A 461373-nucleotide genomic window follows, 5' to 3' on the forward strand; every position below is an offset into this window, starting at 1 on the left:
GTGGTCGATGAGGCGGCGCATCCCGTGGTGGTGGTGGGGTATGGCCCTGTGGGACGAACCGTTTCGCGTATCTTGGAGGACAACGGGATCCAGGTGATCATCATCGAAATGAACATCGACACCGTGCAGCATCTGCGAGCTCAGGGACGCGCTGCCGTGTACGGCGATGCCACCCAGAGGGAGATTCTCCATCATGCCGGTATTGAGAAGGCGGAGGGCCTCATCATCGCCGCCTCTGGCGTGCCGGCGAGCGAGATTGTCGAGGCGGCCCGTGACCTGAATCCCAAGGTCCGGGTGCTGGCGCGCACCTCCTACCTGAAGCAGGCGGAGAGCCTCCGGGCCTGTGGCGCCACGGAGGTCTTCGCCAGTGAAGGAGAGGTGGCCCTGGCCATGACGGACTACCTCATGCGGTACATGGGGGCCACGGATGAACTGATTGGCCGCGAACGTGATCGCGTGCGCAAGGAGCTCTTCCTCCTGCCGCAGAACGGAAATGGCCATGGGTCCGAGGCAAAGAGTGCCGGCTAGGCTGCGTAGATCCCGCCGCCATGCCCACCGTCACCTGTCCTACCTGCTTCGAGGAGTTTGAGGTCCCGGCACCGTACATCACGGAAGTGCCGTGTACGGTGGATTACGACTGTGAAGTGTGCTGCCGACCCATGAGTATTGACTTCTGGGAGGAGGACGGCGAGGTCGTGGCGCAGGCCAGCGGACTGGCGGAGTAATCCAAAACCGGCTGTAAGGCTCAGATATTCCATCTCGTAGGAGCCATCCATACGGGTAGGCGTGCTTGCCACGCCTTGCCCTCCTCTACTAGCATGCGCCCGCGTCATGACCCGGTTTCTTCGCAGCTATTTCCACACCGAGAGGGATGCCCTTCGCGGGGCTCTGTACCACACGGTGCGTGCGGGGCATTTGGTGGCAGACAAGGCCCACCACGTCGATCGCGAAACTCTCGCCGGGCACGAACTGGTCTACTGCCTCCGGGGGGGCGGCTCTGTGCGGGTGGGGGGCAGGACCCACCGGGTGAAGAGCCGGGGGCTGTACTGGATTTCCTGCTGGCACCCGCATTCCTACCGCTCGGACGCGGCTGACCCCTGGGAGCTCTACTGGGTGCGCATCGACGGACCCGGGCTCGATGCCCTGGCGAAAATCCTTCGCATCACGGATCTGCCAGTGTTTCCCACACTGGATGACGCCTCGGTGAAGTCCTGCTTCAACGAGATCTTCGACATCTTCGATGCTCCGTCTCCGGCCAGCCCCGCGCGCATGCATGCGAGCCTCGCCCGCCTCCTCGCGATGCTCTACGAGAGCCGCTTCCGCGATGTGGCGGACATGGATACCCTGACCTCCGTGCCCAGTGCATTGGAGCGTCCTCTGGTGCGCATGCGCCAGCACTACGCGGATCCCCTGCGTCTGGCGGATCTCTCTGCTCTCGCGGGCATGAGCGTGAGCCACTTCATCCGTACCTTCAAGCGGAGCATGGGCACCAGTCCCATCGACTGGCTGCGCCGCGAACGCATCAGCCAGGCGAAGCGCCGCCTGATCGATACGGACGAGCCCGTGAAGGAAATCGCCCGCCAGTGCGGCTACCGTGACCCGTACTTTTTCAGCAAGGATTTCAAGAAACTCACCGGCTTGCCACCCTCGAGCTACCGCGAGCGTGAGCGTGGTGCGCGACCCATCTGAGGTGTGTGGAAAAATGAGGTGACGTTTTGCCTCCAAAACGTCACGCATCTGTGGCACGCTGCTGTTGCCCTGCTCATACCATGACCACTGACTCCCCAGGCATCCAGTCGGGCGCTGTCTTCCACACCACGCGCTGGACGCGGGTCTGCCTGGCCAAGGTGGACTCGGAAGATGGGCGGCGGGCGCTTGCGGAACTATGCGACGCGTACTATGAGCCCGTGGTGGCTTTCTTCCGCTGCGAGTTGCGCAATGCAGATGCTGCGCGCGAGATGAGCCACGCTTTTTTTGCCCAGATGCTGGGCGGCGGCGCCATCAGGACGGCAGAACGGGAGCGCGGCCGCTTCCGCTCCTACCTTCTGGGTGCGGCCCGGCATTTCCTCTTCAATCAGCATGCGGCTGGCTCCCGGCAAAAGCGAGGGGGAGGGGCGGCGATTCTTGCCATTGATGATGAAGAAGCCCGTGAGGTGGCGGATGCACGGCAGGTGTCCCCCGATGCGGAGTTTGATCGCCAGTGGGCGCTCACGGTCCTGGCTCGCGCCCTGGATGCACTCAAGGCGGAGTGTACCTCAGAGGGGCGAACGATGGTCTTTGAACGGGTCAAGCCGTGGCTCATGGGGGATGCCGACCATGGGGATCAAGCAGGGCTCGCCGCAGAACTCGGACTGAGCCCGAGTGCCTTGAGGATGTCCGTGCATCGCCTGAAGCAACGGTTCCGCCACCTCGTGAAGGGGGAGATAGCGGGCACGCTCGATGACCCGGCCATGGTGGATGAGGAAATGCGCAGTCTCTTTGCCGCACTCGGAGGGTGAGAAAAAACGGTGTTACACTTGGTTGGCCACACGTCAGGACACAGGCATGAGCGCATCTTCTTCTTCCCGCCAGTGCGTCCGTTGTGGAGCCGAGCTTCAGGAGGCGACAGAGGGGCTGTGCCCGCGCTGTCTCATGTCTGAGGCCATGAAGCCGACACAGGCGGGGGGCGTGACCATCCCCATGCCTGCGCTGTCGCCTGCGGACCTCGCGCCTCATTTTCCCCAGTTGGACATTCTGGAGTGTCTTGGCCGCGGCGGCATGGGAGTGGTGTACAAGGCGCGCCAGAAAACTCTCAATCGCCTCGTCGCTCTGAAGTTGCTTGCTCCCGAGAGGGCGGATGATCCGAGCTTTGCCAGCAGGTTCACCCGCGAGGCCCAGGCGCTGGCCGCGCTGAATCACCCGCACATTGTAAGTGTGCATGACTTCGGGCAGGCCGGTGGATTCTACTACCTGATGATGGAGTACGTGGATGGCGTGAATCTCCGCCAGCTCCTCCGCTCGCGGAAACTCACTCCGGAAGAGGCCCTGCGCATTGTGCCTCCCATCTGTGATGCCCTGCAGTGCGCACACAATCGCGGGATTGTGCACCGTGATATCAAGCCGGAGAACCTGCTCATCGACAAAAGTGGGAATGTGAAGATCGCGGACTTCGGAATCGCGAAGATGGTTGGTACACCGCTTTCCCCTTCTGAAAGTGAGCCTCATGCTACGAGTGAGGCCACATCGGAAGCCACCATGGCCGTGGGCACCCCGGACTACGCCGCGCCTGAGCAGCACGAAGGCTCCGCTACCACGGATCACCGGGCGGACATCTACAGCCTCGGTGTCGTGTTTTACGAAATGCTCACGGGCGAGCGTCCGGGGAAAGAACTCATTCCACCCTCCAAACGTGTGCTCGTGGACGTGCGCGTCGATGAGATCGTGCTGCGTGCTCTGGAGAAGACACCTGAGCTGCGCTTCCAGACGGCGGACGAGTTTCGCACCCGGGTGCAGACCGTCGCACAGGGCACCGCATCTGGAGTCACGGCGCATTCACCATCGCCCCGAGTGCTGAGAGTGTCCTCAGGCACCTTCGCCACGCCCGATCGCATGGTCAGCGCCTCCGATCAGTTCTGGCACTTCAGCCGTTGCCGTGGGCATTTGGTGCTGGACGACCGCCAGATCACCTTCACCAGGCATGGCCACTCCACGGTCATTCCGCTCGCATCGATTCAGGATCTCAGCCTCGGCCAGTATCCCCGCGTGATGAATCCCGCTGGTATCAAACTCATCAGTGTCTCGTATGGGGACGGCGGAAGTGTGAAGCAGGTGTTTCTCATGCCGCAGGAGGGCTTCTTTGGCTTACCATCCCAGTTCAATCACGCCACGGAGGACTGGTGGGCTGAGGCGCGGCGGGCAGTGGAGCGCATCACGGGCAGGCCACCGCAGCAGACTCCAGCGGAGAATCTGGGCGTGCCTCCCAGCTCCCCTTGGGTCTTGATCGCGATTTTGAGTCCAGTGCTGCTGTCGTTTCTACTAGCTGCTTGGTTTGTGCGTCGCGTCGATGGGCTCGAAACGTTCGTGGATTCGCTTCTGCGCTCATCCACGTTGTTGCCGCCGATAGTGGCCGCAGGCTTTCTGTTCGTGCTGATGCTGGGCCGCATCCGTGGGAAACGCGGAAGGCCACTTTCCACGGATGGCCCCGCCTCGGCCCACTCCAGCGCCACTACGATCGTCACGCCTCGCACCGGCACGGCAACTACAGGTGAAACTTCGCGCGAATCTACAGCATCGCCACTGGCGGGAGCGGCAGCGTTCTTCGCGGCCTTCAGCGGCATCTTGGGCGCCTGGGCCTGGCTGAGTGACGGAGAATCGGCGGTCTTGTTCAACTCCATCCTCGCTACCGCCCTGCTGGGTATCTTCCTCGCCATACCCGTCGCGCGGCAACCCTTCGGCAAGGCCGCCTTGATCGTGGGCAGCATCAACACCGCTCTCTGGATATTCTTCTCCGTCGTCCGGGTGCCCGTGCCCGCAGCGACAGTGACTCTCGCCCCGCCCCAATCCGTTTCCACCGCATCGCATCAATACAACCTGGTAAAGCAAGCCGAACTCACCCAAGCCCAGTCTGAACTCCTGCAGAAGGACGCCGCCTACAAAGCTGGCATCCTCAGTGCCACCGAGTACGACGCAACCAAAGACAAGGTGGACCTCCTCGCTGCGGAACTGACAGGTGACCCCGTGCAGGTGGCCGAGGTCACGCTCGCCGCCGCACAGCGACGGCTGGAGCGCCTGAAAACTCTCTACGAGAGTAAAAGTGTCTCTGCACAGGAGAAAATAAAGGTCGAAGGCGAGGTGGCCATTGCGATGGCCAGGCTGATGGAAGCGAAGGCCAGTGCCGCGGGAGTGAAAGAGAATCCCACACCTCAGCGACAACCCTCCAGGCAAGTCCGGGAAGCACAACTGCAGGCCGCACAGGCCGAAGCAGCACTGCTGAAAGCCATGTTCGAAGCAGGGCGCGTTGACGCCTTGGAGAATCAAGCAGCTCAACTCAAGGTCGAGGTGCTCCAAGCAGAACTCACCGGCGACCCCGTAAAGGTGGCCGAAATCCACCTGCGCGCCGCACGAGAACATCTGCAGATGATCTCCCAACTCGTAGCCCAAGGGCAGCGGGACACCCTGGAACAAACCCGCGCCGAAGGCGAAGTCGCCATTGCGGAAGCCCGATTGAAAGAAGCGATCGCCAGACTGAAGGAAGCAACACCCAAAGCTGGCGACTCGCGCTAGCGACCCGTTGCATCGTAGTAGACTGACAGATGCTCGATGGGCAGTGATGGATGAAAAACATTCGAAGCCGCAGCCTGAAGGGCTGCAGGAGCACAGCCCAGGGTTAGGGAGCCTCAGCGACCGACACCCTGGGTGTGATACAAAATATCATTCGACCCTGAAGGGGTCGCGGAGAGGGTGCCATGGTCTGTAATATCGAATTACATCCCCAACCCCAACTTCCACACCAGCCCCAGCACCGCACACACACCAATCACCTGCATCACCCCCGCCTTGAATCTTGTCAGCGCCACGAATGCTGCTGTCGACACCACCAGCACATACCAATCGAATCCGCCCTCTGGCGGGCGCAGCGCGTGCCAGGCGAACCACACCGCGAGATTGACGATCACCCCCACCACCGCTGCGGTGATGGATGTTAACATGACCGCGAGTGTGGGGCGCGAGCGCAGGTGTTCCACATGAGGACCACCGAGAAACACAAACAGAAAACAGGGGAGGAAGGTGGCCCAGGTGGTGATGAGCGCTCCCAAAGTGCCGGCGGCGAGAGGGCTCAAGCCTCCGGGATGCTGCCATGCACCGACGAACCCCACAAACTGCAGCACCATAATCAGTGGACCCGGTGTGGTCTCCGCGAGCGCGAGACCACTCATCATCTGCGGCTGGGAGAGCCAGTCATGATGCTCCACCGCCTGCTGCGCCACATACGGCAGCACCGCATACGCGCCGCCGAAGGTCATGAGCGCTGCTTTGCTGAAGAAGACACCCTCTTGAAAGATCGCACTCGCCAGGCCCTGCCATGCGCCAACCAGCGCGATGGGAATCCACCAGAGCGCACAGCAGACCAGGGTGATTTTCACGGTGCGGGTCCAGGTGGCGGACTGGCACGGAGGCAGCTTGAGAAAGCCATCCTCACCATCGTCGTCCTCACCCCCATGCGATGCTCCTGCGGGAAATTGCCCCGGCAGCACCCGTGAGCCAACCCAGCCAATCAGTGCTGCTGCAAGGATGATGATCACAAAGGACACCTTGAAGTAGAAGATGGCCACCAAGGAAGCCGCGGCCAGCAGCCACAGAGCGGGAGTCTTGAGTGCCTTCTTCCCGATGCGTAATCCTGCGCTGGTGATGATGGCAATCACGGCGGGCACCAGCCCATAGAAGATGGACTTCACCCAGCCCACATCCCCGTGCGTCATGTAGAGCCAGCTCAGCGCCCAAAGAATGAGCACTGAGGGCAGCACAAATAATCCCCCGGCTGCGATGCCTCCGCGCGCGCCATGCAACCGCCAGCCGAGGTAGGTGGCGAGTTGCTGTGCCTCGGGGCCAGGGAGCAGCATGCAGAAATTCAACGCATGCAGGAAGTGTGGCTCGCTGATCCATCGCCGTTTTTCCACCAGCTCCTTGTGCATGATGGCGATCTGCCCCGCAGGCCCACCAAAGCTGATGAAGCCCAGTTTGATCCAGAATTGCAGTGCCTCCCGGAAGGATGGAAAGGTGGGTCCGGGGGCAATTTCAGGCATGACTCATGCTGAAGAGTCGATTTAATCTGCCAAGTGACTTTTTTGGGGACGAACGTCGTCTGTAGAAACGTTGTCATACCTAACACCTCAAATTCTGCCGCCATGAAGACTCTCGCAATGCTTCCTCTGGCATGCGCGCTCTTTGCAGTCACCGCGCACGCCGCACCGCCCAAGCAGGCCGCCATCGTCACCAAGGGCAAGGACATGTCCGCAGGCAACCTCAGCCTGAACATCGCCACCATTCCTACACCACCCACCGGCACGACACAGACCGACCGAGGCAGCAGTGGCAGCATTGATCGACAGTCGTACACCACGCCCACGGGTACCGTCATCACGCGTGATGGTCGCGGACGCATCATCGCCAGTTCCACCACGACGACAGCAGGCGAGACTTCCACCACCACGCATCGCGATGGCGATGGTCGTATCATCGGCAACACCTACAAGTCTCCCACGGGTACGGAGACCACGCGGAACGCGCGTGGCGTGATCACCACCACTGCCACCACGACCACCGCAGGGGATACTTCCACCACAACCTATCGTGATGGAAGCGGCCGCATCATCGGCACCAAGTACGTGAGCCCCGTGGGCAACGTGACCTATCGCGATGGCGATGGCCGCATCACGGGGCCGGATTTCAAATGAGAAAGGACGGACTCACAGATGCGAGGGCCATTCTCACTTATATCGGATGGCCACTCCGCTGGCGAAGCGTGTAATCGCCCAGCCATCGTTGATCAGGCCTTCGTCCGTGATGATCACGGCGTTCGCACCCAGGGTGGAAGCTTTTGCCCGGAGACCATTGTGCATCTTGGCGATTTCAGACGGGCCAAAACCCATGGCATCAACGGCACCCAGCTCTTCATAGCTGCGCTCAGGGCGGGTCTTGAGGACCTCCACGAAGTTCGGATTCGTGGAAGCGTAAGTTCCCTTGGACGTCTTGGTCACTTGAACGTTGGCGCAAGAGGCCAGTGTCAGGGCAATCAGGCTGCAAAGAAGGATTCTCATGTTATTTGAATTTGATGACTGAAGCAGTGGCGCGTGTGTAAATCCCATTGATGGGAGCTTCGGATGGGCTGATGGCGCCCAGGTAGACGGGGCCGCCCACGCGCTTGAAGATGATGGCGTCGCCTCCGAGGCTGGCAGCCCGCTTCTTATAGAAGGATTCCGGAGCGCCATTGGCCTGAATATCCGCCACCAGATCGTATTTGCGGTTGGGAGGCTCGCTGTAGACCTCGATTTGTGCACCAGGCTTCGCGGCAAGCGTCATGTAGACCTGCTCTGCGTGATCCTGGTAGACGCACGCATTCAAAGTGAGGCACAGCGTGGCCAGCGCAGACCACATCCCGATTTTTCTGGTCATAGAAAGGACGTGATGAAAGAAAGGCGGTTGCTGCGACATGATTTTCTCAATCTCCCCATGAAGATTTTTTGCATTGAGTCAAGGGGTTTGGTGATGGTGTATCCAACTCTGAGATGATCATCCGTGACTTTCACACGCCGCTTGTCTCCGACGTGAGACCCCTGGGCAATAGCAACAGGCATGCCTAGCTCATCTCCCAATCATCATGCGGCAGGTAGGGTTGGATGCTGCCAGCAGCCGCCATCTCCTTTGCGAAGGCCGTGCTCATGAACTCTGCAGAGGGGATGATGCTCACTCGCCCCAGATCCAGCCGGTCCGCATCCCAACACGTGCCGATGGTCGGGTCATGGTGATGGTGGCCGTCCGTATGCCACGTGCACGCATAGTGAAGCAGCTCGAATTGATCGTCTGAGATATTCCCCAGCCACTCCTTGCGCAGCTGCGTGGCAAACTCCGCTCCGCGTCCTCCATGCCCATGGTCCCAGCCATCATTCGTGCGGCGACTGTCATGAAACACCGAGAAAAGCCGCACCACCACGGGATCCGCCCCCGTCTTCGTAGCCAGCAGCAAACCATTTCGCCTCACCCGCTTCCAATGCGCAGGTCCGTGGATGGATTCCAGCCGCCCCTGATATTGGGACGCAATGTGCTGCCAGAGCAGGGTTTCTTCGAAGGGCAGAGCAGGGGAGGGCATGCCGCAGCCTATCATACTGTCGTGCCAAGATCGATGAAGCCTGAAACCGGCACCCGATTTCAGGCTATCAACCATCGACCAAAAACTATCAACCCTCCCTAGTGCATCTCCACCGCCACCGAGCCGATGCCGCCGCGGTAGTAGTTGAACTGCACATTCGGATGGTCCGCCAGGAGTGACATCGGCACGGCGGAGTCGGCGATGCCCTTGGAAATCATGAACGCGGTCAGGCGCTGGCCCAGCGGATTGTCATGTGCGCCGGCGTGCCAGATGCTGACCTTGTCGGCCATCCAGGTTTCCTTCGGCCCCACGGTGATGGCCATCTTCGGCACCATGGTCACATTGCCGCCGCCGCTGGTGCGCGCGTTCTGGGCAAGTGTCACGGGGTGCAGCTCCACCACGCGGGTGCCGAGCTTGCGGTATTCCTCAGGCGAGGGCGGCGCGCTCTTGTACTTACCGGTACGCTTCACGGGATCGTTGAAGGCCCAGTGCTTGATGTCGCCCTGTCCACCCTGCATCACCGCGCAGCGCACGCCGGCTTTCCAGCTCTTCACGTACTCCCTCACATCGCCCAGGGGGAAATGCAGATTTGAATCCGGCATCACCAGCTTGCGGTCGATGCGCTTGAAGCACAGCTCACGATCGGCCTTTTCAAATGAGAGAGGATGGGTGATGGGCACCTCCTTCTTGGTGGTCACGTCATACCACTCGTCCATACCCCAGAAGTGGGCTGTCTTCAGCGAGATGCCCAGCTCATTCACGAGACGGGCTACGAGAGGCAGCTGCTCCGTGGGTCCAATCGGCCCGCAGATACCCACCGGATTGTCTGCCGTGGATTGGCGCCAGGCATGGATATACTCCAGGGCCTCCGCGAGGTAAAAGTCCTCCAGCGTGTCATACATCACGACCTTGAACCCAGGGCGCGAAAGCTGCTGCAGGTCGCGTGCCGAGAGACGCGCGGCGTCGTTGATCAGGGAGTCATCAAGGGTGGTGTAGTCCCACCAGTCGGGGGCGATGTGGCTTTGTTTGCGGGGCATGAGAGGAAAGTCGAAAGTTGGTTTGTCGAACTGCGGATGATGGCTGACTGCAGAGTGGCCAACCTTAACGCAGCATTCGCCTATTCCTGAGCGCAGAATGCACAGAGGTCATCCGGCATTCTGATTTCGTCATTTTTTGAGGAGGGGCGCGGGAAACGAGGCCGGCAGGCCCTACTCCTCCAGCCACTTCTCATAGTCCACGCTGATGAGGCAATCCGAGCCCAGCGCTTCCTTGAGGGGATCCGTCTCCGCGCTGCTGAAGCCGAGGTGCAGGTGGCGGCGCCAGCCTTCCGCATGGGTGAAGTGCTCCGAGAGCATGCCTACGGCGAGGGACATTTCATCCATGGTGATGAGGTAGGAGTCCATGCCCTGGCTCACGTCCAGCCAGTGTTTCTGGCTTTCGTGCGCGGCCAGCGCCTTGCGCTTCTGTGCGTGCACCTTGGTGGTGTTCACATACTGCCCGGCGCGGATGCGCTTGCGCAGCGGATCGCGCAGGCCATGAGGCATGGCGTGATACACCGCCACATCATGGAAATAGGCGTCACGCGGCGGGTCGCTCGCAAGGTTGGGGATGCCATGCATGAAGGCCGCACTCACCGCAAGGCGGGAGGCGAACATGTGGTCCTCCATGTAGTCCTGCGGCGAATGCGTCAGCACAATGCTGGCCTGCGACTCCCGCACCACGGCAGCCACCTTGCGCAACAGTTCGGGGGTGTAGTTCAGTTCCAGATCGTGGCAGATGGGCGGGTAGAACGTGGCTCCGAGGATCTTCGCGGCCTCCTTACCCTCCTCCAACCGCTTGGCTGCTGTGTCCTCCGCATTCATCTGCACCGAGCCTCCGTTGCCAGAGCACAGGTTCATGTAGTGAATGTCCCAGCCCTCCTTCTTCAGCAGCAGCAGCGTGCCGGCGGCGACGAATTCAATGTCATCAGGGTGGGCAAAGATGGCGAGAGCGGAGGGCATGGGTGTTGGGCTGGATGGAAAATGTGTCGAAAGGAGGAGATGGGCGGTTTGGAATCTTCAAGGGAGGGGAGGCCTGTCTGAAACTGCTTTTGGTTTCCCCGATGCAAATGGAGAAGGCGGTCCAGCACGGAAGGGGAAGTCGTTTCTGGATTCCCTCTCGCGGCCGAATTTCACACCATGCTCCTGGGTGGGGTGAATGGTGTATGCGGGGATGCCGAACTCCGCTGGGTGCTCATCCTTGAGATGCACCTTGGATACTGACAGAATGATGTCGTCTGGATTTTCTTTTGAGTTCGTCTCACCATCCGCGAATTGGGTTTGGGCAGACGCTTCCATCAACAATTTGCCAATCGTATCCAGTGTGATTGGATGCATGGAAGAGAGATTGACCGGTGTGCCGTGCATGGACCGTTTGCGTCTCTTGTACTCATTGCCATTCTTCAATTGGTAGGAGACTTCCAGATGGCATTCCGGATCCAGTTCGTGTCTTTCGTGGTGTGCCCAGTACATCAAGACACCTGCGAAGGCGCAAACGCTGGGCGGCTGGGCCGTGGGCTTCTTGTGCGGCGGAAGTACTGCATAAAGCTGCCGCCGGTACATTCCCGGCTTCACCGTCTTCAGCAGCGCATCGTATCCTTCCTTTCGAAGTTCGGCACCGGACTTTTCCTTCTTGAAGCTGGCGCAGGAGGTTAATCCTGCGCCAAGCAGCAAGGCAACAACGGCTGTTCGCATCATGGAAACCATCAGCGTTCTATCAGCGCCCATGAGCGGTCCGACAAGTCGATTACTACAGCTCACTGAGTTTCACCGGGCGACCGCCTTCCTCAGCGCTCTTGTCCGCGGCGAAGAGGACTTCGAAGCTGCGAAGAGATTCGCGGAAGCTGGTGAGCGGCATGTCCTCGCCCTTCTCCAGCGCGTCGAAGAACGCCTGGAACTGGGTCTGGTAGGGGTGGTCGCTCACATCACCGCTGTCGAGCATCTTCAGGTTCAGCTTGCTCCAGCCGCTCTTGTCCGCACCCAGCTTCATGGAGTGGAACTTGTCATCCAGCAGGCTGCCTTCGCTGCCGCAGAGGTGCGTGTGGAAGTAGTAGGGCTGCAGGCAGTCCACCACGGCGGCGCACTTGCCCACGCGGCCACCCTTGAAGTTCACAATCGTGACGCTGGTGGTGTCGTACTGATAAGGCTCAAAAATCGAGCTCTTCGACTTCGTGGACAGGCTGGAGACGCTTTCGACATCATTGCCCATGCAGAGGAGCAGGGCATCGAGCGCATGGCAGCCGGCGGTGAGCAGGGCGCTGCCGCCGTTTTCCTTGCCGGTGTTCCAACGGAATTGGCCGTACCAGGGTCCGATGCCGTGGTAGTAGTCCACTTCCGCGTAGTGCAGTTCGCCCAGCAGGCCCTGATCCAGCACCGACTTGGTGGCGAGGAACTGGCCGGAGTACCGGCACTCGAAGCACACACAGCCCTTCACGCCATTCTTCTCCGCTGCCGCCACGATGGCGCGGCAGTCGGCGATGTTCATGGCCATGGGCTTTTCCAGGATGATGTGCTTCTTCGCATTCGCCGCTGCGATGGCCTGTTCGGCGTGCAGTGCTGGCATGGAGCAGATGTCCACCACGTCGATGCCGGAGTTCAGGAACTCATCGAAATCCGTGTAGGTCTTGATGGTGCCACCGTGGCGTGCGCTCACCTCGGCGTCGTCGAGTTTGCGGGCGGAGTAGACTGCCGTGACCTGTGCGTGGGTGGTGGCGTTGATGGCTGCGATGTGCGCGCCCGCCGCCCAGCCGTAACCGATGATGCCGACTTTGTATTTCTTCATGGAGTTCCTGGCGTTGAGTAGAAAGAGTGAGTCTGAAGTGGGGACAGAAAAGGTCGTACGCTCTCCTGTGTCAATCCTTGCGTCTCGCCCGTGAACAGCTGCACAGGCGTTCACCAGAGCCTAATTCGCAAAAGTACCGAAACACGGCAGAAAAGCGGAGGGGGCCGGTGCGACGTTGAGCGGTGGACGGTGCGACAGCAGCGGCCAGAATTTTGGCGTGAGGTTATGCACTGAGTTTTGACACAGAGACAGACACTTTGTATTTTTTAGACCGATGTGCAGACCTACTAGCTTTTGGTGGTTGAAGACCTGGCTTTGGTCCTTGCTCGCAGTGCTGCCCTTGCTGTGCTCAAGAGGTGAGGAGCTCCAGGTGCGATATGCGGACCTCGCCGTCCTGCTTCGTGGCAAGCAGCCGGCCGTGGGGCTGATTTATCCCCAAGATGGAACGCTTTCAGCAAAGGCGAATTTTCCTGGGGTCAGCAAGTTGGAAGACGTGCCCGGAATGCCACGCGATGTTCTCGATATCAAGTTGCTGGCGCCTGTAAACGCGAAGCTTGTTCAGGTGCGCGCGAGCGGGGTTCTGACCATCGGGGACGAGGCGGCAGAACTGGCCAAATTGAGCACAGCTCCCGTGAAGGCTGGCAAGTACAGTGGATTTGACTTGCTGGAAAAAGCGCTGGCAGGTCATCCTCACATCAGTCTCGCAAAGATTGGCATGGGAGGGCAACGGATGGGTGGTGTGATTGAGCTGAAAACAGATCTTTCCAGCATTTCGTTGCTTGATCTGATGTTCTTAATCACAAAGGAACAAGGTGGAAACTTCTGGTCCATTGGTCCTTCGGAGATGAAGCTGCCCACTCCAGAAGGAGCTAAGAAGCCTGTTCTCTTGCTGCCTTTCGTTCTGCTGGCTACGCCACCGAACTGAACGAGGACTTGGGGGACTCCCCCTTTCGGAGTATCGCACGGCCAGGTTGAGTGGTGACAGATTTCTTGCCAGACGGGATGAGTAAAAAGATTTCGTGCTCGTCTCCGTATCGACCTGTGCATGAAATCCATCGCGCGCGTCCTCTCCGAGTTGCCTTCGCTCAAGTCCATCGGGGCTACAGTGGTACTCCTTTCGTCCCTCACGACGTTTGCCCATGCTGCGGATCCTCCCGCGACCGTGCCCGTGCGTGAGCTGCGCGATCTGAACAAGAGCTACTTCCCCTTCACCCCGGTGAAGTCCAAGGAGGAATGGGCGGTGCGCCGCGCGGAAATTCTACGGCGTACGCAGGTGGCCTGCGGACTCGTGCCCATGCCCACCAAGACACCACTCAACGCGGTGATTCACGGTCGTGTGGAGAGGGACGACTTCACGGTGGACAAGGTGTATTTCGAATCGGTGCCCGGTCACTACGTCACCGGCAATCTCTACCTGCCGAAGAAGCCCGGGGAAAAGATGCCTGTGGTACTCTGCCCGCATGGTCACTGGCCGAATGGTCGCTTCATGAACTTGAACGATGCCGGTGTGAAGAAGGAAATCGCCACCGGTGCCGAGCGCTTTGAGAACGCCGCCCGCTCACCATTGCAGGCCCGCTGCGCGCAGCTCGCGCGCATGGGCTGTGCAGTCTTCCACTATGACATGCTGGGCTATGCCGACAGCCTGCAGTTCGCCGACGCCAGTGGAAATATCGAGCATCGTCATGGACCCAAGGCGCATGGATTCATCAGCGCGGATGCCGAATCGCAACTGGTCGGCTACTTCAATCTCCAGACGTGGAACAGCATTCGCGCGTTGGATTTTGTGCTCTCTCTGCCCGGCGTGGATTCCGCACGTGTTGGTTGCACCGGAGCGAGTGGTGGGGGCACACAGACGATGATCCTCAGCGGATTGGATGAGAGGGTCACGGCTGCCTTTCCCTGTGTCATGGTCAGCACGGCCATGCAGGGCGGATGCACCTGTGAGAACACCAACCACTTGCGCATCGACCAGGGGAACATCGATTTCGCCGCGCTCACCGCGCCGCGCCCGATTGGCATGACCACGGCGAATGACTGGACCAAGGAGCTGGATACCAAAGGTTTCCCCGACCTGAAGAACCTTTACACGATGCTGGGCGTGCCGAACAACGTGACAGCCCTCTTCGCCGCGCACTTCCCGCACAACTACAATCACGTGTCGCGGACAGCGATGTACAACTTCTACAACAAGCACTTCAAGCTTGGTCTTGAGGAGCCGGTGCTGGAGCGCGACTTCCAGCTTCTCTCGGAGGAAGAGATGAGCGTCTGGAATGCGAAACATCCGAAACCCGCCGGGGACAAGATCGGCGAGTCGCATGAGAAGGCACTGGTGAAGTGGTTCACGGAGGACACCGCGAAGCAGGCTGCCCCACTGCTGGCACCCAGGACAGAGGCGGATGTGGCAAAGCAACGGGAAGTGCTCGGTGCTGGCTGGCAGGTGCTGATTGGCGGCAAGATGCCCGCGAAGGGAGAATCCGTGCACGGCCTCGGCGCGAAGGAGGATAAGGGTGGCTACCTGCTCATGCGCGGCATCACCACCAGCAAACTGGGTGGCGTGGACACCACCTTCATCTATCCAAAGCAGTGGAACAACAGTGTGGTGCTCTGGGTGTCGCTGAAGGGCGAGGCTTCCATTTTGGATGGCAATGGCGATCTGACTCCGGCGGCCACCAAGCTCCTTGCGGAAGGCTTCTCCATTGCCTGCCCGAACCTCTACATGAAGGACGCCAAGAAGAATCCGAATGTGTATGACGATGGCAAGAAGAAGCTCGATTCGTTCTACGGCTACGCGGGCTACCAGTATGGCTACAATCCCTCACTCTTCGCCGAGCGTGTACGCGACGTGATGGCCAGCATCGCCATGATTCGAGACAACGACAAGTATCGCACTGAAACGCTCTACGTTGCTGGCGTGGAAGGCGCGGGACCGATTGCCGCCGCCGCTGTGGGCATCGCGCAGTCGAAGGTGAACCAGCTCTTCGTGGATACCGAAGGCTTCCGATTCGCGAAACTTGATGACGTGTGGGACATGAACTTCGTCCCCGGTGCCGTGAAGTACGGCGACGTGCCTGCCCTGCTCAGCCTCTGCGCTCCCGTGAAGACCACCGTGGTGAATGAGACGAAGGAAAGCATCGCTCCAGCCGTGGCGACCTTCGGCGCAGGGAAGGCTTCGCTGGAGTTGGTTGGCAAAGCTGAAGGAAAGGGAACAGAGGCAGTGGTGAAGGCGTTGGTGGAGCGGAGATGAGCGTGATAGCCGGCGTGCGAAGCACCTTGGACTGCGGCAGCCTGCTGCCGCTTTCCAGAGTCCACAGCCTGCTGTGGCGATGGGGGCACTCCCTCGTAGTGTGATGTGTCCTGAAAACTTGGCGACTTCGTCGCGGTGAAGCGTGCAGCAGGCTGCACTTTGGGAAAGCGGCTGCAGGCATCCGCAGTCCAAGGACGCTGCGCGTCGGAGTTTCATTCGAGCGCTTGCGCGCTTGGGAAGTCAGGAGTTGGTTGTCTGCATGAAGTATGGGAGATTTCAGCGGGTCGTCGCTTGGGCAATCGGCGTGTTGCTTTCAACCTCGGTGCCTTCGTTGCCCGCCGAAACTCCACCCGCACTCCTTCCCGCGCTCGACCCTCTCATCCAGCACGTTGCCTCCCACCCAGACGGCACCGCAGCGAACAGCATCGACTTCGCTGCGCTGAAAGGGGACCGCTCAGAGCTTCCCATCGGCGTCTTCGATTCCGGCATTGGCGGACTCACGGTGCTGGAGGCCATCCTCAAGCTCGACAGCTTCAACAACAAGACTCTCCAACCCGGTGCCGACGGCGTGCCCGACTTCGCGGGCGAGAGGTTCATCTACCTCGGCGACCAGGCGAACATGCCGTATGGCAACTACCCCTCCCAGGGACGGGAGGATTACCTGCGCGAACTCATTGTGAAGGACATGGTGTTCCTGCTCGGGAAGCGTTACCACGGCGCCGAGGGACCACGTTTCGACAAGCCGGCGGTGAAGGCGGTCGTCATCGCGTGCAACACGGCCACGGCGTATGGCCTCGATGACATGCGCGCCGCGCTCAAGACGTGGCAGCTAGACGTGCCAGTCATTGGCGTGGTGGAAGCAGGAGCTCGTGCGGTGGTGGAGCAGTTGCCCGCCGATGGCCCGCCGCCCACCGTGGGTATCTTGGCTACAGTCGGCACCTGCGCCAGCAATGCGTATCCCAAAGCCATCGCCCGCGCTGCGGGTCTCGTGGGTAAACCGGTGCCTCGTGTCATCCAGCAGGGCAGCATTGGGTTGGCGGGTGCGATTGAGGGGAATCCTGCCTACGTCTGGAATGGGGTGGGGGAACGGCCGGTGGCGTATGCAGGTCCGGACTCGACGGTGTTGAACTCTGTCGTTGAGTACGCCAGATACGATATCAACAAAATGGTGCAGGAGCCGAGGGTGGCGGAAACGGTGACTGGCAAAAAGTTCGATCACAAAACTCCCGGCCTGGGCATGCTTGTTCTGGGATGCACCCACTTCCCTCTGATTGAAAACGAGTTGAATGCTGCGTTGAAGCTACGGAGCGAGGCTCAACTTGTTGATGACATTCCTCCCTCTGAGATCCTTGTGGCTGAACGCGTCGCTTTCATCAATCCCGCCGAGCTGACCGCCAAGGAGCTCTTCCGCGAACTCACCAAGGCCAAGCTGCGCACCAAGGCTGCTGCGGCGCATGAGTCTTCTGCACCATTGAGCAGCTTCTATCTTAGTGTGCCCAATTCCGCCGCTGCCGGGGTCAAATTAGCTGCGGACGGCTCGCTGGATACCGTCTACAAGATTGGTAGGAAAACAGGCGAGCCCGAGAAGGAGGACACCAAGGTTATCCCGATGACCATGAAGACACTGCCGGAGTCGTCGCGCCTGCTCCTGGAAAAGCTGCCCGCGGTGTCTGCTCAGATCAAAGAAGCGCGTCAGGAATGATGGCCCAGGCAGGAGGCTGCCGGGGTTTCCCCATGGAATGTCACAGGGCGCCCTGATGTTCACATGCATTGAGGACAGCCTGTTGTTTCAGGCGCCCCTCCATGAAAAGCCTCCCTGCCAGTATTCTGAGAAACATCATCCACCCCGCCCTTGCCCTTGGTCTGACCTTGACTGCCTTCGCTGGCGGCAATGGGCCCGTCATCACGACCGGACCGGTTGAACGTCATCCAGATATCAAGATTCCCAGGCCGGACCTTGTGCCGCTGGGATTCACTGCCACCCGCAAGCAGGAGTATGACAATCAGTGGCATCGCGCCTACTCCGCGAAGGTGACTGTGGCGAACTGGGGCACGGCCAAGTCGGATCACTTTGCCTGCATCTTTGGCTTCAAGGTGCTCGCGACTGAAGATCCTGTTAAATACCCGGTCGGTTCCAAGGGATTATGTGGATTTGTCTCCTTCACTGAAGGACTCGAGGTCACGGAAATTGCCGATGAAAGCTCCACCGTTTCCTTCAGCATTCCCAAGGGCGTCACCAAGATCGAGATTTACCTCTTGGTGGACCGCTACCTGTGGGGTACCGACGACGACTGGGAAAATGACACGGGAGCGGAACTGACGGGCAATATCGTCGAGTCCAACGAACTGAACAACGTCTGGGGACCCAAGGTATATAGCTTCATCCCTGTGCCGAACACGCCTCCCGTCGTTTCCTGGTAGTCGAACGGGATCATTCTGAAACCCTCCGCGTGCACGGGATGCTGAAATGCATCCCGTGTTTGCTTTGGCGTCCAGGGGGCCAAGCCAATCCGACTTTCGTCCCATCTGTTTACTCTAGACATTTAGAGAGGAGGGCGGGCATACTCGGGGCGCAACACCTTCACCGTTATGCACTCATCCCTCTCTCGCGCGAGCGCAGTGCTGGCAGTCCTGCTGGCTGGTATGACGACAGACCTCGATGCGCAGTCGCCGCCGGCTCCGCTCGACAAGGCCCAGCTCAAAGCGCAGGTGGATGCGAGACAAAAACGATCGGACCTGATGCTGGATGAACTGAAGGCGTCTGATGCCCGAATCGAAGCAACGGTCGATCGAATCATCGAGACCTTGAAGATGGTGGGGGACTCGAAAGACTCCCGCACCAAGGTGGCGAGGCTGAAAGAGGACACGGTGAAACGCCTGGCGAAGAACATCGAATTCTACCAGCGGAAGCGGGCTGACCTGATGGAGCAGATGCGGCGGCCCACCTTGAATCTCACGATGGAACAGAAGCAGCGCGCCATTGCGAAAGTGGATTCCCGCATGGAGAAGCGCGTGCAGCAAATCCTCGCCCTGAACCAGTCGATGCCCCAGCACCAGGACTACGACAAGTACAAGGAGATCGACAATGGGTGGTACGGCACCACATTCGCGGTGAACGAGGACTACAAGCAAAACCAGCGCCTGATGACGCATACCAATGCCCAGAGGGGAAAAATCCTTGAAGGCTTGCAGAAGAGTGTGGATCGACTGGAGCAGTACAACAGGACCCTCAATGGATGGCTAGCCAAGGCTACGGGTGACGAGCATCGCAAAACTCTCCAGGGGGAAATCGCCAGGAATGAGGAGCTCTTGAAGGAGCGCCGCACGCAGATAGTCGACCTGGCCAAACCGGCCCTCGACACCTCACGCCCCATCAGCGGCAAGGAAGCGCAGGACATGGATATGGCCCTACGTAAGACGGTGGACTCCCTGCAACGTGAATTCACGACCTTGTTCCAACGGTACTCGACGTACCTCCAGGAGCTCTCGAGCGTGAATACGGCGAAGGCCGCATTGGCTGCTGCGAAATAGGAAGCAGCTCGCGGAAAACACCTGCTATAGGCATCCGCATCTGGGAGATGGGGCCAGGAAGTGATCCCCTGTGCCGTGATCTATCAAAAATTATTTCGGATATCTGAAATAGACATCGCTCACAAGGGCATTTAGAAGCTTTTGAGGGTGGAAAATTGCCCCTTCCGGGCCTTTGAGCCCGGATGGAGGGTGAAAAATGTCGTTTTCGGTTCAAAAAATCCGGGGAGAAGCGCAAAAAGGAGTTGCACGGTTTGGACAACTCCGTAGTATCTGCGCTCCCACAGCCTCGGCCCCGGTAACACGGGGTGGTTTTTAAGGCCCGCTTCGGCGGGTCTTCCTATCGGAAGCAGCCCCGGACAAGAAGCGCAACCCACAAGGGTGACGTGTCTTTCCGTTTCGTGACCGAACGAGCGAGAATCTTTGACACCGTCGATATGCCCACCATCAATCAACTCGTGCGACATGGCCGCCAGGATAAAGCGGCCAAATCCAAGTCCCCTGCACTGGCGAATTGCCCTCAGCGTCGTGGTGTATGTCTTCAGGTGATGACCAGAACGCCCAAGAAGCCGAACTCGGCTCTTCGTAAGGTTGCCAAGGTTCGTCTCACGAATGGTTTCGAGGTGATTGCGTACATCGGCGGTGAAGGCCACAATCTTCAGGAGCACTCCATCGTGCTGGTGCGCGGTGGACGTGTGAAGGACCTTCCGGGTGTGCGTTACCACATTGTCCGTGGCACGCTGGACTGCCTTGGCGTGGACAAGCGCCGTCGTGGCCGTTCGAAGTACGGTGCGAAGCGTCCGAAGCCCGGTGCTGCTGCTGCTCCTGCCAAAGGCAAGAAGTAAGCCCTGAAGTCCTGATAGCGAAACTTTTAACTGCCTCACCACATGTCCCGCAGGAAGCGCACTTACACCAAGCATACCTACAAAGACGCCCGCTATGACAGCGAGCTCGTCGCCGGCCTCATCAGCAAGCTGATGGTCAGTGGGAAGAAGTCCCTCGCCGAGCGTCTGGTCTATGCTGCCATCGATCGCCTCAACGAAAACAGCGAAGCCGTTGATCCGCTTGAGCTGGTGACTCGCGCGATTGAAAATGTGAAGCCTCGCGTGGAAGTGAAGCCTCGCCGTGTGGGTGGTGCTACCTATCAGGTGCCCCTTGAAGTTGCCCCCAATCGCTCGCTGGGCATGGCCCTTCGCTGGATTGTTGGTTTCGCCCGTGCCCGCAAGGGTGTGCCGATGCATGTCGCCCTCGCCAATGAGTTGAAGGACGCCTCGGTCAACCAGGGCAGCGCCATCCGCAAGCGTGACGACGTGCACAAGGCTGCCCAGGCCAACCGCGCGTTCGCCCACTTCCGCTGGTAGTCGGTTTTCCTCTGAGCTGTACGTCGCAAGTCCACATTACCTGATCTTCTTCCCCCATGTCCGCCAATCTCAATTCCCCCAACCGCAGTTTCCCGCTGGAGCGCACGCGCAACATCGGCATCTGTGCGCACATTGATGCGGGAAAGACCACGCTGACCGAGCGTATTCTTTTCTACACGGGCATGATTCACAAGATCGGTGAAGTGCACGACGGCGCTGCTACCACAGACTGGATGGAGCAGGAGCGTGAGCGTGGCATCACCATTACCTCGGCCGCTGTTACCACAAACTGGAAGCAGCTTCCCGAAGCGGACATCTTCAAGCTCTACACGGGCCAGGATATTCGGGTGAACATCATTGACACCCCTGGTCACGTGGACTTCACGGCTGAGGTGGAGCGCTCCCTGCGCGTGCTCGACGGTGCGATTTTCGTCCTTTGCGGTGTGGCTGGTGTGCAGCCCCAGTCTGAGACGGTGTATCGCCAGGCTGAGAAGTACGGTGTGCCTCGCATTGCTTTCGTGAACAAGATGGACCGCACCGGCGCGAACTTCGCCCGTGTTGTGGAAGACGTCCGCACGAAGCTGGGTGCGAATGCCTGGCCGATTCTCATCCCGATTGGCGCCGAAGATCAGCTCAAGGGCCAGATCGACGTGGTGAACCAGAAGGCTGTCATCTATTCGGACGACGACAAGTGGGGTTCCACTTACCACACCCGCGAACTCGAGGGTGATGAAGTTGCCACTGCCAAGAAGGCCTACGACGAACTCGTCGAAGAGCTCTGCAACGTGGACGACGAGATGGGCATGATGTTCCTCGAGGAAAAGCCCATCACGAAAGAAGATGTCAAGGCAGCCCTGCGCCGTGCCGTGATCAGCCTGAAGATCATTCCGATGGCTGGCGGTTCCGCCTTCAAGAACAAGGGTGTTCAGTATCTCGTGGACGCTGTGGTGGACTACCTCCCTGGCCCGCTCGACATTCCTGCCGCCAAGGGTCAGAGCCCTGATGATGCTTCGATCGTCATCGAAGCCCGTCCGGACGACAATGCAAAGTTCGTCTCCCTCGCGTTCAAGCTCTGGAGCGACAAGTTCGTCGGCAAGCTGGTGTTCTTCCGTGTGTACTCCGGCTGCGTCCGCAAGGGCGATGTGGTTTACAACCCCCGCACCCGCAAGACGGAACGCGTGGGCCGCTTGATTCAGATTCAGGCCAACCAGCACAAGGACATTGATTGCTGTTACTCCGGCGACATCGCCGCCATGGTTGGCATCAAGAACGTCACGACGGGTGACACGCTCGCAGAAGATGACTATGACATCCTGCTTGAGCCCCCGTCCTTCCCCGAGCCTGTTATCTCCATGGCCGTGGAACCCAAGGCCAAGGGCGACCAGGAGAAGATGGCTCTCGCGCTTCAGCGCCTTTCCGACGAAGATCCAACTTTCGTGGTCCGCACGGACGAAGAGACCGGCCAGACGATCATCGCGGGCATGGGCGAACTTCACCTCGAAATTCTGCGCGACCGCATGCTGCGCGAGTTCAAGGTGGACACCAACGCTGGCAAGCCCCAGATCGCCTATCGCGAAACGCTTACCCTGGCAGCCGACGGCGAAGGAAAGCTCGTCAAGCAGTCCGGTGGTCGCGGTCAATACGGCCACGTGATTCTCAAGGTCTATCCGAGCGAGCGCGGCAAGGGTGTGACGGTGGACAACAAGGTTGTCGGCGGCACGATTCCGAAGGAATACATCAACGCTTGTAAATCTGGTGTGCTCGAAGCGGTGACGAACGGCATCATTGCCGGCTACGAAGTCATCGACATTCACATCGACCTCCTTGACGGTTCGAGCCACGATGTGGACTCCAACGAAAACGCGTTCAAGATGGCGGCCATCTTCGCCGTGAAGGATGCGCTCAAGAAAGCCAAGTGCATCATGCTTGAGCCCATCATGGCGGTGGAAGCCACCACCCCTGAGGAGTACCAGGGTGATATCATGGGTGACCTCAACCGTCGCCGTGGCAAGATCACCTCGATCGACAGCCGCAACAACATGAGCATCGTGAAGGCCGAGGTGCCGCTCTCCGAAATGTTCGGATACAGCACCACCATCCGCACCCTGTCCAGCGGACGCGCCTCCTACTCCATGCAGCCCTCGCATTTCGAACAGGTGCCCCAGCAGATCGTGGATCAGATCGTGGAGCAGCGCGGCGGCAAGAAGTCCTAACCTGAGAATATTTTCACCCGAGCGGGATACACACCATGCAAAGTCAACGCATCAGAATTCGCCTGCGGGCTTACGATTACCGTGTGCTGGACAAGTCCACTGCGGAAATCGTGGAGACGGCCAAGCGCACCGGCGCCAAAGTGGCGGGCCCCATTCCTCTGCCCACCCGCATTGAGAAATTCAATGTGAACCGCTCACCGCACGTGGACAAGAAGTCCTCCGAGCATTTCGAAATCCGCACGCACAAGCGCCTGCTGGACATCGTGGACCCCACGGCCCGCACCGTGGACGAGCTGAAGAAACTGAACCTGCCGTCCGGCGTGGACATCACCATCCGCATCTAAGCGGGCACCTAGGAAGACGACTCCCATGAAAATTGGTTTGATTGGCAAAAAGCTGGGTATGACCCAGGTGTACACGGACAAGGGCGAAGCGCTTCCGGTAACCGTCATTCAGGTGGCGGGAAACCAGGTGGTGCAGGTCAAGACCGTGGAGAAGGATGGCTACAGCGCTGTTCAGCTTGGATTCGGTGACAAGAAGGAAAAGAGCGTGAACAAGCCTGAAGGCGGTCACTTCAAGAAGGCCGGTGCCTCTCCGAAGTACGTGTTGAAGGAATACCGCGTGGATGGCGAGGCTCCTGCCGCCGGCACCGTGTTCGGTCCTGAGGTGTTCGAAGTTGGCGACGTCGTGGACGTCATCGGCACCACCAAGGGCAAGGGCTTCCAGGGTGTTGTGAAGCGCTATGGCTTCGCCGGCCAGCCCATGTCCCATGGTTCCATGATGCACCGTCGTACTGGTTCCATCGGTTGCCGTCTTACCCCCGGTCGCGTTTGGAAGAACCAGAAGATGCCCGGACACACCGGCACCACCAATCGCACCACGCAGAATCTGCAGATCGTGCAGAGCCGCACTGAAGAGGGCGTCATCCTTGTGAGAGGTTGCGTTCCTGGCCACAACAACTCCTACGTCTTCGTGCGTCCTGCCATCAAGAAGGCCGCCGCCAAGAACTAACTTCTGAGTCGAGCCCATCGTCATGTCCGCAACTACTCTTACACTCGACGCCGCAAAGCAGGCCAGCATCAATCTGGTCGAGGATCCTGCCAAGGGTCTCCAGGCTCTGCATGAAACCGTCGTGGCCTATCGCGCCAACCGCCGCCAGGGCACTGCCTGCACGAAGACCCGCAATGAAGTTGCGGGCTCCGGCAAGAAGCTCTGGAATCAGAAGGGCACCGGCCGTGCTCGTATGGGCAGCGTCCGCTCTCCCATCTGGCGTGGGGGTGGTATCGTCTGGGGCCCCCGCCCTCGCGATTACTCCAAGAAGATCCCGCAGAAGATCAAGTCGCTGGCCCTCCGCCGCGCCCTGACCTCCCGCATTGAAGACGGCGCTGTTCTCACCACCGCGAACTTCTCCATCCAGGACGGCAAGACCAAGAGCTTCATCAAGACGCTCAGCGGTCTCACCGACGCGAAGAAGGTACTCGTGCTTGCCAGCGCCTTCGATGAAAACACCTTCCTCAGCGGTCGCAATGTTGCCAGCGTGCAGCTTCTGAATGCCGCCGACGTGAACGCTGAACACCTCCTCAACTTCGAGAAGATCGTCGTAGTGGGAGACGCCCTTGAAATCCTTGCCAAGAGGACTGCCTAAATGAAAGACCTTTCCTACGCCATCAAAACGATCCGCCTCAGTGAGAAGGCCACCCTTCTCGGTGAGAAGCTGAACGAATACGTCTTCAAGGTCGATCCACGCGCCAACAAGATCGAGATCAAGCAGGCCGTGGAGAAGCTCTTTGGCAAGAAGGTCGTCGACGTTCGCACCATGAACTACTCCGGCAAGGAGCGCCGCCGTGGCGCCCGCGCTGGCCAGACTTCCGACTGGAAGAAGGCCGTTGTCCGCCTCAAGGAAGGCGAAACCATCGAGCTCGCCTAGTCGATATCCGCCTCGTTCGTCCCTGTAGAAATTTTCCCCTTATCGCGTCATGGCTCTTAAGACATTCAAGCCCAACACGCCCTCAAACCGGTTCAAGCAGCTCCCTGCCTTCGAGGAAATCACGAAGCACACCCCGGAGCGCAGCCTGACCGAGGCCCTGCGCAAATCGGGTGGCCGCAACAACACGGGTCGCATCACCTGCCGTCACATCGGCGGTGGTCACAAGCGCCGCTACCGTCTCATCGACTTCAAGCGCTCCCGCCGTGATGAAGCTGCCAATGTAGTTGGCATCGAGTACGATCCAAACCGCTCCGCTCGTATTGCGCTCATCCAGTTCCCGGATGGCCAGAAGAGCTACATCCTTGCTCCCGCCAACCTCGAAGTGGGCGCCAAGGTGACCGCCGGTGAGAAGGCCCAGCCCGAACTTGGCAATGCCCTTCCGCTGCGCAACATCCCGCTCGGCACGCAGATTCACAACATCGAGATCAACCCTGCCCAGGGTGGCAAACTCGTTCGTGCTGCCGGCCAGGCCGCGGTGCTTTCCAACCGTGAAGGCCGCTACGCGCTCATCCGCCTGCCCTCCGGTGAAATCCGCAAGATCCTTGCTGACTGCTACGCCACCATTGGTCAGGTCGGCAACACCGACCACATGAACGTCATCAGTGGCAAGGCTGGCCGTACCCGCTGGCTGGGCGTCCGCCCCACTGTTCGCGGTATGTGCATGAACCCCATCGACCACCCGAACGGTGGTGGTGAAGGCCGCTCCAAGTCCGGTGGTGGTCGCCAGCACCTCCTCAGCCCCTGGGGCCATGCCAAGGGCCAGAAGACCCGCAGCAAGAAGAAGCATTCGAACCGCCTCATCGTGCAGCGTCGCAACGCCAAGTAATCTTTTCCGAACCTCTGACTTAGCTCGTTACCTGCCATGGGACGCTCACTTAAAAAAGGACCTTTCATCAACCAGAAGCTGCTCTGGAAGATTGACACCCAGAATGAAGCCGGGACCAAGCGCCCCATCAAAACTTGGGCTCGCGCTTCGATCATCCCTCCGGATTTCGTTGGCCACACCTTCCTGGTGCACAATGGCAAGGACTTCATCAGCGTGTATGTGACCGAAAACATGGTCGGACATCGCCTCGGTGAATTCTCGCCGACCCGCGTATTCAAGGGCCACGGCGCGCACACCGCCAAGGTCACCAAGTAAAGATACCTGTCACCGAGTTTCCCATCTCTTTCTCCACCGTCATGTCACTTCTCCGCAACATCGCCCGCAAAGGCACTGCCGCGCTTCTCGCGCTGGTGGCGCTTGGCGCTGGCCATGTGCAGGGACAGCAGAACCTGGCGGTGGAATTGAAGGAAGCTCAGATGACCCTCACGGCGGCGCTTACCCGCGTCTCCGACGTCGAAGCGCGTCTAACCAAGGCGCGCGAACAGGTGAACGCCCTGGCGGAAGCCCTCGCTGCCGCCAACGGTGAGTCCCAGCAGACCCGCGAGGCCTATGAACGCATCCGCGTGCAGATGGAAGGTCTCGGTATGGCTGCGCTGGACGCCAGCAACAACGAGACGAATCAGCGTCTGCTCGCCGCTCTGAGCGACATCCGCATCTTGGAGACCCAGAATCGCTCCCTCACGGACGCGCTCTATCAGCTCTCGGTAGCCAGTCTCGAATATGCCAAGGCTGCCGGTCCTGTGCAGGGCCAGCCCAAGATCAAGTTTGATGAAGGCCTCGCCTCTGCGGAGAAGGCCCTCGCAAAAGTGCAGTCCGCGAAGCAGCCAGTCGGCGACTTCGACCTTCAGAATGCCCGTGTCGTGAGCCTGAAGGACGACGCTGGTATCCTCATTCTCAATGTCGGATCGCGCCACGGGGTGCATCCCGGCATGCCCTTTTCCATCTACCGTCAGGACAAGCCTGTCGCCCGTGCTCTCGTTGTCGATGTCCGCAATGGCATCTGCGGGGCCGTGTTGCAGGAGCTCGTCAGCAAGGATGAACCCGTCAAAGTAGGGGACACCGGCCGCGTCGAGCCCGTGAAGAGTTAACTGGAAGCAAGCCAAGCCATGGAAGTCAAATCCGTCACGAAATTCGCAAGAATCTCCGATCTCAAGGCCCGGGAAGTTGCCCGCGCCGTGCAGGGGATGCCCGTCTCGCAGGCCCTCAGCGTGCTCAACTTCACTCCGAAGAAGGCCGCCCTCTTGATCGGCAAGACCCTCCGTTCCGCCATCGCCAATGCGGAGAACAATCATGAGCTTGATGCGGATGACCTTTACATCAAGAGCGCCACGGCCACGAAGGGCCCGGTCCTCAAGCGCATCATGCCCCGCGCCCGTGGATCCGCAGCCGGCATCAAGAAGCGCATGAGCCATCTCACGATTGTCCTGGCCCAGAAGCCGGAAGAAAAAGAAGAAGCGAAACCCAAGCGCGCCGCCAAGTCGAAGAAGGCCGCTGAGAAAGCCTAGTCAGCAGCCAGATTCCCAACCCTTTCAAATACTATGGGCCAAAAAGTCAATCCAATCGGATTCCGTCTCGCCGTCAACAAGGACTGGCGCTCGAAGTGGTACGCCCCGGAGAAGGACTATGCGGAGTTCCTGCATGCTGACCTTGCCATTCGCGACTACCTCAAGAAGAAGCTTTCCTCAGCGGCGCTCGCCAAGATCGTCATCGAGCGCGCCTGGAATCTGGTTCGCGTCACCCTGCACACCGCGCGTCCCGGTCTCGTGATCGGTCGCAAGGGCCAGGAAATCGAAGTGATGAGCAACGAAATCTCCAAGATGTGCGGCGGCAAGTCCGTGAAGATCGACATCCTTGAGATCAAGCAGCCCGAGATCGACGCCCAGCTCGTTGCTGAGAGCGTGGCGACCCAGCTTGAGCGCCGTATCTCTTTCCGCCGTGCGATGAAGCGCGCCGTGCAGACCGCGATGGACATGGGTGCTGATGGCATTCGTATTCGCTGCGCCGGCCGTCTCGGTGGTGCGGACATCGCCCGCGCTGAGCAGTATCGCCAGGGCAAGGTGCCGCTTCAGACTCTTCGTATCAACATCGACTACGGCTTCACCGAAGCCCGCACCGTGTACGGCATCATTGGCGTCAAGTGCTGGCTCAACCGCAAGCCTGAAGTGGAAGGAGCTCCCGCTCCTGAGCGCCGCCAGGAACGCCGCCCCCGCCGTGAAGGTGATCGTGGCGACCGTGGTCCGCGTGGTGGTGGTGGCGGCGGATATCGCGGTGGTGACCGCGGTGATCGTGGTGGTGACCGTCAGGCCTCCGCGCCTGCCCCGGCTCCCGCCGAAGCGCCCGCTGCGCAGTAAGTTTTTTGAATCGCTTTTAACACTGGAAACAAAGGAAGGATCTGAGTCATGGCAATGCTGCCCAGCAGAGTTAAGTATCGCAAAACCCAGCGCGGAAGCCGCGCGGGCAATGCCACCACGTGCAACAAGATCAGCTTCGGCGAGTATGGCCTGCAGGCTCTGGACCGTCACTGGCTCAAGAGCAATCAGATCGAGGCCTGCCGTGTGGCGATTACCCGCCACCTCAAGCGTAAGGGCAGCGTGTTCATCCGCATCTTCCCACACAAGCCTGTCACGGCCCGTCCCCCGGAAACCCGAATGGGTAAAGGTAAGGGCGCTCCCGAATTCTGGGTGGCAGTGGTGTACCCCGGCACGATGCTTTTCGAAATCTCCGGTGTGAGTGAAAACCTTGCGCGTGACGCCTGCCGTCTGGCCGCCAACAAGCTGGGTATCCGTACCCGCTTCGTGACCCGCCAGTCCATGATGCACTAGTCATCCCCGAGCAACCAAGCTGCAGAACAGAACGCGCCAAACCAGCGATATGAAAGTCCAGGAACTCAGGGAACTGACCAACGAAGAAATCGCCGTCCGTCGCCGCGAGGCGAGGCAGGAACTGCTGCACCTCAGCGTGCAACAGGCCAGCGGACAGGTGGAAAACACCGGACGGTTCCGTCAGATCAAGCGCGGTATTGCGCAGATGGAAACCATCCTTTCCGAGCGTCGCCTCAACATTGTGGTGACCAGCGGACCGAAGAAGGAGAAGAAGGCCAAGGCCGAAGCTCCCGCGGCTGACAAGCCCGCCGCAAAGAAGGCAGCCAAGAAGGCCGTGAAGAAAGCCGCCAAGAAGGCTGAATAAGCAATTCAACAGAGACACCAACGATGAGCGAAACGCAAACCAGTGCAGCCACCACCGAACCGCGCCAGGCGGTGAAGAAGACCCGTGTGGGTGTGGTCGTGTCCGACAAGATGTCCAAGACCATCGTGGTCGAAGTGGAGCGTCGGGTGCCGCATGCCCTCTTCAAGAAGATCGTCCGCAAGACCTCCAAGTTCTATGCGCACGATGAAGAGGCGAAGGCCAAAATCGGCGACAAGGTGCGCATCGAGGAGACCCGTCCGATGAGCAAGCTGAAGCGCTGGAAGCTCGTCGAAGTGCTCGCGCACTAAATTATTTTACGAAACCCCAACTGAACCACTCGAGGGAGGATCTGGCTTATGCTGCAAATGGAGTCCGAAATCGCGATTGCCGACAACACCGGCGCTCGCATGGCTGAGATGATTGGTGTCATCGGCCGCAAGAACAAGCGCACCGCGGACATCGGTGACATCATCACCGCGCACGTGCGTGTTTCCACCCCCACCGCCCAGGTGAAGAAGGGTGAAGTGGTCCGCGCCGTGGTGGTGCGCACCGCCGCCCCCATCCGCCGTGCGGACGGTTCCGTCCTGCGGTTCGACAAGAACGCGATTGTCATCATCGACAAGGACAACAATCCCCGCGGCAGCCGCATCTTTGGCCCAGTGGCCCGTGAGCTGCGTGACCGCAACTTCATGAAGATCGTTTCTCTTGCCCCAGAAGTGCTATGAGCCGTATCAAGACCCACGTTAAGAAGGGTGACCTCGTCGAGGTGACCTCCGGAGTAGAACAGGGCAAGCAGGGCCACGTCCTGCAGGTCCTTCCCCAGAAGGGCTACGTGCTCGTGGAAGGCGTGCGCATGATCAAGAAGTCAGTGCGCCCCTCCCAGGACAAGCCCCAGGGCGGATTCGCCGAGCGCGAAGGCACCATTCACATTTCGAATGTGAAAGTTGTTGAATCCAAGAAATAACAAGCCATCTTGACAGCCCGTTTTTCGCGGCCCCCCGATGGGGCTGCGGGGTTAGAAACCAAGGGAATCTGCTAATGCAACCGGAACTGCTTACTCATTACAAAGAAAAGGTCGTCGACCAACTTCGCAAATCACTGGAGCTTGAAAACGTTCACCAGGTGCCTCGCCTGGAAAAGATTGTGCTGAACTGCTCCGTGGGCAAGGAACCCGACCGTAAGCAGGCTATCGAAGATGCGGTGAAGGAAATCAGCCTCATCACCGGTCAGAAGCCCGTCATCACCCTCAGCAAGAAGGCCATCGCCAACTTCAAGCTTCGTGAAGGTGAAGCCATCGGCGTGAAGGTCACCCTGCGTGGCCGCCGCATGTATGACTTCATGATGCGTCTGGTGAAGACCGCCATCCCGCGTATCCGCGACTTCCGTGGCGTCACCCCCCGTGCCTTTGACGGCCGTGGCAACTACACGCTCGGTGTTGCTGAGCAGAGCATCTTCCCCGAAATCGAGCTGGACAAGATCAAGCGCTCCCTCGGCTTCGACGTGACCTTTGTCACTTCCACGAACAACGATGACCATGCACGCGAGATGCTGCGCGCACTGGGCATGCCGTTCCGCACCCGCACGCAGCAGCCCAAGAAGGAAGAAGCTGCCTCCGCCTAAGCCGCCAAAAGTATAGACTGAGGATTATCCATGAGTGTTGTCACCGACCCAATCGCCGACTTCCTGTCGCGAATCAAGAACGCCAGCCGCGCGGCCAAGACTGAGGCACTTGTGCCCTTCTCCCGCATGAAGGCTGAGATCGCCCGTATTCTGCAGGAAGAAGGCTATGTCTGGTCTTACGAAGTTGTCACCCCGGAAGGTGGCAAGCCCACCATCAAGGTGAAGCTCAAGTATCAGGGCCGTACTCCCGCCATCACGGATGTGAAGCGCGTGAGCAAGCCTGGTCTGCGTCAGTATGTGGGCTCCGATGAAGTGCCCAAGGTGCTTGGTGGACTCGGAATTTCCATTCTCTCCACGCCGAAGGGCGTGATGACCGGCGCCAAGGCGCGTCGTGCGAAAGTCGGCGGCGAACTGCTCGCTCAAATTTGGTAAGGAGGACCTGAATCATGTCACGCGTAGGTAAACAACCCATCCAGCTCCCGGACAAGGTCACCGTGAAGGTGACGGACTCCAACGTCCATGTGGAAGGTCCCAAGGGCAAACTCGACTACACCCTTCCCGAAGGTGTGAACGTCTCCCAGGAAGGCCAGAACATCGTGGTGAAGCGTGAGAGCGAAGACCGCAAGGTCCGCGCCATGCACGGCACGGTGCAGCGCCTCATCAGCAACATGGTCCAGGGCGTGAGCGCAGGCTTCCGCAAGGATCTTGAAATCCACGGCGTGGGTTTCCGTGCTGCGGTGAAGGGCACCAATCTGGACCTCAGCCTTGGCTACTCCCATCCGCTGCTTCATCCCATCCCGAAGACCCTCAAGGTCGCCGTTGCTGAAAACACCAAGATCAGCATCGAAGGCATCGACAAGCAGCTCGTCGGTCAGTTCGCGGCAGATGTCCGCAACTACTACCCGCCGGAACCCTATAAGGGCAAGGGCGTGCGCTACGTCGGCGAATACGTCCGTCGTAAGGAAGGCAAGAGCGTGAAGTAACGAATCTTTTCAGGCAATCATCATGGCTACGATCAATCGCAAAGCTAACCGGCGCCGCATTCATGCGCGTATCCGGAAGAACCTCACCGGCACGGCGGAACGTCCGCGTCTGGCGGTTCATTTCTCCAACAAGCGCGTGTACGCCCAAATCATCAATGATGAAGAAGGCAAGACGCTTGTGTCTGCCTGCACGACCGAGAAGGCCCTCGCCGCGACCCTCGCGAACATAGCCAATGCCACCAAGGTGGGTGAGGCAATCGCCGAGCGCGCCCTCCAGGCCAACATCAGCCAGGTCGTCTTCGACCGTGGTGGTCACGTCTTCCATGGCAAGGTGAAAGCCCTCGCCGATGCCGCCCGCGCCAAGGGTCTCCAGTTCTAATATCCGACACCGAATTTCATTATGGCCGCTACCAATAGCAGAAGAGACAACCGCGGAGCCGACGATGGCGAAAAGAGCGACATGCTCGAGAAGGTTGTGTTCATCAACCGATGCGCCAAAGTCGTGAAGGGCGGTCGCCGCTTCAGCTTCAGCGCCCTCGTCGTCGCCGGTGACCAGAAAGGTCGCGTCGGCTTCGGCTTCGGCAAAGCGAACGAAGTTTCGGACGCCATCAAGAAGGCCAGCGAATCTTCCCGCAAGGACCTCCAGACCGTGAATCTCCTCAATGCCACCATCCCCCACGAGGTGACCGGTGAGCACGGTGGTGGCCGCGTGCTGCTCAAGCCCGCATCCCCTGGTACCGGCATCATCGCTGGTGGTGGGGTGCGCGCCGTGTGCGAAGCCGCTGGTGTGAAGGACGTGCTGGCCAAGTCCCTTGGCTCCAGCAACCACGCCAACGTGGTGAAGGCCACGCTGGCCGCTCTCTCCGCCCTGCGCATGCCGGACGAAATCCTCAAGATGCGCGGCAAGAAGATCGCCTCCAAGCAGGCCATCTAAGCCCCGCAACCCAACTCTTTTCCAGTAGACTATCATGAGACTTCACGACCTCAAACCCACCAAGGGCGCCCGCCATCGTCGCAAGCGCGTTGGCTGCGGTGAAAGCTCCGGCCACGGCAAGACCTCCGGCCGCGGCAACAAGGGCCAGAAGGCACGCTCCGGCGGCGCCATCCGCCCCGGCTTCGAAGGTGGCCAGATGCCCCTTTACCGCCGTCTTCCCAAGAAGGGCTTCAGCAACGCCATGTTCAAGAACGTGACTGCCGTGGTGAATCTCAGCGACCTCAACGAGCGCTTCGAAGATGGCGCGGTGGTCAACGAGGAGAGCCTGCGTCAGGCTGGCCTGGTCAAGGGCACGTACGACGTGGTCAAGGTGCTCGGTGCCGGCGAGGTGACGCGTAAGCTCACCGTGGAGGTGTCCAGCATCAGCGCCTCCGCCAAGGAAAAAATCGAAAAGGCAGGCGGTACAGTCACGCTGAAAGCATGACAGGCCGGCGTTTCCGCCACACTTTTTCCATTTTGATGTTTGCGGGCGGCTCAGTTTGGTACTGAGTCGCTTGCCATTTCAAGACACGACTCCCCTCCATGATCTCCGCCTTTGTAAACATCTTCAAAATTCCGGATCTGCGGCAGCGGATTCTGTTCACCCTGGCCATGATTGTCATCGTGCGCATCGGGTACGCGATCACGCTTCCCGGCGTGAATCCGCATGTGCTCCAGGCGTGGATTGACCTCAAGCAGGCCGACTCGGGCAACAATCCCTTCGCTGCGGCAGCGGCGTTGGTGAACGTGTTCAGCGGTGGTGGTCTGCAGCGGTGCGCGATTTTCGCCCTCGGGATCATGCCCTACATCAGTGCGAGCATCATGATGCAGCTCCTCACTGCGGTGGTGCCCAGCATGAGCAAGCTTTCCCGTGAAGACGGCGGCAGGCAAAAGATCAACCAGTGGACCCGGTATGCCACCGTGGCGCTTTGTCTTTTCCAAGGCTACCTCCTCGCTGCTTCACTCAAGAATCCGGGACAAAACATCTTCCTCGATGGCCTGGATAAGGCCATGACGGCCGTCGGCAGTCCGCTGGTGCCGGATCACAATCTGGGCTTCATCATCACTGCCGTGCTTACCATGACGGCGGGCAGCATGTTCATCATGTGGATGGGTGAGCAAATCACTGAGCGCGGCATTGGCAACGGTGTGTCGCTTCTGATCTGCATCAACATCGTGGCAGATCTCCCCGGCGCTCTCGTGCGGGTCTGGAAGACTTTCATTGCCAATGAGCAGGCGAGCACCATGGATGCCATGAAGCTTCTGGCCATGCTTGTGCTGCTGGTGGCGGTCATCGCGGGCATCATTGCGCTGACCCAGGCGCAGCGCCGCATTGCCATCCAGTACGCGAAGCGCGTGGTGGGCCGCAAGGTCTACGGCGGGCAGACGCAGTACATGCCTCTGAAGGTGAACTATGCGGGGGTGATGCCCATCATCTTCGCCCAGGCCATCCTGCTCTTCCCTGCGCAGATCATCGGCTTCATGTTCCCCCACCAGGCTGCGGTGCAGGAGTGGGCGAACTGGCTCGCCAACGGCTGGCCGAATATCATCATCTCCACCACGCTGATCTTCTTCTTCAGCTATTTCTGGGTGGCGACGATGTTCCAGCCCAACCAGATTGCGGAAGACCTCAAGAAGAGCGGTGGTTACATCCCCGGTCAGCGCCCCGGCAAGCCCACGGCGGACTTCCTTGATTACACCATGAGCCGCCTCACTTTCGCGGGCGCACTCTTCCTGACCCTCATCTATCTGCTTCCACTTCTGGTGCAGCGCAGCATGAAGATCGACCCCACGGTGGCCCAGTTCTTCGGCGGTACCAGCATCCTGATTCTCGTGGGTGTGGTGCTCGATGTGATGCGCCAGGTGGAAACCCATCTTCTGCAGCGCCACTACGACGGCTTCCTGCGCAAGGGCAAGATTCGCGGACGCTTCGAGCGCCAGAGCGGTGGTGGCCTTGCCGCCGACCCCAAGATGGTGGTGATGCTCTGGACGGCGATCGCGATTATCGCCATCGTGGGAGTGGCCTTTGCGGCACTCCACGGCAAATAAGATGGATTCATGATTTGAGTGCCTGCGCGTCATTGAGTTGATGCGCAGGCACGTTTGTTTGACCTTTGAGCGATTTAGGCTGAGTTAAGACATGGCATTTGGCTTCGACAGGATACCCACCCGGAGTGGCAAGGCGCTCGACGGGATGCGACGGGCATGTGGACTCGCACGCGACGTCCTGCTCAAGGCCGCGTCCATCGTTCAGCCAGGAGTAACCACGGCGGAAATTGATCGTCTCGTGGCCTCTGAGATCAAAGCAGCCGGTGCCGTAAGCGCATTCCTGAACTACCAGGTCGGTAAGAAGCGCTTCCCTGGCTACGCGTGCATTGGCGTGAACGAAGTGGTGGTGCATGGCATCGGCAATGACCGCCCGATTCAGCCTGGCGATATTGTGAAGATTGATGTTGGCCTGCACAAAGACGGCTGGGTGGGGGACAATGCTTTGACCGTGCCCGTGCACCCGATTGCACCAGATGTGCAGAAGCTGCTCTCCGCCACGGAAGATGCACTGCAGGTGGCCCTTGACTGGGCGCGTGATGGCATGATGCTGGGAGATCTCTGCCACTCGGTGGAAGCCTATGTGCGTCGTTTTGGCTTCACCGTGGTGCGCGATTACGTGGGCCATGGCGTGGGTCGCAAGCTCCACGAAGAGCCTCAGGTGCCCAACTACGGCGTGAAGGGTGCCAAGCCCCGCCTGCGCGCCGGGATGACGCTGGCGGTGGAGCCGATGATCAATCTTGGCACGGAAGAGACGGTGACGCTCGATGACGAGTGGACGGTGGTCACTGCTGACCGCAAGGCCAGCGCGCATTATGAGCACGTGGTCCTCGTAACCACCGGTGAGCCTGAGGTGCTGACCTGGCGTGAGCGCATCAATCCACCACTCACACAGCCGCTGAATTATACGGTGGCCTGATGAGGGCTGCCGGCGCATGGCCATGACGCGTTTCCGTCCCTGCATCGACCTTCACGACGGCAAGGTGAAGCAGATCGTCGGCTCGACCCTGCGGGATGCTGGGGAAGGCCCACGTGAAAACTTTGTGAGCGAGAAGCCCGCGTCCTGGTATGCGGAACTTTACAAGAAGGACGGGCTTACCGGCGGACATGTGATCATGCTGGGGAAGGGAAATGAAGAAGCGGCGCTCAGTGCGCTGGAGGTCTTCCCTGGCGGCATGCACATCGGAGGGGGCATTCGTCCGGATAATGCGCGGAAGTTCCTCGACGCTGGTGCCAGTCACGTGATCATCACGAGCTATGCCTTCGATGAGCAGGCGCGTTTCCGCGAAGACCGCGTGCGAGAGATGGTGGACACGGTGGGACGTGAGCGTCTCGTTCTCGATCTGAGTTGCCGTGCCACGACGGATGGCTGGGTGGTGGCGATGAACCGCTGGCAGACCATGACGGACCTCATCGTCGACGCGGATGCCTTCAAGCGCCTGTCACCGTATTGCGATGAGTTCCTCATCCATGCCGTGGATGTGGAGGGCAAGTGCGAGGGCATTGATGAAGCGCTGGTGAAGTGCCTCGGTGTCTGGTGCGACAACTCGGTGACGTATGCTGGTGGTGCGCGGAGCGTGAAGGACCTGGAGCGTACTCAGGAGCTGAGTGGCGGGAAGGTGGATGTGACGATTGGGAGTGCGCTGGATATCTTCGGTGGGAAGGGCGCGAGATATGAGGAGTGTGCGGGATTTAATCGCCGGTAGTGGATTAAGGTCGGTAGTACACGACCGTCGCATCCGTTACTCCAAGCTCCTCGAGGATGATTTGCAGGATGGTCTCCCAATCACCACCGGCGAGGCCTGCACTGATCTGTGGTAGTCCGATTTTTGCATTGGGGAAGTCCGCGGCGACTTTTGCCAGGCATGACCGAATGGCGTCGTAGTCGGCTTTCTGACCAGAACCTTGCCAGTGGTGTTGTGTGTAGGCGTTTATGATCGTGAGGTCATTCACCTTCGCGGATGAATAGGTGCCCAGCTTGTTGCGGTCGCCTTTCGGAGTCCGGCAGTCGGCTTCATAGGCTGCGGGAAAGGTGGCTTTGATCTGCTTCGCGATGCCGGCACCCATGGTGCAGAAGCAATTGCAGCCGTGTACGATCATATCAAAGTCCCCAGCGAGGGCCATTTGAATCAAGTCACCGTGAGTGTCTCGAATCATGCAGTGATTCAGGGGTCCCTGGGGGCTTCGCCGTTGGGAGCATTCACCGCATGGATGCAGAATTTCACCATGACGATGGCCAGCAGGATGCCGGCGACGATGCAGGCTGGAGTCGAAGACGGGCGCAGCGAGGGCCACGTCTCAAAGATGGGGATGGGTTCTGACGACGCCAAATAGAAGACTTCGAATAACACAATTGAGAGAACGATGCTGCCAAGAATGCCTGGGCGCAGGACAAACAAGGCGAGAATGGTCCAGAGGATGGCAGCGCCTGCGTGGTGCATCTGAGTTGTCCGATGAAATCAGATGTACGGTGCGAAGCAAAGATCTTTTGAAGGCACGAGGTGGTCCCTTGGAAGTTCAGCCACGCAGTTCAAGCGGTGGAATCTTGTTGTTGAGTGGCTGGGGTAGGGGTGCCAAGTCCGGAGGAACGAAGGAGGCTTTCGCCTCAGGAGACATGATGCGGTCACGAGAGTAGAACAGCAGCAGGGTCCGCTTTCCGTTCAGTTGGGATTGGGCGTCGAAGAACGCATCAGCATTCTCCGCCGGGCCGAACTGGCAGAGCGTGGTGTGCACCAGGTGCAGCCATGCCTGGGTCATGGTCTCGTGATAGCCACCAGTGGGGGTGTCCTTGATTCCCTTTGCAGCATTATAGGCACGGATGCCGGTTTGAAGGCGGCTTAGCGTTTCTTCAAAGGAGAATCGCAGGAGGTAGAGGTAGGCCACCTTCAGGTGAGCGCGATGATTCCAGAGTTCGATGGGCAGGGTGTGATCCTCGAAGCGTTGAAGATGTTCGTCGTCGTTCACGCGGATGCCTTTGGTGGTGACATTCCGATGAAACTCCAAAGCCTTGCTCTCAGGCAAGCGTCAATTCTCAAGCCCCTCGGCCCTCACCCACAATCACGTCGCGTAGAATCTCTGCGGCCTTCGTGTTGTCGGAGGCCACGAGGCTGGCGTAGGTCTGGCCGCCATCGCGGCGGAGGATATGCATGGAGCGGAGGTCGAGTCCGGCGTCGCGCAGGCGGATGGCGACGGCGGCGAGGGCACCGGGTTTGTCGTCCAGGCGCACGAGGAGGGTGTCTTGGGTGATGGCACGGAAGCCTTCGTCCACCAGAGCGCGGAGGGCTTCGTCGTAGCGGTCCACGGAGAGGGTGACGATGCCCTGGCTTTCGGCGCCTTCGATGTCGATCTCCTCGATGTTCACCCCACGCTCTGCCAGGCACGTGGTGAGGCGTGCGGCGATGCCAATCTCATTGGGGACGATAACCGTGAGCTGTTTCATGATACAACGGCGGTGGGAGAATCAGGTGAGGGGCTTCCCTGCGAGGGCGGCGGTGAAGTCGGAAACGAAGGCATCGATGCATTCCTTCGTGACGTGCGGCATGGTGATGAGGTGACCGATGTCCTTCTTCGGAGCGATGATCCACTTCTGCATGATCGCGGTTGGAGGACGGGGGAAGACGACGGTGACGGAGTTGGCGTTGCGCCAGGAGGCGATACCGGCGGCATTGAGTTTTTGCACGGCGTATTCCGCAGTGTCCAGGCAGTCCTGCACCAGTTTTCTGAGGCCGGCATCGCCCAGGACACGGAGTCGGTACCAGAGCATGAGTGGAGTGAAGGCATTGCGTGAACCGGCGATGGTAGTATCTAGAGCACCCACGTACTCGATGGAGCGGGCAATGCGGTCCACGTTCTTCTTCCGTGCCAGGGCAACTCCGCAGGGAAGGGGCGAGCCGAGGAACTTGTGGCCGCTGATGGCGATGCTGTCTGCACCATCAGCAAAGTCCCATGCCTGTGGTGCGTCTACGAAGGGCAGGATCATGCCACTGAGTGCGGCGTCGGCGTGGATGTAGTAGTTCGGTATCGCCAGGTCATCGAGCACGGCACGGATCTTCGCGAGGTCGTCCACGGCACCTTTCATCGTGGTGCCGATGTTGGCGAAGATGATGGGCGGTACGTCGCGGTGGATGCGCAGGGTTTCATGCAGGTCATCGTAGTCCAGCTCGCCGTTGGGCTGGCTTTTTAACATGATGTTGCGCGTGTGCTGGAGGCGTAGAATCTTCGCGACGCTGTAGTGGGTATCTTCGCTGAAGTAGCAGATGCCATCCGGGTACAGCTCGCGGGCGACGTAGAGACCATACATGTTCCCCTCGGTGCCGCCGTTGTTCACGTAGCCCCACCATTCATTTTCTGGGGCTCGGGTGTAGCGGGCAAAGTCGGCGAGGACTTCGCGTTCGAAGTCCTGGGTATTCAGCCGGTAGTTGGTGGCATTGAAGGGGTCACCAACGTTGTTCGCGCTGAACTCTAGGAAGCGGAAGAGTTCCGAGTAGTCGAAGTTCTGGTTGCAGGGGTAGCCGATGTTACCGGGTTTCAGGGAGGAGAGGCGGGTGTACAATTCATCCAGTCGCTCCCGCTCTGCGGGTGGCAGGACTGGAGGACCCAGTGCGGAGGTGCCCGATTTCATGGCGTGCATGTCATTACAGACAATGCGCGCTGAAAATTGCTGACTGCGAGTTGTTTAGATTGGGGCAAGAAGAGTACGCTCGGCTTTGCGAGCGACTCCGCGACTCCTTCAGAGTCGAGCATCTTTTGTCGCCAACCTAGGGTGGCTGTCGGCTTAGACTCCCTAACCCTAGGCTGGGCTCCTGTGCCCCTTCAGGGCACGGCTGCGAACTTACTTCCTGACTGGATACGGCCAGTTCTGGTGAAAGCTTTTCCTCCAACAGCCCTTTTGTTGAACGCTTTCAGCGTTCAGCATCTCGATATCGCAACCCAAGGTGGCGCTTGCCGCTTCGCGGCGAAGCTTACCTTGGGCTGGACAATGTAAAACGCCTTCGGCGTATTCCTGAAATCGGCGGTAGTGTCAGCGGATGATTCAAGCAGAGAATACTGATTACTTCTGCGTCACCGTTCCTTGAATCTCGGGCAGGTCTTGAGAGGCAGAAAGGACGGCGATGTCCTGCAGCAGCTTTTGCACGCTGAACTGGTTTTTCTCAAAGGACTGGCGGAGGCCTTCGAGAGTCTCGGGGCCGTAGGCGAGGTGGGGTTGCTTGACGGTGTGATTGAAGAGGTGACGGATGAAGGCGAGGTGGCCGGCGGGATTCGCCACGGCGTACTGCGCGATGTCGCGAGGTCCGGTGAGCTTCAGTGTTTTGCCGTCGTGTGTTTCCAGTTCGCTGGTGGCGTCCACGGGCTTGTTGTTGTCCTGCAGGCGGAAGCGGCCGATGGCGTCGTAGTTCTCAAGGCTGAAGCCGAGAGGATTGATGGTGCCGTGGCAGCCCATGCAGGCGCCGGACTTGGTGAGCTCCGTCACCTTTTCACGCATGGTCAGCTTTGGATTGAAGTGCGCGTCGTCGAACTTCACATCATCCGGCGGTGGCTTGATGTCCATACCCACGATGTTCCGTGTGATGAAGACGCCGCGGTGAATGGGGGAGGATTGATTGGTGTAGGCGAAAGACGAAAGCAGGTAGGGATGCGTGAGCACGCCGGTGCGCTGCTTGTTTTCAAAGGAGACGCGCTGAAACTCGGAGCCAGCGGGCTTTTCCTTGCCGCCACTGTAGAACTTGGCGAGACGCTCATTGAGCATGAGGTAGTCGGCTTGCAGCAGTTCGCGATAGTCGGAGCGCTCGCTCCAGATCACCTGATCGATGAACATCCACAGAGATGAGCGGAGGTCAGCCACCACGGCGGCGCTGAAGTCGGGGAAGGTCTTGGAGTCCTTCGCAATCATCTCGGCGCGCTCGAGCTCCAGCCAGTGATGGAAGAAGCCATGCAGCTTCGCTTTGGTGCGTGGGTCGGTGACCATGCGCACGGCTTGGGAGCGAATCTCCTCTTTCTTGCGCAGCTTGCCCTGAGCGGCGGCTTCGAGCAGGCGCTTGTCGGGAATGGAATCCCACAGGTCGAGCGCGAGACGCGTGGCGATCTTGTAGTCCGGCTTATCCTGTTGATCTGCCAGTCCGGGATAGAGGAACACGGGGGACTTCAATGCGAGCAGCACCACACGCTTCACGCCCATCTCGGGTGTCGGCGCCTTGGTGAATTGTCCATCAATGAACACCTGTTGTTCCTCCGGCGTGAGGGGACGTCGATAGGTGGCCTCGGCGAAGCGCTTGGCGAAGTCCTTGAGTTTATCGGCGCGATCAGGAGCGCCAGCTTTGGTACCAGCGAGACGGTCGAGACGCTTCTCCACGTACTCTGCCAACTCAATGGCCGCGTCAGTGGTGGCTTGTTCCCAGTCTTTCGACATGCCGGTGCCGCGCTCGTAGCCATCGCTGCGGTCATCGGCGGGGAAGTTGGTGGAGGACACAAACACTTCACTACCACGCTGGGGAATCAGGAAGCGGCTGGGGATGTTCTCCTGCACGCCGTGCGGTGGTTTCCACTGCAGAGCGACGGAAGCGGTTTTGTCCTTGAACTTGAAAAACTCGACGCTGATCGGATAAACGCGGCCTCCGATGAGGTGGATGGATTTCTTCTCCTCGCGCACGTCAGGTCCGGGGGTGACCCAGGCATCGATCAGGCTTTTCTCGAAATCGTTGATGGTCAGGCGGACGCCGTTCTCCGTTTTCAGGATGAACTCGTAGCTACCTGTCTCTTCCACAATCAGCGAGCCTTCCCAGCGGATGGAGAACTCGTCCGAGACGGCTTTGCCAGGTGCGGGACTGTCTGCGCCAAAGCTGAATGCCACCTGCGGGTCGAGCCGCTCCATGCGGAACTTGGGCCGTTCGCGATCTTCGTCGACGACGGGTTCGAGCTTCTTCTTCCCGGGGCGAGGTGGGCCGTGCAGCGGCGGCGGGGGAGGCTCGATTTCAAAGCCGTTGTATCGTCCCTTCAATCCGCGCTCGTTCGGCAGGCGCTCCAGAGGCTGGCGGAAGCGCGCCATGATGTCTGCCACGGAGGTACGGTACTGGGAATTCGTCAGGTGGGTGAGATCACGCAGAGGGGCGGGAGCGTTGCGGGCCTGCGCTTCCGCTGAATAGAAGGCGTGGTAGATGTACTCCGCCACGTTCTTGGCGTCATCGCCCACGCAGGTGCCTTCCTTGCCCTCGGGCATGGTGCGCTCGATGCGCTTCGTGAGGGACTCCAGCGAACGTTCGCCGTGCAAAGGATCGTCATACTTGCCGGCCACGCCTTCGCCCTTCGCCCCATGGCATTCCAAGCAGGTGTTCCGGTAGATGACCGCGCCGGGGTGATTCTGGTCCGGGGCTACGGAGGCTCCATGGAGCGCCGCAGTCGTGGGGAACAGGCCCATCAGCAGGAGTGAGGGGAGGATGGGGGCGCGACGGAGGGTGGGAACAGGCATCTTCAGGGGACAAAGGAGTACGCCTTTCCCAGCAGGACTCTTGCCGCTGGGCAGGACGCTGGAGTAATTCGCTTTTCGCAATAACCGTGAGGGGACTGCGACCTGATTCAATGGCCGCAAAAGAACGTAAAAGACGCAAAGGATGAGGGCTTTGGGAGGGGGGCCACTTTCTCAAGTGGTCGGAGGTTCGTCCTTGATGTAGCCGAGCCAGCGCAGGAGCACTTCACCCAGAGCGCAGAGGGAGATGAGTGAGACCAGGATGAAGGGGAGAGAGGCGAGGTTCACAAGCCATGGCATCCACCACGTGGTGAAGGTGGAAGGAGAGGAGGCAGTGGTGTTTTGAATGAAGGCATTGATCTCAGCCGCCATGGTCTTGGGACGTGTGCCGAGCGAGGGTGTGTACAGTGGAGACTGCCACTCGGAGCCGTTTTTTGAGATGAGCACGAGTCGCTCGGAGGTATTGGAACGACGGGTGACACCCGATTGAGTGGTGCTCTTCACGAACTCGCCCTTGGCGGTGATGACATCCGGGAGCGACTCGGAGGTGATGGGAATCCAACGAAGCAGTTTGCGCTGCACGGTGACATAGACGGTTCCATCTGCTGCGCGATCACATTGCACCACGATGGCGAGGCCAAACCAGAGGAGTACGCCGGTGAGGAAGACAAAGAGCGCCATGATGAGCCAGGCGAGCCACTTGGGCATCTTCTTCTGCCTGGCTTCCTTGCGAAGCTGACTCTTGGTTCGGCGTATGGGTTCCGCCTCGCTCATGGTGGGAGCATGCCATTTAACCAACCAGAATGCAACGCTCCCACTATTTGAGCAGGAGGCATCTCTTGAGAGCTATACGAAGAGGTTATTCAGCATTGCCCTCCGGCTTCTCTTTGCGCATGCGCAGCAGTTGAATGGTGTCGAAGGGAAGAAGCACCGTGTCCAGGGCCACAGAGACAGGCAAGTCGACAATGGAACCTGCGCCATACATGAGTCGTTCACCGGTACTATTGCGCGCATTGGGGTCGGCCATGGCCATGAGTGGCTCTCCTTGTATGCCAGCAGCCCAGAAGAACCCGATGTCGAAGGCAGTCGCCGGATAGGGGTGCTCGACTTTGGTGGGATTGTCCTGACGAACGAGGGCGGTTGCGCAAGAACTGAGGCTTGCGACCAGGCACGCCGAGGTGACAACATGCAAAGCGAAACACTTCAGTGTCGGTGAAGGAAGGAACGCTTCGATAGACATGCACGCATGTGTCGACTCACACCTTGTTCAGCGCAAGGATACAATGAACGAAGAATAGAAGCCTGGTGCGCTCGCTACTGCTTGGCTTCTTTCTTATCGCCAGCGTCCGCCTTCCACGCAATCACCTGCCCACGCTCCAGCAGGCGCGCTTGCAGCTTCGGAACATCGATGGACTGCACATCGGCATTCGCTCGGATGGCGTGAGCGGCGGCGACGCCGGAGGATTCACCGAGGACGCAGAAGACGGGCTCCATGCGGGCGGAGGCGTAGGCGATGAAGCTGGCGGAGAAGCAGGTGGGCACGATGAGATTGGTGCATTCCGATGTCTTTGGCACAATGCTGCGGTAGGGGACGGGGTAGGGATGGCCGGTGCCTTTGGCGCCGCCGATGAACATGTTGCCTTCGGTGGCCACGCCGAGTTCCTCGGTCTCTGGATGGAGCGCCACGTAGCGGCGCACGGGATAGATATCCACACCGTAGAGGGCGAGGCCCACGCCGTCTTTTTCGTCCGTCTTGTTCAGCACATCGGCATGAGTGAGGATGTAGTCGCTCTGCATGCGGCGAGAGATGCGCACGTAGAGCTGGTGAGGCCAGCCTTCGGTGTCCGGGTGCATGGTTTTGTTCAGGCCGAGGGCGGCGGTCTCTTTGCGGAAGTCCTCCGGCACACGTGCATCGGTGCTCAGGAAATGATGCAGCCCGCGCAGGTAGTCCACGTGCTGGCGCCAGACTTTTGATTTGGTGATCCAGTCGCCGTCTTGATAGAAGCGACTGATGCCCAGAGGCGACATGGTCACGAGTGACTTGCGCTGGTAGTTGTATTCGCCTTCGTTTCTCCAACCGGGGAAGATGCCTGCGAGGCTCTCCTTGAGTTTCTTCGCATCGGAGCCTTGGGTCTTCACGAGATGCTCTACATAGCGGCCCACGAGTTCGTATTGGGCGGGGTTGTAGTCATCGGGTGGAGTGAGGGCGGCACGCTTTTCGGGATCGGAAGTGACGTAGAAGCGGAAGTTGTAGGCCTGCGTGTAATCGTCACCCGCGTGGCGTGGCTTGCCGTGATCCTTGTCCACCCACGGCAGCATACCACTCGCGGGATCTCCTGGTGTGATGAAAGGTGATATAGGGGTCCAATTCGTGGGAGGGCCTACGCCGGCCACGGATTCGTTGAACTTGTCCTTTGGCTCACGGCCGGAGGTGTAGCTCACTTTGGCGGCGGGGAGGAAGTCGCCTTCGTAGCTGGCATCGATGAAGACCTTGGCGGTGACGATGGTGTTGGAATCATCGACAGCGCTGGGGACGGGGATGCCCCACTTGTCCGGCGGTGCGTGGTCGAGATGAATCTTGGTGATGCGGGCGCCTTCCTTGTCGGCGCTGCGGAGGCGATGCTCGAAGATGATGGGGATGCCTTCGTCCTTGAGCCATTGGGAGAAGGACTCGCGGATCTGGGGTGGGCTGTTTCCGGCTTTGAAGATCTTGGTGGTGGTGAGTCCACCCACGGCACGTGGCTCCGGGCAATCCTGCATGGGCTTGATGCCGGCGCCGAGGATGCCACCGACCCAACGGCTCGGCTCGATGAGCACCACGGAGAGGCCTTCCTGTTTTGCGGCGACGGCGGCCGTGATACCTGCAGGCGTGGCGCCGTAGACGCAGACGTCGGCCTCACGGAAGGTGGGTTTGGCGTGGAGGGGTGACCACGTCAACGGGAGGATGGCAGCGAGGAGGAGGCGTTTCATGCGGGAAGAAGATTGAGGCGGCTTCGCCGCGGTGATACGCCCAGCAGGCTGGGGCTCAGGAAAGCGGCAGCAGGCTGCCGCAGTCCAAGGCCGCTGCGCGTCGAGAGCTACGGAAGGTCCAAGGCTTGTTTTTGGGCGAGGAGGCGTTGACGGAGTTTGGAGTATTCCAATTTTTGCACAGGCTCGCCACTCTTTCCGGCTATGGCGGCGGCGATGCCGGCGCTTTGGCCGATGGTCATCCAGCAGGGTTCGACGCGTACGGAGCTGTAGGCCACATGCGTGGAGGAGAGGGCGACGGGCACGAGGAGGTTGGAGCATTCCTCCGCCTTGGGAGTGATGGAGCGGTAGGGGATTTGGTAGGCGTAGCCGCGCTTGGTGTTCGGCACGCGCACGGGGAAGATGGTGCCTTCATTGACCACTTCGCCATCGCCGCGGGCGACGCGCTGACAGTCGTGGGAGTCGATGGGGAAGGACGCGAGCGCGATGGAGTCTTCTTTCGCGGGACTCTTCAGGATGTCGCCTTCGGTGATGACATGCGCGCCACGCATACGCCGGCCTTCGCGAACATAGAGCTGCGGCGACCAATGGCCGTACTCGGCGAACTCATCCTTGCAGAGGCCGTAGGCGGCGAGCTGGTCGCGGAGGTTCTGCGGCACGGCGGGGTCGGTGGTGAGGAATTGGTAGAGCTCCAAGATGTACTGCTTGTGCTCCTCCCAGATGCGGGCGCGCCCGGCTTCATCCGCCTCAGACCAGCCATTGCAGCCCCCGACAAGGCCCATGGAGAATTGTTTTCCGATGCCGTTGTTGGCATCCACCTTGTTGCCGGGGAGGGGATAGAGATCCCAGAGGAGGATGGGCTTCTTCTCCTGGGCGAAATAACGCCGCACGACTTCGAAGCGGGCTGGGTCATACTTCGCTGGCGCGGGGAAGGGCACGCGATTTGCGGCGTCGGTGGTGAGGCACAGGCGGAAGCTGTAGACCATCACGTTCTTGTCGCCTTCTTCTTCGGGGCCGGCGTCTTTGGTGGTGAGAAGGGGGAGGAGATTGCCTTTGTCATCGAGGCCGGAGATAGGCATGGGCTTCTTCGGATACTGTTTGCCCGCGTAGGTTTCATTGAACTCCTTGCGACCTTCACGACCGATGACCCAAGTCACGCCTGCGGCAGCCATGAGATCGCCTTCATAGGTGGCGTCGATGAAGGCCTTGGCGGAAAAGGTATCGCCGTCCTTGGTGGTGAAGCTGGAGATCTTGCTGCCGTCCTTCTTCACGGTAGTGAGCACCTTCTTGCCCAGCACGGTGACCTTGGCTTCGTCCAGCATGGCCTTTTGCACACGTGCGGCGACGTGGGGCTCATAGGTCCAGGGTTTGTGATCATCTTTTACAGAGACGTCGTAGGGCAGCTTCACGCCGCGACTCTTGTAGTCGGCTTCCATGCGAAGGTGGAACTCTTCAAACACGCCCTTGAGATGCGTGCGGAACATCTGGTTGGAATCGCTGAAGCACAGGCCGCCGGTATTCACTCCACCGATGTGAGCCGTGGGTTCCGCCAGAATCACCGTGGCGCCTTCACGGGCGGCACCGATGGCCGCACAGAATCCCGCAGGCGTGGCGCCGTAGATGACGACATCGGCTGAGTGAGTCTCTGCCTGGAGAGCAGGGCTGAGGAGGATGCCTGCGAATGCACAGGTGATGGAACGGAAAAACCGATGGCGGGTCAAGGAGAGCATGGTGGGGATGTGCGGGGGCACTGGATGATTGGGCTGCTGAAGAGCCAGCGGAGACATGAGTGCCGATGTGCACGATTTTGGACAATGCGGAGGGGTGCGATGGTTGTCGGGATGCGGCTGGGTGTGGCAGGCTGCATTGGATTCAACACAGAGACACAGAGACGCAGAGGAACTTCGGAGACTGAAACTGAGAGCGCGGGAGGCGAGGGGACTTCGTGGTCTCCAGGGACCCATGCGGCCGCAATGGCCGAGGTACTTTTGCCGCATCTACCGTTTCCCGCCCCAATTCGTCACTGCGCCGATCAAGGCCCCGGCGACCACACCTGCGGCTGTCACCGCGACCACGGTCTTCATGCTGGTGGGAGTGTTTCCGTTGTAGTGCTGGGTGGTGTGCTCCAGCACGGCTTCTTCTCGTGGAGAGAGGGAATGCCCGGGTCGCCAGACGACGGAGTCTGGGTTGGGTTCGGTTCCTTTTGTACTTGGAGAAGGCAGGCCGCTTTGCGCGCGTGCTTCCTCGGTCACCGGTTTTGCATCGGGCTCGGGAGCAATCTTCTCCGCCATCACTTGGGTGTAGGCACGGGTGAACTCCGCGCCGAAGAGCAGGATGCAGGAGGAGTAGTACACCCAGAGCAGCAGCAGGACCACGGACCCCGCCGCGCCAAAGCTGGAGAGCGTGCTCTCGCGACCGAGGTAGTAGGCGAGGCCGAGCTTCCCTGTTTCAAAGAGCACCGCCGTCACTGCTGCGCCGAGCCACACGTGACGCCAGGCGATCTGCACATCCGGCAGCACTTTGAGGATCATCGCGAAGAGGGTGGTGACGATGGCGAATGAGAGGACAAAGTTTGCCGTGGTCCACACAAAGGCCGGCACGCCAAAGCGGCCCTGCAGGTAGGTATTCAAGCTGGCCACCGCAGCACTTAGCAGCAGCGAGGTGAGGAGGAGGAAACCTATCACCAGGACCATGGCAAAGCTCAGCAGGCGATTGTGGATGAAATCGCGCACCACGCTCGTGGTCTTGAGCTGGACTTCCCAGATGGTGTTCAGCGAGTCCTTGAGCTGACCGAAGACACCCGAGGCGCCAATCATCAATGCGGCAAGACCCAGGGCCAGCGCGAATCCTCCACGCAAGGGCTGGTGGGCGCTCTTCACCAGGGCCTGCACCGCGGTGGCGGCTGGAGTGCCAATGTAGTTTTCAAGCTGCGACTCGAGCTGGCCCTTGGCCGCGTCTGGACCGTAGAACACGCCGACGATATACACCGCCACAATCAGCAGCGGGGCGATGGAGAAGATGGAATAGTAGGAGAGCGCGGCGCTCAGTCGCAGCACGCCGTCCTCCGCAAAGCCCTCCACACTGCGGCGCAGGATGACGAAAAAGCGGCTGGCAGTCAGGGCCTTCAATCGTAGAGCCGCTCGCATATCCCATCCCCATCGTGCGAGGTTCGGGTCAGTTCAAGGGGCGCTGGAAGAGCTTGGTCAGACTACCCGGTGCCTCCCGATGGAGGTCGCGGGGGAGATTGTCCTGGAGTGTGGTCAGCCACTTTGGAGAGAGCCCATCGAGGATGGCTCCATTCACCTCCGGAGGAGCGGCAAAGGCCCAGCGCTCGGGCTGGTGGGCTTGGAGGAGGCGCGCGACATGTCCGGCAGCCTGCCGGGCAAAACTATCGCGGGAAAGGCGAGTGTCCTGGTCGCCAGGCGTATCCGTGATGGCGATGGCATTGATGAGTCGGAGGCGCTGGCCACCTTCCGAGGAAAAGGCCTTCAGCGTCCGGCGGTCAGCCACCAGGATGAATGGGGGGGGATTCATGCACCCATGCATCGCAACAAATCGGGGCGACGGATGGGTATGGCATGCACTTTGCCGCACTCAGGATGATGGCTGACCGCGTTGGCTATGAAGCTAGCGGCGCAGAATGATGGTGTCGCTGGTGTTGGCCACGACCGTCCAGCCTTCCCTGGCCTGTTGATCCAGCACAGTCTGGAGCACTTCAGGCGCGGTTTTGTGGGGTGGCCCGGACAGGTGGTCAAGATCGATGGCGCGGTATTCGCCCGCAGGATCAGAAGTAGCGAACTGGGTGAGCACTCTGGAGGGCTCACCTTGCGCCTCCTGCTGGACAAGGGCCACCAAAGTCATGAACGCCAGCGCAGCGCACACAGCAATGGTTGAGGGGTTTGCTTTCATGGAGGGTTTTTAGTTACAGGAAGGAATCGTTGTCCGGCGTTGCCATGGATCTGTATGGAGGATTTTTGCTGGCATGAGCAGTGTGGATTTTTGCCATGATGTCGGGCATTGTGCCGCAACTCCGGTCCCCAATTTCAATGAGCTACATCATGGTCGACGTAGAATCCGATGGTCCCATTCCCGGGGACTTTTCGATGGTCTGTTTCGGCGCTGTGGTGGTGGAGCCGGAACTCGGGCAGACGTTTTACGGACGGCTGAGGCCGATCTCAGAAAAGTGGATCCCAGAAGCGCTGGCGGTAAGTGGATTCACTCGTGAGGAGGTACAGGCATTTGCGGAGCCCGTTGAAGTCATGAGCGACTTTGCGACATGGCTGAAGGAGCACTCGCAGGGCCAGCCCATGTTCATCTCGGACAACAACGGGTTCGACTGGCAGTTCATCAATTGGTACTTCCATCACTTCACCGGAGCCAATCCCTTCGGCTTCTCCTCCACAAATCTCGGGTCTCTGTACAAAGGGCTGGTGAAGGATACCTTTCAGAACTTCAAGCACTTGAGGCGTACGAAGCACACCCACGATCCGGTGGATGATGCCCGGGGAAATGCAGAGGCGCTGCTCACCATGAAGGCTGAGATGGGCCTGAAAGTGCGCTTGTAGGCAGTGCCACCTCCGATGGTTTGGCCGGATTCCAGGGAGAGTGAGAATACCTGCATTTTTCTTGAGTCTTTGGCGCAGTTGTCGCGTTACACTTCATGCATGGCGGGTGCATTCTGGTCGACTCAGGCACACCTGGCGGGGCTCAGCCTCGCGGCCTGCGCATCTCTGGTGCTCATCCGTCCCGTTTCTGCACAGGAATTGGATGTTGCCCGGGTGTTCGACGAACGGAACATCGAGCCCATGCGGGAGCTCTACCAGCAGGGGGAGTATGAGCGGGTGGCGGAGATTGCGAAGGTCTTCATTGAGCGTGGCCAGCCTTCGCCGGAGTGGTGGATTTTCCGCCTGAAGGCCTGCCACGATCTGGGTCGGGTGGATGAACTGGTGCAGGCCGCGAATGAAGCGGCGCAGAGGCATGCCAAGGAACTGCCGGTGCTCATCACCTGCCATGAGGTCCTGACCGCGTGGGGCAAGAAGGAGGAGGCGGCGAAGATTCTCCAGCAGATCAACACCGTGGCCAAGGGGAAGCCGACCAGCCAACGGACAGCGCGGGACATGGTGGCGCTGGGCCGGGCTGCTTTGGCGGCGGGCGCGGATCCACAAAAGGTGATCCAGCAATTCCTGGACCCCGCGAAGAAGAAGGAGGCGAAGCTGAAGGACACCTACCTGGCTCTGGGGGAGCTGGCCCTGGCAAAGTCTGACTATGCTCGCGCGGCCAATGAATTCCGCGATGGGCTAAAGCACCACGATGCCGACCCGGACCTGCGCTATGGGCTGGCCCGAGCCTTCCAATCCAGCGACCGGAAGAAGAGCATGGAACTTGTGGAGCAGATCCTGCAGGGCAATGCTTTGCACCCCGGTGCGCACCTGCTGAAGGCGGAGCATCACATCAATGCGGAAGAGTACGACGAGGCACGGCTCGCACTGGAGCCTGCGATTGAGGTAAATTCCAATCATCCCGAGGGTTGGGGCCTGCGCGCCGTGCTCTCGATTTTGCAAGACAACAAGCCCAAGGACGCGGAGGAGGCCCGGAAGCAGGGATTGAAGCTCTGGGCGCAGAATCCAGCGGTGGATATCATCATCGGGCGCTCCCTGTCGCGCGGGTATCGGTTCAAGGAAGCGGAGGAGCACTTGCGCGAGGCGCTCAAGCTCGACCCGCAGTCTCTCTCCGCCAAGGTGCATCTCTGCCAGGCGCTTTTCCGTTTGGGGAAGGAGGACGAAGCATGGAAGGTGGCGAAGGAGGTGCGTGATGCCGACGGCTACAATGTCCAGGCTTACAATATTGGGCTGCTGGAGGCGGAGATGAAGGGATTCAAGGTGCGGGAGACGCCCGATTTCGTTCTGAAGCTACCGGCGAAAGATGACGCGGTGTATGGTGACCGGGCGCTGGAACTTCTTACGGAAGCGAAGCAGGTGCTGTGCGCGAAGTATGGCCTCACGTTGGACCATCCAGTGCTGGTGGAGTTTTTTCCCTCACAGCAGGACTTTGCGATTCGCACCTTCGGCAATCTCGGTGGGCAGGGGATTCTTGGCGCTTGCTTCGGCTCGGTGGTGACGATGAACAGCCCCCAGGGAGTTGCCTCGAACCGCAGCAATTGGGAGGGTACTTTGTGGCATGAGTTCTGCCACGTGGTGACGCTTACCGTCACGCACAATCGCATGCCTCGCTGGCTGAGTGAGGGCATCTCCGTATATGAGGAATCGAAGCGCGATCCTTCCTGGGGCATGCGGATGAATGCAAGCTATCGCCGCATGACGCTGGATGAGGAGACGCTCACGCCCATGAGCAAGATGAGCCGCGCCTTCCTGAGTCCGAAAAGCAGCGAGCATGTGATGTTCGCCTACTATGAGTCCTCCCAGGCGGTGGACTGGTTGCTGAAGACGTATGGCGAGAAAAAATTCCAGGCTGTGCTGAAGGACCTCGCGGACGGTCGTCGCATCAATGAGGCGCTGGCGCGCCATTGTGGCAAGGTGGAGAAGCTGGATGAGGACTTCGCGAAGCACATGCGGAAACTGGCGGAAGCGTTTGCGCCCAAGGGGGACTGGGAGAAGCCGGAGCGTGAGGAAGTGGATCCGCGCAATGAGGCCGCAATCGCGGAATATCTGCGAGAGCATCCCAACAACCTCTGGGCGCTCGAATTGAGAACGCGTCGTCTGGTGGCTGGAGAGCAATGGACTGAGGGGCTGGAGCTCGCCAAACGACTCATCGAACTGGCGCCGGACAACGCAGGCGAAAACAGTGGCTATCACTTCGCGGCGCAATGTTTCCGTGGCATGAAGCAGACCGAGGGTGAGGCGGCGATGCTGCGCGAGTGGGCGAAGCGCGATGGCGGTGCGCATGAGGCCTTCCTCCGGTTGGTGGAGCTCGATGCGGCGGCGAAGAACTGGAAGGGTGTGAGTGAGAACGTGCCCAAGCTGCTGAGCATCCAACCCTTCCTGAAGCAACCGTATGAGTTGATGGCGCAGGCGTCGGAAACACTGGGTAACAAGGATGCCGCAGTGTGGGCGCTGCAGAAGTTGATATTCCTCGGCCCGGACCATCCCGTGGAGGTGAATTTCAGTCTGGCCCGCCTGCTCCGCGAAAAAGATGATGCGGCGGCAAAGCGTCACCTGCTGGACGCCCTCGCGGAGGCTCCGCGTTTCCGTGATGGACACAAGCTGCTGCTTGAGTTGCAATCAGCGAAGCCCGCGGGGAAACCACCGGCGGTCACACCTTCCGTTCCATGAAACGCACCCGCCTTGCTCTGCTCTGCGCCTCTGTGATGGCCGCCTTCACGGCCATCCTGTACGCGCAGTCGCCGACTGCTGCAGGAGGAGGGCCACAACCGAAAAACTTTGGATCGAAGGACACGGAAACGCCGGAGGATCCCCGCGAGTGGGGGCGCGATGGTCAGTTTCTCGATTTCCCCACGTGGAAAGTCAATGGGGAGCTGCCCAACGATGTCTTCACCTTTGCGCGTGTGCGGTACAATTCGTATGGCGGGCGTGGCTATGGACGCCGACGTGGAGGCAACTGGATGACGGACTATCCCGATGCCGATCTCAATTTCTCCTATCGGATGCAGCAGCTCACAGCGATGCAGGTGAATCCGAAGGGCGCGGTGGTGGACATTGATCCAGAGCAGCTCAAGCACTACCCCTTCCTCTATCTGATCGAGCCTGGGGACATCACCATCAGTGACCAGGAGGCCAAGGTCTTGCGGGACTATCTCCTGAATGGCGGGTTTCTCATGGTGGATGATTTCTGGGGGTACCATGAGTGGGACACATTTTACACCGCCCTCAAACAGATCTTTCCTGATCGTGAACCGAAGGAACTGCCGATCGAGCACGAGATCTTCCACATCGTTTTTGATCTCAAGGTGAAGCCGCAGATACCCAGCGTGGGTGCCGCCATGGCAGGACGCAATCGCGGCATCACCTATGAATGGGGCAAGCCTGGGTCAGAGGAAGTGCACTACAAGGGAGTCTTTGATGACAAGGGCAGAATGATGATGATCATCTGCCACAACACGGATTTGGGAGATGGCTGGGAAGAGGAGGGCACGGACCCGTGGTACTTCCGGGAGTTCTCGGAGAAGTATGCCTATCCGCTGGGCATCAACATCATTTTTTACGCGATGACGCATTGAACCTACACCCACAATGAGAGCGCAACAAAGGAGAGGAATCATTGCTGGCATCGTTCTGGGTGTGCTGGTGGTTTCGCTTCTCCTTTTCAAGCATCTGGAGTTGTGGGTGCTCGAACCCGAGGGGAGGCCCGTGGGTAAAATTGAAGCTTTTGTTGCCGCGGAACTCTCCAAGGCCAAGCAGGTGGTCATCTATTCCTTGGATCCGGTGAAACTCAATCATCGCAGGGAAATTGCGGGCTCTCCCTCGAATCGTCCCTTGTTTCACGAGTGGGAGATTCTTGGGCAGGTGGATCTGACTTTCTCCAAGGAGAGAGAAACTGTCAGGGCAGCCTTTCTCGACAGCCTTCGGTTGGCGCGAGACGAGACTTACATGTGCTTTTCTCCCCGGCACGGACTCAAGATTTTGACTGTGGATGGGCGCGAAGCTTCGTTTGTGCTGTGTTTTGAGTGCAATGCAGTCCTGGCCTATGGGCTTCCTGCGGGCAAGGTCGGCGCCCACCTCGCTGATCTTGGAGAGAGTCGCCTGAATCGTTTGCTCGATAAGTACGGCCTCAAACGAGATGCACCCGCTGGTTCATAAGTTCAGAACACTCTTGCTACAGTTTCTTTACGTCCGTTCACCATGTCCTCCATGCCACCCCCCATGCCCATCGCCGTGCCTGACACGGAAAGTGAAGCTGACGCTTATGTGCTCGAGCGCGACACCGTGGAACTGCTGCACACGGCGCATGAGCGGATCCTGAAGGAAGTGTCCAAGGTGATCGTCGGCCAGAAGGAGGTGGTGGAGCAGATGCTCATCGCGCTGCTGGCAGGGGGGCATGGACTCATCACGGGAGCGCCAGGGTTGGCGAAGACGCTGCTCATCAAGTCACTTGCCCAAGTGTTCAGCCTGAGTTTCCAACGCATCCAGTTCACCCCAGACCTCATGCCTTCAGACATCACGGGCACGGAAATTCTCGAAGACACCGGTGAGGGCGGACGCGATCTGGTGTTTCACAAGGGGCCCATCTTCGCGAACATGATCCTCGCGGATGAAATCAACCGTACACCGCCCAAGACGCAGGCAGCGCTGCTGGAGGCAATGCAGGAACATCAGGTCACGGTGGCGGGTCAGACCTTCACGCTGGAAGAACCGTTTTTCGTGCTGGCCACACAGAACCCGATTGAAATGGAGGGCACCTATCCGTTGCCCGAGGCACAGCTCGATCGCTTCATGCTCAATGTGGTGATCGACTATCTGGCCGAGGATGAAGAAGTGGCGGTGGTGATGCAGACCACTTCCAAGAAGTCCGATCCCATTCAGCCGCTCTTCTCAGGCGAGGATCTCATGCGTTGCCATGACGTCGTGCGGCGTGTGCCGGTGGCCGATGAGGTGGCACGCTATGCCGTGCGCCTGGCTTCCGCCACACGTCCTCATCGTGCGGGTGCGCCGGACTTTGTGAACGTGTGGGTGAACTGGGGAGCGGGCACACGCGCGAGCCAGTATCTAGTCTTGGGGGGGAAGACGCGTGCGCTCCTGCAAGGGCGTGCCCATGTGACCTTTGATGATATCCGAGCCATGGCGCGACCGGTGATGCGCCATCGCATCCAGCTCAACTATCGCGCGGAAGCCGAGGGGATGACGGTGGACAAGTTGATCGCGAAGGTGGTGGAGACGGTGAAGCAGTAGTCAGTAGTCAGTAGTCAGTAGGTGGTTTTGCTATCGATTGAAATTTGTCATCACTTGATTCGCGACATTCATCTGAGGCCGTTCTCATTTCTACTTACTCCTAACTACTTACTTGCCCTGCCCTTCCTTTCCCATGTCCACATCATCCACCGCTCCCTCTCCCGATCTCGCGACGCTGATGCGCATCCGGTCGCTGGAACTGCGGGCCAGGCTGGTGATGGAGGGGTTTTCCAAAGGATTGCACCGCAGTTTGCAGCACGGCTTTTCTGCGGAGTTCAGTGAGTACCGGCAGTATGTGACGGGAGACGATCCGCGTTTCATTGACTGGAAGGTGATGGCGCGGAGTGACCGGTGTTATGTGAAGAAGTTCGAGGAGGAGACGAACTTGCGCTGCCAGCTCCTGCTGGATGTGAGTGCCTCGATGGCTTATGGCTCCAGGGGCTATACCAAGCTCGACTACACCGCGACCCTGGCGGCGACGCTGGCGCTCTTCTTGAGAGAGCAGGGGGATGCGGCGGGTGTCACGCTCTTCGATGAGAAGGTGCAGGAGCATCTGCCGGCCCAGGGACGTGCGGGCCAGTGGCATGCGCTGTTGCTCCATCTGCAGAAGGCGCATACGTCAGCTCGCGGTACGGGTACACGTTTTCCACTGCGCGCCTTGGGGGAGATGATCCGCCGGCGCGCTTTGCTGGTGATGCTGTCTGATTTCCTCACGCCGCTGGACGATCTGGAGCGTGAGCTCGGTCTGCTCACCGCGATGCAGCATGATGTGGTCATCTTTCAGGTGATGGACCCGGCGGAGCTGGAGTTTCCCTTCGACGAGTCCGCGGCATTTGCAGACAGTGAGTCCGGCAGGAAGGTGCTGCTGGAGCCGGCGATGGTGCGGAAGAATTACCTCGCCCGGTTGCAGGCTCACCTGGATCGGCTGCGCAAACTCTGTGAACGCCACGGCGTGGAGTATCGCCTGATCCGCACGGACCGTCCGTTGGAGGAGGATCTCTTCGATTTCCTCAGCGCCCGTCGCAATCTCACCGCGCGGCATCGCGCCAGCCCGAGGCACGCCGCATGAACTTCCTCTTTCCACTCTTTGCGCTGGCGGCGGCCGCGGTGGCCATACCCATCCTGCTGCATTTCCGCAGGCAGCCTCCGCAGAAGGTGGTGCCCTTCAGCTCCCTGATGTTTCTGGAGCAGACGCCGGTGCCGCCCAAGACACGGAGGAAGCTGGAGGACTGGCTGTTGCTCGCGCTCCGTTGTCTTGCACTGATCCTGCTGGCACTCATGTTCAGCCGGCCCTTTGTGCGCTCGCAAAAGACGGCGTTCGCCGAGGGCGGCGTGAGCTGGTGCATCCTGGTGGACACCAGTGCCTCCATGCATCGCGAAGAAGTCTGGGAGCAGGTGGAGGAGAAATATGGCGTGGCCCTGGAACAGGTGGGTGAAGCTGACGCGCTGCTCGTGGCAACATTCGATGATCACCCGCGGTTGCTGCTGGATCATGAGGCGTGGGAGAAGGTGCCGGTGGGGACACGACGCGTGGCTGCCGCTTCGTTGCTGCAGGATGTGGAGCCCACGTGGGCGGGTACCAATTTGGGTGAGGCCCTGGTCTTTGCAGCTCAGCAGCTCTCCTCGGAAGGCACTGGCAAGCATGGAGAGCGGCGCATTGTGTTGATCTCGGATGTGCAGGAGGGAGCTGCGCTGGAAGCCCTGCAATCCACCTCGTGGCCTGAGCACGTGATAGTGGATGTGGATCCAGTCGAGGCACCGTGGAAAAACAACTTCACTCTGACTGCGGCTCCACCCGTGACTGAAGAGGCTGCTGCATCACTCGATGCCGTGCCGTCTTCGATGAATCGTGAAGGACAGGGACAGGTGCGCGTGCGGGTGACGAACAGCCGGGATAGCGAAGTGGAGAAGTTTTCCCTGCAATGGTCCACGAGTGGCGATGTGGTCGAGGCCACGGTGCCTTCTGGGGGCAGCCGCATTTTGAATGCGCCTGCGCGCTCGGAGCTGGCCACGGATGGGCAACTCAATCTGCGTGGAGACGGTGAGTCGCTCGACAATCACCTGTTCGTGGCAAAGCCCATTGCGCGTCCTGCACGCGTGGTGTGCGTAGGACAGGGATTGTCCAGGAATGAAACGGTCTCACCGCTCTTCTACCTGGAACGCGCGCTGAAGCCCACGGCTGCCTTCCTGCCTGAATTGGTCGTCACCAATTCTTCCGAACTGAGGGGCGTGGATCTGCAGGATGCTGATGTGGTGATGCTCTTCGGGGAAGCGCCCGAGGCTGCACGTGAAATTCTGCAGAACTGGGTGAAGGCCGGCGGTGCGCTTTTGGCGGTGGCCGCTTCTGGGGATCGCGGGGATACGCTCCGTGCGCTGGGCGCAGCACCTGAGGTGAAGCTCAAGGACGTGGAGGAGGATGCGCTTCTGCAGGATCTTGATTTTTCGCACCCTCTGTTGCGTACGTTCGCGGAGTCAGGTGTGCGGGATTTCACGCGCATCCGTTTCTGGAAGCACCGGACGATCGAAGGAGTCGAGGGGATGAAGAATGCTGCGGTGATCGCGAGGTTTGAGGGTGGTTCTCCGGCTTGGGTGGAGTGGCCTTTGGAGAAGGGACGGGTGCTGGCGATGATGGCAGGATGGCAGCCTTCAGACAGCCAGCTCGCGGTCGCCTCGAAGTTTGTGCCGCTGCTGTACTCGCTGCTCGACTGGGCACAGGGCAGTGAATTATCCGCACAATCGCTGGTGGTGGGCGATGCCATCGCGGCGCAGCCGTCGTGGAAGGGAGTGCTCCCTGTGAAGCGCCCTGACGGCAGGACAGAGAACTGGAATGTTGACGCCGAGAAGATGTGGCACGGAACGGACATGCCCGGAATTTATGTGGTGGGCACAGGGGATGCGGCCCGTTCCGTGGCGGTCAATCTCGCACCTAATGAAGGGCGTCTTGCCCCCATGGATATGCAGAGGCTCGCAGATGCCGGGGTGAAGCTCAAGAGCACCGGCGCATCGGCCATGGGCACAAAGACGGAGGCCGAAGAGGCGGCCGCCGAAAGGCGTGTGGAAGATTCCGAGCATGAGCAGCGTCAAAAGGGATGGAAGGTCCTTCTGCTGGCGGCGCTGCTCGTGCTCTTCCTTGAAACGTGGCTCGCAGGCAGACGGAGCCGTGGAGTGCAGATGCGGAGCCAACCAACCACCCAGGCAGCATGAGCCGAACCCACCTTGCCAGAGCAGTAAAGAAGCGTCCGAATGGCCGTGAACACCCGGCTGTGGAAGCGTATTCTTTCCTGAGCCGCTGCCGCCACGAACAACCGTCAGCCACCCGCATGCCATGAAGCCGCCTACGCCTTCTGTCTTGGTAGCGCTGGAGCGTCGCCTGGAGCCGCTCATCGAAATGGAGCGCCTGATTCTCCGCCGCAAGCTGCTGGCTGCGGGGTTCGGCGTGGCAGCACTCGCTGCGTTTCTGGTGTGGTGGCAGAGTGGCGCTTTCGGCCTGAACCGATGGGAGCTGCTGCTTTGTGCGCTGGTGGGCTATGCCATCATCTGGTTTGGTTCCGACTGGTGGGCTGGCGCCCGAAAGGTGGAGCCACGCGAGATGGCACATCGCTTGGAGGCGGCACATCCGGACATGCAGGCGGTGCTGCTCACTGCCATGGATCAGCACAGCGATGGTGGCCGGCTGACGTATCTGCAGCAGCGCGTGGTCTCTGATGCCGTGCGCCACTCCATGTCGCATGACTGGCAGGAGCGGCTCTTTGGGAACAAGGCGAAGAATTGGGACTATGTGTCCAGCGGAGCGCTGGCGGTCTTCGCCCTGCTGGTGGCGCTGACTTTCCCCAAGCTTACGGGCATCGACATCATGCAACACCAGGATCAGGTGGTGGTGAAGCAGGAAGAGGAGAAGAAAACAGATGCACCTGTCATCACCGTTGAAGTGCGTCCGGGTGACACGGAGGTGGAGCACAACACGCGCCTGGTGGTGGATGTGAAATTCACCGGCGGCACGCCTGCGCATGCGGTCATCGTGGTGAGCGAGGATGAGGAGGGAAAGCAGGAACGCGTCCGCGTGAACATGAATGCCACCGTGGAGAACAACGCCTTCGGTGGTGTGGTGAAGAGCGTGGAGCGCGATGGTTTCTACCGCGTGGAATATGAGGGAGGTGTCTCACCCACGTATCGAGTGACCACTTATGTGCATCCGGAATTGGTGCGCTCGGATGCGACCATCACTCCGCCTGCGTATTCCGGACAGCCGGCGAAGGAGATCAAGAATACGCTGAACGTCACTGCGCTGGAGGGCTCTGACATCCGCTTCCGCATGACGGTGAACAAGCCGGTCTCGGTGGCGGAACTCTATGGGGAGGACAAGAGCAGCATTCCGTTGACGCCGACGAAGGAGGATCCGCTGGTGCTGGAGGGCTCAATGAAACCGGAGGATTCGCAGAAGTATCGCCTGCATCTGGTGGATGCGCAGGAACGAAGCAACAAGCAACCGCCTTGGATCAAGGTGAGTGTGCTGAAGGACAACCCTCCCAAGGTGGACATGGTGTTCCCAAAGCGTGACCTTGCTGTGTCACCACTGCAGGAGTTGCCGCTGGAGGCGAAGGTGTGGGACGATATTGGTGTGGAGAAAGCCGGAGCGGTGTTCATGCTGGGAGAGGCGACGACGGAAGTGCCGCTCAGTGATGGCAAGCTCGCGGGCAAGAAGTCCCATGATCTGAAGACGATGTTGGCGCTGGAGAAGCTCAAGGCGGAACCGCGTCAGCTCGTGAGCTACTATGTGTGGGCGGAGGACAATCATCCGCAGGGCGGCGTGCGTCGCACCATGAGCGACATGTTCTTTGCCGAGGTTCGCCACTTCGAAGACATTTTCCGGGAAGCTGAAGGTGGTCAGGGGCAAGGACAAGGTCAGGGACAGGGAGGGGTGGCAGACAAGCTGGCCCAACTGCAGAAGCAGGTGGTGAATGCCACGTGGCGTCTGGTACGTGAGGCAGGCGCGGGGAGGAAGTTTGAAAAGATGGAGAGCGATGTGGGCACCGTGAAGGAAGGGCAGGACACTGCTTTGAAACAGACCGAGGAGGCGCTGGAAGAAGTGGAGGATGCGGAGATTCGTCAGGCTCTGGAAGACGCAGCAAAGGCGATGAGGCGTGCCTCGGAAACCCTGGATGGTGGCATCAAGAAGAAAGAGACGAATCCCTTGAAGGTCGCGCTGGCACCCGAGCGTGAAGCTCTGGAGCATCTCGGTCGCGCGCAGAGCCGGGAACATCGAGTGATGCGCGCCCAGAATCAGCAGCAAGGTGGCGGACAGAGCCAGCAGAACCAGCGCCAGATCATGCAGCTCGAGCTGGCGCAGAAGGAGAAGATGTATGAGGAGGAGAGTGAGGCGCAGGAAGAGCAGACCATGGAGCAGCAGGAGAACCTACAGGTGCTCAATCGTCTGAAGGAACTCGCGCGCCGCCAGGAGGCGCTTGCGGAGAAGATCAAGGATCTTGAGGAGCAGATGGCCAAGGCGAAGACGGAGGAGGAGAAGGCCGAGATCCAGCAGCAGCTCAAGCGCCTGCAAGAGGAGCAGGAGCAACTCCTTCGTGATCTCGATGAGCTCCAGGAGCGCATGGAGAAGCCGGAAAACCAGCAGAACATGGCGCAGGAGCGTGAGAAGCTGGACGAGGCTCGTGAGCAGGCGCGACAGGCGGCGGAGCAGCTTGCCCAGCAGCAGGCAAGCGCCGCTGCAAACTCCGCGACACGCGCCCAGGAGAACCTTGAAGAAGTGCGCGATGAATTCCGCCAACGCACGGCGAAGCGTTTCTCGGATGAAATGCGGCAACTCAAGCAACAGGCGTCGGAGCTGGAGGAGTCGCAGAAGCAACTTGCCGAAGCGATGAATCCCGAAGGCAAAAGCGCTGCCGAATCCAAGCCCGGTGAAAAAGGTGATACCACGGCAGAGCTGAAGAAAAACCTGGAAACGAATCAACTGCGCAGGCAGGCGGAGGCTCAAGGGGAAGCTCTGGATAAGCTTCTGGAAAACATGCAGCAACTCAGCCAGCAGGCGGAAGCGTCAGAGCCGCTCCTGGCCAATTCCCTGCACGATGCCGTGCGCAAGGCACACTCGGATGGCATCAAAGACGCGCTCGACGAAACGAAGATCAATCTGCAGTACTCTCCGGAGGACGCGCAGAGCAGTGAGCGCAAGGCCGCACAGGGAATTGAGGAATTGAAGAAGGGGGTGGACCGTGCCGCAGAGAGCGTGTTGGGCAGCGAGACGGAAGCGCTGCGCATGGCTCGCAATGAATTGGACCGTCTCCTCAATGACGTGGAGAAGGACGAAGCGAAGCGTCAGCAGAATGCTGGTGGGGAACCTGGTAGTCCGCAACAGCAAACGGCACAGGGACAGCAGGGTAACGGCGAGCAAGGTCAACCCGGCAAGGGAAGCGAGAGTGCCGAGCGGCGCATGGCCGCGGCGGGTGATGCGGACAAGGAACGGGAAGGCCGGCAGGCTTCGCAAGCTGGACAGCAACAAGGTCAGCAGCCGCAGCAGGGGAGCCGGCCAGGACAAGGCGCTGAGCCGGGCAAGGAAGGGATGCGTGGAGGGCTCGCGGGCAATACGCCCGGCCAGGAACAACAACAACGCCAGCCTGGGCAAGGACAGCAGCCCGGGGAAGGGCAACAACCCGGCCAGGGGCAGGGAGAGCAGCAATCTCAGCAGCAGGCGCAGGCTGGTATGCAGCCGGGGCAAGGCCGAGGACAGGGCCAGCAGCCTGGTGAAGGTCAGTCACAGCAAGAGCAACAGCAGCAGGCCGCCAACGGCCGGCAACCTGGGCAAGGCCAAGGACAACAGCCGGGTCAAGGTCAGGGGCAAGACGGCCAGCAACCGGGCCAGGGACAAGGCGAGGGAATGACTGCGGATAATACACCAGGCCAGGGGCAGCAGCCCTCTGGAAGTCAAGGGGGGCAACCATCCGGGCAACAGCAAGGCCAGGGACAGGGCCAAGGTCAAAGTCCCGGTGGCCAGCAGGGCATGGCTCAGGGTGGGCAGGGGCAGGGGCAGGGCCAAGGACAGGGAACTCAGGGGCAGCAACCTGGGGACGGACAGCGAGGTGAGGGCGGTCAGCTTGCGCAAGGCGGGAATCGTGCCGGTGGTGCGCGTCGCGGAAACACGGAAGGCAGTACCTCCGGTGGAGGAGGGGAAGGCGGACCGGGAGGAGATGGTGGCTGGTTCTTCGATGGTGCTGCTGAAACCGACAATGACAGCACGTTGACGGGTTCCAACTTCGGCGACTGGACAGATCGCCTTCGCAAGGTGGAGGAGGCGTTGGAGGACCAGGAACTCAGAAACCAAGCTGCCGGGGTCCTTGAAAACGCCCGGCAGATCCGCATGGATAATCGTCGCAATGATATGCCGCCTCAGAGTGATCTGGTGCAGATGAAGGTGCTGCAACCACTGGCGGAGTTGCGCGATCGTGTGTCGGAGGAGCTTGCGAAGCGCGAGTCCGCCAACCCCTTGGCGCCGCTGGATCGGGATCCTGTGCCACATCGCTACCGCGAGCTGGTACGTCGTTATTATCGGGAACTGGGAGGGGGCCAGTGAGGAGAGCAATGCAGATGAGCAAGAGCAAGTCAATGAACCGGGGAGGCTGTGGGAACCATGGTTGAGGAGTGGTTCTGGCAGAGCGCCACGGGTTCATGGCCGAAGATCGCGATCGCTCTCAGCGTGGCGGCTCTAGGGGTGTTGTGGATTGCTTATCGCGGCGTGACGGGGCGTGCCTGGCGCAGGGAGGCGGCCATCCTTTGCAAGGTGCTGGTGTTTGCCCTGCTGTTGCTCATGCTCATGGAGCCGATGGCCATGACCCGGGTGCCGAAGCCGGGGCAGAATGATGTGCTCATCCTCGCAGACGACTCTGCCAGCCTTGCTCTTCTCGACAGCACCACCGGAAAACCGGCAGGTGAACCGGTAAAGAAGGCTCTGCATCGAGATGCGTCGTGGATAAGAGAGGTGGAGAAGACTTTCCGGACGCATGCCTATTCATTTGATGATCGGCTGCACGAGCGCACTCAGCTGGATGCCTTGAAGTTTGCGAGCATGCGTTCCGCGCTGGCTGGCAGTCTGGAGAGCCTACAGCAGCGATATCTGAGACAGCCGGTTGCCGCCGTGCTGCTCTTCACGGATGGCAATGCCACTGATGCGGCGAAGCTGGAGGAGATGATGGCGAATTCCAAGGCGTCCGCTCCCATCTTTCCTGTTGTGACGGGCGTGCGTGAGGTATCGAGTGATCTGGCCTTGAAGAGCGTGGACGTCACGCAGACCCCCTTCGAAGATTCACCCGTAGCCGTCACTGCGAAGATTGCCGCCGCCGGCCTTGGTGATACCGGTGTCTCCCTCGTGATTCAGGATGAGGCCGGCAAGGTGGTGAAGACGGAGAATCACAAGCTGGCCAAGGCCCAGACGGAGCACACGTTCCAGACCCGCTTCCGACCGGAGAAGATGGGTATCTCCTTCTTCAAGGTGTCCGTGGTGAAGGATCAGGCGGTGTCGCATCTGACGGATCCCGCGAAACTGAAGGAAGTGTCCGCCGAGGCCACGATGGAAAACAACCAGCGCTTCCTCGCGATTGACCGGCGTAGCGGGCCCTATCGTGTGTTGTATGTGAGTGGCCGGCCGAATTGGGAGTACAAGTTTCTACGCCGCTCGCTGGAACCGGATGATGAAGTGAAGCTCGCGGCGCTCATTCGCATGGCCAAGCGCGAGCCGAAATTCCAATGGCGGGGCAGGGAAGGGGAGACGAGCAATCCGCTTTTCCGTGGATTCAAATCGAACGAGCCTGAGGAGGCGCAACGCTATGACCAGCCGGTGCTGAAGCGGCTGAATGTGATGGATGCGTCTGAGCTCGCGGACGGCTTTCCCAAGACGCCCGAAGAACTTTTTGGAAAATTCCGTGCGGTGGTCCTGGATGATGTGGAGGCGGAGTTCTTCACGCGCGAGCAGCTTGATCTGCTGGAGCGTTTTGTGAGTGTGCGCGGTGGGTCGCTGGTGATGCTCGGTGGGCAGGAGTCCTTCCGGTTGGGCGGCTATGAGCACACGCCTGTGGGACGCATGCTCCCGGTGTATCTGGATCGGACTGGTGATGTGAGTCCTGCTGAGGAGGCGAAATTCAATCTTACGCGTGAGGGCTGGCTGGAGCCATGGATGCGCCTGCGCAACACGGAGCCGGAGGAGGAGTCGCGGATGGCATCCATGCCTGCCTTCTATTCTGTGAATCAGAGTACGGCCATCAAACCTGGTGCCTCCATCCTCGCCACGGTTACGGATGCGCGAAGGAAGTCTCATCCTGCGATGGTTGTGCAACGGTATGGCAATGGTCGTGTGGCTGCGGTGACGGTAGGCGACATGTGGCGCTGGGGTTTGAATGACCCGGCATCGCAAGCGGACATGGCGAAATCATGGAGGCAACTCTTCCGCTGGCTCGTGGTGGATGTTCCAGATCGCGTGGATATGCAGCTCAGCATCACACCTTCTGGTTCGCATGAGCTGGTGAAGCCGCAGGTGCGTGTGCGTGATCTCGCGTTCCGCCCGCAGGATGATGCCACGGTGAGCATCGAGATTCAGGAGCCGGATGGCGGGCGCATCTCTCAAGGGGCAGAGCCCGCGATGACAGAAGCGGGACTCTTTGAGATGTCTGCACATGCAGGTGCCCAAGGTGCCTACCGCGTGAAAGCCACGGTGAAGGACAGTGCCGGCGCGGTAGTCGGCGAAAGCAATTCGGGATGGGCGCTCAATCCAGCTGCGGAGGAGTTTGCGTCTCTGTTGCCGAATCGCCCGCTGCTGGAACGTCTCGCGGCCTGGAGCGGCGGGCGTGTGCTGACGGTGGATGAACTGGGCTCGTGGGCCTCGGAGCTTTCAGAGATCAAGATGCCCGTCATGGAAACGCGCACGGAACCTCTGTGGCATCGCTGGTGGGTGCTGGTGCTGCTGGTTGGGCTGTTGGGTACGGAGTGGTGGCTGAGAAGGAGGCAGGGATGGAGATGAGAAAGAACAGGGACAAGGGAAAAGGGACAAGGGATAGGATGGGTACCATTGGTGCCTGCCTTGTAACGGTGTGCGCCCTGTTGGGAGTGGTATCGCCCTTGATTGCGCAGACGAAGCAGGAACCTGAAGCACGGGAATTGCGGGTGCTGATCGTGATGGGCGCGCAGGGAACAGAGGAGTACGGGAAACGCTACCGCGAAGAAGTGCAGCTTTGGGAAGATGCGTGCAAAAAGGCGGGGGTGGAGGCGCAGACGATTGGTGTGGCTGCTGAGCAGAAGGAGAAGCCGGATGCCATGCTGCTGCAGGAAACGCTGAAGGCGCTTTCTGCAAAGCCCACGCAGCCGCTGTGGCTGGTGCTGATCGGGCATGGGACGTTTGATGGTCGCGATGCCCGCTTCAATCTGCGAGGGCCGGACATCATGGCGCCTGAACTGGCGGGTTGGTTGAAGCCCTTCAGCGGGCAGGTGGCCTGCATCCAGACGGCGTCGGCGAGTGCGCCGTTTCTGAAGGCGCTTGCGGGGCCGAATCGAGTGCTCATCAGCGCGACCAAAAGTGCGGATGAGGTCTTCTACACACGATTCGGGCAGTTCTTTGTGAAAGCTATCGGCGGTTCAGAGGAGGCGGATTTGGATCGCGATCATCAAGTGTCCCTGCTGGAAGCATTCCTGTGGTCGTCAAAGCAGGTGGATCGATTTTTTGAGACAGAGCAGCGCCTCGCCACAGAGCATGCGTTGATTGAAGACAATGGCGACGGGATCGGTACGCGTGCGCAAGCGTTTCTAGGCGTGCGTCTCGCGGAAGCACCTCCCGAGGGCAAAACGGCAGAAGGGTTGGTTGCGCGTCAATGGGCGCTGCTGCTGAGTGATGCTGATGCACAGCTGACCGATACGCAGCGGACGAAACGTGATGCGCTGGAACGTGAAGTGGAAGCGCTGAAAGGGAAGCGCAAGGAACTGGGAGACGAGGCCTACTACACCAAACTCGAAGCACTGATGCTGGAGATATCACGCATCTACGAGTCGCCGGACAAGGACACGTAGATCGCCGCTCTTTGCTTCCTGCAGGAGCGGCGCAGTGAAAATCCTCACTGTATCACCTGGGCCGTTTCCCCTTTGGCTGGCATTGGCGTATGCTCCAGCTTGGCGAGGGCTTCCTTTACCAGCGATGCAGTGAGGGGCATGTCTGGATTGAGCTTGATAGGCTTATTTTGACCAGGAACATACAAGAGCCTTAGAGGAACGTAAGTGACCTTCAGCTTGGCCAGAGCCTGTTCGATCCTCGGATCAGGTTGCGTCCAGTCTGCGCGAAGCACTTCCACCTCGTGTTTGCGGAACTCATGTTGAAGAGAGCGGTCCTTGTATACATGCTGTTCCTGTTGAGCGGCCGCAGCCCACTGCGCGGTGAATTCTACGAAGACAGGCACCTTTTTGGAGCGCAATTCATCGACTGCCTCTGGAGCCCATGTCTTCCAGTCGAGCGAGGCTTGCGCTTTATCGCCTTTGATTGGCTTCGGCGCATGCTCCAGTTTGGCAAGTGCTTCCCTCACCAGTGAAGGAGTGTACGGGACGTCTGGATCAATGATCACCGGATCTTTTTGGCCAGGTATGTACAGGACGTTGACCGGGATGGCGGACTTTTTGAGAAGAGCGAGTGCGTCCTCAATGCGGACATCTGGAGTGGTCCAGTCGGCACGGAGCAGTTCCACACCATACTTGCGGAAGTCTGCTTGCAAGGCCTGGTTCTTGTACACCCACTTGTTGGCCTGGCAGGTGGCGCACCAGCGGGCGGTGAAGTCCACGAAGACGGGGACGTTCTTTGCGCGCAGATCATCCACGAGCTCAGGTGACCACTCCTTCCACATGCCGTCCTTGGGACGTGGATAGGCCATCCAGAAACCAAAGACAAAGACGAGCACGGTGAAGATGATGGCTTTCACCCTCGTTTTGGCGGGTTTGTCCGGCGTGAACCACCGGCCATAGATCCAGCAGGCGGCAGCAATGAAGACGAGCCCGATGAGGAGATCGCGCTGGCTGTATTCACCAATCAGGCCCATGAGCGACCAGGTGAAGTAGGCGGCGGCGGCAAGCATGAGGAAGGCCATGGCCTGCTTGAAGCTCTCCATCCAGGCGCCGGGGCGTGGCAATACGCGCAAGAGCCTGGGGAAGAAAGCCAGCACCAAAAATGGAAAGGCCAATCCCAAGGCGATGACCGTGAAGAACACGAGCGAGGGCCATAAACTCAGACCAAGCGCGAACGTCAAGGCTCCCGCAAGGAAGGGCGCGGCACAAGGAGTGGCCACCAATGTCGCGAGGAGGCCCGTGAAGAACGAGCCCTTCAATCCCGACTTGCCGGTGAGTTCCATGCCCACGCCGGTGGTGGAGGTGCCCACCTCAAACACACCGGCCATGTTCAGACCGAAGATGAAGATGATGAGTACTACGATGAAGGAGAACCAGGGTGATTGAAGCTGGAATCCCCACGCAAGCTGCTCGCCGGCAGCACGCAGTCCCTGAAGCACGGCCACCAGCACCCAGAAGGAAATCAGGATGCCGAAAGTATAGGCAAGGCCATGGGCCAGCACACGTCTTGGATCTTCACCGCTTTGATGGACGATGCTGGTGACCTTGATGCCCAGTACCGGGAAGACGCATGGCATGATGTTCAGGATCAAACCACCCAAAAAGGCGAACAACAGCTGCTTGAAGATGTCGCCCACGGACATGTCGGAAAAGGACGTCCCGTCGCTGGCCTTGCTCTCCGTGGGTGTCGTGCCGTTGGTGGCATTGCTTTTCTCAGGCGTGGTCGATGTGGAGTCTCCCGCAGAAGCCGCCGCAGCAAACACGGAAGCTTGCGCAGCATCTGTCACTGCGGCATCCGCCACCGGCAGGGTGAGGGAGATTTGAAGCGTCGTGGGCTGGCAGGTTTGTGGATCACATACCAGAGCTTTCACTTCGCCTTCGAGCTTCACCTGCTCACCTGGCTTGATACCCGCAGGAGCGGTCAACCTGGCCGGAAGGTAGACAGTGTCTGAATAGCCTTGAGTCTTGGTGCCTCCAGTGGACTCGGTTTCATGGGTAGGAGGCCAGGGGAGGTCCTCGGCTTTCCAGCCTTCCGGAAGTTTCCAGTCGATTGTAGTGGGCAGGCCCGTGGCATCCGGTGGCAGGGTCTTGCCATAGGTGTGGTAGGTCGGCGCGTGCTGCAGCTTTACTGCAACCCGGAAAGTGCCGCCGGGAGCGATGCTACTATGCTCAGATACCAATGAGGCGGTGACCGGCTCTTTCTTGCCTGCGGTGCCGGGCTTGAGCCCGGGGAGGTCGATGCCCTGGGCCATGATGGCGGCGGGCAGGAGCATGAGAAGTGCGAGAGAACGTAGCAGCGGACGAATCATGGCAGAGGGAGCAGCAGTGGTGACGTGACGATGCGAAGAACAAGAGAAAGCATGACCGGAACTCACGCACCTCAGGAATCCTGAGGCGGCAGGTCGTTGTGGGACCCATCGCAATACGGTGGATTCTTTGTGTGCTTGCAGTTGCAGAGCCACACGCGGCGCTTTTCCGTGAGGGTGAATTTCAAAGGGGCGATGCCGGTCCCCTTGTGCGAGCCATCGCACAGGGGTTGATGCCCTGAGCGACCACAACGACACCACCAGTGCACTCCGGCTTCGAGTTCCAGAGTCACGGGCATGGGTGAGGATGTTTGCGGTGTTGGCACGGGATTCATCTCCATCACTCCCAAAGGGTTCGATTGATGCGCGCCCGTGGATGTTTTGGATTCACCTCACACGGTATTTGGGATGCCTGCCACCTCGGCAATCAGCTTGGGACCGCGGTAGACGAGGCCACTGTAGACCTGCACGAGGGAAGCGCCCGCTTGCAGCTTCGCCTCGGCATCCATCTCGCCCATAATGCCGCCAACGCCGATGATGGGTGGTGGCGCTCCTTTGGCCTCACTCTTCAGGGCAAGAGCGAGGGTGGCAATCACGGCAGTGGACTGCCGCATGAGCGGCTTCCCGCTCAGGCCGCCAGCTTCTTTCCAAAGCTTGTTCTTTTTCACCCCTTCGCGGTCGATGGTGGTGTTTGTTGCGATGACACCTTCCATGCCCAGCTCTGCGAAGACCCTGGCGAGGACCTCGATTTGTTCTTCACCGAGGTCAGGGGCGATCTTCACCAGCAGGGGGCGATGCACGCCATGTGTCGTGGCCAGGCGCGCCTGCTCTTCTTTGAGTGTGCCGAGGAGACGGCGGATGGGCTCCTCCGCTTGCAGGTCGCGGAGACCCTTGGTGTTGGGAGACGAGATGTTCACCGCAATGTAGTCCGCCACCTGGTAGGCCTTGCGCAGGCAGGTGAGGTAGTCATCCGCTGCGTTCTCCAGTGGTGTGTCGAAGTTCTTGCCGATGTTCACTCCGATGATGCCGGTGCTCGTGCGCCGCTCCAGGCGATGCACAGCTTCATCGATGCCTGGGTTGTTGAAACCCATGCGGTTGATGATGCCCTCCTGTTCCACCAGGCGGAAGAGGCGGGGAGTGGGATTGCCGGGTTGCGGGCGAGGAGTGAGGGTGCCTACCTCCACATGGCCGAATCCCAAGGCGCTCCAGGCATCCACGGCAGAGGCAGACTTGTCCATCCCGGCGGCGAGGCCCACGCAGTTGGGAAATTTGAGGCCCATCACCGTGCGGGCTTTGGAGGGAGCAGGTTCCGGATCGGGCAACATGCCCAGCAGATGGCTGGCGCGCAGCAGCTTCACAGTCCATTCATGAGCCGTCTCTGCATCCAGTTGAAACAGGAGAGGACGGAGAATGGGGTAGAGGCGGTGAATGAGGGGCATGTGCCCCTTGAATTAGCGCTTGCGCAACCACCGGGCAAGACCGGGTTTCTGCGGGTTTACATCGTAGAGTCCGCCCATTTCACTTAAGAAGGCAGTTCCGGGACATTTTGATTGCGAATGGCCCCAGCATTGAGCATCCCTTCTTTTCAGGAATCACGATGTCATGTGACTCCTGTGCGGGCCAGTAGAGGCGTGGCCGATTTCCCAAGGAGCCGTGGACCATTTTGGATTTTCTGTGCGTACTTTTCTCATGACATTTCAGGCATTTCTTCGGCGGATCCGTCAACCCCTCGCCATCGGCGCATTTTGCATGGCGCCGGTGTTTCTGGGAGCGGCCACGATGAAGGAATTCAAACCACTGCACATCAATTGTGGTGGAGGCAACATCACCGACAAGAAGAACGGCATCGTCTGGATCTCGGACAAGGGCTACATCGTCAAAGGAAAGAAGTACCGCTTCAACACCGAGCCGGAGACAAAGAACGTCCCAGGAGCGCCGCCGGCGGATGTGTATGAGTCCGTGCGCCGCGCGAATGTGACCTACCGCTTCCGCAAGCTGGATGATGGCATGTACAAGCTGCGCATGCACTTCATGGACGGCAAGAAGGTCGCGAAGCGCAGCATGGACTTCTATGTGGATGGCGCGCACCTGGTACAGAATCTCAGTGTGCGTGAAGCAGCAGGCGGCGTGAATCGTGCCTATGTCTTCGAGGCGATCGTGGAGGTGAAGGGCGGCAAGGGAATGGAGATTCGCGGCACCCGAGGCCATGGTGATGATGTCTTCATCAGTGCGCTGGAGATCCTGCCTGCGCCTGTGGGCAGTGTGGCGACGCGACCTGCGGACACCTCGCCTCACTCGCCTGCAGACATGGCACAGCAGCTCCGTGAGTTTGCCGGTGGACACGTGCGTCTCGTATGGTCGCGTACTGAGGTGGAAGAGGACTTCTACGTCGCGCTGAATGACAGCCAGCTCATGGGCTATGACACTGAGGATGGCAAGGGTGAGCGGATCATCCTTCAGGGCTCCGGCAGCTACGCGATGCCCACACTGACTCCGGACGGGAAGGGTGTGGTCTTCACGGATCAGCGGCAGCACAAGTGCTTCGTGATCGGCTTTGATGGGACAGGCCTGCGTGAAATCGCGCCGGGCTATGCCTCCGATGTGTGGCAGGACCCTGCTACGGGACGCACCTGGGTGTACGTGCGCACGGGCTGGCGCGATCCGAAGTCTCCCATGGTGCGCTATGACTTGAAGGACCCCAGCCAGCATGAGGAAGTGTGGTCGAAGTCCGCCACAGGACAGCCGCAGATCTCGTACTTCCAGCTCTCTGGCGATGGCCGCCTGGCGGCGGATGGCTTCCCCTGGCCGCAGTGCGGTGTGGCGGATTTGAAGAGCGGTGACTTCAACATCACTGCGAAGGGCTGCTGGCCGGGCGTGGCACCGGATGACAGTCACCGCTCGTTTGTCTTCACGGGACAGCACACCTCGATTCAGTTTTTTGATGAACCGGGTTCCAATGCCCGCCTGGTGAATCTCGCCACGGTGCCGGGCTGGATTGGCCGCAAGCTCTATCATCCACGCTGGACCAATGATGTGCACTACATCACGGCGACTGCACCGCAGTGGATGCCGGAGACGGAACTGTATCTTGGGAGGTTCGACTCGAATTTTACGCGGATCGACAACTGGTTCCGAATCACTTACAACAACACGTCGGACTTCTTTGGAGATGCCTGGTTTGAAAATGCCAGCATGCACAAGCCGCAGCCGGGCATACCACAGGTGACGCCTCCTCCTGCGCCGGTGGTGACAGTCGCGGCACCCGCACAGGCACAGGTGCCCGGCCTCGTCTTCCTGTGGGAGAACGAGCGTGCGAAGAATGCCATCCTTGATGACCAGGGAAACATCATCCGGCGCTGGACCGCGAAGTATGAAGGCGGGACGCGGCCCAATCGTTGGTTCGGCGCGGATCTGCGCAACGGGTCGCTGGTGCCGGATGAGGATGCCGCAAGTGTGATCGCGCAGGGGATCCAGAAGAGCGGGCAGTTCACCCTGAGTGTGGATGTCTCGCACTTCCTCAGCGCACCGAAAGAGCACTCCATCATCGCGTTCCTTGGATCTGCGGATGGGAAGTCCGGTCTGATGCTTGAGCATGATGAACAGGGCTTTGGCGTCCGCATGAGCATCGACTCCAGCGCGCCGACACGCTTGTCGCTGGGCCAGGGTCGGGAAGGGGAGCATCACCAGTTGGTGGTCGCGTACTCGGATGGGAAGCTCGTTGGTTACGACAATGGTGTGGAGAAGGCTTCCACGAAGGTTGCTGCAAATGTGAGCCGGTGGAATCCGGGCGTGCTGCTCTTCGGCCGCGCGCCTGGAGGCGCATCCCCATGGACGGGCTCACTGGAGAATGCCCGCGTATACGATCGGGGGCTCACGTTGGCGGAGGTGCAAACGAAGTATGGCCAGGCCGCCAACCTCTGGAAGTCGCGCCAGCAGGCGCAACGTGTGGTCGTGGAGGCGGAACTGCTGCAGGCATCTGAACCAGATGATCCGGTGACCATTGCGCCGTACATGCGCAGCCTTGGAGAGAATGTGTATCGTGTGACGAAGGTGGTCTCCGGTGAACTGGAGGCAAAAGAGATCGTGGCCCTGCAGTGGGTCATCCTTGGTGGGAAAGTTCTTCCATCGGCAGAGCGTGAGGAAGGCAAGACCTACACGCTCGTATTAGAACCGGCGGACGTGCATCCACAGCTTGCGGGTGAGCATCGCTCCTCGGACATCTTTGAGCCGGAGATGCCGGTGTTTTATGATGTAGGTAGCTGACGTGCAAGAGCCTTCACCCTGTGAAGGCCTCGCGCGTGGGGAGAAAAGCTATTGGTCCTCGAACCTCAGGATTAACTGTATCCGGCCATACTCCCACGACTTTCTACCGGGTAGTTCGATCAAGGGGTGAAGGGCCACGCGGGAGCTGTAGACCAGCCGGGGAGAGCCATGCAGGACCAATCTGTCCTGGTGAACTTCATCAATGCCCCAGCCCCCGACAATCACTTCGGTGACCTTTGGTCCCTCCGGCACGAGCGCGTAGTGACGAATGATGGCGGCCTCTACCGCGGCCTCGACTTGGGGCTCCATCGGTTCGCCCAGTTTGATCTTGTACAGGCCACGCCAGTCCTTGGGAACGGAGATGACAAGCGGGTTGGTCTTTTGAGGCGAGGGGACAATGCTGACACAGGCCGCCAGGTTGAGGACGGAGACAATCACCGCGAAGGTCAGGGCGATGCGTTGTACTGGACGGGCAAGCGTTGGAAATGATGCCACATTCATGATGCGTGGAACTGAAGGTAGGAGAAGGTCAGGCTAGTCCTTGAATCTCAAGGTCAGGACCAACTCGCCGAACTTGGTGACCCGATTGCCAGGAATCCTGATGTTCAGTGGGTCCACTGCCACACGAGGGCTTGAGACGAGGTTGGGATATCCCTCCAACACGATCTTTTCAGCGCTCTCTTCCGTCACAGCCCAGTCGGGAATGATGACTTGGGTCACCCGCGGACCATAGGGCATTTGCGCATAGTACCGGATGATGGCGGCCTCCACCGCGGCGTTCGCTTCTGTGCTCGTGTTTTCATCAGCCTCCACCTTGTACATGCCACGCCAGTCCTTTGGGAGAGTGATGTCCATCTGGGAGACTATTTGAGGTGGTGCCACCACGCTCACGCAACTTGGCATCACCATGGCAAGGATGGCCGGCAGAAGCAGCCGCAGGGTTCTGGAGAGTGGCGTTGTCATGAGTACAGTTTTGGAGAAACGCACGCTGGCCCCGGGCTATTGCGGCGAGTGCTGTGCCCCTTCGACTCGGGGATTCTCGGCTTTATTCGAAGCGGATGTGGAAGCACATCACTTTTCGAAATCAGAGGGGGTGAATGAAAACATCACTGCGTCGTGTGGTGTGTCCTGGATGACGAGGCGATTTCGAAGAATGCCCTCCCAAGCAGCCCCGGCCTTCTCCGCGACCCGCTGGCTGGGAAGATTTCCGGTAGCAGCGACGATCTCCACCCGCTGGAGCCTGAGATCACGAAAGGCGAACTCGGCAAGCAGGCGTGTCGCGCGGGTGGCATAGCCCTTGTTCGTCTGGCTGGTGCGGATCCAGTATCCCAAGTTTGCGAAAGGATGGGCATCATGCAGGCTGTTAATCCCGCCACTGCCCAGTTGCTGGCCGGCGACTGTTCTGATGACGAACTCAAATTGCCTGCCTGCATCCCATTGGGAGACAGCGAAGGACACCCAGCCTTGGGTTTCATGAATCCCATATCCCGGGTGACACCACGGCATCCACGGATGGATCTCGGCAATCGACTCCGAGGCTCCAGCAAAGACATCCTCCACGTCCTCGTGGCGATAGCGGTGGAGGGTGATGACTCCGTCGGTGAGGGTGTCGCGCGGGGAGGTGTTCATGACATGGGATTGATGGAGAAAAGATCGTCGGCGACCCCGTGTCAATCCTGGTTGACGTTCGTGTGGGTTCTTTGACAATGGTGGCTGCGCGCCACGTTTGGAACTCCAGACTTTACCTACTCCTATGCGTTGTCTGTCCTTGTCGTTTGTTTCCTCCTCTTGTGTTGCTGCTCTGCTGGCAGTGGCGATTGAGTCCAATGCCTCCGCCCAATTGCCGGTGCCCATTCCCGGAAAGGCTCTTAAGGAGGTGGTGAAAATCGTGCCGCTTGGGCTGCTGCCGGCTTCGACCTCCACGACACCTGGCGAGCCGGCGCCTATTGAGGGAGGATTCACCATCATGGTGATGCCGGACACGCAATACTACTCGCAGCAGTATCCGGACACCTTCCACAAGCAGACACAGTGGATCGCGGACACGGCAGCGAAGTACAATACGGTTTTCGTCGCGCACTTGGGGGACATCACCGAGACCGCTGCCGATGCGGAGTGGAAAGTGGCGCAGGCGGCCTTTGCCCGGCTGGATGGGAAGCTGCCGTACCTGCCCACTCCGGGGAATCACGACTACGGCGGTCGTCTCCAGGTGCAGACGCATCGCTCTCCCTATACGAACTTCTTCCCCGTAGCCGGCTTCCAGAAGATGGCGACCTTCGGTGGTACGTATGACAAGGAACCGGAGAAGAGCGACAACCAATACCACCGCGTCACTGTGGGTGGCCGGAAGTGGATGGTGATCGCGCTGGAGTATGCGCCACGCACGGATGTGCTGCGCTGGGCTGGCGACGTGTGCCGGGCGAATCCAGAGCACTCGGTGATCATCACCACGCATGCCTACCTGGATCCCCGCACGAACCGTCGTTTTCCGGGAGCCCTTGCCGAAGCGAAAAAAGAGAAGAAGCCGGATGAGGGGGTGAAGCCGGCCAAAGAACGTCCCGATCTCAATCAAGGCGAGGACATGTGGCAGAAGCTGGTGTCCAAGCATGGCAACATCGCGCTGGTGCTATGTGGTCACGCGTCCTACACGGCACATGTCACCAGCACAGGAGAGGCTGGCAATACGGTTCACGAAGTGGTGGTGGACTACCAGCGGGATGTGAATGGCGGCGACGGCTGGATGCGCTTGCTGCAGTTCCTGCCGGACGGCAAGACGGTTCGTACACGCGACTATTCCCCAACGCTGAACCTCACCTGCACCATGTCGGACCGTTGCTATGACATGGTGTTCGAGTTGCCGAAGGCGCCGACTGGCTCTGCGGTTTCGGTATTGGCGGCAGCAGCCCTCCAGGTCACGGCAGCAGCCCCGGCGGCACCTGCATCGACCAAGGAAAAGCCCAAGGCCAGTGCCAATCCAGTGATGGATCCCATCAAGGATGTGCCAGGGCTGCCTCGAGTGCTGCTCATCGGGGATTCCATCTCCATTGGTTACACCATGCCCGTGAGGAAGTTGCTGGAGGGCAAGGCGAACGTGCATCGCATTCCGACGAATGGCGGTCCGACAAAGAACGGCATTGCCAACATCGACAAGTGGCTGGGCAACGGGAAGTGGGACGTGATCCACTTTAACTGGGGCATTCATGACCTGAAGTACATGCCGGACGGCAAGCGTCAGGTGGAGCCCGAGGACTATGAGAAGAATCTGCGCGCTTTGGTGAAGAAGATGAAGTCCAAAGGCACGAAACTCATCTGGGCCACCACCACGCCGATTCCGGATGGGGAATTGAATCCACCACGCCGCTTTGGCCAGGTGAAGGAGTACAATGAAATCGCTGCGCGTGTGATGCAGGATGAAGGCGTGGTGGTGGATGATCTCAACGCCTGGATCACGCCCGACCTGGCCAAGCTGCAGAATCCGAAGGACGTGCACTACAATGCCGCGGGCTCTGACAGGCTCGGCGAGAAGGTGGCCGAGGAAATCACCAAGGCGCTGCCAGCTTCCAACAGGAGGTAGGCGGGCGGATTGACTTCTGCGGCAGGATGCGCTCGCTCCTCACACTTCTTTGTTCGCTGATGGCTTCAAGCTGGGTCTTTTCGGCCCAGCCCCCCAACATCGTCTTCATCATGGCGGACGACCTCGGGTGGCGGGATGTGGGGTGCTATGGGAACACCTTCGTCGAGACGCCGCATCTGGATCGGCTTGCGAAGGATGGCATGCGATTCACCAAGGCGCTGCAGCAGACGGTCTGCTCGCCCACGCGGGTGGCGGTGCTCACGGGGATGCACCCGGTGCGCACGGGCATCACGGACTATCTTGGGCCGGAAGCGGGTGCGCTGTTTTTGGATCCCAAGGTGGATACCATCAATGAGCGGCTGAAGGCAGTGGGATACCGTAGCGGGCTCGTGGGGAAGTGGCACCTCACCGGCAATTACGAAGCGGCGAAGGGTTCGCCGGACAAGCATGGGTGGGACGAAGTCATCGCCTCGGAGAACAACTACATCGGGGGTGGAAGCTACTTCCACCCGTACAAACATATTGCTGGATTGCCAGCGAAGCTCGGAGAAGGGGAGTATCTCACGGATCGACTGAACGCGGAGGCGTGTGACTTCATCGCAAGGAACAAGGAGAAGCCCTTCTTCCTGTACCTTTCGCACTACGCGGTGCACACGCGGCTCGCGGCGAAGCCTGACCGGCTGGCGAAATATCAGGAGAAACTTGCGGCGTTGTCACCGGATGAGGCTGCGAAGGTTGTCACGAAGCCCGCGCTGGCTGCCATGATGGATAGCGTGGATGAAGGCGTGGGGATGATTCGGGCGACATTGACGAAGCTGGGCCTGGACAAGAACACGCTCGTCATTTTCACCAGCGACAACGGAGGGGAATCCGTGCGCGGAACCAAGGACGGCAAGCTTGTGCCCGGGGTCACCAGCGTGGCGCCGCTGCGAGCCGGAAAGTCCCATCTGTATGAGGGAGGCCTGCGTGTGCCGCTCATCGTTTCATGGCCCGGAGTGACGCCACCTGGCTCGGTGTGTGACGAGCCGGTGAATGGATTGGATTGGTATCCTACGCTGCTGGACGTGGCGGGAGTGAAGTCTAAAAGTTCCCAGCCCATGGATGGCGTGGATATTGTGGCTCTTCTCCGGAATACCCAGGAGAAGCGCGAGGGCGCCATGTATTGGCACTACCCGCTTGCGAAGCCACACTTCCTTGGTGGACGCAGCGCCGGAGCGATGCGGGATGGGGATTGGAAGCTGATTGAGTTCTTCGACACCGGTGATCTGGAACTCTACAACCTCGCGACGGATGAAGGGGAACAGAAGAACCTCGCGAAGGTGATGCCAGAGAAGGTCGCGGCCATGCATCAGCAGATGATGGCATGGCGCGGGAGCACGGGGGCGAAGGTGCCCCCGCGCTGAGTCGCTCCGTAGTTACGGGATGCTTGGCGCATGCCGCCAGGCTCGCGTGAGTTCAGCGAAGAATGGCTTCCGCGGGTGCGATGGTGTTTGCCTCGATTTGGCTTCGGGATGGTGGGGTGGGTTCTTGGTCGTTTTCATAAGGGGGATTGAAATGGCATCAGCCAGCGAGGGCTGCCTGTTGCATGGCCGCGAGGGGCATTTCCCGAAGGGTGAGCCAGTCTGTGCGAATCTTGTCCCAGTCCTGTAGGGCCAGGCCGTGGGCGGTGAAGAGGTCGCGGATCTGTGCTGAGTTCCAGCCCAGCAGGTCTTCCAGGATGGGCACGAGCACGCTGAAGGCGCTGTCGCTTAGAATGGTGCGCTTCGCGATGCGACCGATGCTGATGGATTCTGATACCGCAATGGTGTGGCCGTCACGGCTGTTCACATGTTGCATCACGTACAGGTCAGAGCTGCCGTCGCCCATGTAGATGGTGCGGTCCGAGGGCGTCTGCATCTGGCGCTCGAGTTCCTGAAGCACGGCGACCTTGCCGTATCCGGCAGGCACGCGGGTCACAGCGGAGATTTCGCCGGTCTTCTCGTCGTATTCGAGCTCGGTGCCGTGGATGCGGTCCGGGGGGACCAGCCCTTCCAACGCGGAGCGGACCACATCGGCAGGTGCGGCAGAGATGACGAAGAACTCGAACTGCGCTCCGGGTAGTCCGGCTGCGAGAGTTTGCGTGAAGAGATCCACGTTCTGCTTCAGGCGTACGCGCTTGCCGGCCTCGATGAGGTGTTCGCGTCGCACCTCACGGAATTGGGGATCATGGCGGAGCAGGTAGGTCAGCTCGGCACCCTGCTGTACGAGATGGGAGCGGGACAGTCCGGCCACCTTTTGCGCGAAATCCTTCATGCCCAGCAGTTCACTGAGCACCAGGCCGGAGTCATTGAAACTCAGGGTCTGGTCAAAGTCGCTCGCCACGAGATACGTGGGGTTGAGGTCTGAGGTTTTCATGAGACAAGGATCGCACAGTTGATATAGCAGGCAATCCGCTTGGGTAAGGGCGCCTGGTGTAAGAGTGGTCTATGTAGCTGGTACTCAGTAAAAAGTGCACATGCTACTCCGGGTGAAAATGACCTTGCCGGTAGTGGCAATCTGATATATCAATTTGGCTGTGCCAGCTGTGCTTCCGCTCTCAACTCCGGCCAAATACCGGCAAGTTTTTGATACTCTTCGCCAGGAGATTCTGACTGGGAAATACCAGCCGGGTCAGCGTCTACCCAGCGAGGCGGAGCTTGTGAAGCGGTTTGGGGCTTCTCGGATTACGGTTGGACGCGCGGTGCGTGAGCTACAGCAGCGGCGGCTGGTAGATCGCAAGGCGGGCTCGGGTACGTATGTGCGCGGTGAGAGCGGGCAGGGGATGTCGTTTGGGCTGCTGATCCCCGACTTTGGCCGCACAGAAATCTTTGAGCCGATTTGCCATGGGATGGCGGATGCGCCCCAAGCCTCCAATCACGTGCTCATCTGGGGGCAGGGGACAGGTATGGCTGTGGCGGGGGACATGAGCAGGCAGGGCCGCGCTTTGCAGCTCTGTCAGCAGTATGTCTCGCGACGTGTGGCTGGCGTGTTCTTTGCGCCATTGGAGCGCCTGTCGCCCGATGATGACACCAATGTGCGCATCATGGCTGCGTTCGATCAGGCCGGCATTCCGGTCGTGTTGATTGACCGCGATCACCTGCCGTACCCCCAGCGCAGCCGCCATGATCTGGTGGGCATCGACAACCGCCGTGCGGGATTCCGCATCACTGCGCACCTGCTTGGGCTGGGAGCGCGGCGCATTGCGTTCGTGAGCTATCCTCATTCACCCTCCACCATTGGCGAGAGGCTGGCGGGGTATCGGGAGGCATTGCTCATGCGCGGTGTGCTGCCGGAGCCTGAACTGGTGCGTGAGCTGGAGGGTGACTCCGTCGAAGCCGCCACGGAAGTTGCGAAGTCGCTGGAGGTGGACGCGATCGTTTGTGGGAATGACCGCACGGCGGGTCGCTTGATGCAGGGGCTGGCGGCATGTGGACGGGGTGTTCCCACGGATGTGCGGCTCGCGGGGATCGATGACGTGGGCTACGCCACCTTGTTGCCCGTGCCGCTCACCACGATGCACCAGCCTTGTCGTGAGATTGGCATGGCGGCGATGACGGCCATGCTGGAGCGAACAGCCCGGCCGGACATGCCCGTGCGTGACATCCTGCTGGAGTGTCCGCTGGTGGTGCGTGAATCGTGTGGGGCGAAGTTGTGAAGTCAGCCTCCGCCCACACGCTGCCTATACAAAGCGGCTGCGCTGGCTAGGGTCGCGCGCATGACGGAATCCTCTCTCTCCTCTTCATCAACAATCCCGGCAGACATCAAGCGCATTGGCATCCTGGGCGCAGGTCAGATGGGCGCCGCAGCAGCGGTGATGTTTCGCAGGGCTGGATTCGAAGTGAGGCTGTGGGCTCGGCGCGAGGAGAAGCTTCGTGAATCCAAGGTCGCATTGGACGCCGTGGAGTCTTTCCTGGATGAGCATTTCGGAACCGTAGATGGCAGTGGTGGCGAGTTGCATCTGGAGCCTTCTCTCGTGGAAGTGGATGCCACGTCGGATGCGGTGTTGGAATGTGTGGTGGAGGACATGGGGGAGAAGATGGATCTCCTGAAACAACTGAAGAGCTGCCGCCAGCGTGATGCTCTGGTGATGACGTGCACGAGCGCTCTTTGCATCTCGGACATGGCTGCCGGCAGCGGCATGGAACCGGTGCTCGTGGGAGCACATTTCTGGAATCCACCTCATCTGATTCCGGTGGTGGAGATCATTGGAGGAAAGGACACTCCAGGCATGCAGGTGGAGCGCGCCATGGCTCTGATGAAGAGTGTGGGCAAGATTCCCGTGAAGTGTGCGGATGTACCTGGCTTCGTGGGGAATCGTCTCATGCATGCCATGTGGCGTGAGGCCCTGGCCATGGTGGATGCCGGGGTGTGCTCCGCGGAGGACATCGACCGCGTGGTGAAGTGGACCTTTGCCCTGCGCCTGCCTGCGCTGGGGCCGATGGAAAATATCGATCTGGTGGGAGTCGGTCTCGTGCACCGGGTCGAGTCGTATCTCTTCCCACATCTTGCCACGAATGCCGTGCCCTCGGATGCCCTGAGCTCACGATTGAAAGGCGGTGAGACCGGAATGGATGCGGGCCGGGGGTTCTACGATTGGAAGGAGCGCGATGCGAAGGCCACGGTGGTGCTCAGAGATCGTCAAATCGTGAGACAGTTGCAATTCCTCCGGGAACAGGGCGTTTTTGACAATCCTCAATAGTTTCACTCCTCCATGCTGAGTTTCTCAAGTTTCATGAACATCATTCCCCGGTTCTTCCTTTCCCTTTCCATCATCACGCTGGGCCTGGCCCAGATCAGCGCGCAGGAAGTCGAGCGCATTCGTGATGTCATCTACACAAAGCACGATGGTGTGGCGCTGACCATGGATGTCTTCAAACCGGAGAAACCGAATGGTGCGGGCATCATCAAGATCATCAGTGGCGGATGGAAGTCGAACCACAAGGGCATCAGCGATGGTGGTTGGCCCCAGGCGGGATACACGACCTTCGTGGTGGTGCATGGCACGCAGCCGCGTTTCCAGGTGGAGGAAATCGTGGCGGACCTGAATCGCGCGGTGAGATTCATCCGCGCCAATGCCGCGCAGTACGGTGTGGACCCCAACAAACTTGGCGTCACTGGCAGCAGCGCAGGTGGGCATCTCAGCCTCATGCTGGCGACGCGCGGTGGTGCTGGCAACCTGAAGGCAGAAGACCCAGTTGACCGTGAAAGCAGCTCGGTGAATGCCGTGGCTTGTTTCTACCCTCCCACGGATTATCTGAACTGGTTCGAGGATGGCGACAATGCGGTGGGCATTGGCAAACTCGCCGACTATGCGGGTGCCTTCGGTCCGAAATGCTCGACACCTGAAGGCAGGGAGGCCTTGGGGAAGGATCTCTCACCCATCTACTGGGTGCACAAGGGACAGCCACCCATCTTCATCGTGCATGGTGATGCGGATCCGCAGGTGTCGATCACGCAGGCGCATCGCTTCTTCAAGAAGTGCGGTGAGGTGGGGACGCCGTGTGAGATCTTCATCCGCGAAGGCGCCGGTCACGGTGGCTGGCAGGAGATGACGGGGGACACCGCACGCATGACGGAGTGGTTTGATCTCCAGCTTCTGGGCAAGCAGCCGGCCAAGCCTTTCAAGCTGGGTATTTCCTCCGGGCCGAGTACGCCGGTGAAGAAGCCTGCGGCGACGCGCTGAGTCGATTCGTCCGGGGGCAGCGGCCGTGCTCAGCCCACGGCCGTCTTACGGTACTTCATGCCCCAGCCAATACCGATCACCGCGATGATGAACAGCAGCGCGATGGTGAGCAGCGGACGGTAGGCGAACCATGCAGTGCCGATGACCAGCAAAGAAAGCATCACGGCGAGCACGGCGCTGAAGAGTGTCACGCCCGTAGACAGCAGCCGGCTGATGAAGGGAACAGCGCGGCCCAAAGAGGCAAGCGGATTGAAGAGGAGTCGGATGCCTACGAAGACAAAAATGGTTCCCACGAGGCGGATGGCCCAGGTGAAGGCGATGTTCTCTTTCACCGCGCGGTCGAACATGGCATGCGCAGCCACATGTCCGGAGGCTACCAGCTCGATGAAGGTGCCTGCTTTGGTGGGATAAGGTGTGATGGAAGTGCCGGACTGGCGTCCGACGATGCTATAGGGACCGGGCTTGAGGATCTGCCACGTCACCTTGAGGTCACCGATCTGGGGCATCTGCGGATTGGCACCGAAGTATAGGCCTCCATCTTGCAACTGCGGAGGATTGGGTTCCGTGAAGGTGTAGGAGTTTTCGCCCACTGGCAGCGCAAGGCCCTCGCCGAGCTTCACCACCAGGCCTTCGGGAAGATGAAAGGCGCCGATGGCGGCATCTTTTGCCGTCCAGCTCTCGCCAGAGAATCGCCAGGTGGTCGGATTCGTGTGATTGAGGGGCTGGTTGAAGGAGGTTGAGTTGATGGGGGTCTCGTCCCAGACTTTGTCGTACGTGTATACCGTGGTGCCGTTGCGACCGCTTTCATTGCTTTGGTAGGAGGTCTCGGACTTCTCTTTCCACTGGTACATCTGCACCTTGCGCATAAGGCGCAGCGCAGGCTGCTTGATGCCAAAGGCGAGGTCTTCGAGAGGCGCTTTCGTGACCGCATTGCCGGAGAGATGCACCAGCTTGGAGTCGTTCTGAGCGTCGACCTTCGCAGCGTCGACAGGGACGACGATGGACACTCCCTCAGCGAGCCCTCGAGCCGTCCGGATGGCCCGGCCTTCGTTCTTCCAGAGCACCACGATGAAAATCAGGAGGAGCAGCAGACCGATGCCGGAACTGATGAGCGTGGCCTTCACTCCCTGCATCAAGGAGTTGGAGGCGTTGCCGGGAAGAGGTGGTCGCATGGAAAAGGGGGCACTGGTAGGTGCGGCCAATCTCTAGCGCTGAATTTTCTCCTCGCAATGTTCTCACGCAGGCGAGGTCGTGCCATCCAGCTTTACCGGGAAAAATTCGTGCCGCTTGAGGAGCGCGACCGCGAGGAGGAACAGGCCAATCGGAAACAACGGCGCACCCCAAATCACACCCTCGACAATGAGAAACCAGAAGAGCCACTTTTCGCGATAGGAGGTGGCGAGGACAGCAACGCCCATCAGGATGGCTCCGATGGCAGCGATTCCAAGGCCCGCAGCGGTGCTCCACAGCACATGCCCGATGGCTGCACTCAGTCCGCTGGGGTCCGCCACACCTGCGGTTCCCAGAGTCTCAAAGGCCCTGGTCATCCCGATGACCGTGCTAGCCAGGCCAATCAGTGTGGCCAGCTGCATCCATGCGCCAGTCTTGGCGAGTCTTCTGCCGGTGACATGGGAACTCGATGTATTCATGGCTTCGCCGAATGATACGATCTTGTGGGCTTGTAGCGCACGTTTTTTTCCACGATGGGCTGCGTGAGCTTGGTTTCCTGAACCCTCCCTCGCTTGCAATTGGAACCCTTTCCGGCGATGGAGGGCGATGAACCTCCGAACCCTCATCCTCGGCGTGGCTGCCACGCTGATGCTGGCCAGTTGTACCACGCCCAAGCCGCAGGTGCATGGACCCGTGAATGGCGGTCCCTTCCGCTTGGGTGTCGACGTGCTCGCGGGAAACAACTGGGATCTGCTGCGTGGCAAGAGAGTCGGCCTGATCTGCAATCAGACGAGCATGACGGCCGGTGGTCTCACCACGCGCGCGGCGATGAAACGCGGTGGCGTGAATCTGGTGGCGCTGTATGCGCCGGAGCATGGCATCGATGGCACCATCAAGGCCGGGGTGCATGTGCGGAATGTGCGTGATCGGCAGACGGGACTGCCGGTGTACTCGCTCTATGGTGACACACGCAAGCCCACGCCTTCCATGCTGGCACCGATCGATGTGCTGGTGTTTGACCTGCAGGACATCGGCTCGCGCAGCTACACCTACATCTCCACCATGGTGCTGGCGATGGAGGCATGCGGCGAGAACGGGAAGGAATTTGTGGTGCTGGATCGTCCCAATCCCCTCGGAGGCATCCGTGTTGAGGGACCTCCAGTGGAGTCGCGGTGGAAGTCCTTCGTGAGCCAGGTGAATGTGCCCTACGTCCACGGCATGACAGCGGGCGAACTCGCGATGATGACGCTGGGCCAGGGATGGGTGAACCGCCGTCCCGCGCTGCGGGTGGTGAAAATGACAGGCTGGAACCGCGGCATGCTGTGGGACAACACCGGTCTGCGCTGGCACCGCACCTCGCCGAACATCCCGCACTCCACCTCGCCGGTGTATTACGTGACCACGGGCATCCTCGGTGGTGCAGCGGCGGTGGACGTGGGCATCGGTACGGAGAATCCCTTCGGCTACGCAGGGGGCAGTGGCGTGAATGGGGCCTCCTTCTGCGGCTACTGCCAGCGGCTGGGCTTCCCTGGGGTGCGCTTCACCCCGTACAGCAAGAATGGCTTCGGCGGCGCGAGACTGGCCATCGATCCGCGCACCCCGGCAAATCTCACCGCCCTGGATGTGTACATGCTCGCCGAGCTGAACCGCCAGACGCGGGGTCGCGTGCTGGGCAGGATGTCCGCCTCCCAGATCAACCTTTTCAACAAGGTGTACGGCAGCGATTCCCTCCGCCGCGACCTCATGCGCGGGGTGCCACCGCAGCGCATCGTTTCCTCCTGGAAGGGGTTTGAGCAGGGATTCCGCTCCAAACGGCAGGCGTACCTGATGTATCCCTGACGCAATCTCACCAGAGAAACCACTGGACGCCCGGTGGGTTTCTCTGCGACAAATAGGCCAGCAAGGGCCCGGCCCATTCATTTTTTCTCAAACTCACTGATGGCAAAGAAAGCAGCAAGCAAGAAGGCCGCCAAGCCGGTGGCGGCGGCTCCCTCCAAATTCGAAGGCGAAGCGATGGCAAAGGCCGCCGCGAACTACGCGGATGACAAGAAGGCGGAGGACATCGTGATCATGGACGTGCGCGGCATCTCGCCTGTGACGGACTACTTCGTGATTTGCAGCGTGACCTCCATGCCGCAATTGCGCGCCGTGCGTGACGAGATCGAGTACCAGTTCAAGACGGAGCACCATGCGCGTCCTCTCGCCGGGGATCGCAATCTGGAAAGCCTGTGGCTCATCCTGCACTACGGGGACGTGATGATTCACGTCTTCCACAAGGACAAGCGCGACTTTTACGCGCTCGAGGATCTGTGGAGCGATGCCCCCGTGGTGTCGTGGAGTCCCACACTTCCTGCTGCCGCGGCGAAGAAGACCACTGCCAAGAAGGCAACAACCAAGAAAGCTGCGAGCAAGAAGGCGACGAAGGCCAAATGAAGATTGAGCTCATCAACACCGGCACGGAGCTGCTGATTGGTGACGTGATCAATACCAACGCGGCCTGGCTGGGGCAGAAGCTCGCCGAGCTGGGCCTCTCCGTGGAGCGTGCTACGGTGGTGCCGGATGGCATGGCCATTCAGGATGCCCTCGGCGAAGCCTGCCGCCGCTCGGATGTGGTGATTGTCACGGGTGGGTTGGGACCAACCTCCGATGATGTTTCGAGAGAAGCGGCGTCCGCAGTGCTCGGGCTGGCCATTGATGTCAGTGATGCCGTTCTGAAGGAGCTGACGGAATTCTTCGCCCAGCGAGGCAAGCCCGTGAATGAACACAACAAGCGGCAGGCCATGGTCCCGCATGGCGGCATCACGCTGCCCAACAAGCACGGCACGGCGCCGGGTGTGTTTCTTCCCGCGGCGTTGGGGGAAAGCCGGGGGCTCAGCTGCGCCGTGTTTCTCCTTCCAGGGCCTCCTCGCGAGCTCAAGCCGATGATGGAGCATGAGGTCATTCCCCGGCTGCGCGAGATGCTGCCGGGTGGTGAGGACCGGGTGTGCCGGTATTTCAAGTTCACTGGCCTTGGTGAGTCAGACATTTCCATGGCGCTTCAGAATGGCCTGGAAGCCATCGGAGGCCTGGAGATTGGCTACTGTCTCGGAAAAGGAGACGTGGACGTACGTCTCAGCGGACCTGCCGGGGCGATTGAGCGGGCCGGGGTGTTTTGCCGGGAGGCGCTGGGAGAGTATCTCATCTCCGATGATCGCCGCCTGGTCGAGGAGGTGTGTGTCGCAATGCTCTCGGAACGAGGGCAATGGGTGGCCACGGCTGAGAGCTGTACCGGCGGACGGATCGCTGACCGGCTGACGAATGTGAGCGGTGCCTCGAGGGTGCTTGGTCACGGCTTTGTAACCTATGCCAACGAGGCAAAAACCCTTCATCTGGGCGTTCCCCCAGAGCTGATCGCGGCTCACGGAGCGGTGAGTGAGCCAGTGGCGGCCGCGATGGCTGAAGGCTGCCTGCGCGTGAGCGGGGCGGACCATGCCGTGGCGGTGACGGGGATTGCCGGGCCCACAGGCGGTACCCCGGAGAAGCCCACGGGCACCGTTTTCATCGCACTCGCGTCCAAGGGGCAGCCCGTGGAGGTGCGGAAGCGGTGGTTCAGTGGTGAGCGGGAGCGGTTCAAAATCCTCACCAGCCAGACGGCTCTTGACTTTCTGAGGCGCCGCCTCAGCGGGTATGGCTTGCCGATCTCCTGAAGATCTGTCACAGTGTTTTCCCGTATTCTTGGGAGGATACCCCCGATCCGCATGTCATTCTCCGTGCCCAGCATGAACTTCTGGCGTCCCGTCACACGTGTGGCGGGCTTGAGCCTCGTCCTCATCCTCTCGTGCGGGTCCCTGACGGCTGACCTGGCCACGGGTGTCTCGAAGAAGGAAAAAGAGAAGGAGCGTCGGGACAAGGACGACAAGAAGCGTCCCGAGCCTGCCTACCTTCCAGAGGCGCGTCCAGTGGCCATGCGGTTTGTGGCAGGCCAGTCTGTCGACATTGAGTTGAGCGCTGCCTCGGGAACGGTCCGGCAGGTGGAGTTCCTCATTCGCCAGACGCCCCAGTATGGGACGCTTTCGGCCATCCGGCCCCATGTGTCAGATTCCAGCAAGGCGGTGGTGACCTATACTCACAGCTCGCCGCAAGCTTCCCTGGCGGATAATTTCACCTTTGCCTGCCGTGTAGCGGACAGTAGCTGGTCAGCTCCTGCCACAGTGACCTTGGTAGGTCAGAGGATGGAACCTAAAATCGAAGTCATCGAGAACCCCTCCTTCGGAAGAATCTTCGCGGGTGAGGAGAAGCTGTCGAGAGTGACCGTGCGGAACGTGGGCAGTTCGCCTCTCGAGAAGACGCTGGACTGGCAGGAGCCCTGGTCCGGTCCGGCAACCTTGAGTGTGCCAGTGGGCGCCACTCAGGAGTTCCTGGTAACCTTCCGACCCACCAAGGCGGGCGAGTACCGGCAGGACATGGTGATTCAGCCGGGGATCACTTCCAGCCGTGTGATTTTGTATGGGGACAGTGCATTGCCCTTTTCCGTGAGCCCGAGCCGGCTTCATCTGGACTTCAAGGAAACCACCGGGGAGAGGGCGGCCATGATCTCGCTCGTGAATGCACGGGATGTGGCGGTGAAAGCCGAGGTGGCACTCCCTCCGGGCCTTCAGGGACCTTCGGTGGTGGAACTGGCGCCTTCTTCCAGAGTCGATGTGCGCCTGTACCTGCCCGAGAATCATGTGGAGAAGTTCTCCGGTAAGGTGGCCATCAAATCGGGGGATTCATCCACGACGGTGGATATCGATGCCAAGCCCACTCCTGCGACGATGAGAGTTGTCTCTCCCACGGAGAGCGAGATCGACTTCGGCAGGGTCACTGGCAGGTACAAGCCTACCCGCGAGGTGGTGGTGGAGAATCGTGGTGGTGAATCACTCGTGGTGGAGGCGAAGGCAATCACCCCCTTCGCATTGGAGGGAGCGGGTGGTGCAGTGACCATCGAGCCCCGCCAGCGCCGTGTCTTCAAGGTATCCTTCCAGACCGACCGTCTCGGTCCGCAAACCGGGCACGTGGAACTCTTGAGCGGGACTGGCCGCATCCTGGTGCCTCTGAAAGTGGAAGTGGAGGAGGCCAAGGCCTCGGAGACCGTGGCCTCGGCACAGTCCGGCTCGATGCAGACGCCGGCTACAACGCCGAAGGTGCAGCCTGCCGTATCCGAAGTGCAACCGGCGCGCGTTTCTGCATTTCCGTCGGCCCCGGTGGCTTCTTCGACCCCTGATACAGAGACGCCCGCCGAAGAGGATGAAGTGGTGCTGCCCAAAAGGACCCGTATGCAATCGGCCATGCTTGCGCTTCTTGCCACCAGCGGCATGCCATTGCCCAAGGGGTCAATCAATCCTTACCTCGACAAGGTGCGTGGTCTTGGTGTGAATGAGCGTGATTCATCGTCCATAACGGTTTCGTGGGAGAAGCCCTCCGTGATGCCTTCCGGCTGGACCGTGGAACTGGCGAGCATGGCCTACAATCAGGAATACAACTCCTTCGTCAAAATCTGGACGCGATATCAAAACTGGAAGCCTGCTGAAGTGGGAGATGAAAGGATTGGCATTCGCCTGTTCGCACTGCGACCTGGGGAGCAGTATGAAATGCGCGTGATGGGCGTGGACCGTGAGGGAAAATTCTCGAAGCCGTCGGATCCCATTCTCACCAGCACGCCGGATTCCTGGCGCGTGCCTGCCTGGGCCTGGCGATTGATGATCGTAGGGGCTTTGAGCCTGGTGGGATATGTCTTGTTCCGGATGCGCCGGGGTGACTTCCTCGTCGAGGCCTGACAATCGTGAGCCTCCGATTGTCATCGGATTGCTGAAATTCGTGCGTGACCGGTTGCGCGCAGAGCGCCCATCTCCATGGTGTGCCGCATTGTCTGCCAATGACGCCTCCGCTTCGTTTCCAGCCCCTGTACCAGACGCGCGTCTGGGGGGGGCGACGGCTGGAGAGTGTGCTGGGACGCGAGCTGCCGGATGCCCAGCCCTACGGGGAAAGCTGGGAGCTCTGCGATCGCGTGGAGCACCAGAGCCGTGTGATGGGCGGGGTGTACGAGGGGCTGAGTCTGCATGACCTCTGGACGCAGCATCGCGAGAGGGTGTTTGGCAGACGTTACGTGAATCATCCGGCAGAGCGTTTTCCCATGCTGCTGAAGGTGCTGGATTGTGAGGACGTGCTTTCCCTTCAGGTGCACCCTCCGGCTTCCATTGCCGCCAGACTCGGCGGGGAGCCAAAGACGGAGATGTGGTACGTCATGGATGCGAGTCCCCGGGCGACCATCTATGCAGGCCTGCGCGCGGGCGTCACTCGCGATGACTTTGTGCGCGCGCTGGACGTAGGACAGGTCGCAGAATTGGTGCACCGGGTCCGTCCACGGAAGGATCAGTTCATGTTCGTGGAGAGCGGTCGTCTTCACGCACTTGGCGCCGGGCTGATGGTGTATGAAATCCAGCAGAACAGTGACACCACCTACCGCGTCTTTGATTGGAACCGCGTCGGCCTCGATGGGAAACCGAGGGAACTGCATGTGCCGGCGTCCCTGGCCAGCATCGACTTCGCGGATGTCGAGCCTGCGCTTCAGGAGTCGGGGCCGGAAGGCACTCTTGCCTCATGTCCCTGGTTCGATGTTTGCACTGCTGACGCCCTCGCGGGCGAAAGTGTGCCCTTGAAAACTCCTGAGGACTTTGTCTGCATTGCGGTGATGGAGGGCAGTGTCGATCTCGAGGGCGTGGTCGCTGGAAAAGGCTCATTGTTGCTCGTGCCGCCTGTCGATTCTAAAGACCCGCTTCGCGCCGTGACGGCGGTCTCAGATTCACGTTGGCTGGAGATTCGCCTTCCGTAAGGTCACTTCTATCCATATATTTTTTTCCATGCTTCAGAAGACTGTCGTACGCCTGATGCTGATGCTGACCATCGTGTGGTCTGCTGCATGCACTGGCTCAACGACGACCCGGCCTGAAAGGGCGTCACCCGGAGGGGCGGAGGCAGCGGACCTGGGTTTCGAATCCATCACGCGGCCTGCAGCACAGCATCGGGTAGTGAGAGTGAGCGATGGGGACACTGTCACCCTCGTCTCAGATGGAGTGACCCACAAAGCAAGACTGTCGGGTATCGACGCGCCTGAAATGAGCCAGGACTATGGAAATGCCGCAAGAGATGCCCTTGCTGCCATGGTGCGGGGTAAGGCGGTTACCTTCACGGACTCAGGACAGGATCGCTATCAGCGGACCCTTGTGCATCTCTACGTCGATGGAATCGACGTGAACTTGCAGCTGGTCAGGCAGGGCATGGCCTGGCAGTATCGCGCGTACTCCAATGATCCCGGCCTCGCTGCTGCCGAACAGGAAGCACGCGCAAATCGCCGTGGTCTCTGGGCAAAGCCCAATCCTGTGCCTCCTTGGGATTGGAGACGCCTGCGTTGAGTAGCGGCTGGTCCGGAAAGCGAACAGGTGCTAGTGATGAACCTCTCCATCGACAGACTGATCGCGCGACATGCGGCGCAACTCATCGTAGGCCAGTTTGCGATCTTCGTCGGTGACGCGTGAGTGGCCGTGACGTTTGGCTACCTCCGCTGCCCTCACTTCGATGGGATCAGGGCTGCCGGGTTTGGGCACAGTATCACGGACAATGGGTTCTGCTTCAGTGCGCATGACAAGAATGGGATCAGAGTGGTAAACTTTCTGCCCGGGGCAACTGACGAGCCATGCGGCTCTCCAATTGCACACCGGGCAGGGTTGGGAATCAGGGTCGGTTACTTCTGAAGACGTTTGATGTGCTCCAGGTGTCCTTCAATCGTGGGAAGGTTCTTGGAGGCGAATGCCTTTACATCACCGTCTTTCGCGTTTTCGGCGGCATCTTTGAAGTTCTTCACAGACTTCTCATGTCCATCCTTCAGAGCTTCGAGGAATTGCTTGTCGAACTCTTCACCGCTGTACTTTTCCAGGTCCTTTACCATGTCAGCACCTTTCGGAGCGATGACGGCAGAGAGCTGGGCTCCCTTGTTGCCGGCAAGCGTTTGCAGTTCGGTGTTGAGCGCGGTGTGGTCCTTGATCATGGTTTCTGCCAGCGCCTTCACTTCAGCACGCGTGGCCTTCTGGGCGCCAAGTTCCGCGACTTTGACTTCTGTCATTCCGCTCTCGGCAGACATCTTGACGAATTTCTCATCAGATGCATTGAGCGAGCTTGGGTCCTTTGCACTCACGAAGAAAGCTGCAGCAAGCGATAGGCAGGCGATGGAGATGGCTTTAAGTTTCATGGGATCGTTTTGGTTTGGGTTACCTAGGCGTATCGCGACCTTGCCATGGGGTGGATGCGTCGCGATGGTAACACTCGTGATTCCGTGAAAGGCATTGTGCACGAGCCTTTAAAATGTGGCAGCAGTGAGACCCACGCGGCCACGCTGCAGCATGACATCACTCAAGGGGGAGGAGGGATCATCTGATGCACGTGAAGGCTCATCAAAGATGCGCTTCTCATCGCGCTCCATGGCGACGGAACTGGGATATCCGGTGTCCATGCTGGCACAGCTCACGGCGAGAAATGGAATGGCAAGGAGTAACAGTTTCATAAGGTTGTTGGTTTTCTCCGAATCGGGCAGGATTCCGAAATTGGCCGGGAAAAGAATTTTCAACGTGAAGCCAGCCGCAGATGTCGTTGCCGGGTAGTGTCCCAATGGAAAAATGGTGGGGTGAAGGCCGATTGCACGACTGGCTGCGAGATCAGGGAAGCGCGGATGACTTTGTATGAGATCAGCCTCCCGACACACCAAAGGTAAAGAACGCTCCTCAAGTGGATCCCACCTCACCACGGCACTCGTCAGCGGTCTTGCTGCCACGGTGCTGGCGCGAAACTTCTTTGAGAGTGAAAAGAAGGTCACCCACGCCATCGTCACGGACTATGGGGTGGAGAGTCCGGTTTTTCGACGTACAATCAGCCACATGCTGGGGCCGCCCTTCGTGGATGGGAATGATGTGCGGATTCTGAATGACGGGGCAGAGATTTTTCCGGCGATGCTTCATGCCATCAGCCAGGCGAAGCACTCCGTGACGTTTGAAAACTTCGTCTTCACCAGCGGCCGGGTGACACGGCAGTTTGCCGGCGCCTTTGCGGAGCGCTCGCTTGCCGGGGTGAAGGTGCACGTGCTTCAGGATGCGATGGGCTGCAACTGCATCCACGGAGAAGAGTTTCGCGTGATGAAAAAGGCGGGGGTTGAGGTGGAGGTCTTTCGCTATTTCAACCTCCGTTTCAACGAGCGCACCCACCGCAAGCTGCTCATCATTGACGGAAAGTCCGGCTTCATTGGCGGAGTTGGCATTTCTGACGATTGGGATGGCCATGGTGACCGGCCCAACATCTGGAGGGACACCCAATACCATGTGGAAGGTCCCGTGGTGGCGCAGATGCAGCAGGCTTTCATGGACAACTGGATTCAGACGCGTGCCTGCGTGCTGCATGGAGATCACTACTTCCCACACATTGAGAAGAAGAACGGGATGAACTGTCAGGTGTTCAAGAGTTCATCCTCGGAAGGGGCGGACAGTGCGCGCCTGCTGTTCCTCTTCGCGATCGCAGCGGCGCGGCGAACGATCCGCATCGCGAATGCATACTTCATTCCAGATGACCTCACTGTGCAGACGCTGGTGGAGGCGCGGGCTCGCAACGTGGACGTTGAGATCATTGTGCCTGGGGAACACACGGATCGGCAGCTGGTGCGCAAAGTGGGACGGGCGCGATGGAAGAGAATGATCGAGGCGGGCATCAAGTTTTATGAATTCCAGCCCGCGCGATTCCACCCCAAGTACATGATTGTGGACGAGTACTTGTCGTGTGTGGGCTCATGCAATCTCGACAACCGGTCCCTGCGCCTGAATGAAGAGGCGAATCTCAACATTCTCGATCGCGATTTTGCAGCGGAGCACGTGGATATCTTCGAGAGAGACAAGGCCAGGTCACGAAGAGTCGCCCTCCAGGAGTGGCGCTCCCGTCCCCTTGGGGAAAAGGTCGTGGGACTGCTGGGATGCGTCTTGCGCTCCCAATTGTAACACGGGAACCTGCAGGTCAGCGATCAGTGGAAGATGATCCGAAGCCACGCGTGCAGGAGGCACACGGCCAATCTCCACGGACTCCACGGATACGTCCGGGGACACGAAGATGTAGTCCAGTCTCAGCAGCGGTAGCCGGGAAGGGAAGGTGGGACGGGCCCGGAAGAAACTGCCCACGCGCTGTACATCCGTGAGCCTCGCCGAGAGCCTGCGATAGATGCGTGAGACCGGGATGTCATTGAGGTCCCCGCAAAAGATCGCAGGTTTTCTGCAGTCAGGATGTGACAGCCACTCCTCGCTGAGAAGCGCATCCACCTGATTGCGCCGCTCCCTATTACTCAGTCCGAGATGCGTGTTCATCACCTGGACCACGGCGTTTCCCTTCTTCACGGTGATCCACAAGGCGCCACGAGGCTCGAAGGCAAGGGGGGAGGCGGCGGTGGGAAGCTTGCCACCTTTGATTAATTGGAATGGCCACGGGGTAAGAATGGCGTCCCCGTATTGCTCCTCAGGCAGGGGATGCCACGCGGGGTGAAAATGACCCTGCATGCCGAGATGCTCAGCGATGAGGTTCGCCTGATGGCTGCCGCCACTGCGACGTCGTGCAACATCCAGCTCCTGGAGTGCCACAATGTCCGGGCTGTACATGCGGATGACGGTGGCGATGCGCTCCACGTCGAGCCGGCCATCCGTGCCCACGCAAGCGTGGACATTGTAGGTCATCACGCGAATCGGGACCGTGCTGGGTGGGTGATGTTTGACGTCACTCATGCTTGCAACCATGCAACCGGACGAGGCTGGCGATCCATGCACGCGGTGCCGTGGCACGACGCGAATAGGATTTGCTGAACCTGACTTTTTTCCATGAATACTCCACCTTCCCGCGCCCCGCTCGTGACCACCAGTGCTGAAGAAGCAGCCAACATGATGATGAGTGAAGGCGGACCCGTGAGGTCTGCCGTGCCTGAGTCACCCAAGGTGAGCACGCACTCTTCATGGTCTGAGATTCAAGTGACGGTTGAACGGCATCCTTTGACGACGCTGGCCGTGGCATTCTCGGTGGGTTTCCTGGCGGGCATCTGCACCAAGTTCGACTAGACTAGACGGCGACCACCGCCGCGACGGACTCCGCCGGGACATTGGTGCTCGCGGGTGCTTCTGCCGGCGCTGGCGCAGATGCGGGAGTATTCTTCTCCACCGGCTTCGGCTTTGCTACGAAGATGGCGAGTGAGCGCGCCTGAACCTTGAACTTATGAGACTCGCTCACGCGGGTCTTTCCGGAGATGTCAGAGGTAGTGGCGCGGGGAGTCCAGAACCGTGCCCCAAAGGTGGGAGGCATCACGCAATTGAGGTCTTCGTGGTGGGCGTTCATGAGGACAAAGACTGAATCACTGACCCGTGGCTGGCCTTCTTCGTTGAGCTCGTTGAGGCTGTTCCCCGGCAGCAGCATGCCGAAGCACCGCACAAAGCCTGCGCTCCAGTCCTGGTCGGTCATCTCGCGCCCTTCCACGTTCCACCAGATCACATCCTTGGGCAGTCCTTCAGAGGGTGGCTGGCCGGTGAGGAAGTTCTTCCTGCGGAGGACGGGTTGCTCGTTGCGGAGGGCAATGAGCGTGGTGACGAACTTTTGGAGCTCCGCTGCATCCTTGTCTTCGTGCCAGGGCAGCCAGGAAATCTCATTGTCCTGGCAGTAGGCGTTGTTGTTTCCCTTTTGAGTACGCCAGCGTTCGTCGCCAGCAGTGAGCATGGGTGCGCCCTGTGAGAGCAGTAGAGTGGCCAGGAAGTTGCGAACCTGGCGGCGGCGGAGACGATTGATTTCGGGATCGTCAGTTTCTCCTTCGATACCGCAGTTCCAGCTCGCGTTGTTGTTGTCACCATCGCGGTTGTCCTCGCCGTTGGCCTCGTTGTGTTTGTTGTCGTAGCTCACGAGATCCCGCACGCAGAATCCATCGTGTGAGGTGATGAAATTGACGCTGGCATGCGGATTGCGTCCGCTGTGGTTATACAGGTCTGCGCTGCCAGACAGGCGCGCCGCCAGCTCTCCTGCGTGGCCCATGCCCTTCCAGAATTGACGCACTTCGTCGCGATAGCGCCCATTCCACTCAGCCCAGCCGGTGGGGAAGTTGCCCACTTGATAACCCCCCATGCTCACGTCCCACGGTTCGGCAATCAGCTTCACCGTGGAGAGCACGGGATCCTGGCCGATGGCATCGAAGAAGGAGCTGAGCTTGTTCCACCCGTGAAGTTCCCTCGCGAGGGCACTGGCGAGGTCGAAGCGAAAGCCATCGACATGCATCTCGGTGACCCAATAGCGCAGGCTGTCCATGAGCAGCCGGAGTCCTGCCTGGTGCTGCATGCTCAGCGTGTTGCCACATCCAGTGAAATCCTCGTAGTAGCGTGGATGCTCCTGTGAGAGGCGGTAGTACGATGCGTTATCGATGCCCCGGTAACACAGCGTGGGTCCGCATTGGTTTCCCTCAGCGGTGTGGTTGTAGACCACATCCAGGATCACTTCGATGCCCTCTGCATGGAGCCGCTTCACCATGCCTTTGAATTCATGCATCGCTTGGTGAGGATCCTTGACCGAAGCGTAGGCGGGCTCAAAGGCAAAGTAGGAGAGGGTGTTGTATCCCCAGTAGTTGGTAAGCCCCTTGTCGATGAGATAGGAGTCATCCAGGTGATGGTGGACGGGAAGAAGCTCAATGGCAGTGACGCCCAGCGATTTGATGTAGTTCATCGCTTCGTCTGAGGCGAGGCCGGCATAGGTGCCGCGCAGGTGCTCCGGGATGGTGGGAAACTGCTGGGTGAAGCCCTTCACGTGGAGCTCATAGATGGTCGTGCGGTGCCATGGCGTTTGCGGCGGGCGATCGTTGCCCCAGTCGAATCCTGTATCAATCACGGCGCTCAACGGGGCGTACGGTGCGGAGTCGCGCTCGTCAAAGCTGAGGTCCATCGCTTCATGACCGGTGGTGTAACCAAACAGTTCCGGGCTCCATTTCATGAGCGTCCTGCCCATGGCGCGACCGTAGGGATCCATCAGCACCTTGTTTGAGTTGAAGCGCTGGCCGTGTTCCGGGGAATACGGGCCATGCACACGGTAGCCATACTTCTGTCCGGGTCTGATTCCGGGCACGAATCCGTGCCACACTTGATTGGTGCACTCTGGCAGCGTCAGCCGCGTTTCTGTGTCGTCGTCAGCGAAGAGACAAAGTTCGACCTTTGTCGCATTGGCGGAGAAGAGCGCGAAATTCACGCCGTCTGGTTCAAGAGTGGGACCGAGGGGGACTGGTTTTCCGGGACGGACGATGATAGGGTCGCTCATGGCGGGGTGCTTTTTTGGCGGTAGTTGCATCGCAATCAGCCGTGCGACCGGTTGTGAAAATCCCGCAACCTGCATGGAGAAATCCGAAGGTGTGCAGTGATGCCAGGGGAACCGGAAAGAATGCTTCGGGCGATTCTTCCCAGAAGGCACGTGGGAACTCCCGTGTGCCATCCCCCACATCCCCCGAACATTTCATGAAACTCTCTGAATTCCTGAGCCGAAATCTCAAACTGCTGAGTCCAGAAGACTCAGTGCAGACCGCGGGCAGCCAGATGCGCAAGCACGGTGCGTCCAATATGCCGGTGGCGTCCGAGCGTAAGCTGGTGGGCATGCTGGATCAGCCCAACCCCGATCTACAGGCCACCCGGTATGGACATGACCCGAAGAAGGTCACCGTCGGAGAAACCATGAGTGAGAACGCGGTATGCTGCCTCGAGGATCAGGATCTTGCCTCCGCCCTCCGGGTAATGAATGACCACCACCTCGACTTTCTCCCAATCGTGGACAAGCAGCATTGTGTCTTGGGTGTGGTACACCGTGATGAATTGGTGGAGCTGGCGGCCACGCAGGGTGACAGCGGCTTTTAGCCTCCGCCCCGCTGAACGGGAGCGAGATGCCACAGGCGGAAGCGTGCTCGGAAGGCCGCCAGTTTTGCCCAGACACGCGCAAACTATTCATGGCAAACGATCCACAAGGGAAGAAAATGTCCTTGATGCCTGCCACCACACTCTCTCTGCGGCCGTCCCACCTGAAGAGATACCATACGCTGGTCCGGTTGCTGGCCAAGTATGGCCTGAGCGATCTGGTAAAGAATGCGCCGCTGATTGACGATCCGCTGCCCCAGCACACGACTCCACTGGTACCTGCGAAGGCTACTGAGCTGGCCCGCGACCTGGAGACCATGGGGCCTGCATTCATCAAATTGGGCCAGCTCCTTTCCACGCGCGCGGACTTCATTGCCCCGGTCTATGCCGACGCACTCAGCCGCCTGCAGAATCAGGTGGAGCCATTTCCCTATGAGCAGGTCGAGGCCATTGTCAGCGTGGAGCTGGGAGTGCGTTTGTCGAAGGCGTTTGCGGATTTCGACCCGACGCCCATTGCTGCCGCATCTCTGGGGCAGGTGCATCGTGCTACTCTGAGAAGCGGGCAGTTGGTGGCCGTGAAGGTCCAGCGTCCCGGGGTGAGGGAGTCTATTGCCGAGGACCTTGAGGTCTTTGCTGAAGTGGCAGGTTTCCTGGATGCACACACAGAACTTGGACGTCGTTATGAGTTCAGCAAGATCATTGAGCAACTCCGCATCTCCTTGATTCATGAGCTCGACTACCGCCAGGAAGCGGAGAACTTGAAGCTGATGCGCAAGCAGCTTGAGGAATTTTCGATGATCGTGATCCCGGCACCGATTGAGCACTATACGTCCGGTCGGGTGCTCACCATGGAACACATCAGCGGGCAGAAGGTGACTTCACTGAGTGGACTGGCGCAGATGGAACTGGATGGCCCTGCCCTGGCCGAGGAAGTCTTCCGTGCGTATTTGCACCAGATTCTGAATGTGGGCCTGTTCCATGCCGATCCCCATCCCGGAAATGTGTTTGTCACCACGGATCACAAGATTGCTCTGTTGGATCTTGGGATGGTGGCGCGCATTGGCCCGCAGATGCAGGATCATTTGATCAAGCTCCTGCTGGCCATCAGCGAGGGGCAGTCAGAACGCGCGGCGGAGGTTGCTGAGCGCATGGGAACTCCAAAGGATTCATTCAAGCCATCCGCGTTTCGTGAGCGGATCGGTGCCCTGGTGAGTGAGCAATACAGCTCAAACCTCAACCGTATCCTCGTGGGAAGAGTGGTGGTGCAGGTGGCTCAAATCTCTGCGGAGACGGGATTGAGCGTGCCCGGTGAGCTGACCATGCTGGGCAAGACACTGCTGAACCTCGACCGCGTGGGCTTGGCGCTGTGGCCGGAGTTCAGTCCCAATGAATCCATCCGTCGTAACGTAGCGGACATCATGCACCGCAAAACATTGCAGAGTCTCTCGCCCGCGAATCTCCTCGGCACCGCGATGGAAGCGAAAGAACTGCTGGAACGGCTGCCCGCGCGGATAAATGCAATTCTTACGCATCTTGCTGAGAACCGTCTACGAGTGGATCTGAGAGCGGTGGACGAGGGGGAGTTTATTTCCGGTCTCCAAAAAATCGCCAACCGTATCACCCAGGGACTTATCTTCGCTGGCCTGACCGTGAGTGCAGCGTTGATGATGAGAGTGGATACCGGCTTCAAGATCTTTGGCTACTCTGGTCTGGCATTCTTGTTCTTCATCATCGCGGCCATTGGCGCCATGTGGGTAGCCATCGAGATTATGCTGCACGATCGAAGACCCAAGAAGTAGCTGGCTGCGGTGGGTGGCTGGTTCAATCCTGACTCGAAATTGCAGGCCTGGATTCCCCGCGTTGAGCATTGGAAATGCTCTTACAACCACGGCCTCCAGCAACTGCGTATCGATATCATGCTCCCGCCTGGTATGACTGCTTCTTCGCCATCGACTGCCGCTGCGCCGACACCTTCCCGCCCGCCTGTAACCGGCCGTGCGTGCCGCATTGGCGTGGCGGATGACCACTCCATCATGCGCGCAGTCTATCGCACCTTGCTGGAGGATGAACCGAAATTCGAACTCGCCTGGAGTGCTGCCACTCTGGATGAAGCGCGCAAACAGATGGAGAAAGACAGGCCGGATCTGCTGATTGTGGATATCAACATGCCGGATGGCGACGGCCTCGACTTCGTCCGTGAAACGTTGCCCAAAGCGCCATCCCTGCGTGTGCTGGTGATATCCGCACATGAAGAGCGCGAGTACCCTGAAATGGCGCGGGACTGCGGCGCACATGGATTCCTGTGCAAGAACAGCACCCCCACCGATGTGCTGGCAGCGCTGGATTTGCTGCGAAGAGGTGAGTATTCATTTGGGAACTCCTGCTCCTAGAGGGAGAACTGGTGAACCCGCTGGCACGGACTCGGCGGGAAGGGGTGATGTATTTTTTTACGCGGCGTGGATGAACGTCCCATCCGCCGCATGTTGATGCTGCGATAGTTGCATCACCGGGATGCAGATTCCGCCGGTCCACCTTCAGGTGCCCGCGTGCCGTCGTGTCTGCTTTCTAAATCCATCGTCGCTTGTCCCATGAGGGGCGGGCACGTACACTGGCACTCCCATTCTCAGAAATGTCCCACTCCATCATTCCTCCCACACCGGCGCTTGTGCTGGTGGTGGATGACCAGCCAAGGAATCTGCAGATGCTGAAGGCCTCCTTGATGAGGGAGGGGTTCCGGGTGGTCGTGGCGGGATCGGGGGAGGAGGCGCTCGAGATGCTGGAGCGTCAACAGCCGGATCTGATGCTGCTGGATGTGATGATGCCGGGCATGGATGGCTTCGACGTGTGTGCGAAGGTGAAGTCCAATCCTGCGACACGGGATATCCCCGTCATTTTCCTCACGGGTGAGACCCAGCTCCAGTCGATAAAAAAAGGTTTCGAGGTCGGAGGTGTGGACTATGTGACCAAGCCCTTCAACCGACAGGAGATGGTGGCCCGTGTGAACACCCACGTAGAGCTTCGCAGGGCGCAGATACGCCACACGGCCACGCTGATGGAGCAGACGCGGCTCATCAACATCATCGCCCAGCACTGGCTCAAGCCCCTGCAGCGCCTCGTATTCCTCACGTCCCAGACGCGAAACATCTGCCGCTCCGGCACGAATGGAGGTGAGGCCAATGCAGGCGCTTTTGCCATGGAGGCGGAAGCCACAGCGGTGCAGATGCTCTCTTCGCTGGAGGACTTCCTTCACGAATCTCCCGGCATGATGACGAATGGCCGGAGCCAACCGGGCAGTATCACCACAGATGATCTCAAGGCCATCATTGAGAACTGGTATGTCACTGCCATCCGCCGGCAGCTCGACTTCCAGGTGATGACACCTCCCATACCTGTATCCATCGCTGCCAGCGCATTCACGGCCACGCAGATTCTCGATCCCATTCTCGCCAATGCCGTGAAGGCGGCGAGGGAGCAGGGACGGATCTCCGCACGCGTGCGCCACGTGGGTGGAGAGGTCGTGGTGGAGGTGGAGGATGACGGCCCCGGCTTCTCACGGGAGTACCTCAAGCGTCCATTTCAGGCGAATGTGCGAGCCACCGGAGGTTCGCGGGAGCGGCAGCATCTGGGCATCGGTTTGGCGCTTGCCAAGCGGGCTGCGGATCGCATTTCCGCCCAGCTTGAACTGGACAACCTCGGCACAGGCGGGGCATTGGTCCGGGTGACTTTCTCCACCGCAAGCCCGCGTTCCAAACAAAATGACTGACGCTCCCTCCACCACGGACCAAGGCGAGGCTGTGCCGCTGGCCGCCGTCATGGCCTTCCTGAAGCATCACCTGCACGATGTGCGGAACGATCTCAATGCACTGAATCTGGAGGCCATGCTGCTGGATGTGTATGTGCCCGGTGGCGAAGGTGCCGAGTCTGTGCAGCGCATTCAGGAGATGCTCCACCATAGCGCTGCGCGACTGAGCTCGCTTTCCCGGAAGATCTCGGAGATTTCCCCGGGCCAGGAAACACTCGCTGCGCAATTCATCCTCACGAGCTGGCGCGATGAGTGGAACTCCTCGGGCGCCTCGCCGGCGATCCTGTGGGAGGCCTCGCAGGTGCAGGCGAATGTGAAGGCGGACCCGGTGCATCTCGCGGAAGTTTTTCGCGAATGGCTTTCCAATGCGAAGCAATACGCCAGCACCAGTGCCTCGATATCGCTTGCCGAGAATGGCGAAGGTGAGGTCATCTTCCGTCTTAGCGAACCGAAGAGCGAGCCGGTGGATACGTCAGGATGGGGAGAGCGTCCCTTTGCCAAGCCAAGGCGTGGTTGCTACGGGCTTGGCCTCTGGCGCGTGCACAACCTCGTCCGCGCGAATCAAGGGTCGTGGAGCCAGCGCTACTCACCGGAAGAAAAAACTCTCGTCAGCGAGCTGCGCATGCCCGTGGCAAAGGTCTGAGTGGCGCGTGTGCATGAGGTGAAGATGCCTCATGAGTCCCGACGATGTATCACTGTAAAAGAGAACGGGAGCCACGATGGCTCCCGTCCTTCTTCAAGCAACTGTGATGGGGGGATCGATCAGGCGGCTTCAGCCAGTTCCATCATGCGGCTCAGCTTCTTCACGCCAAGCTCGATGCGCGTCTTGATGGTACCAAGCGGCACCGAGAGGTGGGAGGCGATTTCACGCTGGCTGAGTCCGTCCACGAAGGTCAGCTTTACAGCAATGCCTTGGTTGGGTGGCAGCTCTTCAATCAGTTCGTTCAGTTCGTGCTGGCGGATCTCGCGATCCACCACATTCGGGCGATGCTCGGGAAGGTCGGCGGGGGCAGCCTTCTCGAAGCGGGTGGTGGCGGCCTGGTAGGCGAGCTTGCGACGCACACGGTCAAGCGCGCGGCGGCGAGCCACGATGATGAGCCAGCCAAGGAGCTGCCCCTTCTCGGAGGAGAAGGAGGAGGCCTGCTGCCACAGTTGCACGAAGACATCCTGGAGAACTTCTTCACCATCGGCTTCGTTGTCGAGCACGCGCATAATCACGCTGCGCAGCACCTGGCGGTGGCGGCGGTAGAGGATTTCAAGCGCTCTGGCGGACCGGTTCTGCGCGACTTCAACCATGAGGTCGGCATCGGAAGGTCCTTCGACAGGGGCGGGAATGGGGTTCTTTTTCATGAAGGTGATGGTGCGTTGTTCAGAAATCCGGGACGTTTTGCTTGGCATCTCTAGTGCAGGGTTTGTGCCTTCGTGCCTGGCATAGTCTCAAGTCATTGGACAAGAGTGGATTATGAAAAGCGACCATTTGCCCGATGGCGTGCGATTCTGTGCAAAAAGTCTGACTTCCGAGAGGGTTCATGTGCAAAATGCACACTCCGGCACTGCTTGGCACACCCCACAAAAGAGCGCCGTGGGAGAGGCTCCTCACGGCGCTGTAAATGGTGGAAGACGAATGGTTTCTGGAATTAACGCACGGCGCCGCCTCCGCCTGAGCTGGCCCCGCCACTGCTGCCAGAGGTGCCAGATCCACCGGAACTTCCACTGGTACTGCCGCCGGATGAAGAGGAGCCGCCACTTGTGGTGCTACGCGCTCCCGTCGAGGAGGTACCCGTGGAACTGGTGCCACTGGTGGAAGTACCCGTGCCCGTGGTGGCGCGTGCGCCTGTAGCGCCCGAGCCGGTTCTCACAGCATTGGGATTCGTTGTATTGCCTGAGGTCGAGGTAGAGGAGGCACTGGTGCCCGTGCCGGTAGTGCTTTGATTCGGCGTGGCTGTGGTGCCGCTGCTATTCTGTTGATTTGGCGTCACGGGACGCGGGGTGGTGGTTCGTGCATTGGGGCCTGTGTTCGTGCCAGCACTGTTGAGCTGATTGGGCGTGGCGGTGCTGGATGCTCCGGTCGCATTGGGGTCAATGTTGGTACCACTCGCGGCACGCTGATTGGGTGTGGCCGTGTTCGTGGTTCCCGTCGTTGTAGTGCCAGTCGTGGACTGCTGATTGGTGGCATTCTGCTGTTGGGTGGCCGTGGTCTGATTGTTTTGGGCAGGGGTGGTGGTCTGAGTCTGGCCATCAATAATCACCGTCGAGCCCAGGGGATCTACGAAGCCACTGTTGGTACCGCTTCCCCTCATGGAGGGAGTGGACCTTTTACCTCGCGTATCCGGAACTTGGGTAAAGGCATCGCTTCCGCTGGATTGTGTAGCGCTACTGCTGCCACTGGTCTGCGAGGATGAGCCGCTCGGAGCGAGACCCGAGCGGTTTTCGCCGGAGATGTTCGCTGCGGCGCGGGCGCGATCTGTGGTACTGAACAACGATGGATCGACGGGGACCATGCGTCCATCTGCGGTCATCATCTGGCCTGCGGGTATCAACCACGTCTGGCCATCGAAGCCAGTGACCATCCCGTTGGGTGCGATGCGAAGGACCTGCTCCTGTGTCACGCGCGTGAGTTCGCCATTCTTGACGACATACACATTGCCATCTCTCATGACAAAACCGTTGGGGACAGGAGTGGCCACGGTTGCGGTGGCGGTCGTGGTGGCAGTTGCATCGACCGGAGGTGGTGGTGTTGCCGGCATCGGGGTACCGGGTGGGGGACTTTGCTGGAAGGGAAGAGCCTGGCCTTGGCTGAGCTGTGGCAGACCCAGGCAGGTGATTGCTGAAAGGACGAGCACTGGAATCGTTTTCATGGGGGCAGGGATGAAGGCGGCAAGGCGCAATCACCTTGCGCCGTGCGGGGGTTGTGATTTCCTACCGGACGGGCACAATGCTCATCCCGGTGGCACGAAGGGAAATGTCCTTCGCACAGGGATCAATTCGCCCCACTACCGGTGAACGCGTTGGTTTTGCTCAAAAGCAACTTCCGCGAAGTCCTGCTCATGAATAATGCAATGCCGAGATGCAATTGCGGACTACAGCTGGTTCGCAGAGCGTCCCTCCGACTCCAGATCACTGAGATTCTGCAATGTCACCGTCGCGATCTGTTCCAATGCTTCCTTGGTGAAAAACGCCTGGTGACCGGTGAGAAGCACGTTGGGGAACGTGGTGAGTCGCATGAAGACATCATCCGGGATGATCTCGTGTGAATGATCGCTGAAGAAGAGCTTGTCCTCCTCCTCGTAGACGTCCAGTGCAAGGCCGCCTAGAATGCCACTCTTCAGTGCTGCGATCACGGCAGCGGTATCGATAAGCGCACCTCGTCCCGTATTGATCAGCAGGAGTCCATGCTTCATGAGCGAGAGGCTTTCTGCGTTGACTAGGTGGCGCGTCTCAGCTGTGAGCGGGCAGTGAAGGCTGATCACATCACTCTGCGGCAACGCCTCATGAAAGGTCACGTAGGTGACGCCGAGCGCCTCCAGCTCTGGATTGCGATAGGCATCCACCGCGAGAATCCGGCAGCCGATGCAGTGCATGATGCGGGCAAAGATGCTGCCAATCTTTCCTGTGCCGACCACGGTTACCGTTTTACCCACCAGGTCGAAGCCCATCAATCCAGCGAGTTCAAAGTTACCCTCGCGTACGCGGTTGTACGCTTTGTGAATGCGGCGGTTCAGTGAGAAGAGCAGCGTTGCGGCGAACTCTGCCACGGCGTGAGGTGAGTAGGCCGGCACACGAACGACGGCGATGCCGCGCTCGCGCGCCCGTGCGATATCCACGTTGTTGTAACCGGCACAGCGCAGTGCAATTGCCTTCACTCCCAGGTCCGCAAGCGTGTCCACGACCGTGCCGTTCACGAGGTCATTGACAAAAACGCAGACCGCATCGTAGCCCTTCGCCAGGCTGGCGGTGGTTTCATCGAGCCGCGCCGGGAGGAATCGCAACTTGTGTGCTGCCCCGCCGTTGGCGGCATTCAGGAATTCCTCATCATAGCTTTTGCTGCTGAACACGACCGTCTTCATGGCGGCATGATAGAGGCTGGTGCGCCGCAGGCGAGGAACATTTGGGCCAGACGAATGGGACCTTTGGGCAATCGCGAACCCATGAATCCCGGTTCACGCAGGTCCTGAAAATGTCACGGGTTGGTTTCGTTGTGAATTTACATCGAATAACTGCGGGGCGTTTCGTGTTTTTGTGGAGAAAAATATAAAGATACATTTTGGGTGCATGCATTGTTGCGACTGCGTGAGTCATACTGGCGCTTCGTGCCGGTAATACCGGCCTTAAAATATTTCCTCAGCGGGCAACATCAGTTGGCACCGCTCATGCTTATCACCCGCTCCAAGCGGCTGGCACAGTCGTCACACGTGAACAACAACCAGAAAGGACTCAACGAATGAAATTCATCTCCCGAATGAACCCAGGCAAACTTGCAGCAGCAGGGCTGGCGCTCGCCATTGCGGCGCTCATGACTCCTGCGACGGCGACCGCCGGAACGGTCAGTGGTAAAGGCGTCGCACCGGTCACTCCCCCGGTCGAAGAAAAGCCCTTCATTACCGGTAACCTGTCACTCTTCTATGACACCCATTTCATCTCCTACGGCCAGGACGTCTGGGGCGTGGGCAACGACTGGGGTGAGTGGTTCTTCCACCCCTCCATGGAACTCGATTTCCAGATCACCGACTCCCTCCAGTTCTATGTGAACGTGTGGGCTGACGTGAACGACCAGATCGAAGGTGACATCGGCGACTACGTGCAGGAAATCGACGTGAACGTGGGCTTCTACTACACGCTCGACAAGTTCAAGTTCCAGCTCGGCTACGGCTCCTGGAACTATGCCTCCCAGACTGAGCACATCATTGACGGTAAGGTCACCTACATGGATGGCTTGATCAATCCGTTCGTCGCTGTGCACGGCCGCGTGGGCATCGACATCCCCGGATATGACGAAGGCGTGGTGGCCCAGGTCGGTGTGGCTCCCTCCACGGCGCTTGGCCCTGTGACCCTGTCCTTCCCGATCACCGTGTCCTTTGACACGGACGGCTTCCACGCTGGTGACGGTGGCTTTGCCTACGTCTCCGCTGGTGTGGGCGCTTCCATCCCGATCCACAAGCAGATCTCGCTGAGCGTCGGCGCGACCTACTACCACACGCAGGACGACGTCATCCCGAACGCGGATGAAGACTTCGTGGTGGGCTCGGCTGGTATCGTCTTCACGTTCTAATTCGTGCCTGGTTAGCCATTCAAGTGGGCGCGCGCCGACGCCACAAACGCGGCGCGCGCTTTTTTAGTGCCATCGAAAAATCAGTCATTCACTCATTCATCACATTCAACCATTCATCATGAAACGCCGGTTCTTTAATTCGATGATGGCCGCAGCCCTTGTGGGCTCTGTGGCGCTCCCTGCGCAAGCCGCCGACACCGTGAAGGTGGGCGTGCTGCACTCCCTGAGTGGCACCATGGCCATCAGTGAGACGTCCCTCCGTGATGTGCTCCTGTTCACGTTCGATGAAATCAACGCCGCTGGCGGCGTGATGGGCAAGAAGATTGAGCCCGTGGTGGTGGATGGCGCCTCCAACTGGCCGCTCTTTGCTGAGAAGGCCAAGCAACTCCTCGAGCAGGACAAGTGTGCGGTCGTTTTCGGCTGCTGGACTTCCGTGAGCCGCAAGTCGGTGCTGCCGGTCTTTGAAAAGAACAACGGTCTCCTCTTCTACCCCGTGCAGTACGAAGGTGAGGAAGAATCGCAGAACGTCTGCTACACCGCTGAAGCAGTGAACCAGCAGGCCACTCCCGCCGTGGATTATCTCCTCGATCAGGGCATCAAGAAGTTCTACCTCCTGGGCTCCGACTATGTCTATCCCCAGACCACGAACCTCGTGCTTCTGGAGTATCTCCTGAGCAAGGGCGTGCCGCTCGAAAACATCGGTGGCGGCTATCGCAAGGATGACTCCGGCAAGATCATCTCCGCCGGTAAGTACACCCCCTTCGGTCACACCGACTACCAGCAGATCGTTGCTGAAATCAAGCAGTTCTCCGCCGGTGGAAACGCCGCGGTAGTGAGCACGCTGAACGGCGACACCAACGTGCCCTTCTTCAAGGAATACGCCGCCGCCGGCCTCACCGCTGAGGCCTGCCCGGTCGTGTCCTTCTCCATCTCGGAAGATGAGTTCCGTGGTCTCCCCGCTGACAAGCTCGTAGGCCAGCTCGGCTGCTGGAGCTACTTCCAGTCCATCGACAGCCCTGCGAACAAGAAGTTTGTGGATGGTTTCCAATCCTGGCTGAAGAAGTCCAGCATCACTGGCATCGTGAAGGAAGGTCGCGTGACCTGCTCCCCGATGGTGCTCTCCTATGACGGCGTGTACCTCTGGAAAGCCTGCGTGGAAAAGGCCGGCAGCTTCGATGTGGACAAGGTGCGCGAAGCCTGGAAGAGCGGTCTCAGCTTCGAAGGCCCGAATGGCAAGGTCACTTCCCAGAAGAACATGCACATGACCAAGAACGTGTACATCGGCGAAACCAAGGCTGATGGCCAGTTCAAGATCCTCAAGGAATTCAAAGAGGTCTACGGCGAGCCCTGGCTGAAGGGCAAGTTCAAATGATTTGAGGCTGCTTCGCCCCGCGAAGTGTGAGCTGGCCGGCGTGCCAGTTCCAAGTGGGGGCGGGTTCAGGAATGAGCCCGCCCCTTCAATCCCTTCAGACGTTATCGCTGCCAGTCACATCCATCTTTTCTCTGCACGTGAAAGCTCTCTCCCGCCTGCTCTCACTCACACTTATCTCGGGCCTGTTGTGCTCTGTCTCCCTCCTTGCGGAGACACCCCGGGAAACCATTGCCAAAGCGGCACTCAACGAAGATTCTGCCAAGAAGCGGGAGATCATCACCACCTTGGTGGGACAGGGGGATGAAGTGATCAAGACCCTCATGGACGACTGGAAGGCGGACAAACTTTTCATTCATACGACAGCTGCTGGAGAGAAGGTCGTGGTGCGTCTCCAGGATGACAAAGACGACGCGGGCACCCAGAGCGCGGTGCGCGTGGATGACGGCGCGACTCTCAAGGATGCCTCCGGAAGTCCGCTTCGCCTTGTGGCAAAAGAACAGAAGGCCGTGGAGCACGATCGTGGTCTGCGCAACGCCATGAAGGCCGTACTCGATTTGCTGGATCTCTCGTCACCAGATGCAAAGAAGCGTATCCAGGCAGTGGAGACTCTCGGTGCCGCGCAGAACGCGGAGAAACTACCCGCGCTCGAGGCCCGTGCGAAGGTGGAACAGGACCCTGAGGTGCTGCGAGAGCTGAAGGAGGCTGCGGCACTCATCAACCTCAAGAATTCCTCGGACGATGTGAAGGTGGCCGCACTCAAGGACCTGAAGGAACTGCATGCCTTCTCCAGCTACGACCTCATCAAAGCAACGCTGAAGGAAGCTGAGACAGCTTCCAAGGCCCCTGTGGTGAGCGCGGCGAAGGATGCGCTAGCCGCCATTGATTCCCATCGGACCTTCGTGGATTTTTTTGGCACGATCTTCCGTGGCATCAGCACGGGCAGTATTCTGCTCATCGCTGCGCTTGGGCTCGCCATCACCTTCGGTCTTATGGGCGTGATCAATATGGCACACGGCGAGATGATTGCCGTGGGCGCCTACACGACCTACATCGTTCAGAATATCTTCGGCGCGGGCGTGACCATTCCACTCTTCGGCCTGTCGCTCGCCATTCCCGGCATGCATGCCACTGGCGCCTGGTACAACAGCTACTTCCTCTTCGCGATTCCTGCCAGCTTCTTCACCGCAGCCCTGGTGGGCATTGCGCTGGAGCGCGGTATCATCCAGTTCCTCTACCGACGTCCGCTGGAGAGCCTGCTGGCCACCTGGGGGGTGTCCCTGCTGTTGCAGCAAGTCTTCCGCCTGACCTTTGGTGCGAACAACGTGCAGGTGGGCAGCCCGAGCTGGCTGAGTGGGAACTGGACGATCAGTGACATCATTTTCAACTGGAACCGTGTCTTCGTCATCGGCTTCGCGATCTTCATCGTGTTTGGCACCTATCTGGTGCTCACCAAGACTTCGCTGGGTCTCCTGATGCGAGCGGTCATGCAGAACCGCAATATGGCCGCGTGCATGGGCATCCGCACCAGCCGGGTGAACATGCTGACCTTTGGCTTCGGGAGCGGTCTGGCTGGACTGGCAGGTGCCTTCCTCAGCCAGATCACCAACACGGGTCCCTCGCTGGGACAGAGCTACATCGTGGAGTGTTTCATGACGGTGGTCGTCGGCGGAGTGGGGAATATCGCTGGCACGGTCACGAGTGCGGTGGGCATCGGCATGGCGGACCAGTCCATCCAGCAGATTTTGCTGAATCCGGTGATGGGCAAGATTCTCGTGCTCGTGGGCATCATCCTCTTCCTGCAGTGGAGACCGGCCGGCATCTTCGTCACCCGCAGCCGCTCACTCGACTAGTCCTCATTTGCGAGTTGCTGGCACCCTTTTTGCAGACATTCGCTGAATCGCAACGCACTCCACCTGACTCCGCCGCATGAGCATGTCTCTCGTAGGTAATAATTTTTTCAACAAACGTCGCACCATTGAGTTTGCCGCTGTGGGCATCATCGGGGTGTTGATGGTTGTCGTCCTGCCATTGCTGAATTCTCTGAACCTGATGTCCAACTTCTGGCTGGGCGTCATTGGCAAGTACCTTTGCTATGCCATTCTTGCCATCTCCGTGGATATGCTGTGGGGCTACATGGGACTGCTGAGCCTGGGGCAGGCGCTCTTTTTTAGCCTCGGAGGGTACATGCTGGGCATGTATCTGATGCGAATGATCGGCGGTGAGACGATGCCCACCTTCCTGAACATGCAGGGCTACACGGATTGGCCGTGGTTCTTCGGCCCGTTTACAAGCTTTCCATTCGCAATGCTGATGGTGCTCATCGTTCCCGGAATCGTGGCGCTGGTGTTTGGCTTCCTTGCTTTCCGTTCCCGCATCAAAGGGGTGTACTTCTCCATTCTCACCCAGGCACTCACCTATGCCGCGGCGCTGCAGTTCTTCCGCAATGACATGCTCATGGGTGGAAACAATGGCTTCACGGACTTCAAGTTCATCCTGGGACATGACATCCGCAGTGCGGACACGCAGCGCATTCTCTACATCATCACCGGAGTGGTGCTAATTGGCATCTATGGCATGTGCCGCTGGTTGAATGGCACGAAATTCGGTCTCGTGCAGCGTGCCATTCGTGACAGTGAAAATCGTGTCCTCTTCTCCGGCTACGCTGCGGCTCACTACAAGCTTTTCATCTTTGTGCTAAGCGCGGTTGTCGCCGCCATCGGTGGTGCGCTCTATGTCGCACAGGTGCAGATCATCAATCCCGCGGAGATGCAGGTGGACAAGTCGCTCGATGCCGTGGTCTGGGTGGCGGTCGGTGGACGCGGGACGTTGCTCGGGCCCATCATCGGTGCGATCAGTGTGAACGCACTCAAGAGCTGGGCCACGAATGTATTCCCAGATGCGTGGTTGATCATCCTGGGTGGCCTGTTTGTCCTGGTGGTGTTGTTCATGCCGAAGGGCATTGTGGGCTTGCCGGCCCAGTTGATGGGAGTCTGGAAAAGGTATCAGGCAAAGCGGCCTGCGGCGGATGAGACGCCCGTGTCCCTCCCTGAAACTTCTACCACCGAATCTTCCGCTTCCTCTCCCGCCAAATGAGCGCCACGCTGCAACTTGCTGAACCGAAACCGTTCCTCCTCGCTGCTGAAGGACTGAACAAGTCCTTCCAGGGATTCCGGGCGATCAAGGATTTATCGTTCTACCTCGACAAGGGTGAGCTTCGTACGGTCATTGGCCCGAATGGCGCCGGAAAGACCACATTCCTGGACCTCATCACCGGCCGCACCAAGCCAGACACGGGTACGATGCAGTTCGAGAATCGGGACATTCTCCCGATGAACGAGTATGAGATCTACCGTCTCGGCATTGGTCGCAAGTTTCAGACGCCCACGGTGTACACGGACCATACGGTCTATGAGAATCTCGTGCTGAGTCTCGAAGGTTCCAGGGGCGTGTGGCGCAGCCTCTTCAGCAAGGTAAAGCCCTCTGAGAAGGACCGCATCTTTGAGATTCTGAACATCATCAAGCTCAAGGACAGCGCACAACGTAAAGCGGGTGAGCTGGCCCACGGGCAGAAGCAGTGGTTGGAGATTGGCATGCTGCTGGCCCAGAACGCAAAGCTGCTTCTCGTGGATGAACCTGCCGCGGGTATGACGGATGAGGAAACGCACCGCACTGGTGAGCTGCTGCTGTCACTGGCGGGTGAGCACACCATTGTGGTCATTGAGCATGATATGACCTTTGTGCGCCAGATTGCCAAGGATCGCCGCGTGACGGTGCTGCATCAAGGCACAGTGCTCTGCGAGGGCGCCGTCGACTTTGTGCAGAACGACGAGCGCGTCATCGAAGTTTATCTCGGCCGCAAATCAAAACAATAGTCCTTCATGAACGTACTGGAAGTCAAAGGCCTTGAGGCATCGATTGGCGGAAGCCGTATCTTGCGCGGGGTGGAGTTTGTGGTGCCGCCGAAGTCCGTCTTCTGCTTGATGGGACGCAACGGGGTAGGGAAGACATCCACGTTGAAGTCGCTGGTGGGTCTGCTGGGAACCAACGGAGGCAGCATGGTGCTCGATGGAAAGCCGCTCAACGGGTTGTCACCCGAGGATCGTGCACGCATGGGCATCGGCTATGTGCCGCAGGGACGTGAAATCTTCCCGCACCTCACCGTGCAGGAGAATCTGGTCATCGGCACCGTGGCGCGTGGCATGAAGCTGAATGGCCAGCTCGACCGCATCTACACGCTCTTTCCCATCATCAAGGAGTTCCTGCCGCGCAAAGGCGGGATGCTGAGCGGTGGCCAGCAACAGCAGCTCGCGATTGCGCGCGCCCTGCTCACCAAGCCCAAGCTGCTCATCCTTGATGAACCGACCGAGGGCATCCAACCGAACATCATCGACCAGATCGGTGATGCCATCAAGATGCTGCGTGAAGAGGGCGAGATGAGCATCCTGCTGGTGGAGCAGTACCTCGACTTCTGCAAAGAACTTGGGGATAACTTTGCCATCCTGGAACGTGGCTCCGTGGCCGCCGCTGGAGCGATGAAGGAGCTATCCGACCAGATGATTAAAGAATTCCTCACCGTGTGAGCGAAGCGCAGTTGCGCGGCTGCTCATGCCATCCCAATTTGGCCAACTCTCTCTCATCCTCTTCCCAAACTCCCATGACCCTGAGAAGACTGTTCCCGAAAACACTGCCCCTGGCCCCACTCCTCCTGGCCACGAGTGCCTACGCGCATCCCGGCCATCCGCATCCCTTTGAAGAGGTGGATGAGTTCGAGTCACCTGCCGCAGACTTTGCGCAGGCGGTCCTGCATCCCTTCTCTGGTCTGGACCACCTCCTCGCGGCGGTGATGGTGGGTTGCCTGGCGTACATGATGGGCCGCAAGCTGGGTGCTGTGGCAGCCGCGATGTTCATGGGCAGCCTCGCCTTGGGCTGGGGGATTGCAAAACTCGGTATGGCTCTCCCGATGATGGAACAGGGACTGGCGCTTTCGGTCGTGGCTGCCGGCTTGATGCTGGTGATGTATGTGAAGGCTTCGAATACGGTCGGCTTTGGAGTGATTGCCGCACTTGGATTCTGGCATGGCAGTGCGCATGGTGTGGAAATGGCTTCAGTCGCTCCCGCGGCGGGGCTTGTTGCTGGTACGGGTCTGGCTGTGATGCTTGGCTCGATGGCGGCGATGCTGGCCACGAAGCTGAGTCCTTCCGCCATCAAGTATGCAGGTGCTGCGGCTGCGGTCGCTGGCGTGGTGATGGTGGTCCAGCGTGTGGCCTGACCTGAGGTAGAGCTGAGGCTTCGAATATCCCACCATGCATCTTTCACCTCGCGAACAGGAAAAGCTTCTTGTGGTTGTAGCGGCGGACCTCGCGCGCAAGCGTCGCGATCGAGGGCTGAAGCTGAACTATCCTGAAACGGTTGCTCTGATCACCGCCGAGATCTTCGAAGGCGCGCGTGATGGCAAGAGCGTCTCCGAGCTCATGAGCTACGGCACCACGCTGGTAAAGCGCAGTGAGGTCATGGAAGGCGTGGCCGAAATGATTCACGACATCCAGGTGGAAGCGACCTTCCCCGATGGCACCAAGCTCGTCACGGTGCACAACCCTGTACGCTAACCAAGCACCATCCATGATCCCGGGCGAAATCATCCATCCTCCAGGAAGCGGGGAGCTGTCGGCGAATGTCGGCCTGGCCACGACGACGGTGCTTGTCTCCAACACTGGCGACCGACCCATCCAGGTGGGCAGCCACTTCCACTTCTATGAAGTGAATACATCCCTGGAGTTTGACCGCGCCGCGGCCCTTGGCTTTCGCTTGAACATTCCCGCGGGAACTGCCGTGCGCTTTGAGCCCGGAGATACCCGCGAAGTGGTGCTCGTGGCCTTCGCCGGGAAGCGCGAGATGTACGGACTCAACAACCTTGTGAACGGACCACTGCCATCATGAAGATGACCCGCAAACAACACGCCCGCATGTTTGGGGCGACCGTAGGGGACCAGGTGCGTCTCGCAGATACGGAACTCTTCGTGGAGGTCGAGCGTGACCTCATCGCGGAGAAGGGCGGCTATGGCAACGAAGTGAAGTTCGGCGGTGGCAAGGTGATTCGCGATGGCATGGCCCAGTCGCCTCTGGCTCTGGATGCCGACTCGCTGGACCTCGTCATCACCAATGCGCTCATCATTGATGCGGTGCAGGGCATCATCAAAGCGGACATCGGCATCAAGTACGGCCGCATCGTCGGCATCGGCCATGCGGGCAATCCGCTGCTGCAGGACGGCATCGACATGATCATTGGCGCGGGCACGGAAGTGATCGCGGGTGAAGGATGCATCATCACTGCGGGTGGCATCGATACGCACATCCACTTTATCTGCCCCCAGCAGATCGATCACGCACTGGCGAGTGGGATTACCACGATGATTGGCGGTGGTACCGGCCCGGCGCATGGCACGTATGCCACGACATGTACACCGGGCATCTGGAACATCCACCGCATGCTGGAAGCGGCGGAGGAGTACCCGATGAACCTCGGTTTCCTTGGAAAGGGAAACTGCTCCACGCTGCCACCGCTTCGTGAGCAGGTGGTGGCCGGTGCCATCGGCCTGAAGCTGCATGAAGACTGGGGCACGACACCGGCGGCGATTGATACCTGCCTGAGCGCGGCGGATGAACTGGACGTGCAAGTGGCGATTCACACGGATACGCTGAATGAAGCGGGCTTCGTGGAGAGCACGCTGGCGGCCTTCAAGGGACGCACGATTCATACCTATCACTCCGAAGGAGCTGGCGGGGGGCACGCTCCGGACATCATTCGTGTGTGCGGCGAGGCGAATGTATTGCCTTCCTCCACGAATCCCACGCGTCCCTTCACGGTGAACACCATTGATGAGCATCTGGATATGCTCATGGTGTGCCATCACCTGGACTCCCGTATTCCCGAGGACGTGGCCTTTGCCGAGTCGCGTATCCGTCCTGAGACGATTGCGGCGGAAGACCTGCTGCATGACCTTGGCGCCATCTCCATGATGTCGAGCGACAGCCAGGCCATGGGGCGCATCGGTGAGGTAATCACGCGCACCTGGCAGACCGCGCACAAGATGAAGGTGCAGTTTGGCAAGCTGGAAGATGCCAGCCATCCCAAGGCGGACAACTTCCGCGCCCTGCGCTATGTCGCGAAGTACACCATCAATCCCGCCCTCACGCACGGCATCGCCCATGAGGTGGGCTCCATCGAAGTGGGCAAGCTGGCTGACCTCGTCGTGTGGAAGCCGGCATTCTTCGGCGTGAAGCCGGAAACTGTGCTCAAGGGTGGCATGATTGCCATGGCCAACATGGGCGACCCGAATGCGAGCATTCCCACGCCGCAGCCCACGTACTACCGTCCGCAGTTTGCCGCGCATGGACGTGCCAAGCTCAAGACCTCGCTCACCTTTGTGAGCGCCATCTCGCTGGAACAGGGCGTGGTGAAGAACCTCGGCCTCGGCAAGACGCTCAGCGCGGTGAAGAACTGCCGCAAGGTCAGTAAGAAGGACCTGCTGTGGAACAATGCCCTGCCGAAGATCGAGGTCGATCCCGAAACGTATACCGTGAAAGCGGATGGCCGCGAGCTGCGTTGTGAGCCTGCTGAAGTGCTGCCCATGGCCCAGCGATACTTCCTCTTCTAGCAATGCATCTCATTCACCGCATGGCCGCTCCCACCTCCGCGCGGCCAGAGGCTTCTCAGATCGTCTTGAATGCGGAGAGGTCGATGTTCCTGAAGCGCCGCTGGCGCGGCGTGGCGGATGATGGCCAGGAGTTTGGCTTCGACCTGCAAGAGCGGCTGAAGGATGGCTGTGTCATCTTCCAGACGGAGACGGTGGATTACATCATCCGGCAGATTCCGGAACTGGTGTATCAGGTTAAGATGACATCGCCCGAGTTTGCCGCGCTGGTGGGGTGGAAGGTGGGGAACCTGCACTTCCCAGTGCAGATCACTGCGGAGTGGGTGCGCATCACTCATGACCTGGCCATCAAGCAGCTTTTGGAGAGGGAAGGCTGGCCATTCGAAGAAGCGACTGTTGTGTTCAACCCCTTGCGCGTGATGCCCCATGCTTCCTGAGTGGCTCCCCTGGCTGTTGCAGGTCAATGATTCCCAGTTTCCCTCCGGGTCCTATGCGCACTCGATGGGCCTTGAGGAACTGGTCCAGCGCGGCCTGGTGCCCAAGCCGGACCACGTGGAGAAGTTTCTGCACGAACAGGTGATTCCCAGTCTGTGTGCGTTTGAGCTGCCCTTCCTCGCACAGGCACATGCCGCAGCCGTGGCGCATGACATTGCCGAGTTGCGCCGCCTCGATGATGAACTTGATGCGTGGAAGCTGGCGGCGGAACTGCGCCAGGCAAGCCGGCAGATTGGCTCTCGCCGACTCACGCTCACGCGCAAGCTGGAGGACTCGACCCTCGCTGCGGATTATGCGGCGACGGATGCGCCCTGCCATCATCTCATCGTGTGCGCCATTGAGCTGAAATCCCTTCCCGTGGCGGCGGCGGCCTGTGCGTATGCGCAGCAGACCGTCAGTGGATATGCCACTTCGGCGATGAAGCTGGTGCGCATGGGGCAGGAGCGCTGCCAGCTGATGGTGCGAGGCGCGATCGCGGCCCTGGCCCCGAAGCTGGAGACTGCCGTCGAGCTGGTTCCAGAGCGCCGCATCGGCTGGTTTAATCCGCTTCTCGAAATCGCCTCCATGCGTCATGCTCGGGCGCACGAGCGGCTTTTCATTTCCTAGTTTCTGTTTCTGCATCGTATGACCACGAACGCTTCCATCGACAGTGCCCGCCCCATCCGCATCGGAGTCGGAGGTCCGGTGGGCTCCGGCAAGACCATGTGCGTGCTCCGCCTCTCCCAGTGGCTGAAGGAGGAGTACTCCATGGCGGTGATCACCAATGATATCTACACACGGGAGGATGCGGAGTTCCTGCTGCGGCAGAATGTGCTGCCTGCAGACCGCGTCATGGGCGTGGAGACGGGTGGGTGCCCGCACACGGCGATTCGTGATGACACCAGCATGAACATGGCTGCCGTGGTGGAGCTGGAGAAGCGCCATGCGGACCTGAAGCTCATCCTGATTGAGAGCGGTGGGGACAATCTCTCTGCCACCTTCTCCCCGGAACTCGTGGACGCGTACATCTATGTGATTGACGTGGCGGAAGGGGACAAGATTCCGCGCAAGGGTGGCCCGGCGATTCGAACCAGTGACCTTCTACTGATCAACAAGACTGAGCTGGCTCCCTATGTGGGTGCCGATCTGGATGTGATGGCGCGTGATGCCAAGATCATGCGCGGCGAGCGTCCCTTCATCTTTGCCGACCTGAAATCAGAGAAGGGCAAGGATGACCTGATTGGTTGGCTGAAGCGGGAGTACCTCTTCGTGTGACGCGTCGCGAATCATGATTGGCCACCTCAAGCTCGTCTGTTCTCGCCGTGAGGACGGTGTCAGCTATCTGCGGGAGCAGTCGTTCCGCGCGCCTATGCACCTGAGCAAGCCTCACTTCGATGAAGGCGCGCTGGTGGTGAACCTGGTGAATCCGACAGCGGGCATCTTCGATGATGATGACATCGCGCTGGAGGCGACGGTGGAGGAGGATGCGAGACTCGTGCTCACCACACCGGCATCGAGCCGGGTGTTTCGCTCCCGCAAAGGCGATGTGGCGCATGTGACGCAGACGCTGCGCGTGGCAGCGGGCGGTATGCTGGAGTATTTCCCGGAGCCCTTCATCCCGCATGCGGGAGCACGGTATCACCAGAAGAATGATATCCATTTGGCCGCAGGTGCGTCGTTGTTGTTCTTCGAGTGGCTCGCGCCGGGACGGGTGACCAGTGGTGAGGTCTTTGAGTTTGATGAACTGCAGTGGGATACGGATGTTTGGTCCGGCGGCGTGCTGGCAGCGCGTGAGCGGTATACCTTGAGCAGGGTGGGGGATTCGCTGAATTCGTTGCGAATCGTGTCCGAGACGGCGCACTATCTCGGGTGCTTCGTGTTTGGATTGGCGACGTTTCCTCAGGCCGAAGTGGAGGCGCTTACGAGTGAGGATGTGTACATCGGTTGTGGACCGCTCGCCGTGGGAGGTGGGTGGACCATCAAGGCTGTGTGCCGTGATGCCGTGGCAGCGCGAAGGACGATGAAGAGTCTGCGCGAGATGCTGTATGCCGCGATGGAAAAGCCGGCTCCGACGTTGGGGAGGTATTGAGGAAGGCAACCAAGCAGGTGAGGGAAGGCAGGCGTGTGCCTCTGGTCCATGACGGGGCTCACCTATTGACTGGTAGGGGGCTGCTGCGTCGGCCTCCTAATTTTGTGGGCGGAGCCGTGCGGAGCTACAGGGCGAAACAATCTGTAGTGTGGGGAGTCTCCCGACGACACTTTCCAGAGCTATCGCATGCCGAGGGGACGGCTCCTGTCCACAAAGCAGAAGCAACTGGCGGTAGATGGCATTGCTGCGGGGTGAAAGAAAATGGCGTGTCAGGGGTTGGGGAACGAGGCGTTCCCCTTCCTTGGGCATGGTGCGAAGCCATGGGGGCAGAGTTATCGCGTGGACGGAGGTTGCGGCACGCTAGTTCCACACCGCCTCCGCCCGCCTAGTTAGGAAGCCGACGCAGCAGTTCCCTACCGGTGTATCGGCACGCGAAGCCATAGACTAGAGGAATGCTGAAAGGGTGGTTTGCGGACACCGCTAGAAAATCATGTGTTCTCACTAACTGCTCCGACCCTTCATCCAGTCCCGCCAGCCACCGAACGAAGTGATTTCTTCTTCGGGGTGCAACGCGATGGACTCGCAGAGGAAGCCGAAAACTTTGGTGCCGTCTTCGAGCTGTACTTTGCCGAAGCCCAATGGCGGTGGCACTGCGTTCACAAACGAGCCGACGGTGTCCTCGGGCAATTCCCAAACTTCGAGAGCGATGGCGGTGCCGCCTTCCGTCACCCGGACGAGGCCGGGGCGGTCGGGGATGCTGCCCGCGCCGGGTACGCGATAGAGACGATAGTCCGGGGTAGTGCTGCCGGTGCGCACCAGGCGCCCACCGCGTGAGGTGAGCTGGTGATTGAGCGGCAGGCCTTCCATGTGCGCGCCGCATACCGCAATCTTCATCCAAGGCTTTGCGGCCGGCTCCGTGGGTGAAGGGGCTGGGGGAAGAGTGCTGCTGCTCACGGCAAGCTTGCCCACGGGAAGGTCGCTCTTCGCATGCATCGCGGCTGCGAGCACGGCCAGTCGCTTGTCTTCAAAAGCTGGCGAGAAAAGCGTGATGCCCCACGGCAGTCCATTGCCCAGGAACCCCGCGGGCACTGCCCAAGCGCAGAGGTCCAGCAGGTTCATGTAGTTCGTGTACTTGCCGAGGTTGGAGTTGAGCTTGATGGGCTCGGCCAGCACTTCGGAGACCTTGTAGATGGTGCCAGCCGTCGGCGTGATAATCGCGTCCACTTCGGACCACACAGCTTCTGAGGCGCGCTTGAGTTCCGCGAGATGGTACTGTGAGGTGAACGCCGCCACGGCATTCGGTTTGGCACCACCTTCGATGATTTGCAGCGTGGTGGGATAAAGCGCTTCCGGCGTCTTCTCGATCAAGTCGGGAATCACCGAGTAGCGTTCCGCAACCCAAGGGCCTTCATAGAGCAGGCGCGCGGCATCGAGGAAGGGTTGCAAGTCGATTTCGCGAATGCGCCAGCCCAAAGACTCTGCGCGGGCGATGGAGGCCTCATACAGTTTCTGCGCATCGGCATCACCAAAGAAGTCACGCTGCTCGGGCTTCGGCACACCGATGACAATGGATGCCGGATCCCATGGCCTTTGCGAGGCCACATAGGGACGCGCATAAGCATCAGCACGATCAAACTCGGAAACCACATCGGCGACTGTCGAAGCATCCGCCACGGAGAGTGCGAAGACAGAGATGCAATCCAGCGTTCGGCATGCAGGCACGAGACCCGAGGAACTCAGCAGGCCACGGGTGGGTTTCCATCCCACAAGGTTGTTAAACGAAGCTGGCACGCGCCCCGAACCTGCCGTGTCCGTGCCGAGGCTGAAGCTCGCCATGCCCAGCGCCACAGCTACCGCAGAGCCGGAGCTGGAGCCACCAGGGATATATTCCGCATTGAATGCATTCTGAGGCACGCCATACGGCGAGCGCACGCCGACGAGGCCCGTGGCAAACTGGTCGAGGTTTGTCTTGCCCAGAGGGATGGCTCCCGCAGCAATCAGCTTCTCCACCACGAAGGCAGATTTCTTCGGCTGGTAGCTATACGTAGGACAAGCGGAAGTGGTGGGCAGGGCATCCCAGTCGATGTTGTCCTTGATGGCAAAGGGAATGCCATAGAGAGGCAGCGACGCAGGGTCTTGCTTCTCCAGCGCAGTGAGGAGTTCATCCACCACGCTCCAGTCTGGACGGGAGATCCAGATGGCGGGGTCCGCCTTCTGCGCGAGGTCAAACGCAGCGCGTACGACCTCGCGAGGCGTGGTCTTTCCTGAGCGGTAGTCGGCGAGGAGGGTGGTGAGGGAAAGGTCCGGAATCGGGGAGGAAGTCATGGAGCAATGGCGAGAAGAGTTTGGCCAGGGGAGACCGACTGGCTCTCTCGTACCAGCACGGAGGATACCAATCCCGCCACCGGTGTGTGGACGTGGATCTCCATTTTCATCGCTTCCACCAGGGCCACGGTCTGGCCGCTCTCCACGCGGTCGCCCTCGGCCACGAGGAGCTTCCACAGGCTGCCATTTACCGGGCTCTGGATGGCCTCATGACCATCTTCGAGCACGAAGTCTGCCGTTTCTTCTATCGGTCCTGTCTCGGAAGCGCTGGCGACATTCAAGCCGGCCGCAGCCCAGCGTTGGCGCTCTTCATCGAAGGCCCGTTGCTGCTTCTCCTTGAATTCACGAATGCTGACATCTTCACGGCGCAGGAACTCATGATAGTCCGAGAGCTTGAAGGTGGTCTCCTCAATGCGTGGCGTGTAGCGCCCTTGCGGGAAATCCCGGCGAAGCTGCTGCAACTCGTCCGCGCTCACGAGATAGAAACGCACCTGGTCAAAGAAGCGAAGCAACCATGGCTTGCCTTTCTCAAAGGACTGGGTGACGCGGAAGCGATTCCACATCTGGATGGTGCGCCCAACGAACTGATAGCCACCGGGACCTTCCATGCCATAGATGCATAGATAAGCGCCGCCGATACCCACGGCATTCTCCGGGGTCCAGGTGCGGGCGGGATTGTACTTCGTGGTCACCAGACGATGGCGTGGATCCAACGGCGTTGCTACGGGCGCACCCAGGTACACATCACCCAGGCCCATCACGAGGTAGCTGGCACCGAGCACGATGCGCTGCACTTCATCGAGGGACTCCAGACCATTGATGCGGCGGATGAATTCGATGTTGCTCGGGCACCACGGAGCATCTGGCCGTACGGACTGCGTGTACTTCTGAATAGCCTCGCGCGTGGCAGGGTCGTCCCATGAGAGGGGCAGGTGGACGATGCGTGAGGGCACCTCCATCTGGTCCATGCTGGGAAGATTTTGCCGCACTTCTTCCACAAGATCGATCACGGCGTTGAGCGTGAGATCCTGGTTGTCGAAATGGATCTGCAGCGAGCGAATGCCCGGCGTGAGATCGAGAATGTCTGGATGGTCCCTGCGCACGAGCGCCAGATAGATGGCGTGCGCCCAGAAGCGAAGCTGGATGTCGAGCACCAGAGGACCAAACTCCACCAGCAGGTAGCAGTCACCCGAAGGGCGATACACAATCTCCGGCCGATCGCCTTCCGCAGTTATTGTGCGCAGCACAGCGGTGGTGTGGGGGATTTCCTCAGGCTCCGTGCGACCGGGCTCCACGGGGGATTCCAGCTTCAACGTCGCGATGAGGGTCTCCTGCTGCTCCTGAAGCAAGCGGGCCTCCTCTTCGGCCAGCTTGCAGAAGCAGACCTTGTCACCGGGTTTCAACTGACCCAGTTTCCAGAGCTCCGCCTGCACAATCACTGCAGGGCAGACGAAGCCGCCAAGACTGGGACCATCGGGACCAAGAAGAATCGGCATGTCTCCCGTGAAGTCGACCGAGCCCACTCCATACGCATTGTCGTGGATGTTCGAGGGATGCAGGCCCGCTTCGCCACCATCGGGACGTGCCCACTTGGGTTTCGGGCCAATGAGACGCACACCGGTACGGGCGGAGTTGTAGTGCACTTCCCACTCCGTCGTGAAGAACACTTCCATGTCCTCCGGCACGAAAAACTCCGGCGCACCATGGGGACCGTAGAGAACCCCGAGATGCCAGAGACGTTCACCTCCGCTGGTGGGGGTATGACGTGAGGCAAGTGAGAAGAGGTTCGCCAGTGCCTTTGCACGGTTGGAAAGTGCCTCTTCATCCGCGAGAGCTTCTGTCGCCTGGTTGATGCTGCCGAGGGCGAGCACATCGCCCAGACGCAAAGCACGACCAGCATGCCCGCCGACATTCCCAAGGGTAAAGGTGGATCTGCTGCCGAGATAGAGAGGCACATCAAAACCACCCTGCACGGCGAGATAAGCACGGCATCCCGCGCCCTTGGCAGCGCCAATCTTGAGCGTCTGACCGGCCTTGATGTCGATGGGCCTCCATGACTCCACCGCAACGCCATCCACTTCCACGGGCATGGCAGCCCCGGTAAGGGCGACGCGGGAGTCCGTGTTGAACTTCAGGGTGGGACCGCTCACGGTGATTTCCAGCCCGGCCTTCTCTTCGTTGTTGCCGACAAGGCGGTTGGCCATGCGAAGCGACAACGGGTCCATGGCTCCTGATGGAGGCACACCGACTTCCCAGTAGCCGAGACGTCCGGGATAGTCCTGCACCGTCGTCATGGTGCCAGCAGCAAGGACATCCACCGTGCGTGGGCGATAGTCAAAGCCGCCCAAGGCACGCGTGGTCATGCGACCCTCCTTGAAGAGTTCGCTTTCCGCAATCTGCTTCAGGTAAGCGAGGTTCGTTTCAATGCCTGCGAGACGTGAAGCCTCCAGCGCGGCGATGAGACGGGCGCGAGCGTCCTCGCGATTCTCCCCGTGAACGATGATTTTCACGAGCAGTGGGTCGTAGAAAGGCGTCACCTCAGTTCCGGCGCTCACCCATCCATCGCAACGCACGTATTCCTCCGGCAGGCTCACGTGCGTGAGCACGCCGCAGGAGGGTTGGAAGTCCTTGTTGGGATCCTCCGCATACACGCGGGCCTGCATCGCACAGCCGTAGCGTGCGATGTAGATGTCCTCGATCTTCATGTCATCACCGGCAGCGATGCGGATCATCCACTCCACGAGGTCGAAACCGGTGACTTCCTCCGTGACGGTGTGCTCCACCTGCAGACGCGTGTTCACCTCCAGGAAAAAGAACTTCCCGGTATCCGCATCGTACACAAATTCCACGGTGCCGGCGGAGCGGTAGTTCACGGACTTCGCGAGGCGTACGGCGGCATCCCAGAGATTGCGGCGTTTCTCGTCGTCGAGTCCTGGTGCGGGCGTTTCCTCGATGACCTTCTGATTGCGGCGTTGCGTGGAGCAGTCGCGCTCACCGAGGGCGATGACGCCGCCGAAGCCGTCGCCAAAGATTTGCACCTCGATGTGGCGCGCATTGACCACGAACTTCTCGATGAACACGCCACCATCACCGAAGCTCGCGGTGCCCTGGCGTACCACGGATTCGAAGGCGTTCCGCAGAGACTCAGCATCATCGCAACGACGCATGCCGATGCCGCCGCCGCCAGCGGTGCTCTTGAGCATGACTGGGTAGCCGATGAGTTCCGCCTCATCGATGGCTTCTGCGGCATTGCTCAGCAGCCCTGTGCCGGGTACCAGAGGTACCTTGCACGCGATGGCATGCTCACGCGCCGTATGTTTCAGGCCAAAGGCACGCATCTGTGCAGGCGTGGGGCCGATGAAGGCCACACCCGACTTTTCGCAAGCCTCAGCGAAGCCCGCGTTCTCACTGAGCAGACCATAGCCGGGGTGCACGGCCTGCGCACCGCTCTCGGCGATGACCTCCAGCAGTCTTTCTTGATTGAGGTAACTCGCGGCCACCTGAGCCGGGCCCAGAAGGTAGGCTTCATCCGCCATGGCCACATGCGGAGCATCGCGGTCCGCTTCGGAATACACAGCGACCGACTTCACGCCCAGCTTCTTGAGCGTGCGAATCACACGGCAGGCGATTTCGCCACGATTGGCGATCAAAACCTTGCTAAACATAACTCAGTCCCAGATGAGAACCCTCACCGGCGTCGGGTTGTACGCGTTGCAGGGATTGTTGAGCTGCGGGCAGTTTGAGATGAGACACATCACGTCCATCTCGGCACGCAGTTCCACGTAGCGATTCGGTCCTGAAATACCGTCGGCAAAGGAAAGTCCGCCGTCGGGGGTCACGGGTACATTCATGAAGAAGTTGATGTTGCAGGTGATGTCGCGCTTGTTCATGCCGTGGCCCCACTGCTGCACGCCACAGATGAAGCTGTCGCGGCAGGCGTGCATGGGTTCGACATCGAAGGAGTAGCGCATGGTGTTGCTTTCCCTGGAGCAGGCGCCACCGAGGGTGTCATGCCTCCCGCAGGTATCGGCGACGATGGTCAGCAGGGCATGGCTGCGTGTCGAGTACAGAGTCGTGCCGGTGGATAAATAAAGATTGTGCCCGCGGCGGATGGTATCGCTGGCGCTGTAGCGATCCAGCGGCTCGTGAAGGTTGTAGAAGAGCGTGTCCGCCGCCTGATTTCCTTCCACATCAACGATGCGCAGGACCTGGCCTTTCTTCACGGGATGCAGCCAGTGGTCGCCAGCCAGCACGGTATGGTCGTAGGCCGCGCAGGAAGGGTCGAGAGGGGACTCTTTGAGCAATGAAGTGGAGGCTGCCATGGTGCTTAGCGGGAGAGCAGGTAGTAGTCGAGGGTGTTGCGGTAGGCGCGCGCATTCTCCGGGCGTACCGTCATGGTGGCGTCTTCCATCGTGGGAGTCGCATTGGGGAAGACGCTGAGTTTCACCGGGCGTGGGTCATAGGGCGTGGAGGGGTGCAGCGGATGCTGGCACGTATTCAGCACCACGAGTGTGTCCATTTCGAAACGCAGATCCACGTGGTCGCCCGCCTTCGAGTGGCCTTCCATGTAGGAGAGATTGCCATCCACATCCGCCACCACCTTGCTGAAGAAGTTGATGTTCGGCACGAGGTCACGCTCACCGAGCCCCCACTTGGCGAGCTCAATCAAAAAGCACTCGCGTCCGTTCCGGTAGAATTCGTTCCGCGCTTCCTGGAAGTTGTGCACGCCGTAGCGTTCCTCCACGAGTTCCGCATCGCTGGTGCCACACACGGTATCATGCCAGCCACACGTGTCTCCCGTGATGGAGGCAAAGAGGCGACCCATGTCCGAGTGTATGCCATAAGGCGCGCGAAGGTAGAAGATGTGCTGGCCCTTCAGCGTGTCCGGCATGTTGTAGCGCTCGTGGCGCTCGGGCGCGTGGTAGAGCAGCATGCCCACATTGGCGCCACCGGTGAGGTCGGTGAGGCGCAGCGTCTTGCCACGGGAGATGACCCGGGACCACATGCCCGCGCCGGTGAGTTCGATTTCGTAGATGGGTTCCATTGAGCGATTGATGATGTCCGGGCTCAGGCAGCTTCGGATTCCACTTCGGGAGATTGAATGGGCGGGAGGATGGTGCGCGAGAGATTGAAGCGACCGCTAAGCACGCCCTTGCAAGCCAGCAGCTCGCTGGCAATACGGCGCAAGGTCTTTGCCCTTCCTTGCACCAGGAGCACCTCCATGGTGTGACTGTTCTCCAGCAGCACCTGCAGTGAGCTGATGACCTCTGTGATGTGCGTGTACTGGATTTCGGAGAGCTGCTGCTTCAGCCCGGGCTTCTTGTGGTCGTAGAGCAGCGTGATGGTGCCGGCCATGAGATGGTCTCCCTTCAGGCTGTAGTAGTCTGAGATCTGCTGTTGCATCATCTCCGAGATGGCCTGGGAACGGTTCGTGAAGCCACGCTCGTCCATCATCTCCTCGAACTGCTTGTACAGAGGGACAGGCAGGGAAATGGAGATGCGCTGTACAGGCTCGGGACGAGAGGGGGAGGTTTCCGGCATGCATGCCGCAGCAAGCAGCGGGAATGCCACCGCGTCATACGAAATTCGCCGCGAGTAATATTCATATGTGGACCGGGTGGGATGAATGTCTCCGTGCCGGCGCGTCATACGAAGTGCCTCAAGAAATATTACGATCTTTGGGCCGAAGCTGGATTTTGGCATGCCCGGTGCTGACTTGGAGGGCCTTCACCACCGACCCAAGGAGGATACACATGCTGAAATTCATCTTGTCCAAGACCAAGACCCTTGCCGTGGCCGCGCTTGCAGGCGTTGCCTTCTTTGCCCCCGCGTCGCAGCTCGCTGCCGCTCCATTGAAGATTGGCTACAGTGACTGGCCCGGCTGGGTTGCCTGGGAGATTGGTGTGAAGAAGGGCTGGTTCAAGGAGGCCGGTGTGGACGTGGAATTCGTGTGGATGGACTACGTGAAGTCCATGGAAGCCTATGCCGCTGGCCAGCTTGATGCCGTGTGCATGACGAATGGCGACGCCCTCGTGACAGGCGCCACCGGCAAGCCCTCCGTGGGCATCGTGGTCAATGACTTCTCCAACGGGAATGACATGGTCATCGCCAAGAAGGGCATCGACTCTGTAAAGGCGCTCAAGGGCCAGACCATCGGCGTGGAAGTGGGCTTTGTGGACCACCTGCTGCTGCTCAAGGGACTTGAGCTGAATGGCATGACCGAGAAGGACGTGACGCTGAAGAACACTCCGACCAACAACACGCCACAGGTCCTTGCCTCCGGTGAAGTCGCCGCCATCTGCGCCTGGCAGCCGAACTCGGGGCAGGCTTTGAAGGTCGCCCCGGGATCGAAGGCCATCTTCACCTCCAAGGATGCTCCTGGTCTCATCTATGACCTGCTCTATGTCGATGCCGCCAGCCTCAAGGACAAGCGTGCCGAGTGGAAGAAGGTGGTGGAGGTCTGGTACAAGATCGTGGCGTACATGTCCGAGGAGAAGAACCTCGACGAGGCTCTCGTCATTCTCGCCGGTCGCGTGGGCGTGACCCCCGCAGAGTACGAGCCACTGCTCGGAGGCACCATGATCCTCAAGCCGGATGCTGTGCTCAAGGCGTGGACGAAGGGCGAAGGTCTCGATTCCGTCTATGGCTCCACCAAGGTGGTGGATGCCTTCAATGTGAAGTACGAGGTCTACAAGGAGCCTGCCAAGACGGAGAGCTATCTCGACCCCTCCCTCACCTTGGAAGTGCTCGGCAAGAAGTAGTCCTCACCTGCTTCCAGTCGCACCGCACCTTCCTCAACGCTGAACATTTGCATGGGTTCTGACCATCTTCCTCCAGAACCTCAGAAGCATCGAGAGCCGTGGTTTGCCGTCCGGAAAGATCTGGACGGCACGCGGAGCTCGGCGCTGATGACGTTGTCATTTGTCCTGCCGTTGCTGGTATGGATTGTTGCCTCGTACGGTCCCTTCTGGAAGGCCCTGCATGAGGTGCAGATCTCCGCGGAGAGCCCCTCCGTGGCAAGTGTGTATGTGCCGGGCGACCGGCTCGCGCCGGAATACTTCACGCCATTTCAGGAGGCCATTCGCAAGGACAATGCCGCCGTGCAAACCGCGCGGGACTCGGGTGCCCCGCTGGAAGCCACCGCGCGACAGAACAAGAAAGTCGTGCGCCAGATCTTCCCGCTCGCCCTGGCGGAAGGCTGGGTCGGCAAGGAAGATGAGGCCAACGACGACAAGCTGCGCACCGTGTGGCTGAAGATTGCCAGCGGCGAGTCCGTGCCGCAGAAGGTGGTCCCCAGTGCGGAGAATGAAAAGATCATCAAGGCCAATGCCACGCTGCTCGCCGGCGCCGAGTGGCCCACGCAGGCGCTGCTGAAGCTGGTGCCGCAGTCGCGTGTCTCGTATGACTATCCGGTGTATCTCGTGCCTCCGCACAAGGTCTTCGCCACCGCATGGGCGGACATCAAAGGGAAACCGGAGGACGCTGGCGCGGAGGAGGGCACGGAGAACAAGTCCGACGCAAAGCCTCTGCTCGTGCGCTATCAGGAGTCGCTGCGCACCATCAGCCTTGGTTTCCTGCTCGCGGCGGTGCTGGCCATCCCGCTGGGCATTCTTGCGGGCACATACTCGGTCTTCTCAAGGCTGCTGGAGCCTTTCACAGACTTCTTCCGCTACATGCCGGCACCCACGTTCGGCGTGGTGTTGATGGCAATCTTCGGACTCGAAGCCGCGCCGAAGATCATGCTGGTCTTCATTGGTACGTTCCCGACGGCATTGCTGGTGATTGCGAATACTACGCGGCAGCTCGATGTCTCACTGCTGGAGGCGGCGCAGACGCTGGGTGCGAATCAGAAGCAGCTCGTCACGCGGGTGATCATCCCGGGCATCATGCCCACTCTGTACAATGACCTGCGCATCCTCATCGGCTGCGCGTGGACGTGGTTGGTGATTGCAGAGCTGCTCGGATTCAAGAGTGGCCTCACGGAGATCATCGATACCCGCGGCCGCCGCTTCCAGTTTGAGCATGTGTACCCAGCCATCTTGATGATTGGTCTCACAGGTTTCTTCACAGACCAGTTCCTTGGCTGGTTGGGACGAGGGCTGTTTCCATGGGCAGTGCGCGGTCATACACCCTCCGCGCGCTGGTTTATCCGTGCGCTTACGTTCTTGCCTGGCCTTGCCGTGGCCGGTATTCGCAAGGCCTCGGCTTATGCGGAGAAGCCCACTTTCCCGGCAGTTGTACCTGCGGAGCCGGCGTCAGCGGCACCCGAGCCATCACCTCTTCCCGCAGTCACGCCCACGCCTCGCACCACGCTATGATTGCCACTCTGGACCTTCCGGACTACCGCACGCAGACGCCCGCGGTCGCGGAACGCTTTGCGAAGCTGAAGCAGCGCCCGCCGGTCCTCTCCGTGCGGGGGCTGGAGAAGCGTTTTCCTTCGCCGCAGGGTGAGGTCACCGCACTCAAGAACATCAACTTTGATGTGCATCGTCGCGAGTTCATGTGTGTGGTGGGTCAGTCCGGCTGTGGAAAGTCCACGCTCATCCGCATGCTCGCGGGATTGGAGACACCCAGTGGTGGCGAACTGCTCGTGGATGGCAAGCCTGTGCGTGGACCAGGACGCGATCGAGGTATGGTGTTCCAGGGGTACACGCTTTTTCCGTGGCTTACAGTGAAGGCGAATGTGATGTTCGGCCCGCTGATGGCGGGCAAGGCGAAGTACACTGCCGAGTCCGAAGCTCGCCAGTGGATCGAATTGGTGGGGCTCAGCAAGTTTGAGGATGCCTATCCGCACCAGCTTAGCGGCGGCATGAAGCAGCGCGTGGCCATTGCACGTGCCCTGGCGAACGAGCCGCGCATTCTTTTGATGGACGAACCCTTCGGCGCACTGGATGCACAGACACGTGCGCAGATGCAGAGCTATCTGCTGCAGATTTGGAAGAACATCGACATCACCATCCTCTTCATCACGCATGATCTGGATGAAGCCGTGTACCTCTCGGATCGCGTGCTCGTGCTGGAAGCTCGCCCGGGACGCGTGAAGGAAATCATCGAGGTGCCTGTGCCGCGCCCGCGTGACTTCTCGCAGATTGCGCTGCCCGAGTTCATGGCGACGAAGAATCGTCTGCAGGAGCTCATCCATCCCGAGTCTGAAAGGAAAGAAGACAAGCTGCCCATGCTGCGTCTCACCACGGTGGGTGATGATGTGGAATAGGGCGAAGAGGAACGGAGGTCGAGCGTCGGCGCTATCGATTTTGAGGTCGCCTCTGGCCGTGGGGGTTCACAGAATATATTTGCAGAGACGGAACACCGCCGGCGCGATTCCGCATCATGGAGCAGGGCGCACTTCACGGGGCTGCGACATTGAACGTCGGCGCAGCCCACACAATCCCGGAATTCTCACCGCGAATGCTCGCTGCAGAGGTTCGTCAGTTGTCCCAAGTGAGCTACGGGCGCGCCGCGTGGGCCATCGCCCTCCAATGGATCGTCATCGCTGGCTCGCTTGCCCTCGCGCTGCACTTCCGTCATTGGGCGGTGTGGCTGGTGGCCGGAGCGGTCATCGCCACGCGTCAGACCGCCCTCGGGGTATTGATGCACGAAGCTGCGCACTACCATTTGTCGTCCCGCAAATGGCTCAATGACTGGATGGGAGATCTCCTGTGCGCATTGCCGATCTACATGACGACCGTTGGCTATCGGTACGAACACATGCGGCACCATCTGCACACAAACACTCCTGAGGATCCCACTTGGGAAAAAACGCAGCTGGATAGGGATCTCCTGGTGTTCCCCCAAGGGGCGCTCAAAACATTTCGAGTCTTTCTCTTCGACCTGTTGGGCCTGCACATCCCGCGTATGATGCGCTACCTCCGCTCGCGAACATATCTCCACAGGCTGGTGACGGGCGACCCGCCGCGGCTCAGCGCAGCCGAGCATGTACGGTGGTTTCTTTTTCACGCCGCGCTGATCACTCTTCTTGCCGTGACCGGCGGCTGGATTCCCTACCTGCTGCTCTGGCTGGTACCCAGCATGACCTTGGGGACGGTGCTTTTCCGCATCCGCATCCTTGCCGAACATCCCGCCACCAAGGCGGTCGATGAAATTCAAGATACTCGATTTGTCGAAGGGACCGTGTTGGAGCGCCTCAGCATCGCCCCGCTGAACATCAACTATCACCTGGAGCATCATCTCTTCCCCTCCGTGCCGTGCCATCACCTGCCGGCACTTCACAAGCTGCTGGTTGCTCATGGCATTTACAGACCGGGGCAGAATCACTTCCGCTCGTACCTCGGTCTGCGTGAAGGCATCCTGGGATGGCTCATCGGACGGGGGCGCGTTCTTCCGGCAACACCCGGGCCCCATGACAAAGACGCGTGATCAACCGAACAGCCTGGATGACGCTACTTGATGGGCGATGTTTTCACCCAGGCATTCACGAACGTATCACTTCGGTGCCTGAATCTTCAGATGCCGCGCCCGCGGAAAGTTCCAGCCCTTGGGCACATCATGATAACCAATCCACAACTCACCGGGGCTGCCCTCAATGATGAAAGGATAGGTCGTACTTTTTCCGCGCGCGACAGCCACGGGCGGTGACCACGTGCTGCCTTCATCTGCAGACACGGCAACATACAGCTCGCGGCGATTCTTCGCCTTCTTGTTCCACACAAGTGCGATGCGGTCATCGCTCAGGCGTGTCATATGACCTGGAGCAGAAGGTGCCTCGATGCCGCCTGCCTTCGCGGGCGTCCACGTCGCGCCACCATCAGCAGAATAGGAATCCCAGAACTGACCTCGCGTGGTGCGGATGAGCATCCACACGCGACCGTCCTTGAGTTCGAGCAGGCCGGGCTCAAGCGCCCCCTCATGATCACCAGCGCCGCCGATATCAATGGGCGCGCCGAGGGTCCAAGTCTTGCCGCCATCTGCCGAGATGGACACGCGACTTACCAGCCTGCCAGGGTCATTCACATAGTGGGAGTAGGGGACCATGATTTTTCCATCCTTGGTTTCAATCGCTCCATTCGTCGCGCCGCTGTAGCCATCGAAGATAGGTTGGGGAGTGGTCCAGGTCTTGCCGTCATCGGTACTGCGGGCGGTGTACACATCGCTCTGTGCTTCCGGTGTGGGATTGAGGTCCTTCCACTTCCACGTTTTGAAGGCGAGGTAGAAGATGTGGAGGGTGCCATCCTTGGTCCGCAATACAGAGGGATGCGAGGCCTGGCAGTCCGCATTCCGTGCGATCTCCTGCTCAGTGGACCAGGTCTTGCCCCCGTCTTTCGTCACGCGTGCCGCGATCCACGTCTGGCCTGCCTTCGCGTAGTAGCTGGAGGGCGTGGAGTACACCGCCATCATGGAGCCATCGCTGAGCTTGGTGAGGCCGCAACCCAGTAGCACCTTGTCGCCAGCGGCATCGAGTGAAATATCCGTGCACTCCGGGCCAATCTCCACGGTCTCTCCGCTGGACTTCCATACGGGGCCTGGCTGGATGCCAAGAGGCGCTGCCTTCTCCGTGGCGAGGATGCGCTCGCGCAGTAAGCGAGCCACCAGGCGATGGCCCTCATCATTGGGGTGCATGCCATCCAGCAGGAGCTTGTCGATTTCAAGTTTCTCCTCTTGCGCCTTGTCACGATACGCGAGTTGCGTGTCGATGAAGCGTATTTCATGCGCCTGGGCCACCTTGGCCGCAGCCTCGTTGTATTTCACCAGCGGCCCATTGAAGCCGTCTGCATTGCCCGGGTCATAGGGCGGCTTGCCGTACATCTTCTTGAGCTGATCCGTCCAGCGTAGGGGATTGGGACCCATGACGATGACCTGGGCACCGCTGTCCTTCAGTGTCTTCACGAAGTGGTTCAGATTCTCCGTGTAACGTTCCAGCTTCACACGTGGCTCCGTCGCCGGCGGTGTCTTCCACACATCCACCGCGGCGTCGTTGATGCCGAACTGGAGAACCACCAGCTTCGGCTTGTAAGCGAGCACGTCCTTCTCAAACCGCTTCCGCGCCATCTCGGTGGTATTCCCCCCGATGCCGGCATTGATGACGTTCACATTCCGCAGCTCCTCCTGTAGAATCGCGGAGTAAACGGTCAGGTTGCCGCGCGGAGCGGTGGTGGAATCGCCAAAGGCCACGACCGTGACCGGTTCCGCCGCAGGACTGGCGCTTGAGAAAAGTGCGCTGGTGAGGACGGCCGCGGCGAAAGCCGTCAGGTGGCGGGTAGGCGAAAGGAGGGGACGTTTGCTCATGGTCGGTGCAAAAATGAGGTGAACTGGCTCACGGCGATGCCTGTGTACGTCCCGATGAGGGGTTCACTTTCGTTCTGGAAAAACGGCAAACCTGCGTTTCCCCGTTGCATTATGGCCACATTGAGGCGACCGCTACCTTCCCCCTCGCCCACAGCGGGGCGAGAGGCAGAAAAAAGAGCAGTCATGGTTAAGCTCGAGAGCATCATTTCCGGTGGCCAAACAGCCGCCGATCGCGCCGCATTGGATTGGGCGATTAAAAACAGCATTCCTCACGGCGGCTGGTGCCCCAAAGGCCGCCCAGCCATTGATGGCAGCCTGGACGACAAGTATCAGCTCAAGGAGACTCCTTCAGAGGAGGGAATGGAGCGCATCGAGTGGAATGTGCGTGACGCTGACGCCACCGTCGTCTTCACCATGGCTGAGAAGGCTACTGGTGGTTCGCAGAAAACCCTCTCCATCGCCCGCAAGCTGAAGAAGCCTTGCCTGCATCTTCACCGAGGTATGCTCGCCGCTTCGGAGAAGCTCGTGACCTTCCTGGAAAAGCACTACGTGCGACGCCTCCACATCGCCGCTGCCCGTGAGTCCAAGGAGCCCGGGCTGGAAGGCTGGGTGGCCATGACCTTGGACAAGGCCAAGCGCCTCATTGACGAGCGTTCTGCCGGACTTTGACCTCACATGTGCGCCACTTGTTGGCGAAGCTGTCTGGTAAATACGGACTCAAGGTGGGGCAAGAGGGCTTGAGCTACCTCACATTCACTTGAGAATCTCACCATTTGCTTCCTAGACTGGGCACTGCTTTCTGAGCTCGCGTCCCCGCTCCGCTTCTTTTTCCCATGCTACTCATGTCCGACTCCCTTCCTCCGCTCCGCAGCCCGCTCGACCTTGAGCGTGTGCTGGAGTTTGAATTTGTGCGCGCCACTGAGAACGCCGCGCTCCAGGCCATCCACTACCTCGGACGTGGTGAGAAGGAGAAAGCAGATGCCGCAGCCTGCGCTGCCATCGCAGGTGTCTTCGACATTCTCGACATCAAGGGCGAGGTCGTCATCGGTGAAGGCATCAAGGATGAGGCGCCCGGCATCTTCATCGGTGAGCAGCTTGGCACCTGGCGCGATGGAGCACCGCGGTTTGATATTGCATTGGATCCCATCGACGGCACTTCGAATATCGCAAAGGGCATGCCGAATAGCATCTCGGTGATCGCAGCCGCACAGATTCCCGTGGGTGCACCGCATGCCATGCGGGATCTGCCCAGCTTCTACAGCCACAAGATTGCCTTCGGTCCCGCCGTGAAGCAGTTGCTCAATGGCAGCGGCCGCAATCTGCTGGACATGCCCATGAAAGACACGCTGCAGTTCATTGCCGATGCCCTGGGCAAGAGGGTGGGGGAGTTGGTGGTCTGCACCATGGATCGTCCGCGTCACGACACCATCATCAAGCAAGTCCGTGAAGCCGGCGCCGCGCTGCGCATGATTTCGGACGGCGACATCACCGCTGCGGTTGCTCCTTCCATGCCCGGCTCCGGTGTGGACGTGTACATTGGCATGGGCGGCTCACCTGAAGGTGTGCTGGCCGCCGCCGCGCTGAAGTGCCTGGGTGGTGACATGCAGCTTCGCATGTGGTTCGACAAGACCCGCCACGAGGCCCACTTCAACGAAGTTTCCGGCAGTCTCTCCAAGGAGGAACTCGAGCGTGTGTACCAGGTGGATGATCTGGTGATTGGCGAGAGTGCGCTCTTCTGCGCCACCGGCATCAGCGACAGCCCGCTGCTGCCCGGCGTGAAGATCACCGGTCATCGCGCCGAGACGCACTCCGTTCTCATGCGTGCCCGCAGCGGCACGGTGCGTCACATCACAGCGACACACAACCTGGATCGGAAGCTCATCCCGATGCGCCCGAGCTTTGCGAAGCTGATGTAGAGCGCTGTGTCCTTCCTCTCGCTTAGCGCGAGGGGAAGATGCTCCCCGGATTGTTCGTGAGTGGCGCCATGCGGGGCGTCAGCGGCCCCATGGCAGGCACTCCAAAGGGTACTGGTGGTCTGTAGATGTGAGGATATCTCACACCATGATAGTGAATGGTGTCCGTGGCCGGTGCAATGACCGTGCCGTCGTGGTGATGGCGGCGATGGTGCCAGTCGCGGTCGAACCACCTCCCTCCGAAGAATCCGTCCCGGCGGCCCCATTCATTGAAGTAGGGATAGTAGCTGGAGGAGAGCAAGCCGGGGAACACTCCATAGCCATATCCGTAGCCACCCATCAGCGTCGCTTCTTGCTGCATGGCTTGAAGATTGAGTCTCGCCGTCTCCGCTGCGTGAGACTGGGCTTCGGCACGGGCCACCTCCTTGCGGTATTCCCACATCATCTGGCGCTTCACCTTCAGGTTCTCCGCGCGCTCCTTCTCGTAGGCTTGCGCCTTCTCCGGATTGTAACCCAGGCGCACGGCGGTCTCCTCGGGCAGTTCGGCATACAGCAGTTTGGCACCACCATGCTTGTGGGAGATCATCACACCATCAGGATCCACTTGGAAGATGCGGCATTCCTCATAGACCTTGCCCCGATTGGTTACAATCAACTGGGTGGGCCTGTCATCCTTCGCCACCACGAGTCCGTGTGGCAGTACCAGAAACAGGAGTGCCGTGAGCAGAAACCGGGCTTTCATAGAACGGAATGGGTTGCTCCTCCAGAGTCTATGGGCAGGCTCGTTAAGTCTAGATTGCTATTTCCAGCAGCAAGGGTGGGTGTGGTAAATTTGGAAAAACCCGGATTCTGGGATCTTTTTTTGCGATTGCTTGAAGGTGACCAAGAGAGGGCCAAGCGGCCCCCGATTCTCGAATTCATGGAAAAGCCCCATTTCCCATGAACACGCCCCTTGAACCCTCGCCAGTTCCCGCACCGCCGCCGGGCCCGAACCCCAGCGATCCGAAGCCGATTCAGCCGACGGAACCCACACCCCAGCCTCCGATGCCAGAGCCCACGGATCCCACGCCTGCTCCGCCCCCACCGGTGGTGGTACCGGTGGCGTAGCCAGTGCGGCTCAAGTCACAAGCCCTTCATCGGGTCAGGAGCGAAGGGACGAAGCTGCAGGAGAGGTACGGCTTTTTCCTCTTGGGCGCCACTCTTGAACTTCAGCCACTCGTTGATCTGTCCTTCCCATCGGCGCATGGCGTCGTAGTGCGGACCATAGACGGAGAAAGGATATCCGTCGGGGTCTGTGTAGGCAGCGTACCAGGCTTCGAAGTCGTCGGCGTGACGCATCCTCCACACCTTTGGGTCATGAGGGAATTCATGGCTTTTGCACCAGGGAATCCATACCTCCTTGCGAACCTTCTCCAGCTTTTGAAAGACGGACCATTCCAGCCTGGCGCATTCCTTGATGTAGTCCTCCCGGGCGATGGATGACCTTGAGAAGATCTGCATCTGGAGGTCGTTTACGTTGGGCAAATTCTCGGCGTTCAAAAGCTCGAAGAAGAGGCAGCTCCAAGCATGTTCAAAGTGAGTGGCTGTCGGAAGATTGGGGTCACTCACATCTCTGATGGTGATGGACAGGGGCTCGCCGTTGCATCCACCATCCCAGTAGGAGGGGTAGCGTTGCGCGGCATCGAGATTGTCCGCGGCATGCGAGGTGGGCTTCCAGAAAATGGGCTGCCCGGCATGTTTTCCTTCGAAACGCTCAATGACCCACGACGCAATGGAGTCATCCACGGTGACGATATCAAGGCGACGCGAGGGGTAGGTGAGGAATTGCCCCATATGGGGACGGTCCTCGATCATCTTGTGGAGTTGATGGATGCCGTGATCCTTCCTCACCGCAAAGGACGCCGGAAGAGTCATCGTCCTCAGCGTGAGCCGGAGCGCTTCTGAGCGGGAGGCCGCAGTCGAGTTTTCAGAGGTCGTCGTCGCAGTCGTGGGAAACGCGCGCTTCATGACCGCGCTTGGGAGCAGTGGAAAAAGCGGATCGATGGCCGGCTGTTCTCCCCTGACGTTGAGTGCTGGGAGGACAATGGTCGCGCTCACGACCACATGCAGAAGCGGCAGAACCACCCATGGCTGGGACATCGAAGGCTTCATGGCCGGATTATCCCGACGGAAGTCCAAGGCGTCACGGTATTTTTGGGCGGACAGATGGGTCCGTGAGAAGCTGGGTCGACTTTCAGGGCCCGTCAGCTCTTCTGCCCCATCCGCTCGAAGAAATACGGCACGGAGATCTTCAGGCACTGCACACCATACTTGAGGGCTTTCTTGAAGGGGATGGAGCTGGCATCCTCCTCATAAGAAGTGGGGCAGGTGACTTCGCAGGTGAGGAACCCGGCGCGCAGTGCGCCGATGAACATCTGGTTGTCGAAGATGAAGTCGTTGCGGAAAGTGTGGAAGGGCACCGTCTCCAGCAGCTTGCGGGTGTAGGCGCGGTAGCCGGTGTGGAATTCGCTGTGGCTCACACCCAGGCACACATCCATGGCGGCGGTGATGGCGCGGTTCGGCAGGTAGCGCCAGAAGGGCATGGTTCCCTTGGCTCCCTTGCCACTGGTGCGTACGCCAAGGCAGAGATCCCAGTGCTCTGTGGCCAGCATGGAGGCCATCGCCAGCGTGAGCTTGGGCGTGTACTGGTAGTCCGGGTGGAGCTGGATCACGATGTCCGCCCCAGCGTCCAGCGCATACTGCAGGCAGCGCTTCACGTTGCCACCATAGTTCTGGTTCGTCTCGTTGCGATGCACCTCAATGCCCAGCGCTTGAGCAGCGGCCACGGTGTTGTCCTTGGAGCAGTCGTCCACGAGGATGATGGTATCCACAAACTCACGCGGGATGTCTCCCACGGTTTTGGCGACGGTCTTCTCCGCGAAATACGCGGGCATCGTGACGGCGATCTTCTTTCCTTGCAGCATGGTTCCGGTTCTGGCGAGCTCTACTCAGGCGACAGCGAGCTCCCGCGATCCAATGCGGGGCAGCAAGCTTTGCCAGGCGTGTTTAGCCAGAGAATCGGGAATGTCCACGTCAGAAGCGGAAAGGATTTGTCCGGCGGAGACGGAATGCCTCAGGCGGGCGCCGCTCAGCAGTCCGATGGGGGGCGCGGAGCCGCATTCAGAGAAGCGCATGGCTTCACCACGGAAGTCCATGCCGCCGATGGCCTGCTCGATGAGGTGACCGGCTCGCAGGTCACGCTTGGCAATAGCCACTACATTCACCCGCGGAGTGGGCGAGTTGTTCAACAAGGCGCCACGGCCTTCCAGCACGCGGCGGATGGTGCGGGGCATCTCCAGGTGGCAGAGGTGGTAGGGACGGAGCAGGGTGTAGTAGGGACCCTCGCCGAGCTTCAGGTAGCGAAGTACTTCAGGGCGCTCTGTGGCATGGCTGCCCACGAGGAAGACACCGGCCGGCAGCTTCGAGTTGAGCACGTAGTCACTGATGGGCCCACCAAGAGTGGTCGCCTCATGCCCCAGCATCAGAGCGGCATCTTCCAGTGGGATGTCGCGCAGGCCGAGCATGCCTCGTTGCACGATGTCCGCATTCATGCCGTTGGCCACCAGCGCCTGCTCAATCTGGAGCTTGGTGCCATCGGTGAAGCTCGTCACCTGGGGCACGCTGATGCCGTTGCGCTCGGCCCAGTAGGCCATCTCTGTCGCCGAGGGATTCTCGTTGAGGAAGCCCTTGATGTTTCCGTACACCAGCGGCTGGAAGCCCATGCCCACCGCCTCTTCATGAAGCGCCGCGAGGGATCCGGGTTGGTCGCCCTCGGCCTCAGTCAGGAGACCGCGATTGCAGAAGTACGAGCCCACGGTGACGTGAAACTCTGCGCCCATGGTCACCACGGGCAGTCCAGCCTTGAAAGCCGTATCCACCACCATGGAGGCATGCTGGATGTCCCCACTGCACTCCACGATAAGGTCGGAGTTCGCCACCACTTCATCCAACGAGCGTGTCAGCAGCTTCGGTTCGAAGTGCTGCACCGAATCAAGGGTGCGCCGCGTGAGCACCCGGCTGACCCCAAGGTCCGCGGTGGTGCGCATCAGCATGCACAATCCCATCGCGATGAATCCCGTACCCACAATGCCAATCCGTGCGGGAACAGATCGAGGAGAGCGGGATTTGACCAGGGGCTGCATGATTGGGGGCGAGTCGATTCTGACGTTAAAAGAAGGGAACGCAACCAATTACCGAATAAGATCTCTCCTTGACGTTCAGGGCGCTTTCCCCTTGTAGCGGAACACGTGCCGGGTCGTCGGATGAAGCAGACCATAGTGCACGGAGTGCAATTCGAACAGGGTGGGATCCTTCAGAATGTCGCAGATCGGCTTGGTGGAAGGCTGGCTTTCCAGGAATCGCAGAAACCCCACATTGATGTAGAAGCGCCGCGCGGACCGCTCCGATTCTGCCATCAGCTTGCGAAGCTCGTCCACCGTGTCGAAGCGGCGCTCCGCCGGGTCATACCCCTCCGTGTACATGCGGAAGGCGCCGCTCATGACATCCTTGTCGATGTCGGGGTTCCTTGGGTTGATCACCGTGCGGTAACTCGCCACCGCGTCGCGTCCGGGTTCTATGGGATGGTTTCTCAGGAGCGAACGAGGCTGACGGGTGATGAAGGCGAAGAGCAATACAGTCATCACGAGTCCCGCTTGCACCATGGCCTTGGCCGGACCTTCGCGTGCTGCTGCCGCCTTGGTCAGCAATTCCGCCCCTGCCGCCGCCATGAGGAAGAGACCGGGAAGGAAGGGACAGAAATACCAGTCGTAGGGCCTGTTCTTGCCCAGATACATGTGCAGCAGCATCACCGCAGGCGCGCCGAGGCTGAAAAGCAGGAGCGCGCGATGGGCTGGCTTCTGCAGCAGGGCCACGATGCCGGCGAGTGTCAGCACGAAAAAGAGCCCGATACCGGCGAGGTGCAGCACCGGTAGCGTCTGCATGGAGATCTGCAGGGCGTAGCGGTAGGGATTCTCCGGCTCATCCCAAGGCTGGTAGGGCTGGCCAAAGAACCAGGCCGTCAGGCCATCCTGCCAGAAGCGTCCGTCCAGCGTGCCGCGGATTTCCCCCTTGGCCATGAACTCCTGAAGCTGCGGCCAGCAAGGCGCCAGCCAGCCCACCACGATCACAAGCGTGAGCATGTTTGCCACGAACCAGCGGCGCGCGAGGAGCCACGTGGATGTGTTCTTCAGGCCAAGCTGGAAGAGGCACGCCGCAGCCGTGAGATTCAGCGCCATGGCAGGGTACACGCCCTGGAGATTGCTCCAGATCATGAAGAAATTCCCCAGGCCAAACAGCACCCACCAGATCCAGCGACCTGTCTGCAGTGCGCGCCCCAGCACTCCGAGCATGAGCGTGGCGCCCAGCATGATGAAGCCATACCCGCGGCCATCCACGCCGAAGCGCGTGAACCAGGGATGCAGCAGCAGGAGAAGCAACCCCCACCACGCGCTCAGCCCCCACACACGGAGCGCCCAGAAGAATGCGGGAATCAGCAGCAGCCCAGCGATGAAGACCGGTGCCCTCAGCAGCGCTTCACTGAACCAGGGAGCGGTGGGCTCGGTGCTCTTGTGAAAAAAAGCATCGTGTGAGAGCCTCGCAAACACACTGTACCCGAGATGGTTCGTGGGCTTGCGCATGTTCCACAAGGTGGTGGTCCATTCACGGGGAGTCAGTTTGAGAGTGCCATCCGGCTGGCGCTCCACGCGGTCGAGGATGAACCGGCTTGCATTGAATTCCTCGTCCCCCCACATGGATTGGAAGAGGCGCGGTTGATTGTGCCAGGCAGCCAGGCCCATGAGCGTGACGAGGGCGAGGATCTCCCACTTTCCCACCGGTCTCGTTTCCGGCTTGGACATGAACTTCATCTCCGCCGAGCGCCGTATGCCCAACCACGGAGATGCGAGGAGAAGGGCTCCCACGAGCATGAGATTTGTCTTCACCCCCTTCGGGAGCCACACGGATACGTAGGCCTCAGGAGCGGCGTTGCCGCCTTCAGAGCGCGCTTTTTCCTGCAGCTTCTGCAGCCGCTTCTCCGCCTTCTCAGGATTGCCCAACTGCTTCTTCAGCACAAACAATCCCAGCAGCACCACCGCGCAGGTGATGATGAAGGGCAGGGAGCCACGCCAGGGAAGGCGTGCAAGAAGGGATCGCATGCCGCGATGATGGAGAGGAGGACGCGCTGCTCAAGGGCGGCTTTCTACATCGCTGCGTCGCGGCGGACGGTTCCTTTCGTGCGGGATGCTTGCACCAAAAGAAATTGCCACGTAGGAGAGTGGATGCGTTCCCCCCGCGGTGTGTTGAGAGTTGTCCTTGTAGTCCCCCTTCTTGTGCTGTGCCTGGCTTCCTGCCGTTCCACCAATCAGCTTCTGAAGGCCAGGCCAGTAGCCCTGAGTCCTTTTGTCGAGCATCCACAGCTTCTACAGGACCATCGTGAGCACGTGCCGTTTCATCGCTTGTGGGTCACGGCGGACTCCGGCGCACGCGCCAGGGCCGCGCAAAAGACGGAGATCTACATCGCCCCGGTCACGCTGCGTTACTTGCGCCCCCTGAAGAAGCCCCTCGTACGCAAGGAGGTGGCGGCTGGCAGCATTGATCGTCGTGAAGCGGAAATGGCCCGTCAGCTCAGGAGCACCTTTGCCCAGGCCTTCGGCGAAGTGCCACCGTCCCGGTACTACGTATCTCCTGAGCCCAATGCCAGATCTGTCACGCTCGAGCTGGCGCTGGTGGAATTGAATCCCACCAGTCCCAAGGGAAATGCCGTGAAGACGGCTGCGAAATTCGTGGTGGGTCCGCTGGCCAGTCTGGGTGGCATGTTCACCAAGGGCAATGTCGCCATCGAGGGCAAGATTCGGAACTCCAGCACCCGCGAGTTGATTGCGGAATTCGCCGACAATGAGGCGGATCGCATGACGCTCTATACGCTGCGCGACTTCCGCCCGTATGGTCACGCCGAGTACGCCATGCGTTCGTGGGCGGAGCAGTTTGAGCGATTCACCCGTGCCTCCTACGGAGACAACATCGGTGACACCGCATTCTTCACATTGGATCCGCGGTGATGGTCGCTAGTTGGTTTTGACCTCCTCCGCCGGCGTCTGGGTGGAGGCTTCGGCCGCTTTTTCCTGCGGGGGCGGGGTACTGGAGCCGCCCTGATCGGCGGGTGGCGTCTCCTTCTCTTTCTGGAGCGCAATCAAGCGCTGTGACTCAAGCAGCAGATACTCCGGCTGGATGCAGGACTGGTGGGAGACATTGCTCCAAAGGATGCTGCTCTGTCGATCCACGAGGAAGGCGCCGTGAAGCGGCTTTTCCAGATACTGGTCATAGCAACCCCAGGACTTGAAGGCGAACTGCTGCCGATCCGAGAGCATGTTGAACGGCAGCTTCGGCGAGGGCGTGCCGGTGAGACCAAGCGCCTCCAGCAACATGGTGGCTTCCTCCGTGCTCACGACCACGATGGGAATGCCGAAGTGCGCAAACGAGGGCGCGTGGGTTCGCAACTCCTTGAGCGGTGCGGCATCCTCCGGGCGGGAGCCCCCTGCCTGAAAAATGACCAGCGTGTATTGTCCCTGCCACTTCTCCATGCCCACGGTGCTTCCCGTTTCATCCGGCAGGGTGAATCCAGGCGCCGGCAGCGGACTGGCGACAACCAGGGTCTGACTCATGGTGCTGGGGGCCGGCTTCGGGAGGGTGAGTGGTTGCCCTTCTTTGGCTGCCCTCAGCATGGCCGCCACGGGGATGGACGCGGGATGGTTTCGCAATTCCTTCTCGAGAAGTTGCTGTGCCTGCCCGGGATCGCCAGCCTTGGCAAAGAAGGGAGCCAGGGCGACCGCGGGCACATCCAGAATGTCCCCCACGTAGGCGGAGATGTGTCCTCCCGCGAGTTCGATGAAGGCCTCCGCACCGCGAGCCATGCTCTCCGCCAGTTCACGATGGCGGTCCATGGAACTGTTTGCCGTGATTTTTTCTGTGATCTGGCGCAGCTCATCGAGCTGGTTGTTGGCGTTCTGCGCGAATCCCTGGGCCGCAAAAGCGATGGCTCTCCAGTAGTGGGTCTGGGCCATCGCGAGCTGGCAACCTGCCTCATCCAGATCGGTGAGCGCATCCGTGCGTCCCAGTTCCTCCCACCGGCCTGCTGCCATGAGAAGCTGGGCGCGTAGACGACGTGCTTCTACAAAGGCATCACCCGGATCCACGTCCGGTTGCCGGTCAGGATTGAAATGAGGCCGGCGGGGAAGCTGCCGCAGATCGTTGGCGAGCTTCAGCGCGGCATCTGCATCGCCCTGATGGTAGAGTGCCCAGGATAGAAGCCGTGCATTCTCAAAGTCCTCCGGAGAATTCCCCAACTTGGAGAGAGAGACTGAGAGCAACTGGTTGGCCATGCGCCAGTCCCCGACCGCTTCCAGCGGCGCGGCGGCGAGCCTGAAGCCGACTGCCCCGGCTCTCTCCAGATCAATGCTCCTGGCGTAAGGCACAGCGCGGCGCGCATCTCTCTTCAGCCACAGCAGCACCCCGTACGGTGCCACCTGTCCCACGCCGATGGCATTCCCGATGGTATCAAGCTGTCCATCCATGGCCAAGGACTGCGGCAGGGGGGCGTCCACCAGATGATGCGCCAGAATTCGGTAGCGAACGGCGAACAGTTGCGTGGCGGCGTCCTGATTCTGCGCCGAGGCAATGGAGTCAAAAGCAGCGGCCAGTGCCTCCAGACGCCCGCCAAGGTCACCCGACTCTGCTGAGGCGAAGAAGGAACGGTAAGCGGTGGTCCAGGAGACCTCCACGGCGCCTTTCCCTGATGCAGCCTCGGCCTTGTCCAGAAAGTAGGTCGCCCTGCCAGGCTGGGTTTCATTGGCGATGGCCAGGCCAATCCAGGCTCCAGCACACTGCGGATCCTCCGTGGCAGCGGTACGAAAGCAGCGCTCGGCACGGCTCGAATCCAATGTGTGCAGTGCCAGGGTTCCCATCTGCATCAGGCTGGACACGGTTGGGTTTGAGGAGGTGAAGGGGACGGTGTTACCGGGTGCGCCTGTGCCAAGAACATCTTCCTTCATGAAGGGGCCTTGGGAAAAGGCCTCCTCGTCCGTGGATGGCTTCAGGAATCTCCGCCCAGTTTCCCAGTCCGCCTTGTAGAGGCGATCCATGGACGTGGGAATGGGGGCCTCCGCCTTGGCCGTGACAGCTTCCTTCTTCTCGACGATGGCCACCTGGATACGATCCAGTGCCCAGGAGATCCAATAGACCACGGCTGCCAGAGCCATGGCCATGATGATCATGATCCATCGTGCGGGGTTCTCAATGAAGGACATGGCGGGTCGGGGGACAGTCGGCGTTGCTGTTCTGCGTGGATCTTAACTAATTACGCTTGGGAGAACAAGCAGGCTGGTGGGATGTCACTGCGGAAGAAGGTTCTGACAAACGAGAGATAGGTGCCAATCAACATTTTTTGGCGGAAACACCCGCCGTATTGTCCAACCGAGAACGATCTGTTAAAAAGACGGTAACCCGATTCCTGCCATGAAATCTACTTGGTCCAAAATTGCAGGGCTTTCCGCGGTGCGAGCCTCTCTCCTGAGCGCAACTCCATGGCGGATGCTGTTGATGCTCCTGACATTGACGCTCTGGACCGCCAGCGTGGTGGCTGACCCGCCCATCGTCAACAAGCCGAGCGGCGCCAAGGTGAAGACCTATGGGAAGCCGAATTCCAACCTGAACACGAACTCCAAGCCAGGTTTCCAGACCGGCGGCAAGGGACATAGACCTCCACACGTGGTGGTCGTTCCGAAGCCCCCTGTCATCCCGATCCGGCCAAACAAGACGCCGCAGATTTCGGGCATTGCGACTCCCTTCCCAGACTCGTCCGTGAAGTCGTATCCCACCAAGGTGGAGGTGCGTCCTGCCCAGCCTCCGTTCGGTCCAGCGTATCCTCTGACAAAGTTTTCGCAATTCGGCCGCCCCGTCTCTCCTTTCGCGGCCAAGCCCACGGTGCAGCAGTTTTTGGGGCCGAAGCCGAATGCCTCCGGCATTACAGCTACCAGCACGCCTGTGCCCTCGGCCATTTCCACCACGAAGACGGTCTCCAGTTTTACGCCAGCGCCGAGAACGGTGGTGCCCACACACCCCTCCGGCTTCGTGGTTCGCTCAGGACATCCCCATCGTCCGGAGAAATGGCAGAAGGTGCAGGACAACTGCAACACGGAGTGGGACTCCTGGCACAGGAAGCACGGCTCACACGTGAAGACCATCCAGGGAGAGCGGCTGAAGAACTGGGGTGAAGTGTGCGGTCGCTATCGCGAACCGGGATGGGCCAAACACTTCCACGGCAAGGAGTACAAGAAGTGGTGTGGTGACGTGTGGAAATACCGGCAGGACCGCTGCGTGGAGGTGTGGTGCGACCGGAAGCCTTTCTGGAATCACGTTTTTGACAATAACTGGTGGAGCTCCTGCTGGTGGAGGAAGAGTCCTCCGAAGCATGTGATCGGCGCTCACGAGTCACCCTGGTGGTGGTGGCATGGCTGTGAGCCGGAGAAGCGGCGCACGTTCTTTGGCGTGGCGCTCGCCGTGCCGGCGGTCATTTATGACCCGGGCACCACAGTTCTATATGATGGCTCCAATTACTACGTGGATGGCGACTTTGTCTCCACCGCCGTGGCTGCTCGCGAGGAGGTCATCGACCTCGCGAATCCCGATGTGAGCGGTATTCTCCTTCCGGAGCCTGCGCCAGAGGGGGAGGCCGAAACCTGGCTGCCACTCGGTGTGTGGGCACTGGCCCAGCAACAGCAGGGTGACCCGACGATGTTCGTGCAACTGAGTGTGAACAAGGACGGCATCATCGCCGGTGCCTACAAGAACATCCTCACGGGTGACGAACAGCCCATCGTGGGCCGGGTGGATCTGAAGACCCAGCGTATCGCCTGGCATGTGGGTGATGCCTCGCAAACCGTGTATGAAACCGGGCTCAACAGTCTGGATAACGATGTGGCGAGTGTGTTCATCCACTTCGGCACCGAGGCTACACAGACCTGGCTGCTGGTGAAGTTGCCATCCCCAGAAATGCCGCCGGGACCGGTGAAGACGCCGCGGATCGACTGAGGGATCAGCGAAGTCTAGCTCTGGGAGCGAGCAGGCGTCTTCGCGCGGTGCTCGCTGGGTCGCCAGCCAATCCACTTCTTGAACGTGGTGGAGAACACAAAGGGATTCTGATGCCCCACCGCGCGGGCGATGGACTCGATCTTCTCATCCGTCGTGGCCAGCAGCTCCGCGGCACGACGCATGCGCAGCCATGTGACGTGGCGCATGGGTGAGCGACCGAGTTGCGTGGTGGTCAGTCGGCGCAGATGTTCCTCGCTCATGTTGGCATCACGTGCGAGGCGGGTGGCGGTCCATGGAGCGCCGGGATTCTCTGCGACTTTTTCCCACAACCGGGAAAGCCGCTCATCCATCTGCCACGGTTGGGCGAACTGAAGCACGTATCCCTGGATGAGTTCCACCCAGTGGTGGATGGCTGCAGGAGTGCTGTGGGCTGACTCGCACTCCGCCGCGAGCCCCAGCGCCGCCAGCCTCAAGCCAGTGCCATCGAATTTCGCCAGCACCGGCGAGCCTGCCATGACGATGGGCCGCTTCTCGGGCACGGATTGATAGCGCACCCAGGCGAACTCCCACTTCTTTCCAGGGACGGCGTGGAAGGCATTCAACAGGTGCGGTGGCAGTAGGCACGCCATCCCAGCGCGACAGATTTGCCAGCGTCCATCCACCAAAATACGACCCTCTCCACCGATGCAGGCCATGAAGTAGGTGCCGCTCTGTCTCATGCGCACGATGCAGTAGGGCGCATGCGCCTCACACACACCGAGGTGGGCAATGCGGTGCTGGGCCAGCGCCGGGCATGCAGGTGTGTTTTTTAACCATGATCGCTCATCCTGCTCGTCCACACGCACGACCACCTGCCGGGTGCGCCTCCCGAGGATGTGGGTTTCAGATAGGTGGTCGTGGGAGCCTGGCATGCGAGAATGTGGAGAATGGAAAACGAACCAGCGTTTCTATTTTCGCTTTGCGATTCACGTCAGGCAACGGTGCGTTCATCGCTTTTCGAACTTTCTACAGAACACCAAACCGCTAACTCCTCACTCATCCCATGCCCAACCCTTGGACCGGAATCGGAAATCCCTACACCCGACAGGAAGTTGTTGATCGCCTCAACGCCTCCCTGAAGAAGGGCGAGCCCATCATCGCCGCCGGTGCCGGTACGGGCATCAGTGCCAAGTTCATTGAGAAAGGTGGCGCGGACCTCATCATCATCTACAACAGCGGACGCTTCCGGATGAGCGGCCATGGATCCACCTGCGGTCTCATGGCATATGGCGATGCCAATGCCGTGGCCATGGAGATTGGTGAGTACGAAGTGCTGCCCACGGTGAAGGAGATTCCTGTCATCTGCGGTGTGCACGCCACCGACCCGCGCCGTCGCATGTGGCACTGGCTGGGCAAGGTGAAGGACATGGGCTTCTCCGGCGTGAACAACTTCCCCACGCACACGATTGTGGATGGTCACTTCCGTCAGGTGCTGGAAGAGACTGGCATGAGCGTGCAGAAGGAGTTCGAGATGGTGGGTCTCGCGCACCGCATGGACTTTTTCACCATCGTGTATGTCGCCACTCCGGAAGAAGCGGTCGAGATGACGAAGCAGGGCGCAGATGCCGTGATCGCCCACGTGGGTACCACCGTGGGTGGCAGCATCGGCGTGGTGAATGCGGTGGTCGATTGGGATTTCACGGTGAAGCGTACGCAGGAGATCATCGATGCCGCCCGGTCCGTGCGGAAGGATGTCTTCACCCTCACCCATGGCGGTCCCATCAACACCCCGAAGGATGTGGAGTACATCCTCAGCAAGACCACGGCAGATGGCTTCGTAGGCGCCAGCAGCCTCGAACGCATGGGCGTTGAGGAGAGCCTCACGAATCTCACCCGCGAGTTCAAGAGTGTGGGAGGGAAGTAGAGCTTCCTTTCCGCGACTCATGCCATTCACCTTTCACGTTCATTCGCCATGCTCCGCATTCTCCTCACCCTTGCGATTCTCTGTAGCGTAGCTCACGCTGCCGATCCCATCCGCGTCTTCATCCGCAGCGGTCCGAAGTCCCACGGACCGGGGGCGCACGACTATCCCCGCTTCCTCAAGGAATGGGTGCCGCTCTTGAATGAGCGCGGTGCCAGGGCGGACGGTGGCGACTCTTTCCCCACAAAGGAACAACTCGACAAGACCGACGTGCTCATCCTGCACGCGCAGGAGGCGGGGAACATCGCCCTGGGTGAGGAGCGCAAGAACCTGATGGAATTCCTCAAGCGCGGTGGCGGACTCGTCGTCATCCACGCGGGTATCGTGTCGCGCGATCCGGATTGGTTCAAGACCATCGCGGGTGGCTCGTGGAATCACAAGACACCGACGAAGTGGCTGGAGGCTCCCATGGCGCTCTACTTCACGGACCGCGACAATCCCATCACGAAGGACATCTCGAACTTCGACATTGATGACGAGATTTATTACGACATGGACATCCTTCCCGAGGTGAAGGTGCTCGCGGCTGCCTACACACCAAAGGCAGCGGACACTCGTGGAAAGGGAAACAAAGAAGCGCAGCAGCGTGCTGCGGAAGCCGTGGCCAAGAGGAAAGCGGTAAACATCTACGACATCCAGCCGCAGATGTGGACCTATGAGCGCACGGTGGATGGTGGCAGCACGCCTTATCGTTCCTTCGTGTGCATTCCCGGTCACCTCTACGCCAACTTCTCTAACAACGGACTCCGCACCGCCATCCTGCGCGGCATCGCCTGGGCTGGAAAGCGCGACAACGCTGATGTGCTCTGCAAGCCGACGGAACTTGGCAGCGCTCTGCGCTACCTGCCCGGTGGTTGCCCGCCTCCGCAGGACATTCCCAAGGACCTGGAAGTGCATCCCGAGTTCAATCTCTCGCTGGTTGCCTCTGAGCCGCTCATCAACAAGCCGATGAACATCGACTGGGATGAGAAGGGCCGTCTGTGGGTCGTCGAGACTCCTGAGTATCCCAACGGTCTTCGCCAGGCGAATGTCGAAGCGTGGAAAGACTCCGGCGCAGTCAAGCCGGGGCAGCACGAGCGTGAGCCACTCGACCGCGTCTCCATTCTCAGCGATACGGATGGTGACGGCATCATGGACAAGAAGCAGGTCTTTGCCGACAAGATCGAACTCGCAACCTCCAGCGTCTTCTACAAGAACGGCGTCATCGTCTGCGCCGCGCCGGACATCCTGTTCTTCGAAGACACGGACGGAGATGACAAGGCGGACAAGCGCACCAAGCTCTACACCAATCTTGGTAACAAGGACACCCATGCGGTGATCAACAACATGCGTTGGGGTCAGGACGGCTGGGTGTACGCCACGCACGGCTACTCCAGCACCGAGGACGCGAAGTCCGGTGATGGTTCGAGGGGCTTCGGAGCCATCGGCGCCGGTGTGGTACGCTTCAAACCGGACGGCAGCGCGATTGAGCAGTACGCTTCCCGTGGCGGCAATACCTGGGGCCTGGACATCACGTGGAGTGGCGAGGTCTTCTACACGCAGCCGACGAGCGGCAATCACTTCATTCATGTGGTGCTGCCTGAGTATGTGCTGGCAAAGGGCAAGCTCCCCGGCGTCTCTGGGACGAATGGACTCCTGCCTCGCGAGCCCACCTTCCCCGCCATGCACTGGGAGCAGCAGGCGTATGTGCAGATTGATCAGGTGGGCAGCTACACGGCGGCCGCTGGTTGCGCCATCTACGAAGGTGGAGCCTGGCCTGAGAAGTGGAACTACGGCTACTTCACCACGGAGCCTACGCTGAACATCGTCAGCCACTTCATGGTGGAGCCTGATGGCGTCACCTACAAGGCGAAGCGTGAAGCGGGTCGTGAGCACACCGAATTCATCCGCAGCAAGAATCTCTGGTTCCGTCCCATTGATGTCCGCATCGGGCCGGATGGTGCGCTCTACGTGGTGGACTTCTGCAACCAGGCCGTGATTCACAACGACACGCGTGGCCCGGTGCATGGTCCTGCCAATGCTGCCGTACGTCCTGACCGCGACCACTACTATGGCCGCATCTGGAAGGTGCAGCACAAGGATGCGAAGAAGGTGGAAGTGGCGAAGCTGAAGAAGGACGACTTCCAGCAGCTCGCGGGTGTGGTGAAGAACAGTGAGAATGTTCCGCAGAAGCAGGTGGCCTGGCGCTTGATTGCCGAGCAGCAGGGACCGCAGGGCAAGGGAGTCGTGGGCCTCGCCGAGAGCGGCATCACTCCCCGCATGGGAAGCAAGGCATTGCGCGTCTACGAGAGCATTGAAAAAGGTGTGCTCACTGCGCCGGAGTCGCTGAATGCATTCCTTGATGCCAAGGACGATTGGACTCGCTCGGCAGTCATTGCTGCGGCGAAGGACAATGCTGCGAATGAGATTGCTGCGGCCTTCGCGTCGAAGCGTGCCAGTGAACTGGGCTCCTTTGTGGAGAACCTCATTCCGGCCGCCCTTGCTGGTGATGCGGTCAAGAACACGACGAATCTGCTCAATTCCTGCGCCTCCGCAGGCCCCGGCACCGAGGCGCTTCAGTCTTCGGTACTTCGAGTGCTGGCTCAGCAGGCAGACTTGAGTCTGACCGCGCATCCCGCATTGAAGGAACCTCTGCAGAAGCTTCTGGCCAATCCTTCCACGGCAGCGGCCGCCTTGCCGCTTGCGGCCAAGTGGGACAAGGAACGCGCTTTGGCAAAGGAGCGCAAAGACGTGGTGCAGGCGCTGATGTCCAAGATGAAGGACGCGAAGGCACCGACTCAGGAGCGCCTTGCCGCGGCAAGGGGCTTCCTCGGTGCGGATGGAGATGGCGAGGCAAAGGACCTCATTGCCGAAGCTGCCATGGAAATCGATCGCAAGGACGGTGGCTCGAAAGGGCCCTTCGTGAATCCGATGGATCTCCGCCTGGGCATCATCAAGCTCATCACCGAGCGCACCGGTCCTTATGTTGCGAGTCGCTTGATGGATGCCTATGTGGATGTCGAGCCCGGAGTGCAGTTGGCAATTTTTGACGAGCTGCTCAAGCGCCCCGAGTGGGTGAATGTGATCCTGGATGAAGTGGAAAGAGGCGTTGTGAAGCCTGCTGACATCGGCCCTTCGAATGTCGCCCGCCTGCGCACGCACCCAAACAAGCAGGTCGCCAGCCGCGCGAACAAGATGCTGGAGAAGCTGAGCCCCGCGACCGTGGAGAAGAACAAGGTCATCGCCCAGCTCACGCCGGAGGTGGAGAAGACCGGTGATGTTGCCAAGGGCAAGATCGCCTACGCGTTGTGCGCCACCTGCCACAAGCTCGGTGACACCGGTCTGGCTGTTGGCCCGCCGCTCGATGGCATGGGGGCGCACGGGCCTGCGGAACTGCTCGTGCACATCGTCGATCCCAATCGCGAAGTGGACCCGAGCTTCTGGGCGCACAACATCACGACGAAGAAGGGCGAGGCCATCGTGGGTGTCATCACTTCAGAGAATCCATCCACGCTCACGCTCGCCACACAGGTGGGTGTGAAGGAAATTCCGAAGAGCGAAATAGCCACGCGTGAAAACACGCGCCGCAGTCTCATGCCGGAAGGACTCGAAGCCATGGGTGCAGAGACCATGCGTGATCTCCTGGCCTACATCTGCGGTGATGCCCAGAAGCATTTCCGCATCGTGGACCTTCGTCCCGCTTACACCGCGGACAGTCGTGAAGGCGTCTTCGCAGGGCCAAGTCCCAACCAGGGCCAGGTGCGCCTGGCAAAGTACGGCAATGTGAAGGTGGAAGGCATTCCCTTCTTCGTGCAGGACGCAGCGAAGAGCGAAAGTGGGTCGAACATCATCGTGCTCAAAGGTGGTCCGCAGAAGAGCCAGAGCTGGACTTACCCGCAACGCGTGGAAGTCGCGGTGAACGCGCAGGCGAAGAAGCTGCACCTGCTCAGTGGCATCGCTGGCTGGGGCTTCCCTGCGGTGAGAGATCACATCCCTGCGCTCAAGGCCACGGTCACCTATGAAGGTGGCGAGACGGAGGAGTTCACACTGAACAATGGGGAGGCGTTTGCCGACTACATCCGCGAGGTTGAAGTGCCGGGCAGTCAGTTGGTGAAGGAACCGATCAGCGATGATCAGCAGATCCGTCTGCTCAGCCTCACTCTGACCAAGAAGGGCGTGATCAAGAAGCTGGCGCTGGAGAGCTTCGCCAATGGTGTCGCACCGGTGGTGATTGCCGTCACTGCGGATGTGGAGGGGCGCATGGGAGCGAAGCCAGGTGCAGCAACGGCTGCGGCTCCTGCTTCTGGCGACTCCAGTGCTCCAGGACCCAAGGAAGGTGGCAAGGGTGACAACAAGCTGCCTGCAGTGACGCCTGTTTCCTGGGAAGCTGGCAAGACCAAAGTGCTGCTCATCGGCGGTGGCAGCTCGCACAACTTCGCCAGGTTTTTTGGTGAAGTGGATGGCGCTACGCTGAAGGCTGCGGGCTTCACGGTGCACTACACCGAAGATCGCGATCAGGCGGTCGCGGAGCTGCCGAATGCGGACGTTGCCGTCATCAGTGTGAACCGCCAGTTCTTTGACAGCCCGGCGTATCGCAAGGCGCTCTTCGACCGTGTGGCGGCTGGCAAGGGTGTCATCATGATGCACCCCGGTACCTGGTACGCGTATCCCCGTTGGCCTGAGCTGAATGCCCAAGTCGTGGGCGGCGGATCCAAGGGACACGACAAGCTGGGACCCTACTCCGTGAATGTGACCAAGGCGGACCATCCCATCATGAAGGGGGTGCCGGCGAAGTTCGACGTGACGGACGAGCTCTACTATGTGAATGCCAAGCCCGAAGAGATCCCCGCTGGTACGGCTGGCATCGAAGTGCTCGCTGAGACGTCTCCCAGCCAGAAGTTCGGCAAGCCGCATCCCAGCGTGTGGGTCACCAAGAACGACAAGACGCGCATCGCCTGCATCGCACTTGGTCACGATGAGCGCACGCACGAAGACGCCGCCTTCAAGAGCATCCTGGTGAATGCCGTGCAGTGGTGCTCGGGGAAGTAGTCGCCCCGAGTCATAACGGTTCCTTCTCCCACAGAAACCTAAGTCGTGTGCGAGAGGCTTGATGCGCGCCTGATGGCTTTCTGGCAGATGGTGGCCCTGGGAGCGCTGGCCTCTGGCCGGCGTGGTGTGTTGCAGGAGGCTCTCACAATAATATCGCGAGACGGCAGCGTTCCCAGGGCCGCGTCCCGTAGCTCTCGGGTGGAGCTTTTCCACTCGACCATCAACCATAGCGATCTGGAGAGAGCAGCGTGAGGTCAAACTCAGGCTGCTCTTTCTCTATCAGCTGGGCCACGATGTGTCCTGTGACAGGACCAAGACTCAGCCCCATCATCGCGTGTCCCGTGGCGATGCAGAGGTTGGAGAAGTATCGCGTGCGACCGAGGTACGGCAGCCCGTCTGGCGAACAGGGACGCAGTCCGCTCCAGGGTTCCACGTCTGCGAGGTCTTCGGGGCTGAACTCGGGAAAGTATCGGGACGCCGCATTGATGATGCCCTGCACCCGTCGTGGATTGATGGCTTCACTCATGCCGGAGATTTCCATCGTACCGCCAAAGCGCAGCGAACCTCCTGTCATGGGAGTTACGGCAACACGTGCCTCGGTGAGGATGCTGCAGAGATGCGGAAGCTGCCGTGGGTTTGACAGGGTGAGGCTGTAGCCTTTGCCTGCCTGCATGGGTAGCCGCAAGCCCACGGACTTCGAGAATGCGGAACTCCATGAGCCGAGACAAAGAACAAACTCGTCTCCCTCCGTTTCCCCTTGAGAGGTCTTCACGGCAAGGACTCGTCCGCTTTCTGCGCAGAGAGCCTCAGCATCCGCTCCCCACAGGAAGGCAACGCCCGCCTCCTTGCAAAGACGCTGGAGCGTGCGCATGAAGAGCTGCGGTGTGAGATGACAATCCTTGGGATAGTAGACGGCGCCTGCCACATCCATGGTGATGCCCGGGTCCATCTCGTTGGTGTGCCGGGCATCCAGCACTTCCGCGGGCACGCCCATCTCACGCGCTACCTGCGCGCTGTCCGCCTCTTCATCGAGCGTGCGCTGCGTCTTGCAAAGCATCAATAGTCCCCGTTGATTCAGGCCAAAATCATTCTCGCATGCAGCGGCCAGTTCTTCGAAAAGCAACCGGCTGCGCAAATGCAGGTCCCGGAGCAGCGGGGAAGCCCGCTTTACATGTTCACGTGTGGCCGCCTTCCAGAAGTTCCATCCCCAACGCAGTAGCTCAGGATCCAGTGAAGGCTTGATGTAAAAGGGAGACTCAGGATTCCACATCCACTTCAGTCCCAGTGCGACCATGCCGGGTGCGGCAAGCGGCACAAAATGACTTGGAACAATCATCCCCGCGTTCCCATACGAGCAGCCGCTTCGCTCCTCGCTGCCCCTGTCGATCACCGTGACGCGATGCCCGCGCTTCGCGACCTCCAAGGCCGTGCAAAGACCGATGACTCCTGCGCCGAGAACGATGACGTGCGACATGGTGTTGGAGGTTTCAGTCGCGTGATAACACTATGAAATGCCCCAGCAGAATGGATCGTGCGGATTCAGCAGGATTTCCCCCTCTGTCGTGACATGGGCCTCGCCCACAATGATCGGGATGATGGCTCCTGCGTCTCGGTCATGCCATCGATAGCTGCCCTTGAAAGTGCTGCCGATGATGCTCTCCTGCACCCACTCCTCGCCCTCGGCCAGCTTTCCGTCCGCGGCGAGGCATGCGAGCTTGGCACTGGTGCCGGTGCCACACGCAGAGCGGTCATATACGCCTCCAGGGCACAGCACGAAGCCCCGTGCGCTGGCATTGGGAGAGGATGGCGGTCCCACAAGTTCAATGTGGTCCACATCAGGAAAATGCTGGGGTTCGTTCACCGCTCGCCGCAGGGCGCTTGCAAATGCCGAGAGTTCACCCACGTGTTCCAGTTCGAGTTGCTGGCCGTGATTCTCCGTGATGAAAAACCAGTTGCCACCCCAGGCCACATCTCCAGTAACGGTGCCATGCCCGGGCACGTCCACGGAGATCCCAGAGGCCTTGCGAAACGATGGGACATTTTCGAGGGATACACTTCCATCCTCGCCCAGCGTGAAGCTCACAACTCCGACGCGCGTCTCCAGACGGTGCGTACCCGGCGAAATGCGACCCAGATGCGCCAAGGTGATCGCCACACCGATCGTGGCATGACCACACATGTTCAGGAATCCGACATTGTTGAAAAAGATCACGCCCGCGATGCAGGAGGCGTCCATGGCCGGACAGAGCACGGCGCCCACGAGAACATCGGAGCCTCGGGGTTCACAGGCCACGGCCCGTCGCAGGGCATCGTACTGAGGATGGAACAAGCGCAGCCGCTTTTCGATCGCCGGAGCGTCGGCAGCAGGCACGTCTCCTTGGCGGGGGAAATGACGCAGCAAAAGAGGCAACGGATCATCAAACACCACGCGCGTGGGCTCGCCGCCGGTGTGGGAATCGATGATCCGGATCTTCTCCATCATTCTGATCGAGATTTGGTCTTGATGAGTTTCAGCACGTTGCTGGCGGCGATGGCATCATGCAGCACCATGAGGGTGCCGGGGGCGCTGGCGGTGGTTTTGGATGGATCCTGATACACCGTCTGGATCTGGGAGACGTGACCGATGGCGTTGCCGTGAGCGTCCAGCACGGCGGACCCGCTCGAGCCCGGAGCCCATGAGGTGCTCACCTGAATCCATACCGGTTCGTCTTCACCCTTGGTGCTGGGCGCGGGAGGTGCAGGCTTGGAGGCTGGCTTGCCGGCCTCGGGCTTGGCCGTGCCGGTGCCTGGCGCTGCCTCACGCATGTTGCTGCGGAAGGGATGCTTTGTGAAGCGATTCACGATTCCCTCACTGAAGTAGCCGCGCCTTCCTTTGGGCTCGCTGAAGCAGTACACTTTGTCACCCGGCATCACGTCTGAGGTGAAGGGGAGGGGATTCAGCGTGGCGCCTTTCACGCGAATGATGGCGGTATCCGTGGCCCGGTTGGCTGCCAGTACTTCCACCACGGGAATCACCTTGTCGTCTTCGTCAGCGACGATGAGGTAGCCTTCGCGGATATCTTCATTCTCCAATACATGGCCACACGTGACCACGGCATCGTTGGTGATGGCATAGCCGCCCGCGAGGTTGAGGTGCCATTTGCTGCATTTCTTGCAGAGGTAGTGCCAGCCTACGCGGAGATGAGCGCGCCTTGCGGTATTCCACAACTCCCGGCCCTCTAGTTTTCCGGTGCGTGGCTTGGGCAGCTCCAGCTCGCAAGTGGTGCGGCTCATCTGCTCCACTACTTTTTCCATGGGGACGAGCTCGCCTTTTTCCTTCAGCCGGTTTGCTTCATCGGTGATGACGGCTTGGGACTTGGGATTGCGTCCCTCCGGGTAGATCGGCACATCAGGAGCCTGGCTGTAGAGGGTGCCGCACCCGATCAAGGTGCCAAAGATGAGGCGGGGAAGCGCGTTCATGGTAGTGCGGCTCTGTACGGTGACCGTGAGTGCATATTACGAGCGTCTTCAGTTCCGCGGCCTGGAGCCGATGCCTTCACGGATGATGGCCAACACCCTTTCACGTTCGGAGCCTTCCAGGGTGAGGTGGGGTTCCCGCACCCATTCGCTGCCCAACCCGCATTCCTGGACCATCAGCTTGATGTATTGCACGAACTTGATGTGGGTATCGAGTTTCAGCAGCGGGTGAAACCAACGCAGCAGGGCGCGTGCTTCATCCCAGCGACCTGCCCGCGTATGCTCCCAGAGCCGCTGGTTTTCCTGCGGGAATGCGATGCCGCTTCCCGCCACCCAGCCATCAATGCCCAGGATGGAGCTTTCGAGAATGAGATCGTCCACTCCGGTGAAAAGTGCAAAGCGGTCTCCGTTCACGATGCGCATCTCGGTGATGCGCCGGGTGTTGCCGGAACTCTCCTTCATCGCGATGAGGTTTGGCACATCAGACAGCTCGCGCATCATCTCCGGCGTCACGTCCACCGTGTAGCCGATGGGATTGTTGTACAGCATCCATGGCAGGCTGGTTGCTGCCGCCACGGCACGGTAATAGGCCAGCGTCTCACGCGGATCTGCCTTGTACACCATGGCTGGCATCACCATGAATCCCGCCGCACCCAGCCTTTCACAGTCCTGCACATATTTGCGCGCCGTTTCGGTGCTGCACTCCGCGACGCCACTCAGCACTGGAACACGCCCCGCGCTCTGCTGCACGATGGCACCCACCACGCTCCGCTTCTCCTCAGGCGCGAGGCTCTGATTCTCTCCCAGCGAGCCACAAACAATCATGCCGCTCACACCCGAGCGAATCAGCACCTCGGCATGACGCTGCGTTGCCTCGAGGTCCAGACTCTGATCCTTGCGAAGCTGGGTCGTGATGGCTGGAAAAACGCCGGTCCAGAGGTGGTTCATGGGAGTATCAGATGGGGCTCTCCGCCGTCACTCAATCACCACCTTGCCGCTCTTCGGGAGTGCGACGCAGTGACCAAGGGGGTTGCCGATTTCATCCGTCACCAACCACGCGTGACCGGCATAGGTTTGTTGCATGGAGTCCCCACTCGGCGCGACTCCTCCATAGGGTTTGCGCTCACCCTTGGTATCCACCCACCAGAGTTTCACTGCGGAGCGGCGCGTGTTGAAGAAGTGGAGCATCGTCTTCTCCTTGCCATCCAGGGAGGCGGGTGCCTGGGCTGCGTTCACGGTCACCAGCGGCACTGCGGTGTATTCTCGCGAGCTCATCAGCGGTTTCCGATTTTTCTCCTGCCATTCCACCAGGGCTCTGGGCCATTCAAACTTCGGCGCTGCTGCCACGTCCCAGCCGCGCAGGTGGACACGCTCCTCGGGCAGGCGGTCGGCGATCCGTTGGTAGCGCCAGGGTTTGTCCCCGAAGATTTCTATCAGCAGGGCTGCGAGGCCCGTGTCGTATTTCTTCAGCTCCTCGCGGGTGTTGATGTGATTGTGCTGGTTGTCGTTCTCACGATTGGTGTCGAACCAGCTCTGCACTCCCTCGGCCCAGTATTCACTTTTGTTGCTGGCGGCGTAGGTGTCTTTCCACAGGCCCGCGCTCAGGGCAGTCTCGTAAGCTGTTTCCAACCTCTTATCAAAGGTGGGATCGATGCTGTTCACTCCCATCTGATGCAGGGCATGGCCAAACTCGTGCACGCAGATGTTCTCTCGATCGTAGGGGTCGCCGGGATAGGCCAGCAAGTTCTCCGTGCCGCAGCTCACTGCGGGTCGCAGCGGAGTGGCGCCCAGGCCGCGTGCCCGCTTGTCCCAGTAGGGAGCAGGCTTCATGTCGCTGTGCTCCGGAATGGCGGTGGTGAATTCATCGTGTGCCATGATGGCGAAGCGCGTCTTGTTCGCATCGAGGGCGCGCAGGATGTCAGGGCGATGACCCAGCATGTGATTGATGATCCACGCGGTCTCATAGAGTGCGGCATCCGGGACTTTCTCCGAGGAGACAATGGAGAAGCCACTTACATCCAGATGCTTCTTGTAGAAGGGAGAGAGCCTCAGCTTCTCCACCACTTCGGCGGAGGGTGCTGATACAGTGGCGTCCTGCTTTGTTCCGGTGGTGCCATAGAGCACACTGGCGGCAAGGGCCAGGCACAGGGATGGAATCCAGAAGTGCTTCATTCTTGCAAGAATAGCGGAACCGGGGCCGGATGTCTTGGATGCAAACAGCGCGATCCCTGTCAATTTACGCACAATGAAGCTGCCGACTGCTGGTCTCACTGGAGACTCCTGGGCCACACTGCCCATGGGTCCGATGGTGGCGTTGTTCGATGGAATGATGGATACGGTCTTCTTTGTGAAGGATGCGGGAGGGCGGTATCTGGAGGTGAATCAGACGCTGGTGGAGCGCTGTGGACTGCGCTCGAAGTCGGAGCTTCTGGGCCGCACGGTGAGTGAAGTGTTTCCCGGAGAGTTGGCGAGGAGCTATGCGCGGCAAGATTTGGAAGTGCTGCGGCAAGGAAGAAAAATTCGCAACCGTCTGGAACTGCACTGGCAGAAGAATCGCCGTGCCGGGTGGTGCCTGACAGCGAAGGTGCCGATAAGAAGGGTGGAGGGTGAGATCATCGGCCTCGTTGGCATCTCAAGGGACTTGCAGACGCCGGGCGGTAGCGAGGGGATTCCTCCCACCCTGTCGAAGGCCATGGCCTACCTGGAAAAGCACTGCGATGACAGCGCGCTTTCTCCTGCACTGCTGGCGAGGAAGGCGGAGATGTCTCCCACACGGTTTGCGCGGCTGGTGAAGCGTGTGTTTCATCTCACGCCGGGGCAGATCATCACGCAGGCGCGCATTCAGATGGCATCACGGTTGCTACAGGAAACGGAGGGCTCAGTCGCGGAGATTGCGTTGGCGTGTGGGTATTGCGATCACAGCGCGTTCACACGGGCGTTTCGCGAGGCTACGGGAGTGACGCCGTCGCAGTTTCGTGTGGCGGTGCGGTAGGGTTGGTTCCGGAGTTGGTGGGTGTGGTGGGCTGCATTGAATTCAACACAGAGCCACAGAGACGCAGAGGAACTTCGGAGACTGACGGTGGAGGCTGGGCGGTGGCGTTCTTGCAGGGAGCGGGACTCGCCGAAGTCCCTCGTCTGTAGCGATACTTACCGACGGAATCTCAAAAGGAAATGCGACGTGACGCGCATCAGCTCTGTGAAGTCACGCGCGGCTCCGCACCCACAGGCTCCCAACCGCCGGGAATTCGGCGAATCCCGCTCCTTGATCGTGGGGCTTGGGCATCAGGGGCTCTGGCGCACATGCTCCCATGCATTGTCTGCGCGGCGGTAAAGCATGCGGTCGTGCAAGCGGCTCGGGCGTCCCTGCCAGAACTCGACCTCCTGGGGAGCCAGCACAAAGCCGCCCCAATGAGGCGGAATGGGCACCCTGCCCTCGGGATACTGGGCTTTCAGTTCCCGGTCGCGGGATTCCAGCCATCCGCGACTGGGAATGACTTCACTCTGCTCGCTGACCCACGCGCCAATCTGGCTGCCATAGGGCCGGCTTTGGAAGTAGGCATCGCTTTCTTCACGGCTCAACTTTGTGACGGCGCCGCGAATGCACACCTGCCGCTCACGCTCCTTCCAGAAGAGGGTGAGGGCGGCCTTGGGATTGCCCTCCAGTTCGCGGCCTTTCCGGCTGTGGTAGTTCGTGAAGAAGGAGAAGCCTCGTTCGTCATAGCCTTTGAGAAGGACGGTCCGTGAGGAGGGCTGGCCATCGGCGGAGACGGTGGCGAGGGTCATGGCATTGGCTTCCAGCACGCCAGCGGCCAGCGCGTCATCCATCCAAAGGCGGAAGAGTTCCATGGGGTCTACTGGCAAGGTGGCCTCTTCCAGCGCGCCTTTCTCATAGCTCAGGCGCAGGTCGGCGAGATTCGGTTTGCCAGCGGGCGAGGACGAGGGATAGAGAACAGACATGGCGTATGCCAATAGTTACGCATGAGTGCAAGTGTTGCAGGTGTTCTTTCCAGTGTGGAGCGCATTCTCCTGGATGAGGTGGCCATCCGGCAGCGGGTGGTGGAGATGGCCGGGCGCATCCGGAATGACTTCGCCGGCCGTGAGTTGACCGTGGTGGCGCTCATGGATGGCGCGCTCTTCTTTGTGGCAGACCTGTTGCGGGATGTCACCCTGCCCGTGAAGCTGCACACGCTCTCGGTGAGCAGCTATCACGGGGGCACCAGTTCCACCGGTCGTGTGGAGATGGCACGGACGCTTCCCTTCGACCTGCGTGGTCGCGATGTCCTGCTCATCGACGATATCCTGGATACCGGTCTCACCTTGGGCACCATGCAGGAGCGCATCCTCGCCGAGTGCCAGCCCGTGAGCCTCCGCACGGCCGTGCTGCTGAGCAAGCAGCGTCCGCGTGAGCGTGAGGTCGCAGTGGACTACATTGGGTTTGAGATCGCGGATGAGTTTGTGGTCGGCTACGGCATGGACTACCAGGGTCACTACCGGAACCTCCCCTGCATCGGCATCCTGAATCCTGCCAATCTTCCTGTATCATGACGGTGCGAGTACTTTTCTTTTCTGTGCTGAGGGATGTTGCGGGTGCTGAAGAAGTGCCCGTGAAACTCGTCCCCGGAGCGACCGTGGCGGATCTGCTCGGGGAGCTCTTCACCCGCTGGCCAAAGCTTCAGGAGTGGGACAGGAGCCTGCTCATCGCCGTGGACCAGTACTATGCGAAGCGCGACGGAGCCCTGCACGAGAATGCCGAGGTGGCCATCATGCCACCAGTGCAGGGGGGCTAGCCGAAGATATCTTTCCTTGTACCATGAGCGCTCCGGAGCCCTGCCCCTACCTGCCCATGACCGGCCGAATGCTGACCTCAGATCACATCCACTCCCTTGGCACGGATCGCAGTGAGAAATTTTACTACACCGCCATGGAGTACGCCCAGGTGCTGTGGCTGGCTGGCTTTCCGGCGAAGGCGCTGCTGCTGGTGAATCGCGCACTGTCCTGCTGGCTGCCGCAGGTCTCGTATCAGGCCTCCGTGGCCCATCAGTCCCCTTTCGACGGGGTGGGCCCGTGTCCCGCAGCGCCGTACCATGCCAAAGCATGGATCCTGCACCATCGTCCTCAGGACGTGTTCATCGGAAATCCCCGGCGCCACTACCAGCACCTCGCCACCCGCATGGTGGAGCCGCACAAGGAACTGCGGAGCTGGCGCGCGTGGGCCTGCTGGTACCTCGCGAAGGAGTCACTGCCTGAGCTGGAGTATCCGGACGATGCGAAGCAGGTGCGCGAGGAGGGCGTCATCAAGCCCACCCGCAGCCAGATTGTGGATCATCTCTCACGACTCAGCCCCACGGATGATCTCGATTCATGGCGCGATGCGCTGACGCTGGTGCATCGCTGGGCGGGGAAGTCGGAGACCGCGCCTTCCGAGGTGCGCTTCGAGTTGGTAGGGGAGGATGCACTGCCGACCATCCAGCGGCTTGCGCATGAGATCTGGCGCCAAGTCTATCCCACCATCATCAGCAGCGGGCAGATCGAGTACATGCTGGAGCTCATGTACAACGTGGAAACCATGAAGCGCGAAGTGCGTGAGCATCAGGTGCAATACGCCATGATGATTCATGATGGCGAGGCCGCCGGATACCTTGGCTGGGAGAACAAGCCCGGTGGTGACACCACCTATCTCCACAAGGTCTACCTGAAGCCTGCCTGGCACGGCCACGGCATCGGCGCGAAAGCTCTCACATGGGTCTCAGACCGCGCGCGTGAGGCCGGCATGCGGCGCCTGCGACTCACCGTGAATCGGAACAACAGCGCTGCCATACGAGCCTATCGCCGCGCGGGTTTTGAGTTCGACAGTGAAGTGTGCACGGACATCGGCGGCGGCTTTGTGATGGATGACCATGTGATGGTGAAGGTCCTGTAGAGAGGGCGTTCTCCCTTCGATTGGTCAAACCGTCAGTTTCCTCCTCCTCCTCACGCCCAGCACCATCATGCCGCCCAGCAACAACAGGGCACGCGACGGCTCGGGGACGACGTACACGATGCCATGGGAGAGAAAGAGATCCGTCTTCCATTCACTACCCGCGTCAAGGGTGGGGAGTTCCAGAATGGCGTCCACTTCCGCCTGCGTGGTGATGCCAGCCAGAGCCGTGGTCCAGTCGAAGAGGTCAAAGTATTGCCCGAAGGTGAACGAGGTGCCATTCGAGACCACCGAGATGGTCATGTCTGGATTGAGTGTCAGCGTGCCGTTCGCATCAATGGCATCGTGCTCGGTGGTGGGATCCAGATCTGCCAGCCCAGCGATATAGCTGCTGATGCTGGTTGTCGTGACGCTGCCGTCGAGTGGTACCGTGCCCGTCGGCAGGGTCAGTTGCAGGGTGATGGACGAGCCGGCATTGAAGGTCACGCCGGAGGCGAAGGTGAGCTTGCCATTTTGTGTGCCGCGCCCCGATCCAGGGGTGACAGCGCCATCCACAGTGATGGCATCGCTGAAGGTGCCGTCGCCGCCCACGGTCCCCGTGGAGGTGACGTTAAGGGCGTTGCTGGGATGAGTGGCGTTGAAATTCTTCCCGTTGCTCACATAGAACTCTCCGGCCACAGAAGTCAGGGAGCTGAGCTGCGTGAGCTCCGCACCGGAACCAATGAGATCCACCACGGCATTTTCGCCAATCGTATTGATGCCACTGCTGGCGCCAAAGGGGGCGAGATCGATCCTGGCGAAGGACACCAGTGTCGTTGCGGTGCTGTCCGCCACCCAGGTGCCACCGGTGAGCGTGCCATTGGCGCCTTTCTGGACCAGGTTCACATCAATGAACTGGGTGGATCCGCTCACCGCAGCGGTGATGCGGAAGTGGCCGCCCTCCACGCGCACTGTCCCCTGGTTGTCAAAAGTCCCGCCAGTGCCATCCGCGAGGAAAGCGAAGAATTGGGCCTGATCGGTGCTGTTGCTGGTGGTCGTCTTGGTAAGGGTGCCGGTGTTGGTGAAGGTGTAGCCGTTGCCCAGTCGGAAGTCCTGCACGCCCACGAAATTGAAGTCGCCGTTGTTTACGAAACTACCGCCTGCCGTTAGCCCCACAAGGTTGTCCGCAGTGACGGTGACCAGGTGATTGAACGTGCCGTTGTTGATGAAGGTGCCCGCGCCACTGAGATTCCGGTCACCACTGCCCGTCACATTGAAATTGCCATCATTGGTGAGCGTCACGCCAGTTCCCAAGTTGAAGGCACTGTTGCCCGTCCAGTCCATGACGCCGGTCGTGCCATTGGTGAAGGTGCCGGTACCATCCGTGAGAAAGGTGTGCGTGATGGTGCTGCCACCGTTGATGTTGAAAAGACCATTGTTCTCCCACTCTGCACCGGTGTTGAGATTGATGGTTCCCGCAGTCCACTGATACGTGCCATCGTTCTGCAGTTTTGTGTTTCCAGAGAGGCCAAGAGATCCGCTGGTATGGGTGATGGTGCCGCCTGCATCATTCACGATGGCGCCCTCGCCGCCGTATCCAGCAGTCCCGGTGCCCGCCGTGATGTTCATGGCGCCTTGGTTGCGAATGATCGTGTCATTCACGAGCGTGACGGTCCCGCTGAGATGGTGGAGGATGCCTCCAGTGCCATTCAGGAGCTGTCCACCTCCAGTGAGGTTCTTGATGCCTCCGTCCGTGATGGTGAAGATGCCCACATTCGTCAGCGTGTTCCCGGCAGTGAGGATGTCCTTCTGATTCCAGAAGAGACCATCTCCCTTGATGTCCAGGGTGAGGCCACCGGTTCCGACCGTGAGCTCGCTGAGCACGGTGGTATTCATACTGTCGGTGATGCGCACACGACCGCCGTTGCCCGAGCTGCCGGCAATCGTTCCGGTCCATGTGCCAGCGAGGTCCAGGTTTCCGCCATCCGCAGTCCAAAGGGCGGCGGCATCGCTGGTGCCTCCCGAGGCCATCCGCAGGATTCCTGCCTTGGCAAGAATCTGGCTGCCCGCTCCCGCGGTGAATCCCGCAGTGCCGTAAAAGAAGCTCGTGTCGGTACCGGCCACGGTTTTTTGAATAAGGCCGTTGTTCACGAACTTCCCACTGCTCGTGATTTGGAGGTCGCCGCGCTCTTGAAAGTCAAAGGTGCCCTCATTCTGAAAGGTCATGGTCCCACCCAGCACGAGGTTGTCATTGCTGCCGCCATAGGTGTGATTGAAGGTGCCCTTGTTGAGGAAGGTGCCTGTGCCCTGCAGCGTCACGTTTCCATCCTGCGCGATGAAGGTTGCTGTACCATCGTTGGTCAGGGTTGTGCCGGTGATTGTGATGGTGGTGCCCTTGAGGTTCAGCACGCCGGTGCTGGTGCTGGTGGCCGCGGCGGTCAGGTTCCACACGCCTCCGGTCTGGTTGAAGGTACCGGAGTTCGTAAAGGTGCCATTGGTATTCAGCGTGGCGGCGACATTGGTCATGGAGCCTGCGTTGCTAATGGCCAGACTGCTCGTGAGGGTGCCGCTGGTGAGGTCAAAGGTACCGCCTGCGGCATTTTCCAAAAGTCCGGTGCCACTCAGGGTGATGGTGGTGGTGGGCGAGGCACCATTAAGACTCATGGCTCCCTCATTGCGGAGCGTGACGGTGGTGACGGCGAGATCGCCTGACTCCATGCGGAAGGTCGCGCCCGCCGCGTTGAGAAAGGAGCCCGAGGTGCCGAAGAGAGTCGCGCCGACGCCTTGCAGCCGGAGTAGTCCCTGATTCTCAATGATGTTTCCGTTGGTGTTCAGCTTGCCCGTCTTCCAGATGAGACCGTCACCGTCCACGTCGAGGATGGTGGTGGGCGCCATGGCCACGAAGAACGTGCCGGTGCTGGAGGCTGGGTTTTCATTGCTGAGTTCCACGGAGCTTCCGGTAGCCATGCTGGACGTGCCACGCAGCAGGGTCCATCCACCGGAGAAGGAAAGGACGCCAGTGCCTGTGGTCGTGAAGATGCCTCCCGTGGAGCTGGCAGCATTCCCAGCGGACTGGGAGCCGGAGATGTTCAGGTGGCCGGCCTGTACGGTGATGTTCCCATTGTTGGTGAACTTGCCTCCGACCGTCTGGCTCGATGGGTAGATGTAAGCCGGGTCGTTGGACGGACCATCCGAGCCGGAGGTCTTCAGCAGGAGGCCGTTGTTTGTGAATGAGGAGCCATTGGTGTTGAGTTGGATATCGGTGCCTGCATCGAACCGCACGGTGCCATCGTTCACCACAGATACCGTGCCGACGACGACGATATTGTCATTGCCGGTTTTCGTGTCGAGGAAGAGCGTGCCTCCGGTATCGATGCGCAAAGTACCCGTTCCACTGAGGTTCAGGTTGTCGGCGGCACCGTAGGTCACGGTGGCCAGATCGGGAATATTCACCGTTGCGCCATTGTTGATGGTCATGGCGGTGGTCCATGTGTCACCATTGACCAGAGTCGTGTTGCTTGAATAGGTTCCTCCAGCTTCGGCTGCGAAGGCCGAAGGGATGCTAAAAGCGAGGATAATGGAGGCGAGAAAGAGAGAGCTGGGGCGGCTCATTCGAGTCGTGATTTGACGTGGGAATTTTTGGGCAAAGCAAAAGCACCTCAAGGCTCGAAATTGGACACGAAATCGCGCGAAAATTTGGTCAGATCCCGTGCCAGCAAATCTCTGGCCACGCCTCCGTGCTCTTTGCCTAGCGGTGCCCAAGCAATGAGCTTAACGTTGCCTTAACCATGCCATGCTCTTTGCATGAACCAGTGTCGAGTCCACCTTCCATCCGGCGGCATACTCACTTCATCTTCTCCATGATGAAGCGCAGCTTCTCGAAGGTCATCTCGATGGTCTCCTGCGGTGGGGCTTCATCCGTATTGCTCCAGTGTTTCTGAAGCATCTGGAGCACGTTGCCGAGCAGCACCACAGAGGGATCCTGGCGGGTGGATTCGGTGAGCCGCTCATAGCGGGCCATGAGTTCATTCAGCAGGTGAACAGAGCCCACACACAGGCTCTTGTTCTGCACTTCGGTGTCATTGACCACCAGGGTGGAGGCGACTTCAAAGAGTCGCATCCACATGCCCAGGTTCACGAGAATGGCGAGGTCTTCATCGCGCTGCTCTTGGAGGAGGGTTTCCGTCAGCTTGTGCGTGCCGCCGATCTTTGCGCGCAGGGCGGCCCAGTCTTCGGTCTGGGCCATCTTGGCTTCGGCCATGAGGTCCGGGCTCATCTTCTCCGCAAGGCCCAGCACACGGCAGTGATTCAGCACGTCCTGATTGTTGTCGCGGAAGCGCTGCGAATCTCCTGCCTGCAGTGCGAGATACGCATCCCCCTGCAGCGAGCCCAGCGTGAAGGCCGCGCGCAGACGTTGAGATGAAGGGGTGGGAGCCTGCTCACGATAAAGCTGCCGCCAGCGCGCTTTTGTCTGCTGCCCGACGCATGCGAGAAATTCGGGGGGCTGCATGTCCTGCGGGGCAGGGGGGCCGGCGGCAGGTGCTTCCGGCACGGTCACCGCTGTGTCCGCCGACTTCATGGCGACGGGATCGCTCGGCGGTGGAGTGGGAATCGACACCGTAGGCGCAGTTGCCACCGGTGCAGGCGTTGGGGCAGACGGCAGCGAAGGTGAGGAAGGGGCAGAACCCGGCGCCACGGCCAGCGGTGGGGATGCTGGTACCGGGGTCGGATCCTCGGCATGCAGCATCCCGGTCGCAAAAATCATCGACAGACCACAGGACCTCGCAAGCGCGCGAAACGGCATGCGGGTTTTGATGCGGAATTGTCTCGGATTGTTCATTCCACCGTCACGCTCTTCGCAAGGTTGCGAGGCTTGTCCACATCGCAACCTCTTGCGAGGGCCACGTAGTAGGAAAGCAATTGCAGCGGGATTGCTGTGAGGAGGGGGCTGAGAATAGACGGGCAGCGCGGAATGTAGATCACGTCATCCGCGACCTTCTCGATGTTCGGGTGGCCTTCCGTGGCCACGGCGATGACGGGACCCTTGCGCGCCTTTACCTCCTGGATGTTGCTGATGTTTTTCTCAAACACCGCGTCGTGAGGCGCAATGAATACGCTCGGCAGCTCCGGCTTCACCAGGGCGATCACGCCGTGCTTCAGCTCCGCGCTGGGGTGACCACTGGCGTAGATGTAGCTGATTTCCTTCATCTTCAGCGCGCCCTCGAGCGCCACTGGGTAGTTGATGAGGCGGCCCATGAAGAGCATGCCCTCCACGTGCGCGTACTTCTCCGCGATTTCCTTGATGTGGGAGGCTTGCTTGAGGATTTCCGTGATCTTGTCCGGGATGGCTTCGAGCTCATCGATCATCTCCAGACCGTCCGTGCTGCTCAGGTGGTGGATGCGACCTAGCAGGAGGCTCAGCAGGGTGAGCACGGCGACCTGTGAGGTGAAGCTCTTCGTGGCAGCCACGCCGATTTCCGGACCTGCGTGGATGTAGATGCCGCCATCGGACTCACGCGCGATGGTGCTCGCCACGTTGTTTACGATGCCCAGGCACTTGATGCCTTTGCGCTTGGCCTCACGCAGAGCTGCGAGCGTATCGATGGTCTCACCGCTCTGGCTGATGACGAATTGCAGCGTGTCCTTCGTGGTGGGTACGTTGCGGTAGCGGAATTCACTGGCGATTTCCACTTCGGTGGGAATGCGTGCCAGCGTCTCAATGAGGTACTCGCCCACCATGCCCGCGTGGCAGGCGGTGCCGCAGGCGCTCAGGATGATGCGGTCGATCTGGCGCAGCTCCTGGGGATTCATCTGCAGACCACCCAGCACCGCCGTGGCTTCATCCCGGGAGAGACGGCCGCGAATGGCATTGCGCAGGGACTGCGGCTGCTCATAGATTTCCTTGAGCATGAAATGCGGGAAGTCGCCCTTCTCCGCCTCGTCCTCGGTGAAGTCCACCGTGCTCACCTTCACCTTGGCCGCGCCACCTTCCAGCGACTGCACATCGAAGCTGTCGCGGGTGATGGTGACGACGTCATAGTCGTTCAGGTAGATCACTTCCTTGGTGTGGGCAATGATGGCGGAGACATCGCTGGCGAGGAAGTGCTCCTCCTGCCCCAGTCCCACCACGAGCGGGCTGCCGAGACGTGCGCCCACCATGTACTCCGGGCAATCCGTGTGGATCACCGCAATGCCGTAGGTGCCTTTCACCTTGCCGAGTGCCTGCTGCACGGCGCTCACCAGTTTCTTCACTGGCGCATCGCCATTGCCCTTGTCGTAGTAGTAGCCAATCAGGTGGGCCAGGACCTCCGTGTCGGTCTCCGAGGCGAAGGTGTGCCCGTCATTCTTGAGGAAATCCTTGAGAGATTGGTAGTTCTCAATGACGCCGTTGTGCACGAGGGCCAGCTTTCCAGACTGGTCGCAGTGCGGGTGCGCATTTTCATCCGTGGGCGCTCCGTGCGTCGCCCAGCGGGTATGGCTGATGCCCGCGAGACTCGTGGGACTCTTCTCGGCGACCAGCTGCCGCAGGTTTTCAATGCGTCCTGCACGACGCAGCACGTCCAGGCTTCCGCCATTCTGGAGTGCCATGCCCGCTGAGTCATACCCGCGATATTCCAGACGCCGCAATCCATCCAATAGGATGGGGCTGGCCTGCCGTTTTCCGATGTAGCCTACAATGCCGCACATGTGGGATTTCCAGTAATCTGTAAATCTAGGGGGGGATGCCTTCCGGGTCAAACGGGGAGGGCGGTTCCGGAGACATTCTTCAGAGGACGAGTAGGGGGTGTTTAGTCCGCGATTGCTCCATTGATTGGATCAATTGAACCAGCGATTTTTTCAATGGCATGAATCGTGGGCGGACATGCTATGCCTGAGGCACGTATGATTGCCGCAGTAGAATCCTCCCTGTCGCGTCAGCCCGTCCATCTGGGCACTTATTTCGCCGGACTCTCCTCGGGTACGCTTACGAGGGAGCAGTTCCTCAGTTCGCAAAAGCAGTTCTATTTCGCGGTGCGGTTCTTCTCCCGCCCGATGGCGGCGCTGATGGCCCGCCTGCCGGACTCCGCTTCCCGGCAGTCCCTGATGCACAATCTGGCGGAAGAGCATGGCTATGAGGGGGGGCGTGGAGATTTCCGCCCCGCCATGGCACACGATCACACTTTCCTCACGTTCCTGAAATCGCTCGGTGTGGAGACCGGTGATGTGCGGGACGAGACCGAGGGCTCTGCTGTGATGGCCTTCAACTTCGCGCTCATGGGCGTCTGTAGTTCGGGCGAGCCGGAGACGGCCTTCGCCTGCCTCGGCATCATTGAGTACACCTTTGCAGATCTTTCGGCCATCATCGGCAGCTCCGTGGTGGAGCGCGGGTGGGTGGCAAGGGAGCGGCTCGTGCATTACGCACTGCATGCGGAAATCGACAAGGAGCATGCGGCGGGATTCTTTCGCATGGTGGAGCCTGCTTGGAATGCGGGAGGAGTGAGCCGCCGCCGCGTGGAGCAGGGGCTGGTCCTGGGCCTGCATATCTTCCACCGGTTGTACGAGGATCTGGCACTTCTGCACCGGGTCAAGGCATGAGTGCTGCGGGATTCAAGCCGAAGCTGGAGCCCAGCCTCCTTCGCGCCCTGCATGTGGCGGAGGCGGGGGCGCATGGCATCCGTATCGCGTCCTTTGTGCTGCTGTATCTGCTCGGAGCGGCCTTGGCGATCTTTGTCGCGCGGGAATGGCACTGGATGGCGGCTTTGCCCTTCTGCTTGCTGGCAGGTGCTTCGCTGCATGGCATCAGCCTCTTCACCCATGAGGCGGTGCATGGCACGCTGAGCCGGAATGCCTTTTGGAATGGTGTGCTCGGAGCGCTGTGTGCCATGCCGGTGCTGCAGAACTTTTCCGCTTATCGAGTGCTCCATTTGCGCCATCACAAGCACTTGGGAAACGAAGGCGATCCCGACCACTATGAAAACTACACGCGCTGGACATGGATGGTCTTTTGCATGAACTGGCTGCGACTGCTCGTGGGTTACCCGGTCTACATCGCTGCGATTCCCATCCTCGGCCTCAGGCAGGGGACATGGAGGGATCGTGGTCTCATCCTGCTGGAGCTTGCTGCGCTCGGTGCACTCGTGGCTGTGGTGCGGTCGCTGGCTGTCCCCGGCGCATGGTTGTGGTATGGATGGGTCGTGCCGATGCTTTTCATCAATACCATGGTCAACATTCGCGGCATGAGCCAGCACACCCTGTTGGAAGAGGCGGATGATGAAGTGCGTGGCACCCGCACGATTCTGACCCGCCCGCTCGTGCGCTACTTCATGTGCAATGAGAACTACCACCTCGAGCATCATCTGTTTCCCGGGGTGCCGTGGCATCATCTCCCGAAGGTGCATGAAGCACTGGAGCCGGAATTGAGAAGGCAGGGTGCTCCCTACATCCCTTCGTATGCTTCGTTCGTGCATGAGTTTGTGCAAGGCAGCTTGAAGTGGAGCCCGTGGGGCTGGAAGCGGGAGCACAAGGAGTTGTGAGCCGCTTGCCCTTCACATCGAGAATGCAGGTGCATGAGGCGCTGTTTCTTGCGCTGGGGTTGATTCTCCTCCTGGCGTTGACGGTGCATTGCGGGGTGGCACGCGACTCCACTCTCGTAGCGGCCGCAGCCACGGCAGGATACGCGAGCGTGTTGTTCCTTTCGCAGAAGGGAAGCCGCACCCGCTTGCTGGCCTGCGCGATGGTCACATGGCTCCTGTATGTGGGAAGCTCGGATATCATTGAGGCATTGCAGTTACCGGTGCACAGCGCGCAGATCCTCGCGTGGGACACATGGCTTCTGGGGGGCACGCCTTCCGTGTCCTGGCAGGGCGCCTTGTCGCCGTGGATGGTGGGTGTTCTAAGCGCCGCCTACCTGAGCTATCAGGTGTATGTCCATTGGGCGTTTCTCTCCGCATGGCGTCTTTCCACCGCAGAGCGCATGGAGTTCACGCGGTGTGTCTTCACCACGTTTGTTGTGGGCTTCAGCGGCTACTTCCTGTTTCCTGCCGCGACACCCGCTGCGGCATTTCCTGAGCTCTTCGCCGCGCCGCTGGGGGGCGGTGCTGTCACAGCCTTCAATGAAATGCTGAACGGCAGTATCGCAGCTCGCTATGATGCCTTTCCCAGCATGCATGTACTGGCGACCGCTACCCTGCTGGCCTGGGATTTTCGATTCTATCGCGCGCGATTCTGGGTGATGCTGCTGCCGGCGCTGCTCATGGCCGTGGGCACGCTCTACCTGCGCCTGCACTACTTCGCGGATCTGCTGGCCAGTGGCATGCTTTTTGTGGTGCTGCAGTGGTGCTTCCGTCTGAAGGCGGCCAGCCAGACCCGCTCCCGCGCATGAAGCCACTCCCGTCACCTGACTCCTGGGCTGTTGAAGCGGCCAAACTACCCCTGGCCTTTGCCCAGGTGCGCGAAGATCCACGGCTGGATTTGGAGCTCGCGTCAATTCTTCCCTATGAGGGCTCCGTGGTGATGGTGGCCTCCGGTGGCGATACCGCCGTGTGCCTGAGTTGGGTGCCGCTGAAACGGCTGCTGCTGGTGGACATGAATCCTGCGCAGCTCGAGCTCTCGCGACTCAAATGGCACTTGGCGCAGGAGTGCTCGTCGGATGAAGTGATGCGTTTGCTGGGACACCTGCCCATGTCCTCCGGGACTCGCCAGAAGGAACTTGGTGAATGGCTCGTCAGGCTGGAGATGAAGCAGGATGTGTTTGGTCCTCCGGACATCGTGGCACAGGTGGGACCAGACCACGCGGGACGTTATGAGTTCACCTTTGCCCGTCTGCGTGAGGCCATGAATGGGCAGGGTGAGGACTTGATGCGTATTCTTCAATCTCGGAATGGTTCCCAAGTTCTCGAGTCGCTCGAACCGGGAACCGCGGTGGGAGATGCCTTGGATGGGAACCTTGCCTCCGTGATGTCATTGCAGAACCTGGTGTGCCTGTTTGGTGTCGAGGCCACGCAGAATCCCCATCAGCCTTTTCACCGCCATTTTGGAGGACGGATCCGTCATGCCGTTGCGCAGCTTCCTGCCAATGCCAATCCCTTCCTCTGGCAGATGCTGGTCGGGCGATTTCCACATGAGGTATCCTATGATTGGATACAGAACTGCCACGGCCATCCCACCGCGCGAACCGAGCCTGAGTACATGCGCGGACGCATGAACGAGGTTCTGGAATCGCTGGAGGCGGAAAGCGTGGATCTGGTCCATCTCTCGAATATCCTCGACTGGCTTCCCGAAGAAGAGGCTGCGGCCACGTTGAACGCAGCACGGCGTGTTTTGAAGCGGGGCGGACGTATGATCATCCGACAGCTCAATTCCTCACTGGATATTCCAGCTCTCGATAGCGGCCTGGTCTGGGATGTTGAGCTCGGAGCGGCGCTGCAGAAGCGTGACCGCAGCTTCTTCTACCCGCACATTCATGTGGGTGTGTGGCCATAGGTTGAGTCTTGCATTGTCGGCATGGAACCATGAAGCTTCATCGGTTGGAAACCTCACCGCCTGAATGGCTGGGCAGTGCGCTGGAGAAGTTTGAGTGTCAATTCAGCTATCCACTTGGAGAGGGCGCGTCTTTTCGCGTGACGCATGGCAGGCAGTACATGGCGTTCTTTCAGGCCATGGGTGAAGCGGTTGTTTTCGTCGCTGAGAGGAATGCCGAAGTGTTGGGCACGGTGGCGGTCATTCGCAGGACACTGCGGTACCCGGATGGGCACGAAGCGACAGCGTACTATGTGTGTGATTTGAAAGTGTCACGCGCCCGTGCGGGCGGTCTCGTGCTTCCATGGCTGATGCATGCCGTGCGTGACCATGTGATCCAGTCCGGCCTCGCTCCCGTATACGGCGTGGTCATGAACGGCACATCGAGGAGTCCGAGGCAATACACCGGACGTGTGGCCATCCCTTTGTTCGAACCCCTGGCGCAAATCGCCGTGCTGAGAATCCCGGTAGAGCCACCCGGAGGCGGTGCATTGGAGTTTGAACGAACGACACTCGACCACATCACAGCAGTGCGGTCGAGTTTGCACCGAGCCGCATGGAGTACGCCACTGGGCTCTTGTACGCTGCGATCAGAGATGCCGCCCGTTCCTGTGGCCATGTCTCAAGGCAGGGCATGTGGAGTGGTGGAAGACACACGACTGGGCAAGCAACTAATCCTGATCGGTGGCGGTGAGATGAAGTCCGCGCATTTCTCCAGCTTCGGATTCGTGGACGCCATTTCAGGATTGGCCCTGATTCAGGCGGCTCGTGCGGTCGCCTCGCAACAGGGCTTCCCCGCGTTGTTTCTCTCGGTTCCCAAGATCGAATGCTACGACGGGCTCATCCAGACTCTGGTGGGAGAGTGCGGTGCATTGGAAGCTTCTGCGACGGTGTTCGGCGCCGGATTCTCCAAAGACGCGGGTGGGGAGTGGTGGATCAACACCTCGGAAATCTGATGCATGAAAAATGCCACATCTCTGGCAAGCCGTGAATCGAATGACAGTGTAAGAACCATTCGCTATTCATGAGCACTACCGAAGAGATCCAGGGGAATACAGCCACCAGTTTGTGCGAGCTGTGCGGCAAGCCCGGAGCCACACCTCTTGGCGGGCGTCTGATTTGCAGCGCGTGTTATGAAGTCAGCGGCTCCTGCTGCGCGGAGTTCCTGGAGGTGGATGAAGATGCGGAACGCATCAAACGCATTGCTCGCGAAGTGGCGGGCAGCTGATGCTGGGTGCCCGGCGGTGGGGTAGCTACGTGCACCAGATTAGGAAACGACGGCGAGCTTGCTTCGCCTCCCTTCCTTCCAGTGCGTGAACGGTGGAAAGAGCGCGCAGATATGCACCTCTTCATCTGCATCCACGACGGAGCCCGGAGACAGCAGGGCATAGCCACCTATGCGACAGCGATCTCCTATCTCGATGGGTGCGACGTGGAGCACGGTCTGACCTTCCGCATTGTTGCTGACCACGTGGGCAATCAACCGTGCTCCGGCTCCGAGAACCACATCATCTCCAATCCGCAGCAGAGTGCGATCCAGCACACGCACGCCGGGCGCCCAGTAGGTGAGGCGGCCAATTTTGGATCCCCACAGCCTGAGCCAGAGAGAATACAGACCCGGGACCATCCGCAGAAGTTCCTCCAGCAATGGCAGCCGTGAAAAGATCACCTGTGGCTGGGAACTGGCCCACCAAATCAAGAAAGCACGGGACCCGGGTGCGTGAGTGCCATGGATGAGCGGGACCGCCAGCAGCACGACTCTCAAGAGAACCGGAGGTGCAAGATAGAGACACGCCACCGCGCCCAGCCATGAAATCGCAAATCCAATCCAGAGAGTCAGTGCCGCATGCGCCAGCGGCACGAGATTCAGCAGGAGCATCACCGCACGAATGCTCGCTGGCCACGGGGATGGCGGGCGAGAGACGCTGGCGTGATTGGACTGTTCCACGAGGTCAATCCGTAAAGAAATCATCGAGGGCTGCAAGCTCTGGCCAGCGGGCGATAAGCTGCCGTGTCCTGGGGAAGCCGGTCTTGGGATAGAGCGTGCGCAGGTAGGCGTCGTCGGACTCAAGGGCGCGCATGGCGTCGTGGAACTCTCGCTTGCGCGGCGTCAGCTCCGGGAATTCACGCAGCCACGTATCCACCACCCGCAGACCCGAGCGTTTGGGCAGCAGGAAGAACTCGCGCATCAGCCACACCAGCGCACGCACATTCACCCGGCGCAGCCAGAGGGGCGCGCCAGGCCAGAGCCATTCGAGGAAGAGCACGTCGCGACGGATATGTGCTGGTTCATCCTCGAGATGCTGGCGATGCACTGCCTGAAACCGTGGGTCCAACGCCCGGCCGCAGGAGACAAAGGCACGGCCAAAATACAGGGCGCGCTCTTCGAAGATCAATTGCAGCCAGAGCATGGCAGGGAAGAAGCGCACACTGCTCCCAGGCAGCCTCATGAGCCGGTGTGTGAGACTGCCCATATCCAGCAGACGGAAGTCCCCATGCGCATACTGCTCGGGCGCGATGTCACGCAAGAGTCCGCGGAACCACGAGGAATGCGCATCCTCCTCCTGAAGGAAGTGTTCGGCTTCGCGGCTCAGTTGCGGAGTGGGGGAGTTCCGGATGAGCCACTCCAGTGTGGGGCGCGCCATCACTTGCTCGAAGAAGATGATTTGCTCGAGGAAGTAGAGGCCATGCACGCGGTTGTAGCCCAGGCGCTGCGGCTCCGTGAGGGTGTGATACACGGGTGTAAACGCCAGCGGGGTCAGCGACTCGGGTGCGAAGAGCATGCCGTCCCTGGCGGAGCCAGCGATTGGTTCACCTGCACTCGGCGAAGGTTTCAGTCTGCGGGCATCGGACATGAGGTGTATGCGATAGAGGAAACCTGGAGCGAACCGGAGTCAGTCCATGGATGGCACAAGCTCGATGATGCAGGATATTGAAAAACAAATTCAGCCCATTGAGCAACTCAATATCGACAGGCTGGCGCTCTTGGCGGCAGGATGGGACTGATGATCATCAAAACGCACACGGAGCCCGGAGGGAAAGTGGTGAATGAGGACTTCGTATTCGCCCGCCGCCATCCGTCCGGCGGAGAGCGCTATGTGTGCGTGCTTGCGGATGGACAGGGCGGGCGGTCCAATGGAGCGCTGGCTGCGCGCACTGCGTGTGAAACCGTTTGGGCCCGGTCGATGGAGCATCCCTTTGATAGCCTGCTCCAGCCCTCCATCTTCTCCACGTTGATGTATGCCGCAGACAATGCGGTATGCCGGACGGAGGGCTACACCACGCTCGCTGCTCTGGCATTGGATGGCTCCACAGTTCTTGGGGCATCGTGTGGCGATTCCAAGGTGTTCTTTGCACCGGGGCAAGGCGGCGGCGATGAATGGGAAATCATCGAGTGGACCGCAAAGCAGCGGAAAAATCCGCCAGTGGGAAGCGGAGAAGCGATGTTCACTCCCTTTTCACATTCGGATGTGAGCGGCGGGCGCATCCTCATGCTCTCGGATGGTGTTTGGAAGTACTGTGGTTTTGACGCCATCAAAACCTGCTTTGAGATGGCCTCGTTCGCGGATTCTGCGTCCACGTTGCGAGCGGCTACCTTGAAGCGTTCCGGGCTGAGTTTGCCGGATGACTTCAGTGTGATCGCGGTGGATTTGGGTGACGACTGACTCAGGCGCGACCGGCGAGCCTGCGCAGTCTGGACAAATGCGCTTCCGGGCTGGCTGCATTTCCGTGATTGGGCAGAACGCCCTGGAGATCGAGAGACAGCGCTTTCTCCACACTGCCTCGCATGAGTTCCGGACAGGAGTTCAGGATGCGCGGCGGGAAATGAGAGAGCGGACCATAGCTGGCGAAAAGGTCCGCGGTGAAGAGGAGCTTCCGTGTTTCGCAATACCATCCTGTATGTCCATGTGTATGGCCAGGAAGATGCACCGCACGAAGACCGCACCAGACATCGAGCGTATCACCGTCATCAATCCAGCGGTCCGGCGTGAAAGATTGGAAGCGGAGGAGGGGACGGCCCATGGCTTCGAGGATGCCTGCTCCATGGGACCAGCCGGTGTACTTCGGCGTTCCTGCGTAGTGCTCGGCATCCAGGCGCGGAGCCGCCACCCAGGCACCCGTTTCCTTCACGAGCGGTGCCACGTTGAGAATGTGATCCAGATGGCCGTGGGTGAGAATGATGCCCCGAATGGGCTCATTCTCCCAACCGTGCTGGCGCAGCGCGCGCTTCAGCTGCGTGATGCCGCCGATAAAGCCGGCATCAATGAGATACAGGCCCGAGGCATCCCGGAGCACGTGGAAGTTTACGGCGGATGCCCGGATTGGGAGAAAGGAGTCGTCGTGCAAGGGTGATGAACGAAGCTTATAGCTTCTCAAAAGGGTCGTGTCCCAACTTCTCTTTTATCTCAGAGTTTTCCACATCGAGGCCTTTCGAGCCGAAGTGTTTTTCCAAGAATTCCTCCAAGGGGTCACACGCACGACCATGGTCAGCATCTGCATCCCCGAGAACGATCCTTCCTTTGGGCGTCTCTGCCCATACAACCAATCCCTCGAAATCGGTTGGTCCCACCTCTAATCCATCCTGTATTGCCTTGCGCTGCTGCTCGGGAGTGAGTCGATGGAGATGTTCCAAGGGCGTGACGCTCGCGTGAACGGCGGTGGCTGTCTTGAGGAGGTGTTCCTCCAGGCTCTTGAGCAGCGCGTCATCCACGGGCTTGTTGTTACCGGGCTTTTCGTGAGTACTCCGGCAGGTGATGGGCTTTCCCGGTGCCGCGCGACTCAGGACCACCCCTGTCATGTGCGCTCGTCCGTAGTCGGTGAGCAGAGCGCTGGCGATATGAAACTCCGTCCAGTCACCCTTGAAGAGCTCAGTTACCTTTTCGGGAAAGGTCTTCGGCTTGGTTTCATCGGATGCCCTCACTCCGACCGGGAAGCCGCTGAGCACAAAAACTCCCGCAGTCAGGAGGCAGGTCAGAGATCGTGCGGCATGCATGGGCGCAGGATTGGGACGGGGAGTGGTTTCTGGAGAGCGTAGGGAAAAATGTCCGCAGTGTCACCACGGGAGTTGGGAGCGTGGTGCAGTCAGGTTGACCTCCTTTGAGAGCCCAGCGCCTCAATACGCCATGGACAGCTTTCAGGCTCGTCAGTTACCTTTGTTGAATGCCCCGCCGCCTTTTCGCCTTCATCATCCTCCTGCTGCTGCTCGGGTCCCTCAGGCCGGGGCTGCATGCCACAATGCCTTCAGAGGAGGCAATCCTCCGCCAGGGAGGTGAGGATGCGAAGAAGATCATCAATAAGGCCTACTCCATCATTCGGCGGGCCAAGGTGTTTGCCTCTTGCGGCATAGGGGAGCGTAATCTGCCCACGGAAGGGGCTTGGGCCCTCACGGTCATCACCCGCTATGACCCCAAGGCTGTGGAAGTACTCGCGCCCATGGCTGAGCAGTCGAAGAATCTTGAGGTGAAACTGTATGCGATTGCAGGTCTCATCACTCTGGACCCGAAAAATGTTACCAAGTACCGCATCGAGTCCTTCCCAGAATCCGTGTTAAATGCGGAGGCTCATGCCTTCACCGGAAGTACCTACAGAAAGGGGTTCACCCTGGCCATCTACTGGCTGGTTCAGCATGAGGGGTGGCGGGCATGCACCTTCGAGAAGTTGCCGCCGTTCTTCGAGACGTATCCTGCCCTGAGAAGTGGTGAAGAGCAATGAACGTCCCAAAGTCTGGGATGACGAAAAGGTGATGGCGGTGCCCTCAACACCCATCCGGCTGACTTTTGGACAAATTTTTGCGATTTTATGAATACCCCTAGAAAGAAGAGTCTCTAAGGGCCGTAGGTTTGTCTGGTGGGATTTACTCCCTCCAAGCTCAGAAAAAGACACCCTGCTCAGCACCGCTCCCAGCAACCCGTCCTTCCGGACCCCTCAGCTCTCTCCTGCCATGAAAATGCACCCCATCTGCCAAGGCAATCACCTCGACCTGCGCTCAGGCGTCAGCCGCCGTGACTTCATGTACGTCGGGATGGCCGGCGGTCTCGGCCTGACTCTGCCGAACCTGCTCAAGCTTCAGGCGGCGGCATCCATCAATCCGGCAATGCCTGAGGTTGAGGCCTTCAAGCCCATCGCGGACTCCATCATTCACATCTACCTTCCTGGCGGCATGGCGCACCAGGAATCGTGGGACCCGAAGCCCTTCGCCGCTCCCGACTATCGTGGACCTTACACCCCCATCAAGACCAGCATCGCGGGTGAGTATGTGGGCGAGAAGTTTGTGAACATCGCCAAGATCATGAACAAGCTCACCGTCATCCGCTCGATGACCCACGGTGAGGCGGCCCATGAGCGCGGCACGCACAATATGTTCACGGGTTACAAGCCGAGCCCGGCCATCAAGTTCCCGAGCTTCGGCAGCGTGATTTCCCACGAGCAGGGTTCCCGCAACAATCTGCCTCCCTACGTGGTGGTGCCGAGCGTCATCGCCCCTGAGCAGGGCACCGGCTACATGAGCAGCGCCTACGGTCCCTTCGCCCTCGGCAGTGACCCGGCGGACAAGAACTTCACCGTGCGCGACCTCCTCACCCCGAAGGGCATGGAAGGCAATCGTTTCGATCGTCGCCGCTCGCTGCTGGGCACTGTAGATGAGCACTTCAAGAGCATCGAGAAGTCTGACTCCATCAATGCGATGGACAGCTTCTATGATGCTGCTTACGGCCTCATCAGCAGCCAGAAGGCCCGTGAAGCCTTCGACCTGAACAAGGAAGCCGACAAGCTTCGCGACGAATACGGCCGCAACACCGCCGGTCAGCGCTTCCTGCTGGCCCGCCGCCTCGTGGAAGCCGGCGTCCGCATGGTGTCCGTGAACTACGGTGGCTGGGACCACCACTCGAACATCAAGAACGCTTTCGATGGCCAGGCTCCGAACTTCGACCAGGCTTTCGCCCGTTTGATCACGGACCTCGAAGAGCGCGGCATGCTCGACCGCACCCTGGTGATGGTGAGCTCCGAGTTCGGTCGTACGCCGAAAATCAACGGCACCAACGGTCGCGACCACTGGCCGCGCGTGTTCTCCGTCGCCCTCGCCGGCGGTGGCTTCAAGAAGGGCTACATCCACGGCGCGTCCGACGCGCTGGGTGGTGAGCCTGACCGCGATGCCGTCAGCCCGCAGGACCTCGCCATGACGATGTACCGTCAGCTCGGCATCAATGGTGAGAAGCGCATCATGTCCGATGGCGCCCGCCCGATCGACATCGTGAATGGTGGCCGCATCATGAACGAGTTGCTCGCGTAAGGCTCCGCTCTTTCGCATGCGTGAACTGATTTTCTGGAAAGGCGGTCTGGCCCGTGCCGGCACCGCCTTTCTGGCAAGTGGTCTGTCCCCTCGTCGTCCCTCCACCGGGCGGCGGTTCAGGCGTGCTGAACACATTGGTTTGCCCCCGCTTTAGCTCATCCGTCCGTCCCACCCCCATGAACTTCCTGCGTTTTCCCAAACTGGCGACCCCCGCCGCCTGCCTGCTCGCTCTGGCTGGCACTGCTACGGCTGCCTATCCCGGCTTCAGCACGATGAAGCCGAATGGCGCCCAGCGCGGCACCGATGCCAAAGTCACCATCACTGGTGAGCGTCTGGACGACTTCGAGGGCATGATCTTCATGTCCCCCGGATTCACCCAGAAGTCCGTGGACAAGGTGGAGAAGAACAAGGTGGAACTCACGCTCGGCGTGGGTGCGGACATCCCGCCGGGCTACTACATGATGCGCGTGCGCACCAAGTCCGGCATTTCGCACATGCGCCCTTTCTTTGTGGGCCAGTTCCCAAACGCCGAGGAAAAGGAGCCCAACAATGACTTTGAGGTGCCCCAGCCCGCCACGCTGAACACCACCGTGGAAGGCTTGGTGACGAATGAAGACGTCGACTACTACAAGGTCACCCTGAAGAAGGGAGAGCGCCTCAGCCTGGAAGTGGATGGCCTCCGCCTCGGTTATGTGGTCTTCGACCCGTACATCGCCGTGCTGAACAAGGACCGATTCGAAGTCGCGAACTCGGATGACACCATCCTGCATCGCCAGGACGGATTCCTCACGATGACCGCTCCTGAAGACGGTGACTACACCATCATGGTCCGCGAGTCCTCCTACCGCGGCGCTGGAAACAACTACTACCGGCTGCACATTGGCAACTTCCGCCGTCCGGAAGCTGTGTATCCCTCCGGTGGCAAGATTGGCTCGACCACGAAGGTGCGCTTCATTGACAGCACTGGTGAGAGTTTCGAGGAAGATGTAAAGCTTCCTGCTGATACAGACGAGCGTTACATGCTCCTGCCAAAGTCCCAAGGCGCGCCGCCCTCCGGCAATCCCTTCCGTGTGTCTGCTTTCGACAACACCCTGGAAGCCGAGCCCAACAACGACATCGCCACGGCGACGACCTCTGCCGGTGACCCCATCGCCTTGAACGGCATCATCAGCGAGGCCAAGGATGTGGACTTCTTCAAGATTCCGCTCAAGAAGGGCATGCGCCTCGACCTGCGCTGCTACGCGCAGACCCTGGGCTCGCCTCTCGATCCGGTGATTGGGATCTTGAATGAAAAGGGTGGCTCCCTCGGCAACAACGACGATGGCGGTGGTCTGCGTCGTCTGGACAGCAAGCTCACGGTGAACATCCCCGCGGACGGCAACTACTTCATCCGTGTGACCGACCACTTGGAGCGTGGCGGCCCCACGTTTGTCTACCGTCTGGAAGTGGTGGCCTCCGAGCCTGAGCTGGCCTTCTCCTCGCCGGAGTACAGCGTGAATGACACGCACCTGCGCCAGTTCGTTCCCGTGCCTCGTGGTGGTCGCTATGCCACTTTGGTGAATATTTCGCGCAACAACGTCTCGGGTGACTACAAGTGGACCGTTCCGAATCTGCCTCCGGGCGTGAAGTTGCTGAACGATGTGATGCCTGGCAACCTGCCGAACACGCCGCTCGTGTTCGAGGCCGCAGCGGATGCTCCGCTGGGTGGGGTTGCGGTGCCCATCAAGCTGACCTCCGTGGACCCTGCAGTGAAGACCGTCGGCAAGCTTCGCCAGGAGTTCGACATGGTGCGCTCCGGCAACGTGCGCTACTACTCGGAGATCGAAGACCAGTTGCCAATCGCCGCCGTGGAGGAGGCTCCCTACTCGCTGGAAATCGTGAAGCCTGCCGTGCCTCTTGTGGCGCAGGGTCTCATGGACCTCAAGGTCGTGGCGAAACGCAAGGAAGGCTTCAAGGCGCCCATCCGCGTGTTCATGATGTGGAAGCCTCCGGGCATCAGCTCCCTGGGTGAAGCCACCATCGCCGAAGGTCAGAATGAGTGCTCCTTCACGCTGGATGCGAATGCCAACGTGGCTGCCGGCAAGTGGAACTTCGTGGTGATGGGTGAAGCCGAGGCTGGCAACGGTCGCGTGTACAATGCCTCTCCCTTCTGCGAAGTGACTACCGTTCCTGCCTTCATGACTGCACCCGCCATGGCGCTCGCTGCCGTGGAGCAGGGGAAGGAGACCGAGCTCACCTGCAAGCTGGATGGCGTCCAGGCCTTCAATGGCGACGCTCAGGCGGAGGTCGTGGGCGTGCCGGACACCATCACGATTGAGTCCGCGAAGATCAACAAGGACACCAAGGAAGTGAGCTTCAAGGTGAAGACGAACGAGAAGTCCCCCGTCGGCAAGCAGGGCAACCTCTTCGTGATGGTGAAGGTGCCTGTGGATGGTGGCCTCACTACCCATCGCATCGCCGTGGGTTCCACTCTGCGTATCGACAAGCCCCGTCCCGCACCTGCCGCTGCCCCCGCTGCTCCTGCCGTGGCCGCCAATACCAAGCCCGGTGAAGCCAAGCCCGCCGCTCCCGCCGCTCCGAAGCCGCTCTCCCGTCTTGAGCAGCTCCGCGCGGAAGCGCAGGCGAAAAAGTAAACTATTGATTATGAGGGAATTGCAAATGTGCATCGTCAAAGCGCCGTCCTGCGTAACCCGCTCACTCACAGCGATTGATGCCTGAAACGATAGTTCGTTTGGCCGAATTTTCCCTTTCTCTCAGCCGTATATCTCCCCGCCCTCACCAGCAACCGCCCCGCCCCCCAAGTCACCATGAAACACCTCACCCTGCGCCATACCTTTGGAGTCGGCCTCGTTGCGAGCCTCTCGCTCGCCGGCTCGGCCTTTGCGCAACCTCCTGCTCCCTCCGGACCGGTGGATTTCACCCGGGACGTGCAGACCCTGCTGGAGACGAAGTGCCTCGAGTGCCACAACCCTGCCAAGGTGAAGGGCAAGCTGCTCATGGATACCCAGGCCAACCTGCTGAAGGGTGGTGACACGGGTCCGGGTTACGTGGCAGGAAAGCCTGACGAAAGCGAGCTCATCAAGCGCATCGTGCTGCCGGAAGGCCATGACGAAATCATGCCCCCCAAGGGTGGTCCGCTGAAGCCTCAGGAGGTCGATGTGTTGAAGCGCTGGATCGCCGAAGGCGCAAACTGGCCGCAAGGGCTGGCGCTCCGCCATCGCAGCGCGGAAGAGCTGAAGGCACTCGCCGATTTCCAGAGAAAGCTTCCCACGGTGACGGAAGTGAAGATTCTCCCGGATAGCTACACGCTGGAAACCAAGCGCGACTTCAATCGCGTGGTGGTGCAGGCCAAGTTCGCGGACGCGACCACGCAGGACGTGACTCAGTTCGCCAATCTCAAACTGGCGGACGACAAGATTGCCAAGATTGAAGGCAACATGCTGAAGCCCGGCGCGGACGGAAAGACTGAGCTGGTCGCCACGATTGGCAGCCAGGTGGTGAAGGCGCCTGTGGAGGTGAAGGGTGCCCAGACGGATCGTGAGGTTTCCTTCCGCCTGGATGTGATGCCTGTGTTCCTTCGCAGCGGGTGCAACCAGGGCGGTTGCCATGGTGCTGCGCGTGGCAAGGATGGCTTCCAGCTTTCCCTCTTCGGCTTCGACCCTGCGGGTGACTACAATCGCATCACCCGCGAGATGGTGGGCCGCCGTGTGAATCTTGCCATCCCCGAGGAGAGCACCATCCTGGAGAAGTCCATCGGTGCAGTGCCTCACACGGGCAATGACGCCTTCCAGAAGGACTCCCAGTATTACAACACGTTGCTGGAGTGGATCCAGAAGGGCACTCCCGATGACAAGGCTGACGTGGCCAAGGTCACCGGGGTGGAAATCTATCCCACGCAGACCGTCCTCGAGGGCAAGGGCGCCAAGCAGCAGATCACCGTGCGTGCGAAGTACTCGGATGGTACGGACCGCGACGTGACGGATCTGGTGATCTTCAGCTCGAACAATGACCCGACCGCAGCAGTGACCAAGGGGGGGCTCGTGACTTCCGGCGACCGTGGTGAGGCCTTCGTCCTCGCTCGCTTCGATGTGTTCTCCATTGTCTCCCAGGTGATTGTGATCCCCGATGGTTTGAAGTACGAGCGTCCCAAGCTGGCTGAAGCCAACTACATCGATACGCTGGTCAACAACAAGCTGGATAAACTCCGTATCTTCCCCTCTTCCATCGCCGGCGATGAGGAGTATGTGCGCCGCCTCTACATTGACCTCGTGGGCATGTATCCCACACCGGATGAAGTGAAGACCTTCCTCGCGGACAGCAATCCTGAGAAGCGCACTGCTCTGGTGGACAATCTCCTGCAGCGCAAGGAGTTCACCGAAATGTGGGTGATGAAGTGGGCCGAACTGCTTCAGATTCGCTCGGGTCTGAACAACAACCGTCCTCCCTTCTACAAGAACGCGCTTCTCTACTACAACTGGCTCGCTGAGCGCATCGGCAAGAACATGCCGCTCAACGAGATCGTGATCGAACTCCTGGGCAGCACGGGTGGTACGGTCTCCAGCCCGGCGGTGAATTTCTACCAGATGGAGCTCGACCCGCTGAAGCTCACGGAAAACGTGGCCCAGGTGTTCATGGGCATGCGCATCCAGTGCGCCCAGTGTCACAACCATCCTTTCGACCGCTGGACCATGGATGACTACTATGGCTTCCAGGCCTTCTTCATGCAGATTGGCCGCAAGCAGACGGACGATCCGCAGGAAGTGGTGGTGTACAACAGCAAGGGTGGCGAAGCACGCCAGTTCCTGACGAAGGCCGTGATGAAGCCCAAGTTCCTGGGTGGCAACACACCGGAGATCAAGCCCGGCGAAGACCGCCGTGCCGTGATGGCCAAGTGGATGGCTTCCCCTGACAATCCGTACTTCGCCCGCAACATTTCCAACATCGTGTGGGCCCACTTCTTCGGCGTGGGCATCGTGGAGCCAGTGGATGATGTGCGCATCTCCAACCCGCCCTCGAATCCTGAACTGATGGAGGAACTCTCCAACCGTCTGACGGGCTACAACTACGACTTCCGCAAGCTCATCCGTGACATCGTGCTTTCACATACCTATCAGCGCACATCGCAGGTGAATGACAGCAACGAGTCGGACAAGCGGAACTTCTCGCACTCCACGGTGCGCCGCGTGCGTGCAGAGGTGCTGCTGGACGCCATCTCCCAGGTGACTGAGACGAAGAACAAGTTCCAGGGCCTGCCCCTCGGTGCCCGCGCGGTGCAGATCGCGGACGGTGCTGTGTCGAACTATTTCCTCACCACCTTCGGCCGCGCCAAGCGTGAGTCCGTGTGCTCCTGCGAGGTGAAAATGGAACCCACCTTGTCCCAGGCACTGCACCTGATGAATGGTGACGCGGTGAACGACCGCATCCGCCAGGGTGGCCTCATCCCGAAGATGCTCAAGGAGAACAAGACGGAGGCGGATATCGTGAACGAAATCTATCTCCGCGCCTTCGGTCGCAAGCCGAATGAGAAGGAACTCGCCGCCATTAACAAGGCCCTCTCCGAAACCACCGACACCAAGCAGGCCGTACTGGAAGACCTCTTCTGGGCACTGCTGAATGCGAAGGAGTTCTACTTCACGCACTAAGTGTGAGGCGAACTGATAACTGATTGAATCGAAAACGCCGGGTTGCGATGAGCACCCGGCGTTTTTTTGTCTGCTTTCTCACCGCCTCAACAACAGCACGTCTTCCGTGCTTGCCATGACCTGAATCTCCTCCGCGCCTGGATCGAGGATGGAGTCGGGATTCATCTCGGCCACGCGGAGGGGGGTGCCGTCGCGCAGGGCGAATTCATACTGCACTTGCTCACCAAGATAGGTGGTCTCGATGATGTTTCCGTAGAACTTGTTTGGCGTGTCGCGTAGGGACTGCAGGGTTAGGGCCTCAGGGCGGATGCTGAGCATCACAGGTTGGCCGGCTACAGGTGTCCAGTCGGTGCCGGGTCTGCCGCGCAGCAGACCACAAGCGGTTTGCACATCCCAGAGACCATCGCGATAGCTGGCCTGTTTCACCACCCCTTCGATGAGGTTCGTTTCGCCAATGAAGCTGGCGACCATGGGGCTTACGGGATGCCGATACACAGTCATGGGCGTGCCGACCTGTGCGACCTTGCCCGCATCCAGGATGGCCACACGGTCGGCCATGCTGAGTGCTTCCTTCTGATCGTGCGTCACGTAGATGGCAGTGAGGCCAAACTCCTTGCAGATGCGGCGGATTTCCGAGCGCATCTCGATACGCAGCTTCGCATCAAGGTTGGAGAGAGGTTCATCGAGCATCAGCACGCTGGGGCGCACCACGAGTGCTCGTGCCAGGGCCACGCGCTGCTGCTGCCCGCCGCTGAGTTGCTGGATGCGGCGCTGCTCCAGGCCGTCCATTTTCACGAGTTCCAGCGCCTCCTCCACGCGGTCGTCGATTTCCTCCTTGGGCCGCTTCCGTTCTTCAAGACCGAAGGCGACGTTCTCAGCCACGGTCATGTGTGGCCAGAGGGCGTAGCTTTGGAACATCATGGCCGCGCCGCGCTTGTGCGGCGGCACATGGCTCACGTCCTCACCATCGAAGAGGATCTGCCCCCTATCCGGCGTGTGGAAGCCTGCGATGTGCCGCAGGAGCGTGGTCTTGCCACAGCCGCTCGGGCCCAGGAGGAAGAAGAGCTCGCCGCGGGGAATGTCCAGCGATACGTCATTCAGCGCCAGGGTGGAGCCGAACTTCTTCGTGACATGCCGGATGCTGATGCTGACCATGCACGGCTGTTGTAGCGGGTGGAGCGCAGCGTGGCAAGCAGTGCCTTGGCATTCAGTCCCTTCATAAAAGTGGGAACTGGCAGGCTGCATGAGTCTTCAATCCCGGATTTGGAGGTCAGGCTGCCGTCGCAGAAGTCGGACGATTCGTGAAAATCGGGTGACTCCCGCCTCGTTCCCACGCGCACACGTTCTCATCGCACCTCGTACCGTCTCCCTGTCATGATCACGCGCCTCTTCCTTACTCTGCTCGCGGTCTTCTGCCTGTCCTTGCAGGGGCAGGCGGCGACCAAGCCCAATGTCGTCTTCATTCTTTGCGATGACCTCGGCACAGGTGATGTGAAGTGCTACAACCCCGAGGGCAAGATCGCCACGCCGCACATGGATGCCATTGCGGAGCGTGGGATGAAATTCACGGACGCGCACTCCAGCTCTGCTGTCTGCACGCCCACGCGCTACGGAGTGATGACGGGCCGGTACAACTGGCGCTCGAAGCTGCAGAGCGCGGTGCTCGGAGGACTGAGCCCGCGATTGATTGAGAAGGACCGCATGACCGCGGCTTCTTTCCTCAAAGAGCAGGGGTACATGACTGCCTGCATCGGTAAGTGGCACCTGGGCATGGACTGGGTGGTGCTGCCGGGGAAGGATGTCAGTGAGCTGAAGATCGAATCAGCGGATCAGGTGAACAACGTGGACTATGCCCAGCCCATCAAGAACGGCCCGACCAGTGTGGGTTTTGACTACTACTTTGGCATCAGTGCCTCGCTGGACATGGTGCCGTATTGCTTCATCGAGAACGACCGCGTGACCGTCGTGCCCACCGAAACCATGAAGCTGGCGATGAACAAGGGCGGCCCGCAGCAGACTTACACTCGAGAGGGCCCTGGTTCACCCGGCTTCAAAGGCGAGGATGTGCTGCCAACACTCACAAAGAAGGCGGTGCAGTTCATCAACGAATCCGCGGCAGGGGAAGGCAAGGTCGGCAAGCCCTTCTTCCTCTACCTGCCGCTGAACTCACCGCATACACCCATCCTTCCTTCCAAGGAGTGGCAGGGAAAGAGCGGATTGAACTTGTACGCAGATTTCGTGATGGAGACGGACGATGCCATCGGCCAGATCGTGAATGCGCTCAAGCAACAGGGGGTGATGGAGAATACCATGGTGATTGTCACGAGCGACAACGGTTGCTCACCCAGCGCGGATTATCCCACACTGCTGGCGAAGGGGCACAATCCCAGTGCGGCCTATCGGGGTACGAAGGCGGACATCTACGATGGAGGCCACCGTGTTCCCTTCCTCGTGCAATGGCCTGCCGTGGTGAAGGGCGGCGGGGTGTATGATCAGCCGGTTTGCCTGCTCGACTTCATGGCCACGTGTGCGGATGCGCTGGGAGTGAAGCTGCCGGACAATGCCGCGGAGGACAGCGTGAGCTTCCTGCCTGCGCTGAAGGGCGGCAAGGAACCGGTGCGTGATACCATCGTACACCATTCCATCCAGGGTTCGTTCTCCATCCGGCAGGGAAACTGGAAGCTCTGTCTGGCACCGGGGTCCGCGGGTTGGAGTGATCCGCGTCCTGGCAAGGAACCCCAGGACGCGCCTCGCATCCAGCTCTTCGATCTGAGCAAGGATGTGGGCGAGAAGAACAACATTGAGGCACAGCACCCTGATATCGTCGCGAAGCTGACGAAGCTTCTGGAGAAGCAGGTGGCGGATGGCCGCAGCACACCGGGCGCGCCGCAGAAGAACACAGTGGACCCGGACATCCAATCGGGCACCAAGCCCTTCACTCCGCCTGCCGGGCGAGGGAATAACAAACAGAAAACCCCCGCAAAGAAATCAGTGCAAACCGGGCTGCTTTGGCCCGCCAGAGGGGCATTGTGACAAGGTTGTCACCAAGTTTGCTCCATGGAGCCCTTGCCGAGGTGGGCAAGTGAGCGATACTGTGCCCTCGTTGAATAACGAAGTAGAAAACAAGATGGGCAGTGGCAGGGCGCCGGCTGCAGAAACAGAACTCTGGCAGAAGTTGGAAACCTTCCCGCTAAACCGGCGGGACGCCGTGCAGGACTTCTCCGCACGGTTGGCCAGGGAAAACGGTTGGAGGCGGCCTTACGCGCAGCGCGTGAGCTCCGAGTATCTCCGGTTCCTCTTCCTCGCCATGAAGGCGGGGCATCCGGTCACTCCCTCAGAGGAGGTGGACCAAGCCTGGCACCTGCACCTGGTGTACACCCGTTCCTATTGGGACGAGCTGTGCGCGAGGGTGCTGGGCAGGCCGCTGCACCACGAGCCCACCGCTGGCGGGATCGACGAGGGCGCGAAGTTCCGGGACCAGTACGCGCGCACGCTGCAGAGCTACACGCGCTGGTTCGGCCATGCGCCTCCGGAGGACATCTGGCCGACCGTGAGCGAGCGCTTCGGGCCTCACGACGGTCGCTGGGTGGACATGACGCGCCACTGGCTCCTGCCGAAGCCGCGATTCGTGGCAAGGCTGCGCCCCCTCCGGGTGGCGGCGGTGATGGGAATTGCCCTGGTCACCACCCTGATGGCGAGTTGCTCGGAGTCGCTCAATGTCTTCGAGTGGCGAGGGAAGGAATTTCTGGGCTTCTATTGGATGGCGTTCATCACGGCCCTGGCGACCTCGTTCTTGCTGGTGAAGGTGGCGCGAGGCAGGGCGTGGCCATCTGATGACATGCTCACGGACCCGTATGAGATTGCCTTCCTTGGTGGAGGTGGGGTACGGGCAGTAGATGCCGCGCTGGCAGCGCTGCACGGACGTGGTTTGGTGAAGATCTCCAATGGCAACAAGGGGGACTCGGGCCTGCAACGGGTGCTGAATCCCTCCCAGCCGGTCACCAATGATGTGGAGTATGCTGTGCTTTGCGCGCTGCCCGCTTCCGCAGATGCCAACGTGAAGGACGTGCGCAAGGTGCTGCGGCCCTCCATGAACCAGCTCCGTGACAGGCTGGTGGAAAAGGGGCTGGTGGCTTCCAGCGGACAGCGTGCTGGTCTCCTGTTGCTGGCGGCGCTGCCCTTTGTGGCATTGCTCGTGACAGGTGTTACCAAGCTCATGGTGGGTCTGGGCCGGGGCGCGCCCGTGGACTTCCTCATCATCTCGCTCGCGGTCACCTTGATGGTGACCATCGTGAGGCTGGCGACGTTGCGGCGTCGGACGGCGGACGGCGAGGCCATGTGGGAGCGCTTCAAGCCGATGGAGAGGGCCATGAAGGAGAAGCTGAAGCATCCGTATGAGCCACAGGATCCTCTCATGGTGCCGCTGGCCGTTGCGCTGGTGGGTGTGCCCGGGCTGAACTGGCCCGGCTACTATGACCTCCATTACGCGCTCCAGCGCAGTAACAACGCTTCCTCCGGTGGTTGTGGCTCTGGCTGTGGCAGCAGTGGGTGCGGTGGGGGCGGCTGCGGCGGAGGCGGGTGTGGTGGCTGCGGTGGTGGGGACTAGCTGTCAGCACTACCGCGTCTGGATTCGGCTCTAGACGCACTTGGAAGGTGCCTTGTCGCTCATCCGCGACAATCCAAGTCGTGGCCGTAGAAAAGGAATGCCCCATGGACGGATGGTCAGCATCCACCAGTCGTCGGCAATGAATTCCATCATCAAATGGGTGTCGTCTTGCCACTCTACCCGGCACAGATTGAAAGAGCAGGTGGGCCATCCAAGTGTTCGACTGGAAAGAAGCTGAAATTCGAGCGAGCACAGGGAGATGTGCACGACTTCCTCAAACACACAGTCGTAGTCGGTGATGAAGAGATAGCCATATGCGGTCTCAAACTGGTGCCGAAGCACGGTGCCCTCCAAGTGCAGGGCGACGGGTTGGCCATTCCTCAAGAGCTGAGAACGTTCAACTCCGAAGCTCGAATTCGTATTGAGAGAGAACTCAGTGAGCTCAATCATGCCTGCGTACCATCGGATGAGATGGTGCGTGCTCAAGTGAATGTAGAAGGCTTCTCCAGAAGTCTTGTTTCAGTGTTGCTGGCAGCACAAAGGATGCGCGCAATGCAAACGCTCTCAGGCATGGAGCGTCATGGGACGTGCAACATTGAAAGGCTTCTGGAGAAGCCTTCTGCCCAAACTCAATGTACCACCTGCCGATGCTTCGCGAACAGTCCGTACTTTGGACTGAAGATGTACGCTACAGCGAACATGACGCCGAGCACCAGTACGATGGTGGAGCCGATGTTCCAGCTCAGCACATAGGAGAGGAAGAAGGCGCCGGTCGCGCCGAGGGCGCCGAGGATGCCCCCACCCAGGAAGATGGTGCGTGTATTGTCCGAGCACAGATACACGGTGGCTCCAGGAGTGACCATGAGGCCAAGGCTCAGAATGCATCCTACAGCCTGCAAGGAGGAAAGCAGCATGAGGATCATGACGCCGAAGAGGGCGTAATTCAACGCGCGCACGGGTACGCCGAGACTGGCGGCGACATTGGGCTCGAAGAGATAGATCAGCAGGGGGCGCTGAAGAACGGTGAGTGTGAGTACTGCCGTCACGGCAATGCCGAAGGCAATCCACAAGTCTGCGTCAGACATGCCGGTGATACTGCCGAAGAGCCAGTCGCTGAGCTTCTGTGTCATGTTGAGATTGGTCAGCAAGATGTAGCCCCCGGCGAAGGCCGAGGTGTACAGGATGGCCATGGAGGTATCCTGATCCAGCCGCGAGGTGCGTGACATGAAGATAGACCCCAGCCCGATGAACAGGGCTGCGACGATGGCGCCGGCAAGAGCGGTCCACTGTGTGAGTCCCATGAACAGCACCGCAAGCGCGATGCCCGGCAGCAGGCCATGCGACAGTGTGCCCATCTTCAGGGCAGACTTGCGCATCACCACAAATCCACTCATGAACCCATTGGCAAAGCCAAAGAGCACGCATGCCATCAGCCCGCGCTGGGCCGGGGTTTCGCTCAGGTATTCCCAGAAATTGCTCATGATGCGTAGGCGGTCTTGATGGTTTCCTCGGTGAAGACTTCCTTCACGGGGCCGAAGGCGACCTGCTGGCGCTTCAGCAGCAGCACGTCGTCGAAGATCGATGGCACGGTCTGCAGGTCATGATGGCTCGCGATGAGCAGGCGGCCTTCCTTGGTGAGCTCGCGGAAGAGTTGTGAAAGGGCTTCCTGTGCAGGCTTGTCGAGACCGGTGAAGGGTTCATCCAGGAGGAGCACGTGTGCTTCTTGAGCGAGCGCCCGCGCGATGAAGGTGCGCTGTTGCTGGCCACCGCTCAGGGCGCTGATCTGGCGCTTCTGCAGGTCGAGCAGGTTCATGGCGGTGAGGGCGCGCTCCACGATTTCTTCATCGTGCTTCGAGTAGCGCTTCCACAAGCCGAGGTTCGGATAGCGGCCCATTTCCACCAGTCCGCGCACGGTGATGGGGAAGTTCCAATCCACATCACCACGCTGCGGCAGGTAGGCGATCTCATGGCTGCTGCTGACGAGCGCCTTGCCCCTCCAGAGAATCTTGCCTGCGTCGGGACGCACTAATCCTGCGAGTGACTTGAGCAAGGTACTCTTGCCCGCGCCATTCGGCCCGATCAGCGCCATGCTGCGGCTGCACTCCGTACGGAAGTTGATGCCCTGCAGCGCCTGGATGTCGCGATAGCTCACGGCGAGGTTCGAGACCTCCAGCCGGTGATGGTGTGCGGTGCTGTGCGTGCTGTGGCCCCAGCACACATGGTCATGCGTGTGGTCGTGACTGTGACTGTGGGTGTGAGCGTGCATCGTGGGAGCGACTACCAGAGGAAGAGGTAGGACGTGGGTGAGAGCTTGTTGCCCTTGGACCAGTTCGTGAGGCTGCGATTTTGCTTTTCGCTGGGTTCCAGATCGAGAGTGAGGGCAGTATTCGGCGTGCCTTCAGGCCAGGTGGCGGAGGCGATGATTTCGAGTCCTTCCGCAGGAATGGCGAGTTCCGCCTCGAAGGAAATGCTGGTTGCCGTGGGTTTCTGCTGCTCCGGAGAGAGAAGTTCCTGACCCTGAACCTTGATGGAGAGAGAAGCTGGAACGTGCGCCAATCGCACGCGGATGTAGGTGGGCACTTTCTCCTCCGCCTTGTTCTGCGCCTTGTCTTGAACAACCGGCTTCTTGTCCACCCGCGCAAAGGTGAGGTGTGAAAGCGGGATGGAGAGCAGAGCGAACGCAATGATGAATGCGATCACGTGAAGGGGAGGAAAGCCGCGCACGAGGGGAGGGAGTGGTGTGTGGGTTAGGCGTTAGACGCGATCAGGCAGGCGTCAAGGCACAGCAGGCGGATTGCCGTTTTCGGCAATCCGCCCTTGTGGTGTGCTCTACGTTCTGAGGGGAAATTCATTCGTATCGTCAGGGCTTCAGGGCCTCCACAATGGCGGTGACGTTGTGCTTCAGCATCGCTTCGAAGGTATGGGCGCTGGGGGAGGTGCCATCTGCCACCAGAGGCTTGCCCATCTTCACGCCGGTCTCGCGCACGATTTCTGTGAGGACCTTGGGATTTATCTGATCATCCGCAAACACGGCGCGGATGTGATGCTCTTTGATGAGCTTGATCGTCTCGGACACGTACTTCAGTGATGCTTCATCCTCACGCGAGATGCCGAGCAGCGGGATGGTCTTGAAGCCATACTCCTTGCAGAAGTAGCCGAAGGACGCGTGCGAAGTCACCAGCTTGCGATCGCTTCGGGGGATGGCCGCGATCTGTTCCTGCGCCCAGCTCTTGAGTTCCTCGAGTTTTTCACTCGCGGCATCGGCGTTTGCCTTGTACGTGGCGGCGTTGCCGGGGTCAGCCTTGCTCATGGAGTCTGCCATCACGCGTGCGGCGCGACGCATGTTGTCCGCGCTGTGCCACCAGTGGGGATCAATGCCGCCTGCGGTGTGGGCAGGGCAGCACATGAAGACTTCACTGCCCGCCTCGATCTTGATGCTGGGGATGGTGCGTCCCACTTCCACGACTTCTGCGGTACCGGCGAAGGTATCGGCGACCTTGGGAAGATAGGATTCCAGTTTCTTGCCACTGGCGAAGATGATCTTCACGCCCTTCAGTGCGGCGAGATCCTTGGTGGTGGGTTCGAAGTGGTGGGCATCGCCTCCCGGTTTGAGGAGGTCAACCACGTCCACCTTGGCTCCACCCACCTGGCGGGCGAGGTCGCCGAGCAGCGGGTGAAGGGCGGCCACCTTGAGTTGGGCAGGAGCGCTGGCAGTGAACATCACGGCCAGCAGAGCAGCGGCGAGTTTGAGCGGGGTTTTCATGGCGGCAATTGGGATGGGGAACAATGAAGCAGAATAAAAGGCTACGCGTGAAACGCGGCAAGTGGTTCGGAGGTGTCAGCGGACTTCGGGGCCGCCCCAGTTGAAGCCGAATTGAGCCCAGACGCTGTGCTCGTCCCCGAAGTCACTGGAGTGGTCATAGTTGTACTGGGTGCGCAGGTAGAGGGTGCGCTGGGGATTGATGTAGTAGGTGACGGAGGGACTCACGCGGAAACGCTCATCCAGCCCGGCGTCAGCGACACCCTCGACATATTCACTGCGGAGGCCGAACTCCAGGCCGTTGTCGAGGCCATAGGCAAGGGCGCTGTAGATGCCAAACTCGGTGAAGCTGCCGGACTCGGTGTGGTGTTCTTCTTCATGCTCGTGCTCCTCATGCTCGGCATGGTCATGATGTTCCTCTTCGTGCTCTTCCTCATGCTCGTGATGGTGCTCGGCGCTGGCATCGAAATGACGCAACAGACCTTCCGTGCGCCAGCGGAAGTAGCTTCCACCGGCCTCGTATCCATTCTCGCGCCACTGGTACTCGACATGCAGGCCGTACACCTGGGAGGTCTTGGAGAATTCATTGTCTCCCCACGCGCCGCTCGCGCCAAAGCGGAACTGGTGGAAGTCGTTGTAGTCCCAGTTGTTTGTCCAGTTCGCTACCACCACGGTGTCATTGAAGAGGGCGCCTTCTGCTTCGAAGGAGGTTTCCTCGTGTTCGTGACCTTCATGGTGGTGTTCATGCTCGGGTACCACGCCCACGCTCACGCTGATGAGGGAGGTCCAGCTCACCGGCAGCGTCCAGGTGACTTCGCCGCCGATGGTGTAGAGACCGTCATCTCCGAGGAAGCGACCGTTCACCAGATTGTTGTCCACAAAGTCCCACCCATGGGTGTGTGTCTGGTTGTGAAAACCGAAGCGATTGAGATACCGGCCACCGCGGACTTCGAAGCCGCCGGGGATGTTCTTGATTTTGCCGAACCACTCTTCGAACTCGCCATCCCAGTCATGGGTGAGCGCGTCTTGGAAGAGGTGGTAGGTGCCGTAGGCTTCGAACCACTCGGTGGGACGCAGCGAGGCGCCGAATTCAAAACCCTGGATGGTCCAGCCATCGCTCACCGGGTCGTGGTGCCCAGCGCCGAAATGCTCGACGTCATCCGCAGTGGTGCCGCCATAGACGCTCTGGAAGTGGAGGTGTGGGAAAAGGACACCGCCGAGGCTGACGTTTTCACCGGTGAGCCAGTTGGGCTCGGGAGCATGAGCGCGGCCCTCAGAGGCAGCCGGGAGCGCCGTGCCTGCATAGACAGAGGGAATGAGGCATACTGAGCAAGCAGCCGCGGTGAAGGAAGAAAGGATGCAGGGAGAAAGTTTCATGCAACGTGACGAGAGGAAATTGATGTAGGTGCCTGAGGGAGTGATGTCATCAAATGTAAGAGTGGTGCATTCGTCGTCCACTTACTTTTGCAAAAATGTTGCGTTAATTTTGATTTAAGAGGTGCGCGGGATTGTTCAGGATGCTTGAAAAAACTCCGTTAACGCAAAAAACTTGCATTAAATGTTGACGAGACGGTTCGCTGTTCTAAAGCTCGGCAAATGCAAAACAGTTGCGTTAATGCACGGGCATTCTCCCTTCTCGAGTTACTGGTAGCGCTTACGGTGTGTGCTGTAGTCGCGACGCTAGTGTTCGTCATCGGCAAGGAGATGGTGACGAAAGCGCGTCAGGCCAAGTGTGCGTCCAACTTGCGCCAGATCGGCATTGCCCTCATTGCCTACACCCAAGACCACCAGGGAGAATTCCCGCTCACGTCGCACAGCCTTGATCCGGCGACTGCTGATCAGGCATGGATTTTTGCGCTGTCTGAATATCTCGGGGACGTGGATGAAGTACGCATCTGTCCCGCGGATCCGAAAGGAAAGGAGCGTTTGCGGGAACATGGCACAAGCTACCTCCTCAATAGCTACCTGACCGTTCCGCAGATCGGGCCATTCGGAGAGAATCTTGGGGGGTACACGAACATCAACTTCGTGCCTGAGCCGCAGACTACGCCGATAGCATTTCCCATCAACTTCAAGCGCGGGGTGGGCAGGATGAATGATCACACCCACTCGGACACGTGGGACACCTGGGCTGCGGTGAAAAATGACATCCAGCCTGACGCGTTTTGCGGGGCATTGAGGGACGAGAACGGTCTCTCGGGCTCAGCCAACTACCTGTTTGTCGATGGTCACGTCGAAAACATACAGGCCGCCGTGGTGCACGGCTGGATCACCAGCGGGCACAACTTCGCGGACCCGGAATCCAAGCTCGAACCCTGATCCCCACATACACGATGCCGCCACGATTTTTTCCCGCGCGATCACAATCCGCCCTTGTCGCCGCCTTTGTGTTTTTGGTCCCCGCCATGGTCCTTTCCCAGGTCACGATTCTCGGCCCCGGGCATATGGACATCGATTTCAATGTGAATGCTGGGGGGGAGTGGGCCCTTTCTCTCAGTCACGATGTGCAGGGGGAATTTCCCATGGATACGAACAGCATCCTCTACGGAAGCGGGGCCTTGATGCCCGACGGCATACGCACGGTGCGACCCTCAGGCAGCCAGTGGAATTTCCTCGGAGTCAGCAGCGGCGAGTCGATCTGGGTTTTTCCTCAAGTGCAGGGAGCTGCGCCAAATGCAGTGTGGCCTGGATTGAGCACCGAGCAGACGTCCTCATCGATATTGGGCACCTGGGACCCCGAGACGCCCGTCGTTGGATCCGGGAAGTGGATGGAATTGTCCCTCGTTGGCATGGCCTACTATGGCACGGCAACCGTGCATGAGTTCTCGATGTGGACGACCGGGACCTTCGGCACGCCGAATGTGTGGATGTCCACGAAGGACGGCATCTCAGGATTGGATGCTTTTCCCATGCTGCCAGGCGGCCATTCTCACATGAACTGGGGCTTCACCAGTGAAGGGGTCTACGATCTGACCTTCCAACTCCGCACGTATCTTGCCAATGGCGCTCTTGCAGAGAGCGATCCTGTGACGGTGCGCTTTGGCATCAATGCCATTGCAGTCCCCGAGCCGGGGACGATCGCCCTCCTGGTCATGGGAGGGGTGCTGACAATCTTGCGGCGTGAAAGGTCCGTCGCCGCGCGAAATCTGAAACTTTCAGGACCTCAAAGAACATCATGAGCAACGTGCTGCCCGTAACAGTGCTGTCTGGATTCCTTGGAGCCGGTAAAACCACCCTGCTGAATCACATCCTGAACAATCGAGAGAATCGTCGTGTGGCGGTGATCGTGAATGATATGTCGGAGGTCAACGTGGATGCCGCACTGGTGAAGAGTGGGAATGCCGGCTTCGCCCGCGCGGAGGAGAAAATGGTGGAGATGTCCAACGGCTGCATTTGCTGCACGCTCCGTGAAGACTTGCTCATCGAAGTCGGGAAACTTGCTCGCGAGGGACGCTTTGACCATCTTGTAATCGAGAGTACAGGCGTCTCCGAACCCATGCCTGTGGCGGAGACATTCTCCTTTCGTGATGAAGCGGGGCAATGCCTCAATGACCTCGCACGACTGGACACCATGGTGACGGTGGTGGACGCGAAAAACTTCCTGCGTGACTTCCACAGCGCGCAACGCCTCAAGGAACGGAAGCTGGCCGTGGGCAAGGAGGATGAGCGGAACGTGGTGGACCTCCTGGTGGATCAGATTGAGTTCGCCAATGTGATTCTCATCAACAAGGCAGACACTGTCGATGCTGATGAAATGCGGGAGGTACGTGCCCTCATAGGTGCGGTGAATGCGAAAGCACGTGTCTGGGAGACAACGCACGGAGAGGTGCCACTGGGCGCCGTGATGGGCACCGGACTCTACTCCGAGAGTGAGGCTGAGCAGAGCGAGGGATGGCTGGACAGCCTGACGGAGCACACGCCGGAAACCATCGAATACGGCATCAGCAGTTTTGTCTACCGGGCCAGGAGACCGTTTCATCCCCGGCGCTTCAGCGAGTGGTGCCGGGACCATTGGGCAGGTGTGCTCCGGGCGAAGGGCATGTTCTGGCTGGCGTCACGCATGGACTTTGCCGGCCTGGTTCAGCAGGCCGGTGTCTTGCGCACTACCAGTTGCATGGGCATCTGGTGGGCTGCGGTGCACCGCGAGGACTGGCCTCAGTCTGCAGAAGCGCAAAAGGATATCCTGTCGCACTGGGAATCGCCTTGGGGCGATCGGCGGCAGGAGATCGTGGTCATTGGCAAGGACATGGATGAAGCTGCCTTGAGAAAGGAGTTCGACGCCTGCCTCTTGACGGAGGCAGAGATGCAAAAAGGTCCGAATGGATGGAGTCGTCTGGCGGACCCTTTTCCGAAGTGGCGCGAGGATCCCGCGGAGGAATGATGGCAGTGTCGAAGGTCACTGTCCGGCGGGCTTTTCCACGCCGGACGTGATCGGCTCTTCAGGTCTTTCGGTATTGCCGCTGTAGTTCGGGGGCTACTGGCAACACAGGAAGTCTTCGAGCTCACTCACGCTGGTGTTGCCGAGGACGTTTTCGGCGGTGCCGGTGCAAAGCACCTGGCCTACGCCGTCGCGCACGCCGACGAAGGCGAGTTCATCGGCGACTTTGCGGGCCTGGCGGAGGTTGTGAGTCACGACCACCAGAGTGTGATGTTCCTTGAGACGAAGCATCAGTTCCTCAATCGCCTCGGTGCTCTTGGGATCGAGGGCACTGGTGGGCTCGTCCATGAGGACGACTTCCGGCTTGCTCGCGAGGGTGCGGGCGAGGCAGAGGCGCTGCTGCTGGCCTACGGAGAGGCGAAGCGCAGGCTGCTTGAGGCGGTCCTTCACCTCATTCCACAGGGCGGCTTCACGCAGGGCTCGCTCGGCGGCTTCGGGCCACTCGCGGCGGGGAATCTCGCCGAGGTGCTTCACACCGAAGATGACGTTTTGGTAGATGCTCTTCGGGAAGACCACAGGCTGCTGGAAGAGAATGCCGATGCGCGCGCGCAAGGCATCTGGATCCGTGCCGCTGCCATACACGGGCTTGCCGTGGAAAAGAACCTGGCCTGTGACGCGGAGATTTGGGGTGAGCTCGACGAGACGATTGATGGACTTGAGCAGGGTGCTCTTTCCTGCGCCAGAAGGACCGATGAATCCAAAGACCTTCTTCTCGGGTATGGACAGGTTGGCCTCGCGCACCAGCGTGCGTGTGCCCGCGGTGACGGTGAGCTTTTGGGTCTGCAGGATGGGTTCAGCCATGATGCGCTTCTTCGTGAATCTTCAGGCGGGCGGGCAGGGCGATGAGGCTCAAGGTGAATACCAGGCCGAGCATCACCAGGGCGGTACCCCAGATTTTTTCTGCCACACCGGGGTCGAAGGAGTCCTGCACCAGAATGAAGATGTGATAGGGAAGGCTGAGCACGGGGCTTTCCTTGATGCCCTTTGGGAATGATGCGCCGGCGAAGATGGTCGCCGTGAACATGATCGGAGCGATCTCACCCGCGATGCGCGCCAGGCCCAGCAGTGAACCGGTGATGATGCCGCTCAGCGTCTGCGGCAGGATGACGGACCAGATGATCTGCGACTGGCGCATGCCCAGGCCGGAGGCAGCTTCCACATATTTGCTGGGCAAAGTGGCCATGCGCTCCATGAGGGCCACCGTAACTGTCGGCAGCATGATGATGGCCAGCAGAAGACCACCGCTGAGCCACGACTTGCCCCAGCCGAAGTAGTTCACAAACACGATGAAGCCGAAGATGCCGCACACGATGGAAGGCATGCCGTTGAGCACGTACAGCATGGTTTCCAGCGCGCGTTTGCGTTTGCCATCGCGGAGATAGACACCGTGCAGAAGAGCCAGTGAAACTGCCACGGGCAAGGTGGCAACAAGGGCGGTCAGCAGCAGAATGCCGGTGCCGATGATGTTGAAGAAGATGCCACCGCTGGCGCCGACGAGTTTGATCTGCTCCGTGAAGAAGTTCCACGAGATGGCGGGCAATCCGCGACGAGCGATAGCCCACACGAGCCAACCAAGAATGCCGCATGCCAGCAACGCGCACAGCGCGGTGATTCCACGGAAGAGATGATGCACCAGCTTACGACGCATGGCGGCTGCGGGAGAAGAATTGGAGGGAGGCGCTGGCGAGCGTGATGCCCGCTACCATGAGCATGAGAATCAAGGCGAGGCCGCAGATGGCGCCCCAGTGGATGGGATCGCCGTAGGCGATGTTGGTTTCAGAGCTGGCGAGCTTCGTGGTGATGGTCTGGCCGGACTCGATGAGGGGATTGATGGAGAGTAACTTTTCCGGCCATTGGTTATCCTGGCGCCCCACGACGAGGAACACGGCAATGGCTTCACCCAAGGCGCGGCCGAGGCCGAGCAGCAGCGCCGCAAGCAATCCGCGGGCGCTCTGTGGCAGGCTGACATGCAGGACCACTTCCGTGGAATTGAGACCCAGGCCCCGTGCTGCGGTGCGTTGCGCGGCCGGTACGCTGCGTAGAGCGTCATCCGCCAGCGTCATCACGGTGGGGAGGATCATCACGGCGAGCAGCACGGCGCCGGTGAGCAAGGTGTCACCACTGAGCGGGTCGAAAGGTGTGAGCAGATCGTAGATCCAGTTCCGCAGGAAGAGTACTCCCAGCAGCCCGTAGACCACCGCAGGCACGCCTGCGAGGAGCTCAATGATGATCTTCACTGCGAGGCGCAGGCGCGCCGGGAGGAATTCTGATGCAAAGACTGCCGCTCCAATACCCACCGGGCCAGCCAGCAGCAGAGCGGTGAAGGACACCAGTACCGTGCCCAGGATCATGGGGGCCGCGCCAAACTCATGTGTGCGCATGAACCACTTGGTTCCCGTCAGAAAGCTCCATCCTTCGTGCTTCCAAACCGGGATGCTCTGCACAATGAGAAGCACCAGCATGGCCACCATGATCCCGGCCGCGACGAGCGAGAAAAAGAAGGTCGAAATTTTGGTGAAGCTCCAGCGACTGACCATTTACTGAACTGAAAGTGTGAACGATGCGTATATGCGCAAGAACGCCGCCATCGCAAGTTTCAACGCGATGACGGCGTGAGATATATCACCGGATTGTCCGTAAACGACGGAGAGATGGGCGGGCTACTTCAGCTCGGAGAGCTTGAGGTAGCCGTGTTTCTTCACCAAGTCCTGACCGCGGTCGCTGAGCATGAAGTCCACGAAGGTCTTCGTGTCACCGGTAGGTTCGCCATTGGTGAGGAGGAAGAGGGGACGGCTCAGGGGGTAGGAGCGGTTGGCAATGTTTTCGTTGGCAGGGGAGATCTCCTTGCCGTCCTCAGTCTTGATGCTCAGGGCGAAGACCGTCTTGCCATCAGCCCAGGAGGAGGAAAGCTGGCTCAGCGCGCCCTTGGTGGAGGCCACCTTGTTGCGGGTTTCCTCATTGCCGCCCACTTCAGGGAAGCTCACCTGTGGGGCCTTCTTGGGGCTGCCGTAGACCCAGTGCACAAAGACTTCCCAGGTGCCGCGTCCGGGCTCCTTGTTGAAGAAGGCGATGCGCTTGTCCGGACCGCCAATCTGCTTCCAGTTCTTGATCTTGCCTTCGTAGATGTCGGCCGCCTGCTGCTTGGTGATGGACTTCACGCCACCCTCCCACACGTCTGCGGAGACAATGAGGGCCACGGCATCCTCACCCACCTGGATTTCCTTGAAGGTCACCTTGGGGAACTTGGCGCGTTCTTCATCACTCACGTGCTTGGAGATCATGCCGATTTGCACCAGGCCTTCCCCCAGCATGGAGATCCCGCCGGCGCTGCCGCCTTGCGTATCGATCTGGATGTCCATTTTCTTCTCCGAGCGCAGAATCTCGGAAGCCTCAGCGGCGGGAAGATTCACCGTGGTGGAACCATTGATCTTCAGGGTATCCGCTTGAACCGAGAGGAGGGGGGTTCCGATAAGCGCCAGCAATGCGAAAAGATGGACCTTCATGCATGGCATCTACGAACGTCGCCACCCACTGCAAGCAGAAATATGCATATTTGCGCAAATGGGACATTGATCTGCTGGAGCGGCGGTGATTGCATGTGCCGTCGCCGCCGCGAGCAGCCTGACAAGATTGCTGCGTTCATCTGCAAGATGGGATCACAGCCTTGAAGGTTTCTCTGCGCATTGGTGGCATTTCGCCGACACACACAACCAACCGACAGATAATCAACCTATGAAGTTCCGCTTCACCCTGCCCCTCCTGGCGGTGGGTGCCATGCACTGCCTCCACGCCGGAGAGCCGGTGGTCACCACCTCAGGAAAGGACGCCAAGGCAGTCGCTCCCGCTGCCCCGAAGGAAGAGTTCATCTATGACAAGATCTGGGGCATGGCTGTGCTCTACAAGAACAAGGACAACCCTTACATCCAGGAACTCAGTCTCGTGGGCCGCGAGCACATCGACTGGTTCTATTTTGATGCCGATCAGGGCCAGGATGACGATTGGGTGGTGCGCCGCACGCGCATCGGTCTCAAGGCGTTGATGTTTGAGAACATCACCGTGCATGTGGAAACGGATCTGAACCTGCAGAATCCCGATCCGATCTACACGAAGCTCACGGATGCCTATATCGCATGGGCGCCGAGCAAGGCTTTCAAGCTGACCGTGGGCAAGCAGAGCGCGAAGTTCACGCTGGAAGGCTGGACCTCCTCGAACCAGCTTCTCACCATCGACCGGAGTGTCATCGGGACGAACATATGGTTCCCAGAGGAATACATGCCGGGCGTGAGCATCTCCGGTGAGGTGGGCAAGTGGCTCTACAGCGTTGGGTATTACTCCTCCGGTGAAGCCACCCCTGAGTTTGGCGATTTCAACGCCGGCAGCTTCGGGCTGGTGAGCATTGGCTACAACTTTGCAGAAGCACTGGGGGCCGACAAGGCCATCCTGCGCGCGGACTACCTGTATCAGGATCCCAATGCCGGCAATACATTCACCCGTCCCAACGAACAGGTGGGCTCGGTGAACTTCGTGTATGAGAAGGGCCGATTCGGCCTGAGTGGAGACATGAGCGCCTCGGAGGGTTATCTGGGCCAGAAGGATCTCTTCGCACTGCAGATTCTCCCCAGCGTGTACCTGAACAGTTCGAAGACGTTGCAGGGTGTCTTCCGCTACACCTACATGAACAGCGATGGCGACAACGGCATCCGCCTGGCTCGCTATGAGAACCGCATTGTGTCGGGCCGTGGGGACGAGTACAACGAATTCTACGCGGGTCTGAACTGGTACCTCTACGGTCACAAGCTGAAGCTTCAGACGGGTGTGCAGTATGCTACCATGGATGACGCTGCTGACGATGGCGGCGAGTACGATGGCTGGGGGATCACCACCGGTCTGCGTATCAGCTGGTAAAGCCAGATTCCATTGACGATATCGAGGCAACGGGTGCACTATGAAGTGCACCCGTTGTGCGTTTGGCACCGCCGTTGACGCTCCGGGTCGCGTATCGATCTGGTGCGTTATGAATGAGAAAGCCGGAGCCGATCCACGCCCGAGACGCCGTCGCTGGCCCTGGGTGTTGCTGGTGCTTGTGCTCCTGCTTTGCGGAGGGCTGTGGGGTGCGTATGAGTGGGCCACTGCGAAGGCGGTGGCCACATTGAACAGCCGCCTCGCAGAGAGGAGCTTGTACCTGAGCTACACCTCCGGCTCGTGGGTGCCGTGGAAGGGGCTGGGCTTGGAGAACATGGTGCTCTATCAGGATGAGGCCCGGACGAAGCCCCTCATCGCCCTCAGTAATCTGGACGTGGAGTTGCCCTGGCAGGAGATGGCGGCGCATCACGAGTTCATCAGTCGATGGAAGCTGAGCGATGCCACCTTGGAACTGCACGATCCGAAGGGCAAGGTGACCCTCGAACATGTGAGTATGGAAGCCGTGGTGCGTGACGGTGTGATTGAGTACTCGCGGCTGGACCTGAAGAATGGTCCTCGCCTCTTTTCGTTTTCAGGGGCGATTCATCTGGGGAGCGACAAGGAGAAGGAAGAAAGTCCCAAGGAATTTGTGATGGATCTGGATCCGATGAGATCCATCCTGGACGCGCTCGATTTCAAGGAGGACGCGGGAGTGTTTCACATCAGCGGCAAGGTGTCCTTTGATGCACGCGAAACTCCCATGACGTGGAGTGCCGATCTCATCGGAGAGGGTGAGCATGTAATATGGCAGGGCGTGCCCATGCACAAGGCTGTGATGAAAGCTGCGATGTCGCAAAGTGGTTTCACGGGGACGTGCAGCATTGCCTTTGCGAAAGGAGGCACCGATTTGGATTTGGATCTCAAGGATTGGAGGGACGCACCGATGAGCTTCTCAGGAAAGATCACCGACTCCGAAGGTCGCATCAATCAGTGCAAAGGCACCTACCGCGGGAAAGACGACGTCGTGGTGGTGGAGGAGATGCAGGGGAAGGCGAACATGCTGGAGTTCCTGGGGAACTTTCCAGCGATGAATGCGCAACTGCCCAAGGAGGTGCAGGTGCGTGCCTATCCGGACATGGTGATGAAGAATCTCGTGTGGAAGACCAAAGAGGGCACGTGGACCATGAGCTCGCTCCATCTGAGGTCACCACTGGAATTGAGCGTGAAGGTGGAGGGGCATAGCCTGCCTGTGGATCAAGTGAAGGGAGAGGTGGCGTACACGGGTACTGCCTGGAAGTTTTCCGATATCAGCGCAAAGGTGTTGGGTGGCACCCTCTCTCTGCAGGGCATGCATGATGGCAAGGTGCTGCGCGATGCTACAGTCTCCGTGCAGAATGTGCGCATGGCGGATTTGGGGCCGTGGCTGGGTGAAAATGGCTCTTCCTTTGGGAAAGCGCTCGCTTCCTTGAGCTACAAAGGTGACTTCGCGGTGGAGCCGGAGCATCTCACGGGCTCAGGTTCGATTCAGATTGAGAATTCACCCACGGTGCATGTGCCATTGCTGGATGAGACGTATGCCCTGTTCGCGGCGTTGATTCCCGGACTGAAGCGTGAGTCGGGCAATGGTGAGATGAGCGGGCAGTTCACCAGCAAGCAGGGCGTGCTGACCTTTTCCAGCTTCAAGGCCAATGGCGGCTCCGTCACCGTGACCGGCTCAGGCACGGTGGATCTGGTGAGACGCACGGTGGCTGCCACGGCTCAGGGGCGGTTGCGTGGCGTGGGTGGCGTCGTCACGGCGCCCATCAGCCGATTGATGGAAATGGAAGTGAGCGGTCCGCTGGATGACATCCGCGTGCGGCCTGCGGGGGATGGCTTGGTCGGCAACGTGGTGGATGGCACGGTGGATGTAGCGCGCGGTACGATCAAGGGTGCGACAAAAGTCACCGGCTCCGTGGTGAAGGAAGGTGTGAAGATTCCGTTCCGTGCGCTGAATTTGTTCCGGAAGAAGAAGTGAGGGTGATGCGGTGTCGTGGGAGGTGGAGGGTGATCGGAATGGCCGCAAAGAACACAAAAAGGTGAGCTGATGGAATGCGGTTGGGCAGGTTCTTGTGCAGATGGCTTTTCAGCTCGGATGGACGTGCTACTTCACGGAAGGCACCTCAGTAAATCCTTTGCGTTCTTTTGCGGCTATTCCGAAAGGGTTGCTTGGGTGATGCGCCCTTCTTCCACGGTGAGCACTTCATCGCAGATGGTCTGCAGTTCCTTCTGTGAATGGGTCACATAGATCATGGGAAGGTGCAGGTCCTCACGGATGCTGAGCAGGTAGGGAAGGATCTTTTCCTTCAGGCGAACGTCGAGGCTGGAGAGCGGTTCATCGAGCAGGAGAATTTGTGGTGAGGCGAGGAGGGCGCGACCGAGGGCAACGCGTTGTTTCTCACCACCGGAGAGGTTGTGCACGCGGCGGGTGAGGAGAGGTCGTATCTCCAGCAGGTCGATGACGTGATCTGCGTGGCTCGTGGCGGAGCCGTTGGGGCGATGGCCGTAGTACAGGTTCGCGCGTGTGCTGAGGTGGGGGAAGAGGGCGAGGTCTTGCGGTACATAGCCCACGCGGCGGAGCTCGGGAGCGAGGTTTACTCTGGCTGCGGTGTCGCACAGCACGTGATCATTCAGCACGATGCGTCCGGAGGCGGGGCGGCGCAGGCCGGCGATGATTTCGATGAGCGAGGTCTTGCCTGCACCTGAAGGGCCGCGAATGCCAGTGACCGGCGCGGTGAGGGTAAGGTCTGCTTTGAGCGAGAATTCGGACAGAGGCAGGCTGACGTTCTCGAGCTGGAGCTTCAGCGTCATGGCGCGCGCCTCCTGCGTGAAAGCGTTTCGCTAATCCATAGCGCGATGAAGGCCATGATGACGGCGACCACCAGTAGCTTCATGGCTTCATGGTCGTGCCCGGTCTGCACGTGCTGGTAGATGACGAGGGAGATGGTGGAGGTTTCTCCCTGAATGAAACCTGCCACCATGATGGTGGCGCCGAATTCGCCGAGCGCTCTCGCAAAGGCCAGCACCACCCCGGCGGCAAGTCCGCGACGCGCGAGAGGAAGCGTGATGGTCCAGAAGACGCGCCAGGGGCTCGCACCCAAGGTGCGTGCAATGCCTTCAAGCCGCACCGGTACTTCTTCAATCGCGGTGCGCAGGGAGCGCACCAGCAGAGGGAAGGACATCACCCCGAGCGCGATGAGCACGGCCTTCCATGTGAAAACGATGTCCACGTGGAAGCTCTCATGCAGCCAGCCTCCGATGGGGCCGCGGCGGCCGAGGAGTTTCAGCAGAATCAAACCCGTGGCTACTGGAGGCAGCACCAGCGGCAGGGCCACGAAGGTCTCCACCAGAGACTTGCCGGGCCACTCTTTCCTCGCCAGCAACCACGCGACCGCCACGCCGGGCGGCAGGATCAGCAGCACACTCAGGGCGGATACCCATGTAGTGAGCCAGATCGTCTGCCACTCTTCGGCGGTCATGCAGTGTTACCCATGGCGGTTGCCATGAGTGATTTCAAGCCTCGGGCAGTACCACGAAACCAAACTTCTCAAATACAGCCTTTGCTTCGGGGGTATCGAGGAAGTCCAGATACGCCTTCGCAGCGTCCGCATGGGTTGAGCTTTTCAGTGCAGCCATGGGATAGGTGATGACGGGGCCTTCGCTGGCGGGCACTTCGAAGGCGATTTTCACCTTCTTCGAGATGGCCGCATCGGTCTTGTAGACGATGCCGGCGTCCACGTTGCCGGACTCCACGGCGGCGAGGCAGGCGCGCACGTTTTCCGTGGCGATGACCTTGGACTCGATCTTGTCCCAGAGGCTCAGCTTGGTGAGCCACTCCTTGCCGTAGATGCCAGCAGGCACAGCCTTGGGATCGGCGAAGGCGATCTTGGCCACACTGGACTCGGCCAAGGTTTTGCCTCCAGCGATTTGCAGCTTGCTGTCGGATGGCACCACCACCACGAGGGCGTTGGAGAGCTGGTTCTCCTTCGTGGCCGCGTTCACCAGGCCTTTCTTTTCCAGGCCCTCCATCTTCGCCAGGTCGGCGGAGATGAAGACGTCCGAGGGAGCGCCTTCTTCAATCTGGCGGGCGAGCTGGCTGGAGGCACCGAGGTTCAGCTCGATCTTGCCGCCGGTCTTCTTCTCGTACAGGCCGTGAATCTTTTTCAGCGCGTCGGCGAGACTCGCTGCGGCGGAAACACGGAGGGTGGGAGTCTGGGCCTGCATGGTGGTAGTCGTGACCAGGGGCAGGAGGACGCCCGCGGCCAGGACGGCGCGGGAGAGGAAGGTCGATCTATTCATAGGATGATATCGATCAAAGTGGAGGTTTCGCGTGGCTAGAAATTGAAGGTCGCCTGCACGTAGACCCAGTCCGCACCGGTCGTGCCGCCATTGGCCGGCACGCGGCCCACGGAGCTCTTGATATAGTCGCCGGGGAAGAAATGGCCATAGCCAACTTGCAGGTCGGACCATGGGGTGGGGGAGTAGCGCACAATCAGGTCGATCTCGGAGCCCACGTAGGAGTCGAAGCTGGGGTTCCTGCCGTAGCCATTCGCATTGCGGCCGGAGCCGGATTCCGGGTAGAAGAAATCATTCGTATCCGCCAGCCAGAAGAGCAGGTAGTCCAGGGAGACGGTGAGCTTTTTCGTGGGCTTGATGGAGAAGGAGACGCGCGGGCTGTTGGTGTTGCGCAGGCCCGTAAGGTCCATCAGACCGTAGAAGCGGTGGTTCGTGCCGAAGAGCTGCTCAAAGGTTTCCTGCTTCCCGTCGTTCGGGTCGCCGTCGCCGGAGCCATAGTCATAACCCAAGCCGACGCGAGGCTTTCCCCACGCCTGGTCAAAGGTGTATCCGAAACTGCCGGTGATGGCATAGGATTGCAGGTCGAGTTCACGACCGCCGCTCACCACATCACCAAACTGGCCTGCGCTTTCGAAGGTGAAGTCCCAGTTCCCAAATGCCTTCGGCAGCGACTTGATACGCACGCCGTAGGTGTACACGTCACGCTCGGAAGGGCCGCCAATGCCCGGAGCAATGGCATTCGGAGAGCCGGAGTCCACATTACGCGCGAGGAAGAAGGCTTGTGTCTCCAGCGTGCTCACGATTTCCTGGGAGGAGGCGTAGATGCCGGAGAAGAGATCCTCGTCGTTGGATTCATTGAAGTAGTCGTCGCGGGGGATGACCACGTTCGAAGCAAAGAGGTCAATCCAGGTCGCCTTTCCCAGGCTCCAGCGCAGGTTCACCGCATCGAAGCTGCGGCCTGTATTGCTCCAGTCGCCAATGCCGATGAATCGTTCATCGCCGTAGAGCATTTCCTGACGACCCACTTTCAAGATGAGCGGGAAGAGCTTCGGGTCACCGAGCTGGATGTAGGCCTGGTGGAGGTCGAACACGTCTTCATCCTGGCTGGGGTCACGCTCGTCAGAAGCAACCTGGGCGCCGCGGCCCTGCACGAAGACCTTCAGCCAGCTCTCCGGTTGCCAGCCCACGTGGACCTTCTCGCGGAAGAGGAAGTAGTCGTTGCTGTTGTTCTGCCCGCGGCTGATGAAGTCGCGGTTGGGGAAGGAGCCGGCATCGTCCCTCAACTCATAGCGGGTACGGAACTGCACGCCGAGGTCCCACTCGCTGAAGGCGGGGGACTGGGTGCGCAGGTAGTCGTTGAGCAGACCGGCACTGACGGGCTCCTTCACGGGAGGAAGGACGGGAGCCTTGGGAGAAGCGGCGGGTTCACCTGCCCAGAGGCAGGTGGCGGAGAGCAGCAGGGCAGAGGCGCTGATTTTTAGGATCGTCATGATTGGGAGTCGATGGGTGCGTGTGCAATGAGAAGCGGGCAGGGTCGGATACGGCTTTCGATATACTCAGTCAAATATATCGATGGTGAATTGGGTTCATGGATGTCATGATGTGACGTCGTCAGCTCGCGCCCTTGCTCTCCGGATGCCTGGTGGCGACCCGGGGAGCTAGAAGGCCTTCCTTCCCGCGACGAAGTGCAGGCCCCGACCGATCAGTCCCAGTGACGGATTCCAAACGGAATAGACGTCCAGGTGGACGAGGCCAGCGCCGCGCAAAGCGTCCATCACGTCCCAGCCAAAGACCTGGTAGCAAAGACAACCGTCGGCATTGATGGGATCGCCATGATACTCTGGAGGCTGGTGATGGATGATTTCGCCTAGGGGTGACACCGTGGCCCGCACCAGCATCTTCGTGGCTGCGAGGTCGAATGGAAACGAAGCCCAGAACAGCCCGCCCGGTTTAAGGACCCTTGCAAACTCCCGGATGGCGGCACCCCAATCAGGCACATGTTCCAGGACCTCAAAGGTGAGGAGCGCATCAAACGACTCGTCTTCGAAGGTCAGTGAGGTGACATCTTCATGGCGGATCCCCTGGGCGGATTCGCTGCCCTTTGAAGTGCCATCACTCAAGTATTCTGAGCCCATCGCGTCGGGATAGGCCTGTTTCAGCTGCTGGAAGAAAGCGGTGACCTGCTCAGTGGCATAGATCTTCGGTTTGGTATGGGGCGGTGCAACGTTCAGCAGAAACTGGAGGGCAGCCCTCAGTCTGGTATTGAGTCCGCAGGTCCGGCACTGCATTTTTTCTCGCCAGGCGGGTCCGCGCTCATCTGCCCACTGGGAGTCGACCTCAAAAACGGCATCTGCCCGGCACACGCCGCAGCGAGCGGACGTCCCAAAGCTGTCGCGCCTGGCCCATAGCGCCGCCTCAAACGCGCGCTCGGCCTCGTACTCCGCCTTGTGAAGGCGCTGATCCTCCCAGTAGTCCTCGTAACATGCGAATTTCTTCCACCCTGCTGTGGCCACTGGCTCCAGATGACCGAGGTGGCTTTGCAGGGACGCAATCTTCTCGCGGGCCCTGTCCCGTTGTTGGGCAGCCTTGTCCCGCTGGACTTTCAGGTTCGCCAGCTTGTCGGCTTCATCAGGCCGTGGGCGCTTGTCGTCTGCTGGCTTGGATGAGATTTTTCCAAACATGAGTCACTCTGGAAGTGTTAGGAGACGGGCGACAGGGATGGGACCGCCTTTGAGAGAGCGCATTCCATGAGGGCCGCAGCCTGGCAAGCTCAGGAAGATTCAAAGAGCGTTCCGCAGCCGCTTCCTGAGCTTGTCCCACGTGGTGCGCGTAGCCGCCAGGGTTTCTGCTTCCAGTTTCTGATAGAGGCTGAGCACTTCCTGCCCAGTCTCCGTGAGCGTGGCGCCTCCCTTTTCGCTGCCACCGCGGGAGGATGACACGAGCGGTTCGCGGAAACCTTCGTTCATGGCCTTCACATGGAGCCAGGCCCGATTGTAGGACATGTCCATGCGTCGCGCGGCTTCTGAAATGGAACCGGTCTCGGCAATGTGGCCCAGCAACTCCGCCTTGCCCGGACCGAGCACGAGGTCATCCCCACGGTACATGCGGAAGCGCGGGTAGAGCCGCGGTTTCTTGGAGACGGAGGCGGATTTCTTTGCGGCAGCCACGGGACTTGGGTAAGGGGGGCAGGTAGCGGCCTGATATCCGGCTACTTTGGCAGCTTGTTGAAATCAAAGGTGCAGCAGCCGAGGTCCAGCACGTTGTTGTGATCGCTCAAGTGGCTGCGGAAATCCTCCGCCAGGGAGTAGAGACGCTGCTGGCCCTGCTTCTCTGTCTGGAGCAGGCCGGCCTCGCGGAGCACACGGAGGTGCTTGGAGACATTGTACTGCGTGATATCCAGCGATTCTGCGATTTCATTCACACTTCGCTCCTTTTTCAGAAGCATGCGCACCATGCGCATCCTGTTTTCCTCACCGAGCGCTTTGAGGGCGTGAATGCAGTCGAACTTTTTCACAGGGGGACTTCTAACGCAATTGCGGGAAATCGGCAAGTCCGTCGGTGCGTGCAATGGCGGGAAACGAAAATGTTCTGAAAGTCTCGAAACAGCTTGCCGCACCAGTGCGTATTTATTTATATGCGCAGATAGGCATATTAAGGCTCTCCCCATGTGGCCTGAACCTGCCTGTCGTGCACACGTCACATCATTGCATCACACGCTCCCTCATGAAACAGCATCTCGCCTGTGCCTCCCTGGCTCTCGCCGTCCTTTGCGGCTCCCTCTCCGCCACCCCCAGCGGTCTGAACAACATCCCGACAGCCGACGTCACCCCCATGGGCGTGGGCGTCATCCAGGCATTCTCGAACTTCGGCAATGATGTCGATTCGGATTTCAACCTGGGCTTCAAGACGGGTCTGGACATCTTTGGCCAGAAGTTCGAAATCGGCGGCGACTCCCACATCCTTCCGGACAAGGGCGGCCCGGTGGTGTTCCAGGCGAAGTACTCGCTTCCTTTTGGTGAAGGGCTGCCCACGCTCGGCGTCGGTGTGGCGAATATCGCCCTCGGCAGTGATGACCGCGATCGCGCAGGCGATCCCTTCACATACGTGGTCCTCTCCCATGATTTTGATGGGATGTTCCGGGCTCACGCCGGTTACGGCTTCCAGACGGACAACAACTCTGTGCTGCTCGGTCTGGACAAGACTTTCAAGGTGCTGGAGCGCGACCTCGTGCTGCGCACGGACCTGATTCAGATCCAGGATGAGTCCGACTGGATGGCCAGCTTCGGCTTCCTGTATGCCCTTCACGAGCACGTGGTGCTGGAGTCCTGGATGAGCCAGCCCTTCGACGATGGGGATCCCATCTTCACCGTGAAGCTGAATTTCGTCCTGAAATTCTGACATCCGCCCACCCCCGAAAAAACAGACAGTCATTGCCATCGATTGAACCCATGAAACCCAGACCCAAGACACTCGCTCTTCTGGCTGCCACAGCCCTTTTCGCAGGCTTTGCCGGCAGCGCCTCGGCTGAAATCGGCATCATCTCGCCGGAAGAAGCCAAGAAGCTCATTGAGACCTCCGACGCGGCCAAGCGCCCCATCGTGCTGGACACCCGCGGCGGTTACAAGGATTACTTCCGCGGCCACCTGCCTACGGCGCATCACATCAACTTCGACACCCTGCGTGGCACGGACCACGCGGTGCCGGTGCAGTATCTTCCGGCGGACATCACCAAGGCACTGCTGCTCCGAGCGGGCGCGACGGCGGGCCGCACCCATATCATCTACGCCACGGGCGAGCAGCTTCCGAACGATGAGATCCTGAGCGCCAGCATGGTCGCCTTCGTGCTGGAGAAGTACGGCATCGACGACATCAAGATCGTGGACGGTGGCCTTCCTGCCTGGAAGGCGGCGGGTTTCCAGGCCATCCAGGACTACTACGGCAATCCCGCAGGCAAGCTGCCCAAGAAGGGCAATCCTGAAGTGGCCCTGACTGTCGAGGATGTGCTGGCGAAGAAGGACAAACCCGGCCACATCCTCGTGGATGCGCGTCCCATGAATGAATACCTCGGCCAGGATGAAGTGTGGCTGCGCAAAGGGCACATCCCCGGCGCGATCAGCTTCCACTGGGCGAAGCTCATGGAGAAGGACAACACGCACAAGTTCAAGAAGTACGAGGACGTGAAGGCCGAACTCGAAGCGGCCGGCATCACCAAGGACAAGGAAATCCTCTGCTACTGCGGCACTTCGCGAGAGGGCAGCTTGCTGCGCTTCTACCTGAAATACGTGGCCGGCTATCCCAAGGTGGGCCTCTACGAAGGTGCCTGGAAGGAATACGTGTGGCTCAAGGACAAGTCTCTGCCCGCGGAGACCACCGAGAGCAAGGTGAAGTAACCTGACCTTCTGCCGGCACTGGTCTGGTGTTGGTGTTCTCAGCATGCCCCGTCGCGCTGGTGAGCGGCGGGGCATGCTGCTTTTGTTTGGAGGGCCGGAGATGGTGTTTGGCCGCGTGTCACAAGGACTTTGCCGGAAGGCCATACCGTGCGTATCCTTGGGATAGATGTATTCCGAGTCAGGCATCGCTTCCGTCGCCACCATGGCATCCCCCGTGGTGCGGGATGGGCTTGGCCGTGCGCTGACAGACCTGCGCCTCTCTGTGACCGACCGGTGCAACTTCCGCTGTACCTACTGCATGCCGAAGGAGCTCTTTGGCGCTTCGCATGCATTCCTTCCGAAGTCTGAGATTCTCTCGTTTGAAGAGCTGACCCGCATTGCCCGTGTGTTTGTGGGCCTGGGCGTGGAGAAGATACGGCTCACGGGTGGAGAGCCCCTGCTGCGTCGCGAGCTGGATGTGCTGATTGCGAACCTGGCCTCCATTCCGGGTCTGCAGGATCTCACGCTTACGACGAATGGTTCCGCGCTGGTGAGTCTGGCACCCGCCCTGCGTGCGGCCGGATTGAGCCGGCTCACCGTGAGTGTGGACGCGCTGGATGATGTGGTATTCCGCGCGATGAATGACGTGGATTTCCCCGTGGACCGCGTGCTGGCAGGTATTGACGCAGCGCTGGAGGCGGGTTTTGGCCCCATCAAGATCAACACCGTAGTGAAACGTGGCGTGAATGAGCAGGAGATTCTTCCCCTCGTGCGCCGCTTCCGCGGACCCCAGTACGTGCTCCGCTTTATTGAGTACATGGATGTGGGCAACTCAAACGGCTGGCGCATGGAGCACGTGGTGCCTGCACGCGAGATTCTGGAGCGCATAGAGCGGGAATTTCCGCTGGAGACGCTTCCTGCGCATGCTCCGTCCGAAGTGGCACGGCGCTACCGGCACCTGGACGGGGGAGGCGAGATTGGTGTGATTGCCTCGGTCACCGCGCCGTTCTGTCGTGGTTGCACGCGTGCGCGGGTCTCCTCAGATGGGAAACTGTACACCTGTCTGTTCAATGGCCATGGACATGACCTGAGGAGCCTCCTGCGGGACGGCGCTACGGATCTGGAGCTGGCGGACTTCGTGCGCGGTGTCTGGCGGGTGAGGGATGACCGCTACAGCGAGCTGCGCGCTCACCTGCCGCCTCAGACGGCGAAGGCAGAGATGTCTCATCTCGGAGGATGACTTGACCACCTGACTTGGGCCAGCCAGTTTGGCCATGCGCACGTGGCGCATTCCGGATGGATTGGACGAACTGGCACCAACTCTACGATGCGGGCATGGGCATCTCGGCGCGATTGCGTCTGGTGGAGGAACAGCTTCGCGCCGCTGTGGAAGCCTGCCAACCGGGCCCTGTGCGAATCCTCAGCATCTGCGCGGGTGACGGACGGGACATCTTCGGAGCCTTTGCCGGACATCCTCGCAGCCAGGATGTCCATGCGGTGCTCATCGATACGGATGCGGCGGGTCTCCAGCGCGCGGAAACATGGGCCGTGGAGGCTGGCATGGGTGGGAGAATCCAGACCCTTTGTGCCGATGCCACTTCAGGGGCGAACTACCGTGGTGTGACTCATGCGGACATTGTTCTCGTCTCCGGTGTCCTGGCACACGTGAGCGAGGCCAGCATTCCGGGCCTCATCCAAAGCCTGCCCATGCTCCTGCAAACGGGTGGCTGGCTGATATGGAACCGGCATCTAGTGCTGAATCGTGGCAGCGAGCATGTGTCTCTGCTCCGCGATTTGCTGCGCTCCACCGGGTTCAAGGAAGAGGTCTATGAGTTGACTTCGCCGAAGGGATTTGCCGTGAGTTCCGCCCGCTATCATGGTGCCATGCTGCCGCTGGATGAGCAGAGGGTGCTCTTCGATTTCGTGGGCCTGGATCGGCTGCAGAAGGAGGCCAAGCCGCCACAGGAGTGGGCAGATACCTTCGATGCCGTCGATGACTCGCGAGAGACGCTGGTGGGACTGTTTGAGCAGATGGTGGCGGTGCATCCGAATTACCCGGCGCTTTCATCAGACACTTGGTCGTTTGATTATGAAAAGCTGGACCATGCCGCGAACCGCCTGGCCGCGGAGTTGCTGGGCATGGGAGGTTCGCCTGGGGATCGGGTGGCAATCCTGATGAACCATGATGCGCCCCTCGCCGCTGCTGTGCTGGGCGTGCTCAAGGCGGGCCGGATTGTGGTGGTGTTGAATCCCGCAGAGCCAACCGCCCGTCATGCGCAGGTATGTGCAGACTGTGCTCCCGCGTGCATCATCACGGATGCGGATCACCATGCTGGAGCAGTCGCATTGGCGCATCATCCGAAGAGTGTGCTGCTCGTGCAGGAGCAACTTGCCGGACCGCCGGCACCTGCTCCGGAGATGCTCATTTCACCCGATGACGTCGCGTTCATCATCTACACATCGGGAACTACAGGCCGCCCGAAGGGCGTGATGCAGACGCATGCCAATATCGTCCACAACGCGCAGAGGCTCTCGCGGACCATGGGGTTGGGGCCGGGGGAGAGGGTGCTGCTGCTGGCCTCACTGAGTGGAGGATTGGGACTGAGCACAGCGTGGTGTGGCCTGCTGCATGGTGCCTGTGTGTGCCCCTTTCCCACGGCCATCGTGGGCGTGACGGGACTGGAGGCATGGATGAAGCTGCAATCCATCACGGTCTATGTCTCATCCGCTTCCATTTTCCGGAGTTTCATGCGCACGCTCGCGGAGGGAGCGGCCTTTCCGCAGGTGAGGATGGTGCGCATCGCCTCTGAACGGGCGACCTCCGAGGACTTCGCCTTGTTCCGCCGACACTTTGCGGATGAGTGCCTGCTGCTTCACACGCTTTCCTCTTCGGAAACTGGGAACATCACGCAGATGATGTTCCGAAAAAACGATGTCGTGACCGATGGTCCCCTGCCAGTAGGGCGGCCTGCGAATGGGGTCGGTCTGCTGGTGGTGGACGAACAGGGCCGCGAAGTGCCGCGAGGAAAGGACGGTGAGATCGTGGTGCAGAGCCGCCGCCTCTCACCGGGCTATTGGGGTGATGCGGGCCTGACCGCAAAATGTTTTTCCACAGCCGCAGGAGGTCTGCGGGAGTTTCGTGGAGGTGACCGCGGCAGGTGGGATGCTGAGGGCAATCTCGTGTTCCTGGGGCGTCAGGACCATCAGGTGAAGATTCATGGATTCCGTGTCGAGCTTGCGGAGGTCGAAGCGGAATTGCTGCGCGAGCCTGGCGTAGCAGAGGCCGTAGTGCGTCCAGAAGTTTTGAACTTCGGGGAAACGGGGCTGGTGGCTTTTGTGGTCCCCTCTGCGGAGGCCGCATGCACCGAAGATGGACTGCGCCGGGCCCTGGCAAACCGGCTGCCCGGTCCGATGATTCCCTCGATCATCGTGCTCATGGAGAGCCTGCCGCTCACGTCGCATGGGAAAGTCGATCGTTCCTCGCTGGCAGCGATGGTGCGAGCAGGGACGAGGTGGGAGGCTGGGGACATTGAGGCGCCAGCGACAGAAGCGGAGAAAGCCCTCGCCCGCATCTGGGAGGAAGTCTTTGAGGTGAAGGCGGTGGGTCGGGAAGCGGACTTTTTCCGAATGGGCGGCGACTCCCTTACGGCGACGGTGATTGCTGCCAGAGTGGATGGCGCGTTGCGAGTGAGGCTGGAGTTGAAGGTCTTTTCCGAACATCCGACCCTGGCTGCGCTGGCGGCTGAGATAGAGCGTCGGCGGGCAGTGGGTGCCGAGTCTGCGGAGCCATCGGGTCCCGTGCGGGTTCGAAGAGATGGGCCGCTGCCACTTTCATTCCAGCAGGAGCGTGCCTGGCGTTTTTCCCAGACTCCGGAAGGGGCCTTGGGATACGTCTTGCGAGCGTGCTATCGACTGACTGGTCCGCTGAATGCCCTGGTCTTGCAGGACAGCCTCACGTACCTGGTGCGGCGGCATGAAATTCTGCGGACGACCATCGAGCTGGTAGATGGAATGCCCATGCAGATCATTCGGCCGCCTTCCAGAGTGCCGCTCCCGCTTGAAGATGTCAGCGGCAGCGCGGATGCGCACGCTGCGGCGAGCGACATCGTGACCCGGGAGAGGCATCGACCGTTTGGTTTTGCTACCGGGCCCTTGTTGAGGTTCACCTTGATCCGGCTGGGAGAGCAGGAGCACTGGCTGCTGAGGGTGAATCACCACATCATCTCAGATGGTCCCTCCTGGGATATTTTCATGAGGGAGTTCAAGGTCGTCTTTGGGCAGTTGAGCCAGAATGAGGAGCCTGCCTTGCCCGCCAAAACCCTCCAGTATGCGGACTACGCGGTGTGGCAGCGGAGCCATTTTCAGAAAGGCTCGCCTGCATGGGAGGGGCTGGTGGAGAAATGGACAACCTTGCTGAGTGGTGCGCCACCCGCGCCAACGCTGTCATTCCGCCGCATGGAGCCGGAGCCCTATGCCGACCCGCGCGATGGATTTCTTTCGGTGACGCTGTCCGACGCATGTTCGCGAAATCTGGAAGCGATGGCGATGGAATGGCGAACCACCTCCTATGTGTTGCGCCTGGCGGCATTCGTGGCAGTGATCGCCATGGACGGGTGGCAGGAGGAACTGGTGGTGGGTGTGTACATCACCGACCGGGACAGTCTGGCCGCGCAGGGCATGTTCGGATTCATGGCCAGCCTGGCGGCGCTTCGGTTGCGGTTTGATGCGGCTGAGACGTTTCGGGATTGGGTGAGTCGGGTCCAGCAGGCGGTGAGTGACGTGCAGGCGTGTTCCGGACTCGCCTTCGAAGACGTGTGCGAGGAGTTGCAGAGGCGCGGCATCGGGACCCCTGCGATCAACCTGATTGTGAAAGACGACAATGAAGAGGACCGTCTGAGCATGGGTGAGCTGGATGTTTCACGGGTACCGCCAGAGGGTCTGCGGACCGTGCTGCCAGCCATGCCGTGGGGGTTCACAGCTGCGTTCAAAGAGGAGGGGAAGGCCCAGCTCCTCCTGGCCAGGTTCGACGCCAGAATTTATGACCCTGCAGGGGTGCGGAGGACGATGGACCAATGGTCGCTGTTTCTTGATGCGGTGTCGTCAAACCCTGGCAAGTCCCTTGGGGGCCAATTGCAGGGTCTTGGGCCAACAGATGCGCAATCCCTGTGGGGGGATGATTTTTCAGGGTGATTTTGAACGATTCTCGTCTGCCGCTGTGGAACAAACTCGACGAAATATTGTTGCACCCCACCGCCCAGACGCTAGACTTCGCGCCACTTTTTCCGATCTGATGCTCAGGCATTGAGTGGAAATTGTGTCGGCTTTCGGTGTGCAATCCTTTTCCCCTTCCTGCCATGGCCAAGAAACCTGCAAAGACTACAGCCAAACCTTCCAAGTCCGCGAAGGCTGCCAAGCCGAAAGCGCCTGCCAAGAAGGCCGTGGTGAAAAAGACTGTCCCCAAAGCTTCCGCCAAGAAACCCGCTCCTGCCCCAAAGAAGGCCGCTACGGCACCGAAAAAGTCCGCGACATCGGCCAAGCACCCAACGGTGAAGGGCAAACCCCAATCCCCTGACGTGAAATCCAAAAAGAAAGAACCCGCCAAGCCAGCCGCGCCCGCCAGCAAGTCCAGCTCCAGCAGCAGCAGCAGCAGCAGCAAGACGACCAAAGCCGCCAAGACTCCTACTCCCGCCGCCAAGCCTGCGCCCGCGCCGGCTCCCGCTCCTGCGGCCAAGACGAACGGCAACACCAAGAGCGCCAGCAAGTCCGCCGCTCCTGCCAAGGCTCCGGCCCCGGCTCCCCAGTATTCCCCCCTGCCCAAGGTCATCAAGCAAAGCCCGCTTGAGGCTTCCGCTGACCTGGTGCTCAAGCCTGCCTACAATCCGAAGAAGCTGCCTCCTTTCTTCAAGAAACAGCATCAGCGCCTCATTGAGCTCCGCAGCGCCCTCTCCGACCTCATGGAAGGCATGGCCAAGGAAACCCTCCGCTCCCGTCCGGAGGGCAGCGACGCCTCCGTGGGCGGCATGCACATGGGTGATGCTGGCAGCGACGCGTATGACCGCGACTTCGCCCTGAGCATGCTCACCAAGGAACAGGACGCTCTGTACGAAATCAACGAAGCGCTTGAGCGCATGGACCGCGGTGTCTATGGCCTGTGTGAGCTCTCCGGCAAGAAAATCCCCGAGGAACGCCTCGAAGCCCTGCCCTACACCCGCTACACGCGTGAAATGCAGGAACAAATCGAGCGCGATCAGATGGGTGGAAAATTCCGTCGTCCCATCGTCCGCTCGGTGTTTGGCCTTGATGACGAAGGAGAAGGAGATGAGGACGATGAAGAGGGTGAAACCAAGGAGTCCAGCCCGACTGAATCCTCGCTTGACTTCATGAAAGAGTAGTCCACTCTACGCGCCCACTTTTTATGCCTCGCGATATCATCACCCTCGAATGCACTGAAGCTCGTCCGGCAGGGATGCCTCCCTCCCGTTACGTGACCACGCGCAACAAGAAGAGCCCGAACACACCTGGCCGTCTGGAGAAGGTGAAGTTCAATCCCTTCATGCGCAAGCGCACCCTGCATCGCGAAGTTCGCTAAGCGTGGGCCGTCGATTTCTCTCTTTCCCGTAGAACCTCATGCAACCGAAGACCAAAGAACGCCTGATCGCCTTCCGCAGGCACAATCGCAAGCTGCCCCGTCGCCGCATCGACCTCCCCGCGGAACAGATCACTTACAAGAATCCTGAGCTTCTCGCCAAGTTCTGTACGGAGACCGGTAAGATCCTTCCTCGCCGCGTCACTGGCGTGGCTGCATGGGTGCACCGCAAGATTACCAAGGAAATCAAGCGCGCCCGCGCCGTGAACCTCCTGAAGTAGTCGACTGCGGCTTCGCAAAGTCCCTTTGCTTTTGAAAAACGTTCCGGTCTCATGGCTGGAACGTTTTTTGTTCCACGACGAGACGCCATTCGATTCAGATGCCTGCTTCCAAGCTGCATGACACCCAAAACCAGAGCGATGCTCGGGGTATCCCGATTGATCGTGTCGGTGTGAAAGGACTGAGGTTCCCGCTCAAAATCCGGGACCGGGATCAGGCAGAGCAGAGCACCGTGGCCGTGGTGTCGCTTGCCGTGGATCTGCCGCACCATTTCAAGGGTACGCACATGTCCCGCTTTGTCGAGGTGCTGCACTCCCACGGGCAGGTGCTCACGGTGGCAGACATCGCTGGCATGCCGCGCGAGCTGCTCAAGAAGCTCCACGCGGACAAGGCGCACGTGGAGTTTCGTTTCCCATGGTTCCGCATGAAGAAGGCTCCCGCCACCAAGGCGGAAGGCCTCATGGACTATGGCATCATCTTCGAGGTCAATGCCGAGGGTGAGAAGGTGGACTTCGTGGTTACCGTGGAAGTGGCCGTCACGACTCTGTGCCCCTGCAGCAAGGCCATCAGCGTGCATGGAGCGCACAACCAGCGCGGAGTGGTCACTTTCTCTGTGCGCTTCACGAAGCCCGTGTGGATTGAGGAACTGGTGGAACTCGTGGAAGCCAGCGCCAGCAGCGAACTTTACAGCCTGCTCAAGCGTCCTGACGAGAAGGTCGTCACCGAGCGTGCCTATGAGAATCCTGTCTTCGTGGAGGACTTGGTGCGCAACGTGGCTCTCCGTGCGAAGCAGCATCCGCAGATCACCTGGTTCAAGGTGGAGGCGGAGAACTTCGAGAGTATCCACAATCACAACGCGTATGCGTTGATTGAGCAGACGGTGGAGCGGTAGAAGGAGGGGGCTTTGCGCGCGACTGTGTGGCTGACGCCATGGGCCGCGCAGTGGGACCTAAAACGCCCACGATGCAAACACGCGCCCTTCCCAGAGATCGAGGTCTTGCTGTCCGATACTCAGGTAGCCTGCGCTGGCCTCGATGACGACGGATCTTGTGATTAGCACCCGTGCTCCTGCGCGCACCGAACCACGCCATGGTGACGTGGAGGCAGTGGTGAAATCACTGGTGAGGATCACGCCATCGCCGGGTCGCTCGAACTCATACGTGACGCCCAGTTCCACATAGGGCACCAAGATCATGCCGTGCCGGGTGGAGATCGGCCTGTTGATTTCCACCGTCACCTCTGCCGCTCCATAGTCGAAGCGGTCCGCGCCCCGTGGTAGCTTGATGTCAAATGGTCCGATCAGCCCTTCCAGGTCATAGCCCCCGCTTTCATAGTGGGTGTAGGAGACTGTCGCCCTCGGTCGCAGGTTTAGGGTTCCGGCTTTGAAGTTTCCCGTCGCGCTCAATGAACCGGAATAGCGCTCGGTCGTGTAGTCACCCTCCAACTGCAACAACCGGATTTCGTTCTCCGAGCGCCCGTAACCAAAGGATGCATCGAGTGTCCACCTCGGTGAGACCTGACAGGTCAGATAAGGGCCTACGCTAAATCCCTCTGAATCGGTCTCCACAATGCCAGTCAAAGCTGTGGACTGGTAATCTTCGAAGGAACCCATCACTCCCAGCGTGAATGCGCTTCCGAGGCGCCGGTCAAAGCCGAACGTCATGGTGTGGCCGTCGCCCTCGCGTTGCAGTCCTTTCCGCTCGTCATTGCTGTGGGTGTAGCGACCGTCAAACCAGAGATTGTGGTAGGCATGCATTCCGGACAACTCCATGGCGGCATCTCTGCCTGCGAGGTAGTAGTAGGCGCCTGAACGGGGCACATAGTAGTAATAGCCATGACCCGGCACGTAAAAGTGGGTTCCGTCCGGTGGGAGGTCAGGCACTGGTGTAGGTGGTACCGGACCTGGTGGACTGGGGGGCACAGGCCTGGGAGGGCGAGGAAAGGGCCAATCCGGTAACGGGATGTACCCGGTTGGGTGGCGTTGTGGGATGTCAGGCAGGGGGATGTATCCCGTTGGGTGACGCTCTGGGATGTCCGGCAGCGGGATGTATCCAGTCGGGTGACGCCTTGGGATGTCCGGCAGCGGGATGTATCCAGTCGGGTGACGCCTTGGGATGTCCGGCAGCGGGATGTATCCAGTCGGGTGACGCCTTGGGACATCTGGTAAGGGAATGTATCCGTTTGGGCGGCGCCAAGGAGGGAAGGGAAAATCTGGCGGAAAAATAAAGCCACCCTTCTGGTTCTGGCTGTCTATCTGGACAGGCTTCTCACCGCTCACCTCCATAAGGAAATGTGTGCCTCCGCTTCCGGTGGAGACGAACGGGGACTGGGATAGATGCTTTGCTGGGCTGGCCTCCATCCAGGCATCCACGACCTGCTGACCTTGGGTCTGCAGTTGGAATTCCCCCGTGACGTTGGTGAATGAAAGCCAGACAGATCGCGAGGAGTCCGATGTCTTGCCAAGGAAGATGAGTCGGCCCAATGACGGGTTTTTCTGAATCTGAGTGGGCAATAACACCGTGGACGGCGGCACAATTACCTGTCCCACGGTTGCCGCAGGACAAAGGTACAAAAAAGGAAGAATAACAATGGGGAACCGCAGTTTGGCATGCCAGCTCATGTTATCCATATGGATTCAGGTTGAGGGTTGTGATGTGCGTGTTGGTGGAAACGAAGTCGTGCGACGTTTCAACACGAGCCTGGGCAAATTGGGCCGGTCACTATTGCGCGAATTCAAAATACAGAACACGTCCGTGGGGGACAAGCATTCCCTTCTTTAGGGTATCATATTGAACGGATATTAATCGTGCCACAATTCCGCCGCGAAACATGTCTATGCGTCCTTCGCGCCAGTATTTTGATGCGTTGCTATGTCATTCAAATAGGTGCGTATATTCGCGCTATCCGTGACCTGTGGATCAATAACGGAAGGGCGTATCTTACCTCATTGTACTCGTAGATCACCCGCCTCAAGATTGAGGCGGAGAACTTCGGGAGCATCCACAATCACAACGCGTATGCGTTGATTGAACAGACGGCGGAGCGGTAGAGGCGAAAGGCAGCTGGAGCGCGTCTGCCTTTGCTACTGCTGCATGGCCTTGAAGCGTTTCATGGCCTTGTTCTGGGCTTCTTGCTGTATCTGCGACTTCTGCGCGTCAATTGCATCGATCCTTTCCTGGATTTCGATGTACTTCTTCCGGGCTTCCTCCGTCTGAAAGACGAACTGGCCGTCCTCCAAGGTCCAGACGCTTCTGGTGGCATGGAGGTGGTCACAGAGTTTCTTCATCTCATCCAGCAATGAGAGTTCGAGATTCCACGTCTCGGTGAGCATGGAGTTCGGGCTTTCCTTTCCCTCATTGTATCCCTGAAGAATATCCCGCTTGATGGCCTCATCGAAACCATGCTCATCGAGCCGCTTCGGGAGGTTGTCAGCGAGGGCCAGAAGTTTCCTGAGGCACGTGACTGTGGCCGCCCGCGATTCCTCCAGGATCCTGTCAGTCTCCTGGAATGTGGGGTCTGCTGCCATTCGATTGAGATCGAATACGTTGTCCAGTCCCGCCTTTTCGACGCTGGCGAGGTATTCATTCTGTACCGCGACGACGTCATTGGCGTAGCCGTTTAAGAATTCACGGGCGCGCTCGGCGTGCGTGGTCGCCGATTTGCCTGTCTCCAGGCGGAAGTCCGTCCTGCGGGGGCGCCCATCCGCATCCAGTCGTTCGGTCATCAATTTCTCCATGTCCTTGCCCATCTTGGCCCGCACCTCTTTTGCGGAATTTTTCTCCGCGCGGGCAGCGGCTTTTCTTTTTTCGGTGAGCTCCCATGCCGTGTATGCGCCACCACCCACGATCATGAAGAAAAAGCCAGCGACGCACACGGAAATGATGATCGCGGTCCGGACATTGCTGGGACTGGAGCTTCGTGGTGCTCCCGGAATAGCCGGTGGTGTTTGCCCAGACTGGCGCAGGGCTCCCGAACCAGCAGGCGTGAAAGGAACAAGAACAGGGCTGTTGCAGAAAGGGCACTTTGCCTCCGTTCCCATCTGAGCAGCATCAGCATTGATCGGCCGTCCACAGTGTATGCAGGAGAACAGAGGCATGAAGGGATGCCGCAATCGCGACTGATTCCAATAGCCGCGAAACGAAGGGTGTGCAACGCGCAGGGGGATGAAGAGCTGGCGGAGTGCGTCTGCGAGCGAGGCTCACTGAAGCAGGTCGAGCTCCCAGTGCTCCGGATAGTGCGTGTTTGGGAATACCTCCCGTGCCTCGCGCAGCATCTCCAGCCACTCCGCCCGCTCGTAGCGATCCGAGACGTGAAACAAGATGAGCTTGTCCGCGCCCGCTTGCCTTGCCAACTCGGCAGCCTGCACTGTGGTCATGTGATAATTCTTCCGGGCAAGTTCGATGTCCGCATGCCGGTACTGGCCTTCGCAAATGATCGTCTGGCAGCCGTGAAGCGTCTCTGCCAGGCGCTCCATGGCGGAGTCATCAAGGAGGAAATCCGTGAGGTAGGCGGTGGCGGTTCCCTGGGATTTCGTCATCAACGCTTCCTGCAGGGATTTGATTTCATGACGCACGCCATCAATCAGAAGCGGTGGTGAGTCTGGAGCGGCATCCTTGAGCTGCTTCAGCCAGGGACCCGGCTTCAAGCCCAGTGAGTCCAGCTTTGAGGTGTCGACGTTCCGACGTAGGTGCTCCTCCACGAGATAGGCGATGGAAGGCGTCTTGTGCTCCATGGTGAAGGCCTTCACGATGCCGCCGGCGCCGTTCCACACGATGCCCTGATGCGGCTGCGATGATTCCTCATGCGCCACGCTGAAGGCTTCGCCGAGATCAAAACGGGTGGTGCGGATTTCTGACTCGTGGATTTCCGAGACGCGCCATTCCCCGGGCTGACCACCTTGCAGGTTCCAGAGAAAGCCCTGAAAGCGATGCTGTAGAATCTGTGCGGTGCCGGGAGGTCCCCAAATGTGGTTGGGTTTGGTGAGCCTGTCGTAAGTGCAGCGGAAGAACGAATCGAAGCCCGCCACATGATCCATGTGGAGGTGGGAGAAGAAGAGCTGATCCACGTTGCTCACTTCCGCGAAGGGAAGCGTGGAGGCGCAGTTTTCCCCGCAATCGAAGAGCAGTCGTTCGAGTGACTTGCCGCTGTCGATGCGCAGGAAGAGGGTGTTATCGCAGCCCGCCTCTCCCAAGACGACATTTGTGAGGCTCATGATGGCGAGGTGGAGAGGCGAGACTGACCGGTGAAATTCACTTCACCGGCTTATACCTTGCGCCACCGCTGGAAGCTCTCGATGGCCTCGTAGTTGGCGAGACCGAGGGCGTCGTATTGCTGGGCGGTGCCCTGGTTCACCTTGGTGACATCCATTTCCAGGGTGGTCAGTGACTGGTAGCGCGTGAGAGCGCGGGCTTTGCGCTCGAGCTGCATGGGGCTGGCGGGCACGGCCATGTCGATTTCCCAAGGTTCCAAGGCCTTCTCGCGACCGCGGTAGAGCCAAACCGAGCAGGCGGAGGACCAGTCCTCATGCTGAAGCTCGGCAAGCGCCTGCTCCAACGCACGGAAGCTCAGCGCGGCCACACTGGAGGGATCCGCCGCGTCACCTGTGATGTAGATCTGATGCGGGCGGAACTCCTGCAGCAGCTTCACCACTTCCGAGGTGTCCTCCGGGGTCAGCTTGAAGCGGCGATAGCGACCGCGTTCGTAGAAGGGGAGATTGAGGAATTGGACTTTCTCCTGCGGGATGCCCAGCGCATGGGCGGCATCACGCAGCTCACCGCGAAGGATGAGGCTCTTGAGCTGGCGGAGGGCGGGCTGGTCTTCCCCGAACTCACCCTTCTCCTCGAGCAGGCGCAGGATGTGGCGGGCGTAGTCGGTCTGCTCGTCCCAGCCTTCGGGTGAGAGCGTGGCGATTTCCTGGAGGATGCTGGCGAACTTGTCCGCCTCGCTGTCCGCCACGCGCAGGCTGCCGCTCGTCATGGCGACGACGCGGATGTCATGGCCCTGCTCCACGAGGCGATCAATGGTGCTCCCGAGGCTCACCACAGCGTCCTGCGGCTCGGGGCTCAGTACGAGAGAGCGCTTCGGATACGGCTTGGCGCGCTCCGGGCGGAAGGTGTCGTCCGCGTTGGGTTTGCCGCCGGGCCATCCAGAGATGGTGTGCTGGAGCTGGTTGAAGATATTGATGTTCAGCTTGTACGCCGGACCTTGTTCGCTCAGCAGATCGGAGAGACCGTGCTCGTTGTAGTCCTCGTCGATGAGCTTCAGCACGGGGCGGTCCATGCTGGAGGAGAGCCAGCACACGGCGCGGCGAGTCTCGCTGGGGGACCACTTCACCGGGCCGACGAGCCATGGCAGCTTCACACGGGTGAGCTCACGTGCGGCGCCCTTGTCGATGAAGAAACGGGCCTCGGCGTGCTCCTGAAGGAAGGAGGCAGACACGGCGTCCGTCACCGGGCCTTCGACGGCTTTCGTCACGACACCGGCCTTGTTTTCACCCCACGCCATGAGCACAATCTTTTTCGCACGCAGGATGGTGGAGACACCCATCGTGATGGCGAAGCGCGGCACATTCTCTTCACCGCGGAAGTCCGCCGCGGCGTCCTGACGCGTGATGCGGTCCAGGGTGATGCGGCGAGTGAGAGATTCGCGGGAGGACCCGGGTTCGTTGAAGCCGATGTGGCCCGTACGACCGATGCCCAAAATCTGGAAGTCCACACCGCCGGCGGCGTCGATCATTTCTTCATACGCACGGCAGTGTTCAAAGACCTGATCACTGGGGACAAGACCGCTGGGGAGGTGGATGTTCTCCTTCGGGATATCGATGTGATCAAAGAGCTGATCACACATGAAGCGATGGTAGCTCTCCGGGTGCTCCGGGGTCAGGCCGTAGTACTCGTCCAGATTGAAGGTCACCACATTCTTAAAGCTCAATCCCTCCTCACGATGAAGGCGGATGAGTTCACGATAAAAAGAAACGGGCGTGGAACCGGTGGCCAAGCCGAGCACGGCGGTCTTCTTCTTTGCCGCGCGGGAGGTGATAAGTTCCTTCACCTCCTGGGCGAGGGCGGCAGCAGCCGCCGCCGAACTGTCATGAATGATGGTGGGGATCTTCTCGTAGGCCTCGGCGGCGGAGCGGCGCTTGGACATGGTCGTGGAGTGAGGTGGAAAGCGAACGTGCGTGCGTGCGAGCCGCCAACATCACGAGCGGCGGGCACAATGCAAGTGGTGGGGTAGTGTCAGATGTGAGGCAGCGTGATCGGAATGGCCGCAAAAGAACGCAAAGAGCGCAAAAAGTGATGAGCGGTGGGTGGTGCAGCACTTTGGAGGGTGGAGCGCTGCAGGTAACCAGCTAAGCACCCAGAGAACCGCTCCGGGGTGGGTTCTGCGACAGGGCGTACTTTTTGATTTGGAATTTGTAGGAACCGAAGTTCATGAGCAGGCCGTGCTCGGTGCGTGTGGACTTCAGATAGCCGAGCAATTGAGCCGCATGCTGTTGAAGCAAGGTGCTTACTGCCTTCAGTTCCACTAGGATAACACCTTCGATGAGAAGGTCCGTGAAGTACTCCCCAACTACAGTGCCGTCTTCATCTAACACAGAAACCGGCTGCTGCTGACCAACCATGAGCCCCTGCTTCCGAAGCCGGTGCACCAGAGTATTCTCATACACCTTCTCCAGGTGTCCGTGCCCATGATACAAATGGATATCATAGGCCGTCTGCCGCACAAGATTGCACAGATCATTTATAGGATGCATGGAGCAACCATGTATGCCCAGCCATTAGGCCGTGACAAATGCCCCCCAAACTTTCTCGGCCGGTCAGTAAACTTTTGCGTTCTTTGCGTTCTTTTGCGGCCATTACCAGCACCTGCCACCCGCTGCACACAGTGTCACTCCTGCCAGTCCGCTGCTGTGCCTGCGCTCTTGGACTTGCCCAGGCGGTTGCCTCGGCGGGCGTCGGCGACGGCGAGCATGGTGGCTTCGCAGGCATCGGCGATGATGTCGAAGCGCTCGGTGGCGATCCATTCCTTCTTCAGCATCCAGGTGCCGCCCACGGCGATGACGGGTTTGAAGGGGAGGTACTCCGAGAAGGTCTCCAGCGTGATGCCACCAGTGGGCATGAAGCGCATGTTGGGGAAAGGTCCATTGAGCGCCTTCAGTATCTTGATGCCGCCGCTGGCTTCAGCCGGGAAGAACTTCACGCACTCCAGGCCAAGATTGGCGGCGAGCATGACTTCCGTGGCGGTCGTGGCGCCGGGGATGATAAGCACCTGTTTTGCCTGGCAGTGGCGCACGAGGTCGGCATCGATGCCCGGCGTGACGATGAATTTCGCCCCGGCGGCGATGGCCTCATCTGCTTGAGCCGGGGTGAGCACCGTGCCGGCACCCACGAGCAGCCCGTCCTTCGCAAAGGCGGCCATGCGTTTGAGAATCTCCAGGGCGGCAGGGGTGCGCAGGGTGATTTCCGCGCAGGGAAGGCCGCCGTCCAGCAGCGCATTGGCCAGAGGCTCAGCGTGGGACACGTTTTCCAGGATGACGGCGGGCACCACGCCCAGTTGCTCAATACGAAGGAGATGCTCGTGCATGCGTGCACGCTAGCCAGTACGAGTGCGGGCCGCAATTCATGAATTCCCCAAGTCGCGTCCGTTCCCCCGGCCGTCAGCGAAGGGCGGAGGAAACTCCTTGCGCCCGGGGGCAATTTGTCTGAGTCATCCGGTCCTGTTTTCATTCCCGCACATGTCCCAGACCAGCCTCCCCTCCGTCCGCCCTTCCGAACTCGGCAAGCCCATCTACGTCGGCTCCGTGCAGCACCTGTATGCCGTGCCGGGACGTGATGACCTCATGGTCTGCGAAACGACGAACGCCGGCAGCGTATTCGATGTGGGCAGCATTTTCGACATCCCCGGCAGTGACGTCGCCCGCGCCACCTTCCGCCATGCGCTCTACACCCGCATGGGCAAGCCCGAGACCTGGGCCAAGGTGCGTGACGCCATCGTGGCCGACCCCGACCTGCCTGCCTACTTCAAGGAGGACATCCAGAAGGGACCGCTCGAAACGATGCTGCGCGAGGGCGCGAAGACCCACCACGTGGGTATGCTCGATGGAGACACGGGCGTGATTGCGACCGAGGGCATGCCCGCGAAGCCCAGCACCTACAACGTGGTCCGCCGCTTCCCGATCATGAAGCCGGTGCAAAAGACCTTCCTCGGCACCTACGTGTATGACTACGCCATGTTCCACCAGGCGGGCACCTATGTGATCCCGCTCGAGAGCATCGTACGCTTCGGCATCACCGGAGGCTCCTCCGTGCTGAAGAAGTACGGCAGCCTCACGGACTCCGGCAAGCGCGCCTATGAAGCCGAGCTCGGCCTCACCAAGCCCATGCAGGCCTGGCAGTTCCTCGAGAAGCCCATCTTTGACCTTACCAGCAAGCACGAGCCGGAAGACCGCAACGTCTCCAAGCAGGAAGCGCTGCTCATGAGCGGCCTGGAGGCAGAGGCCTTCGTCTCCGTGATCAAGATGACCATCCTTGGCGCTTGGGCCGTGCGTCAGCTCCTCGATGAAATCGGGCTGCTGCTCTGGGACATCAAGTGGGAGTTCGCCGTGGATAATGGCGACTTCTACTACGTGGACACCATCGATACCGACAGCTTCCGCGCCACCAGCTTCCTTGAGACGGACGGCAAGAAGCTTGTGCTGCACTACAACAAGCAGGCCATGCGCGACTACTACAAGATCGTGCACGCCGACTGGTTCAATGGCGTGAACGAAGCCAAGAAGGAAGCCAACAAGAGCGGCGTGCCCTTCAAGCAGGTACTCAAGGAAGGCCAGGCCGCCGGTAAGTGGCCAAACACCCCCGTGGTGGATCCCGAGTTCCTCGGCCTCCAGGCGAAGAAGATGGACCTCATCCGCCAGCACGTGCTCGGCGGCGGCGACACCGCCAAGGTGAAGGCCGCATTGAAGGACGTGGGCGTGGCCGAAGTCGAGTTCTACCGCGCGCGTGGTCTGTTCGATGAATATGCCAAGGCGAATGCGGTGGCGTAGTGGTGCAATGGTTGGCTTTTCGGACCGCTAATCTTCGCTAACGAACGCTAATTTGAGCGGGCTCCCGGTATGGGAGCCCGCTTTGTTTGGGATGGATACGCTGCGTTGTGTTGTGGTAAAAAAATCCGGCATGAACATGGAATACCATCGAGAACGTCTTCAATGGGCCTTACAAGCTCTGGCGCTGCCCGCGCAAGCACAGCGGCGGCTGTTTCCACCTGAGGTGTGTGTGCCAGACGAGCTGGTTCTAAATTTTGATGAGCATTGGCATCATGTCGATGATTTGGCGCAAGACCAGATGAATGCCTTGGTTCGCTTGGATGAGGTAATTAATCATTGGAGCGGTATTCAGCATCCTGATGTCTGGGAGGATGCGGCGCTGGACTCTCACCATGTTTGGTTTGAGTTCCGCGCATTGGCTCAAGAAGCTTTGAGGGCGTTCGATTGGCCCGTCGAGGAACCACCGCCTGATCCTGGAAAGATCTATGTAGTGTAAGCGCTCGGCAATACCATTCCTCGTGATTTGCCCTTTCACAACGGCCACACCCTCGGCACGAGCACAATCGCCACGACAAAGATGACCAGCGTGAGCGGCCCACCCACGCGGAGGTAGTCAAAGAACCGGTAACGCCCCGGCCCGTACACCATGAGGCACGCGGGCTCCAGGGGTGTGAGGTAGGAGCAGCTCGCGGCGACGGCGACCATCATGGAAAAGGTGCGGGGATTCACGCCGAGTTGCAGGGCGGTTTGAATGGCCACGGGTAACACCACCACGGCGGCGGCCTGGTTGGACATGGGTTGGGTGAGCAACACGGTGAGAACGAAGAAGGCGCTGAGCAGCCAGAATGGCCCGGCATGGCCCACCCAGTCCACGATGAGATCCGCGAGATACACGGCGGTACCGGTGTGCTCCATGGCGACACCGAGGGAGAGCATGGAAGCCACGAGCACGAGGACTTTCCACTCCACGGCTTGGTAGGCCTCCTCAGAGCTGAGACATCGCGTGATGAACACAGCGAAGACACCCAGCATCACGGCCACGGGAAGCGTGACCAGCTTGAAGGTGGGCAACAGGATGACCAGTGCGAAGATGGCCATGGCCCAGGGGGCGTGTTTCACTTTGGGGCGTTCTCCCTCCAGCATGCCGAGGATGCTGAAGATGCGCTGGTCACTCACACGAATCATTTGCTCTCGCCGGCCCTGGACGAGCAGGATGTCTCCCACCTTGATGGGGATGGTGCTCATCTTCTTGTGCATGGTCTCACCATGGCGACTGAGGCCCAGCACCTGCAGGTCGTAGCGCTCGCGGAATCCGGCGTTCTTCAGCGTGCGGCCAATCAATCGGGAACCGGGAAGCACCAGTACCTCGGCGAGTTCCTGTTCATCCGGCGTGATGGCGGGATCGGAGAGCTTCACATCCGCCTTGATGTCGATGCCGGGAATGTCCTTGATGCGTACGATGTCATCCGAACTGCCTTCCACGATGATGACATCACCACCGCGCAGCATGGAGCCGGCACGTGGCTCATAGTATTCATCCTTGTTCCGAATGATGCGCACGAGCGTTAGCTCCATGTCGCGCCCGAGGCCGGACTTGGCCACGGTCTTGCCTGCGAGAGGGGAGTCATCGTGTATGAGAAGCTCGAAGAGGTAGGGGCGCACCACGAGCGTGGAATCTTCCTCCGAGGAGGCGCCAAAGCGGTCAGGTACCAGCTTCCTTCCCACGAAGATCATGTAGAGCACCCCGAGTGCCGCAATGGGCACACCCACCGGCGCCATTTCGAACATGCCCATGGGTGCCATCTTGTGCTGCTGCATGAGCCCACTCACCACGATGTTTGTGGACGTGCTGATGAGGGATACGGAACTGGACACGATGGACGCGAACGCCAGCGGCATGAGCAGCTTGCCCGGGCTGATCTTCGCGCGCTTGGCGATGCCAAACACCACGGGAATGAAGAGAGCCGCCGCGGCAGTATTGCTCATGAAGGCGCTGAGCCCCGCCGCTGCGACGAGCAGCACAATGTACAACACCTTGGGATTGGTTCCCGAGTGTCGCAGGATGGTGCGCCCCAGCAAGTCCACCACACCCGTGCGCACCAAGGCCGCCGTCATGATGAGCAGGCCGAGGATGAGGATGAAAGTATCACTGCCGAAACCCGCAAATGCCCGATCCAAAGGCACGAGCCCCAGCAGCGTAAGGGAGAGTAAAAGTCCCAGCGCCACCACATCGGCAGAGATCCATTCAAAGGAGAAGAAGACCAGGGCCGTGGCCGTGAGCGCCAGCAGGATGGCAATGTCGGGAGTCATCGGGAGTGGGAGCCGGTGAACGGTGGTGGTGTGTTGCCTTTGCAATGGAATCGCCAAACAGAGGCCGACCGGAGGAAAGAATGTGCGAGTTTTGGTTCCGCCGCCCTACGGATTCTGCTTGGATGCAGGTCGTGGATTTTTATTGCGACCAGGTGTTGAGCGGCAAGGTGTCGGTGCAGAAGCTCGTGGAGACCGAGCACGTGCTCGCCTTTCACCACACGCAGCCCTACTGGCCGGTGCACCTGGTGATCATTCCGAAGAAGCACATCGGCTCACTGGCCACCGTGGAAGGGAGTGACTTTCCCATCGTGGACGAGATGCTGCGTGTGGCTGCGGACCTTTGCCGGCAGGTGACAGGGGAGCATGGCGGCTGCCGTCTCTCCACGAACAGTGGCGACTACCAGTCCACGAAGCACCTGCATTTCTACATTCACCACGGGGCGCGATTGAAAAATGAGGATGGTAGTCCGGCGACGGGTTCCCAATCCTAGAGCGCAATTCATATCGTATGATTCTCCCTGGTGACATCAGTGCCGAAGCACACTTTGTCTTCAATGGTTTCCGCCATCTCCTGACAGAGACGGAAAGGCTTGCCTGGAAGAATCTCCAGGTACGCTTCAAGCAGCACCACTCGGACAATGATGCCACGAAGAAGGGGCTTGCGACCTGGCTGAACCATTCTCCCGAGGTGGATGCGTTGCTGGCAGACGGCCCAGAGTCCTTTTATCGCCGTGTGATCCATCGACTCTACGAAGAACGCTGCGCCGACCTGAACCTGTGTCCGAAGTGTGGCGCTCTCTGCCGTACTCCCAAGGCCTGTCTTTGCCCCTCCTGCAACCACACTTGGTATCATACCCGCGTGGAGGCCAATGACTCTTCCGGAGCCCAACCTCCACCTTGACACCACCCCTTCTTCGAGCACCCATATACCGTCGCCACCTTACGGCTTTTCCGCCCCACTCACCCCCACCTCCCTTGATCAAGACCTACGAAATTGCTGGCAAATTTGAGCACGAAGCCAATGCCGCCTCCCTGTTGTACGCACCTCCCGCGAAGCCGCTGACGTTTCGCAAGACGATGCGCTACATCTTTGATTATGAGGGGGATGAATCCGCGCTGGATGCCTTCGTGAGCAAGGTGCTGGTGGATGCCATCAGCCAGGAGGAACATCATGACGGAACTCCGCTCTGGCCGAATGCGAACCTCATCCTCGACTACGGTATGAAGGGCGGTGCCTTGGACCTCGAGAAGGAGGCCATCCTCAGCTACTACCGCACGCTGTCCCAGCCTGCATTCACGCTGAAGAAGCTCACCCTCAAGACGCGCCTCTATGTGTTCGGCCAGGGTGCCGAACCCTCCATTTTTGTGCGGGATATCGTGAATCCGGCGATTCATACGCACGAAGTGCTGAAAGCCGCCTAGCCAGCCCGCGTTTTTTCCCGCCATACTTTGCTCAAGAGGCGGGTTCCTATGAAACAGAACGGCTCCAGGAGGTTGCGGTTTCAGTCGTGTATGCGCAGCCGGTGGGTTGCGGTGCTGGTCGCGTCTGCCATGGCCGCGTGTGGTGCCGGGTCCTGGGTACAGGCGGGACCTTCCGTAGAGCACCGGCACACCGGACGGGACATCATCCGGACCCAAGGCTGGTCTTCCGTGCCTTACTGGAGGCAGCTCCGGGAGCAGGCGGACAGTCTCATGGGCTGGGGGCTTTATGAACGAGCGGCAACGGCTTACGGATTTGCCGACGCCGTGCTGATCCGACTCAAGGGGAAGTCCCATCCCGACACTTTGAGAAATCAGGTGGACCTTGCGGATGCGCTGCTTCGTCTGGGAAAACCCGATGGGGAAAAGAAGCTGCATGAGGCCTATGCGCTACAGCGCGAGCATCTGGAGAAGGATGATCCGGACATTCTCCGTACGTGCCATCTTCTTGCGAGTCTGTTGATTGCGCGGTGGAAACTTCCGGAAGCCGAGAAGGAGCTGAAGGCCATCATCGCCCTGCGGGCAAAGAGGCTTGGCCCGGGTCACTCGGATACCCTCACGAGCCGGGAGAACCTGGCCTACGTGTACACCATGATGCTCAACTATCAGGGGGCTGAGGAGCAGCTCAGGGTCATTCTCGCGGCGGACATGCTGACGTTTGGCCCGTTGTCACTCCAGACCTGTGCGACACGTGAGCGGTTGGGACATTGCTTCCAGAAGCAGAGCAAGTTCGACGAGGCGCTGGCGGAGTTCCGTGCGGTGATGATGATTGTCATGGATGAGTTCGGTCCCCGGCATCCGCTCACCTTCCGGGCCCAGCACCAGCTTGCGTCCATCATGTATGATCAGGGTAAGCATGAGCATGCGGAGCAGGACTTTCGCGATCTGGCCAAATCCCTTGAAGACTTCCTTGGGCCGGACAGTCCGGAGATTCTTCCGTTCCGGGAGGGCATCGCGGACTGCCTGAGTGCACGAGGGAAGCTGGCGGAGGCGGAGCAGGTATTGCGGGATGCGGTGGAGCGCTGTGCCAAAGATCCGGGGGAGAGCTCACGGCTCATGCAGGATCTGCGGGCGAACCTCGCCCACATCCTGATGGAGGAGCGCAAGCTGGATGAAGCTGAGCGGCTCTTCAATGCCGCCCTGGATCAGAGGACCAAGGCATTGGGGACCAATCATCCCATCGTGCTGGACTCGGTGAATGACCTGGCTGCGTGCAAAATCGCCCGCGGTGACCTGCGTGGCGCGGAGCTTCACCTGCGCAATCTGGTGGATCTCCGTGAGGAGTTGCAGGGCCACAATCACCCAGCGACGTGGTTTTCCCGGATCTACCTTGCGGACGTGCTGAGGCAGAGCGGCAATGCGGTGGAGGCGCTTCCCCTCTTTGAAGGCGTATGGAGATACAATTCCGCGACCCTCGGTCCGCTGCATCCCTACACCTTGAAGGCCGTCAATAACGTGGCCATCACCCTGTTCCAAATGGGCAAGGTGGAGGAGTCCTTCAACATCCAGAGCAAGCTGTTGAAACAGCGTATCCGCGTCATGGGTCCGGATCATCCGGACACATTGAAGAGCCGGATCAATCTCGCCTTCAACTATGCCGATGCCCGGAAGTATCAAGATGCGGAGCGCAACTACATTGAGGCATTGCTGACTGCGGAGAAGACGCTGGGGGTGACGCATACGCTGACGCTGAAGTCCCTGCTGGGGTACGGTGAAATGCTGGCGTATGTCCGCAGGAGTTCTGAGGCGGAGACTGTTGCGCGACAGGGTATGCGCAGTACCACGGGTTTCAGCGAAGACGACATGGACGCCTTGCAATTCAAGTCGCTTCTGGGGCTCAGTCTGATTCTGCAAAATCGCGCCAAGGATGCAGAGGCCGTCGCTGCGGACTTTGATCTTTTGCTACAGCGGAGGCAGGGCATGATGGACTGGCACCAGCTCTCTCTGGCGAACATGGTGGTGTGGGTGAATCTGGCCAACGGAAAGCAGGCGGAGGCGCGGGATCTCCTGTCCCGGAACTTGACGCAGATGCGAGCCATGGGTGCCAGCGAAACGGACGTGCCCTTTGTCCGCATGCGCTGCCTGGAGGCAGTGCTGCTGCATTTGACCGGCAATGACGAGGAGGAAGGCAAGGTGCTGGAAGCGCTGGAGCCTCGTCTGAAGGAGTTTTTCTATGATGACGAGCCCATTCGCCTCCTGTCGCAGAGCTTGAAGCGGAAGGGACCGCTGCCGATTCCTGCGCTCATGCATGCGGTGCAGTTTTCCCGCATCAAACCCCAGAACCAACTTTCAGAACAGCAGGAGAAGGCGGGCATCTTCTTCCCTCCGAACACCTCCCTCGCGCAGAAGAGGCGTGTCTACGACGCCTTTGATGAAGCGCAGACCCTGGCTGACAGCAAGGAACACGAAAAGGCACTCGAGAAGTTTGCCATCTACCTGAAGGTCGTCACCGAGGTGACCGGCGAGGGCACGGTGAGTTCCCTGAGTGGCCATCTTAGCCTGGCGCGGGAGGCCGTGCTTTGCAATCGCATCGATGCCGCGCGTGAGCACACGAAACAAGCCGCCGAGGTGCTCAAGAAGCTCGGTGAAGATCAAGGTCGTGTCGTGCCACGCTTCCTGCAGAAGGTCGTGGCAGTGCAAACGGAGCGTGGCAATGTGCAGGCGGCCACCACCTTGGGAAATCTCTTGGTGGAGGCGAGTACGGCGGCGGTTGGTCCTGCGAACCACACCACGCTTCATTTGGAGAACATCCTGCTGGAACTGAAGATCGTGGCCAACGCTCCCGATACGGGCGAAGCCCTTCAGGCACTCACCAAGCGGATGGCCGAGAAATACGGCGAGGAAGAAGGCAACACGCTGCTTCTGAAGGTGAAGCTTCTGCGCTGGTATCTGCAGAAGAATGATTTTCACGCTGCCCACACCCTGGCGTTCCGCATCGAAACACCGGTGAAGCGTCTTTTCGGGGAGTTCTCAGAGTCCGCCCTGTATGTGCGTGAAGGCATTGCCGCTGCTCTGGAAGGCCAGGGCCTGAGGAATCTCGCTGTCGCAGAAACCAAGATCATCCTGGCGGACAGCGAGCGTATTGCCGGAGCGGAAGCCGTGGCGACCGTGCTCACGCGTCACCGTCTTGCGCTCATGCATGCACGGGGTGGGCAGTGGGAGGAGGCCTTGCAGCTTCACTTGATCAACGAGAAAATTCTCAAGCACCCTGGCACAGAGAAGCATCCCGTGATGATCGAAGTACGGGCGAGCATGGCCCATGCCTATCTTTCACTCAATCGCAACATGGAGGCCTTCCAGGCTGCCAAACAGGCTCACGAAAGCGCCGTCGCCATCATGGGTAAAGACAGCCCCATGGCTCAGATGACAAAGACGATGCTGGATGCCGCGGGGATGAATGCCCTGGCCAACCCCCAGAGATAAGTGCTGAGTTGCTCAGCTTCCTTCAATGGGTATCCAGCTTCGCAGCAGCAGGTGGTTCCTGCAGCGGAATATCCACCACGATCGGGCGGTGGTCTGAGAACTTGGGTTTCACACTGTCGTTGAATTCCGCGAGGGTTTCTCCGTAGTGAGGCGCCAGCACATAAGGGGCGTTGTCATCGTTGGGATCCTTGAGGTGACCCGAGCGAACGAAGAACCAGTCCAGCCGGTACCGCCCAACGGGGCCAATGGGACGGCGCACGCTGAAGGTAGTGCGGTGTCCCCAGCGACGGTGCTCGTTGCTGTTTGCGAGCGTGCGCGAGTTCCGGTTGATGGAGCGATCCGCATCCCCCCTGAAGTCGAAAGAAGTTCCATCCGCGAACCGATGATCCCGCACCTGCTCAAACATGCCGCGCACCGGATTGGGGAGGAGAATGGGAATGTCTGGAGCGAGAGGATTTTGGAAGTTCTTCAGCACATTCACGATACTGCGCTCGCGGTAGCCCGGTACTACGGTGCCGGTGACGAGGTCAGAAACTCTCGCGGCTGTGTCGAGCAACGCTTCTGGCGTGTTCACCTGACGCCACACCACCCTTACCAGGGAGGTGGCGCTGAGATCTTCGGGCGCGGAGTTGTGGTCGCCTGCCATGATCACGGGGTGGGGCACATTTTTGATGCGGCCAAGAATCTCCACCATTTGTTCTTCGCGGCCTTTGGGGGTCGTTTTGATCTCCAGGTGATTGTTCACCAGAGTCACCACACCACCGGGCACCTGTGGCACTGCGATGTCCACGCGGAAGAAACAGCGGCCGCCTACTTTCAATTCACGGCGTATCTCGGAGTCGAAGGCGATCTTGCTTCCGATGCGACGACCATGCTCGACGGGGTCTGCGATCTTCCGTTCCCCTTCATACCAGTCGTACACTTTTTTTCAGGGGCACCACCTGGGCATTCACGATGGGGTAGCGAGAAAGAATCGCGGAGCCGAAGCCTCCCTTGTAGCGTGCCTTGTCGATGGGCAGGAAGTGTTTCGTACCATCCCTGTCGATGGCCGCTGGCTCCAGACCAAGCATCACGGGATCCACCTCCACCGCTTGCACGGCGTAGGCGTAGTTCATGCCAAGCGCCTTCGCCAGGGTGCGCGCAGCGTCCACGTAGCCAGAGCGGCTCACGCCAATGTCCATTTCCTGGAGGAAGATGACGTCTGCCGTGGCGAGGCGCTCCCGCTGGCGTAGCAGCTCGGCGAGCGTGCGTTTTCCCGGCGTGCGCTCTTGCTCACGCAGCATGCTCTCGTAAGAAGACTGGGAACCGAGGGCTTCCGCGGCGCTGGTGATGTGCAGTGACTTCTCGATGTTCCAGCTCGCTACACGCAGAAAGTTGCCAAGGGTCGGTGTGCTGGCCTGTAGTGGGCGCTTGCCCGAGAGATAGGCGCTGTTGTCGATGATGGGAGTGCGCCAGAGCGTGTCGAGTTTAGACTTGAGCCTGCCCTGCGGCTCGGGATTCTTCATCAGGACCAGGGCTTCCTCATAGGAAGGGAATACAGGTTCCTCGTGGCGGGCCAGTTTGCTGCTCACCCCGGTCGGAAATTTGATTGCCGCACCACGTTGTACCCCGGTCGTGAGGGACGCGTTTTTCTTGGATGCCGTGCAGCCTGCACTGAATGTCAGCAGCAATGAACCCGCGAGGAGAAATGTACTCACGCGTGTTGGAGAATGCCGTCTCTGGATCGCCGCCATGGAACTGAAAGTGGCAGATGTCCCTAGCTCCTTTGGGACTTGGGGACAAGGCGAAACATGGCAGCTATCGCCGTGCACTTTCGACCTTTTTCCTGCAGAACTCATCGAATGCATCCGATGAAGCCTTGTCTGCAAAGGCGCGAAGCGGAATGATGTGGGCCAGATGCTGGGCGATATAGATGATCAGGTGGCGGTTGGTACGGGCGATTTTTTGGACGCCTGCCCATTTCTGTTCTGTCTTGTTGTAGACGGTTTCCTCCGCCAGGAAATCATCCGTGACGGTGATGGTGTGCTCGGTCAGGACGGTCTTGTTCCGGCGGGAAATGATCCCCAACACAGTGGTGATCCCGAGAACGAGAACCAGAAAGCCAAAGACTACCGTCTCCAGGATGACGAATGTGATGAGCTTTCCCGCTGTCGTGTTCACCTCGGACACCACCCCCACATTCACGTAAGTGACCAACGCGAAGCAAATGCCGTAGATCCCCAGGATCAGAGGCGAGTGCAGATAGTGATAAGCGCTGAACGCCAGATAGTCCCAGTAGGTGATGGTGAATCGTACGCTCATGGGCGGGGTGCCGCTGGTCCGCTGTTGCGATGAAAGCTCGTTTTGCATGTGGTGGAGAAAGGCCGGGCGATCCCGTAAGGTAGCGTATCCAACGCTACGATCGCTTGGAATAGCATTTCATCTCCGGAAAGGACAAGTTCATTTCCATGGCCGGTCTCAGGAGCTCACATCAAGCCTGGGACGGTCTCGCCACTTTCTCCACCCCCGCCATTGACCCGGCCCGGATCCGGGGGCAAAGCATGGGTCCACCACAAGCTGCTTCCCGCGCCTTGCAAACTCATCCTACCGCCACCGGCCGCGCCGTTTTCCGTCACATCCCCATCACCTCGCTTTCTGGGGATGAACTGCTCGCACTGAGTCAGAAACACAAGCTCTCCCTCTCCCGCGAGGACATGCTCGCGGTGCAGAAAATCTTCCAGGAGGAGAAGCGCGAACCCACGGACGTGGAACTGGAGGTCATCGCCCAGACATGGAGCGAGCACTGCAAGCACCGCATCTTTGGCGCGCGTATCGAGCACAGTGTGAACGGGAAGGCAGAAGTCATCGACAGCCTCTACAAGACCTATGTCAAGGCGGTGACGGCTCGCATCATGGCAAAGAAGCCGGGCTTCGTGCTCAGCGCCTTCACGGACAATGCCGGCTTTGTGAAGCTGGATGAGAAGTTGGCGGTGTGTCTCAAGGTGGAGACGCACAATCACCCCAGCGCCATCGAACCCTACGCAGGTGCGAACACCGGCCTTGGCGGTGTGATTCGTGACATTCTAGGCGCAGGGAAGGGTGCCAAACCCATCGCCTCGCTCGACGTGTTCTGCTTTGGCCCGCCTGATACGAAGCAGGAAGACATCAAGGCCAAGGATGTGATCCACCCGCTCGGCGTCATGCGTGGCGTGGTGCGCGGCGTGCGCGACTACGGTAACCGCATGGGTATCCCCACGGTGGCCGGCGCCATCCAGTTCGACGATACCTACATCTACAATCCGCTCGTGTTCTGCGGCACGATGGGCGTCATCCCGATTGGCGACATCGACAAGGAAGTGAAGCCGGGCCACCTGCTCATTGCAGCGGGCGGGCGTACGGGGCGCGATGGCTTGAAGGGCGCGACGTTCTCCAGTGTCTCGCTGACCACGGCGAGCCACGAGGAAGACCAGACAGCGGTGCAGATTGGCAATCCGATCGAAGAGAAGAAAGCGGCTGATTTCATCCTCGCGGCACGTGCGCAGGGATTGATTCAGTTTGTCACGGACTGTGGCGCCGGTGGCTTCAGCAGCGCGGCTGGTGAAATGCTCAGCGAAGTCGGTGGGGAAGTGTGGCTGGACCATGCCCCGCTCAAGGAGCCAGGTTTGGAAAGCTGGCAGGTCTTCATCAGCGAGAGCCAGGAACGCATGGTCATCGCCATTGAGGAGAAAGACCTCGAAGCGATGCAGAAGCTCGCAGCTGTCTACGAGACCGAACTGTGCGTGCTGGCCAAGGCCGACGGCACCGGCATTCTCAAAGTGAAGCACCACGGCGAAATGGTGTGCGAACTCGATTGCCGCAAGCTTCACGAGGCACCTCGCCGCCACATGAAGGGCGAATGGACGGAGTCCACGGATGAAACTGCCGGGTTCACCTTCGAAGAAGGCTGGGAAGATCTGCTGCGTGGATTGCTCGCGGACTTCACCATCGTCTCCCGCGAGCCCATCATTCGTGAATACGATCACGAAGTGCAGGGCAACACCTTGCTGAAGCCGCTCGCCGGCGCACAAGGTGACGCACCACAGGATGGCTCCGTCATCCGCGTGGATGGCAGCCAGCAGTGCGTGGCTCTCGGTCTCGCGCTGCTTCCTGAGTGGGGCAAGAACGATCCGTTTGCGATGGGGCGCGCGTGTGTGGATGAGTGCGTGCGCCAGCTCGTGGCCATGGGCGCGAATCCCGAGCGCATCGCCATCCTCGACAACTTCTGCCTTGGCAATCCTGACGACCACCGTGAACTCGGCGCTCTCGTGGAAACTTGCAAGGGCATGGCGCAGACCGCCGAGACCTACGGCACGCCCTTCGTCTCCGGCAAGGACAGCTTCTACAACTACTTCAAGACGGACGAAGGTCCCGTATCCATCCCGTGCACGTTGCTCGTGAGCGGCTTTGGCGTGGTGGAAGATGCCAAGCACATCGTGGGTGCCAGCGTGCGCCGCACAGGCAGCAAGCTCTGCCTCGTGGGTGATACCACTCCCGGCCTTCGCGGCGCGGTGCTGGTGAAGGGGATGCAATCCCAGGCGGGACAGCCGGCGAACTTCGACGAGGCCAAGGCGCTCGAAAACTACCGCGCGTACTACACGCTCGTGGAAAAGGGCGTGGTGCTCTCCGCGCATGACATCAGCGAAGGCGGTCTCGGCGTCGCGCTTGCTGAGATGGGCTTCTCCGGTAAGGCGGGCCTCAGTGTGGATCTCGCGAAGCTGCCGACGAAGGGTGCCTGCGAGACCGCGGAACTCCTCTTCGGTGAAACGCCCGGTCGTATCGTGCTAGAAGTTGCTCCTGAGAACGCCCACCTCGCAGAGGCGCTGGGCTTCCCGGTCATCGGTGAAACCACGGCGGATGGAAAGCTCAACATCACCAAGGGTGGCGAGCCGCTCATCAATGCCTCTATCGCTGAGCTCAAGCCGATTTGGAAAGAGGGTCTGGTGAACTACTATTGATCCTCATCTCCCGTTTCTCCGCCCCACGTATCCTTTCTCTCTTCTCCTCCTTCAATGGCCGCTACTCCGAAAGCACTCCTCCTCAAGTTCCCCGGCACCAATTGCGATGCTGAAACAGCCCGCGCACTTCAGTCCGTGGGTTTCAAGACGCAGGTGCTGCCCAGTGCCTTGCTGGAGCCTCATGCGCTTGATGATGTGCAGATGGTCGTCTTCTCCGGTGGCTTCAGCTACGGGGACTATGTGATGTCAGGTCGCTTTGCGAAGCTTACGACGCTTTCCAAGCTGGGTGATGGCCTGCGCAAGTTCGTGGACAAGGGCGGCTATGCCATGGGCATCTGCAACGGCTTCCAGATCCTCACGCAGCTTCATCTGCTGCCTGAAGGCAGCCTCATTCACAACACCAGCGGCCGCTTCCTCTGCCGCTGGGCGGGCCTGAAGAAGAACAGCGCCAGCCCCTATCTCAGCGAAGTGCCGGATGAATTCGAGCTTCCTGTCGCACACGCGGAAGGTCGCTTCGTGGGCATCGAAGATGCCGCAGGTGACTACGTGAAGAACGGCCGCGCCGCGTTGCTCTACACCAGCGATGTGAACGGCAGCACCCATCAGATCGCTGGCCTCCAGGATGAAACCGGTCGCGTCTTCGGCCTCATGCCACACCCCGAGCGTTTCCTCTGGAAGCAGCATCACTATGATGCCGACTGGAGCGGTGCTGAGCACGGCTGGGGTTACTATATGTTCCGCAGCGTGTTCGCGGCGATGAAGTAGAGAATACGGTATGCTAAGTCGCGCGTTGCGGCGTGGTTCATTTGCTGGATGAGCCGCAGAGAGACGCAAAAGGCGCAGATAGGAACTGGTGGCGATTGAGCGGTTCGTCGCTTCAAGGAATACTCTCACTCCTTGAGTAGCGATGCCTCTTAGGTGGTGTTCGTGCTCGTGGCTTTCTTCTTGCCGGTGTAAACGGGCTCGATGCGCGGATCCCACTCTTGCGGGATCATTGGTAGGCCCCAGCGGGCGTTTTCTGCTTTCGCGTCCTCGTAGGCGAGTTGCATGGCTCGCATCGCCCGCTCGGTGGACGGGGTGACTATCCGCGGTTTGTCTTCCTTGAGTGTCATACGAGTCAGAAGGTCACTCACCTCATCATACGAGTGATTTTCGCTATCGGCAATCGGAGTAAAGGTATTGAGCTCATTGTCCCACACCTTCCACGCATCCGCGAGTGACACGTAGGTATGCAGAAAGTTCTCCACACTCCGCCGGAAACGCCGACGAATGTCTGCATCAGGCACATGATGTCCGCCCTTCTGCACCCGTTGCGCCACGCGCTCGATAGCAACTTCCGGTGAGGGTACCACGAGAAAGTGCAGCATGATGACAAATCCGGCTGTCTTGGCCTCCTCCAAGAGGCGTGCATAAGTCTTGCCGCTCAGAGTGCTTTCCAAGCCGAACGAGGATCTGGCATCGATCAGTCGCCGCGCCTCTTCCAGAAGGAGCCTGCCTGCGCGGAGAGCCGTCAGTTCCGGTTTGAGGGGGGAAAGACCTCGAGCCAGTTCATCCGCATTCAGGAAGCGCTCAATACCTTCTGCTGGTAGCAGCCGTCGTGCAAAGGTTGTCTTGCCCGTGCCATTGCATCCGCCGATCAGGAGCAGGGTGGGGGACTCGTCCGGGATGCGCATACGTTGCAGCCACGGAAGGTTGGGCCATGCACAGCGTCAAGCCTGACATGGTTCAGGGCCCTGCGAACGGCTCAAGCGGCCGATGAAATCCTGGAGCCCTCGCCCAAGTCCATCGGGCGATCGTAGTGGGACGTGTGGAATTGCATCCCCGTTTGAAGGGCTGTGCGCGTCGCCTGGATTTGAGCAATGGCCTCAATGCGACGCAGCAGCGAGTCGAAGGATGCTTTCCGGACTGCATTGAGATGCTGGGAGGCGTCGTCGAGTTGGGTCCGGTATTCGTGAACCAAGTCGAGGGCAAGACTGGCGCGCCCATGCTCACCTAGTGAGAGATAGGCCAGGCATAAGGCCACCTCATTCAACAGTTCTGGCTCGGAAGTGAGTGACGCGAGGCCCAGGCGCAAATTCTCCACCTCCGCCTGCAGGGAGCGGTCAATCGCGTTGGGGCGCGAAAAGGGATTCTGGGAGAGCTTCATGAGGCTGGTGGGCACCAAGGCAACTGCCTTGGAAGTCTAAGAGAGCCGCAAAAGCAGTCTATAAATTTTTGTTGATATTTATAAAGCATTCCTGATGTGGATGCATTTATTAAAATTTCCATGCATATCGAGGAGGTGTTTTTGCTCTTCAGTATGGTGGAGAGCATGCATCGCTGGGCAAAAGAGACACATTTTTGCAAAACTTCGCGCCACCTTCGGCCTTTGGATTGGGATTTTTAGCCGGCACGTCGGGTGCCCGCCCGGGCCGGACCGGTCCTTGTTCCATTCCGCCCGGGCTCCCTTATAAAATTGCCGGGCAAGGGGCGTTGACTTGGGGGGAATCAGCCCTAAGGACAGCCGTCCCACGCCTGTGCGGGAAGCCACATTCCCATCACAGCATTTTCAATTTTCCATGATTGCCAAAGGACAAAATTCTTGATACTTAAGAAGTGCTGATTTTTTGGGTGTCTCTGGCAAGTTCCGTCGTTGTTTCTGCTTCTTTTTGACCGCAATGCCATACCCCGTGACCCTGCCCGCCCCACTCTGGAGGACGAATCCGGGAGTGCAGGTTAGCCTCGCGGCTTGGGGTAGGAGCGCCCTGCGGGGCCTTGTGGGGGGCTTGAATCGATGGCCACTGGAGGCCGCTATGCCTGCAATGGGAGTCCTGGCATCCATGCCAGCCCTGCCCCAGTGGGAGTCTGGCGGCGCTGGTGCATCGCGGTCCCCTGAGCCGGTCTTCGATCCCCTTGCCTATCACGCACCCGTCCTTCCGGAGGAGGTTCTGCACTTCCTGCAACCTTCTCCTGGCAAGCTCTTCCTCGACTGCACTCTTGGGGGGGGCGGTCATAGCGAACTGCTCCTGGCGGCGGGTGCTGAGGTCATCGCCCTCGATCAGGATTCAGAAGCGCTGGCGCATGCCCGGCTGCGCCTGCAGCAGTACGGCTCACGCTTCCGCTCCTACCAGTCGAACTTCCGCTACTTCCCCCATGTGCTGGAAGAGGCGGGCATCTCGGCGGTAGATGGCATCTTGGCTGACTTCGGCGTTTCTTCCCATCAACTTGATGATGCACCGCGTGGCTTCTCCTTCATTCGGGAGGGTCCCCTTGATATGCGTATGAATCGGGAAGATGGCCAGACGGCAGCCGACCTGGTCAATCATGCGGAGCCCGGGGAACTCGTGCGCATCCTGCGTGAGTATGGCGAGGAGCGGCAGGCGCCACGCATCGTGCGCGCCATCGTCAAACGCCGTGAGCAGCGCCTCTTTGAGACCACGTTGGATCTGGCGCAGGTGATTGAGTCCGTCATCCCACGGCATGGGAAGAAGACGCATCCTGCCACGTTGACCTTCCAGGCACTGCGCCTTGCGGTGAATGATGAAATGACTGTGCTGGATGAGTTCCTCGCGCAGGTGCCACGCTGGGTGAAGCCCGGCGGACGTGTTGCGTTGATCTCGTTCCACTCGGGAGAGGACCGCCCGGTGAAGCAGGCGCTGGCTCGCTACTCGACTGAGTGGCTGGATCGCCCCGAGTGGCCGGAGCCGAGGCGCAATCCGGATTTTTGCATGCGCTTGCTGACACGCAAGCCCGTCGAGGCCACGGAAGCCGAATTGAAACGCAATCCCCGCGCACGCAGTGCCAAGCTGCGTGCGGCGGAACGCCTGCCCCAGTCCGCATGAAGCGCGAGGAGATCAACATGCCCCGCCGCCGCAACGAGCCGCGTACGGTCCAGCCGTCGCAGTTCGGTCTTGGCATTGTGCTCATGTTCATTGCAGTGACCGTGGGTGGTGCTGCGCTGGCGAAGACGCTTGTGAAAAACAAGACGCACGCCATCGGTCGCGACCAGCAGGCCGTGGAGCGCCAGATCGCGTCGCTCCAGCAGGAGATCCGCGCGCTGGAATTGAACATCAAGGAAGTGCTTGCGCCGAAGCATCTCAAGGATCGCCTTGCTGCGCAGCGCACACAGCTCAAGGAGATCGAGAAGAAGAACATTGTCACCATACCCGCCGTGCCGGTGGCCAAGGTGCCGGAACCTGAACGGAAGGAGGGCACGGACAATCCATGAAGAATTCGCAAAAAGCCCCTCCAGATACCAACCGCTGGTTGCCCGCACGTCTCGTGCTGGTGACGGTGGTGTTGCTGGGCTGCTTCGGCGCTGTTGCCTGGAGGTTGCATCAGGTTCAGGTGAAGGAGCACAAGCTGTGGCTCGCTCGCACGGAGGCGATGCTCCGTACCAAGCGCGTGCTGCCCGCGATGCGCGGCCCCATCCGTGATCGCAATGGTGAACTGCTGGCGCATGACAAGGTGCTGCACCAGCTCTGGGTGCACACGCATCGCATGCGTGACATCAATGACGTCACCGCCCGCCTCGCCATTCTCGAGAAGCGCGCACCCAAGGCCATCTCCCGCGAGATGGAACCGGAGGAGATCTTCACGCGCTATCGTCAGCACATTGCCCGGTTGCTGGCGTGCACGGTGGAGAATACGACTGAGCCATCGCAGGGAGCGTTGGCGGAGATGGAGCGCGTGCTGACCCGTGAAGACCGCAAGGAGTTCGCCTGGCTTGAGCCCATGACAGAGGACCAGGCGGCGAACTGGCGCACGATGCTGGAGCAGAATCGCATCGTGGCCGTCACCATGCGTCCATTCGTCCGCCGTTGCTATCCTTCGGAAGATCGGCTTACGCATGTGCTGGGTTATGTGAATGACCGGTACGCGGATCCAACGACAGGAGATCTCATCAGCAATGATGCGCTCGCCTTGCATCCCCAAGCTCGCCGTTTGCAGGTAGGCTTGGAAGGCATCGAGGCGGTGTTCAATGCCGAGTTGACCGGCAGCGATGGCTACCAGTGGATCGAGCGCGATCGCAAGGGGCGGGAACTTACCGCCTTCCGCGGTGAAACGGCGCAGCCCGCCCATGGGCATGATGTCATGCTCACCATCGACCTGCACTTGCAGGACGCCCTGGAAGAAGTGCTGGAGGAGGCCAATGACTACTACCGGCCGAAGCGCATCATCGCCGTGCTGGTGGAGCCAAACAGCGGCGAAGTCCTCGCGATGGCGAGCCGTCCGCATATTCGTCGCGATGCGGCGAATGGCGTGACGCCGAATCTCGCCGTGAGCACCCCGTATGAGCCAGGTTCCGTGTTCAAGGTGGTGACTTATGCGGCGGCCTTCGATGCAAAGCTGGCCTGGCCCAATGAGATGCTGAACATCGATCCTTCACTGCGCACCTTTGCGAAGCTGAACATCAGCGATCATTGCCAGAGCAATGTCAGCGTGATGCAGGCCTTTGCGCAGTCGAGCAACCGCGCCGCCTATCTGCTTGCTGCCCGGCTTGGAGAAAAGCGCTTCCTCAAGAGCGTGCGGGACTTCGGCTTCGGCGCACCGACGGGAATTGATCTCACGAATGAATCAGGCGGTGTGGTGCACAAGCCTGGCACACCGACGTGGGATGGCCTTACCTTCTCGCGCATGGCCTACGGACACGCCATGACGGTCACGCCTTTGCAGATGTGCATGGCCGTGGCGGCGATTGCGAATGGAGGCAAACTGATGAAGCCGCAAATCGTGAAGGAGATTCGCGATGAGAAAGGGGATCTGGTGCGTCAGTTTGAGCCTCAGGTGGTGCGCCGTGTGTGCAGCGATAAGACCGCGAAACTCATGACACAGGCCATGGTGGGTGTCGTGGAGAATCCCAAGGGTACCGGTGCTCGCGCGGCCGTTGATGAAATCATGGTGGCCGGAAAGACCGGGACCTCTCAGCTCTACAAGTCAGTCGGTCGTGGAGGTGTGCATGAAGGTCACTACTGCGTGTCCTTTGCCGGGTTTGCCCCAGCGGACAATCCCAGCTTGTGCGCCATCATCGTGGTGGACGATCCCTCCGAGTCGGAGGAGACCGTGAGCGGCGGCAAGCTCGCCGCACCCATCTTTGCCCAGCTCATGGATCGCTGCTTGCGGACCATGGCCATCGCTTACAACGGCAAGACCGTAACCGCATCCGATCGCAAAGGAGAAGGACAGTGAAGATTCGTGACCTAATCAAAAACCTGGAAAAACCCGTCGTGAGCGGCAGCCTCGATACCGAGGTGGAATCGCTCACCTATGATTCACGCAAGGCGAAGGCCGGTGCCGTGTTTTTCGCCCTGCGTGGCAGCAAGACGGACGGCCATGACTTCACGGGCAAGGCTCTGGAGCAGGGCGCTTCCGCCATTGTGGCTGAGACTGCGCCACCCGATGACTGCAATGCCGTGTGGCTCCACGTGAAGAACAGCCGCATCGCCCTCGCGGAGATGGCCGAGGCGTTCTATGATCATCCCGAGAAGAAGCTCAAGCCAGTAGGCGTGACTGGCACCAATGGGAAGACTACAACGGCCTTTCTCCTGCATCACCTGATGAATCACGCGCAGATCCGCTGCGGTCTTCTCGGTACGGTGGTCTTTGATACCGGGGGCAATCTGAAGCCTGCGACGCACACCACGCCGGAGTCCCTGGAACTCCAGGGACTGCTGTCGGAGATGGTGCAGAATGGCTGCCGCGCCGTGGCCATGGAGGTCTCCTCGCACGCCTTGCATCAGCATCGTGTGCATGGTGTGCCGTACGAGGTGGCCATCTTTTCAAATCTCACCCAGGACCACCTCGACTATCACGGCACGATGGAGGACTACTTCATCGCGAAGATGAAACTCTTCGAGATGACCGCGGCCCATCCCAAGGGCAAGCTCATCATCAACATCGATGACAAGTGGGGGCGTCTGCTGGCAGATAAGTTCCAGTCGCATCCCGGGCTGGTGACGTACGGCTTCGGTCCGCTGGCAAACTTCCGGGTGGGAGATCCCCGGTATGAACTCACCGGCACGACGTTTGAGCTGCATCACAAGGGGCGCCAGTTCCTCGTGCGCACGCCGTTGATTGGCCAGTTCAACGTGTACAACACTGTGGCTGCGGTCGCAGGCGCGTATGCCGCGGGTTGCAACCTGCGTGAGGCCGTTCGCGCCATGGCGCAGGCACCGCAGATTCCAGGGCGCATGGAGCGTGTGTCTCCAGATAACAGCCGCTTTCACGTCTTCGTGGACTACGCTCATACGCCGGACGGCTTGGTCAATGCGCTCTCCACAGCACGTGCGCTTCGTCCTTCGCGCATCATTACGGTCTTCGGCTGTGGTGGCGATCGCGATCGCCTCAAGCGTCCCCTCATGGCCAAGGCCGTGGAGGACAGCAGCGACGTGTGCATCCTTACCAGCGACAATCCCCGTACGGAGGATCCGCAGCGTATCATGGAAGATGCTCGCAAGGGCTTCACCCGCGAAAGCCATGTGCTCGTCGTGGAGCGCAAGAAGGCCATCGACACCGCACTGCAAGGGGCGCGGGATGGGGACATCATCGTCATCGCAGGCAAGGGCCATGAGCCCTATCAGGACATCCAGGGCGTGAAGCATGACTTCGATGACCGGAAGATTGCCCGCCAGCTTCTTGATCGCAATACGCGCATCAAGGGTGAGATCCGCCTGAAGAAACAGCAGGAGGGGGGGCGCCCATGATCCCGCTCACCGTCCAGATGGTGGTCGAGTTCTGTGAGGGCAAGCTCATCAAAGGCGATACCCAGCGCATCTGCCGTAGTGTCAGCACAGACTCGCGCAAACTCGTGGCGGGTCAGCTTTTCATCGCTCTTGTGGGGGACAAGTTCGATGGTCATGACTTTGTGAATCAAGCCTCGCAAGCTGCCGCCACCGCAGTGGTGGTAAGCAAGCTGCCCGCGGATGCAGGCTCACTGAGCTGTGCCGTGATCGAAGTGCCGGACACATTGGTCGCGCTGCAGAAGCTCGCCGCGCGCCATCGCCAGCTTCTCAAGCCACTCATCGTTGGTATCACTGGCAGCAATGGGAAGACCTCCACCAAGGACCTCACGCTTGCCGTGCTGCGAAAGAAGTACGAGGCCATGGCCACCGCCGGGAACCTGAACAACCACATCGGTGTGCCCCTTACGCTGCTCAGCATGGAGGAACCCCAGAATTGCGGGGTGGTGGAGATGGGCATGAACCATCCTGGGGAGATTGCTCCACTGGCCGAAATCGCCCGTCCGGATGCTGCCATCATCACGAATATCGGCATTGCCCACATCGAGTACATGGGCTCACGCGAAGCCATTGCTCTGGAGAAGGGGACGCTCGCGGAGGCCGTGCATGAGAAAGGCGTTGTGGTGCTGAACGCGAATGATGAATTCACCCCGGCCATCGCCGCACGTTGCAAGGCCCGTGTCATCACCGCGGGCGTGAATGCTGGCGACGTGCGTGCGACCATCCATGAAAGTGGCGCCCAGGGTACGCGGTTCACCCTCGACTTTGCTGGAACAGCGCAAGTCCAGATTCAGATCGCGGTCCCGGGAGAGCACATGGTGGGAAATGCAGCGCTGGCCGCCGCCTGTGCCTGGCATCATGGTGTATCACCTGAAGATATCGCGGCCGCTCTCGGCGCCGCGTCGCTTACCAAGGGCCGCCTGCAGGTGAAGTCCTGGCGCGGGGTGGTATTCCTTGATGACTCCTACAACGCCAATCCCGATTCCATGAAAGCGGGGCTCAAGACCTTGCAGACCATGCAGGTGAAGGGTCGCCGGGTGGCGGTGCTTGGCCGCATGGGTGAGCTTGGGCCGCATGCCGAGCAGGGCCACCGCGAGGTGGGTGAATTTGCCGCGCGCTGCGGCATGGGCGCGGTGTACACCGTGGGCCCGGAAGCAGCGTTGATCTCCAATGCTTTCACCGCCAGCGGCGGACAGGGTGAAAGCAGAAACTTCGCTTCACACGACGAGTGCGCCGCGCATCTCCGCGCATGGCTTCAGGAAGGTGATGCTGTCTTGTTGAAAGGGAGCCGCTCCACGGCGATGGAGCAGGTTCTCAATCACCTGGAAACCTCCCCATGATTCATTGGCTAACAGAACTGCGAGAGCATCTCGATGCGGACAGCTTCATTGCGAAGCTGTTGAATGTCTTTCATTACCACACGTTCCGTGCCGGCGCGGCCTTCCTTACCGCATTCCTGCTGTCGCTGATGTTCGGTGAGCGGGTCATCCGCAAGCTGATATCGCTGAAGGTGGGCCAGCCCATCCGCAGCAAGGAAGAGGTGCAGAAGTTGTTTGATCTCCATGGCAAGAAGGCCGGCACTCCCACCATGGGTGGCGTGCTGATGCTGGGCACCTTTGTAGCCGCGGTATTGCTATGGACGGACTGGCACAATCGCCTTGTGTGGATCTGCCTGGTTACTACGCTGCTGCTCGGGCTCCTCGGTTTCTGGGATGACTATGAAAAGGTGGCGAAGAAGAATTCCAAGGGAGTGAGCGCTCGCGCGAAACTCATCTGGCAGTTCAGCGTCGCCATCGTTGCTGCGTACCTGCTCGCGTACGCCATGCCGGATGGCACCGTCACCACCAGTCGCACCACCTTCACACCCGTTACCGACACAGTTACTTCTGCCGCTCCGGCTGGCGCAGCGGTGCTGAATGAAGTGAAGCTGCCGGTCAGCTACCGCGGCCTCGTGCTTCCCGGCTTCAAGGAACCTCTCATCGAGGACATGGGTGTTTTTGCCGTGGTTCTCTTTGCCTTCATCATCGTTGGCTTCTCCAATGCGGTGAACCTGACCGATGGCCTCGATGGTCTCGCTACCGGATGCTCCATCAGTACCGGGCTGGCTTATGCCGCATTCTGCTATTTGACGAGCAATGTCACCTTCTCAAACTTTCTGTTCATTCCCTACTTCCGTCTCGCGGATGAGATGACCATTGTGGCCATGGCCATGGTGGGAGCGTGTTTCGGGTTCCTTTGGTACAACTGCCAGCCCGCCCGCATGTTCATGGGGGATACGGGCTCACTCGCGCTTGGTGGCGCCATTGCTACCCTCGCCATTGCTTGCAAGCAGGAGATCCTGCTGCTGATCGTCGGTGGCGTGTTCGTCATGGAAGCTGGCTCGGTGATGATCCAGGTGGCGAGCTTCAAGACGCGCGGAGTGCGCGTGTTTCGCATGTCGCCCATCCACCACCATTTCGAGCTCGGTGGCTGGAAGGAGAGCCAGGTGGTCGTGCGCTTCTGGATGCTCTCCATCATCTTCGCTCTCATTGCGCTTTCCACGCTGAAACTCCGCTAGTCCTGTCACATGGCTTCAACTCCACAGCAGCACATCGCCATTCTCGGTGCCGGACGCAGCGGCCTCGGATCGGCGCGCCTTGCCCGCAAGCAGGGAGCGGTGCCGGTGGTGTTTGATGAAGGCGATCCGGTGAAGCTGAAGAAGGCGGTGGACGATTTGGAGCGTGAGGGCTTCCGGGTGGTGCTGGGGCTCGATGGCGCGAAGAGTGAATGCGCGGCCACGAAGTTTGATCTGGTGGTCACCAGTCCCGGTCTCGATGCCAGTTGGCCCTTGCCGAAGGCATTCACCGATGCGGGGGTGCCTCTGATCGGGGAAATGGAATACGCGTGGCGCGCACTCAGCCGCATCCCTGTGGTGGGCATCACCGGCACGAACGGCAAGACCACCACCACGGAGATCGTCGAGCGTATGTTCAATGTGTGCGGTCGTCGCACCATTGCGTGTGGCAACTATGGCCATGCGCTTAGCGAGGTGGCGGTTGCGGAGGCCGAATACGATGTGCTCACGGTGGAGGTGAGTTCCTTCCAGGTGGAGACCATCACCAGCTTCCGTCCCACCGTGGCGCTCTGGCTGAATTTTGCGCCGGACCATCTCGACCGTTATCCGGACAATGAGGCCTACTTTGCGGCGAAGAAGCGCATCTTCGACTACATGACGGAGGATGACTTCGCGGTGATCCGAGCAGGCGAGCCACTCGGTGAACTGAAATCCAAGGTGATCACCTTCACCACGGAGCCGGGTGTGGACGCGGACTTCCAGCTTCTGAATGACAGCGTTCTGTTCCGTGGCCAGCGGATCGCCCGCGTCTCAGATCTGCCCTTGCGCGAGCGGCACAACATTGAAAACCAGATGGCAGCGCTTGGCGCCGGTTGGGCCATGGGATTGAAGTTTGAAGAACTCGTGCCGGCGCTCGCAGGCTACGAACCCGCGAGGCATCGCTGCGAGTTTGTCGCGGAGATTGACGGGCACCGCTACATCAATGACTCCAAGGCCACGAACCTTCATGCGCTGGAAACTTGCTTAAAGTCACAAGATGATCCGGTAGTGTTAATTGTTGGTGGCAAAGAGAAGGGATTGGATTACACTCCGTTCCGTCCGCTCCTCCAGGAGAAGGTCACCGCATTGGTGACCTTGGGCGAGATTGGAGACAAGCTTGCGGCGCAGTTTTCCGATCTGGTGCCCTGCAAACGGGTCGCCACCGTTCAGGACGCCGTCATCGCCGCCACCGAAATGGCACGCCCAGGGCAGAGCATTGTGTTCAGCCCGGGCACTTCATCGTTCGACATGTTCAGCGGCTACGCGGAGCGGGGAAATGTCTTCCGCGATGCCGTGCTCAACCTTTCCAGCACCCAGCAACCAACCAACACGAAGGAGACGCAGTCATGAAACCCAAGACGACTCCCAAGAACCCAGAGGACTTCAACTCGGACAAGTTCTGGCGGCACTACGTCGCCACGGACGCGACTGATGCCGACATGCTCGAAGACGAAAAGAAAACCGGAAACGCCAGCCGCATCTTCATCTTCCTGCTGCTGCTGCACGCGTTCTTCATCGGAGCCGTGGTGCTCTACAATCTTGTCGCGGAGCGTCCGAAGCCGGCCTTTGTAGATGGTACGGCACCGTCGAAGAAAGCTGGAGACACACAGTCCTCGCCCATCCCTTCGGTTCAGGGAAAGACCACGGAATACACCGTGGCCACGGGCGACTCGCTCAAGACCATCGCGGACAAGACCGGCGCTTCGCAGGATGAGATTGTTTTGCTCAACGGCCTGGATCGGGGCAATTCGATCGCCGTGGGCAAGAAGCTGCTGGTGCCGGATCGTGCGCCTCCGAAGGCCAAAGAAGTGGCTCCTCCGCAGGTGCCTCAACCCGGACCTCCTCCGCAGGAAGTCGTGGTGGCCGTACAGCACACTACCAAACCCGGCGTGATGGAAACATTCCGTGCCGTGGAGCCGCAAAAGACCGAGTCCAAGGCTGGCTCAACGGCGAAGATGGCGATTCAGGATTCTCCTCCGGAGAAGGTGGAGGCCGTGGCGCAGCATCGTCCCATGAAAGTGGAAGACAAACTTCCTGAAGAGCCGAAGCCGGTGAAAAAGAATGTCGAGGATTCACTCCCGGAAGCGAAGCCTGCACCCGCCAAGCCGGCTGAGCCCAAGCCGGTGGCGAAGGTGGCGGAAACCAAAAAGACTCCCGCACCAGAGCCTGCCGTGGCGAAACCTGCCGCCGCGAAGCCGGCAGAAGCCAAGCCTGCTGTTGCCAAGCCTGCGGAAGCGAAACCCGCTGCCGCAAAACCTGCCGCCGCCAAGCCTTCCAATGCCGCGACTCACACCGTGAAGTCTGGCGAGACGCCGTATGCCATCGCGAGGAAGTATGGAGTCACTCCAGATCAAATCATGCGCTACAACGGCATCAAGGACGCAAGCAAGCTGAAGATCGGCACGGTGCTGAAGGTGCCGCCGAAGCAGTAAGAAGTGTTCAGTCTCGCGTTCCCAGTTTTCAGACTGGGAACGGTCCTGCTGAAAACTTCCACTGCTTCCTGAGAACTTTCCATGCATCGCGCCAGTCTCTACATCCTGCTCTTCTCCGTGGCCCTGCTCTCGGCGTTCGGCATCGTGATGCTGGCCAGCACGGGCTACTACCTTGAGGAAGGGGAGAAGCAAACCTACGCCACGATGAACAACCAGGCCACGTGGCTCGGGTTGGCCCTGGTGGCGGCAACGGTGGTCGCCTTCGTAAATCCCGAGAAGCTGTATGAGTACCGCTGGTGGATCTTTGGTGTGGCGCTGGTGGGGCTGCTCATGTGCTACGTGCCCTTCTTCGCCAAGGAGATCAATGGCGCCCGCCGCTGGGTGAGCTTGCACTCGTTTGGATTGGACAGGCCCAGCTTCCAGCCTTCCGAAGTGGCGAAACTCGCCATCATCATTGTGCTCGCGGGTTGGTTCGCACGGTATGAACCACTCACGCGCGAGTTTGTGGGAGGCTTCCTGAAGCCCGGCTGTTTGCTGATTGTCACGGTGCTTTTGATCGCGGGTGAAGTGGACTTGGGCACGGCGGCGCTCGTCACTGCCGTGGGTGTTTCATTGATGTATGTCGCCGGGACGCGGTGGTACTACCTTACCACAGTCGTGGTGGCCGCAGGCAGCGCCCTTGGGCTCGCCATCCGCCTCACGCCGAACCGCGTGGCGCGTATCATGGCCTTCCTCGATCTGGAGAAGTACAAGGACGAGATCGGTCTGCAGCAGTGGCGCGCGCTCATGGCGCTTGGCAGCGGCTCCTATGAAGGCGTGGGCGCTGGCGACGGACGCCTGAAGCGTGGATTCCTTCCGGAATCAGAGACGGACTTCATCTTCCCAAATGTGGGTGAGGAGCACGGGTTTTACGGTACCATGTTGATTGTCGGCTTGTTTGTCAGTGTGCTCATCGCGGGCATGGTCATTGCCCACCATGCTCCGACTCGTTTCATGCGGCTGGTGGCTCTGGGCATCACGGTCACGCTTGCTCTTGAGGCGTTGATCAACATGGGCGTCACCACGGCCCTGCTGCCCAATAAGGGATTGCCACTTCCCTTCGTCAGCTATGGGGGTACGAATCTTCTCTTCGCGATGATCAGTGTGGGCATCCTTGTGGCCATCCACAGGAAGTCGTTCGGATCGGGTGCAAGGAAGGACTTGCTGGATACGCGGCGGGGCGGTATGAGACCCGCCACGCATGGAGCGCTCTAGATTCGACAGCCGCAGCCCACTCGCCGAGACGGGTTCCGGTTGCACGCGCTCATCACACGAGGCCGGGGCATCCCATGTTCTGCTAGTTCTTCGAAAAAACGAAGGGGGCCTCGGTATTTCTGTCGCAAGGAAAGCTGACGTGCAGCGATATCAGATCGTTGATTCCAGCGCCTGCCATCCACCCCTTTCGCAATCGCCCACCTGCCGGCTCCATTCCGCCCCCGGAGCCACGTCCAGTGCAGGGCCAACCCTTTCTGCTCGATGAAGAATCCGCGCAAAAAGAACAAGCAACAACGCCAGCACTCCCAGCACCAGAAGCAGCAGAAAAGCAACCAGGCAGCCTCCCACGGGAAGCCGGTGGAGCAAAGGCAGAAGCAGCAGGGTGAAGCCGCCCTCTCGAAGCCCCCTGGGAAAAGGCATTACCTCATCGCGTGCGGCGGCACGGGCGGACATTTGTTCCCCGGCATTGCCGTGGCGGAAATTCTCCAGGGACGGGGGCACGATGTGACCTTGCTGATCAGTGAGAAGAAGATCGATGCGCTGGCCGCCAGTAATCACAGCACGCTGACCTTCGAGAAGATGCCCTTCCTCGCCATGCCCAAACCATGGTCACCGAAGATGGCGGGCTTTGTCATGGGGGTGTGGAGCGGACTCAAGCGGTGCAAGGATCTCATCCGCAAGCACCAGACCTCCGCCGTACTGGGGATGGGCGGATTCACCTCTTTCGCGCCGGTCCTCGCCGGAAAGCAATGCAAGGTGAAGACTTTCATCCACGACTCCAACGCCGTTCCCGGAAAGGCCAACAAACTCACTGCCAGGTTCTGCGACGAGATCCTCCTGGGTTTCGAGGAGTGCGGCCAGTTCTTCCCTGAGAAGAAGGCGAAGCGCACCGTGGGCACACCCGTGCGTAGCGCGCTGCTGTGGGCAGCCACGGAAACCTCGGAAGATCCGTATGCCTTCTTCAATCTGAACAGGGAGCTGCCTACATTGCTGGTCATCGGTGGCAGCCAGGGGGCGCGTGGTGTGAATAACGCCGTGGCGCACTCACTCGATCAGCTCGATGCCATCGGTGTGCAGATCCTGCACATCACGGGCCCGGGAGACTATCAGGAGATGCGGGATGCATATGCTCCCAAGGAGATTCGCCTTCGCTCGCACGTCGCTGCTTTCTGCCATCGCATGGATCTCGCATATCGTGTGGCGGATGTCGCACTCGCCCGCAGTGGCGCCTCCACACTCGCGGAGCTCGCTACCTTCGGCGTGCCCAGCATTCTTGTCCCGTATCCCTACGCTGCCGACGATCACCAGACGAAAAACGCTGCCATCTTTGACAAGGCAGGTGCGGGGATGATGATCAAGGAAACGGATCTCTCACCGGAAGAGCTGACAGAGCAAGTGCGCAGGCTCATTCAGGACAAGGAGCATCACGACAAGATGGAAGCCGCCGCTCGTGGGATGGCGCATCCCAAGGCCGCAGTGGCAATCGCGGATGCGCTGGAGGCGTAGTTGTGAGGCCGGGCGTGTCCTCTCCAGGCTGGTGAGCCGAAGACGAGACGGGGCCAGGCGGGCGAAGGTTCGTTAGCTTCCCCCGGCCTCGACGGAAAGCACCAGGGCCTCCCGCAGCGCTGCCACCGAGGTCCCTTCCAGCTCGGGCGCGCTGACGAGGATGATGGTCACCAGCCCAAAGCGGGTGGAGCAGGGGAGCACTTGCACATCCCCCGCTTCCGTGTCAGGGACCCACAGCACGTTCGGTGGTTGTTGCAGGCTGCCGGCACTGGCACGGAGCGCCTGTTGCACGGCGAGTATGGCGGAAACGATGAGCGACGAATGGCTGGGCACACCCCAGAGCATGTCACCGTGGTCGTCAGCCAGGAGCACTTCTGTGGCACCGGAGAATCGGCTGGCCCACCGCGCGAAATTTTCCAGGCGCTCGGTGATAGGCCCCTCCAGGGGTAGGAAAGCGGGAGCACCGGAAGATCGCGAGGCGGCTGGAGCGGGCGCGGAAACGATTGGCTCAGGAGGAGCAGGGCTCGGGTCCACATCAGGGGCTTGCACCGCTGGAGCCGTCGGCTCCGGACGCAGGCTGGCGAGGGGCGGGAGCTGGCTGAGCGGCGAGGGTGCCGGTGGAGCCATGGGGGCATCCAGCGGCGCAGTAGCGGGAGGGGATGTCTGCACCACAGGCGGTTCATCCTGAATCAATCCTGCCTGCTTTGCCCTGTCCCGAATGACGCGCAGTTTTTCCCGGATGAGCACCACGTCAGCGCTGGGGGCCTGAGGCTGGGCGGCTGCCGGGGCTTGGGCGGGTGCGGCCTGGCTGCCCACCGGCTCGGGAGCTTGGGGCAGGAGGGGTTGCTGCGGGCCTTGGGAGGCATCGGGCAGAGTCTGCACGTCCCAGCCACCGCCCGTGCCGGTTGAAGTGGTGCCATGCAGCAGGGCGGCCAGTGCCCGGACTTCGTCGGGTTCAATCCAGGAGACTTGCATGGCTTTGAAGCTGATCTTTGCGAGTGTTGAGTCCAGTGCGCTCCTCGATATCGGCAGCGAGTTGATCAAACAGGAGGGCGGTAGCTGGCGGATTCTTCCGAAGCAGACCGAGCGGCAGGCCGTGCGCGCTCGCTTCAAGGAAGAGGGGATCACGCGGGATCGCCTGATTGAAGAGGAAGGAGGCAGGGAGCATCTCGCGGAGTTCGCGGGCCACTTTCAGGCTGGCCTCGTGACTGGCGAGGAGCATGGTGAGCAGGATGCCGGCCACCCGTACCTGGGATCCCTCAGAGCGGAAGCGTGCCAACGTTTCCAGCAGCAGGGGGACGCTGCGCACCGCCAGTGGCTCCGCTTGCTGGGGAATGAGCACCCAGTCTGCGGTGCGCACGGCCACTTCCGTGATGCCGGTCAGGCCTGCCGCGGTGTCCATCAGCACCACGTCATACCCGAGGATGTCGCACTGCCGCAGCAGGTCCTGGATTTTCTGCGGGGCATCATCCACCCGGCCCGCTTTCAGGAAGGCGTCCGGAACTCCACAGGGCAGGATGCTGAATTCCGGGAGGCGCGTGGGGAGGATGTACGGACGCACATTGCCCCCCGCCATCAGGAAATCATAAAAGCCGCGCTTCTTGCGCGTATTCCTGCTCAAGGAGAGGCCGATGCCCCCTTGGGGATCCGTATCGATGAGGAGAGTATTCCATCCACGCCGGGCAAGCGCGTGGCCGAGATTGATGCAGACGGTCGTCTTTCCGACGCCTCCTTTCTGACTTGCAGTGGCGAGAGCTATCACGCCGGGGAGGTTAGCGAAGATCCCCAGTTTTGCAGCGAAATGTTCGCTCCAGATGAGGCCTATCGGCAAAAGTCTTTACTCAAGGGGGGCAGTTTAATAGGATCGAGGGACTTTCCCCCAAAAATCACGAGACCAAGCGCCACTACATGAAACTGAAGTTCAAGTTCACCCCCCTGTTTGCGAGCCTGCTTTTGGCCGTCGGCATTGCCCACGCGGACTCTGTCACTCTCAAAACCGGAGAGAAGTTTGAGGGGAAAATCCTCAGCGACACGGATACCGAAGTGGTCTTGGAGTACAACCTGACTCCCAAGATCAAGGACAAGAAGACGATCAAGAAGTCCGACATCCAGGACATGGTCAAGCTGTCCCCCTCAGAGCTCGCCTTCGTTGAGGAGAAGATGAGCGAAGTGCTGCCCACGCAGGACCTGATGACCGGGGGCGACTACGAGCGCATCATCCAGGACAAGCTGCGTACCTTCGTGGCGAAGTATCCCGGTACCAAGGAAGCCGGCGAAGTGGAGAAGATGATCTCCACCCTTTCCGAAGAAAAAGGGAAGGTGGTTGCCGGCGAGGTGAAGATGGAAGGCAAGTGGCTGGATCCTGCAACCGCCAAGCGGGAAGCCTACAACATCGAAGCCTACCGCACGCGTGTTGCCATGAAGGCAGCCACAGCAGGCACGGACGAGAAACGTTTCCGTGAGGCGTTGCGGCATTTTGATACGCTGCGCACCCAGTACGGAGCTTCCGCCCAATATGTGGATTCCATTCCTGAGGCTTTGGAAATCCTTGCCGGCTACCAGAAGCAGCTTGCTGCCATGGCCGCGGAATATCCGGTGATTCAAAAGCAGCGTGATGATGGCATGAAGACGCTCACCGGCGGCGATCTGCAGCTGACGAGAAATTCCATCGAGCAGGAGGCCCGTGCATTCAAGACTGTCCTCGACGCCCAAATCAAACAGAAGGTGAAGTGGCGCGATGTCTACAAATTCGATCTGAAGTCGATCCAGAGCGCCCAGGACACCGCGATGAAGGAAGCGGCGGGTCTCAAGGCGCTCGACCTGATCGCCCTCCGGAAGGAAAATGAGACTCTGGGTTCTGCGCTCCGTTATGTGGCGGACGAAAAGCCGGCTGAGGCCGATGCTGAGCTGGACAAACTGCGTGCGGCGAGAGCGACCCTGATCAACAGGACTGAAATGGCGCGAGTGGAGAAAGAAGTCCGTGCCCTGAAGGATCGGATGAGGACCCAGCAGAAGGGTGCCGGAGCGATGCCGGTGGCAGCGGCGACGGGTGCCGACGAAGAGGCTCCCTCAGCCAATCCCATCGAGGAAGCCATGAAGCAGCGTGAAAAGGAGAAGCAGGAAAAAGCTTCCGGCAAGAGCAGCTCCAAGAGCAGCAAGAAGGAGTCCGATGACAAGGATGCTGCAGACGACAAGAAGGACGAGAAAAAGACCACCAAGGCCAAGACCTCTTCCTCGGAGAAGTCCAGCTCTACGTCCACCCCTGAGCCTGAGCCCGGCCTCCTTGCCCAGCTCAATGACTACATCCCCTTCATTGGCGGTGGCCTGCTGCTCATCCTGATTCTGGCCATGGTATTCGGAAAGAAGAAGAAGGCCGACGCCTGATTTAGGGCCGGCGGTCTGGGTCTCCCAGTCTATCCAGGGCGCGTCACCCGCTTGCGAGCGTGGTTGACGCGCCCTTCCCTTTGGCGGTAATTGCGGGTCCAACCTCTCATGAGCGCTCCCCGCACGTCCAAACAACATCGAAAAACCGCAGAAACCGACATCCGGCTGGAACTGAATGTCGACGGGACCGGTGTGTCGGAAATCAAAACCGGCATCGGCTTCTTTGATCACATGCTCACCCTCTTCGCGAAGCATGGGCTTTTCGATTTGAAGATTCATGCCAAGGGGGACACGGAGGTGGACTTCCACCACACGGTGGAGGACACCGGCATTGTGCTGGGGAATGCCTTTCGTGAGGCTCTCGGTGCCAAGACGGGCATCACCCGGTACGGCCACATGCTTCTGCCCATGGATGAAACCCTGGCTCAGGTGGCTGTGGACCTGAGCGGCCGTGCTTTCACCGTCTTCCGCGCTCCCGAGCGGGTGGATACCATCGGCATTGGGTTCCATTTCCAACTGGTGGAGGAGTTCGTGCGCGGCTTTGCCAACGCCATCCTCGCGAATGTCCACGTGGAGATCCAGTACGGCAAAGATGCGCACCACATGGCCGAGGCCATCTTCAAAGGACTCGCCCGGTCGCTCGACCATGCCACCAAGGTGGATCCCCGCGTCACCGGCGTGCCGAGTACGAAGGATGTGCTCTAGGGATTTGAAATTTGAGATTTCAAATTTCAAATGTTCCCGAGGCGCCTACAGCGAACGGCTTGGTCCCCGTGGTCCGGCCGTTCGTAATGAATACCGACCACTGATTACTGCTTACTCTTTCCTCCCTTGAATCTCGGAATCCTCGATTATGGCGCCGGAAACTTGCGCAGCGTGCGCAATGCCTTCCTTGCGGTAGAACAGCCTGCCACCTTCGTCTCCGCGCCGGAGCATTTTGATGCGTTGGACATGCTCGTCTTTCCGGGCCAGGGAGCGTTTGGCGACTGCGTGCGCCAGCTTCAGGAGACGGGGTTGTGGGACCCGCTGAAGAAATGGCTGGCCGAGGAGCGCCCGTACTTCGGCATCTGCCTCGGGTACCAGCTTCTCTTCCAGAACGGGGAGGAGAATCCGGGGGTGGAGGGCCTGGCCAAGTTCGAAGGTTCCGTCGTCCGCTTCCCAGCGCAACCAGGCCTGAAGATTCCGCATATGGGGTGGAACAAGGCGCGTTTTACGGACGCCGCTCATCCCGCGTGGAAGGGCATGGGAGATGATGAGACCTTCTATTTCGTGCACTCCTATTTCCCGCAGCCGAAGGATGCCTCACTGGCGGCTTGTACGACCGACTACAGCGGAGAATTCGTCAGTGGCATCGCGGCGAAGAACCTGCTGGCTGTGCAGTTTCACCCGGAGAAGAGCCAGAAGGCGGGGCTCACGCTGCTGAAGAATGCACTGGAGTATTTGGGCCGGTAGCACCGGCACCCGCAAAGCCTACAGCTTCAGGCGCGAGACAGAAATCCTCCCGCCGAAGCATGCTTCCACGTCCGAGCCCGGCTGCACCGGGCGGTCTGCGTAGCGCGCGGTATACTTGAGTCTGCGGTGCCCCGGAGATGTATCATCTACCATCACCTCCTCATAGGCTACATTGAGCGGGAGGCGGCAGGGCGTGGTGGTGATGCGCTCAGGCAGTTCCCGTTCCCCGGGTGGCAGGTGCGGGAGATTTACGTTCCAGAGCTCTCCATCCGCCAATGGCTGCGTGATGAGTTCTCCCAGAAGCTGTGCTGTCCAGCGGGCCACACGGGGCCAGTCGAGGGCGATGCCCGAGATGAGATAGTGGGAGACAGCGATGGCGGGAACGCCGTGGTACGCAGCCTCGCGAGCCCCGGCCAGGGTGCCGGAGATCGGGATATCCTGGCCCATATTTCCCCCGGCATTCACTCCAGAGAGCACGAAGTCGGGCCTGATGCCCAGGGCGAAAAGCCCGATGCGCACACAGTCAGCCGGTGTGCCGCTGGTGTGGTAGCGGTTGTCGGATTCCTGCACTGTGGTCAGCAAATGGTGTGTGGTGAGGCTGTGGCCACACTGGGAGCGCTCGCTGGAAGGCGCTACAATGGTGAAGGTGGCGCCAGGAATGAGGGATACCGCATCCGCCATGGCTGCGATGCCGGGGGCGTGGACGCCGTCGTCGTTCGTGATGAGGAAGTGCATTTGCGGCTGCGCTCAACTGCACTTCTTCTTTTGCAGCGCCTGCAGCAGCATTTCGTAGCGCCTGATGAGGGAAACTTCGGCGAGGAGCTTTTGCTGAAGCTTCGGACAGCGGGTGAAGTGGTAGCTCAGCACATCACAAACGAGCTCCGGATCCTCCGTCCCTTCCAGGGCGGCACGCAGTTGCTTGGCCTCCTCAATACACGCATTGGCAAAGAGCTCCAGCACCTGCTGTTTCAGTTCACGGGCACGATTCAGGTCGTCCGCGATCGTTGCTACGGGCTCGATGGTGGCAATCTTGAAGGGCTTCTCCTGAACCCAACCTGTGAGCTTGATGCGGCGCAGGCCCAGGAGCAAAAGCTGGGACGTGCCGTCCGACTGCTTCACACAGGCACGAACGAGCCCCGCGGTGGTGTAGGGCTGCACGGGTGCCGACTCGGATGTGCTCTCCCGTGATCCCACGCAGAACATGCGATTGGTATCCAGAACATGACTCAACATCTGGCGGTAGCGTTCCTCAAAGATATAAAGAGGAAGCAGGCAGCCAGGGAAGAGATGGCAGTCCGTCAGCACCATGACCGGCAGCCTGTCTGGCAGGGTGCGGTCTTCTGGGGGATTGGGATCAAAGGTTTTCGAGCTGGAATCCATGGGCAGGTGAATCAACACCGTGCGGTTACCCGTGGATTACGCGCCGGAACAGCGTCTGGGTTGAGAGATTAATCTCATGAAAACAACGCGCGCACCGGCGTGCCGCCATCCGTGATGGGCACCGGACGTGAGCCATCCATCAATTCCTTGGTCGGGTCAACCCCCAAGGCAGCATGAATCGTCGCATGGAAGTCCGGCAGGCTCACCGGGTTCTCAAGGACCTGCTTGGAGAGTTCATCCGTGACGCCATAGGCGCCGCAGTGCTTCAGCCCGCCACCCGCAAGCACCATGCTGAAGCAGGTGCCCTGGTGGCCGCGGCCGCCGCGACCATCGAATTGCGCCGGACGACCGAATTCCGTGCCGATTGCAATCAAGGTTTTGTCGAGCAGCTTTTTGTCGCGCAAGTCGGTGATGAGTGCGGAGAACGCGGCATCAAGCTCCTTGATGAGAAGATGCTGCGCCGCCTGGCCCTCATTGTGCGTGTCCCAGCCGGTGCCGTTCATGAAGTTCAGGTTGTGTGAGACTTCAATGAAACGCACCCCTGCCTGTACGAGGCGGCGTGAAAGGAGGCAGCGCTGGCCGAACTCACCGCCGTAGGCATTGCGCAGTTCTGCGGGCTCTTCGTCCAGCTTGAAGTTACGCATGAAATCAGGGCCGGCGAGACGCAGGGCTTCACGCTGGGCGGTCTCGTAGTCGGCCATCAGCGAGTCATCCGGGATGCGGTGCTGCAGGGGCTGGAGAAGCTTCTGCCGTGCATCCATGCGCTGCTGCGTTACAAACTCCGGGCGGGTGAAGCCCGCAGGTCCTTGTTGGGTGTCCGTGAGATAGATGTAGCCATGCTTCGTGCCGAGGAATCCCGGGCCGCGGCTCACATTGGGATAGCCGATGAGCATGTACGCCGGCACTGACGGATCCGCCGCACCACGCTCATGCGCCACGATGGAACCAATGGAGGGGTAGGTCACATTGCCGCTGATCATGCGGCCGGTGTGCACGATGTTCGTCGCGAAGGCGTGCTCATCCACCACCTTGTGATTCACCGTGCGCATCGCCGTGACATGCTCCATGAGCTTTGCTGTGCGGGGGAGGTGCTCGCACACCTGCACGCCCGGCACGGAAGTATCGATGGCCGGATAGGCGCTGCCCGCCTTCTTCGGATTCGCCTGGGGATCTCCGAGCGCTTTGGGGTCGAAGGTATCAATCTGCGCCATGCCACCCCCGAGCCAGATGAAGATGCAGTGTTCGGCTTTCCCCTTGGGAATGTTCAGTGCGTTCGTGCTGGACGCATGACCAAAGAGCGGAGCAGCGGCCAGCGCGGCGGTGGAGCGGAGGAAGTTGCGGCGATTCATGACAGTGGAACGGAAGAGGTGAAGATGAAATGACGTAGGAAAAGGAGGATTCTTCAGGGAGCGTAGACCCACTCAGGAGCGTTCAGCATGGCCCAGAGCACGTCTTCGAGTTTGCCTCGCCAGGTGGCATCGAGCTTCTCGGTGGGAGTATCACCCTTGCGGGCATCGACCTCTTCCTGCATGCGCACCGTGGTGGCTTCAGGGTCGAGGTGGTTGGACCAGGAGACATACTTCGCGGGTTTGCGGCTGATTTCCGCAACCTTTGCAGGAGCACCGGTCTTCACGCGAGTGGCATAGCCCTCCGAGAGATAAGATGTGTAGCGCTCGCGTTCTTCCGCGGTGGGATTGCGGGTGAGGAGCTTGAGGAAGAGCGTGTCCACCAGTTTTTCCACCGGCATGTCCCGTAAAGCGAGCTGGGTCACGCCGTGGTCATCGCTCAGACGGGTAAGCCAGACGCCCACAGTACCATTCGAGATGATGGCAGGTTGCAGCGCATTGGGATCTGTTTCACGCACACTGCTCGGGTCTTGGCGCGCACCACGCCAGCCGAAGGCAGTGAGCACGTCGCACATGGCCTGGATGCGTGGAAGGCTCAGGCTGGGACGGTCACGCTCGTTGGACGTCGATGCGAGCATCCAGGAGCGGCGCGGCTGGCCGAGGCTGATGGAGTTGTTCAAATCGCGACGGCCATCAATGTCGAGGCTCACTTCCTCCGTGCGGAAGGGCTTGCCAGTCGCTGCGAAGAGAGCATCGACGATCTGCTCCGCATTCAACCGGCGTGGGGCAGGTGAGGTGAAGAGGGGGCTTGGTGCCTTCAGTGTGGAATCGGTGGCGCGTTGATACGCGTGCGAATTCATGACCAGCGAGGTGAGCTTCTTCAAGCTGTAGCCGGACCGCACAAACTCACGACCCAGGTACTGCAGAAGCTCGGGATGCGTGGCCTTGCCCTTTTCCCAGTCTGCCACGGGCTCCACGATGCCGCGACCCATGAGGCGGGCCCACACGCGATTCACGATGACCTGGGCAAAGCGCTCATTCTGCGGTGCGGTGATGAGTGACGCAAGCCGATCGCGATCGTCCTTCACATCCTGTGCCAGCTTGTCCGCCACGTCTTCCGGGCAGAACTCCGGGAACGGCCACTTCGGTTGCACCTTGGTGCCGGGCTGCAGGGTGACCTGGATCAACGGCTTGCGACCACCCGCATGCAGCTTGTCCATGGGGACACTGCTCGTGGCGGGCACGTTGAGTGGCTCCCTGGCCATCATGGCGGCGATTTCAAAGAGATCCTGCTGGGTGCTCTCGTGGGCAGGGGAGTCATGGCATCGGGCGCACTTGGTTTCCACCCCAAGGAATGCGGTGGTGACGATGGTGCCCTTGGCTGCCATCGGCACGTCATTCTGGGAAGCCACGCCAAATCCCGCTGGCCCACCGAAACGCACGCTGCCACGCAGGCGCACCAGCTCGGTGACGAAGAGATCCATGGGCTTGTCATCCAGCATCGATTCATAGATCCACCAGCGGAAGGGACCGGTGTTGTTCAGCGTGGGATTGAGAATGTTCGGATTCTCCGCAAGCACATCTTGCCAGTAACCGACCCAGTTGTCTGCCCAGCGAGGATCGGCGAGAAGGCGGTCGATGGCCTTGGCGCGCTTGTCCTTGCTTGTGTCCTTCACGAAGGCTTCGATCTCGGCCAGCGAGGGGGCAACACCCACGGTGTCCAGCGTCACACGACGCAGGAACGTGAGGTCATCCGTGAGCGGAGTGAGGTTCACATGAGCGACCTTCAGCTCGGGCCAGGTCGCGCCTTCTTTGATCCAGCGGGAGAGGAGGTCGATCTGTTCCTTTGTCAGCGGCTTGCCCTTGGGCGGCATGATGAGCTCTTCATCATCCGTGGACACGCGAGCGATGATGGAGCTCTTCTCAGGATGCTTCGGTGTGATGCCGGCGCCATCGGACTCACCCCCGCGCAAGGCTGCCGCGAAATCGTCCAGACGGAGATCGCCCTTCGTCTTGGTGCCTTGATGGCAATCGTAGCACTTGGTTTCCAAAATGGGTTGGATGTCACGGTAGTAGTCTACGGTGCCGCTTTGTGCTGCTGTGTTCTGCGCTGCTACGCGGGCAATCTTCTGTGCGAGGAAGTTGTCGATCGCATTCAGTGCAGGATAGCCCTCGGCAGCGGCGGGTACTTTCACTTCAGGAGTTTCTGCCAGCCACTTCGTGGCAGCTTCACGACGCTTCGTCCAATAGGCGGCCTGCTCGCCACGGAGAGCGGCGCGGGCTTCCGCATCCATGGCGGAGAGCTTCATGCTCTGCTTCGCTTCGTATGCAGCCCAGGACTGGTCATTGTAGGCGATGGGCTCCTTGCCAGGGGTGAGCAACTCCCATGATTCCGTACCCTGCTTGGACCACGCCACGACCATTTCACCTGTTTCCGGACGACGGCGGTTCTTCGCGCCAAGCACACCACCCACCATCTGCTCGAGCATCACCACGTGTTCGCCGCCCTTGGATTCGAACTCGACCACAGCTTCCTGCGTTCCCGGAGGTGCAAAGCGGAAGTCAGGACCAAGGTCGAGATACGTGGCCTGCTCGGCGACATAACCGTGACCACCGCTATCAGGCTTCGCAAAGGCGAGCTTCATGATCAGCTTGCCATCGACGTACAGCTGTGAGGCACTGCGTCCGCGGAGGAGCAGGCGGTGCTTGCCCGCAGGCAGGGTCACCTTCGCAGCGGCGCGCAGCACGAGCGGATTGGCGCGGTCACCGCGTACACCGGTATCCACATACTTCTGTGGAATGTCGCTGATGCCAAAGGCCCCGACGTTGTAGGACTCATCAGCCTTGGGAGGAATGGTTGGCCAGGCGTTTTTCGCAGGCACGCCACTTTCACAAATCTCCACCCGCACCAAACCCTTCGGCAGAGTGTCAGGATTCACGACTGGAGGCGGAGGAATGAATTGGAAACGCTGGGCGAGCAATGTCTCCGGCACTGCTTTGCGATAGATGGCGACTTCATCGAGCCAGCCACGCAGCGTATTGCCTTCGCCACCGCCATAGCCGGTGCCGATCATGATGTCGTCACCATCCTGCACAGGCGCGCGATCCGTCTTGCCATCCAGATCCCAGGTGCCCTTCACTTCCTTGCCATCGACAAAGCTGCGAATGCTGGAGCCCTTGCCGAAGGTGTAGGTCACGGCGATGTGGTGCCAGCCGCTGCCGGGTGTGAGGCCTTCGGTGGCCACCCAACGATGGTACCCTTCCTTGGCATCGGGCTTGTCCGGAAGACTGCGGAACAAAAACGTAGGCCGCGCCTCACCGCCCTCACCCTTCAAACGCAGGGCGTAGTTCTGGTTCTCTGGCGTGAAATCCTTGTTCTTGTTGCGCCCTTTGCCGATGAGGTAGCTGTATGCGCCGTTGCGGATCTCTTCCACATTCACCCAGGCCTCGAGTGTGATGGAGTCATCCATGCCGAATCGCACATTGGTGTCAGGCAGATCCGACTCCTTCACCACGATGGCTGTGTTCGTACCACCAAAGTATGCCGCCTTGTTGCCAGGTTGAAACGCGGGAAAAGTGGGCGGCAAAGGACCATCCTCAAGCTGCTCCTTGCCCTTCCACTTGCCGGCCTCCTTCGCATCGAAGCTCCATTTTACGATGGGCTTGTAGTCCGCCGCTTTTGGATTCTCCTTCGAATCATTCTGCGCATCGTTCGCAGCATCGTTGTTGCCTGCATCATTCTGCGCGAGCAGCGGTGCAGCAGCCATGGCGAGTGCGAAGGGGAGTAACCGGAAATGCTTCATGGTGAGGTAGGTCGATGATAACGAGATCCGGCCCGTTATTCCAACACCGCAAAGAGGGGAATTTTGGCTCCCCCATTTGGGGGATTGATTTACATGCCGCACAAAATGAATGGTTTAGCGAGATAGTTTGTTTGGCCGTTTTTGCATCTGCGGGGAACATTCGAAAGAAATCTGCCAGCCAGGAGGTTCCGAGGCTGGCTTGACACTTTTTATCGAGCCCTTTACCCTCGATTTCATGAAAACGATCCGGGTGCTAGGAGCGACCTTGATGGCAGTTTCAGTGACGTTCGCCAGCCAATTGCTGGCGGGGCCCGGAAGCCAGATTGGCGTCGGGAATCGGGTGGCCGCGATGTGGAGCAATGGCGGCTACTTTCTCGGCACAGTGACGGAGATCGAAGGCGAACGCTTCAACATTCTCTTTGAAGATGGCGACCGGCTGGCCGTGGATTCTTCAAGGGTGGTCGCTCTTCGTGAAGACACTGCTTTCGCTGTGGGGGAGCGTGTGATGGCAGCATGGAAGGGCATCTCCATGTATCCGGGAGTCGTGACCAAGGTGCATGCGAAGTCCTGCATGGTGAAATGGGACGACGGCGATGCACCCCTGCTGGTGGCGAAGGACAAGATCTTCCATGCGGACAAGGCGGTCGTGGCGACGACGGCAGTGACGATGATTCCCACTGTCAGTGACCAGACTTTCAAGGTGGGTGATCACGTTATGGCCGTGTGGAAAAACGGGCACAAGTTTCCAGGTGTCATCTCCCAGGTCGAAGGTAATCACTTTCTAATTCGCTGGGATGATGGAGATACTCCGCTGTGGGTAGCTAAAGAGGGAATCTCATCTCTAGAAGGGGCGCGTGTAACTACCGCAACTACCTTCAACGTGGGCGAGCATGTGGCCGCACAGTGGAGGGACTCCCGCTACTATCCCGGCGTCGTGACCGAGGTTCGCGGCAGCCAGTGCCTCATCAAATGGGATGATGGCGACGAGCCTCTCTTTGTCCTTCAGGAGCACATTCGCGCGCTGCCAAATACTCCGTCAGCATCATTGAACGTGGGTGATCATGTCCTGGCCTCCTGGAAAGATGGTCACAAGTATCCGGGTGTCATCGCTGAAGTGCGTGGCGACTCGTGCCTCATCAGGTGGGATGATGGTGATGAGCCCTTGTTCGTGGCGAAGGACAAAATCCTTCCCTTCCCTCAGCAGCAGGTGCGGTTGCTCCCAGGCGCGACTCCGGGACGGTAGAAGCCAACCAGAGCGCGCTACTCTGCCGCTGGCGCGAGGGAGATGCAGGCCACCGCCATGGCGGCCACGCCTTCCTCGCGTCCTACGAAGCCAAGCCGCTCATTTGTGGTGGCCTTGATGCCTACCCGATCCGGTGAGATGCCGAGCGCCGCGCCGATGCGTTCCTTCATCGCCGCCGCGTGAGGCTTCACCTTGGGAGCCTCAGCAATCACGGTGCTGTCCACGTTCTCGATGCTGGCGCCTTTGCTCCGGGCGATCTCCGCGACTTTCTCCAGAATCTTCAGGCTGCTGATGCCCTCAATGCTGGCATCGGATGGCGGAAACCAATAACCGATGTCCGGTTCACCCAGGGCACCGAGAACAGCATCCGCGATGGCATGGCTGAGCACATCCGCATCCGAGTGGCCCTTCAAGCCTTTGGCGTGTGGAATCTCCACACCACCGAGGATGAAGGCGCGGCCTTCTGCATATTGATGAACGTCGTAACCGATGCCTACGCGGGTCATGAATGACAAGGAGTGAAAACTACCGATTCATCTCACAGATATTCCGTGAGATCGATCTTGCCGTTTGTGGCGCAGATGAAGAGCTTGCCCTCATGCGTGCGGCTGGGCTGTTCGAGGAACTCACCTCCCGCTTCCAGCAGCAACAGCTTGCCAGCGGCGATGTCCCACTCGCTGAGCTGTTCTTCGATGTAGGCATCGAGACGTCCGCAGGCAATGTAGGCCAGGGCCAAAGCGGCGCTGCCGAGCATGCGGGTCTTGCGCACTTCCACGGAGATGCGCTTGTAGCGGTCGAAGCTGGCTTCCAGGGCTTCGCGGCTCTTGGAGAAGCCGACGGTTACCACGGCATCCGAAAGGTGTGCGCGTGAGCTGGTGCGGATGGGCTTGCCATTGAGTGTGGGCGTTTTGCCCTTTTCCACGGCCCAGGTTTCCTTCTGGATGGGGTCGTAAATGACGCCCGCCACGAGCTCACCCTTCTCCTTCACGCCGATGGAGACGCAGAAGTGCGGGATGCCGTAGAAGAAATTCACCGTGCCATCGATGGGATCCACAATCCACTCGGTGGTGCTCTGTAGGTTGCCATCGCTGCCTTCCTCACCCAGTACGGCGTGATCGGGGAAGTGCTTCAGAATGATGTCGGTGATGATCTGTTGGCTGCGCACATCGAGCTCGAGCTTGATGTCGTACTGCAGCATTTCATTGACCGAGAGGTCCGAGCCAAAGTGCTCGCGTTGGAGTTCGCCGGCGGCTTGCGCGGCTTCGATGGCGACACTTAACAGGGAACTCATGGATGCTCTTTCTCCGCTGCCAGCGTCGCGACCCTCCGGATGATTTCGCGGGCCAGCGAACGTTTGGATTGCTTGGGAAGCGGTTCGGTATTCCCGGAAGGGAAGCAGAGAATGACTTCGTTTTCCTCGCTGTCAAACCCTGTGTCTGCCCGGCTGACATCGTTGGCAATCACGAGGTCGCAGCTCTTGCGCTGGAGCTTGGTCATGGCGTTCTCCACGAGGTGCTCCGTCTCCGCGGCAAAGCCGACCAGAAAGCCCTGATAACCAAACACTGTGCGCATGGAGCCGAGCACATCCGGCGTGCGCTCCAGCTCCAGGGTGAGGGCTTCGTCACGCTTTTTGATCTTCTGGCTTTGCACGATCTTGGGACGGTAGTCGGCCACAGCAGCGGCATGGATGGCGATGTCTGGTGCGGCAGATTTGCAGAGGGACTGCACGGCCTCCCACATCTGCTGCGCGGATTCCACCTTCACGAGGTTCACTCCCTCTGGCGAGATAGGCGTCACAGGACCACTCACCAAGGTAACCTCGTAGCCCTCCTCCTTTGCGGCCTCTGCGAGCGCATAGCCCATCTTGCCAGAGGAGCGATTGGAAAGGAACCGTACGGGGTCGAGTGCTTCCCGGGTGGGTCCTGCGGTGATGAGGATGCGCATGCTGAAAACGTAGCTCGCGAGTCCCTTCGCGAGTGCATTCTGTCACTGACTCGCGAAGGGACTCGCGAGCTACGTTAGCGGCTTACGCCGCCCTTCCTTCCAACACCTCCATCGCCCTCGCCACCACGCCCTCGACGGGCCAGAGACGGCCACTGCCTTCATAACCGCAGGCGAGCATACCATCATCGGGACCGATGAAGTGATGGCCCCAGGATTTCAGTGTCTCCACATTCTTCTGCGTGGCGGGGTGCGACCACATCTTGCCATTCATCGCAGGCGCAACAAGCACGGGTGCGCGCGTGGCCAGGGCAATCGTCGTGAGCGCATCGTTCGCAAGGCCATGAGCCATCGCTGCCATGACATTCGCCGAAGCTGGCGCGATCAGCAGCAGATCCGCGCTGTCCGCGAGCCCGATGTGCGTGGGCCGCCAGCTTTCCTTTTCATCAAAAAGGTCCGTCACCACGGGTTGCTTCGAGAGCACTTGCAGGGTGAGGGGAGTGATGAACTGCTGCGCGTCCTTCGTCATCACGCAGGTGACCTTGCAGCCCTGCTTTACAAGCTGGCTGGCGAGGTCCGCTGCCTTGTACGCGGCGATGGAGCCGGCGACGCCGAGGAGGATGTGTTTCATCTGGTGTGGTTACACCCTAATACGCCGGCCGGGACACTTCAAGACGAGGGTGGGGCGCGGGTGCCCTCTCAATCTTCTTCCACCTCCACCGGGTCGGCGAGTCCGAAAAGGTATTCCAGGTCCTCGCGGCCCAGATTGCGGGCGAAGCTTTCCTCACCCAGTACATCGTTGCTCATAAGCTGCTTCTGCTGTTGCAGAAGGCGGATCTTTTGCTCGATGGTGTCCTTGGCAAGAAGGCGATAGGCCATCACCGGCTGGGTCTGGCCGATGCGGTGGGCACGGTCAATCGCCTGATTTTCCACGGCAGGGTTCCACCAGGGATCGTAGAGGATCACGTAGCTGGCAGCTGTCAGGTTCAGACCGCTGCCGCCCGCCTTGAGCGAAAGCAGGAATACGGAAGGCTGCGGATCCGTCTGGAAGGCTTGCACGATTTCGGCGCGATTCTGCGTGGCTCCCGTCAGCCAGTGGTAGGGGCGGCCCAATGCGATGAGCTTGTCCCGGATGATCTTCAGCATCGAGACGAACTGCGAGAAGACCAGCACTTTGTGCCCTTCGTCGTGCAACTGATCAAGCAATTCGAGCAGTGCATTGAGCTTGGCGCTTTCCTCATTCTCCGCACCGGGCTGCACGAGTGCAGGATGGCAGCAGATCTGACGCAGGCGGGTGATGGCCTGAAGGATGGCAAAGCGACGCTTGTTCAGGAGATCCGCACCGGTGGCAGTGAGGATCATGTGCTGAGCTTGCGCAAGCTGGTCGCGGTAGAGTTTCTCCTGCAGGCCACTCAGTTCACAGAACATGTTCTCTTCCGTGCGCGGCGGCAGCTCGCGGGCCACCTGACCCTTGGTACGGCGGAGGATGAAGGGGCGCAGTCGTGCGCTGAGACGCTCTGCCGCGCGGTCGTCCTTGCGACGATCAAAGTGACGCTGGAAATACGCACGATCGCCCAGCGCCCCAGGCGTGGCGAAGGTCATGAGGCTCCAGAGATCCAGCAGGCGATTCTCCAACGGCGTGCCGGTGAGCACCAAACGATTCTGCGCGTGGAGTTGTCTCGCTGCCTGCGCCACCTTCGAGTCAGGATTTTTGATCTGCTGGCCTTCGTCCAGAATGGCTGCGAGCCAGTTCACCTTCTGCAGTTCCTCGATGCAGGCGCGGAGTTGTGCGTAGTTCAGCACCAGCACATCGGCTTCCTGTTGCAGACGTCGGAGGTCGAGTGTGTCCTTTTCGCGAAGCACTTCCACACGCAACGCCGGGGCCGCCTTGCCAAACTCAATGGCCCACACATCCAGCACCGACTTCGGGCACACCACGAGGCATGGAGCGAGCTTGTCTCCGTTGTTCTCCGCGGCACGCTGACGCAGCCACAGGACCCACGCGATGCTTTGCACCGTTTTGCCGAGGCCCATGTCATCCGCGAGCACGCCACCGAAGCGATTGATGGTCAGGTAGGACAGGAAATGGAAGCCATCCACTTGATAGGGACGCAGGGTAATTGTGAGTGCGTCTGGGACCGGAGCCTTGGTTTCCAGATCGAGGCGGGCGAGACGATCGCGGATGCGTTCCCACAACTCCGGTGGCAGGAAATCCTTCTTCTGCTGCGCGGCAAGCTGACGTGCGTGGATGGGGTGCGCCTCATCCGAGAGCTCGTTGATGTCGAGGCCGAGTGCCGCGATGGTGTTCTGCTGCTCCTCCGTGAGTTCCAGCTTCACGCTGCGCCAGGTGCCATCCGCCAGTCGCACGAATCCACCCCGAGCTGCGATAAGTTTGCGGATTTCAGCAGGCTTCAACTCCAGACCTTCAATGTCGAAGACCAGGCGCAGGTCGAACCAGTCGATGCCTGCCTCATTCACCTCCAGCCGCACGGTGGCCTTCAATGGATCCGCGAGAATGGTCTCCAGTTTGGTGTCCGTCTCCAGGGTCATCCCATTCGGCAGGCCAGCAGCCCACGCATGGAATTGTTCCGGGAATGTCTTGGTGATGCGCACACGGAAGGCGTCCAGCTCCGGATCATAGGTGGCTTTGAGCTGGTCCAGCATTGGTGGCACAGCTTCAAGCGCAGTGCGGTCGTAGCAGGGGATGCAGCCTTCCTCATCGCGTTGCAGTTCCGCGACTTCCCAGCGGCGTCCGCGTAGTGTCTGCTCCAGCAGGCCGTTCGAGCTGATGGCGCTGGCGGAGACCGCGATATGTTCCGTGCCCCCCTGGTCCACCTTCGGCAGGCAGTGGGCCTTCAGGTGTACTTGAAAAGTTTCGTGCCGCACCTTCTTGGCGAGGGACGGCGGGAGTTCCACTCCGAGACGCTTCAGGAAACGCACACCATCTTCGGTGGCCAGTGCGGCGACGGGGATCTCGATGCTGGTGTGTGCGGAGGTGCCTTCCTCAAAGGAGGCGGGGCCGCGGAATACCGTGTCGCTGCTCAGGTACAGGGGCTCCGCCGCTGGCAGGCTGCGCAGAGGCTTCGGCGGCTCGTGACCGGAGGCATCCGTGAGGACCAGCAGGACGGCATGCAGATTGCCATCACTGCGGAGGATTTCACGGGCGGACCATCGGAGCGGATCTTCTGCACGGGCAAAGGGCGTTTCGTCGAGTGTGATGAGCGCGTCTGACAGCTCATTCTGATTGAAAAGCGAAGCGAGCCAGCGCGCAGCGGCGACATCATCGAGCCTCACAATCGGACGAATCTGATCGCGCAATGCACGCGACGCGGACTCGAGCATGAGCCGTGAGGGCAGGGGAAGTCGCAACGCATTCTGCTGCTCCAGCATCAGGAGTTGATCCAGTTCGGGATCGGCGAGATTGCGCCACGGCGAGGCAGAGTCATTCCGAACTTGGAAGCGCGCTTCGTTCGGCGTGACGAGCAGACGCAGTTGCACGTCGAGTGCGCCTGGAATCTCCCGCTGGCCAAACTCGCGGATGATGCTGGCCCAGCGCGGCAGGTCCTCCTGCTGATGCCACGAAGCGAGCTTGGCCTGCACCCCTGGGAGGTCTGTGATGCTGTCCAGGAACGAGGGATAGGTCAGCTTCCGCTCGATGAGGGCTGCGGCGAGGTAGTTCCAGAAATCCACCACTTCGCGAGGTGGCTCGGGCCACAGGCGGAGGGGATCGTAGCTTTGCACAGGCCAGCGCGAGTTCAGGCGGACCAGATCGTGGTCGTAGATTTCGCCGAGTGCACGGTAGCGTTCATAGCGCTTCTCTACCTTGGCCACGTACTGCTCCTCGGAGGCGGTGAGCTGGCGGGCGAGCCGCTCCTCAATCACATCCTGCAGGCTCCGCTGGACTTGGGTGGGCGTAGCTTCCTCCTTGGCTTCCGTCTCCAGCATGGCAGCGCACTGGGCGATGCCAGCACCCTCCGGCTCGACGGTCGGGGCATTGGTGCGCCCCTTCCAGCCACGGGCTGTCTTGGCTAGGAAGACTCGCACAATCTCCTCTTCCAGAGCCACCTCCGCCTCTACCGTCTCCTCGCTGAATTGCAGCATCCGTACCTTGCCTTCCTCCACGAGGGAGCGGGCGGCGGTAACAGTAGCCTCATCGAACGCGGATATGAAAGCTTCGACTTCGCTGGCGCTTGGCATGGGTCTACAGGAGGGGGACTCGGAAAAAACGGCGGATCGGTACCTGTAGCACAGGGGGAGGCAGCGGCGCAAGGTGTTGTGGGGATTTGTCCCATCCGGAGAAACCTTTGCCTGTTGCGCCATGCTTTCTTGCAAGCGCTGCCGCACCGGGCTAGTTCGACAGCATGTCAGAATCGAAGGAGCAGGAGGCAGTAGAGAGTCCGCGGCCCAAGCCGTGGGTGGCCCTGGGCACGGGGCTTGCCTGCCTGCTTTTTGCACTGGTCTTGCAGTGGTCAAATGACGCATGGAATGCGGACCTTGCTGGGGATCCGGATGAGGCCGCCCACGCGGTCACCAGTCTGATGGTGCGGGACTATCTCACCGATGCGCTTCCGGGGAATCCGCTGCATTATGCGCAGGACTACTACGAGCATTTTCCCAAGGTGGCTCTCGGACACTACCCTCCGGGCTACTACCTCATCACCGCACTGGCGCTCCTGCCCGGTGCTGAGATTGCCGCCTTGATCGCTTTGCAGGCGGTGTTCTGCGGTATCTTGGGTTGGCAGATTTTTCTGCTCGGCCATCGGTTGACCGGAGCATTCGGAGCCTGGCTGGTCGCCATGGTGTTCGTGGCACTTCCGATGGTGCAAAAGGTGTCGTCCTGCGTCATGTCGGACCTCCTTCTGTCCATCTTCTGTCTCGCTGCGGTGCAGGCTTGGCTGGAATACTTGCGACGGCCCGGTGCGTGGATGGCATTGCTTTTTGGCTTCATGGCAGCAGCGGCCATTCTCACCAAGGGCGCTGGCTTGTTGCTTGCCCTGGTGCCTCCCGTGAGTCTCGTCCTCGCTGGGGAATTCCGTCTGCTGAAGAAATGGAGCTTTTGGCTGGCCCCGCTGCCGGTGATCGTACTGGCCGCGCCCTGGATGCTCTACTCCGTTCGTTTCACGCAAGAAGGCATGTCCAGTGTGAGAGGCCTGGCCTATGTGATGAAGGCGGCTCCGTTTTATGGCAGTGGGATCGTGCAGGTGTTTGGGCTGCTGGTCGCAGCACTGATGGTGATCAGCTTGCTCAGGGTTCTCGTGTCATTGCTGAGGAGGTGTCCTGCTCCTGTTGACACCGCAGTGTTGTGGGCGCTGATCGCAGGCACTCTCGCCGTGGCGCTTGTGGTGCCAGCAGGCCTGAGCACGCGCTATCTGGTGCCAGCGGGCGGGGCATTCCTTTTGCTTGCCTTTGCTGAGTGCCGGTACTGGCTGGCCTTTCTGCAAAGGCGCTCCAGCGAATCTGCCAATGTAAGTGGGGGATGGGCCGGTGCGGTGGGAGCTGTTGTGGTCGCCGGTGTCACCGTCGCTACTGTCGGATGGTCCGCGCCCAAAGTAGCCTCGGGATTTGGTGAAGCGGTCACGCAACTCGAAGCAGGGACCCGAGAAGCAGCCTCGGAGCACGGTGCCTGGTTGGTATCCTCCGACGCGCGCGGGGAGGGCGCTGTGATTGCGGCTGCGGCGTTCGGCCTTCCGTCCCGGAAAGACTGGCCTCTCACCATCCTGCGCGCCAGCAAGGAACTGTCCTCCAGCGACTGGATGGGGCGCGGCTACGAGACGCAATTCAAGTCCGCGGAGGAACTGCGTCAGCGCCTGGATAAACTCAAGGTGGATTGCGTGATTGCGGACGAATCGGTACCTGCCAGCCATGCTCAGGCGCATCACGCAAAGGTGGTGGAGGCTCTCTCGAACTCTTCTGCATGGAGCCTTGCAAAAACGGTGACCGCGGACCGGGGGCTGGGGCAGAAGGGGCAGATCAAGTTGTTCCGCCGGGTCGAGTCCAACGCCTCCGTGGCCTCTCCGGAGCCAAAACGGGATTCCTGATTGCACCGCTCGTCCTGATGGCCACCGACTTGACTCCATCACGCGAAAACCCCAGCGGGTTGCGCATTCTCTTTGTCTCCAATCTATTTCCTGATGAGCGGGAGCCTTATCGTGGATTGGACAATGCGACGGTGTTGAAGGCGCTCCAACAGTGGAAGGGCTGTGAAGTGAGAGTCCTTTCGCCACGCCCTTCTTTGCCGCTGCTTCCCGCCAAAGAATGGCGCGCACGGGTGGAGGATCTCGACATGGGTCCCCGATTTGTCCGCACAGGATATGTTCCCAAAGTCGGCAGCCTCATCAATCACCGCTGGATGAAGGCTTCTTTGTCACGTCCCCTGGCCGAAACGCATCGTCGATTCCCTTGGGACGTGGTCCTTGCGAGCTGGCTGTATCCGGATGGGTGGGCCGCAGTCAATGCCTGTACTCGATATAAAGCGCCGGTTGTGCTGATTGCTCAGGGGAGCGATGTGCATCGCTACCTCCACATGCCGGCGCGGCGCACTTGCATCCTCGATGCCGTCGCGGAATCCGCGGGAGTCATCACGAGAAGCAAGAGCCTGGCAACGCTGCTGGCAGATGCTGGCGCCGATCGTGCCAAGCTGGTGCCCATCACAAACGGAATCGACACCGCGGTTTTCAAATTCGTGGACAAAGGAACCGCGCGCCAGACATTGAATGTGCCACCCGAGGCGCGCGTGCTCTTGTACGTGGGGAACTTCCTGCCGGTGAAAAATCCTCTGATGCTCGTGAAGGCGTTCGAGAAGCTGTGCGCCCAACGGGGAAATGAGCACCTCCGGCTGGTCATGGTGGGAAAAGGCCCCCTGCAAGGCGAGGTGCAGGCCGCCGTCGCCAGGGCTGGCCTGGCAGAGCGGGTCCACCTGACGGGACCCCTCTCGTCTGCCAAAGTCGCCGAGTGGATGCAGGCCGCCGATGTGTTTTGCATGACGAGCCGGAACGAAGGTTTGCCCAATGTCATCCTGGAGGCGCAAGCTTGCGGGCTTCCGGTGGTGGCCACCGCAGTTGGGAGCATTCCTGAACTGGTGGACGAACCGTGGAAAGGCGGGCTCGCAGCATCAGAAGATGTGGATGGATGGGTGGGCGAAGCCGGCCGTGTCTTGCTTGGTCCGATGGATAAACTCCGGATTGCCGGGCTTGGAGCCACCAGGACATGGCAATCCGCCGCCGAGCGCTATTTCGAGGTCTTGCAGGGTGCAGTGCGTGGCTCGGGAAATGACTCATAATTTGGAAAAAATCATTCGTCTCATCCACCGCACCGTCCATATTTCCCGTCTGTGGATTTGACCTTTGTATTCCCCTGTCTCAACGAGGAACGCTCACTCGCGGCGTGTATTGAAGGCGTGCGGAAATCTCTCTCGCAGGATCCCAATCTGAAGTACGAGATCCTCGTGGCGGACAACGGGAGCAAGGATCGCTCCCGGGAGATCGCGGTGGAATGCGGTGCACGTGTCGTGCCGGTTTCCACCAGAGGCTACGGAGCTGCGCTGAAGGGCGGCATCGAGGCTGCTCAAGGGGAGTATGTGATGTTCGCGGATGCTGATGCCACGTATCTGTATGAAGATGCGCTGCCGCTCTACCAGGCAACCATCAAGGACAAGGTGGACATGGGCATTGCCTCGCGGATGAAGGGTAAGATTGAGGATGGAGCCATGCCCTTCTTGCATCGCTACCTCGGCACTCCTGTCCTCACCGGACTGATCAACCTTCTGTTTCGCGGCAAGCTCTCGGATTGCAATTCGGGCTTCCGTTGCATTCGCAAGAAGGCGTACATGGAGTGGAGCGTGAGATCTCCGGGCATGGAGTTTGCCTCAGAGTTGCTCATCAAGGCGCTGAAGCACAAAGCGACATGCGTGGAGATCCCTTCCGGTTTGCGGGCTGCGGCACCTGACCGTGTGCCGCATCTGCGCACCTGGAGAGACGGGATGAGGCATTTGCTTTTCATCCTCTCCGAGCGCCCCCAGCTCTTCGAGAAGCTGGGCTTGTATGTGACGGTGCTGGCGACACTGATGCAGATCATCGCCTGCATCACCGGACCCATCAAAGTTTTGGGGTTGAATATCTTCGATGTCCACAGCCAGGCCCTGCTCCTCCTGGCAGGACTCGTGGGCGCGCAATTCTATGTCTACGGGTGCATGTGTTACCTGCGCGCGCAGGACACGCCCAGCAATCTCACACGGTCCTTGTTGAACATGGATGAGGGGCAGCTTTTCTTCCTGCTCGTCGGCGCGTTGACCGCGATCGGCGTGGTGATCGGCGGCGTGATCGTGGTGTGGGCCCAGTCCAGCTTTGGTGGCATCAATCTCGTGCACCTGCTGCTCGCCCTCGTGCACTTCCTCAGCCTTCCCATCTTGGGCAGCATGGGTCTGCTTGGTCTGCATATTCTGAAGCGTTATGAGCGCTCCTGAGTCATCCACCGCAACGAATCCGGCGGAGTTCGACTCCTTCGCCACGAACTATGATGAGGAGCTTGGCCGCGCCCTGGACCTGACAGGCGAGGACAAGTCCTACTATGCCGAGGGGCGTGTGCACTGGCTGAAGGGCCGTCTGGCAAAGCTGGGCCTGCCATTGCCCGCGACCTGCTTTGACTTCGGGTGCGGCACGGGTGGCAGCGCGCCTTATCTCACGGGCGTTTTGGGGGCACTGAAGTATGTGGGGTACGATCCTTCCGCCGAATCGGTGAAGGTCGCTGGTATCATCAATCCTCAAGAAGGTGTTTCCTTCACCGCAGATCTCTCAACAGCGAAGGCTGGTGCATTTGATCTCGCTTTCTGCAATGGTGTCTTCCACCATATCCCACCCGAGCATCGTGAGGAGGCAGTGGCGGCCGTGTTTGCGAGCCTCAAGCCGGGATGTGTCTTTGCCTTCTGGGAAAACAATCCATGGAATCCACTGGTGCACTACCTCATGAGCAAGGTGGCTTTCGACAAGGATGCCCAAATGCTCTTTCCCGCAGCGGCCAGACGGTTGCTGAGGTCGGCGGGCTTTGAGATTCTCGAGCACAGCTACAAGTTCATTTTCCCGGCGTCCCTGGCATCCCTGCGCCCGGTCGAGAATTGGTTGTGCCGTCTGCCGACCGGTGGGCAGTATCAAATCCTGGCTCGCAAACCCCTGTCTGCGGGAGCGGTGAAGACCGCCGACCGCGAGTAATTGGAGCATGTCGGCGGCACATTCGTCGATGCTGGTAATCGTGGAGCGGGAGCCGTCATGGGGATGGTCGGACCTTGCCTCTTGGGAATGGATCGCGCTGGGAGGATTGGTCGCCGCTCTGGTGCTGTTGTTTTATACCTATGCAGGGTTTCCGCTGTTGATGGGATTCTTGTCACGGCTGACGTCCAACTCAAAGAACCGGAAACAAGAGTCCGGTTCTCCCATGAACCGAATCTCCGTCATCCTCTGTGTGCACAATGAGGAGGCGCGCCTTGCGTCCCGCTTGGAAAACCTCCTGTCTCTCGATTGGCCAATGGAAGGTGAGGTGGTGGTGGTCTGTGACGGTTGCACAGACAACTCTGCCGAGGTGGCAAGGCAAGTGGGGCAGGAGCGCGTGCGTGTGGTGGAACTTTCGCAGAAGTCCGGCAAACCCTCAGGCATCAATGCCGGTGTGGAGCAGGCCTCGGGAGACGTGTTGATCTTTTGCGACGCGAGGCAGGAGTTCGAATCCTCCGCGCTCCGGCATCTGGTTGCCGAACTCAGGGAAGAGAATACGGGTGCGGTAAGCGGGCTCCTTCGCATTGCCAAATCATCCGATGGTTCCAGCGGCGGCTTTGATCGCTACTGGTCTCTGGAAACCAAGCTGCGCAAGTGGGAGAGCGATTGGGACTCTGCGATCGGTTGCACCGGGGCCATTTATGCCCTGCGACGGGAGTGTTTTGTTGAGCTCCCGCCAGACACCATTTTGGACGATGTGGTCATCCCCATGCAGGCGGTGATGCAAGGTAGGAGGGTGGGATACTCCGTGGAGGCCATTGCCTGGGATCCGCAGCCTCTCGCTCCCCAGGCGGAACACCGTCGCAAGCTGCGCACCCTGGCAGGAAACTTTCAGATGCTGTTCCGCCATCCAGGCTGGCTGAACCCATTTCAGAATCGCACATGGTGGCAGTTGATTTCACACAAGTACCTGCGAATCGCCTCACCATTCGTCCTCGCTGCAGCGCTGCTTTGCACGGTGGTTTTGGCAAGACATCCGCTGTTTTTGCTATTGCTGGTCGGGGAGCTCGCCTTCATCGGACTGGGATGGCTTGCCATGGAATGCCCCGCGCTGGCGCGACGCATCCCCGGAGCCAGAATTCTCGGTGCGTTTCTGTCCATGCAGGTCACCATCGTCAGGGGGCTTGCGACCTATATGCGCTACAAAAAGAACATGCTCGATATCTGGAAAAGTGGACACACTGGGGTATCTGGGGCTAAAGAGTAACTCAGTCGATGATTCGTGCCATGGACATCTGGCTGCCGGCGTACCTGCGCCAGCAGCCGCGTGAGAGACAAGAAACCCACCTCGTCCTGACGGTGTGCGATCACTTTGAGCCGTTCCACGACACGGATCAGGCCGGAGCGCTCAAGGCCATGCATGACTGGCACGAGGGCTGGACGAAGATTGCCTCCCAATACCGGGACAGCGGAGGGAATGCTCCGCGTCACACGTTCTTTTACCCCATCGAGCAGTACGAGCCACAGGTCGTGGATTCTCTTGCGCGGCTCTGTCACCAGACGAGCTCAGAGACGGAAGTCCATCTTCATCACCATGATGATACCCCTCAGGGACTGCTCCAATCCCTGGAGGAGGGCACGCGCCAGTTTGCTGAGCATGGCCTCCTTTCACGCGATGCTGAAGGGAAGCTCCGTTTTGGCTTCATCCACGGCAACTGGGCTCTGGATAATTCCGACCCGAGGGGCTGCAACTGCGGCGTGAATAACGAACTCGGCCTCCTGCGATCTGCAGGATGCTATGCGGACTTCACCATGCCTTCCGCTCCTCACCGGACGCAAACCCGGACGGTGAACAGCATCTACTATGCCGAGGATACGGCAGCGCCGAAGTCCCATGACATGGGTCTGCCCATGAAGGCAAACGCCACAGCATCTCTGCGCGATCAAGGGAATCACCTCTTGATGGTGCAGGGGCCGCTGGCTTTGAACTGGAAGAAGCGCAAATGGGGCTTCATGCCCAAGGTGGAAAACGGCGAGCTGTCGGGAGCAAATCCTCCCACCGTGATGCGCCTCGAGCTATGGGAAAAGTTCTGCCCTTCGGTGCAGGGCGGACCTGCGTGGGTTTTCGTGAAGTTGCACACCCATGGTGGCATCTCCCGAAACTATGACATGTTGCTGGGGAGGCCGATGCATCAGTTCCATCAACAGTTGCGCGAATGGGCCTCTGCCATTCCGGGAATGAACTTCCACTATGCGACAGCGCGCGAGATGACCAACATGATCCATGCGGCTGAAGACGGAAAAACCGGAAGCCCTGGGGACTTCCGGCATTATCTTTTCCGAAGCAACTCAAACAACGCCGGCTAGGCCGATACCGGCGCGGACCTGCCCGCAACATCATCCTCCTCGAAGGCCTGGTAATAGTACGAAGAGGAATAGTAGTAGTAGTAGTAGTTGCTGACCTTCGACATGTCGATGTTGTTGAGCACGAAGCCTGCCATCGGGGCTCCCGCTCTCATCAACTGCTCAACGGCCTCCGTCACATCCCTGCCGTGGGTCTTTTCAGCCTTCACCACCAGTACCACTGCATCCGCCACGCGCTGCAGGTTGGTCGTTTCGCTCAGGCCGAGGACAGGCGGTGTATCGAGAATGATCCAGTCGTACTGCTGGCGCCAGATGGCGACGTTCTCTTCAAGACTCAACCGGCAGAGCAACTCAGCGGAACCAGCGGAGGTATTGCCACGGGTGCAGTAGTGAAAGTTGGCGAGGTGCGTATGGCGAACTACGTCCTCCAGCACCAGTTCACCAGTCAGCGCCTGGCAGAAGCCGGGATAACGATCCACGCCGAAGAGGTTGTGCACACGTCCCTTGCGGAAGTCGAGGTCCACCAGAAGCGTCTTCGCGCCGATGGACTGCAGCGTCCAAGCGAGGTTGGCGGCCGTGACCGTCTTGCCTTCGGATGGGCGGGCACTGGTAAACATCACAACCTTCGCACCTTCGCGATTGCCCAGCTGCAGGCCCAGATGTGCGCGGAGTACGCGGTAGCATTCCAGCACGTGGTTGGGCTTCCGCGGGTCGGACTCGATCCCACGGGTAACGCTCTCCAGGAAGGTGGAGCTCGAGGTTGGCACGATGCCAAGCCCCTTCAGGCCGGTAAGTTTCTCCAGTGCAGCGAGGCTGGTAATCTTGTCATTGAGCTGTTCAAGGCCCAGCGGAACCCCGATGGCAAGACCGAGTCCGAGCACGGCCGCCAGGATCGCAAGCTTGCTCTTGGTGGGGCTCACGGGATCGACGTCGCGAAGCAGGGCGAACTCACGGAACTGAAGGTCCACGCGATCCTTGTCACCACCGAAATTGATGGTGGCAATCATCTTGGACAGGTCCGTATACGCCTTGGTCCAGGCAAGGTCACCTTCATGACCGAGCTTGTAGTCCTGACGCAGCTTGTTCAGCTTCTCGGTCATCTCACTGTATTCGGGAAGCTTCGCTTCAAGTTCCTTGAGCTGGTCTCCCAAGCGGAGTCGTTCGACTTCGAACCGCTTGCGCTCGACCTCGAGCTCCGTGGTCAATGACTCATCGATCTGGCGCTGCTTCGTGCGAAGGGCCTTCAGGATCTCGTGATCTTCCAAGTACACCCGGGAGGCCTCGGCAATCTCGGTCTCCACTTTCCGCTTGTCGCGCTCCAGCATTTGCCAGGAGTTCAACCCTTCCACCATGGAAGGTTGAACAACGATGCTGGGAGCGGCGAGAGGAGCCGGGGAGTTGCTGGGAACGAGGAGCGCGTCCTTGAGGTCACCTGATGCTGGCACTACAAGCTGACCCACTGGATTCTCATCCAGGGAGGATTTTTTGGCGCTCTCGAGCAGGGAAAGGTGTTCCAATGGGGCAATGACACTGTTCTGACTCCGGGACTGCACAATGCCACGCACTTCATCATACTGCCGCATTCTGTGCTGAACCCTGAGGATATCGAGAGGTATCTGGGCCAGTGAATTCTGCTTGATCAGCAACTCATTGATCTCGTTATCTCTTTCGAAGCTGGTTTTGACCTGAAGGGACTCGTCAATCTTCTTCTTCAGCAGGCCCAACTCCTCATTGTAGCGCTTGAGAGCGACCTCGAAAAACTCGAAGCGCTTCTCGCGGGTATAGGAGTCGTATTGGTTGATCAGCGCCTGGGGAAACTCGCGTACGACGTTGGGATTGGTCGAAAACACGTCCAGCTGCATCGTTGCACCATCGAGCAGACCCAACTCGATTTTTCTGAGCGGGCCTGAACGCAGCTCTTCAAAGCTGGCGTTCGCACGGCCGACTCCCAGCGAGTGGGCAGTCCACGCGATCATCTGGCGGGAACTCAATTGGCCTTGAACCGAGCGCACGGCACGAGCCACCGAACTGCCATCCACACCGTCCGCCGCGACAGGCAGGGCGAAGAACTTATAGTCGATCAGAGAGCGCGAGTGATAAACGGCAGGCGAGTAGGTGTAGTAACAGACACCGGCAAGCACACCCAAAAGCAGGAGCAGAATCATCATTCGCCCATACTTCAGGTATCCGACGGCATAGTGCAGCATATCCACGCCAGGGGCACCCTTCTTGATTGGAGCAGACATGAGAATGATAGTTGGATTGGCAGCAAGAAAGCGGCCTGCATGGCCGCCTTGGGAATGATTGAGTTAGAAACCAAATACTTTTTCCGGCACTACAACGATGTCGCCTTTGCGCAGGGGCAGGTCACGTTCTTCACCCTTGGCGATGGCATCTAGATTGAGACCGAGCTTCCGTCTGGATCCCCCTGGACCCTGGCGCAGGACATGAGCATTCTTGCCATCGGCAAAACGACCAAGACCACCAGCAATCATAATGGCTTCATACGCACCGAGGGGAGAGCCAATTTCCGTGGATAGCATATGCTGGCCCGGACGTGCAACTTTCCCGGTGAGGTAGACCAGCATCTGCTCCTTGTCTGCCATGGCGGAGACAGGAGCGATGAAAACGCGGTCCAACGTCACGGTGGCGGTACGAAGCTTTTTCTGTTCCAGCAGTCGCTTGATATGCTGCTCGGCACCGGGAACACTCAGTCCGGCCACGGATACGCGAGGACCCACGCTGGGCATCAGGATATGGCCTTCGGCTCGCACCGTGAAACTTCCTCCGAGGGAGGGGTCCTCCTGGACAGTGATCTCAAGGACGTCTCCCGGACGAATGGGTTGGTGTAACGGATTCGACGCTGCGGCACGGGGAAGAGTCGCGTAATCGTCGGGCCGCGGCTGCTCAAAACCTGAGTCACTTTTGCATCCAACCAACGCAAAGCCAAACACTGCCAACAGTGGAAGTGCTGCAAAATGCAATTGGCGATGCATTATTTCTCCCGCAGCCAGGGCGAGATCTTTTCGTGGCTGATATGTGCGGAGTGCCGGTTTGCGAGAGGCCAAGGGGGTGAATGGAAAGCGGCTCATCAAAGGAAGCGGAACTTACAAAGAACTGCCATAACTTCCAGCCTTATTCATTTGGACTTTTTGGAAGGAGTGACCCACACGCCTTCAGCATTGTTATTGACGTATTCCTTTTTGGCAGGCTGGGGCTCAACAGTGATAAGGATATGATCGAATGCCGTGCGGAATCTCTTGAAGGGAGGATTCTGGGCCTTGTCCGCAGTTGGGGTCGTGCTGGGGCCCTGGCCTTTTTCCCGGTGGCTCACGGTGGCCAGCAAGCGCATGTCGCCCAAATAAGCGCCGGAAGTCTTGACTCCCTCCACGAAGATGGTCCGGGGAATGGCGTCGGGCAGGTTGGCCGGATAACGCATGGCATCCACGCTAAACTCATAGATACGGCGTGCAGGATCCGCGGAGTCCAGGAGGAGTTCTTTCTTGGTGGAGTCCCTCCACACGCGGATGCGGCCCACGGCACGTTGCTCCTCTTCAAAAGAGGAGAAGACCCCTTCAGGGGAGTTGCGATTGATGCCGCCTACTTCAAAGCCGATGACGACATCACCAGCGAAGTCGATGCGATAGGGAATCAGGTTCACCACCACCTTGGTCAGTTCGCCAACACCGAGAATCAGTCCGGGAGGCGTGGACTCAAAGGCGCCAGAGTCCCGCGGGTCACCCTGCCGGATCACGCCATCCATGTTGAGATCCGCATCCAAGTCCAGCTTGGCAATGCGGCGGTTGAGGTCACGATAGCGGTTGAGCTTCTGACCATAGTAGGGATGAAAGTCCGAAGGCAGATCCTGCAGAGTTTCATTCCCCCGGACTCGCCCGCCGCGGTCTGTGATCACCGGGGCGTCTTCACTCCAGGCGGGAGCGAGGGCTGCCAAGCCCAGCAGGCCTACAAGGGCCGCATGCATTTTATGCGAGGTGATGTGGTACATGGGATGAGGTGTGGTTGAGAGTCTGTGATGTGGCCAGGTGCGGAGTCGGCTGCAGATGCGTGCGCTCTATGGATCAGAACGTCAGATAAAGGCTCAATATCAGCAAGTGTTCCTCCAGGTTGCTGCCGATGGGACCGGTCTGGTCAATGTATTGGTAGGTGGCGGTTCCGTGGATGCGCGAAAACAGGGGCTTCTGAAGCATGGCAAAGTACACCCAGGTCTCCTCGTCGGCCGGGTTTGGCCCATCATCAATGGTGGACTCACGCAGAGTATAGGTGACGCCTGCGGTGATATTCGTGTCATAGCCCAGTTTGTAGCTGGCCCTGGCACCGGTGATCCATCCAGTCGACTTGGTGTCGTCCGTTAGATTATCCGCGTCCTGCCATTGAGCATAGGCAGAGGCAGACAAACGGTCGGAGAACTGATGGGCAATGGTGTATCTGGCGTAGTCGCCTACATATTCCTCAAGGGTTTCGGACAGTTCGTAAGTCTGGCCGGCAGAGATGGAGTGGCGTGTATACGGCGTCAGATCGTGGACAAAGCCAACTTCCCACAAGAGGCTGTCGAAGTCCGCATCATCATCTCCGGTCTGCCAGAGATAGCCGAGAGAGGCGAAGGTCGAGAGGTACTCCGTCAGGCGGCCATTCACACGTGCCTCAGCGCGGTGGGTGATGTTGTCGAAGCGATCGGAACTTCCCAGCGTGTACATGAACGAGGGGGCAAACATCCAGTCGTCACCCATGTACCGGTAGGCAAGTGACATCTGGTCATACTCGCGATGCTCATCAAAGTCTTCCTCAGACCAGTAGTCGCTGTGCTGGACGCTGCCCAGGAACCACCATTCGTTGGGCATCGGTCGCTGAGCTTCGAACCCGACGTCGTTGCGGTAGCCTCCAAAACGGGGATCCCAGAACTCGTTGGCTTCGGATGCACTATCCAAGGCGCCAAAACGATAACGGCCCACCATATCGATTTCGTCTACCTGCCAGGACTCGTTTACATCGGCAAGACTGCTGACGACACCGAAGTAGTCATAGAACCGGAGATTCCAAGCGCCCCATTGCCACTCGAAGTTCAATCGGGCATTGGTTCCAAGGCCCCATCCTGATCCAAATCCAGAGTTTAGGCCCACTTCGCCTTCGAGGGGCAGGAAGTAGAGGAAACCGGTTGCTTGCAGGTAGATGGAATCGGTCAGACGGAGGCTTGCCGAGAGGGGCATTCCCACCACACCAATCCAGCCTTCATCCGGCGCATCTGGATCCAGGGGGGCATCTCCACTGTATTGGGTGTAAAGCGCGGAGAAACTGATGCCCCAGATGTCGATGAACAGAGGGCCGAGTTTGATCATCGCGCGGTCGGGCGCCACGTCGCGAGTGAGAAAGGGGAGTCCGTAATCGAGATCTACACTCCAGGCGTTCGGCTCGGATGAATGCGCGAGCAATTCTTCATCGGGAACGAAAAGTCCCAGACCGCGTTCCACGCGTTCATAGAAGGCGCCATTGCGCTGGTAGAAGTTGTCACTGGCAGGACGCACCGGCCAGATCCCGGAATAGGCCCAGTATCCGCGGTCACCTCTGGAGCGCGCATAGTCCGGATTGTTCGGTGGCAGATATTGCGCTTCGGTTTGCGTTGGAAAGTAGCCGCCGGTGGAACTGCTGTTGGCGGTGTCTCCTTCTCCGGTGTAGTCAGCATACTCCGGCGAACCTGCCTCCTCATTCTGGTAGTCGTAGCGCGAGCCAATCATGCGCCCGGGGCCACCCATCTTCCGGGCAGAGGGCCGGTAGTAGAGCACTGTATCGAGGAAACCAGAGGAGCCCGCTGCTTGGGGTTGCTGCGAGGGAACTTCCGTAGGCAGCACTTCGTGCTGGGCTTGGGATGAAGTTCCAGCAGCTATGCCAAATGCGACCAAATACCAGGCCCAGCGAAAGGGCCGTGAGAAAATGGCGGGAGTGAAGTGGCTTAGACGAACGCCGGGCATCTGCGAGGTGTCGAGGGAGGGGGAGTGATGTCACCGTTTCGGCCGGCTGAGCGACAGGCCAAATCGTTCAAGAAAGGAGTAGTCAGCCGTGAAGAGGCAAAACACCAAATAGGCGAACAATCCTGCTCCGGGAACCGCAGCGACCATCAGGATCCAAAATGCCTTCCACAACGCGCCCATGCGCCGACTCAAAATGCTTTGAATTGTCGTGAAAACAAAAATCACCCATCCAACTGCCAACAGCCAGTAGAGTGGCTCGATGACGTTTTGTGGCTTTAGACCAATAAAGTTGAACAATGCGTCTCTCATCTCCGAAAACGTTCCGCAAACGCTTGCACTAGCGGTTGCCCTACACCGTCGAGCAACTTGGTAAACGAGGACTTATAAATACGCAAAGTGAATTTGCAGAGAGATTGCGTGTGTAAGTGGTTGCTTGCATGGAGCAAAATCACCCTACCAAAAGTGAGATTCTTCTAGGCAATGCAGCGCACACAAAACTTTGCTCGATATTGCAGGCATGATGCACGACCAGGGTGTATTTGGGCTAAATGTCGAGAAAAAATGATGAGGTCCTGCGGTGCTGGATTTACTCATTGATTTTGCAAAGAGAAGGGCTTTGCTCCGCCATGATTCGATTGCTCAAGCGGTTGAAAGTTTTGTTGCTCGCCACGGGAATGCTCGCCGGAGGCACAAGTTGCAGCACCGGTCCGGATCCCAGCGATCTGTACTTCGGCAAACCGCGCCTCAATGCCTCACCTCCGCGGCATGCAGGAATCAGTCGTGGTGAGTGACACCTTGCTTGCTAATTCGGCCTGCCGTTTGGTGCAGGCATCTCCCTTTTTCGATGACTTTTTCTGAAGCACTCCCACATCACAAGCCGGTGTCTTTCCACCGTGCAGGTGGCTACACTCTTCTCGAAACCCTCATCGCCTTCGTGGTGCTGATCGTCTTTGTGGTGCTGGCCTATTCGTTTGCATTTCGCAATCCGGCCTCCATGTCGGAACTGAAGTCACGTCCCCCCGAGCAACGCGGGATCCCCGAAGTGAAACCTCCAGGCTCCAAGAAAGTGGAGGAGGCTCCTGCCAGTCCGTCTCCCAGTGGCACCGCCGGACGGTAGCGAGCACATGTGTTCATCATGAAGTGACGGGTGTTTCTAACTACGCGCAAGACGCGTCGCATGCCGAAGGAGAACAAGCCGCTTTCGACCATCCTTTTGAAGCTTGCCAGACGAGCCAGCCAGGTGCTTTCGCTGCTGGCGGTGGCATTCACCGTGGGCATGTGGCTCTTCCTGAATTTCGTGGGGTATCACAATCCTGCCAGCGCCTTCCTGCTTTTCCTCCCAGCATGGCTTTGGTCGATTCCGGTGTGGCTGGCACTTCCGCTGGCGCTGCTCTTCGATCCCAAGAAGTCGGGCATCCTCACTCTCGTGGTTGGTCTCCTCTACTTGGGCCCCTTGCTGGGATGGCAGGGAAGTGCATCGCCACCAGGAGACGCAGAGCATTCTGCCGATGTCTTGCGCGTGATGACGTACAATCGCGGGCAGGCGCAGAAAACGAGCCTGCAGCCATTCAAGCTGGAGCACCAGCCAGACGTGCTCGCCCTCCAGGATGCGGGGCGGCGTCTCGCATCCTACCAGAATGCGGATGGCTACCGGGAGTTCACTCACGTCGATGGTGTGGGTGAGTTCACGCTCCTGAGCAAGCATCCCATCGTGCGCAAGGACTTGCTCATCTATGTGCAGAATGGAGACACGAGCCGGCAGGTGCCGGTGGCGGCGCGGTTTGAAATCGAAATGGCCACTCGTCGAGTGGCCATCTACAGTGTGCATCTTCCCACGCCTCGTCCCATGCTTGAGTCCGAGCGCTGGGGAGGATTCTTATGGGGGATTTTGGGGTTGCCAGGGACCGATTTGGCAAGGAAGCGCCACTCCAGGCAGGCATACTGGGATGGGAAGTTGAGCCTAGCCACTCAACTGGCGGAAACTGTCGCAAAGGAAAGCCTCCCTTGCATTGTTGTCGGCGACTTCAACACTCCCTCCATGGGCACCGTCTATCGCGCGTTCGTGCGCAGCCTGCAGGACAGTCATCAGGTGGCTGGCAGTGGCTACGGATATACGTTCCCCGGAGTCACGAGAAACCCTGTGGCCTTCCAACAACCGTGGTTGAGGCTGGATTATGTATTCGCGGATAAGCGTCACTGGAAGATTATTTCGCATGTGACCGAGCCGGATCGCGCATCCCAACATCGCGCGGTCTTCGCACAACTTGCATTTTCGCCATAATGGAACAGACCAAAGAGCACGAGAACCAGCACAATCCACACGCGGAAAAGGAGGGCGCTCACCGCCCGCGCATTCTCTGGATCAACTGCCGGCTTCTGCACCCCTTGATTGGAGGAGACCGGCTACGCACCTATCACATGCTCCGTATCTTGAAGGAGTGGTTTGAGATCACTTATTTCTGTCCGAGGACGGCCGAGGATGGTGCGGAAGCCGTGGCGCGTGCTGCGGAATATTCGGATGCCTGCGTGACTTATCCCCACCGCTTTACGCCCAAAGGATCGCCGCGTTTTTTTGCCGAGGTGATTGCAAATTGCATTGCAGGCGCGGTGCCATACATGGCCAAAAAGTATCGCTCCAGACGCGCTGGTGAATGGTTGGAGAAGGAACTGCGCGAGACACGCTACGATTTGGTGGTGTGCGACTATCTGGTTTCGCTGGTGCACGTGCTGGAACTCCGGGTTTCCAAAATGCCACCCGTGCTCGTATTCCAGCACAATGTGGAGTCCCTCATCTGGCAACGGCACGCCGCGGCGGCGGGGAATCCTGTGAAAAGAATGATCTTCCGCCGTGAGCGGGACCTCACCCTGCGCATGGAGGAAAGTTGCGCAACGCTTGCCGCAGGCCAGGTGACGGTGTCACCGCTGGAGACGCAATACTTCCGTGACGAGCGGGGCATGAAAAATGTGCTGGGAAGCGTGCCGACCGGTGTGGACTGCGAGCACTTCCAGCCGACGCCTGAGAAGACCGAGCCCTATACCATGGCCTTCCTGGGGTCGATGGATTGGGAGGCCAATGTGCTGGCAGTGCAGGGCTTCATCACGGAGAGCTTCCCCGCTATCAAGGCGCGTTTCCCCGAGGCGAAGTTCCTTGTAATCGGTCGCAATCCACCTGGGTGGCTGCGGGAAACTGCCGCCAACGATCCGTCGATTGAGGTGACGGGGACCGTGGATGATGTGCGCCCGTATCTGGCGCGCGCAGCCATCATGGTGCTGCCCCTTTCCGTAGGTGGCGGCACACGGATCAAGGTCTTCGAAGCGATGGCTGCGGGGCTAGCCGTGGTCTCAACACCCACCGGTGTGGAAGGACTTCCTGTGGTCCACGAAGAGCACGCCTGGATTGCCTCGACAGGGACTTCGTTTACCGAGGGAGTCCTTCATTTGCTCGCGAAGCCCGAAGCCCGGCAAACGATGGCGCGCCGGGGCCGTGAGCTGGTGGAGGCCGAATTCGGATGGCGCAGGGCCGCGGAAATCTTCCGTGGATACTGCATGGAACTCATTCCAGGCGCAGTTCCTCGATAGTCAGAACTCCTTCCATTCCTCCACTGGAGAAAAGCGTCAGTGTATGGAGCGCGGAAAGGATGTCGGAGCTCTCTTGCTGGTGCGAAGGCAGTGGGATGGCTGTGGTATGCCTTCCAGACTGCAGGTAGGTCTCGAGATTACTGCGGGCCTTGCCATCAGTGCTTCCATCCAACCTGACGCCGAGATGCAGCGTGGGTGTGCCATCGAGCCGGTAGTGCAGGACGAGTGAGCGGTAGTGTGTCCAGTCGCGCGATTGCGCGTCATAGCGCAGGCTCGAATAGCCATCTTTGGCGATTGGCATTTCGAGGCTCCAACTCCCGTTCTCGTGCCTTCGAACGAGGCGCTGAGGCACCCCCGCATGCTCCAGCGACCAGAGGGAAAGGGATGAAGGGGCTTCGAAATCCTCCAGCAGTGGGAATGCCGTTGCCTTTTCACGCATCAGCAGCGCGCGCTGAAGCAAGGCGTTGGCGCTTCCCAGGAGACAGACCAGGGTGAGAGCGAGGAGCCCGAACCTGGCAAAGCTCGAAGACCTCGCCGATTTCAGAAAGGACAATGTTCCGACAGTTCCTGCTAGAGATCTGACAACATCCTCCCAGTCCGCCTGTCGGCCGAAAAAGTGCTGAAGATACTCAACTCCGATTGCCAGCATGGCTGCACTCGTGATCAGAACGGTGGCCGCACGCCAGCCATGCCATCCACGAGTTTGGGCGAAGCGCGCCGCCTCCCAAGTGAGCCACGCAAAGAGCGGTGTGTGCATCCAGTTCCACCAGAGTGGCCACCATCCCAAAGTGGGAGGCTTGGCGGGCCACAATAGGAGAGCTAACGCTACGATCCCAACTGCGAGAAGGCGTGCCCCCGCAGGCAATGTCCTCCGAGAAGCCGGCTCAGCGATGGCTGGTCGTGCCGAGGTCATGAGAGAAGACTTCAGGAAATCTCCGATGCAGAGCGTCGTAAGCAGACTGCAATCGTTCCATGGCATTCGGCTCGCTGTAGGTGGGATAGGGGCGCCAGTGAAATGGCGCCAGGTCGACCGTCCACGGAAGGCCCCGCGCGGAGGATCGATCGCGAAGGAAGCCATTGAGTTTGCCCAGACTCACGTGGCACGAGATATTTTTTGCAGCCCATTCATGAGGCCGGAGTTTCGCGGAGTTTTCCAGCAGTGCCATGAGGTCGGTGGCGGTCTGTGTGCCAGAGAGCAGCGCCCCGGTCTCTTCATGGATGTATTGCACACTGCCGACGTGCGCACCGTCTCGCATGCCCAGTGCAGCTCCAGCGAAAAGCGCTTCCACGGCAGCCACGCAACTGCCCTCACGACGAGACAGGAGCAGTGCTACCTTGGAGTCGCATTGATGCCGGGTGACTTCGTCGATAGGAAGGCTCTCAAGCAAGGTCACCTGCTGAGGCACGCGATACAGGCACATCATTTTCCTGATGTGCTCCGCCGTATACCCCGCCTCGGTTTGTCCGATGAGCGTCACCCGGAGATCCGCCGGCATTTTGCGAAGTGCAGAGAACAGTTCGAAGTGCCTCTTGAATGGAGCCCAATTGGCAACCATGAGGATGTCTGTGCTCCGTTCGCTGTGCGGCTTCGGAGTAAAGAATTTCGGATTCACCCAATCGCTTGCAGAGAGCACAGGTGGACACTGAATCCGCGGGTGGAAAGCCTGCAGTTTCGCAGCCTCGGAGGCATGGCTGGGCAGCACATGGATTTCTCCCGTTGTCTTCGAGAGGATGGCTTCGAGGAGCAGGTAGTCGGTGGGGGACCAGCTGGTGCCCCAAAGGATGTCATACTGGCTGGCAAGGGCATCGAGGTCGTTGAGACCATTGAGCAGTCGATACCAGTTGTACTCAAACTGCACCATCAGCACACCGCGTTCACCATGGTCACCCGGTGCCTTGAGAATGATGCTCCTCGTCAACTGGCTTTGTTGGGTGAGGTAGCTGCGGTATCTCGAACTTGATGGTGAGGGAGGAGGTGACGTGCTCGCTTCAGCTTCCTGGTGATTCTTGCGAGCATCTCCCAGCCATCTCCACAGTTGCGCGGACTCGGAACGTTGAAACGCAGTGACCGCCCGGAGTTGGGCGGTCACTGTGTTTGGCGAGAGCCAGGATGCTGTTTGAAGCGCCAGGGCCTGTGCGTTTCGGAGGGCCTGGCTGTGCTTCAGATCATCTTTGAGCCGGATGCCAAGTCGTCGTGCCGCTGTACGCATTTGTTCCATGAAGTGGGAGTGAATGAAGGGACGGGATGGTGATGGCGCCGTGTCTCATGGACATCGTTGCAGGAGGTCAATCGCGACGCTGGAAGATGGCGATATTCGGAGCATAGGCCCACGGCTTCCACTGGGGGCACTCCTTGAGCACCCGCTGGCAGACACGATTCACTCCGGGAAATGCGTCGACATCGTGGAAGGCGACAAAACCCGAGGGCGCCACCAGGCTGCCCCATGCTGCGAAGTCATACCACGCATGGAGATACTCATGGATGGCATCAATGAACACCATGCTGATGGCCTCTCCGCTCCATGAGGTGAAAGCGGCATCCGAGACGTCCCTGACGTGTCGAATATTGGTCATGCCATCGGTGTGCTCGCGGAAGAGGGCGAGATCCTTCTCATGACCACCCTCTCCAAGATAGGGGTCGACGGCGACCACTGTCCGCTTGGTGGCCGCAGCCAAAGCACGGGTTGTGACGCCGCGGAAGCTGCCGATTTCCACGATGGGGCTGTCCATGGTTTCAGATTCGGCCACTGCTGCGAGCAGCACCTCAAGCTGACCCTGAGTCACTGCGGTGTGAGGCAATCCTGTGCCGGCTTCCTGTGTCACGCGGGCTCCGGCCCCCGTAAAGACTGGTACCAGCGAACGGTGGGTCTTCCGTGAAGTGAATTCATGGAGTCTCCTCCGAACCGTCCAGTTCCAGAATCTTGCGACGTTCCAGCGCGAGCGATTCCGCCAGAGAGAAGGCGATTCCGGAATGGGAATGAGACGGTTCATGACAGATTAGCTGATGTAGAAAGAAGGAGGGTGAGGTCTGCTGCGCGCAGGAATGGCATCACAGACCGAGGCAATTGCCATCTCGATAAAAAATCGTGGTCTCGTCGACTCCAAGCCCCGCAGGCTTGAGGCCTTGGAGTCGAAGCTTCCGGAAGCCTTTTTGTTCCAGTTCCGCGATGCCTTCCTGATAGCGGGGCCTTGAGGAGTCATCCCAGAGAATCACACCATCGGAAGCCAGGCGCGGAAGGCAATGGCGTGCACAATCGACACGCATCCTGCCATCAATGAGAATGATCTGAAACTCGCCCACAGCCTGCGATGCGGCGCGGGGGTAGTTGTCCCCGAGAGGCACGAGGAGGATGCGGACGTTTGAAGATGCGGGAATCATCTCCTTCACACGCTGGAGCCATTGCTCTTCGTGCTCCACGGCGACCACCTCCTTCACGCGTGAGCTCCAGAAAACCGTGGAAAAGCCGCTGCCGAACTCCAGCACACGGTGGTCGGGTTTCAATCTCTCTTCCAGCAGTGCCAGAATGGGGTAGTTGAGATAGGCGAGAGGTTTTCCCTGGGCATCGACAGGAAGATTTTTTTCCAACGATCTCAGGTAACCTGTCTGCAGAAGGTAAGAGCTGGAGTGCCGGATGAGATGGCGGCAACGCCAGAGGACCGCGAGCCTGGGAGCCCGGCGTTCAACCAGGGTTTGGAGTTTGGAGATGAAGGTTGCCATCAATCGACTGTTTCAAAGAGTGACTGCACGCGCTGCCGTAGCCAGGGGCTCTGAGGTGCCGGCCTCATGCGCTTTGCCGGGGATGCATGATCAGATACCCACGCGAGGCCCCGCGTACTTCGTTCAGGGCGGTCGACAAATCCGCAGGCGACAGGACGTTGCGAGTTATCTCAAGATAGTGGGGAATGCTCTTGGGAGCATGGGACACGTACTCAATGTCGTGCGAGTCCTGAAAACGGCTCTGCAGGAGATTGCGTGTGGATTCTCCGGGAGAGTCCTTGGTCTCGTGCAGTTCCACCACGATGACGGAGTCGCGAAGCGCCGGGCATTTCATGGGGTCGATCAAAAAAGTTTCCCCGCCTTCGATGTCACAAAAGAGCAGCCCCTTGCTTTTGGCAGGGCCAAGAAGCTTCCCTAGTTCTTCGAAGGTGCACAGCAGGTTGATGCGAAGATTTGAAATCTGATTGAGCCGCGCGAGCCGTGCCTGCGCGCGTCGGGCGAAGGGGTCGATGTCGAACGCATGCACGACAGTGTCAGGGAGGCGGGCCGCCAGCAGCACGGCGTAGTACCCTTCGGCTGCCCCCACATCCACGATGACACTGGGTGGTGATTGGAAAAGCCTTTCCAGAAACGGATGCAGTTCATCTTCGTAGCTGCCGATCCACTTAGGAAGAATGGGCCCCCACAGGCCCACTTCGTCCAGATAAGGCAGACCTTGGAAGGGGCCGGAGAGAACCGTGGGAGGCGCGCCCCCGTACAATAGGGGGCGCACCTGGTTTTGAAACTTCCCGTACCTCTTCTTGCAATGCTGACGGAAGCGATAGGAACTCAGGAACTGATACACCTTCGGGAATGCAGCTTTGGCTGCACCACGACAGGTTTGCGTGATCTTTTTGCGCCAGGTCGAGGAAGCGGACATGTGAAGAATTAGTCAGCGGCGGGTCAGCCGCTTCAAAATGCCGCGAGGACCAGCAGCCCGCGCGCGCTTGTAGAGGGTTCGGCTTCGGAACCAGCACCAACGAAGAAACAGGCGCATGTTGACTGGCCCGAAGTACACGGGCGGATGCCCCGTGTCATGACCCAGCAGAGCCGCGTATTCTTCGACGAAGGGATTGCGATCATGAATGATCTTGGCGCGAGCAAAGCCGCCGAGCACCACGGGATAGTTGGTGCGGAAATTGAATTCCGCCGGCAGGATGTAGTGGCGCAGATCCGAGTGAAACAGAGTGTGGCGGAAGGCGGGCTGGTCAGCCGGCCGCTTGTGCTGGAAGACGTTCAGGTAGTTTTCCTCCCAGGCTTTGAAGAAGGCAATGGTCCGCGGTTCCCGCCGATACACCACCACCCCGGTGTTCAACGCGGGGAACGAATCCGGAAATTCCTCGAAGGCATACTCATTGCGATACACCTCATGAGCGATGGCGAGATCGTACTTCTCAAGCGGCAGGAAGATATCCTCGCAGGGCTGGCACATCCAGGTATCTGAGTCGAGGAACAACGTCTCGTCGTATGGAGTCGCTGCCATGGAGCGGATCTTTCCGGGGCGCCCCATGTTGCCACCCTCAACCGGAATGACCTGCTCAAAGAGTCCCGGTGGCGGTGTTTGATCCGTAAAGAGTGTCATGGGAAAGCCCGGCATTACTGCCTGCACGGACTTTGCCGAGATCACTGCCTCAGCCAGGTACTTGGGTCCTGTAGCCACGTAGATGATGCCTCGAGTCTTTGTCATGTATTTCTGAAGCCCTTCACTTGGATTCAGGCGGGTACGTTCACTTGGATCTGGCGAGGTCCGGTTTCTGAGAAGCGGAAGCGGATGAGCGCTCCGTTTCCTGTACCAGCGCATGGAATCCCTGCTTGTATTGTGGAGAGTAGGTGATGCGCAAGGGGATCGTCTTCAGCAGGTTGAGCCACTGCCTGCCACTGCGGAGCGCAAGGATGGCGGCCGGCACTCCGGCTTCGGCAAGGTGGAAGATGGCCGTGGCGCCTTCAGACCGCTCACGAGCCTGCTTGAGCACTGCGTCCATGGATTCGCGCACGTCACGAGTCCACCGTCTTACCTGATCCCGGGTGAAATAAACTTCGCTGAGATGGGCGAGGCGATGGCGCAAAACCCCACCCGCCGATCCACTGCGGGGACTCTGCTTCTTGCAAACGAAGCGCCCAAACACCGCAAGCGGCTCTGGCTCATACCGGCAGTCATCCTGAAAACTGACGGCACGTCGTGGCTCGGAGAGTGAGGCGTTGTAGGGTTCGAGCGCGGAGAGGTTGACCCCGCGGTGCAGACGCCAGAAATAGCTCAGGTTTCCAATGGTGTAGGTGAAGAATGCCTCCAGTACACGGTCGCGATATGTGATGACGCGCGACTCACTGCCGTAAAGGGAGCGCATGGGTTCATCCGGATTGGACGTGAAGGAACCATCTTCCTCGATGTCCACCATGAGGAAGTTTCGCGCCAATACCGGTTCTTTGTTGGCCTGCAGACTCTTCACGTTTTCTTCGAGCAGTGTCGGTTGGAAGAGATTGTCATCTTCGAGCACACAGGCGAATTCCGTGTCGTCGAACACCGGCTCAGGCGCGAACGCCTTGCAAAGGTTCAGCGCGGCTCCCAGGTTCTTTGCGTTCGGTCGGCACTCGATACGGGCATCACCAAGCTCGTTGACGATGGCAAGGGACTCTTGATCCGGTGAGTCGTCATACACCACGGCCCGCCAGTCGGTGTACGTCTGGCTGTAGAGTCCTGCCAGCGCCCGGCGCAGCAGCGCGGGGCGCTTGTAGGTGATGATGCGCACTTCTACCTTGGGCCGGGACATGGCAATGGGTCAGGAGGACGCAGGAGTCGGGCGGAAGCGCATGCTCTCTCTCAAGCCGCACGCGTGGCGGATTTCCGATAGGCGTAGATGCAAACGTCCTGAAAATGGCCGCGGCGGAAGGGGCGCTGCAGCTTGCCCTCGATTTGATAGCCAAATCCGGCCGACTCCAGCATCCCCAAGAAGGCCGTCATGGTATCCTGTTCCGGAACAATGTGATGGTGGTACTCGATCACCATCTGCTCGATGAGTTGGATCTTCCCAGACTCTACCAGATCCACCAGCACGTCCTGCTCACCGCCTTCAATGTCGAGCTTCAGGAAATCGACCGGGCCACTCATGTGGTCGGAGAGTTTTGCGGCCGGCACCATCTGGCAGCGCTCGGAGGTTCGCTCCTTCATGCGGCTGGCGAGCAGGGAGCCGGGGCTCTCGTCCTTGGTGTAGAAGGCAATTTCTCCTGTCTCATTGGCTAGAGCCTTGGCATGTGCGGTGACATCCGCGAGGTTGTTGCGCCGGATGGTTTCCTCCAGGCACTGGAAGGCGGAAGGCTGGGGCTCGAAGGCGGTGATGCGCGCCTTGGGATAGAGGCATTTGAAATAGACGAGTGCCATCCCGATGTTGCTGCCGCAGTCGAGGATCACAGGATCTTCGCGGTGCGCCTTGAAGTAGTAGCTCTGGCGCATGAAGATCTCGTAGAAGAGATATTTCAGCGTTTCCAGGCTGCAGTAGCTCATCTCCATGCCGGCGAGGCTTGCCGTCTTGCGAGTCTTGTCGACACGACCCAGGACAAACAGATTCACATATTCCCGGCACAGTCGGCGGCGAAGATCCTTGGGGAATGGAAATGCCCAAATCGCCTGGAGAGCGCGTTTGAGTTCAATGGGTTGTCGCAGGTACCGAATCATGAGATGGCGTCCAGAGTCTTCTTGATGGCGTCCCGTACCATGGCCGGGGTGATTTGCCGAAGGCATTTTTTGTCATACGGGCAGTCAGTGCGCAGCCAGCACGGGGCGCATGGAACGGGGGAGTAGAACTGCCGGGCAAGCGGATAGGGGTAGGTGCCTTCGTAACCGCCAATGACGACGACTGACGGCACCTGATAGGCGTGGGCGACATGCATGCCTCCGGACGGAGGCCCCACAAACACTGCCGCCTCCTGGATGCACGCGGCGAACTGGGGCATGGTCGTACGACCCACCAGCGAGCGAAAGCGGGGATGCGCCGGCGGCTGATCAAACACACTCTCCGTGCCGACCTCCAAGACAGCGATATCGGGAGCCAACAGTTCAATCATTTGCTGCCAGTACTCTTTGGGCCACTGCTTGTTCGGAGTCCATGCACTGGCCACCGTTTGCATCACCACTGCCGGGGCGTCTTTGGGAAAGGACGAGGGGAGTTCCTCTGGTGGCCTGCGGGGGAGGGAGGTGGTATGCTCGCTCAGGCGCAGGCCCATTTGCAAAGCCATCTGCTCGACGATCGCAAGCCGGTGGCGCTGGAGATACATCAACCCAATGCTTCCCGCCGGAATGGTTTCCTGCTGATAGGGGACAATAAGCAGGCCGTCGGTCGACGCAGGCATGAGGGACATGTGCCTCGCATGGAAGGTGAGCTTGCACGAGGGTGCCTTTTGGGACGCGGCTTGCACCACGGAAAGAGCCATCAACTCGTCCCCCAGACCACCGGCCACAGACCAGACATCCAGAGAGCGGCGCCGCCAAGGGGGCATCTTCAGCCGAAGCGCCCAACTCAGTTCAGTACGGCGCCGACGGGCGAGAGCCCGGAACTTCGAAAGAAGGGTCATCCGACGAATTGCTCTTCTGGCAGCAGGCCGCCCCGCGATGTGGCGGACTCGTGTGAAGCCGGAAGGGCCAGCAGATTGGCGTACTCGCGTCGCAGGTTCCGTTCCTCGGATGGCATGGGCACAAGGGCTAGTCCCAGCCTCCGGTGGTCCCGGGGGAGCTTGGAAGTCTGCATCAGGCATCTGACCCCGTTTTGCTCAAAGGCCCACGCCGGCTGGTAAAGGTGATAACCCAGGGACTCCAACAGGCGCAGGGGTTCCAGGCTGCTCACCGAATCCGCTGCCCAGTTCTCCATGATGATTACAGGCTTCGCACGATTGAGCACCTTTTGTGCTCCCCTCAGCACGGCCGCTTCATGACCTTCCACGTCCAGCTTGATGACGGAGGGATCCGGAAGGTCCATCGAGTCTGCCGTCATCACCTTCACCCGTTCACCGGAAGCGTTTGCATCGAGAGATGCGAGACCACTGTGGACACCGTCCGGAACCGCCATGCAGGATGTTCCATTCACATCACCGAGAGCCAGTTGGTGACAGTGCACGCGCTCGCTCAAACCTGCCTGCTTCACAACGGATGCGAGATCACGAAACGATGAAGGTGTGGGCTCAAACGCATGAATTTCCCCGGTGAACTCCGGGCGCGCGCAGGCATAGAGGGGGAAGTATCCCCAGTTGCTGCCGATGTCCCAGAACACACCGGACTCACGGAGAAAGGCGTCCAGCAATACGGAGGTCTCAGGTTCGTATCCCTCGGCGAATTTTGGAAGGTAGACCGCGTGGAACTGGGTGTTCCTCGCATCGAACTGGATTTCGATCGGCTTGCCACCGGGAAGGTAGTCGAACAACCCCAGCGCCGGGCGGCGATGCAAAGCCAGGACTGCGGAGTAAATCCGCCGCAGCGCAAAACTTTGCGCGATACCGAGGTGGGAACGCCGTCCGTGGTGGTAGACGTATTGATAAAACTTGGCCAGAGCGGGCAGCCGTTTGGAGCGAAAGCAAAGCCTGACCGAATTCGACAGCAGCCGTTGCTGGGATGTGGTGTGTTGGTGCAAGTGGTCGCGGGACTATGGGGATGGATTCCTAGCCACTACGCCGGGGGTGGGCATCGAGCACTCGTGATTGCCGCCATTGATTGATTGGGAGATCAATGAGGCGCAGCACGAGCCAGCTCATTCCGCATGAAATGGCCATCGTGGTCAACATGAAAACAAAGGAGTTCTGAATAGAGGTGCCGAAGAGTGACTTGGTCCAGGGGGCGAGGAGTGCCGTTTTGACTGTAATGTGCAGCAAATATACCGGGTACGACAACTCGCCCACAGCGCGGTCCCACTTTGAACGGGCACTCCACTGGAACAGGGAGGGAATGGCAAGCGCTGCAAGCCCATAGAGCAACACCTGGCTCAGGGTATGGCTCACGGAGGCAATCAGGGTATAGAATGCGATGGACAGTCCCAACGCGGTAACGATCCCAATCTGCACGAACGTCCATCCTGCCGAGGGGCTGAAGTTCTGCACCCCACGGTACAGCCGGTAGGAGAGGATTCCCAACACGAAATACCCAAACTGCATCGGAAACCAGAAACTGCCTGCAACGGTGGCGAAGGAAGGAGACGTCAGCTTTGGCAATGCCACGACGAGCAGCATGCTCCCGAGCAGCACGAGGGCAAGACCCCAGGTGCGCAGGCGGGTCAGAAGCGGTGCGGCGAGATAGAAACACAATTCGCACGAGATGCTCCATGCGTGGGCCAGGGGAAGAGGTCTCCATCCGCGGATGAATCCCTCAACCTTCCCAGTATAGAGCGAGGGGACGAGGTCAGGAGACAGGGAGAATAGAAAGAAGCTGTCCACGCCAAATCCGGAAAGCTGCGTGCCGGCATAGGCACTCAGCAGACCCCAATGTCCCTCCTGCGAAAGCCGGCGGAGATCGGCCAGCCAATGCCCGCTGGGAAGGGAATCCGAGCTGAGCAGGATGAAACCAAGCACCACTTCCACAAGGAGTGCCACCCAGAGCAGAGGAAAGATGCGGAGCGCGCGGTTGGAATAGAAAAGCCACAGGCGACCGGGAAGTCCCTCTCGATATTTCTCCGCGAGGATCATGGCCATGTAGAAGCCTGACACCGCGAAGAAGAGTCTCACGGCCACTTCGCCATGAATCACAGTGAGGCCTTTGGGTGGCACTGTATGAGCCACGACCACCAGGAGCGCGAGCAGCAATCGGAAATGACCCATCTCTACTGGATTGTATTTTTCCTGGTGGACTCAGGCTTCCCGCCCGAGTGAGCTTGCTGGTCTTCCAAGCATTTCACCGACTTCCGTCGTGAAGTTCTCATGGATCACGTCCGGACAGAAATCCCCTTCGGCGTACTGCCGGCTTTTGCTGACGCAGAAGTGCCAGAAATCCTCATGTTTGAGGCGCTCAAGTGCCTCCTGGATCCGGGCAGACTCCAGAGAATCAAGCCACAAAGGCCAGTTCACTTTTTTCGCCCATTTACCCACGGTGGTATTCGCAGGTGCGGCAATGAGGATGGGTAAACCCAGGTGGGAGTACTCCAGAAGTTTGCTGGGGAAGCTGGTCAGGGAAAGCTCTTCCGCACTGGTGTCAAAGCTGTAATGCACCAGGAGGCAGGTGGAATTGGCCGCGGCCCACTTGATGCCATCCGGAGGATTTTGGGGGATGGCGCGCAGTTCCAACACATCATGATAGTCCTGCAATTCCTGCCTGAGCGATGCCAGACGTTTCTCCTGGGTGATGATTACCAGCCGCCCCGCTGAGGTGCGCATTTCAGACATCAGCGCGCGGAAGACATCGTGGTTGGAGGACTTCAGGCCACCGGCAAAAGTGATGGTGGTGCAGTCGGTGAATTCCTGCCGCCACCCCGGCGTAGGCACCTCAATGCGGCCCGGAATGGGAGGCAGGATGTGGCAGAGAGCGGGATCCAGCTCGGGAACGCGTCTCAGGTATTCCGCCCGAAGTTCTTCGGAAACGAACCAGAGTATGGAGGCGCGCTTCAATGTGCCGCGGGTGTCCGCATGCATGCGCCGCCGTTCCTTGGGCGTGTCCGCCCATAATTCACGCAGGTCGTAGACGATGACCCCCATGGGAATGCGCAGCTTGTTCGCCACCCAGGACCAGTGCGAGAGCCGGCTCCCATTGAAGACCATGAGGATGCCATCTGGTCTCACACAGAGGATTTTGATTACCCCTTCAAGGATCACCAGAAATCTCCTGAGTGCGATGGTCCACGAGAGCCGGTAGATCAGCGGAGGCCAGAACCACCTGCCGCGCGGGATGAGGTGCACGGAGTCGAAGTCAGATGCCCCAATGAATGTGTGCTTCACACGCAGAGGCTGCAGTTCCTGCGCCAGGAGGCTCGTGGGAATGCCAGATGCATTCAAACGTCTGGCGTGGCGCAGCAGACACAAGTGCCCACCACCACCCTCCTGGAAGTCAGTGCACACCATCAGCAAATGAGGAGCGTTGCATGCCCGGGACTCCGGAGGGGTGACTTTGTCCGCGGCGTTGCTGGTTGCCGGTGCATGGACCGCTTCCAGTTTCGCAGGGTGGTCGCCCGTCCTGTAGGCAGCACTCGTTGGGGTCCCTTCCGGTTGCAGGTGTGCCGGAGGCCAGGGAGGATTGAACGTGGTCAGCCATTCGCTGAAGATGGATGTGGCTGAGCGCGACCAGTCTGAACCGATGCTGAATCCAGAGGCAATGCGACGCAGCAGGATGGTGGGGGACACCTTCCAGGCTTCGATGCACCACCCGAGAGACCTTGATCGATGATTGACGATATTCGCCAGGGTCAAGTTGGTGGTCATTTCCGCCTGTAGCGTGCGCGGACGCAGCAACTGCTTCCGCCAGCCTGGCACTTCCTTCCAACGGTCAGGAATGGGAGAGGTGGGGTCATCCAGGACTCGCCGCAGAGCCTGTCTGAAGTGCCATGCATCCCGGAGGGAGAATCTCTTGGACGCCTGGGTGGAGTGCACGCGCCACGTGGCTCCGGTGTCTGCGACCCAGATGAAATCCGTGGCAAGGCTCGCCCTCAAAGACCACTCGGCATCTCCGAGGAACGAAAGGTCCGTGGGAAACAGTCCGGTGCGTTTCAATAGCCCCCGGCGAAACAACAACCCGGTAACGCTTCCCACGCCCCAGGAAAAGCTGGCCAGCATGAGGAACATCGACTCCTTCGAAATCCGAGTCCTGCCCGGACTCAGGTGAGAATCAAGAAACCGGTGGATCTCCCTCTGGCTGCCGGGAATGGGATGGCCTTCTTCGTCGATCCAGTCGACCGGGCAGAGCGCGAGGTCGGCATCAGGAGTCTCGTCCAGGGCACGGGAGAGTTTCTCCAGGCAGTCCTCATTCATCGTATCGTCAGCCGTCGCGATGTAGATGTAGTCGCCCGAGGCTCGCCTCAGGCATTCATTCCAGCCCGCGTACAAACCTTCCATAGGGACCCGGTGGAGGTGGACGCGAGGATCGCTTGTGAAGGTTTCGAGATACTCCCAAGTTCCATCGTCCGAATGGCTGTCGCAGGCAATCAATTCCCAATCCGCAACGGACTGCCGGATGATGCTCTCCATCCGCTCGCTCAGAAAGTCTCGCGCATTGCGCGTCGGAAGCAGGATGGAGACCCGCAGCGTGGTCGAAGGATGCTTCGGGCTTGGGGCCGAAGATGTGTTGAGTGCCGGCATTAGGAGAGACTCGACCATGGCCACTTACAGGTCGGCAGGACGGATGTTGTCATGGCCGTGTTCAGCCGATCTGGTGAAGAGGTGGCGAGATATCACGCCTCGGAACGATGCCATGGTGTCTGGTTTCAAGATGGTGCTCAAGGATGGCGCTCCTGAACGGAAGGCAGACCGGTCACCAGCTGGTCATTCGTCAGCGGAGTTCTTGATGCGATGAAGATGGCGCGGCTGAGCGGTGCCGCATGCTGGTCTGGTTGGGTCCAGTCGGTGGGGAACTCCGGATGATTTGGCTGCGTCACCGGCACGTACACATGAGGGAAGGACTGTTTCAGTTGCTCGAAGAGCCAGCGTCGTGTGGGCCTGCAGCCGGAGCCTGACGTGGCCTGCGTGGGGTCTTCACGTTTTTCGGGAACAATGTTGATCTCCAGACCGTCGCCAAAAGAAACGCAGGTCTCAAGAAGGAGCATGCCCCGGGTCAACTTTGCCAGGTACTCAAGTGTGGCAGCGGGATTCCCCAGGTGATACAAGGTTCCGTAGCAGTGGGTGATGTCGAATTTCTCGTTGTCCAGTTCCGGACCGGGAGCTTCTAGATCGTGCTTGCGAATGTCTGCGTCAGGAAACCGGCGACGAAGGACCGCAAGGTTGTCCTCACGCGGCTCAGTGATCGTAATCTGGCAGTCGCGATCACGGTAGTAGCGCGAGTGGTCGCCGATGCCCGCGCCCACTTCCAGTACACGCTGTCCCCGGACGGGAAGCCGTAGACTCGCAAGATGCTCAAGACGGCAGCCGGTATGACGCAGATAGAAAAACGCGTGGAAATAGTTCCTGGGATCGGAGGCTTCCGTGGCCTGCAGGCCGAACTTGGGAGCCAGCCGCTTCGCTGCTTTTACGAGGAGGGATTTCATGGGCGGGGCGGATCAGAGTGCGCGATCGAGCGGTACAAGGAGGAAGTTCTCCTGCCTCACCTGGCAGAGCAGGCGCAGGTGTGCCGCGTCCGGAATGGGCAAGATGTTTTCGAGGTCGAACAGGCGGTACCCGCGCTCGGTGGCAAACGTCAGGAGATCCTCAACGGCCAATCCATAGGCGCCCAGGTTTGCCGGCGTCCATTCAAGAATGATCATGGGGCGGCATTGCTTCAGCAGTGCTTCCGCTCCTTGCAGCACCAGACATTCGGCACCCTCCACATCGATCTTGATCAGGGAAACCTCAGGACGTCCAAACTCCACCCAGATGTCGTCGAGCGGGATGGTTTCAACTGAGATGGTGCGGGTCATGTCCACCCGGCCAGTGTTCTTCATGCCTTCGAAGGCGCTGTTGCCAGAATCGGCGAGGACGAAATCCACGACACCCTTCGTATTGCTCACAGCTTTCGACACCACATTCCATCTGTCCCGGAAAGCCGAGGCCTCCCGGGTTTTGCTCAGGTAGGGGAATGAGTTGGGCGAGGGCTCGATGGAAACGGCCTTCACTCTTGGATTGTTTGCCAGAACGGGCACGGACATCAGTCCCAAGTTTGCCCCCACGTCAAAGAACCAGGTGTCCGGCCTCGCCAGGTGCTGCATGCGCTGGGAGACGACGCGCTCAAACACACCCTCCCTCCGCACGCGCTGGAAGAGGATGCTGTTGGGTGGGCTGAAGATCTTCGCTCCAAAGTAGGGGAAGTATCCTTTCGCACGAAGGCGCAGATGGGCGATGTGGTCCTTGATTCGTTGCATGAGTCGATGGAAGCGGGCTACAAGCCCTGATGGACTTCGAAGTCCAGATTCACGAGGCCGCGGTGTTCCACGGGGTAGGGGACGAAGTTGCTGACGGAGTCTTCGAGCACGGTGACTTCCACCAGATTCATGGTGCTGTGGCGGGTCATGTCTGCCACGACATAGATTCCAATCTTGTAGGTGCCAGGCACAAAAGGCACGGACTTGATATCGAAGGAGAGGTGGAACTTGCCCTCGGATAGCTTCACGGGCACGGAGCCGTCCATGCGAGGATCCACCACGGCGATGCGTGTGCCTTTGAGATCCAGTATGATGAGGGCGCAGTCCGTGAGCCGGGTGGCGCGGTTGGAGTTCAGGGTGACATCAATCCTCACCGGTTTCCCCTGGCGGACCTGGCTGGGTGAGGCCTCAAACTTCTCAAGCGTGATCTCGTGGGAGAGCGCCAGGGGAAGGTCTGTACCGCTGTCCCTGTCCGTGGCCGCAAGATAGCGCGCAATCTCACCTGCGACATCATGACTGTGGGCGGCCAGCTTTCCGCCGGACAAGCGGATGACCGTATTGCACAGGGCCTCCACGGCTCCGAGATTGTGGCTTACGAAGAGCACCGTGCGTCCTGTCTTTGCCACGGCGTCCATGCGATCGATGCATCGCTTCTGGAAGTCCGCATCACCGACAGCCAGCACTTCATCCACCACGAGTACGTCTGGCTCCAGGTGGGCGGCCACGGAGAATGCCAGCCGCACATACATGCCAGAGCTGTAGCGCTTGACCGGCGTACCGAGAAACTGCTCCACACCGGCAAAGGCGGCAATCTCATCGAACTTCGCCGCCACCTCGGCGTGCGACATGCCGAGAATGGCGCCATTCAAGAAGATGTTCTCCCTTCCCGTAAGTTCAGGGTGAAAGCCAGTGCCGACTTCCAGCAGGCTTGCCAGCCGGCCCCTGACTTTGGCGACTCCGTGGGTCGGGGTGGTGATGCGTGAGAGAATCTTGAGCAAGGTGCTTTTGCCTGCTCCGTTGCGCCCCAGGATGCCAACGATCTCGCCCTGATTCACCTCGAAGTTCACATCATCCAGCGCCCAGAGATCGGTGTCCGTGACGGTGGGTTTGTTGTTGGCGCCGATTTTGGCATAGGGATCAGGCTTTCCCCGCAATCGGTGCCACCAGCGGTTGGCATCATGCACGAGGGTGCCGGTGCTGACTTCTCCAAGCCTGTAACACTTGGACAGGCGCTCTACTCGAATGACGGGATGACTCACAATTTGTCTGGGGACACGGCGTTATCTGGCCGGCTGGGCGGCGCCAGAAACTCTTGAATTCAATTGCTTCTCCCAACCGTCGAGAGGCCGACCGGTCTGGGGGAAGAAGGCTTCGTTCAGCCAGAGGCCGTTTGATTGCAGCAATCTGCCATCATCGGCGTGGGCGGGATCATAGAAGCGGTAGAGCCAGAAGCCATGCTGCCGGAGCAGATCATCCACCTGGGAGAAGCTGCACTGGCCTTCGTAGTATTTCACGAACAGCACCTCAGCGAACACGGCGCCCACCTTGCGCAGCATTTGCGTGCTCCCCTTGAGGACCGGCAGTTCGCACCCCTGCACATCGAGCTTCAAAAGGTCGATCGAGGTGATATTCCTGGTGTCGCAGTAGTCATCCATTGATGACACGGTCACTTCGATTTCGCGACAGGTGTTCAGGTAAGCGCGCTCCTTCAGGTCCTCGTTGGAATGCAGAAATGATGAGGTCTCGCTGAAGGAATTGACGTGGAACACGCGCTTGCCGGAGACTTCGTCGAGTGCCAGGCATTCCACTTTCACGCGCGGGTTGCTGGCATGCCTCGTCCTGGCGACATCGGCCACCTCGGGAATGGGCTCGAAGGCGCAGACGCTGGCATCAGGGAAGTTCTCGACAAACAAGCTCGTGGTCAGTCCATTGTTGGCCCCGACATCAAAGAGGAGGCGAAGCTCCCGGCCTCGCGCCATTCTCTTCAGATCATCAATCCATGGCACGCGCCGCGGCTGGCGCTTTTTGAACGCCGACAGGAAGCGCCGCATGGCACGCCATGCTGGACGCAAGATGGTTTTGAGGGTCGGTGGAACAGCGGTCACCAGATGGCCTTAAGCGAAAGAAGGGGGAGTTCGCACAATCCGCAGACTTGCGGTGCTACACCGTATCCATGAATGTCTTCTCTACGCGATTGAAGATCAGGACGCCGAGAGCAAGCGTAACAACGGTGAAGATGGCGCTGTAGCCGAGATCCGGCCACGAGAAGGTGCCCGCGCCAAGATAGACGGCGCGAAAGGCTTCCACGATGGCTGTCATGGGGTTCAGCTCCAGCCACGTGCGGTACTTCTCACTCACGGTCGAAAGCGGATACACCACGGGTGTAGCGTACATCGCGAGCTGGATTCCGAAGGTCACCAGGAAGGAAAGGTCGCGGTACTTGGTGGTGAGCGAGGAGACGATGATGCCGAATCCGAGGCCCAGACTGCCCATCAGGAGAATGAGCAGGGGGGTCATGCCCACAATGGCGAGCCAGTTCGGGTTCAGCGGAGTTCCCTGGAGCAGATACCAGCCGAGCATGCCAAGGAGCAGCGCGAACTGGATTCCAAATTGAATCAAAGTGGAGATGACGATGGAGAGCGGAGTGACCAGCCGGGGGAAGTAGACCTTGCCGAAGATGTTGGCGTTCGCCGTGAACGTCGTGGAGGTCTTCGTCACGCAGGTGGAGAAGTAATTCCACGGAGTCGTGCCGGCGAGATAGAACAGGAGGGGGGGCAGTCCGTCCGTCGATAATTTTGCCACACCGCTGAAAATAACCGTGAAGGTGAGAGTGGTGAGGAGCGGCTGGATGATGAACCACAGCGGGCCCAGGATGGTCTGCTTGTACTGGGCCACGAAATCGCGTCGCACAAACATCCGTACCAGGTCGCGGTAGCGCCACAGGTCCTCCAGGTGCAGTTCAAACCAGCCCGAGCGCGGGCGGATGACGAGATCCCAATCTTCAGTGGATGTCTGGACGGAGGGAGGGGTGTCGGACTGAGCGGACATTCAGGGTCGGAGAAAAACAGAACGTGCCAGAGTCCGGCACGTGATCAAGCAGCCACACGGGACGGAATGGCGCAGGGTGCGCTGACGCGACCCAAATAAGGGGCGATCTTCGGCGCAAGAAAATCCCGGTAACGTACCCACGAGTCGGCCTTGTGGCGACGCAGTTTGGAGGCGCGTTCGAGGAGAGAGACGGCGGTCGCAGTGATCTCATCGATGGCTTCGTTCACCATGATGAGGTCGTCCGAGGCACGGAGGACGTGCGCTTGGAATCCATGAGCGGTGTCCGCCCGGCCATCGTGGGCAATCAGGATGCCGGGAACGCCGGCGCTGGCAGCCGCGCCGATTCCGTGCACACGGGGTCCGATGACGAGATCGTAGGAGCGATAGAGGTCCAGGTAGCGCGCTGCGTCGTAGTCGTAGCGAATCGCGCAACCGGGGAACAAACGCTGAGCTTCCGGCAGTTCGTCAATGTAGTGGCACACGACCTCGACTTCGCAACGTTGCCCGAATTCCTCAATGAGCCCCTTATACAGGTGGGTGATGAACTTGGAGGCACCGGGGGAGATGCGCTGCCACTTCAGACCACTGTCCGAGGCATGAATGAGGCAGATGCGTTTCAGACCAGTGACCGTGCGTTCTTCTCCAGGCCTCACGGCAAACAGGGAGGGGCAGGGGAGCTGAACAGAACCAAAGGGCGAAAACAACTGCTGGGTGAAGGAATCACGCGCCGTGATCGAAATGGCATGGCTGGCCACGCGGGCGAAGATCGGTTTCAATGAATCGATGGTCCGGGCAGAGCCGCATCCAATGCCGACGTAGGCCGCAGGGATGGAGTGACGATCCAGCATGTCGTATATCTTTGTCAGGCGCCTTCCCGACCATTCTGGAGTCCCTGCGAACACAAACAGATCGCAGAGCTCCGGATCCATATCAAACTTCCAGGAGTTGTCGTGGTGCCCGAGGCGCAGCCATGGAGCCAGCATGTCGCGAAACATTCCCGTGGTTTGCTTGATTTTGCGGAACGGGTTTTGCCATGCGTTCGGAGGTGTGATGTCCGGGTGCCGGTTGAAGATGATCGGATTGAAGTCCGCACCGATCGAGCGGAACAGATTCAGGATACCCAATAAGATGATCTCGTCGCCAGGGTTCCATTGGCGCGTGGTGCTGAAAACGACATTTTTGCGTGGTTGAACCATGAGCCAATGGATGAACAGGGGGTGTTCAACTGGGGTTTGGGGGGAGTGTGTACTGAGATTGGCTATGCCACTGAAACACGGGGGCCAGCACTCCTGGCCTGCGTCCCCGCCAGCGAGGGGAGTCACTCAGTCCGCCTTGTATCTCCAGGTTGACGGACGGATTACCGAAGCCCGGCTTGTGGATCCACTCTAGCGATGTGCCTGAAGCAAGCTCGACAGTATAACGACCCGCATTTAAATAGCGAGGCGGCAGGCGCATTATAAGCCTAAATTCATTATGCAAACGCGGCCAGGTGTCCGGTGCTGTATCGCCAAAAAAGGATTGAAAGACTACCGTGCCATCTTCCGTGGATACTACCACGCCCAGATGAGAGATGTTCTCCGGAGCACAGCAGCTGGCGTCGATCTCAATATTGATCGCCTGTGTATTGGGCACAGGCAGGCGCAGTGTGGCACCGTCGTCACAAGTAAGCGCGAGACGGCGCGGTTGCAGCAAGGCCCGCTCGTTCCGCGGTTCCTGCGAGAGCCACTCCGTCTCTCCCGTGGAGGAAATGCTTTTGCGCAGATATTCCTGCACCACAGCTGTCGCATCCGTGGAATCTTGCAGAACGCGGCCTTTTTCAAACCAGATGGCCCGGTTGCACAGTCGCCTCACAGAATCCATGCCGTGCGTTACAAACAGGACAGTCCTTCCTGTTTCGGCAACGGATTGCATCTTGCCAAGGCACTTTTTCTGAAACTCTGCATCTCCCACTGCCAGCACTTCGTCGACGATCAGGATATCTGCGTCCAGGTGGGCGGCGACGGCGAAGGCAAGCTTCACATACATACCGCTTGAATAACGCTTTACCGGGGTGCGGAGAAAAGGCTCGATGCCGGAGAATGCAACAATCTCGTCGAGTCTTCCCCGTGTCTGGCGGGTGGTCATGCCCATCATTGCGCCATTGAGGAAAATATTCTCCTCGCCAGTGAGCTCCGGGTGAAACCCAGTACCGACTTCAAGAAGGGACGCTATGCGGCCTTTGACACTGGCGTGCCCCGAACTGGGGGCGGTGACGCGGGAGAGAATCTTCAAGAGGGTGCTCTTTCCAGCTCCATTCCCACCGATAATGCCGACCACGTCACCACGCTCGACATCGAAAGACACGTCTTGCAGGGCTTGCACTTTGCCCGAGCGGCCATCTGCTCCCGATTGCGTATGTACGCCCACCTTCTCATAAGGGTCGGGCTGTCCCAGCATGCGGTGCATCCAACGATTGAGGTCATGCACCAGTGTCCCGGTGCTTATTTGCCCAAGATTGTAACTCTTGCTGAGGTCGCGTACGGATAGCACGATGTCGTCGGCCATGAAGTCTATTCCGTGATGGGGTGCGCGATACACTCAGCCTCAGCGATGCCACAATCGCTACAGCAATGCATACGTAAAAGCGTTATAAATGCTGCTAGGCATTTTGCTTAGATAGATGCGCAGTTGTGATAACTAGCGCGAGATATATGCTCGCGATTGCGCGCAAGGAGTTTGCGCAGCACGGCGCCAAGCTTGTGCCGACCGGTGCGCACGAGCATTTTTGCCGTCGTGATCACGCCGAGATGCTTGAGTGCGAGTTTCCAGCGGTCACGCTCGAATGCTGCATCTCCCAAGCTGCTTCTGCCGCCGCTCTCGTATTCTGCCACGGTGACGGGAATGTAAACTTTGGGGATATTTGATGTGCCGTAGCAACGCAGATTGAATTCCCAATCGGCACAGGCGGGATAGCGGAGGTCATAGTGCCCCAGTGATTCGAAGAGCTGGCGGCTATAAAAGATGGCCTGATGACAGATGTTATACCAACACAGCTTTGCGGCTGTGAAAGGTCCGTCATAGATTTTTCCACTCCACAGCACGCTGCCATAGCACAGCGCCCGCTTGTTCTGCGGCAGATGTCGCTGGATCTCCATGAGTGAGCCCGGTAGCAGGTGATCTCCGGCTCCCAAGAAGTACAGCCAATCACCGCGGGATTGCCGGATGCCCTTGTTCATCGCGTCGTAGATGCCCGTGTCCGGCTCCGCGATGAGGCGCAGGGAGTTGGGGTGGGCCACTTGATAGGTGCCGGCGACGGCCGCTGTTTTGGGGCAGGAGCTTCCATCCACAATAATGATCTCCACTCCCGGAGCTTCGTGGAGCCGGATAGACTGGAGCGTGCCGGAGAGTTTCGCCGCCGCCTCAAAGACCGGAATGATGATGCTAAGCCAAGGACTGTCGCTGGTAGCAGGTGTCAGTGTTTCCTCGTTGTGCTGCAGTATGAGGTGAGGTGCGGACGCTCCCCGGTTCTTGCCACGCAGACGTAGCACGCGGGCGCTCTTTCGAAGGAAGGCGAGTGCCAGAAGCTGGAGGAGGTGATTTGTGACGCCGACTTCACGGAATGCTCCACGAGCTTCCTCTAGGGCGGTCCTGGCGTTCGAGTCCCAGAGGCAATGGTAGGCAAGCTTGTAGCGGAGATCGCCTGTCTTATAGCTCCAGCGTCTGGCTGCTTGAGCCGGGAGATTGCTTTCGACCAGTTGCGCTATCGCCAGATGGTCCCTCAAGCACTTGCGTACGGTCGATTCGGAACTCAATGAGAAGCCGCCGTCATCTTCATGTTTGGTCCACAGGGGATGCCAAAGAAAGACGCATCTCGGACGCTTTTTTAAGAGGAGGCGTGCTAACAAGCGTAGATCATCGGCTACTTCCGTATCCGGATCCCATCCGCTGCCGAGTGCCTCCCGCCGATAGACGAGGGCGCTGTTGGACGCCGCCCCGTTGGAGAAAAGGAAGAACTCGACGGCCGTGCCATGATCCACAACTGTCGTGCCCTCATGGGCGCTGGAGCCGAGCAGCCTGGCAAGGTGCCTGTGCTTCCGGAGGTAGTTGCGGAAGGATGCCTTTCCCTTCTGACGGAAGTTCACCCAAGCCACGTCTGCCTGATGAGCCTTCAAAGCATCGACCGCAGCCTGGAGAAATCCTTCATCCCATGCGTCATCATGGTCAAGCGAGGCGACGTAGTCGCTGGTGCAGGAGCGAAGACCAAGGTTGCGCGCGTTCGCTGCGCCCGCATTGGGCTGCTGCAGCACCGTGACGGTAGGGAAGCTGGCTGCCACCTCAGCTGAGTGGTCGCCCGAGCCATCGTCCACCACCAGAATCTGCGCGGGCTTCAGTGTCTGTCGCTGAGCGCTGGAGATGGCGCGGGGCAGCACGTCCGGGCGCCGGTAGGTGGGGATGATCACGGTGACGCTGGCGCGAGCGGTGTCGCCGCCTTTCGTCTCCATGCTGCCGCCACCGGTCGCCGAAGTGGCGTCGTTGACGGGTGAGTAGAGGATGTCAGCCTGCATCACCATGCGGTGAGGCGGGAGAGGGCAATCAGAGGAAACGGGACAGCAGTTTGCTGCCCAGAATGTTGTCCACGCGCTTGTGAAAGGACTGTGCGGCCTTGAGGCGGCGCCGGAGCTCGGTCATCTGTTCACGAGTGAGCTTGGAGCTTGCACCGCCGCCGTTGGAGGACGTGGCGCCCGCATCGGAAGTGGTGGTCACGAGCGTTCGCTCAATTTGCACTCCTGCGGAGCGGAGTTTCTTCCGCACGCCGGGCATGATGCCTTTGCGCAGGAGGATTGAGAAGTCGGTCTGGGCCACGTAGAAGTCGCGCCGATCCCCTTCTATATTAAGAGGGAGCACGGCCTGCCAGGATTCCAGCTGGCGCAGGGTGATGCTGGCGCTCGCTTTGCTGACTTGCAATTGGTCCGCCACTTCTTCCAGGGACAGGGGCTCAGGGGTCAGGTAGAGCAGGGCATATACCCGGCCAATCATTCGGCCCAGTCCGAAGGCGTGCGTGCTGTTGCCGCCGGCCTCGATGAAGTGGCGCCGCTCAGACTCCCACGAGAGTGGAGGCGAGGCAGGAGAAGGGGACTTCATTGTTTAGCGATTTCTAAACGGTTTAGCAAAATCTAAACGATCCGACGGAAACGCAAGCGCGATGAGAAACTTTTTTGTCTGTCCCTCGTGTAAACATGCCTCAAAATGCACGCCGTTTTTCGAAGCTGTTGCATCATTCGTCTTGCACGCTTGGTCCATTGGGCCAAAAGTTCCGGCTTCATGCCAGTGGCTGACAGTCCATTGCCCGGGGTGACCGTGGTGATACCGGTCTACAACTACGCCAGATACCTGGCGGAGGCGATTCAGTCAGCCCTGGCTCAGGACTATGCCGGGGCAGTGGAAGTGCTGGCAATTGATGACGGTTCCACCGATGAAAGTCCGGCAGTGCTCGCAGGATTCGGAGCGGCTATTTCCAGTCATCGGAAAGCGAATGCTGGTCTCTCCGCCGCACGCAATACCGGCATGGAACTCGCCAGGCACGACCTGGTCGTTTTCCTTGATGCGGACGATCTTCTGGAGACCTCGTGCCTCCAGATGCTGGTGCAGGCCTGGCAAAAGGAGGAGGTGAAGCCCGCGGTGATCGGCTCTCGTGGCCGCATGATCGATGCGGATGGTGCTTTCACTTCGGAGCTCGCTGCCGATCTCGATGGGCGTGTGGAGAAGCTCGACATCGCGGACTTCGTGTTGCGCAATCGTTTTGCTCCCATCGTGCTGGCGGATCGTCGCATTTTGCTAGGACTGGATGGCTTTGATCCAAAGCTCGCCGCATCCGAGGATCGGGATATGTGGATTCGTGCCGCGACCTCTGCACCGGTGCTGTTGGTGCATGGTGCGCTGCATCGCAAGCGTGACCATGGATCCAATATGTCGCGTCACGCGGAACGGCAGACCTCCTGCATTTTGCGAGTTCTTGAGAAAGCCAGACAGCATCCTGACATCCACCTCACATCACAGATTTGGGCGGAAGCGGAGGCGGTGTGCCTCTTCCAGTCGGCACGCATGTATCTTGCGGCAGGGGAGAGAAAAACGGCGATCTCGCAGTGCTTGCGGTCGATGGGCCGGGCCTGGTGGCTGGCCTCTGCCGGGAATGTAGGATATCCCACTGGATTTCGTATTCGCTTTCTCCTCTTGGAACTGGGCCGGCTGATCGGCATTGGCAGGAGCCCTGCTGCGAACAGGCCTGAAGGAAGCGCGGGCAATTGGACGCCGATGAATTTGAAGACACGATGAAGGACCTCGTACAGAACAGGCAGCGCATGACCCTGGGGCAAAAGCTCAAGCTGGCAACGCTTGCCGTGAAAGAGAATGGAGTGCAATGGACCTTGTTGCTCGGCGTATACGGAGCAGCGAGTGCGGTGGCGGACAGGGCCTTTGGTGGCATGCAACGCCTCCGCGCCGGCAAGCACATTCCCGGCATGAACAGCCGCGACATGAACCGTACCATCTGGGAGAGCTGGAACTGGGACGGAGGCGGCGATGAGTGGACCCCCAGCCCTGAATGGAAAGACAGCCTCATGCGCTGCGTGCTGGCCCCCGCCATCCCTAAAGGTTCCGCAGTGCTGGAGATAGGGCCCGGCGCCGGACGCTGGACGGGAGAGATTCTGAAGAGCTGCGCCACCTACACCGGCTACGATATCTCCCGCACGTGCGTGGAACTTTGCAGCAAGCAGTTCGCGGATCAAAAGCATGCCAGCTTTGTCGTGACGGATGGATGCTCTTTGCCAGGCGCCCAGGATGCCGCCACTGACGTGGTGTGGTCCTTCGACGTCTTCGTGCATATCAATGCAGAAGACGTGGCTGCCTATTTGAAGGAGATCCACCGCGTGCTGAAGCCGGGTGGACAGGCGGTGCTGCATCATGGCTCCAAGGGTGGCGAGCTCGGTGGCTGGAGAAGCAATCTGACCACGACAAAAATGCGCGAGCTGGCAGCAGAAGCAGGACTTGAGGTCATTTCCCAGGTGGATGGCTGGCAGGATGGCGACGTGCGTCATGATGCCGGCCTTTACGAGGACATCATCACCACCTTGAGAAAACCGGCCCATGGCTAGACCTGTGCGACTGCTGGAGGTCGTGGATAGTTTGCAACCCGGCGGCATGGAGAACGTGCTCGTCCAGGTGTTGTCGCGGTATGCCCCCGAGCAAGTCTCTGCGGATGTGGTGTGTCTCGTGCGGAGCGGTCCGTTTGAAGAGCGGCTGCCATCCCGTACGAAAGTGCATGTGATTGGGAAGAAGGATGGATTCGACTGGAAGACCGTGAGCAGCATGCGCGAGCTCATCCGTCGTGGGGGCTATGATGTCGTGCACACCCACCACCTCGGCGGGCTCATTTTCTTTTCACTCGCCTGCGGCATGAGAAAGAGGCCGGTGCTGATTCACTCCGAGCACACGATCTGGACCGGCTCGGATCTCTCGCGGAAGAAGCGCTGGCAGCGTCGTATGCTGTATCCCATCGCCTCGGCGGTCACCACGGTGTCGCAGCAGCAGGTGGACCAGATGCAGGCTCTGGGATTTCGCCACCGGCAGATGTTTCCCATCGTGAATGGAGTGGATTCTGCACGATTTTGCCCCGCGGTGGACAAGGTGGCTGTGAGACGCCAGTTAAACCTCAATCCGCAAGCGCGATGGCTGGGAATGGTGGCGAGGTTTGGTCCATGGAAGCGTCACCTGGATTTGATCGAGGCGTTTGAAGGCATGGCGCAAGACCAATCCCACGTGAACTTGCTTCTCGTGGGGGATGGAGGGCCTGAAAAGGAGCGGGTGTTGGCACGGCTGGAGACGAGTCGCTTCCGTGACCGGATCCATTGGGCAGGATTCCAACTGGACCCGGTGCCGTGGTACCAGGCCATGGACGCGCTGGTGGTATCCTCGTCGAACGAAGGTATGCCCAATGCTGTTCTGGAGGCGATGTCCTGCGGGCTGCCGATGATGGCCAATGATGTGTGCGGTGTGCGGGAAATTGCTGAGGATGAGAAGCACGGTTGGATCATGGATTTGGGCAGCGTTCCAAAGCTGGAAGCTGGACTGAGGCTGGCGGCAGTAGCAGCGGAGCAGGAACTGGCGAGCCGGGGTCGTGCGGCGCGGCTGCATGTGCAAAACCAATTCTCCATGGATGCAACGGTGGGCAAATATTTTGACTTGTTTTGTCAGTCCATTGGCAAAACAAATAAAACTTTACCTGGCTAAAAGATTGCTTCTAACTGTTATAGAGTTAGGTTTCGCCATACACAATTGCATGAGTCTACCGTGGATCAGCACCAGCATGGGAAAGGCCAAAAGTGGCTCCAGGGCTGGAAGTGGCTGCCACTGCCGTGATAGGCAAGATGAATTGCCGGTCGGTCAACTGAACTTCGCAAAGCAGCCCGGGCATGATTCATAGCGTCAAAGGCAAAGAGCGGTGGAATGCCACCCGCAATCATTTCATCCTGGACGCCGCGATCGTCTTTGCTGGGATGGTGGCTGCGTCTGCGGTGCGCTTCCAGGACTTCACACCTCCGGTGGTGTTGCGTTACCTGCCCATCCTGCTCATTGCCTCGATTGCAGTGCCCGCCATTCTATATGGTGCAGGATTGTACTCGGTGCGTGCCGTGCACCTGAAGAAGCGGCACCGCTATTTCCTGCTGGGACTCTGCTATCTCGCCGGTGTGGTGGTGATGCTGACGTTTGGTTCGCTTGATTTCAGTTCGCGGGTAGGACGCGGGGTGCTGGCCATCAGCTTCCCGATCACGTTTGCGTTGCTCATGGCCCACCACGCCTTCCTGGCGAGGTTGACGTTGGGCTATCGCGAGAGGGTGGCGGTGCTGGTCACTGGTAAGCAGGACTATGAAAGCTGGCAACAACTGCAGCTGCTTCGCGGCAGCGCAGCGCAACTGATCGGCATCATCGACGTCCGCAGCCCACAGGAACGGCGTGACCATCCTCTGGAGAGCAACCTTCTGGGAGCCCGGGATGATCTCATGACGGTGGTGGAGGACAACAACATCGACACGGTCCTCTGTTCCGGCCGCCACCTGAAGGATGCGCATCTGGTTTCAAAACTCAGAGAGGTGTGTTTCGGCGGCGTGCGCCTGTGTCGCATCGTGGATTTCTTTGAGGAGAACTATCACACGGTGCCCGTGTGGCTCATCGATCTGGATTGGTTGCTGAGTGCCAGTTCTCTGCCTCACCGCGGTTACGTGCGGAAGTGGAAGCGCCTCTTTGATATCGCTGCCTCCGCGATCGTTGGCCTGTTTCTCTTTCCGTTTCTCCTTGTGGCGATGGCCTGGGTTCGCATTGTCTCGCCTGAGGGGCCGGTGTTCTTCAGGCAGATTCGCTGTGGCCGTTTGGGACGCAAGTTCGAGGTGTTGAAGCTGCGGACCATGAGAGTGGACGCGGAGTCCGATGGACCGAAGTGGGCCTCGAAGAACGATCCGCGTGTGTTTCTGGGGGGTGGGTTTCTGCGCAAGTTCCGCATCGATGAAATTCCGCAGCTTTGGAACATCCTCCGCGGCGACATGAGCTTTGTCGGTCCTCGTCCGGAGCGTCCGGACTTCATTGAACAACTCTCGACTGAGATCCCCTATTTCAGGGAACGCCTTCTGGTGGCCCCCGGGCTCACGGGCTGGGCACAGGTGAACTACCCGTATGGAGCCACGACGCAGGATGCACGGCGCAAGCTGGAGTACGATCTCTACTACATGAAGCACATGACGCTGACGCTCGACATGTTCGTGCTGTTGGACACGGTGCGGATTGTGCTCACTGGAGGAGTCTCCCAGCGTGCTCTGGACGATGCCGCTTCCCGTGAAGCGTTTGTGAGCCGTCCTGAAGCGGATAATGAGGAAGCGCAAGAGCAACTGGCTCCGAGTGTGGTATGACTGCGGCCATGGATTCATCGGAGGCTCGCCGCCATCATTTTGAAGTTGAGAAGGAGCTCGCGACCCGGCTACGCAACAGCACCCGGGAGGAGCGGAAGGGTCTGGCTGCCGAGCTGTACTCCGAACTTTATCGCCGGGTTCCCAACCATCCCCGTGTGGCGCGTTCCAAGGAAAAGGACGCTGAGGAGCGTTCCATTGCCGCGCAGTTGAGGCTGGTGCGTCACGCGCTTGCTCCAGAAGTTCGTTTTCTCGAATTTGGTGCCGGCACGGGCACGTTCTCCAAACATGTCGCGCCGAAGGTGAAGGAGGCGATTGCCCTCGAAGTCTGCGCGCAGGGGAGTGCCGCCGACAAGGCCCCGGCAAACTACCGCATGCAGATGCATGACGGATTGGTGATCCCCCTTCCGGATGGCGGCATTGATGTGGCCTTCAGCTATCAGGTGCTGGAGCATCTCCACCCGGATGATGTTGAGTTACACTTCCAGGAGATTGCTCGCGTGTTGAAGCCCGGCGGGACTTACATTCTCAGTACCCCGCACGCGCTCTCCGGTCCCCATGATGTGTCGCGCTATTTCAGTGAGAAGCTTGAGACCTTTCATTTGAAGGAGTGGACCTACGGCGAGATGGCTCCGCTGATGCGCCGTTGCGGATTTACCCGTATCCAGCCATTCTTGAGGGGCAAGACAGGCCCGGCATACCGCCTGCTTCTTCCGGGATTCAGGGTCATTGAGCGAGCATTGTGCATGATGCCAGCCTCCCTGCGGACCCGTGTTGCCAGAAAGTTCCTGAACAATGTAGTTGTATGTGCTTTCAAGTGACGGATGGGACTGGCCGCAGTCGGCTCGCTGGGCGAGGCCGGCGTCTCCGTTGATTTCGCATGGACTTTTTTGCCATAGTATTGGTTCTCCTGATTTACTTCATCAGGCCCCAAGACTGGATGCCTGGGATTATAGGCATGGGCATCGTGACGCCGGTCATGATCCTGGCCATGGCAACCATGGTGGTTCGAGCCAGGAACTTGAACCGGCCCCTGAAGTTCATCGTGACTCCGCAGGACTGGGCCATGCTGGCCTACTACGCGTTTATCGTGTGGACCTCTCCGGATCCCACCGGAGCTCTCAAAGGTGCATTCCCCCTCTTTGCCTTCTATTTCGTCACGGTGCAGGCTCTGGATACACCGGGGCGGTTGCACAAGTACATGAAATACTGGCTGGCGGCGCTGGTGGTCCTTGCAGCCTTTGGTGTGGGCAGCCTTTATGGATGGGACATTACCGGTGCTGCCGGCATGACGGCGGCAAACAAGGGCCGCCTCGCGATCGGCACCTGGATGCACAACAACCCCAATGCGCTTGGGCATTCTGTCATCCTGGTCTTGCCGATGTCCTATTTCCTGTTCTTCTGGCGAAGCTCCATGACGAACCGGCTGATTGCCTCTGGGCTTTCCTCACTGGCATTTCACTGCGTCATGAAGACCGAGTCGAAGGGGGCGTTCCTGGCGGGATTCATCGTCTTCGTGCTGGCTTACGCTTTCGGGCGCTCCAAGATTTTTCAGATCCTTCTGGTGTCCGCCGCTGTGGCTGGCAGTGGTGCGGTGCTCAGCATCATGCCGCGCATGGCGGAAATGGGGAGCCTCAAGTCGGATGAAGGGGTCCAGGGCCGCTTGCTGGCTTGGGAAATTGCCCGTACCGCCAGCCGCCAGCATCTCTTCTCCGGACAAGGGTGGAAGACCTTCAAGGCGACCATTCGCTGGGAAAAGATGTCGATTCCGAAAGCGACCCACAGTTCCTATGTGCAGGTGGGCGCGGAGCTGGGGAGGGGGGGCATCTTTCTCTACATGGGACTGATCTGGCTTGGATTGAAGTCCTTGATCCGATGCAAAGCCCTCGATGAAGAAGGTGAACGATGTCGCAAGTGTCTCTTTGGCCTGGTGGTGGCGTACGCCATCTCCAACTGGATGATCGACCGTGCCTATCATACGGAGTTCTTCTTTTTCATGGCGGGGACGAGCGCCTTCCACCGTCTCTATCTGCTGCGGAAACCAGAGGAGGTTGAGGAAGTGAAGACGGTGGACCAAAGCCTGAGGCCGCCGGTACGTGCTTTGCAGCCGCCCATCCGGCTCATTCCTGAGTTTTTGCCTCCGGCAGTAGCCGTGTCAGGCCCGGCTTTTCCACGCATGGCTGTCAGTGGCTGGGCCATGGGGCACGATCCGACTGTCAAAAGGGGGGCGGAACCGGTCGAGAGTGGTCCTCGTCTGCCCAGATGGGTGCTCCGGCCCACCATCGTGGACGCGCTCGTCGCCGCCTCAGGCACCTGGGCCGTTTTTGCGTTCTGGGACTACATTCTCAAGACCATGCTCTATTGAAAGAGCGGGTCGTGTGGCATTGGTGCAGAGGCTTGTGCTCAGGCGTGAACTGCTCCAGAATATGTCAGGGGGTTCGTGAGGTTGCTGCGAGATCGTCGACCGTTTCACCAGACTCGATCTGGCGCATGCGCATGGCGGTTTCTTCTTCGGAGATGCTCAGGCGTCGCAGGTTCGCGCTGTAGTTCTGTCTCGCCGTGTTGATGAGGGAAGGAGTTCCGGTTGCTTCCTTCGGCGCCTTCGCCACCAGTTTCAAGGCTCGCCTGTACAGTGGCTCCGCCTCAGCATGACGTGATTCAAGGAACAACACACCCGCCAGGTCGCTGAGGTCATTCGCCAGGTCTACCCGGTCAGGTCCCCACAGCTTTTCCCGTACGGTCAGCAGATCGCGGAACATGTATTCCGCATCGTCGTAGTGCTTGGTGTCGCGCAGCATGCAGGCGAGGTTGTCCATCGCCACCAGTGTCTGGGGGTGTTCATGCCCGAGGATTCTGCGGGCCATGGTGTAGGCGCGCCGGTAGGCCTCGAGCGCCTTCGGCTTGTCTCCGAGGTCCCGCAGCACAGCGGCCTGGTTCCGCACGTCATGGAATACACTGATGTGGTCGGAGCCCAGGTGTGTCTCCGCGATGATCTGGGCATTGGCATAGAGGGTGGCAGCCTCTTCAAGCTTTCCGGAGACGGCCAGGCAGAAGGCGAGGTCACGGGAGCATTGCGCCACCTCCATGTGATCTGGGCCGTAGAGTTTGGTGGCGGATGCCAGGGCCCGGCGTGCAAAAGGTTCCGCCTCCGTGAAGCGTCGTGCCTCCGCCAGTTGAAGGGATAGCTGGCGCAGGCTGGTTACGGTCTCGGAATGCTCCTTGCCGAAATGCACTTCCGCGAGACCGAGCGCTTGCAGATAGTAGGCGATCGACTCATCGCGGCGGCCGGAGTTCCTCAGCAGCCCGGCGAGGTTCCGCAGGTCTCGCAGGAGATTGGGGTGGCTCCTGCCAAAGAGGGCCTCGTCCGTCTTCATGGCGGTCCGGAACATTAGCTCCGCTTCATCGCCTTGCGGTCCGTCCTGGAGCAATCCCGCGAGATTGTTGAGGGCGCTTGCAGTGTCCGCATGCGCCGGGCCGAACTGCTTCTCCATGATCGCAAGTGCCCTGCGCTGCAACTCCACGGCACGGGGATGGTCTTGCGATGCCAGGAGCAGGGCCAGGTTGGTCAGGTCGCGGGCCACTCTCGGGTGGTCAGGTCCGAATTTGCGCTCGTCTATGGAGAGGGCTTTTTCTCCCAGAAGGATGGCTTCGCTCTGTCGACCAGCACCTGCCACGAGGCGTGCAAGGCTCCCGAGGATCCGGGCGATTTCGGGAGCGTCTTTTCCCTGGAGCTTTTCATGCATGGCGATGGCCCGGCACAGGGTCGTCTCAGCTTCCGGAGCCCTGCCAGACAACCTGAGGACTTCGCCCAGGTTTGCCACGGCGATGGCCACCTCCGGGTGCTCGGGGCCCAAGCGCTTCTCAAGAATCTGGCACGACTGCGCCAGCAGGGATTCCGCCTCCTCCGCCTTGTCCATCGCCGCGTGGAGCGGGGCGAGGGCGGTCATGGCCCATGCCAGCTCAGGAGCATCCGGTGGGAGGTGGGAGTTTCTGAGTTTGAGCGCCGTGTTGAAGGAGGGGAGGGCTTCGTTCCATCGACCGAGCTGCATCAGAGCCAGCCCCTCAGCGAGCACCAGGTCACTCCATATCAGAGGCTGGCCTTCCACGCTGGTATGGGCAAAGGCGTGGCGGTAAGAATCGAGCGCTCCATGAAACTTGAGCTGCTGCAGGCGGCAGTGTCCCTGTAGGAACCAGCCGCTCAATGCCAGAGCGTGATTGGGAGATGAGGAACTCTCCGCCGCTGCCGCGACCCGGCCTGCCTCCTCCGCGGCAGTCTCATAGTCCGCCAGGAAGTAGACAGCGAGAGCTTTGTCAAGAGGCGTGGCGGTGGTGGAGGTCCGGGTGGAGCGTGCCCATCCTTCGATGCTGGCCTGCAAAGCGCCGGGCTCCTTTCCGTAGCGTGCTGCTACAGACGCGATGGCCAGTTCCTGCTTGGTTCGTGAATCATACTGTTCTCGCGCTGTTCCTTGCTGGGGAGTGATTTGAGCCACCTCTCTCGCCAGGCGCGTGGTCTCGAGAGCGCCCAAAACCACCCGCTCCTGTTCTGCGGCGATCTCATCCGGGGAGAGACCAGCCAACAGGGCTCCAGGCGGATGGATGAGCACCTGTGGGGAGCCGTCGCGCCAGGTGTTCCAGAAATACATGCCCGAGGAAGCGACCAAGGCCAGCAGCGGCAGCCTCATGAACCACACCGCACTTCGGGAGCGGCGTGGTGATGGTGCTTTTGAAGAGGTGGCCTGCCCTTTCTGAAGTAGATCGTGGGCCAGAGTGTAGAGGCGCTGGTCCAGTTGGGCCGCGGTTTCCACGTGGTCGCTGGCCCGCATCTGATTGATCAGAAATTGCCGGTGTTCCTCCTGAAGGAGCTGTTCCTCGACAGGCTCGGGAGAGTGGGCGTCAAAAGGGAAAACACCCGGGAGCACAAACGGGTACGTGGGTATCCGGAGATCGCGGGCCAGATGGTACTCCATCTGGGCGTGGGAACGCCGGGGAGCTCCCGGGGGCCTTCCTGAAGGTTCAGAGCCGTGGCAAAGACCGGCAAAGTGGACCACGGCCGAGCAGTTGCGCAGTTCCTGGCGGAGGCTTTTGCGAATCTGGCTCCAATCTTTGGAGCGGACGGCCTCCAGCGTGATCACCTGCAATCCCGAGCTGGTCAGGATCTTTTCCGCCCGGGCACGGTGGGTGCGCAAATCCGTAGGCGCTGCGCTGAGATAAATGACAGGGACTCCCATTTGATGGACGCTTCACGGTCCAATCGCACACCCTTTGCCGACCAGGCCATAGGTAGATGCGGAGGGCATGATGGAAGTTTTTTGTGACATGCGCAAGGGTTCTTCGACCCGTTGTAAGCAAGCTTTTACCAATTCTTGATATCGTCCTCGGTATCCTCAATGCCATCAGCGCCCAAGGAGTAGAGATCGTAGCTATCCTTCTTGTGCACGCCGGGGAAACGGTAACGGAAGCGGCGCCCCCAGGGGTCCTTGAGCTTCTCCGTCACCTCTTCGGGCTCGCCTATCTCCTCTTTGTCCTCATCCTTATGTCTTCGTAGGACCACGGAGCCCAGACCGCCATCTTTTTCAGAGGGGTACTTGCCATTCGAACGTCTGGCGAGCCAGAGGCTGAACTTCAGTTCCTCCAACTGGGCTTTTGCCTGCCAGTCCTTCTGGTAGCTCTCCTTGCCGCCGGTGTGCTGGGCTGCCTGCCTGTTCATGAAAACCCAGGCGATGGCGGTCATCACCAAGACTGGGACAGACAGCCATCCCAGCAACCGGACCCACCAGGGCCATCTCTTCTTTTTGGCTCCGGGCTGGACGGGATGGCTCATGTGAACGGCTTTTCAGTAATGGGGAGAGGGGGGGGCTGGGCGTGCCGGGGTGGATAAAACGAAGATTAGGTACAGGAAGCTATGAATCCAAAAAAATTCTCGTGTATTTTCGTAACTCAACGTGCTCCATTCCGAAATCTTCGTTGCGGGCGAGAATTTGCAATCCGCCCCTCCCCAACGAAAAGTCGCAATCGAGAAAACGAACAACCTGAAATCCCATATCCATGTCAACCACCCTTGCAGCCACCCTTGCAGTCCAGGCAACCAACCTTTCCCAGATCGGCGTCAAGCTGATGGCCGTCACGGCTCCCTTCCTTGCGCAGGGTGACCTGAAGGACCAGATGTCTGGTGCCCTCGGCATTCTGAACCTCGTCGGCCTGGTACTGGCCTTCGGCGGTCTTCTCTTTGCCGCGGTGATGTTCATGATGGGACAGACCGAGCGCATGATTTACGGACTGGTCGGTGCCCTGATCGGCGGCCTCGCGTTCCTCATCGTGAAAGCCATGTTCGGCAGTTCCGATGCCAACGTGAACGACCTCGAACTCGGGTCCTAATCGGTTCCAGGGTGGTTCGCCAGCCAGAGTCCGCGTCATTCATGGCGTGGACTCTGCTGGAAGGTGTCCGCTAGTCACTGCAGTTTGTCCTGAGTCGCATGGAAGAAGAGGCCAAGGTCCGCTATTACGAAACGAACGAGGGCCGGGAGGTCAGTCAGGGTTTCGCCGGCTTTCAGGGGAACAATGTTCTCCTGCTGCTCGGTGCTGTCGGGCTCTCGCTGATTCTTTCCCAAGGCGTGGACAACCTCGGTTACCCCATGGTGGTGAATATCATCATCATGAGTCTCCCTGTGGTGGTCGTCTCCGCCTACGTTTTTGGCTTGAAGCAGGGCAAGCCCGTCTCCTATGATATTGAACTGGCCGAGTGGCTCATCATCAAGCTCACCGGTCTGAATTACTTTTCTCCCAAACAGGTGGAGCAAATGAAGCTCCCCTGGCTGGAAAACATCAAAGCGCCGACCAGGAAGACCAGCAGCGATGGCAAAGATAGTTGACGCGTATTTGGACCGCAACCTCGTCATCTACCGGGGGCTGCAGAAGGGCGGCGCCATCGGTCGTGGATACTCCGTGGAATTGCCGGACACGGAAAACACCGATCCGGAGTGGTTGATGTCCCTGGAGGACAATCTCCGTGTGTTGCTGCGTCTGGTGCACCCGGACCTCCGTCTTCAGGTAACCTGGAGCGTGGATAGCGACTACCGCCACGAGATTGAGCGATACAAGGAGGAGACCGAACGCCTGGGTGGGGACAACTGGTCCATCAAAGCCCGTGAAGAGCGCTACAACCGGTACGACAAAAAGATCAAGACCCGCCAGCTCCGTCGCGAGCACCTGAATTTTTACTTCACCTCGAAGATCGCCGGCAAGGTGGGGGGGGCGGGCAGGGCTTATTATGATGAAGTGCTGCAGGCGGCGACACGCGAGCAGTCTGAGCTGGAGGCCGCTTTGCGCGGTCAGCTTACGCCTCTGGGTGGAGTGGTGACGCCCATGACAAACATGGATCACTTCCAGGAGTTCTACCGCTTCTTCAATCCGAGTGCATTTGAGAACGAGGCCGTGGTGCTGGATGATCTGTATGATCCCTCGCAGTCGGTCTGTGACATGTGCTTCAACGGCGATGCCGCTCCGCTGAGCATGAAGTCTTCCATGTTCAAGCTGGACGGCTTTTATCAGGGCGTCTGCGTGCTGAAGACTCTGCCGAAATTCACCTACATCGGCATGATGCGGCTGCTGACGCAGCTCGACATCATGGACTACCAGATCTCCGTGAACATCGAGGCGGGCGACGTGGAGAAGGATCGTGTGGAGACCGAATCCCGACTCGCCAAGTATGAGCGTGGGAAGATCACTGCCTCCATTGAGGCCACGATTGCCAAGCTCCGCACGCGCGTCCGCCGACTGGCGACCAATGAGGTGGTGCCCTACCGCGTGCATCTGCTGGTGCGGGTGTGGGACCGCACGGAGGACGGCTGCAATGGCAAGCTCGCGGCGGTGAAGAGTTCCATCCTGAAGCTCGGTGGCGCCCAGGCGTATGAGCCCACGCTGCCCACTTCGGTGAAGAACTACTGGCAGCTCACCATGCCCGGCTGGGCGTGGTCACCGTACAATGACTTCAAGCTGTACGTCGAGGATGTGAACCTTGCGGATTTGCTGCCGATTTCCAGCACACCCACGGGTGACCTGGAGGAAGCGGAAGCAATCTATGACGGTCCGCGCGGTGCTCTCATGGGCTGCGTGACCTTCGTAGGCAAAAAAGGCGCTCAGCGCCCTGAGCACGGTATCATGTTTGGTGCATCCGGTGCGGGCAAGAGCGTATTCACCATCGACCTGCTCACGCAGACGGCGCCTTATTATGACTTCACCGCCATCGTGGAGGAGGGCCTGTCGTACAATCTGTTCACGAGGCTCTACGGTTGTGAACCGATCATCGTGCAGCCGAACGGCAACCTCACGTTCAACTATCTGGACACGCGAGGGCTGCCCCTGAGTCCAGACCAGCTTGGGGGGGCCACGGCGGTGGCGCACCTCATGGCGGGACCGCCCAAGGATCTCGACAAGGACAGAATCAGACAGGCCCTTTTGGCGAAGCAGGTGGAGCGCCTGTATCAGGATCAGTTTGAATCGTGGGCCATGCGTCATCCCAATGAACGCTACGAAGCGGCGCGCCGGTGCATGGTCGCCCAGGAGTGGGGGCTCAAGCATCTTCCTCGTGGCACGACGCTCGCGGATTGCTGGCTGGATTACACGAATGCCTGCATTGAAGGTGACAGCGAAGCCGCCGGGCTGAAGGAGTTCAATTTCGATCCTGCCAAGGTGGAGGATCTCATGAATGATCCGGGCCAGCGCACGGAGTTGATGTCGCTGGCGTACACCATGATGTCTGCGGAGGACATGCCGACGCACGGTCAGTTTGTGGAAATGCTCAATCTGGAGAGCCGCCAACGTCGCGCTCATGAGGATCTGGCATTGCTGCGCACGCTGCTGGAACCGTGGGGGAGAAACGGACGTTACGGAGCCATCCTGGATGGCGTCAACAATGTGGACCTCACCAAGAAGGTCGTGCATTTCGAACTCTCGTTCATTCCCGAATCCGCGAAGGAACTGCGGGATGTCGCGGCCTTCATGATCACCAACGACGTGCGCAAGGAGATCATGCGCCGTCCGCGTAACATCCGGAAGCGCGTGATTCTGGAGGAACTTTCTGCCTTCCTGGCCATGCCGGATGGCGAGCGCATCACGCGTGAGTACTACGAACGTATGCGTAAGTACTCCACCTGGGTGTTCTCCATCATCCAGCAGTTCCAGCGCATCAAGGACCACCCCGTTCGTTCTTCGGTGATCGGCAACTCGCGCATCATGTTCATGCTGAAGCAGCCGGATCAGCGCGACGTGGAGGCGATGTCCCAGGGATTCCGCGTGCCGTCGATCACGAAGCGGCAGGTTGCGGCTTTCCCCGATCCCTCGGAAATGAAGTCGGACCCGTTTGGCTCCTTCGTGTACTACCACGAATCCACTGGCCGGCCCCGCATTGCCATCGGTAAGCACTATGCTTCCAAGGAGATGATTCTGGCCAGTGCCACCTCGGGCGAGGCCTTCGAACGCCAGAACCAGCAGCTCAAGCAGTACGACGGCAACGCTTTCAAGATGATCACCGCCCAAGCCCGCCTGTAAAAGAGGCCGATTCGCTCCCAAATCGTAACCAAAACTCCCTGTTTCCGAATTCAACATCAACCACTCCACACATGAAAGGCACCGCCCGAGTCCTGCTTCTCATAATGCCCTTTTATTTCATCTCCTGCTCTGCTGATGGGGGGCCTTCCGGCGCTCTGGTAGGCCTGCTGACGGGCGGTGTGCTCGGAGCCGTGGGCGATGAACTGCGCAATGACGACGATGAGAACGGCAACTCCAGCGGCTTCTTCGGCGACAACAACAATAACAACAGCAGCAATAACGGGAACAACAACAACAACGGTTCCGGCAATGGTTCGGTGACGACGGTCACGGGCAGCAAGACCGATACGAATGGTGACGGTGTCATCGATGAAAACGATGCGTCCACCACGACGACGCTGGTCAACAACAACGGGAACGGCAACAACAACGACGATGACCTCTTTGACAAGCATGGCGGCCTGATCACCGGCGCCATCGCAGGTGCGGCCGCGGGAGCCATCACCGATTCCTTCCGCAAAAAGGAAATCCAGAAAAAGTATGACGAGGGCTATGCGAAGGCCAAGAGTGACTCCATCAAGGAGTTCTACTGGCTGAAGCGCGACCTGCAGAAGACCATGAAGGATCAGGAGCCGCCCGTCCAATATCGCTACTACGAAGTTGAAGTTCCGGCCCATACCACGAGCGATGGTGTCTTGATCGACAAACATCGTCGCGTCATCGAGGTGGTTGAGTAGGGCAGGACAGTGCGTGCTGTTCAGTCAACTGTTCAAAAACCAAGCCATGAAAACGTCCATTCTTACATTGAGCGCCATGCTGGCTCTGCCCGGTCTCGGGTTTGCCGAGGCTGTCTATGACGCTGCCGTGGAACGGCAATTGATCGATGCCAATAAGAGTTTGACGAACATCGATACACTCCTGGATTCCATCAACACGGCCATCGGCCAGCAGAAGGACGAGACCAAGGGGCTTCTGGAGGACATCAAAGAGGAAGCCAAGAAAACCACGGAACGCCTGGACGATCTCCTGGAGCGCATCGGCAATCCCGCGGATGTGGACATCGGAGACAGGACGGACGAGCTCATTGAGCACGTGAACAACGCCAGGGACAAAGGTCTCGAGTTTCCCCGCCCGCCTGTGGAAGATCCCGATGATGAATTCTTCAATGACGACGGAGACGGGATGATCAAGTCCATTGGCACCGAGTATGAATATCAGCCGCCCGGTGGTGGCGATAAGCGGACCGAGCAGCGTGATCGCACAAGGTACATCGGGGAGGCGGAGCAGCTCAAGGCGATCAGGCAGTACTATGAAGTCCGTGATGCTGCCGTGGAGCGCCGTGCCGCGCTTCTGGACATCCTGGCTGACGTTCTTGATGACATGAAGGACAATACCGATGACTTTGCCAATCTCGCAAAAAAGACGGCTCTAGTAGAGGTCATTCAGGGGCAGCTTCAAGTTTGCAGCGATGACATCAACAACGCCTTCAACGACACGGCGGTGAAAGGACTTCAGGTGTATGCCTACAGCCAGGTCAGGTCGAAGGGGGATGCTGAACCCGCCCTTCTGGAAGCGGAAGAGCAGAAGGACAAGCTAGATGAAATTATGACCGGCATCTCAGGTGGCGGACCGGCAATTCCTGCCCAGCCCTCGGGCGCTGCACCTGCGTTGGAAGGTTTCCTGCCCTGGCCTGTGCGCAGGTAAGCCACTTCTGTTCACAAAACTCCCCCAACTGACATGAACCTGTTTGTACTTGCCGTCGACATCATCCCTTATGGGATGTCGAACGACGACGTGAAGAACAACTTCGCCGCCGCGCTCGCGACGCCATGCGAGCAGATTTATTATGTGCTGCGTCTGTTCACCGTGGCGCTTGCCTTCGCAGGGTTGCTCCAGGCTGCATACAAAGTGCAGATGGGCGGCGACCTGTCCGGCTTGGGCACCCAGTTGATCATGACGGTGGTGGTGGCGGCGACCCTGGCGCTCGTGCCTCGTTGGATTCTGGACGGCTACATTTTGCTTGGGCCCACTCTGGCGCAAGAGATCGGGGTAGATGTCGAGGGGGTGATGAATGATTTCCTCCGGATGATTGGGGAGAGCCTGGCGGTTTCCATCGGGTCCCAGGTGGCGAAGATGATGTTAGGTTTCCTATTCCTGGGGCTGATGTTCATCGGCTTCATTGCCATCATCATCATCATCATTGCCTTCGTCATTGCCATCATCATCTACGTGCTGGTGATTGTTGCCTACCTGTGCCAGATCGCGGCTGTCTATCTTGGCTTGACCATCATGCCGATTTTCCTGGGCATGCTGCTCTTCGACAAGACGCGGGAGACGGGCTTCAAGTATATCATGGGCATGGTTGGCGTTCTTTTCTGGCAGTTGGGTTGGGGTTTGGGTTTCTTCGTGATCAATGAAACGATTGGCTCGCTGAACGACTCTGTTACCAGTGTATCCACGCTGGGGGCCATCAACTTCGTGTTCGGCGGCATCGTGAGTGCAGCGCTTTGCCTGACCCAGGCGCTTCTGATGTGGGCGGTGCTCACCAAGGCGCCCAAGATCATCTCGGCAGCCATTGTCTCCGGCTCACAGATTGGCTCGGCCATGGTGTCCGCGGGTGGCTCGACGATGATGGGTTTCACCTCAGGGGCTGCTTCAGGCGCTGCGCAAGTTGGCATGATGGTGGCGACAAGTGGGGCTTCTGCACCGGCATCTGCCGGATCCGCAGCCAAGGGTGGAGCTTCGATCGGTAGTGGCGGTGGCGCCAAATGATGATGGAAATATTCTGAATGAAATCCTCCTCCGCACTTTTCATCAGCAAAGATGGTCTCGCGACCTTCTGGTTCCTGCTTGCCGCAGGTGCTGTGGTGGGGGCTGCCTTCTATGTGTACCGTCTTATCAACAAGACGGCGCTGCGCCCGCAGTACATCATCATGACCAACCCGGATGTGAAGCCGCTGAGCTTTGAGCTCGATCCGGCGAAGCTGGAGGTCCGGGACCGGGACCAGACACGGCTGCTGCTGGACTCCGTATTCAACAAGTCTCCTTCCGGGCTGGATGCTGCTGATCGTTGCCGGCGCATGATGTCTGGCACGGCGTGGAAATGGGTGCAGACCGAGTTGCTGGACAAGCAGAATGACGCTTTCCGGGACGGACAGATGCACCAGAAGATTGAGGTGGAGAGGATTGATCTTCGCAGGCTGCCGGAGCAGGGCGCCACCCTGGCCATGGTGAGCGGACAGTTGCTCCGCACCGGTATTCACGAGGGGAGACTCTTCAATGAAGTCTGGGCGGTGAAGGCGGACATCCTCTGGCTGCCCAATACGTCACTGTTGGAGCATGGACGCATTCCGATTATCTGCCACCGGTTCACCTGTCGGGAAACTCCCGTCGCATCCACGCTACGGCGGACTCAGGAGGGCGCACCTCCGCTGCCACCTTCAACCAGCACTCCAGCTCCAGACGCCGCGCCCAACTGATCCATGAAGTCCGTTGTCGATCTCTTCGTAGTCAAAGACCGCACCGCCATTTTTTGGTTTACTGTGGCGTGTGTCAGCATCGTCTGCAGCGCCATCTTCGTGCAGAGGGTGATCACCGCCGTGCAGGTGAAGCCGCAGTACGTCATCATGGACTCCACCGGCAGCTACTACCTGGCGCCGAGTGTGGAGTTTGAGAAGGCGCTTGAGCTCCACGCCGCGCAGACGCGCCTGGCCATGGAGACGCTGTACACCCGCGGCCCGGAAATGCTCACGTTCGAGTCCCGGTTGAAAAAACTCTTCACGCAGGAGGCCAACACCCAGATTCGCAAGGACCTCCTGAACCCGGATGAGAAGCCCTTCCGTGAACAGCAGATCCACCAGAGCATCCAAATCGAGCAGGCGGGCGTGTACAAGAATCTCATCGATCCCCGTGGTCAGGCGGTCACGTTTGCCAAGGGAAAGCTGACGCGTGAAATCACGTTCAAGGGGCAGTCCAAGACGGAGGTGCTGGACGTGGAGGTGTATTTCTGGTGGCGCATCAACACCCGCATGGCGGACAACGGCTTGTTTCCCACGGTATGCACCAAGTTCAAGGCGTCTGATCCGAAGCGGCCTGGCGAGGTTGACGCGGCGGCCGCGACCGCCTCTTCCTCGTCTGCCAAAAACTCATCCTCATCCGCGAAGTCCACCCCATGAGAGCCGTCTCCCATCTGTTTCTGGCACGAAGCAGGGCCGCGGTATTTTGGTTCCTGGTGACTTGCGCCACGATTGGTGGCAGCGGGTACTATCTGCAGTCGCGCATCGCGGATGTGCGCACCCTGCCCCAGTACGTGTACACGGGTTCGCCGGACATGTATTACCTCACGCCGAGCCTGGACATCGAGACGCCGACGAAGATGCACCAGGCGCAGACCCGATTGGCCATGGAGACCATGTTCAACCGGGCTCCCTCACGGCTGGATCACCAGGAGAGGCTGCCCAAACTTTTCAGCTACGAGGCCACGCAGGACATCATCAAGGGCCTGATTGTTCCGCAGGCCAAAAACTTCCATGAGAACAAGCTCCACCAAAAAGTGGAGATCGGAGAGATCATCGTGAACATCCAGGAGGGCCAGGGTGAGGCCACGACGGTGGCGACTGCGCAGCTCGTGCGAGCCGGAGTGACGCCGGAGCAGACGATGATCAATGAAACCTGGTCGGTGAAAATTTTCTTTGAATGGCGCATCAACCCCGACATCGAAGAGCGCCCCCTGTACCCCACGCTTTGCAACAAGGTTAATTTATTCAGTATGGAAAGGACATTCCCCTGATGGATCTCCGACGCGCTGCATTCATCTTTTCCAGCCTCGTGCTGGGCGCCGTTCTCCCGCCGGCGTCTTTGCAAGGGCAGATTGCCCAAGGGCAGGAACTGATCACGTTGCCGGGACGGGATACCATCCATGACCTCACGCTGAACACGCAGGTGGCCACCTCGGTGACCTTTCCTGCGGACATCACCCTGGTCATCGGTTATGGCCTGGTGCTTGATGCCGCGGCGGCCCAGGGACTGATGGATGCGGAGGCGGTGGCTGCGGCCACGCTGAAGGATCTCGCGCCCCAACCGGTCACGATTGTGCACTACGCACTGGCGGCACGCGATACCCTGGTGATGCGCGCCATCCGGCGGGGCACGCCCTGCTACCTCACCGTGCGGTGCGGAGAGCAGATCTATCTCTTCAAGGTGAGTGCGGGAGACCGTGCCAATGTGGCTGTGCTCGTGACGGATGCCATCGGCTCCGGTACTGCCGTGGAAGTGGCCAAGGAAGACATCGTCAAATCACGCACCAACTACAATTCCACGGAGTTGATTGGGATTCTCTCGCGGGCCAAGCAGCGTGACTTCCTGGAGTCGGTGAATCCCGCCCTCTATGAGGGATGGCATGAGCGGCGGGGCATTTCGCTGAGTTCGGAAAACGGCGGGCTGGTTTCCACCATCACGGAAATCCAGCAGTGGCCGCAGAAGGATGCGCTCGTCTTCCGCACCAAGATTGAGAACAAGGGGGCGCACCGCCTGCGCTTCAATCCTTCCGATGTGAAGGTGAGGGCAGGGGATGCCAGCTACACGGCGCAGCTCGCGGACAGCAGTGGCGTGGTCGAGCCTGGACGCGTGACCTTGCTGGATCTCGTGGTGCAGGGGAATTCCTCCGGGGGGAAGGAACACCTGTCCATCAGCAATGACTTCCGTCTTGAAGTGGCCGTTGCGACCCAACCTCCGCCCCCGCCCAACGATTTGCTTCCGCCGCCCAATCCGCTTCTCCCCGCCTTGGAGAAGGGTGGCATGGCGCTCCCGCTTCCTGAAGTTTCCGCGCCCTCCAAGGACGAAATCCGGCTGCCTCTCCCAAATTTCTACGGCGGCAAGTAACCTCGAGCTCAACACACACGCAGACCCATGCTGTCTTACTTACAGAAACCGGGGGTTCAGATTGCCCTGTTCATCGTCGCTGTGGCGGTGGGCGGCGGCTTTTTCTGGTACCAGAGCCAGCAGCGCACGGCTCCGAAGGCCGCGCCGAAGCCTCCGCCGGCAGGCATGGGGCAGGCCTCCTCGGAGCAGGTGGATGTGGGACGTCGTGACCTGACTGGCAGTGAAGTTGCCGAAAACAACCGTCTGGACAAACTGGTGCTGCCCCCGTTGAAGCCGGAGCAGCCTGTGGTGGTGGTGCAGAAAGAGGAACCCAAAAGGCAGGAGCAGCCGAAAAAGCCGGCCTTCCCTGAGCTTGTACAGGTGCAGAGCCATCCCAGCATGAGACCCTTTTCGGCGGCGCCTCCCAAGGTCTTCGCGCCTCGCGGCACGCTGATCAAGGCGGCACTGGTCATCACCCTGGAGAGCAACAACAACGGGACCCCGGTGCTGGGCATGGTGACGGAGGACGTGTATTTCCAGGGCAATCTCATCGTGCCCGCCGGCACGCAGGTACTGGCCGCCTCTGCGCAGGACAGCAAGATCCGTGATCGCGTGGATATTCGCGGTGCCTTCACCTTCGTCTGGGCGGATGGCTCTGAGTATGTGATCAACGGCATTGCCCTCGATCATCAGCCGCTTTCTGACGGCACCTTTGGTCTGCTCGATGGATCGCCCGGCATCCGCGGTCGCATCCTGAAGTCGGATGAGTACATCGAGTTGAAGATTCTCGTCAGCGAAGCTCTGCAGGGCATCATGAGGTCCCAGCAGGACCAGTTCCAGTCGATCTATGGCCTGGTGCCCACCAACAGCTCCAAGAACGCGGCTTTGGGCGCGGGTACGGGCGGCGCGTCCGCCTACTCGAACCTGATGGTGCAGAAGATGGAGAAGGATACGAACTATGTGCAGGTGCCTGCGGGTACCTCCTTCTACATCTACACGTTGGATGTCTTCGAACCAGAGCTGCGCAGCATCGGTGGTTATCGACAGGGGAACACAGCCGTATCCGGCGTGCAGTTGCAGCAGAACGCATACGAGCAGATGGCCGCCGCCGCTGCGGCAAAGGCTGCGGAATTCCAGGCGGGCCTGGCCGGCAAGAAGGCGGCCACGGAGGAGCAGGCGGCTGCGGCGCGACATGAATCTCTCGTCGAGCGCACCAAGGCGCTGATGGTTCCCACCAATAACTCTCCCCCTGTGGGCTCAGGAGGGGCGGCCCCTCTGCAGTCCCGCCTCCCGTTCGGCACGCCTCCCGCCACCCGGTAATGACCCATTTTGCATCATCCATGAAAACAACCTTTGCTCCCCTGGCTCTGCTACTCCTGGCGGCCTTGTCTTCGTGCGCCACAAAACCGGAGAAGCCCGAGGACGTGGCCTACGACGAAGATCTGGAGAACACCTTGCAGATTCCGAGCTACACCCGCACTGCGCTGGATGGCTGGCCGAAGGGGCGCCAGATTGATCCCTATGATGTCTCCCGCGTGCGCCATCCTGAGGAGGTGCACACCTATCACATCGGGCGCCTTCCCAGCCGTGATCGTCGTGAAATGCACGAGGCGCACACGGTTTATCGGGTGGAGCAGGACGCACGGTGGGATCAGCGCCTGCCTGCCACGCCCATGGCCTCCCGTGGCGTGGTGCTGGGCATTCGTGAGCCCGAGCATGATCCTGTGCCCAAGGATACCGTGGTGAATGCGGAGCGCGTGCGCCAGATCGAGCTGAGCGCCCAGCTGGAGAAGCGCGTGGCCCTGCTCAGGGACAAGCAGGAACAGATTGAGGCCTTCCTGGCTACTGCGCCGGACAAGAACAAGACCATCGCCGAACTCCAGCAGCAGAATGCCAAGGCCCAGTCGGATCTCAGTGCCCTGAAGGAAGAACATCGCAAAGCGCAGGATGAACTGCGTGAAATCAAAGAACGCCAGGCTATGGAAGAAGCTCTGAACAGGAGCATCAAAGACGCGACAAAGAAACCATGAAGTGGCACATCACATTGCCCCCCACCACAGATCACAAGAGCCGTCTTCGTGATCTGCCTGCCTATTTGGAAGGCAGGATCATTGGCCAGGACCACGTCATTCCCAAGGTCGTCCCCACCCTGCAAAATGGGGAGCTGGGCCTTTCGGATCCCGGTCGTCCCAAGGGTACCTTCCTTTTCCTGGGACCCACCGGTGTGGGCAAGACGGAAATCACCCTCTTGATGTGCCAGTATCTTTTCGGCGATGTGGAGAAGCACTGCATCCGCCTGGACATGTCCGAGTATCAGAACCAGGAGTCCCTGCAGCTTCTGCTCGGACAAGGTGAGAACAGCCGTGGCAACATGGGCCGGTTCTTTGATCGTGCGGAGGGCAGGGGATTCATCCTGTTCGACGAAATTGAAAAGGCGCACCCCCGGGTGCTGGACATCTTCCTGCAAGTGCTGGATGCCGCCCGCATCACCGTGGCCAATGGTGAAACGCTGAACCTTTCCGAGTTCTACATCGTGGCGACCACGAACATCGGCGCCGACGTGCTGATGGACGTGAAGAGCAGCAGCATCACGACGATTGAGCGATTCATCGAAGATCTCGCTGCGGCAGAGCTCCGTCCTGAAGTGCTGGCGCGATTCAATGTGCGTTGTGTTTTCCAACGCCTCAGTTACAACGCGCAGAAGCAGATTGCCGGGATCATGCTGAACAAGGAATTGAAGCTGCTCGCCTCCAAGGGCCACAACCTCACCTTCGGAAAAGGGGTGCTGGAATTGCTGGTGGCGGAGGGCGTGGAGCCCCGGCTGGGCGCCCGACGCATGCGCACCACGGTTGAAAGTCACTGCCGCCACGCAGTACGCGAGGCGATGCTCCAAGGCAACGCCACCTCAGGCGAACTCACTGTAGTCAATGGGAAACTGGTCATACAGAGCACGTGAGCTATGGGAACTCCACAAGCGCGAGATCAAGCGATATGGCATCTGTGCCTGGGTTTTGATCATCGGCGTGGTTCGCGAGAAATGGTTTCTCGCGTGGGGAGCTCTCGGCGCCGCGGCGGTGATGTACTGCTACGACCGCTGGTGGAAGCCGTGGGCCGACCGGGTTCTTGCAGCGGCTGGAAAAAAGACTGACAACGACGCCTCATGACTCCCAGAACTTTTCTTACCCTCACTGCCTGCCTGTTGCTGGCCTCCTGTGGCACCTCCAAGACGAACCGCACGTCCATCATCACAGACGTCATTCCGGCTGGTTCCCGAATTGAGTATTACGGCCAGATTCATGGAGATACGTGGCTGCCCACGATGGTGCAGACCAGCATCCCAAGTCCCATGCCGGTGAAGGAAGCGCAGCAGTGGGCCCTCAGCGCCGCCCAGCAGCGCCTTGGAGATAAATGGAAAGATTACCTCTTTCGCGTAACTGCCCCTGGCGAAAAGCCGATCATATTGTGGCAGAGACGCAATCACGTGCAGCTCTAGCACCCCCCCAAGTAAAACTTTAGATTTTCCAGCACTATGGCAGCAGAAGACGCCGGCGAAGAATTCACGGAAATGCTCTCCACAATTGGGCAGAACGTGCTTGCCCTGGTCAGGACGATCAGAGAGGAAAACAAGAGGAGAGAGGCGCAGAAGGCCGCCATGGAGAAAGACCGGCGCTCGGAGGAAATGGCGGAGCAACGCCGCATGGAGGACCGTGAGTTCTTGAAGTCCGAGAATGAGAAGATGCGCTCCGAATTGCGCGACATTCTCAAGGCCAATGGGATGGAGACTTCTGACAAGAATGTCGATCTCGCCCAGGGAGTGGCGGAGAAGATGAAGGACAACCAGTCCCAGATCGACTCCAACTTGTCTCAGATCGATGCCAACCAGTCCCAGATCGACGCCAATCTCTCCAAGATTGATGCCAACAACAAGGCCATCGGAAGGCTGGACGATCAGATTAAAGGCATCGGTACGGGACCCAAGGATCAAGGGTCGATCGACCAGTTCACGAAGATGCGGACTGAGTTGACTTCGATGAACTCGGAGCTGATGCAGCAGAACACGGATCTCGCGAAGAAGAACACCGATCTGGGGCAGAAAAACCGGGAGCTGGAGGCGAGCAACATCATGCTCAAGAACGGCAAGGGATTGGAAGGGCTTGAGACTGACCAATCCGTCCGGCAGAACCTTGCGAAGCAGCTTGATCAGGTCAATGCAGGTATCGCGCTCGACAACAAGAACCTCAACAGGGTCAACGGACGTCTCTCGGAAATCGAGGATGCGCAGAAGAAGGCGTTGAATCCTTCCGACGGTTCTCTGCCCAAAATGGATGCGTGGGAGAAGCTGCAGGCTGAAAAGCTGGATTTGCAGAAGGAGAAGGAGGGACTTCAGAAGGGACTTGCCCAAAAGCAGGATCAGCTCAAGGGACTGAAGGAGGGCAAGAGCCTGGAACAGCTTGAGAAGGCCGCCAAGTTGGAAGGCCAGATCCGCCAGGCCCAGGAGAAGGTGCAAGGCATCGACAACGTGCTCCAGGGGTACAAGAAGAACGAAGCGGCAATTCTCGACAAGCACAAGGAGATCCTCAAGACGCCAGGCAAGAACTTGGAGCAGTCGGACTACGACGAGCTGTCGAAAATCCGCGCCAAGATGAAGCCATTTGAAGACGAGAAGGCGGCTGCCCAAAAGGATGTCGTCAAACTCCAGGAGGAGCTCGACGGGGTCAAGAATGGTCCCAAGGTGGAAGGAGCGAAGGTGGATGCTCCGAAGACGGAGGGTCCCAAAATGGAAGGCACGGGCAAGATGGTCCAGGGACCCGGTGGTGGAATCACTTCCCCGGGTGTGCCCATGGAGCTTGAGTCTGCGCCCAAGCAGGTGTTGACGAGCCCGTCCATTTCGCAGACTCCGGATCTCACCCTTGATGGCGTCGGCGTGGGCGGATCTTCTGTTGGCAAAGAAGCTCCCAAGGTGGGAGAAGGGCGGCAGCGTGCCAAATCAGTGGGCGACAAGCCCGACAATGGCAAGCCGCTGTCCGTGAGAGAAGAGCTGGCCAGACGAGGAGAAACCACCGGTTATGAACTGGAAAAGATGGGCCTGAAACAAGGCCAGCCCAAGCAACAGGTCATGAGAATGAAGGGCGGCTGAGTGCGCACGTGCTGTGGCGACTTCTGGTCTTTTTCGGAACTGGTGATGTTGGGAGGTATGGATCATGCCTAGCGTACGGGATACCCTGAAGAGCATGCTCGCTGGCCGGAAGGGCCAGCAGGAGCAGCAGCAGGGTGTGCAGCAAGGCGAGGGCGGGCCCGACCCTCTGGCGACCAAGACCGATGAATCTCTGGCTGCCGAGCAAGGCCAGGGACAGGGGCAGGACCTGCTGGCGGCACGCATGAAAATGGTCGCGGAGCAGCGTGTGGCGCTCGCCCAGGCGGAGATGAAAAAACAGGAACAACACCTGGAGCAATTGCAGGACCAGTTGAAGGAACTGACCAAGCAAGGTCTGCCTCCGGGACGTCTCACGGATGACATTGATCAGGCCACCCAGCGCCTGAACGAAGCGAAGGCGGAGTTCTCCCGCGCGAATGAAGCCAAACAAAACACAGACCTTACCAGCAGCCTGCGTCAGGATTCCAAGGATGGCAGCATGGACCTTGGTGGGCAAAGTGTCCGTGACAAGCTGGGCGGCCCCACGGGTGGTCCCAAGCTGGGCGGGGATGAAGGCATGGAGGCACGGGCGCGCATCTCACCACGGCACAGATAAACCACGAAGCCTCTGATGTTGAATTCCGGGTCACCCCTTTGATTGACGGTTTCGTCCGCGCATCGCGTGGCAGTCCTTCTGAATATGATTTCCCTCCTGAAGAAAAGCATCCAACACGAGCGGCCGTGTCTTCCCGGCCTCGTGATGACGGTGCTTTTTCTGTCGCTGCCGAATCTGGTGGCCGTGTTCTGGCCGCGGGTGGACCAGCATCATGTGGAGAACTTCTGGCTGGGCGTGGGCATCCTGCTTGCGCCGTGTCTTTTTTCCGTGAGTGTGCGGACGGCCTTGCGGCTGTGGCTGCCGCTGGCGGCCTTCCTGCCTGCATTGATGGCGTATCATTTCGTGACGGGCGAGCCGGTGCGGGAGTGGGCCTTCGTGGTGCTGGGCGAGACAGATGCGAGTGAGCTGGAGAGGTTCTGGGCACCGGCGGTGCTGGCCGTGCTGGCAGCTCCCTGTGCGATGGCGTTTCTCTGGTGGTTCACCGGGCGGCACGTTCCGGCAGGGCACCGCCTGGGGTGGCTTGCACGTGGTGTGGTGATGGTTTGCCTCGTGGTCATGCCGCTTGGCCAGATGGTGTTTGGCGGATGGGGGTTGGGCGGACAGGTGGCCGTGAAGCGACTGGCTACGACCTTCCCTGCCAATCTTCCGGTTTCTGCCTGGCGTGCCTGGGAGATTCACGATGACTTCGCGGGAAGGACTGCTGTGGCTGAGCGCATGGAGGTGAAGTCCGCGCCGCTGGGTGACCGTGAGATCTATGTCCTGGTGCTGGGCGAATCCGCGCGGTTCGACAGCTTTCAAATCCACGGGTATGCGCGGGAGACGACACCCCTTCTGGCGAAGATGTCGGGGCTGTTGAGCTTTCAAGATGTCGTGGCGCCTGCGCCGGTCACCTCGATGAGCGTCCCTTTGCTGCTGACGCCGGCGAACCCAGAGCATCTGCGTGCAGCTGCGTCCCTGCCAAGTGTGGTGAGCATCTTCCGGCGGGCGGGATTCCACACCGCATGGTATTCCACGCAGAGAAAGCATGGCATGTATGACACAGCCTCGTCCGTGTTTGCCCGCGACGCTGAAGAATCAAGATTCCTCAGCGGTACCTTCGCTCCCGGGAATGCGCGCTATGCCTCTGCGTATGATGGCAACTTGCTGCAGCCGCTCAAGGAGCTGCTCGCGACGGGACACCGCCGTCTTTTCATCGTGCTGCACACCATGGGCAGCCACCAGAACTACGCGGATCGCTATCCGGCTGAGTTCAACCATTTCCCGGCCGAGCGTCAGGACATCGCTTCGCGTCCCTTTGTGCGGGCCCTGACTGGGGAGCAGCGAGAGCATCTTTCCAATGCGTATGACAACTCCATCCGCTACACGGACTGGTTTCTGGCCCAGGTCATCGAAACGCTGAAGCAGGCAAACGCGGTCTCCATGATGCTGTATGTGTCCGACCACGGGCAGAACAAGGGGGATGCGGAGACGCTTCCCTTTGCCCACGGAAACCTCACGCCGGAGGTGATGCACATTCCCATGCTGGTGTGGCTGTCGCCCGAGTACCGCGCGCAGCGGCAGGAGCAGACGATGCAGATGGAGTCCCATGTGGGCACGCCCTTCACTGGTTCGGCGGTATTCCATACCATGGTGGATGCCGCGGCGTTGCAATGTGATGCGCTGGACCTGCGATTGAGCGCGGCGAGCCCGCAGTTCCGTCCGGGTCCGAGGTTGCTAAGGAACCTGAAAGGTGAGCTGGTGGACTATGACACGCTTCCCGTCGTGCTGAATGCAGGCAAGTCGGCCACGCTGGGAATCTCTGCAGGAACCAACATCCATTCCGTACCGCGATGACACCATTCGTCACTTATTTTTCACCGTGTCCGGCTGGAGAAAAGCGGGCTGGGCACGCCTGCCTGTCTGCCGATTTTTCCAGCAGGATCTTGCCGGATTTCGCCGATACATCCATGATGGATGCCTCTCCCCATGCCGGACGGACTCACACGTCCCACGGCATTGAAAGCCCAATGAGCACAGCGCGATTTCGGTGCCCCGTGGAATAAGAATGGCTAGTCACCTCATTTCACTTCAGCAACTTGCGTCTTCCCTGAACATCCCATGTTAGCACTATTCCGTCTCCTCATCGCCGCCGCAATCGCCCTCGCCGGCTTTTGGTACGCCCTGCAGTTCGAAGGTTATCAAGGCGTCGTGGATGGCAAATCGATGTACGTGAGAGAAGTGGCCACTGCGAAGGTGGTGTCCGTGGCGCAGCCGGTGGGTGCGGCTGCGGGGGCTCTTCTTCTTGCGTTGGTGGTTTTGCGGTGGAACCCCGGATTCTTCAAAAAGGAGGAGTACATTGTGAGGTACAAGCACCTCAAGTGGAAGCCGGGCGAGTTTACACGTCACTGGCTCATTACGGGGGACACGGGGGTGGGTAAGACGACCTCCGGATTCAATCCACTGCTGCACCAAATCAGCGTGGCCCGGCCCAACTGGGGTGGCCTGGTGCTGGGTGCAAAGGGTGACGAACATTTCACCGCCATCGAGCACGCGAAGGGTCACGGCAGACCGGAGGCCATCTGCGTGCTGGAAGTGCGACCTGAGCGTGGGATGACGGACTGGAAACCCAAGCAGCGCTACAACCTCATCTCAGACAAGCGACTGCCCTACAACACGCATGCCAAGAACCTGGTGGACACGGGTGCCTCGGTAACGGGTGGTGAGCAGAGCTCCTTCTTCAAACCCGCGGCGCAACAGGCCATCACCTCCGCGTGTGAATTGCTTGAGACGCTTGGCAAGCCTGTAAACCTCAAGCGTGTGTACCTGTGCTTGTGCGACAAGGGGACCATGGAGAGCTTGTTCGAAGAATTGCTGGATGCTGACAGCAATGAAGACCGCATCCGTCTTGCGAAGTACTTTGACCAGACCTTCCTCTCCGCTGCCGCGGCTGAGCAGAAGGAAGGTATCATCGGTACCATCAAGGTGTATCTCGGATTCTTCATGGACGCGGACGTGGCTGAGGTCTTCTGTTCCGATGAACCGAATACGATTGAGATTTCGGACGTGGACAAGGGGCGGGTGCTCTGCACTGCCATGCCGCAGACCTTCCAGACGGAGCGTCGTTACATCAATACCTACATCAAGCTGCTCTTCTACACGCATGCGATGATGCGCTTCGACAAGCCGAAGGCGCAGCGCAAGGGCGAGAACCTGTTGCTGGCGGTGCTGGACGAATTCCAGGCGCTGGCCACGGCGAACGAAGATGGTATCTCTGACCACAACGTGATTGACCGTCTGCGTGCCGCGAACTGCTGCCTCATCCTGGGCATGCAGTCGGATGCCTCGCTCTTCCCTGTGCTGACCAAGGAGAAGGCGCAGGTGCTCACGCTGAACTGCCGTTCGCGTATTGCCTTCCGTCAACCCGACCCTGAGGGCGCCCTGGCCGTGGCAGAGTTCATCGCCAAGGTGGAGCAGAAGAAGGTGTCGAAGAGTTCAGGCTTGTTTGGCAGCAACGCCAGCAAGACCGTGAACAAGGAATGGGACTATGAAGTGCAGCCCGGCGAACTCATGAAGATGGGGGATGCGACTGCGTGGATTGTGCATCCGTCCAAGGACAAGGTGAAAATGCGCATTCCCCCGATGGACGGTGCGGGCAAGATTCCGGATTGGTGGAAGTAAGAGGCCGGTGCACGTGGAGCGAGGTAAAGATTTCCTGCTTCATGCCCGGCAGCGTAACCTGCCCGCAGTATTTGCCGAATCAGTGTGCAGACAGCACTCTGTGCGTCCCAGTTTCAGACGTTCGTGTGAAACTGGCGCGGACAGGTGTATTCCCGAAACCTGCTTTTTGTGGCATGAATTGACTGACCGGCGCATGGCTTCCAACGATGCTGCCAGTTGACGAAAAGAATCCCAAGGCAAGTATCCAGTGGAATCGATTCATTGAACCCGGAGATTCTGCTCTCTACAACTCATTCCCATCATGGCCTCCCTCTCTCCACTGCTCAGCAATTTCCCTCCGGAAGACGTCGCCCAGCTTTCCATCTTTGGAGAGGCCCGGCACTACGTGGCGGGTGAGGTCATCATCGAGGAAAACGAGGCGAACAAATACCTGTACCTGGTTCTGAAGGGTTCAGTGGAGGTGACCAAGAAGGGTGACCACGGTCCGCGTCTCATTGCGGAAATTCCCCAGACCGGTTCCATCGGTGAGATGAGCATCTTTGATCCGGGTCCTTCCAGCGCCACAGTGAAGGCGCTGACGGATGTGGAGGTGTGGCGCGCGACGCAGGAGAATCTGGAGCGCATGCACGAAGTGCGGCCCAAGGTGGCCTATCGTCTCGTCACGCGCATCTGTGAGGTGCTGGCCAAGCGCCTGCGTCAACTGAACCAGAAGTACGTGGACATGGTGTAGGGGCGGGGAGGAAGACACGGAGACACGGAGACACGGAGACACGGAGACACGGAGATTCGGAGATTCGGAGATTCGGAGATTCGGAGATTCGGAGATTCGGAGATTCGGAGATTCGGAGATTCGGAGACTGCGCCTGAGAGGCACTTGAGGATGTGGGTGTAGGTGTGAAACTATTGCCATAGCCGCATGGAGCATGGCTCGCTCCTGTGCTCCTAGGCCTGTGACATCCCTTCGATGCCTTTGGGTTCACGGCAGCGGCTGCGAGAATTCGTAGACAAAGACGGCGCCCGTGGCGGTGTCCATGTCTGCGGGGTCCATGGATTCTGCCATGCCTGAGTTGGGCGCGCCCACGGCAACCCATTGTGGTGTGAGGGCGAGACTGTAGCCAAAGGCAGCAGCCCCACTGCGTGAAGCGGCGGGGATGTAGAAATGCCTGTCCCAGCCACTCCCAGCACCTTCGCCTTTCTTGAAGATGCTCACGGCCCCCCGGTGCGCGTCCGCCACCACGCAATGGTCAGCCCCCACGGCGAGCCATTGGCCGGTTGCCGCCACGGATTTGCCAAACTCTCCCGACCCCTGCGAGGCCTCTGGGCGGATGTAGGCCTCGTGGGTGAATCCGCCTGTGGCATCCCTGCGCAGCACCCAGACAAGGCCGGTGAGATGATTCCACTTGGGGCTGCCGGCAACGACCAGCGAATCCGTGGCGGCCACGCTCTGGAAGTTCCCCGGAGGTGGGGCCCCGGATTCAGGCATGGGACCCATCAAGGGCTGGGACTGCCAGGCGCCGTCTTTCTGCATGACATGCAGCAGGGTGGGGGAGCCGGAGTTGTGCTCTGAGGGCATCTGGCTGGTGATGAATTCCCTCTCGTTGATCAGCGCTGCGTCGGTGGACGCGGAGAGGTCACTCAGGCCGGTGATTTCCGTGTGACCGGCGGTGAGAGCTCCTGGAGCAGGGGAGTAGAGATGGACCTTGGTGGCGGGGGAGTCGGCATGGAATCCGCCTTGGGATTCCATGGCGAGGTAGCGGCCCTTGCACGCCAGGACCTCCACACCCAGTGCAGGGGATTCGAGCAGGGGGATTTCATTGCCCGCCGGGCGCCAGCGTCCCGAAGGTACATGGTACTCATACATGTCGACCGTGCCCATGCCTTTGGAAGCCTTGGGGTGGCGGGGGGAGGCCACCACGAGACGGCCGCTGCAAAGCGCGACCTCATGACCGAAGCGGCAGCCAAGTCCGGGATGGGGATTGGGCAGGCACTGCTTCAGGGACCATTCGCCCTGCTCATCCCGCTTGTAGAGATAGACGGCGCCATAGTCGCGGCCGCTTTGGGAGACATCATTCGGAGCACCCACGGCGAGCCAGTCCTCCTTCACACTCACGCTGCGTCCGAAGAGGCTGCCCTTGGACAAGGAGGGCGGCTGGATGCGCACTTCACGCGTGATAGCGGGGCCGGTGCTTCCGTTTTCAGGCGTGAAGCGCATGGTGGTCACGCCGCCATCTGGCAGTGGTGCGCCAGTCGTATCAGCTTTCTTCTGCCCCGGCGATTCCATCCAGTCCCTGACGAACCAGGCGCCCATGGTACCCAGCACGAGGGAGAGGGAGATGGCGAGGGCCATTTCCAGGCGCTGCTTCCACCGCGTGGCGTAGCGTGCCTCCTTGCGCTCCTCCAACAACACGGGGTCCACGTCCTCGCGAATGGTCTGCACTTCGGCGCTGAATTCCTCGATGTCCTGATAGCGCTTCTCCGGCTCCTCTTGCAGTGCACGCAGCACCACCTTGTCGAGCCGCCTGTCGATTTTCTCCTTGAGGGATGGGGGACGAAAGATGCCGATGGGCAACTCGCCCGTGAGCATCTGGTAAAGCATCACGCCAAGGCTGTAGATGTCGGCACGATGGTCTTCATCGCCGCGTCCATTGGCCTGCTCAGGTGCGGTGTAGTGGGGTGTGCCCACCGCCCAACCCTGCTTCGTGATGGCGAGAGTGTCCTTGTTTTCCAGACGTGTGAGCCTGGCGAGACCGAAGTCCGCGACCTTGACGCGGCCATGCATGTCAATGAGCACGTTGCCGGGCTTGATGTCACGATGCACGAAGCCAGCCTCATGCGCATGGCCCAGTGCTCCGCAGATGTCGTGGACAATCGTGAGTGCTGTGGGGACATCCAGGCGGTGGTGGGACATCAGGTCCGCGAGGTCCGCGCCATCCACCATCTCCATGACGAGGTAGCAGTGATTCGAGCGGGTGCGGCCGAAGCTGTAAAGCGTGACAATGTTCGGATGATTGAGCTGCGCCATGACGCAGGCCTCGCGGGTGAAGCGCTCCACGAAGGCTGCGTCGTTCTTCACATTGTGCAGCAGCTTGATGGCCACGTGGCGGTTCAGCACACGTTCCCGCGCCTTCCACACCACGCCCATGCCGCCCTTTCCCAGGCGCTCCACGAGTTCGAAGTTGGGCAGCTCGGCGGCCAGTTCGTCATCTTCCAGGGACTTGGCGGGTCCTTTGCCCTGCTGAGGGGGCGGGATGTCCTCGTCCTCATCGAGGTCCGGGGGAGACTCGAAGCGCGAATCGTGCATGCCCAACAGCAGACACCGGGGGCACAGTCCTCCAGGGACTGTAGCCGGGTCATAGTTGAAGTCGCACTTGCTGCAGCTTGCCATTACCGGCTCGGGAGGGAGAAAGGGGAGGTGTGTCGAGGGTGCCCCGGGTCAGTTGCCCAAGGCATTGAGAAGTTCACGCAGTTCCGCATCCACATCGGCAGGGTCGCTCACCGTCTCGGCCACCTCCCACCGCAGCAGTTCTCCGAATTTCTTGCGCATGCGAAAGACGGCCTGCTTCACCGCATTCTCGTTCATGCCGATTTTCCCACCGGCCTCGGCATAGCTGAAGTCGGTGCTCTGCCATTCGAGTGCGCCCTTGAGAGCCTCGTAGATGTCCTCCTTGCCACGGCTGGCATAGTTTGCCCGCAGGGCCTCCATCACGCGCGCGAGAAGGGTGAGCACCCACCGGCGCTCGAAGATGCGCTCCGGCGTCATGTCGTGGGAGAGCTCCTTGATCTGGTGGTGCTCTTCCTCCTCCTGTTCCAGGGAGAGGTGATGGCGTCCACCGCCGCGCTTCGCTGCAGAACGCTTGTCCCACTGGTCAATGAGATAGCGCTCGAACGAGGCCCGCAGGAACGAACGGAGGCGGCCGCGGTCTTGATTCACCGTCAGCATGGAGCCACGGGTGATGAGCATCTCGTAGAAGCCCTGCACCGCATCATCCACATCGGAGAGGGATTCACCCCGGCCCAAGGCAAAGGCGCGAAGGGGGTCCCAGTAGATTTTCATGAGTTCACCCAGTGCGACCTTGGCCTTCTGGTCATCCTGCTCCTTCACCTTTTGCACCAGGCTCCAGCGGGTTTCGGGCATGCTTTTGCCCCCTTGCGCCGCTGGCTTTTCGGTGACCTGGGAGAGAGCGATTTCGGCTTCTGACTTCGTCATACGGAGACCGTGGGGTGGCTGAGAAGCCAGTTATAAGAGAAATTTGGCCACGGTGCAATCCCTGCGCCAAATTTGGAGGAAATGCACGGATGAGTTGGGATTAATTCTTTGCAGGATGTGACAAATCAAACGCTTGCATGCCGCCCCGGAGTCCTTTGCAAGGCCAGTGGGATGCCGACTCCTTAGTGGGGACGGGCGGAGGATGGCTGACTCGGGGATGGAGAAGTGTGGAAAAATGCAGAACGATGTCCCCGTATCGAAATTGCACGCATCGGGATATCGATGGTGAAAAACAGGTCCTTATCGAGAAACCATGGTTTATGGCTCCCGATGCTTCGGATGCACTGAAAGTGCAAAATGCACGTCGGTTTTTGTCGGTGAAAGTGACGTGACCGGATGCACGCAAGATGGACCGGAACAGCGACTCAGTATCTGGCCTGACACGCATTCCGTATGACCTTTGAGACGATTTCTCCTCCTGTGACGAACCCCGTCAGCGTTCGGAAGGTGCTGATTGTCGACGATCACCCTGCTTTCCGCTACGGCATGGTCCGGCTGCTGAAGCAGCTGGGAGGGTTCGAAGTCAGCGGAGAGGCAGGAGACGGCATGACGGCACTGGAGATTTTCCGACGCACCAAACCGGACATTGTGCTCATGGATATCTCCCTGCCGGGATGCGATGGGGTGGAACTCACCAAGATGATGTTGAGTGAGGAACCGGGGCTGACGGTGCTGGTGGTGTCCATGTACGATGAGTCCAACTACGCCCTTCGCGCACTGCGTGCCGGGGCCAAGGGATACCTCCGCAAGGATGAGAGCATCACCGAGCTGGGGACTGCCTTGCAGCGCATCTCCAGCCACGGCCTGTATGTCAGCCAGCGCTTCAGCGACCGGCTTGTGTTCAAGGCGATTCACTCCGGCGAAGACCTGGGAGATTCCTATCTGCGTATGCTGTCAGACCGCGAGCTGGAAGTGTTCCGTGCCATTGGCCAGGGATTGGGCACGCGGGAAATCGCCGAACGGCTTTGTCTCAGTATCAAAACCATTGAGACCCATCGTGCTCACATCAAGCGGAAGCTGAGGGCGGAGGACAGCAACGAAGTGGTGAAGCTGGCGCGAGACCTGCAGAATCTCAAAGAATCCGCCTGAGCATGGCGATGCATCTATTGAGGCTTGCTCAGTAGACTGACGTGGGGTGGAATGTTCTGCCTTCCTGAAGACCTTCGGCCTGGAACTGCCTCGCGGATGTGCATTCGAAGTCAGTCTATTGCACAAGGGCTCAATAGGAGTATCCTGTATGAAAGGATAAGCGTCCGAGGATGGACGCGCGGCAGGAACACTAACCATTTTGTCATGTTCTTGTCAGGAGCTTGTCAGTGCACAAATTCGCTCGTTGTCCCACCAGTGAGAGTGTGGAACCGAGGGAGTCTCTGGCGGTCACCGGTGTGGTCTTGGTGATATGATAGCGGCGGGCTATCTCAGCTGTGGTCGGCACCCGACGCTTTCCCCGCGAGATGTGCTGCGTGGTCTTCGATGGCTCGCTTCTTATGGCATGCGAAGAGCTGCACGTGGTCGCAGACTTCCTTGCCCCAATGGACCTTGAACACGCCAAGGCTCTCGACGGATTCAAACTCTGCGCGCAATCGCTTCGGAGCCCTGCGCTCGTTCGATGAGTGCATGACAAAGAGCGCATTCTCTCCCGTGAGATGTTCGTAGGACGGCCAGAACCAGTACTGGTTCTGCGGGCGCTCTGAGCTCTGCACATAGACCAACTGCCCATCCGGCAGCATATGGCGGGCTTCAGGCAGGTAGAAGTTCAGCAGGCTGGCGCGGCCGTAGTGGTCGGCAATGATGAAGACTGGAGCGCCATCCTTCTCCAGCCTGGCCCGCTGGTCCTCCACGAGGTGAGCGAGATCCGAGCCGCCTCGTACACGCACGAGTGGGTCATTTTTGGCATTGAGCGTCACTCCAAAGGCCTTGTGCAGAAGGTGCGTCTCATGAAGGATGGCCACCACGGGCAGGCCGAGGACAACGCCTGCTGCCAGCCAGCGTTGCGCCACCTTTGGATTGCCCAGCGAACGGTGATGCCACCACAGGATGGCCAGCAGGAACAGCGCAGGCGCGGCGGGTGCAATCCAGTTTGGCTGGGCCTTGGCCCGGCATGCCAGGAAAAGGTAGAAGACGAAGACAGGGACGCTGGCGCAGAAGAGGAACTTCCACAGCGCAGGCTTGTCCTTGAGCCGGATGAATCCCCACAAGGCGGCGAGGACGGAGAGGAAGAACACGGGATTGAGCAACACGGTCACTGCGCCTGCAAACTCCGTGAGGCTTGCCGGGTTGAACGACGCGGGACGGTCAAGCCCACCGCGCTCCTGCAGATGCGTCAGGGTGATCCACCCGTGCGCCGAGTTCCAGATGAGGACAGGCACGACTCCCAGCGCCATGAGGCACAGGGCGAGCCAGGGACCGGGCCGCTTGAGTTGTGTGCGATACGATGGTGTCCACACGAGGAAGAGGCAGAAACCCACCCACAGAAAGGGTGAGAAGAACTTGCTCAGGAACCCCAGTGCCATGCCGCTTCCGGCCATGACCCACCATGCAGTGCTGTCCTCCTCCATCGCCATCCACATGGCGAGGATGGACGTGGTGTAGAAGAAGACTGTGGGTGCATCGACGGTGAGCAGCGTGGCGCCCACTGCGAACAGGGGAGTGGCAGCGAATACCATCGTGGCCCAGAAGGCCGTGCGTTCGTCCGTCCGCTTGCGCAGGAAGAGCCACACCACCACGCCGAAGATGAACGCGAACACCGGAGAGAAGAAGCGCACGCCAAAGGCCGTGCTGCCCCAGAGATGGGTGCCCAGCCACTGCACCCATGCGATCAAGGGTGGCTTGCTGTAGTAGGCCCAGTCCAGGCGCTGGCTCCACATCCACTGGTAGGCTTCATCTTCGCTCAGTTCGATGATGCCGCTGGCGATGTAGGCAAGCCGTCCGGCGAGCAGTGACAGGAGCAACAGGAAGGTCGCATTCCGCCACGTGATGGCGGAGGCGCGTCTGGGTTCCGCGAGTACGATGGGCTCTTTGTGCTTCAACAGTGAAGGAGAGTGTGCCCACCATGCAGGGAATGCAATGGGTCCCAGCGCTCTCCACATGCCCAGAGCCATCCCCGTGACTACGGCTCCGATTGCGCCACCCGTGAGCCAGCCCACCACGACATCCGAGGGATAGTGCACGCCGAGGTACACTCGGGATACGCCTACAAGGAAGGCCAGCGGCACCATGAACATCCACGAGCGCCTCCAGAAGAGCCATGCCACCATCGCCAGCGCGCCCCAGTTCATGGAGTGGCAGGAAGGCATCGAGTGCATGCCGCTGCCATTGCCATGAACGATGCGCACATCGGCAAGGACCATCGCCGGTCGCGGCCTGGCGAAGTACTCCTTCATGGGTTCGCACACCAGACTGCTCGCGGCGAGGACGGCTGCCGCCGCGACCAGAACGAGGGCGAGCCCCCGCGCTCCTCCCTGGCGCACGATGCAGACGCTGAGCACGAGCAGCAGTGGGAAGAATGCGGCATTGCCACTCATGAAGGTCATCACCGCATCCAGGAAGCCATTGGCCGCTGTGTGATTGATGAGGTGGAAAATAACCGCGTCGAGATTCGTCAGGGCAGACATGGCTCAGGGCTGGGGATGCGGACGGATACATCTCGCAATCGCCAGTCACGCTACCGGGGTCATTTAACTGAAAGGTGACCTCAGGGTAACAAAGCTGTCATGGGCGGGGACGGATTTTTGGAGAACGAGCAGCCTGCATGCAAGCTCGCCCACCAGCGAAGCGAATGCTTCTACGCCTCCACCCGCAGCGCCCTCGGCACAGTGAGGCGCATCGTGGTGCCCTTGCCTGGCGTGCTGCTGGCGGTCACGAGGCCGCCGTGCAACTGTGCGATGGTCTTCACGAGAGGGAGGCCGAGGCCCACGCCTTTCTCCCCATCGTCTGCCGTGCGCGCGGCATCCACCCGGTAGAACCGGTCAAACAAGCGCGGCAGATGCTCCGGCGCGATGCCTACTCCGGTGTCGGAGACTTCGATGCTGCAAGTGTCAGCAGACTCCTCCACGGTGATGCTTACCCGGCCACCCGCTGCGGTGTGGCGCAACGCATTGGAGACCAGATTGGAAATGGCCAGCCTCAGCAGCGTGGCATCGCCGTAAGCGGTACCGTTGCCAATGACCTCGGTCGTGATGCCGCGATCTTCCGCCAGTGCGGAGAAGAAATCCAGCACCTCAGTGCCGAGGGTGACCATGTTGATGTCCGACTTGGTGAGTACGGTCTCGGCATTGTCCGCACGGGCGATGAAGAGCAGGCTGTCCACCATGCTCTTGAGCCGCTCATACTGTTCAAGGTTTGCCGTGAGCGCCTGGCGGTATTCCTCGCTGTCCCGGTCGTGGGACAGCATGAGGCTGGTGGAAATCATGAGGCTGTTCAGCGGGGTGCGGAACTCGTGAGCGGCATCGGCGGAGAAGCGGGAGAGCCGCATGAAGGAGTCACGCAGGCGCTCCAGCATGAGGTCAAATTCGTCTGCGGTCGCTGCCAGTTCCTTGGGCCAGGGATTGTGCCCGAGACGCCCATCCAGACCGCTCGCTCCCACGCGCCTCATGGCCGCCGTGATATCCTGCAGCGGACGCAGGCCCTGCCTGGTCAGCACCCATGCCAGCAGACCGGAGAGTGTGGTCCCAGCCAGCACCACGCCGATGAGCTGATTGCGGAATTCGGCCATCCATCCCTCGATGTGACTCACGTCCAGGGCCACCCTGTAAATGAAAAGCGCATCCGTCTGCTCACGTCTCACCATGGCAGAGGTGAGCATCATCAGGGGAGAGGTGGGCGACTTCCGGTAGTATCTGGCTTCCTTGATGTCCTCATGCTCCGAAACAGGCGGTGGGAAGGCGGTGACATCCGGTACGATGTCCGTGAAGCCGGGTGACTGCATCATGACCTGCCCTCTCCGCGTGGATATCTGACCGTACTGTGCCTCCATGTTGCGATGGCTGTACGAGTTGACGATCATGTCCTTCGTCATCGGAGGTGTGGGACGCTTGGCCAGTTCCTCGCGCAGGCTCTTGATATGCGTATTGAGAAACTCGGTGTCCTCTTCCGCATAGCTTTCATGCAAGCCGTGATACAGGAAGATGGCGCCTGCGGTGGTGGTGATGAGTGCCACCAGCATGTAGCCTGCGACAAGGCGCGTGGTCAGGCCAATGGCACGCTTGGGCCGCGATGATGGCGCTGGCGGGTCAGGCATCTCCACGGTCCTCCAGACTGTATCCCAAGCCGCGATGCGTGTGGATGAGGCGATTCTTGAAGGGTTCATCCACCTTGCGCCGGAGACGTCCCATGGCCACGTCCACCGCATTGGAGTCGGTGGTGAAATTGATGTCCCACACCAGCTCTGCGATGGTGGTGCGGGAGAGGACCTCCCCCATGCGCCTCGCGAGGAGGCTGAGGAGCTGGAACTCCTTTGCCGTGAGATCAATCAGGTGCCCCTCACGCTTGGCCTTCATGCGTGGCAGGTCCAGTTCCAGGTCGGCCACCTTGATGATTTCCGAGCGGGTGACAGGCGAGCGGCGCAGGAGCGTTCGGACGCGTGCCAGGAACTCGACCCATGCGAAGGGTTTCACCATGTAGTCATCCGCACCCAGCTCCAGTCCACGCACGCGGTCAGGCACGGCATCCCGCGCCGTGAGGAAGAGGACGGGGACATTGATTCCCCTGGAGCGCACTCTTTCCAGCACCTGCCAGCCATCCATCTGGGGCAGCATGACATCCAGCACGATTAGATCGTGCGCGCCGTCCAGGGCCGCATGCAGACCGGCATCCCCATTGTCAGCGGTGTTCACCACGTAGCCGGACTCCCGCAGGCCCTTCGCGAGGGCATCGCGACTGCGTCGGTCATCTTCCACAATCAGTATCTTCATGCGTTCACCGGCAACGCGTCGCGAGCCGGTGGAGGTATCTTGTACGGCATCGAGGCCGTTGTACCAATGTTTTTATTGGGAGCAGGGTTTCGACGGGAGTGTGTTTTTTCGCGTCTGGAGAGTAAAACACTGGACGCGGGGAGGCTTTGGGTTATGGTGTATAGTCACCAAATCAAGGCTGACGATTCCACGATGGCGATGAAGACGATGAAGCACGGTGTGCAGGAAACGCGGGACCTGCTGGATACGACGCAGGCGATGTCCCGGCTGGGCATGAGTGAGAATCAGCTCGCCCGCCTGAGGACCTCGCGGCGCATCAGCTATTTCAAGCGTGGAGGCCGCATCCTCTATGCGCCAGAGGAGGTGGAGCGGGTGCTGCGCGAGTCTGAAGTGCCTGCGCTGAGGCCCGTGGTGGAGGTGAGGGGAAGTGAAAAGGGATAAGTGAAAAGGGCCGGGAGCTCATCGGGGCGGAGCTATGTCTGCATGGGTATATCCAGAACTGATAGAACATCCTATTTCATCTTATGGAACCGAAGTGGAAAGTGAAGGAACGGGCGCGGATGTACATCGACCGGATGCCGGACTCGGTGCAGGGGGAGGGAGGGAGTGCAGCCCTGTTCAAGGTGGCGGTGGTCCTCATGCGTGGATTCTCGCTGGGCGAGGCGGATGGCATGGAGCTGCTGGCAGAGTGGAACGAAAAGCATGCCCGCCCCCGCTGGTCGCAGCAGGAGATGCGGCACAAGATTCTGGATGGCGCGAAGGCGGACCGGCCGGAGGGGTACTTGCTGAACCGGGACCGGGACCGCGAGCAATATCACACCCCATCACACCAAACGGCCGACAGTCCAAGGAGCGGCACTGGCCCAGTGCCGGTGGCGGGAGCCAAAGGGGCGGAGCCTCAGTCGTATGGCCGTACGCCAGCAGCCAGCCACGCTTCCGAGGGCACCAAGCTGGTGCCGCTCCCGAGAAAGGAGCGCCCCACGCCCCCATGGCCCGCCATCTCTCCGCTCATGGATGAAGACCGCGACCGCATCGCCATCCTTCGCAAGGTGCCGTGTGCCGCCGTGGAGCTCGTGAGACGTGCCGGGATGCTGGGGAAGGCGCACTATGAGGGGCACGACTGCTTCATCATGGGTGAGGGGAGATTCGCCCAGGCGCGACGCTTCGATGGTGGTCTGCTCCCCGTGCAGGGCGGCAGGCAGCAGAGCAAGGCAAAGAATCTTCCCGGTTCCGAAGGCGCCTTCATCGGCAGGAAATGGGCCATCGGAAGCACGTGCCCCGTGCTGCTCGTGGAGGGTGTGATTGGGTTGGTGGAAGGCATCGCCTCCATCATGATGGCGCGGGATGCGCTGGACTGGACGTGCCTCGCAGCGGTGAGTGCGAGCTCACGCTTTGCGCGGGATGCAGAGCTCTTGCATGCGCTGCAGGGAAGACGCGTGCACATCATCCCAGATGCCGGGAGCACCGGGTGGGAGTCTGCGGGAGCCTGGCTGCTGGAGCTGGAGCGGGCCGGAGCGCAGGTGCAACTGGAGCCCATACCCCTGCCCGTCGCCTGCAAGGACCTCGGAGACGTGGTTTCCATGGTATATCAGCATGCATCACCTGATGATGACATCCATTTCCAGGGCTGCGTGCGTCGTGCACCGGATGATTTGCGCGAGTATCTCGATGCGATTTTCCTGCTCTCATGATGTCGTGCTCATCATTAAGAGGCGGAATTTACGCGAATGATCCAGGCGCTGTGACGCGCAGCGTCCCTGGACTGCGTGCAGCCTGCTGCCGCTTTTCTGAAGTGCAGCCTGCTGCACAATCCATCGCGACGAAGTCGCCAAGCTCTCCTGGTGATGCCATGCCACGAGCGTATGTCACCATCGCCACAGCAGGCTGTGGACTCTGGAAAGCGGCAGCAGGCTGCGCGCAGTCCAAGGCCTTCGGCACGGCTTCCCTATCTTTCTCCTGACGTTCACGTGCTACTCCCCACACCCCTTTTCCCATCGCATTCCCATGACGACACCTCCGACACCAGACCCTCTCCCACCGCCCGACCCCAACAATCCCCGCGACCTGCGCAACACACGCGCCTATCGACGGGGGAAGGAAATGGAGCGCCGCGAACGTGAGCAACAGAAGCTCACCATCACCGAGCCCGTGCCGGTGCCAGTGCCAGTCACGGAGGAAAACGATGGAGCCGTAAGTGTGGTCGTCGTCAACGCTGCGGATGGCGTGTATAATGACCATCGCAATGCGCTGGAGTTTCTGAGCCTGCATCATGAAAACGTGCGCTTCTGCTGGTGCAGGAGGCAGTGGGTTGAGTGGGATGGCACCCGCTGGGAGCCGGACATGGGCGCAGGCATGCAGGAGCGGGCGCGGCATTTCTCCGAGACAATCCTTCAGCAGGCGGCCGAGTGCAGCTACCCCACGGGCAAGGAGCTCATGAAGCGCGGCCGGGAGCTGGGAGAGCTTGCGGGATTCACCGCTCTGCTGAAGACAGCCCGCTCAGACCCGCGTGTGTCCCTGGACGACATGAGCGTGTGGGATGCGGACCTTTTCCTGCTCGGTGTGAAGAATGGCGTGGTGAATCTGCGCGACTGCTCCTTCCATCCTGCCGAGCGCGACATGATGATCACGAAGTCTGCCGGCGTTTCCTACGATGCTGCGGCGACGTGCCCGAAGTGGGAGGCGTTTGTGGAGAGGGTATTGCCCGACCCGGAGGTACGCCACTTCATGCAGGTGAGCGCGGGCTACTGGCTCACCGGCAGTACCAAGGCGCAGTGCTTCTGGTTTCTCTACGGTTCCGGCGCGAATGGCAAGACCACCTTCCTGGAGACGCTCTACGCACTCAGCAGCAGCTACAGCCAGAAGGCGAATGGCATGCTCGCGGAAAAACCCACGGACAACAACACCCTGGGTGAACTCGCGAAACTGCCCGGTGTGCGCCTGTTGGTGGGGCAGGAAGTCAGCGACAGCATGCGGCTCAATGAATCTCTCGTGAAGGACATCACAGGTGGGGAAACCATCGGTGCCCGGCATCTCTACAAGCCCTTCTTTGAGTTCCGTCCTTCGTGCAAGCTGGTCATGTTCGGCAATCACCGCCCCACCATCTCCGGGACGGACGGCGGCATCTGGCGTCGCGTGCGCCTGGTGCCCTTCACCACCATCATCCCCAAAGAGCAGCAGAACGACAATCTCCCGGAGGAGCTGCTCACGGAGCTCCCCGGCATCCTGAACTGGTGCCTGCGTGGACTGGCCCACTACCACGCCCATGGCCTGCCCATGCCACCCGCCGTGCAGGAGGCCACGGAGACCTATCGTGAGGATTCGGACGTGCTCGGTGAGTTCCTCCAGGAGGCGACGGTGCGTGTGCAGGACCTCGACGAGAAGGTGCTGCTGAGTGGGCTGTATGAGAAGTACCAGACGTGGGCTGACGACAGTGGCAGGCGCACCCAGCTCAACAAACAATCTCTCCGCAAACGGATGGAGGACCGTGGGTATGTCGTGAAGCACACGAACAAGGGCAAGGCCATTTGCGGACTCCGTTTACGCAGTGAACTGGACCCCTTCACCCAAGACCCTTTTGAGTGAGTGACGGGAGTGATAAATGTGACCGTGGTATAAAAACTTCTCCCGGAGAAATGCTGTAGAAAAAGTTTTTGGAACGGCGTCAGATTCATCACCGTCGTCACGGGAGAGGTTCCCAACCAGTCCCTGCCCAGTACTTCCGGCCAGAGCATTATCTAAGACTGTAGCCAACGATGCGTTTAGGAATGGTGCATTTGTCCCGGAGGGACAAACAACAAGCGCCTTTTGCTTGGGTGAGCGGCCATCGTTCAACTTATTGAGGCTTGCTCAATAGACTGACGTTGGGTGGGATGTTCTGCCTTCCTGAAGACCGAAGGTCTGCGATATGCCAGCCCAAGGCAACGCCCTGGGATAAGTGGCAAATGAACAGAGCCCTGAAAGGGCGAAATATGGGCGCACCTCAGGCGGACGCTCTGTCACGCCCTTTCAGGGCTTGGATGTCTGGGCCGTTTTCCCAGGGCGTTGCCCTGGGCTGGCATATCTCAGGCCTTCGGCCTGGAACTGCCTCGCGGATGTGCATTCGAAGTCAGTCTATTGCACAAGGCTCAATAAAGCACGCCGCTCCTTGGGGTGGCATCTTCATGGGTGGTGGCAAGGCGATGGAGGCCCCGGCCACCGCAACCCACGAACCCATGCGACCTGGTGTGTTGAGTCGGTGAGCGGTGTCCCATGTTCTTGTTCATCCTATCACAGCTCCTTGTTCCCATCCCGCGACCCCGTCTTGGCCGCGCGCATCTTCAGCTCAAAGGTCGCACCTTTCCCGTGCTCACTCGTGGCGGTGATTTTTGCCTGGTGGTTGTCTGCAATCGCCTTCGCAATGGCGAGGCCGAGGCCGCTGCGACCGAGTTCGCGGGAGCGGGCTTTGTCCACGCGGTAGAAACGTTCGAAGAGGTGTGGCAGGTCTTCCGCGGGGATGCCGGGGCCATCGTCGCGCACGGTCACGCAGGCATGGCCGTCGCGCTCGCCCGTGGTCACCCAGACATGGCCGCCGCCGGCGTGATGGTGGTGGAGGGCGTTGTTCACGAGATTGGAGATCAAGATGGAAAGCTCGGTGCTGATGCCTTCGCAACAGGCCGGGTCGAGGGTGCAGGAGAGTTCCACGCCCAGCTCCTTTGCCAGGGGCATCTGCCTCCGCACGATATCGCCTGTGATGTCCGCCAGATTGCAAAGCTCGCGGTAGGTGGAGGTTTCGCTGGAGTCCTGCCGTGCCAGCACCAGCAGCGCTTCCACCAGGGCAGACATGCGCTGGGAGGTGTCCAGACACGTGTGTATCACCTCGCGATACTCTTCCGGGGTTCGCTCGCGCTTCAGGATGCGCTGGGACTCCGTGATCAAGATGGTGATGGGCGTGCGCAGCTCATGCGAGGCATCCGCAGTGAATTGCTTCTGCCGCTCGAAGGCCTCATGCAGCCGCTCGAAGGTTCCATTGAGCACCTCGCTCAGTTTGCCCAGTTCGCTCGCGGTATCGGCGATGTTGATGCGCTCTTCCAGATTGCCCTCGGCAATGCGCGTCGCGGTGTGGCTGATGTCCTTGATGGGGCGGATGGCTCTGCCGACGAGCCACGAGCCTCCCACCAAAGCCAGAAGGCTCACACCACCCACGGCTGTGAGCACGGAGAGACCGAGTCGTCGCATTTCCTCAAGGTCAGGCGTGATGTCCCTCCCCACCACCACGCGAAAGCCGATGGCGCTGCTGCGGTGCAGCTCCCTCCTGCTGCCCACGGTCACCGAGCGCTCCACCATCTCCTCCCGAGTCACAGGTAGAAACTCAAGGTCGCCCGGGACGTTGTCACTTTGCAACAGGACCCTGCCTTCCTTGTCCCGGATGCTGAAGTAGGCATGGCCGGGCTCGGTGCCGTGGAAAAGTGCGGCCACATTCGGCGGCAGGGTGATGGGACCTGTACGGAGTTTTTCCACGAATTCCGAAAATGAAAGCAGCCGCTTGTCGTTCGCATTCTCTCCCGGTGCAGCGGGACGCAGGATGTCCATCAGCGAGCGTATAAGCGTGCGCTCCCGCATCGTCAGGTCTTTGTCGATGCGCTGGAGCTGGTTGTCATGAGCCAGTTGGTACGCCGGCATGCAGAAGCCCAGCACCACGAGCAGCAGAATCAGCCCATGCCATATCTGCAAGCGCCAGCGGATGGATCTCAGCGGGAATCTCATGGGATGCAGTAGCCGTGACCCCGGCGCGTGGTGATGACCTCGTGGCCCAGCTTCCTCCGGAGATTCGAAACGTGGACATCAAGCAGGTTCGAAAGGGTGCTGTCTTCCTCGTCAAACAAGTGCTCGTAGAGGGAGGTGCGCGAGACCACCACACCTCGATGCAGGGCCAGATACTCCAGCAGTGTGTACTCCCGCGCGGTGAGGCCAATCTTCTTCCCGGAGATTTCGACCTCACGCGAAGTGGTATCAATCGTCAGCGGGCCAATCTCCAGCACGGCATTGGAGTGGCCTGCGGCGCGGCGTATCAGCGAACGGAGCCGGGCCAGCAGCTCCTCGATTTCGAAGGGCTTGGTCAGGTAGTCATCCGCACCGCTATCGAGTCCCTTCACGCGATCACGCACGGCATCGCGGGCTGTCAGCATGAGCACGGGAGTATTCCTGCGTGCGCGGAGCCGCTCCAGCACGGCCCAGCCATCGAGCTTTGGAATCATGACATCGAGCAACACGGCATCATACACCCCATCCTCTGCCTTGGAGAGCCCTTCCACACCGTCAGAGGCCACATCGACAGCGTAGTCTTCCTCACGCAGGGTGGCGGCAAGACTACGCTGCAGGACCGGGTCATCCTCGATGATGAGCACACGCATGAGAGGGGGAGGGCGGATGGCTTTTGTCCAGAGTTCAGAAAATCACTCGTGCCGCAGGGCGTCGATGGGATTGAGCTTCGCCGCCCTGCGAGCCGGAGTAAACCCAAAGAGGATGCCCACCGCAGCGGAGAAGAGGAAGGCGATGAAGTTGATTTTCGTGTTGAACATGAAAGGCACCTGGATGAGCTGCGCCAGCCCGTAGCAAAGGCCCAGCGCCAGCAGAATCCCCACGACACCGCCGATGGAAGACAGCGTGATGGCTTCCACAAGGAACTGCAGCAGCACCTCGCGTGCCCGTGCGCCGATGGCCATGCGAATGCCAATCTCCCGCGTGCGCTCCGTCACCGACACGAGCATGATGTTCATGATGCCAATACCACCCACCAGCAGGCTCACTCCGGCCACGGCCGCGAGCAGCGTGGTCATCATGGCGGTGGAGGAGCTCAGCGTCTCCGCAATCTGGCGCGTGTCCATGACGAAGAAATTGTCATTCTCATTCGGCTGGAGATTGCGCCGCTCACGCATGAGCGAGGTGATGGCCGCAATGATGACATTGCTGTCCGTGTCGTCCTCCGCGGAGATGACAATCTGCGTGATGTCCCGGGCCGAGGTGCGTCCGAGCAGACGTCTCTGGAGGCTGGAGAGGGGAATGATGATGGTGTCATCCTGGTCGCCCATGCCCATCTGCCCTTTCGCAGCGAGCAGTCCGATGACCTCCACGGAAGTTTTTCCAATGCGAATCTTCTGGCCGATGGGATTGGCATTGCCGAAGAGTTCTCGCCGCACCGTGGCGCCGATGACCGCCACCGCCTTGGCAGAGCGGTAGTCCACATCCCCGAAGAGGCGGCCCTCCGCAAGGGTCCACTTGTTGATGGAGAAATAATCCGACGTGCTTCCGGTGATGGAAGTGCTGCGTGCATTCTCAAAATAGATGGTGCTCAGTGTCATGGTGCGCACGGGCGCCACGGCGGCGATGCCGGGCACCTGGTCACCCACGGCGGTGGCGTCCTTGATGGTGAAGTTCGGCACGCCTGCGGAGGACGACCTCGGTCCGAAGCCGGAGCCCGGGCGCAGCATGATGAGATTGCTCCCGAGATTGGATATCTGGCTCTTCACCATCTGCGTGGTGCCCTGACCGAGCGTGACCATGGTGATCACGGCGGCCACGCCGATGATGATGCCCAGCACCGTGAGGAAGGACCGCGTGAGATTGCGGCGGATTTCCCGGAGCGCGATGGCCAAGGTATTCCACAGCATCGTCATGGCGTTCTCTTCGGGTTGATGATGTCTGACTCAATGAGCCCGTCCTTCACCCGCACCACGCGCTGGGCATAGGCCGCCACATCATCCTCGTGCGTCACGAGCAGGATGGTGATGCCGCGCTCTGCATTCAGGCGCGTGAGCAGGTGCATGACGTCCTCCGTGGTATGGGAGTCCAGGTTCCCCGTGGGTTCATCCGCGAAGAGCGTGCTGGGATTCGTGACGATGGCCCGGGCAATGGCGACGCGTTGTTGCTGGCCACCGGAGAGCTCCGCCGGGGTATTGCGCTCCTTGGTGGGCAGGCCCACGGCGGCGAGTGCTTCTCTCGCGAGAGCATGCCGCTCACGCGTCGAGATGCCGCGATACAGCAGCGGCAGCTCCACATTCTCCAGTGCACTGGTGCGTGCGAGCAGATTGAACCCCTGGAAGATGAAACCCAGGGCATGACGGCGCAGGAGCGAGCGCTGGTCAGGGCTCAACTCCTCAACACCGATGCCTTGGTACAGGTAATTTCCCGTCGTGGGTGTATCCAGGCAGCCGAGTACATTCATGAGTGTGGACTTGCCGGAGCCGCTGGGTCCCATGATGGCCACGAACTCACCCTTGTTGATGGCAAGGTCCACCCCACGCAGCGCCTGGAAGGCGGCATCACCACGACCATAGGTCTTGGTGAGCTTTTTGAGCTGGATGAGTGAACTGGGCGGAGCAACGCTCATGGACGTGGAGTCGTGTTCGCACGTGTGATGACATTCATGCCTTCGCTGAGTCCATCGCCCGAGACTTCGGTGCGGCGTCCATCCGTGAGGCCGACCTTCACGGTGATGGGCACGGCTTCTCCATTCTGCAAAACCCAGATGCGGGACTCGCCACTCTTTTTCACGCGGTGGGGCTTCTTGGAGTCCTCACTGGAGGATGAGCGTCGGCCACCCATGCCGCGAGGGGGTCCGGGCATCAGGCTTTGGACGAAGGTCTTTTGCTGTCCCGGTGCCGCATTCGCCTGGGCCTGCGCGGCCTCAGGGTCAAACCGCAGGGCGGTGTTGGGCACGAGGAACACATTCGAGCCCTTCGCCACGTGGATGTCTGCCACCGCCGTCATGCCGGGCCGCAGGCTCAGGTCCTTGTTGGTGACTTCGAGCTGGGTTTCGTAAGTCACCACGTTGTCCACGACCGCAGAGCCGTAGGCCACCTTCTTCACCGTGGCCACGAAGGAGCGCTCAGGCCATGCATCCACGGTGAAATCTGCCGTCAGTCCCGGCTCCACGCGGGCGATGTCCATTTCCGCGACGGACACTTTGAGTTCCATCTGCTCCAGGCTCTCCGCGAGGATGAACAACTCCGGAGCCGTGAAGCTCGCGGCCACCGTCTGCCCCGGCTCCACCGTGCGTGTGAGGACGATGCCATCGATGGGCGATTTGATGATGGCCTTCTCCAGGTCGGTCTCATTGGATTTGAGCTGCGCTTCTGCCTGCAGCACCGAGGCCTTCGCACTCTCCAGGTCTGCCCCGGCGCGGTCTGCGGTAGCCTTGGCGGTATCCATTTCTGACTTCGAAGGCAGCTTCCCACCGCTGATGCGCTGGAGCTCCTGCTGCCGCTGAAGTGATGCCTCACCTTCACGAAGGGTGGCCTCCGCCTGCAGCACTTTGGCCTTCGCCGCCGTCACGGAGGCACGCGAGCTCTGCGTGGTCTGGGTGAGTTTGCTGGTGTCCAGCCGGGCGAGCGGCTGGCCTTTCTTCACACGGTCATTGATGTCCACATACACTTCCTGCACCGTGCCGGAGAGTTCACTGCCGATGGTGACTTCATTGGTGGGTTCCAGGTTGCCCGTGGCCGTGACGGAGATGCTGATGTCCCCACGCTGGAGCGGCTCCGTGACATACGGATTGATGTGATTCGCCGCCGCTTCACGCTGCGACCACCAGTTCCAGGCGAAGACCGCGCCTGCCGCGAGGGCCAGCAGGAGCACGTAACGAATCCAGCGGGCACGGCGAGCGCCCTTGGGCCGGATTGCCTCTTCCAAGTCCGCAGGTGCGGTGATGGTTTTCGTGGACATAGAGAAAATGACTTGAGGTTCAGAAGCCCGGACCCCAGCCGCCGCCGAGAGCGCGGTAGAGCTGGATGTGGGCGGAGGCGCGGTTGCCCGCATTGTTCACTTGCTGCTCTTCCAGGCTTAAGAGGGTGCGTTGGGCATCGAGCACATTGAGAAGATCAACATCGCCCGCCTCATAACGTTGCGAGGCCAGCTTCGCCGCCTCACGCGCCGCGACCACCGCGCGATTCACCACCTCCAGCGTCTCAGACGTGCGCTGGATGGCGATGAGGGAATTCTCCACCTCAGACAGGGCAGTCAGCACGGTCGACTCATAGGTGATGAGCGCCTGCTTCTGGCGCTCGTTTTGGATATTGATGTTCTGCTTGATACGTCCCGCATCGAAGATGGGAGCGGCCAGACTGCCGAGGATGGAAGCGGCCGTACTCTCGGGGGAGAAAATGCGCCCTGCCTTCAACGCCTCCACACCGATGGAGCCGGAGAGATTCAGCGAAGGGTAACGCTCCGCCTGAGCAGCCTTCGTCCGGAAGAAGGCTGCATTCACCGCATGCTCCGCCGCCCGCACATCCGGTCGCTGACGCAGAGTCTCCGCGGGAATGCCCAGCGCGATGCGGGAAGGAGGAGCAGGCACAGGACGCGTCCTTGCCAGCAGTTTGTCCAGCGCGCCTGGGGGTTTACTGGCTAAGAGAGCCAGCTGGTTCTTGGTCTGCGCGATGGTCTGCTTCAAGGACGGTACAGCCGTCCGTGCCTGCTCCAGACTGGTGATGGCCTGCTGCGTTTCCAGTGCGTTGCCCTGGCCTGCCTGCTCCCTCCACTGGGTGAGTTGCACTGTCTGCTCACGGGTGGCGATGCTGCTCTCCAGCACGGCGAGTTGTGCCTCCGCCGTGCGCAGGTCGATGTACGCCGTCGCCGTCTCTGCCGCGAGCGAGACCTGGACGGCATGGAAGTTCTCATGGGACTGCGCGAGGTCCGCCGTCGCCGCGCGCACATTCTGCCGCTGCTTTCCGAAGAGGTCCACCTCCCAGCTCGCATCGAGAGAGGCACCGTAGTTCTCACTGGTGGTGGCAGGACTGCCGCGCCTGTCTTCTCGCGAAGCCTGCGCGCTGAGGCCCGCATCGAGCTGAGGGAAGAGCGCCGCACGCTCCACACCGCGCGTCGCCCGCGCCTCCCTTATCTTCGAGAGCGCCGTACGAATGTCCGGACTCGCACGGAGCGCCTCCGCGATGACCTGGCTCATGGCGGGGTCAGGAAAGCGCTCCCACCATTTCGGCAGCGCCGCCGTGTCCAGGGCCATTCCCTTCATGCCTCCTGCATTCCATTTCGCTGGGACCGGGGCTCCGCTTTCATCGTTCGCCCCAGGCGTCATTCCGGCACAGGAACTCAGGAAAAGCGCAGCCATCGTTGGCCATGCCAGATTGACCAAGGGGGAGGATGGCGTTGGCTTTTTCATCAAAAAGGGTTCTCCGCGAGCGTGTGAAGAGGTTGCCACCGGGAACCTTAAGTCAGCATTAAGAATCCATCGAATTCGAAGGGCTGGCCCAGGTGGGAGTGTTTCCCGAATGATGCAACTGCCTGCTGGGTTGGCGCGGAAGTAGCGGGCGGAACTGTGCCGGAAGCCCTTGAATAGAAGGCATTGACGTTTGCCACTGCACAGGAAAATTAGAGCATGCCCATCAGCATCCATTGCGGCCGCAGTATCGTGGTGGGGCTTGCTTGCCTCGGGCTCATGTTGCCGGTGGCTTCGGCGGCGGCAGCCACGCCCAAGCGGGTTCTTGTCGTCCATTCTTTTGTCAATGCGGCGCCGCCTTTCACCACGCATTCCATTGCCTTCGAGCAGGAGCTTGCCGAAAAAATGGGGGAGCCGGTGGATCTCGACGAAGTGTCGCTCGACGTGGCTCGCTATGCCTCGCTCGATATGGAGGAAGCGCTGGTCGATCTCATGCGCAAGCGCCAGACCAAGTGGCAGCCGGACCTCGTAGTTCCAATCGGTTCGCCCGCAGGCATGTTTGTGGCCCGGCATCGCGACCGCATCTTTCCTGCCTCGACGCCGGTTATCTATGCGGGCATGGACAGGCGGCGGCTGCCTGAGGGAGCGCTCAAGCAGAATGCCACCTTTGTGGGAGAGGCATTCGATGTGCGAGGCATGGTGGATGACATCCTGGAGATTGCTCCGGAGACGGAGAATATCGTCGTCGTCATCGGCGCGTCACCACTGGAGCAGTACTGGGCCGACGCTTTCCGCAAGGAATTCCAGCCGTATGAGAATCGTCTGCGCTTCACGTGGGTGAATGACCTTTCGTTGGGCGGAATCGTGGAGAAAACGAAAAACCTGCCTCCCCGTTCCTTCATCTTTCTCATCCTGATGATGCGGGATGCCTCAGGGGTGACGCACAATGCGGATGAGGTGCTGCAGCAAATCCACGCCAGCGCCAACGCACCCATCAACAGCATTTTCCAACACCAACTGGGGCTCGGCATCGTGGGTGGAAGACTCTACCAGGCGGAGGCGGAAGGGGTGGCGGCCGCCCGCATCGCCATTCGCATCCTGCGTGGAGAACCCGCGTCCAGTTTTCCTCCCACCATCATCGGGCCGCTTCCGCCCCGGTATGACGCCCGGGAACTGGAGAAATGGAACATCGATGAAACGACCCTGCCCAAGGGGAGCACTATCCTCTTCCGCACGCCCACCTTCTGGCAGCAGCATCGGGCGCTCATCCTTGGAGTGGTGTCAGTGTGTGCCGCGCAGCTGCTGCTCATCGCTGCCCTCATTGCGAATCTCATGCGCCGCCGTCGCGCAGAGCGGTCACTGGGCCAGAGTGAGCAGCGGGTGACCCTCGCCACGGAAGCGGCCCGCCTGGGGGTGTGGGAACTCGACCCCGCCACAGATGAATTGTGGGCCTCTGACAAGACTCGCGAATTGTTTGAGATTGGCGAAAAGGTTGCCCTCCATCGCGCGACGATTTGTGACCATGTGCACCCCGAGGATCGCGATGTGCGGGAGACTGCCATCGACCAAGCCATCAAGACCAGGGGGGAATACGAGGTCGAGTATCGCATTGTGCTCAAAAGTGGAGCCATTCGCTGGGTCAGCGGACGTGGTCGTTGGATGGCGGATGAGGGAGACCGGTCGGGCCGTCTCATCGGCATCTCGATGGATGTGACGGAGCGGAAGGAGGCGCAGGAGCTCTTCCGGCTGGCGACGGAAGCCTCGCCGAGTGGCACGCTGCTGGTGGACGATCGCGGTCTTATCGCGCTCGTGAATGCACATATCGTGGAGCTCTTCGGCTATGAGCGTGACGAAGTGCTGGGAAGACCGATTGAAACTCTGCTGGGCGGGAAGGTCGCGGAAGAAATAACAGCGGATCGAGCAAACTTCCTTGCCATTCTGCGCGATAGGGTCCTCGAAGGCACGGACCGCGAACTGTGCGCCCGTCGCAAGGATGGAAGCGAGTTTCCCATCGAAGTGGGGCTGAATCCGGTCCGGATGCCTCGTGGCGTGCTGGTTCTGATGACGATTGTGGACATCTCGCCACGCAAGCGCGCCGAGGAGGAGGCGCGGCGGCAGCGCGAACAAATCGAAGCTCTTGGACGCGCGAGTCTCCTGGGCGAAATGACGGCCTCTCTCGCGCATGAACTGGGTCAGCCACTCACGGCCATCCTTGCCTCCGCAAGTGCCGGTGTGCGCTTCATTGACAGAGGCGATGCTGAGCCTGAAACCCTGCGCGAAATCTTTGACGCCGTGGGCTCGGACGGACGGCGGGCCCGGGACATCATTCAAAATGTGCGGAGCACCATCAAGACAGGCAGCAGCATCCATGGCCGGGTAGATCTCAATCAGGTGGTGGAGACCGTGGCACTCATGCTCCGGCCGGACGCTGCTGCTTATGCATGCGAGGTACACACTTCCCTGGAGGAGGGGCTCCCTCTCATCCAGGCAGACCCGCTCCAGATGCAGCAGGTGCTCATCAATCTTGTGACCAACGCGTTTCATGCATCGTCCGGGATGCCGCCCGCCAGGCGCAAGGTGGAGATTGCGACCATACGCAACGGCGATGCGTCCATTCGCGTCACCGTCCGCGACTACGGCGTCGGTATTTCCAAAGAACTGCAGGAGCGCTTGTTCGAACAATTCTACACCACCAAGAAGGACGGCTTGGGAATGGGACTACCCATTGTGCGCTCCATTGTGGAAGCCCATGGCGGCGTGATCACCGCCCGAAACGCCGGGGTGGGCGCTTGTTTCCAGTTTGAATTGCCCATTGGCGAGGCCTCTGATGTTGAACTTCGGACGGCGTAGTGCTGGCTCTGAGTTCAGGTCTCGGCGCACGCAGCTCTTCCCGTGCAGGAGCCTGCTGTATCAAAGGTGATGGGGGCCGGGCAGGGACGGCTGCGTTGCCCTTAAGTCCTATTTCCCAACACGGCAGGAACGTCGAGGCTGGTGGAAAGACCAACAGCAGCACCGCAATCACACATGACATCCATCGTTCCGATGGAACTGCTGGGCATCGCATCCGCTGGTACTTGGCGTGTGCCTTGCTGCGGTTCCCATGCCTGCTTGTTTCTCCGGCAGGCATTGCGTGCTTGAATCCAAGTGAAAGGCATCTGCATCCATGAGCCAAGGTCCACCTCCGTCGGAGGCAGCCCCGCGCAGTCGCTGGCGGAGCGTTCTTCGCTATGGAGGCATCGTCACGGTGCTCCTGGTGGGCGGCATCTTCATCATGCGGCGCGAGCTGGGAGATGTCCTGGCAGGCAAGCTGCGGGAACGGTTGTCCTCAGAGGGGATTTACGTGGATTGGAAATCTGCCGGCTGGAATCCTGGTTCCGGAGTCAAGGTACGGGACCTGGCCCTGTATCGTGATGTGGAGAAGCGCGAACGCCTTGCTCTTCTCAGTGAGGTGACTCTGGTCAAGGGAGAGCCAGAGTGGACCCGTTGGGACACAGTCGCCGCGCATGCTGCTGACGCGAGCCTCACGCTGGGGAATGGGGAGAGCGAAATCATCTTGGAACACCTCACGGTGATGCTCCAGATTCAACCGGGAAGCGTGACGCTCCAGGAGTGCCGCACGGAGCTCTACAACCTGGGAATCGAGGCCGCGGGCAACTATGTGCGACCAGCTGCCTCCACTTCCGAATCGGCACCGGGAGACAAAGCTCCCAAGCCCACAACCCGGACGCGAGGTGTGTTAAGTGAAGTCGATCTCGCCCCGCTCAGAGTGGTGAAGGAATGGATGAAACTGAAACCCGAAAAGGGAAAGCCGGTGCTGAAGCTGGAGTTTCATCCAGCGGTCAGTGGAGGTGGTGTGGAGCTCGTGGCGACGTTGGAGGGGCGGGATTTTGTGTGGCGTGGGCAGAAGTGGGACTTCCTGGAAGCAGCGATGAAGACCGTGCTTGGGACAGGGAAACCTCCGGTCGAGAGTGGCAGGCTGCGCGTGGGACTGGAAGGTCGCACTGCCGAGTTCGATGGGCAGTTCGATCATGCGAGCAGGACCATCCGCATTGGCAGGCTGGAGTCCGGCGTGGGCCTGCTGACCCTGGCGCGAGCCATGGTGCCGAAGGGCAGCACCGTCCTCACCAACGTGGCCTCAACCGGGGCGTGGCAGGTGAGTGGAGAGGGGGAAATCCCCCTGGAGCAGCCGGACAAGCTTCGCTGGAATGCCACCCTGGCTCTGGAGGGAGAGCTCGACTTTGCGAGTCATCCATTTCATGTGAAGATGCAAAAACCTGCATGCACGTTCCGGGTGCAGGAGGGTGAGTGGTCTGTTTCCAATTTCACGGCGGGGGTGTGGGGCGGCCAGTTCCGTGTGCCGATGATGCAGGTGCACCCGTCCCAGGGAAAGGCGAAGCCGCGCGTCGATATCCAGGTGGTGCTGCAACAGGCGCAGTTGGAATCGTTTCTCGGCAGTTTCGGCGCGTTGTACACGCAGCCTGGCACCTTCCATCTCGACTGGAAAGGCGGAGGAGAAATCGATCTCGCTTCCGTTGCCGGCACCGGCACGCTGAGCATCGAGCAGGCGGGGCTCTTCAGTGTACCGAAACAAGACCGCGTGGCACTCACCGGCCACATGACGCTGACGAAGGGCAAGGCGGATGACGGCGACCGCAAGTCCCCGGATGACGACGATGGACTTCACGTGAGCCTGGCAGACGCCCAGCTCTCGCTCGGCAGCGGGGATGAGGAGACCACCATGGACGACATGACGTTGCGCCTTTTCATCAAGTCGGGAGTCACTGAGCTGCAGGAGTTCCAGGCGAGAGCGCATGGTTTCCAAATCGAAGCGAAGGGCATCCATGGGAAAGCGGTGGATGCCGATGCCACATCAACGAAGGGGACCACCAGTGCCAAAGCCAATGCCCCTGCAACACCTGCTGCCAAAGAGGGGAGTCGGTTTGTCGATTGGAATCTGGATGGCCTGAAGTCTCTGAAGGCATGGACAACCTTCAAGCCGGAGGGGAGCGCACCCGTGCTGAAGCTTCAGTTCCAGTCGCTCGCGGACAGGCGCGGCCTGGGCTTCGATGCCTTGCTGGAAGCAAAGAAGTTCCAGTGGCGTGGTCAGAAGTGGGATACCCTCCGGGCAACCATGAAGACGGCTGCGGGGAAAAGGAAAGCACCAGTGCAGACCTGTGAGCTTCGCCTGGTCCAGGCAGGAGACGCGGTGGAAATGAGCGGAGAGCTCGATTCCACCAAGGGGGTGATGCGCATCGACAAGCTGGAGAGCGGCCTGGATTACCTGGTGCTCGTGCGCACCCTGGCGCCGAAGGCCATGCCGTCCCTGCAGGGGCTCACCACCACCGGGGCCTGCCGTATCCTCGGCAAAGGTGCGATCCCGCTGGAGCGACCCGGAGACATGCGCTGGGATGCGGATGTGACGATTGGTGGGGCGCTTATCTATACGAACGGGAAATTTCGCGCAGTGATGGAAAAACCAACCGCCGCACTCCGCGTGCAGGGGGACGACTGGTACTTCACCGGATTGAAGGGGCAGCTCTGGGGAGGGGAGCTTGATGTGCCCGACCTTCAATTCCATTTCCCGTCAGGGAAAAAGAAGTCACGCTTCGCGACCCAGCTTGTGCTCAAGGATGCTCGACTGGAATCCGTCCTCGTTGGCTTCGGGCAGCCGTTGCAAAAGCAGCCGGGGACCGTCCAGTTTGACTGGAGAGGTGGCGGGGAGTTCGACCTCGACGCCTTTGCCGGTGCCGGTCAGTTGACCGTTGAGGATGCCGAGTTCGGTCGTCTTCCTGTGTTTGGCACCATGGGCCGCTTGTTGGACAAGTTGACGCCTGGATTTGGCAGGGACATCTCCACGCGTGTGAAGGTGGAGCATCGCATTGGCAAGGGCGTGGTGGGCCTGGACGACGTGGAGCTTGAGACGCAGCAGATGCGCATTGAAGGAGATGGGACCATCGATCTCAAACGAAGGTATGCAGATTTCACCGGAGACTTGAACCTGAAAGGACTGGTGGGACTGGCCACCCGGCCCCTCAAGTCCATGACTGAAATCACGGGCACGGGGCCGCTGACTGCGGTGAAATGGGAGGACCACAGGAAGGGCATCCTCCGCGGAAGAGATGATGACGATGCTGAGTAGCATGCCTATCCAGGCGAGTGGCCTCAGTGGTATGGATAGGCCACTGCTGTGGTATGCGTTGGAACCAGGGCACTGCTCTGTATCAGGCTCACCCCTGCCTTGCTGATGAGCACGTGCATCTCCCCTCCTCACGGCACCTCATGCGAGCCCGTGAGCGGCTGCATCACTTCACTATCAAATGCTCTATCTGATTAATATCCTCTGCGATCCCATCGGTCGTCGCGGCGATCATATCGGATGTCACGGCGGTCGTCCCGACGGTCCACCCTGCGTGTGGTTCCGTAGCAAGAAGCAAGAAGCGTCGTCAGGAGCACAAGGGCGGTGATGCGGACTGCTTTGGATAGTATGGGCAGTTTCGATTTCATGACAGGCAAGTGCGGTGTGGTATGAACGCAGTTGCACTGGGGGCTGCGCGTGTCCAAGCGCGCGTGCACTGTGGCACGCTACTACCGGGCGAAGTTCTGCGTAAGTAGCCCTTTGGTCCTATGCCGCGGTACCCATCGGGCTGCGGAAGGTGTTGCCCTTAAGTCCTATTTCCCAACACGGCAGGAACGTCGAGGCTGGTGGGCAAACCAGAATCATCCACGCATGAAACCCGTCATTTCGATTGTCCTGCCGGTCATTGCACTCGCCGGTGCTTGTTTCACCCAAACTCCGGCGGCTCCAGAAGGCACCACTCCGGAGATGGCCGCTGTCATCGCCAATGACCGGGCTTACGAGGCAGCTTACGCAAAGGGGGATGCCAAGGCCCTTGCGGACTTCTTCACCGATGATGCGGAATACAACTCGGAGGATGGCAGCACTCTCAGTGGCCGCGCTGAGATCGAGGAGAGCCTCCGCGCGCAGTTCCTCACCGACAAGGGCTCCAAGCTCGCCATCAGCGTGGATTCCGTGAAGGTGCTGAGTCCGGATGTCGTCGTGGAAAAGGGCTCGACCACCGTCACGGAGAAGAATGGTGACACCAGCGGTGCGCTCTACACGGCAATTCATGTGAAGAAGGATGGCAAATGGCGCATCACCAACCTGGTGGAGAGCCCGCTGCCTGACGACGATGCAGTAGAGCATCAACTGGAGGAACTCTCCTGGCTGATTGGCGTGTGGGAGGATACGGACAAGGGAGATGACGTGACTGTCCGCAGCCAGTATTCCTGGTCTCGTGGTAACAAGTTCATCACACGCAATGTGAGCGTCAAGCAGGGAGGCGAGGTCACGATGGAAGGCTGGCAGATCATCGGCTGGGATGCCGTGGAGCAGAAAGTCCGCTCGTGGACTTTTGATAGCGAAGGCGGTTTCTCACAGGGGACCTTCACCAGCGAAGGGAACCGCTGGCTGCTCCGTGAAACGGGAGTCACTCCAGATGGCCACCGCACCACAGGTGACAGCACCATCACAAAAGCCAGTGATACTCGATTCACCTGGGAATCCGCCAACCGCACGCTCGATGGCGAGCCGCAGCCAGGCATTCGTCCCATCGAAGTCAACCGCGTGAAAGGAGACTGATGTTATGCGCTCAAGACTGCATTTCATTTTCTCAGTCGTGCTCGCGCTCACGGTAGTGCTCTTCTACACGGACGCATTTGCACGTGGAGGACGCGGAGGAGGTGGTGGACGGCCCTCGGGTGGGGGAGGAGGCGGAGCTCGACCGGCACCGAAGCCAAAGCCGAAGCCATCAAAGCCATCGGGTGGCGGCAGCAAGCCCTCGAAGCCGTCAGGCGGAAGCAAGCCTTCCAAGCCCTCGGGCGGAGGCAGTTTCTCACGTCCCTCAGGCGGTGGTTCACGTCCTTCAGGTGGGGGCTCTTCGCGTCCTTCGGGTGACTACGCCCGTCCCTCGGGTGGAGGTAGTGGCTCCCGTCCCTCGCAGTTGCCCTCAGGTGGTGGTTCCAGAGTCAGTGGTGGTGGTGGTGGCCGAGTGCCTTCCTCTCCGTCTCAGCGGCCGTCTGGCGGGAACCTGCCATCTCGAGGGAACAGCATTTCACAATTGCCCTCAGGGAATCGGCCTGGAAGTGGAAGCGGTGGAGCTAACCGTCCCTCGCAATTGCCGTCGCGTCCGGGTGGCGGTGTTGCCGACGGGCGTCCGTCGCAGCTCCCATCAAGACCGGGAACGGGAGCAGGAGCAGGAACTGGTTCCGGAGCACGCCCTGGGAACTTGCCCAGTCAGCGTCCTGGTGGTGGTAGTGGCATCGCGGGAGGAGCAGGACCATCGCAGCTCCCCAACAGGCCGAACGCGGGAGGTGGGGCACGTCCTGGCACCTTGCCCAGTCAGCGTCCCAGCAAGGAGGACCTCGGGAATTTCCTCGGACTCGCAGGTGGTGTGGCCGGAGGCATCGCACTCGGTGATGCGATTGCCAATCGCCCCTCGCAACTTCCGGCAGAGCGGCCCGGTGCGGGTGACCGACCCGGCATCGCGGACCGGCCCTCGCAGCTTCCCGCGGAGCGTCCCGGTGCTGGCGACCGTCCGGGCATCGCAGACCGTCCTTCGCAACTTCCTGCGGAGCGTCCCGGTGCTGGCGACCGGCCTGGTATCGCAGACCGTCCTTCGCAACTTCCAGCACAGCGGCCCGGCATTGGTGATGGTTCAGGCATTGCCAACCGGCCTTCGCAAGGGCTCCCTGAGCGCCCTGGCATGGGTGAACGTCCCGGGATGGGTGAACGTCCCGGGATGGGTGAACGTCCTGGCCAGCTTCCGGAGCGCCCGAATCGTGGTGATCAATGGCAGGGCCGCGTGGACAACGCACAAAACACTTGGAATAGCTGGAAGCAGCAGAAACAGACCAACCTCAACCAGTTTAACGTTAACGCCGAGCAGCGGTGGAACAACATCGAGAGCCACTCCGGTGACTGGCAGAACCATCGCGAGGAAATGTGGGACTACCGCCACGACCGTGCTGAGGAAATCTGGGACAACGTGGGCGACAACATCTACGACTGCTTCGACGATCATTGGTGGCATGGTCATGGCTGGGGCTGGGGCCACGGTCACTACCACGGCAATCCGTGGTGGTGGTGGGCGCCTGCTGCCATTGGCACCACCGCTGCGTTCATCGACGCTGTGATTCCCGACCCGGTGTATGTGGACTATGGGGCGAGCAGTGGAGGCTACTACTACGGTGCCCCTGCGCAGACCTATGGTACCACGACGAGCGCTGCTCCGCAGACGATTGTAATCAACAACGAGACTGTCCCGGTCACGCCGCAGTCTGCGCCGGTGGTCATCGAGGTGGCTGCGACCATCGAGCAACCACCGCCTCCCATGCCGCCTGCTGAAGGGCACCCTGCAGAATGGATGCCTCTCGGTGTGTTTGCGCTCGCCCAGGAAGAAAAGGGGAATCCCATCATGTTCTTCCAGCTCTCGGTGAATCGCGAGGGCACGATCAGCGGCGCCTACAGCAACCTGCTCAGCTCTGACAATCGGCAGATTGCCGGAAAAATCGACAAGGCCACCCAGCGCGCCGCGTGGCGCATCGGTGACAACACCCAAACGATCTTCGAGACCAGCCTCGGCAACTTGACGCAGGATGTCTCGCCGGTGGCGGTCCATTTTGGGAAGAGCCAAACGCAGACCTGGCTCCTTGTCCGCATTCCTGAGCCCGCGCAGTCTGGACAGCCCATGAACATTCCGGAGCTCAGTGGCAAGCCGCCGGAAGTGAAGAAGACTGCCACCACACCGGAGGTGAAAGCACCCACCACCCCGCCGTCAAAGTAGGGTTACAACAGCACGCACCTTCGCTCTCCCTCCTCTGCAGTACTACCACGTGCCGCCTTGTCCGGTCCCGCCAGAGCATTTCATTGAAACTGTAGCCGTAGATAACGAGAACAAAGGCGTATTCGTCCCTTCGGGACGAGCGGCCACAACTCAATTCGAACTGGCTGTAGCTCCATTTAAAATGCTCTAGAAACCGGCTCCACCGTAAACTTGCTCTTGCTCGAAGGCCAAAGCACCACGGCTCCAGCAAAGGTGGAATTCATCAGCTCCGTCACCGACTCCGCCAGCGGTACCGTGCGTGTGAAATTCGTCATCGACAACGCCGCAGGCACCTATCGCAGTGGCGTTCGGTGCACATTGAATCCATAAGGACGATATGGATTCAGTGTCTGCGGTACCCATACTCAAGACATCCGGATGGGTGCAATCGAAGACATCTGCAAGTCTGAGCAGGACTCAGAGAGTCGGATGAACGTTGCTTTGTTTTTTTCCAAACCCGTCTCGTTGGACCGGGCAGAAATGTTTCCCCGCGGAGAATGTTCCTCGGGACTTATTCCCAAAGGCTTTAGTGTTGCCAGCGAAGAGAAAAGAGAAGCCCGCGATGGAGGAATGAAAACTCGAAGAGGCGAAATTTGGCGACGCCGGACCTAATCAATAGCTCCCCTTCACATGCCCTTCGCCTAAGATTGGGGTAGGATAGGGAAAGCCTATTGGTCTACCAGATTGCCTTGGTGGTTCCATGGGAAGGCGCTTTGCTCGCAAAACGAACCGTATGCGGATCAACTGGAACCGCTGTCGTGCTGTTCTAGAAGCAGGGCCCTGAGCCGCTGATAATCCCAGTCAAATCGGGACAATTTTTGTCAGGAGCGCCTCGATCTGTGGTCGTATTTCATCCGCAACTGAAGCGCAGGAGAGATCCACCCCGCTCATCTGCTTGTTGACGAACATGGGCCACGGGTTGCTCGAACGTCAGCGCATCCGAACCGATTTTGTTCGGACCGCTCTCAAACTCGTGCGGCACCATATTCGGATGCTGCAAATCGAGAAGCTGGAGCAACATTACGACGCCCTCGATGGTCGTGACCATCGCAAAGACGATGATGGTTGACGATGAGGCGTGATATTAGTGCGCCGAGTATTGGCCATTTCTACTGGGTATCTCTCTCGCTCCTGCGTTGCCTCTCACAATTGTGCGGAGATTGCAGCGACGTCTGGAACGGAATCCTTCGCGAACGAAGATTTAGCTCAAAGTGGGGACAGCGAATCGCAAAACCAGATGAGTGGGTTGCATTCACCTAGTGAAAGTAGCCGACTCTCAATCCTGCCTCCAACTCGAACGGAACTCCCATCCGGTGTGTGGCGGGTGCGAAGCAGAATTTCTATTCCTCATGAAACACAACTCAACGCACCCATACCAGCGACTAACCTCCCTAGTTGCCAGCTGCCTCCTGGCCGGTTCCAACGTCGTGGCGCAAAACGCTCCGAAGCCCGAGGCGCCAAAACCCGAGGCGCCAGCGCCTGAGGGCACTGTCTTGCTGCCCGATGTCGTGATCACTGGAAACCATCCTATTCGCTATCTGGTGACCTCCACTTCGACCGCGCTGCTCACGGACCTTCCGCTGATTGAGACACCCTTTAGCGTGAGCGTTTACAACGAGGAGCTAATCGAGGATCAGCGCGCGTTCACTCTCAAAGAAGTTCTGCAGAATGATCCGAGCATCGCGATTCAGATGCCTGGCGGGTACTACGGTTTTCAAAACTTCGGCCTGCGCGGTTTTCGGGTGGACAATTTCAACGGCTACCGTGTCGACGGCCTCCCGGTGATCAATACCGTTGCTCCCTCCCTCGATGACAAGGCCCAGGTGGAACTGCTCAAAGGGCCTGCCGCACTGCAATACGGGTTCATGCCTCCTGGCGGCGCGATCAACCTCGTGCGCAAACACCCGCTGGAAGACTTCTCGACCAGCCTCCAGTTCGATATCGATACCTTCGGAAGTTTGTATGGCCAGATCGATGTGAGTGACATCGTGGCTGACGGCAAGTTTGGCTACCGCCTGGTACTTGCTGCCGACGAGTTCGAAAGCTTCTACGACAATTCCGATGGCGACCGCTTCATGGGTTCACTGTACACCGAGTGGAAGCCAACAGATGCGGTGAAGATCTGGAGTACGATCGGGGGCCAGAACCTTGAGCGCAGCGGCTACTACGGTCCGATGATCACTGCCAATGGACGTCTGCTGGATACCGGCGTGAAGACCAACATCATGCAGGACTGGGCGCGCAACGAGCACGAGACCTTCGACGCAGCGGTCGGCATCGATGCCGAGTTCAACGACGATTGGAAGATGCGCTTCTACGTGAGCTACCAGGATGCCCAACGCGATTCCCGTCTGAGCTATCCGTATTCGGTTCAGGAGAACGGTGACTTCACGGAAGGTGCCTTGCTCACCAATGGACCCTTCGAATGGCAGTCCTGGGGCATTCATGGCCACATCGAAGGCAACTTCGAAACCGGCCCCCTGAAGCATAAGACCGTGTTTGGCGCCGAGTGGCGCGCCTACGACAGCAGCGGCGAGCGCAGCTTCCCTGACGTGGGTCCAAACAACGCCTATAAGTTGAACCCGCTCCCCATCCCGTCGGCAGGCGGTTGGACGGCGCTTGATTTCGAGTATGATGAATTCGGCGTCTTCGCGACCGACATCATCGAATTCAACGAGCATTGGTCGATCTTGCTTGGTGGCCGCTTTGGCCGGTTTGAGAACACCTATCCGGATGACCCCGCCTCCAACGATACGGTGGATGCATGGACCCCGACTGCAGCATTGATGTTCTCGCCGGTCGAGAATGTGCACGCCTACTTCACCTACACCCAGGGTGTGCAGGACGGTGGAACTGCGAGTCGTGCTGCAACGAATGCCTTCGAGCCCCTCGGTGTGCAGCGGTCCGAACAGTTCGAACTTGGCGTGAAGACTGAATGGCTGGACGGACGTCTTGCGGGCGAGTTGGCCCTGTTCCAAATCGAGCAGGATCTCCCCACGATGAATCCCACGACTGGCATCGAGTCGTTTTCCGGCAACCAACGTCATCGGGGCCTTGAATTCACCCTTCGAGGCAAAGTCACGGATCATCTGCAGACAGGTGTCGCCGTGATGTTCCTGGATGCCGAGCAGGAGGACACTGGAGTTGCCGAATACGATGGACGCCGTCCCCAGTATGTCCCGTCGTATCAGGCCAACGTCTGGGCGTCGCTGGACATCCCGCAGGTGCCTGGCCTCTCTCTGAACGCGAATGCCCGTTTTGTGGACAAGCAATACCTCGATCAGGGCGAGGAGTTCGCCACGGATTCCTATGTCGTGGTGGACGTGGGAGCGAGCTACCGGCGCAGAATCGCCGATGCTGACTGGACGTTCCGCGTGGGTGTTCGGAACCTGCTGGATGAGCGCTACTTCGAATCCGGCGAGTACTATCCGGGAGACGCTGGCTATCTGGCTTACGGATCACCTGTGTCGGCGGTGTTCTCCATTCAGGTTGATTTCTGATTCGTTTCAGGACTGACCTTTGCCGCATTTGCTGCGGCACCCGGACAACCCAGGTGCCGCAGCTTATTTCCGGAACGCATTCCCAAAAAGACGTGGCTGTTCCACGTGGCCTTGTGGCTATCCCGACATTGGATAGACGCGTGGGAAACCTATGCAGTGTTGTGATTCTGATAGCTGGCCATGTCTGCCCATCATCTCACTTGTCTGGCGATTCTTTGCGCCTCCATGACCTGCCTTCATGCGGGGGTTCAGGAGATAGCTGAACCCGAAGCTGCATCCATCGTGCATGGGGAAGTTGGCATTGCGGTGGCGAACCAATACATCACTCGCGGATTTGTCGTGCAGGATGACGGCACCTCCTTCCAGCCTCATCTGGATCTCAGCGTTACCTTCTTCGATGGGGACGGTTTCTTCAACTCCGCCTCGGCCTTCATCGGTCTTTGGTCGGCTATCGGTTCGACTCCTTACGAAAGCGTTGGCAGAGATGGCAGTCGACACACAGAATTCGACTACGGTCTCGGTGTCTCCATCAGCTTCGCCGAACGCTGGATGATTTCCAGCTACTACAATCGCTGGACCAGTCCTGCCGGGGCCTACAATGACGGCCACTGGATCAATGCGACGCTTGAGTTTGATGATCACGGACTATTTCCAGCGACCTTTTCCCTGGAGCCATTTCTCCAGATAGCGCACGAATTTGGCAGCGACCTCGCGCCTGGGTTGAGTTTTGAACCCGGCATCCGTCCCAATGTGACGTTCTTCCCGGAAAGCGACAGCCCCGTGAATGCGGGCCTGCTGGTGATGGCTGGACTGGGGCGTGGATACTTCGGTGTGGACTACGGCTACTTCGCCATCGGCCCGCAGATGTCAGTTCCGCTCGGCTTTATCGATCCCTCAGCCGGAAGTTGGACTGTCTATGCGGAGTGCCTCTACTACGACTTCGGCAAGATCACGACGGCTGAGAATGGTCAGGACCACACTTGGTTGATCAGCATCAAGCTAGCCGTCGCTTTCTAGCGGTGGCGCACATTTGCGGCGCCCCCTTTTCACTAATTTCACCCCTTTGAGTTTCTTGGACACTCAGCATTCTCTTTGCCTCGAAAGGCTGCACGATAGCGTCCGATTCATTCCGGACGAGGCCGAGCAACGCGTCATCCGCCAGTTCGTTGAAGCCCTGCTGTTCGAGCGGCTGGTAGATTACAAAATAAGGCCTCGAACGGCTGTCGGCTCAGGAGCATCCGATGCCGAGCCCATCTATGGCTCGCAGGTGGATTTCCCGGTAGGGGATCTGCGTTTTCAGTGCTTGGCGACCTTCTCTTCCTACGACCGCGTCCGAATCGCGCAAGGCAGTGTGGTCCGGATGGTGGAAGGCAAGCCGACACCTTTTCGCATGGCTGAACTGCTTCGCGCCATGGAGGTGCCGCTGGCGGGAAAACAACGCTTGCTCGAAGAACTGGCGCAAACGATCGAGCTCCATCGGTGGAACCGGGTCCACCTCGACCACCACCTGCATTCACGCCGGACACACGGTTTCCAAGAGCTGGAATCAGCCATCGTTGAAGGCCACCAGTACCATCCGAGTTTCAAGACACGAACGGGTTTTTCACTCGCCGACCATCAATCCTACGGCTCGGAAACGGGGAACACCTTTCAACTGCACTTCGCGGCGGTGAACCGCGAACTCCTGCGCTCGGCGCTGCCCGGGAGCGAGGCCGACTTCTGGAAGCGCGAATTGGGCGATGGCACCTGCGAAGGGCTCGCTGGGCGACTCAAGGAACTCGGTGGAGACTTTGAGCGTTTCGCCCTCGTTCCAATTCATCCATGGCAGGCGAAGGACCTGCGTGAGCGCGGGTTCGGAGAAGTCCTCGACTCGGGCGACCTGATTCCCCTGGGTGCGGCTGGCGATTTCTATCATGCTTCCCAATCCCTGCGAACGCTGGTCAACGCCACCCATCCGGAGAAGGCGAACATCAAGCTGCCGCTCGACATCGTCTGCACCTCGTCGCGCCGCAATCTGGAGCCGCACTTCGTCTGCACGGCTCCGCTCCTTTCGAAATGGATCGTCTCCCTTGTGGAGGAAGATCGCTTCCTCCAGGACGGCAACCGCCTGCAACTCCTCAGCGAGTATGCCGCCGTCTCCTACGAGCCTGAGGAAGACGAGGACACGGCGGGACTGCTTGGCGTGATCTTTCGCGAGAGCATTGTCGGCCGACTTGCAGAGGGCGAGACCGCAATCCCATTTACCGCACTGACCTTGGTTGAGTCAGATGGCCGCGCCTTCATTGCCGACTGGATAAAAAACTACAGTGCTGAACGCTGGGCTGAACGACTCATCGAGGTCGTCGTGATTCCGATCTGGCATATGCTCGTTCATCACGGCATCGCCTTCGAGGCGCACGCGCAGAACCTTATTCTGGTACACGAGAACGGTTGGCCAAAACGCGTCGTGCTCCGTGATTTCCACGAAGACACCGAATTCGTTCCCGAGTTCCTCGGTCGGCCCGAGACCGAGCCGGATCTCACCTCGGTCGATCCCTTCTTCGAGACGATTCCGCTCGATGACGGCTATCGCATGGAACTGGTCGAGTCCCTGCGGCAACTCTACGTGGACACAGTCTATGTCTTCAACCTCGCCGATGTGTCCTTCCTGCTGGAGCGCTTCCACGACTTCACCGAGACGGAATTCTGGAAGCTGGTGAGAGCGAAGCTGGACGCTTATGCCGCTTCCGAAGTCACCGAAGCCTCGCGCATCGCGAGCCTCGAAGCGGACAAGCCCAGGATCATTGTGGAGTCGCTTCTGACCAAAACCATCCACCGCGGGGGCACGCTCGACTACTACGAGCACGAAGTCCGCAACACTCTGAGCCGCGAAGCGCCATGATCTACGTTGACGACCAAGCTTACGACCGGGGATACTTCGAGAAGCGCTTCGCGCAGTTCGATGCGCATCCCGTGCTTTCCAGATGCACCGGACGCCGCCTCGCAGTGTGCCTACAAGACACCGCCCTGTGGATTGCCCTCTGCCTCTACGTCAAAGAAGAAGGCGGCACAGTTTTTCCCCTGCCCATCGACACGCCGCTGGAAGGCGCGCGCCGCCGTGCTGAACGCAGTGGCTGTGAGGTTCTCATTGTCGCCTCAGATGATGGGGAACTTGGGGTCGAAGAAGCCAATTCGATAAAAGCTCGGCCAGACATCCCCGACGGGCTCATTCAGACGAGTTCCGGAACGACCGGCGAACCCAAATTCATCGAACGGACTTGGGCCAGCATCGATACGGAGATTGAAAGCTATGTGAGCCACTTTCCTGACGCGAATGCGTGGACGCCCATCGTGGCCTGCCCGGTGACACATTCTTACGGACTGATCTGTGGAGTGCTTGTCGCGTTACGGCGGGGGCAACAGCCGGTCATCGTCCGGAACTTCAATCCGAAGTACATCCTCCGGAAGCTACGCGAGACACCGACCTCCATTCTCTACTCGTCTCCGGCCATGATCGCCACGCTGGCCATGCTCGTGAAGCAAGAGGAGCCGCTCTGGGCGGTGATGACCTCGGGGACGGTTCTGCAGAAGGCGACCTTTGAAAGCCTCGGGAAAAAGGTGCGCCATCTCTACCAACAATATGGCTGTTCCGAGGCGGGCTGCCTTTCCCTCGGCACTGGCCTTCTGGCAGCAATTGACCAGGGGAAACCGCTTCCGCATGTCACGATCACTGCGGGAGCCAATACTGCGGAACCCGCCGACATCATCGTCACGCTGCCCGATGGCAGGAAGGTCGAGACACGCGACCTTGGTTATTTCGAGAACGGTCGGCTGTACTTCGTCTCGCGGCTCGATGAGATGATCAACGTCGCGGGATTCAATGTGTATCCCGGCGAAGTCGAGGAGGTCATTCTCGCGATGCCCGGCATCCGGGATGCCGTTGTCTTCAAGAAGAGCCGCGGCTTCGGCGGCGACCAGGTCTGCCTCCACTTCGTCTCGGACGAAGAAATCTCTGCGGATGCCGTGCGCGACTTCTGCGCTGGTCGCCTCGCTGCCCACCAGATTCCCATGAACATCGCTCGCGTGGAAGCCATCCCGCGCCTGCCCAACGGAAAAATCAGCCGCAAGGCACTTGCCGAGGCTCCTTCCGCACCCGCCCTGACCTTCTGACATGAAAACGAGAGAACAAATCGTCGAGAGTATCTATCAGACGCTCGCGAGCAACATGCCCCACATCAACCTGAGCGGCTTCCAAAGCGACGCGCGGCTGCGCGAGGACCTCGGACTTGACTCGGCTGACACGCTCGAGCTCCTCGTCAGCCTGGAGGTGAAGTATGACCTCTCCCTGCCCGAGTCTGCCATCATGGACAAGGACTTCTCTACGGTGCGCGCGGTGGCCAAACTTTTTTTCGACGCCCAGCCGCGCCCCAATCCATCGAAGCTGCTGGAGTATGAGGAGGACATCAAGCTCCACTGCTTCGTCAGTTGCCTCAGCGAAGTCATCAAGCGCTTCGATTTCGACCAGCGCACCTTGTACTTTGGTGTCTGGGATTCGCAAATCGTCGTCACTGAGAAGTGCCAGATCTCCTACCACAGCGAGCGGATCAGCCATCAGTTCTTCCTCGACTGGTATGAAAGGCTCTTCGGCATCAAGGTCGAGGACTGGTTCGACCACGATGTCGACCGCGAGGAAAACGTCCGCCGGCTCGTCTCGCTCGTCGAGAACCGCACGCCAGACCAGCACATCATGGTGATGCTTGATATGCACCGTCTTCCCGAGCGCGTGAACGAGTTCAACAAGGATCCTTTCCCGCACTACCTGATGCTGGGACCGACCGAGAAGTCTGACATCTGGTTCGTGTACGATCCCGACTACCGCTGGGAGGGTGTCACCACCAAAGAGCGGCTCCTCCACGCAGCACGTCATCCTTCCGTGGGGGGCGGTTACGTCTTTTCAGACAAGAACGCGCACGAACCGCATCCCGCCGACATCCGGGCCTACTTCGAGCACTGCATGCTCCTTGATCGCCATCTCATGACCGATGCGATGCGCGAGATCGTCGAGGCCCATCTCGGAGGCTGTGACAAGAATGGTGACGAACTGCCGCTCTCCAACCTGCGAAGCGCCTTCGACGAGGTGCCCATCCTTTCCATCCGCAAGTACTCCTACGAGCACGGCTTCGCATTCTTCTGGCGCGAGTTGGAGCTGGAGGAGGCTGAGTTCGACCACTGGTGCGAGGTCATCGACGAGCTGGCAAAGACTTGCACCCTCATCCAATTCCACGCCATCAAGCTGGCCACCACTGGTGACCGCCGCATTGGCGACAAGATCTTCGAACTGCTCGACAAGCAGGTGGAACGCGAGAACCGCATCAAGGCGCGGATGCAGGAAGTCTTCGAAATCTGGTGTGAGCGGAGCTTCTCACGGGATGAGGCACCCCTTGCCGAACTGGAGGCCGTACGATGAACCTATCCCTCTGCACAATCTCCTTCCGTCATCACCTGATCTCACTCGAACAGGTGGTGAAATGGGCCGCGCCGCGCGGCTTCTCGGGCATCGAACTTTGGGGTGTGCACGCCAGGAATCTGCGCGATCGGTCCGAACACGATGTCGGCTGGCTCCGGTCGCACGGCCTCCGCGTGCCGATGGTGAGCGACTACCTGCCCGTGCAGGGAGAACGCCAGGCCATGATCGACAAGACCGTCGATCTGTGTACGCTTGCCCACAGCTGGGGTGCGTCGAAACTCCGCACCTTCGCAGGCAACAAAGCCAGCCACGAGGTATCCAGTGAAGAGCGCCGTGATTGGACGCGGCGGATGCATGAACTCTGCGAACTCGCCGAGGACCACGGTATCAATCTGGTGGTCGAGACGCATCCCGCCACCCTGGCAGACACGCGGGAATCGACGCGCCGCCTCATCGAGGAAATCAACCACCCAGCACTGCGCATCAACTTCGATGTCCTCCATTTGTGGGAGGCGGGTGATGACCCCTTCGAGGTCATCCGCGAGTTCGAACCGCTCGTTGCCCACATGCATCTGAAGAACGTGAGATCCCGCTCCCTCCTGCATGAGTTCGCCCCGGGCAATGTCTATGCCCCCGCTGGCAGCCGCGCCGGTATGGTCAGCCTTTTTGAAGGTGCCTTCGACTATCGAAGGTTCCTCACCTTTGTGATGACCGAAACCTCCCTCTGGCCATCGCTCGACGCCTCGCTCGAATGGTTTGGCCCCAATGTCCTTGGAACACTCGAGCGGGACGCGGAGCTGCTCTCTCTGCTGGAAGAGGAGACGCTCGGCCTTCAGACCCTGACCACTGCTGCGCTCTAACGGTAGGTACACGCATGCGTCTTTCCACACCTTATTACCTGATCGACGAGGCCCGGATGCTTCCGGCCATGGAACGCATCCGCTTGGTGCAGGAGCGTTCAGGAGCCAAGTGCGTGCTCGCTCTGAAATGCTTCTCAAGCTGGTGCGCCTTCGATTTCATGAAGCAGTATCTCGTTGGTACGACGAGCAGCAGTCTCTGGGAGACGCGGCTGGGGCATGAGAAGTTCGGTGGCGAGACACACGGTTACTCCGTCGCCTTTGCCGATGATGAAATCACCGAGGTCGTACGTTGCTGCGACAAGATCATCTTCAACTCCCTCAGTCAGCTGGATCGCCTCGGCCACCACGCTGCTGGCATCTCTGTGGGCCTGCGCCTCAATCCGGGAGTCGGACATTCCGGCTACGAACTGAGCAATCCTGTCTGCCAGTACTCCCGCCTTGGCGCACGCGCAGAGGATCTGCCGGCAGACATCGGGTCGCGCATCCAGGGTGCGATGATCCACGTCAACTGCGACAACGACGACTTTGCCAGCTTCTCCTCGCAGATCGACATCATCGAGGACCGCTTCGGCAAACTCCTTCCCCAGCTCGACTGGCTCAGCTTCGGGGGCGGCATCGCCTTCACCGAGGAAGACTATCCGGTTGATGACTTCTGCGACCGCCTTCGTGAATTGTCCAAGCGTCATTCACTGCAGATCTATCTGGAACCCGGTGAGGCAGCCGTCACCAATTCCACCACGCTCGTGGTCACAGTTCTCGACATCGTCGAAAATGAAGTTCCTACGCTCGTCGTCGATGCAGGTGTGGAAACGCACCTGCTCGATGTGCTGACTTACAACTACACGCCGGAAGTCGACGGTGTCGAGCCCCTGACCAAGGACGCGAAGGACTTCAGCGGGAACACCGGCCACGTCTATCGAATTTGCGGACGCACCTGCCTCGCGGGCGACCACTTCGGTAACTACCTCTTTCCCCATCTTGTTGCTATCGGCGACGAGGTCTGTTTTTCCAACGTGGGCGGCTACTCAATGGTGAAGAAAAACTTTTTCAATGGCATCCGCATGCCCGCCATCTACCACCGGAACCTCTCCGGCGAACTGCGCCTCGTTCAGCAATCGACTTACGAGGACTTCCGTGAAGCCCTGACAAACACGCACCTCGTCTAGCCCATCCAGCCCCCTTATCCACAGCCAACCATCATGAAAAAGAACGTTCTCATCATTGGAGCCGGCGCCGTGGGCGCGGTCGTCGCACACAAGTGCGCCCAAAACAGCCAGGTGTTCGGCTCGATCTGCCTGAGTTCGCGAAATCTCGAAAATTGCCAGTCGGTGATCCGGTCCATCGAGGCCAGAAACTACCGTCGTGAAGAATCCTTTCAGATCTTTGCCCGCACCGTGGATGCTTCCGATTCCGCGCAAGTCGCGAACCTCATCCGTGAGACTGGCTCCCACATCGTCATCAATGTCTGCACCGCCTTCGTCAATATGTCGGTCATGGATGCCTGCCTTGAGACCGGCGCAGCGTACATCGATACCGCCGTCCACGAGGACTCCTCGGTGATGAATGCGCCCTATCCCTGGTATGCGAACTTCGAGTGGAAGAAGCGTGAGCAGTGCGCCCAAAAAGGCGTAACCGCAATTCTCGGCGCGGGCTTCGACCCCGGTGTCGTCAACGCTTATTGCGCCTATGCCGCGCGCTACGAATTCGACTCCATCACCTCCATCGACATCATGGACGTGAACGACGGAAGTCACGGTCGATTCTTCTCCACCAACTTCGATCCTGAAATCAACCTGCGAGAGATCATTGAGGACGCCGGCTGCCTTGAGGACGGTGAATGGCGCACCTTTCCCCATCACTCCCGCACCACTGACTACGTCTTCCCTGAAGTGGGAGAGAAGAAGCTCTATCTGATGGGGCACGACGAGGTTCACTCCCTCTCGAAGCACATCAAGGGAGTCGAGACTGTGCGCTTCTGGATGGGCTTCGACGATCACTACCTGCGCTGCCTTGAAGTCTTCGAAAAAACCGGGCTGCTAAACCACGAGCAAGTTACTACCTCCTGTGGCCAGAGTGTTGTCCCCCTGCGTGTGCTGAAGGCCTGCCTGCCCAACCCTGCCAGCCTCGCGCCGGACTATACGGGCAAAACTTGTATCGGCACCCTCATCAAGGGTCGCTCCAAGGGAGAGAACAAGGAAGTCTTCATCTACAACGTCTGCAGCCACGAGGAGACTTTTGCCGATGTTGGCTCCCAGGCCATCGCCTTCACTGCAGGTGTACCACCCGTGGCCGCCGCCATGCTCGTGGCCCAGGGCGATTGGGATGTGAAGGGCATGGCCAATGTCGAGGAACTGCCCCCGCTCCCATTCCTGAAATTGCTTTCGCGCCTCGGGCTTCCGATGGTCATCCGCAAGGACACGAAGGCGGACGCGTCTGCACCCAGCGAACTCATCTGCGCCTGATCCCCCAAGTCCAACTGATGTCCTCCGAGAAAAATCGCGCGCTGACCGGTGCGGTGCTGCCCACGTTCTTCTACTACGCCATCCCCTCGATGGTGGGACTCATCGCGCTCACCACCATGAGCCTGGTCGATGGCATGTTCGTCGGCAATTTCGTGGGTTCAGAGGCACTTGCCTCGGTGAACCTTCTTGTCCCGCTCCTCACCGTGCTCTACGCCCTCGCCCTGATGTTTTCCATCGGCGGATCGGTGGGCGCGGGCGCGCACATCGGGGCTGGGGATGCCAGGACGGCTTCTTCGGTGTTCAGCCAGATGCTCATTGCCACCGTCGCGACTACCACGCTTTTCGCCCTCGCCAGCATGGTCTTCGAGCCCTGGCTCTTCCGTTTGCTCAATGTCCCGTCCGAGCTGGTGCCCATGGTTGGCGAATATTTCGGCATCCTCCGTTGGGCACTCGTCGTGCAGCTCACCACGATGGTGCTCTACTACTTCGTGCGCGCGGACGGCCATCCGATTCTCGCCACGGTCTCGCTGCTCATCGGTTCGCTGGGAAATATTGGCCTCGATCTGCTTTTCGTCTGGCAGTGGAAGTGGGGCCTTGCCGGAGCTGCGTGGTCTACTGTCATCGCCCAGCTGGTGCAGGCAGCGGTACTTTGCACTTATTTCTCCAGCCGTAGGCGGACTCTGCACTTTGTCTGGCGGCAGAGCCAGTGGTCCCATCTCTTCCGGGCCTGCTACAACGGCGTCTCAGAATTCATCAACGAAATCTCTGCCGGCGTCATCATCTGGGTACTGAACTTCCTGCTCATCGCCCGCCTTGGGGTTGATGGCGTCGCGGCTTTCAGCGTCGTCAGCTATTTCATCTATCTCAGCCTCATGCTGACCTACGGGATCGCCGACGCGCTCCACCTGCTTGTGAGTCAGAATTACGGGGCGGGAAACCACCAGCGCATCAGGCAGTTCCTCTCCACAGCTTTGGCATGCACCGGGGGCATCGGGCTCATCCTTGCCACCTCCCTCTTGTTGTTCCGTGACCAGCTCACCGGCTGGTTCCTTAGCGGCGAGGACGCCGCCATCGTCGCCGAGGCGGGGCGCCTTGCTTACGCGATCTGGCCGGTGTTTCTCGTCAACGGGATCAACGTCATTTTGAGTTGCTACCTCACTGCCATCCACCAACCGACACCGTCGGCCATCGTCGCGACTCTACGCGGTCTTATCTTGCCCGCCTGCTTCCTCCTGGGCCTCGCCCACCTCTTCGATCAGGCGGTGTTCCGAGACAGATTCTCGCAGTGGTCCTTCCTCTGGGCTCTGCCACTCGCCGAATGGATCACCTTCATAGTAGCCATCACCCTTTGCCTCCGCCGTCGCCCCGACCGATTCGAACCTGCACTCCCGCTCCAACCCGTCGAGGACTGATTTCCCCCATGCATCTCACCGCCGCTGACGCCTCGCTCCAGGCTTTCTGCAACTGCTACCTCCGCGAAGTTGATGAAGGACTGTGGCATGTCCCCGCACTTTTCGCTGTCCGCTTCGACCTCGCCGCCGGAGCTGGCATCAGGGATGTCGTCGAGTTGTCGCTTCCGCGCTGCGGCGCGACTCTCGCTATCTTCGTTCGCTACCGTTCCCTTGTGGGACGGCATAGCATCGCTGAAGTCCACGAGCGTCTTGCTGGTTCATCAGTGTGGCGGAAGCTTGATGCACTTACGGCCCAGCTCCGGCTCATCGACGAAATCTACGCGAAGCATCCGGGCGGCCCACAGCGCCTCGAACTACTCTCCCGTGTTGTCGAGAGCCATCAAGTGATGGAGCGTTATCTCGCGCTCCGCCGCGACCGGAATGGTATGGAGAAACCGCCGCACGAGATGTCGTTCATTGAATCCGAACAAGCCGTCGTCACTGGTCACTGGCTCCATCCCACGCCGAAGTCGCGGCAGGGCATGCATGCCTGGCAGCATCCCGTTTACACTCCCGAGCTCAACGGGCGTTTTCGACTGCAATTCTTCGCGGCCCGGCACGAGATGGTCATCCAGGAATCCCTGCTCGACTCATCCGCTGAGACCCTCGCCTTTGAAATGGCGTGCCATGGGCTCGACGAAAAAGGTCGGCGACGTCTCGCCGATCTCGCTGCCTCCGGCTACTCGCTGCTTCCCGTCCATCCATTGCAGGCCCACTGGCTTCACCACCAGCCCCACGTGCGGGACCTGCTCGCAGCTGAGTCGGAGTCGCTGATCGCCCTTGGCGAGCTCGGTCCTCACTTCACTCCGACTTCCTCAGTGCGCACTGTGTACTCTGAGGAGCTCGACTGGATGCTCAAGCTCTCCATTCCAGTGAAACTCACCAACTCTCTCCGGCTCAACCTCAAGAGTGAACTTGGTGATAGCGTCTGGATCAGCAAGCTGCTGCTGGAGTGCCGTGTCGAGGACGAGTTTCCCGGCTTCTTCATTCTTGAGGATCCCGCTTATCTGGGACTGGACCTTCCTGAGATGGAGGAAACGGGTTTCGAGGCTATCTTTCGCACCAATCCCTTCCGTGGTTCCGAGTGCCACCAAACGGTGCACTCCATCGCCGCACTCACCGAGGAACCACTGAATTATGCGGGGCGTTCGAGGCTCGCTGACTTGGTTTGGCACATGGCTGAGCGGCAGGGCATCTCCCTGGCCCATGCTGCGGAGCGTTGGTTCCATGCCTACTGGAGCGTGGCCATCGCCCCTGTCCTCGGTGTTTACGATCGTCATGGCATCGCCCTTGAGGCGCACCAGCAGAATGTCGTTATCGGATTTACTGATGACGGAGCCCCTGAGGCCTCATACTACCGCGACATCCAGGGCATCGCACTATGTGAAAGCAGACGCGAGCCTCTTATCGAACTTGTGCCGGAACTCGGCGACCTTCCCAAAGTCTTCGAGCCCGACGACATCGTCCGCAACGGCCTCGGCTACTATCTCTTCTTTAATCACCTCTACGCCATCGTCCATCGTTTCGGTGCTGATAGCTTGATCGAGGAGCAGGATCTCCTCCGCCACATCGAAGCCAAACTCGTCGCCCTGCGCGCTACCATGGACGGCCCCGGCGCTGCTCTCATCGACGTCCTCCTGCAAAGCGAATCCTTGCCCTGTAAAGCAAACCTCCTCACTCGCATTGAGGACCGCGATGAACTCGAGTCCGAATGCGAGCTCGCCGTTTATTCATCGGTTGTCAACCCGCTGGCACGCATGAGCGGGGAGGTGGAGATATCTGCGCTTGAGCTGGTGGAGGCGGTTTGAGAAAGCATGTTGATGCACCGAGTTGGTTCGTTCTGAAACGAAGAACCAAGAATCTTGGAAACGGAAAGGGGAGAGGGTGAAGTCCTGCCACTTAGTCATCTACGCGCCAATGAATGTCCTGATCAAATCCACCTTCTTGTTCGTCGCCGCTTTGTTCGCTTCCAGCTTCACCGGAGCCTCTGCGCAGGTGAAGGAGTTTGGATGGCATGACAAGAGTGTGACGCCCTACATCGCCAGTCAGCTGGATCCTCGCTTCTCCTTCATGCTCTACATTCCCAAGGGCTACCAGGAGAACGGCACAGAGAAGTGTGAGCTTCTTGTCCTCGTCCACGGCACCGAGCGCCGGCCCGATGTGTACATTGAGCACATGCGGGAGTTTGCGGATAAGAACCGTGTCATCCTTCTCGCTCCGCTCTTCCCGATCAACACCCACGGCCGGCAGGATCTCGAAAATTACAAGCTCGTCGAATACAAAGCCACCCGCTACGATCTCATCCTGCTCAGCATGGCGGATGAGACTGCTTCGAAATACCGTCTCGCGGGAAATACCTTTTTCATGCATGGCTTTTCAGGTGGCGGCCACTTCACGCACCGGTTCTTCTATCTCCATCCCCACCGCCTCCGTGCCGTTTCCATCGGTGCCCCTGGATTGGTCACCCTTATTGATAACACCTCCGACTGGTGGGTGGGTACCAGGGATCTCTACCGACGCTTCAACGTGAAAATGAACCTCGACGCCATGCGTGGTGTGAGCGTCCACATGGTCGTTGGTGCCGAAGACACGGATGAATGGAACGAGCCCATCACCCGCGATTCCGAATACTGGATGGGCGAGGGTGTAAAAGGAGCCGATTACAACACGACTGGAAAGAACCGCATCGAGCGCCTTGCCACGCTGAAGACGAACTATGAGCAGCACGGCATCAAGGTCTCCATGGACACCGTCCCGGCTGCCGACCACGACGAAACGAAACTGTTCCCCGCCGTCCGCAAGTTTCTCGAAGGCGAACTCGCCAAATGAGAACGCGGTCTTCTGAGTTGCGCTGAGCCGCATCTAACCGGCTCTGGATTCATCAGCCGTCCTGGATTCCTGAGAGTCATGTCGACTACGCCACAGCCGGAGCAGTGGCGCCGTCATGAAGGTGCTGAACAGCGCCATGACCGCGAGGGCGGAATAGACTTCCACGGAGATGATGCGCGCCTCGAGCAGGATGTTGATCGCGACCAGCTCCATCAGTCCCTTGCACTGCATGAGTGTGCCCAGCAGGAACGAACGCGACCAGGGCAGGCCGCCCAATCTCGCCGTGCAGGCCACGACTAGCATCTTCGTCGCCATGGCGGTGAAGGAGAACAGCGCCGCGAGCGTCCAGAACCGCGCATCACCCCATTCGATGTGCAGTCGCAGCCCGGTCGAGACGAAGAAGACGGGAAGCAGCAGCCACTTGACCGTCTCTGAGATGCCAGGTCCCCACTGCCGTACGGCCCTCTGCGGCAGGATGGCTCCGCCGATAAAAGCACCCAGCATCGCGTGAACGCCGAGCAGGTCCGTTACTGCGGCGGAAAGAAGAATGACGCACACACCCAGCAGCGCGCCCTCGTGCAAGGCATCCACTTTTCGGAAAAGGCCATCAAGCAGGGGCCTGGCCACGAACGCCATCGCCAGAGCAAACGCCACCACCGGCAGCAGAGTGGCAAGCGGACCGCCCGAATGCACTCCAGCCAGCGATAGCACCGTAATCAGTCCCAGCCAGAGCCAGAGATCGTCGAGCAGTGCGCTCATCAGGGCGAGCCTGCCCACGCGGGTTTCCTGAAGGCCGGTCTCCTTGAGGATGGCCACCAGCACCGGCAGGGCTGTCACGGCGAGACAGATACCCACAGATGCTCCGAACAGCAGCGGGGTGCCGCGCTCACCAATGAGCTGCGGATACGCCTGGACAAGGCCCCAGCCCACGAGTCCACCGACAAGCAGGGTGACACCAAAGCCCATGACGCTGACGGCGACAAAGCGAAGGGGGGCTTCGTTCTGATGGTCTGACTTCGGGTGTACGCTGGAAAGGGCCACCAGCAGGACCACGCCCAGCCACCCGATGCCTTGCACGGATGATGCCAGCGGACCGTCGAGAAGATCCACCCCATGATGAAGCAGCCATGCCTGGCCACCGCTGAGCTGCAGAGCCACGCCACACAGGAGCTGGATGAAGACCAGTGGCAATACCTTGCTCACGACCGGCAACCTGCCGATCAAGGCTGGCACGGCCAGGAAGCTGGTGATCACGAGAAAGAAATGAGCGGACATGCGGCTGGATGCGAGAGCATGGAGCGCCGCAAGGACTCAGGTGCGGAACGGTGTCCACCCCTGCTCCCTGCAGCGTCCCTATCTTGGCTTGGTGTGCGCTTCAGGCTGGCGCCCACGTCAGGCGTAGGCCGCCTTCACGGGTCGCGAAGCGGTCGAGGTGGCTATCGATCGCACCCCAGTAGGCGTCGAGTTGGGTCGGCGTGGCCGCTGTGAGCTGGACGTCGAGCCGGGACTCTGTCGTGTGGAAGATCGCGATCGCTTCCTCGGGATAGTCTGGGTCATCTTCTTCTTTTGGGAAGACGACCCTGGCGCCATGGTCATTGACCTGGATATCGAATTTGCGCGCCCAGTGCTTGCAGAGAGTGTTGACATAGCGCTGGCCGTTTTGGACCTCGGCCCAGCCGCTGCGTGTGAGAGTGGTCATAGGGTGGGATATCTCCTGATGGCTGTCACTAGGGCATCATATGCTTTGGGTGCACCGAGGTGGGCATCATCCGCAGCACCGACATGTGGTAGCACATGTTGCCACGGTCCTCGACGGGCTCAGCGTACAGGTCGGCCAGGGCCGCCTTGGGGAAGCTGTGCGGGCCTACAATACGATAGGCGGAAGGATTGAAGCTGCCGAACCAGATCTGGATGAACAGCTTTGGGTTCAGGAACAACTTACGGAGTGGCAGCAGGCAGCCGATCTCCCGCGCGAGCGCGTCAAGGTAGAGCACCTGGGAGGGATGGGACTCGGTGTGCCGGGGACTGAGCTCGGTCCAGTACTCTTCCCAGCTCTTCTCCTCGGCGATGACCTCGGCGAGATTTTTTGGCGGCTGCAGCTTCCCGCTGAGCACGCGTGCGAAGTAGCGGGCCTGCATCTCCGCGCAGATCGGGATGCCACCTGAGAAGGGGCGCAGGAAGCCGATGAAGGCGACCCTGCCGTCGTGCTCGGGGTGCAGGAAGTGCCGGTAGAGGTTGCGGACATTGCCGTCTGCGACACTCAGGTCACCCAGTTTCAGATCACGCTCGTAGCCGGTGCAGAGCACCACCGCATCGTACTCGGCAGACGCACCATCCTTGAAGTGGACAGTCGCGCCTTCGGAGCGTGCCATCCCGGTGTCATTCACGTTCACCTTGCCCTTCACAATACTGGGAATGAAGCTCACGTTCTTGCAGAAGATGCCGCGGGGGCTCCAGCTTCCTTCCGGGTGAGACTTCTCATTCCACTTTTTGATCAGGTCCCAGTTGGCCTTTTCCTCCTCGCAGCCCACGTCCATCTTGTAGGGCTCCATGGGCTCACCGAGCAGGTTGACGTCCGCATAAGTGCGCGGTTTGATGCGTTCACGGATCGCCTGCACGATGCCCCCGATCGACGAGATGAGCCCGAGGCCTACGGACACAGCACCGAAGGCTGTCTTGGCCAGCCGGCTGGTGCCCCAGAAGGTCTTGTACGGCACCGGGCGCTTGGTGGCGCGGTCATACATCTCGTGGTGGTGCGCGCGTACGGTGCGGCTGTCGGTGCTGCGATGGTCATCCACGATACGAGCCAGCAGAAACGTGTAGGAGCGGATGGACAGGGTGGTCTTGGCTGCGGTCTCGCTGATCTCCCGCACGATGTCGGCTCCGGACTCCGCCAGGCCGACGATCAGCACGCGCTTGCCGCGGAAGCGCTCAGCGTTGCGATACTCCGCGGAGTGCACGACCTCGCCGGTGAAGCCAGCCAGCTCGGGGAACTGGCGGTGCGGAGTCTTGAAAGGACCCGAGCACATCGCGACCGCGTCGAACTTCTCGCGGGACTCGACTCCACGGCACACCGAGGTGACGAGGTAGCCCTGGGTGGTCTTTTTGACATCGGTGACCTCCGTGTTGGATTGAATGCAGCCCGTGAGTTTGTACCGGTTGGCGTACTCGGTGAGGTAATCGAAATACTCCTGCCGGGAATAGAACTTCCGCCCACCCTTGTACGGAGCGTCCGAGAAGGCCATCAGCCGCATGGAGATGGTCAGTTTCAGGTGGTCGAATGCCTTCGTCTTTGTGCCGTCGTCTCCGTCACGAAGCCAGATGCCTCCGAGCCCGGAGTACTTGTCATAGCAGACGACCTCGTGCCCCTCATCGCGCAACTGCTTGATCGTAGTCAGTCCGCACGGACCCGCTCCAACAACACAAACTCTCATCTACAAACGTCCTTCTAGTATTTTGATGGTTCTTGCGGTGCCAGCGCCATTCGGCACGCTCCGAACGCGTGCGGCAGATCCCGAATTGTGTTGTTGATATTGAGAGTCAGTATCTAAGTCAACTTGAGATTCGGGGCTGAATTCTGCTGTATGGTGTGTCGCACAATTGACTCAATCCTTTGAAAATAAGAGTATTAAGCGTGGTTAACGTTGTGATTTTCTGTGCGCCATTTGCAGTGCGCCGCAAGGCCGGGAGAGCTTCCCTCAACACCGGGCGTTTGCTCCGAATTGTCAGTCGTTTTGGTTAAACGGCACGTTACGAAGCCAAGCGTACCACCGCTCATTCCTCCCGTTGTCTATTCAGTCGCTGTCCAGCCACGCTAGCATGCGCGGGCTGTGGCAGTGGGAGTGGCGGTCCGTGAAGGTGGCGGCGACCTCATGGGCCTTCGCGTATGTCGGACCTTTCTCGGGACCCAAAATGAATAGGGCTGTGGCCCAAGCGTCCGCTTGCAGGCAGGTGGGTGCCAAGACGGTGACGGTGTGCAGTGCGTGCTGGGTGGGGCGGCCCGTTGCGGGATCCAGCAGATGATGGTGCGAAGAATCCATGGGGTGGAGGATTCCAGAGGTGGCGAGCGCGTGCCGAGTAAGTCCAAAGCGGAGTGGAGAGATCAAGGGATGGCAACTCAGTTCCACCCACCAAGGATGAGCATTGGGTTTGCACCCTCGTGCCAGGAATTCACCACCAATTTCCAGCAGGAAATCATCGATACCGATCTCGCCCAGGTACTGTCCTGCGAGGTCGAGGGCATAACCCTTTCCAATGGAGGAGAGGTCAAGGTGAAGCCTCTCCAGCTCGTGAGTCAGAGTCCGCTGCGTGGGGCAGAGGTGAATGTGCTGCCAGGGACTCTCGTAGCTTGCACGTTCAGGGAAAGGCTGGCCGGACTGCGGACCGAATCCGCAGGCGGAACTGAGCGCACCGAGATTGGGATTGTAGGCCCCTTGCGTCAACTCAGAGAGGTGTAGCGCCTGTTGAAGCACGAAGAGGAACTCCTCAGGGAGTGTCTGTGGTTTGCCCGGCGGGCAACGATTGATCCGGCTGAGTACTGAGCCGGGATCATAGTGGGACATCTGCGCGATGACGAGGTCGAAGGCACGCTGGAGGGCCGCGTGAACGGTCTCATGAGAGCGCCGATTTCCGTCCTGCCAGTGGAGCTTCCAATGCGTGCCCATGGTTTGTCCATGGAGACTGGAAAGCGTGGCGCCGGACCCGGCGCCACGCATATCTTCTAGACTGATGTCATCTGGCAGGATGGTATGTGCCTCCAGTGGCATTACGATGCAGTCGAGACAGTGATTACTCCGGGAAGACTTCCAGCGTCAGGGACACCGAGGAGTGCTCTTCCAACTCCACACCCTCGACGGGCTCTGCCGTGCCTTCTACCAGGGCTTCCAGCCAGTAGCGGCCTGCGGTCGGCCAAGTCACCGAGCATTCACCTCTGGCATTGGTCTTCACCTTGATCTCGCCCACTTCGTTGCGGAAGCGGTCGCCTTCAGGAACGACGGTGACTTCAAGATCGGAGGCGGGTTTTCCGTTGAGTTGAAAGACCAGTTGAGTGGTCTCTTTGGCAATCAGGTCGTTGGGGTGGCTGTCTTTGAAGGTCACTTCCAATCCTTTGCCCGTCGGAGCCAGCACTTCCTTACTGGGCTTGCCCAAGGTCACATAGCTGAGGATGGAATAGCCTCCTACGGAGAGATGCACGTCTGGCTTCTTATGGATACCCTGCTTGATCATCTCCTCCTTGGTGCCGGTCCAGCTTTTACGTTCTTCTCCCTCGCGCCAGAAGGCCATGTGACCGGCACGAACGACACCGACCCGATAGGTGCCTTCCTGCTTCAGCTCGACGTCGAAGGTGGTGCGCATGGCTCCCTTGGAGACGTTATTCAATTCCACTTCTTTGCCATCCGGGCCAATTGCCGAGAGGGTGTTTGGTTGCAACGGACGATGGTTTACAAAGAAGATGTTGTTCGATGCGCAGGCGTCGAAGGTGACCCAGACTTTGTCGCCGGAGAGGACCGTGGACGAAGGCAGAACCCACGTGCGGTGGGCTTGGGCAAGCTGAAGGCCGAAGGCTGCGAGTGTGGCGAACAAGATGGTTTTTTTCATGGTAGTTGTGTGGGATTTGGAAGGTTGTGCAGCAGTGTCATTTCAGGATGATGGAGCCGAGTTCTCCGGAGCCTTGAACCTTCTCGGCCTTGAGCGCAGAGCCATCCCAGGTGAAGGGCACGGAGAGGAGTTCCCGGCCGCCCACTTCACGTGAGGCTTCCACCAGAAGCGTGTAAGTGCCGCCGGGCAGATTCTGGAAGGCCTTGGTGAGACTGACTTGATGTTTGCCAGCGGGTTTGGTGGGGCTGGCGAGGCCGTCCACGGGCATCTTGAGATCGCGACCGGAGACACGCCACCACTTGCGCAGATCCTTGAGCCATTTTTCTCCATGGTCTCCGTGGTCACCTCCGGGACGTGTGGCTTCCACCTGGTACCAGACGAAGAGGTTGCTGACGAACTTCTTCTGGTCGTTCTCGATCCACGCGGCGACGTAGGGACGATGATACTCCGCCACTTCAAGGCGGGGGATTTCGATCTCAAGCGTGACATCGGCGGCCGGAGCCGCAAGCGGCGCTCCTGCGAGGGTGAGAACGACAAGTGGAAGGGGGGATTTCATGTAATGGCTTATTTGGAAGACGTGTGATCAGTGGATGAAGAACAGCACCAGAATGATGGGCAAAAGCACTCCGAGCAGGACCACCGGCCACGTGGACGGACGACGTCGTGCATGCACCCAAAGCAGACCCAAACCCGTGAGGGTAAAGATGAACGCGGCAATGGAGAAAATATCGATAAACCAGCTCCATACTGGACCGGTGTGGCGGCCTTTATGCAGGTCGTTGAGGAAGGAGATCACGCCTCGCGTAGTGCGCTCATAGGTCACCACGCCACTCGCGCGCTCGATGCTCAGCCATGCGTCTCCCCCCGGGCGCGGGAGGGAGAGGTAGATCTCGTCTTCGCTCCATTCTGCAGACTTGTTGCGCAGGTTTTCTTCGAATTGGCTGCCGAGATGGGCGGCCAGCTTGCCTGGCAGAGGCTTTTTCACCTCGGCGGGAGCTTCCTTCGCCTCCTCCTCGGATGCGGCCTGGAGCTGTTCCATATAGGACGCGGGCAGGGTATAGGTCTGTTCCTTGGTGACCGGCTTTGCCGGAATGTCTGCCGCGTGATTGAGCGTGATTCCCGTGAAGGTGAACAGCAGCATGGACGCCAGGCAGATGGCGGAAGAGACCCAGTGCCACAGGTAGAACTGCCTCGTGAGGAGGGTTTTGAGCCGTTTTTTGTGAGGTTCCGAAATGCCAGTCATGCCGGGAAATCCGAGGAAAGAGAAGGAGGGCTCAAATTGAGTTTGAGACTAAATCTCAGTAATGCACCGGATGTCAATCGGCATCTTGCTTGGCACCGGGGGACTAAAGACCGTCTGTAGATTGCCGGTCGATGTGGCGTTGTTTCGACTCCTCCATGGTTCGGCGACGTTTCCCGCGGGCTGTACCTCCCCATATGAGTGGTGATCAGCCGGAAGAGCGGTCAGGTGAGCTTTTGCCGAGTGAACGACTCAATCAGAAATCTTGGAAGACCGCTATTCCGCCAGCGACTTGAGCATCGCACTTGATGCCAGTTGATGAGAATCCGCAAGGTTCCACCACACGTCGCCGCGGGATACGTGACTGGTTTGTATGGTCGTATCGCATGGCTGGATTCTGTACGATTACCCCAGCGACTTTTCTATTCCGTCTGGAAGTCTATGCACAAAGTAGTGGTAACATAGGAAGACCACACGGGTATCTGGTGCAAGGATGGGTGAACGCGGAGCAATGCGTGCACACTGTTTCTCATTGCGTGGGTGAGAGCCGGGTTTTTTGATTGGCCAATCATGACCAAGGAATCTGGTAACCCCCTCAGGGTGGAGTGTGTGGTAAAAACCTTTTCGCAAGGAGCCAAGAAAGTGACTGCCTTGGATGGCGTGTCGCTGGAAGTGAACAAGGGCGAATTTCTCGCCATCATGGGAGCCTCGGGTTCGGGCAAGAGCACCCTCTTGCATGTCATGGCGGGGCTCACCGACGTGGACGCTGGATCCGTCTCAGTCGAGGGCCAGAACCTGGCTGGCATGAGTGATTCCGCGCTGACTCGTTTTCGCCGGGCCAAAATCGGAATGGTCTTTCAGGCATTCAACTTGTTGCCCAGCCTCAGTGCGGAGCAGAACGTTCAACTCCCTGCTCTGGAACTGCCGGATGCGGCAGCTCGCGCCGAACGTGTGATGCAGCGACTCGGAATTCTGGACAGGCGCATGCATCGACCGGATGCGATGTCTGGCGGCGAGCAGCAGCGGGTTGCGATTGCACGAGCACTCATCATGAACCCTGCGATCCTGCTGGCGGATGAACCCACCGGCAGTCTTGATTCCAGAACGGGGCAGGAGCTTTGCAGGCTCTTGCAAACCCTGTGCTGCGAAGAGGGGCGGACCATCATTTTGGTGACTCATGAGCCTCGTGTGGCCATGTGGGCAGACCGCGTGCTGGTCTTCAAAGATGGGAAAACCCTCTCCCAGTTCACCCCAAAGAGTGGCGGCAGCGCGGAAGACGTAGCACTTGCGTATGAACATGCGCTGGAGGTCGGAGCATGAAGGCAGTCTTGTGGATTGTTATCGCGCATCTACGCGACCACCCTCTGCGGCTGGCACTCACTTCTCTGGCGACGGCCGCAGCTGCTGCCATGGTCATCTGGGTGGTGAGCAGCTACGATGCGCTGCTGGGTACGTTTGATGAATATGCAAACCTCGCCTTGGGCCGCTATGAGCTGTCCGTGGCTCCCATCAGTCACTTAACCCAAGTCGCGCCCGGGGTGATACCAGCCCCCGCTCAGAAGTATGTGCCGGAGGAAGCTGTCGAGCTGCTGCGGAGTGATGCGGCGGTGAACGTAGTGGAGCCCCTTTGGGCTGTGCAAGTCGAAGTGGCATTCCACGAGTCCACGGCACCTGCTTCGAGAAAGGGTTGGCTGCCTGACATGGTTATCGGGACGGAGGGCGCTGCTGCTCCTTTTGACTTGGTCGAGGGTAGATGGCTCAAGCCTGAAGCCAGCGCAGGCAGCGAAGCAGAAGCCGCGATGAGCGCCTCTGCTGCGAGGGCCTTTGGACTGAAGCCCGGTGACCGGCTGCTCTTGGGGGCCGGAAGCAGGCAGACAACGATCACCATCGTAGGATTGGTGGATACACCAGATGTGGAGGGGTGGAGTGCTTCCGTGGCCCGTGCCCAGTCCAGGACACCTGCTATTGGAGGACTCTTCGTTTCAACAGGGCTCTTGGAAAAGGTCACGGGGCAGGGGAGGCGAATCAGCTTTGTGGGTGTGGGCATGAAACCTGATGCGGACATCACTTCTTTCCGATTCAGGTGGTCGCCGCAGCTAAGCGCGCTATCCACACCATGCCAGTTTCAGGAGGCGCACGATGTAGAGGAAGCTCTGGATGAGAGTGCGTCCGCGGAGAATCTGGAGTTCCAAGGGCACATGGCCGCCGTGGTTTCCATGCTCGCGGCGTTGTTCATCATCCTGAGCACACTCAACATGGGAGTCACTGAACGCATCCGCCAGCTTGCCATCCTGAGAGCGGTGACATTGACTCGCGGACAGGTTGCCATGCTGGTCATCGTGGAGGCGCTGATTCTCGGAGCGGTAGGTTTTGTGGTGGGAAGCGTGGTGGGCTGGAGCATGTTGAAAATCGCCGTGGCCAATGCGCCAGAGCTTTTGGAAGATGGTGCGCGAGTGGGCCGTTTCAGCCTGCTGCTGGCCGCCCTGTGCGCGTTTGGTGGAGCGCTCCTGGCGAGCATCTGGCCTGCGATTCGCGCCATGCGCGTGCGGCCCATGGATGTCATGGGAGGATTGACGCGACCTTCTCGATGGAATCCATGGCTCACAGTCACAGGACTTGTGCTGTTGCTCCTGTATCCACTGACGTCTCGTGTGTTTCCTCATGGCGATGACTCACCCATGGTCATGTACATGCTTGTGGGAGTTGCCACCCTGGCGGTGGGATTCATCCTGCTTAGCCCTGCGGCCACCATTCTTGTGGATCGATGGCTCAGTCCCGTCCTCGCTGGACTGCTGCGTGTACCGCCGCGCTTGCTGGAGAGCCAGCTTTCTTCAAATATTCTGCGCACGGTTGCTACGGCAGTTGCCCTTACCGTGGGACTTGGATTGCTTGTGGGCATCCACGTGTGGGGACACACGATGCTTGGAGGATTCATGCCTGGGGCTTGGTGCCCGGATGCCATGATTTCCTTCCGTCCCGACGGGATTCCAAAGGAGAAGGCACTGGAAGCATCAACGTGGAAGGGTGTGACCACTGCGTTGCCGGTCGTCGTGGAACAGCCTCGCCTGAAGCAGGACCTGACCAACAGCGCCACACGAGCCACCGTAGTACGCCAGGACAGCGTAGTCATTGTGGGCCTGGACCCAGAGAAGGCGCTTGGTTCAAGCCATCCTCTTTTTTCATTCCAGTGGGTCAGTGGTAATCCCTCGAGTGCCATCGCCGCCATGAGGGATGGCAGAGGTTGTCTTGTGCCGGATCACTTCCTCACCGAGACAGGACTGAAGGTGGGAGATTCCTTCGAACTCGTTCCACCAGAGAATCCGGGAGGTGTCGTTTCCTACGTGATCGCGGGTGCCGTAAAGATGCCGGGCTGGCACTGGCAGACCAAGCCCACCGGCATGCGGACGCGCACCCATCGCGCTGCCGCATTGGTGTTCGCGGACTACGGCAATGTGGCTGCCGACTTTCAGTTCCACGGTGCTCCCTACCTCTGGCTGAACTACGACCGCAGTCAGACAGACGTTGAGACTCTCGGATTGTCTGCACAGCAGCTTCTGGCGAGCACCACGCAGAAGCCAGTAACCGTAGGAGAAGCTTCCCCGGGAGGACCGCACGTGCAGGTCCACGACGTCGAAGAAATACGTTCCATTGTTCTCTCCCATTCGCGTCAGTGGCTCTGGGTGCTGAGCCGTTTGCCAGTCGTAATCCTGATCATCACCACCGTGGGCGTGCTGAATGCCCTTTTGGCTTCCGTCCAGGCGCGTCGTTGGGAGTTCGGAGTCCTGCGAGCCATGGGCATCACGCGAGGAGTGCTGGTCCGTCTCATCATTGCCGAAGGCATCCTCATCAGTCTCGTGGCTTGCCTTCTCAGCCTTGGGTTCGGAATCCTGTCTGGCTGGTGTGGAGCCGGCATGTCCAAGTACATCAGCTTCTTCGGCGGCATGAACACCGATCTCGTGATTCCGTGGCCCGAGGTGCTTGCCAGCATCTTTGGCGTCATCGTCTTGTCCTCACTGGCCGCTGCATGGCCTGCATTCAGACTCGGAAGCACCAAGCCTTTGGAGCTACTACAGCAGGGAAGTGCTTCCTTCTGATGACACTCCGCCAGCGCCTTGTTCCGCGGATGGCGGTTGCAGTAGCAGAACGTAACAAGCCGCTTCAAAAGGTCGCTGGCGAAAGAGGGCTCCTCCCCTGGCGACAGCGCTTCACCATCCGGGATGGCAAATCGACTCCGCCATCAGGAGTACCATCGCGAGAGAGGGGGCATTGAGGCGCTGCTGCACTCTGGGCGAGCTGAACACAAAGTTCCTCAAGGCCCGCGTGCTGTGATCCATTGAATGAACGAATGGCTTTCCCACCCAAGGGATGCACTCCCGATGGGTAGCGAGGTGCGCCAGATTGCCTTTGCAGTTCCATGGACCTGCAACTTCGTGGCGACCATGCGATGACACACAGTCGCAGATTGTGCGAGCAACGGCGCACATTGCATCAGCTACGGTATTACCCGTGAATCGCGAGCGATCTAACCTGCTGATACTCAACATGGTCGGGCTGGCGGGATTCGAACCCACGACCTCTTCGTCCCGAACGAAGCGCGCTACCAGACTGCGCTACAGCCCGTCATATCTGGCGAGCGGGCATCATGCCTGTTTGCAGTTGAGGTGCAACAGAAACTTTGAAACCGGCTCAAGTTCCAGGCACAAAAAAGCCCCGGGGCGAACCACGGGGCTTTGCAGCGTAAAAAATGGAAACGGAGCTTACTGCCAGCTCTTCAGGTCGTCGGTCCTGGCTTCGCCGCTGCCAGCATCGTATTTCTTGTCAGCACCAGCGCAATAGATGATGACCGAACCTGAAATGTCCGAGTCTTCCGAGGAGGCGTAGGGATCTGCGATCTTGCGGTCACCGTTGTAGTCGAAGACAATCGTGTAGCCATTGGTGCCCCAGATATCGAGCAGACCATCCGTCTGAGAATAGCCGCCAGCTCCCTTTTTGGCGGGAGGGGGTTCGTAGAATCCAATGGAACGGGGATTCTTCGAAGTGTCAGCTCCCGTGAGGATCTCAATGATGGCGCGACCGTCTTCCGCAGCAGTGTCATAGCCATCGACATTGTCCTCTGCAGGAGGGGGGGAGTCGATGGAAGGAAGGCGATTGTATTCGGTCTGATAGCTCTTGATGGCGATCTCAAGGCCTTTCATCTGTGCCTTGGCTTGAAGTTCGCGGGCCTTTTTGAGCACGGCCTGTCCTGCGGGGACAGCGATGGTGGCCAAGATGGCGATGATGCCGATGACGACCAGCATTTCGATCAAGGTGAATCCCTGCGAGAGCAGAGGAGTGGACTTATGGTGCTTCATGGAAGGTAGGAACTTGGGGGGATTTGGGCAACGCAGTGGGTTGGGACGGCAGCCCGTCGGATATTTCCAAGAATAGCGGACTTTCGCCAAAACCGTCAAGATGGTTCGTAGGGTGCCGGGGAGGCGCGGCGGGAACAGGGGGGAGAGTCTGGCGTTCAACCGGAGAGCCTTCCTGCGGATGCCATTGCCGTGAGGTCAAACTCGGCGGCACCGTGCAGAGAGCCTCGCCTTGTCGAAGCTTCGCACTAACTCATGCATCTCAATGCAAGGCGTGCCGCTGGTGCAGGAAGGGCGAGGGCCCTGTCATTCCCTCCGTGATGAGACGGTAATGCAACAATGCCGCAAATGTATTGACAGCCATTTTGAACGAAATACTCTCTGCGAAAATGATCTGCGACTTCCCTGCGCAGGGCTCATTCACAACAACGCAACACACGTCAAAGTCCGTACTCGGGCAACCAAACCATGGCAAAAAAAGCATCCAAAGGTAGCGCAAGCAAAACCAAATACGTATATTTCTTCGGAGCGGGCAAAGCGGATGGTAATGGAAGCATGAAGGCCCTGTTGGGCGGCAAGGGTGCGAACCTTGCGGAAATGAGCCGTATCGGTCTTCCGGTGCCTCCCGGATACACGATCAGCACGGACGTCTGCACGTATTATTACGACAACAAGCACACCTACCCCGCCTCCCTCCAGGGTGAAGTGGAAAAGGGTGTGGCAGGCATGGAAAAGATCATGGGCTGCAAGTTCGGCGATACCAAGGGTATGCCGCTCCTGCTCGCGGTGCGCTCCGGCGCTCGTGACTCCATGCCGGGCATGATGGACACCATCCTCAACCTGGGTCTGAACGACCAGACGGTGCTTGCGTTGGTGAAGGCCACGGGCAACGAGCGTTTCGCCTGGGACTGCTACCGCCGCTTCATCCAGATGTACGGTGACGTGGTGATGGGCGTGCAGAAGCGCCCTGATGAAGACGAAGATCCCTTCGAACTCGTCATCCACAAGCTCAAGCATGACCACCACGAAGACGACGTGGATGACGCCCACCTGACCGTGGACGACTACAAGGAACTCGTCGCCCGCTTCAAGAAGCTGGTGAAGGAGCGCACCAAGAAGGAGTTCCCGACCAATCCCTGGGACCAGCTGAAGGGCGCCGTGGGCGCTGTGTTCGGCTCCTGGAACAACGACCGCGCGATCGTGTATCGCCGCAAGTACAACATCCCGCACGAGTGGGGCACTGCCGTGAACGTGCAGGCCATGGTCTTCGGCAACACGGGTGAAAACTCCGGTTCCGGTGTGGCCTTCACCCGCGACCCCGCCACTGGCGAGAAGGTATTCTACGGTGAGTTCCTCATCAACGCCCAGGGTGAAGACGTCGTCGCCGGCGTGCGCACTCCGAGCCCCGTGGCCGAGCTCGCCGCTGTGATGCCTGCTCCCTACAAAGAGCTCGACCGCATCCGCGGCGTGCTGGAGTCCCACTTCAAGGATGTGCAGGACTTTGAGTTCACCATCCAGGACGGCAAGGTGTTCATGCTCCAGACCCGCAACGGCAAGCGTACCGGCGTGGCCGCTGTCCGCTTCGCAGTGGAAATGGAGAAGGAAAAGCTCATCGACTGGCAGACAGCGATCCGTCGCGTGCCCGCCGACCAGCTTGAGCAGGTGCTGGCTCCCATCTTCGACTCCAAGGCGGTGAAGGCTGCCAAGTCGATCGCCAGTGGTCTGAACGCCGGTCCTGGCGCTGCCAGCGGCAAGATCTACTTCAACTCCGATCGTGCGGCAGCCGCTGGCGACAAGGGTGAGAAGGTCCTCCTCGTGCGTAACGAAACCTCCCCGGAAGACATTCGCGGCATGCTGGCCTCCGAAGGCATCCTCACCCTCCGTGGTGGTGTGTCCTCCCACGCAGCACTGGTGGCCCGTCAGATGGGCAAGGTCTGCGTCTGCGGCGCGGCTGACAAGACGCCGGACATGAGCATCGACTACGAAAAGCGCACGCTGACCGTGGCCGGTACGACTTACAAGGAAGGTGACTTCCTCTCGATCGATGGTTCCTCCGGTGTGGTGTATGAAGGCAGCCTGCCGACCGCAGCTTCCGAAATCACCCAGGCACTCGTCGAGGGCAGCGCGGAAGCGAAGGAAGGTCGCACCTTCCAGAACTTCCAGAAGCTCATGAACTGGTGCTCGAAGGTGACCCGCCTTGCGGTGCGCACCAATGCGGACAGCCCCGACCAGGTGGAGAACGCGCTCGCGTTCGGCGCCACCGGCATCGGTCTCTGCCGTACGGAGCACATGTTCTTCGAAGGTGACCGCATCTACGCAGTGCGTGAGATGATCATGTCCACCGACCTCGAAGGCCGCAAGAAGGCGCTTGCGAAGCTTCTTCCGTATCAGCGCGAAGACTTCACCGGCATCTTCAAGGCTCTCAAGGGTCTTCCCGCAACCATCCGTCTGCTCGATCCTCCCCTCCATGAATTCCTCCCGAAGGAAGACCAGGAGAACGAGATGAGCGACACGGTGAAGAAGACGGGCATGACTCGCGAGTTCATCGTGCAGCGCATCCATCAGCTTCATGAATTCAACCCGATGCTTGGTCACCGCGGTTGTCGCCTTGGCATTGCATATCCGGAAATCACGGAAATGCAGGCCCGTGCAATTTTTGAAGCAGCTGTTGACGTTCAGAAATCTGGCGTCAAAGTGAAGCCCGAAGTAATGATTCCTCTTGTTGGCTTCAAGAAGGAACTCGACTTGCAGGTCGAGATCGTGCATGCTGTCGCGAAAGCGGTCATGAAAGAGCGTAAGGCGAAGATCGACTACCAGGTCGGCACGATGATTGAAGTGCCGCGCGGAGCCATCACCGCTGACGAGATCGCTGAGACGGCACAGTTCTTCAGCTTCGGTACCAACGACCTCACGCAGACTGCCCTTGGCATCAGCCGTGACGACATGGGTGCGTTCCTCACTCCGTATCAGGAGAACGAGGTGTTCAAGAAGAATCCTTTTGCGACCCTCGACCAGGTTGGCGTCGGCTCTCTGATGAAGATTGCCGTGGAGAAAGGCCGTTCCACCAAGTCCGACCTCAAGCTCGGTATCTGCGGTGAGCACGGTGGTGATCCTGACAGCGTGAAGTTCTGTCACCGCCTTGGTTTGAACTACGTGAGCTGCAGCCCGTACCGCGTTCCGATCGCGCGGTTGGCAGCAGCACAGGCAGCGCTCGAAGAAGCGGCCGCCTCGCAGAAAGATGTCCGTAGCAGTGCTGGATCCAAGCCCGCCGTGACGGCGCGCTCGGGAGGCAAGGCCACGGCTGACAAGAAAACAGCAACCAACAAAACTAAAACGAGGAACAAACCTATGGCCAAGAAAGCCGCTAAGAAAGCCGCCAAGAAGCCCGCGAAGAAAGCCGCCAAGAAGGCGAAGAAGAAGTAACGCGGGGCCTTCACAGGCCTGACAAACGCAGACGAACGAAACAATAGTCCGTCAAGAACGAAGTCCTGCGGGGTGCATCCTCGCAGGACTTTGTCGTTTGGTGCTGCCCGTGAGGTGATGGAATGAGGGATGAGCGCAAAGCAAACGAGAAGGGAAGGGGGTGGGCTGGTGTGAGGCCACAGGGGCCGGGCTGCGGATCACTCTCTACATCCTTCACGTGCTTCGCATCGCTGGGCTAGCTGCAAGGCCTGACAGGCGTCACGGCACAAGAAAGCACAGCGTGTCCCTTCACGGCATTGCTGCTGCAACGATGTCTATGCAATGGTGATGTGGTGGACGTTGACGCTTCCCGCATGCGCCCATGCCCACCTCTCACACCTCCCGGAACTCCCGCAGGAAGATGAAGCCGATGACCGCGAGGCTCAGCGCTGTGGAGAGGGTTTCCGTGATGCCCTTGATATTCTGCATTTGGTAGGTGGCTGCGATCATCAGCACACCAACGAGAAGGGAAATGCCCCAGATGAAGATCGAGGTTCGGGAGAAGACCCACCCCGCAGGGCGCTCCGTCCCGGAGTGAAGCAGTCTCAGATAGAATGCCGCGACAGCAGCCAGGATCACGACGTGCATGATGTCCATGCCCCACTCGTCGCCTGCGATGACCGCAGTGAAGTCATAGAGACCATGTGCCAGCGTCACTCCGAGGAAGGCTGTGAGAAACTCGGTCGCTTTGTGAAAGCGCGAACGGAACAGTTCATACGTTCCCCAGCCCAAGATTCCCGTCAGACCGATGTGGAGGAAATTGGCAGTGAGAAACCTGCCCAGAGCAAGTGAGCTGCCGTGTGTGGAGAAGTAGAGAAGATTCTCATCCAGCGCGAACCCAAGTCCCACGCATCCTCCCACGAGAGCAGCTTTCGTCGGAGAGCCATTGTGCAGAAGCACGGGGAGGAAGAAGGCGAATAGAAGCGCCTTCACCGCCTCCTCCGGCAGGCCGACATTGAGGATCCAGTCCATCATGGCATGGGTGAGGGTTGGCGCCTCACTTCCTGCGTCAGAGGGGGTACGGTAGTCGACTGTCTCCTGGAACCAGAGGAGCACCGTCACGCTGACGATGCCTGCAAAGACCGCCGGCAGGAAACGAAACCAGCGGAAACGCTCGCGGCTGGCCGTGTACACCAGGATGACATACCAGATGCCAGCAGTGAACAGCGCGATGAAGAGGGATGCGCCTTGCATCCAGCGTTCCCAAGTCATGCGGGCCATGGCCTGGAAAAGCATTTGCCGATCGGACATGATCTGTGCTGCATCACGCAGCCCGAGGGCATCGACGGTTCGCAGGAAGGACTTGTCGCTGCAGAGTTGTTGCAGCGCTGACGCATCCTTGAGCTGCAGAGCGAGCTCGAAGGCATACCTCCGCGAGAGGGTGGCGTCTGGAAAGCGGGTCCACTCCCGCATCCACGCGCCGAGCACCTCCTTCATGCGCTTCTGCCGCAGCAGGCTTTCAGCATACAACTCGTTTGCATGGCGGGGAGCGTTCTCACGGAGGCTGATTTGTGCAAGGTCAGCCTGCGCCTTCTCCCTCGCTGCTTCGTCCGGGTCAAATCGGAAACGCGCGTAAGCAGCCAGCGCCTCGTAGAGCTCGGCATCTCCAGCGTGCTGGCGGAAGAGCGCCGCCAGATCCATCTCGCCACATTTCAGGGACACAGGATCAAAAGACTGCCCTTTTGGGATTTGCATCTCCATCAGCCACTTCATGACCCTGGCAGGCTCCTTTGCCGGGGCCTGCCGAAGCAGTTGATATTCTTCACCCAGCACCATTTCATTGCTCGCGGCGATTTCGTCTGCACTCAAGGAAGGCATCTTGGGCGGGGGCCACTGCTTTCCACGAATGATCAGCACAGAGACGGAGATGAGGGTGCACACAGCGATGATCCCTGAGGCCACACGCAGCAGGAACGTGCGATCACGCGTCAGTTGAAACGCACGGGAGCGCCACTGGGACATGAGAGAGGAGGGGTTAGCACCAATTCTGAAGGACGAAGTCCGCGGTGCGTCGCGCCGCGCTGGCGTCCATCATCTGCCGGGAGCGCACTTCTTCATCTGAAAATTCACTCCGATGTGCAATACGTCCGGCTTTCCACACATACGCGGCATGGTTGTACGGGCCCACGCGGCGGGGATTGCTCCAGGTGTGAATCCCGAGTGTGCGCGGCTGCAACGCGGAAGAGATGTGCATCGGGCCACTGTCCACGCTGATGCATGCCCGCGATTGCCGGATGAGCCACACGAGGCCGGAGAGGCTGGTCCGGTTCATCAGCGAGATGACGTGGGCGCCGGTGATCTCATGCGGGGTGGAAGACTTCCCGGCAATGACCACAGGTCTCGGCGCAAAGCAGTCGCACAAGGTCTGCAGCACCTCTGCGGAGAGTGATTTTCCTGCGCCACGGGAATAGGGATGAAGCAGGATGAAGTCTTCTGGAAGAGTCTCGCCCTCCGGGCAGGTTCCCTCGGGAAGTGGGAACTCGACGCCGGCAGGCGCCGTGTCGATGCCCAGGGCTCGCACTAGCGTGAGGTACCGGTCCACGGCGTGATCCTGCTTGTTCACCGGAACGACCTTCCGGTAGAGCAGGGAGGCACCTTCGCGTGCGTCGGACATGCCGATGACGGGATCTGTGCCCCGCGCCAGGCTGGTGAGCGCGCTGCGCATGAGCCCTTGAAAGTCGAGGGTGATCTCCGGCATCGTGCGTGGGGCGGCGTTCAGCGCGCGGGCCCACTGGTAAAGCTTCGGGAGAGCGGTCAGCCCCTTGAATTCACCGCGGGGGAAGGGAACAATTTCCGTGAGGTCAGGGTTGCCCTCGAGCAGGGGCATCCACTCCGGGTTGCACATCCAGCGCAGCTCGAGGTGTGGATAGGCGCGCTTGATGAAATGCGCGGCGGGCAGGGTGTGAACAATGTCGCCCAAGGAGCTGGGCTTCACGAGGAACACAGAACGAAACTGTGCGAGATCGGCGACCAGCCCGTTGCTGCTGCTCATCGTCCCAGGGCAAGCCGCTCGGCCAGTATCGTGGGCAGGCCGGCGTCGCGGATTTTCTGCTGTGTGGTGCGCAGGTCGTACTCCAGCCTGCGGATGTTCACCGTCTGCTTCTCCACGTCATAGATGGCGTAGGAGGCGCGCCAGTCGCCATCACGGGGCTGGCCCACACTGCCGACATTGATGAAGTACTTCACGCCACGACGCAGGGTGGTGTCCGTGTCCCGGAGGCAGCGGACCGTGTCATCCTTTTCGTAGATGCGCGGGGCATGGGTGTGCCCGTAGAAGCAGAGCTGGGTGAACTGGTAGCTGAAGCTCGCCATGGCATCGAACCGGTTGGCCACGTAGGCCCAGCTTCCGGGGGAGTCGAGGGTGGCGTGGACGATGGTGAAATCCCGCACTTGGCGCACCAGCTTGAGCTCGCGCAGCCACTGCTTCTGGTCTTCGGTCAGCTTTTGCCGGGTCCAGAGGAGGGCGCTCTCCGCCAGGGGGTTCAGTTCGTCGAGGGTGCGCTCCTGAGTGGCTTCCTCATCGTGGTTGCCCTTCACGACCGGGCAGTTGAGGGAGCGGACGTAGTCGAGGCATTCGCCGGGGTCGGCATTGTATCCGACAATGTCTCCCACGCAGACATAGTGAGTGCATCCCTGCTCTTGGGAATCTCCCATGACAGTCATGAGAGCTTCCCAATTAGCGTGTATGTCTCCAAAGATGGCGTAGCGCATGAAAACGGCGAAGGCTTAACGTTGGCGTGGACGCGGGACAGGTCAAGCGCAGGAAGTGGTCTGTCGAGGAAAACCGGTGCTTAAGGGTTCGTATTCCGCAACATAGGCCGCGGGGAGGTGGTGGATGCGGGGGCCGGGGCGGCGGGGATGCGTTTGTCTGCCGGGATATTCAGCCGGTTCTCCAGAATCCTCAGGTCCCGCTGGATGCTCTCCATCTTGGTGAAGGGGGGGCCCCGGTCGTAGTAGCGCTTCAGAATCTCATAGGCCTGGGCAGAGGATGCACGATCCCCCACCTTCACCAGTTCGTAGGCGCCCAGCCGCTCGATGAAGTCCAGCGATCCGTTCTTATGGGCCTCAATAAAAGCGGTGGCCGCCCGCTCCGGGTCTGGCTGCCGGTCCTTGTAGATGTAGCCGAGGGCCTCAAGGAGACGCCGGTTTTCCGGAAGGTAGCGGAGGCCTTCGTTGAGGATTTCAAGGCCGCGCTGCACGTGATCCTTGAAGAGCTTGTTCTGGATGGCCGCACGAAGGCTCTTGTCCCGCTTGAAGTAGGAGGCGGCGTTGTACGCCATGTGCCAGGAGGCCTCATCCCAATACGTGGGCTCGTAGGGCTGCATGCGCGTCACCAGGGTCATGCGGTTGTCCACCGCACCCCAGTCGTTCCTTTCCCAGGCAGAATAGGCTTCCAGAAACCCGACGCTGGCCACGAGGGAACGCAGCCCGCCCAGTGTGGCCAGGAACATCTGGCCGAAATCTTCCTGCCAGCTCACCGTGGGCGGGGCTTCCTTCAGGCCCTTCTCCCGCAGGTTCATGGTCATGGCGTGGTCCAGCGGGAGGCGCGCCAGGCCGAAGGCCAGGAAGAGGAGCACACCGAGGACACGTTTGTTCATGGAAGTGAGGCGCAGAAGATCAGAGCTCTTTCTCCACGAAGAAGAGGTGGGAGACGACCATGTAGGCCGCCACATACATCGCGGCGTAGCCGGTGAGCTGGCCCACCACACCGAGCGTCACTTCTCCACGAATGGCCGCTGTGGACAGGTCGAACATGCCCAGATCCGGGCAGAGAATTGCAAGAAGCGCTCCCACGGTCTTTTCCGTCCAGCCGTAGAGCCCCTTGAGCACCCACTCCCTCATGAGCGCCACACCGAACCCCGCGATGGTGAAAGCCATGGAGGTGATGATGGTGAAGAGAGTCGTGCTGGCGAAGGTGGAGATGAGCAATGTCATCGCCGTGACCACGGAGGCTCGCAGGAATACCATCCACACCTCCACGTGCACGCCGCTGTTCAGGCCATACTTGCGAATGCTCGCTTCCACATAGGCGACATTCTCCGGGGTGGCTGCCTGCTGCTGCTCCAGCATGGCAATCATGGCGGACAGCAAGGCCTGCTGTTTGAGCCACAGCACCACGGAGAAGATGAGGTCCATCAACAGCAGGCCGCAGAAGAGAAGCAGTAGCATGCCGAGCAGCTTGCCCAGCAGGTACTCGTAGCGCGGGACGGGCTTGCTCAGAATCGTGTAGAGCGTCCGGTCCTCCAGATCCTTGGGGAGCAGGAGTGCCGTGGCAGTGATGGAGAACACGACGGAAGCGACCAGCATGGAACCCATGGACCAGTCCTTGAGCTGCTTAAGCTGCTGTTCGGGACTCAACTGTGGGAAGAAGAAGGCGGCACCCAGGGCCACCAGGCAGAAGACGGCGAGAAACGCCACAATGCGCATGCGCAGGAGTTGGGTCGCCGTGTGGGTGGCGAGTGTCCATATGCGGCCTGGGGAGAATCCCTTGTGCGCGCGCGTTTTCACAGGAGTGGCAATCACGGTGCTCATGATTTGTCCTCCTCACCGGTTTGGGTGGTGCATTCGAGGAAGAGTTTTTCCAAGGTGGTTCGGGGCTTTTCCATGGAGACGATGCGGGCTTTGGCGCCCTCCTTTGCCACCAGTTCACGGATGGCGGCCAGGGTCTGGGGGGAGGCATTTTCCAGAAGGATCTCTGTCTGGTTCTCCACGGAGATGAGGTCGTCCAGGTTGCCTTCGCGTACCATGGAGCCGTTCGACATGATGCCCACACGGTCGCACACCTGCTGCATCTGCTCCAGCAGGTGGGAAGTGACCACAATGGTGATGCCACGCTCCTTCAGCTCCAGAATCAGATCGCGGATGCGCCGTGACGCGACCGGGTCGACACCTGCGGTAGGTTCGTCCAAAATGAGAAGGCGTGGCCCGTGGATGAGCGCCTGACCGAGGCCTACACGCTGTAGCATTCCCTTCGAGTAGCCGCCTACACGGCGGTCTGCCGCGTGTTGGAGGCCGGTGAGTTTCAGCATTTCCTCCGTGCGGTCCTTCAGCTCAGAGCCGCGCAGTCCGCAGAGCTTGCCGTAGAAGAGGAGAGTTTCACGCCCATTCAGGTGCTTGTAGAAGTAGGGATTCTCCGGGAGGAATCCGATGTCCGCCCTGCCAGCCACCTGCTCGCTGCTCTCGCCAAAGACGCGCACCGTCCCCTGCGTGGCGCGCAACAAGCCGAGCATGACCTTCATGGTGGTGGACTTGCCACAGCCGTTGGGGCCGATGAGTCCGTAGACCTCACCCTGATGCACGCTGAAGGAGAGGTCCCGTACGGCCACGAGCGGCTTGTTGCGGAAGCCAGTTTTGAAGGTCTTGGTCAGGTGCTCCACCTCCACTGCGAAGGGAGATGCTTGCGAGGGTGATTCCATGGGGGCGGGTGCGTGGGTCAGTGGACGATGCTGAATCCTCTGACACCCGTGAGGTCCGGAATGTCATGAGACTCCACATTTTTGATGTTTCCGCCCAGCGAGCTGTTTTCGATTTCCTCCAGAAACGCTTCGAGCTCCTCGGAGTCGTGGGACATGGCCTGGAGCTCGACCCGGCCATCCGGCAGGTTCTTCACCCAGCCCAGCACCTCAAATCCGCCCGCGATGCGTTTCACCGTGTAGCGGAATCCCACGCCCTGCACCTTGCCCTTGTAAAAAACCTGTCTCGCTGCCATTCCCATGAAAAAAGCCGGGGCTGCGGCAAGATGCAAGGCTGGAATGTGGGAAGGGTTCGGGCCGCAAGCCCCGGAAACCGATGACGTTCTCTCTACATCTCGTTGATTCCGAAAGTTCCTTTGTCCAAATTTATGTCCTTCCCCCAACTGGACATGTCACACCCTATCTTCAGAGACTACACGTGGGAATTGGACGTCGTTCCGCCCTGGCGCGTTGAAGACTGTGAGCACTGCCTTGAATTCACCCAACCGGAGAGCGCGGGCGCAGTCCACATTAGCGGTGCATGGAAAAGCAATGGTGTCGTTTCAGAAACAGAAATGTTGTCCCAGGTCACCGAGCACTGTTCTGACGACGCCGAACCGGAGAAAGTGCGGTGCGGAGCGTTTGCTGGCTACGTTGCGGAGTACGTCGACTGGCAGGAAGGCACCTTCTGGAAGAAGTGGTTCGTGGCCCGGGGGCGCAGTCTACTTTTCATTTCCTACAATTGCCCACAAGGCGACGAGGACTTTGAGACGGAGGAGGTGACATCCCTTCTGTCGTCGTTGCGTTCGAAGTAGCGAGGATGATGGGGGAGACAGGCGCGTTTCCAAGGAGTACGAGTCTGTCTTGTAGTAGTGAAACCGTATGAGATCAGCTTCCCTCAATCTCGTGGTGCTCCGCTCTTCTGACCTCGCGCGAGCGGCGGATTTCTACACGCGACTGCTCGGGCTGGAGTTTGTGAAACACCGGCACGGGAATGGTCCGGAGCATTTCTCGGCGGAAGTGGGCGGGAGTGTTTTCGAGCTGTATCCCCTCGTACCGGAGGGTCCATCCACCTTGGGAACGCGTGTGGGGTTCAGGGTTCCGTCGTTGGAGGCGGCAATTGCAGCGGTCAGCGGGCCGTATCCAGATGCCGTCCTGTCGCCGCCGAAGGACTCCGCGTGGGGACGCCGTGCGGTGATCGTGGATCCAGATGGGCATCGGGTGGAACTCGTGGAGGACTGAGGCTCAAGAAAACCCCACACCGGAGGTGACATCCGGTCTTTTTCGGCTAAGGGTGCAGGCTGCACTTTTCCGGGCCTGTCCCGGGAAGGTGCTTTCCTGTCTTCAAACTCCATCCCTGTCTTCATCCTTCCATGACCGCCCTTACCGTCAAACCCCGCTCACGTCTCTTTCACGGCCACGAGTGGGTCTACGCCAGTGATGTCCAGAATATCACCGGCAGTGCTGAGCCAGGAGATGTGGTAGCGCTGAAGGATGTAAAGGGCAAGCCGCTGGGCAGTGCGATCTACAATCCGAAGTCGCAGATCGTCGCCCGCCGCTTCTCCTACCGGAAGCAGGACCTCGACCAGGAATTCTTCGTCCGCCGCATTGAGCGTGCGCTGAACTATCGCAAGACCCTGCCGCTCGACCAGAATCTCTGCCGCATCGTGTGGAGTGAATCGGACGGCCTGCCCGGCCTCATCGTGGACCGTTATGGTGACCACCTGGTAATGCAGACGCTGACTTTCGCGATGTCCGCCAGGCAGAACCTGATTGTGGCTGCCCTGGTGGAACTGTTGCAACCCAAGTCCATCACCGCCCGCAATGACTCGCCCGTGCGCAAGGCAGAGGGGCTGGAGCTGGAAAAGAAGCTGCTGCACGGCGCGGCGCCTGAGCCCTTCGAGTACAAGACGAATGGCATGGTCTTCCAGATCGACCTGATGGAAGGTCAGAAGACCGGGATGTACCTGGACCAGATTGACAACTATTCCCTCGTCGCCCGTCACGCGAAGGGCAAGCGCGTGCTGGATTGCTTCACCAACCAGGGTGGCTTCGCCCAGGCGGCGGCTCTTGCCGGTGCGCGTGAAGTCATTGCCGTGGATGTGAGCGAGAGCGCGGTGGAGATGTGCCTGCGCAACGCCCGCAGTGCTGGCGTGGCCATTGGTGCGCGCGCAGACAATGTCTTCGACTACTTGAAGACCGCGGAGAAGGCGGGCGAGCAGTATGACCTCATTGTGCTGGATCCGCCGAGCTTCACCAAGTCCAAGCAGTCCCTCACCGATGCCATGCGCGGATACAAGGAAATCCACCTACGCGCCATGAAGATGCTCCAGCCCGGCGGCATTCTCGCCACCTTCACCTGCTCACACCACGTGAGCATGGGCGACTTCCGCATGATGATCAATTCCGCGGCCGTCGATACCCGCCGCACCCTGCGCTATCTCGACACTTACACTCAGCGCGCCGACCATCCCGTCATCACCGGCATCCCGGAGACCGAATATCTCCGTGGGTATGCGTTGGAGGTGATTGGGGGGTGGTGAGCGAAGTGAGCGGTAGTTCAGTAAGCAGTGAGTAGTGAGTGGTAAGTAGCAGGTGGAACTGAGTCTGGATTGGCGCGGCATGCGCGATTCATCTGTAGCGAGACTCAGCGTTCGATGACCGTTGACTCTTGACCGGTCGTCTCAGGTTCGACTACTTACTGCTTACTAATTTACTGTTTACTGGCTCCCATGCGCCTCATCTTCCACCAAGCCGGCCTGCCTTCCGAAGTTCTCAAACTGGAGCCGTATGATCCGCCGGCGCCACAACGGCATGAGGTGCTGGTGCGTATGTTGTATGCGCCCATCAATCCGGCAGACCTGAACTTCATTGAGGGCACGTACGGCAAAAAGCCGAGCTTCCCCGCGCTGCCCGGAAATGAAGGCTGTGGTCGCATCGAAGCAGTGGGGGATGAGGTGGAGTCCCTGGAGGTGGGGGATCTGGTGATTCCCCTGCACCCCATTGGCACCTGGTCGAGGCATCTTCTGGCGGCGGAGAACCAATTTGCGAAGCTGCCCTCGGACTTGGAGCCCGTGCAGGCCAGCATGCTTCGGGTGAATCCCACCACCGCCTGGCAGATGCTTCATGAGTTCCGCGAGCTGCGGAAGGGTGAGGTGGTCGCGCAAAATGCAGCGAACTCCGGTGTGGGCCGGGCCGTAATTCAGATCGCAAAACACATGGGGCTGCGGACGGTGAACTTCGTGCGACGGGAGTCGGTCATCGAGGAACTCACCGTGCTGGGAGCCGACTCGGTGCTGATTGATGGCGGATCAGACGAGGCGGCGGCTCGGAGTGCCGTAGGAGACCAGCCCTTGCGTCTTGCCTTGAATGCTGTGGGTGGGGACAGTGCGCTGCGGCTGATGGACCTGCTTTCCACTGGCGGAGCCCATGTGACCTATGGGGCCATGAGCCGGCGCAGCCTGAAAATTCCGAACAAGTTTCTCATTTTCAAGAATCTTGAAATTCGCGGGTACTGGCTGACCCGGTGGATCGAGCAGGCGTCCCACATCGAGATCGGGAACGTGCTCCGCCCCCTGGCGGAGATGATGATCGAGGGGGCGCTCAAATTGCCTGTGGAGAAAGTCTTTCCCATTGAGGATTTTGCGGAGGCCGTACGCCTTGCCGCTCAGGACGGACGCAGTGGGAAAGTGGTCCTGGCGCTGTGAAAGTTCCCATTGCAGCCCCACGTTAGGGGAGTATGCTTACATTCATGAACCATCCAATCCTCGCAGGCATCGGCCCGTTTGGCACGACTGAGATGATCATCGTCGCCATTCTCGTGCTGGTGCTTTTCGGAGCCAAAAAGCTTCCGACCTTCGCCCGTAGCCTCGGCAAGAGCATGGGTGAATTCAAGAAGGCGCGTGAGGAGTTCGAACACGAACTTACTTCCGCCCAGGATGACGTTTTGAACACCCCCACAAAGCAGCCGGAGCAGAAACGCATCCCGACTACGACGGAGGTGTAAGGACGGGATATCCATTCTTGCCAATTCGCACCGCTTCATGTTGCCTCGCCGCAGCATGAAGCGGTTTTCTTTTATCCTTGTCGCATGGGTGGTGTGGCTGGCGACTGCCGCCATCCTGCCGGCTCAGGAAACGCCGAAGGTGGTGCCGAGGCGGCAGGTCACCATGTGCTCCTACAACTTGAAGAACTACCTCAAGATGGAGCGCTTCGTGAAGGGCGTGCGCACGGAGGGTATCGACAAACCGGAGAACGAGAAGGAGGCCGTGGTAAAGAGCATCGTGGCCATCCAGCCGGACATCCTTGGACTTTGTGAAATCGGGACGATGGAGGATGTGCAGGGCCTCCAGCGGCGTTTGAAAGAGGCAGGGCTCGACTTGCCCCATGTGGAGATGGCCGGGGGAGGGGATGCCACACGCAAGTTGGCGCTGCTGACCCACCTTCCAATTGTGGCGCGCCATTCGCAGACGAAGCTCTCGTATCAGATCGGACAGCACATTTTTCCGGTCTCGCGTGGCTTCTTGGATGCGACGGTTTTGCTGCGCCCGGGCTGGGAGCTGCGCTGTGTGGGTGTGCACCTGAAGTCCAGGCGCGAAGTGCCGGAGGGCGATCAGGCACTGATGCGACGCAATGAAGCTCATCTCCTGCGCACGCATCTGGAAGGCGTCCTCAAAGCAAAGCCCGAAACAAAGGTGGTCTGCTATGGTGACTTCAATGCGCATGCGCATGAAGCCGCCATGGTGGAAATCGAAGGCGTGCCGGGCATGGAGCTCTCCATGCGCGACGTGCGCCTGCGCGATCGCCACGGCCTCACCTGGACGCACTACTGGGAGTTTGCCGATGTGTATTCTCGCTTCGACTACTTCTTCGTGAGCCGTGAACTCCAGCAGCACGTGAATCACAAGGAGTCCTACATCTACGACACGGAGAACTTCGATGAAGCCAGCGATCACCGGCCGATTGTGCTGAAGATTGATCTGGCGAAGTAGGGAGGCAGGGATACTTCGAAGAAACGTCTCGTGAGAAGGCAGACCCGAATGAGGAAGATCTATCGCAACATGTACTACCTTGCGCGAAGCGCTTTGGAGTGCGTGTGCGAAGCACCGCTTTGAGCGGAGCGATTTCGTCATGCCTTCCTTGAAGCCTCGGATGGCATGAACGCATGGCATACCGCTGTTTGTGGTTTGCAGCTTTTGGTGGTGCCCTTCCGTGATGTTCCTTCGTTCAAAGCGGTGCTTCGCACCGCACTCCAAAGCGCTTCGCGCAAGGTGGTGGCTTGAGTCGTTGCCTCAGCAATGCTGTGTGTTTTCCATGTCCCGAGACGTCCCGGTTTCAACTGTAGCGCCGATTCGTGCTAAAAAATTAGCAGAAAAGTCTTGCTGCCAGTTGGTTGTTCATGCTAAAAAATTAGCATGCCAACGAAATCCAGCCAATTGAGCCGGCGCGAGAGGCAGATCATGGATATCATCTATGTCCGTGGAGAAGCCACGGCGGCGGAGGTGGTGGAGTCCATGACAGATGCGCCGAGCTATTCCGCCGTGCGCGCCTTTTTGCGCATCCTTGAAGAGAAAGGTTTTCTCAAACACCGTGAAGACGGAAAGCGGTATGTTTTTCTACCCACGGAGCCCCGTGAGAAAGCAAGCAAGTCCGCACTGAAGCAGGTGGTGCAAACCTTTTTTGATGGCTCGCTCGCGAGTGCTGTGGCTGCCCTGGTGGATGGCCGGGAGAAGATTTCAGACGAGGAACTCAAACGCCTCGAGGAAATCATTCAGAAGGCCAAGAAGCGCTAGGCAGAAACCTTTCATCATTCCTCCGTGACATGAATCCGTCTTTCATTCCTATGTGTCGTGCTGCACAGCTGGCTGGTGGAGTTGTTGCCGCTGGGATTTTCCTCACCTGCGCTTGTCTTCAACTCCAAGCTGCACCGCCTCCGTCAGTGCAAGCGGGAGGTAAGTACGTCGTTATCGACTGCATTCTCGTGGAGTGCGCGAGCACGGAGGCCATCGAGAAGGTTGTTGCCATGGGTGTGAAAAACAGTGATGCGCGTAAGGGTTCGCAAAGCGTCCCGGGTGAACTTGCGATGCTGCCAGGGGTACGCTTGTTTGCTTCGGGAAGGACGTATGCGCCGCTTGAGACGGAGTCGAAGGTCGGTGCGACCCGCCCGGTGGCAGAGGGTGGGGGATTGACGTATCACTTCAACACCTTTCCCGTGGTCACTCCAGACGGCGTGACCTTGATCATCAGGCGCCCGTTGAAAGAGATCCGAGGCGCCACTGCCAACAGCGGAGGCAATGTAAAGTCTGAATCGAACGAGACGGTGGTCAATCTCAGCCCTAATGGCCTGGTGGTGCTCGATGGTTATGAAGGGAGGGAGCTGCCGCGGCGCAGGTATATTTACCTGCTTTCCGCAGTTGCGGTTCAGGCGGATGCAAGTGGGAACATCCCGTCGCCTGGTTCAGCACCGGGGGTGATTGGAGGGCCCGATGGTCTTGAAGGGAAGCCCTCACTCAAGGAGCGGGCCACAAAGGTCGTCATTCCGTCCGTTGAGTTCAACAATGCGACCATGACGGAAGTGGTTGAGTTCTGTCGTGCGAAAGCGAAGCAACATGATCCCACCGGACAGGGAATGACTCTTCACCTCTCAGCAGGCGCAGCGAAGTCGCAAGCCCGGGTGACACTGTCCCTTAAGAACGCGACTTTGACGAGAACGCTCGGCACAGCTGCACATCTCGTTGATATGCGCCTTCATCAGGAGGACAACAGCTTCAAGATATCGACTCAAAAGGAACTCGAGGCCCAGCGCTACACTCCGAAGCCTTAGCTGAGCAGGCTCGAGGACATCATTCACCAGGCCAGGAAGCGTTAAGCAGAATTCTCATTTTACTTCTGTGTCATGAATCCATCCCTCATTCCCGTTGTAGATGTGATCGCGAAGAGCGTTGCGGTGTTGTTGCTGGCCATGGGTGTGCTGAGCCTGTGGCGAGGTGCCTCCGCTTCGCAGCGCAGCCTCGTGTGGCTGCTGTGTTTTGGCGCGCTGATGTTGTTGCCGATCACCTCGCTGGTTCAGCCATGGTGGAAGGTGCCTGTTACCGAGACAGCAACGGTTGTGCAGCTTCCCGCAACCGCGATACCAGTCGCTACGGCCGCCGAGGTGACCGGAACGGTGGCTCCGTTGGAGGTCGCGAGGGAAGAAAGCATCCTGCCGCAATGGACCCTGCTTCAGGTCGCTGCAGTAGTGTGGGTTGTGGGCGTAGCTCTGGTGCTGGGCTGGCAGTTCATGGGCAGCATCCGTCTTCGGCTGCTGAGTGCCCGCACGCAGCGCTGTGACGATGCGAGAATGCGAGGCTTGTTTGGTCGAGTCTCGGAAGAGGTATGCTTGCGCCGTCCTGTGGAGCTTCATACGAGTGAGCAAGTTTCCGTGCCCATGACCTGGGGCAGCCTGAGACCAGTCGTCCTGTTGCCGGAGGAGGCGTTGTCCTGGTCGGAAGAGGAAGTCCTGGCTGCCGTGAGGCATGAGATGGGGCACATCAAACATTGGGATCATCCTGCGCGTCTCCTCATGTCCGTCGTGTGTGCGGTGTACTGGTTCAACCCTCTCGTCTGGGCCGCTGCCAGGCGCTGGCGTACGGCCCAAGAGCAGGCTAGTGACGATCTGGTGGTCGCTCAGGAGGACCACCGCGCAGAATCGTATGCCATGCAGTTGCTGAATGCGGCACGTCGCACCCAGTCCCAGGGCCTGCTGAAGCTGCCTGTCATGACGATGGCCCAGCCTTCCACGCTGGAGCTTCGTCTCAGTGCGATCATGGATGCGCGCAAGAACCGTGCGTCGGTCAGCCGTGCCGCGGTGTGCCTGGGTGGCATCGGTGCGCTGGCCCTGCTTGCACTTTGTGCGGGACTTCAACTTCATGCGGCGGAGCCTGAGAAGACCAAACAACCCATCAGCATCACGTGCCGTATCTACGAAAGCTCCAGCAATGCAGGGAAGCAAAAGATCGCCGGGTTGAAGATCGATAATAAAAAGCCTCCGCAATTCGCACCTGCGGAATCCGAGGCGTTCATCAAAGAACTGACGGCCCTCGATGGCGTCACGCTGCTCAGCGCTCCCCAGGTAATCACCTCTTCGGGGACCAACGCTGTCATCAAGCTGGAGACCAACAACATCTACGCGGCGGACAAGACGGGAGCCAAATCCGGCACATTCACCAGTGGCGTGTGGATGGATCTCCTGCCTACGGTGAGTGGTGGGAACATCACCCTGGAGATCACGCCGACCATCAAGGATTTTGAAGGGGTCGAGATGAAGGATGGCGTCAATCAACCCGTCGTGAAGGAACGCAAAATCGACGCCAAGGTCACATTGAAACCTGGTGAGACCGCGGCGTTGGATGGCGGCATTACCAAAATTGGCGGAGCGCAGCGGCACCTCATCCTCCTTGTATCGGCCAGCTTGGACACAAGCACGCGGACCGGGACATTCTCAGCACACGGCACGGGTCGTGTGCAAATGGCTACCGAGAAGGATCCCTCGTTCGTTCCCTCCAAGGTGCCGCCCAAGCCCGCGCTGCTCCAACACGCGGAGGGCATCATCATTCCCTCGGTGGAGTTCAAGGACGCCACGCTGAAGGAAGCGGTCGAGTTCTTCCGCGTGAAGGGCCGCGCCCACGACAGCAGTGGAAAGGGAGTGAATATCACGCTGAGCGCGGATGCTGCCGACTCCACCGTCAGGCTGACGCTTAGCCTCAAGGACGTGCCCCTCAGTGAAGCTCTGCGCTACACAGCGGAACTGTCCAACATGGAACTTACAGCCGATGAGTTTACGTTGTTCCTCAAAAAGAAAGAGGTTGAAGTAAAGTCCAAGCAGGAACCCGCGGCGCCTGCGAAGTCTGCTGTTTTGGAAAGGGCCCAAAAGATCATCTTGCCCAGGGTGAAATTCTCCTACGCGCAGCTTTCTGAAGCAGTCGAGTTCCTCAACACAAAAGGAAAGGAGATGGATCCTGAAAAACAGGGGGTCAACATCCTCGTGGTCCAGGAGCAGGCTGGCCTTGGGAAAGATGGGAAGACCACGTTGCGAACAACCTTCTCCTACGGAGCACCCTCTCAAGAGCCCAAGAAGGCGGAACCTGGAAAGCCTGGCTCGACAGTCATTCTCGCTCCAGAGGGCTCTGGCAAGAACCCCCAAGTGACCTTGGACCTGGTCGATGTACCTCTGAGCGAAGCGGTGCGATACGTTGCTGACCTGGCAGGTCTGGAAGTAGTCGCAGGGCAACACGCGCTGCTTCTGCGACCGAAGGCGGTGGAGAAGTAGCTTCTTTCACATCAACTGAGCACGACCATCGCTAAGCGCGGTCTATTCGTAGATCCTGGCAGCGGAAAACCCGTGTGCGAGCCATCTCCAAGGTGATATGGAGTCTTTGTCCATTCCCAGATTGCGATACAATCCATCACTGTCCCTGAGCCACCTTTGAAGCGCGTCAAGATACCTGGGCAGGTCAGAGTTCTCCCAGCTCTGCCCGTTCACAGAATAGTCTTCCGCGATACGCTTGATGAAATCCGCGAGTTGCTCCCGGGTCTCGATTTTCTCTGTATCGTTGGTGTTCACAGCGATTAGGCTTCTACTCCACCAGCTTCAGCGTCCTCTTCTGCTGCGCACTGAGATAGGCCGTATCCACAATTTGCTGGCCAATACGCGAGATCTCCACGGTGAGGGGGCCAATCAACGGCGTACCTGTTTCCAGATGATGGATGACGTGCTCGATGGGATTGCGGTTGGGTGACTTCAGTTCATCCACGGGGACTTCATAGCCCTCCGGTTTCTGCCGGGTCTGCACGAAGACGGTCTCCGCATAGTCATAGCAGGAGATGGTGCCATCCGTGCCTTTGATGACAAAACCGCACTTCGGCTGCGGTTGGTGCGTCCACGGGTCGGTGAAGGTGCCCCAGCGGGTTTCGGTTTTGCTCAGGCCAAAGGAATATCGGATGATGGCGATGGCGTGCTCGTCCACTTCGAGTCCCTGAGGTTCATCACATACGCCGGTGACTTCAATCGGCTTGCGACCACCGAGGTGCCAGGTGCCGAGCGTGGTGCCGTAGCCCATGTAGTCCAGCAGCGAGCCGCCACCCTGCGACTTCTTGTAGAACCAGCTCGCGTCCTTCTCCGCGGAGGTGGGCTCCACTTCGATCTTGTCCGCGCCGTGGTAGAGCGGGCCGCGGTTGCCACCGTAGTGGTGAAACTCACGGACTTCTCCAATGAGTCCTTCCTGGATGAGACGATGCGCCGTCTGCTGACAGGCAATCCACACGAGCGGCCAGTTTACGGCAAGGAGCTTGCCCGTGGGTTTCATCGCCGCGACCATCGCATCGGCCTCCTGCAGCGTGCCGGCGAAAGGCTTCTCCATGATGATGTGCGTGCCGAAGGGGGCGACCTTCTCCACCCACTCGCCATGGCGTGAGGCGGCGGGACAGAGCACCACGAGATCCGGCTTGGTCCTTTCAAGGCACGCGCGGTAGTCCGTGAAGACCTGGTCGGCTCCGAGGCTGAAGTTCTTCGTGGCACTCACCATGCGCTCCGGCTGCTCATCACTGATGCCCACAATCTCCGCATTCGGATGCTCTGACGCCTGCCGCAGCAGATCGCCCATGTGGAAGTGATCAAAGTTGATGCCAGCGATGCGCCATTTTTTCATGAGAAGAGAAAGAGGTGATGGGTGGTGTGAGATGACTATTGAAGCTCGTAAAAATGAGCGGCGGAGTTGCTCGCTATGATGACGTAGTGAGCGCCGCAGCCGCGCCCTGAAGGGGCGCAGGAGCCCAGCCCAGGGTTAGGGAGCCTTGGCGACCGACACCCTGGGTGTGATATGAAATATCATTCGACCCTGAAAGGGTCGCGGAGTCGTTGTCATCAATCCGCCACATTCCAGACCCTGCGACATCCTCCGCGACCCCTTCAGGGTCGGAAGATTTTCTTAATTCGAACCCAGGGTGTCGGTCGTCAAGACTCCCTAACCCTGGGCTGGACTCCCGCAGCCCTTCAGGCTGCAACTTCGGGAACGGATAAATCTGGCAAGTCATGTCCATCTGTCAGTCTATTGCGCCGGTTTCAATGGGGATGCGGAAGCAGGGAATCGTCCAGCGTCAGGTACATGACATAGGCATCCACGTAGCCGAGTGTTGCATGACGGAACGCACCCGGCAACGTACCCACAATGGTGAATCCGACCTTCTGCCAGAGCTTCACAGCCGCCTCATTGGTGGCCACGACGATGTTGAACTGGATGGCCCGGTAGCCCAGCCGGCGAGCCTCCGCAATCGAGTGCTCGCCCATGGACTGACCCACACCGAGGCCTCGCGCATCCGGCGCGACCATGTAGGAGCCATTCGCCACGTGGGCGCCACGCCCGGGATGATTTGCTTTGAGAATGTAGCTGCCCACCACGCGGCCTTCATGCTCGGCCACGTAGGTGTGCGTTTTGGGGTGGAACCAGTACGCAAGGGCGTCTTCACGCGTCATGTCCGCTTCGAAGACATACGCATCACCTCCTGCCACCACAGTTTGGAACATCGCCCAGACAGCGTCGTGATCCGAAGCCGTGGCCTGGCGGAGGCGGAGCATGTGAGTGCTGGCTGAAGCTCTAGTGCTTCACATCTTCCGGAGGTGCGCCCAGCGATTTCGGTGGGAAGAAGGCGATGAACAGGAGCGCTGCCGCGCCAAGGGCCAGCCCTGTAGGCCAGAGGAACAGGGTTTTGAAGTCCGTCACACCATTCACGGTCAGGCTGCCTTGCAGCGGGATGAAGAGCCATTTCGCGGCAAGGTCACCAAGGCCAAGCACCAGCAGATTGAAGAGACCCTGTGCGCTGGAGCGCACGTCCTTCGGGAAGGCCGCGTCGATGAAGATGTACAACGTGGCGAAGAAGAAGGCGTAGCAAATGCCGTGAAGCACCTGCACCAGGATGATCATGATCTGGCTTTCCGGCATAAAGGCGAATACCGCGAAGCGAGCTGCGTGACCCAGGATGCCCAGAATCATGGTGGTCTTCCATCCCAGGCGTACCAACACGAGGCCGAGGATGGCCATGGTCACGATTTCCGCCACCTGGCCGATGCTCATCACCGGCATGATCCACTTGTCCGCGATGCCCACGTGACGCAGGAAACCGTCCGCCATGAGGAAGTAGCCATTGTGAATGGTGGAGTCAATGAAGGTCACGATGAAGAGGACCAGCAGGTACGGCAGCGCGAGGAACTTCACGGAGCGCACCCAGGCGAAGCTGCTCTCTCCGGCAGCCGCCTTGTTTGGCGGCGTATGCGGAAGGGTCAGGCAGAAGGCAGCCAGAGCCAGCGAGGCAATGCCAGACACCAGGAAAATGCTGTCGCGTGCGAGAATCGCCTCGGTGCCGGTCTTCGTGCCGAGGATGAAGTAGAAGGGCCATGCTGCCAGAATCCAGCCGATGGTGCCGCCCATGCGGACAATGCCAAATTCCTTCTGCGCGTTCTTGAGGTTGGAGAAGGCAATGGAGTTCGCGACGGAGATGGTGGGCACGTAGAGCAGCGAGTGAATCAGCATCAGCGTGAAGAAGGTGGGGAAATCCCGCACCCAATACAGGGCGAGAATGGCCATGCCTCCCACCAGGTGGCTGAAGGCCAGGAACTTCTCAGCAGAGAAATTCCGGTCCGCGAACTGGTTGCTGAAAAAGATGCCCACGATGGAGGCGATGGCGAAGGCACTGCCCACCCAGGTGATCTGCAGGTCGGTGAATCCCAGACCATCTTTCCCCATGTAGCCCCAGATCAGCGGCAGCCAGGCTCCCCAGATGAGGAACTCCAGGACCATCATGAGGAAAAGTTTCTTGGTGTGCGGGGAGGAGGAGGTGTCGCTCATGTCGGATTCGGGAGAGTTGAGGTAGTAGAAGCCGCGCGAGTATGAACGGAACTTTCCAGTGAGGAAACAAAAAATGGGGGTGGAGATTTTCTGGCGGAAAGATGCTTTAGCCTCCTGCTAAAAGGGGGGCTGTGAAGGGGGAAGGAGGCTTCTGGGCTCGGCCTGTGACACGCGAACCACCCTCATGACGGATCCATCCTTTGCCGTTTGCGGCATAACCTGCTTAATTTTCCCTCCATGCCCGGCTTCAGTCTTCAGCACAAAATCAAGCGACCTACCTCCATCACCGTGGGGGATTTCTTTGAGCGCAACCACGATGCGCTGAAGATGAAATTGCTCGGCACAGATGCCGGATACAGCCGGAAGATTCATGAGCCCTCCGTAAACCGCCCGGGTCTGGCCTTGAGCGGTTTCTTCACCTATTTCGCCTACAAGCGGGTCCAGGTCATCGGCAATTCCGAGGTCTCCTACCTCAACCAGCTCGACCCGGAAGTGGCTGAGCAGCGCTTCCGCCAGCTTTGTGAAGCGGACATTCCCTGCCTGGTGGTGGCCCGTGAGAAGCGGCTGCCCTCCAACCTGCTGGACATTGCGAACGAATGCGGGATCTCGGTGTTCCAGTCCGCCATGGTGACCATGAAGTTTCTGAATGCGGCGACCATCCGCCTGGACTGGGCTTTTGCTCCCACGACCGTGATCCACGGGTGTCTGGTGGATGTGCAGGGCATGGGTGTCTTCATTCAGGGACCGAGTGGGAGCGGCAAGAGTGAGGCCGTGCTGGGCCTGCTGGAGCGCGGTGCCAGCATGGTTGCAGATGACGCGGTGCACTTCCGTCTCATTGAGGAGCGCGAGGTGCAGGGCCGTGCCCCCGACCTCACCAGAAACATGATTGAGGTCCGCGGGATCGGTCTGCTGAATGTGGCTGCCATCTTCGGCGTAGGTGCCGTGCGCCTGAGCAAGCGGCTCGACCTTGTCATCAAGCTGGTGCCCAATCCAGATCTTGCCGAGGTGGAGCGGTTCGACACGACTTCACACACCGTCTCGGTTCTCGGCATCGACATTCCCATCCTGCAGGTGCCCGTAATCGTGGGCCGCGACGTCGCCGGGCTCATCGAAATCGCCGCCCTGAATCACAAGCTCCGCACCTTCGGCTACAACAGCGCCGCCGAATTTGACCAAAGGCTCTTGAAAAAGATGGCGGATGAGCAAAGTGCGTAGCACATTTCCGCCGTCCAATCGTATCGTCATTCGATCATTCACCCCTTCACTCACCCATTCTGCGCCACCCGTTGTTGACGCATGAGCAGCCTCACCCAAGAATTCACCATCTGCAATAAACTGGGCATGCACGCGCGACCCGCGGCCCAGTTCGTCAAACGCGCCAGCAAATATGCGTGTGATATCTGGGTGGAGAAGGATGACGAGCAGGTGAACGGAAAGAGCATCATGGGTCTCATGATGCTGGCCGCAGGCCACGGGGCGAAGCTCATCATCACCGCGGAGGGGGCCGATGCGGAGGCCGCGCTGAAAGAACTGGGCACCCTGATTCAAAGCGGGTTTGACGACGGGGATTGACCCTGCCAGCATGCGCGGTGCATGAGTGGCACGATTCCGGCTTGGGCCGGGCGTCGGCTCGCCACCTCAGGCACCATATTTCAGGCACATGGAGGATACGACTGCGCACAACGAGCGGGTTTTTCATGGCACGCCCGTCTCTGGCGGGGTGGCCAGAGGGGTGGTGCGTGTCATCGGCGGGAGGTTCGAGGAGCCGCGGTTCCGGGTCATTGCCAAGGACAAGGTCGACGAGGAGCTGGCCGCCTTTGACGCCGCCCTGCAGACCACCCGGCGGGAGCTGGAGGGCTTGATTCGCCGGCTCGACTCCGAGGCCGACAAGCAATCGCGCGAGATCATCGAAATGCACCTCATGGTGCTGGATGACGGCCTCATCAATGACCAGGCGAAAAAGCTCATCCGCGAGGAACGCATGTGCGCCGAGTTCGCCTACTACCGGGTGGCGAAGGACTGCATGGACTCCTTTGCCCGCATCCCGGATGCCTACCTGCGCGAGCGCGCTCTGGACATCAAGGACGTGGCCCAGCGGGTGCTGCAGCACTTGACCGGAGACTGCCGGGACGATGGCGCTGGCGACGAACCGGCCATCTGCATTGCCCATGATCTCACTCCGAGCGAGACCGCCCAGCTCGACCGGCAGAAGGTGCTGGGCTTCGCCGTGGAACTCGGCAGCCGCACTTCGCACACGGCCATCGTGGCCCGTTCACTGAACCTCCCCGCGGTGGTGCGCCTGCACGACCTGCTGGAAGAACTGCACAATGGCGACAAGGTGCTGCTGGATGGGGACGATGGTCTGCTCATCCTGAATCCCAGCGAGGCCACGCTAGCCCTGTATCGAGCCCGCGAGCTGGAAGCTGAGAAAAAGGAGGCCAAGCTCCTGGCAGGCAGCGCTGCACCTGCCATCACGAAGGATGGCCGACGCATTACCGTGGGCGCCAATGCAGAGTTCGTGGAAGAGCTGCCGCACATCCGTGAATGCGGCGCGGAGGGTGTGGGATTGTTCCGCACGGAGTTCCTGTATCTGGAGGATCCCGAGGCTCCGGAAGATCGCCTCACCGATGCTTACATCCAGGTGGTGAAGGCGGCCTCGCCCAACCTCGTGGTCTTCCGCACGTTGGACATTGGCGGGGACAAGCTCGATCCCGCGTACAAGGGCGAGGACGAGCAGAATCCCTTCCTCGGCTGGCGCGGTATCCGCGTGAGTCTGGCGCGTCCCAAGATGTTCCGCGAGCAGTTGCGCGCCATGCTGCGTGCCAGTCTGCACGGGCCGGTGGGCATCATGTACCCCATGGTCTGCAGCGTGCGCGAGGTGGTGGAGGCCAATGCGCATCTCGCGGAATGCCGCCGGGAGCTGGAGGAAGAGGGCCTCGTCTTCACGCATCCCGTGCAGCGCGGCGCCATGATTGAGATTCCCAGTGCCGCCACCATCGCGGACCTGCTCGCGCCGCATGTCGATTTCTTCAGCATCGGCACGAATGACCTCGTGCAGTACACGCTCGCCGTGGACCGTGTAAATGAGCGAGTGGGCGATCTGTACCAGCCTACACACCCGGCCGTGCTCCGCCTCATCCGAAATGTGGTGGAGGCCGCGCACCAGAAGGGCGTGTGGGTGGGCATCTGCGGTGAAATGGCCGGAGACGTCGCCGCGACGCCGCTGCTGGTGGGTCTGGGCCTGGATGAACTCAGCGCTTCCAGCGGTCAGGTGGCCCGGGTGAAGCATGCCATCCGTCAGCTGGATGCCGGAGAGTGTGCGCGGCTCGTGCAGGAGAGCCTGCTGGAGAGTGAGGCAGAGACCATTCACGAGCGCGCGCTGGAATTCGCGCTGCACCACTATCCGGAGATTTTGGAGGAGTAGGGCCCAGTCAGGCGGACATCGACACCACGACCTTGCCGCGACCAGTTCGGGATTTCACCTTGCCAGCATAGGCATCGGGAGCGTCTTCAAACGGGACTACGGCATCGACAAACACCCTCAACGTACCTGCATCCAATTGCTGTGCGATCCTGGCGAGCTGATTGTGGCTGGGCTCGACGATGAAGAAGGCGTCTTTCACGCGTTGCTCCGTGGTTTCCTCGCTGGATGCGGCGATGGTTGCCAGGCGTCCACCGGGTTTCAGCAGCGACCATGAACGATCCAGCGTCTCACCACCCACACCATCGAAAATCACATCCACAGGACCATCAATGACCTTGGTGAAGTCCTCCTCTTTGTAATCGATGACCAGGGTCGCACCGAGATCCTTGAGGAATGCCTCATTTCTTTTGGACGCGGTGGTGATGACCTCCGCGCCGATGGACTTCGCGAGCTGGATGGCAAACACACCCACGGCTCCAGAACCACCGTGAATGAGCACGCGCTCCCCCGTCTTGAGCTGTGTCCTGTCATGCAGGCCCTGCCATGCGGTGAGAGCCCCAATCGGCACCGCAGCGGCCTCTTCGTGGCTGAGGCGTCTTGGCTTGGTCGCAATGTAGGCCGGGAGCGTCAGACATGCTTCCGCCGTCGCACCCTGCTCGAACCAGTCATTCAAGCCATAGACCTCCTCTCCGACGGAGAAGGCATCCACCCCTTCGCCAAGGGCAGCGACTACTCCGGAGAACTCATGGCCGGGAATGGCGCCCTCGCGAGGTGAGCCATCCTTTTGGTGGTAGGTCGGGTACCAGAGTAGCTCCGTGGGAGTGACACCGGCTGCGCGAATGTGGATGAGCATCTCTCCCGGGCCAAGCATGGGCTCGGGCACGCTCAGGTCCGGTTTGAGTACGGGTGTTTCGCCGGACAGTTCGACCTTGATTGCCTTCATGAGGGGAAGATGAACGACCTCTCCCGGTTCGGAAAACGAAAATGCGGGCCGGAGCCCGCATTCCCGTGTCTCGATTGATGATCACTACTGTCTTCTTTTTTGCCTATTCCATTGCCAACCAAACCAAACTCTTTCTTGTGGCGTTACGCAGCCGCGAGCGCTTCCATGAGGGCGCCCTTGGGCTTGCGGCCGCGCCGCTTCTTTGTCTTCTCTTCCACGGTGATCACATGCACTTCCGGACGGAAGGCATCGCCGAAGGCATACTTCTTAACCACATCAAGCTGGGCGTCGATTTTGCGCAACCACTTGGCGAGTTCTGCGTGCAGCGTGGCATCCGAGGCATCGGTGTGAATCACCTCATGCAGGTCCGCGTGGCGCACCTTGAGCTGGAACTCAAGTGCGTCTGCTGCGGGAGGCATCATCATGTCCACCGCCTCGAACATGTCCATCACCCGGGCCGCATGGCTGCGCTCCCAGAGACGGCTTTCGCGATCGTACGAACTGCCCGTGGGCGTGTGGACGATCAGGTACTGCGCCGCGTCGGCGTACACCTCGGAGGCAACCATGACCCCATCGAAGCTTTCCTCTTCACCGGTCACCGGGACGGCAACCGTGAGGTCATACCCCACCTCAGCGAGCACGGCATCGAGCTGGCACTTTTCAAAGAAGCGCTGGAACGCTTCCGTCATGCCGGTTTCAATTTCCATGATGACCAGATCACTCTGGTCGAGCTGCGTGAGGAACTCAGGCACACCGAGATCGTTTCCGTCCAATTGGGGACGGGTGGAGTCGGTCACGACGGATTCCGCGACGACCACGCTGTGGTGGGGGACGCGGTGGAGGCTGAGGTACTGTTCAAAGCACTGCGCCAGTGTGGTCTTGCCTGCGCCAGCATAGTCGTTCTGGATGAGGATGAGCCGTTTCATAGCGGTGACTGATTTGAAATTTCAGAGACATACTATAATTTTTATAACTATCTCGCAAGAATAATTTACGGAAACCTAAAATATTTTAGGTCTTAAGTTTACCGTTGAAGTGATTTTGAATGCTGTAAAACGCTCGTTATCAATTGCTTGTCGTAGGGAATTGCTGGCCCTATTTCTTTGAAATTTCGATCAGATTTTTTTGAATTGGGTGAAACGGAGATAGTTTGCGGAGAGCTCGGGACTCAAAAAATAGGTCGGAGGGGTGAGGAACCATGAATTTCCGCTCGACACCTGAGCAACCATCCGTCATTGAAACAGGGGGCGATGCAACCCAGAGCAGTAGGCTCAGGCATGGAGCAATCCGGTACGCAAGGGCAGTTGGCGTTGGCTAATTTGTGACCTTGGATGGCTTGGGAATGGGTGTTTTTTGTCCAAAGACGTGTTTTCGAGGCTATTTAGCCTGAGCTTGCACATCCCAGGTGCACCCTTTCTGTTGAACAAAGGTTTGAGCTGGAATTGCCTATCAGGTGGTGACGGCGGACGTTCAAGACTCAAGAAACCAGGACATCGCGGGGCGCACCTCGGCGATGCTGTTGCGTGATTTGCAGCATCCTCCGAGTTTGGAGACCATGGCCAAAGATGTGGGTCTCACCACGTTCCAGTTGAGCCGGTTATTCGGCAGGGTCGTAGGAAAATCGATGCCAGCTCTTCTCAGGGAACGGCGCATGCATCGCGCCGCAGAGCTGCTGCGCTCTACCGGTCACAATATCGGTGATGTCGCTTTTGCGGTGGGGTACTACAGCATCAGTGCCTTTTCCCGTGCCTTCTCGCGGGAGATGGGAATGACGCCCAGTGAGTATCGTAGACGCCCCACGGATGGCCAGGGGACGGATACTTCGCCCGGCCTCCAACCGTTTGCCGCGGGTGGTTGAGACGCCCTGCGCGCGGATGCGCAAGTCATCACGTGCCGGCAGCGGCGGCCAGCTTGGAGCTTAGTTCACCCACCACGTGCTCGCGGAGATACTCCTGCAGAGCGTCTTCCCAAGAGCGAGGTTCTGTGCCGGAGAGTTGACGGAATTTGGTGGTGTCAAAGGCGGTGTATTCTGGGCGCTGTGCCTTGAAGGTGGGGAAATCTTTTCTCGATACACCGTGGACCGTGTGGGTTTTCAGCGGGAGTCCCAGCTCGGAGGCAATGTCCAGGCACTTCTGCCCGTATTCACGCCATGAGGTGGCGCCGGCATTGCTCAAGTGAAGCAGGCCGTGATATCTCTGGTCGTCCACCATGGGCTCGATCCACTGGGCGAGGTCGATGCTGTAGGTGGGGGAGGACACCTTGTCTGCGATGGCTTCCACGCGGTCATGCTCCAGCGCACGTTCGAGGATCATGTCCACGAAGCTCTTCCTGTCCGGACCAAAGAGCCAGGACACGCGAAGGACGAGGAACCCGGGTGAGACATCCAGCACCGCGTGCTCCCCCTCGAGCTTGTGCAGGCCGTATTTGCAAATGGGCTCCGCGAGATCCGTTTCCTTGCGCAGGGCAGGACTGTTGCCGTCAAACACGTAGTCTGTGCTCACGTGGATGAGGCGCGCGCCCTTCTCGCGGCACACTTCCGCGAGCACGCGAGGGGTCTCGGTGTTCGTGGCGTGGGATTCCTCGGGATACTCTTCGCAGCGGTCCACGTTCGTGGTGCCTGCGGTGTAGATCACCGTGGTGAAGTCCTGGCGTCGCACAGCTTCGCGTACGAGGGCCGGCTTCGAGATGTCCAGATCGGCGCGCTTCCAGCCCAACACGCTACGTGTGTGGCCAAATTGCCGCGCGAGAGCCGCGCCCATGCGCCCCCCTGCACCGATGATAAGAACCCTGCCGCCGTCTGCCATTTTGGGAATGGCCAAAGTGGACACAGGAGCCCTGTGAGCAAGCGGAAAAGAACTTCTAAGAGAAATGCCAAGGCCGTTTCTCAGTGTGATTCATCCGGATGATTCGAGTTTCACCTCGTGCGAGAGAACAAGCTGCAATTCCGGATCCATCGGGCTACTGGTGAAGGTGTTACCTCGATGGCGAACAAAGGGGGCGGCTTTGTGATTTTAAAGAAAAACTTGTGCTAATCGGCAGGTTAGAATGCCTGGCAGCAGGGTGTGGCGGGTATGCGGCTCAGCCCTTGGTGGCCGAGATCACTTCCGGGGGGGAGGACGGAATGCCACCCACCGGTCCGGGAGCAGCCGGGAACGGTTGTGGCTGCGGCTGGGGCTGCGGCTGTCCTTGGGCCGGCTGGCCGAAGCCTGGCTGGGCAGGCTGTCCAGCGGTGGGTTGCCCGGGAGGTGAGGGAATGGTCGAGGCGGGTGCGCCTGGCGCTACAGGAACGGTGGTGCTGGGAGTCTGGGGGGCAGCAGCCCCGGGTGGCATGGCGGCGAGGCCACCCTGGTCGTTCATAGCCTTCTGCTGGGCCTTGAGAATCTCGGTCTGCACCAGCGGCATGATTTCCGCTGTGTAGGCGCCCATCTTCTTCATGGCGGACTTGCCCACGTCTGAGCTGTAGAAATCGGCCAGTGCAGCCAGTTCCGTGGCGGTGAAGTGGCGCACCATGGCGTCCTTCATCGACTTCACGAAGGACTCGTAGTTGAAGTGCTTGGTGAGCAGTTCTTTGAACTTGGCCTTCTCCGCATCCGGCACGGCGGCGGCCATCTGCGTGGTCATTTCATCGAGCATTTCCTTGGGGGCGGCTGCTTCGAAGTAACGGTCGGCTTCCTTGGCACGGTTTTCGGGCGTGTCATCGAGAGCGAAAGCGGGAAGCGCGAGCGCGCAGCAGCAGAGGAGAAGAAGTTTCGTCTTCATGGGTAAGCGTGGGGCTTTCCGGTGATTGTAGGGAATTTGCCTTTCGTGACGGGAGTCGTGCAAGATGAAATCGAATTCGCCTGGGGAGGTGGATGGCGAGGACAGATGGGTTGTTCACGTGCAGTGAGTTCAACACAGAGACGCAGAGACGCAGAGGAACTTCGGAGACTGAGGGGGAGCAGGAGTGACTGAGGGCAAAGCTTGGGGAGTTCGTGAAGCAAAACAAAAAAGCCACGCGGTCTCCCGAGTGGCTTCTTTGTTGAATGCTTTAGCGCGAGTGTCGCGGTCTTACTTGGCTGCGATGTACTTCACGAGGTCCACGCAGCGGTTGCTGTAGCCCCATTCGTTGTCGTACCAGCTCACGAGCTTGAAGAAGCGGCTGTTCAGCTCGAGGCCGGAGCCGGCGTCGAAGATGGAGCTGTGGCTGTCGTGGATGAAGTCGGTGCTCACCACTTCGTCCGCGGTGTAGTTGAGGATGCCCTTGAGGTAGGTCTCGCTGGCCTTCTTCATGGCAGCGCAGATTTCCTTGTAGGAGGTTTCCTTCACGGTCTTCACGGTGAGGTCCACGACGGAGACGGTCGGGGTGGGGACGCGGAAGGACATGCCGGTGAGCTTGCCCTTCACTTCGGGAATGGCGAGACCCACAGCCTTGGCGGCGCCGGTGGTGGAGGGGATGATGTTGATGGCTGCGCTGCGGCCACCCTTCCAGTCCTTCTTGCTCGGGCCGTCCACGGTCTTCTGCGTGGCGGTGTAGCTGTGGACGGTGGTCATGAGACCTTCTTCCACGCCGAAGCCTTCCTTCAGCAGCACGTGCACGATGGGGGCGAGGCAGTTCGTGGTGCAGCTCGCGTTGGAGATGATGTTGTGCTTCTGCGCGTCGTACTTCTCGTGGTTCACGCCCATGACCACGGTGATGTCTTCGTTCTTGCCAGGAGCAGAGATGATCACCTTCTTGGCACCAGCCTTGAGGTGGCCAGCGGCCTTCTCAGCTTCGGTGAAGAGACCGGTGGACTCGATGACGATGTCCACGCCGAGTTCCTTCCAGGGGAGGGCGGCAGGGCCTTCCTTCACGGCGAGGCACTTGATTTCATGTCCATCGACCACGAGCACGTCGTCTTCGGCGACGCTGTCGCTGGACTTCTTGCTGTACACTTCTTCCTTGGCCTTGCCCTGCGTGGAGTCGTACTTCACGAGGTAGGCGAGGTTGTCGGCAGGCACGAGGTCGTTGACGGCGACGACGTCGATTTCCTTGCCGAGCAGGCCCTGGTCACAGATGGCGCGAAAGACAAGACGCCCGATGCGTCCGAAACCGTTGATGCCGATTTTGATCATGTTCTAGGAGTGTGTAGTGGTGTTTTGAAAGAGTACGCGTGTCAGGCGCGGGGGAGAGGGACTTATCCTGAAATGCCGGGGGAGTCAAATGCAGCGTGTTTCATGCCAGCAGGTGGCGGGGCTGCCCGGTCAGCCATTCTGGATGGCTTCTATCATACGCATGGCTTCGGCATTCGGCTTCACGTCGTGCACGCGGATGACCTCGGCCCCGGCATCTCGCAGCCAGGACGTGAGCGCTACGGTGGGCCAGTACCGGCTGGCGGGGTCTGTATTCTGTAACAGCCGTGCAATCATGGACTTGCGGGACACTCCGACTGCGAGAACACCGTCATTCACGCGCAGCCGGGAGAAGGAGCGCAGGAGGGCAAGATTGTGCTCGTGGGTTTTCCCGAAGCCGAAGCCGGGGTCCAATGCCACGCTCGCGGGAGGGATGCCGGCGGCAGCCAGTTTTTCGAGCCTTCTAACGAAGAAGTCACGCACATCCCGCACCACGTCCTCATACTCGGGATGCGTCTGCATGGTGCGAGGAGTGCCCTGCATGTGCATGACGATGAGCCCTGCGCCAGTCTCCGCGGCGGCCTGGATCATGGCGGGGTCGGAGAAGCCGGTCACGTCATTGATGATGTCTGCACCGGCAGTGATCGCCGCAAGGGCGACATCGGCCTTCATGGTGTCCACGGATATGAGGGCCGACGTTTTCGCGCGAAGGCTCTGAATGGCGGGAACCACACGCCGGATTTCCTCGGAGGCGTCTACGGGGTCTGCACCAGGACGGGTGGATTCCCCACCCACATCGAGGATGTTTGCGCCTTGGGCCACCATTTCCAAGCCGTGTGCCACCGCGCTTTCGAGATCGAAATATTTCCCCCCGTCGGAGAAGGAGTCCGGCGTCACATTCAGCACGCCCATGATCAAACCTCGCTTGCTGAGATCGTGATCTTTTCCTCGGATACGCCAGATGCGGGACATGGGCTTCCGTAGCAGTCTCCGCGGTTCATTCAAGCGGGCCTGATGCGCATCACGCCGGCCAGAGGCCAGCGCTCCCAGGGCCGTCATGGCTCGCGGTCGCCCGTGGGGATGGTATTCGGCTTCAGGAATGACGAACTGACATTCGCCATTCGACATCGCGAAGGCGTTGCCTACCATTACCTCCATGTCACGCGCTTCTGCTCTGCTGCTTGTCCTTCTTGTATTGGGTGTCGGACTCGGTCTGATGCTGAAGGACAATGGCGGCAAGAAGGCAGCACCGGCGTTTTCGTTTTCGCCTTCCTCAAATGTTGCTCCTGCTCCAGCAGTACAAACGGCTCCCGTGCCCGAGCCTTCATCTGCACTGCCCCCTGCCAAAGCGCCCCTGCCACCGGTGACTGCGCAGACGGATCTCGCGGAAGCGGCGTCCGCGATGCAGAATCTCGCATCCAAAGGGAACGTCACTCAAACGACCACCGGTGCGGTGGAAGGAGGCAAGTCGGTGAAGGTTCTGGAGGAGCAGATCGAATACCTGCAGGGGCAGGTGGACATTCTGCGCAAGGAGAACTCAACACTTCTGGACAGGCTGGCCACCCTGACGGCTCCCGCCAAGGGAACGGGTGCGATGCCGCCGCAGTCTCCGCAGAGTCAGAATCCCGCGGCGTGTGAACCGCCCAAGCCTGAGTCCGAAAAGGAGGCACCGGATTTTGTCGGTGTGGGTATAGAGATCGTGAGGACACGTGAGTTGAAGGATGTGCCCATTCCCACCATCAGCGTGGATCGCGCCGTGGTGCAGAAACACATCGCGAAGTGGCTGGAAACGCAATTCCCCGCGGACCATGGCAAGCTGCAGGGGCGCGCACTCGTGGCGCTGGGAGCCATCCCGGAGCCGGTCGATACCGTGGCGCTGAAGGCGCAGTTTCTCTCCCATCAGATTGGGGCCTGGTATGTGCCGGAGGAGCAATCGCTGTATCTCGCTTCCGAGGGGGAGCTGCCCGTGGGCATGGAGCGGAAGGAGAATGCGCTCGGCCTGAGCTATGGTTATCTCTTCAAGCGATTCGGCAGCAAGCTGTTTCCATCCGGCTCGAAGCCACTGACACTGGATGCACGGCTCGCGCATGATTGTGTGCTGGCGGGTGATGCCTCGCTCACGCGCTTCCTGCATGCGTTGAAGCATCCTGCATCCGGCGGCGGTGGCGGCGTGGGAGAGGACCCCGATGACCCATCGCGCTCAGTGCCGATTCCCAACTTCCTGCGGCAGCTTGAGCTGGCAGCCTTCCTGGGTGGATTCGACTTCATGCAGGCCCTGCACAGCATCGGCGAGTGGGAGCAAGTAAATGCCACCTACAACCGCCTGCCCAAGACGGGTGCGGAAGTGCTGGACCCGCAGTTGTATCTCAATGAAACGCCCTTCGCTCTGCAGCCCATCGACTTTGCAGACCTGAAGGTGAATGATGCGGCGCCCTTCTGGCAGGATACGATGGGCCCGATGGCCACGGTGATTTTCCTGCGTGCTCATGCACCGGAGCCCATTGCCGCGGACACGGCGCCCGGCTGGGCGAATGACAGGCTCTTCACTTATGCTGCCGGTGATAAGCCGCGCGGTCATGCGGTGTGGCAGACGCTGTGGCGTGATAGCAATGCGGCAGACGCCTTCTTCTCCGCGATGCGTGAAGCCCAACTCAGCCGCTACAAAGGCAGCAAGCCTGCGACGAATGCTCCCTCGGGTGTCTTCATGCTGGAGACGGGTGAGCGCACGGTGATTATGCAGCGTACCAACAAGGGGTATGGCGTGCTGTTCGTGGATGCTGCGGATGCGGGATTCGCGAAGGCAGCGGTGGAGAGGTTTGTGAAGTGAGGGGAAGGGTTGATAGTTTATTGTTGATGGTTGATAGCCTGAGAAAGTGCCACGCCAGATAGGAAAGCGGGGCTGGTATTTGGAGTGGTCTTGAGACAATCATCTCGTCGCCACCGCCGAGGCTTCACCGCTCAGCCACTTCAGGCTATCAACCATCAACCTTAGACCATCAACTCACGCTCAATACAGCGTCCAGGGACGGAAGTAGTCGAGCAGGATGAGATTCTTCCCAAGTTCCCAGGTGGGCGGCGGAAGTTCTCTTTTCACTTCTTCGAAGTCTGACTGCACGCTGAAGCGGAAGCCGCGTTCTGCGGGGATGAAGAAGTTGTCCTGGTGGCTGGGGAGCACGTACTTGGGTTTCAGAATCCGGACGGTTTCTGCAAGGCACGAGCGCGGATCATTGAGCGCCACACCGGTGATGGCGAGATCGACTGGTGCGAGATTCTTCTGCCGTGGCGCGTGCACCATGCCGGCAGAGATGAAAATACGCTTGCCACCCATGGTGATGATGAAGGCGAGGGGCTCGCCTGCCACCCAGTCATGAGCGCTCTTGGGTGGCGTCGCGGGGGGATTGTCTTCGGTACCTGGATTGAGCTCGATCCCGCAGAGCCGGTCATGCTCTGTGTAGAGGGCCTGCACGGTGACGTTTTCGAAGTTCTTTGTCTCCTGCAAGGAGAGATCGAGTTTTCCACCGGGCTTCATTTTGAGCATGGGCGCCAGCTGCCATTCGGGCACCTGGTTGAGTGATTTCACGAGGTTGCAACTCGTGTGCGAGGCCACGATTTTCGCGCCAGTGCGCTGCGCGATGATGGGGACATCAAGGAGGTGGTCGATATGACCATGCGTCACCAGGATGAGATCCACGGTGGCGGGGAAGGAGCGCATGCCCCAGTCGATGCGGTCCTTGTTGGGCTTCACCTCACCGACCAGGTAGTTGCGCAGGGGCGGGCGGGAGAAGAAGGGGTCCACCAGCACGGTGGCGTCACTGCTCTGGAGCAGGTAACCATTCACGCCGAGGTAGGTCACGCGCACGCCGGACTCCGGCGACACGGGGACATCCGCCACGACAGCATCCTTGTATTTCCCGATACCGGGGCCAGCGCAGTTCGTGAGAAAACCAAAGCAGGCAGCCAGAAGCAAGGTGCGCATGACAGGGCGAGTCATAGGAGGATGATGCACAGAGCAGACCAGAATCGCATCTGGCAGGCAAGAACTTTGCCACATTGCGATGGATGCTTGGCAAAGTGCCTGCATGGGTCATCCTGCTTCCATTGCAGAGACCCATGCCCGAAACGCTCAAGTTCCTCATCCTCGATGGCCACAGCGTGATCTACGCGTGGGAGGACCTGCGCAAGCTGCACCTGAAGGCGGACAAGCGCTATCTTGCGAGGGAGGAACTGCTGAAGCGCATGCGTACACTGCAGGACATGCGCGGTGAGCGTGTGGTGGTGGTCTTTGACGGCATCGGCAGCGTGATCTCGGACAGCCGGGAGAAGGATGATGTGCAGGTTTTCTACGCGGATGCCGGCCACACGGCGGATGCGCTCATCGAGCAGCTCGCGGCGAAGTATGCGGGCACCTATGCCATCCGGGTGTGCACGGCGGACAGGATGATTTGGGATGGTGTACGTGCCTCCGGCGCGCACTGGATCTCGCCGGATATGCTGCGGTTTGAAGTGGAGCAGGCGGAGGGGGAGGTGGCGAAGAAGATCGGGAAGAGGAGGTAGGCGGGCAGGTTTGGAGGTTAGGCCTTCTGGCCTGACGGTGGGCGTTGGGTCTTCTGACCCGACAGCAGCAGTGATTGTTTCTCAATGTCGGGTCAGAAGACCCAACATCCCTGTCAGGCCGGAAGGCCTAACCTCCGTCTGAGATGGGAGCTACTTTAGATACTCCAGGAAGAACCCAAAGATGTCCGGGTGCTTCACGTCCTTCGCACCGGTGTAGTTGAACTCATAGGGTGCGCCGACGCTCTTGAGTTTTTCCACCAGACCCGCGCCGAAGTTCGCGGAGTGGGGTGGGTCTTTGGCGGGTTGGCCCATGGCGGGCACGGAATCGTAGAAAAGATACACGGGCGGGTCGTCCGAGGTGGCGAGCAGGTAGGGTGAGAATTTTTCAATCCACGGCATGAGGGCTTCGCGTTTGTCGAGGAAGGCCTGGTAGCTCGGGAGTGAAAAGGCGTGGTTGCCGTATTCGTTGTTGGGAATCCAGTCGCGCATTTGCTTTGGGTCCAGGGAGGTCTGGGGCACGAAGGTGATGGCGCAGAGCAGGCGGGTGGATTCGCGTGCGATGGGGTCCGTGCTCTTCGGGTCGGCCATGTCGGGATGGTACGCGAGCCAGAGTGTGGTGAAGCCGCCGGCGGAGCCGCCGCAGCCCATGATGCGTTTCTTGTCGATGTTCCATTCGGTGGCCTTGCTGCGGACGAACTGCAGCGCGCGTGCGGCGTCATCGAGGCAGGCCTTCACCGGTGGGTCGATTTTTTCCTCGATGGCATTTGGGATGAGGCGGTAGTTGATGGAGACGACGGAGATGCCGGACTCCAGGCACTTCGCGAGGAAGTCGGGATTCGCCTTGTCGCCATTCATCCAGCCGCCACCGTGGACGAAGAACATGAGAGGCGCGGGCTTGCCGGGTTCCTTGGGAGATTTGGTCTGGTAGAAGTCCAGAACCTGGCGCGTGTGTTTGCCGTAGGGGACGTTGGCTTGGGTGGGAGTGGGGGATTGGGCGTGCAGCGCGGTGGTGAGAGCTGCGGTAACCAGGGAAACAAGGCCAAGTCTGGCGATGAAGGTCATGAGAGGTGAGTGGTGTGCGGGTATTTCGAGAGCAGGCGGTGGAATGCAACTGTGGGGTGGGGAGAATGCGTACAGGAGGGCGGAGGTGGTGTGGAACTGGTGTGTGCCAAGCTGCTTTGACCCGGCAGCTCCGCGCCGCCTCCGCCCACGAAAATTAGGAGGCCGACGCAGCAGCCCCCTACCGGTCAACAGGTGGGCCGTGTCATAGACCGGAGGCGTATGCGTCTCCTTTTTCGACCGCAAATGTGTTCGTTTTATTGCCGGGTGGAGCGATGACGCTTCAACAAAAAAGCTGGAGCGAGCTCCAGCTTTCAAGTTTTGAAGTTGCGGATTCGAGTAGGCGTTTCCGAACCCTACTTATCCTGCTCCGCACCGCTGGCCACGGCGACGCCGGCTTCATCGGGGGGCAGGAAGGCTTTGAAGCGGTTTTTGTCGATGGCCTTCATGTAGGCCTCCATGGGGCTGATGTAGCCGTCGCGGAGTTTTTCCCAGATGGCTTCGTCCATGAACTGCATGCCTTGTGCCTTGCCGCCGATGATCACGTCATACAGCTTCTGCGTGGCACCTTCACGGATGATGGCGCCCACGGCGGGGGTGGCGACCATGATTTCATTCACGGCGGCACGGCCCTTGCCATCGGCTTTCTTCACGAGGAGCTGGGCGACGACGCCGCGCAGGGAGGCGGCGAGCATGGTGCGCACCTGGCTCTGCTGGTCAGCGGGGAATACGTCCACGATACGGTCGCAGGTCTTGCGCGCGTTGTTCGTGTGCAGGGTGCCGAAGACAAGCAGACCCGTCTCAGCAGCGGTCAGCGCGAGGGAGATGGTTTCGTGGTCTCGCATTTCCCCCACCAGCACGATGTCCGCATCTTCACGCAGGGCGGAGCGGAGACCGTCAGAGAAGGTCGGGGTCTGGATGGGCACTTCACGCTGGGTGATGATGCTCTTCTTGTTCCGGTGCACGAATTCAATGGGCTCCTCCACCGTGATGATGTGGCGGTTGAAGTTCGTGTTGATGTAGTCAATCAGCGCCGCGAGCGTGGTGGACTTGCCGGAGCCGGTGGGGCCCGTCACCAGCACGAGGCCGCTGCGCATGTGGCCGAATTCCTTCACCACCGGAGGAATGCCGAGCTGCTCCAGCGAGGCAATTTTCGTGGGAATGATACGGAACACGGCGGCGTAGCCATTGAGCTGGCGGAGGTAGTTGCAACGGAAGCGCGAGTCGCTGTCCATCTCGTAGGCGAAGTCCAGATCGCCCTTTTCCTTGTAGCGGTCCCAGGCGCGGGGTTCGCAGATCTCGCGCATCATCGTTTCCATGTCCGCGTCAGACATGACGGTGTCCGAGATGGGCTTGATGCTGCCGTGCACGCGGACCTTGGGCGGATTGCCCTGGGAGAGGTGAAGGTCAGAGCCGCCCAGCTCGATGAGGCGCTTGAAGAGACTGTCAATGATGGCCATGATGAAAGAGAAAGTGGGGGTGCGGTGGCGCGGGAGAAGAATCAGGATTCGAGGAACTTCAGCATGCTGCCCTTATCTTCGGAGCGGGACAGGGTTTCTTCACGGCTGATGTATCCCTCGGCGTAGAGGCTCTTGAGCGAGTCATCCATGGTGATCATGCCCACGGACTTGCCGGTCTGCATGATGCCGGGGAGCATGAAGGTCTTGCCTTCACGAATACAGTTCGCCACAGCGGGCGTGTTCACCAGGATCTCCAGGGCCATGATACGGCCGTGGCCGTCCTGTCGCGGGATGAGCTGCTGGGAGATGATGCCTCGGAGGGATTCGCTCACCATGATGCGGATCTGGTCGCGCTGGTCGCTGGGGAAGACGTCCAGCACACGGTCCAGGGTACGCGGGGCATTGCCTGTGTGGAGCGTACCCAGCACCAAGTGGCCCGTTTCCGCGGCGGTGATGGCGAGGGAGATGGTTTCCAGGTCGCGCATTTCACCGACCATGATGACGTCCGGGTCTTCACGGAGAGCGCCGCGCAACGCTGCGGCGAAGGAGGCGGTGTGGGAGCCCACTTCGCGCTGGTTTACGTGGCAGCCCTTGGGCGTGAAGACGTACTCAATCGGGTCTTCCAGCGTGATGATGTGGTCTTCACGTTCCTGGTTCACCTCGTCCACGAGAGCGGCGAGGGTGGTGGATTTGCCGGAGCCGGTGGCGCCGGTCACGAGGACGAGGCCGTTGTGATAGCGGGTGAGGGTGCGGGCTGTTTCCGGAAGGGACAGTTCGTCAATGGTGCGGATGCGGCTGTCGATGACACGGAACACCATGTCGATGCCGAGGCGCTGGACGACCACGGAGCAGCGGAAGCGGCCGAACGTCGGGGAGTAGGCGAAGTCCACGTCACCGCGTTTCTCCAGCGTTTTCACGTGGACGTCCGGGAGGAAGTTGTACGCCAGACGACGGGTATCTTCTGGAGTGAGCAGGGCTGCGTCGTTCCAGATGGGCTGGAGCACGCCATAGCGGCGCCACATGGGAGGGGCGCCAGTCGCGAGGTGGAGGTCCGAGCACCCGTACTCCTGGGCGAGCTGCAGGTACTGATCCACGGAGTTGAGCGCGGTGACCGCGGGAGCGGAATTGTCTTCTTCCACGGCTACTGCTACGGCGACTGCTTCTTCTTCTGTCTGGGTCTGGCTCATTCGGGGGTGGAGGTGCGGTGGGGGGCTTGAAATTGGGACACGTACTTCGAGACTAGGGGCATGATGACAGGCAACAGCTGCTGTGTGGCCAGGGCGAGGAGAGGCTCGCGGGCCATGCCCCACAAACCATTGAGAAGAAAACCGGAGAGCGAGCGCCGGCGCGGCGCGGCAGGTGAGGACGGGGTCCGGTCAGAGAAGAGCCAGCGGAAGGCAAGGAAACCTGCAATGACAGAGCCCACCGCGATGGCGATGTGGTGTTTTTCCACGCGATCGCGGATGATGTTCCGGGGCCGCCAGTGCTCACGTGCCTCCGCCCAGCCGCCGCGCAGATTGGCACGGGCCTGGTCCAGGGCATTGATGGCCTGTAGCTTCAGCGTTTGCCTGTCTGGCTGGAGAGCCATGCGCGATCCTTCCTGAATTCGTTAATAGTGTCTCCAAACCAGCGCATCGAGGCAAGACGGTTTCTCGTGGCCAGGAGGAAGATGACGGCGAGGACAAGGTGAAACCCGGCGAGTGCGCCTGCCGCCGCCTGCCAGGGCCAGCGGGCCTGGGTCATGAGGAGGTCGGCGACCACGCTCGCGAGCAGCAGCCATCCGACGAGGACGGCAAAGCCCGCGAGTCCCACAAAGATGAGGACCCGCACCACCTGGCCCAGCGCCTCCTGTGCCTCCAGCGTCAGCAGGATGCCTCGCGCTTCCAGATAGCGGAGCAGGGGCTCAGAGAGCCCATGGGAGGGCATGGGGGGAGCTTTGGGGGAATCAGGTTCGGGCGAAGCCGCATCCATGGGCGTCTGCGCAGGGCAATATGTTCAGGAGTGTGCGCCCAAGGGGAACAGTGCGGCGAAATGTCGGTGATGCGGACTAGCGCTTCAGGATCAGGCCCACGAGAAATCCCACGCCAAAGGCGGCAAGCAGTGCCTGCAGGGGCTTCTCCCGGGTGAAGTTCTCCGCCTCGGTGGCGAGGTCCTTGGTCTTGGCTCGTGTTTCAGTCCAGGCCTTGTCCGCGTACTCGCGCGCGTGGTGGGAAGCTTCCTCGGCGGAGTGCTTCCACTGCTGTGCACGGGATTCCGCTGCCTGGCGAAACTCCTGTGCCTTGGCGGTGGCGGCGGTGCGCAGATCCTCGGCGGCCTTCATGGCGCTGGCCTTGGCTGTCGCGAACGGATCCGTTCCCGACGGGGCCCCGAATGTGGGATCAATGGAATTGTCGCTCATGGTATTGGCAGGCTGGTGATGGTTTTCGAATTTCGCGAGTTTACCGAAAATTGATTCGGCAATTCAACAACAAGATGCACGGATGGCGAGGGAAATTGTGGAAGCGCGCCTCTGCGGAACATGGGCTAAATCAAACCTTGGCCGGTGGTGATTTTGGATTTTGTGGTGGGTCGCATGCCCTCGGTAGCATGCTGTTGCCGTTTGGTGGCTGAATGGAGGCAAACGGGTTGGGTTCGATTCGCGTCGCGGATGCGGTGGCGGACATGATGGGAATCGCAGACGGGCAGGCGCGAGGGTGTACGGAGGACGGCCAGAGATATCAAAACGACGTCGCGCAAGGTGGCCAGTCTGCCGGGAGTCAATAGGCAAGTCGAGTGGAGAAAAGCTAAGATTCTTGCTTAGCGATGTGCCGTGGGTTGGCGTGACGTGTCCAACAGGTGGCACCTCAAGGAAGCGGCCTCAGAGCAGGGCTGCGCGCAGGCCAAGGACGCGGCGCTTCGCGGCTGACGCGTCCCTGTCAGGGCGATTTTGGAGGGAACGGAGGTGTCCTTGAGCCCCGTGACGCGGCCCTTCGGATATAGGCATTTCCCTGCTCCAGCTAGCAAAGGCGTTCGGTTGCAAATTGCACGATGACGTCGAGTGGAAACGCGAAATTTCGCGAGGGTTGGAGGAATGCGACATCCGGTGAGGCTTAGGAAATTGTAAGTCATCCCTTTAGTTGCGAGTTGACAAAATGTTCACGATGAGGGATTCAGGTGTCTAAATGAGTATTTAATTTTGTGGTTCTTATAACATTATTTTTGCGATCAGGTGGTTGGACCTTGTAGATTTCGGGACCCCCAAGACAGCGACAGTCGATGCGGATAATCCGTATTGCGACATGGGGGATTGCGTATCAATCACAACAACCCCCACGTCATGTTCTCCCAAACTGCGCGTACGCGTCTCGGGCTCCTGCCCACGCTGGCTTTAGCCGGTTCACTCCTGTTCCTGCCGTCCCATGCCGAGGCAGGTCCTGTTGAGAAAAACCCCATCGGCAAAGGGACCGTCCAGGTGGCGGAAGCCCATCCGATGTACCTCGGCACCATCAACAGTGGCATCAAGACGAATGATGCCTACACGGATGGGAATTTCAGCATTGTGGCACCTCTCTGGAGCTCGCTCGGGGCCGACTCGACGCTGAATGGTGGCCTGCTCTTCCTGGAGCCGTATGTCTCCTATGGTGAGGGTGGGGAAGTGGCCGCGTCACTTGGACTGGGCTACCGGCATCTGTTTGGCACGCAGTCGGTGAGCGCGCTGACGAATCATGATGGTCACCAGGCGGGCTTCTTCGAAGAGGGTGCCTTCATCGGTGCGAACGTCTTTGTGGACATGCTGGACACGGATTCGGACAACCAGTTCTGGCAGCTGGGCGTGGGCCTGGAAGCGGGCACGCGGTATGTGGAGTTCCGGGGGAACTACTACATCCCCCTCTCCGACCGTCAGCTCGCAGAGGAGCGTCGCTCGCGGGAGACCTTCCGCAGCACGAGCAGCAGCACGGGCGGAGGCACTTCGACTTCGGTCACGCCCTTGGGCGACCCCTTCGCCACAGGGAATACGGTTTCGCAGGACGGCCTGTTCACCACCACCAGCTCACGCATCACGCGCACCACGACGACCACCACCACGATTGAGCGACTCTTCCAGCGCTTCGAAGAAGGCATGGAAGGTTGGGACGCCGAGGTGGCGGTGCTGGTGCCAGGGCTCGACCGGTATATGGATGTGATGCTGATTGGCGGGTACTACAGCTTCGACAATCAACCCTTTGGTCCGCAGCTCGGCGGCACGGGCAATGTGGAAGGCTGGAAGGCTGGCATTGAAGTGCGCCCCGTGCCGGCGCTCATTCTCAGCGGCACGTGGTATGAGGACGAACGCCTCACCGGCAGTGACTGGACGGCGGGTGTGCAGATTCAGGTTCCGTTTGAAGCGGGAGACCTGGGCGATGGCAAGGGCTTCTGGGATCGCATCGGTGATGCCTTCACCCCGCGCCGTCGTCATCTGATGGAGCGCCTGGCAGAGCCGGTGGGCCGTCAGAACGCCGCAGTGAAAATCGCCAACAGCTTCGAGGAATCGCAAAAGGTTGTCTCCCGCACCAGCAGCACCAAGGTGGCACGCAGCACACGCGTGGTCTCCCAAACGGCGCAGCGCGTGGTGCTCGCGGATGACATCGTGTTTGTGAACAACGGCGGCGATGTGGGCAATGGCATCGTGGCGGGTGACACGCAGGCCAATGGCGCGGACGGTACGGCGGAGCTGGCGTACAATAATATGGTGGAAGGCGCGGCCAAGGCGGGCACGATGTCGAACGGCACTGGCAGGGTGTGGAAGGTGTACACGCAGGGCGGCACCGGCATCGATTACAGCGGCGCAGTGGAGACCACGGGCAGCACGAAGTTCATCAGCTCCTTCACGCCGCTCGTGGCGCTGGGGAATACCAACTTCGGCGGCGGCACAAACCGCCCGGTCTTGAATGGCAACATCTCGGCCAGCGGCATCGGCTACATGCAGGTGACCGGGTATGATCTGCGGACACCGGTAGCGGCCACGCCAACCATCGACGTAACGAACGTCGGAGAGCTTCTGGTCACGAGCAACATCACCTCCGGGGGACGCGGCCTCCGTGCCGTCACGAACAACGGCAGTACGTCCACGGTGAACGCCTCGCAGAACCAGATGACTGGCCTCCCAGGTCCGACTGGCGATGCCATGGAACTCATCAGCTCGGGTGCCTCCACCATCAATGTGGACATCAGGGACAATCAGCTTGCTGGTGGCTTCAGCGACGGCATCAGCCTGCGCGATGAGGATACTGCGGTCATCGACGGGACCGTGGCGAACAACGTCCTGAGTGGTGCCTACCAGTTCAACGGCATTGATATCGACCACAACGCCGCCAACGAAAACACGGTGGAAGTGGTGAACAACACCCTTACCGGTACGTTCCTCACCGGGCTGCGTCTGTCCGCGTCAGGTGCGACCAACGCGACTGTGCTCAACGCGAGCGCGCGGGGCAACATCTTCAATGGAACCTATACCAACGGGGTAGGCATTGTAGGCGGAAACGCGGCACGCAATACTTCGACCGTCGAAGGCAGCCAATTTAATGGCACCTTCACAACCGCCGGCGTGGTTCTGACGACGACCACGACGGGGAGCACGGATGTGAGCATTCTGAACAACACCTTCGGCGGTACGTTCGATATCGGCGTGCAATTCCTCGCGAACGGCACCAGCACGGCGAAAGGCACGGTGCAGGGCAATACCTTCTCAGGCAACTTCGACCTTGGCATCAACGCTTTCAAGCAGAACGGGAATGGCACGACGGATGTGGGTGTGCTGGGCAATACGTTCTCCGGATCGTTCACCACGACGGGCATCTATTTCGCCAATTCTGCCACGGGTACTGGGAACATCTACGGTACGGTGCAGGACAACGTGTTGAGCGGAACGTTTGGGTTTGGGATAGGCGTGGATGCCCGCAGCGCCGGCATCACGGATGTAGATATCATCAACAACCAACTCTCCGGCAGCTTCTCGACCGGCATCGTCGTGCGGCGCAATTTCCTGGCCTCGGTGGGGCAGGCCAAACTGAGCAGCGACATCCTGGGCAATCAGCTCAGTGGCAACTTCTCGAATATTGGTATTCTCGTGGACCACCGGGGCACGGCACCCGGAGGAGATACCACCTTGATTGGGGACGTGGATTTGAGCAACAACGTGCTGACCGGCAACTACCTTGAAGGCATCCGCGTGTCAGCGATCGGGGGGAGCCATCTCGACGTAACGGTGGGCGGTAACCTCATCGACGCGGGCAACACGTCGAATACCGTCGCCATTTACTTCCTCTCGGGAGACGCGAGCGTCCTGGATGTTTCAGGATTCAACGGAAACGTCATCACCGGACCGTGGTTTAGTGGCATCACCGTGCAGCGCGGTTCGCCCGGCGTGGGCGGTGCCTTGACGGTGAATGGCTCGCTCAATGCAGCTTCCAACAACGAGGTGAGTGGCGAACTCGGCAACAAGGTGGACATCATCAACCCGAACGTCGAGCCGATTTCCGGCAGCTTCATCTTGAATGGCAGCCAGGTGAATCTCCCGATGGTGGTGGACTGATTTTAGTTGTTGGTTCTTTGTTCCTCGTTCTTGGTTACTGAAACAAAGCCGCACCTTCATTGGGTGCGGCTTTGGTTTTGGTGGGAAGGTGAAACGCAAAGCAGCCAAGCAGCAAAGATACTCACGGAGGTTAGGCCTTCTGGCCTGACAGTGGGCGTTGGGTCTTCTGACCCGACAGAGACTCAGGTCATGTGGGTTTCTTTCGCTACAGGGACGCTTCCGGTTAATCGCAAAGGGGCAGAGAAGCAAAGGACGCAGAGGATGTGAGGTATGGCGGCCTGCGTGAGGTGGTGCGTTTCGTTGCGAAGGAGGCAGAGGCGCGCAGGTATCGTCGTGGGTGAGGTGGGGTTTGGTCGCAAAGCAGCGATGAAGCCAAAGGAGGTTAGGCGTCCCGCCTGACAGTGGGCGTTAGGCCTCTGGCCTGACCAGCAACTCCTCTCCGTGCCTATCAGGCTGCGAGGACGCTTCCGGTTAACCGCAAAGGGGCAGAGAAGCAAAGGACGCAGAGGATGAGGTATGGCGGCCTGCGTGAGGTGGTGCGTTTCGTTGCGAAGGAGGCAGAGGCGCGCAGGTATCGTCGTGGGTGAGGAGTGGACTGGTCGCAAAGCAGCGAAAGCAGCCAAGCAGCAAAGAAACTGAAGGAGGTTGGGCCTTCTGGCCTGACAGTGGGCGTTGGGTCTTCTGACCCGACAGCATTTGGTCATGACCCGCAGTGCGAGAATCATGCTGATTTCTTAGCCGCAAAAAAACGCAAAAAGCACAAGAAGTGAGGGCCCGTGGACGCAGCTACCACAGGACGGGTAGTATCACCCAGCGACCAAACCATTTTGAGTTTTTTGCGTCTTTTTGCGGCGAATCCGAACTCGTCTCCACCTGCGTCGGCGAGACCAGCGGACAGGAGAACTCTTCTGTCACCGTCAGAGGCCTAACGCCCAGTGTCAGGCGGGACCCCTAACCTCCTTCAGTTCTTTGCACTCCGAAGGCATAGGGTTTTCTGCTAAATGGAAAAACCTGGGTTTGCTCCTGAGGCTTTTCTCGCTGCCTGCATCGTACGCAGGGGTACGTAGGACATTGATTTTGCCCTGAGTTGCAGATTTTCGCCTGAGCAAGCCTTCCAGCCTCAGGCGAGATGCACGGTCTGTCTGACAAATAGTTCACGCTGAGTTGCTAATCCGGGCTGAATGTTGATTTAAAAGTGGTGATTATAATTATAGAATTTGAACTTACTCCACACGCCTTCGTAATTTTTGGCCTTCCCATCACAGGAAGAAGATGCGGTCACTCCTTATTTGTGACGGTAAAATACCCTAAATCTTGGTCACTCCCATGGCTCCCAAACCCTCGCGACGCGTCGCTGCTCCCCTGGCCCTCGCGGCCTCCCTCCTGCTGCCTCTTTTGAGCTCAGCGGGCCCGGTTGAAAAGAACCCCGTCGGCAAAGGCACCGTCCAAGTGGCGGAAGCTCACCCGATGTACCTCGGCACCATCAATAGCGGCATCAAGACCAACGACGCCTACACGGATGGGAACTTCAGCATTGTGGCGCCCATCTGGAGCACGCTGGGGGCGGACTCCACGCTGAGTGGAGGCGTTCTGTTTTTGGAGCCGTATGTCTCCTACGGTGAGGGCGGGGAGGTTGCCGCTTCATTTGGCCTTGGGTACCGGCATCTGTTTGGTACGCAGTCGGTGAGCGCATTGACAAACCATGATGGCCACCAGGCGGGTTTCCTGGAAGAAGGAGTCTTCATCGGCGCGAACATGTTTGTGGACATGCTCGACACCGAGGCGAACAACCAGTTCTGGCAGCTCGGCGTGGGTCTGGAGGCGGGCACGCGTTATCTTGAAGTGCGCGGGAACTACTACATCCCGCTCTCCGACAAGCAGGTGGCGGATGAATTCCGCACTCGCGAGACTTTCCAGAGCACCAGCAGCCAGGCGCACCAAACGGTGACGCCGACGAGCGGCGGCAATCTCTATGCGACGGGCAATGCGATTGTGCAGGATGCCGCTTTCGCCACCAGCGTGACCACCACCACGCGTACCACGACCATCGAGCGCCTCTTCCGTCGTTATGAAGAAGGTATGGAAGGCTGGGACGCGGAGCTGGCGCTTCTCGTGCCAGGATTGGACAAGTACTTCGACCTCCGTTTCATCGGCGGCTACTACAGCTTCGACAATCAACCCTTCGGACCGCAGGAAGGTGGCACGGGGAATGTGGAAGGCTGGAAGGCGGGCGTGGAAATCCGCCCGGTGCCTGCAGTGATTCTTACCGGCACGTGGTATGAAGATGAGCGCCTGACCGGCAGTGACTGGACAGCGGGTGTGCAGCTTCAAGTCCCCTTCGAAATGGGCGACCTCGGCGATGGCAAGGGCTTCTGGGACCGCATCGGTGATGCCTTCACCCCGCGTCGCCGTCACCTCGTCGAGCGTCTCGCGGAACCGGTGCATCGCCAGAATGCGGCGGTGAAGATTGCCAACAGTGTGGAAGAGGAAGAAACCGAGACGACCACCAGCGTGAAGCGCGTGACGAAGGTCGTCTCCAATCGTCAGGGACAGATCGTCATTGCGGATGACATCGTGTTCGTGAACAACGGCGATGCGGTGGGCAATGGCATCCAGGCGGGCACGAGCGCACAGCTCGGCGCGAACGGCACGGCGGAGCGTCCTTATGATACCGTCACCGAAGGCGCGACCACGGCGGGCACGAATGCCAACACCAGCGGCAGAACCTGGTCCGTGTACACGCAGGCCACCGGCACGACTTACAATGACATCGCGGAAGCCATTGGCAGCACGAAGTTCATCAGTTCCTTTACGGCCATCGTCGCACCGAACGGCAAAACCTTCGGTGGCAATACCGCCCGCCCGGTGGTGGATGGCGGTCTCTATGCCATCGACATTCCCTTCATGCAGGTGACAGGCTATGACATCCAGGGCGGGACCGAAGGCGGTGGCATCTACGCGGAGAACGTGCGTGAGCTGCTGGTGAACGACAACATCGTGAACGTGGAGTCCAATGGTGTGACCGTCCGCAACACGGGAGGTATCACGACCCTCGCGACCATTTCACAGAACGACATCACCTCGGGAGTTATTGGTGTGCGGGGTGAGAGCGACGGGGACAACACCACCCTGCTCGACATCACCGTGTCTGGGAACATCTTCCAAGATGCCACCGATGCCGGGGTGCAGCTCTCTTCCCTGGATGACTCCGTGCTGGATGCGACGGTCACCGGCAATCAGTTCTTCGGTACCATCGCCCGTCCCGTCGATGCCATAAGCAATGGCACTTCGGACATGAGGCTCACCATCGCGCAGAACGAGCTGGATGGCACTTTCAACTTTGGCATCTCCACCGACGCCAATGACGGCTCCGCCCTCACCGGCACCATCGAGGGGAATACCCTGGAGGGCACCTACCAGCGTGGCATCATGAACAACCAGGCCGGCACCTCCACAGTCGCGGTGGATACCCTCAATAACCAACTCAGCGGCAATTTCACCTTCGGAGGTATCTGGTACTTCTCCCAGCCTGCGGTGGGCGGCGAATTGACCGGCACCATGCGGGGCAATGAGTTGAGCGGCACCTTTGGGGGACCAGCGGGCATCCGCGTCCAGGCAGGGTCGACCAGCGTCGATGCCTCGCTGGATGTCACCGTGGCGGACAACATCCTGAGCGGCACGTTTGCCAGCGGTATCTACCTGGCCAAAGCTGGGCAAGCGCTGGGTGCCTACACCGTGAATGTCACCGGGAATACGCTCTCTGGAACGTTCACTGCGAACGGCATTTACCTTCCCATGCAAGGGGCTCCCACGCCTCTTCCGGCAACGGTGAATATCACGGATAACCTCCTTACCGGGAGCTTCCTTCGTGGCATCTGGTATGATGTGCGTGGGAACGAGAATGTCAGTGGCGTGGTCAGCAACAATACCCTCGCCACGGGCTCAAGCTACACGACTGGCGGCATCGTTTTCAGTACTGGCACAGCAGGCAGCATCACGATCACCGGGTTTAATGGGAACAGCATTCTGGGAACCGGGCCCGTGGGCATGATCATCAATGAAGGGTCGAGTGGTACCATCAGTGTGAATGGGGCCCTGGACGCTGCCTTGGGCAATCAGGTGGACAACGAGAGCGGCAACAAGCTCGAGAGCAGTGGCTCGGTGAGCGGCAGCTTCTTCCTAAATGGCGTGCAAGTCACGCTGCCGGCCACGGAGCCGTGATTTGGGATTTGTTCTTCGTTCTTAGCGCTTCGTTAGCGGGCCAAAGCCGCGCCTTCACCGGGTGCGGCTTTGGTTTTGGTGGGGTAGGGGGAAACGCAAAGCAGCGAAGCAGCAGAGGTACTGAAGGAGGTTAGGCCTTCCGGCCTGACAGCGGGCGTTGGGTCTTCTGACCCGACAGCATCGAGGTGGCCGTTTTGTCGTCGTGCCGGAATGGCGGGTAGGAAAACCCGCCGGACGCTGTCCGGTCAGGAGACCCGACTTCCAGGCGAACTGCGCCCGTCATGGATGATGTTCCAAACGGATAGTGGCCGACTTTCTCCGAAAGTCGCTGCGTCTGGAAGTCACCCATGGAGGTGGTTTTCACCCGCATCGATTCTCGGAGAGAATCGGCCACTATTGATGCACCTCCCGTAGTGTGGTGGGCGGGAAGACACTCCGGGTTAAGCTGAGTCACTGCTGTCGGGTCAGAAGACCCCACGCCCACTGTCAGGCGGGACGCCTAACCTCCTTCAGTTTCTTTGCTGTCCGGCGTTCCGCCCTTACGCGGCAGGCTAGCCCCGGGTCCGGCGGTTGATTTCGTCGATTTGGCCGTTCAAAGTGCAATAGTCGTACACCCAGCCGACGAGGAAGAGGCCCCCGGTGACGAGCCAGAGCAGGCCGGTGAGGACCTTCCCCATGTAAAAGCGGTGGACGCCGAAGACACCCAGGAAGGTCTGCAGAATCCAGGCCACGGAGTAGTCGATGGGGCCAGAGGTGTATTTCCGGTCCGCTTTTTCGTCCATGCCGGGAATCAGGAAGAGGTCGATGAGCCAGCCGATGCCCAGAAGGCCGAGGGTGAAGAACCAGATGGCGCCGGTCACCGGCTTGCCGAAATAGAAACGGTGGGCGCCGGTGAACCCGAAAATCCAGAGCAGGTAGCCGATGGTCTTGCTGTGGGTCTTGTTGGAAGGGGTGTCCGTCATGGAGGGTGGGAGGGAGGGAAAAAGGGTACTTTGCAATGCTGATACGCATCTCCCCCGTCGTCGTCGTAGAAATCGCAACCAATTTTTACCTTGCGATTCAGGCGATTTCGGCAAATTTAACAGAACCAGCAGCCCTTCTGACACGATTCAGACTGCCGGAATGAGATTTCTACTGCATGCCAGCGACAACTGCGAACAGCGCCATCACCCGTTTCGAAACGGTCGTGAAAGAGTGGAGCGTGCTTGCGAGTTAAGTGTGTCCCGTATGGTGACTGCTGCTGCCATGTTCCGTCCCTGTTTTTCGATCCTTTGCGGGATCACGTCATCCGAAACCATTGGAGGTTAACCTATAAACCCTAGCTTCAACAATCGTCCCCGACCCGGCTTCCAGCGTGGAGGCCGTTACCAAGACCAAACCCGCGTCAATGACCGCATTCGGGCACCGAAGGTGCGCGTGATTGACGGTGTATCCGGACAGCAAATCGGGGTGCTTCCCACTGGACAGGCCATCCGCATGGCGCGTGAGCGCGGCCTGGATCTCATCGAAATCTCCGCCTCGGCCGACCCGCCGGTGTGCAAAATCGTCGACTACGGCAAGTACAAGTACGAGCAGGAGAAGAAGAAGAAGGAGGCCGCCAAGAGCCAGAAGGGCGGGAAGCTGAAGGAAATGAAATTCCGCATCGGCATCGACCCGCACGACTACACCATCAAGATCGCCCACGCGGAGGAGTTCCTCGCGCATGGGGACAAGGTGCGTGTGCAGCTCCAGTTCAAGGGCCGCCAGATGGCGCACCAGGAGCTGGGCTACGAGCTGGCCCGCCGTATCCGTACCGACTTGGAAGGCATGGGACATGTGGACCAGGAACCGAAGATGGCCGGTCGTAACATCAACATGCAGATCTCGCCGCATCCGGAGCGTCAGCGCGTGCGCAAGTTTGCCAACTTCAAGCACGGGAAGTTCATCAACCCGGAAGAAGAGGACAACACGCACGAGTCCGATCACGAGTCCGAACTCGCCGCCGAAGCCATGCAGCAGAATGGCAATGGCAGCGTGAACGGGAACGGCGCTGGAAATGGTGCCGCCAAGCCGAAGGGGGAGAGCGCTCCCGCTGCGGACAACGCCCGGGGCTAAGGCTGGACCAGGCTGGAACAGTTTAAGCAACTTCAGGAGTGGGGGCATCCGTGCCTCCACTTTTTTTGTGCCTGCGTGGATTGGAAAGGGAAGGGGCTTGGGAGTGGGGGGAAACGCAAAGCAGCGAAAGCAGCAAAGGAGAGAGAAAGTAGGAGGGAAGCCGGCTCTACCGAGGGGACAGTGTCTGGCGGGTTTTATTGCCTGCCCTTTCCGTGGGGTGAGGTCATGTCGCGAGGACGTTTCGATTAACCGCAAAGGGGCAGAGAGGCAAAGGACGCAGAGGATGGGAAGGGTTTGGTGCTGGGTATGCAGCGTGTTGAGGCATGGTGCGTCTCGTTGCGGAGGAGGCAGAGACGCGCAGGTATCGTTGTGGGCGGGGTGAGGATTGGTCGCAAAGCAGCTAAGCAGCAAAGAAACTGAAGGAGGTTAGGCGTCCCCCTGACAGTGGGCGTTAGGCCTCTGGCCTGACGGTGACCGGTGGGTTTCCTTCCCTGCTGATTTCACCTGCACACGGAGGGGTGACGAGATTGAATTAGCCGCAAAAAGGCGCAAAAAACTCAAAAGAGGTTGATGCTGGGTGATGCTACCTCCCTTTGTGATAGCTCAACCCCAAGGGCACTCACTTCTTGTGCCTTTTGCGTTTTTTTGCGGCTAATGAATTGGCGTAGTTCCGACGATGGTGGCGTGGGCGGGGAGGTGAGGCGCGCCATCCTTGAGTGTGGGAGTGGCACTGGTACAGTAGGCCTTCTCCATTGCTAACGAGTCATCCATCCATGCATTCCCGCCCTGACATCCTCCTGCTTTTTGACATCGACGGCACCCTGTTAGACACTCGTGGGGCCGGAGCTGGAGCGCTGCTGGATGCCACGGAGGAGGTGCTTGGTCTTGCCCGGGAAAAGATTCCGCCGCTCGACCTCGCCGGAGCCACGGATGGCGCGGTGGTGCGCAAGCTCTTTGCCGATGCCAGTCAGCCGCTGGAGCCCTCCCGCGTGGAGGCCTTTCAGAAGTACTACCTCGCCCGTCTGGAGGAGCGCCTGCATCACGATGAATTTCCCGGTCGCTTGCTCAATGGCGTGACGACCCTGCTCACGCGTCTGGTGGATGAAACCCACTTCTCCCTCGGCCTCCTCACGGGGAACTGGCGTGCCGGTGCGCGGCTGAAGCTGGAGCGCTTTGGCATTCACGGCCATTTCGTGGATGGCGGCTTCGGGGATGATGGCGAGCAGCGCAACGACCTCGGTCCCGTGGCGGTGCGTCGCATGGAGACGGCGACGGGGCGCAGCTTCGCACCGCATCAGGTCATCGTGATTGGTGATACACCCAAGGACATTGCCTGCGCGCATGCCATGGGGGCGCGCTGCCTGGCGGTGGCCACGGGTGTCTTTGCCCACGCGAGCCTGCTGCCCTTTGCGGCGTGGCAGGTGCTGGAGAGCCTGGAGGACACGGAGACGCTGCTGCAGGTGCTGGCAGCATGAGTCCACAGGGCAGGTCAGATTCTCCATCCCATCCTGCGGCGCAACATTGCCCTCCGGGCCGGCGTTCTTCACACTCGCACCATGGGCACGCCTGCACTTCTCACGACCACTGTCGGCTCGTATCCTGTTCCAGATTGGCTTCCCGCCCTGCCGAGTTCGCAGGCGCTGCTGGATGCCACGCGGGTGGTCTTCGACATCCAGCGTGAGGCGGGCATCGACCTGCCGACGGACGGTGAGCTGTACCGCTTCGACATCAATCACCCGGATACGAACGGGATGATTGACTACTTCACGGGCAAGCTGGGTGGCATCTCGCCCGCGGGACGTCCGGAGACGGAGGCCTTCCGCGCGAAACATGAGATGAAATTCCGCGCCAAGCCCGCCGGCGTGGTGCGTGAGGCCATCACGGAAGGCGTAATGAATCTGCCGGAAGACTGCGCACGTGCGGCGGCGGTGGCGCGGGGCGATTTCAAGTTCACGCTTACCAGTCCGTACATGCTGGCGCGCACGCTGCTCGACAAGCATTACCACGACTTCGCGGCGCTGACGCTCTCGATTGCGAATGCCCTGGCTGCACAGGTATCATCTCTCAATGCGACATGCATTCAGGTGGATGAGGCGAACATCCCCGGCAATCCAGCTGATGCGCCGCTGGCTGCGCAGGCCATCAATCGCGTGCTGGATGCGGTGCCGAAGTGCGTACAGCGCGCGGTGCACTTGTGCTTTGGAAACTATGGAGGGCAGACGGTGCAGAGGGGGACGTGGGAGGCGCTGCTCGCCTTCCTCAATGACCTGCATGCGGATCACGTGGTACTGGAACTCGCGCATCGCCCTTCCTCAGATCTCGATGCGCTCAAAGAACTCGCGCCGCATGTGGGCATCGGTGTTGGGGTGGTGGATATCAAAGTGAACCACGTGGAGACGGCGGATGAGATTGCAGGGCGTATCGATGCCGCGGCGAAGAAGCTCGGCGCGGAACGTCTGAAGTACATCCATCCCGATTGTGGCTTCTGGATGCTCAAGCGCAGTGTCGCGGATCGCAAGATGGCTGCGCTGGCGCAGGGGCGGGAGAGGTATTTGCGGAGCTGACGATGGACCAAGCCGCACGCGTGGTGCGTATCTCCTCAAGGAGTGGGGGCATTCCTGCCCCCATTCTGCCCGGTGAAACCCTCATTCGTGCACCATTTCACGCGACTGGAGGCAAGGGTTCGCAGGAAGCGGCACTAGCCTAGTGCCGTCATGTGGCGTGGCTACACTGGTGAGTGAGGAAGTGTCTGTGAAGCTTCGGAAGAAGAGGCTCCGCACCCTGATTTGCCCACCACCGGCACTAAGGCTAGTGCCGCTCCCTGCGGGACGGTCACTCGTTTAAATTGGGAGAACGACTAGAACTCCGGCGGCCCATTCAGGTGCTCGCATTTCTCCGGCTTGCCGGGGATGAACTGCACGACTTGGCCCTGTGCTTCGAGCTTCTTCTGCAGTTCGGGCACGGACACTTTCTGCACTGGCACATCGGACTTCACGGCCATGGCGGCAGCGATGCCTGCGGCGTGACCGCCAATCATCCACACGCTTTCCAGGCGGTAGGTGCAGAAGGCGACGTGGGTGAAGCTGGCAGCGCCGGGGACGAGGAGATTGGTGGCTTGTTCGGGTGTCGGCGTGAGTGAGCGGTAGGGGATTTGGTAGGCATAGCCCATGCGCCAGATGCGGCCTTCATTGAGGAACTCGGTGGGGGACACCGCGAGGCGCTGCACGTGGTGGCTGTCAATGAAGTGGCTGCTCATGCCGATGCTGTCTTCCTTGCGCCGTTCGGTTTGTACGTCCTGTTGCCTCACGACGTAGGCTCCTTTCATGCGGCGGGCTTCGCGTACGTAGAGCTGCGGGGGGAAGTTGCTGGTGTCCTTGAACTCATCCTTGTGGAAGCCCCACGTGGCCATGTCATCACGCACTTCCTTGGGCACGCTTTCATCACTGCGGAGAAACTTCAGGAGGCCCAGCGTGTAGTCCAGGTGGTCCTGGTACATGACCTCGCGTTTCGCATAGTCCGCATCCGGAAAACCAATCTGGCCACCGAAGTGGCCGAGGGAGAAGATGGCGGCTTGTTTGTTGTTCCCTTCGAACTTGCCATTGCGGCGTTTGTAGAAGTCGAGGATGTCCGTGCGCTTCACCGCTTCCTTGCGGGAGGCTTTTTCGAGCAGCCAGTTCTCCAGCAGCTTGTATCTTGAGCGGTCATAATTCTTCGGCTCGGTAATGGGCACGCGCAGGGCGGGGTCATTGGCGAAGGTGGGGCGGAAGTTGTAGTTCATGGTGCCGGGGTGGGCATCGCCTTCCTTCAAGTCTTTGGCCCAACCGCTGATGCCGGGGAGGAGCTTGCCGTTTTCATCCACGGTCTTTGCCTGGCGCACGGTCTTGTCGAAGCGGATGCCGGCGGCTTCTTCGCCGTACTCCGCCTTGCTGTCGCGCCCGAAGGTGTAATCCACTCCGGCACGGGCCATGAGGTCGCCCTCGTACCCGG

At 59.7% G+C, this 461373-nt stretch carries 402 protein-coding genes and 1 tRNA gene (2 of these 403 cut by a window edge); 222 read left to right on the forward strand and 181 right to left on the reverse strand.

Going from position 1 to position 461373, the window contains the following annotated elements:
- The 5 genes from DES53_RS03210 to DES53_RS03230 form a co-directional block, all read left to right on the forward strand.
- Nucleotides 1-528, forward strand: the end of a protein-coding gene (locus DES53_RS03210) for a cation:proton antiporter (RefSeq protein ID WP_113956748.1). The gene continues 1239 nt to the left of window position 1, outside the view; 528 of the gene's 1767 nt are visible here — the last part of the coding sequence; its start codon lies beyond the left edge, outside the window; its stop codon occupies nt 526-528.
- 20 nt (nt 529-548) lie between these two features.
- Nucleotides 549-725 carry a CPXCG motif-containing cysteine-rich protein gene (locus tag DES53_RS03215; protein ID WP_113956749.1) on the forward strand — a complete coding sequence of 59 codons (177 nt, stop codon included), beginning with the start codon at nt 549-551 and terminating at the stop codon, nt 723-725.
- A 106-nt stretch (nt 726-831) separates the two neighbouring features.
- Nucleotides 832-1689: an AraC family transcriptional regulator gene (locus DES53_RS03220; protein ID WP_113956750.1), complete on the forward strand. Its 858-nt coding sequence runs from the start codon at nt 832-834 to the stop codon at nt 1687-1689.
- 80 nt (nt 1690-1769) lie between these two features.
- Entirely contained in the window at nt 1770-2498 is a 729-nt protein-coding gene (locus tag DES53_RS03225; protein ID WP_113956751.1) for an RNA polymerase sigma factor, read from the forward strand.
- 145 nt (nt 2499-2643) lie between these two features.
- Entirely contained in the window at nt 2644-5262 is a 2619-nt protein-coding gene (locus DES53_RS03230; RefSeq protein ID WP_170156812.1) for a serine/threonine-protein kinase, read from the forward strand.
- 200 nt (nt 5263-5462) lie between these two features.
- Here DES53_RS03230 and chrA read toward each other — a convergent pair whose 3' ends face one another.
- Complete coding sequence (gene chrA, locus DES53_RS03235) at nt 5463-6782, reverse strand: chromate efflux transporter (protein ID WP_170156813.1); 1320 nt, start codon at nt 6780-6782, stop codon at nt 5463-5465.
- A gap of 102 nt (nt 6783-6884) precedes the next feature.
- Between chrA and DES53_RS03240 the strand changes: the two genes are divergently transcribed.
- Entirely contained in the window at nt 6885-7433 is a 549-nt protein-coding gene (locus tag DES53_RS03240; protein WP_113956753.1) for a hypothetical protein, read from the forward strand.
- Nucleotides 7434-7466: 33 nt separating this feature from the next.
- Here DES53_RS03240 and DES53_RS03245 read toward each other — a convergent pair whose 3' ends face one another.
- The 7 genes from DES53_RS03245 to DES53_RS03275 all read right to left on the reverse strand — a co-directional run bounded on the left by DES53_RS03245 (nt 7467) and on the right by DES53_RS03275 (nt 12664).
- On the reverse strand, nt 7467-7796 hold the full coding sequence (locus DES53_RS03245) for a hypothetical protein (protein WP_113956754.1): 330 nt from the start codon (nt 7794-7796) through the stop codon (nt 7467-7469).
- 1 nt (nt 7797) lies between these two features.
- The gene (locus DES53_RS03250; RefSeq protein ID WP_147263193.1) at nt 7798-8151 is read right to left on the reverse strand and encodes a hypothetical protein; all 354 of its coding nucleotides are present in this window, start codon (nt 8149-8151) and stop codon (nt 7798-7800) included.
- 184 nt (nt 8152-8335) lie between these two features.
- Entirely contained in the window at nt 8336-8845 is a 510-nt protein-coding gene (locus DES53_RS03255; RefSeq protein WP_113956756.1) for an HD domain-containing protein, read from the reverse strand.
- Between the two features lie 98 nt (nt 8846-8943).
- Complete coding sequence (locus DES53_RS03260) at nt 8944-9882, reverse strand: sugar phosphate isomerase family (RefSeq protein ID WP_113956757.1); 939 nt, start codon at nt 9880-9882, stop codon at nt 8944-8946.
- A gap of 171 nt (nt 9883-10053) precedes the next feature.
- Complete coding sequence (locus DES53_RS03265) at nt 10054-10845, reverse strand: PIG-L deacetylase family protein (protein WP_113956758.1); 792 nt, start codon at nt 10843-10845, stop codon at nt 10054-10056.
- A gap of 57 nt (nt 10846-10902) precedes the next feature.
- On the reverse strand, nt 10903-11580 hold the full coding sequence (locus tag DES53_RS03270) for a hypothetical protein (RefSeq protein WP_147263194.1): 678 nt from the start codon (nt 11578-11580) through the stop codon (nt 10903-10905).
- Between the two features lie 52 nt (nt 11581-11632).
- Nucleotides 11633-12664 (reverse strand): Gfo/Idh/MocA family protein, encoded by a 1032-nt coding sequence (locus DES53_RS03275; protein ID WP_113956760.1) that lies wholly within the window; start codon nt 12662-12664, stop codon nt 11633-11635.
- Nucleotides 12665-13082: 418 nt separating this feature from the next.
- Between DES53_RS03275 and DES53_RS03280 the strand changes: the two genes are divergently transcribed.
- The 31 genes from DES53_RS03280 (at nt 13083) to hisA (ending at nt 36397) form a co-directional block, all read left to right on the forward strand.
- Complete coding sequence (locus tag DES53_RS03280; protein ID WP_170156814.1) at nt 13083-13589, forward strand: hypothetical protein; 507 nt, start codon at nt 13083-13085, stop codon at nt 13587-13589.
- A 120-nt stretch (nt 13590-13709) separates the two neighbouring features.
- Entirely contained in the window at nt 13710-15908 is a 2199-nt protein-coding gene (locus DES53_RS03285) for an acetylxylan esterase (RefSeq protein WP_113956762.1), read from the forward strand.
- A gap of 331 nt (nt 15909-16239) precedes the next feature.
- Nucleotides 16240-17610: a glutamate racemase gene (locus tag DES53_RS03290; RefSeq protein WP_170156815.1), complete on the forward strand. Its 1371-nt coding sequence runs from the start codon at nt 16240-16242 to the stop codon at nt 17608-17610.
- Between the two features lie 101 nt (nt 17611-17711).
- Nucleotides 17712-18329 carry a hypothetical protein gene (locus DES53_RS03295; protein ID WP_113956764.1) on the forward strand — a complete coding sequence of 206 codons (618 nt, stop codon included), beginning with the start codon at nt 17712-17714 and terminating at the stop codon, nt 18327-18329.
- A 168-nt stretch (nt 18330-18497) separates the two neighbouring features.
- A complete protein-coding gene (locus DES53_RS03300; RefSeq protein WP_113956765.1) occupies nt 18498-19439 on the forward strand; it encodes a hypothetical protein in 942 nt (313 codons plus the stop codon).
- A 434-nt stretch (nt 19440-19873) separates the two neighbouring features.
- Nucleotides 19874-20281, forward strand: a complete 408-nt coding sequence (gene rpsL / locus DES53_RS03305) for a 30S ribosomal protein S12 (protein WP_113956766.1) — start codon at nt 19874-19876, stop codon at nt 20279-20281.
- A gap of 42 nt (nt 20282-20323) precedes the next feature.
- Nucleotides 20324-20797, forward strand: a complete 474-nt coding sequence (gene rpsG / locus DES53_RS03310; RefSeq protein WP_113956767.1) for a 30S ribosomal protein S7 — start codon at nt 20324-20326, stop codon at nt 20795-20797.
- 56 nt (nt 20798-20853) lie between these two features.
- A complete protein-coding gene (fusA, locus tag DES53_RS03315; RefSeq protein ID WP_113956768.1) occupies nt 20854-23010 on the forward strand; it encodes an elongation factor G in 2157 nt (718 codons plus the stop codon).
- A gap of 35 nt (nt 23011-23045) precedes the next feature.
- Nucleotides 23046-23354, forward strand: coding sequence for a 30S ribosomal protein S10 (gene rpsJ, locus DES53_RS03320; protein ID WP_009963539.1), 309 nt, complete (start codon nt 23046-23048; stop codon nt 23352-23354).
- Nucleotides 23355-23379: 25 nt separating this feature from the next.
- Nucleotides 23380-24021: a 50S ribosomal protein L3 gene (rplC, locus tag DES53_RS03325; protein ID WP_113956769.1), complete on the forward strand. Its 642-nt coding sequence runs from the start codon at nt 23380-23382 to the stop codon at nt 24019-24021.
- Nucleotides 24022-24043: 22 nt separating this feature from the next.
- Nucleotides 24044-24655 (forward strand): 50S ribosomal protein L4, encoded by a 612-nt coding sequence (gene rplD / locus DES53_RS03330; protein ID WP_113956770.1) that lies wholly within the window; start codon nt 24044-24046, stop codon nt 24653-24655.
- Complete coding sequence (gene rplW, locus DES53_RS03335) at nt 24656-24937, forward strand: 50S ribosomal protein L23 (protein WP_113956771.1); 282 nt, start codon at nt 24656-24658, stop codon at nt 24935-24937. It abuts the gene before it with no gap.
- Between the two features lie 49 nt (nt 24938-24986).
- A complete protein-coding gene (gene rplB, locus DES53_RS03340) occupies nt 24987-25823 on the forward strand; it encodes a 50S ribosomal protein L2 (RefSeq protein WP_113956772.1) in 837 nt (278 codons plus the stop codon).
- 36 nt (nt 25824-25859) lie between these two features.
- The gene (gene rpsS, locus DES53_RS03345) at nt 25860-26138 is read left to right on the forward strand and encodes a 30S ribosomal protein S19 (RefSeq protein ID WP_113956773.1); all 279 of its coding nucleotides are present in this window, start codon (nt 25860-25862) and stop codon (nt 26136-26138) included.
- Between the two features lie 41 nt (nt 26139-26179).
- Complete coding sequence (locus DES53_RS03350) at nt 26180-26971, forward strand: hypothetical protein (protein ID WP_113956774.1); 792 nt, start codon at nt 26180-26182, stop codon at nt 26969-26971.
- An 18-nt stretch (nt 26972-26989) separates the two neighbouring features.
- The gene (rplV, locus tag DES53_RS03355; RefSeq protein ID WP_113956775.1) at nt 26990-27388 is read left to right on the forward strand and encodes a 50S ribosomal protein L22; all 399 of its coding nucleotides are present in this window, start codon (nt 26990-26992) and stop codon (nt 27386-27388) included.
- Between the two features lie 33 nt (nt 27389-27421).
- Complete coding sequence (gene rpsC, locus DES53_RS03360; RefSeq protein ID WP_113956776.1) at nt 27422-28234, forward strand: 30S ribosomal protein S3; 813 nt, start codon at nt 27422-27424, stop codon at nt 28232-28234.
- Nucleotides 28235-28282: 48 nt separating this feature from the next.
- Nucleotides 28283-28705, forward strand: coding sequence for a 50S ribosomal protein L16 (gene rplP, locus DES53_RS03365; RefSeq protein ID WP_170156816.1), 423 nt, complete (start codon nt 28283-28285; stop codon nt 28703-28705).
- Between the two features lie 49 nt (nt 28706-28754).
- A complete protein-coding gene (rpmC, locus tag DES53_RS03370; RefSeq protein WP_113956778.1) occupies nt 28755-29069 on the forward strand; it encodes a 50S ribosomal protein L29 in 315 nt (104 codons plus the stop codon).
- Nucleotides 29070-29092: 23 nt separating this feature from the next.
- The gene (rpsQ, locus tag DES53_RS03375; RefSeq protein WP_113956779.1) at nt 29093-29377 is read left to right on the forward strand and encodes a 30S ribosomal protein S17; all 285 of its coding nucleotides are present in this window, start codon (nt 29093-29095) and stop codon (nt 29375-29377) included.
- A gap of 48 nt (nt 29378-29425) precedes the next feature.
- Nucleotides 29426-29794 (forward strand): 50S ribosomal protein L14, encoded by a 369-nt coding sequence (rplN, locus tag DES53_RS03380; protein ID WP_113956780.1) that lies wholly within the window; start codon nt 29426-29428, stop codon nt 29792-29794.
- Nucleotides 29791-30033 carry a 50S ribosomal protein L24 gene (gene rplX / locus DES53_RS03385; protein ID WP_113956781.1) on the forward strand — a complete coding sequence of 81 codons (243 nt, stop codon included), beginning with the start codon at nt 29791-29793 and terminating at the stop codon, nt 30031-30033. Before rplN ends, rplX begins: the two co-directional genes overlap by 4 nt.
- 74 nt (nt 30034-30107) lie before the next feature.
- Entirely contained in the window at nt 30108-30689 is a 582-nt protein-coding gene (gene rplE, locus DES53_RS03390; RefSeq protein ID WP_113956782.1) for a 50S ribosomal protein L5, read from the forward strand.
- 30 nt (nt 30690-30719) lie between these two features.
- Nucleotides 30720-31121, forward strand: coding sequence for a 30S ribosomal protein S8 (gene rpsH / locus DES53_RS03395; protein ID WP_113956783.1), 402 nt, complete (start codon nt 30720-30722; stop codon nt 31119-31121).
- 14 nt (nt 31122-31135) lie between these two features.
- Nucleotides 31136-31672 carry a 50S ribosomal protein L6 gene (rplF, locus tag DES53_RS03400; RefSeq protein WP_113956784.1) on the forward strand — a complete coding sequence of 179 codons (537 nt, stop codon included), beginning with the start codon at nt 31136-31138 and terminating at the stop codon, nt 31670-31672.
- Between the two features lie 22 nt (nt 31673-31694).
- A complete protein-coding gene (gene rplR, locus DES53_RS03405) occupies nt 31695-32051 on the forward strand; it encodes a 50S ribosomal protein L18 (protein ID WP_211325425.1) in 357 nt (118 codons plus the stop codon).
- Nucleotides 32052-32072: 21 nt separating this feature from the next.
- A complete protein-coding gene (gene rpsE / locus DES53_RS03410) occupies nt 32073-32606 on the forward strand; it encodes a 30S ribosomal protein S5 (protein ID WP_113956786.1) in 534 nt (177 codons plus the stop codon).
- 34 nt (nt 32607-32640) lie between these two features.
- Nucleotides 32641-33090, forward strand: coding sequence for a 50S ribosomal protein L15 (gene rplO / locus DES53_RS03415; protein ID WP_113956787.1), 450 nt, complete (start codon nt 32641-32643; stop codon nt 33088-33090).
- Nucleotides 33091-33188: 98 nt separating this feature from the next.
- Nucleotides 33189-34694 carry a preprotein translocase subunit SecY gene (gene secY, locus DES53_RS03420; protein ID WP_113956788.1) on the forward strand — a complete coding sequence of 502 codons (1506 nt, stop codon included), beginning with the start codon at nt 33189-33191 and terminating at the stop codon, nt 34692-34694.
- 91 nt (nt 34695-34785) lie between these two features.
- Nucleotides 34786-35610, forward strand: a complete 825-nt coding sequence (gene map, locus DES53_RS03425) for a type I methionyl aminopeptidase (protein WP_113956789.1) — start codon at nt 34786-34788, stop codon at nt 35608-35610.
- 16 nt (nt 35611-35626) lie between these two features.
- The gene (hisA, locus tag DES53_RS03430) at nt 35627-36397 is read left to right on the forward strand and encodes a phosphoribosylformimino-5-aminoimidazole carboxamide ribotide isomerase (RefSeq protein WP_245958076.1); all 771 of its coding nucleotides are present in this window, start codon (nt 35627-35629) and stop codon (nt 36395-36397) included.
- A 4-nt stretch (nt 36398-36401) separates the two neighbouring features.
- On the opposite strand, the gene DES53_RS03435 is transcribed toward hisA, so the two are convergent.
- The 13 genes from DES53_RS03435 to DES53_RS03495 all read right to left on the reverse strand — a co-directional run bounded on the left by DES53_RS03435 (nt 36402) and on the right by DES53_RS03495 (nt 49026).
- Nucleotides 36402-36848: a macro domain-containing protein gene (locus DES53_RS03435; protein ID WP_245958077.1), complete on the reverse strand. Its 447-nt coding sequence runs from the start codon at nt 36846-36848 to the stop codon at nt 36402-36404.
- A gap of 8 nt (nt 36849-36856) precedes the next feature.
- Nucleotides 36857-37132, reverse strand: a complete 276-nt coding sequence (locus tag DES53_RS03440) for a hypothetical protein (protein WP_113956790.1) — start codon at nt 37130-37132, stop codon at nt 36857-36859.
- Nucleotides 37133-37208: 76 nt separating this feature from the next.
- A complete protein-coding gene (locus DES53_RS03445; protein ID WP_113956791.1) occupies nt 37209-37712 on the reverse strand; it encodes a hypothetical protein in 504 nt (167 codons plus the stop codon).
- A 10-nt stretch (nt 37713-37722) separates the two neighbouring features.
- Complete coding sequence (locus DES53_RS03450) at nt 37723-38130, reverse strand: ACT domain-containing protein (RefSeq protein WP_113956792.1); 408 nt, start codon at nt 38128-38130, stop codon at nt 37723-37725.
- 21 nt (nt 38131-38151) lie between these two features.
- Nucleotides 38152-39312 (reverse strand): histidine decarboxylase, encoded by a 1161-nt coding sequence (locus DES53_RS03455; RefSeq protein ID WP_170156817.1) that lies wholly within the window; start codon nt 39310-39312, stop codon nt 38152-38154.
- A gap of 429 nt (nt 39313-39741) precedes the next feature.
- Nucleotides 39742-42153 carry a DUF1592 domain-containing protein gene (locus tag DES53_RS03460; RefSeq protein WP_113956794.1) on the reverse strand — a complete coding sequence of 804 codons (2412 nt, stop codon included), beginning with the start codon at nt 42151-42153 and terminating at the stop codon, nt 39742-39744.
- Between the two features lie 171 nt (nt 42154-42324).
- A complete protein-coding gene (locus tag DES53_RS03465) occupies nt 42325-42924 on the reverse strand; it encodes a hypothetical protein (RefSeq protein ID WP_113956795.1) in 600 nt (199 codons plus the stop codon).
- Nucleotides 42925-43009: 85 nt separating this feature from the next.
- Nucleotides 43010-43390: a YceK/YidQ family lipoprotein gene (locus DES53_RS03470; protein WP_113956796.1), complete on the reverse strand. Its 381-nt coding sequence runs from the start codon at nt 43388-43390 to the stop codon at nt 43010-43012.
- A 74-nt stretch (nt 43391-43464) separates the two neighbouring features.
- Nucleotides 43465-45120, reverse strand: coding sequence for an FAD-dependent oxidoreductase (locus DES53_RS03475; RefSeq protein ID WP_113956797.1), 1656 nt, complete (start codon nt 45118-45120; stop codon nt 43465-43467).
- Nucleotides 45121-45227: 107 nt separating this feature from the next.
- Nucleotides 45228-46847, reverse strand: a complete 1620-nt coding sequence (locus tag DES53_RS03480) for an FAD-dependent oxidoreductase (RefSeq protein WP_113957182.1) — start codon at nt 46845-46847, stop codon at nt 45228-45230.
- Nucleotides 46848-47114: 267 nt separating this feature from the next.
- The gene (locus DES53_RS03485; RefSeq protein ID WP_211325426.1) at nt 47115-48263 is read right to left on the reverse strand and encodes a YihY/virulence factor BrkB family protein; all 1149 of its coding nucleotides are present in this window, start codon (nt 48261-48263) and stop codon (nt 47115-47117) included.
- A 28-nt stretch (nt 48264-48291) separates the two neighbouring features.
- Nucleotides 48292-48651, reverse strand: a complete 360-nt coding sequence (locus DES53_RS03490) for a host attachment protein (protein ID WP_170156818.1) — start codon at nt 48649-48651, stop codon at nt 48292-48294.
- A gap of 93 nt (nt 48652-48744) precedes the next feature.
- Nucleotides 48745-49026, reverse strand: coding sequence for a hypothetical protein (locus DES53_RS03495; RefSeq protein WP_113956799.1), 282 nt, complete (start codon nt 49024-49026; stop codon nt 48745-48747).
- 137 nt (nt 49027-49163) lie between these two features.
- Between DES53_RS03495 and DES53_RS03500 the strand changes: the two genes are divergently transcribed.
- From DES53_RS03500 to DES53_RS03545, 10 genes are all read left to right on the forward strand, one after another.
- A complete protein-coding gene (locus DES53_RS03500) occupies nt 49164-49682 on the forward strand; it encodes a 3'-5' exonuclease (RefSeq protein WP_113956800.1) in 519 nt (172 codons plus the stop codon).
- Between the two features lie 99 nt (nt 49683-49781).
- Nucleotides 49782-52406: a tetratricopeptide repeat protein gene (locus tag DES53_RS03505; RefSeq protein WP_170156819.1), complete on the forward strand. Its 2625-nt coding sequence runs from the start codon at nt 49782-49784 to the stop codon at nt 52404-52406.
- Nucleotides 52403-53311, forward strand: a complete 909-nt coding sequence (locus DES53_RS03510) for a DUF4159 domain-containing protein (RefSeq protein ID WP_245958078.1) — start codon at nt 52403-52405, stop codon at nt 53309-53311. Before DES53_RS03505 ends, DES53_RS03510 begins: the two co-directional genes overlap by 4 nt.
- Before the next feature lie 13 nt (nt 53312-53324).
- A complete protein-coding gene (locus DES53_RS03515) occupies nt 53325-53891 on the forward strand; it encodes a hypothetical protein (RefSeq protein ID WP_113956802.1) in 567 nt (188 codons plus the stop codon).
- A 63-nt stretch (nt 53892-53954) separates the two neighbouring features.
- Nucleotides 53955-54980, forward strand: a complete 1026-nt coding sequence (locus DES53_RS03520) for an AAA family ATPase (protein WP_425468375.1) — start codon at nt 53955-53957, stop codon at nt 54978-54980.
- Between the two features lie 133 nt (nt 54981-55113).
- Complete coding sequence (locus DES53_RS03525; protein WP_211325428.1) at nt 55114-56049, forward strand: DUF58 domain-containing protein; 936 nt, start codon at nt 55114-55116, stop codon at nt 56047-56049.
- The gene (locus DES53_RS03530) at nt 56046-58184 is read left to right on the forward strand and encodes a BatA domain-containing protein (RefSeq protein WP_113956804.1); all 2139 of its coding nucleotides are present in this window, start codon (nt 56046-56048) and stop codon (nt 58182-58184) included. The genes DES53_RS03525 and DES53_RS03530 overlap by 4 nt, the downstream gene beginning before the upstream one ends.
- Before the next feature lie 121 nt (nt 58185-58305).
- Entirely contained in the window at nt 58306-62559 is a 4254-nt protein-coding gene (locus tag DES53_RS33405) for a DUF4175 family protein (RefSeq protein ID WP_211325429.1), read from the forward strand.
- Between the two features lie 57 nt (nt 62560-62616).
- Nucleotides 62617-64995: a glutamine amidotransferase gene (locus DES53_RS03540; protein ID WP_113956805.1), complete on the forward strand. Its 2379-nt coding sequence runs from the start codon at nt 62617-62619 to the stop codon at nt 64993-64995.
- Nucleotides 64992-66035: a hypothetical protein gene (locus DES53_RS03545; RefSeq protein WP_147263195.1), complete on the forward strand. Its 1044-nt coding sequence runs from the start codon at nt 64992-64994 to the stop codon at nt 66033-66035. The genes DES53_RS03540 and DES53_RS03545 overlap by 4 nt, the downstream gene beginning before the upstream one ends.
- A 44-nt stretch (nt 66036-66079) precedes the next feature.
- Here the strand turns inward: DES53_RS03545 and DES53_RS03550 are convergent, their stop codons facing one another.
- The 3 genes from DES53_RS03550 to DES53_RS03560 form a co-directional block, all read right to left on the reverse strand.
- Complete coding sequence (locus DES53_RS03550; RefSeq protein WP_211325430.1) at nt 66080-68347, reverse strand: thioredoxin family protein; 2268 nt, start codon at nt 68345-68347, stop codon at nt 66080-66082.
- 107 nt (nt 68348-68454) lie between these two features.
- A complete protein-coding gene (locus tag DES53_RS03555) occupies nt 68455-68679 on the reverse strand; it encodes a CDGSH iron-sulfur domain-containing protein (RefSeq protein ID WP_113957186.1) in 225 nt (74 codons plus the stop codon).
- Nucleotides 68680-68772: 93 nt separating this feature from the next.
- The gene (locus tag DES53_RS03560) at nt 68773-69819 is read right to left on the reverse strand and encodes a quinone-dependent dihydroorotate dehydrogenase (protein WP_113956808.1); all 1047 of its coding nucleotides are present in this window, start codon (nt 69817-69819) and stop codon (nt 68773-68775) included.
- A gap of 250 nt (nt 69820-70069) precedes the next feature.
- On the opposite strand from DES53_RS03560, the gene DES53_RS03565 reads away from it, so the two are divergent.
- Nucleotides 70070-72643, forward strand: a complete 2574-nt coding sequence (locus tag DES53_RS03565; RefSeq protein WP_113956809.1) for a LamG-like jellyroll fold domain-containing protein — start codon at nt 70070-70072, stop codon at nt 72641-72643.
- Between the two features lie 48 nt (nt 72644-72691).
- On the opposite strand, the gene DES53_RS03570 is transcribed toward DES53_RS03565, so the two are convergent.
- The 3 genes from DES53_RS03570 to DES53_RS32745 all read right to left on the reverse strand — a co-directional run bounded on the left by DES53_RS03570 (nt 72692) and on the right by DES53_RS32745 (nt 74272).
- On the reverse strand, nt 72692-73144 hold the full coding sequence (locus tag DES53_RS03570; protein WP_113956810.1) for a hypothetical protein: 453 nt from the start codon (nt 73142-73144) through the stop codon (nt 72692-72694).
- Nucleotides 73145-73177: 33 nt separating this feature from the next.
- Nucleotides 73178-73606 carry a hypothetical protein gene (locus DES53_RS03575; protein WP_113956811.1) on the reverse strand — a complete coding sequence of 143 codons (429 nt, stop codon included), beginning with the start codon at nt 73604-73606 and terminating at the stop codon, nt 73178-73180.
- Between the two features lie 108 nt (nt 73607-73714).
- Complete coding sequence (locus DES53_RS32745; protein WP_170156821.1) at nt 73715-74272, reverse strand: GNAT family N-acetyltransferase; 558 nt, start codon at nt 74270-74272, stop codon at nt 73715-73717.
- Nucleotides 74273-74396: 124 nt separating this feature from the next.
- Between DES53_RS32745 and DES53_RS03585 the strand changes: the two genes are divergently transcribed.
- Nucleotides 74397-76217: a GDSL-type esterase/lipase family protein gene (locus tag DES53_RS03585; RefSeq protein WP_147263196.1), complete on the forward strand. Its 1821-nt coding sequence runs from the start codon at nt 74397-74399 to the stop codon at nt 76215-76217.
- Between the two features lie 8 nt (nt 76218-76225).
- The gene (locus DES53_RS03590; RefSeq protein WP_425468376.1) at nt 76226-77620 is read left to right on the forward strand and encodes a sulfatase; all 1395 of its coding nucleotides are present in this window, start codon (nt 76226-76228) and stop codon (nt 77618-77620) included.
- Nucleotides 77621-77777: 157 nt separating this feature from the next.
- Here the strand turns inward: DES53_RS03590 and DES53_RS03595 are convergent, their stop codons facing one another.
- Nucleotides 77778-78611, reverse strand: coding sequence for an HAD-IB family phosphatase (locus DES53_RS03595; RefSeq protein ID WP_113956815.1), 834 nt, complete (start codon nt 78609-78611; stop codon nt 77778-77780).
- 169 nt (nt 78612-78780) lie between these two features.
- Between DES53_RS03595 and DES53_RS03600 the strand changes: the two genes are divergently transcribed.
- From DES53_RS03600 to DES53_RS03610, 3 genes are read left to right on the forward strand one after another with little or no spacing between them, the layout of a single operon-like run.
- Nucleotides 78781-79890 (forward strand): GntR family transcriptional regulator, encoded by a 1110-nt coding sequence (locus DES53_RS03600; RefSeq protein WP_113957187.1) that lies wholly within the window; start codon nt 78781-78783, stop codon nt 79888-79890.
- A gap of 60 nt (nt 79891-79950) precedes the next feature.
- Entirely contained in the window at nt 79951-80934 is a 984-nt protein-coding gene (locus DES53_RS03605; protein ID WP_113956816.1) for a 3-hydroxyacyl-CoA dehydrogenase family protein, read from the forward strand.
- A 33-nt stretch (nt 80935-80967) separates the two neighbouring features.
- Nucleotides 80968-81918 carry an alpha/beta hydrolase gene (locus tag DES53_RS03610; protein ID WP_113957188.1) on the forward strand — a complete coding sequence of 317 codons (951 nt, stop codon included), beginning with the start codon at nt 80968-80970 and terminating at the stop codon, nt 81916-81918.
- Between the two features lie 29 nt (nt 81919-81947).
- Here the strand turns inward: DES53_RS03610 and DES53_RS03615 are convergent, their stop codons facing one another.
- Complete coding sequence (locus DES53_RS03615) at nt 81948-83090, reverse strand: TMEM43 family protein (protein ID WP_113956817.1); 1143 nt, start codon at nt 83088-83090, stop codon at nt 81948-81950.
- A 63-nt stretch (nt 83091-83153) separates the two neighbouring features.
- Complete coding sequence (locus tag DES53_RS03620; RefSeq protein ID WP_245958079.1) at nt 83154-83567, reverse strand: MotA/TolQ/ExbB proton channel family protein; 414 nt, start codon at nt 83565-83567, stop codon at nt 83154-83156.
- A 127-nt stretch (nt 83568-83694) separates the two neighbouring features.
- On the opposite strand from DES53_RS03620, the gene DES53_RS03625 reads away from it, so the two are divergent.
- The 6 genes from DES53_RS03625 (at nt 83695) to DES53_RS03650 (ending at nt 90518) form a co-directional block, all read left to right on the forward strand.
- Complete coding sequence (locus DES53_RS03625) at nt 83695-84927, forward strand: exo-beta-N-acetylmuramidase NamZ family protein (protein ID WP_113956819.1); 1233 nt, start codon at nt 83695-83697, stop codon at nt 84925-84927.
- A 99-nt stretch (nt 84928-85026) separates the two neighbouring features.
- A complete protein-coding gene (gene rsfS, locus DES53_RS03630) occupies nt 85027-85521 on the forward strand; it encodes a ribosome silencing factor (RefSeq protein ID WP_245958080.1) in 495 nt (164 codons plus the stop codon).
- The gene (locus DES53_RS03635; RefSeq protein WP_113956820.1) at nt 85518-86774 is read left to right on the forward strand and encodes a competence/damage-inducible protein A; all 1257 of its coding nucleotides are present in this window, start codon (nt 85518-85520) and stop codon (nt 86772-86774) included. The genes rsfS and DES53_RS03635 overlap by 4 nt, the downstream gene beginning before the upstream one ends.
- A gap of 51 nt (nt 86775-86825) precedes the next feature.
- Nucleotides 86826-88883 carry a fibronectin type III domain-containing protein gene (locus tag DES53_RS03640; RefSeq protein WP_113956821.1) on the forward strand — a complete coding sequence of 686 codons (2058 nt, stop codon included), beginning with the start codon at nt 86826-86828 and terminating at the stop codon, nt 88881-88883.
- Between the two features lie 98 nt (nt 88884-88981).
- Complete coding sequence (locus DES53_RS03645) at nt 88982-89938, forward strand: type I phosphomannose isomerase catalytic subunit (protein ID WP_113956822.1); 957 nt, start codon at nt 88982-88984, stop codon at nt 89936-89938.
- Nucleotides 89939-89966: 28 nt separating this feature from the next.
- On the forward strand, nt 89967-90518 hold the full coding sequence (locus tag DES53_RS03650; RefSeq protein ID WP_113956823.1) for a thermonuclease family protein: 552 nt from the start codon (nt 89967-89969) through the stop codon (nt 90516-90518).
- A 30-nt stretch (nt 90519-90548) separates the two neighbouring features.
- On the opposite strand, the gene DES53_RS03655 is transcribed toward DES53_RS03650, so the two are convergent.
- From DES53_RS03655 to DES53_RS03665, 3 genes are all read right to left on the reverse strand, one after another.
- On the reverse strand, nt 90549-90746 hold the full coding sequence (locus DES53_RS03655; protein ID WP_113956824.1) for a hypothetical protein: 198 nt from the start codon (nt 90744-90746) through the stop codon (nt 90549-90551).
- Nucleotides 90747-90847: 101 nt separating this feature from the next.
- A complete protein-coding gene (locus DES53_RS03660) occupies nt 90848-91351 on the reverse strand; it encodes a DUF4142 domain-containing protein (RefSeq protein ID WP_113956825.1) in 504 nt (167 codons plus the stop codon).
- A gap of 108 nt (nt 91352-91459) precedes the next feature.
- Nucleotides 91460-91663 carry a hypothetical protein gene (locus DES53_RS03665; RefSeq protein WP_147263197.1) on the reverse strand — a complete coding sequence of 68 codons (204 nt, stop codon included), beginning with the start codon at nt 91661-91663 and terminating at the stop codon, nt 91460-91462.
- A gap of 175 nt (nt 91664-91838) precedes the next feature.
- On the opposite strand from DES53_RS03665, the gene DES53_RS03670 reads away from it, so the two are divergent.
- Nucleotides 91839-93137, forward strand: coding sequence for a phospholipase D-like domain-containing protein (locus DES53_RS03670; RefSeq protein ID WP_113956827.1), 1299 nt, complete (start codon nt 91839-91841; stop codon nt 93135-93137).
- Here DES53_RS03670 and DES53_RS03675 read toward each other — a convergent pair.
- Nucleotides 93045-93908, reverse strand: coding sequence for an endonuclease/exonuclease/phosphatase family protein (locus DES53_RS03675; protein WP_113956828.1), 864 nt, complete (start codon nt 93906-93908; stop codon nt 93045-93047). The genes DES53_RS03670 and DES53_RS03675 overlap by 93 nt on opposite strands.
- A gap of 93 nt (nt 93909-94001) precedes the next feature.
- Here DES53_RS03675 and DES53_RS03680 point away from each other — a divergent pair, with 93 nt between their 5' ends.
- Nucleotides 94002-94235 (forward strand): hypothetical protein, encoded by a 234-nt coding sequence (locus DES53_RS03680; protein ID WP_113956829.1) that lies wholly within the window; start codon nt 94002-94004, stop codon nt 94233-94235.
- A 1-nt stretch (nt 94236) separates the two neighbouring features.
- Here DES53_RS03680 and glgX read toward each other — a convergent pair whose 3' ends face one another.
- Nucleotides 94237-96459 carry a glycogen debranching protein GlgX gene (gene glgX, locus DES53_RS03685; protein WP_113956830.1) on the reverse strand — a complete coding sequence of 741 codons (2223 nt, stop codon included), beginning with the start codon at nt 96457-96459 and terminating at the stop codon, nt 94237-94239.
- A 194-nt stretch (nt 96460-96653) separates the two neighbouring features.
- Here glgX and DES53_RS03690 point away from each other — a divergent pair, with 194 nt between their 5' ends.
- The 5 genes from DES53_RS03690 to DES53_RS03710 all read left to right on the forward strand — a co-directional run bounded on the left by DES53_RS03690 (nt 96654) and on the right by DES53_RS03710 (nt 101488).
- Complete coding sequence (locus tag DES53_RS03690) at nt 96654-97046, forward strand: CBS domain-containing protein (protein ID WP_147263198.1); 393 nt, start codon at nt 96654-96656, stop codon at nt 97044-97046.
- An 89-nt stretch (nt 97047-97135) separates the two neighbouring features.
- Nucleotides 97136-98842: an ABC1 kinase family protein gene (locus tag DES53_RS03695; RefSeq protein WP_211325432.1), complete on the forward strand. Its 1707-nt coding sequence runs from the start codon at nt 97136-97138 to the stop codon at nt 98840-98842.
- 132 nt (nt 98843-98974) lie between these two features.
- Nucleotides 98975-99433, forward strand: a complete 459-nt coding sequence (locus tag DES53_RS03700; RefSeq protein ID WP_170156823.1) for a response regulator — start codon at nt 98975-98977, stop codon at nt 99431-99433.
- A 239-nt stretch (nt 99434-99672) separates the two neighbouring features.
- Entirely contained in the window at nt 99673-100806 is a 1134-nt protein-coding gene (locus DES53_RS03705) for a response regulator (protein WP_113956833.1), read from the forward strand.
- Nucleotides 100799-101488, forward strand: coding sequence for a histidine kinase (locus DES53_RS03710; protein ID WP_113956834.1), 690 nt, complete (start codon nt 100799-100801; stop codon nt 101486-101488). Before DES53_RS03705 ends, DES53_RS03710 begins: the two co-directional genes overlap by 8 nt.
- A 119-nt stretch (nt 101489-101607) precedes the next feature.
- Here DES53_RS03710 and DES53_RS03715 read toward each other — a convergent pair whose 3' ends face one another.
- The 3 genes from DES53_RS03715 to DES53_RS03725 form a co-directional block, all read right to left on the reverse strand.
- Nucleotides 101608-102195, reverse strand: coding sequence for an RNA polymerase sigma factor (locus DES53_RS03715; RefSeq protein WP_113957191.1), 588 nt, complete (start codon nt 102193-102195; stop codon nt 101608-101610).
- Nucleotides 102196-102482: 287 nt separating this feature from the next.
- The gene (locus DES53_RS03720) at nt 102483-103703 is read right to left on the reverse strand and encodes a DUF6799 domain-containing protein (protein WP_113956835.1); all 1221 of its coding nucleotides are present in this window, start codon (nt 103701-103703) and stop codon (nt 102483-102485) included.
- A 222-nt stretch (nt 103704-103925) separates the two neighbouring features.
- Nucleotides 103926-104912, reverse strand: coding sequence for a 2-hydroxyacid dehydrogenase (locus DES53_RS03725; RefSeq protein ID WP_113956836.1), 987 nt, complete (start codon nt 104910-104912; stop codon nt 103926-103928).
- Nucleotides 104913-105304: 392 nt separating this feature from the next.
- Between DES53_RS03725 and DES53_RS03730 the strand changes: the two genes are divergently transcribed.
- The 14 genes from DES53_RS03730 to DES53_RS03795 all read left to right on the forward strand — a co-directional run bounded on the left by DES53_RS03730 (nt 105305) and on the right by DES53_RS03795 (nt 117701).
- On the forward strand, nt 105305-106114 hold the full coding sequence (locus tag DES53_RS03730; protein WP_113956837.1) for a hypothetical protein: 810 nt from the start codon (nt 105305-105307) through the stop codon (nt 106112-106114).
- A gap of 118 nt (nt 106115-106232) precedes the next feature.
- Nucleotides 106233-107486 (forward strand): urea ABC transporter substrate-binding protein, encoded by a 1254-nt coding sequence (gene urtA, locus DES53_RS03735; RefSeq protein ID WP_113956838.1) that lies wholly within the window; start codon nt 106233-106235, stop codon nt 107484-107486.
- Between the two features lie 137 nt (nt 107487-107623).
- Nucleotides 107624-109336 carry an urea ABC transporter permease subunit UrtB gene (gene urtB, locus DES53_RS03740; protein WP_245958081.1) on the forward strand — a complete coding sequence of 571 codons (1713 nt, stop codon included), beginning with the start codon at nt 107624-107626 and terminating at the stop codon, nt 109334-109336.
- A 76-nt stretch (nt 109337-109412) separates the two neighbouring features.
- Nucleotides 109413-110579: an urea ABC transporter permease subunit UrtC gene (urtC, locus tag DES53_RS03745; protein ID WP_113956840.1), complete on the forward strand. Its 1167-nt coding sequence runs from the start codon at nt 109413-109415 to the stop codon at nt 110577-110579.
- Nucleotides 110576-111358: an urea ABC transporter ATP-binding protein UrtD gene (gene urtD, locus DES53_RS03750; protein ID WP_113956841.1), complete on the forward strand. Its 783-nt coding sequence runs from the start codon at nt 110576-110578 to the stop codon at nt 111356-111358. The genes urtC and urtD overlap by 4 nt, the downstream gene beginning before the upstream one ends.
- A 6-nt stretch (nt 111359-111364) precedes the next feature.
- On the forward strand, nt 111365-112066 hold the full coding sequence (gene urtE / locus DES53_RS03755; RefSeq protein WP_113956842.1) for an urea ABC transporter ATP-binding subunit UrtE: 702 nt from the start codon (nt 111365-111367) through the stop codon (nt 112064-112066).
- Between the two features lie 74 nt (nt 112067-112140).
- Nucleotides 112141-112755, forward strand: coding sequence for a HupE/UreJ family protein (locus DES53_RS03760; RefSeq protein ID WP_113956843.1), 615 nt, complete (start codon nt 112141-112143; stop codon nt 112753-112755).
- A 34-nt stretch (nt 112756-112789) separates the two neighbouring features.
- A complete protein-coding gene (locus DES53_RS03765; protein WP_113956844.1) occupies nt 112790-113092 on the forward strand; it encodes an urease subunit gamma in 303 nt (100 codons plus the stop codon).
- 13 nt (nt 113093-113105) lie between these two features.
- Nucleotides 113106-113423, forward strand: a complete 318-nt coding sequence (locus DES53_RS03770; protein ID WP_113956845.1) for an urease subunit beta — start codon at nt 113106-113108, stop codon at nt 113421-113423.
- Nucleotides 113420-115141 (forward strand): urease subunit alpha, encoded by a 1722-nt coding sequence (gene ureC / locus DES53_RS03775; RefSeq protein ID WP_113956846.1) that lies wholly within the window; start codon nt 113420-113422, stop codon nt 115139-115141. The genes DES53_RS03770 and ureC overlap by 4 nt, the downstream gene beginning before the upstream one ends.
- Before the next feature lie 20 nt (nt 115142-115161).
- Nucleotides 115162-115575 carry an urease accessory protein UreE gene (locus DES53_RS03780; RefSeq protein WP_170156824.1) on the forward strand — a complete coding sequence of 138 codons (414 nt, stop codon included), beginning with the start codon at nt 115162-115164 and terminating at the stop codon, nt 115573-115575.
- Nucleotides 115565-116239, forward strand: coding sequence for an urease accessory protein UreF (locus tag DES53_RS03785; protein ID WP_113956848.1), 675 nt, complete (start codon nt 115565-115567; stop codon nt 116237-116239). The genes DES53_RS03780 and DES53_RS03785 overlap by 11 nt, the downstream gene beginning before the upstream one ends.
- A gap of 18 nt (nt 116240-116257) precedes the next feature.
- Nucleotides 116258-116887: an urease accessory protein UreG gene (ureG, locus tag DES53_RS03790; RefSeq protein WP_113956849.1), complete on the forward strand. Its 630-nt coding sequence runs from the start codon at nt 116258-116260 to the stop codon at nt 116885-116887.
- 13 nt (nt 116888-116900) lie between these two features.
- Entirely contained in the window at nt 116901-117701 is an 801-nt protein-coding gene (locus DES53_RS03795) for an urease accessory protein UreD (protein WP_113956850.1), read from the forward strand.
- Nucleotides 117702-118202: 501 nt separating this feature from the next.
- Here the strand turns inward: DES53_RS03795 and atzF are convergent.
- Genes atzF through nikR form a run of 5 tightly spaced genes read right to left on the reverse strand, consistent with a single transcriptional unit; the run spans nt 118203 to nt 125567 of the window.
- Nucleotides 118203-120026, reverse strand: coding sequence for an allophanate hydrolase (gene atzF, locus DES53_RS03800; RefSeq protein ID WP_113956851.1), 1824 nt, complete (start codon nt 120024-120026; stop codon nt 118203-118205).
- On the reverse strand, nt 120023-123691 hold the full coding sequence (gene uca / locus DES53_RS03805; RefSeq protein WP_113956852.1) for an urea carboxylase: 3669 nt from the start codon (nt 123689-123691) through the stop codon (nt 120023-120025). The genes atzF and uca overlap by 4 nt, the downstream gene beginning before the upstream one ends.
- 3 nt (nt 123692-123694) lie before the next feature.
- A complete protein-coding gene (locus tag DES53_RS03810) occupies nt 123695-124348 on the reverse strand; it encodes an urea amidolyase associated protein UAAP2 (RefSeq protein WP_113956853.1) in 654 nt (217 codons plus the stop codon).
- A 5-nt stretch (nt 124349-124353) separates the two neighbouring features.
- Nucleotides 124354-125070 (reverse strand): urea amidolyase associated protein UAAP1, encoded by a 717-nt coding sequence (locus DES53_RS03815; protein ID WP_113956854.1) that lies wholly within the window; start codon nt 125068-125070, stop codon nt 124354-124356.
- 23 nt (nt 125071-125093) lie between these two features.
- Nucleotides 125094-125567, reverse strand: a complete 474-nt coding sequence (gene nikR / locus DES53_RS03820) for a nickel-responsive transcriptional regulator NikR (protein ID WP_113956855.1) — start codon at nt 125565-125567, stop codon at nt 125094-125096.
- A gap of 212 nt (nt 125568-125779) precedes the next feature.
- Here nikR and DES53_RS03825 point away from each other — a divergent pair, with 212 nt between their 5' ends.
- From DES53_RS03825 to DES53_RS03840, 4 genes are all read left to right on the forward strand, one after another.
- On the forward strand, nt 125780-126787 hold the full coding sequence (locus DES53_RS03825; RefSeq protein WP_113956856.1) for an ABC transporter substrate-binding protein: 1008 nt from the start codon (nt 125780-125782) through the stop codon (nt 126785-126787).
- 51 nt (nt 126788-126838) lie between these two features.
- Nucleotides 126839-128344 (forward strand): ABC transporter permease, encoded by a 1506-nt coding sequence (locus DES53_RS03830; protein WP_113956857.1) that lies wholly within the window; start codon nt 126839-126841, stop codon nt 128342-128344.
- A complete protein-coding gene (locus tag DES53_RS03835) occupies nt 128341-129240 on the forward strand; it encodes an ABC transporter ATP-binding protein (RefSeq protein ID WP_211325433.1) in 900 nt (299 codons plus the stop codon). Before DES53_RS03830 ends, DES53_RS03835 begins: the two co-directional genes overlap by 4 nt.
- 194 nt (nt 129241-129434) lie before the next feature.
- Nucleotides 129435-130403, forward strand: a complete 969-nt coding sequence (locus DES53_RS03840; RefSeq protein WP_170156825.1) for a fatty acid desaturase family protein — start codon at nt 129435-129437, stop codon at nt 130401-130403.
- Between the two features lie 66 nt (nt 130404-130469).
- On the opposite strand, the gene DES53_RS03845 is transcribed toward DES53_RS03840, so the two are convergent.
- Complete coding sequence (locus tag DES53_RS03845) at nt 130470-132269, reverse strand: exo-alpha-sialidase (protein WP_113956859.1); 1800 nt, start codon at nt 132267-132269, stop codon at nt 130470-130472.
- 183 nt (nt 132270-132452) lie between these two features.
- On the opposite strand from DES53_RS03845, the gene DES53_RS03850 reads away from it, so the two are divergent.
- Both DES53_RS03850 and glpX read left to right on the forward strand, forming a co-directional pair.
- Nucleotides 132453-132938 carry a putative molybdenum carrier protein gene (locus DES53_RS03850; protein ID WP_113956860.1) on the forward strand — a complete coding sequence of 162 codons (486 nt, stop codon included), beginning with the start codon at nt 132453-132455 and terminating at the stop codon, nt 132936-132938.
- A 173-nt stretch (nt 132939-133111) separates the two neighbouring features.
- Nucleotides 133112-134185 (forward strand): class II fructose-bisphosphatase, encoded by a 1074-nt coding sequence (gene glpX, locus DES53_RS03855; RefSeq protein WP_113956861.1) that lies wholly within the window; start codon nt 133112-133114, stop codon nt 134183-134185.
- 22 nt (nt 134186-134207) lie between these two features.
- Here the strand turns inward: glpX and DES53_RS03860 are convergent, their stop codons facing one another.
- Nucleotides 134208-134924, reverse strand: coding sequence for a hypothetical protein (locus DES53_RS03860; protein WP_113956862.1), 717 nt, complete (start codon nt 134922-134924; stop codon nt 134208-134210).
- Nucleotides 134925-135121: 197 nt separating this feature from the next.
- Here DES53_RS03860 and DES53_RS32750 point away from each other — a divergent pair, with 197 nt between their 5' ends.
- Entirely contained in the window at nt 135122-135289 is a 168-nt protein-coding gene (locus DES53_RS32750) for a hypothetical protein (protein ID WP_170156826.1), read from the forward strand.
- A gap of 15 nt (nt 135290-135304) precedes the next feature.
- Here DES53_RS32750 and DES53_RS03865 read toward each other — a convergent pair whose 3' ends face one another.
- The 4 genes from DES53_RS03865 to DES53_RS03880 form a co-directional block, all read right to left on the reverse strand.
- Nucleotides 135305-136189, reverse strand: a complete 885-nt coding sequence (locus tag DES53_RS03865) for a hypothetical protein (protein WP_170156827.1) — start codon at nt 136187-136189, stop codon at nt 135305-135307.
- A 236-nt stretch (nt 136190-136425) separates the two neighbouring features.
- Nucleotides 136426-137145, reverse strand: coding sequence for a glycosyltransferase family 2 protein (locus DES53_RS03870; protein ID WP_113956864.1), 720 nt, complete (start codon nt 137143-137145; stop codon nt 136426-136428).
- A 24-nt stretch (nt 137146-137169) separates the two neighbouring features.
- Nucleotides 137170-138363, reverse strand: a complete 1194-nt coding sequence (locus DES53_RS03875; RefSeq protein WP_113956865.1) for an SAF domain-containing protein — start codon at nt 138361-138363, stop codon at nt 137170-137172.
- 75 nt (nt 138364-138438) lie between these two features.
- Nucleotides 138439-140373: a hypothetical protein gene (locus tag DES53_RS03880; RefSeq protein ID WP_170156828.1), complete on the reverse strand. Its 1935-nt coding sequence runs from the start codon at nt 140371-140373 to the stop codon at nt 138439-138441.
- Nucleotides 140374-140496: 123 nt separating this feature from the next.
- On the opposite strand from DES53_RS03880, the gene DES53_RS32755 reads away from it, so the two are divergent.
- Nucleotides 140497-141276: a DUF3313 family protein gene (locus tag DES53_RS32755; protein WP_170156829.1), complete on the forward strand. Its 780-nt coding sequence runs from the start codon at nt 140497-140499 to the stop codon at nt 141274-141276.
- Between the two features lie 6 nt (nt 141277-141282).
- Here DES53_RS32755 and DES53_RS03890 read toward each other — a convergent pair whose 3' ends face one another.
- Entirely contained in the window at nt 141283-143520 is a 2238-nt protein-coding gene (locus DES53_RS03890) for a redoxin domain-containing protein (RefSeq protein WP_113956868.1), read from the reverse strand.
- 208 nt (nt 143521-143728) lie between these two features.
- Between DES53_RS03890 and DES53_RS03895 the strand changes: the two genes are divergently transcribed.
- The gene (locus DES53_RS03895; RefSeq protein ID WP_170156830.1) at nt 143729-145303 is read left to right on the forward strand and encodes a hypothetical protein; all 1575 of its coding nucleotides are present in this window, start codon (nt 143729-143731) and stop codon (nt 145301-145303) included.
- A gap of 14 nt (nt 145304-145317) precedes the next feature.
- On the opposite strand, the gene DES53_RS03900 is transcribed toward DES53_RS03895, so the two are convergent.
- Nucleotides 145318-146214: an AraC family transcriptional regulator gene (locus DES53_RS03900; RefSeq protein WP_113956870.1), complete on the reverse strand. Its 897-nt coding sequence runs from the start codon at nt 146212-146214 to the stop codon at nt 145318-145320.
- A gap of 131 nt (nt 146215-146345) precedes the next feature.
- Between DES53_RS03900 and DES53_RS03905 the strand changes: the two genes are divergently transcribed.
- Nucleotides 146346-147206 carry a phosphoenolpyruvate hydrolase family protein gene (locus tag DES53_RS03905; protein ID WP_113956871.1) on the forward strand — a complete coding sequence of 287 codons (861 nt, stop codon included), beginning with the start codon at nt 146346-146348 and terminating at the stop codon, nt 147204-147206.
- 48 nt (nt 147207-147254) lie between these two features.
- Nucleotides 147255-152291 (forward strand): PVC-type heme-binding CxxCH protein, encoded by a 5037-nt coding sequence (locus tag DES53_RS03910; protein ID WP_113956872.1) that lies wholly within the window; start codon nt 147255-147257, stop codon nt 152289-152291.
- Nucleotides 152292-152511: 220 nt separating this feature from the next.
- On the opposite strand, the gene DES53_RS03915 is transcribed toward DES53_RS03910, so the two are convergent.
- The 5 genes from DES53_RS03915 to DES53_RS03935 are packed head-to-tail and all read right to left on the reverse strand — an operon-like array spanning nt 152512 to nt 157919.
- A complete protein-coding gene (locus tag DES53_RS03915; RefSeq protein ID WP_113956873.1) occupies nt 152512-153765 on the reverse strand; it encodes an NAD(P)/FAD-dependent oxidoreductase in 1254 nt (417 codons plus the stop codon).
- A 30-nt stretch (nt 153766-153795) separates the two neighbouring features.
- Nucleotides 153796-154770: a proline racemase family protein gene (locus DES53_RS03920; protein WP_113957193.1), complete on the reverse strand. Its 975-nt coding sequence runs from the start codon at nt 154768-154770 to the stop codon at nt 153796-153798.
- Nucleotides 154770-155750 carry a S1 family peptidase gene (locus DES53_RS03925; protein ID WP_113956874.1) on the reverse strand — a complete coding sequence of 327 codons (981 nt, stop codon included), beginning with the start codon at nt 155748-155750 and terminating at the stop codon, nt 154770-154772. The genes DES53_RS03920 and DES53_RS03925 overlap by 1 nt, the downstream gene beginning before the upstream one ends.
- A gap of 48 nt (nt 155751-155798) precedes the next feature.
- The gene (locus DES53_RS03930; protein WP_113956875.1) at nt 155799-156695 is read right to left on the reverse strand and encodes a dihydrodipicolinate synthase family protein; all 897 of its coding nucleotides are present in this window, start codon (nt 156693-156695) and stop codon (nt 155799-155801) included.
- 27 nt (nt 156696-156722) lie between these two features.
- A complete protein-coding gene (locus DES53_RS03935; protein ID WP_170156831.1) occupies nt 156723-157919 on the reverse strand; it encodes a VHL beta domain-containing protein in 1197 nt (398 codons plus the stop codon).
- A 73-nt stretch (nt 157920-157992) separates the two neighbouring features.
- Between DES53_RS03935 and DES53_RS32390 the strand changes: the two genes are divergently transcribed.
- The gene (locus DES53_RS32390) at nt 157993-158739 is read left to right on the forward strand and encodes an AraC family transcriptional regulator (protein ID WP_147263203.1); all 747 of its coding nucleotides are present in this window, start codon (nt 157993-157995) and stop codon (nt 158737-158739) included.
- A gap of 290 nt (nt 158740-159029) precedes the next feature.
- On the opposite strand, the gene pdxH is transcribed toward DES53_RS32390, so the two are convergent.
- Entirely contained in the window at nt 159030-159704 is a 675-nt protein-coding gene (gene pdxH / locus DES53_RS03950) for a pyridoxamine 5'-phosphate oxidase (protein WP_113956877.1), read from the reverse strand.
- A gap of 21 nt (nt 159705-159725) precedes the next feature.
- Here pdxH and hpt point away from each other — a divergent pair, with 21 nt between their 5' ends.
- Genes hpt through DES53_RS03965 form a run of 3 tightly spaced genes read left to right on the forward strand, consistent with a single transcriptional unit; the run spans nt 159726 to nt 161667 of the window.
- Nucleotides 159726-160292, forward strand: a complete 567-nt coding sequence (gene hpt, locus DES53_RS03955) for a hypoxanthine phosphoribosyltransferase (RefSeq protein ID WP_113956878.1) — start codon at nt 159726-159728, stop codon at nt 160290-160292.
- Complete coding sequence (locus DES53_RS03960; RefSeq protein WP_113956879.1) at nt 160289-160534, forward strand: MoaD/ThiS family protein; 246 nt, start codon at nt 160289-160291, stop codon at nt 160532-160534. The genes hpt and DES53_RS03960 overlap by 4 nt, the downstream gene beginning before the upstream one ends.
- Before the next feature lie 23 nt (nt 160535-160557).
- Complete coding sequence (locus DES53_RS03965) at nt 160558-161667, forward strand: GNAT family N-acetyltransferase (RefSeq protein ID WP_113956880.1); 1110 nt, start codon at nt 160558-160560, stop codon at nt 161665-161667.
- 24 nt (nt 161668-161691) lie between these two features.
- On the opposite strand, the gene DES53_RS03970 is transcribed toward DES53_RS03965, so the two are convergent.
- From DES53_RS03970 to glmS, 3 genes are all read right to left on the reverse strand, one after another.
- On the reverse strand, nt 161692-165255 hold the full coding sequence (locus tag DES53_RS03970; protein ID WP_113956881.1) for a beta strand repeat-containing protein: 3564 nt from the start codon (nt 165253-165255) through the stop codon (nt 161692-161694).
- A gap of 232 nt (nt 165256-165487) precedes the next feature.
- Nucleotides 165488-166447, reverse strand: coding sequence for a hypothetical protein (locus DES53_RS03975; RefSeq protein WP_147263204.1), 960 nt, complete (start codon nt 166445-166447; stop codon nt 165488-165490).
- A gap of 32 nt (nt 166448-166479) precedes the next feature.
- Complete coding sequence (glmS, locus tag DES53_RS03980) at nt 166480-168330, reverse strand: glutamine--fructose-6-phosphate transaminase (isomerizing) (protein WP_113956883.1); 1851 nt, start codon at nt 168328-168330, stop codon at nt 166480-166482.
- Nucleotides 168331-168525: 195 nt separating this feature from the next.
- On the opposite strand from glmS, the gene DES53_RS03985 reads away from it, so the two are divergent.
- The 6 genes from DES53_RS03985 (at nt 168526) to DES53_RS04010 (ending at nt 173368) form a co-directional block, all read left to right on the forward strand.
- Nucleotides 168526-169218, forward strand: a complete 693-nt coding sequence (locus tag DES53_RS03985) for an iron-containing redox enzyme family protein (RefSeq protein ID WP_170156833.1) — start codon at nt 168526-168528, stop codon at nt 169216-169218.
- Nucleotides 169215-170156: a fatty acid desaturase family protein gene (locus tag DES53_RS03990; protein ID WP_113956885.1), complete on the forward strand. Its 942-nt coding sequence runs from the start codon at nt 169215-169217 to the stop codon at nt 170154-170156. The genes DES53_RS03985 and DES53_RS03990 overlap by 4 nt, the downstream gene beginning before the upstream one ends.
- Nucleotides 170153-171004: a phosphatase PAP2 family protein gene (locus DES53_RS03995; protein ID WP_170156834.1), complete on the forward strand. Its 852-nt coding sequence runs from the start codon at nt 170153-170155 to the stop codon at nt 171002-171004. Before DES53_RS03990 ends, DES53_RS03995 begins: the two co-directional genes overlap by 4 nt.
- Complete coding sequence (locus DES53_RS04000) at nt 171001-172104, forward strand: DUF3419 family protein (RefSeq protein WP_113956887.1); 1104 nt, start codon at nt 171001-171003, stop codon at nt 172102-172104. Before DES53_RS03995 ends, DES53_RS04000 begins: the two co-directional genes overlap by 4 nt.
- 29 nt (nt 172105-172133) lie before the next feature.
- Nucleotides 172134-173096: a hypothetical protein gene (locus DES53_RS04005; protein WP_113956888.1), complete on the forward strand. Its 963-nt coding sequence runs from the start codon at nt 172134-172136 to the stop codon at nt 173094-173096.
- Nucleotides 173097-173164: 68 nt separating this feature from the next.
- Nucleotides 173165-173368 (forward strand): hypothetical protein, encoded by a 204-nt coding sequence (locus tag DES53_RS04010; protein ID WP_113956889.1) that lies wholly within the window; start codon nt 173165-173167, stop codon nt 173366-173368.
- Nucleotides 173369-173407: 39 nt separating this feature from the next.
- Here DES53_RS04010 and DES53_RS04015 read toward each other — a convergent pair whose 3' ends face one another.
- Both DES53_RS04015 and DES53_RS04020 read right to left on the reverse strand, forming a co-directional pair.
- Nucleotides 173408-174088, reverse strand: a complete 681-nt coding sequence (locus tag DES53_RS04015; protein WP_211325435.1) for an acyltransferase — start codon at nt 174086-174088, stop codon at nt 173408-173410.
- Between the two features lie 4 nt (nt 174089-174092).
- Nucleotides 174093-174995, reverse strand: a complete 903-nt coding sequence (locus DES53_RS04020) for a diiron oxygenase (protein WP_113956891.1) — start codon at nt 174993-174995, stop codon at nt 174093-174095.
- Between the two features lie 150 nt (nt 174996-175145).
- Here DES53_RS04020 and DES53_RS04025 point away from each other — a divergent pair, with 150 nt between their 5' ends.
- The gene (locus DES53_RS04025; protein ID WP_113956892.1) at nt 175146-175805 is read left to right on the forward strand and encodes a PP2C family protein-serine/threonine phosphatase; all 660 of its coding nucleotides are present in this window, start codon (nt 175146-175148) and stop codon (nt 175803-175805) included.
- A 1-nt stretch (nt 175806) separates the two neighbouring features.
- Here DES53_RS04025 and DES53_RS04030 read toward each other — a convergent pair whose 3' ends face one another.
- A complete protein-coding gene (locus DES53_RS04030) occupies nt 175807-176487 on the reverse strand; it encodes an MBL fold metallo-hydrolase (protein WP_170156836.1) in 681 nt (226 codons plus the stop codon).
- Nucleotides 176488-176503: 16 nt separating this feature from the next.
- On the reverse strand, nt 176504-177133 hold the full coding sequence (locus tag DES53_RS04035) for a hypothetical protein (RefSeq protein WP_113956894.1): 630 nt from the start codon (nt 177131-177133) through the stop codon (nt 176504-176506).
- Nucleotides 177134-177300: 167 nt separating this feature from the next.
- Here DES53_RS04035 and DES53_RS04040 point away from each other — a divergent pair, with 167 nt between their 5' ends.
- The 4 genes from DES53_RS04040 to DES53_RS04055 all read left to right on the forward strand — a co-directional run bounded on the left by DES53_RS04040 (nt 177301) and on the right by DES53_RS04055 (nt 185070).
- Entirely contained in the window at nt 177301-177852 is a 552-nt protein-coding gene (locus tag DES53_RS04040; protein ID WP_113956895.1) for a hypothetical protein, read from the forward strand.
- A gap of 229 nt (nt 177853-178081) precedes the next feature.
- Nucleotides 178082-179428 carry a DUF1501 domain-containing protein gene (locus DES53_RS04045; protein WP_113956896.1) on the forward strand — a complete coding sequence of 449 codons (1347 nt, stop codon included), beginning with the start codon at nt 178082-178084 and terminating at the stop codon, nt 179426-179428.
- Nucleotides 179429-179604: 176 nt separating this feature from the next.
- On the forward strand, nt 179605-182061 hold the full coding sequence (locus tag DES53_RS04050) for a PPC domain-containing protein (protein WP_113956897.1): 2457 nt from the start codon (nt 179605-179607) through the stop codon (nt 182059-182061).
- Nucleotides 182062-182235: 174 nt separating this feature from the next.
- Nucleotides 182236-185070 (forward strand): PSD1 and planctomycete cytochrome C domain-containing protein, encoded by a 2835-nt coding sequence (locus DES53_RS04055; RefSeq protein ID WP_113956898.1) that lies wholly within the window; start codon nt 182236-182238, stop codon nt 185068-185070.
- 78 nt (nt 185071-185148) lie between these two features.
- On the opposite strand, the gene DES53_RS04060 is transcribed toward DES53_RS04055, so the two are convergent.
- Complete coding sequence (locus DES53_RS04060) at nt 185149-186225, reverse strand: ABC transporter ATP-binding protein (protein ID WP_113956899.1); 1077 nt, start codon at nt 186223-186225, stop codon at nt 185149-185151.
- Nucleotides 186226-186444: 219 nt separating this feature from the next.
- Between DES53_RS04060 and DES53_RS04065 the strand changes: the two genes are divergently transcribed.
- Nucleotides 186445-188103, forward strand: a complete 1659-nt coding sequence (locus DES53_RS04065; protein ID WP_113956900.1) for a sulfatase family protein — start codon at nt 186445-186447, stop codon at nt 188101-188103.
- A gap of 70 nt (nt 188104-188173) precedes the next feature.
- Entirely contained in the window at nt 188174-189676 is a 1503-nt protein-coding gene (locus DES53_RS32760; protein ID WP_211325436.1) for a TIGR04222 domain-containing membrane protein, read from the forward strand.
- Between the two features lie 30 nt (nt 189677-189706).
- Here the strand turns inward: DES53_RS32760 and DES53_RS04075 are convergent, their stop codons facing one another.
- From DES53_RS04075 to DES53_RS04100, 6 genes are all read right to left on the reverse strand, one after another.
- Nucleotides 189707-190126: a hypothetical protein gene (locus tag DES53_RS04075; RefSeq protein ID WP_147263206.1), complete on the reverse strand. Its 420-nt coding sequence runs from the start codon at nt 190124-190126 to the stop codon at nt 189707-189709.
- A 179-nt stretch (nt 190127-190305) separates the two neighbouring features.
- Nucleotides 190306-191157: a metal ABC transporter permease gene (locus DES53_RS04080; protein WP_113956902.1), complete on the reverse strand. Its 852-nt coding sequence runs from the start codon at nt 191155-191157 to the stop codon at nt 190306-190308.
- Complete coding sequence (locus DES53_RS04085) at nt 191154-191942, reverse strand: metal ABC transporter ATP-binding protein (RefSeq protein WP_113956903.1); 789 nt, start codon at nt 191940-191942, stop codon at nt 191154-191156. The genes DES53_RS04080 and DES53_RS04085 overlap by 4 nt, the downstream gene beginning before the upstream one ends.
- A gap of 11 nt (nt 191943-191953) precedes the next feature.
- Nucleotides 191954-192376, reverse strand: a complete 423-nt coding sequence (locus DES53_RS04090) for a hypothetical protein (protein WP_113956904.1) — start codon at nt 192374-192376, stop codon at nt 191954-191956.
- Nucleotides 192377-192536: 160 nt separating this feature from the next.
- Nucleotides 192537-193439: a metal ABC transporter substrate-binding protein gene (locus tag DES53_RS04095; protein WP_113956905.1), complete on the reverse strand. Its 903-nt coding sequence runs from the start codon at nt 193437-193439 to the stop codon at nt 192537-192539.
- Between the two features lie 75 nt (nt 193440-193514).
- The gene (locus DES53_RS04100; RefSeq protein ID WP_147263207.1) at nt 193515-194813 is read right to left on the reverse strand and encodes a hypothetical protein; all 1299 of its coding nucleotides are present in this window, start codon (nt 194811-194813) and stop codon (nt 193515-193517) included.
- 219 nt (nt 194814-195032) lie between these two features.
- Here DES53_RS04100 and DES53_RS04105 point away from each other — a divergent pair, with 219 nt between their 5' ends.
- The 3 genes from DES53_RS04105 (at nt 195033) to zigA (ending at nt 197817) form a co-directional block, all read left to right on the forward strand.
- A complete protein-coding gene (locus DES53_RS04105) occupies nt 195033-195755 on the forward strand; it encodes a prepilin-type N-terminal cleavage/methylation domain-containing protein (protein WP_113956907.1) in 723 nt (240 codons plus the stop codon).
- 86 nt (nt 195756-195841) lie between these two features.
- On the forward strand, nt 195842-196615 hold the full coding sequence (locus DES53_RS04110; protein ID WP_170156838.1) for a choice-of-anchor M domain-containing protein: 774 nt from the start codon (nt 195842-195844) through the stop codon (nt 196613-196615).
- Nucleotides 196612-197817, forward strand: a complete 1206-nt coding sequence (gene zigA, locus DES53_RS04115; protein ID WP_113956909.1) for a zinc metallochaperone GTPase ZigA — start codon at nt 196612-196614, stop codon at nt 197815-197817. Before DES53_RS04110 ends, zigA begins: the two co-directional genes overlap by 4 nt.
- Nucleotides 197818-197910: 93 nt before the next feature.
- On the opposite strand, the gene DES53_RS04120 is transcribed toward zigA, so the two are convergent.
- From DES53_RS04120 to DES53_RS04135, 4 genes are all read right to left on the reverse strand, one after another.
- The gene (locus tag DES53_RS04120; RefSeq protein WP_245958083.1) at nt 197911-198675 is read right to left on the reverse strand and encodes a phosphate ABC transporter ATP-binding protein; all 765 of its coding nucleotides are present in this window, start codon (nt 198673-198675) and stop codon (nt 197911-197913) included.
- Nucleotides 198668-199522: a phosphate ABC transporter permease PstA gene (gene pstA, locus DES53_RS04125; RefSeq protein ID WP_113956911.1), complete on the reverse strand. Its 855-nt coding sequence runs from the start codon at nt 199520-199522 to the stop codon at nt 198668-198670. The genes DES53_RS04120 and pstA overlap by 8 nt, the downstream gene beginning before the upstream one ends.
- Nucleotides 199512-200411, reverse strand: a complete 900-nt coding sequence (gene pstC / locus DES53_RS04130; protein ID WP_113956912.1) for a phosphate ABC transporter permease subunit PstC — start codon at nt 200409-200411, stop codon at nt 199512-199514. Before pstC ends, pstA begins: the two co-directional genes overlap by 11 nt.
- 123 nt (nt 200412-200534) lie before the next feature.
- On the reverse strand, nt 200535-201377 hold the full coding sequence (locus tag DES53_RS04135) for a phosphate ABC transporter substrate-binding protein (RefSeq protein WP_113956913.1): 843 nt from the start codon (nt 201375-201377) through the stop codon (nt 200535-200537).
- A gap of 229 nt (nt 201378-201606) precedes the next feature.
- Here DES53_RS04135 and DES53_RS04140 point away from each other — a divergent pair, with 229 nt between their 5' ends.
- Together DES53_RS04140 and DES53_RS04145 are read left to right on the forward strand one after the other, a co-directional pair.
- Nucleotides 201607-202779 carry a porin gene (locus DES53_RS04140; RefSeq protein ID WP_113956914.1) on the forward strand — a complete coding sequence of 391 codons (1173 nt, stop codon included), beginning with the start codon at nt 201607-201609 and terminating at the stop codon, nt 202777-202779.
- A gap of 109 nt (nt 202780-202888) precedes the next feature.
- A complete protein-coding gene (locus tag DES53_RS04145; protein WP_170156839.1) occupies nt 202889-204790 on the forward strand; it encodes an AsmA-like C-terminal region-containing protein in 1902 nt (633 codons plus the stop codon).
- 173 nt (nt 204791-204963) lie between these two features.
- Here the strand turns inward: DES53_RS04145 and DES53_RS04150 are convergent, their stop codons facing one another.
- The 7 genes from DES53_RS04150 to DES53_RS33815 form a co-directional block, all read right to left on the reverse strand.
- Nucleotides 204964-205623 carry an ATP-binding cassette domain-containing protein gene (locus tag DES53_RS04150; RefSeq protein ID WP_245958084.1) on the reverse strand — a complete coding sequence of 220 codons (660 nt, stop codon included), beginning with the start codon at nt 205621-205623 and terminating at the stop codon, nt 204964-204966.
- On the reverse strand, nt 205620-206291 hold the full coding sequence (modB, locus tag DES53_RS04155) for a molybdate ABC transporter permease subunit (protein WP_113956916.1): 672 nt from the start codon (nt 206289-206291) through the stop codon (nt 205620-205622). The genes DES53_RS04150 and modB overlap by 4 nt, the downstream gene beginning before the upstream one ends.
- A 34-nt stretch (nt 206292-206325) precedes the next feature.
- Complete coding sequence (modA, locus tag DES53_RS04160; protein WP_113956917.1) at nt 206326-207111, reverse strand: molybdate ABC transporter substrate-binding protein; 786 nt, start codon at nt 207109-207111, stop codon at nt 206326-206328.
- A 35-nt stretch (nt 207112-207146) separates the two neighbouring features.
- Complete coding sequence (locus DES53_RS04165) at nt 207147-208598, reverse strand: alginate export family protein (protein WP_113956918.1); 1452 nt, start codon at nt 208596-208598, stop codon at nt 207147-207149.
- Nucleotides 208599-208766: 168 nt separating this feature from the next.
- Nucleotides 208767-209789 carry a class I SAM-dependent methyltransferase gene (locus DES53_RS33810; RefSeq protein ID WP_113956919.1) on the reverse strand — a complete coding sequence of 341 codons (1023 nt, stop codon included), beginning with the start codon at nt 209787-209789 and terminating at the stop codon, nt 208767-208769.
- 99 nt (nt 209790-209888) lie between these two features.
- A complete protein-coding gene (locus tag DES53_RS04175) occupies nt 209889-210275 on the reverse strand; it encodes a winged helix-turn-helix domain-containing protein (RefSeq protein ID WP_211325438.1) in 387 nt (128 codons plus the stop codon).
- A 41-nt stretch (nt 210276-210316) separates the two neighbouring features.
- Complete coding sequence (locus DES53_RS33815) at nt 210317-210775, reverse strand: ArsR/SmtB family transcription factor (protein WP_281270117.1); 459 nt, start codon at nt 210773-210775, stop codon at nt 210317-210319.
- A gap of 56 nt (nt 210776-210831) precedes the next feature.
- Between DES53_RS33815 and DES53_RS04185 the strand changes: the two genes are divergently transcribed.
- From DES53_RS04185 to folE2, 8 genes are all read left to right on the forward strand, one after another.
- On the forward strand, nt 210832-211506 hold the full coding sequence (locus tag DES53_RS04185; RefSeq protein WP_113956921.1) for a hypothetical protein: 675 nt from the start codon (nt 210832-210834) through the stop codon (nt 211504-211506).
- A 50-nt stretch (nt 211507-211556) separates the two neighbouring features.
- On the forward strand, nt 211557-212498 hold the full coding sequence (locus DES53_RS04190; protein WP_113956922.1) for a sulfurtransferase: 942 nt from the start codon (nt 211557-211559) through the stop codon (nt 212496-212498).
- Nucleotides 212499-212700: 202 nt separating this feature from the next.
- A complete protein-coding gene (moaA, locus tag DES53_RS04195; RefSeq protein WP_113957197.1) occupies nt 212701-213717 on the forward strand; it encodes a GTP 3',8-cyclase MoaA in 1017 nt (338 codons plus the stop codon).
- A gap of 56 nt (nt 213718-213773) precedes the next feature.
- Entirely contained in the window at nt 213774-217667 is a 3894-nt protein-coding gene (locus tag DES53_RS04200) for an AMP-binding protein (RefSeq protein ID WP_113956923.1), read from the forward strand.
- 164 nt (nt 217668-217831) lie between these two features.
- Nucleotides 217832-218869, forward strand: coding sequence for a TraR/DksA family transcriptional regulator (locus DES53_RS33820; protein WP_113956924.1), 1038 nt, complete (start codon nt 217832-217834; stop codon nt 218867-218869).
- 23 nt (nt 218870-218892) lie between these two features.
- Nucleotides 218893-219066, forward strand: a complete 174-nt coding sequence (gene rpmG, locus DES53_RS04210) for a 50S ribosomal protein L33 (protein WP_113956925.1) — start codon at nt 218893-218895, stop codon at nt 219064-219066.
- 38 nt (nt 219067-219104) lie between these two features.
- Nucleotides 219105-219344, forward strand: coding sequence for a 30S ribosomal protein S18 (gene rpsR / locus DES53_RS04215; RefSeq protein WP_113956926.1), 240 nt, complete (start codon nt 219105-219107; stop codon nt 219342-219344).
- Between the two features lie 98 nt (nt 219345-219442).
- Nucleotides 219443-220234 (forward strand): GTP cyclohydrolase FolE2, encoded by a 792-nt coding sequence (folE2, locus tag DES53_RS04220; protein ID WP_113956927.1) that lies wholly within the window; start codon nt 219443-219445, stop codon nt 220232-220234.
- Nucleotides 220235-220291: 57 nt separating this feature from the next.
- On the opposite strand, the gene DES53_RS32765 is transcribed toward folE2, so the two are convergent.
- From DES53_RS32765 to eda, 6 genes are all read right to left on the reverse strand, one after another.
- Complete coding sequence (locus DES53_RS32765; protein ID WP_170156840.1) at nt 220292-221224, reverse strand: autotransporter outer membrane beta-barrel domain-containing protein; 933 nt, start codon at nt 221222-221224, stop codon at nt 220292-220294.
- A gap of 1200 nt (nt 221225-222424) precedes the next feature.
- On the reverse strand, nt 222425-223216 hold the full coding sequence (locus DES53_RS04235) for a hypothetical protein (RefSeq protein WP_147263208.1): 792 nt from the start codon (nt 223214-223216) through the stop codon (nt 222425-222427).
- A 324-nt stretch (nt 223217-223540) separates the two neighbouring features.
- On the reverse strand, nt 223541-224554 hold the full coding sequence (locus tag DES53_RS04240; protein WP_113956930.1) for an MBL fold metallo-hydrolase: 1014 nt from the start codon (nt 224552-224554) through the stop codon (nt 223541-223543).
- A gap of 50 nt (nt 224555-224604) precedes the next feature.
- Entirely contained in the window at nt 224605-226488 is a 1884-nt protein-coding gene (nagB, locus tag DES53_RS04245) for a glucosamine-6-phosphate deaminase (protein ID WP_113956931.1), read from the reverse strand.
- A gap of 202 nt (nt 226489-226690) precedes the next feature.
- Nucleotides 226691-227095, reverse strand: a complete 405-nt coding sequence (locus DES53_RS04250; protein ID WP_113956932.1) for a GxxExxY protein — start codon at nt 227093-227095, stop codon at nt 226691-226693.
- Between the two features lie 134 nt (nt 227096-227229).
- Nucleotides 227230-227925, reverse strand: a complete 696-nt coding sequence (gene eda / locus DES53_RS04255) for a bifunctional 4-hydroxy-2-oxoglutarate aldolase/2-dehydro-3-deoxy-phosphogluconate aldolase (protein ID WP_113956933.1) — start codon at nt 227923-227925, stop codon at nt 227230-227232.
- Between the two features lie 151 nt (nt 227926-228076).
- On the opposite strand from eda, the gene DES53_RS04260 reads away from it, so the two are divergent.
- Nucleotides 228077-229384: a phosphoribosylaminoimidazolesuccinocarboxamide synthase gene (locus tag DES53_RS04260; RefSeq protein WP_113956934.1), complete on the forward strand. Its 1308-nt coding sequence runs from the start codon at nt 228077-228079 to the stop codon at nt 229382-229384.
- 91 nt (nt 229385-229475) lie between these two features.
- A complete protein-coding gene (locus DES53_RS32400; protein WP_147263209.1) occupies nt 229476-229880 on the forward strand; it encodes a hypothetical protein in 405 nt (134 codons plus the stop codon).
- A 35-nt stretch (nt 229881-229915) separates the two neighbouring features.
- Here the strand turns inward: DES53_RS32400 and DES53_RS04270 are convergent, their stop codons facing one another.
- The gene (locus DES53_RS04270; RefSeq protein WP_113956936.1) at nt 229916-231694 is read right to left on the reverse strand and encodes an SLC13 family permease; all 1779 of its coding nucleotides are present in this window, start codon (nt 231692-231694) and stop codon (nt 229916-229918) included.
- Nucleotides 231695-231816: 122 nt separating this feature from the next.
- Here DES53_RS04270 and DES53_RS04275 point away from each other — a divergent pair, with 122 nt between their 5' ends.
- From DES53_RS04275 to DES53_RS04290, 4 genes are all read left to right on the forward strand, one after another.
- The gene (locus tag DES53_RS04275) at nt 231817-232185 is read left to right on the forward strand and encodes an HIT domain-containing protein (RefSeq protein ID WP_113956937.1); all 369 of its coding nucleotides are present in this window, start codon (nt 231817-231819) and stop codon (nt 232183-232185) included.
- 17 nt (nt 232186-232202) lie between these two features.
- Nucleotides 232203-232595: a hypothetical protein gene (locus tag DES53_RS04280; RefSeq protein ID WP_113956938.1), complete on the forward strand. Its 393-nt coding sequence runs from the start codon at nt 232203-232205 to the stop codon at nt 232593-232595.
- Nucleotides 232596-232669: 74 nt separating this feature from the next.
- Nucleotides 232670-233116, forward strand: coding sequence for a hypothetical protein (locus tag DES53_RS04285; RefSeq protein ID WP_113956939.1), 447 nt, complete (start codon nt 232670-232672; stop codon nt 233114-233116).
- Nucleotides 233117-233206: 90 nt separating this feature from the next.
- On the forward strand, nt 233207-236596 hold the full coding sequence (locus DES53_RS04290; protein ID WP_170156841.1) for a tetratricopeptide repeat protein: 3390 nt from the start codon (nt 233207-233209) through the stop codon (nt 236594-236596).
- A 22-nt stretch (nt 236597-236618) separates the two neighbouring features.
- Here the strand turns inward: DES53_RS04290 and DES53_RS04295 are convergent, their stop codons facing one another.
- The 3 genes from DES53_RS04295 to DES53_RS04305 form a co-directional block, all read right to left on the reverse strand.
- On the reverse strand, nt 236619-237518 hold the full coding sequence (locus DES53_RS04295; RefSeq protein ID WP_113956941.1) for an endonuclease/exonuclease/phosphatase family protein: 900 nt from the start codon (nt 237516-237518) through the stop codon (nt 236619-236621).
- On the reverse strand, nt 237502-238293 hold the full coding sequence (locus DES53_RS04300; protein WP_147263210.1) for an endonuclease/exonuclease/phosphatase family protein: 792 nt from the start codon (nt 238291-238293) through the stop codon (nt 237502-237504). Before DES53_RS04300 ends, DES53_RS04295 begins: the two co-directional genes overlap by 17 nt.
- A gap of 100 nt (nt 238294-238393) precedes the next feature.
- The gene (locus DES53_RS04305) at nt 238394-238897 is read right to left on the reverse strand and encodes a YcxB family protein (RefSeq protein ID WP_170156842.1); all 504 of its coding nucleotides are present in this window, start codon (nt 238895-238897) and stop codon (nt 238394-238396) included.
- A 269-nt stretch (nt 238898-239166) separates the two neighbouring features.
- On the opposite strand from DES53_RS04305, the gene purL reads away from it, so the two are divergent.
- Both purL and DES53_RS04315 read left to right on the forward strand, forming a co-directional pair.
- Complete coding sequence (gene purL, locus DES53_RS04310; RefSeq protein WP_245958086.1) at nt 239167-241569, forward strand: phosphoribosylformylglycinamidine synthase subunit PurL; 2403 nt, start codon at nt 239167-239169, stop codon at nt 241567-241569.
- 54 nt (nt 241570-241623) lie between these two features.
- Nucleotides 241624-242334: a phosphoribosylformylglycinamidine synthase subunit PurQ gene (locus DES53_RS04315; protein WP_113956944.1), complete on the forward strand. Its 711-nt coding sequence runs from the start codon at nt 241624-241626 to the stop codon at nt 242332-242334.
- Nucleotides 242335-242483: 149 nt separating this feature from the next.
- On the opposite strand, the gene DES53_RS04320 is transcribed toward DES53_RS04315, so the two are convergent.
- Together DES53_RS04320 and DES53_RS04325 are read right to left on the reverse strand one after the other, a co-directional pair.
- The gene (locus DES53_RS04320; RefSeq protein ID WP_113956945.1) at nt 242484-243242 is read right to left on the reverse strand and encodes an ATPase; all 759 of its coding nucleotides are present in this window, start codon (nt 243240-243242) and stop codon (nt 242484-242486) included.
- A gap of 71 nt (nt 243243-243313) precedes the next feature.
- Entirely contained in the window at nt 243314-243715 is a 402-nt protein-coding gene (locus DES53_RS04325; protein ID WP_113956946.1) for a hypothetical protein, read from the reverse strand.
- Between the two features lie 673 nt (nt 243716-244388).
- Between DES53_RS04325 and rsmH the strand changes: the two genes are divergently transcribed.
- The 10 genes from rsmH to murG all read left to right on the forward strand — a co-directional run bounded on the left by rsmH (nt 244389) and on the right by murG (nt 257072).
- On the forward strand, nt 244389-245390 hold the full coding sequence (gene rsmH, locus DES53_RS04330) for a 16S rRNA (cytosine(1402)-N(4))-methyltransferase RsmH (protein ID WP_113957199.1): 1002 nt from the start codon (nt 244389-244391) through the stop codon (nt 245388-245390).
- Nucleotides 245387-245776 (forward strand): hypothetical protein, encoded by a 390-nt coding sequence (locus DES53_RS04335; protein WP_113956947.1) that lies wholly within the window; start codon nt 245387-245389, stop codon nt 245774-245776. Before rsmH ends, DES53_RS04335 begins: the two co-directional genes overlap by 4 nt.
- Complete coding sequence (locus DES53_RS04340; protein ID WP_113956948.1) at nt 245773-247737, forward strand: peptidoglycan D,D-transpeptidase FtsI family protein; 1965 nt, start codon at nt 245773-245775, stop codon at nt 247735-247737. Before DES53_RS04335 ends, DES53_RS04340 begins: the two co-directional genes overlap by 4 nt.
- Complete coding sequence (locus DES53_RS04345) at nt 247734-249251, forward strand: UDP-N-acetylmuramoyl-L-alanyl-D-glutamate--2,6-diaminopimelate ligase (protein ID WP_281270118.1); 1518 nt, start codon at nt 247734-247736, stop codon at nt 249249-249251. Before DES53_RS04340 ends, DES53_RS04345 begins: the two co-directional genes overlap by 4 nt.
- The gene (locus DES53_RS04350; protein ID WP_113956949.1) at nt 249248-250627 is read left to right on the forward strand and encodes a UDP-N-acetylmuramoyl-tripeptide--D-alanyl-D-alanine ligase; all 1380 of its coding nucleotides are present in this window, start codon (nt 249248-249250) and stop codon (nt 250625-250627) included. Before DES53_RS04345 ends, DES53_RS04350 begins: the two co-directional genes overlap by 4 nt.
- Entirely contained in the window at nt 250624-251844 is a 1221-nt protein-coding gene (gene mraY / locus DES53_RS04355; protein ID WP_113956950.1) for a phospho-N-acetylmuramoyl-pentapeptide-transferase, read from the forward strand. The genes DES53_RS04350 and mraY overlap by 4 nt, the downstream gene beginning before the upstream one ends.
- A 9-nt stretch (nt 251845-251853) precedes the next feature.
- Nucleotides 251854-253230 carry a UDP-N-acetylmuramoyl-L-alanine--D-glutamate ligase gene (gene murD / locus DES53_RS04360; protein WP_113956951.1) on the forward strand — a complete coding sequence of 459 codons (1377 nt, stop codon included), beginning with the start codon at nt 251854-251856 and terminating at the stop codon, nt 253228-253230.
- Nucleotides 253227-254312 (forward strand): LysM peptidoglycan-binding domain-containing protein, encoded by a 1086-nt coding sequence (locus DES53_RS04365; RefSeq protein WP_113956952.1) that lies wholly within the window; start codon nt 253227-253229, stop codon nt 254310-254312. Before murD ends, DES53_RS04365 begins: the two co-directional genes overlap by 4 nt.
- 81 nt (nt 254313-254393) lie before the next feature.
- Entirely contained in the window at nt 254394-255566 is a 1173-nt protein-coding gene (locus DES53_RS04370; protein ID WP_113956953.1) for an FtsW/RodA/SpoVE family cell cycle protein, read from the forward strand.
- Nucleotides 255567-255827: 261 nt separating this feature from the next.
- Nucleotides 255828-257072, forward strand: coding sequence for an undecaprenyldiphospho-muramoylpentapeptide beta-N-acetylglucosaminyltransferase (murG, locus tag DES53_RS04375; protein ID WP_113956954.1), 1245 nt, complete (start codon nt 255828-255830; stop codon nt 257070-257072).
- A gap of 72 nt (nt 257073-257144) precedes the next feature.
- Here murG and DES53_RS04380 read toward each other — a convergent pair whose 3' ends face one another.
- Together DES53_RS04380 and DES53_RS04385 are read right to left on the reverse strand one after the other, a co-directional pair.
- Entirely contained in the window at nt 257145-258047 is a 903-nt protein-coding gene (locus tag DES53_RS04380) for a hypothetical protein (RefSeq protein ID WP_113956955.1), read from the reverse strand.
- Nucleotides 258028-258834, reverse strand: coding sequence for a ParA family protein (locus DES53_RS04385; RefSeq protein WP_170156845.1), 807 nt, complete (start codon nt 258832-258834; stop codon nt 258028-258030). Before DES53_RS04385 ends, DES53_RS04380 begins: the two co-directional genes overlap by 20 nt.
- Nucleotides 258835-258980: 146 nt before the next feature.
- Between DES53_RS04385 and DES53_RS04390 the strand changes: the two genes are divergently transcribed.
- The 3 genes from DES53_RS04390 (at nt 258981) to hisH (ending at nt 261908) form a co-directional block, all read left to right on the forward strand.
- The gene (locus tag DES53_RS04390; RefSeq protein ID WP_113956957.1) at nt 258981-260456 is read left to right on the forward strand and encodes a PTPDL family protein; all 1476 of its coding nucleotides are present in this window, start codon (nt 258981-258983) and stop codon (nt 260454-260456) included.
- 108 nt (nt 260457-260564) lie between these two features.
- Nucleotides 260565-261161: an imidazoleglycerol-phosphate dehydratase HisB gene (gene hisB / locus DES53_RS04395; protein WP_113956958.1), complete on the forward strand. Its 597-nt coding sequence runs from the start codon at nt 260565-260567 to the stop codon at nt 261159-261161.
- A 126-nt stretch (nt 261162-261287) separates the two neighbouring features.
- Nucleotides 261288-261908 (forward strand): imidazole glycerol phosphate synthase subunit HisH, encoded by a 621-nt coding sequence (hisH, locus tag DES53_RS04400; RefSeq protein WP_113956959.1) that lies wholly within the window; start codon nt 261288-261290, stop codon nt 261906-261908.
- Between the two features lie 18 nt (nt 261909-261926).
- On the opposite strand, the gene surE is transcribed toward hisH, so the two are convergent.
- The 4 genes from surE to DES53_RS04420 form a co-directional block, all read right to left on the reverse strand.
- Nucleotides 261927-262643: a 5'/3'-nucleotidase SurE gene (surE, locus tag DES53_RS04405; protein ID WP_113956960.1), complete on the reverse strand. Its 717-nt coding sequence runs from the start codon at nt 262641-262643 to the stop codon at nt 261927-261929.
- A gap of 12 nt (nt 262644-262655) precedes the next feature.
- Nucleotides 262656-263288 (reverse strand): LON peptidase substrate-binding domain-containing protein, encoded by a 633-nt coding sequence (locus DES53_RS04410; protein WP_113956961.1) that lies wholly within the window; start codon nt 263286-263288, stop codon nt 262656-262658.
- 74 nt (nt 263289-263362) lie between these two features.
- Nucleotides 263363-264637, reverse strand: a complete 1275-nt coding sequence (locus DES53_RS04415; protein WP_113956962.1) for a DUF1501 domain-containing protein — start codon at nt 264635-264637, stop codon at nt 263363-263365.
- Nucleotides 264638-264690: 53 nt separating this feature from the next.
- Entirely contained in the window at nt 264691-268437 is a 3747-nt protein-coding gene (locus DES53_RS04420; RefSeq protein ID WP_245958087.1) for a DUF1553 domain-containing protein, read from the reverse strand.
- Nucleotides 268438-268672: 235 nt separating this feature from the next.
- Here DES53_RS04420 and DES53_RS04425 point away from each other — a divergent pair, with 235 nt between their 5' ends.
- Entirely contained in the window at nt 268673-269680 is a 1008-nt protein-coding gene (locus DES53_RS04425; RefSeq protein ID WP_113956964.1) for a tudor domain-containing protein, read from the forward strand.
- Between the two features lie 17 nt (nt 269681-269697).
- Here DES53_RS04425 and ispF read toward each other — a convergent pair whose 3' ends face one another.
- From ispF to DES53_RS04450, 5 genes are all read right to left on the reverse strand, one after another.
- Nucleotides 269698-270186: a 2-C-methyl-D-erythritol 2,4-cyclodiphosphate synthase gene (gene ispF, locus DES53_RS04430; protein WP_113956965.1), complete on the reverse strand. Its 489-nt coding sequence runs from the start codon at nt 270184-270186 to the stop codon at nt 269698-269700.
- Nucleotides 270187-270218: 32 nt separating this feature from the next.
- Nucleotides 270219-270971 carry an inositol monophosphatase family protein gene (locus tag DES53_RS04435; RefSeq protein WP_113956966.1) on the reverse strand — a complete coding sequence of 251 codons (753 nt, stop codon included), beginning with the start codon at nt 270969-270971 and terminating at the stop codon, nt 270219-270221.
- Complete coding sequence (locus tag DES53_RS04440) at nt 270968-271624, reverse strand: phosphopantothenoylcysteine decarboxylase domain-containing protein (protein WP_113956967.1); 657 nt, start codon at nt 271622-271624, stop codon at nt 270968-270970. Before DES53_RS04440 ends, DES53_RS04435 begins: the two co-directional genes overlap by 4 nt.
- 82 nt (nt 271625-271706) lie before the next feature.
- A complete protein-coding gene (locus DES53_RS04445; protein WP_113956968.1) occupies nt 271707-272252 on the reverse strand; it encodes a flavoprotein in 546 nt (181 codons plus the stop codon).
- A 68-nt stretch (nt 272253-272320) separates the two neighbouring features.
- Nucleotides 272321-275818 (reverse strand): DEAD/DEAH box helicase, encoded by a 3498-nt coding sequence (locus tag DES53_RS04450; protein WP_170156846.1) that lies wholly within the window; start codon nt 275816-275818, stop codon nt 272321-272323.
- A gap of 164 nt (nt 275819-275982) precedes the next feature.
- Here DES53_RS04450 and DES53_RS32770 point away from each other — a divergent pair, with 164 nt between their 5' ends.
- The 6 genes from DES53_RS32770 to DES53_RS04485 all read left to right on the forward strand — a co-directional run bounded on the left by DES53_RS32770 (nt 275983) and on the right by DES53_RS04485 (nt 283188).
- Nucleotides 275983-277659 (forward strand): ArnT family glycosyltransferase, encoded by a 1677-nt coding sequence (locus DES53_RS32770; RefSeq protein ID WP_170156847.1) that lies wholly within the window; start codon nt 275983-275985, stop codon nt 277657-277659.
- 17 nt (nt 277660-277676) lie between these two features.
- Entirely contained in the window at nt 277677-278900 is a 1224-nt protein-coding gene (locus DES53_RS04465) for a glycosyltransferase (RefSeq protein ID WP_170156848.1), read from the forward strand.
- A 57-nt stretch (nt 278901-278957) separates the two neighbouring features.
- The gene (locus tag DES53_RS04470) at nt 278958-280082 is read left to right on the forward strand and encodes a glycosyltransferase family 2 protein (protein ID WP_170156849.1); all 1125 of its coding nucleotides are present in this window, start codon (nt 278958-278960) and stop codon (nt 280080-280082) included.
- Complete coding sequence (locus DES53_RS04475; protein WP_113956974.1) at nt 280069-280824, forward strand: class I SAM-dependent methyltransferase; 756 nt, start codon at nt 280069-280071, stop codon at nt 280822-280824. Before DES53_RS04470 ends, DES53_RS04475 begins: the two co-directional genes overlap by 14 nt.
- Before the next feature lie 223 nt (nt 280825-281047).
- A complete protein-coding gene (locus tag DES53_RS04480; RefSeq protein WP_170156850.1) occupies nt 281048-282088 on the forward strand; it encodes a glycosyltransferase family 2 protein in 1041 nt (346 codons plus the stop codon).
- A gap of 20 nt (nt 282089-282108) precedes the next feature.
- Nucleotides 282109-283188: a hypothetical protein gene (locus DES53_RS04485; RefSeq protein ID WP_113956976.1), complete on the forward strand. Its 1080-nt coding sequence runs from the start codon at nt 282109-282111 to the stop codon at nt 283186-283188.
- Here DES53_RS04485 and DES53_RS04490 read toward each other — a convergent pair.
- The 5 genes from DES53_RS04490 to DES53_RS04510 all read right to left on the reverse strand — a co-directional run bounded on the left by DES53_RS04490 (nt 283185) and on the right by DES53_RS04510 (nt 289478).
- Nucleotides 283185-285431, reverse strand: a complete 2247-nt coding sequence (locus DES53_RS04490) for a tyrosine-protein kinase family protein (RefSeq protein ID WP_113956977.1) — start codon at nt 285429-285431, stop codon at nt 283185-283187. The genes DES53_RS04485 and DES53_RS04490 overlap by 4 nt on opposite strands.
- 63 nt (nt 285432-285494) lie before the next feature.
- A complete protein-coding gene (locus DES53_RS04495) occupies nt 285495-286277 on the reverse strand; it encodes a polysaccharide biosynthesis/export family protein (protein ID WP_113956978.1) in 783 nt (260 codons plus the stop codon).
- 47 nt (nt 286278-286324) lie between these two features.
- A complete protein-coding gene (locus DES53_RS04500; protein WP_113956979.1) occupies nt 286325-287191 on the reverse strand; it encodes a hypothetical protein in 867 nt (288 codons plus the stop codon).
- A 73-nt stretch (nt 287192-287264) separates the two neighbouring features.
- Nucleotides 287265-289169 carry a porin family protein gene (locus DES53_RS04505; protein WP_211325440.1) on the reverse strand — a complete coding sequence of 635 codons (1905 nt, stop codon included), beginning with the start codon at nt 289167-289169 and terminating at the stop codon, nt 287265-287267.
- 30 nt (nt 289170-289199) lie between these two features.
- On the reverse strand, nt 289200-289478 hold the full coding sequence (locus DES53_RS04510; RefSeq protein ID WP_113956981.1) for a hypothetical protein: 279 nt from the start codon (nt 289476-289478) through the stop codon (nt 289200-289202).
- Between the two features lie 317 nt (nt 289479-289795).
- Between DES53_RS04510 and DES53_RS32775 the strand changes: the two genes are divergently transcribed.
- From DES53_RS32775 to DES53_RS04525, 4 genes are read left to right on the forward strand one after another with little or no spacing between them, the layout of a single operon-like run.
- Nucleotides 289796-289960: a hypothetical protein gene (locus DES53_RS32775; RefSeq protein ID WP_170156851.1), complete on the forward strand. Its 165-nt coding sequence runs from the start codon at nt 289796-289798 to the stop codon at nt 289958-289960.
- 53 nt (nt 289961-290013) lie between these two features.
- Nucleotides 290014-290286: a hypothetical protein gene (locus tag DES53_RS04515; RefSeq protein WP_113956982.1), complete on the forward strand. Its 273-nt coding sequence runs from the start codon at nt 290014-290016 to the stop codon at nt 290284-290286.
- 60 nt (nt 290287-290346) lie between these two features.
- Nucleotides 290347-291450 carry an endonuclease/exonuclease/phosphatase family protein gene (locus tag DES53_RS04520; RefSeq protein WP_113956983.1) on the forward strand — a complete coding sequence of 368 codons (1104 nt, stop codon included), beginning with the start codon at nt 290347-290349 and terminating at the stop codon, nt 291448-291450.
- Nucleotides 291450-292748, forward strand: coding sequence for a glycosyltransferase (locus DES53_RS04525; protein ID WP_113956984.1), 1299 nt, complete (start codon nt 291450-291452; stop codon nt 292746-292748). The genes DES53_RS04520 and DES53_RS04525 overlap by 1 nt, the downstream gene beginning before the upstream one ends.
- On the opposite strand, the gene DES53_RS32405 is transcribed toward DES53_RS04525, so the two are convergent.
- The 21 genes from DES53_RS32405 to DES53_RS04630 form a co-directional block, all read right to left on the reverse strand.
- Nucleotides 292723-293049 (reverse strand): hypothetical protein, encoded by a 327-nt coding sequence (locus tag DES53_RS32405; RefSeq protein ID WP_147263213.1) that lies wholly within the window; start codon nt 293047-293049, stop codon nt 292723-292725. The two genes, DES53_RS04525 and DES53_RS32405, sit on opposite strands and share 26 nt — an antisense overlap.
- Nucleotides 293050-293632: 583 nt before the next feature.
- Nucleotides 293633-294967 (reverse strand): glycosyltransferase, encoded by a 1335-nt coding sequence (locus DES53_RS04535; protein ID WP_113956986.1) that lies wholly within the window; start codon nt 294965-294967, stop codon nt 293633-293635.
- A 67-nt stretch (nt 294968-295034) separates the two neighbouring features.
- Nucleotides 295035-295739 (reverse strand): class I SAM-dependent methyltransferase, encoded by a 705-nt coding sequence (locus DES53_RS04540; protein ID WP_113956987.1) that lies wholly within the window; start codon nt 295737-295739, stop codon nt 295035-295037.
- A gap of 58 nt (nt 295740-295797) precedes the next feature.
- A complete protein-coding gene (locus DES53_RS04545; RefSeq protein ID WP_113956988.1) occupies nt 295798-296466 on the reverse strand; it encodes a class I SAM-dependent methyltransferase in 669 nt (222 codons plus the stop codon).
- A 64-nt stretch (nt 296467-296530) separates the two neighbouring features.
- Nucleotides 296531-297385: a class I SAM-dependent methyltransferase gene (locus tag DES53_RS04550; protein WP_113956989.1), complete on the reverse strand. Its 855-nt coding sequence runs from the start codon at nt 297383-297385 to the stop codon at nt 296531-296533.
- A 12-nt stretch (nt 297386-297397) separates the two neighbouring features.
- Nucleotides 297398-298192: a putative nucleotide-diphospho-sugar transferase gene (locus DES53_RS04555; protein ID WP_170156853.1), complete on the reverse strand. Its 795-nt coding sequence runs from the start codon at nt 298190-298192 to the stop codon at nt 297398-297400.
- Nucleotides 298193-298232: 40 nt separating this feature from the next.
- Nucleotides 298233-299273 carry a glycosyltransferase family 2 protein gene (locus DES53_RS04560; RefSeq protein ID WP_113956991.1) on the reverse strand — a complete coding sequence of 347 codons (1041 nt, stop codon included), beginning with the start codon at nt 299271-299273 and terminating at the stop codon, nt 298233-298235.
- A 50-nt stretch (nt 299274-299323) separates the two neighbouring features.
- The gene (locus DES53_RS04565; RefSeq protein WP_170156854.1) at nt 299324-300175 is read right to left on the reverse strand and encodes an FkbM family methyltransferase; all 852 of its coding nucleotides are present in this window, start codon (nt 300173-300175) and stop codon (nt 299324-299326) included.
- Nucleotides 300172-300849, reverse strand: a complete 678-nt coding sequence (locus tag DES53_RS32780; protein ID WP_170156855.1) for a glycosyltransferase family 9 protein — start codon at nt 300847-300849, stop codon at nt 300172-300174. Before DES53_RS32780 ends, DES53_RS04565 begins: the two co-directional genes overlap by 4 nt.
- A gap of 218 nt (nt 300850-301067) precedes the next feature.
- The gene (locus tag DES53_RS04575) at nt 301068-301937 is read right to left on the reverse strand and encodes an FkbM family methyltransferase (protein ID WP_170156856.1); all 870 of its coding nucleotides are present in this window, start codon (nt 301935-301937) and stop codon (nt 301068-301070) included.
- Nucleotides 301938-302148: 211 nt separating this feature from the next.
- Nucleotides 302149-303297, reverse strand: coding sequence for an acyltransferase family protein (locus DES53_RS04580; protein WP_113956995.1), 1149 nt, complete (start codon nt 303295-303297; stop codon nt 302149-302151).
- Nucleotides 303298-303327: 30 nt separating this feature from the next.
- Nucleotides 303328-305778: a glycosyltransferase gene (locus DES53_RS04585; protein ID WP_113956996.1), complete on the reverse strand. Its 2451-nt coding sequence runs from the start codon at nt 305776-305778 to the stop codon at nt 303328-303330.
- Between the two features lie 119 nt (nt 305779-305897).
- Nucleotides 305898-306662, reverse strand: a complete 765-nt coding sequence (locus DES53_RS04590) for a class I SAM-dependent methyltransferase (RefSeq protein WP_113956997.1) — start codon at nt 306660-306662, stop codon at nt 305898-305900.
- A 12-nt stretch (nt 306663-306674) separates the two neighbouring features.
- A complete protein-coding gene (locus DES53_RS04595) occupies nt 306675-307472 on the reverse strand; it encodes an FkbM family methyltransferase (protein WP_113956998.1) in 798 nt (265 codons plus the stop codon).
- A gap of 17 nt (nt 307473-307489) precedes the next feature.
- Nucleotides 307490-308731 (reverse strand): ABC transporter ATP-binding protein, encoded by a 1242-nt coding sequence (locus DES53_RS04600; protein ID WP_113956999.1) that lies wholly within the window; start codon nt 308729-308731, stop codon nt 307490-307492.
- A gap of 21 nt (nt 308732-308752) precedes the next feature.
- Nucleotides 308753-309523, reverse strand: coding sequence for an FkbM family methyltransferase (locus tag DES53_RS04605; protein ID WP_113957000.1), 771 nt, complete (start codon nt 309521-309523; stop codon nt 308753-308755).
- Nucleotides 309524-309632: 109 nt separating this feature from the next.
- A complete protein-coding gene (locus tag DES53_RS04610) occupies nt 309633-310520 on the reverse strand; it encodes an ABC transporter permease (protein WP_113957001.1) in 888 nt (295 codons plus the stop codon).
- 44 nt (nt 310521-310564) lie between these two features.
- Nucleotides 310565-311716, reverse strand: a complete 1152-nt coding sequence (locus tag DES53_RS04615; protein WP_113957002.1) for a polysaccharide pyruvyl transferase family protein — start codon at nt 311714-311716, stop codon at nt 310565-310567.
- Between the two features lie 25 nt (nt 311717-311741).
- Nucleotides 311742-313064: an ABC transporter ATP-binding protein gene (locus DES53_RS04620; protein WP_113957003.1), complete on the reverse strand. Its 1323-nt coding sequence runs from the start codon at nt 313062-313064 to the stop codon at nt 311742-311744.
- 107 nt (nt 313065-313171) lie between these two features.
- Entirely contained in the window at nt 313172-315070 is a 1899-nt protein-coding gene (locus DES53_RS04625) for a glycosyltransferase (protein WP_113957004.1), read from the reverse strand.
- A 22-nt stretch (nt 315071-315092) separates the two neighbouring features.
- Entirely contained in the window at nt 315093-315641 is a 549-nt protein-coding gene (locus DES53_RS04630) for a GbsR/MarR family transcriptional regulator (protein WP_113957005.1), read from the reverse strand.
- 180 nt (nt 315642-315821) lie between these two features.
- On the opposite strand from DES53_RS04630, the gene DES53_RS04635 reads away from it, so the two are divergent.
- From DES53_RS04635 to DES53_RS04660, 6 genes are all read left to right on the forward strand, one after another.
- A complete protein-coding gene (locus DES53_RS04635; RefSeq protein ID WP_170156858.1) occupies nt 315822-316832 on the forward strand; it encodes a glycosyltransferase family 2 protein in 1011 nt (336 codons plus the stop codon).
- On the forward strand, nt 316829-317650 hold the full coding sequence (locus DES53_RS04640) for a class I SAM-dependent methyltransferase (protein ID WP_113957007.1): 822 nt from the start codon (nt 316829-316831) through the stop codon (nt 317648-317650). Before DES53_RS04635 ends, DES53_RS04640 begins: the two co-directional genes overlap by 4 nt.
- The gene (locus DES53_RS04645) at nt 317643-318785 is read left to right on the forward strand and encodes a glycosyltransferase (protein WP_113957008.1); all 1143 of its coding nucleotides are present in this window, start codon (nt 317643-317645) and stop codon (nt 318783-318785) included. The genes DES53_RS04640 and DES53_RS04645 overlap by 8 nt, the downstream gene beginning before the upstream one ends.
- A gap of 182 nt (nt 318786-318967) precedes the next feature.
- Complete coding sequence (locus DES53_RS04650) at nt 318968-320455, forward strand: exopolysaccharide biosynthesis polyprenyl glycosylphosphotransferase (protein WP_113957009.1); 1488 nt, start codon at nt 318968-318970, stop codon at nt 320453-320455.
- Nucleotides 320456-320463: 8 nt separating this feature from the next.
- Entirely contained in the window at nt 320464-321273 is an 810-nt protein-coding gene (locus DES53_RS04655; RefSeq protein ID WP_170156859.1) for a class I SAM-dependent methyltransferase, read from the forward strand.
- Between the two features lie 119 nt (nt 321274-321392).
- Nucleotides 321393-322817: an O-antigen ligase family protein gene (locus DES53_RS04660; protein ID WP_147263214.1), complete on the forward strand. Its 1425-nt coding sequence runs from the start codon at nt 321393-321395 to the stop codon at nt 322815-322817.
- Nucleotides 322818-322881: 64 nt separating this feature from the next.
- On the opposite strand, the gene DES53_RS04665 is transcribed toward DES53_RS04660, so the two are convergent.
- Together DES53_RS04665 and DES53_RS04670 are read right to left on the reverse strand one after the other, a co-directional pair.
- Nucleotides 322882-325680 carry a tetratricopeptide repeat protein gene (locus DES53_RS04665; protein WP_113957012.1) on the reverse strand — a complete coding sequence of 933 codons (2799 nt, stop codon included), beginning with the start codon at nt 325678-325680 and terminating at the stop codon, nt 322882-322884.
- A 125-nt stretch (nt 325681-325805) separates the two neighbouring features.
- A complete protein-coding gene (locus tag DES53_RS04670) occupies nt 325806-326273 on the reverse strand; it encodes a type II secretion system protein GspG (RefSeq protein ID WP_113957013.1) in 468 nt (155 codons plus the stop codon).
- Between the two features lie 224 nt (nt 326274-326497).
- Between DES53_RS04670 and DES53_RS04675 the strand changes: the two genes are divergently transcribed.
- The 20 genes from DES53_RS04675 (at nt 326498) to DES53_RS04770 (ending at nt 345994) form a co-directional block, all read left to right on the forward strand.
- Nucleotides 326498-326827: a hypothetical protein gene (locus DES53_RS04675; protein ID WP_113957014.1), complete on the forward strand. Its 330-nt coding sequence runs from the start codon at nt 326498-326500 to the stop codon at nt 326825-326827.
- A 98-nt stretch (nt 326828-326925) separates the two neighbouring features.
- On the forward strand, nt 326926-327321 hold the full coding sequence (locus DES53_RS04680; protein ID WP_113957015.1) for a hypothetical protein: 396 nt from the start codon (nt 326926-326928) through the stop codon (nt 327319-327321).
- Nucleotides 327305-329998, forward strand: coding sequence for a TraG/VirB4 family ATPase (locus DES53_RS04685; protein ID WP_147263215.1), 2694 nt, complete (start codon nt 327305-327307; stop codon nt 329996-329998). Before DES53_RS04680 ends, DES53_RS04685 begins: the two co-directional genes overlap by 17 nt.
- A 71-nt stretch (nt 329999-330069) precedes the next feature.
- Entirely contained in the window at nt 330070-330735 is a 666-nt protein-coding gene (locus tag DES53_RS04690) for a hypothetical protein (protein ID WP_113957017.1), read from the forward strand.
- Nucleotides 330736-330781: 46 nt separating this feature from the next.
- Entirely contained in the window at nt 330782-331702 is a 921-nt protein-coding gene (locus DES53_RS04695) for an alpha/beta hydrolase family protein (RefSeq protein ID WP_113957018.1), read from the forward strand.
- Nucleotides 331703-331735: 33 nt separating this feature from the next.
- Nucleotides 331736-332770: a hypothetical protein gene (locus DES53_RS04700; protein WP_113957019.1), complete on the forward strand. Its 1035-nt coding sequence runs from the start codon at nt 331736-331738 to the stop codon at nt 332768-332770.
- Nucleotides 332771-332787: 17 nt separating this feature from the next.
- Nucleotides 332788-333477 (forward strand): hypothetical protein, encoded by a 690-nt coding sequence (locus tag DES53_RS04705; protein ID WP_113957020.1) that lies wholly within the window; start codon nt 332788-332790, stop codon nt 333475-333477.
- A 3-nt stretch (nt 333478-333480) separates the two neighbouring features.
- Nucleotides 333481-334173 (forward strand): hypothetical protein, encoded by a 693-nt coding sequence (locus tag DES53_RS04710; RefSeq protein WP_113957021.1) that lies wholly within the window; start codon nt 333481-333483, stop codon nt 334171-334173.
- Nucleotides 334170-334787, forward strand: coding sequence for a hypothetical protein (locus tag DES53_RS04715; protein WP_113957022.1), 618 nt, complete (start codon nt 334170-334172; stop codon nt 334785-334787). The genes DES53_RS04710 and DES53_RS04715 overlap by 4 nt, the downstream gene beginning before the upstream one ends.
- Nucleotides 334787-335878 (forward strand): hypothetical protein, encoded by a 1092-nt coding sequence (locus tag DES53_RS04720; protein WP_113957023.1) that lies wholly within the window; start codon nt 334787-334789, stop codon nt 335876-335878. The genes DES53_RS04715 and DES53_RS04720 overlap by 1 nt, the downstream gene beginning before the upstream one ends.
- Nucleotides 335879-335905: 27 nt before the next feature.
- Nucleotides 335906-337177, forward strand: coding sequence for a TrbI/VirB10 family protein (locus DES53_RS04725; protein WP_147263217.1), 1272 nt, complete (start codon nt 335906-335908; stop codon nt 337175-337177).
- A 20-nt stretch (nt 337178-337197) separates the two neighbouring features.
- Nucleotides 337198-337887 carry a hypothetical protein gene (locus tag DES53_RS04730; protein ID WP_113957025.1) on the forward strand — a complete coding sequence of 230 codons (690 nt, stop codon included), beginning with the start codon at nt 337198-337200 and terminating at the stop codon, nt 337885-337887.
- On the forward strand, nt 337884-338813 hold the full coding sequence (locus DES53_RS04735) for an AAA family ATPase (RefSeq protein WP_113957026.1): 930 nt from the start codon (nt 337884-337886) through the stop codon (nt 338811-338813). Before DES53_RS04730 ends, DES53_RS04735 begins: the two co-directional genes overlap by 4 nt.
- Nucleotides 338814-338880: 67 nt before the next feature.
- On the forward strand, nt 338881-339021 hold the full coding sequence (locus DES53_RS33410; RefSeq protein WP_211325441.1) for a hypothetical protein: 141 nt from the start codon (nt 338881-338883) through the stop codon (nt 339019-339021).
- A complete protein-coding gene (locus DES53_RS04745) occupies nt 339018-339350 on the forward strand; it encodes a hypothetical protein (protein ID WP_113957028.1) in 333 nt (110 codons plus the stop codon). Before DES53_RS33410 ends, DES53_RS04745 begins: the two co-directional genes overlap by 4 nt.
- Before the next feature lie 36 nt (nt 339351-339386).
- Nucleotides 339387-340994, forward strand: coding sequence for a coiled-coil domain-containing protein (locus DES53_RS04750; protein WP_113957029.1), 1608 nt, complete (start codon nt 339387-339389; stop codon nt 340992-340994).
- A 64-nt stretch (nt 340995-341058) separates the two neighbouring features.
- Nucleotides 341059-341607, forward strand: a complete 549-nt coding sequence (locus DES53_RS04755; RefSeq protein ID WP_147263219.1) for a hypothetical protein — start codon at nt 341059-341061, stop codon at nt 341605-341607.
- Between the two features lie 84 nt (nt 341608-341691).
- On the forward strand, nt 341692-343440 hold the full coding sequence (locus DES53_RS04760; protein WP_113957031.1) for a phosphoethanolamine transferase: 1749 nt from the start codon (nt 341692-341694) through the stop codon (nt 343438-343440).
- Nucleotides 343441-343704: 264 nt separating this feature from the next.
- Nucleotides 343705-345264: a type IV secretory system conjugative DNA transfer family protein gene (locus DES53_RS04765; RefSeq protein ID WP_113957032.1), complete on the forward strand. Its 1560-nt coding sequence runs from the start codon at nt 343705-343707 to the stop codon at nt 345262-345264.
- Nucleotides 345265-345565: 301 nt separating this feature from the next.
- Nucleotides 345566-345994 carry a cyclic nucleotide-binding domain-containing protein gene (locus DES53_RS04770; protein WP_113957033.1) on the forward strand — a complete coding sequence of 143 codons (429 nt, stop codon included), beginning with the start codon at nt 345566-345568 and terminating at the stop codon, nt 345992-345994.
- Nucleotides 345995-346240: 246 nt separating this feature from the next.
- Here the strand turns inward: DES53_RS04770 and DES53_RS04775 are convergent, their stop codons facing one another.
- Both DES53_RS04775 and DES53_RS04780 read right to left on the reverse strand, forming a co-directional pair.
- Entirely contained in the window at nt 346241-348565 is a 2325-nt protein-coding gene (locus DES53_RS04775; protein WP_170156860.1) for a serine/threonine-protein kinase, read from the reverse strand.
- Between the two features lie 132 nt (nt 348566-348697).
- A complete protein-coding gene (locus tag DES53_RS04780) occupies nt 348698-349399 on the reverse strand; it encodes an RNA polymerase sigma factor (protein ID WP_170156861.1) in 702 nt (233 codons plus the stop codon).
- A 525-nt stretch (nt 349400-349924) separates the two neighbouring features.
- On the opposite strand from DES53_RS04780, the gene DES53_RS04785 reads away from it, so the two are divergent.
- A complete protein-coding gene (locus DES53_RS04785) occupies nt 349925-350620 on the forward strand; it encodes a response regulator transcription factor (protein WP_113957036.1) in 696 nt (231 codons plus the stop codon).
- Between the two features lie 329 nt (nt 350621-350949).
- On the opposite strand, the gene DES53_RS04790 is transcribed toward DES53_RS04785, so the two are convergent.
- From DES53_RS04790 to DES53_RS04800, 3 genes are all read right to left on the reverse strand, one after another.
- Nucleotides 350950-353145 (reverse strand): glycosyltransferase family 39 protein, encoded by a 2196-nt coding sequence (locus DES53_RS04790; protein ID WP_113957037.1) that lies wholly within the window; start codon nt 353143-353145, stop codon nt 350950-350952.
- A gap of 170 nt (nt 353146-353315) precedes the next feature.
- Nucleotides 353316-354770, reverse strand: coding sequence for a heavy metal sensor histidine kinase (locus tag DES53_RS04795; protein WP_170156862.1), 1455 nt, complete (start codon nt 354768-354770; stop codon nt 353316-353318).
- A complete protein-coding gene (locus DES53_RS04800) occupies nt 354763-355443 on the reverse strand; it encodes a heavy metal response regulator transcription factor (RefSeq protein WP_113957039.1) in 681 nt (226 codons plus the stop codon). Before DES53_RS04800 ends, DES53_RS04795 begins: the two co-directional genes overlap by 8 nt.
- Nucleotides 355444-355596: 153 nt before the next feature.
- On the opposite strand from DES53_RS04800, the gene DES53_RS32785 reads away from it, so the two are divergent.
- The 3 genes from DES53_RS32785 to DES53_RS04815 all read left to right on the forward strand — a co-directional run bounded on the left by DES53_RS32785 (nt 355597) and on the right by DES53_RS04815 (nt 359025).
- Entirely contained in the window at nt 355597-355884 is a 288-nt protein-coding gene (locus tag DES53_RS32785; protein ID WP_170156863.1) for a helix-turn-helix domain-containing protein, read from the forward strand.
- A gap of 83 nt (nt 355885-355967) precedes the next feature.
- The gene (locus tag DES53_RS04810; protein ID WP_113957040.1) at nt 355968-357134 is read left to right on the forward strand and encodes a hypothetical protein; all 1167 of its coding nucleotides are present in this window, start codon (nt 355968-355970) and stop codon (nt 357132-357134) included.
- Nucleotides 357135-357447: 313 nt separating this feature from the next.
- Nucleotides 357448-359025 carry a DNA primase family protein gene (locus tag DES53_RS04815; protein WP_113957041.1) on the forward strand — a complete coding sequence of 526 codons (1578 nt, stop codon included), beginning with the start codon at nt 357448-357450 and terminating at the stop codon, nt 359023-359025.
- 684 nt (nt 359026-359709) lie between these two features.
- Here the strand turns inward: DES53_RS04815 and DES53_RS04820 are convergent.
- The 6 genes from DES53_RS04820 to DES53_RS04845 are packed head-to-tail and all read right to left on the reverse strand — an operon-like array spanning nt 359710 to nt 366589.
- Complete coding sequence (locus DES53_RS04820) at nt 359710-361185, reverse strand: sensor histidine kinase (protein ID WP_113957042.1); 1476 nt, start codon at nt 361183-361185, stop codon at nt 359710-359712.
- Nucleotides 361182-361832: a response regulator transcription factor gene (locus DES53_RS04825; RefSeq protein ID WP_113957043.1), complete on the reverse strand. Its 651-nt coding sequence runs from the start codon at nt 361830-361832 to the stop codon at nt 361182-361184. Before DES53_RS04825 ends, DES53_RS04820 begins: the two co-directional genes overlap by 4 nt.
- 42 nt (nt 361833-361874) lie before the next feature.
- Nucleotides 361875-363089, reverse strand: a complete 1215-nt coding sequence (locus DES53_RS04830) for an ABC transporter permease (RefSeq protein WP_113957044.1) — start codon at nt 363087-363089, stop codon at nt 361875-361877.
- A gap of 2 nt (nt 363090-363091) precedes the next feature.
- A complete protein-coding gene (locus DES53_RS04835; protein ID WP_113957045.1) occupies nt 363092-363808 on the reverse strand; it encodes an ABC transporter ATP-binding protein in 717 nt (238 codons plus the stop codon).
- Nucleotides 363805-365142 (reverse strand): efflux RND transporter periplasmic adaptor subunit, encoded by a 1338-nt coding sequence (locus DES53_RS04840; protein ID WP_113957046.1) that lies wholly within the window; start codon nt 365140-365142, stop codon nt 363805-363807. The genes DES53_RS04835 and DES53_RS04840 overlap by 4 nt, the downstream gene beginning before the upstream one ends.
- A 19-nt stretch (nt 365143-365161) precedes the next feature.
- A complete protein-coding gene (locus DES53_RS04845) occupies nt 365162-366589 on the reverse strand; it encodes an efflux transporter outer membrane subunit (RefSeq protein WP_113957047.1) in 1428 nt (475 codons plus the stop codon).
- A 216-nt stretch (nt 366590-366805) separates the two neighbouring features.
- On the opposite strand from DES53_RS04845, the gene DES53_RS04850 reads away from it, so the two are divergent.
- Nucleotides 366806-369436, forward strand: coding sequence for a PAS domain S-box protein (locus DES53_RS04850; RefSeq protein ID WP_113957048.1), 2631 nt, complete (start codon nt 366806-366808; stop codon nt 369434-369436).
- Nucleotides 369437-369749: 313 nt separating this feature from the next.
- Complete coding sequence (locus tag DES53_RS04855; RefSeq protein ID WP_113957049.1) at nt 369750-372725, forward strand: AsmA-like C-terminal region-containing protein; 2976 nt, start codon at nt 369750-369752, stop codon at nt 372723-372725.
- Between the two features lie 191 nt (nt 372726-372916).
- On the opposite strand, the gene DES53_RS32790 is transcribed toward DES53_RS04855, so the two are convergent.
- Complete coding sequence (locus DES53_RS32790) at nt 372917-373090, reverse strand: hypothetical protein (RefSeq protein WP_170156864.1); 174 nt, start codon at nt 373088-373090, stop codon at nt 372917-372919.
- Between the two features lie 223 nt (nt 373091-373313).
- Here DES53_RS32790 and DES53_RS04860 point away from each other — a divergent pair, with 223 nt between their 5' ends.
- From DES53_RS04860 to DES53_RS32795, 3 genes are all read left to right on the forward strand, one after another.
- Complete coding sequence (locus DES53_RS04860) at nt 373314-374225, forward strand: SgcJ/EcaC family oxidoreductase (RefSeq protein WP_113957050.1); 912 nt, start codon at nt 373314-373316, stop codon at nt 374223-374225.
- A 751-nt stretch (nt 374226-374976) separates the two neighbouring features.
- Nucleotides 374977-376428, forward strand: a complete 1452-nt coding sequence (locus DES53_RS04870; RefSeq protein ID WP_113957052.1) for a YML083C domain-containing protein — start codon at nt 374977-374979, stop codon at nt 376426-376428.
- Nucleotides 376429-376644: 216 nt separating this feature from the next.
- Nucleotides 376645-376797 carry a hypothetical protein gene (locus DES53_RS32795; RefSeq protein WP_170156865.1) on the forward strand — a complete coding sequence of 51 codons (153 nt, stop codon included), beginning with the start codon at nt 376645-376647 and terminating at the stop codon, nt 376795-376797.
- A gap of 520 nt (nt 376798-377317) precedes the next feature.
- On the opposite strand, the gene DES53_RS04875 is transcribed toward DES53_RS32795, so the two are convergent.
- On the reverse strand, nt 377318-377515 hold the full coding sequence (locus DES53_RS04875; protein WP_113957053.1) for a hypothetical protein: 198 nt from the start codon (nt 377513-377515) through the stop codon (nt 377318-377320).
- A 301-nt stretch (nt 377516-377816) separates the two neighbouring features.
- On the opposite strand from DES53_RS04875, the gene DES53_RS04880 reads away from it, so the two are divergent.
- The 11 genes from DES53_RS04880 to DES53_RS04930 all read left to right on the forward strand — a co-directional run bounded on the left by DES53_RS04880 (nt 377817) and on the right by DES53_RS04930 (nt 393015).
- Nucleotides 377817-379967 (forward strand): TonB-dependent siderophore receptor, encoded by a 2151-nt coding sequence (locus DES53_RS04880; RefSeq protein ID WP_113957054.1) that lies wholly within the window; start codon nt 377817-377819, stop codon nt 379965-379967.
- A 225-nt stretch (nt 379968-380192) separates the two neighbouring features.
- On the forward strand, nt 380193-380984 hold the full coding sequence (locus tag DES53_RS04885; protein ID WP_113957055.1) for a hypothetical protein: 792 nt from the start codon (nt 380193-380195) through the stop codon (nt 380982-380984).
- A gap of 13 nt (nt 380985-380997) precedes the next feature.
- Nucleotides 380998-382848, forward strand: coding sequence for an IucA/IucC family protein (locus DES53_RS04890; protein WP_147263220.1), 1851 nt, complete (start codon nt 380998-381000; stop codon nt 382846-382848).
- Nucleotides 382845-384116, forward strand: a complete 1272-nt coding sequence (locus DES53_RS04895) for an AMP-binding protein (protein WP_113957057.1) — start codon at nt 382845-382847, stop codon at nt 384114-384116. Before DES53_RS04890 ends, DES53_RS04895 begins: the two co-directional genes overlap by 4 nt.
- 1 nt (nt 384117) lies before the next feature.
- On the forward strand, nt 384118-385413 hold the full coding sequence (locus DES53_RS04900) for a DUF6005 family protein (RefSeq protein ID WP_113957058.1): 1296 nt from the start codon (nt 384118-384120) through the stop codon (nt 385411-385413).
- The gene (locus tag DES53_RS04905; RefSeq protein WP_113957059.1) at nt 385410-386273 is read left to right on the forward strand and encodes a sugar phosphate isomerase/epimerase family protein; all 864 of its coding nucleotides are present in this window, start codon (nt 385410-385412) and stop codon (nt 386271-386273) included. Before DES53_RS04900 ends, DES53_RS04905 begins: the two co-directional genes overlap by 4 nt.
- Nucleotides 386274-386287: 14 nt before the next feature.
- Nucleotides 386288-387439 (forward strand): carboxynorspermidine decarboxylase, encoded by a 1152-nt coding sequence (locus DES53_RS04910; protein WP_113957060.1) that lies wholly within the window; start codon nt 386288-386290, stop codon nt 387437-387439.
- Nucleotides 387440-387472: 33 nt separating this feature from the next.
- Nucleotides 387473-388735: a saccharopine dehydrogenase family protein gene (locus DES53_RS04915; protein WP_113957061.1), complete on the forward strand. Its 1263-nt coding sequence runs from the start codon at nt 387473-387475 to the stop codon at nt 388733-388735.
- A gap of 17 nt (nt 388736-388752) precedes the next feature.
- Nucleotides 388753-390147: an MATE family efflux transporter gene (locus DES53_RS04920; RefSeq protein ID WP_113957062.1), complete on the forward strand. Its 1395-nt coding sequence runs from the start codon at nt 388753-388755 to the stop codon at nt 390145-390147.
- A gap of 8 nt (nt 390148-390155) precedes the next feature.
- Nucleotides 390156-391994, forward strand: coding sequence for an IucA/IucC family protein (locus DES53_RS04925; RefSeq protein ID WP_170156866.1), 1839 nt, complete (start codon nt 390156-390158; stop codon nt 391992-391994).
- Between the two features lie 136 nt (nt 391995-392130).
- A complete protein-coding gene (locus DES53_RS04930) occupies nt 392131-393015 on the forward strand; it encodes a hypothetical protein (RefSeq protein WP_211325442.1) in 885 nt (294 codons plus the stop codon).
- 33 nt (nt 393016-393048) lie between these two features.
- On the opposite strand, the gene DES53_RS04935 is transcribed toward DES53_RS04930, so the two are convergent.
- The 7 genes from DES53_RS04935 to DES53_RS04965 form a co-directional block, all read right to left on the reverse strand.
- Nucleotides 393049-394290, reverse strand: coding sequence for a cation:proton antiporter (locus tag DES53_RS04935; protein WP_113957065.1), 1242 nt, complete (start codon nt 394288-394290; stop codon nt 393049-393051).
- A gap of 100 nt (nt 394291-394390) precedes the next feature.
- Nucleotides 394391-394714 carry a DUF2218 domain-containing protein gene (locus DES53_RS04940; protein WP_113957066.1) on the reverse strand — a complete coding sequence of 108 codons (324 nt, stop codon included), beginning with the start codon at nt 394712-394714 and terminating at the stop codon, nt 394391-394393.
- 28 nt (nt 394715-394742) lie between these two features.
- Nucleotides 394743-396449 carry a flavin-containing monooxygenase gene (locus tag DES53_RS04945; protein WP_113957067.1) on the reverse strand — a complete coding sequence of 569 codons (1707 nt, stop codon included), beginning with the start codon at nt 396447-396449 and terminating at the stop codon, nt 394743-394745.
- Between the two features lie 360 nt (nt 396450-396809).
- Nucleotides 396810-397679, reverse strand: a complete 870-nt coding sequence (locus DES53_RS04950; RefSeq protein ID WP_211325443.1) for an FAD:protein FMN transferase — start codon at nt 397677-397679, stop codon at nt 396810-396812.
- Between the two features lie 124 nt (nt 397680-397803).
- The gene (locus DES53_RS04955) at nt 397804-398613 is read right to left on the reverse strand and encodes a DUF4198 domain-containing protein (RefSeq protein ID WP_113957069.1); all 810 of its coding nucleotides are present in this window, start codon (nt 398611-398613) and stop codon (nt 397804-397806) included.
- Between the two features lie 37 nt (nt 398614-398650).
- A complete protein-coding gene (locus tag DES53_RS04960; RefSeq protein ID WP_113957070.1) occupies nt 398651-399169 on the reverse strand; it encodes a DUF2271 domain-containing protein in 519 nt (172 codons plus the stop codon).
- Nucleotides 399170-399196: 27 nt separating this feature from the next.
- Nucleotides 399197-399856, reverse strand: a complete 660-nt coding sequence (locus tag DES53_RS04965; RefSeq protein ID WP_113957071.1) for a PepSY-associated TM helix domain-containing protein — start codon at nt 399854-399856, stop codon at nt 399197-399199.
- 567 nt (nt 399857-400423) lie between these two features.
- Here DES53_RS04965 and DES53_RS04970 point away from each other — a divergent pair.
- Nucleotides 400424-401173, forward strand: a complete 750-nt coding sequence (locus DES53_RS04970) for an ABC transporter ATP-binding protein (protein WP_113957072.1) — start codon at nt 400424-400426, stop codon at nt 401171-401173.
- Nucleotides 401170-403947 carry an FtsX-like permease family protein gene (locus DES53_RS04975; RefSeq protein ID WP_113957073.1) on the forward strand — a complete coding sequence of 926 codons (2778 nt, stop codon included), beginning with the start codon at nt 401170-401172 and terminating at the stop codon, nt 403945-403947. Before DES53_RS04970 ends, DES53_RS04975 begins: the two co-directional genes overlap by 4 nt.
- A 449-nt stretch (nt 403948-404396) precedes the next feature.
- Here DES53_RS04975 and DES53_RS04980 read toward each other — a convergent pair.
- Nucleotides 404397-404473 (reverse strand) — tRNA-Pro (locus tag DES53_RS04980).
- 137 nt (nt 404474-404610) lie between these two features.
- Nucleotides 404611-405204, reverse strand: coding sequence for a type II secretion system protein (locus tag DES53_RS33920; RefSeq protein ID WP_113957074.1), 594 nt, complete (start codon nt 405202-405204; stop codon nt 404611-404613).
- Nucleotides 405205-405669: 465 nt separating this feature from the next.
- Between DES53_RS33920 and ppdK the strand changes: the two genes are divergently transcribed.
- A complete protein-coding gene (gene ppdK, locus DES53_RS04990) occupies nt 405670-408624 on the forward strand; it encodes a pyruvate, phosphate dikinase (protein WP_113957075.1) in 2955 nt (984 codons plus the stop codon).
- 372 nt (nt 408625-408996) lie between these two features.
- Here ppdK and DES53_RS04995 read toward each other — a convergent pair whose 3' ends face one another.
- From DES53_RS04995 to DES53_RS05025, 7 genes are all read right to left on the reverse strand, one after another.
- Nucleotides 408997-410625, reverse strand: a complete 1629-nt coding sequence (locus tag DES53_RS04995; RefSeq protein ID WP_113957076.1) for a PrsW family glutamic-type intramembrane protease — start codon at nt 410623-410625, stop codon at nt 408997-408999.
- 13 nt (nt 410626-410638) lie between these two features.
- Complete coding sequence (locus DES53_RS05000; RefSeq protein ID WP_113957077.1) at nt 410639-411655, reverse strand: glycosyltransferase family 9 protein; 1017 nt, start codon at nt 411653-411655, stop codon at nt 410639-410641.
- Nucleotides 411652-412374, reverse strand: a complete 723-nt coding sequence (locus DES53_RS05005; RefSeq protein ID WP_113957078.1) for a metallophosphoesterase family protein — start codon at nt 412372-412374, stop codon at nt 411652-411654. The genes DES53_RS05000 and DES53_RS05005 overlap by 4 nt, the downstream gene beginning before the upstream one ends.
- Nucleotides 412375-412454: 80 nt before the next feature.
- Nucleotides 412455-413261, reverse strand: coding sequence for a hypothetical protein (locus DES53_RS05010; RefSeq protein WP_113957079.1), 807 nt, complete (start codon nt 413259-413261; stop codon nt 412455-412457).
- Nucleotides 413262-413280: 19 nt separating this feature from the next.
- Entirely contained in the window at nt 413281-414195 is a 915-nt protein-coding gene (locus tag DES53_RS05015) for an ABC transporter permease subunit (RefSeq protein ID WP_113957080.1), read from the reverse strand.
- The gene (locus DES53_RS05020) at nt 414192-415079 is read right to left on the reverse strand and encodes an ABC transporter ATP-binding protein (protein WP_113957081.1); all 888 of its coding nucleotides are present in this window, start codon (nt 415077-415079) and stop codon (nt 414192-414194) included. The genes DES53_RS05015 and DES53_RS05020 overlap by 4 nt, the downstream gene beginning before the upstream one ends.
- A gap of 17 nt (nt 415080-415096) precedes the next feature.
- A complete protein-coding gene (locus DES53_RS05025; RefSeq protein WP_113957082.1) occupies nt 415097-415372 on the reverse strand; it encodes an acylphosphatase in 276 nt (91 codons plus the stop codon).
- Between the two features lie 132 nt (nt 415373-415504).
- Here DES53_RS05025 and DES53_RS05030 point away from each other — a divergent pair, with 132 nt between their 5' ends.
- The 9 genes from DES53_RS05030 (at nt 415505) to DES53_RS05070 (ending at nt 424422) form a co-directional block, all read left to right on the forward strand.
- Entirely contained in the window at nt 415505-415930 is a 426-nt protein-coding gene (locus DES53_RS05030) for a hypothetical protein (RefSeq protein WP_113957083.1), read from the forward strand.
- Nucleotides 415931-415997: 67 nt separating this feature from the next.
- A complete protein-coding gene (locus DES53_RS05035; protein ID WP_113957084.1) occupies nt 415998-416357 on the forward strand; it encodes a VOC family protein in 360 nt (119 codons plus the stop codon).
- A 131-nt stretch (nt 416358-416488) separates the two neighbouring features.
- Entirely contained in the window at nt 416489-417658 is a 1170-nt protein-coding gene (locus DES53_RS05040) for a class I SAM-dependent rRNA methyltransferase (protein WP_113957085.1), read from the forward strand.
- 189 nt (nt 417659-417847) lie between these two features.
- The gene (locus tag DES53_RS05045; RefSeq protein ID WP_113957086.1) at nt 417848-418822 is read left to right on the forward strand and encodes an MDR family NADPH-dependent oxidoreductase; all 975 of its coding nucleotides are present in this window, start codon (nt 417848-417850) and stop codon (nt 418820-418822) included.
- Between the two features lie 44 nt (nt 418823-418866).
- Nucleotides 418867-419121, forward strand: a complete 255-nt coding sequence (locus DES53_RS05050; protein ID WP_113957202.1) for a Sec-independent protein translocase subunit TatA/TatB — start codon at nt 418867-418869, stop codon at nt 419119-419121.
- A 55-nt stretch (nt 419122-419176) separates the two neighbouring features.
- On the forward strand, nt 419177-420106 hold the full coding sequence (locus DES53_RS05055) for an endonuclease/exonuclease/phosphatase family protein (RefSeq protein WP_147263221.1): 930 nt from the start codon (nt 419177-419179) through the stop codon (nt 420104-420106).
- 423 nt (nt 420107-420529) lie between these two features.
- Nucleotides 420530-420907 carry a BlaI/MecI/CopY family transcriptional regulator gene (locus DES53_RS05060; RefSeq protein WP_113957088.1) on the forward strand — a complete coding sequence of 126 codons (378 nt, stop codon included), beginning with the start codon at nt 420530-420532 and terminating at the stop codon, nt 420905-420907.
- A 188-nt stretch (nt 420908-421095) separates the two neighbouring features.
- Nucleotides 421096-421938, forward strand: a complete 843-nt coding sequence (locus DES53_RS05065) for a hypothetical protein (RefSeq protein WP_170156867.1) — start codon at nt 421096-421098, stop codon at nt 421936-421938.
- A 72-nt stretch (nt 421939-422010) separates the two neighbouring features.
- Nucleotides 422011-424422: a M56 family metallopeptidase gene (locus tag DES53_RS05070; protein WP_113957090.1), complete on the forward strand. Its 2412-nt coding sequence runs from the start codon at nt 422011-422013 to the stop codon at nt 424420-424422.
- Between the two features lie 42 nt (nt 424423-424464).
- On the opposite strand, the gene DES53_RS34005 is transcribed toward DES53_RS05070, so the two are convergent.
- The 4 genes from DES53_RS34005 to DES53_RS05090 form a co-directional block, all read right to left on the reverse strand.
- Entirely contained in the window at nt 424465-424716 is a 252-nt protein-coding gene (locus tag DES53_RS34005) for a DUF7660 family protein (RefSeq protein ID WP_113957091.1), read from the reverse strand.
- A gap of 13 nt (nt 424717-424729) precedes the next feature.
- The gene (locus DES53_RS05080) at nt 424730-425800 is read right to left on the reverse strand and encodes a Gfo/Idh/MocA family protein (RefSeq protein WP_113957092.1); all 1071 of its coding nucleotides are present in this window, start codon (nt 425798-425800) and stop codon (nt 424730-424732) included.
- Nucleotides 425801-426213: 413 nt separating this feature from the next.
- Nucleotides 426214-426726, reverse strand: a complete 513-nt coding sequence (locus tag DES53_RS05085) for a GNAT family N-acetyltransferase (protein WP_113957093.1) — start codon at nt 426724-426726, stop codon at nt 426214-426216.
- A gap of 19 nt (nt 426727-426745) precedes the next feature.
- A complete protein-coding gene (locus DES53_RS05090; protein WP_113957094.1) occupies nt 426746-427993 on the reverse strand; it encodes an MFS transporter in 1248 nt (415 codons plus the stop codon).
- 237 nt (nt 427994-428230) lie between these two features.
- Here DES53_RS05090 and hprK point away from each other — a divergent pair, with 237 nt between their 5' ends.
- The 3 genes from hprK (at nt 428231) to ptsP (ending at nt 431417) form a co-directional block, all read left to right on the forward strand.
- Nucleotides 428231-429208: an HPr(Ser) kinase/phosphatase gene (gene hprK, locus DES53_RS05095; RefSeq protein WP_113957095.1), complete on the forward strand. Its 978-nt coding sequence runs from the start codon at nt 428231-428233 to the stop codon at nt 429206-429208.
- Nucleotides 429209-429289: 81 nt separating this feature from the next.
- Entirely contained in the window at nt 429290-429565 is a 276-nt protein-coding gene (locus DES53_RS05100) for an HPr family phosphocarrier protein (RefSeq protein ID WP_113957096.1), read from the forward strand.
- An 88-nt stretch (nt 429566-429653) separates the two neighbouring features.
- Entirely contained in the window at nt 429654-431417 is a 1764-nt protein-coding gene (gene ptsP / locus DES53_RS05105; protein ID WP_113957097.1) for a phosphoenolpyruvate--protein phosphotransferase, read from the forward strand.
- Nucleotides 431418-431424: 7 nt separating this feature from the next.
- Here the strand turns inward: ptsP and DES53_RS05110 are convergent, their stop codons facing one another.
- Together DES53_RS05110 and DES53_RS05115 are read right to left on the reverse strand one after the other, a co-directional pair.
- On the reverse strand, nt 431425-432360 hold the full coding sequence (locus DES53_RS05110; RefSeq protein WP_113957098.1) for an NADP-dependent oxidoreductase: 936 nt from the start codon (nt 432358-432360) through the stop codon (nt 431425-431427).
- A gap of 143 nt (nt 432361-432503) precedes the next feature.
- Entirely contained in the window at nt 432504-433286 is a 783-nt protein-coding gene (locus tag DES53_RS05115; RefSeq protein WP_113957099.1) for a hypothetical protein, read from the reverse strand.
- Nucleotides 433287-433915: 629 nt separating this feature from the next.
- Here DES53_RS05115 and DES53_RS05120 point away from each other — a divergent pair.
- Nucleotides 433916-434218 (forward strand): helix-turn-helix transcriptional regulator, encoded by a 303-nt coding sequence (locus DES53_RS05120; protein ID WP_170156868.1) that lies wholly within the window; start codon nt 433916-433918, stop codon nt 434216-434218.
- Nucleotides 434219-434246: 28 nt separating this feature from the next.
- Here DES53_RS05120 and rfbD read toward each other — a convergent pair whose 3' ends face one another.
- The 4 genes from rfbD to folP form a co-directional block, all read right to left on the reverse strand.
- Nucleotides 434247-435179, reverse strand: a complete 933-nt coding sequence (gene rfbD / locus DES53_RS05125; RefSeq protein ID WP_147263223.1) for a dTDP-4-dehydrorhamnose reductase — start codon at nt 435177-435179, stop codon at nt 434247-434249.
- Nucleotides 435180-435438: 259 nt separating this feature from the next.
- On the reverse strand, nt 435439-436119 hold the full coding sequence (locus DES53_RS33415) for a DUF2059 domain-containing protein (protein WP_211325444.1): 681 nt from the start codon (nt 436117-436119) through the stop codon (nt 435439-435441).
- Nucleotides 436120-436407: 288 nt separating this feature from the next.
- Complete coding sequence (gene gap / locus DES53_RS05140; protein WP_113957102.1) at nt 436408-437451, reverse strand: type I glyceraldehyde-3-phosphate dehydrogenase; 1044 nt, start codon at nt 437449-437451, stop codon at nt 436408-436410.
- A gap of 129 nt (nt 437452-437580) precedes the next feature.
- Nucleotides 437581-438420, reverse strand: coding sequence for a dihydropteroate synthase (gene folP, locus DES53_RS05145; RefSeq protein ID WP_113957203.1), 840 nt, complete (start codon nt 438418-438420; stop codon nt 437581-437583).
- A gap of 184 nt (nt 438421-438604) precedes the next feature.
- Between folP and DES53_RS05150 the strand changes: the two genes are divergently transcribed.
- Nucleotides 438605-440275, forward strand: a complete 1671-nt coding sequence (locus DES53_RS05150; protein ID WP_113957103.1) for a hypothetical protein — start codon at nt 438605-438607, stop codon at nt 440273-440275.
- 180 nt (nt 440276-440455) lie between these two features.
- Here the strand turns inward: DES53_RS05150 and DES53_RS05155 are convergent, their stop codons facing one another.
- Nucleotides 440456-441424 (reverse strand): MBL fold metallo-hydrolase, encoded by a 969-nt coding sequence (locus DES53_RS05155; RefSeq protein ID WP_211325445.1) that lies wholly within the window; start codon nt 441422-441424, stop codon nt 440456-440458.
- 134 nt (nt 441425-441558) lie between these two features.
- Between DES53_RS05155 and DES53_RS05160 the strand changes: the two genes are divergently transcribed.
- Complete coding sequence (locus DES53_RS05160; RefSeq protein ID WP_113957105.1) at nt 441559-442002, forward strand: NYN domain-containing protein; 444 nt, start codon at nt 441559-441561, stop codon at nt 442000-442002.
- A gap of 150 nt (nt 442003-442152) precedes the next feature.
- Here DES53_RS05160 and DES53_RS05165 read toward each other — a convergent pair whose 3' ends face one another.
- From DES53_RS05165 to DES53_RS05190, 6 genes are all read right to left on the reverse strand, one after another.
- On the reverse strand, nt 442153-443064 hold the full coding sequence (locus DES53_RS05165; protein WP_113957106.1) for an alpha/beta hydrolase fold domain-containing protein: 912 nt from the start codon (nt 443062-443064) through the stop codon (nt 442153-442155).
- A 353-nt stretch (nt 443065-443417) separates the two neighbouring features.
- Nucleotides 443418-444521: a type IV pilus twitching motility protein PilT gene (locus DES53_RS05170; protein WP_113957107.1), complete on the reverse strand. Its 1104-nt coding sequence runs from the start codon at nt 444519-444521 to the stop codon at nt 443418-443420.
- 41 nt (nt 444522-444562) lie between these two features.
- Nucleotides 444563-445708: a type IV pilus twitching motility protein PilT gene (locus tag DES53_RS05175; RefSeq protein ID WP_113957108.1), complete on the reverse strand. Its 1146-nt coding sequence runs from the start codon at nt 445706-445708 to the stop codon at nt 444563-444565.
- The gene (locus DES53_RS05180; protein WP_113957109.1) at nt 445705-446109 is read right to left on the reverse strand and encodes a hypothetical protein; all 405 of its coding nucleotides are present in this window, start codon (nt 446107-446109) and stop codon (nt 445705-445707) included. Before DES53_RS05180 ends, DES53_RS05175 begins: the two co-directional genes overlap by 4 nt.
- Entirely contained in the window at nt 446079-446447 is a 369-nt protein-coding gene (locus tag DES53_RS05185; protein ID WP_170156870.1) for a phage holin family protein, read from the reverse strand. The genes DES53_RS05180 and DES53_RS05185 overlap by 31 nt, the downstream gene beginning before the upstream one ends.
- 121 nt (nt 446448-446568) lie before the next feature.
- Nucleotides 446569-446919: an ElaB/YgaM/YqjD family protein gene (locus tag DES53_RS05190; protein WP_113957111.1), complete on the reverse strand. Its 351-nt coding sequence runs from the start codon at nt 446917-446919 to the stop codon at nt 446569-446571.
- A 918-nt stretch (nt 446920-447837) separates the two neighbouring features.
- Here DES53_RS05190 and DES53_RS05195 point away from each other — a divergent pair.
- The gene (locus DES53_RS05195; RefSeq protein ID WP_113957112.1) at nt 447838-451071 is read left to right on the forward strand and encodes an inverse autotransporter beta domain-containing protein; all 3234 of its coding nucleotides are present in this window, start codon (nt 447838-447840) and stop codon (nt 451069-451071) included.
- A 1326-nt stretch (nt 451072-452397) separates the two neighbouring features.
- The gene (locus DES53_RS05200) at nt 452398-455292 is read left to right on the forward strand and encodes an inverse autotransporter beta domain-containing protein (protein ID WP_113957113.1); all 2895 of its coding nucleotides are present in this window, start codon (nt 452398-452400) and stop codon (nt 455290-455292) included.
- A gap of 551 nt (nt 455293-455843) precedes the next feature.
- Here DES53_RS05200 and DES53_RS05205 read toward each other — a convergent pair.
- A complete protein-coding gene (locus DES53_RS05205; RefSeq protein WP_113957114.1) occupies nt 455844-456254 on the reverse strand; it encodes a TM2 domain-containing protein in 411 nt (136 codons plus the stop codon).
- Nucleotides 456255-456603: 349 nt separating this feature from the next.
- Here DES53_RS05205 and infC point away from each other — a divergent pair, with 349 nt between their 5' ends.
- From infC to DES53_RS05220, 3 genes are all read left to right on the forward strand, one after another.
- Nucleotides 456604-457386 (forward strand): translation initiation factor IF-3, encoded by a 783-nt coding sequence (gene infC / locus DES53_RS05210; protein ID WP_113957115.1) that lies wholly within the window; start codon nt 456604-456606, stop codon nt 457384-457386.
- A 773-nt stretch (nt 457387-458159) separates the two neighbouring features.
- The gene (locus tag DES53_RS05215; protein ID WP_113957116.1) at nt 458160-458861 is read left to right on the forward strand and encodes an HAD family hydrolase; all 702 of its coding nucleotides are present in this window, start codon (nt 458160-458162) and stop codon (nt 458859-458861) included.
- Nucleotides 458862-458942: 81 nt separating this feature from the next.
- The gene (locus tag DES53_RS05220; protein WP_113957117.1) at nt 458943-459950 is read left to right on the forward strand and encodes a cobalamin-independent methionine synthase II family protein; all 1008 of its coding nucleotides are present in this window, start codon (nt 458943-458945) and stop codon (nt 459948-459950) included.
- A gap of 293 nt (nt 459951-460243) precedes the next feature.
- On the opposite strand, the gene DES53_RS05225 is transcribed toward DES53_RS05220, so the two are convergent.
- Nucleotides 460244-461373 carry the 3' portion of an FAD-dependent oxidoreductase gene (locus DES53_RS05225; protein ID WP_113957118.1) on the reverse strand. It continues 499 nt past the right edge of the window, so only the last 1130 of its 1629 coding nucleotides appear in the window; its start codon lies off the right edge, out of view; it ends in the stop codon at nt 460244-460246.

Origin of the sequence: Roseimicrobium gellanilyticum, from assembly GCF_003315205.1 — a bacterium.
Classification (GTDB): domain Bacteria; phylum Verrucomicrobiota; class Verrucomicrobiia; order Verrucomicrobiales; family Verrucomicrobiaceae; genus Roseimicrobium; species Roseimicrobium gellanilyticum.

Bases quoted from the DNA above. Each gene is read 5' to 3' on its own strand.
- DES53_RS03215 (WP_113956749.1), top strand. From the start codon at position 549: ATGCCCACCGTCACCTGTCCTACCTGCTTCGAGGAGTTTGAGGTCCCG.
- DES53_RS03220 (WP_113956750.1), top strand. From the start codon at position 832: ATGACCCGGTTTCTTCGCAGCTATTTCCACACCGAGAGGGATGCCCTT.
- DES53_RS03225 (WP_113956751.1), top strand. From the start codon at position 1,770: ATGACCACTGACTCCCCAGGCATCCAGTCGGGCGCTGTCTTCCACACC.
- DES53_RS03230 (WP_170156812.1), top strand. From the start codon at position 2,644: ATGAAGCCGACACAGGCGGGGGGCGTGACCATCCCCATGCCTGCGCTG.
- chrA (WP_170156813.1), bottom strand. From the start codon at position 6,782: ATGCCTGAAATTGCCCCCGGACCCACCTTTCCATCCTTCCGGGAGGCA.
- DES53_RS03240 (WP_113956753.1), top strand. From the start codon at position 6,885: ATGAAGACTCTCGCAATGCTTCCTCTGGCATGCGCGCTCTTTGCAGTC.
- DES53_RS03245 (WP_113956754.1), bottom strand. From the start codon at position 7,796: ATGAGAATCCTTCTTTGCAGCCTGATTGCCCTGACACTGGCCTCTTGC.
- DES53_RS03250 (WP_147263193.1), bottom strand. From the start codon at position 8,151: ATGACCAGAAAAATCGGGATGTGGTCTGCGCTGGCCACGCTGTGCCTC.
- DES53_RS03255 (WP_113956756.1), bottom strand. From the start codon at position 8,845: ATGCCCTCCCCTGCTCTGCCCTTCGAAGAAACCCTGCTCTGGCAGCAC.
- DES53_RS03260 (WP_113956757.1), bottom strand. From the start codon at position 9,882: ATGCCCCGCAAACAAAGCCACATCGCCCCCGACTGGTGGGACTACACC.
- DES53_RS03265 (WP_113956758.1), bottom strand. From the start codon at position 10,845: ATGCCCTCCGCTCTCGCCATCTTTGCCCACCCTGATGACATTGAATTC.
- DES53_RS03270 (WP_147263194.1), bottom strand. From the start codon at position 11,580: ATGATGCGAACAGCCGTTGTTGCCTTGCTGCTTGGCGCAGGATTAACC.
- DES53_RS03275 (WP_113956760.1), bottom strand. From the start codon at position 12,664: ATGAAGAAATACAAAGTCGGCATCATCGGTTACGGCTGGGCGGCGGGC.
- DES53_RS03285 (WP_113956762.1), top strand. From the start codon at position 13,710: ATGAAATCCATCGCGCGCGTCCTCTCCGAGTTGCCTTCGCTCAAGTCC.
- DES53_RS03295 (WP_113956764.1), top strand. From the start codon at position 17,712: ATGAAAAGCCTCCCTGCCAGTATTCTGAGAAACATCATCCACCCCGCC.
- DES53_RS03300 (WP_113956765.1), top strand. From the start codon at position 18,498: ATGCACTCATCCCTCTCTCGCGCGAGCGCAGTGCTGGCAGTCCTGCTG.
- rpsL (WP_113956766.1), top strand. From the start codon at position 19,874: ATGCCCACCATCAATCAACTCGTGCGACATGGCCGCCAGGATAAAGCG.
- rpsG (WP_113956767.1), top strand. From the start codon at position 20,324: ATGTCCCGCAGGAAGCGCACTTACACCAAGCATACCTACAAAGACGCC.
- fusA (WP_113956768.1), top strand. From the start codon at position 20,854: ATGTCCGCCAATCTCAATTCCCCCAACCGCAGTTTCCCGCTGGAGCGC.
- rpsJ (WP_009963539.1), top strand. From the start codon at position 23,046: ATGCAAAGTCAACGCATCAGAATTCGCCTGCGGGCTTACGATTACCGT.
- rplC (WP_113956769.1), top strand. From the start codon at position 23,380: ATGAAAATTGGTTTGATTGGCAAAAAGCTGGGTATGACCCAGGTGTAC.
- rplD (WP_113956770.1), top strand. From the start codon at position 24,044: ATGTCCGCAACTACTCTTACACTCGACGCCGCAAAGCAGGCCAGCATC.
- rplW (WP_113956771.1), top strand. From the start codon at position 24,656: ATGAAAGACCTTTCCTACGCCATCAAAACGATCCGCCTCAGTGAGAAG.
- rplB (WP_113956772.1), top strand. From the start codon at position 24,987: ATGGCTCTTAAGACATTCAAGCCCAACACGCCCTCAAACCGGTTCAAG.
- rpsS (WP_113956773.1), top strand. From the start codon at position 25,860: ATGGGACGCTCACTTAAAAAAGGACCTTTCATCAACCAGAAGCTGCTC.
- DES53_RS03350 (WP_113956774.1), top strand. From the start codon at position 26,180: ATGTCACTTCTCCGCAACATCGCCCGCAAAGGCACTGCCGCGCTTCTC.
- rplV (WP_113956775.1), top strand. From the start codon at position 26,990: ATGGAAGTCAAATCCGTCACGAAATTCGCAAGAATCTCCGATCTCAAG.
- rpsC (WP_113956776.1), top strand. From the start codon at position 27,422: ATGGGCCAAAAAGTCAATCCAATCGGATTCCGTCTCGCCGTCAACAAG.
- rplP (WP_170156816.1), top strand. From the start codon at position 28,283: ATGGCAATGCTGCCCAGCAGAGTTAAGTATCGCAAAACCCAGCGCGGA.
- rpmC (WP_113956778.1), top strand. From the start codon at position 28,755: ATGAAAGTCCAGGAACTCAGGGAACTGACCAACGAAGAAATCGCCGTC.
- rpsQ (WP_113956779.1), top strand. From the start codon at position 29,093: ATGAGCGAAACGCAAACCAGTGCAGCCACCACCGAACCGCGCCAGGCG.
- rplN (WP_113956780.1), top strand. From the start codon at position 29,426: ATGCTGCAAATGGAGTCCGAAATCGCGATTGCCGACAACACCGGCGCT.
- rplX (WP_113956781.1), top strand. From the start codon at position 29,791: ATGAGCCGTATCAAGACCCACGTTAAGAAGGGTGACCTCGTCGAGGTG.
- rplE (WP_113956782.1), top strand. From the start codon at position 30,108: ATGCAACCGGAACTGCTTACTCATTACAAAGAAAAGGTCGTCGACCAA.
- rpsH (WP_113956783.1), top strand. From the start codon at position 30,720: ATGAGTGTTGTCACCGACCCAATCGCCGACTTCCTGTCGCGAATCAAG.
- rplF (WP_113956784.1), top strand. From the start codon at position 31,136: ATGTCACGCGTAGGTAAACAACCCATCCAGCTCCCGGACAAGGTCACC.
- rplR (WP_211325425.1), top strand. From the start codon at position 31,695: ATGGCTACGATCAATCGCAAAGCTAACCGGCGCCGCATTCATGCGCGT.
- rpsE (WP_113956786.1), top strand. From the start codon at position 32,073: ATGGCCGCTACCAATAGCAGAAGAGACAACCGCGGAGCCGACGATGGC.
- rplO (WP_113956787.1), top strand. From the start codon at position 32,641: ATGAGACTTCACGACCTCAAACCCACCAAGGGCGCCCGCCATCGTCGC.
- secY (WP_113956788.1), top strand. From the start codon at position 33,189: ATGATCTCCGCCTTTGTAAACATCTTCAAAATTCCGGATCTGCGGCAG.
- map (WP_113956789.1), top strand. From the start codon at position 34,786: ATGGCATTTGGCTTCGACAGGATACCCACCCGGAGTGGCAAGGCGCTC.
- hisA (WP_245958076.1), top strand. From the start codon at position 35,627: ATGGCCATGACGCGTTTCCGTCCCTGCATCGACCTTCACGACGGCAAG.
- DES53_RS03435 (WP_245958077.1), bottom strand. From the start codon at position 36,848: ATGATTCGAGACACTCACGGTGACTTGATTCAAATGGCCCTCGCTGGG.
- DES53_RS03440 (WP_113956790.1), bottom strand. From the start codon at position 37,132: ATGCACCACGCAGGCGCTGCCATCCTCTGGACCATTCTCGCCTTGTTT.
- DES53_RS03450 (WP_113956792.1), bottom strand. From the start codon at position 38,130: ATGAAACAGCTCACGGTTATCGTCCCCAATGAGATTGGCATCGCCGCA.
- DES53_RS03455 (WP_170156817.1), bottom strand. From the start codon at position 39,312: ATGAAATCGGGCACCTCCGCACTGGGTCCTCCAGTCCTGCCACCCGCA.
- DES53_RS03460 (WP_113956794.1), bottom strand. From the start codon at position 42,153: ATGCCTGTTCCCACCCTCCGTCGCGCCCCCATCCTCCCCTCACTCCTG.
- DES53_RS03465 (WP_113956795.1), bottom strand. From the start codon at position 42,924: ATGAGCGAGGCGGAACCCATACGCCGAACCAAGAGTCAGCTTCGCAAG.
- DES53_RS03470 (WP_113956796.1), bottom strand. From the start codon at position 43,390: ATGTCTATCGAAGCGTTCCTTCCTTCACCGACACTGAAGTGTTTCGCT.
- DES53_RS03475 (WP_113956797.1), bottom strand. From the start codon at position 45,120: ATGAAACGCCTCCTCCTCGCTGCCATCCTCCCGTTGACGTGGTCACCC.
- DES53_RS03480 (WP_113957182.1), bottom strand. From the start codon at position 46,847: ATGCTCTCCTTGACCCGCCATCGGTTTTTCCGTTCCATCACCTGTGCA.
- DES53_RS03485 (WP_211325426.1), bottom strand. From the start codon at position 48,263: ATGCGAGCGGCTCTACGATTGAAGGCCCTGACTGCCAGCCGCTTTTTC.
- DES53_RS03490 (WP_170156818.1), bottom strand. From the start codon at position 48,651: ATGAATCCCCCCCCATTCATCCTGGTGGCTGACCGCCGGACGCTGAAG.
- DES53_RS03495 (WP_113956799.1), bottom strand. From the start codon at position 49,026: ATGAAAGCAAACCCCTCAACCATTGCTGTGTGCGCTGCGCTGGCGTTC.
- DES53_RS03500 (WP_113956800.1), top strand. From the start codon at position 49,164: ATGAGCTACATCATGGTCGACGTAGAATCCGATGGTCCCATTCCCGGG.
- DES53_RS03505 (WP_170156819.1), top strand. From the start codon at position 49,782: ATGGCGGGTGCATTCTGGTCGACTCAGGCACACCTGGCGGGGCTCAGC.
- DES53_RS03510 (WP_245958078.1), top strand. From the start codon at position 52,403: ATGAAACGCACCCGCCTTGCTCTGCTCTGCGCCTCTGTGATGGCCGCC.
- DES53_RS03515 (WP_113956802.1), top strand. From the start codon at position 53,325: ATGAGAGCGCAACAAAGGAGAGGAATCATTGCTGGCATCGTTCTGGGT.
- DES53_RS03520 (WP_425468375.1), top strand. From the start codon at position 53,955: ATGCCCATCGCCGTGCCTGACACGGAAAGTGAAGCTGACGCTTATGTG.
- DES53_RS03525 (WP_211325428.1), top strand. From the start codon at position 55,114: ATGTCCACATCATCCACCGCTCCCTCTCCCGATCTCGCGACGCTGATG.
- DES53_RS03530 (WP_113956804.1), top strand. From the start codon at position 56,046: ATGAACTTCCTCTTTCCACTCTTTGCGCTGGCGGCGGCCGCGGTGGCC.
- DES53_RS33405 (WP_211325429.1), top strand. From the start codon at position 58,306: ATGAAGCCGCCTACGCCTTCTGTCTTGGTAGCGCTGGAGCGTCGCCTG.
- DES53_RS03540 (WP_113956805.1), top strand. From the start codon at position 62,617: ATGGTTGAGGAGTGGTTCTGGCAGAGCGCCACGGGTTCATGGCCGAAG.
- DES53_RS03545 (WP_147263195.1), top strand. From the start codon at position 64,992: ATGAGAAAGAACAGGGACAAGGGAAAAGGGACAAGGGATAGGATGGGT.
- DES53_RS03550 (WP_211325430.1), bottom strand. From the start codon at position 68,347: ATGCTCCTGCCCGCCGCCATCATGGCCCAGGGCATCGACCTCCCCGGG.
- DES53_RS03555 (WP_113957186.1), bottom strand. From the start codon at position 68,679: ATGCCCGTGACTCTGGAACTCGAAGCCGGAGTGCACTGGTGGTGTCGT.
- DES53_RS03560 (WP_113956808.1), bottom strand. From the start codon at position 69,819: ATGCCCCTCATTCACCGCCTCTACCCCATTCTCCGTCCTCTCCTGTTT.
- DES53_RS03565 (WP_113956809.1), top strand. From the start codon at position 70,070: ATGACATTTCAGGCATTTCTTCGGCGGATCCGTCAACCCCTCGCCATC.
- DES53_RS03570 (WP_113956810.1), bottom strand. From the start codon at position 73,144: ATGAATGTGGCATCATTTCCAACGCTTGCCCGTCCAGTACAACGCATC.
- DES53_RS03575 (WP_113956811.1), bottom strand. From the start codon at position 73,606: ATGACAACGCCACTCTCCAGAACCCTGCGGCTGCTTCTGCCGGCCATC.
- DES53_RS32745 (WP_170156821.1), bottom strand. From the start codon at position 74,272: ATGAACACCTCCCCGCGCGACACCCTCACCGACGGAGTCATCACCCTC.
- DES53_RS03585 (WP_147263196.1), top strand. From the start codon at position 74,397: ATGCGTTGTCTGTCCTTGTCGTTTGTTTCCTCCTCTTGTGTTGCTGCT.
- DES53_RS03595 (WP_113956815.1), bottom strand. From the start codon at position 78,611: ATGAAAACCTCAGACCTCAACCCCACGTATCTCGTGGCGAGCGACTTT.
- DES53_RS03605 (WP_113956816.1), top strand. From the start codon at position 79,951: ATGACGGAATCCTCTCTCTCCTCTTCATCAACAATCCCGGCAGACATC.
- DES53_RS03610 (WP_113957188.1), top strand. From the start codon at position 80,968: ATGAACATCATTCCCCGGTTCTTCCTTTCCCTTTCCATCATCACGCTG.
- DES53_RS03615 (WP_113956817.1), bottom strand. From the start codon at position 83,090: ATGCGACCACCTCTTCCCGGCAACGCCTCCAACTCCTTGATGCAGGGA.
- DES53_RS03620 (WP_245958079.1), bottom strand. From the start codon at position 83,567: ATGAATACATCGAGTTCCCATGTCACCGGCAGAAGACTCGCCAAGACT.
- DES53_RS03625 (WP_113956819.1), top strand. From the start codon at position 83,695: ATGAACCTCCGAACCCTCATCCTCGGCGTGGCTGCCACGCTGATGCTG.
- rsfS (WP_245958080.1), top strand. From the start codon at position 85,027: ATGGCAAAGAAAGCAGCAAGCAAGAAGGCCGCCAAGCCGGTGGCGGCG.
- DES53_RS03635 (WP_113956820.1), top strand. From the start codon at position 85,518: ATGAAGATTGAGCTCATCAACACCGGCACGGAGCTGCTGATTGGTGAC.
- DES53_RS03640 (WP_113956821.1), top strand. From the start codon at position 86,826: ATGTCATTCTCCGTGCCCAGCATGAACTTCTGGCGTCCCGTCACACGT.
- DES53_RS03645 (WP_113956822.1), top strand. From the start codon at position 88,982: ATGACGCCTCCGCTTCGTTTCCAGCCCCTGTACCAGACGCGCGTCTGG.
- DES53_RS03650 (WP_113956823.1), top strand. From the start codon at position 89,967: ATGCTTCAGAAGACTGTCGTACGCCTGATGCTGATGCTGACCATCGTG.
- DES53_RS03655 (WP_113956824.1), bottom strand. From the start codon at position 90,746: ATGCGCACTGAAGCAGAACCCATTGTCCGTGATACTGTGCCCAAACCC.
- DES53_RS03660 (WP_113956825.1), bottom strand. From the start codon at position 91,351: ATGAAACTTAAAGCCATCTCCATCGCCTGCCTATCGCTTGCTGCAGCT.
- DES53_RS03665 (WP_147263197.1), bottom strand. From the start codon at position 91,663: ATGAAACTGTTACTCCTTGCCATTCCATTTCTCGCCGTGAGCTGTGCC.
- DES53_RS03670 (WP_113956827.1), top strand. From the start codon at position 91,839: ATGAGATCAGCCTCCCGACACACCAAAGGTAAAGAACGCTCCTCAAGT.
- DES53_RS03675 (WP_113956828.1), bottom strand. From the start codon at position 93,908: ATGAGTGACGTCAAACATCACCCACCCAGCACGGTCCCGATTCGCGTG.
- DES53_RS03680 (WP_113956829.1), top strand. From the start codon at position 94,002: ATGAATACTCCACCTTCCCGCGCCCCGCTCGTGACCACCAGTGCTGAA.
- glgX (WP_113956830.1), bottom strand. From the start codon at position 96,459: ATGAGCGACCCTATCATCGTCCGTCCCGGAAAACCAGTCCCCCTCGGT.
- DES53_RS03690 (WP_147263198.1), top strand. From the start codon at position 96,654: ATGAAACTCTCTGAATTCCTGAGCCGAAATCTCAAACTGCTGAGTCCA.
- DES53_RS03695 (WP_211325432.1), top strand. From the start codon at position 97,136: ATGGCAAACGATCCACAAGGGAAGAAAATGTCCTTGATGCCTGCCACC.
- DES53_RS03700 (WP_170156823.1), top strand. From the start codon at position 98,975: ATGACTGCTTCTTCGCCATCGACTGCCGCTGCGCCGACACCTTCCCGC.
- DES53_RS03705 (WP_113956833.1), top strand. From the start codon at position 99,673: ATGTCCCACTCCATCATTCCTCCCACACCGGCGCTTGTGCTGGTGGTG.
- DES53_RS03710 (WP_113956834.1), top strand. From the start codon at position 100,799: ATGACTGACGCTCCCTCCACCACGGACCAAGGCGAGGCTGTGCCGCTG.
- DES53_RS03715 (WP_113957191.1), bottom strand. From the start codon at position 102,195: ATGAAAAAGAACCCCATTCCCGCCCCTGTCGAAGGACCTTCCGATGCC.
- DES53_RS03720 (WP_113956835.1), bottom strand. From the start codon at position 103,703: ATGAAAACGATTCCAGTGCTCGTCCTTTCAGCAATCACCTGCCTGGGT.
- DES53_RS03725 (WP_113956836.1), bottom strand. From the start codon at position 104,912: ATGAAGACGGTCGTGTTCAGCAGCAAAAGCTATGATGAGGAATTCCTG.
- DES53_RS03730 (WP_113956837.1), top strand. From the start codon at position 105,305: ATGAACCCAGGCAAACTTGCAGCAGCAGGGCTGGCGCTCGCCATTGCG.
- urtA (WP_113956838.1), top strand. From the start codon at position 106,233: ATGAAACGCCGGTTCTTTAATTCGATGATGGCCGCAGCCCTTGTGGGC.
- urtC (WP_113956840.1), top strand. From the start codon at position 109,413: ATGAGCATGTCTCTCGTAGGTAATAATTTTTTCAACAAACGTCGCACC.
- urtD (WP_113956841.1), top strand. From the start codon at position 110,576: ATGAGCGCCACGCTGCAACTTGCTGAACCGAAACCGTTCCTCCTCGCT.
- urtE (WP_113956842.1), top strand. From the start codon at position 111,365: ATGAACGTACTGGAAGTCAAAGGCCTTGAGGCATCGATTGGCGGAAGC.
- DES53_RS03760 (WP_113956843.1), top strand. From the start codon at position 112,141: ATGACCCTGAGAAGACTGTTCCCGAAAACACTGCCCCTGGCCCCACTC.
- DES53_RS03765 (WP_113956844.1), top strand. From the start codon at position 112,790: ATGCATCTTTCACCTCGCGAACAGGAAAAGCTTCTTGTGGTTGTAGCG.
- DES53_RS03770 (WP_113956845.1), top strand. From the start codon at position 113,106: ATGATCCCGGGCGAAATCATCCATCCTCCAGGAAGCGGGGAGCTGTCG.
- ureC (WP_113956846.1), top strand. From the start codon at position 113,420: ATGAAGATGACCCGCAAACAACACGCCCGCATGTTTGGGGCGACCGTA.
- DES53_RS03780 (WP_170156824.1), top strand. From the start codon at position 115,162: ATGGCCGCTCCCACCTCCGCGCGGCCAGAGGCTTCTCAGATCGTCTTG.
- DES53_RS03785 (WP_113956848.1), top strand. From the start codon at position 115,565: ATGCTTCCTGAGTGGCTCCCCTGGCTGTTGCAGGTCAATGATTCCCAG.
- ureG (WP_113956849.1), top strand. From the start codon at position 116,258: ATGACCACGAACGCTTCCATCGACAGTGCCCGCCCCATCCGCATCGGA.
- DES53_RS03795 (WP_113956850.1), top strand. From the start codon at position 116,901: ATGATTGGCCACCTCAAGCTCGTCTGTTCTCGCCGTGAGGACGGTGTC.
- atzF (WP_113956851.1), bottom strand. From the start codon at position 120,026: ATGACTTCCTCCCCGATTCCGGACCTTTCCCTCACCACCCTCCTCGCC.
- uca (WP_113956852.1), bottom strand. From the start codon at position 123,691: ATGTTTAGCAAGGTTTTGATCGCCAATCGTGGCGAAATCGCCTGCCGT.
- DES53_RS03810 (WP_113956853.1), bottom strand. From the start codon at position 124,348: ATGGCAGCCTCCACTTCATTGCTCAAAGAGTCCCCTCTCGACCCTTCC.
- DES53_RS03815 (WP_113956854.1), bottom strand. From the start codon at position 125,070: ATGGAACCCATCTACGAAATCGAACTCACCGGCGCGGGCATGTGGTCC.
- nikR (WP_113956855.1), bottom strand. From the start codon at position 125,567: ATGCCGGAAACCTCCCCCTCTCGTCCCGAGCCTGTACAGCGCATCTCC.
- DES53_RS03825 (WP_113956856.1), top strand. From the start codon at position 125,780: ATGCTGAAATTCATCTTGTCCAAGACCAAGACCCTTGCCGTGGCCGCG.
- DES53_RS03830 (WP_113956857.1), top strand. From the start codon at position 126,839: ATGGGTTCTGACCATCTTCCTCCAGAACCTCAGAAGCATCGAGAGCCG.
- DES53_RS03835 (WP_211325433.1), top strand. From the start codon at position 128,341: ATGATTGCCACTCTGGACCTTCCGGACTACCGCACGCAGACGCCCGCG.
- DES53_RS03840 (WP_170156825.1), top strand. From the start codon at position 129,435: ATGCTCGCTGCAGAGGTTCGTCAGTTGTCCCAAGTGAGCTACGGGCGC.
- DES53_RS03845 (WP_113956859.1), bottom strand. From the start codon at position 132,269: ATGAGCAAACGTCCCCTCCTTTCGCCTACCCGCCACCTGACGGCTTTC.
- DES53_RS03850 (WP_113956860.1), top strand. From the start codon at position 132,453: ATGGTTAAGCTCGAGAGCATCATTTCCGGTGGCCAAACAGCCGCCGAT.
- glpX (WP_113956861.1), top strand. From the start codon at position 133,112: ATGTCCGACTCCCTTCCTCCGCTCCGCAGCCCGCTCGACCTTGAGCGT.
- DES53_RS03860 (WP_113956862.1), bottom strand. From the start codon at position 134,924: ATGAAAGCCCGGTTTCTGCTCACGGCACTCCTGTTTCTGGTACTGCCA.
- DES53_RS32750 (WP_170156826.1), top strand. From the start codon at position 135,122: ATGAACACGCCCCTTGAACCCTCGCCAGTTCCCGCACCGCCGCCGGGC.
- DES53_RS03865 (WP_170156827.1), bottom strand. From the start codon at position 136,189: ATGAAGCGCGCGTTTCCCACGACTGCGACGACGACCTCTGAAAACTCG.
- DES53_RS03870 (WP_113956864.1), bottom strand. From the start codon at position 137,145: ATGCTGCAAGGAAAGAAGATCGCCGTCACGATGCCCGCGTATTTCGCG.
- DES53_RS03875 (WP_113956865.1), bottom strand. From the start codon at position 138,363: ATGCAGCCCCTGGTCAAATCCCGCTCTCCTCGATCTGTTCCCGCACGG.
- DES53_RS03880 (WP_170156828.1), bottom strand. From the start codon at position 140,373: ATGCGATCCCTTCTTGCACGCCTTCCCTGGCGTGGCTCCCTGCCCTTC.
- DES53_RS32755 (WP_170156829.1), top strand. From the start codon at position 140,497: ATGCGTTCCCCCCGCGGTGTGTTGAGAGTTGTCCTTGTAGTCCCCCTT.
- DES53_RS03890 (WP_113956868.1), bottom strand. From the start codon at position 143,520: ATGTCCTTCATTGAGAACCCCGCACGATGGATCATGATCATCATGGCC.
- DES53_RS03895 (WP_170156830.1), top strand. From the start codon at position 143,729: ATGAAATCTACTTGGTCCAAAATTGCAGGGCTTTCCGCGGTGCGAGCC.
- DES53_RS03900 (WP_113956870.1), bottom strand. From the start codon at position 146,214: ATGCCAGGCTCCCACGACCACCTATCTGAAACCCACATCCTCGGGAGG.
- DES53_RS03905 (WP_113956871.1), top strand. From the start codon at position 146,346: ATGCCCAACCCTTGGACCGGAATCGGAAATCCCTACACCCGACAGGAA.
- DES53_RS03910 (WP_113956872.1), top strand. From the start codon at position 147,255: ATGCTCCGCATTCTCCTCACCCTTGCGATTCTCTGTAGCGTAGCTCAC.
- DES53_RS03915 (WP_113956873.1), bottom strand. From the start codon at position 153,765: ATGTCGCACGTCATCGTTCTCGGCGCAGGAGTCATCGGTCTTTGCACG.
- DES53_RS03920 (WP_113957193.1), bottom strand. From the start codon at position 154,770: ATGGAGAAGATCCGGATCATCGATTCCCACACCGGCGGCGAGCCCACG.
- DES53_RS03925 (WP_113956874.1), bottom strand. From the start codon at position 155,750: ATGAACGCGCTTCCCCGCCTCATCTTTGGCACCTTGATCGGGTGCGGC.
- DES53_RS03930 (WP_113956875.1), bottom strand. From the start codon at position 156,695: ATGAACCACCTCTGGACCGGCGTTTTTCCAGCCATCACGACCCAGCTT.
- DES53_RS03935 (WP_170156831.1), bottom strand. From the start codon at position 157,919: ATGAAGCACTTCTGGATTCCATCCCTGTGCCTGGCCCTTGCCGCCAGT.
- DES53_RS32390 (WP_147263203.1), top strand. From the start codon at position 157,993: ATGAAGCTGCCGACTGCTGGTCTCACTGGAGACTCCTGGGCCACACTG.
- pdxH (WP_113956877.1), bottom strand. From the start codon at position 159,704: ATGTCTGTTCTCTATCCCTCGTCCTCGCCCGCTGGCAAACCGAATCTC.
- hpt (WP_113956878.1), top strand. From the start codon at position 159,726: ATGAGTGCAAGTGTTGCAGGTGTTCTTTCCAGTGTGGAGCGCATTCTC.
- DES53_RS03960 (WP_113956879.1), top strand. From the start codon at position 160,289: ATGACGGTGCGAGTACTTTTCTTTTCTGTGCTGAGGGATGTTGCGGGT.
- DES53_RS03965 (WP_113956880.1), top strand. From the start codon at position 160,558: ATGAGCGCTCCGGAGCCCTGCCCCTACCTGCCCATGACCGGCCGAATG.
- DES53_RS03970 (WP_113956881.1), bottom strand. From the start codon at position 165,255: ATGAGCCGCCCCAGCTCTCTCTTTCTCGCCTCCATTATCCTCGCTTTT.
- DES53_RS03975 (WP_147263204.1), bottom strand. From the start codon at position 166,447: ATGCCGTTTCGCGCGCTTGCGAGGTCCTGTGGTCTGTCGATGATTTTT.
- glmS (WP_113956883.1), bottom strand. From the start codon at position 168,330: ATGTGCGGCATTGTAGGCTACATCGGAAAACGGCAGGCCAGCCCCATC.
- DES53_RS03985 (WP_170156833.1), top strand. From the start codon at position 168,526: ATGATTGCCGCAGTAGAATCCTCCCTGTCGCGTCAGCCCGTCCATCTG.
- DES53_RS03990 (WP_113956885.1), top strand. From the start codon at position 169,215: ATGAGTGCTGCGGGATTCAAGCCGAAGCTGGAGCCCAGCCTCCTTCGC.
- DES53_RS04000 (WP_113956887.1), top strand. From the start codon at position 171,001: ATGAAGCCACTCCCGTCACCTGACTCCTGGGCTGTTGAAGCGGCCAAA.
- DES53_RS04005 (WP_113956888.1), top strand. From the start codon at position 172,134: ATGAAGCTTCATCGGTTGGAAACCTCACCGCCTGAATGGCTGGGCAGT.
- DES53_RS04010 (WP_113956889.1), top strand. From the start codon at position 173,165: ATGAGCACTACCGAAGAGATCCAGGGGAATACAGCCACCAGTTTGTGC.
- DES53_RS04020 (WP_113956891.1), bottom strand. From the start codon at position 174,995: ATGTCCGATGCCCGCAGACTGAAACCTTCGCCGAGTGCAGGTGAACCA.
- DES53_RS04025 (WP_113956892.1), top strand. From the start codon at position 175,146: ATGATCATCAAAACGCACACGGAGCCCGGAGGGAAAGTGGTGAATGAG.
- DES53_RS04035 (WP_113956894.1), bottom strand. From the start codon at position 177,133: ATGCATGCCGCACGATCTCTGACCTGCCTCCTGACTGCGGGAGTTTTT.
- DES53_RS04040 (WP_113956895.1), top strand. From the start codon at position 177,301: ATGCCCCGCCGCCTTTTCGCCTTCATCATCCTCCTGCTGCTGCTCGGG.
- DES53_RS04045 (WP_113956896.1), top strand. From the start codon at position 178,082: ATGAAAATGCACCCCATCTGCCAAGGCAATCACCTCGACCTGCGCTCA.
- DES53_RS04050 (WP_113956897.1), top strand. From the start codon at position 179,605: ATGAACTTCCTGCGTTTTCCCAAACTGGCGACCCCCGCCGCCTGCCTG.
- DES53_RS04055 (WP_113956898.1), top strand. From the start codon at position 182,236: ATGAAACACCTCACCCTGCGCCATACCTTTGGAGTCGGCCTCGTTGCG.
- DES53_RS04060 (WP_113956899.1), bottom strand. From the start codon at position 186,225: ATGGTCAGCATCAGCATCCGGCATGTCACGAAGAAGTTCGGCTCCACC.
- DES53_RS04065 (WP_113956900.1), top strand. From the start codon at position 186,445: ATGATCACGCGCCTCTTCCTTACTCTGCTCGCGGTCTTCTGCCTGTCC.
- DES53_RS04075 (WP_147263206.1), bottom strand. From the start codon at position 190,126: ATGATTGAGCTCACTGAGTTCTCTCTCAATACGAATTCGAGCTTCGGA.
- DES53_RS04080 (WP_113956902.1), bottom strand. From the start codon at position 191,157: ATGAGCAATTTCTGGGAATACCTGAGCGAAACCCCGGCCCAGCGCGGG.
- DES53_RS04085 (WP_113956903.1), bottom strand. From the start codon at position 191,942: ATGCACGCTCACACCCACAGTCACAGTCACGACCACACGCATGACCAT.
- DES53_RS04095 (WP_113956905.1), bottom strand. From the start codon at position 193,439: ATGAAAACCCCGCTCAAACTCGCCGCTGCTCTGCTGGCCGTGATGTTC.
- DES53_RS04100 (WP_147263207.1), bottom strand. From the start codon at position 194,813: ATGAAACTTTCTCCCTGCATCCTTTCTTCCTTCACCGCGGCTGCTTGC.
- DES53_RS04105 (WP_113956907.1), top strand. From the start codon at position 195,033: ATGCAAAACAGTTGCGTTAATGCACGGGCATTCTCCCTTCTCGAGTTA.
- DES53_RS04110 (WP_170156838.1), top strand. From the start codon at position 195,842: ATGGTCCTTTCCCAGGTCACGATTCTCGGCCCCGGGCATATGGACATC.
- zigA (WP_113956909.1), top strand. From the start codon at position 196,612: ATGAGCAACGTGCTGCCCGTAACAGTGCTGTCTGGATTCCTTGGAGCC.
- DES53_RS04120 (WP_245958083.1), bottom strand. From the start codon at position 198,675: ATGGCTGAACCCATCCTGCAGACCCAAAAGCTCACCGTCACCGCGGGC.
- pstA (WP_113956911.1), bottom strand. From the start codon at position 199,522: ATGCGTCGTAAGCTGGTGCATCATCTCTTCCGTGGAATCACCGCGCTG.
- pstC (WP_113956912.1), bottom strand. From the start codon at position 200,411: ATGGTCAGTCGCTGGAGCTTCACCAAAATTTCGACCTTCTTTTTCTCG.
- DES53_RS04135 (WP_113956913.1), bottom strand. From the start codon at position 201,377: ATGAAGGTCCATCTTTTCGCATTGCTGGCGCTTATCGGAACCCCCCTC.
- DES53_RS04140 (WP_113956914.1), top strand. From the start codon at position 201,607: ATGAAGTTCCGCTTCACCCTGCCCCTCCTGGCGGTGGGTGCCATGCAC.
- DES53_RS04145 (WP_170156839.1), top strand. From the start codon at position 202,889: ATGAATGAGAAAGCCGGAGCCGATCCACGCCCGAGACGCCGTCGCTGG.
- DES53_RS04150 (WP_245958084.1), bottom strand. From the start codon at position 205,623: ATGACGCTGAAGCTCCAGCTCGAGAACGTCAGCCTGCCTCTGTCCGAA.
- modB (WP_113956916.1), bottom strand. From the start codon at position 206,291: ATGACCGCCGAAGAGTGGCAGACGATCTGGCTCACTACATGGGTATCC.
- modA (WP_113956917.1), bottom strand. From the start codon at position 207,111: ATGAATAGATCGACCTTCCTCTCCCGCGCCGTCCTGGCCGCGGGCGTC.
- DES53_RS04165 (WP_113956918.1), bottom strand. From the start codon at position 208,598: ATGACGATCCTAAAAATCAGCGCCTCTGCCCTGCTGCTCTCCGCCACC.
- DES53_RS33810 (WP_113956919.1), bottom strand. From the start codon at position 209,789: ATGTTTGGAAAAATCTCATCCAAGCCAGCAGACGACAAGCGCCCACGG.
- DES53_RS33815 (WP_281270117.1), bottom strand. From the start codon at position 210,775: ATGGGGAGAGCCTTAATATGCCTATCTGCGCATATAAATAAATACGCA.
- DES53_RS04185 (WP_113956921.1), top strand. From the start codon at position 210,832: ATGAAACAGCATCTCGCCTGTGCCTCCCTGGCTCTCGCCGTCCTTTGC.
- DES53_RS04190 (WP_113956922.1), top strand. From the start codon at position 211,557: ATGAAACCCAGACCCAAGACACTCGCTCTTCTGGCTGCCACAGCCCTT.
- moaA (WP_113957197.1), top strand. From the start codon at position 212,701: ATGGCATCCCCCGTGGTGCGGGATGGGCTTGGCCGTGCGCTGACAGAC.
- DES53_RS04200 (WP_113956923.1), top strand. From the start codon at position 213,774: ATGGATTGGACGAACTGGCACCAACTCTACGATGCGGGCATGGGCATC.
- DES53_RS33820 (WP_113956924.1), top strand. From the start codon at position 217,832: ATGGCCAAGAAACCTGCAAAGACTACAGCCAAACCTTCCAAGTCCGCG.
- rpmG (WP_113956925.1), top strand. From the start codon at position 218,893: ATGCCTCGCGATATCATCACCCTCGAATGCACTGAAGCTCGTCCGGCA.
- rpsR (WP_113956926.1), top strand. From the start codon at position 219,105: ATGCAACCGAAGACCAAAGAACGCCTGATCGCCTTCCGCAGGCACAAT.
- folE2 (WP_113956927.1), top strand. From the start codon at position 219,443: ATGCCTGCTTCCAAGCTGCATGACACCCAAAACCAGAGCGATGCTCGG.
- DES53_RS04240 (WP_113956930.1), bottom strand. From the start codon at position 224,554: ATGAGCCTCACAAATGTCGTCTTGGGAGAGGCGGGCTGCGATAACACC.
- nagB (WP_113956931.1), bottom strand. From the start codon at position 226,488: ATGTCCAAGCGCCGCTCCGCCGCCGAGGCCTACGAGAAGATCCCCACC.
- DES53_RS04250 (WP_113956932.1), bottom strand. From the start codon at position 227,095: ATGCATCCTATAAATGATCTGTGCAATCTTGTGCGGCAGACGGCCTAT.
- eda (WP_113956933.1), bottom strand. From the start codon at position 227,925: ATGCACGAGCATCTCCTTCGTATTGAGCAACTGGGCGTGGTGCCCGCC.
- DES53_RS04260 (WP_113956934.1), top strand. From the start codon at position 228,077: ATGTCCCAGACCAGCCTCCCCTCCGTCCGCCCTTCCGAACTCGGCAAG.
- DES53_RS32400 (WP_147263209.1), top strand. From the start codon at position 229,476: ATGGATACGCTGCGTTGTGTTGTGGTAAAAAAATCCGGCATGAACATG.
- DES53_RS04270 (WP_113956936.1), bottom strand. From the start codon at position 231,694: ATGACTCCCGACATTGCCATCCTGCTGGCGCTCACGGCCACGGCCCTG.
- DES53_RS04275 (WP_113956937.1), top strand. From the start codon at position 231,817: ATGCAGGTCGTGGATTTTTATTGCGACCAGGTGTTGAGCGGCAAGGTG.
- DES53_RS04280 (WP_113956938.1), top strand. From the start codon at position 232,203: ATGATTCTCCCTGGTGACATCAGTGCCGAAGCACACTTTGTCTTCAAT.
- DES53_RS04290 (WP_170156841.1), top strand. From the start codon at position 233,207: ATGCGCAGCCGGTGGGTTGCGGTGCTGGTCGCGTCTGCCATGGCCGCG.
- DES53_RS04305 (WP_170156842.1), bottom strand. From the start codon at position 238,897: ATGAGCGTACGATTCACCATCACCTACTGGGACTATCTGGCGTTCAGC.
- DES53_RS04315 (WP_113956944.1), top strand. From the start codon at position 241,624: ATGGCCGCTACTCCGAAAGCACTCCTCCTCAAGTTCCCCGGCACCAAT.
- DES53_RS04320 (WP_113956945.1), bottom strand. From the start codon at position 243,242: ATGCGCATCCCGGACGAGTCCCCCACCCTGCTCCTGATCGGCGGATGC.
- DES53_RS04325 (WP_113956946.1), bottom strand. From the start codon at position 243,715: ATGAAGCTCTCCCAGAATCCCTTTTCGCGCCCCAACGCGATTGACCGC.
- rsmH (WP_113957199.1), top strand. From the start codon at position 244,389: ATGCCAGCCCTGCCCCAGTGGGAGTCTGGCGGCGCTGGTGCATCGCGG.
- DES53_RS04335 (WP_113956947.1), top strand. From the start codon at position 245,387: ATGAAGCGCGAGGAGATCAACATGCCCCGCCGCCGCAACGAGCCGCGT.
- DES53_RS04340 (WP_113956948.1), top strand. From the start codon at position 245,773: ATGAAGAATTCGCAAAAAGCCCCTCCAGATACCAACCGCTGGTTGCCC.
- DES53_RS04350 (WP_113956949.1), top strand. From the start codon at position 249,248: ATGATCCCGCTCACCGTCCAGATGGTGGTCGAGTTCTGTGAGGGCAAG.
- mraY (WP_113956950.1), top strand. From the start codon at position 250,624: ATGATTCATTGGCTAACAGAACTGCGAGAGCATCTCGATGCGGACAGC.
- murD (WP_113956951.1), top strand. From the start codon at position 251,854: ATGGCTTCAACTCCACAGCAGCACATCGCCATTCTCGGTGCCGGACGC.
- DES53_RS04365 (WP_113956952.1), top strand. From the start codon at position 253,227: ATGAAACCCAAGACGACTCCCAAGAACCCAGAGGACTTCAACTCGGAC.
- DES53_RS04370 (WP_113956953.1), top strand. From the start codon at position 254,394: ATGCATCGCGCCAGTCTCTACATCCTGCTCTTCTCCGTGGCCCTGCTC.
- murG (WP_113956954.1), top strand. From the start codon at position 255,828: ATGAAGAATCCGCGCAAAAAGAACAAGCAACAACGCCAGCACTCCCAG.
- DES53_RS04380 (WP_113956955.1), bottom strand. From the start codon at position 258,047: ATGCAAGTCTCCTGGATTGAACCCGACGAAGTCCGGGCACTGGCCGCC.
- DES53_RS04390 (WP_113956957.1), top strand. From the start codon at position 258,981: ATGAAACTGAAGTTCAAGTTCACCCCCCTGTTTGCGAGCCTGCTTTTG.
- hisB (WP_113956958.1), top strand. From the start codon at position 260,565: ATGAGCGCTCCCCGCACGTCCAAACAACATCGAAAAACCGCAGAAACC.
- surE (WP_113956960.1), bottom strand. From the start codon at position 262,643: ATGCACTTCCTCATCACGAACGACGACGGCGTCCACGCCCCCGGCATC.
- DES53_RS04410 (WP_113956961.1), bottom strand. From the start codon at position 263,288: ATGGATTCCAGCTCGAAAACCTTTGATCCCAATCCCCCAGAAGACCGC.
- DES53_RS04415 (WP_113956962.1), bottom strand. From the start codon at position 264,637: ATGAATCGCCGCAACTTCCTCCGCTCCACCGCCGCGCTGGCCGCTGCT.
- DES53_RS04420 (WP_245958087.1), bottom strand. From the start codon at position 268,437: ATGAAGCATTTCCGGTTACTCCCCTTCGCACTCGCCATGGCTGCTGCA.
- DES53_RS04425 (WP_113956964.1), top strand. From the start codon at position 268,673: ATGAAAACGATCCGGGTGCTAGGAGCGACCTTGATGGCAGTTTCAGTG.
- ispF (WP_113956965.1), bottom strand. From the start codon at position 270,186: ATGACCCGCGTAGGCATCGGTTACGACGTTCATCAATATGCAGAAGGC.
- DES53_RS04435 (WP_113956966.1), bottom strand. From the start codon at position 270,971: ATGAGTTCCCTGTTAAGTGTCGCCATCGAAGCCGCGCAAGCCGCCGGC.
- DES53_RS04440 (WP_113956967.1), bottom strand. From the start codon at position 271,624: ATGCGCATCCTCATCACCGCAGGACCCACCCGGGAAGCACTCGACCCC.
- DES53_RS04445 (WP_113956968.1), bottom strand. From the start codon at position 272,252: ATGAAACACATCCTCCTCGGCGTCGCCGGCTCCATCGCCGCGTACAAG.
- DES53_RS04450 (WP_170156846.1), bottom strand. From the start codon at position 275,818: ATGCCAAGCGCCAGCGAAGTCGAAGCTTTCATATCCGCGTTCGATGAG.
- DES53_RS32770 (WP_170156847.1), top strand. From the start codon at position 275,983: ATGTCAGAATCGAAGGAGCAGGAGGCAGTAGAGAGTCCGCGGCCCAAG.
- DES53_RS04465 (WP_170156848.1), top strand. From the start codon at position 277,677: ATGGCCACCGACTTGACTCCATCACGCGAAAACCCCAGCGGGTTGCGC.
- DES53_RS04475 (WP_113956974.1), top strand. From the start codon at position 280,069: ATGAGCGCTCCTGAGTCATCCACCGCAACGAATCCGGCGGAGTTCGAC.
- DES53_RS04480 (WP_170156850.1), top strand. From the start codon at position 281,048: ATGAACCGAATCTCCGTCATCCTCTGTGTGCACAATGAGGAGGCGCGC.
- DES53_RS04485 (WP_113956976.1), top strand. From the start codon at position 282,109: ATGGACATCTGGCTGCCGGCGTACCTGCGCCAGCAGCCGCGTGAGAGA.
- DES53_RS04490 (WP_113956977.1), bottom strand. From the start codon at position 285,431: ATGTCTGCTCCAATCAAGAAGGGTGCCCCTGGCGTGGATATGCTGCAC.
- DES53_RS04495 (WP_113956978.1), bottom strand. From the start codon at position 286,277: ATGAGCCGCTTTCCATTCACCCCCTTGGCCTCTCGCAAACCGGCACTC.
- DES53_RS04500 (WP_113956979.1), bottom strand. From the start codon at position 287,191: ATGTACCACATCACCTCGCATAAAATGCATGCGGCCCTTGTAGGCCTG.
- DES53_RS04505 (WP_211325440.1), bottom strand. From the start codon at position 289,169: ATGCCCGGCGTTCGTCTAAGCCACTTCACTCCCGCCATTTTCTCACGG.
- DES53_RS04510 (WP_113956981.1), bottom strand. From the start codon at position 289,478: ATGAGAGACGCATTGTTCAACTTTATTGGTCTAAAGCCACAAAACGTC.
- DES53_RS32775 (WP_170156851.1), top strand. From the start codon at position 289,796: ATGATTCGATTGCTCAAGCGGTTGAAAGTTTTGTTGCTCGCCACGGGA.
- DES53_RS04515 (WP_113956982.1), top strand. From the start codon at position 290,014: ATGACTTTTTCTGAAGCACTCCCACATCACAAGCCGGTGTCTTTCCAC.
- DES53_RS04520 (WP_113956983.1), top strand. From the start codon at position 290,347: ATGCCGAAGGAGAACAAGCCGCTTTCGACCATCCTTTTGAAGCTTGCC.
- DES53_RS04525 (WP_113956984.1), top strand. From the start codon at position 291,450: ATGGAACAGACCAAAGAGCACGAGAACCAGCACAATCCACACGCGGAA.
- DES53_RS32405 (WP_147263213.1), bottom strand. From the start codon at position 293,049: ATGCCAATCGCCAAAGATGGCTATTCGAGCCTGCGCTATGACGCGCAA.
- DES53_RS04535 (WP_113956986.1), bottom strand. From the start codon at position 294,967: ATGGAACAAATGCGTACAGCGGCACGACGACTTGGCATCCGGCTCAAA.
- DES53_RS04540 (WP_113956987.1), bottom strand. From the start codon at position 295,739: ATGAACCGTCTCATTCCCATTCCGGAATCGCCTTCTCTCTGGCGGAAT.
- DES53_RS04545 (WP_113956988.1), bottom strand. From the start codon at position 296,466: ATGGCAACCTTCATCTCCAAACTCCAAACCCTGGTTGAACGCCGGGCT.
- DES53_RS04550 (WP_113956989.1), bottom strand. From the start codon at position 297,385: ATGTCCGCTTCCTCGACCTGGCGCAAAAAGATCACGCAAACCTGTCGT.
- DES53_RS04555 (WP_170156853.1), bottom strand. From the start codon at position 298,192: ATGACAAAGACTCGAGGCATCATCTACGTGGCTACAGGACCCAAGTAC.
- DES53_RS04560 (WP_113956991.1), bottom strand. From the start codon at position 299,273: ATGTCCCGGCCCAAGGTAGAAGTGCGCATCATCACCTACAAGCGCCCC.
- DES53_RS04565 (WP_170156854.1), bottom strand. From the start codon at position 300,175: ATGATTCGGTACCTGCGACAACCCATTGAACTCAAACGCGCTCTCCAG.
- DES53_RS32780 (WP_170156855.1), bottom strand. From the start codon at position 300,849: ATGCCTGCGTCGACCGACGGCCTGCTTATTGTCCCCTATCAGCAGGAA.
- DES53_RS04580 (WP_113956995.1), bottom strand. From the start codon at position 303,297: ATGGGTCATTTCCGATTGCTGCTCGCGCTCCTGGTGGTCGTGGCTCAT.
- DES53_RS04585 (WP_113956996.1), bottom strand. From the start codon at position 305,778: ATGGTCGAGTCTCTCCTAATGCCGGCACTCAACACATCTTCGGCCCCA.
- DES53_RS04590 (WP_113956997.1), bottom strand. From the start codon at position 306,662: ATGAAATCCCTCCTCGTAAAAGCAGCGAAGCGGCTGGCTCCCAAGTTC.
- DES53_RS04595 (WP_113956998.1), bottom strand. From the start codon at position 307,472: ATGCAACGAATCAAGGACCACATCGCCCATCTGCGCCTTCGTGCGAAA.
- DES53_RS04605 (WP_113957000.1), bottom strand. From the start codon at position 309,523: ATGCGGCGCTTCCTGTCGGCGTTCAAAAAGCGCCAGCCGCGGCGCGTG.
- DES53_RS04610 (WP_113957001.1), bottom strand. From the start codon at position 310,520: ATGTCCGCTCAGTCCGACACCCCTCCCTCCGTCCAGACATCCACTGAA.
- DES53_RS04615 (WP_113957002.1), bottom strand. From the start codon at position 311,716: ATGGTTCAACCACGCAAAAATGTCGTTTTCAGCACCACGCGCCAATGG.
- DES53_RS04620 (WP_113957003.1), bottom strand. From the start codon at position 313,064: ATGGCCGACGACATCGTGCTATCCGTACGCGACCTCAGCAAGAGTTAC.
- DES53_RS04625 (WP_113957004.1), bottom strand. From the start codon at position 315,070: ATGGTGATGCAGGCTGACATCCTCTACTCACCCGTCAACGACGCCACT.
- DES53_RS04630 (WP_113957005.1), bottom strand. From the start codon at position 315,641: ATGAAGTCCCCTTCTCCTGCCTCGCCTCCACTCTCGTGGGAGTCTGAG.
- DES53_RS04635 (WP_170156858.1), top strand. From the start codon at position 315,822: ATGCCAGTGGCTGACAGTCCATTGCCCGGGGTGACCGTGGTGATACCG.
- DES53_RS04640 (WP_113957007.1), top strand. From the start codon at position 316,829: ATGAAGGACCTCGTACAGAACAGGCAGCGCATGACCCTGGGGCAAAAG.
- DES53_RS04645 (WP_113957008.1), top strand. From the start codon at position 317,643: ATGGCTAGACCTGTGCGACTGCTGGAGGTCGTGGATAGTTTGCAACCC.
- DES53_RS04650 (WP_113957009.1), top strand. From the start codon at position 318,968: ATGATTCATAGCGTCAAAGGCAAAGAGCGGTGGAATGCCACCCGCAAT.
- DES53_RS04655 (WP_170156859.1), top strand. From the start codon at position 320,464: ATGGATTCATCGGAGGCTCGCCGCCATCATTTTGAAGTTGAGAAGGAG.
- DES53_RS04660 (WP_147263214.1), top strand. From the start codon at position 321,393: ATGCCTGGGATTATAGGCATGGGCATCGTGACGCCGGTCATGATCCTG.
- DES53_RS04665 (WP_113957012.1), bottom strand. From the start codon at position 325,680: ATGGGAGTCCCTGTCATTTATCTCAGCGCAGCGCCTACGGATTTGCGC.
- DES53_RS04670 (WP_113957013.1), bottom strand. From the start codon at position 326,273: ATGAGCCATCCCGTCCAGCCCGGAGCCAAAAAGAAGAGATGGCCCTGG.
- DES53_RS04675 (WP_113957014.1), top strand. From the start codon at position 326,498: ATGTCAACCACCCTTGCAGCCACCCTTGCAGTCCAGGCAACCAACCTT.
- DES53_RS04680 (WP_113957015.1), top strand. From the start codon at position 326,926: ATGGAAGAAGAGGCCAAGGTCCGCTATTACGAAACGAACGAGGGCCGG.
- DES53_RS04685 (WP_147263215.1), top strand. From the start codon at position 327,305: ATGGCAAAGATAGTTGACGCGTATTTGGACCGCAACCTCGTCATCTAC.
- DES53_RS04690 (WP_113957017.1), top strand. From the start codon at position 330,070: ATGAAAGGCACCGCCCGAGTCCTGCTTCTCATAATGCCCTTTTATTTC.
- DES53_RS04695 (WP_113957018.1), top strand. From the start codon at position 330,782: ATGAAAACGTCCATTCTTACATTGAGCGCCATGCTGGCTCTGCCCGGT.
- DES53_RS04700 (WP_113957019.1), top strand. From the start codon at position 331,736: ATGAACCTGTTTGTACTTGCCGTCGACATCATCCCTTATGGGATGTCG.
- DES53_RS04705 (WP_113957020.1), top strand. From the start codon at position 332,788: ATGAAATCCTCCTCCGCACTTTTCATCAGCAAAGATGGTCTCGCGACC.
- DES53_RS04710 (WP_113957021.1), top strand. From the start codon at position 333,481: ATGAAGTCCGTTGTCGATCTCTTCGTAGTCAAAGACCGCACCGCCATT.
- DES53_RS04715 (WP_113957022.1), top strand. From the start codon at position 334,170: ATGAGAGCCGTCTCCCATCTGTTTCTGGCACGAAGCAGGGCCGCGGTA.
- DES53_RS04720 (WP_113957023.1), top strand. From the start codon at position 334,787: ATGGATCTCCGACGCGCTGCATTCATCTTTTCCAGCCTCGTGCTGGGC.
- DES53_RS04725 (WP_147263217.1), top strand. From the start codon at position 335,906: ATGCTGTCTTACTTACAGAAACCGGGGGTTCAGATTGCCCTGTTCATC.
- DES53_RS04730 (WP_113957025.1), top strand. From the start codon at position 337,198: ATGAAAACAACCTTTGCTCCCCTGGCTCTGCTACTCCTGGCGGCCTTG.
- DES53_RS04735 (WP_113957026.1), top strand. From the start codon at position 337,884: ATGAAGTGGCACATCACATTGCCCCCCACCACAGATCACAAGAGCCGT.
- DES53_RS04745 (WP_113957028.1), top strand. From the start codon at position 339,018: ATGACTCCCAGAACTTTTCTTACCCTCACTGCCTGCCTGTTGCTGGCC.
- DES53_RS04750 (WP_113957029.1), top strand. From the start codon at position 339,387: ATGGCAGCAGAAGACGCCGGCGAAGAATTCACGGAAATGCTCTCCACA.
- DES53_RS04755 (WP_147263219.1), top strand. From the start codon at position 341,059: ATGCCTAGCGTACGGGATACCCTGAAGAGCATGCTCGCTGGCCGGAAG.
- DES53_RS04760 (WP_113957031.1), top strand. From the start codon at position 341,692: ATGATTTCCCTCCTGAAGAAAAGCATCCAACACGAGCGGCCGTGTCTT.
- DES53_RS04765 (WP_113957032.1), top strand. From the start codon at position 343,705: ATGTTAGCACTATTCCGTCTCCTCATCGCCGCCGCAATCGCCCTCGCC.
- DES53_RS04770 (WP_113957033.1), top strand. From the start codon at position 345,566: ATGGCCTCCCTCTCTCCACTGCTCAGCAATTTCCCTCCGGAAGACGTC.
- DES53_RS04775 (WP_170156860.1), bottom strand. From the start codon at position 348,565: ATGCACGATTCGCGCTTCGAGTCTCCCCCGGACCTCGATGAGGACGAG.
- DES53_RS04780 (WP_170156861.1), bottom strand. From the start codon at position 349,399: ATGCCCGAAACCCGCTGGAGCCTGGTGCAAAAGGTGAAGGAGCAGGAT.
- DES53_RS04785 (WP_113957036.1), top strand. From the start codon at position 349,925: ATGACCTTTGAGACGATTTCTCCTCCTGTGACGAACCCCGTCAGCGTT.
- DES53_RS04790 (WP_113957037.1), bottom strand. From the start codon at position 353,145: ATGTCTGCCCTGACGAATCTCGACGCGGTTATTTTCCACCTCATCAAT.
- DES53_RS04795 (WP_170156862.1), bottom strand. From the start codon at position 354,770: ATGCCTGACCCGCCAGCGCCATCATCGCGGCCCAAGCGTGCCATTGGC.
- DES53_RS04800 (WP_113957039.1), bottom strand. From the start codon at position 355,443: ATGAAGATACTGATTGTGGAAGATGACCGACGCAGTCGCGATGCCCTC.
- DES53_RS32785 (WP_170156863.1), top strand. From the start codon at position 355,597: ATGGTGTATAGTCACCAAATCAAGGCTGACGATTCCACGATGGCGATG.
- DES53_RS04810 (WP_113957040.1), top strand. From the start codon at position 355,968: ATGGAACCGAAGTGGAAAGTGAAGGAACGGGCGCGGATGTACATCGAC.
- DES53_RS04815 (WP_113957041.1), top strand. From the start codon at position 357,448: ATGACGACACCTCCGACACCAGACCCTCTCCCACCGCCCGACCCCAAC.
- DES53_RS04820 (WP_113957042.1), bottom strand. From the start codon at position 361,185: ATGAGATTCCCGCTGAGATCCATCCGCTGGCGCTTGCAGATATGGCAT.
- DES53_RS04825 (WP_113957043.1), bottom strand. From the start codon at position 361,832: ATGCGTGTGCTCATCATCGAGGATGACCCGGTCCTGCAGCGTAGTCTT.
- DES53_RS04830 (WP_113957044.1), bottom strand. From the start codon at position 363,089: ATGCTGTGGAATACCTTGGCCATCGCGCTCCGGGAAATCCGCCGCAAT.
- DES53_RS04835 (WP_113957045.1), bottom strand. From the start codon at position 363,808: ATGAGCGTTGCTCCGCCCAGTTCACTCATCCAGCTCAAAAAGCTCACC.
- DES53_RS04840 (WP_113957046.1), bottom strand. From the start codon at position 365,142: ATGTCCACGAAAACCATCACCGCACCTGCGGACTTGGAAGAGGCAATC.
- DES53_RS04845 (WP_113957047.1), bottom strand. From the start codon at position 366,589: ATGAAAAAGCCAACGCCATCCTCCCCCTTGGTCAATCTGGCATGGCCA.
- DES53_RS04850 (WP_113957048.1), top strand. From the start codon at position 366,806: ATGCCCATCAGCATCCATTGCGGCCGCAGTATCGTGGTGGGGCTTGCT.
- DES53_RS04855 (WP_113957049.1), top strand. From the start codon at position 369,750: ATGAGCCAAGGTCCACCTCCGTCGGAGGCAGCCCCGCGCAGTCGCTGG.
- DES53_RS32790 (WP_170156864.1), bottom strand. From the start codon at position 373,090: ATGAAATCGAAACTGCCCATACTATCCAAAGCAGTCCGCATCACCGCC.
- DES53_RS04860 (WP_113957050.1), top strand. From the start codon at position 373,314: ATGAAACCCGTCATTTCGATTGTCCTGCCGGTCATTGCACTCGCCGGT.
- DES53_RS04875 (WP_113957053.1), bottom strand. From the start codon at position 377,515: ATGGTCACGACCATCGAGGGCGTCGTAATGTTGCTCCAGCTTCTCGAT.
- DES53_RS04880 (WP_113957054.1), top strand. From the start codon at position 377,817: ATGAAACACAACTCAACGCACCCATACCAGCGACTAACCTCCCTAGTT.
- DES53_RS04885 (WP_113957055.1), top strand. From the start codon at position 380,193: ATGACCTGCCTTCATGCGGGGGTTCAGGAGATAGCTGAACCCGAAGCT.
- DES53_RS04895 (WP_113957057.1), top strand. From the start codon at position 382,845: ATGATCTACGTTGACGACCAAGCTTACGACCGGGGATACTTCGAGAAG.
- DES53_RS04900 (WP_113957058.1), top strand. From the start codon at position 384,118: ATGAAAACGAGAGAACAAATCGTCGAGAGTATCTATCAGACGCTCGCG.
- DES53_RS04905 (WP_113957059.1), top strand. From the start codon at position 385,410: ATGAACCTATCCCTCTGCACAATCTCCTTCCGTCATCACCTGATCTCA.
- DES53_RS04910 (WP_113957060.1), top strand. From the start codon at position 386,288: ATGCGTCTTTCCACACCTTATTACCTGATCGACGAGGCCCGGATGCTT.
- DES53_RS04915 (WP_113957061.1), top strand. From the start codon at position 387,473: ATGAAAAAGAACGTTCTCATCATTGGAGCCGGCGCCGTGGGCGCGGTC.
- DES53_RS04920 (WP_113957062.1), top strand. From the start codon at position 388,753: ATGTCCTCCGAGAAAAATCGCGCGCTGACCGGTGCGGTGCTGCCCACG.
- DES53_RS04925 (WP_170156866.1), top strand. From the start codon at position 390,156: ATGCATCTCACCGCCGCTGACGCCTCGCTCCAGGCTTTCTGCAACTGC.
- DES53_RS04935 (WP_113957065.1), bottom strand. From the start codon at position 394,290: ATGTCCGCTCATTTCTTTCTCGTGATCACCAGCTTCCTGGCCGTGCCA.
- DES53_RS04940 (WP_113957066.1), bottom strand. From the start codon at position 394,714: ATGACCACTCTCACACGCAGCGGCTGGGCCGAGGTCCAAAACGGCCAG.
- DES53_RS04945 (WP_113957067.1), bottom strand. From the start codon at position 396,449: ATGAGAGTTTGTGTTGTTGGAGCGGGTCCGTGCGGACTGACTACGATC.
- DES53_RS04950 (WP_211325443.1), bottom strand. From the start codon at position 397,679: ATGGGCACGCATTGGAAGCTCCACTGGCAGGACGGAAATCGGCGCTCT.
- DES53_RS04955 (WP_113957069.1), bottom strand. From the start codon at position 398,613: ATGAAAAAAACCATCTTGTTCGCCACACTCGCAGCCTTCGGCCTTCAG.
- DES53_RS04960 (WP_113957070.1), bottom strand. From the start codon at position 399,169: ATGAAATCCCCCCTTCCACTTGTCGTTCTCACCCTCGCAGGAGCGCCG.
- DES53_RS04965 (WP_113957071.1), bottom strand. From the start codon at position 399,856: ATGACTGGCATTTCGGAACCTCACAAAAAACGGCTCAAAACCCTCCTC.
- DES53_RS04970 (WP_113957072.1), top strand. From the start codon at position 400,424: ATGACCAAGGAATCTGGTAACCCCCTCAGGGTGGAGTGTGTGGTAAAA.
- DES53_RS04975 (WP_113957073.1), top strand. From the start codon at position 401,170: ATGAAGGCAGTCTTGTGGATTGTTATCGCGCATCTACGCGACCACCCT.
- DES53_RS33920 (WP_113957074.1), bottom strand. From the start codon at position 405,204: ATGAAGCACCATAAGTCCACTCCTCTGCTCTCGCAGGGATTCACCTTG.
- ppdK (WP_113957075.1), top strand. From the start codon at position 405,670: ATGGCAAAAAAAGCATCCAAAGGTAGCGCAAGCAAAACCAAATACGTA.
- DES53_RS04995 (WP_113957076.1), bottom strand. From the start codon at position 410,625: ATGTCCCAGTGGCGCTCCCGTGCGTTTCAACTGACGCGTGATCGCACG.
- DES53_RS05000 (WP_113957077.1), bottom strand. From the start codon at position 411,655: ATGAGCAGCAGCAACGGGCTGGTCGCCGATCTCGCACAGTTTCGTTCT.
- DES53_RS05005 (WP_113957078.1), bottom strand. From the start codon at position 412,374: ATGCGCTACGCCATCTTTGGAGACATACACGCTAATTGGGAAGCTCTC.
- DES53_RS05010 (WP_113957079.1), bottom strand. From the start codon at position 413,261: ATGAACAAACGTGTCCTCGGTGTGCTCCTCTTCCTGGCCTTCGGCCTG.
- DES53_RS05015 (WP_113957080.1), bottom strand. From the start codon at position 414,195: ATGAGCACCGTGATTGCCACTCCTGTGAAAACGCGCGCGCACAAGGGA.
- DES53_RS05020 (WP_113957081.1), bottom strand. From the start codon at position 415,079: ATGGAATCACCCTCGCAAGCATCTCCCTTCGCAGTGGAGGTGGAGCAC.
- DES53_RS05025 (WP_113957082.1), bottom strand. From the start codon at position 415,372: ATGGCAGCGAGACAGGTTTTTTACAAGGGCAAGGTGCAGGGCGTGGGA.
- DES53_RS05030 (WP_113957083.1), top strand. From the start codon at position 415,505: ATGTCCTTCCCCCAACTGGACATGTCACACCCTATCTTCAGAGACTAC.
- DES53_RS05035 (WP_113957084.1), top strand. From the start codon at position 415,998: ATGAGATCAGCTTCCCTCAATCTCGTGGTGCTCCGCTCTTCTGACCTC.
- DES53_RS05040 (WP_113957085.1), top strand. From the start codon at position 416,489: ATGACCGCCCTTACCGTCAAACCCCGCTCACGTCTCTTTCACGGCCAC.
- DES53_RS05045 (WP_113957086.1), top strand. From the start codon at position 417,848: ATGCGCCTCATCTTCCACCAAGCCGGCCTGCCTTCCGAAGTTCTCAAA.
- DES53_RS05050 (WP_113957202.1), top strand. From the start codon at position 418,867: ATGAACCATCCAATCCTCGCAGGCATCGGCCCGTTTGGCACGACTGAG.
- DES53_RS05055 (WP_147263221.1), top strand. From the start codon at position 419,177: ATGAAGCGGTTTTCTTTTATCCTTGTCGCATGGGTGGTGTGGCTGGCG.
- DES53_RS05060 (WP_113957088.1), top strand. From the start codon at position 420,530: ATGCCAACGAAATCCAGCCAATTGAGCCGGCGCGAGAGGCAGATCATG.
- DES53_RS05070 (WP_113957090.1), top strand. From the start codon at position 422,011: ATGAATCCATCCCTCATTCCCGTTGTAGATGTGATCGCGAAGAGCGTT.
- DES53_RS05080 (WP_113957092.1), bottom strand. From the start codon at position 425,800: ATGAAAAAATGGCGCATCGCTGGCATCAACTTTGATCACTTCCACATG.
- DES53_RS05085 (WP_113957093.1), bottom strand. From the start codon at position 426,726: ATGCTCCGCCTCCGCCAGGCCACGGCTTCGGATCACGACGCTGTCTGG.
- DES53_RS05090 (WP_113957094.1), bottom strand. From the start codon at position 427,993: ATGAGCGACACCTCCTCCTCCCCGCACACCAAGAAACTTTTCCTCATG.
- hprK (WP_113957095.1), top strand. From the start codon at position 428,231: ATGCCCGGCTTCAGTCTTCAGCACAAAATCAAGCGACCTACCTCCATC.
- DES53_RS05100 (WP_113957096.1), top strand. From the start codon at position 429,290: ATGAGCAGCCTCACCCAAGAATTCACCATCTGCAATAAACTGGGCATG.
- ptsP (WP_113957097.1), top strand. From the start codon at position 429,654: ATGGAGGATACGACTGCGCACAACGAGCGGGTTTTTCATGGCACGCCC.
- DES53_RS05110 (WP_113957098.1), bottom strand. From the start codon at position 432,360: ATGAAGGCAATCAAGGTCGAACTGTCCGGCGAAACACCCGTACTCAAA.
- DES53_RS05115 (WP_113957099.1), bottom strand. From the start codon at position 433,286: ATGAAACGGCTCATCCTCATCCAGAACGACTATGCTGGCGCAGGCAAG.
- DES53_RS05120 (WP_170156868.1), top strand. From the start codon at position 433,916: ATGGCCAAAGATGTGGGTCTCACCACGTTCCAGTTGAGCCGGTTATTC.
- DES53_RS33415 (WP_211325444.1), bottom strand. From the start codon at position 436,119: ATGAAGACGAAACTTCTTCTCCTCTGCTGCTGCGCGCTCGCGCTTCCC.
- gap (WP_113957102.1), bottom strand. From the start codon at position 437,451: ATGATCAAAATCGGCATCAACGGTTTCGGACGCATCGGGCGTCTTGTC.
- folP (WP_113957203.1), bottom strand. From the start codon at position 438,420: ATGTCCCGCATCTGGCGTATCCGAGGAAAAGATCACGATCTCAGCAAG.
- DES53_RS05150 (WP_113957103.1), top strand. From the start codon at position 438,605: ATGTCACGCGCTTCTGCTCTGCTGCTTGTCCTTCTTGTATTGGGTGTC.
- DES53_RS05155 (WP_211325445.1), bottom strand. From the start codon at position 441,424: ATGCGCACCTTGCTTCTGGCTGCCTGCTTTGGTTTTCTCACGAACTGC.
- DES53_RS05160 (WP_113957105.1), top strand. From the start codon at position 441,559: ATGCCCGAAACGCTCAAGTTCCTCATCCTCGATGGCCACAGCGTGATC.
- DES53_RS05165 (WP_113957106.1), bottom strand. From the start codon at position 443,064: ATGACCTTCATCGCCAGACTTGGCCTTGTTTCCCTGGTTACCGCAGCT.
- DES53_RS05170 (WP_113957107.1), bottom strand. From the start codon at position 444,521: ATGGCCATCATTGACAGTCTCTTCAAGCGCCTCATCGAGCTGGGCGGC.
- DES53_RS05175 (WP_113957108.1), bottom strand. From the start codon at position 445,708: ATGAGCCAGACCCAGACAGAAGAAGAAGCAGTCGCCGTAGCAGTAGCC.
- DES53_RS05180 (WP_113957109.1), bottom strand. From the start codon at position 446,109: ATGGCTCTCCAGCCAGACAGGCAAACGCTGAAGCTACAGGCCATCAAT.
- DES53_RS05185 (WP_170156870.1), bottom strand. From the start codon at position 446,447: ATGCCCTCCCATGGGCTCTCTGAGCCCCTGCTCCGCTATCTGGAAGCG.
- DES53_RS05190 (WP_113957111.1), bottom strand. From the start codon at position 446,919: ATGAGCGACAATTCCATTGATCCCACATTCGGGGCCCCGTCGGGAACG.
- DES53_RS05195 (WP_113957112.1), top strand. From the start codon at position 447,838: ATGTTCTCCCAAACTGCGCGTACGCGTCTCGGGCTCCTGCCCACGCTG.
- DES53_RS05200 (WP_113957113.1), top strand. From the start codon at position 452,398: ATGGCTCCCAAACCCTCGCGACGCGTCGCTGCTCCCCTGGCCCTCGCG.
- DES53_RS05205 (WP_113957114.1), bottom strand. From the start codon at position 456,254: ATGACGGACACCCCTTCCAACAAGACCCACAGCAAGACCATCGGCTAC.
- DES53_RS05215 (WP_113957116.1), top strand. From the start codon at position 458,160: ATGCATTCCCGCCCTGACATCCTCCTGCTTTTTGACATCGACGGCACC.
- DES53_RS05220 (WP_113957117.1), top strand. From the start codon at position 458,943: ATGGGCACGCCTGCACTTCTCACGACCACTGTCGGCTCGTATCCTGTT.